The sequence below is a fragment of the Indioceanicola profundi genome, assembly GCF_003568845.1.
Classification (GTDB): Bacteria; Pseudomonadota; Alphaproteobacteria; order Azospirillales; family Azospirillaceae; genus Indioceanicola; species Indioceanicola profundi.
Genome location: NZ_CP030127.1, coordinates 1 through 461,373 on the forward strand (window position 1 = coordinate 1; position 461,373 = coordinate 461,373).

General features: G+C 64.4%; 367 protein-coding genes, 1 tRNA gene and 9 pseudogenes (1 of these 377 only partly in view). 197 read left to right on the forward strand and 180 right to left on the reverse strand.

The annotated features are described in order from the left end of the window. Window positions 1–30: 30 nt before the first annotated feature. Genes DOL89_RS16465 through DOL89_RS16475 form a run of 3 tightly spaced genes read left to right on the forward strand, consistent with a single transcriptional unit; the run spans window position 31 to window position 3,773 of the window. On the forward strand, window positions 31–432 hold the full coding sequence (locus DOL89_RS16465) for a hypothetical protein (RefSeq protein ID WP_119681318.1): 402 nt from the start codon (window positions 31–33) through the stop codon (window positions 430–432). Window positions 433–492: 60 nt separating this feature from the next. Continuing rightward, window positions 493–1,233 carry a fimbria/pilus periplasmic chaperone gene (locus DOL89_RS16470; protein ID WP_119680491.1) on the forward strand — a complete coding sequence of 247 codons (741 nt, stop codon included), beginning with the start codon at window positions 493–495 and terminating at the stop codon, window positions 1,231–1,233. After that, window positions 1,230–3,773 carry a fimbria/pilus outer membrane usher protein gene (locus DOL89_RS16475; protein WP_225890007.1) on the forward strand — a complete coding sequence of 848 codons (2,544 nt, stop codon included), beginning with the start codon at window positions 1,230–1,232 and terminating at the stop codon, window positions 3,771–3,773. The genes DOL89_RS16470 and DOL89_RS16475 overlap by 4 nt, the downstream gene beginning before the upstream one ends. Here the strand turns inward: DOL89_RS16475 and DOL89_RS16480 are convergent. Both DOL89_RS16480 and DOL89_RS25390 read right to left on the reverse strand, forming a co-directional pair. Further along, the gene (locus DOL89_RS16480; RefSeq protein ID WP_119680492.1) at window positions 3,760–5,118 is read right to left on the reverse strand and encodes an amidase; all 1,359 of its coding nucleotides are present in this window, start codon (window positions 5,116–5,118) and stop codon (window positions 3,760–3,762) included. The two genes, DOL89_RS16475 and DOL89_RS16480, sit on opposite strands and share 14 nt — an antisense overlap. A gap of 214 nt (window positions 5,119–5,332) precedes the next feature. Next, window positions 5,333–5,788 (reverse strand): hypothetical protein, encoded by a 456-nt coding sequence (locus tag DOL89_RS25390; RefSeq protein WP_205574717.1) that lies wholly within the window; start codon window positions 5,786–5,788, stop codon window positions 5,333–5,335. Between DOL89_RS25390 and DOL89_RS16490 the strand changes: the two genes are divergently transcribed. The 6 genes from DOL89_RS16490 (at window position 5,763) to DOL89_RS16515 (ending at window position 10,675) form a co-directional block, all read left to right on the forward strand. Next, complete coding sequence (locus tag DOL89_RS16490; RefSeq protein WP_162937602.1) at window positions 5,763–6,692, forward strand: spore coat protein U domain-containing protein; 930 nt, start codon at window positions 5,763–5,765, stop codon at window positions 6,690–6,692. The genes DOL89_RS25390 and DOL89_RS16490 overlap by 26 nt on opposite strands. A 37-nt stretch (window positions 6,693–6,729) precedes the next feature. Further along, complete coding sequence (locus DOL89_RS16495; protein WP_119680495.1) at window positions 6,730–7,263, forward strand: Csu type fimbrial protein; 534 nt, start codon at window positions 6,730–6,732, stop codon at window positions 7,261–7,263. A gap of 95 nt (window positions 7,264–7,358) precedes the next feature. Next, on the forward strand, window positions 7,359–8,345 hold the full coding sequence (gene galE, locus DOL89_RS16500; protein WP_119680496.1) for a UDP-glucose 4-epimerase GalE: 987 nt from the start codon (window positions 7,359–7,361) through the stop codon (window positions 8,343–8,345). A gap of 96 nt (window positions 8,346–8,441) precedes the next feature. Further along, entirely contained in the window at window positions 8,442–10,037 is a 1,596-nt protein-coding gene (locus DOL89_RS16505) for a sigma-54-dependent transcriptional regulator (protein ID WP_119680497.1), read from the forward strand. 22 nt (window positions 10,038–10,059) lie between these two features. Further along, window positions 10,060–10,368, forward strand: a complete 309-nt coding sequence (locus tag DOL89_RS16510) for a hypothetical protein (protein WP_119680498.1) — start codon at window positions 10,060–10,062, stop codon at window positions 10,366–10,368. A 4-nt stretch (window positions 10,369–10,372) separates the two neighbouring features. Beyond that, window positions 10,373–10,675, forward strand: coding sequence for a putative quinol monooxygenase (locus tag DOL89_RS16515; protein ID WP_225890008.1), 303 nt, complete (start codon window positions 10,373–10,375; stop codon window positions 10,673–10,675). A gap of 37 nt (window positions 10,676–10,712) precedes the next feature. On the opposite strand, the gene DOL89_RS16520 is transcribed toward DOL89_RS16515, so the two are convergent. The 6 genes from DOL89_RS16520 to DOL89_RS16545 all read right to left on the reverse strand — a co-directional run bounded on the left by DOL89_RS16520 (window position 10,713) and on the right by DOL89_RS16545 (window position 20,527). Beyond that, window positions 10,713–12,047 carry an HlyD family type I secretion periplasmic adaptor subunit gene (locus DOL89_RS16520; protein WP_119680499.1) on the reverse strand — a complete coding sequence of 445 codons (1,335 nt, stop codon included), beginning with the start codon at window positions 12,045–12,047 and terminating at the stop codon, window positions 10,713–10,715. Further along, window positions 12,047–13,807 (reverse strand): type I secretion system permease/ATPase, encoded by a 1,761-nt coding sequence (locus tag DOL89_RS16525; protein WP_119680500.1) that lies wholly within the window; start codon window positions 13,805–13,807, stop codon window positions 12,047–12,049. Before DOL89_RS16525 ends, DOL89_RS16520 begins: the two co-directional genes overlap by 1 nt. A 529-nt stretch (window positions 13,808–14,336) precedes the next feature. After that, window positions 14,337–16,295, reverse strand: coding sequence for a polysaccharide biosynthesis protein (locus tag DOL89_RS16530; protein WP_119680501.1), 1,959 nt, complete (start codon window positions 16,293–16,295; stop codon window positions 14,337–14,339). A gap of 370 nt (window positions 16,296–16,665) precedes the next feature. Then, window positions 16,666–18,090, reverse strand: a complete 1,425-nt coding sequence (locus DOL89_RS16535) for a mannose-1-phosphate guanylyltransferase/mannose-6-phosphate isomerase (protein ID WP_119680502.1) — start codon at window positions 18,088–18,090, stop codon at window positions 16,666–16,668. A gap of 159 nt (window positions 18,091–18,249) precedes the next feature. Further along, complete coding sequence (locus DOL89_RS16540; protein ID WP_225890009.1) at window positions 18,250–19,116, reverse strand: MraY family glycosyltransferase; 867 nt, start codon at window positions 19,114–19,116, stop codon at window positions 18,250–18,252. 187 nt (window positions 19,117–19,303) lie between these two features. After that, window positions 19,304–20,527, reverse strand: coding sequence for a glycosyltransferase family 4 protein (locus DOL89_RS16545; protein ID WP_162937603.1), 1,224 nt, complete (start codon window positions 20,525–20,527; stop codon window positions 19,304–19,306). A 180-nt stretch (window positions 20,528–20,707) separates the two neighbouring features. Between DOL89_RS16545 and DOL89_RS16550 the strand changes: the two genes are divergently transcribed. The 11 genes from DOL89_RS16550 to DOL89_RS16605 all read left to right on the forward strand — a co-directional run bounded on the left by DOL89_RS16550 (window position 20,708) and on the right by DOL89_RS16605 (window position 32,951). Next, window positions 20,708–21,694 carry an NAD-dependent epimerase/dehydratase family protein gene (locus tag DOL89_RS16550; protein ID WP_119680504.1) on the forward strand — a complete coding sequence of 329 codons (987 nt, stop codon included), beginning with the start codon at window positions 20,708–20,710 and terminating at the stop codon, window positions 21,692–21,694. 81 nt (window positions 21,695–21,775) lie between these two features. Next, window positions 21,776–22,768 carry a GDP-L-fucose synthase gene (gene fcl / locus DOL89_RS16555; RefSeq protein WP_119680505.1) on the forward strand — a complete coding sequence of 331 codons (993 nt, stop codon included), beginning with the start codon at window positions 21,776–21,778 and terminating at the stop codon, window positions 22,766–22,768. A gap of 158 nt (window positions 22,769–22,926) precedes the next feature. Further along, a complete protein-coding gene (locus DOL89_RS16565; RefSeq protein WP_162937604.1) occupies window positions 22,927–24,600 on the forward strand; it encodes a methyltransferase, TIGR04325 family in 1,674 nt (557 codons plus the stop codon). Continuing rightward, on the forward strand, window positions 24,597–25,313 hold the full coding sequence (locus DOL89_RS16570) for a class I SAM-dependent methyltransferase (protein WP_119680508.1): 717 nt from the start codon (window positions 24,597–24,599) through the stop codon (window positions 25,311–25,313). The genes DOL89_RS16565 and DOL89_RS16570 overlap by 4 nt, the downstream gene beginning before the upstream one ends. A gap of 2 nt (window positions 25,314–25,315) precedes the next feature. Beyond that, window positions 25,316–26,326, forward strand: a complete 1,011-nt coding sequence (locus DOL89_RS16575; RefSeq protein WP_119680509.1) for an NAD-dependent epimerase/dehydratase family protein — start codon at window positions 25,316–25,318, stop codon at window positions 26,324–26,326. Further along, the gene (locus DOL89_RS16580) at window positions 26,323–27,417 is read left to right on the forward strand and encodes a DegT/DnrJ/EryC1/StrS family aminotransferase (protein WP_119680510.1); all 1,095 of its coding nucleotides are present in this window, start codon (window positions 26,323–26,325) and stop codon (window positions 27,415–27,417) included. The genes DOL89_RS16575 and DOL89_RS16580 overlap by 4 nt, the downstream gene beginning before the upstream one ends. 9 nt (window positions 27,418–27,426) lie before the next feature. Continuing rightward, on the forward strand, window positions 27,427–28,368 hold the full coding sequence (locus DOL89_RS16585; RefSeq protein WP_119681322.1) for a glycosyl transferase: 942 nt from the start codon (window positions 27,427–27,429) through the stop codon (window positions 28,366–28,368). 30 nt (window positions 28,369–28,398) lie between these two features. Then, window positions 28,399–29,292, forward strand: a complete 894-nt coding sequence (locus tag DOL89_RS16590) for a glycosyltransferase family 2 protein (protein WP_119680511.1) — start codon at window positions 28,399–28,401, stop codon at window positions 29,290–29,292. Between the two features lie 202 nt (window positions 29,293–29,494). Further along, window positions 29,495–30,415: a GumC domain-containing protein gene (locus DOL89_RS16595; protein ID WP_119680512.1), complete on the forward strand. Its 921-nt coding sequence runs from the start codon at window positions 29,495–29,497 to the stop codon at window positions 30,413–30,415. Next, window positions 30,408–31,646 carry a hypothetical protein gene (locus DOL89_RS16600; protein WP_119680513.1) on the forward strand — a complete coding sequence of 413 codons (1,239 nt, stop codon included), beginning with the start codon at window positions 30,408–30,410 and terminating at the stop codon, window positions 31,644–31,646. Before DOL89_RS16595 ends, DOL89_RS16600 begins: the two co-directional genes overlap by 8 nt. A gap of 69 nt (window positions 31,647–31,715) precedes the next feature. Then, complete coding sequence (locus DOL89_RS16605) at window positions 31,716–32,951, forward strand: glycosyltransferase (RefSeq protein WP_119680514.1); 1,236 nt, start codon at window positions 31,716–31,718, stop codon at window positions 32,949–32,951. Between the two features lie 174 nt (window positions 32,952–33,125). Here the strand turns inward: DOL89_RS16605 and DOL89_RS16610 are convergent. The 9 genes and pseudogenes from DOL89_RS16610 to DOL89_RS16650 all read right to left on the reverse strand — a co-directional run bounded on the left by DOL89_RS16610 (window position 33,126) and on the right by DOL89_RS16650 (window position 46,393). Next, window positions 33,126–34,229: pseudogene (locus DOL89_RS16610) on the reverse strand (IS3 family transposase). Window positions 34,230–34,408: 179 nt separating this feature from the next. After that, window positions 34,409–35,224, reverse strand: coding sequence for an FkbM family methyltransferase (locus tag DOL89_RS16615; RefSeq protein WP_119680515.1), 816 nt, complete (start codon window positions 35,222–35,224; stop codon window positions 34,409–34,411). Window positions 35,225–35,290: 66 nt separating this feature from the next. Continuing rightward, window positions 35,291–36,628 carry a flippase gene (locus tag DOL89_RS16620; protein WP_162937605.1) on the reverse strand — a complete coding sequence of 446 codons (1,338 nt, stop codon included), beginning with the start codon at window positions 36,626–36,628 and terminating at the stop codon, window positions 35,291–35,293. A gap of 111 nt (window positions 36,629–36,739) precedes the next feature. Continuing rightward, window positions 36,740–37,606 carry a glucose-1-phosphate thymidylyltransferase RfbA gene (rfbA, locus tag DOL89_RS16625; RefSeq protein ID WP_119680517.1) on the reverse strand — a complete coding sequence of 289 codons (867 nt, stop codon included), beginning with the start codon at window positions 37,604–37,606 and terminating at the stop codon, window positions 36,740–36,742. 88 nt (window positions 37,607–37,694) lie between these two features. Beyond that, entirely contained in the window at window positions 37,695–38,771 is a 1,077-nt protein-coding gene (gene rfbB / locus DOL89_RS16630; RefSeq protein WP_119680518.1) for a dTDP-glucose 4,6-dehydratase, read from the reverse strand. Window positions 38,772–38,932: 161 nt separating this feature from the next. Then, complete coding sequence (gene gmd / locus DOL89_RS16635; protein WP_119680519.1) at window positions 38,933–40,027, reverse strand: GDP-mannose 4,6-dehydratase; 1,095 nt, start codon at window positions 40,025–40,027, stop codon at window positions 38,933–38,935. A gap of 188 nt (window positions 40,028–40,215) precedes the next feature. Further along, window positions 40,216–40,791, reverse strand: a complete 576-nt coding sequence (locus DOL89_RS16640) for an NAD-dependent epimerase/dehydratase family protein (RefSeq protein WP_225890010.1) — start codon at window positions 40,789–40,791, stop codon at window positions 40,216–40,218. 281 nt (window positions 40,792–41,072) lie between these two features. Next, the gene (locus DOL89_RS16645) at window positions 41,073–43,622 is read right to left on the reverse strand and encodes a YjbH domain-containing protein (RefSeq protein ID WP_119680520.1); all 2,550 of its coding nucleotides are present in this window, start codon (window positions 43,620–43,622) and stop codon (window positions 41,073–41,075) included. After that, the gene (locus DOL89_RS16650; protein WP_162937606.1) at window positions 43,622–46,393 is read right to left on the reverse strand and encodes an SLBB domain-containing protein; all 2,772 of its coding nucleotides are present in this window, start codon (window positions 46,391–46,393) and stop codon (window positions 43,622–43,624) included. Before DOL89_RS16650 ends, DOL89_RS16645 begins: the two co-directional genes overlap by 1 nt. Window positions 46,394–46,529: 136 nt before the next feature. Here DOL89_RS16650 and DOL89_RS16655 point away from each other — a divergent pair, with 136 nt between their 5' ends. After that, window positions 46,530–47,210 (forward strand): YjbF family lipoprotein, encoded by a 681-nt coding sequence (locus tag DOL89_RS16655; RefSeq protein ID WP_119680522.1) that lies wholly within the window; start codon window positions 46,530–46,532, stop codon window positions 47,208–47,210. A 157-nt stretch (window positions 47,211–47,367) separates the two neighbouring features. Here DOL89_RS16655 and DOL89_RS16660 read toward each other — a convergent pair whose 3' ends face one another. Beyond that, complete coding sequence (locus tag DOL89_RS16660; protein WP_119680523.1) at window positions 47,368–47,679, reverse strand: hypothetical protein; 312 nt, start codon at window positions 47,677–47,679, stop codon at window positions 47,368–47,370. A gap of 1,655 nt (window positions 47,680–49,334) precedes the next feature. Between DOL89_RS16660 and DOL89_RS16665 the strand changes: the two genes are divergently transcribed. Further along, window positions 49,335–50,234: a replication initiator protein A gene (locus DOL89_RS16665; protein WP_119680524.1), complete on the forward strand. Its 900-nt coding sequence runs from the start codon at window positions 49,335–49,337 to the stop codon at window positions 50,232–50,234. Window positions 50,235–50,261: 27 nt separating this feature from the next. Here DOL89_RS16665 and DOL89_RS16670 read toward each other — a convergent pair whose 3' ends face one another. From DOL89_RS16670 to rfbB (DOL89_RS16690), 5 genes and pseudogenes are all read right to left on the reverse strand, one after another. Beyond that, window positions 50,262–51,284, reverse strand: a complete 1,023-nt coding sequence (locus tag DOL89_RS16670) for an NAD-dependent epimerase (RefSeq protein WP_119680525.1) — start codon at window positions 51,282–51,284, stop codon at window positions 50,262–50,264. A gap of 154 nt (window positions 51,285–51,438) precedes the next feature. Next, window positions 51,439–51,963, reverse strand: a complete 525-nt coding sequence (locus DOL89_RS16675; RefSeq protein ID WP_119680526.1) for a D-glycero-alpha-D-manno-heptose-1,7-bisphosphate 7-phosphatase — start codon at window positions 51,961–51,963, stop codon at window positions 51,439–51,441. After that, window positions 51,960–52,535, reverse strand: coding sequence for a D-sedoheptulose 7-phosphate isomerase (gene gmhA, locus DOL89_RS16680; protein ID WP_119680527.1), 576 nt, complete (start codon window positions 52,533–52,535; stop codon window positions 51,960–51,962). Before gmhA ends, DOL89_RS16675 begins: the two co-directional genes overlap by 4 nt. A gap of 30 nt (window positions 52,536–52,565) precedes the next feature. Continuing rightward, window positions 52,566–53,390: a glucose-1-phosphate thymidylyltransferase RfbA gene (rfbA, locus tag DOL89_RS16685; protein ID WP_404813509.1), complete on the reverse strand. Its 825-nt coding sequence runs from the start codon at window positions 53,388–53,390 to the stop codon at window positions 52,566–52,568. Window positions 53,391–53,492: 102 nt separating this feature from the next. Beyond that, a pseudogene (gene rfbB, locus DOL89_RS16690) lies at window positions 53,493–54,487 on the reverse strand (dTDP-glucose 4,6-dehydratase). Window positions 54,488–54,763: 276 nt separating this feature from the next. Between rfbB (DOL89_RS16690) and DOL89_RS16695 the strand changes: the two are divergent. Next, window positions 54,764–55,081 (forward strand): hypothetical protein, encoded by a 318-nt coding sequence (locus DOL89_RS16695; RefSeq protein WP_119680529.1) that lies wholly within the window; start codon window positions 54,764–54,766, stop codon window positions 55,079–55,081. 93 nt (window positions 55,082–55,174) lie between these two features. Here DOL89_RS16695 and DOL89_RS16700 read toward each other — a convergent pair whose 3' ends face one another. The 3 genes from DOL89_RS16700 to DOL89_RS16710 form a co-directional block, all read right to left on the reverse strand. Then, on the reverse strand, window positions 55,175–56,065 hold the full coding sequence (locus DOL89_RS16700; RefSeq protein ID WP_119680530.1) for a sugar nucleotide-binding protein: 891 nt from the start codon (window positions 56,063–56,065) through the stop codon (window positions 55,175–55,177). Beyond that, window positions 56,062–56,913, reverse strand: coding sequence for a heme-dependent oxidative N-demethylase family protein (locus tag DOL89_RS16705; RefSeq protein WP_162937607.1), 852 nt, complete (start codon window positions 56,911–56,913; stop codon window positions 56,062–56,064). The genes DOL89_RS16700 and DOL89_RS16705 overlap by 4 nt, the downstream gene beginning before the upstream one ends. 167 nt (window positions 56,914–57,080) lie before the next feature. Beyond that, a complete protein-coding gene (locus tag DOL89_RS16710; protein WP_119680532.1) occupies window positions 57,081–58,103 on the reverse strand; it encodes an EAL domain-containing protein in 1,023 nt (340 codons plus the stop codon). Window positions 58,104–58,393: 290 nt separating this feature from the next. Here DOL89_RS16710 and DOL89_RS16715 point away from each other — a divergent pair, with 290 nt between their 5' ends. The 4 genes from DOL89_RS16715 (at window position 58,394) to DOL89_RS25000 (ending at window position 60,885) form a co-directional block, all read left to right on the forward strand. Next, entirely contained in the window at window positions 58,394–59,386 is a 993-nt protein-coding gene (locus DOL89_RS16715) for a KpsF/GutQ family sugar-phosphate isomerase (protein WP_119680533.1), read from the forward strand. An 89-nt stretch (window positions 59,387–59,475) separates the two neighbouring features. Beyond that, on the forward strand, window positions 59,476–60,186 hold the full coding sequence (locus DOL89_RS16720; protein ID WP_162937608.1) for a 2-keto-4-pentenoate hydratase: 711 nt from the start codon (window positions 59,476–59,478) through the stop codon (window positions 60,184–60,186). 110 nt (window positions 60,187–60,296) lie between these two features. Beyond that, the gene (locus tag DOL89_RS16725) at window positions 60,297–60,668 is read left to right on the forward strand and encodes a hypothetical protein (protein WP_162937609.1); all 372 of its coding nucleotides are present in this window, start codon (window positions 60,297–60,299) and stop codon (window positions 60,666–60,668) included. 46 nt (window positions 60,669–60,714) lie between these two features. After that, the gene (locus tag DOL89_RS25000) at window positions 60,715–60,885 is read left to right on the forward strand and encodes a hypothetical protein (protein ID WP_162937610.1); all 171 of its coding nucleotides are present in this window, start codon (window positions 60,715–60,717) and stop codon (window positions 60,883–60,885) included. 19 nt (window positions 60,886–60,904) lie between these two features. On the opposite strand, the gene DOL89_RS16730 is transcribed toward DOL89_RS25000, so the two are convergent. From DOL89_RS16730 to DOL89_RS16755, 6 genes are all read right to left on the reverse strand, one after another. Beyond that, on the reverse strand, window positions 60,905–62,653 hold the full coding sequence (locus DOL89_RS16730) for an ABC transporter ATP-binding protein (RefSeq protein WP_162937611.1): 1,749 nt from the start codon (window positions 62,651–62,653) through the stop codon (window positions 60,905–60,907). Window positions 62,654–62,762: 109 nt separating this feature from the next. Further along, on the reverse strand, window positions 62,763–63,542 hold the full coding sequence (locus DOL89_RS16735) for an SH3 domain-containing protein (protein WP_119680537.1): 780 nt from the start codon (window positions 63,540–63,542) through the stop codon (window positions 62,763–62,765). A 220-nt stretch (window positions 63,543–63,762) separates the two neighbouring features. Then, window positions 63,763–64,458, reverse strand: a complete 696-nt coding sequence (locus DOL89_RS16740) for a Crp/Fnr family transcriptional regulator (protein WP_225890011.1) — start codon at window positions 64,456–64,458, stop codon at window positions 63,763–63,765. 124 nt (window positions 64,459–64,582) lie between these two features. Next, entirely contained in the window at window positions 64,583–65,323 is a 741-nt protein-coding gene (locus DOL89_RS16745; RefSeq protein WP_119680539.1) for a TfuA-like protein, read from the reverse strand. 39 nt (window positions 65,324–65,362) lie between these two features. Beyond that, entirely contained in the window at window positions 65,363–66,595 is a 1,233-nt protein-coding gene (locus DOL89_RS16750) for a YcaO-like family protein (RefSeq protein ID WP_119680540.1), read from the reverse strand. 95 nt (window positions 66,596–66,690) lie between these two features. Continuing rightward, window positions 66,691–66,885 (reverse strand): hypothetical protein, encoded by a 195-nt coding sequence (locus tag DOL89_RS16755; protein WP_119680541.1) that lies wholly within the window; start codon window positions 66,883–66,885, stop codon window positions 66,691–66,693. A gap of 156 nt (window positions 66,886–67,041) precedes the next feature. Between DOL89_RS16755 and DOL89_RS16760 the strand changes: the two genes are divergently transcribed. Next, complete coding sequence (locus DOL89_RS16760) at window positions 67,042–67,404, forward strand: ribbon-helix-helix domain-containing protein (protein WP_119680542.1); 363 nt, start codon at window positions 67,042–67,044, stop codon at window positions 67,402–67,404. Here DOL89_RS16760 and DOL89_RS16765 read toward each other — a convergent pair. Beyond that, a complete protein-coding gene (locus DOL89_RS16765; RefSeq protein ID WP_162937612.1) occupies window positions 67,394–70,333 on the reverse strand; it encodes an ATP-binding protein in 2,940 nt (979 codons plus the stop codon). The two genes, DOL89_RS16760 and DOL89_RS16765, sit on opposite strands and share 11 nt — an antisense overlap. A 446-nt stretch (window positions 70,334–70,779) precedes the next feature. Here DOL89_RS16765 and DOL89_RS16770 point away from each other — a divergent pair, with 446 nt between their 5' ends. Then, complete coding sequence (locus tag DOL89_RS16770) at window positions 70,780–73,176, forward strand: flagellar hook-basal body complex protein (protein ID WP_119680544.1); 2,397 nt, start codon at window positions 70,780–70,782, stop codon at window positions 73,174–73,176. A 120-nt stretch (window positions 73,177–73,296) separates the two neighbouring features. Here the strand turns inward: DOL89_RS16770 and DOL89_RS16775 are convergent, their stop codons facing one another. The 4 genes from DOL89_RS16775 to DOL89_RS16790 all read right to left on the reverse strand — a co-directional run bounded on the left by DOL89_RS16775 (window position 73,297) and on the right by DOL89_RS16790 (window position 76,766). Beyond that, window positions 73,297–74,676 carry a methyltransferase gene (locus DOL89_RS16775; RefSeq protein WP_119680545.1) on the reverse strand — a complete coding sequence of 460 codons (1,380 nt, stop codon included), beginning with the start codon at window positions 74,674–74,676 and terminating at the stop codon, window positions 73,297–73,299. 2 nt (window positions 74,677–74,678) lie between these two features. Beyond that, the gene (locus DOL89_RS16780; protein ID WP_119680546.1) at window positions 74,679–75,440 is read right to left on the reverse strand and encodes a DUF1217 domain-containing protein; all 762 of its coding nucleotides are present in this window, start codon (window positions 75,438–75,440) and stop codon (window positions 74,679–74,681) included. A gap of 11 nt (window positions 75,441–75,451) precedes the next feature. Continuing rightward, complete coding sequence (locus DOL89_RS16785) at window positions 75,452–75,799, reverse strand: flagellar biosynthesis regulator FlaF (protein WP_119680547.1); 348 nt, start codon at window positions 75,797–75,799, stop codon at window positions 75,452–75,454. A 139-nt stretch (window positions 75,800–75,938) separates the two neighbouring features. Beyond that, window positions 75,939–76,766 (reverse strand): flagellin, encoded by an 828-nt coding sequence (locus tag DOL89_RS16790; protein ID WP_119680548.1) that lies wholly within the window; start codon window positions 76,764–76,766, stop codon window positions 75,939–75,941. 126 nt (window positions 76,767–76,892) lie between these two features. Here DOL89_RS16790 and DOL89_RS16795 point away from each other — a divergent pair, with 126 nt between their 5' ends. Together DOL89_RS16795 and DOL89_RS16800 are read left to right on the forward strand one after the other, a co-directional pair. Continuing rightward, entirely contained in the window at window positions 76,893–79,634 is a 2,742-nt protein-coding gene (locus DOL89_RS16795; protein ID WP_162937613.1) for an O-linked N-acetylglucosamine transferase family protein, read from the forward strand. Window positions 79,635–79,666: 32 nt separating this feature from the next. Then, window positions 79,667–81,004 (forward strand): tetratricopeptide repeat protein, encoded by a 1,338-nt coding sequence (locus DOL89_RS16800; RefSeq protein WP_119680550.1) that lies wholly within the window; start codon window positions 79,667–79,669, stop codon window positions 81,002–81,004. A gap of 14 nt (window positions 81,005–81,018) precedes the next feature. Here the strand turns inward: DOL89_RS16800 and DOL89_RS16805 are convergent, their stop codons facing one another. Both DOL89_RS16805 and DOL89_RS25585 read right to left on the reverse strand, forming a co-directional pair. Then, a complete protein-coding gene (locus DOL89_RS16805) occupies window positions 81,019–81,447 on the reverse strand; it encodes a flagellar biosynthesis repressor FlbT (protein ID WP_119680551.1) in 429 nt (142 codons plus the stop codon). A 266-nt stretch (window positions 81,448–81,713) separates the two neighbouring features. Further along, window positions 81,714–82,043, reverse strand: a complete 330-nt coding sequence (locus DOL89_RS25585; RefSeq protein WP_225890012.1) for a hypothetical protein — start codon at window positions 82,041–82,043, stop codon at window positions 81,714–81,716. A 320-nt stretch (window positions 82,044–82,363) separates the two neighbouring features. Here DOL89_RS25585 and flgK point away from each other — a divergent pair, with 320 nt between their 5' ends. From flgK to DOL89_RS16855, 9 genes are all read left to right on the forward strand, one after another. After that, window positions 82,364–83,902 (forward strand): flagellar hook-associated protein FlgK, encoded by a 1,539-nt coding sequence (gene flgK / locus DOL89_RS16815; RefSeq protein WP_119680552.1) that lies wholly within the window; start codon window positions 82,364–82,366, stop codon window positions 83,900–83,902. A gap of 18 nt (window positions 83,903–83,920) precedes the next feature. Further along, the gene (locus DOL89_RS16820) at window positions 83,921–84,958 is read left to right on the forward strand and encodes a flagellin (RefSeq protein ID WP_119680553.1); all 1,038 of its coding nucleotides are present in this window, start codon (window positions 83,921–83,923) and stop codon (window positions 84,956–84,958) included. A gap of 90 nt (window positions 84,959–85,048) precedes the next feature. Continuing rightward, window positions 85,049–85,444, forward strand: coding sequence for a hypothetical protein (locus DOL89_RS16825; protein WP_119680554.1), 396 nt, complete (start codon window positions 85,049–85,051; stop codon window positions 85,442–85,444). A gap of 121 nt (window positions 85,445–85,565) precedes the next feature. Continuing rightward, window positions 85,566–87,260, forward strand: coding sequence for a glycosyltransferase (locus DOL89_RS16830; protein ID WP_119680555.1), 1,695 nt, complete (start codon window positions 85,566–85,568; stop codon window positions 87,258–87,260). Window positions 87,261–87,306: 46 nt separating this feature from the next. Then, a complete protein-coding gene (locus DOL89_RS16835) occupies window positions 87,307–88,062 on the forward strand; it encodes a TenA family transcriptional regulator (RefSeq protein WP_162937614.1) in 756 nt (251 codons plus the stop codon). After that, the gene (locus DOL89_RS16840; RefSeq protein WP_119680557.1) at window positions 88,062–88,820 is read left to right on the forward strand and encodes a class I SAM-dependent methyltransferase; all 759 of its coding nucleotides are present in this window, start codon (window positions 88,062–88,064) and stop codon (window positions 88,818–88,820) included. Before DOL89_RS16835 ends, DOL89_RS16840 begins: the two co-directional genes overlap by 1 nt. Beyond that, window positions 88,795–90,141, forward strand: a complete 1,347-nt coding sequence (locus DOL89_RS16845) for a carboxylate--amine ligase (protein ID WP_119680558.1) — start codon at window positions 88,795–88,797, stop codon at window positions 90,139–90,141. The genes DOL89_RS16840 and DOL89_RS16845 overlap by 26 nt, the downstream gene beginning before the upstream one ends. Continuing rightward, a complete protein-coding gene (locus DOL89_RS16850) occupies window positions 90,141–90,980 on the forward strand; it encodes a hypothetical protein (protein ID WP_119680559.1) in 840 nt (279 codons plus the stop codon). The genes DOL89_RS16845 and DOL89_RS16850 overlap by 1 nt, the downstream gene beginning before the upstream one ends. Further along, entirely contained in the window at window positions 90,977–91,762 is a 786-nt protein-coding gene (locus tag DOL89_RS16855) for a TylF/MycF family methyltransferase (protein WP_225890013.1), read from the forward strand. The genes DOL89_RS16850 and DOL89_RS16855 overlap by 4 nt, the downstream gene beginning before the upstream one ends. A 26-nt stretch (window positions 91,763–91,788) precedes the next feature. Here the strand turns inward: DOL89_RS16855 and rffA are convergent, their stop codons facing one another. Beyond that, on the reverse strand, window positions 91,789–92,943 hold the full coding sequence (gene rffA / locus DOL89_RS16860) for a dTDP-4-amino-4,6-dideoxygalactose transaminase (protein ID WP_119680560.1): 1,155 nt from the start codon (window positions 92,941–92,943) through the stop codon (window positions 91,789–91,791). A gap of 679 nt (window positions 92,944–93,622) precedes the next feature. Here rffA and DOL89_RS16870 point away from each other — a divergent pair. From DOL89_RS16870 to DOL89_RS16880, 3 genes are all read left to right on the forward strand, one after another. Next, window positions 93,623–94,327 (forward strand): transcriptional regulator, encoded by a 705-nt coding sequence (locus tag DOL89_RS16870; protein ID WP_225890014.1) that lies wholly within the window; start codon window positions 93,623–93,625, stop codon window positions 94,325–94,327. 295 nt (window positions 94,328–94,622) lie between these two features. Further along, window positions 94,623–95,396, forward strand: a complete 774-nt coding sequence (locus DOL89_RS16875; protein WP_225890015.1) for a ParA family protein — start codon at window positions 94,623–94,625, stop codon at window positions 95,394–95,396. After that, the gene (locus tag DOL89_RS16880) at window positions 95,386–96,243 is read left to right on the forward strand and encodes a ParB/RepB/Spo0J family partition protein (protein ID WP_119680563.1); all 858 of its coding nucleotides are present in this window, start codon (window positions 95,386–95,388) and stop codon (window positions 96,241–96,243) included. The genes DOL89_RS16875 and DOL89_RS16880 overlap by 11 nt, the downstream gene beginning before the upstream one ends. Window positions 96,244–96,272: 29 nt before the next feature. On the opposite strand, the gene DOL89_RS16885 is transcribed toward DOL89_RS16880, so the two are convergent. The 6 genes and pseudogenes from DOL89_RS16885 to DOL89_RS16910 all read right to left on the reverse strand — a co-directional run bounded on the left by DOL89_RS16885 (window position 96,273) and on the right by DOL89_RS16910 (window position 101,965). Beyond that, window positions 96,273–97,229 carry a hypothetical protein gene (locus DOL89_RS16885; protein WP_162937615.1) on the reverse strand — a complete coding sequence of 319 codons (957 nt, stop codon included), beginning with the start codon at window positions 97,227–97,229 and terminating at the stop codon, window positions 96,273–96,275. Between the two features lie 441 nt (window positions 97,230–97,670). Then, window positions 97,671–98,150, reverse strand: a complete 480-nt coding sequence (locus DOL89_RS16890) for a (R)-mandelonitrile lyase (protein ID WP_162937616.1) — start codon at window positions 98,148–98,150, stop codon at window positions 97,671–97,673. A 157-nt stretch (window positions 98,151–98,307) separates the two neighbouring features. Continuing rightward, on the reverse strand, window positions 98,308–99,501 hold the full coding sequence (locus DOL89_RS16895; protein ID WP_119681326.1) for an MFS transporter: 1,194 nt from the start codon (window positions 99,499–99,501) through the stop codon (window positions 98,308–98,310). Window positions 99,502–99,668: 167 nt separating this feature from the next. Beyond that, window positions 99,669–100,577 (reverse strand): LysR family transcriptional regulator, encoded by a 909-nt coding sequence (locus DOL89_RS16900; RefSeq protein WP_119680565.1) that lies wholly within the window; start codon window positions 100,575–100,577, stop codon window positions 99,669–99,671. A gap of 134 nt (window positions 100,578–100,711) precedes the next feature. Next, window positions 100,712–101,071, reverse strand: a complete 360-nt coding sequence (locus tag DOL89_RS16905; RefSeq protein WP_119681327.1) for a cyclophilin-like fold protein — start codon at window positions 101,069–101,071, stop codon at window positions 100,712–100,714. Between the two features lie 208 nt (window positions 101,072–101,279). Further along, window positions 101,280–101,965: pseudogene (locus tag DOL89_RS16910) on the reverse strand (dihydrofolate reductase family protein). Between the two features lie 420 nt (window positions 101,966–102,385). On the opposite strand from DOL89_RS16910, the gene DOL89_RS16915 reads away from it, so the two are divergent. The 5 genes from DOL89_RS16915 to DOL89_RS16935 all read left to right on the forward strand — a co-directional run bounded on the left by DOL89_RS16915 (window position 102,386) and on the right by DOL89_RS16935 (window position 107,919). Further along, a complete protein-coding gene (locus DOL89_RS16915; protein WP_119680566.1) occupies window positions 102,386–103,555 on the forward strand; it encodes an acyl-CoA dehydrogenase family protein in 1,170 nt (389 codons plus the stop codon). A 12-nt stretch (window positions 103,556–103,567) separates the two neighbouring features. After that, complete coding sequence (locus DOL89_RS25590) at window positions 103,568–105,424, forward strand: sensor histidine kinase (RefSeq protein WP_119680567.1); 1,857 nt, start codon at window positions 103,568–103,570, stop codon at window positions 105,422–105,424. 3 nt (window positions 105,425–105,427) lie between these two features. Then, window positions 105,428–105,799: a response regulator gene (locus DOL89_RS16925; RefSeq protein ID WP_119680568.1), complete on the forward strand. Its 372-nt coding sequence runs from the start codon at window positions 105,428–105,430 to the stop codon at window positions 105,797–105,799. Between the two features lie 315 nt (window positions 105,800–106,114). Continuing rightward, complete coding sequence (locus DOL89_RS16930; protein WP_119681328.1) at window positions 106,115–106,663, forward strand: TetR/AcrR family transcriptional regulator; 549 nt, start codon at window positions 106,115–106,117, stop codon at window positions 106,661–106,663. Then, a complete protein-coding gene (locus DOL89_RS16935) occupies window positions 106,660–107,919 on the forward strand; it encodes an MFS transporter (RefSeq protein ID WP_119680569.1) in 1,260 nt (419 codons plus the stop codon). Before DOL89_RS16930 ends, DOL89_RS16935 begins: the two co-directional genes overlap by 4 nt. Before the next feature lie 414 nt (window positions 107,920–108,333). Here the strand turns inward: DOL89_RS16935 and DOL89_RS16940 are convergent, their stop codons facing one another. After that, window positions 108,334–109,245, reverse strand: coding sequence for an AraC family transcriptional regulator (locus DOL89_RS16940; protein WP_119680570.1), 912 nt, complete (start codon window positions 109,243–109,245; stop codon window positions 108,334–108,336). A gap of 143 nt (window positions 109,246–109,388) precedes the next feature. Here DOL89_RS16940 and DOL89_RS16945 point away from each other — a divergent pair, with 143 nt between their 5' ends. Together DOL89_RS16945 and DOL89_RS16950 are read left to right on the forward strand one after the other, a co-directional pair. Continuing rightward, complete coding sequence (locus DOL89_RS16945) at window positions 109,389–110,144, forward strand: SDR family NAD(P)-dependent oxidoreductase (RefSeq protein WP_119680571.1); 756 nt, start codon at window positions 109,389–109,391, stop codon at window positions 110,142–110,144. A gap of 429 nt (window positions 110,145–110,573) precedes the next feature. Further along, complete coding sequence (locus DOL89_RS16950) at window positions 110,574–111,335, forward strand: SDR family NAD(P)-dependent oxidoreductase (RefSeq protein ID WP_119680572.1); 762 nt, start codon at window positions 110,574–110,576, stop codon at window positions 111,333–111,335. Between the two features lie 107 nt (window positions 111,336–111,442). On the opposite strand, the gene DOL89_RS16955 is transcribed toward DOL89_RS16950, so the two are convergent. The 7 genes from DOL89_RS16955 to DOL89_RS16985 form a co-directional block, all read right to left on the reverse strand. Continuing rightward, complete coding sequence (locus DOL89_RS16955) at window positions 111,443–112,381, reverse strand: NAD(P)-dependent oxidoreductase (RefSeq protein ID WP_404813510.1); 939 nt, start codon at window positions 112,379–112,381, stop codon at window positions 111,443–111,445. Then, complete coding sequence (locus tag DOL89_RS16960) at window positions 112,356–113,615, reverse strand: TRAP transporter large permease (RefSeq protein WP_119680574.1); 1,260 nt, start codon at window positions 113,613–113,615, stop codon at window positions 112,356–112,358. Before DOL89_RS16960 ends, DOL89_RS16955 begins: the two co-directional genes overlap by 26 nt. Next, a complete protein-coding gene (locus tag DOL89_RS16965) occupies window positions 113,612–114,175 on the reverse strand; it encodes a TRAP transporter small permease (protein ID WP_225890016.1) in 564 nt (187 codons plus the stop codon). Before DOL89_RS16965 ends, DOL89_RS16960 begins: the two co-directional genes overlap by 4 nt. Next, on the reverse strand, window positions 114,172–115,125 hold the full coding sequence (locus tag DOL89_RS16970; protein WP_119681330.1) for a TRAP transporter substrate-binding protein: 954 nt from the start codon (window positions 115,123–115,125) through the stop codon (window positions 114,172–114,174). Before DOL89_RS16970 ends, DOL89_RS16965 begins: the two co-directional genes overlap by 4 nt. Window positions 115,126–115,284: 159 nt before the next feature. Further along, the gene (locus DOL89_RS16975; protein WP_119680575.1) at window positions 115,285–116,289 is read right to left on the reverse strand and encodes a transketolase family protein; all 1,005 of its coding nucleotides are present in this window, start codon (window positions 116,287–116,289) and stop codon (window positions 115,285–115,287) included. Then, entirely contained in the window at window positions 116,289–117,134 is an 846-nt protein-coding gene (locus tag DOL89_RS16980) for a transketolase (protein WP_119681331.1), read from the reverse strand. Before DOL89_RS16980 ends, DOL89_RS16975 begins: the two co-directional genes overlap by 1 nt. Before the next feature lie 82 nt (window positions 117,135–117,216). Next, window positions 117,217–117,966, reverse strand: coding sequence for an SDR family NAD(P)-dependent oxidoreductase (locus DOL89_RS16985; RefSeq protein WP_119680576.1), 750 nt, complete (start codon window positions 117,964–117,966; stop codon window positions 117,217–117,219). A 200-nt stretch (window positions 117,967–118,166) separates the two neighbouring features. On the opposite strand from DOL89_RS16985, the gene gcvA reads away from it, so the two are divergent. Further along, complete coding sequence (gcvA, locus tag DOL89_RS16990; RefSeq protein WP_205574729.1) at window positions 118,167–119,105, forward strand: transcriptional regulator GcvA; 939 nt, start codon at window positions 118,167–118,169, stop codon at window positions 119,103–119,105. Window positions 119,106–119,387: 282 nt separating this feature from the next. Here gcvA and DOL89_RS16995 read toward each other — a convergent pair whose 3' ends face one another. Further along, window positions 119,388–121,391 (reverse strand): TonB-dependent siderophore receptor, encoded by a 2,004-nt coding sequence (locus tag DOL89_RS16995; protein ID WP_119680578.1) that lies wholly within the window; start codon window positions 121,389–121,391, stop codon window positions 119,388–119,390. 318 nt (window positions 121,392–121,709) lie between these two features. Here DOL89_RS16995 and DOL89_RS17000 point away from each other — a divergent pair, with 318 nt between their 5' ends. From DOL89_RS17000 to DOL89_RS17015, 4 genes are all read left to right on the forward strand, one after another. Beyond that, window positions 121,710–122,198: a sigma-70 family RNA polymerase sigma factor gene (locus DOL89_RS17000; RefSeq protein WP_162937756.1), complete on the forward strand. Its 489-nt coding sequence runs from the start codon at window positions 121,710–121,712 to the stop codon at window positions 122,196–122,198. After that, window positions 122,198–123,178, forward strand: a complete 981-nt coding sequence (locus DOL89_RS17005) for a FecR family protein (protein ID WP_119680580.1) — start codon at window positions 122,198–122,200, stop codon at window positions 123,176–123,178. The genes DOL89_RS17000 and DOL89_RS17005 overlap by 1 nt, the downstream gene beginning before the upstream one ends. Before the next feature lie 79 nt (window positions 123,179–123,257). Beyond that, window positions 123,258–125,618 carry a TonB-dependent receptor domain-containing protein gene (locus tag DOL89_RS17010; protein ID WP_119680581.1) on the forward strand — a complete coding sequence of 787 codons (2,361 nt, stop codon included), beginning with the start codon at window positions 123,258–123,260 and terminating at the stop codon, window positions 125,616–125,618. A gap of 2 nt (window positions 125,619–125,620) precedes the next feature. After that, window positions 125,621–126,763, forward strand: coding sequence for a PepSY-associated TM helix domain-containing protein (locus DOL89_RS17015; RefSeq protein ID WP_225890017.1), 1,143 nt, complete (start codon window positions 125,621–125,623; stop codon window positions 126,761–126,763). Between the two features lie 98 nt (window positions 126,764–126,861). Here DOL89_RS17015 and DOL89_RS17020 read toward each other — a convergent pair whose 3' ends face one another. From DOL89_RS17020 to DOL89_RS17055, 8 genes are all read right to left on the reverse strand, one after another. Then, window positions 126,862–130,041: an error-prone DNA polymerase gene (locus DOL89_RS17020; RefSeq protein ID WP_119680583.1), complete on the reverse strand. Its 3,180-nt coding sequence runs from the start codon at window positions 130,039–130,041 to the stop codon at window positions 126,862–126,864. Next, a complete protein-coding gene (locus DOL89_RS17025; protein ID WP_119680584.1) occupies window positions 130,038–131,561 on the reverse strand; it encodes a DUF6504 family protein in 1,524 nt (507 codons plus the stop codon). Before DOL89_RS17025 ends, DOL89_RS17020 begins: the two co-directional genes overlap by 4 nt. After that, complete coding sequence (locus DOL89_RS17030; protein ID WP_119681332.1) at window positions 131,473–132,240, reverse strand: ImuA family protein; 768 nt, start codon at window positions 132,238–132,240, stop codon at window positions 131,473–131,475. Before DOL89_RS17030 ends, DOL89_RS17025 begins: the two co-directional genes overlap by 89 nt. A gap of 465 nt (window positions 132,241–132,705) precedes the next feature. Continuing rightward, window positions 132,706–133,485 (reverse strand): sporulation protein, encoded by a 780-nt coding sequence (locus tag DOL89_RS17035; protein WP_119680585.1) that lies wholly within the window; start codon window positions 133,483–133,485, stop codon window positions 132,706–132,708. 214 nt (window positions 133,486–133,699) lie between these two features. After that, the gene (locus DOL89_RS17040; protein ID WP_205574718.1) at window positions 133,700–134,104 is read right to left on the reverse strand and encodes a hypothetical protein; all 405 of its coding nucleotides are present in this window, start codon (window positions 134,102–134,104) and stop codon (window positions 133,700–133,702) included. A gap of 248 nt (window positions 134,105–134,352) precedes the next feature. Continuing rightward, window positions 134,353–134,970, reverse strand: coding sequence for an outer membrane protein (locus tag DOL89_RS17045; RefSeq protein ID WP_119680587.1), 618 nt, complete (start codon window positions 134,968–134,970; stop codon window positions 134,353–134,355). Window positions 134,971–135,152: 182 nt separating this feature from the next. After that, the gene (locus DOL89_RS17050; RefSeq protein WP_119680588.1) at window positions 135,153–135,941 is read right to left on the reverse strand and encodes an undecaprenyl-diphosphate phosphatase; all 789 of its coding nucleotides are present in this window, start codon (window positions 135,939–135,941) and stop codon (window positions 135,153–135,155) included. An 84-nt stretch (window positions 135,942–136,025) separates the two neighbouring features. Next, entirely contained in the window at window positions 136,026–137,030 is a 1,005-nt protein-coding gene (locus DOL89_RS17055; protein ID WP_119680589.1) for a bile acid:sodium symporter family protein, read from the reverse strand. Between the two features lie 590 nt (window positions 137,031–137,620). Between DOL89_RS17055 and DOL89_RS17060 the strand changes: the two genes are divergently transcribed. After that, window positions 137,621–140,254: a nucleoside hydrolase-like domain-containing protein gene (locus tag DOL89_RS17060; RefSeq protein ID WP_119680590.1), complete on the forward strand. Its 2,634-nt coding sequence runs from the start codon at window positions 137,621–137,623 to the stop codon at window positions 140,252–140,254. A gap of 232 nt (window positions 140,255–140,486) precedes the next feature. Here DOL89_RS17060 and DOL89_RS17065 read toward each other — a convergent pair. Continuing rightward, window positions 140,487–141,307: pseudogene (locus DOL89_RS17065) on the reverse strand (IS5 family transposase). A 333-nt stretch (window positions 141,308–141,640) separates the two neighbouring features. On the opposite strand from DOL89_RS17065, the gene DOL89_RS17070 reads away from it, so the two are divergent. The 6 genes and pseudogenes from DOL89_RS17070 to DOL89_RS17095 all read left to right on the forward strand — a co-directional run bounded on the left by DOL89_RS17070 (window position 141,641) and on the right by DOL89_RS17095 (window position 149,501). Continuing rightward, the gene (locus DOL89_RS17070) at window positions 141,641–145,801 is read left to right on the forward strand and encodes an autotransporter outer membrane beta-barrel domain-containing protein (protein WP_119680591.1); all 4,161 of its coding nucleotides are present in this window, start codon (window positions 141,641–141,643) and stop codon (window positions 145,799–145,801) included. A 65-nt stretch (window positions 145,802–145,866) separates the two neighbouring features. Next, a complete protein-coding gene (locus DOL89_RS17075; RefSeq protein ID WP_162937617.1) occupies window positions 145,867–146,376 on the forward strand; it encodes an invasion associated locus B family protein in 510 nt (169 codons plus the stop codon). Between the two features lie 98 nt (window positions 146,377–146,474). Beyond that, a pseudogene (locus DOL89_RS17080) lies at window positions 146,475–146,849 on the forward strand (transposase); the annotation flags it as partial. Window positions 146,850–147,111: 262 nt separating this feature from the next. After that, complete coding sequence (locus DOL89_RS17085; RefSeq protein WP_119680593.1) at window positions 147,112–147,921, forward strand: hypothetical protein; 810 nt, start codon at window positions 147,112–147,114, stop codon at window positions 147,919–147,921. Then, the gene (locus tag DOL89_RS17090; RefSeq protein ID WP_119680594.1) at window positions 147,887–149,200 is read left to right on the forward strand and encodes an OmpA family protein; all 1,314 of its coding nucleotides are present in this window, start codon (window positions 147,887–147,889) and stop codon (window positions 149,198–149,200) included. Before DOL89_RS17085 ends, DOL89_RS17090 begins: the two co-directional genes overlap by 35 nt. A gap of 109 nt (window positions 149,201–149,309) precedes the next feature. Further along, window positions 149,310–149,501: a hypothetical protein gene (locus tag DOL89_RS17095; protein WP_119680595.1), complete on the forward strand. Its 192-nt coding sequence runs from the start codon at window positions 149,310–149,312 to the stop codon at window positions 149,499–149,501. Window positions 149,502–149,586: 85 nt separating this feature from the next. Here DOL89_RS17095 and DOL89_RS17100 read toward each other — a convergent pair whose 3' ends face one another. The 5 genes from DOL89_RS17100 to DOL89_RS17120 form a co-directional block, all read right to left on the reverse strand. Then, window positions 149,587–150,273, reverse strand: a complete 687-nt coding sequence (locus DOL89_RS17100) for a fumarylacetoacetate hydrolase family protein (RefSeq protein ID WP_119680596.1) — start codon at window positions 150,271–150,273, stop codon at window positions 149,587–149,589. Window positions 150,274–150,360: 87 nt separating this feature from the next. Beyond that, on the reverse strand, window positions 150,361–151,338 hold the full coding sequence (locus DOL89_RS17105) for a 2-hydroxyacid dehydrogenase (RefSeq protein ID WP_119680597.1): 978 nt from the start codon (window positions 151,336–151,338) through the stop codon (window positions 150,361–150,363). 42 nt (window positions 151,339–151,380) lie between these two features. Then, a complete protein-coding gene (locus tag DOL89_RS17110; protein WP_119680598.1) occupies window positions 151,381–152,751 on the reverse strand; it encodes a hypothetical protein in 1,371 nt (456 codons plus the stop codon). Continuing rightward, window positions 152,748–153,680, reverse strand: coding sequence for a 3-hydroxyacyl-CoA dehydrogenase NAD-binding domain-containing protein (locus tag DOL89_RS17115; protein ID WP_119680599.1), 933 nt, complete (start codon window positions 153,678–153,680; stop codon window positions 152,748–152,750). Before DOL89_RS17115 ends, DOL89_RS17110 begins: the two co-directional genes overlap by 4 nt. Beyond that, on the reverse strand, window positions 153,677–154,537 hold the full coding sequence (locus tag DOL89_RS17120; RefSeq protein ID WP_119680600.1) for a 3-hydroxyacyl-CoA dehydrogenase NAD-binding domain-containing protein: 861 nt from the start codon (window positions 154,535–154,537) through the stop codon (window positions 153,677–153,679). Before DOL89_RS17120 ends, DOL89_RS17115 begins: the two co-directional genes overlap by 4 nt. Window positions 154,538–154,682: 145 nt before the next feature. Between DOL89_RS17120 and DOL89_RS17125 the strand changes: the two genes are divergently transcribed. The 7 genes from DOL89_RS17125 to DOL89_RS17155 all read left to right on the forward strand — a co-directional run bounded on the left by DOL89_RS17125 (window position 154,683) and on the right by DOL89_RS17155 (window position 162,682). Then, window positions 154,683–155,657 carry a tripartite tricarboxylate transporter substrate binding protein gene (locus DOL89_RS17125; RefSeq protein WP_119680601.1) on the forward strand — a complete coding sequence of 325 codons (975 nt, stop codon included), beginning with the start codon at window positions 154,683–154,685 and terminating at the stop codon, window positions 155,655–155,657. 127 nt (window positions 155,658–155,784) lie between these two features. After that, window positions 155,785–156,903 carry an NAD(P)/FAD-dependent oxidoreductase gene (locus DOL89_RS17130; protein ID WP_119680602.1) on the forward strand — a complete coding sequence of 373 codons (1,119 nt, stop codon included), beginning with the start codon at window positions 155,785–155,787 and terminating at the stop codon, window positions 156,901–156,903. 144 nt (window positions 156,904–157,047) lie between these two features. Beyond that, window positions 157,048–158,208 carry a mandelate racemase/muconate lactonizing enzyme family protein gene (locus DOL89_RS17135; protein WP_205574719.1) on the forward strand — a complete coding sequence of 387 codons (1,161 nt, stop codon included), beginning with the start codon at window positions 157,048–157,050 and terminating at the stop codon, window positions 158,206–158,208. Window positions 158,209–158,298: 90 nt separating this feature from the next. Next, window positions 158,299–160,020, forward strand: coding sequence for an IlvD/Edd family dehydratase (locus DOL89_RS17140; RefSeq protein WP_119680603.1), 1,722 nt, complete (start codon window positions 158,299–158,301; stop codon window positions 160,018–160,020). A gap of 83 nt (window positions 160,021–160,103) precedes the next feature. Beyond that, window positions 160,104–161,156, forward strand: coding sequence for a LacI family DNA-binding transcriptional regulator (locus tag DOL89_RS17145; protein WP_119680604.1), 1,053 nt, complete (start codon window positions 160,104–160,106; stop codon window positions 161,154–161,156). Between the two features lie 18 nt (window positions 161,157–161,174). Beyond that, window positions 161,175–162,098 carry a dihydrodipicolinate synthase family protein gene (locus tag DOL89_RS17150; protein WP_119680605.1) on the forward strand — a complete coding sequence of 308 codons (924 nt, stop codon included), beginning with the start codon at window positions 161,175–161,177 and terminating at the stop codon, window positions 162,096–162,098. Between the two features lie 350 nt (window positions 162,099–162,448). Next, window positions 162,449–162,682 carry a hypothetical protein gene (locus DOL89_RS17155; protein WP_119680606.1) on the forward strand — a complete coding sequence of 78 codons (234 nt, stop codon included), beginning with the start codon at window positions 162,449–162,451 and terminating at the stop codon, window positions 162,680–162,682. A gap of 49 nt (window positions 162,683–162,731) precedes the next feature. Here DOL89_RS17155 and DOL89_RS17160 read toward each other — a convergent pair whose 3' ends face one another. The 6 genes from DOL89_RS17160 to DOL89_RS17185 all read right to left on the reverse strand — a co-directional run bounded on the left by DOL89_RS17160 (window position 162,732) and on the right by DOL89_RS17185 (window position 168,965). Continuing rightward, on the reverse strand, window positions 162,732–163,433 hold the full coding sequence (locus DOL89_RS17160) for a GntR family transcriptional regulator (protein ID WP_119680607.1): 702 nt from the start codon (window positions 163,431–163,433) through the stop codon (window positions 162,732–162,734). Window positions 163,434–163,435: 2 nt separating this feature from the next. Further along, window positions 163,436–164,947 (reverse strand): tripartite tricarboxylate transporter permease, encoded by a 1,512-nt coding sequence (locus DOL89_RS17165; RefSeq protein WP_119680608.1) that lies wholly within the window; start codon window positions 164,945–164,947, stop codon window positions 163,436–163,438. Between the two features lie 13 nt (window positions 164,948–164,960). Further along, window positions 164,961–165,389 (reverse strand): tripartite tricarboxylate transporter TctB family protein, encoded by a 429-nt coding sequence (locus DOL89_RS17170; RefSeq protein WP_119680609.1) that lies wholly within the window; start codon window positions 165,387–165,389, stop codon window positions 164,961–164,963. A 105-nt stretch (window positions 165,390–165,494) separates the two neighbouring features. Next, window positions 165,495–166,469 carry a tripartite tricarboxylate transporter substrate binding protein gene (locus tag DOL89_RS17175; protein WP_119680610.1) on the reverse strand — a complete coding sequence of 325 codons (975 nt, stop codon included), beginning with the start codon at window positions 166,467–166,469 and terminating at the stop codon, window positions 165,495–165,497. Between the two features lie 345 nt (window positions 166,470–166,814). Then, on the reverse strand, window positions 166,815–168,176 hold the full coding sequence (locus DOL89_RS17180; protein WP_162937618.1) for a competence protein CoiA family protein: 1,362 nt from the start codon (window positions 168,174–168,176) through the stop codon (window positions 166,815–166,817). Window positions 168,177–168,386: 210 nt separating this feature from the next. Then, window positions 168,387–168,965, reverse strand: coding sequence for a DUF2934 domain-containing protein (locus tag DOL89_RS17185; protein ID WP_119680612.1), 579 nt, complete (start codon window positions 168,963–168,965; stop codon window positions 168,387–168,389). Window positions 168,966–169,322: 357 nt separating this feature from the next. Here DOL89_RS17185 and gnd point away from each other — a divergent pair, with 357 nt between their 5' ends. The 5 genes from gnd (at window position 169,323) to DOL89_RS17210 (ending at window position 179,651) form a co-directional block, all read left to right on the forward strand. Further along, window positions 169,323–170,309, forward strand: coding sequence for a phosphogluconate dehydrogenase (NAD(+)-dependent, decarboxylating) (gene gnd / locus DOL89_RS17190; RefSeq protein WP_119680613.1), 987 nt, complete (start codon window positions 169,323–169,325; stop codon window positions 170,307–170,309). A 4-nt stretch (window positions 170,310–170,313) separates the two neighbouring features. Continuing rightward, window positions 170,314–170,865 (forward strand): gluconokinase, encoded by a 552-nt coding sequence (locus DOL89_RS17195; protein ID WP_225890018.1) that lies wholly within the window; start codon window positions 170,314–170,316, stop codon window positions 170,863–170,865. Between the two features lie 53 nt (window positions 170,866–170,918). After that, window positions 170,919–171,350: a hypothetical protein gene (locus DOL89_RS17200; RefSeq protein WP_119680615.1), complete on the forward strand. Its 432-nt coding sequence runs from the start codon at window positions 170,919–170,921 to the stop codon at window positions 171,348–171,350. 142 nt (window positions 171,351–171,492) lie between these two features. Next, window positions 171,493–173,781: a transglutaminase domain-containing protein gene (locus DOL89_RS17205; RefSeq protein WP_119680616.1), complete on the forward strand. Its 2,289-nt coding sequence runs from the start codon at window positions 171,493–171,495 to the stop codon at window positions 173,779–173,781. Between the two features lie 8 nt (window positions 173,782–173,789). Further along, window positions 173,790–179,651: a VWA domain-containing protein gene (locus tag DOL89_RS17210; protein ID WP_119680617.1), complete on the forward strand. Its 5,862-nt coding sequence runs from the start codon at window positions 173,790–173,792 to the stop codon at window positions 179,649–179,651. Window positions 179,652–179,982: 331 nt separating this feature from the next. Here the strand turns inward: DOL89_RS17210 and DOL89_RS17215 are convergent, their stop codons facing one another. The 4 genes from DOL89_RS17215 to DOL89_RS17230 all read right to left on the reverse strand — a co-directional run bounded on the left by DOL89_RS17215 (window position 179,983) and on the right by DOL89_RS17230 (window position 183,719). Further along, the gene (locus DOL89_RS17215) at window positions 179,983–181,182 is read right to left on the reverse strand and encodes a GAF domain-containing sensor histidine kinase (protein ID WP_318658546.1); all 1,200 of its coding nucleotides are present in this window, start codon (window positions 181,180–181,182) and stop codon (window positions 179,983–179,985) included. A 100-nt stretch (window positions 181,183–181,282) separates the two neighbouring features. Next, window positions 181,283–182,395, reverse strand: a complete 1,113-nt coding sequence (locus DOL89_RS17220) for a fatty acid desaturase (protein ID WP_225890019.1) — start codon at window positions 182,393–182,395, stop codon at window positions 181,283–181,285. Between the two features lie 129 nt (window positions 182,396–182,524). Beyond that, window positions 182,525–182,899: a hypothetical protein gene (locus DOL89_RS17225; RefSeq protein WP_119680618.1), complete on the reverse strand. Its 375-nt coding sequence runs from the start codon at window positions 182,897–182,899 to the stop codon at window positions 182,525–182,527. A gap of 403 nt (window positions 182,900–183,302) precedes the next feature. Next, entirely contained in the window at window positions 183,303–183,719 is a 417-nt protein-coding gene (locus DOL89_RS17230; RefSeq protein WP_119680619.1) for a response regulator, read from the reverse strand. A 361-nt stretch (window positions 183,720–184,080) separates the two neighbouring features. On the opposite strand from DOL89_RS17230, the gene DOL89_RS17235 reads away from it, so the two are divergent. Then, complete coding sequence (locus DOL89_RS17235; protein ID WP_119680620.1) at window positions 184,081–184,791, forward strand: Crp/Fnr family transcriptional regulator; 711 nt, start codon at window positions 184,081–184,083, stop codon at window positions 184,789–184,791. 162 nt (window positions 184,792–184,953) lie between these two features. Here DOL89_RS17235 and DOL89_RS17240 read toward each other — a convergent pair whose 3' ends face one another. Further along, window positions 184,954–185,151, reverse strand: coding sequence for a hypothetical protein (locus tag DOL89_RS17240; RefSeq protein WP_119680621.1), 198 nt, complete (start codon window positions 185,149–185,151; stop codon window positions 184,954–184,956). 337 nt (window positions 185,152–185,488) lie between these two features. Here DOL89_RS17240 and DOL89_RS17245 point away from each other — a divergent pair, with 337 nt between their 5' ends. Continuing rightward, the gene (locus tag DOL89_RS17245) at window positions 185,489–185,872 is read left to right on the forward strand and encodes a response regulator (RefSeq protein ID WP_162937619.1); all 384 of its coding nucleotides are present in this window, start codon (window positions 185,489–185,491) and stop codon (window positions 185,870–185,872) included. 168 nt (window positions 185,873–186,040) lie between these two features. Here DOL89_RS17245 and DOL89_RS17250 read toward each other — a convergent pair whose 3' ends face one another. From DOL89_RS17250 to DOL89_RS17275, 6 genes and pseudogenes are all read right to left on the reverse strand, one after another. Then, window positions 186,041–186,697, reverse strand: a complete 657-nt coding sequence (locus tag DOL89_RS17250) for a class I SAM-dependent methyltransferase (RefSeq protein ID WP_225890020.1) — start codon at window positions 186,695–186,697, stop codon at window positions 186,041–186,043. A gap of 158 nt (window positions 186,698–186,855) precedes the next feature. Beyond that, on the reverse strand, window positions 186,856–188,307 hold the full coding sequence (locus DOL89_RS17255; protein WP_119680624.1) for an alkaline phosphatase PhoX: 1,452 nt from the start codon (window positions 188,305–188,307) through the stop codon (window positions 186,856–186,858). A gap of 77 nt (window positions 188,308–188,384) precedes the next feature. After that, on the reverse strand, window positions 188,385–191,372 hold the full coding sequence (locus DOL89_RS17260; protein WP_225890021.1) for a TonB-dependent receptor: 2,988 nt from the start codon (window positions 191,370–191,372) through the stop codon (window positions 188,385–188,387). A gap of 120 nt (window positions 191,373–191,492) precedes the next feature. Further along, window positions 191,493–192,485, reverse strand: a complete 993-nt coding sequence (locus tag DOL89_RS17265) for a FecR family protein (RefSeq protein ID WP_162937620.1) — start codon at window positions 192,483–192,485, stop codon at window positions 191,493–191,495. Beyond that, window positions 192,482–192,988, reverse strand: coding sequence for an RNA polymerase sigma factor (locus DOL89_RS17270; protein ID WP_119680626.1), 507 nt, complete (start codon window positions 192,986–192,988; stop codon window positions 192,482–192,484). The genes DOL89_RS17265 and DOL89_RS17270 overlap by 4 nt, the downstream gene beginning before the upstream one ends. A gap of 198 nt (window positions 192,989–193,186) precedes the next feature. Continuing rightward, window positions 193,187–193,450, reverse strand: a pseudogene (locus tag DOL89_RS17275) (IS630 family transposase); the annotation flags it as partial. A 228-nt stretch (window positions 193,451–193,678) separates the two neighbouring features. Here DOL89_RS17275 and DOL89_RS17280 point away from each other — a divergent pair. After that, a complete protein-coding gene (locus DOL89_RS17280; protein WP_119680628.1) occupies window positions 193,679–193,900 on the forward strand; it encodes a LuxR family transcriptional regulator in 222 nt (73 codons plus the stop codon). A gap of 105 nt (window positions 193,901–194,005) precedes the next feature. Here DOL89_RS17280 and DOL89_RS17285 read toward each other — a convergent pair whose 3' ends face one another. Both DOL89_RS17285 and DOL89_RS17290 read right to left on the reverse strand, forming a co-directional pair. Then, entirely contained in the window at window positions 194,006–195,361 is a 1,356-nt protein-coding gene (locus DOL89_RS17285) for a DUF1329 domain-containing protein (RefSeq protein WP_119680629.1), read from the reverse strand. A gap of 43 nt (window positions 195,362–195,404) precedes the next feature. After that, entirely contained in the window at window positions 195,405–197,453 is a 2,049-nt protein-coding gene (locus DOL89_RS17290; RefSeq protein WP_162937621.1) for a DUF1302 domain-containing protein, read from the reverse strand. Window positions 197,454–198,037: 584 nt separating this feature from the next. On the opposite strand from DOL89_RS17290, the gene DOL89_RS17295 reads away from it, so the two are divergent. From DOL89_RS17295 to DOL89_RS17330, 9 genes are all read left to right on the forward strand, one after another. Further along, a complete protein-coding gene (locus DOL89_RS17295; RefSeq protein WP_119680631.1) occupies window positions 198,038–198,985 on the forward strand; it encodes an alpha/beta hydrolase in 948 nt (315 codons plus the stop codon). Window positions 198,986–198,987: 2 nt separating this feature from the next. Further along, a complete protein-coding gene (locus DOL89_RS17300) occupies window positions 198,988–200,193 on the forward strand; it encodes a flavin-containing monooxygenase (protein ID WP_225890022.1) in 1,206 nt (401 codons plus the stop codon). Continuing rightward, window positions 200,194–200,457, forward strand: a complete 264-nt coding sequence (locus tag DOL89_RS25595) for a hypothetical protein (protein ID WP_225890023.1) — start codon at window positions 200,194–200,196, stop codon at window positions 200,455–200,457. 55 nt (window positions 200,458–200,512) lie between these two features. Beyond that, the gene (locus DOL89_RS17305; protein ID WP_119680632.1) at window positions 200,513–202,174 is read left to right on the forward strand and encodes a long-chain fatty acid--CoA ligase; all 1,662 of its coding nucleotides are present in this window, start codon (window positions 200,513–200,515) and stop codon (window positions 202,172–202,174) included. Window positions 202,175–202,321: 147 nt separating this feature from the next. Next, window positions 202,322–203,422, forward strand: a complete 1,101-nt coding sequence (locus tag DOL89_RS17310; protein WP_225890024.1) for a WD40/YVTN/BNR-like repeat-containing protein — start codon at window positions 202,322–202,324, stop codon at window positions 203,420–203,422. A 10-nt stretch (window positions 203,423–203,432) separates the two neighbouring features. Beyond that, window positions 203,433–205,799 carry an efflux RND transporter permease subunit gene (locus tag DOL89_RS17315; RefSeq protein WP_119680633.1) on the forward strand — a complete coding sequence of 789 codons (2,367 nt, stop codon included), beginning with the start codon at window positions 203,433–203,435 and terminating at the stop codon, window positions 205,797–205,799. Window positions 205,800–205,864: 65 nt separating this feature from the next. Then, window positions 205,865–206,485, forward strand: a complete 621-nt coding sequence (locus DOL89_RS17320; protein WP_404813511.1) for an HD domain-containing protein — start codon at window positions 205,865–205,867, stop codon at window positions 206,483–206,485. Window positions 206,486–206,767: 282 nt separating this feature from the next. Then, window positions 206,768–207,619, forward strand: coding sequence for a DUF2306 domain-containing protein (locus DOL89_RS17325; protein ID WP_119680634.1), 852 nt, complete (start codon window positions 206,768–206,770; stop codon window positions 207,617–207,619). A gap of 299 nt (window positions 207,620–207,918) precedes the next feature. Further along, entirely contained in the window at window positions 207,919–208,272 is a 354-nt protein-coding gene (locus DOL89_RS17330; RefSeq protein WP_119680635.1) for a hypothetical protein, read from the forward strand. Window positions 208,273–208,367: 95 nt separating this feature from the next. Here the strand turns inward: DOL89_RS17330 and DOL89_RS17335 are convergent, their stop codons facing one another. The 4 genes from DOL89_RS17335 to DOL89_RS17350 all read right to left on the reverse strand — a co-directional run bounded on the left by DOL89_RS17335 (window position 208,368) and on the right by DOL89_RS17350 (window position 212,572). Further along, entirely contained in the window at window positions 208,368–209,561 is a 1,194-nt protein-coding gene (locus tag DOL89_RS17335) for a PQQ-dependent sugar dehydrogenase (RefSeq protein WP_119680636.1), read from the reverse strand. A gap of 120 nt (window positions 209,562–209,681) precedes the next feature. Beyond that, window positions 209,682–210,212: a DUF1697 domain-containing protein gene (locus DOL89_RS17340; RefSeq protein ID WP_119680637.1), complete on the reverse strand. Its 531-nt coding sequence runs from the start codon at window positions 210,210–210,212 to the stop codon at window positions 209,682–209,684. Next, the gene (locus tag DOL89_RS17345) at window positions 210,213–211,079 is read right to left on the reverse strand and encodes a metal-dependent hydrolase (protein ID WP_119680638.1); all 867 of its coding nucleotides are present in this window, start codon (window positions 211,077–211,079) and stop codon (window positions 210,213–210,215) included. It abuts the gene before it with no gap. 107 nt (window positions 211,080–211,186) lie between these two features. Next, window positions 211,187–212,572 carry a spinster family MFS transporter gene (locus DOL89_RS17350; RefSeq protein ID WP_119680639.1) on the reverse strand — a complete coding sequence of 462 codons (1,386 nt, stop codon included), beginning with the start codon at window positions 212,570–212,572 and terminating at the stop codon, window positions 211,187–211,189. A 270-nt stretch (window positions 212,573–212,842) separates the two neighbouring features. On the opposite strand from DOL89_RS17350, the gene DOL89_RS17355 reads away from it, so the two are divergent. The 3 genes from DOL89_RS17355 to DOL89_RS17365 all read left to right on the forward strand — a co-directional run bounded on the left by DOL89_RS17355 (window position 212,843) and on the right by DOL89_RS17365 (window position 214,634). Further along, complete coding sequence (locus tag DOL89_RS17355; RefSeq protein ID WP_119680640.1) at window positions 212,843–213,613, forward strand: SDR family oxidoreductase; 771 nt, start codon at window positions 212,843–212,845, stop codon at window positions 213,611–213,613. Between the two features lie 121 nt (window positions 213,614–213,734). Continuing rightward, on the forward strand, window positions 213,735–214,067 hold the full coding sequence (locus DOL89_RS17360; RefSeq protein WP_162937622.1) for a hypothetical protein: 333 nt from the start codon (window positions 213,735–213,737) through the stop codon (window positions 214,065–214,067). A 174-nt stretch (window positions 214,068–214,241) separates the two neighbouring features. Continuing rightward, the gene (locus tag DOL89_RS17365) at window positions 214,242–214,634 is read left to right on the forward strand and encodes a response regulator (RefSeq protein WP_162937623.1); all 393 of its coding nucleotides are present in this window, start codon (window positions 214,242–214,244) and stop codon (window positions 214,632–214,634) included. Here DOL89_RS17365 and DOL89_RS17370 read toward each other — a convergent pair whose 3' ends face one another. The 3 genes from DOL89_RS17370 to DOL89_RS17380 form a co-directional block, all read right to left on the reverse strand. Beyond that, window positions 214,635–216,392 carry a histidine kinase famiy protein gene (locus DOL89_RS17370; RefSeq protein ID WP_119680643.1) on the reverse strand — a complete coding sequence of 586 codons (1,758 nt, stop codon included), beginning with the start codon at window positions 216,390–216,392 and terminating at the stop codon, window positions 214,635–214,637. An 84-nt stretch (window positions 216,393–216,476) separates the two neighbouring features. Next, entirely contained in the window at window positions 216,477–217,955 is a 1,479-nt protein-coding gene (locus tag DOL89_RS17375) for a protein adenylyltransferase SelO (RefSeq protein WP_119680644.1), read from the reverse strand. 91 nt (window positions 217,956–218,046) lie between these two features. Then, a complete protein-coding gene (locus DOL89_RS17380; protein ID WP_119680645.1) occupies window positions 218,047–219,273 on the reverse strand; it encodes a TetR/AcrR family transcriptional regulator in 1,227 nt (408 codons plus the stop codon). Between the two features lie 215 nt (window positions 219,274–219,488). Between DOL89_RS17380 and DOL89_RS17385 the strand changes: the two genes are divergently transcribed. Then, window positions 219,489–220,727, forward strand: coding sequence for an acyl-CoA dehydrogenase family protein (locus tag DOL89_RS17385; RefSeq protein WP_119680646.1), 1,239 nt, complete (start codon window positions 219,489–219,491; stop codon window positions 220,725–220,727). Window positions 220,728–220,788: 61 nt separating this feature from the next. Here the strand turns inward: DOL89_RS17385 and DOL89_RS17390 are convergent, their stop codons facing one another. The 4 genes from DOL89_RS17390 to DOL89_RS17405 all read right to left on the reverse strand — a co-directional run bounded on the left by DOL89_RS17390 (window position 220,789) and on the right by DOL89_RS17405 (window position 225,021). Continuing rightward, window positions 220,789–221,592: a hypothetical protein gene (locus tag DOL89_RS17390; RefSeq protein WP_119680647.1), complete on the reverse strand. Its 804-nt coding sequence runs from the start codon at window positions 221,590–221,592 to the stop codon at window positions 220,789–220,791. A 74-nt stretch (window positions 221,593–221,666) separates the two neighbouring features. Next, the gene (dgcN, locus tag DOL89_RS17395) at window positions 221,667–222,701 is read right to left on the reverse strand and encodes an N-acetyltransferase DgcN (RefSeq protein ID WP_119680648.1); all 1,035 of its coding nucleotides are present in this window, start codon (window positions 222,699–222,701) and stop codon (window positions 221,667–221,669) included. An 87-nt stretch (window positions 222,702–222,788) separates the two neighbouring features. Continuing rightward, window positions 222,789–223,037 (reverse strand): hypothetical protein, encoded by a 249-nt coding sequence (locus tag DOL89_RS17400; protein WP_119680649.1) that lies wholly within the window; start codon window positions 223,035–223,037, stop codon window positions 222,789–222,791. A 91-nt stretch (window positions 223,038–223,128) separates the two neighbouring features. Next, a complete protein-coding gene (locus DOL89_RS17405; RefSeq protein WP_119680650.1) occupies window positions 223,129–225,021 on the reverse strand; it encodes a diguanylate cyclase in 1,893 nt (630 codons plus the stop codon). Window positions 225,022–225,230: 209 nt separating this feature from the next. On the opposite strand from DOL89_RS17405, the gene DOL89_RS17410 reads away from it, so the two are divergent. Together DOL89_RS17410 and DOL89_RS17415 are read left to right on the forward strand one after the other, a co-directional pair. Beyond that, entirely contained in the window at window positions 225,231–226,478 is a 1,248-nt protein-coding gene (locus DOL89_RS17410) for a metallophosphoesterase family protein (protein WP_119680651.1), read from the forward strand. Next, window positions 226,475–230,005, forward strand: coding sequence for a YhaN family protein (locus DOL89_RS17415; protein WP_119680652.1), 3,531 nt, complete (start codon window positions 226,475–226,477; stop codon window positions 230,003–230,005). The genes DOL89_RS17410 and DOL89_RS17415 overlap by 4 nt, the downstream gene beginning before the upstream one ends. Window positions 230,006–230,033: 28 nt before the next feature. Here DOL89_RS17415 and DOL89_RS17420 read toward each other — a convergent pair whose 3' ends face one another. The 6 genes from DOL89_RS17420 to DOL89_RS17445 form a co-directional block, all read right to left on the reverse strand. Then, window positions 230,034–230,360 carry a methyl-accepting chemotaxis domain-containing protein gene (locus tag DOL89_RS17420; RefSeq protein ID WP_119680653.1) on the reverse strand — a complete coding sequence of 109 codons (327 nt, stop codon included), beginning with the start codon at window positions 230,358–230,360 and terminating at the stop codon, window positions 230,034–230,036. Between the two features lie 198 nt (window positions 230,361–230,558). Beyond that, the gene (locus tag DOL89_RS17425) at window positions 230,559–232,754 is read right to left on the reverse strand and encodes a xanthine dehydrogenase family protein molybdopterin-binding subunit (protein ID WP_119681339.1); all 2,196 of its coding nucleotides are present in this window, start codon (window positions 232,752–232,754) and stop codon (window positions 230,559–230,561) included. 22 nt (window positions 232,755–232,776) lie between these two features. Further along, on the reverse strand, window positions 232,777–233,229 hold the full coding sequence (locus DOL89_RS17430) for a (2Fe-2S)-binding protein (RefSeq protein WP_119680654.1): 453 nt from the start codon (window positions 233,227–233,229) through the stop codon (window positions 232,777–232,779). Between the two features lie 191 nt (window positions 233,230–233,420). Further along, entirely contained in the window at window positions 233,421–234,809 is a 1,389-nt protein-coding gene (locus DOL89_RS17435) for a right-handed parallel beta-helix repeat-containing protein (protein ID WP_119680655.1), read from the reverse strand. Between the two features lie 82 nt (window positions 234,810–234,891). Further along, on the reverse strand, window positions 234,892–236,604 hold the full coding sequence (locus tag DOL89_RS17440; protein ID WP_162937624.1) for an ArnT family glycosyltransferase: 1,713 nt from the start codon (window positions 236,602–236,604) through the stop codon (window positions 234,892–234,894). 420 nt (window positions 236,605–237,024) lie between these two features. After that, window positions 237,025–238,023 carry a DUF5818 domain-containing protein gene (locus tag DOL89_RS17445; RefSeq protein ID WP_119680657.1) on the reverse strand — a complete coding sequence of 333 codons (999 nt, stop codon included), beginning with the start codon at window positions 238,021–238,023 and terminating at the stop codon, window positions 237,025–237,027. A gap of 210 nt (window positions 238,024–238,233) precedes the next feature. On the opposite strand from DOL89_RS17445, the gene DOL89_RS25005 reads away from it, so the two are divergent. Further along, window positions 238,234–239,457 (forward strand): sensor histidine kinase, encoded by a 1,224-nt coding sequence (locus tag DOL89_RS25005; protein WP_162937625.1) that lies wholly within the window; start codon window positions 238,234–238,236, stop codon window positions 239,455–239,457. Here the strand turns inward: DOL89_RS25005 and DOL89_RS17455 are convergent. The 6 genes from DOL89_RS17455 to DOL89_RS17480 all read right to left on the reverse strand — a co-directional run bounded on the left by DOL89_RS17455 (window position 239,448) and on the right by DOL89_RS17480 (window position 245,867). Next, entirely contained in the window at window positions 239,448–239,888 is a 441-nt protein-coding gene (locus DOL89_RS17455) for an NUDIX hydrolase (RefSeq protein WP_119681340.1), read from the reverse strand. The two genes, DOL89_RS25005 and DOL89_RS17455, sit on opposite strands and share 10 nt — an antisense overlap. Before the next feature lie 285 nt (window positions 239,889–240,173). Next, a complete protein-coding gene (locus DOL89_RS17460) occupies window positions 240,174–241,148 on the reverse strand; it encodes a DMT family transporter (RefSeq protein WP_404813516.1) in 975 nt (324 codons plus the stop codon). Between the two features lie 113 nt (window positions 241,149–241,261). Further along, window positions 241,262–242,245: a zinc-dependent alcohol dehydrogenase family protein gene (locus DOL89_RS17465; RefSeq protein WP_119680659.1), complete on the reverse strand. Its 984-nt coding sequence runs from the start codon at window positions 242,243–242,245 to the stop codon at window positions 241,262–241,264. Between the two features lie 333 nt (window positions 242,246–242,578). Next, on the reverse strand, window positions 242,579–243,706 hold the full coding sequence (locus DOL89_RS17470; protein ID WP_119680660.1) for an L-dopachrome tautomerase-related protein: 1,128 nt from the start codon (window positions 243,704–243,706) through the stop codon (window positions 242,579–242,581). A gap of 28 nt (window positions 243,707–243,734) precedes the next feature. Further along, window positions 243,735–244,748: a zinc-binding alcohol dehydrogenase family protein gene (locus tag DOL89_RS17475; RefSeq protein WP_119680661.1), complete on the reverse strand. Its 1,014-nt coding sequence runs from the start codon at window positions 244,746–244,748 to the stop codon at window positions 243,735–243,737. A 300-nt stretch (window positions 244,749–245,048) separates the two neighbouring features. Next, window positions 245,049–245,867, reverse strand: coding sequence for an SDR family NAD(P)-dependent oxidoreductase (locus DOL89_RS17480; protein ID WP_119680662.1), 819 nt, complete (start codon window positions 245,865–245,867; stop codon window positions 245,049–245,051). 107 nt (window positions 245,868–245,974) lie between these two features. Between DOL89_RS17480 and DOL89_RS17485 the strand changes: the two genes are divergently transcribed. After that, a complete protein-coding gene (locus DOL89_RS17485) occupies window positions 245,975–246,934 on the forward strand; it encodes a GlxA family transcriptional regulator (RefSeq protein ID WP_119680663.1) in 960 nt (319 codons plus the stop codon). A 55-nt stretch (window positions 246,935–246,989) separates the two neighbouring features. On the opposite strand, the gene DOL89_RS17490 is transcribed toward DOL89_RS17485, so the two are convergent. Beyond that, on the reverse strand, window positions 246,990–247,532 hold the full coding sequence (locus DOL89_RS17490) for a carboxymuconolactone decarboxylase family protein (RefSeq protein WP_119680664.1): 543 nt from the start codon (window positions 247,530–247,532) through the stop codon (window positions 246,990–246,992). Between the two features lie 158 nt (window positions 247,533–247,690). Here DOL89_RS17490 and DOL89_RS17495 point away from each other — a divergent pair, with 158 nt between their 5' ends. Continuing rightward, a complete protein-coding gene (locus DOL89_RS17495) occupies window positions 247,691–248,533 on the forward strand; it encodes an AraC family transcriptional regulator (RefSeq protein ID WP_162937626.1) in 843 nt (280 codons plus the stop codon). Between the two features lie 75 nt (window positions 248,534–248,608). On the opposite strand, the gene DOL89_RS25960 is transcribed toward DOL89_RS17495, so the two are convergent. From DOL89_RS25960 to DOL89_RS17510, 3 genes are read right to left on the reverse strand one after another with little or no spacing between them, the layout of a single operon-like run. Further along, window positions 248,609–249,367 (reverse strand): response regulator, encoded by a 759-nt coding sequence (locus DOL89_RS25960; RefSeq protein ID WP_119680666.1) that lies wholly within the window; start codon window positions 249,365–249,367, stop codon window positions 248,609–248,611. Further along, on the reverse strand, window positions 249,276–250,334 hold the full coding sequence (locus DOL89_RS17505; protein WP_119680667.1) for a sensor histidine kinase: 1,059 nt from the start codon (window positions 250,332–250,334) through the stop codon (window positions 249,276–249,278). Before DOL89_RS17505 ends, DOL89_RS25960 begins: the two co-directional genes overlap by 92 nt. Then, window positions 250,331–250,969, reverse strand: a complete 639-nt coding sequence (locus tag DOL89_RS17510; RefSeq protein ID WP_318658547.1) for a chemotaxis protein CheC — start codon at window positions 250,967–250,969, stop codon at window positions 250,331–250,333. Before DOL89_RS17510 ends, DOL89_RS17505 begins: the two co-directional genes overlap by 4 nt. A gap of 507 nt (window positions 250,970–251,476) precedes the next feature. On the opposite strand from DOL89_RS17510, the gene DOL89_RS17515 reads away from it, so the two are divergent. Further along, window positions 251,477–251,677, forward strand: a complete 201-nt coding sequence (locus tag DOL89_RS17515) for a helix-turn-helix domain-containing protein (protein WP_225890025.1) — start codon at window positions 251,477–251,479, stop codon at window positions 251,675–251,677. 142 nt (window positions 251,678–251,819) lie between these two features. Here the strand turns inward: DOL89_RS17515 and DOL89_RS17520 are convergent, their stop codons facing one another. Together DOL89_RS17520 and DOL89_RS17525 are read right to left on the reverse strand one after the other, a co-directional pair. Then, window positions 251,820–253,454, reverse strand: coding sequence for a TolC family protein (locus DOL89_RS17520; protein WP_162937628.1), 1,635 nt, complete (start codon window positions 253,452–253,454; stop codon window positions 251,820–251,822). Window positions 253,455–253,571: 117 nt separating this feature from the next. Continuing rightward, the gene (locus DOL89_RS17525; protein ID WP_162937629.1) at window positions 253,572–261,890 is read right to left on the reverse strand and encodes a VCBS domain-containing protein; all 8,319 of its coding nucleotides are present in this window, start codon (window positions 261,888–261,890) and stop codon (window positions 253,572–253,574) included. Between the two features lie 350 nt (window positions 261,891–262,240). Here DOL89_RS17525 and DOL89_RS17530 point away from each other — a divergent pair, with 350 nt between their 5' ends. From DOL89_RS17530 to DOL89_RS17550, 5 genes are all read left to right on the forward strand, one after another. Then, window positions 262,241–263,623 (forward strand): M20/M25/M40 family metallo-hydrolase, encoded by a 1,383-nt coding sequence (locus DOL89_RS17530; RefSeq protein WP_119680671.1) that lies wholly within the window; start codon window positions 262,241–262,243, stop codon window positions 263,621–263,623. 257 nt (window positions 263,624–263,880) lie between these two features. Further along, on the forward strand, window positions 263,881–266,052 hold the full coding sequence (locus tag DOL89_RS17535; RefSeq protein WP_119680672.1) for a TonB-dependent receptor: 2,172 nt from the start codon (window positions 263,881–263,883) through the stop codon (window positions 266,050–266,052). 23 nt (window positions 266,053–266,075) lie between these two features. Continuing rightward, window positions 266,076–267,215, forward strand: coding sequence for a PepSY-associated TM helix domain-containing protein (locus tag DOL89_RS17540; RefSeq protein WP_119681342.1), 1,140 nt, complete (start codon window positions 266,076–266,078; stop codon window positions 267,213–267,215). Then, window positions 267,216–267,404: a hypothetical protein gene (locus DOL89_RS17545; RefSeq protein ID WP_119680673.1), complete on the forward strand. Its 189-nt coding sequence runs from the start codon at window positions 267,216–267,218 to the stop codon at window positions 267,402–267,404. Window positions 267,405–267,439: 35 nt separating this feature from the next. After that, window positions 267,440–268,717, forward strand: coding sequence for a cation:proton antiporter domain-containing protein (locus DOL89_RS17550; protein ID WP_119680674.1), 1,278 nt, complete (start codon window positions 267,440–267,442; stop codon window positions 268,715–268,717). Window positions 268,718–268,844: 127 nt separating this feature from the next. Here DOL89_RS17550 and DOL89_RS17555 read toward each other — a convergent pair whose 3' ends face one another. Beyond that, a complete protein-coding gene (locus DOL89_RS17555) occupies window positions 268,845–270,068 on the reverse strand; it encodes an extracellular catalytic domain type 1 short-chain-length polyhydroxyalkanoate depolymerase (protein ID WP_119680675.1) in 1,224 nt (407 codons plus the stop codon). A gap of 67 nt (window positions 270,069–270,135) precedes the next feature. Next, complete coding sequence (locus DOL89_RS17560; protein WP_119680676.1) at window positions 270,136–270,555, reverse strand: CopG family transcriptional regulator; 420 nt, start codon at window positions 270,553–270,555, stop codon at window positions 270,136–270,138. Window positions 270,556–270,796: 241 nt separating this feature from the next. Here DOL89_RS17560 and DOL89_RS17565 point away from each other — a divergent pair, with 241 nt between their 5' ends. Continuing rightward, window positions 270,797–271,768, forward strand: coding sequence for an alpha/beta fold hydrolase (locus DOL89_RS17565; RefSeq protein ID WP_225890026.1), 972 nt, complete (start codon window positions 270,797–270,799; stop codon window positions 271,766–271,768). Here DOL89_RS17565 and DOL89_RS17570 read toward each other — a convergent pair. Continuing rightward, window positions 271,765–272,445, reverse strand: coding sequence for a LuxR C-terminal-related transcriptional regulator (locus tag DOL89_RS17570; RefSeq protein ID WP_162937630.1), 681 nt, complete (start codon window positions 272,443–272,445; stop codon window positions 271,765–271,767). The two genes, DOL89_RS17565 and DOL89_RS17570, sit on opposite strands and share 4 nt — an antisense overlap. A 592-nt stretch (window positions 272,446–273,037) precedes the next feature. Then, a complete protein-coding gene (locus DOL89_RS17575; protein WP_162937631.1) occupies window positions 273,038–273,577 on the reverse strand; it encodes a YcbK family protein in 540 nt (179 codons plus the stop codon). 488 nt (window positions 273,578–274,065) lie between these two features. Here DOL89_RS17575 and DOL89_RS17580 point away from each other — a divergent pair, with 488 nt between their 5' ends. After that, on the forward strand, window positions 274,066–278,106 hold the full coding sequence (locus DOL89_RS17580) for a hybrid sensor histidine kinase/response regulator (RefSeq protein ID WP_162937632.1): 4,041 nt from the start codon (window positions 274,066–274,068) through the stop codon (window positions 278,104–278,106). A 211-nt stretch (window positions 278,107–278,317) separates the two neighbouring features. Here the strand turns inward: DOL89_RS17580 and DOL89_RS25015 are convergent, their stop codons facing one another. Both DOL89_RS25015 and DOL89_RS17585 read right to left on the reverse strand, forming a co-directional pair. Then, the gene (locus DOL89_RS25015) at window positions 278,318–278,512 is read right to left on the reverse strand and encodes a hypothetical protein (protein WP_162937633.1); all 195 of its coding nucleotides are present in this window, start codon (window positions 278,510–278,512) and stop codon (window positions 278,318–278,320) included. 194 nt (window positions 278,513–278,706) lie between these two features. After that, on the reverse strand, window positions 278,707–279,936 hold the full coding sequence (locus DOL89_RS17585) for a flavin monoamine oxidase family protein (protein ID WP_119680681.1): 1,230 nt from the start codon (window positions 279,934–279,936) through the stop codon (window positions 278,707–278,709). Between the two features lie 252 nt (window positions 279,937–280,188). Between DOL89_RS17585 and DOL89_RS17590 the strand changes: the two genes are divergently transcribed. The 4 genes from DOL89_RS17590 (at window position 280,189) to DOL89_RS17605 (ending at window position 285,838) form a co-directional block, all read left to right on the forward strand. Further along, window positions 280,189–282,615 carry a TonB-dependent receptor gene (locus tag DOL89_RS17590; protein WP_119680682.1) on the forward strand — a complete coding sequence of 809 codons (2,427 nt, stop codon included), beginning with the start codon at window positions 280,189–280,191 and terminating at the stop codon, window positions 282,613–282,615. A 122-nt stretch (window positions 282,616–282,737) separates the two neighbouring features. Next, window positions 282,738–284,801: an alkaline phosphatase D family protein gene (locus DOL89_RS17595; protein ID WP_119680683.1), complete on the forward strand. Its 2,064-nt coding sequence runs from the start codon at window positions 282,738–282,740 to the stop codon at window positions 284,799–284,801. Between the two features lie 162 nt (window positions 284,802–284,963). Continuing rightward, on the forward strand, window positions 284,964–285,353 hold the full coding sequence (locus DOL89_RS17600; protein WP_119680684.1) for a DUF6152 family protein: 390 nt from the start codon (window positions 284,964–284,966) through the stop codon (window positions 285,351–285,353). Between the two features lie 8 nt (window positions 285,354–285,361). Continuing rightward, window positions 285,362–285,838, forward strand: coding sequence for a DUF2214 domain-containing protein (locus DOL89_RS17605; RefSeq protein ID WP_404813512.1), 477 nt, complete (start codon window positions 285,362–285,364; stop codon window positions 285,836–285,838). A 31-nt stretch (window positions 285,839–285,869) separates the two neighbouring features. Here DOL89_RS17605 and DOL89_RS17610 read toward each other — a convergent pair whose 3' ends face one another. From DOL89_RS17610 to DOL89_RS17620, 3 genes are read right to left on the reverse strand one after another with little or no spacing between them, the layout of a single operon-like run. Then, complete coding sequence (locus tag DOL89_RS17610) at window positions 285,870–287,357, reverse strand: PepSY-associated TM helix domain-containing protein (protein ID WP_119680686.1); 1,488 nt, start codon at window positions 287,355–287,357, stop codon at window positions 285,870–285,872. An 11-nt stretch (window positions 287,358–287,368) separates the two neighbouring features. Continuing rightward, entirely contained in the window at window positions 287,369–287,929 is a 561-nt protein-coding gene (locus DOL89_RS17615) for a hypothetical protein (protein ID WP_162937634.1), read from the reverse strand. Window positions 287,930–287,945: 16 nt separating this feature from the next. Continuing rightward, window positions 287,946–290,048 carry a TonB-dependent siderophore receptor gene (locus DOL89_RS17620; protein ID WP_119680688.1) on the reverse strand — a complete coding sequence of 701 codons (2,103 nt, stop codon included), beginning with the start codon at window positions 290,046–290,048 and terminating at the stop codon, window positions 287,946–287,948. A gap of 285 nt (window positions 290,049–290,333) precedes the next feature. On the opposite strand from DOL89_RS17620, the gene DOL89_RS17625 reads away from it, so the two are divergent. From DOL89_RS17625 to DOL89_RS17680, 11 genes are all read left to right on the forward strand, one after another. After that, a complete protein-coding gene (locus DOL89_RS17625) occupies window positions 290,334–291,089 on the forward strand; it encodes an FkbM family methyltransferase (RefSeq protein WP_162937635.1) in 756 nt (251 codons plus the stop codon). Between the two features lie 479 nt (window positions 291,090–291,568). Further along, entirely contained in the window at window positions 291,569–293,701 is a 2,133-nt protein-coding gene (locus DOL89_RS17630) for a family 16 glycosylhydrolase (RefSeq protein WP_162937636.1), read from the forward strand. Between the two features lie 194 nt (window positions 293,702–293,895). After that, window positions 293,896–294,222, forward strand: a complete 327-nt coding sequence (locus tag DOL89_RS17635) for a hypothetical protein (protein WP_119680691.1) — start codon at window positions 293,896–293,898, stop codon at window positions 294,220–294,222. 295 nt (window positions 294,223–294,517) lie between these two features. Further along, window positions 294,518–295,042: a hypothetical protein gene (locus DOL89_RS17640; protein ID WP_119680692.1), complete on the forward strand. Its 525-nt coding sequence runs from the start codon at window positions 294,518–294,520 to the stop codon at window positions 295,040–295,042. Between the two features lie 213 nt (window positions 295,043–295,255). After that, complete coding sequence (locus tag DOL89_RS17645) at window positions 295,256–295,525, forward strand: helix-turn-helix domain-containing protein (protein ID WP_225890027.1); 270 nt, start codon at window positions 295,256–295,258, stop codon at window positions 295,523–295,525. Window positions 295,526–296,664: 1,139 nt separating this feature from the next. Further along, window positions 296,665–297,117 carry a curli assembly protein CsgF gene (locus tag DOL89_RS17655; protein WP_162937637.1) on the forward strand — a complete coding sequence of 151 codons (453 nt, stop codon included), beginning with the start codon at window positions 296,665–296,667 and terminating at the stop codon, window positions 297,115–297,117. Between the two features lie 69 nt (window positions 297,118–297,186). Then, window positions 297,187–298,257: a CsgG/HfaB family protein gene (locus DOL89_RS17660; RefSeq protein ID WP_119680695.1), complete on the forward strand. Its 1,071-nt coding sequence runs from the start codon at window positions 297,187–297,189 to the stop codon at window positions 298,255–298,257. A gap of 122 nt (window positions 298,258–298,379) precedes the next feature. After that, entirely contained in the window at window positions 298,380–299,516 is a 1,137-nt protein-coding gene (locus DOL89_RS17665; protein ID WP_119680696.1) for a hypothetical protein, read from the forward strand. A gap of 117 nt (window positions 299,517–299,633) precedes the next feature. Further along, the gene (locus DOL89_RS17670) at window positions 299,634–300,320 is read left to right on the forward strand and encodes a hypothetical protein (protein ID WP_119680697.1); all 687 of its coding nucleotides are present in this window, start codon (window positions 299,634–299,636) and stop codon (window positions 300,318–300,320) included. Between the two features lie 64 nt (window positions 300,321–300,384). Further along, window positions 300,385–300,918, forward strand: coding sequence for a hypothetical protein (locus DOL89_RS17675; protein ID WP_119680698.1), 534 nt, complete (start codon window positions 300,385–300,387; stop codon window positions 300,916–300,918). Between the two features lie 337 nt (window positions 300,919–301,255). Beyond that, window positions 301,256–302,545: a DUF2254 domain-containing protein gene (locus DOL89_RS17680; protein ID WP_119680699.1), complete on the forward strand. Its 1,290-nt coding sequence runs from the start codon at window positions 301,256–301,258 to the stop codon at window positions 302,543–302,545. Between the two features lie 24 nt (window positions 302,546–302,569). On the opposite strand, the gene DOL89_RS17685 is transcribed toward DOL89_RS17680, so the two are convergent. Next, window positions 302,570–303,259: an SDR family oxidoreductase gene (locus tag DOL89_RS17685; protein ID WP_119680700.1), complete on the reverse strand. Its 690-nt coding sequence runs from the start codon at window positions 303,257–303,259 to the stop codon at window positions 302,570–302,572. 318 nt (window positions 303,260–303,577) lie between these two features. Here DOL89_RS17685 and DOL89_RS17690 point away from each other — a divergent pair, with 318 nt between their 5' ends. Next, window positions 303,578–304,018, forward strand: a complete 441-nt coding sequence (locus tag DOL89_RS17690) for an anti-sigma factor family protein (RefSeq protein WP_119680701.1) — start codon at window positions 303,578–303,580, stop codon at window positions 304,016–304,018. Window positions 304,019–304,807: 789 nt separating this feature from the next. Continuing rightward, on the forward strand, window positions 304,808–305,305 hold the full coding sequence (locus tag DOL89_RS17695) for an RNA polymerase sigma factor (protein ID WP_162937638.1): 498 nt from the start codon (window positions 304,808–304,810) through the stop codon (window positions 305,303–305,305). A 76-nt stretch (window positions 305,306–305,381) separates the two neighbouring features. On the opposite strand, the gene DOL89_RS17700 is transcribed toward DOL89_RS17695, so the two are convergent. Beyond that, window positions 305,382–305,714 carry an ArsR/SmtB family transcription factor gene (locus DOL89_RS17700; RefSeq protein WP_119680703.1) on the reverse strand — a complete coding sequence of 111 codons (333 nt, stop codon included), beginning with the start codon at window positions 305,712–305,714 and terminating at the stop codon, window positions 305,382–305,384. 143 nt (window positions 305,715–305,857) lie between these two features. On the opposite strand from DOL89_RS17700, the gene DOL89_RS17705 reads away from it, so the two are divergent. From DOL89_RS17705 to DOL89_RS17735, 7 genes are all read left to right on the forward strand, one after another. Further along, window positions 305,858–306,208, forward strand: coding sequence for an ArsR/SmtB family transcription factor (locus DOL89_RS17705; protein WP_119680704.1), 351 nt, complete (start codon window positions 305,858–305,860; stop codon window positions 306,206–306,208). A gap of 32 nt (window positions 306,209–306,240) precedes the next feature. Beyond that, entirely contained in the window at window positions 306,241–306,765 is a 525-nt protein-coding gene (locus DOL89_RS17710) for an arsenate reductase ArsC (protein WP_119680705.1), read from the forward strand. After that, window positions 306,762–307,187, forward strand: coding sequence for an arsenate reductase (glutaredoxin) (gene arsC / locus DOL89_RS17715; protein WP_119680706.1), 426 nt, complete (start codon window positions 306,762–306,764; stop codon window positions 307,185–307,187). The genes DOL89_RS17710 and arsC overlap by 4 nt, the downstream gene beginning before the upstream one ends. Before the next feature lie 11 nt (window positions 307,188–307,198). Further along, window positions 307,199–308,266: an ACR3 family arsenite efflux transporter gene (arsB, locus tag DOL89_RS17720; protein ID WP_119680707.1), complete on the forward strand. Its 1,068-nt coding sequence runs from the start codon at window positions 307,199–307,201 to the stop codon at window positions 308,264–308,266. A 16-nt stretch (window positions 308,267–308,282) separates the two neighbouring features. Then, window positions 308,283–309,038: an arsenical resistance protein ArsH gene (gene arsH / locus DOL89_RS17725; RefSeq protein WP_119680708.1), complete on the forward strand. Its 756-nt coding sequence runs from the start codon at window positions 308,283–308,285 to the stop codon at window positions 309,036–309,038. 148 nt (window positions 309,039–309,186) lie between these two features. Then, window positions 309,187–310,641: an FAD-dependent oxidoreductase gene (locus DOL89_RS17730; RefSeq protein WP_119680709.1), complete on the forward strand. Its 1,455-nt coding sequence runs from the start codon at window positions 309,187–309,189 to the stop codon at window positions 310,639–310,641. Next, window positions 310,638–311,870, forward strand: a complete 1,233-nt coding sequence (locus DOL89_RS17735) for an MFS transporter (RefSeq protein ID WP_119681344.1) — start codon at window positions 310,638–310,640, stop codon at window positions 311,868–311,870. Before DOL89_RS17730 ends, DOL89_RS17735 begins: the two co-directional genes overlap by 4 nt. Window positions 311,871–311,895: 25 nt before the next feature. On the opposite strand, the gene DOL89_RS17740 is transcribed toward DOL89_RS17735, so the two are convergent. Together DOL89_RS17740 and DOL89_RS17745 are read right to left on the reverse strand one after the other, a co-directional pair. After that, a complete protein-coding gene (locus DOL89_RS17740; protein ID WP_205574720.1) occupies window positions 311,896–312,906 on the reverse strand; it encodes an AI-2E family transporter in 1,011 nt (336 codons plus the stop codon). Between the two features lie 270 nt (window positions 312,907–313,176). Next, window positions 313,177–313,686 (reverse strand): hypothetical protein, encoded by a 510-nt coding sequence (locus DOL89_RS17745; protein ID WP_119680711.1) that lies wholly within the window; start codon window positions 313,684–313,686, stop codon window positions 313,177–313,179. Between the two features lie 462 nt (window positions 313,687–314,148). Here DOL89_RS17745 and DOL89_RS17750 point away from each other — a divergent pair, with 462 nt between their 5' ends. The 4 genes from DOL89_RS17750 to DOL89_RS17765 all read left to right on the forward strand — a co-directional run bounded on the left by DOL89_RS17750 (window position 314,149) and on the right by DOL89_RS17765 (window position 318,361). Continuing rightward, window positions 314,149–314,739, forward strand: a complete 591-nt coding sequence (locus tag DOL89_RS17750) for an exopolysaccharide biosynthesis protein (protein WP_119680712.1) — start codon at window positions 314,149–314,151, stop codon at window positions 314,737–314,739. A 159-nt stretch (window positions 314,740–314,898) separates the two neighbouring features. Then, window positions 314,899–316,311, forward strand: a complete 1,413-nt coding sequence (selA, locus tag DOL89_RS17755) for an L-seryl-tRNA(Sec) selenium transferase (RefSeq protein WP_119680713.1) — start codon at window positions 314,899–314,901, stop codon at window positions 316,309–316,311. Then, window positions 316,308–318,212: a selenocysteine-specific translation elongation factor gene (selB, locus tag DOL89_RS17760; RefSeq protein ID WP_119680714.1), complete on the forward strand. Its 1,905-nt coding sequence runs from the start codon at window positions 316,308–316,310 to the stop codon at window positions 318,210–318,212. Before selA ends, selB begins: the two co-directional genes overlap by 4 nt. A 56-nt stretch (window positions 318,213–318,268) precedes the next feature. Beyond that, window positions 318,269–318,361 (forward strand) — tRNA-Sec (locus DOL89_RS17765). On the opposite strand, the gene DOL89_RS17770 is transcribed toward DOL89_RS17765, so the two are convergent. The 6 genes from DOL89_RS17770 to selD all read right to left on the reverse strand — a co-directional run bounded on the left by DOL89_RS17770 (window position 318,321) and on the right by selD (window position 326,456). Continuing rightward, window positions 318,321–318,704 carry a hypothetical protein gene (locus DOL89_RS17770; RefSeq protein ID WP_119680715.1) on the reverse strand — a complete coding sequence of 128 codons (384 nt, stop codon included), beginning with the start codon at window positions 318,702–318,704 and terminating at the stop codon, window positions 318,321–318,323. The two genes, DOL89_RS17765 and DOL89_RS17770, sit on opposite strands and share 41 nt — an antisense overlap. Further along, on the reverse strand, window positions 318,701–319,846 hold the full coding sequence (gene nrfD, locus DOL89_RS17775; RefSeq protein WP_119680716.1) for an NrfD/PsrC family molybdoenzyme membrane anchor subunit: 1,146 nt from the start codon (window positions 319,844–319,846) through the stop codon (window positions 318,701–318,703). Before nrfD ends, DOL89_RS17770 begins: the two co-directional genes overlap by 4 nt. Then, window positions 319,846–320,748 (reverse strand): 4Fe-4S dicluster domain-containing protein, encoded by a 903-nt coding sequence (locus DOL89_RS17780; protein ID WP_119680717.1) that lies wholly within the window; start codon window positions 320,746–320,748, stop codon window positions 319,846–319,848. The genes nrfD and DOL89_RS17780 overlap by 1 nt, the downstream gene beginning before the upstream one ends. Before the next feature lie 18 nt (window positions 320,749–320,766). Continuing rightward, entirely contained in the window at window positions 320,767–323,946 is a 3,180-nt protein-coding gene (gene fdh / locus DOL89_RS17785) for a formate dehydrogenase (RefSeq protein ID WP_119680718.1), read from the reverse strand. Between the two features lie 26 nt (window positions 323,947–323,972). Then, a complete protein-coding gene (locus tag DOL89_RS17790; protein WP_162937640.1) occupies window positions 323,973–324,140 on the reverse strand; it encodes a hypothetical protein in 168 nt (55 codons plus the stop codon). 132 nt (window positions 324,141–324,272) lie between these two features. Further along, a complete protein-coding gene (gene selD, locus DOL89_RS17795) occupies window positions 324,273–326,456 on the reverse strand; it encodes a selenide, water dikinase SelD (RefSeq protein ID WP_119680720.1) in 2,184 nt (727 codons plus the stop codon). Window positions 326,457–326,686: 230 nt separating this feature from the next. Between selD and DOL89_RS17800 the strand changes: the two genes are divergently transcribed. Then, on the forward strand, window positions 326,687–326,866 hold the full coding sequence (locus tag DOL89_RS17800; RefSeq protein ID WP_119680721.1) for a CsbD family protein: 180 nt from the start codon (window positions 326,687–326,689) through the stop codon (window positions 326,864–326,866). Window positions 326,867–326,919: 53 nt separating this feature from the next. On the opposite strand, the gene DOL89_RS17805 is transcribed toward DOL89_RS17800, so the two are convergent. Then, the gene (locus DOL89_RS17805; protein WP_225890030.1) at window positions 326,920–327,426 is read right to left on the reverse strand and encodes a DUF421 domain-containing protein; all 507 of its coding nucleotides are present in this window, start codon (window positions 327,424–327,426) and stop codon (window positions 326,920–326,922) included. A gap of 393 nt (window positions 327,427–327,819) precedes the next feature. On the opposite strand from DOL89_RS17805, the gene DOL89_RS17810 reads away from it, so the two are divergent. Genes DOL89_RS17810 through DOL89_RS17825 form a run of 4 tightly spaced genes read left to right on the forward strand, consistent with a single transcriptional unit; the run spans window position 327,820 to window position 333,437 of the window. Next, window positions 327,820–328,350, forward strand: coding sequence for an SET domain-containing protein (locus DOL89_RS17810; RefSeq protein ID WP_162937641.1), 531 nt, complete (start codon window positions 327,820–327,822; stop codon window positions 328,348–328,350). Continuing rightward, window positions 328,351–331,035, forward strand: coding sequence for a cyclic nucleotide-binding domain-containing protein (locus DOL89_RS17815; RefSeq protein ID WP_119680723.1), 2,685 nt, complete (start codon window positions 328,351–328,353; stop codon window positions 331,033–331,035). A gap of 12 nt (window positions 331,036–331,047) precedes the next feature. Then, on the forward strand, window positions 331,048–332,919 hold the full coding sequence (locus DOL89_RS17820; protein WP_162937643.1) for a sensor histidine kinase: 1,872 nt from the start codon (window positions 331,048–331,050) through the stop codon (window positions 332,917–332,919). Next, entirely contained in the window at window positions 332,916–333,437 is a 522-nt protein-coding gene (locus DOL89_RS17825; protein WP_119680725.1) for a response regulator, read from the forward strand. The genes DOL89_RS17820 and DOL89_RS17825 overlap by 4 nt, the downstream gene beginning before the upstream one ends. Window positions 333,438–333,458: 21 nt before the next feature. On the opposite strand, the gene DOL89_RS17830 is transcribed toward DOL89_RS17825, so the two are convergent. After that, window positions 333,459–334,379 (reverse strand): GNAT family N-acetyltransferase, encoded by a 921-nt coding sequence (locus DOL89_RS17830; RefSeq protein WP_205574721.1) that lies wholly within the window; start codon window positions 334,377–334,379, stop codon window positions 333,459–333,461. A 942-nt stretch (window positions 334,380–335,321) separates the two neighbouring features. On the opposite strand from DOL89_RS17830, the gene DOL89_RS17835 reads away from it, so the two are divergent. Then, on the forward strand, window positions 335,322–337,091 hold the full coding sequence (locus DOL89_RS17835) for a type I secretion C-terminal target domain-containing protein (protein ID WP_162937645.1): 1,770 nt from the start codon (window positions 335,322–335,324) through the stop codon (window positions 337,089–337,091). 60 nt (window positions 337,092–337,151) lie between these two features. On the opposite strand, the gene DOL89_RS17840 is transcribed toward DOL89_RS17835, so the two are convergent. Continuing rightward, window positions 337,152–338,354 (reverse strand): glycosyltransferase family 2 protein, encoded by a 1,203-nt coding sequence (locus tag DOL89_RS17840; protein ID WP_119680728.1) that lies wholly within the window; start codon window positions 338,352–338,354, stop codon window positions 337,152–337,154. Window positions 338,355–338,537: 183 nt separating this feature from the next. Here DOL89_RS17840 and DOL89_RS17845 point away from each other — a divergent pair, with 183 nt between their 5' ends. From DOL89_RS17845 to DOL89_RS17900, 11 genes are all read left to right on the forward strand, one after another. Continuing rightward, on the forward strand, window positions 338,538–339,599 hold the full coding sequence (locus DOL89_RS17845; RefSeq protein ID WP_162937646.1) for a hypothetical protein: 1,062 nt from the start codon (window positions 338,538–338,540) through the stop codon (window positions 339,597–339,599). A gap of 75 nt (window positions 339,600–339,674) precedes the next feature. Beyond that, on the forward strand, window positions 339,675–340,868 hold the full coding sequence (locus DOL89_RS17850) for a GNAT family N-acetyltransferase (RefSeq protein ID WP_119680730.1): 1,194 nt from the start codon (window positions 339,675–339,677) through the stop codon (window positions 340,866–340,868). A gap of 19 nt (window positions 340,869–340,887) precedes the next feature. After that, the gene (locus DOL89_RS17855; protein ID WP_119680731.1) at window positions 340,888–342,039 is read left to right on the forward strand and encodes a glycosyltransferase family 4 protein; all 1,152 of its coding nucleotides are present in this window, start codon (window positions 340,888–340,890) and stop codon (window positions 342,037–342,039) included. Window positions 342,040–342,685: 646 nt separating this feature from the next. After that, window positions 342,686–343,351 (forward strand): sugar transferase, encoded by a 666-nt coding sequence (locus DOL89_RS17865; RefSeq protein WP_119680733.1) that lies wholly within the window; start codon window positions 342,686–342,688, stop codon window positions 343,349–343,351. Window positions 343,352–343,447: 96 nt separating this feature from the next. After that, complete coding sequence (locus DOL89_RS17870) at window positions 343,448–344,896, forward strand: O-antigen ligase family protein (RefSeq protein WP_119680734.1); 1,449 nt, start codon at window positions 343,448–343,450, stop codon at window positions 344,894–344,896. Window positions 344,897–344,900: 4 nt separating this feature from the next. Continuing rightward, window positions 344,901–346,532 (forward strand): GumC family protein, encoded by a 1,632-nt coding sequence (locus DOL89_RS17875; protein ID WP_162937647.1) that lies wholly within the window; start codon window positions 344,901–344,903, stop codon window positions 346,530–346,532. A gap of 54 nt (window positions 346,533–346,586) precedes the next feature. Further along, a complete protein-coding gene (locus DOL89_RS17880) occupies window positions 346,587–347,708 on the forward strand; it encodes a glycosyltransferase family 4 protein (protein WP_119680736.1) in 1,122 nt (373 codons plus the stop codon). After that, window positions 347,705–348,829, forward strand: a complete 1,125-nt coding sequence (locus DOL89_RS17885) for a polysaccharide deacetylase family protein (RefSeq protein WP_119680737.1) — start codon at window positions 347,705–347,707, stop codon at window positions 348,827–348,829. Before DOL89_RS17880 ends, DOL89_RS17885 begins: the two co-directional genes overlap by 4 nt. Continuing rightward, entirely contained in the window at window positions 348,826–350,313 is a 1,488-nt protein-coding gene (locus tag DOL89_RS17890; RefSeq protein WP_162937648.1) for a lipopolysaccharide biosynthesis protein, read from the forward strand. The genes DOL89_RS17885 and DOL89_RS17890 overlap by 4 nt, the downstream gene beginning before the upstream one ends. After that, a complete protein-coding gene (locus tag DOL89_RS17895; protein ID WP_119680739.1) occupies window positions 350,310–351,527 on the forward strand; it encodes a glycosyltransferase family 4 protein in 1,218 nt (405 codons plus the stop codon). The genes DOL89_RS17890 and DOL89_RS17895 overlap by 4 nt, the downstream gene beginning before the upstream one ends. 77 nt (window positions 351,528–351,604) lie before the next feature. Further along, window positions 351,605–352,510 (forward strand): recombinase family protein, encoded by a 906-nt coding sequence (locus tag DOL89_RS17900; RefSeq protein ID WP_119680740.1) that lies wholly within the window; start codon window positions 351,605–351,607, stop codon window positions 352,508–352,510. A gap of 23 nt (window positions 352,511–352,533) precedes the next feature. Here DOL89_RS17900 and DOL89_RS17905 read toward each other — a convergent pair whose 3' ends face one another. The 3 genes from DOL89_RS17905 to DOL89_RS17915 all read right to left on the reverse strand — a co-directional run bounded on the left by DOL89_RS17905 (window position 352,534) and on the right by DOL89_RS17915 (window position 357,505). Beyond that, window positions 352,534–356,256 (reverse strand): PAS domain S-box protein, encoded by a 3,723-nt coding sequence (locus DOL89_RS17905; RefSeq protein ID WP_162937649.1) that lies wholly within the window; start codon window positions 356,254–356,256, stop codon window positions 352,534–352,536. Between the two features lie 189 nt (window positions 356,257–356,445). Continuing rightward, on the reverse strand, window positions 356,446–356,871 hold the full coding sequence (locus DOL89_RS17910) for a sigma factor-like helix-turn-helix DNA-binding protein (RefSeq protein WP_162937650.1): 426 nt from the start codon (window positions 356,869–356,871) through the stop codon (window positions 356,446–356,448). Between the two features lie 433 nt (window positions 356,872–357,304). After that, window positions 357,305–357,505, reverse strand: a complete 201-nt coding sequence (locus DOL89_RS17915) for a heavy-metal-associated domain-containing protein (RefSeq protein WP_119680743.1) — start codon at window positions 357,503–357,505, stop codon at window positions 357,305–357,307. Between the two features lie 272 nt (window positions 357,506–357,777). Between DOL89_RS17915 and DOL89_RS17920 the strand changes: the two genes are divergently transcribed. Next, on the forward strand, window positions 357,778–359,547 hold the full coding sequence (locus DOL89_RS17920; RefSeq protein ID WP_119680744.1) for a family 16 glycosylhydrolase: 1,770 nt from the start codon (window positions 357,778–357,780) through the stop codon (window positions 359,545–359,547). Between the two features lie 509 nt (window positions 359,548–360,056). Beyond that, window positions 360,057–363,596, forward strand: coding sequence for a nucleoside hydrolase-like domain-containing protein (locus DOL89_RS17925; RefSeq protein ID WP_119680745.1), 3,540 nt, complete (start codon window positions 360,057–360,059; stop codon window positions 363,594–363,596). Window positions 363,597–363,621: 25 nt separating this feature from the next. Here the strand turns inward: DOL89_RS17925 and DOL89_RS17930 are convergent, their stop codons facing one another. From DOL89_RS17930 to DOL89_RS17945, 4 genes are read right to left on the reverse strand one after another with little or no spacing between them, the layout of a single operon-like run. Then, complete coding sequence (locus DOL89_RS17930; RefSeq protein WP_162937651.1) at window positions 363,622–364,428, reverse strand: FkbM family methyltransferase; 807 nt, start codon at window positions 364,426–364,428, stop codon at window positions 363,622–363,624. Window positions 364,429–364,433: 5 nt separating this feature from the next. Beyond that, window positions 364,434–365,099 (reverse strand): PIG-L deacetylase family protein, encoded by a 666-nt coding sequence (locus DOL89_RS17935; RefSeq protein ID WP_119680747.1) that lies wholly within the window; start codon window positions 365,097–365,099, stop codon window positions 364,434–364,436. Between the two features lie 5 nt (window positions 365,100–365,104). Next, window positions 365,105–365,917, reverse strand: coding sequence for a sugar phosphate nucleotidyltransferase (locus tag DOL89_RS17940; RefSeq protein ID WP_119680748.1), 813 nt, complete (start codon window positions 365,915–365,917; stop codon window positions 365,105–365,107). A 1-nt stretch (window position 365,918) separates the two neighbouring features. Further along, window positions 365,919–367,229, reverse strand: coding sequence for a class I SAM-dependent methyltransferase (locus DOL89_RS17945; RefSeq protein ID WP_119680749.1), 1,311 nt, complete (start codon window positions 367,227–367,229; stop codon window positions 365,919–365,921). A 368-nt stretch (window positions 367,230–367,597) separates the two neighbouring features. Here DOL89_RS17945 and DOL89_RS17950 point away from each other — a divergent pair, with 368 nt between their 5' ends. After that, entirely contained in the window at window positions 367,598–368,506 is a 909-nt protein-coding gene (locus tag DOL89_RS17950; protein WP_119680750.1) for a glycosyltransferase family 2 protein, read from the forward strand. Between the two features lie 49 nt (window positions 368,507–368,555). Here DOL89_RS17950 and DOL89_RS17955 read toward each other — a convergent pair whose 3' ends face one another. Beyond that, window positions 368,556–369,641 (reverse strand): NAD-dependent epimerase/dehydratase family protein, encoded by a 1,086-nt coding sequence (locus DOL89_RS17955; RefSeq protein WP_119680751.1) that lies wholly within the window; start codon window positions 369,639–369,641, stop codon window positions 368,556–368,558. A 221-nt stretch (window positions 369,642–369,862) separates the two neighbouring features. Between DOL89_RS17955 and DOL89_RS17960 the strand changes: the two genes are divergently transcribed. Further along, a complete protein-coding gene (locus DOL89_RS17960) occupies window positions 369,863–371,170 on the forward strand; it encodes a DUF4910 domain-containing protein (protein ID WP_119680752.1) in 1,308 nt (435 codons plus the stop codon). A gap of 6 nt (window positions 371,171–371,176) precedes the next feature. Here the strand turns inward: DOL89_RS17960 and DOL89_RS17965 are convergent, their stop codons facing one another. The 10 genes from DOL89_RS17965 to DOL89_RS18010 form a co-directional block, all read right to left on the reverse strand. Further along, entirely contained in the window at window positions 371,177–372,490 is a 1,314-nt protein-coding gene (locus DOL89_RS17965) for an MFS transporter (protein ID WP_119680753.1), read from the reverse strand. Between the two features lie 112 nt (window positions 372,491–372,602). Continuing rightward, window positions 372,603–373,964: a sigma-54-dependent transcriptional regulator gene (locus DOL89_RS17970; protein ID WP_119680754.1), complete on the reverse strand. Its 1,362-nt coding sequence runs from the start codon at window positions 373,962–373,964 to the stop codon at window positions 372,603–372,605. Continuing rightward, entirely contained in the window at window positions 373,954–375,807 is a 1,854-nt protein-coding gene (locus DOL89_RS17975) for an ATP-binding protein (RefSeq protein WP_119680755.1), read from the reverse strand. Before DOL89_RS17975 ends, DOL89_RS17970 begins: the two co-directional genes overlap by 11 nt. Before the next feature lie 113 nt (window positions 375,808–375,920). Further along, entirely contained in the window at window positions 375,921–377,255 is a 1,335-nt protein-coding gene (locus tag DOL89_RS17980) for a dicarboxylate/amino acid:cation symporter (protein WP_119680756.1), read from the reverse strand. 282 nt (window positions 377,256–377,537) lie between these two features. Next, window positions 377,538–379,166: a sulfite reductase subunit alpha gene (locus tag DOL89_RS17985; protein WP_205574722.1), complete on the reverse strand. Its 1,629-nt coding sequence runs from the start codon at window positions 379,164–379,166 to the stop codon at window positions 377,538–377,540. Further along, entirely contained in the window at window positions 379,166–380,182 is a 1,017-nt protein-coding gene (locus DOL89_RS17990) for an FAD:protein FMN transferase (RefSeq protein WP_119680757.1), read from the reverse strand. Before DOL89_RS17990 ends, DOL89_RS17985 begins: the two co-directional genes overlap by 1 nt. Before the next feature lie 49 nt (window positions 380,183–380,231). Next, window positions 380,232–381,044, reverse strand: a complete 813-nt coding sequence (locus DOL89_RS17995) for a DUF4198 domain-containing protein (protein ID WP_119680758.1) — start codon at window positions 381,042–381,044, stop codon at window positions 380,232–380,234. A gap of 22 nt (window positions 381,045–381,066) precedes the next feature. Further along, window positions 381,067–381,579 carry a DUF2271 domain-containing protein gene (locus DOL89_RS18000; RefSeq protein ID WP_119680759.1) on the reverse strand — a complete coding sequence of 171 codons (513 nt, stop codon included), beginning with the start codon at window positions 381,577–381,579 and terminating at the stop codon, window positions 381,067–381,069. Window positions 381,580–381,600: 21 nt separating this feature from the next. Continuing rightward, entirely contained in the window at window positions 381,601–382,245 is a 645-nt protein-coding gene (locus DOL89_RS18005) for a PepSY-associated TM helix domain-containing protein (RefSeq protein WP_205574733.1), read from the reverse strand. A gap of 150 nt (window positions 382,246–382,395) precedes the next feature. Then, on the reverse strand, window positions 382,396–384,582 hold the full coding sequence (locus tag DOL89_RS18010; RefSeq protein WP_119680760.1) for a TonB-dependent receptor domain-containing protein: 2,187 nt from the start codon (window positions 384,580–384,582) through the stop codon (window positions 382,396–382,398). Between the two features lie 747 nt (window positions 384,583–385,329). Here DOL89_RS18010 and DOL89_RS18015 point away from each other — a divergent pair. After that, a complete protein-coding gene (locus tag DOL89_RS18015; protein WP_119680761.1) occupies window positions 385,330–386,358 on the forward strand; it encodes a TniQ family protein in 1,029 nt (342 codons plus the stop codon). A 72-nt stretch (window positions 386,359–386,430) separates the two neighbouring features. Next, window positions 386,431–386,625: a hypothetical protein gene (locus DOL89_RS25020; protein ID WP_162937652.1), complete on the forward strand. Its 195-nt coding sequence runs from the start codon at window positions 386,431–386,433 to the stop codon at window positions 386,623–386,625. 97 nt (window positions 386,626–386,722) lie between these two features. Here the strand turns inward: DOL89_RS25020 and DOL89_RS18020 are convergent, their stop codons facing one another. Continuing rightward, a complete protein-coding gene (locus DOL89_RS18020; protein WP_119680762.1) occupies window positions 386,723–389,257 on the reverse strand; it encodes a response regulator in 2,535 nt (844 codons plus the stop codon). A gap of 214 nt (window positions 389,258–389,471) precedes the next feature. After that, the gene (locus DOL89_RS18025) at window positions 389,472–389,816 is read right to left on the reverse strand and encodes a helix-turn-helix domain-containing protein (protein WP_318658549.1); all 345 of its coding nucleotides are present in this window, start codon (window positions 389,814–389,816) and stop codon (window positions 389,472–389,474) included. A gap of 152 nt (window positions 389,817–389,968) precedes the next feature. On the opposite strand from DOL89_RS18025, the gene DOL89_RS18030 reads away from it, so the two are divergent. From DOL89_RS18030 to DOL89_RS26050, 6 genes and pseudogenes are all read left to right on the forward strand, one after another. Next, entirely contained in the window at window positions 389,969–390,238 is a 270-nt protein-coding gene (locus DOL89_RS18030) for a hypothetical protein (protein WP_119680763.1), read from the forward strand. 195 nt (window positions 390,239–390,433) lie between these two features. Next, window positions 390,434–391,537 (forward strand): TniQ family protein, encoded by a 1,104-nt coding sequence (locus tag DOL89_RS26045; protein ID WP_225890054.1) that lies wholly within the window; start codon window positions 390,434–390,436, stop codon window positions 391,535–391,537. Between the two features lie 769 nt (window positions 391,538–392,306). Next, entirely contained in the window at window positions 392,307–395,153 is a 2,847-nt protein-coding gene (locus DOL89_RS18040) for a TnsA endonuclease N-terminal domain-containing protein (protein WP_119680765.1), read from the forward strand. Continuing rightward, on the forward strand, window positions 395,153–396,046 hold the full coding sequence (locus DOL89_RS18045; RefSeq protein ID WP_119680766.1) for a TniB family NTP-binding protein: 894 nt from the start codon (window positions 395,153–395,155) through the stop codon (window positions 396,044–396,046). The genes DOL89_RS18040 and DOL89_RS18045 overlap by 1 nt, the downstream gene beginning before the upstream one ends. A gap of 403 nt (window positions 396,047–396,449) precedes the next feature. Beyond that, window positions 396,450–397,255, forward strand: a pseudogene (locus DOL89_RS18050) (IS5 family transposase). 313 nt (window positions 397,256–397,568) lie between these two features. After that, window positions 397,569–398,657 (forward strand): LysR family transcriptional regulator, encoded by a 1,089-nt coding sequence (locus tag DOL89_RS26050; protein WP_225890055.1) that lies wholly within the window; start codon window positions 397,569–397,571, stop codon window positions 398,655–398,657. Between the two features lie 215 nt (window positions 398,658–398,872). On the opposite strand, the pseudogene DOL89_RS18060 reads toward DOL89_RS26050, so the two are convergent. After that, a pseudogene (locus DOL89_RS18060) lies at window positions 398,873–399,714 on the reverse strand (IS5 family transposase). A gap of 272 nt (window positions 399,715–399,986) precedes the next feature. Between DOL89_RS18060 and DOL89_RS18065 the strand changes: the two are divergent. Beyond that, on the forward strand, window positions 399,987–404,783 hold the full coding sequence (locus DOL89_RS18065) for a DUF3320 domain-containing protein (RefSeq protein ID WP_119680768.1): 4,797 nt from the start codon (window positions 399,987–399,989) through the stop codon (window positions 404,781–404,783). A gap of 140 nt (window positions 404,784–404,923) precedes the next feature. On the opposite strand, the gene DOL89_RS18070 is transcribed toward DOL89_RS18065, so the two are convergent. From DOL89_RS18070 to DOL89_RS18090, 5 genes are all read right to left on the reverse strand, one after another. Further along, complete coding sequence (locus DOL89_RS18070) at window positions 404,924–405,394, reverse strand: MucR family transcriptional regulator (RefSeq protein ID WP_119680769.1); 471 nt, start codon at window positions 405,392–405,394, stop codon at window positions 404,924–404,926. A 335-nt stretch (window positions 405,395–405,729) separates the two neighbouring features. Continuing rightward, window positions 405,730–406,101 carry an ATP-binding protein gene (locus tag DOL89_RS26055; RefSeq protein WP_162937653.1) on the reverse strand — a complete coding sequence of 124 codons (372 nt, stop codon included), beginning with the start codon at window positions 406,099–406,101 and terminating at the stop codon, window positions 405,730–405,732. Window positions 406,102–406,231: 130 nt separating this feature from the next. Next, a complete protein-coding gene (locus DOL89_RS18080; protein WP_119680771.1) occupies window positions 406,232–407,536 on the reverse strand; it encodes an IS701 family transposase in 1,305 nt (434 codons plus the stop codon). 48 nt (window positions 407,537–407,584) lie between these two features. After that, window positions 407,585–408,664 (reverse strand): histidine kinase dimerization/phospho-acceptor domain-containing protein, encoded by a 1,080-nt coding sequence (locus DOL89_RS18085; protein ID WP_119680772.1) that lies wholly within the window; start codon window positions 408,662–408,664, stop codon window positions 407,585–407,587. A gap of 13 nt (window positions 408,665–408,677) precedes the next feature. After that, window positions 408,678–409,337, reverse strand: a complete 660-nt coding sequence (locus DOL89_RS18090; protein ID WP_119680773.1) for a response regulator — start codon at window positions 409,335–409,337, stop codon at window positions 408,678–408,680. Between the two features lie 269 nt (window positions 409,338–409,606). Here DOL89_RS18090 and DOL89_RS18095 point away from each other — a divergent pair, with 269 nt between their 5' ends. From DOL89_RS18095 to DOL89_RS18135, 10 genes and pseudogenes are all read left to right on the forward strand, one after another. Further along, complete coding sequence (locus DOL89_RS18095) at window positions 409,607–411,220, forward strand: cbb3-type cytochrome c oxidase subunit I (protein WP_119680774.1); 1,614 nt, start codon at window positions 409,607–409,609, stop codon at window positions 411,218–411,220. A 3-nt stretch (window positions 411,221–411,223) separates the two neighbouring features. Further along, entirely contained in the window at window positions 411,224–411,850 is a 627-nt protein-coding gene (locus DOL89_RS18100) for a cbb3-type cytochrome c oxidase subunit II (protein WP_119680775.1), read from the forward strand. Further along, the gene (locus DOL89_RS18105; RefSeq protein WP_119680776.1) at window positions 411,847–412,485 is read left to right on the forward strand and encodes a c-type cytochrome; all 639 of its coding nucleotides are present in this window, start codon (window positions 411,847–411,849) and stop codon (window positions 412,483–412,485) included. The genes DOL89_RS18100 and DOL89_RS18105 overlap by 4 nt, the downstream gene beginning before the upstream one ends. Continuing rightward, a complete protein-coding gene (locus DOL89_RS18110) occupies window positions 412,482–413,198 on the forward strand; it encodes a c-type cytochrome (protein ID WP_119680777.1) in 717 nt (238 codons plus the stop codon). Before DOL89_RS18105 ends, DOL89_RS18110 begins: the two co-directional genes overlap by 4 nt. A gap of 21 nt (window positions 413,199–413,219) precedes the next feature. Further along, window positions 413,220–414,377 (forward strand): c-type cytochrome, encoded by a 1,158-nt coding sequence (locus DOL89_RS18115; RefSeq protein ID WP_225890032.1) that lies wholly within the window; start codon window positions 413,220–413,222, stop codon window positions 414,375–414,377. Between the two features lie 61 nt (window positions 414,378–414,438). Then, a pseudogene (locus DOL89_RS26060) lies at window positions 414,439–414,612 on the forward strand (cation transporter); the annotation flags it as partial. A gap of 120 nt (window positions 414,613–414,732) precedes the next feature. Continuing rightward, window positions 414,733–416,631: a heavy metal translocating P-type ATPase gene (locus DOL89_RS18120; protein WP_225890056.1), complete on the forward strand. Its 1,899-nt coding sequence runs from the start codon at window positions 414,733–414,735 to the stop codon at window positions 416,629–416,631. 67 nt (window positions 416,632–416,698) lie between these two features. After that, complete coding sequence (locus DOL89_RS18125) at window positions 416,699–417,370, forward strand: DsbA family protein (protein WP_119680779.1); 672 nt, start codon at window positions 416,699–416,701, stop codon at window positions 417,368–417,370. Continuing rightward, on the forward strand, window positions 417,367–417,825 hold the full coding sequence (locus tag DOL89_RS18130; protein WP_162937655.1) for a hypothetical protein: 459 nt from the start codon (window positions 417,367–417,369) through the stop codon (window positions 417,823–417,825). The genes DOL89_RS18125 and DOL89_RS18130 overlap by 4 nt, the downstream gene beginning before the upstream one ends. 29 nt (window positions 417,826–417,854) lie before the next feature. Beyond that, a complete protein-coding gene (locus DOL89_RS18135) occupies window positions 417,855–418,478 on the forward strand; it encodes a class I SAM-dependent methyltransferase (protein ID WP_119680781.1) in 624 nt (207 codons plus the stop codon). A gap of 144 nt (window positions 418,479–418,622) precedes the next feature. On the opposite strand, the gene DOL89_RS18140 is transcribed toward DOL89_RS18135, so the two are convergent. The 5 genes from DOL89_RS18140 to DOL89_RS18160 form a co-directional block, all read right to left on the reverse strand. Beyond that, window positions 418,623–419,519 (reverse strand): MBL fold metallo-hydrolase, encoded by an 897-nt coding sequence (locus tag DOL89_RS18140; RefSeq protein ID WP_119680782.1) that lies wholly within the window; start codon window positions 419,517–419,519, stop codon window positions 418,623–418,625. A 194-nt stretch (window positions 419,520–419,713) separates the two neighbouring features. Further along, entirely contained in the window at window positions 419,714–420,490 is a 777-nt protein-coding gene (locus DOL89_RS18145; RefSeq protein ID WP_119680783.1) for a sulfite exporter TauE/SafE family protein, read from the reverse strand. A gap of 60 nt (window positions 420,491–420,550) precedes the next feature. Further along, on the reverse strand, window positions 420,551–420,988 hold the full coding sequence (locus tag DOL89_RS18150; protein ID WP_119680784.1) for a DUF6691 family protein: 438 nt from the start codon (window positions 420,986–420,988) through the stop codon (window positions 420,551–420,553). A gap of 4 nt (window positions 420,989–420,992) precedes the next feature. Then, complete coding sequence (locus tag DOL89_RS18155; protein ID WP_119680785.1) at window positions 420,993–421,418, reverse strand: YeeE/YedE family protein; 426 nt, start codon at window positions 421,416–421,418, stop codon at window positions 420,993–420,995. A 10-nt stretch (window positions 421,419–421,428) separates the two neighbouring features. Then, the gene (locus tag DOL89_RS18160; RefSeq protein WP_119680786.1) at window positions 421,429–421,740 is read right to left on the reverse strand and encodes an ArsR/SmtB family transcription factor; all 312 of its coding nucleotides are present in this window, start codon (window positions 421,738–421,740) and stop codon (window positions 421,429–421,431) included. A gap of 130 nt (window positions 421,741–421,870) precedes the next feature. Here DOL89_RS18160 and DOL89_RS18165 point away from each other — a divergent pair, with 130 nt between their 5' ends. Beyond that, window positions 421,871–422,734: an MBL fold metallo-hydrolase gene (locus DOL89_RS18165; protein ID WP_119680787.1), complete on the forward strand. Its 864-nt coding sequence runs from the start codon at window positions 421,871–421,873 to the stop codon at window positions 422,732–422,734. Here DOL89_RS18165 and DOL89_RS18170 read toward each other — a convergent pair. Genes DOL89_RS18170 through DOL89_RS18180 form a run of 3 tightly spaced genes read right to left on the reverse strand, consistent with a single transcriptional unit; the run spans window position 422,731 to window position 424,494 of the window. After that, on the reverse strand, window positions 422,731–423,513 hold the full coding sequence (locus DOL89_RS18170; protein ID WP_119680788.1) for an MBL fold metallo-hydrolase: 783 nt from the start codon (window positions 423,511–423,513) through the stop codon (window positions 422,731–422,733). The genes DOL89_RS18165 and DOL89_RS18170 overlap by 4 nt on opposite strands. A 16-nt stretch (window positions 423,514–423,529) precedes the next feature. Then, window positions 423,530–423,982 carry a beta-lactamase hydrolase domain-containing protein gene (locus DOL89_RS18175; RefSeq protein ID WP_119680789.1) on the reverse strand — a complete coding sequence of 151 codons (453 nt, stop codon included), beginning with the start codon at window positions 423,980–423,982 and terminating at the stop codon, window positions 423,530–423,532. 47 nt (window positions 423,983–424,029) lie between these two features. After that, complete coding sequence (locus tag DOL89_RS18180) at window positions 424,030–424,494, reverse strand: hypothetical protein (RefSeq protein WP_119680790.1); 465 nt, start codon at window positions 424,492–424,494, stop codon at window positions 424,030–424,032. A 385-nt stretch (window positions 424,495–424,879) separates the two neighbouring features. Here DOL89_RS18180 and DOL89_RS18185 point away from each other — a divergent pair, with 385 nt between their 5' ends. The 10 genes from DOL89_RS18185 to DOL89_RS18230 all read left to right on the forward strand — a co-directional run bounded on the left by DOL89_RS18185 (window position 424,880) and on the right by DOL89_RS18230 (window position 434,299). Further along, window positions 424,880–425,494, forward strand: a complete 615-nt coding sequence (locus tag DOL89_RS18185; protein WP_119681350.1) for a class I SAM-dependent methyltransferase — start codon at window positions 424,880–424,882, stop codon at window positions 425,492–425,494. A gap of 340 nt (window positions 425,495–425,834) precedes the next feature. Further along, window positions 425,835–426,191 (forward strand): ArsR/SmtB family transcription factor, encoded by a 357-nt coding sequence (locus DOL89_RS18190; RefSeq protein ID WP_119680791.1) that lies wholly within the window; start codon window positions 425,835–425,837, stop codon window positions 426,189–426,191. A 651-nt stretch (window positions 426,192–426,842) separates the two neighbouring features. After that, window positions 426,843–428,030 (forward strand): sulfur oxidation c-type cytochrome SoxA, encoded by a 1,188-nt coding sequence (gene soxA, locus DOL89_RS18195; protein WP_119680792.1) that lies wholly within the window; start codon window positions 426,843–426,845, stop codon window positions 428,028–428,030. Between the two features lie 80 nt (window positions 428,031–428,110). Next, window positions 428,111–428,569, forward strand: a complete 459-nt coding sequence (soxY, locus tag DOL89_RS18200) for a thiosulfate oxidation carrier protein SoxY (protein ID WP_119681351.1) — start codon at window positions 428,111–428,113, stop codon at window positions 428,567–428,569. A gap of 15 nt (window positions 428,570–428,584) precedes the next feature. Beyond that, the gene (soxZ, locus tag DOL89_RS18205; RefSeq protein ID WP_404813513.1) at window positions 428,585–428,908 is read left to right on the forward strand and encodes a thiosulfate oxidation carrier complex protein SoxZ; all 324 of its coding nucleotides are present in this window, start codon (window positions 428,585–428,587) and stop codon (window positions 428,906–428,908) included. 217 nt (window positions 428,909–429,125) lie between these two features. Then, window positions 429,126–430,817, forward strand: coding sequence for a thiosulfohydrolase SoxB (gene soxB / locus DOL89_RS18210; RefSeq protein ID WP_119680794.1), 1,692 nt, complete (start codon window positions 429,126–429,128; stop codon window positions 430,815–430,817). A 30-nt stretch (window positions 430,818–430,847) separates the two neighbouring features. Continuing rightward, entirely contained in the window at window positions 430,848–432,140 is a 1,293-nt protein-coding gene (gene soxC / locus DOL89_RS18215) for a sulfite dehydrogenase (RefSeq protein WP_119680795.1), read from the forward strand. After that, window positions 432,124–432,777, forward strand: a complete 654-nt coding sequence (locus DOL89_RS18220) for a c-type cytochrome (RefSeq protein ID WP_119680796.1) — start codon at window positions 432,124–432,126, stop codon at window positions 432,775–432,777. The genes soxC and DOL89_RS18220 overlap by 17 nt, the downstream gene beginning before the upstream one ends. Window positions 432,778–432,904: 127 nt before the next feature. Next, window positions 432,905–433,453 (forward strand): thioredoxin family protein, encoded by a 549-nt coding sequence (locus DOL89_RS18225; RefSeq protein ID WP_119680797.1) that lies wholly within the window; start codon window positions 432,905–432,907, stop codon window positions 433,451–433,453. A gap of 57 nt (window positions 433,454–433,510) precedes the next feature. Further along, on the forward strand, window positions 433,511–434,299 hold the full coding sequence (locus DOL89_RS18230) for an alpha/beta hydrolase (protein ID WP_205574723.1): 789 nt from the start codon (window positions 433,511–433,513) through the stop codon (window positions 434,297–434,299). Between the two features lie 16 nt (window positions 434,300–434,315). Here DOL89_RS18230 and DOL89_RS18235 read toward each other — a convergent pair whose 3' ends face one another. Continuing rightward, window positions 434,316–434,687 (reverse strand): thioredoxin domain-containing protein, encoded by a 372-nt coding sequence (locus tag DOL89_RS18235; protein ID WP_225890034.1) that lies wholly within the window; start codon window positions 434,685–434,687, stop codon window positions 434,316–434,318. 51 nt (window positions 434,688–434,738) lie between these two features. Here DOL89_RS18235 and DOL89_RS18240 point away from each other — a divergent pair, with 51 nt between their 5' ends. Beyond that, window positions 434,739–435,500, forward strand: coding sequence for a cytochrome c biogenesis CcdA family protein (locus DOL89_RS18240; RefSeq protein ID WP_119680799.1), 762 nt, complete (start codon window positions 434,739–434,741; stop codon window positions 435,498–435,500). Window positions 435,501–435,696: 196 nt separating this feature from the next. On the opposite strand, the gene DOL89_RS18245 is transcribed toward DOL89_RS18240, so the two are convergent. Together DOL89_RS18245 and DOL89_RS18250 are read right to left on the reverse strand one after the other, a co-directional pair. Beyond that, window positions 435,697–436,071 (reverse strand): DsrE family protein, encoded by a 375-nt coding sequence (locus DOL89_RS18245; RefSeq protein WP_162937656.1) that lies wholly within the window; start codon window positions 436,069–436,071, stop codon window positions 435,697–435,699. A gap of 287 nt (window positions 436,072–436,358) precedes the next feature. Continuing rightward, on the reverse strand, window positions 436,359–436,820 hold the full coding sequence (locus DOL89_RS18250) for a DsrE family protein (protein ID WP_119680801.1): 462 nt from the start codon (window positions 436,818–436,820) through the stop codon (window positions 436,359–436,361). A gap of 328 nt (window positions 436,821–437,148) precedes the next feature. Between DOL89_RS18250 and DOL89_RS18255 the strand changes: the two genes are divergently transcribed. The 3 genes from DOL89_RS18255 (at window position 437,149) to DOL89_RS18265 (ending at window position 440,874) form a co-directional block, all read left to right on the forward strand. Beyond that, window positions 437,149–439,116: a methyl-accepting chemotaxis protein gene (locus tag DOL89_RS18255; protein ID WP_119680802.1), complete on the forward strand. Its 1,968-nt coding sequence runs from the start codon at window positions 437,149–437,151 to the stop codon at window positions 439,114–439,116. 302 nt (window positions 439,117–439,418) lie between these two features. Beyond that, on the forward strand, window positions 439,419–439,724 hold the full coding sequence (locus DOL89_RS18260) for an HU family DNA-binding protein (protein ID WP_225890035.1): 306 nt from the start codon (window positions 439,419–439,421) through the stop codon (window positions 439,722–439,724). Between the two features lie 391 nt (window positions 439,725–440,115). Further along, window positions 440,116–440,874 carry a helix-turn-helix transcriptional regulator gene (locus DOL89_RS18265; RefSeq protein ID WP_119680804.1) on the forward strand — a complete coding sequence of 253 codons (759 nt, stop codon included), beginning with the start codon at window positions 440,116–440,118 and terminating at the stop codon, window positions 440,872–440,874. 328 nt (window positions 440,875–441,202) lie between these two features. On the opposite strand, the gene DOL89_RS18270 is transcribed toward DOL89_RS18265, so the two are convergent. Further along, window positions 441,203–441,673 carry a c-type cytochrome gene (locus DOL89_RS18270; RefSeq protein ID WP_119680805.1) on the reverse strand — a complete coding sequence of 157 codons (471 nt, stop codon included), beginning with the start codon at window positions 441,671–441,673 and terminating at the stop codon, window positions 441,203–441,205. Window positions 441,674–442,014: 341 nt separating this feature from the next. On the opposite strand from DOL89_RS18270, the gene DOL89_RS18275 reads away from it, so the two are divergent. The 11 genes from DOL89_RS18275 (at window position 442,015) to DOL89_RS18330 (ending at window position 457,515) form a co-directional block, all read left to right on the forward strand. Further along, window positions 442,015–444,705, forward strand: coding sequence for a TonB-dependent receptor (locus tag DOL89_RS18275; protein WP_205574724.1), 2,691 nt, complete (start codon window positions 442,015–442,017; stop codon window positions 444,703–444,705). Between the two features lie 99 nt (window positions 444,706–444,804). Then, the gene (locus tag DOL89_RS18280) at window positions 444,805–445,515 is read left to right on the forward strand and encodes a hypothetical protein (RefSeq protein WP_119680806.1); all 711 of its coding nucleotides are present in this window, start codon (window positions 444,805–444,807) and stop codon (window positions 445,513–445,515) included. A 13-nt stretch (window positions 445,516–445,528) separates the two neighbouring features. Then, window positions 445,529–447,376 carry an NADH:ubiquinone reductase (Na(+)-transporting) subunit F gene (gene nqrF, locus DOL89_RS18285; RefSeq protein WP_119680807.1) on the forward strand — a complete coding sequence of 616 codons (1,848 nt, stop codon included), beginning with the start codon at window positions 445,529–445,531 and terminating at the stop codon, window positions 447,374–447,376. 136 nt (window positions 447,377–447,512) lie between these two features. Continuing rightward, complete coding sequence (gene hutC / locus DOL89_RS18290) at window positions 447,513–448,211, forward strand: histidine utilization repressor (protein WP_119680808.1); 699 nt, start codon at window positions 447,513–447,515, stop codon at window positions 448,209–448,211. 105 nt (window positions 448,212–448,316) lie between these two features. Further along, window positions 448,317–449,687, forward strand: coding sequence for a formimidoylglutamate deiminase (locus tag DOL89_RS18295; protein WP_119680809.1), 1,371 nt, complete (start codon window positions 448,317–448,319; stop codon window positions 449,685–449,687). Window positions 449,688–449,728: 41 nt separating this feature from the next. After that, complete coding sequence (gene hutU, locus DOL89_RS18300; RefSeq protein ID WP_119680810.1) at window positions 449,729–451,414, forward strand: urocanate hydratase; 1,686 nt, start codon at window positions 449,729–449,731, stop codon at window positions 451,412–451,414. A gap of 15 nt (window positions 451,415–451,429) precedes the next feature. Next, a complete protein-coding gene (hutH, locus tag DOL89_RS18305) occupies window positions 451,430–452,953 on the forward strand; it encodes a histidine ammonia-lyase (RefSeq protein WP_225890036.1) in 1,524 nt (507 codons plus the stop codon). A 131-nt stretch (window positions 452,954–453,084) separates the two neighbouring features. Next, a complete protein-coding gene (locus tag DOL89_RS18310; RefSeq protein WP_205574725.1) occupies window positions 453,085–453,468 on the forward strand; it encodes a copper-binding protein in 384 nt (127 codons plus the stop codon). Between the two features lie 646 nt (window positions 453,469–454,114). After that, a complete protein-coding gene (locus DOL89_RS18320) occupies window positions 454,115–454,675 on the forward strand; it encodes a cupredoxin domain-containing protein (RefSeq protein WP_119680813.1) in 561 nt (186 codons plus the stop codon). A gap of 11 nt (window positions 454,676–454,686) precedes the next feature. Then, on the forward strand, window positions 454,687–456,753 hold the full coding sequence (locus DOL89_RS18325) for a copper resistance system multicopper oxidase (RefSeq protein WP_119680814.1): 2,067 nt from the start codon (window positions 454,687–454,689) through the stop codon (window positions 456,751–456,753). Between the two features lie 15 nt (window positions 456,754–456,768). Next, window positions 456,769–457,515: a copper resistance protein B gene (locus tag DOL89_RS18330; protein ID WP_225890037.1), complete on the forward strand. Its 747-nt coding sequence runs from the start codon at window positions 456,769–456,771 to the stop codon at window positions 457,513–457,515. A 411-nt stretch (window positions 457,516–457,926) separates the two neighbouring features. On the opposite strand, the gene DOL89_RS25620 is transcribed toward DOL89_RS18330, so the two are convergent. The 3 genes in view from DOL89_RS25620 to DOL89_RS18340 are tightly spaced (at most 12 nt apart) and all read right to left on the reverse strand, a layout consistent with a single transcriptional unit that may run on beyond the window. Then, entirely contained in the window at window positions 457,927–458,193 is a 267-nt protein-coding gene (locus tag DOL89_RS25620) for a hypothetical protein (protein ID WP_225890038.1), read from the reverse strand. Further along, window positions 458,174–458,500 (reverse strand): cation transporter, encoded by a 327-nt coding sequence (locus DOL89_RS25625; RefSeq protein WP_225890039.1) that lies wholly within the window; start codon window positions 458,498–458,500, stop codon window positions 458,174–458,176. Before DOL89_RS25625 ends, DOL89_RS25620 begins: the two co-directional genes overlap by 20 nt. Window positions 458,501–458,512: 12 nt before the next feature. Next, a protein-coding gene (locus DOL89_RS18340; protein ID WP_119680815.1) for an efflux RND transporter permease subunit crosses the window boundary here: on the reverse strand, window positions 458,513–461,373 show its 3' portion. 394 nt of this gene lie beyond the right edge of the window; 2,861 of the gene's 3,255 nt are visible here — the last part of the coding sequence; its start codon lies off the right edge, out of view; its stop codon occupies window positions 458,513–458,515.

A 461,373-nucleotide genomic window follows, 5' to 3' on the forward strand; every position in this document is an offset into this window, starting at 1 on the left:
CGGGAGAGCACGCTGCTGCATGCCTTGCGCATGACCCAGCGGATCTTGAGCGTCGGCGCCGTCTTGTTCCTGGCCGTGGCCCTGGCGCGCAGCGCCGTGGGACCGTGGCTCGGCCGGTTGGAGCCCTATGTCTTCTTCCTGTTCTGCAGCCACACGCTGGTGTTCAGCCTGTTCTGGGATCTCTGGCGGCCGGCCTTCGGCGGCTATTACGCACCGGGCTATCCCGTGTTCTTCCTGATGGCGCCGGTCGCGGCTTTCGGTCTGGCCATTGTCGGCATGCGCATCCTGGACTGGGCCGCCCCCGGGCTGCTGGCCGTGATCAATGGCGGCCGTACGCTCACCAGGCGCAAGCGCGCCGTCGCTGAACCCGCGATTGCGTCACCAGGCGCACACACTGTCGAGAAACCGGCCCGGATCATCGAAGCCGGGTGATGACCGGGCGGTGCGGAGACGGTATGTTGAGGGAGCCTACCCTGTCGAGGTACTTCCTCAATGTCCGTTCTGCGCCGAACGATTGCGCCGTTGCTGCTTCTCGCCGCTGTCCTGCTGCCTTCCTCCGCCGCTCAGGCCTTCCGTCTGGTGCCGATCGAGATGGAGTTCGAGCCGAGCGGGCGCAACGCCACCCAGATTTTCCGCGTGGAGAATGAAGGGAACGAACCGGTCGCCATCGAAGTGCGCGTGGAAAAGCGCGCCATGGACCGGAACGGCGAGGACATACTGACCGAGGCCTATGACGACTGGGTCGTCTTTCCCGAGCAGATCATCCTCAACCCCAAGGAAACCCAGTCCATCCGGGTGCAGTATGTCGGCAATGCCGCCATCGCCACGGAGCAGCCCTATCGCCTGATCGCAGACCAGCTTCCGGTCGATATCGGCCGGGGACCGGCACAGGGCGGTCAGGTCCGCCTGCTGGTGCGTTATGTGGCCGCCCTTTACGTGATGCCCGCCGGGGTCGGACCGGATGTGCAGGTGGATACGGCCGGGCCGACCGGCGGCCCCGGTGGCGCCGGAATGCTGGAACTGGTTCTGACCAACCGCGGCACGTCCCGACAGGTACTGCTCGATCCCGTGGTGACCCTGCAGGCCGGCGCGCAGAGCCTGAAGCTGACCGGCGAGGCGCTGACCGGGCTGGCCGGGGAGAATCTGCTGGCCGGCACCACCCGCCGCTTCCTGGTTCCCTGGCCCGGCGGCGTGCCGCAAGGCCCTGTTTCGGCCACCTTGCAGCTGCCGTGACCGGGCGGGCGTACCCGCCGCCCCGACCCCGCTGGCATGCCATCCCGGTCTGGGCCGCGGCGGCGATTGCAGTGCATGCGGCATTCGGGGCCGCTCCCGCCCTTGGCGCGGAACCGGCGGCATCGCAGCCGGCGGCGAAGGATGACCTGTTCAGCAAGGTATTCGGCCAGAAGCGGCAGAACCGGGCCCGGCGGCTGGACCTGCCGGTGCGGCTGGATGGGGAGGAGATGGGTCTGGTTCCGGCCGTCCTGACCGGTGACATCCAGACCGCGACCCTGAACTTTGCAACTCTGGCGAAGCTGCTGGAAGAGGTGGCCGATCCGTCTGCGCTGAAGCGGCTGCGCGCCGCCGCCGGTGAGAACGGATTCGGGTCGCCGGGCGATCTGCCGCCGGATGGCATCGCCGTGCTGGTCGACGAAGCCGCCTTGCAGGTGGACGTCACCGTGCCCCCGGCCCTGCGCCGTGTCGTCAGGCTCGAAGTGCAGCGTCTGGGCGAACTGGCCCGCGGCTTCATGCTGCTGCCCCCCGCCGACCTCAGCGCCTACATTAATGCGCGCGCCGGTTTGGAATATCGGAGCGGAGATCGTCTGGACGGGCAGAAGCGGCGCGGGCCGCTGGGTATCGCCTTCGAACCGGCGGTGAACTGGAAGGGTTGGGTTCTGGAGGGAGACCTGTTCTATCGGGAGAACGGGTACGAGCGCTGGAGCCGTGGAGCCGTCCGGCTGGTGAAGGATTTTCCGGACAGCAGCGTCCGGCTGCTGGCCGGCGATCTCGCGCCGCCGGTGGACGGGCTTCAGACCAGCCGCAGCCTGGGCGGCGTGTCCCTGTTCCGCGAGTTCGCCATCCAGCCCTATCGCACCACCCAGCCCACGGGGGGACGCCAGTTCATCCTTGATACCCCCTCCACCGTGGAGGTCTATGTCAACGGACGGGCGACCCGCATCTATCGCTTGGGCGCCGGTCCTTACGACCTTTCCAGCCTGCCCGGCACATCTGGAGCAAATGATGTGGAAATCCGCATCACCGACAGCTTCGGCCGGGAGCAGGTGGTCAGCTTTCCCTTCTTCTTCGACAGCCAGCTCCTGGCGCCCGGCATTTCCGAGTTCGCCTATACCGTGGGTTATCCCTATACGGTCGATGAGGATGTGCTGGACTACGATACCGGCCGGCCGGTCCTCTCCGCCTATCATCGTCAGGGCATCACCGACCGGCTGACCCTCGGCGCTGGACTGCAGGCCGACAGGGACCAGCAGAACCTCTCGGCCGAAATGCTCTTCACCACGCCCTACGGCACCTTTTCGGTCGAGCCGGGAGCGAGCTTCGCGGGCGCCGACGGGTACGCGCTGACCGCCCGCTACCGCAACTACATGCGCGGCGACGAGGTTTGGCGGAACCGGACGGTAACCGCGCAGGTGAGCTGGTGGGACAGCCTGTACATTCCGTTCGGTGTCCTGAGCGCCAGGAACGACGCGCGGCTGGACACATCCTTCCGGCTGAGCCAGCCGGTCACCACCGATCTGGTTGCCACACTGGGCGCGCGCTGGCGCGAGAGCCGCAGCCCGACGATATGGGACAGCCATGCCGTCGACCTGTCCCTGCGCTACCGCCTCGGACTCGGGGACAGTCTGGATGTCACGCTGACTCATGAGCGTGACTCGCGCGGGGACACCAGCACCGGCATCTTCGCGGCACTGCGCTTCAGCTTCGGCGACGGGCGCCAGTCCGCAGGCGCCAGCATCGATACCGTCCGGCGGGAACGGCGGCTGGATTGGCGCTACCAGTCGCTGACCCCCGTCGACAGCCTGGCCCTGTCCGTCGATGCGCTGAACCGTCCGGGCGACAACCGGCTTCAGGGCAGTGCCGACTACACCCATCAGCGCTTCCTCGCCGCCGTCCGCCATGACCTGGTGGAGCAGGCGTTCGGCCAGGAGGACGGGCTTGATTCCCGCACCCAGCTTAATCTGGCGACGGCCGTGGCCTTTGCCGACGGACATGTCGGGGTAAGTCGGCCGATCACCAACAGTTTCGCCATCGTCCTTCCCCATCCCCGGCTCGACGGGCGGACGGTGGGCGTCGATCCGATCAATGGACGCTATCTGGCGGAAACGGACTGGCTGGGCCCGCCGGTGGTGCCCAACATCTCGCCCTACCTGATCCGCCCGCTGCTGCTGGATGTGCCGGACGTGCCGCTGGGCTATGACATCGGCAACGACCGCCCGGGCGTGGCCCCCGGCTATCGGACCGGAACGCTGGTCCCGATCGGGACCGACGCCGCGGTCAGCCTGGACGGCACGCTGATCGGGCAGGACGGCATGCCGGCCGCCCTGCTGTCCGGCGTGCTGCGGCCGGTGCAGGGCACGAAGGCCGAGGAGGTTCCGTTCTTCACCAACCGCCGCGGCCGCTTCCGGGTGGAAGCGGTGCGACCGGGCCGGTGGGAGATGCTGGTGCACGGCACCGAGGCGCCGCCGATCCCGTTCGAGGTTCCGCCAGATGCGGAAGGCGTCATCAATCTCGGCGAAGTACGGCTCAGCCCGCCGTGAAGCCCGTCATGTCCGGCCGCCGCATGTGCCAGTCGGTTGCCTGCTGATAGGCATGGCCCAGCGCCAGCACCGCTTCGTCCCGACCCGGCAGACCGAGTATCTGGAGGGACATCGGAAGCCCCTGCCGGTCGACCCCGCAGGGCAGAGCCAGGGCGGGCAGATCCAGCCAGTTCGCCATCCGCGTATAGGTGCTGAACGGCAGATTGGATTCATCCACGCCGTCCAGGGCCGGGGCGGTGATCGGTACGGTCGGTGTCAGCAGGGCGCTGTAGTCCTGCAGCCAGGCATAGAACCTGCCCTGGTCGGCGGCGCGGGCCGTGCGCAGCCGGACCAACCCGTCCCGCCCGACGCCTGCTCCCAGACCGAGCCGGCTGCGCACGCCCGGGTCCATTTCGCCACCGTAACGTTCCACCCGCTCCGCCCAGCAGCCCCATGCCTCCCCCGCCAGCAGCATTCCAGCCAGCTCGATGCAGGCCTGGGGCGGGATGGCGGGCGGAAGCTCCACCAGCCGCGCACCCAACCGTTCCAGTTCTGCAACGGCTTTGAGATAGGCGTCGCCGATCTCCGTCGCGACGGATGCCAGCGCGGAGTCCGGCAACACGGCAAGGCGCTGCCCCCTGAGCGGGGTCCCGGCAAAGACCGCTGCCGTATCCAGCGGCGCCGCAGATGCAGTCGCAGGATCGGCCGGGTCCGGCCCGGCGAGGGCCTGCATCATGCGCACCACCTCCTCCACGCTCCAGGCCATGGGGCCGACCGTGTCCATGGAGGGGCTGAGTGGCAAGCAGCCGGCCCGGCTGACCCGGCCGAAGCTGGGCCTGAGACCCGTCAGGCCATTGAGCGCGCTGGGAATGCGGATGGAGCCGCCGGTATCGCTGCCCAGCGCCATGTCGGCCAGTCCGGCCGCAACCGCCACGGCAGACCCGCTGCTTGAGCCGCCCGGCACGCGGGCGACCTGCGAATCCCAGGGGTTGCGTGGCGTTCCCGTCGTGCGGTTGATGCCCCAGGTCCCGAAGGCGAGTTCGACCATGGCTGCCTTACCGATCGGGATCATGCTGGCCTTTTTCAGCCGGACAACGGCGGCGCTGTCGGCAGACGCCTCTTCCACGATCGGGGTACGGGCTCCGCCGCCGGTGGGGAGACCGCGCATGTCCAGCAGGTCCTTCACCGCCAGCGTGCGGCCGGCAAGCGGACCCGCCTTTCCTTCACGTTCCACGGCCCAAGCGGTCTCGCGCGCGAGTTCGGGAACAACCAGCGCGAAGGCGTTCAGCACCCGGTCGAGCCGGCCAATGCGCGCCAACTGCGCTTCCACCTGTTCTGTCGGGCGCATGGTCTCAGGCTCGTTCATGCTCTGCCTCTCATCGGGATTAGTCCGTCATCGGCTATCGACCGCGCCAAGCTGCCGGCCATAGATTAGATGACCCTTTCTGTGAAACTTTACACCCAGGCCAGCGGCCTGGGTGTTTTGTATATGCCGGGCGACACGACCAGCCTTGTGCCTGCGGCAGTTGACATCGGTGCGGACTGCTCCCTAAATCCGCTTCGCATACCGGCCCATCATTTTATTGTCGTGCCCTGCACGAAGGTCCGGACACCAGCACCGAAGGAAGCTTCATGGTCCGCTCCGCCGTTTTCGCCCTGTCGGCCGCCCTTGCGCTGACCCCTGCCGCCGCATTTTCCCAGAACACGCCCGCCCCTGGAACGGAAACGCCGGCCGGTGAAAGCGGATCGACCACTGGCACCGGTTCAACCGGAACCGGGCAGCCTGCGGGTTCCAGCAGCGCTATCAGTTCAGCATTGGGCAGCATTGCCGTTCCGGCCGGAATCGGCGCGCTGGCGATCGCCGGAGCCGCTCTCGCCGTGGCAGCGGGTGGCGAGGACAGCGACGGCGGCCCGGCCACCGGAACGACGACCTCTACCACCACAAGCACGCGCTGACCCGGACCGGCCGCTATCAGGATACGGACCGGATCGCTGAGGGAGAGGAGTTCCGTGCCTTTGTTCAGGCGGGCGGCCAAGGCGATCCTCCTCTGCACTGCACTGGTCCTGGCAGCGCCGGCGTTTCCGCCGCTGGCCTCGGCGGTCGCGAAGGAAAGTTGCAAGGTCCAGATCCGGAACCTCAATCACATAGAGGTTCCGGACGATTACGATCCCTATGAGGGCGTTCGGATCGGCTATCACCAGTTCGAGGTCCAGCATCAGAACGGCCCCGGCTGCCGCTTCATGGTATCGGCCGATGACGGCAGCAATGGCGGCCGCCAGATGCGGTTCGGACAGAACCTCCTGGATTACGAGCTCTATACCAGCGCGGACTTGAGCCAGCCGGTGGCAAGCGAAGGCGGACCGGTCTCGGCCACCTTCACGGGATATGTGGATGCGGAGAAGGATCAGACCCGCTTCACCCTGTTCAGCATGGTTCCTGCCGGCCAGCTTGTGCGCAAGGGCAGTTACAACGACCAGATCCGGTTCGAGATCTACGAGTTGGAGGACGGCGTTCCGACCCAGCTCCTGGACACCAGCAACACCCAGGTCCGTGCGCGGGTGCGCGAGGTGGTGCAGGCTACCGTCATCATCGGCGGAGTCCCCCGCGCCCTGGCTGGCACCGTCGGCACGGTCGAACTAGGTGAGTTGACCGATGGCGGCGAAGGGCATTTCGAACTGGAGGTGAGCGGGAACGGCGAGTTCGACCTGTATCTGAGTTCGGAGAATGGCGGGGAGCTGCGCCGTGCCGGCAGTGGCCCCGGCATCCCCTACCGCATCAATGTGGACGGACAGACGGTTGACCTTCGCTCCAGCCGTACGCTGATGCTGGACGGTGACGGGCAGAGGCGCTACTCTTTAGTGGTATCGTCCCAGCGGGTTGACCAGGCGATCGCCGGCACCTACGGGGACAATCTGTATCTGAGCGTCGAAGCCCGCTGAAAACCGGCGTGCAGGCGCTCCGACCAGGGAGACGGGCATGCGGGACGCGAAACTGCGCGGCATGTTCAGCAGCGTTCATGCCCTGCCTGCGGTGGTTGGGGCCTGTGTGGCGCCCGGTCACGGACCAGCGCTCCTGCTGGCGCTTTCCATACTGACGGCGGGCACGCCTGGCATGGCCGCGTCTCAGGTGGAAATCCGCCTGCGCGGCGTCGTCCCGGCGGTCTGCACGGTCAGCGTCAGCAATGCGTCCTCGAACCTGAACATCGTTCAGGGCGAGTCGGGGACGCAGATCGCGACGGTGACCGAACTGTGCAATGCTGTCAGCGGCTACAAGGTCAGCGTCGAATCCGCAAATGGCGGTCGCATGATGCCGGACCTGGGGGGGGTGGGCATCGCCTACAGCCTGTCCTACGACACTGCCGCCGTCGGTTCAGGTGGCGGGCTGGTCGCGGAGCGGGCGCCAACCGGTGCGGCACGGCAATCCGTCCTGTCGGCGACCCTGCCTGCATCGCCCCAGGCCAATGCAGGTAACTACAGCGATACGGTGACGGTCTCGATCAGTGCCAAATAGCCTGAATTGACTGCCACCGCCGCTTCCTTGCCGGCCTGGAGCCCGCATGTCAAAACCCGATCTGGTTTTGGAAAAGGCAGACCGGAAGGGCGACCATGGAAAATGGAACGGTCCTGGTCACGGGCGGGGCGGGTTACATCGGCAGCCATGCCGCCCTGGCCCTGCTGGATGGCGGCTGGAACGTGGTGGTCCTGGATAATCTCTGCACCGGCCGTCGGCATCTGGTTCCCGACCGCGCCAGCTTCGTCGAAGGCGATGTCGCAGACCAGAATCTCGTCTCCAGCCTGCTGACCGGTCGCCGCATCGATGCGGTGATGCATTTCGCCGGATCGGTGGTGGTGCCGGAGTCGGTCGCCGACCCGCTTAAATATTATGCCAACAACACGTCCGCGACCCGCAGCCTTATCGGTTGCTGCGTAGAGGCCGGCGTGGAGCGGATGATCTTTTCCTCCACCGCCGCCGTCTATGGCACGCCCGATACGCGGATGGTGGATGAGGGCGCACCGACACGCCCCATCAGCCCCTATGGGCGGTCCAAGCTAATGAGCGAATGGATGCTGGAGGATGTGGCGCGGGCACATCCCTTCCGATTCACGGCCCTGCGCTACTTCAATGTTGCCGGCGCCGACCCGGAGGGGCGTTCGGGCCAGGCGACGCCCAACGCAACCCACCTGATCAAGGTGGCTTGCGAGGTGGCGGCCGGCAAACGGACTGGCTTTGATATCTTCGGCACCGATTACGACACGCCCGACGGAACCTGCGTGCGCGACTACATCCATGTCGCCGATCTGGCCGCCGCCCACGTCCAGGCATTGGAACGGCTGATGGCCGGCGGCGAAAGCATCATCATGAACTGCGGTTACGGCCGGGGCTATTCGGTGCGGGAGGTCGTGGCGGCGGTGGAACGAGGCTCCGGGCGATCCATCCATGCCGCGGCCGGGGACCGGCGGCCCGGCGACCCGGTAGCGCTTGTGGCCGATAATCGTCGCATCCGCGAAGTTCTGGGCTGGACGCCGAAACATGACGACTTGGATTTCATCGTCCGCACCGCACTTGACTGGGAGCTGAAGGAAGCGGCCTGAAGACGCACGGGCACTGCATTCTGCACAGCCATCCCTTGCTATTTCCAATGGTGTTGCCGCTTGCAGCCAGGGTGCCGGCCGGACATACTCCATTGGATGATATCCGAAATCTCCCACCTGCTGGTCGTCGAACCGGTCGCGTCGCTGGCGCAGGCCTATGTCTCGGCCCTGCGCCGGGACGGACATGACGTGGCCGTGGTCCCGGACGCGCCGTCCGCTGCGGCTGCGTTGCGGGAGCGTTCCGCCGATCTTGTCCTGCTGAACCTCCAGCCCGCGGATCGGTCGGGCGTGGAGGCGGTGCGCAGCCTGCGCGCTGCGGGAGCCCCGCGTGTGATCGCTCTGACCGCCCAAGGCTCTGTCCAGCTGGCTGTGGAGGTGATGCGGGCCGGCGCGCTGGACATGATCCTGCTTCCGGTCGGCACGGACCGGCTGCGCACCGCGGTCGGCGCCGCGCTGGCGGAACCGGTGGCCAGCCCCGAACCCGCAGGCCATCTGCCGCCGGCGGAGGCGGTGCAGCCGGGCCGCTATTTCGGCTTCATCGGCGCAGCCCCGCAGATGCAGGCGGTCTACCGGCTGATCGACAATGCGGCGCCGAGCAAGGCCACCGTCTTCATTACCGGGGAAAGCGGGACCGGTAAGGAAGTCTGCGCCGAGGCGATCCATTGCCGCAGCCCGCGGGCCAAGGGGCCTTTTGTCGCGATCAACTGCGCCGCGATCCCGAAGGACCTGATGGAATCGGAGATTTTCGGCCATGTGAAGGGCGCCTTCACCGGTGCCACCTCCAATCACGCGGGCGCCGCGCTGCAGGCCAGCGGCGGTACGCTGTTCCTGGACGAGATCTGTGAAATGGATCTGGCCCTGCAGGCCAAGCTGCTGCGGTTCCTGCAGACAGGCATGGTCAAGAAGGTCGGCAGTGAGAAGCTGGAGGCGGTGGATGTACGCATCGTCTGCGCCACCAACCGCGATCCGTTCGCCGAGGTGCAGGCCGGGCGCTTCCGCGAGGATCTGTTCTACCGGCTCCAGGTGATCTCCATAGAGCTGCCGCCCTTGCGGGAGCGCGGGGACGATGTGCTGCTGATCGCGCGGTCCCTGCTGGACACCTTCACGCGCGAGGAGGGAAAGAACTTCACCGGCTTCAGCACGGAGGCGGAGGACATCCTGCGCGGCTATGCATGGCCGGGCAATGTGCGCCAGCTTCTGAACGTGGTGCGCAACGTGGTCGTTCTGAATGACGGGACCCTGGTGCAGCCCTTCATGCTGCCGCCGCCGCTGAACAAGCCGGGAATGATCGTTCCCCCCATGCTGGCAGACCCACGCTGGGCGTCCATGGCGGGGGCCCTGCCCTTCCCGTTCGCTCTCCCCGTTGCCACCCCGCCAACGGCACAGCCTGTCGCGCGGGCAGCGCCGGCCGGCAGCGCGGGCCCCTTCGCCACGCTTGGCGTGCCGCCCGCCGCAGGGGCCGCACTCCCCGGAACGCCGGTGAGCGTACCGGACCAGCCTGCCCCTTCCCGGGCGAACGGGACGGGCGATGACGCCGAGCGGCGGATCAAACCGCTTTGGCAGGTGGAAGAGGAAGCGATCGATGCCGCGATCCGCCTGTGTGGCGGCAATATCACCCGCGCCGCCTCCCTGCTGGAGATCAATCCCTGCACCATCTACCGCCGCCGCCAGCGCAGACGCGCGCAGGCTTGAGAAAGAAGTGTGAGACCACGCCATGATCACCGAAATCCGGCACATCATCTTTTCCAACGATGAAATGAAGCAGGTCTTCCAGACCATGCCGCCGGACGGGTTCGATCCGCAGCGGCGGATCACCCGGATACAGGTGGTCGAAGGTCCCCCGCCCATGGTGCAGGTCCACAGCGAAGGGGCTCCAATGCTGGAGGTCGAATCCTATCAGTTGGCGCGGATGATCGTGGGCTACTGCCGGAACAGGAAGATCCCGCTGCCCAAGGATGCGCTGAAGACCCTGCACGCGCAGGGCGATGCGCTCTGTTTCTCGATCATGAGCACGCTGAGCTGACGCCGTGCCGCGCATTGTCCAGCATGTCCGCTTCGCCGTGCGGGCGGAGCACCGGGATGCGGTGCTCCGCCTGCTGCTCGACGTGGCTCGTCATTCCCGACGCGAGCCGGGCTGCCTGCGCTACGACGTCACGCAGGAGGAAGCCGATTCCAACGTCCTGGTCCTCTGGGAGGAATATACCGACGAGGCGGCGGTCGAGGCTCACCATGCGGCCCCACACCTTCAGGACTGGCGGGCTGGCCGCGCCCTCCTTCCCGCCGATGCCTTCACCCGGACGACCACCCGGCTTCTGACCATCGATCCCTGAGCGGGGCGACGCTGCGACAGCATCGCCCCGGCCAACCTCAATGCTCGCGGAAGGAGCGCTCCACCACCTGGGTGAAGGGCTGGAGCAGGTAGGTAAAGAGGGTCTGCTCGCCGGTCCTGATGAAGGCGTCGGCCGGCATTCCGGGCATGATCTGCAACCCTTCCAGCCGCCGCAGCTCCTCCTCCGGCACGGTGATGCGCACGGCGTAATAGGGCTGACCGGTCCGCTGGTCGGTGAGCCGGTCGGCCGAAACCGTGGTGACCTCCCCGTGGATCACCGGCGTAGTGGCCTGGCGGAAGGCGGAGAACTTGATATCCGCCGGCATGCCGATCTTGACCTGGTCCACATCGGTGACCTGAAGGTGGGCTTCCACCACCAGCTCATCCTGGTCGGGTACGATCTGCATCAAGGGCTCGCCGGCCGGGATGACGCCTCCCAGCGTATGAACCTTCATATCGACCACAAGCCCGCTGTTCGGCGCCACCACCGTGGTGCGGTTCAGCACGTCCTCCGCCGCCCGCATGCGTTCGCGCAGATCGTAAAGCTCGATCTGCGCCTCGCGCAGTTCGGTGGCCACCTGCTCCTGGAAGGTCTTCTTCACCTGGATCATCTGCAGGTCGGTCTCGCCCAGCACCTGCTGGGTCTGCGCGATCTCGCCCAGAAGCTTGCCGCGCTCGCCGGTCAGGCGCGATGCCTCGCGCTCCAGCGCCAGGATGCGGGTCTTGGGCGCATAGCCCTTCGACAGCAGCTCCTTCAGGCCCTTCAGCTCATCCTTGATGAGGATGAGCTGCTCTTCCTGGCTTTCCGCCTGCGACTTCAGCCCGCCGATCTGCTCCAGCGCCTGGGCGCGGCGCTGCTGCAGGATGGTGATCTGGCCTTCCTGGGCATTGCGGCGCGCCTCGAACAGAGTGCGCTGGCCGTTCAGGATGGCGGCCACGTCGGCATTCGCCGCACGGTCCAGCAGATAGGCCGGGAACTCCACCTGTTCGGAACCGTCGCGCTCCGCCAGGAGGCGGGCCTCCAGGGCGAGCGTGCTGTCCAGCTGCCCGCGCAGGATCTCCACCTGGCTGGCGGCCTTGGTGGGGTCCAGTTCGAGCAGCACCTGGCCGGCGGCGACCCGGTCGCCCTCCCGCACATGGAGAGCCTTCACAAGCCCGCCTTCCAGATGCTGGATCTGCTTGTTGCTGCCGGACACCGCGACCACGCCGGGGGCGATGGCGGCGCTGGACAGGGGCGCCAGGCCGGCCCACAGGCCGAATGCGCCCAGCGTGCCGCCGAGCAGGATGGTGCCAGCCATGATGGTGCTGCGGAAGGAGGTGTCCACCTTCGGCTCGCCGATCATGTCGGCTGCCTTGAGGTCGAGGATGCTCATCAGGCGGCTCCCGTCTGCTGGGTAGGCTGTTGCGCGGACTGCTGGGCGGCGACACGGGCCGCCTGGGCAACCGCGGCGGCCGGCACCGGACGGGCGAACCGGCTCATGATCTCCTGGCGCGGTCCATAGGCCTGGACCTGTCCTTCACCCAGGACGAGGATGCTGTCGACCCCCATGAGGACGCTGGGGCGGTGCGCCACGATCAGCACGGTGCTGCCGATCTCGCGCAGATAGGAGAGGGCTCCGGCCAGTGCGGCCTCACCCTCGTCGTCGAGGTTGGAGTTGGGTTCGTCTAGTACGACCAGCGACGGATTGCCGTAAAGAGCCCGGGCAAGCGCCACGCGCTGGCGCTGACCGGCGGAGAGAACGGAACCGCCTTCACCGATCTGGGTGTCGTAGCCCTGGGCCAGACGCAGGATCATCTCATGCACGCCGGCATGCCGGGCCGCCTCCACCACCTTCTCGGCATCCACCTTGCCGAAGCGGGCGATATTCTCGGCGATGGTGCCGGAGAAGAGCTCCACATCCTGGGGCAGGTAGCCGATGCGCGGACCGATGCGCTCACGCTCATACTGGGACATGTCGGCCCCATCCAGGCGGACCTTGCCGGCATAGACCGGCCAGACGCCGCAGATGGTGCGGACCAGGGTGGACTTGCCGGCGGCCGACGGACCGACGATGCCGACGCTTTCCCCGGCCCTCACGCCAAAGCTGACGCCGCGCAGGGTGGGCTGGCTGCCGCCCGGCGGAAGGGCGACCAGCCCCTCTACCGAAAGGTCGCCGCGGGGGTCCGGCAGCGGCATGGGCTGGAGCCGCGGCGGCAGCTTGGCGAACAGCTCCTCAAGCCGGCCCCAGGCGCTGCGTGCGCCCAGCAGCATCTTCCAGGTGCCGATGGCCTGTTCGACCGGCGCCAGAGCACGGCCGAGCATGATGGAGGAGGCGATCATCACACCGGGAGACACCTCGCCCTGAATCGACAGCCAGGCGCCGGCGCCGAGCATCAGGCTCTGGAGCGTCATGCGGAAGAACTTGGTCACCGCCGTGATGCCGCCGGCCCGGTCGCTGGCGTCGGCCTGAAAGGCCAGCATGCGATTGTGGCGGGCAAGCCAACGCTCGCGGATGGAGGGGAGCATGCCCATGGCCTCGACCACTTCGGCGTTCCGAAGGTTGGTCTCGGCGAACTGGCCGGCAGCCATCTGCTCGCGGTTGGCGTTGCTGAGAGGCTGGCGGGTCATGGTCTCGGTGACCAGGGCCAGCGAGAACAGGACGATGGCGCCGAACAGGGCCAGCATGCCCAACAAGGGGTGGAAAATAAAGATCACCACCAGGAACAGCGGCGTCCAGGGCGCATCGAAGAAAGCAAAAAGCCCAGGCCCGGTGAGGAACTGGCGCACGGCCAGCATGTCGCCCAGCGGCTGGGTGCGGCTTGCCTGCGGTACCCGCAGCGACCGCTCATAGACCGCATCGAACAGGCGCGGCGTCACGGCCGTGTCGATCCGGTTGCTGACGCGGACCAGGACACGGGAACGCAGATATTCCAGACCGCCATAGACAGCCAGCAGCCCGACCAGCAGCACCGTAAGCATCAGCAGGGTGCTCTCGCTGCGACTGCCCAGGACGCGGTCATAGACCTGGAGCATGTAGAGCGGACTGACCAGCATCAGGATATTGATGAAGAAGCTGAAGCCAGCCGCCGCGATGAATCCGGGTTGGCATGCCGAAACGGCTTGCCGCAGTTCCCCCTTCGCAACGGTCTTCATGGTGACCTTTCGTCCATGGCGGTTCAATGTGCGGCAACCCGTTTTGGGCTGCCGGCTCTGTGGTCGAATGGCAACGGAATTTGGTTAATGGAGTGTTGCCAGACGGCGACACTACGCGACAGGCGGCGTGACAAAACTAAGTCATGGCTGGCAGTCACCGAAGCTTCAACAGGTCGGGCCGAGTTTAAGGTGATGCGTCCGCAGCCCTGCCGGCCTAATTCGGTCGGGTTCCAAATTCCGGCGTCTTAGCCATATTGCGCGAAACCGGCGGCGAATATCCGAAAGATGCCACCCCGTAGAAGTAATGGCAGCCGGACTTGCTATGAGCGCTTTAACAGGCTTCCGCGCCAATTGGCCGCCATGGAGGTGTTCGGCGGCGGTTTGACTCCGTAGCCCAAACCGGAGTTCGAGAAATTCGCACCTTGGGATAGCCGAACGGCGCCTCCCAGGGAGAGGCGCCGTTGCGGTCGCATTCCGATTTGATATGGCCTTCTGCCGACTGGGCCGATGGCGGTTAGCGGTTCTGCCGCTAGTCGGCGCCAACCTGATCCTTCAGGCGAGCAGCCTGCGCGGGGGTGCCGTTTTCGAAGCCGGGAACGAGATTACCAAGAATGACACGGATACGGGCTGTGTCGTTGCTGGCGGCCGCGGTTTCCAACTCGTCCAGGGCGCGGGCGAGCAACTGGGGGTCCATCACGCGCGGCGAAGCGATGAATACGCCATCCGCCTCGGTCTTGGTCGGCATCTCTTCAGGATCGAAAATCTCCTCGAAGAGCTTCTCGCCGGGGCGCAATCCGGTGAACTGGATCTGGACGTCGACATCGGGCCGAAGACCTGCTAGACGGATCATCTGCCGGGCCAGATCGACGATCCGCATGGGCTTGCCCATGTCGAGAACAAAAATGCGCCCGCGGTCTTCTGTACGCGCCGTACCGTAAGCGGCCGCCTGAAGTACCAGCTCAACGGCTTCCGGGACGGTCATGAAATAACGCTGCATGTCCGGATGCGTAACCGTCAGCGGGCCGCCCGCCTGGAGTTGGCGCTCGAAGAGGGGAACGACGGAGCCACTGCTGCCAAGTACGTTGCCAAAGCGTACGGCGACGTACCGCGTTCCTTCGGCCGCCGCGTTCGCACCCAGCAGATCAACCGCCTGGCAGTACAGTTCGGCCACGCGCTTGGTCGCCCCCATGACATTCGTCGGCCGGATCGCCTTGTCGGTCGAGATCATGACCATTGTCCGGACACCCACCGCACGACAGGCATCGGCGACGTTCCGGGTGCCGACCACATTGGTCAGCACCCCCTCGGACGGGTTGGCCTCCACCAGCGGCACATGCTTCAGGGCAGCGGCATGCAGGACCAGTTCCGGACGGACCCGCTTGAAGACACGGAAGACGGCATCCCGATCACGCACGTCGCAGAGGATGGTTTCCACCTCGAGGTCGGGCGCGGCATTCCGGATTTCATGATCGATGCGGTAGAGATTGAACTCACCGTTCTCAAGCATTACCAGCTTGCGCGGCGACAGGGCCGCCAACTGCCGGGTCAGCTCGCCGCCGATGGTCCCGCCTGCTCCGGTCACCAGCACGCATCTGCCCTTGGCCAAGCTCACGATGGCCGCGCGGTCCAGGGTGGTCTGCGGGCGACCGAGAAGAGCCTCCACCGGAATGGGCTTCAGCTTCAACTGGTCGGACGGAGTTGCGCCGATATCCAGCCGCGTGGGGTCGGGGAGCCTTGCGACGGGAAGCCCGGACCGCTCGGCCAACGCCAGAATATCCGCCAGCGGAAGCTCGTTCCCATCAGCCCAGGAAGGGGACAACGCCAGAGTCTCGGGCACGACGTTCTGACCTGCGAGCCGCGTCATGACCTCCGGCAGCTCGTGGATGGAACCGAGTACCGGCACGCCGAGAAGGCTCCTGCCTTTTTCCCTGCTCCCACGATCGAGAATACCCGCGACGGAGTAGGCCTGTTGCTGCCGGGCCTGATTGGCCCGGATGAAGTTCGCAGCGGAATGGTCCGTTCCGCAGATCAGAACGGCCGTCTGCTCGCAGGACGCCATCGTCGACGGGGGGAAGAATTTCCGGTCCTTCGCCATCCGATAGATGAACCGCGCCCCGCCCAGAAGGACGATGTGGGCCAGCCAGAAAACGGCAGCAACAGATGCGGGCAGGCGATCCGAAAGGCCTGCCAACTGGGAACCGGCAAAAAGGCTGAGCGCCAAGAGGCTGGATGCCCGCACGACCCGGACGAGGTCGGGCGAAGACGCGAAGCGCCACATTCCCTGGTACAGGCCGAGTTTCAGGAGGAATGCGGCGCTGCCCAGCAGAACGGCCAGTCCTGCCTTCCAGTAGAAGGTTCCGGCATCCGCCACTGCCCCTGGCCCAACGACCAGCTCGACCGCCAGCATGAAGGCCAGGCCGGTCATCAGCACGTCGTGAATGTAGGCCTGGACCCGCCGTCCGAAGACACTCGCCAGATTACGATTCATTCGTCCCCAATCTCCCCAATCCGCCCGCCGCCCGCGCCGCAGCAAGAGGCTGGCTCGATACGCCAGTTGAAGCAGGCCGGCCCAGCAGATCCAGACTCCGTGAACCAGTTGTGTGCTGGTTAGACAGACATCCTAGCTGGAAGCATCTATTCTAGAGCAGCTTGCAGAGGGCCGTCCGCTCCCAAGGGCACCGTTCCACGCACAAATCTTGAGAGTCGTGCAGCAATGCAACAGTGCGCCGCCGATGTATAGATGTTTCCAGTTGCCCCTTCACTTCGAGTGAGCCGGCATCACGCCAACCTCGGCGAGGTCATAAACTCAGGACTGCGGTTCCCGCCGGCCAAGCCGAACGGAGCGCGCCGCCCATTGCTCAAGTGCGCCCGTAGGTGTCCTCGAACCGCACGATGTCATCCTCGCCGAGGTAGGAGCCCGTCTGCACCTCGATGAGGTTCAGCATCACCTTGCCCGGGTTCTCGAGGCGGTGGACGCACCCCAAAGGCAGGTACACTGACTCATTCTCGGTTACGAGCACTTGGCGGTCATCTATCGTGACCAGGGCCGTGCCATTCACCACGATCCAGTGCTCGGCCCGATGAAAGTGCTTCTGCAAGGAAAGCTTCTGGCCCGGCTTCACACACAGGCGCTTCACCTGGAAGCGCTCCCCCGTATGGACGGACTGGTAGAAGCCCCAGGGCCTGTCCACACGCTTGTGTTCCGTGTGTTCCGTACGGCCCGAGGATTTCAGCCGGTCCACCACCAGTTTGACGTCCTGGGCGCGGTCCTTGTGCGACACCATGACGGCGTCTTCGGTCGCAACGACCACCACGTCCTTCAGGCCCACCACGGCCGCCAACCCATGCTCGGAGCGCACATAGCTGTCTTCGGTATCGACCAGCAGCGTGTCGCCCTGGACGACGTTTCCGTCCTGATCCTTGTCTCCGATCTCCCAGAGCGCTGACCAGGAGCCTACGTCAGTCCAGCCGATATCGCAGGCCACGACCGCTGCCAGAGCGGTCTTTTCCATGACGGCGTAGTCGATGGAGATGTTCGGAGCCTGCTGGAACGCATTCGCATCCAGGCGCAGGAAGCCAAGATCCCGTTTGGCTGCGGCTAGGGAAGCCCGCGCAATCTCCAGCACGTCGGGCGCCAATCGACCCAGCTCCTTCAGATAGAGCTGAGCGGGGAAAAGGAACATACCGCTGTTCCAAAGGTGCCGGCCACCTTTGACATAGGCTTCCGCGACATCCGCCTTCGGCTTTTCCGTGAAGCTCGCGACGGCACTGACGCCGGGCGCACCGTCCAACGGTGCGCCAGCCTCGATGTAGCCGTACCCGGTTTCCGGCGCGGTCGGGGTTATTCCGAATGTAACGAGACGGCCGCCCCTGGCTGCCGGAACGGCGCGGCGGACCGCCTCACCAAAAGCCTTCGGATTGAGGACCACATGGTCCGCCGGCAGCAGCAGGATCAGCGCGTCCGGGTTTTCCGCCAGCGCCAACTCGGCCGCGACCGCGGCCGCCGGCGCCGTATTCCGCCCGAACGGCTCCAGCACTAGGTGCGCCGGCGCTACGCCGACGCCGTACATCTGCTCGGCGATGGCGAACCGGTGTTCCTGATTGCAGACTACCAGGGGCGCTGCAAACAATGCAGTGTCCTGAAGGCGCAATGCCGTTTCCTGGACCATGGTGCGCCGGCCATTCAGCGCCAGGAGCTGCTTCGGCAACCGCTCCCGCGACAGGGGCCAAAGACGGGAACCAACACCGCCGGAAAGGATGACGGGAGTAACCGAACCGGTCATATCGGGCCCTCCCTGTCCTCGCAACGAGTCAACAGAGATAGTCATATCCGTCCCACTCCAATGGCTTCGGTCATCACGCAGCGTCTATCATCTTGCACCGCAAACTGCCTGAAAGTTATCGGCAGCGCAAGCGGGGTAAGTAAAACTTGACAATATATCCTATCTATTTACGGTCCGTTTACATGCGTCCTGAAGGCTAGCACCTCTCGCAAACACAAGCAGCATTAGACTCACCAGGACAGCACCGAGCATCAGACTGGCAACCCCTCCTGATGGAGACCAGACCGCCAGACCAATAAGCAACGTATTGACTGAAAGAATGAGGAGGACGACTTGGTCGTGTGGGCGGCGCCGTGCAGCCTGCTGGTAAAAATGCTGCCGATGCGCCTGCCATATCTTCTCACCCCTGGCAGCCCGGCGCACCAGGGTCAATGTCGCATCTGCGAGATAATAGGCAGGAACGAGCAGCGCGGCGATCCAGAAGCCGGCCGAGGCGATATCGATCAGAAGCCAACCGGCCAGGAAGCCGAGAGGCACGCTGCCGACATCGCCCATGAAGACCCGGGCTGGATGCCAGTTCCAGACGAGGAAGCCGGCGCCCGCTCCGGCCAAGGCCATGGCAAGACCTACCTGCGGAACGAACTGACCTGCAGACAGCAGCACCGCGGCCACGCCTATACCGATGGAGGAGGTTTCCACCCCGGTGATGCCGTCTATTCCGTCCATGAAGTTGTAGAGGTTCATGAACCAGACCCAACCCACCGCCGCCAGGATGCGGTCGAGCGGCATCGGTAGGTATCCCTGGAACAGCAGAGCGCCATCGGGCAGCGCCATGAGGCCGGCCCCGGCCGCCAGGAACTGGCTGGCGAAGCGCGCCAATGCTGGCATGTCGCTGAGGTCGTCGAGCCAGGATATTCCGACCAGAAGGACGATTCCGGGCGCAAGCCAGAACATGCGTCCCACGGCGTCGCCCGCTGCACTGTCGGCCAGGATCAAGCCCCAGGACAGGACGATGCCGCCCAGCACGCCCCACCCGCCGCCGCGCGGGGTGGGTACAGTATGGCTGGAGCGGTCGTTGGGACGGTCCAGAATCTGCTTCCTACGGAGATAGTGGAGCGCCAACCCTGTCAGGATCACGGTGGCAACGGCGGAGACGCAGAACGGAAGGACTGCTTGGCTGAGCATCACAGAAGTCATCAAACGGCCCGCCCTGCTATACAGAGCCAGCGCCAACGGACAGGCTGGAAGCGCCGCTCCGTGGGCAGGCCCCTTCGGCAATCTGCTCCAGACTCTCCATTACACGCCCGACATCGCCCACCGCGGCATGGTGGTAATCGCCGGACGACTTTATCCGCGTGCTGCAGAGATAATGGACGTCGGATTTCTGCGATCCGATATACAGGACCGGCTTGCTGGACTCGATACAACCATATGTCTTTGAAGGCAGCACGTAGCCGACATACTCATCCCTGAGCGTGATGAGGTGGGCGTCGGGAGTCACCAGCAGGGCCGCAAGCTTTTCGATGGGGACCGGCTTGGATGAGATGACGGGAACGCCCGCCTGCTCCAGACTGTCGCGCATGAGGGCTGCGTTCTCACCGACGGCGTTCAGCCAGAGAACGACCCGGCCGCTTCCCTCCTTATGGTGTCGGACATACGCTTTGACGAAAGTATCCACATCATGTGCGGCGCCCAGATTGCCGGAATAGAGCAACAGCGCCTTCCCTTCGCTACCCGACGGACGAGGCAGCGGCTCCTGATCGGCCTCAATGGCGACCGGGATAAAGTCACGGCGGATACTGATGCGCTCCTCAGGAATGCCGACCTCCAGCAGCCGGTCCCGCTGGTCGAAGCCGAGAACTTCAAAATGGCTGACCCGATGCCGCAGGAAGACTGTGAACTTGAAGAGCAGGCGCAACGGTAGGGGAACGCGCTTCAGGTGCGCCATCACGAATTCCGGATAGAAATCCGTAAGCAGATAGACCAGCTTTTTCCCGAGCAGCGCATTCAGCGGAACCATGAACTGGATCAGGAAGGGCGGGCTGCCGGTGAAGTGCACCTCGTCCGCGTCCCGCATATACGGCAGCGCCGCGCGGATCAGCCGAATGTTGGCCTTAAGCGTCCAGAAGGCCCGTGCACGAAGGCTCTGCCGGCTCACTGCCGGATTGTGAAGCCGCACCGTCGTCAAGCGGCCGGGCCCGAACTCTTCCACGTCCGTCCGGGCCTCACCGGAGGTGAAACCGACAAGGACAACATCCAACCCGTCCCGGGCGTCTCTCCGACAGAATATGTTGCAGTACTGTCCCACGGCTCCATAATCGGGCGGCAGGAATTCGGACAGCATCACGCGCTTGAGTGTGCGCTTGGACGTCATTTTGATCGCAACCGTCCTGAGAGGAATGATTGGCGGGCTTCTCCGGCGGTCGTAGGATGCCACGCCCAACTAACGAAAGGTCTAATATCACTGGCGTGACCGCAGGTGCAACATGGCTGGGCGGCAGCCGCTTATTGTCTCCAAAGCGAGGCCGGCCGTGACAGGAGATTGCCAATAGGGCGGAGCGCGGCTAGTTATGCGCCCCTATCGAGATATAGACGCATCCAGAGGGGTGACGCGGCGATGCCAAGCCTCAATATCGGAATCACGGGTGCGACGGGTTTCGTAGGGCGCCACCTTGTCGCCGACGCGCTCGAAAGAGGCCATCGATTGACCGCCTTTGTCCGCCGCCAGCCTGCCGGCGCGCTGGACCCGCGCGTTGCCGCGGTTGCCGTCGGCGACCTTGGGCCCGAGACGGATTGGAATGATCATCTGGCCGGTCTCGACGCCATCATCTATCTCGCCTCGCGAGTCCATGTGATGACCGAAACCGTAAGCAATCCGCTGGCCGCCTATCGCAAGGTCAACACCGAAGCGGCCGTGCACATGGTCGCCGCCGCAGCGCGCCACGGCGTCAAGCGATTCGTCTATGTGAGCACGGTCAAGGCGAATGGTGAGGAGACGCCATGGAGTCCGGCGGAGGGCGGACGGCCGTTCGGGCCGGATAGCCCCCCCTGCCCCGTCGATCCGTACGGCATATCGAAGCTGGAAGCCGAGCGGAAGCTGAGCGAATTCGCCACGGCGACCGGTCTCGAACTGGTCATCGTCCGGCCTCCACTCGTCTACGGGCCAGGGGCCGCCGGCAACTTCGCCCGGCTCGTCAAGCTCATCGGCAAGGGGGTTCCGCTGCCTCTCGGGTCGGTTCAGAACCGGCGGAGCATGATCTCGGTCCAGAACCTCGCCGACCTGCTGCTTCTGACCGTCACGCATCCCCAGGCACCCGGGCAGATTTATCTGGCCAACGATGGGCAGGATCTCTCCACTCCGCAGCTTGTCCGCATGATCGCACGCGCGCTCGGTCGCTCGCCTCGGCTCGTCCCCGTGCCGACGGCGCTCCTGCGCAGTCTCGGGAGGCTGGCCGGACGGACGGCGGAGGTGGAACGCCTCGTCGGGTCGTTGCAGGTGGACAGTTCGCTGGCTCGGAGCCGGCTGGACTGGATCCCGCCGCTGTCAGTGGCCGACGGCTTGGCGCTCGCGGTGCGGGAATATAATCCAACGGCAGCACAGTGATGGCGGGTGGACAGAAATCCCACTCTCGCTATAAGTTGAGCGCCGCGAGATGCGGCTTGGCTAATCCGACCGGATAATCACATGACTCAGATTTCCCCTGCCCCAGATGCCGCCGCAACGTTGGTAGATTTTTCTTTGGCCGGCCGGCGGGTCTGGGTCGCCGGACACCGCGGCATGGTCGGCTCGGCCATTGTGCGCCGGCTTCAGCCGGAAGACTGCACAATCCTGACCGTGGACCGCAGCCGGGTCGACCTCCGGGACAAGGTGTCGGTCCAGACCTGGATGGAGGATGCCCGGCCGGACGTTGTCATCCTCGCGGCCGCAAAGGTCGGCGGAATCCTTGCGAACAACACCTATCCTGCCGAGTTCCTGCATGAGAACCTGGCCATTGCCGACAATGTCATCGACAGCGCTTGGCGGACCGGCGTTGCCAAGCTGCTGTTCCTGGGTTCCTCCTGCATCTATCCGAAGCTGGCGCCGCAGCCGATCCAGGAATCCTCCTTGTTGACCGGCCCGCTGGAGCCGACGAACGAGTGGTACGCGATCGCCAAGATCGCCGGCATCAAACTGTGCCAGGCTTACCGGCGGCAGTACGGCTGCGACTTCATTTCAGCCATGCCGACCAATCTTTATGGTCCCAACGACAATTTTCATCCCCAAAACAGCCATGTGCTCCCGGCGCTGCTCCGGCGCATCCACGAGGCCGGGATCGACGGGGTGGACGAGGTCGTTCTCTGGGGCACGGGGACGCCCCGGCGCGAGTTCCTACATGTGGATGATTTGGCGGATGCCTGCATCCACCTGCTCAGGCATTATTCCCAGGACGACACGATCAATGTCGGAACCGGCGAGGATGTGACCATCGCCGAGCTGGCCTCAACCATCGCGGACGCCGTCGGCTGGCACGGACGTTTCTCCTTTGACACCAGCAAACCGGATGGCACGCCGCGCAAGCTCCTGGATGTCTCGCGCATAAACTCCACCGGCTGGACGGCGAAAATCCCGTTGAATGAGGGCATCGCCAGCACCTATCGATGGTTTCTTAACAATATCGGCGGTATGCGTGAAGCGTGACCGCACAGCAGGCCTCCGAGCGCCGTACCGGTGGGTCGGTGCATGATGGCTGTTACAAATTGGTCCCCGCCTTGACGCGGTATATCCGGCATGCATTGTGGGTCAGGGAAAATTCCGACAGTCCGATGTCCGGCTATGCTCACCCAGGTTCGCCTATCATGCCCTCTCCTGTAGCTCTGTTTGTCTACGCCCGGCCGCTACATGCCGCTCGCACGCTGCGCGCGCTTCAAGCCAATGCGTTCGCTGACCAGACCGATCTGATCGTCTTTTCGGATGGCCCGCGTGGGCCTCAAGATGCTTCCGCGGTGGCGGCTGTCCGGGAGGTGGTTCGGACAGCTCGGGGATTCCAGTCCGTCACCTTGGTGGAGCACGAGCGAAACCGCGGTCTGGCACACAACATCATAGAAGGAGTGACCAAGGTTGTTGAGCAGCATGGACGGGTGATCGTGGTCGAAGATGATCTCGTCACGTCTCCGAACTTCCTGCGCTTCATGAATAATGGCCTTACCTGTTACGAGGCCGACGACCGGGTCGCCTCCATACATGGGTACTGTTATCCGGTACGGGATTTGCCTGAGACGTTCTTTCTGAGAGGAGCGGACTGCTGGGGCTGGGCAACCTGGGCTCGAGCTTGGAAGCTGTTCAATCCGGACGGCGCAGCCCTGCTCAAGGAATTGAAGGATCGCAATCTGACCCGTCGGTTCGACCTCGATGGTGCGATGGGCTACACTGCAATGCTCGAGGCTCAGATCGCGGGGCGGAATAATTCCTGGGCTGTGCGCTGGCACGCGTCGGCGTTCCTCCAGGAAAAGCTGACCCTCTATCCTGGCCGTTCGTTGGTTCATAATATCGGGAACGATCAGAGCGGCACGCATTGTGGCGTGACAGCCCAGTTCGATGTTGTCCCAGCCGAGGCGCCCGTCCAGGTCGGCGGCATCCCGGTTGAGGAGTCTGCTTTGGCGAGGCAGGCTTTCAGCGACTTTTTCAAGCAGCCGCAATCCAGAAAAGCCGGACGTCTGCGTGCCGCGATCAAGGACTGGGCACCGCCGGCATTGAGCCGTGTGGCACGCCAATTGCTCCCTGGCCGCTCGACGAGCTTTTCCGGCCCATTTCCCACATGGTCCGAAGCCGAGCGCAATTCCACCGGCTACTCCCAAACGCATATACTTGAGAAGGTTCTTGCTGCCACGAGGGCGGTCCAAACCGGAGCCGCTGCATTTGAACGGGATTCCGTCCTGTTCGATCACCCCGACTATGCATGGCCGGTCGTCTCAGCATTGATGTGGTCGGCAGCCCGGGACGGTGGGTCGCTCAGAGTTCTGGACTTTGGCGGTTCGCTCGGCAGTAGCTATTTTCAGCATCGGCGATTTCTCAAAAGGCTGCGCAATGTGAAATGGGGCGTTGTCGAGCAGCCACATTTCGTTGCCTCTGGCCAGCAGGAAATCGCGGATGAGAATCTGCAGTTCTTCGGCAGCATTGACGAGTGCGCAAAAGCGATAAACCCCAATGTGATCTTATTAGGAAGCGTGCTCCAGTACCTTCCCGCACCATACAGCGTACTGAAGGACTTGGCTGGGACCCCTGCTTGCACGCTGATCATTGCGAGAACGCCGTATGCTGCAAGCAGTAGCGACACTGTTCTGGTCCAACATGTTCCGCCGACCATATACCCGGCATCCTATCCGTTCTGGCTCTTTTCCGAGCAACGCCTCAAGCTTGAACTCGGGGCGGATTGGGACCTGATCGGTGAAGAAACGTCGGGCGACGGAACGTATCGACAAGGCGATCTGACATTCAGCTTCCATAGTATGGTCCTGGAGCGAAGCATATGATTACCCGGTTCAAATCCTATTATGTCAGACAGCAGTTCCATCCAACGCTCGCAGGTATTTTCCTGAATCCATTCTGGATCGCGCGCCGGGGCTTACGACGTTCCATGGGGGAGAACGCAAAGGCCCTGGACGGCAGGCTCCTTGATGTCGGCTGCGGATCGAAGCCCTACCGTAAGCTCTTCAGCGTCTCCGAATATGTCGGGCTCGAGATCGAATCGCCCTCATCCCGACGCGCTGGAAATGCGGATTTCTACTATGATGGCAAGCAGTTTCCGTTCGACGATGCTTCGTTCGATTCGATCCTGTGCAATCAGGTGCTCGAACACGTCTTCGATCCGCAGAACTTCCTGTCGGAAATCGGGCGTGTTCTGAGGCCGGGTGGGCGGCTGCTGCTGACCATTCCCTTTGTCTGGGACGAACATGAGCAGCCGTTCGACTTCGCGAGATATTCAAGCTTCGGCTTGAAGTCTCTACTTGAACGTCACGGCTTTGAAGTCGAGCGGCAAGAAAAGATCGGTACCGACTTTTCAGTGATTGTCCAGCTCGTCAATGCGTACATCTTCAAAGTGCTTCCGGAAAACGCACGTGTCAGGCTGTTTGCCACACTGGCGTTGATGGCCCCGATCACGGCCCTTGGCACGCTGCTGACAAAGGCGCTGCCGAAAAATCCCGATCTCTATCTGGACCAACTGGTCCTCGCACGGAAGGTCTGAACATGAGGCGGGAAGTTGCCGCTGCATTCGAGGACAGACGCGTCCTGATCACCGGCGGCCTGGGTTTCATCGGGTCCAACCTGGCCCGCAGGCTGGTGGCACTTGGCGCGCGCGTGACGCTTGCCGACAGCCTGATCCCGCTTTACGGGGGTAATCTCTTCAACATCGACGACATCCGAAGCCAAGTCTCCGTGAATGTCTGCGATGTGCGGGATCCGCACGCCATGGGCTATCTGATCCAGGGGCAGGACTTCCTGTTCAATCTCGCGGGTCAGACCAGCCACATGGACTCCATGACCGATCCGCGCACCGATCTGGACATCAATGCGGCCGCCCAGTTGTCCATCGTGGAAGCGTGCCGGCAGCACAATCCCGGCGTCAGGATCGTTTTCGCCAGTACGCGCCAGATCTACGGAAAGCCGGATTATCTGCCCGTCGACGAGCAGCACCCGATCAGGCCAGTGGATGTGAACGGGATCAACAAGCTGGCCGGCGAATGGTACCACCTGCTGTACAACAATGTGTACGGCCTGCGCGCCTGCGCACTGCGTCTGACGAACACATACGGCCCAGGCATGCGGGTCAAGGATGCCCGGCAGACCTTCCTGGGTATCTGGATCCGACTGCTGCTGGAAGGTAAGCCGATCAAGGTGTTCGGTGACGGGCTGCAACTGCGGGACTTCAACTATGTGGATGACTGCGTCGAGGCGCTGCTGCTGGCCGCCAGCAGCGATCGAACCTTCGGCAGCGTCTATAATCTGGGCAGCCGCGAGGTGATCGGCCTGAAGAACCTGGCCGAGCGGTTGGCCGCCATGGTGCCGGGAGGCCGATACGAGCTGATTCCCTTCCCGCCTGAGCGGAAGGCCATCGATATCGGAGATTATTACAGCGAGTTTTCCAAATTTTCCGGCCAGACCGGATGGGAGCCGCAGGTCGGTCTGAATGAGGGCCTGCGCCGCACCGTCGCCTATTATCAGGCGCACCATTCGCATTATTGGAGTGCTTCTGAATGATCCAGATGAACGATTTCGGGAGCGAGCCTGCGCAGCTCCGCGAAGAGATGGTTGCGGCATCCCGAAGCGTGTTCGAGTCCGGCTGGTACGTTCTTGGCAAGCAGGTCGAGAGCTTCGAACAGGAATGGGCCGGGGTTTGCGGAGCCGACCACTGCGTGGGCGTGGCCAACGGCCTCGACGCTCTGGAAATCGGGATGCGCGCGCTGGGGATCGGCCCCGGCGACGAGGTCATCACCACCCCGATGACAGCCTTCGCCACCGTGCTGGCCGTACTCCGGGCCGGTGCGACGCCGGTGCTGGCCGACATCGACCCGGCAAATGCCATCCTGGATCCGGAGAGCGTCATCCGCTGCCTGTCGCCGCGGACCAAGGCGATCGCGGTCGTCCATCTCTATGGTCAGGTCGGGCCGGTCGATACGCTGTTGGACGTCGCCCGGGACCGCGGCATCCATCTGATCGAGGATTGCGCCCAGTCCCATCTGGCCGCATTTGACGGGAAGCCGGCGGGCACCTTCGGCGCCTTCGCCGCCTGGAGCTTCTACCCCACCAAGAATCTCGGGGCCATGGGGGATGCCGGCGCCCTGACCACCTCATCGGCGGAGTTGGCCGAGACGGCGGCAATGGTGCGCAACTATGGCCAGAGCGTGCGCTACTACCATCCCATGCTGGGCATGAACAGCCGGCTCGACGAGTTGCAGGCTGCGCTGTTGAGGGTGCGCCTTCCCTATCTCGAGGGCTGGACCGCCCGTCGCCGGGAAATCGCCGCGGCCTACCACGAGCGGATCGAGTCCCCGCGCGTGAGGCTCCTGGCAAGGCCGGCCAAGCCGGAGCGCCATGTCCACCATCTGTTCGTCGTCACGACGGACGAGCGTGAAGCGCTTCAGGCGCATCTGCGCGACCGGGGCGTATCATCCCTGATCCATTATCCGGTTCCCGTCCACCAGCAGGATCCCTGCCGGCATCTGCCGCGGGACCCGAAGGGCTTGCCTAACGCCGAACGGCACGCCGCCACCTGCCTGTCCCTGCCCTGCCACCCGGGCCTTTCCGACGAGGCGGTCCACCAGGTCATTGCCGCGGTGAACTCCTTCTGAGCGATGGCCATGGAACATTACATCACCATTTTCGACTCCAACTTCCTGCCGCAAGGACTGGCGCTCCACAGTTCGCTGAAGAGGCATGCAGGCCCCTTCACGCTCTGGGTCGTGTGCATGGACCAGCGTGCGGCGGATGTCCTGACCGGCTTGGCTCACCCGGAGATCCGGCCGATTCCGCTGGCCGAGGTGGAAACGCCCGAACTGCTGGCTGTGAAGGCCGGGCGGAGCCGGGCGGAGTATTGCTGGACCCTGACGCCGCACGCGCCCAAATGGGTGTTCGAACGGGACCCGACGGCGCAGCGGGCCACTTACGTAGATGCGGATCTATTCCTGATGAAGAGCCCGTCGCCGGTGTTCGCCGAGCTCGAGGCCTCCGGGAAGTCGGTGCTCATCACGGAGCATGCCTACGACGCGGAATTCGACAAGTCGGAGGAGTCCGGCCGCTTCTGCGTCCAGTTCATGGTTTTCGACCGTGTTGGCGGCGAGCCGGTCCGACGCTGGTGGGAGGAGCGCTGCATGGAATGGTGCTTCGCCCGCAGCGAGGACGGGAAATTCGGTGATCAGAAGTACCTGGACGACTGGCCCGTGCGCTTCGCCGACCAGGTGCATGTGTTGGGGAAGCTCGATGCCTTCATGGCGCCGTGGAACGCCCGGCGCTTCCCCTATTCGGGGGCGATCGCCTGGCACTTCCATGATTTGCGCCTTCTGGGGCCGGACAAGGTTCGCCTTCAGCGCGGATACAGGCTGCCGGAATGTGTGCGCCGGCATGTGTACGGACCCTATGTGACGGAGCTGCGGCGTGCGACGGACCGGATCGGCTTCTCTGTCGTCCAGGCACAGGCGCCGGATTTGAGGGCCAGGATCATGAGCCCGCTGAAGGAAGTTTATCTGAACCTCCTTCAAATCTACCGCCAGCGCGCCGGCGATGTTGTCGAGCTGCGAAGATGACGAAAAGGCTCATGCCGACGTAATAGCTCCATGCCGCTCAAGCAGAAGCGCATCACTGAAAAATCAGCCCTAGCAATGTGCAAGACAATCATGACCGATGCGGCCGAAACCAGTCCTGCCAACCCGCTGATATCAATTGTCACCGTCTCGTTCAACAATCTTGATGGTCTGAACCGCACGATCAGGAGTGTGGCCGACCAGACCTTCCGGGATTACGAACTGATTGTTGTCGATGGCGGCTCCACCGATGGAACACGGGAGCTGCTGGATCGCCTGCGCCCGCTTGTCCATCAGGCCGTCAGCGAGCCGGACAAGGGCATATATGACGCCATGAACAAAGGCGTGAGGATGGCGCGCGGAGAGTGGATCATCTTTATGAACGCCGGCGACCTGTTCGCGGATGATACCGTTCTGGCTGCGAGTTCGTCCGTTCTGCGGGAGGGCAACGCCGGTATTGTCTATGGAGATTCCATCCTGCGTTATGCTGACGGTGCCGAACGCTATCGCCCAGCAGCAACACAGAGCAGGCTTCCATACGGCATGATCTGTTCCCACCAAGCGATCTTCAGCAGACGAAAGCTGAACATCGCGCATCCTTTCACGGTGGCACCTGTTCTTAGCGCACCAGCCTGCGATTTCGACTTTTTGGTCACGGTCTACAAGGCCGGCGAACAGTTCTGCAAGCTAGACCAAGCCATCGCCAGAGTAGAGGCCGGTGGGATCAGCGACCTGAAACGACAGGCGGTGCTACGCCATTATGTAAGAGTCCTGAAACGCCACGATCTTCTGAATGCTCAACTCGGCCTCTTCTATGCCTACCATCAGGCGCGCACGGTAATGGTCAAATTGGCACGCGCCTGCTTGCCCATTCGCGTGCTGTACGCGGGGCGCCAACTACGCTACGGGAAAAGCATCCAACATTGAGACCAGCATCACGGCGGCGGTCAGGCCAGACAGCTGTTTCCTGTTCTGCCCTATTGAACCACCTCAACCCGGCAGTTAACAGGAACGGACGCCCCCTGGGAAAGACGTGACCGGACCAACAAGCAAATCGCAACCAATTGCCTTTCCTAGAAGGACGTGAAAACCAAGCGGCTGGCCAAAGTCCGGGAGCTACCGACTTGACATGATTTTGCCAATTAAGGATACCCATATCCGTGGTACCGACACTAGCGCCATCGGGGAACAGGAGTTTGCTTTGCAAATTGACACATACGGCCAACTAGACCTCAGCGAAGTCGCGACCTCCTTTGCGCAGAAGTGGTACATCTGGCCGGGCATTATTCTCCTGTCAGCCCTCCTGACCCCGGTTTTCATGAATATGCTGGACCGTGGATACAGGGCGGAAGCGACTATTGTCATCCGGGAACAGGAGAACAGTTCTCCCCTCAGCATAATTCCCGGATTCCAGAATTCAGGAGGAGACTCCACCTTTGTCGCAGTAGTAAACAGCAGGAGCTTGGCCGAGCGGCTTGCTCGTGACGAAAGCCTGCTGGCTCTCTTGGGATTACCAGCAGTAAAGCTACCTTTGACGCAAAGAGTCGAGAACAACCTTTCGGAATTTGCTGGCTTGCCAAGTTCTAGCCTGCCGACCTCGGCGGAATCTGTCCATTCCACCGTCAAGTCCGGCGTCCAGCTGGACACGAAATCAGGCATAGTAAAAATCTCCTTTAGCAATGCAGACCCGGAAGTCTCGTCGACGCTCCTTTCCAAAATTCTGGAGGAGAGCGACGAACTGATGAAAATCATCAAACTTGATGAGAAGCGCCAAAGGCTCATCCGACTTGAGCAAATGCTGGCGAACGTAGGGAGCGAACCGGACCGGCAGAGCTTGATTACCCTTCATAACCGCCTCTCATCATCCCTAGCGGCTGATCAGTCGCTTGTTCCGTTCGCTTTCACTATTATCGATTCTCCTTCTGTATGGTCGCAGCGAAATAGGCCATCCCTCCTACTCGTATTCGCAGGCCTAGTCGTAATTACGTCTGCATTTGCAGCCACCATCATCCTTGCCCCGCACCTGATCCGGAGGCGATTGCATGGCTGATTTAATCATTAGCCAGAGACGTCGGTTCAGCATTCTCTTCTCTTTGGCTATTTTCTTCTCGCTATTCCCCTATATGCGTTTAGTTCCTTTGGCGATCGATACGCAGCCGACTGCACTGGTGTTTTCAGCTCTGGCGTTTCTCTTTCAACCACATCATAAACTACCCGCAGCCATTTACCTCCTGCTGGTACTTTTCGCATGTGCCGCATTTCTGATGTTATTTTCAGGAGTTGACTTTAGCTCCATCCGTAGCCTCCTTGGGTATTTAACGATTTTATTTACGGCCTACATTTTTTACCTATCGGCCCGGGATGATCTGGACCGGTTCCAGTCTCTGCTGAATTTCGCTATTGTCGTATGGCTCAGTGTAGGGCTGATTCAGACGCTTTTTGCCCGCGACTTTCTGACCTGGACGATTTCCGACTGGCGAACTACCGACCAACGCGGCGTGACGTCGTTGGCGCCTGAGCCGACATTTTATGGCACCCAGGCCCTGTTCTTTATGATCATGCAGATAATTGTGCGCCCACGGCTATGGCAGATCACTGCATGTGCTGTCAGCATTGTCGCCTTCGCAGCTTCAAGCCAGATACTGCTCGTCATCGTCATTGCTCTTTGCATCGTGTTTCCGACGCTTTTGACGAGCAGATCAGGTCGCAAGGCTGCATTTGTGCTTTTGCTGGTCATGGCAGCGGGGGCAGCCCTGGCGGTCGATCTACTTGAGGGGTCGCGCCTGGTAAGCCTTGCAACGTTGCTGCTCGAAGATCCAACGGCACTTGTCCTTGTGGACCAGTCCGGAAATGATCGATTCGCGAGCATCTTTGTCTCGTTGATGTCGGCGTACCAGAATGCACTTCTTCCGCACGGCCTGAGTGGATCGGTATTCCAGTCAAAATTCGTTGAAATGAAAATTCTGTTTCCCGAACTTCTATGGTTTGCCCCGCCCACCACCACGATCATGTCAGGCATAGGCAGAATGTTCTTCGAGATCGGTGCCGCTGCGTTTTTATTTGTTTTTTTAATGCTCTACTTATTTCGCCGATCAACGATTGAACTGCGGTGGCGTTGCTTTGTTTTTGCCGCATTTGGCGGCGTTCTCTTCACCGCCATTCCACTGAACCATCCTCTGGTAGGCGGAATCCTCGGGTTGCTTATATGGCGTGCGAATAGGCAGCAGGCAAGCAGCGCAAGCTCCATGGTACTTACGCCTCGAATTGCGACAACAAGCTGAGACGGGGATGTAAAATTCCGGTGAGTCGCTGTGAACTTAGGAACATGATTCCGGCGAGAGGAAAAGTTGATGGCAATGCCTTTCATTGCTCATGTCAATACCACTGTGTATACGGGCGGGGCTGCCCGGACTGTCGCGCTGTTGGCGGATGTCCTGAACAGATCACACAGGGCGAAGTGTGATGTCATCATTGGCCGCGGTCGTTCAGACGAACTGCGTTCGGTGCAATCACTTGATCCCGGCCGCATCGCGACCATTCTGAATGTCTTTGCCTTCCGACTTTTGGGCAGTGAAGCTCCGCTATCACGCTCGCGGTGGGAACTTTACCTTCCTGAACTGCAAAAGTACGATTTGATCCACCTACACAATGCACACGGCTATTATCTACCGATGGGGGCTCTGGAAAGAATACTTGAGCGTCCTTGCGTGTGGACTCTCCATGACTATTGGCTAGGCACGGGCAGGGAGTGCTACCCTCCTCGGTCATCCACCAGTAAGGCTTCCTGGGTGTCCCGCATGGCTCCATTCTATGGGCGCGGCTACCCGGTGGAATTCGTTGATCGTTCGGCTTGGCGCGGCGCCCGCCTACGTGCACTGGTCGGCCGCCATCGGCCAGCCCTGATCGTTCCGACAGCCGATATGTTGCGCCGGCTGGGTGAGCTGGGGCTGGAAGGTCTGGACGTCACCGTTATCCCACACGGCATTTTCCCGGATTCGCAGCCGGAACCTGCTTGGGACCGTGATGCGGCGAGGCACGCGCTCGGCATCCCGGCCGACGACTTCATGGTGCTGTTTGCCGCGGCCCAAGTGGACCACCCCATCAAAGGATTCCGCTGCTTGGCGGAAGCAATTCGTCCGATACGGGAGAACTCCTTTTCCCTCCACGTTGCAGGCGGGCGAGATCAGGCGTCCAGACGCTTGGTCGGCAACGGTGTCACCTTCCACGGGCAAACGGATGCAGGCCGTATGGAGATGCTGATGGCCGCCTGCGATTTATATGTATCTCCATCCTATGACGAGACCTTTGGATTGACCGTCGTAGAGGCGCTAGGACAGGGGGCTCGTGTATTGTGCTCTGATCTACCTGTTTTGCGTGAGGTCTCACAGGGTGCGGCAAGTTATTTCCCTGTCGGGGATAGCCGCGCACTTGCAGTGCTCCTGCAGGAATCGATAGCAGAGGGATGCGAACAGCCAAGCACAAGGTTGCAACGCGCGCGGATGATCCGCCGCTACTATCGCTTTGGATCATGGGCGTCCGCCCACCTGCATCTCTATCATAGAGTTATATGCCGAGGAGAAGTTTAGGTACGCATCCGGCGGACGAAGCAGTGACCGTCGCGAGACTCCCAGACGGACTGCGGGGCCTTTTGGCGGGTGACCTTGACCTTGACCCGGATTTTCCTCCAGCCAGGACGAGAGTCCGGCGGTTTCTGAGCCTGACCCGGATTTTCCTCCACCCGGATTGAGAGCCGGGCGGCTTCATCGGCCGGGGTGAACCCCGGCCGATGAAGCGAATTCGGCGGGTGTCTGGTACCCCAGGGATGTGTGAGGACGGGTCTCGTTGTAGTCCCGTCGCCGCGTCTCGATCTTGGCCCGGGCGTCCTCCAGGCTCAAGAACCAATGCGTGTTCAGGCACTCGTCCCGAAAGCGCCCGTTGAAGCTCTCCACGTAGGCGTTGTCCGTCGGCTTGCCGGGCCGGGAGAAGTCCAGGACGACGCTGTTCCGGTATGCCCAGTGGTCCAGCACCTTGGAGACGAACTCCGGGCCGTTGTCGACCCGCACATTCTCCGGAGCGGCGCCCCGCTGGAACTGGAGCCGCTCCATCACGGCCACCACATCATCCCCGCGGATGCCCTGGTCGACGTGGATGGCCAAGCATTCCCGGGTGAAGGCGTCGACCACGGTCAGCGCCCGAAATCGTCGGCCGTCGAACAGGGCGTCGGACACGAAGTCCATGGCCCAGATCTGATTGGGCCGCACGGCCGGCAGACGGTCCAGCCGGTGCGCCGCGGCGACATGCCGCCGCGGCCGTTTGGACCGCAGGTTCAGCCCCTCCTGCCGGTACAGCCGGAGAACCCGCTTGTGGTTGATCGCCCAGCCCTCCCGCCGCAGCAGGATGTGGATGCGGCGATACCCGTAGCGCTGACGCACGGCGGCGATCTCCTTGATCCGGAGCCGCAAGGGAGCCTGATCGGGACGGCGGCTGCGGTAGCGGTGACTCCGTCGGCAGAACCGCATCACAGCTCGAGATTCGGCGTTCACTCACCCGATAGCGATCCTGAAGCCATCGGACAATCTCCCGCCGCCGAGCAGGCGTCAGACCTTTTTTGCCAGCACCTCCTGGAGCATGGCCTTGTCCAGGCTGAGATCGGCCACCAGCCGCTTGAGCTTGAGGTTCTCCTCCTCCAGCTGGCGCAGCTTCCTGAGCTCCGACGGGCCCAGGCCGCCGTACTTCTGCTTCCAGCGGAAGAACGTGGCTTGGCTGACGCCCATCTTGCGGCAGACCTCGTCCACCCCCGTTCCCAACTCCGCCTGGCGGAGCGCAAAGGCGATCTGCTCCTCGGTAAACTTCGACTTCCTCATCGATCGGCACTCTCCTTTCTCAGGTCAGTGATCTTGCCGAACGACTCTCAGTCCGACTGGAGGAATTTTCCGGGAAGGGGTCAACACTGTGAAACCGGAAAGCTCACCCACGGAAATGGAGAATGGAAGGTGGCGCTCGTGACGCTCACGTTCTTTCCTACATGTTCATGCCCGCGCCCTCAGCGCCGGCGCAAGGCGACGATGTTCTGATACGCATATATTTCGCAGGTTGCGGGCACATACTGCTTTACTTCCAGCAGCTTCCCGCCAGGAAGCAGCCGGTAGATTTTGTATCCCTGGAGCAAATCCCAGAACTTTTTGAAAGTGGCGCCACTGAAGACATTCATTTCGTTGAACTCGAAGAGAACCGCATCGATCCGGCCTTGTTTCAGCATTTCTCCCGCGCCCAAGAGGCATTTCAGTTCATTGCCCTCGGTATCGATCTTCAGCAAGGATATCCGTTCCACCCCATTCTTCCGGCAGTATTCGTCCAGGGTGAGGACTGGCACGCTCAGTGCCTTCACCTCGCTGTTGCGCAGATCCGAAATGGCCTCCTTGTAGAGGGACGCGTGCGAGCTACCCTCCTGGTCACTGTAGTCGTAGAGCGACAGTTCACCCCTGCATTCACCGACGGCAGCCTGGATGCAGGTGACCGATGAGGATCTCAGCCCATCGGACAGGCGGCTGAAATTCTTCGGGTGGGGCTCGAAGGCATGAATCCTTACGCCCGGAACCTCCTTGGTGAGGAATTGCGCATACCTGCCGACATTTGCGCCGACGTCGAACACGACGGCATCCGGCACATGCTTTACGTATGCCACGCTCCAGGCTTCCTCGCCGGACAGCTCTTCGGACTCGTAGTTCATCACGCCGAGCCCTCTCAGGGAGAGGAGATGGATGAACGTGTTCAGCTTCTGCGTCGACGGGCGCGCCATGGCGCGCGCCCAGCTCCTCTGTAGCCAGCCACTGACGTGAACTTTGATGGACTTGCTCATTTGTATTCCTCGATCTGCAAGGATGTGGCGGGGCTGGCTGTGAATGGCTTTGTAGGTGCTGGTCGTTCAGGCCGTGCGGTCGGCCTTCAGCGATCGGTACAGGTCGGCAACCTGTCGCGCGGCTCCCAAAGGGCTGAAAGCCCTGAGCTTCATCGCGAACATGTCGCGCGTGGCATTATGAACGAGGTCATAGAACAATGCCGCCGCCGCCTGGGACATGATGGTCGCGTAGGCAGCACCCATGATCCCGTAGGAAGGTATCAGCAAGAGGTTCAGCACGACGTTCATGAATGCGCCGGCAAGTGTTCTCTGCAAGCTGAGATCCGAACGATTATCGAGGATCAGCGCCTTCCCACTGGCGACGCCCAGGAACACGAACAACGAGCCCCAGATGTGGGTGGCCAGGACCGGGCCCGCCGCCGCATATGCCGGACCGAACAACAGCACCGTTACCCAGCCGGACAGAAACGTTACGGGGACCGCGACGGCGAACGAGATTCCCACCATCAGGCGGTACAAAGCTTGTAGCCTGTCCCGGTAGGCCTGTTCGGACACGGCCCGGGCGGCGATGATGGCGGGGAAGACCGAGTTTATGACGGCTGTCGCCAGGAAATACCATGATTCGCTGAGTCGAACCGCCGCGGAATAGACGCCCACGGCCTCTTCCCCGATCATCCGACCGAGCATGATCTGGTCCGTCTTGATGTAGACGAGCACAGCGACATTGGCCAGAATCAGGGGCCAGGCGTCGTGGAGCAGAGCCCGCGCCCGAGCCCAGCCAAACTCCCAGTCCCGGAGCCGGTTCTGCTTTCGGGAATAAACAATCAGCAGGGCCGCGCTGGTGAAGGTTGCTTCGGCGAGCGCAGCATATGCGAAGGCTGTGACGCCGGCGTCGAGGAAAATCAGGGTGAGCCGGATACCGGCGACCGCGGCCACGGCCCCTGTTTCGGCCCAGACGACGTATTTCGAGTTGACCTGGGCTTCAAACCAGTACTTCACCGCTTCGGATGCCCTGAGTACCAGGGTGATGCTGAGAATTGCGGCGATGGACTGGGCCAGGGTGTCATTCGGCTCCGTCATGAGCACGGAAATGTTGACCACCGCGGCCGCGAAGAAGCCGCCGGCCAGTTGCAGCATGAATGCCGTGCCAAGGGTCTGGTCTCTTTGATCTGGAGACCGCACCAGATTTCGCACAACGACTTCGTACAGCCCCATGCTCGCCAGGGCGCCCGCGAGGGTAACGATGGCCTGAAGGTAGCTGAACAGGCCGAAGTCGCGTGGACCGAGATGACGGGCGATCCAAATGCCGACGACCACGCCCAGCCCCAGGCGCAGAACTTGACCGCTGAGCAACCAGCTAATGTTCGAAAGGGCCTTCACCAGTTGCGTGCGCTGCTGCAACATCGGTACGAGGTGCGCTATGGCCCCGCGCCAGCCCCGGATCGACCCGGGTGCGCTACGGGGCGGATGTGACGGGCTCATGGAACCATCTGTCTGCGGGCGGTTTGGAGAGGGTCATCCCTCGGCAACAGTCCTGAGATACCGTCCATATTCAGACTTGGCATAGCGCTCCGCCAATTTGGCAAGCTGCTCCCGGTCGATGAATTTGGCCCGGTAGGCCACCTCCTCAAGGCAGGCGATCTTCAGGTTCTGGCGGCGCTCCACGGATGCGACGAAGTTGTTGGCGTCGAGCAGCGCGTCGGGCGTGCCAGTATCCAGCCACGCTATGCCGCGGCCGAGCAACTCCACCGTCAGGGACTGCTCCGCAAGATACAGCTTGTTGAGGTCGGTGATCTCCAGCTCCCCGCGCGGGGACGGCTTTAGGCTCTTTGCCTTTTGGACAGCGGTGTGGTCGTAGAAATAGAGGCCCGTGACGGCATAGCGCGATTTGGGCCGGACCGGCTTTTCCTCAAGCGACAGCACGCTGCCGTCGCGGTCGAATTCGACGACGCCGTAGCGCTCGGGATCGGCAACCTGATAGCCGAACACCTTTGCGCCGCGCTCGATTTTGGTCGCCCGCTGAAGTACGTCGATCAACCCGTCGCCGAAGAACACGTTATCGCCGAGGATCAGGCAGGAGGGCGACCCTGCCAGAAACGCCTCCGCAATCAGGAAGGCCTGGGCCAATCCGTCGGGAGAGGGCTGCTCCGCATAGGACAGGGAGACGCCCCATTGAGCGCCATCGCCCAGAAGGTCCTTGAACGCCGCGCTGTCCCGCGGTGTCGTGATGATCAGGATCTCCCGGATACCGGCAAGCATCAGCATCGATAGCGGATAATAGATCATCGGCTTATCGTAGATCGGCAAGAGCTGCTTGCTAACGGTGTGCGTGATGGGATGCAGACGGGACCCCGAGCCTCCCGCGAGAATGATGCCCTTCATCTGAACTTAGGCTCCTCAAGCTCGGACGTCCGCGGACGCCGTACGACAGGTAATTACGCAGTGTACTGTGTCCAGCGGCCTTCCCGAATCAGGCCTTCGCCTTGGCAGCGCCGAGGCCGAGCCGCTGGCCGGCGCCGGATCGTTCCCAGAGCGGCCTCCACCAGGCCTCGTTCGCAAAGTACCAGTCGACCGTGCGCGCGAGACCTTCCTCGAAGGTCACGGTCGGTGCGATGCCCAGTTCCCTGCTCGCCTTCGCGTCATCAATGGCGTAGCGCAGATCATGGCCGGGCCGGTCGGCGACGTAGGTGATCAGTTCGGCGTGGCGGAAGCCGTCGCCGCGTGGATCACGCTCGTCCAGCAATGCGCAGATCGTCCTCACCACGTCAATGTTGCGCCGCTCGCTCCGGCCGCCGATGTTGTAGCTCTCACCCGGACGGCCGTGGGTCAGGATCCTATGCAGGGCCCGCGCATGGTCTTCGACGAACAGCCAGTCGCGGATGTTCTCCCCCTTGCCATAAACCGGCAGCGGCTTCTTGTGCAGGGCGCTCAGGATCACGAGGGGAATGAGCTTTTCTGGAAATTGCCGGGGACCGTAGTTGTTCGAGCAGTTCGAGATCAGCGTGGGTAGGCCGTAGGTGTGATGCCAGGCGCGCACCAGATGATCCGAGGCGGCCTTGCTGGCCGAGTAGGGGGAATTGGGCCGGTAGGGTGTATCCTCGGTGAAATACCCCTCAGCGCCCAGGCTGCCGAAGACCTCGTCAGTGGAGATATGCAGGAAGCGGAAGTCCGCGCGGTCCCGATCCGCAAGACCTCGCCAGTAGGCGGTCGCCGCCTGAAGAAGGACCGAGGTACCAACCACATTGGTCCGAATGAAGGCGACAGGACCATCGATGGAGCGGTCGACGTGCGTTTCGGCGGCTAGGTGCAGAACTGCACAGGGCCGGTAGCGGTCCATCAGCGAAACGATGGATGGCGCATCACAGATATCGACTTTCTCGAAGGTGTAGCGCGGATGGTTGGACACCTCCGACAATGTCGCGAGATCGGCGGCATAGGTTAGAGCGTCGACATTGACGACACGCAGATCGGCGTCGAGCAGATGGCGCACGGTGGCTGAGCCGATGAAGCCGGCTCCTCCCGTAACAACGACCGTATTTCTGTCCACCGCTCCTCCTGACCGCCCAAGGGCGGCTCCCTCTATATCGCCAATTTTCCACTCACGCGGAACAAGGGCCCTGATGAATCCGGCTGTGGGCCGCTATGCATCCGGGATAGGGGCACGAGTTGCATGTGTCGCCCTGGCCTTGGATGCATAGCGTCTTAAGGTCACTGTTTGGGAATGGCGCCCGGCGCGTGCTCGTGCGCGTCCCGCAGGGTCGGATCGGCCATCAGCTCCATGTCGGCCCGCATCATTTCCGCCACCAGTTCGCTGAAGGAGGTGCGCGGCGTCCAGCCGAGCTTTTCCTTCGCCTTCGTCGCATCGCCCAGCAGCAGATCGACTTCCGTCGGACGGAAGTAGCGTGGATCGATCTCCACCAGGACCTTTCCAGTCGCCGTGTCGATCCCCTTCTCCTCCACGCCGCTGCCGGTCCATTCGATAGTGCGGCCGGTATGGCTGAATGCCAGCTCGACAAATTCGCGGACCGGGTGGGTTTCGCCCGTTGCCAGCACGAAATCGTCAGGCTTGGGCTGCTGCAAGATCATCCACATGCCTTCAACATAGTCGCGGGCATGGCCCCAGTCGCGACGGGCATCCAGATTTCCCAGGAAGAGCTTTTCCTGGACGCCAGCATGGATGGCTGCCACGGCGCGCGAAATCTTGCGGGTCACGAACGTAGAGCCACGCAGCGGGCTCTCATGGTTGAACAGGATGCCGTTGGAGGCATGCATCCCGTAAGCTTCGCGGTAATTGACCGTGATCCAGTAAGCATAGAGCTTCGCCGCCGCATAGGGGCTGCGCGGGTAGAAAGGCGTGGTCTCACGTTGCGGCGTCTCCTGGACCAAGCCATAGAGTTCCGAGGTGGACGCCTGGTAGAAGCGGGTTCGGTCCTGGAGCTTCAGGATACGAATCGCTTCGAGCAGGCGTAGAGTGCCGATGCCATCGGCATTGGCCGTGTATTCCGGCGTATCAAAGCTGACCTGGACGTGGCTCTGGGCACCGAGATTGTAGATCTCGTCCGGCTGTGTTTCCTGGATGAGGCGGATCAGATTCGTGGAGTCCGTCAGATCGCCGTAATGCAGGTGGAAGCTGCTGGACGCCTCATGCGGATCACGGTACAGGCCGTTGATCCGCTCAGAATTGAACGATGAAGAGCGGCGCTTCACACCGTGAACGGTGTAGCCCTTGTTCAGAAGAAAGTGGGCCAGATAGGCCCCGTCTTGGCCAGTGATACCCGTGATCAGTGCCACTTTTGCGGACATTACGCGCTCTCCGATTGATGAATGGCAAGCCGGCGAACCCGGAACGAACCATTCAGGCAGATGAGATGACCCGAACTTGCCTAGATTTTATGTGAATATGCTTGATTGTTCGTTACGCGGCCCGCAGCGATTCAGCGTGCTCGAGGCAGCATGCATAGGTGTCGGCGATGCCCTTTTGCAAGTCGATCCTAGCCTTCCAGCCCCGGGCATTGATGCGGCTGACGCAGGAGCTCGCGAGGCGTACCGCCCGGCCTGCTGATGTCGAAGTGGAATGTGCCGTCCCAGCCCACCGTGCCGGCAATGATGCGGGCCAGTTTGGCGATGGATACGTCCTCGCGGACCCCAACATTGATCGTGTCTTCCTCGGAGTTGGTTTTCGGCAGATGGCTGCAGGCACCTGCCAAGTTGTCGACATGCAGGAACTCCCGGCGCGGCGTTCCCTTACCCCAGAGTTCGACGTCCTTTAACCTGTCTTGCTTGGCGAAATGAATCCTGCGCAGTAAGGACGGAAGAACATGGCCGGTCTCTCGATCGAAATTATCGTTCGAGCCATACAGGTTCGTCGGCATGGCTGAAATGATCTCGCAGCCATATTGCCGCCGGTAGGCTTGGCAGAGCTTGATCCCCGCGACCTTGGCGATGGAGTAGCACTCTTTAGCCAGTCGCCGGACGATAGCGGAGCCGACCATGCCGCCTTCGCCTGCAACCCAGACCCGCCGACCCGCAAGAGAAAACGGGCTGATTACGCCGGAGATAGCAGGCACGGCTCCAGTTCGTAGCATTTGGAACTCCGGGCTGAACGCGGCAACTCAGAAAGTGCTGATGCTGAAACGTGAATCTCACGCCTTTCGGACGCAATCACTACCGCGGCAGGCGGCCAATAGCAACGGGCAGCAGCTTGAAAACCTATCCGAAGAGCAGCGCCACCCAACCGAACGTGTTAGCCCCACCCCGCGGCCTTTTCGGTAGCTGATGACAAAGCAGCTATCATTTCAGCTTCAAATGCATGGCCGCACCTCTTCGACAAAGCGCTTCGGCCTGATGCTCAGTCCAGCAACCTCTCCCAGTCCTGTCGGATATATGTTTCGCCGCCCGCCCATGCAGCGCCCAGGAGGGAGCCACGCGTCGCGAGGATCTGGCCGCCATCCCGGGTCAGGGGGCGGTACAACCATGAAAGCGAGCCACGTACTGATCTGACGAGCAACTGGTCCAACGGGACAGTAATATAAAAGCCCTTGTCGAAGCGGCCTTCGCCGAATTCCTCGGGCGGGACATCAGTGAAAGTGGCGAAGGCACCGATGGTGATGCCGCTGTCGAACGTGCGGGAAAGCTCGAACGTAGCGCCGACGTCGCCCGCAAGGTAACGCCCCGCGCGCACACCGATATTCACGTCCAGCGGTTCGTAATAGTAGAAGCCGCTGACATGACCGGTCACGACATCGTAGTCGCGGAAGTCGAATCTCTGATCGTAATCGCGCTGCTTGACCCAGTTCAGATCGGCGCCGATGGCCCAATTCGCGTTGATGGGGCGGTACATCAACTCGCCGCCGACACCGCCGAACATTTCCTCCAGCAGTCCGCCGTACACGCGCCCGAACAATTCAGGCGTGACGTTGAACGCGTACTCGCCCTGCAGATTGATTAGAGCTGTATCTCCTTCCCGGAGATAGGCGGCGATATCGGAGCGGACATGCGGCAGGACACTGTCCGACGGGACCCGCATCTTATCGAAGTTGTTGTAGATGTCGACGCCGACGCTTCCGGACAAGCTCAATCCCCGACCGAACTGGACGGCGGCACCGGCACGCGCCCAAACTTGGTAGAGGAAGAAGGCTTCAGGCCGCCCAATGGACTGACGGAAACCCGGCCGAAGGGTCCAGCTGAAGGTCGGATAAACATCGTTGCGGACCGGGGCGTCGCGAAGCGTCAGGGGTGGCGGCATGATCCGCGTGTGCGACCAGATCTCTTCGACGGACCCTCTCCCGTCCAGTGTAAGCGCCCCTTCCAGGTCGCTACGCAGCAGCGACACCTCGGCCACTTCCATGCCCCGCTCGATCAGGACCAGGGAAAGCTCCTCATATTCCGGCGGAAGGAGGTTTGCGGCGACGCGGACTGCCCGACCGATTCCGCGGGCGGTTTCGCGATAGCGGTTCTGCGACATGAATATCTGGGCCTTCGGCGCCGAGAAATCGCCTGCGAACGCGAAAATGCCCTGCTGACGCAGATCCTTTGTCAGCTTTTCCCAAAGCTCGTCGCTGATCCCCGTCTGGCCGACAGGCACTCCGATCTCCGCTTCGCCAGAGGCGGGGGATTCCGCCATCTGGTCCGGTAGAGCCGGATCCGGCCTTACTGTGATACGGAAGCGCTCATGCCCTCCAGACTGCGTCGCCACGTCAACGATGTCCAAGGTGCCGCTCGATTGTGAAAGCAGGTGGCGACCGATCGCGATGGCAGCCGCCACTTCGTCCTTCAGCGGTTCTCCAGCCAGTCCGATCCATGCACGGCTACCGTCGACCGATGCATCATGAACGAAGTAGCCATGCTGCGCAGCCACCGGTCCGGCAATGGACCGGATCTGCACGGCATCTATCCGCGATGCCACAGCGCCGGGTACTGTACCGGACGGTTCGGCCACAAGCAGTCGACCCGGAGCCGGCAGGATAGCGGCGGGCCGCGGCTGCATCAGTGGCGCCGGCGGATCAATCTTGGGAACGCGGGAGCGCTCGTGAAAGTTTGTCGTCGCTGTGAGGCGGAACATGGCGCGATTGCCACGCTCCAAGCCAACAGCGGTGTGCAACCAGTCGAAAGGCTGGTACTCGACCGCGACATTCACCGGACTGTCGACATCGAAGCGGTTGCCCAGCGGCTCGAACTGATAGCTGTTCGGATCGTATTCGGCCTTCAGGGTGAGACCATCGATCGGCATTTTATAGGAGATGCCGCCGAAGAAGGCAGCCTGTCGGCCAGTGAAGAAGTCGAGTTCGACCGTTCCGCCGCCGGGGGTGAATGCTTGGCGCTGATCGAACCGGCTGCCGAAAATTCTGAACGGGTTGCTTACATGGTTCCGCGTTGACAGGTTACCCCATCCCATGCCGAAGGACAGGTCGATGTCACCGAAACGCTTGTTCGCCACGACATATTCCGACGCGAACAGCCCTGTTCCGCCAATATCACGCGCACCGATTGCGATTTGCGGCAGGTTGAGGCTTTCCTGGACGAGGCGGATTTTCAGGTCAACGCCACGATCTTTGAAGCTCTGATTTCCGCTGAATGTTGGAAAAGGACTGTACAGCCGATTGCGGATATCGGTGTAGCGGAACGTTCCTTCCAGCCAGGGGAAGGGCTGGAAGGTCAGGTAGTAGCGGAGATAAGGCCAGACCAGGGAACTACCGGCGAAGAAGTCGCCGTCACGCCCGGTCCGGGCAGTCGGCGTCTGAATCAGTCCGACCCCGCCGAAGTCGTTGACCAGAACCGGCGCCCCAACCTCTTCGGCTGCCACGGCAGCCTGGGCGGAAAGTGCGATTACGGCGGAGGCGGTGGCCAGGAGCCCCCGCCGAGCCTTTAATCCGCCCAGCCGAAACATCTTGGGAGCCATCAGTTGTTATTGATCACTGCCAGCGAGGCGGCAGCCAGCGCGATGTCACTCACGATGCTGACGATATCCCGGGTGGTATTAAGGAAGCTGAACGGGCTGACGTCTTGGGGAACCACGATGGTGGAGCCAGGCGGAATGAGCACCGACCGTTCAAACCATGCCCCCAACTGCAGCGGCTGCGACTCGCCGTTCGGGAAGATGATGAACGCGTTGCTCCTGTCAGCCTGATCCGATGGACCTCCCGCGAGCTTCAGGTAGTCGGTCGCCTTCTGGCCCGAACGGAACATCACAGCGCCTGGATTCAACACAGCTCCGCTGATGGTGACATGGCTGGGCCGCTTCGGAACCGTCAGGCGGTCACCCGCTTGCAAGATGATATCGGCTTCAGGACGGGCGGCCAGCACAACAGGATCGGCCTCGACCACCAGCCGACCAACGGCAGGCTGCGTACGAAGGCGCTGAACCAATGTCTGGAAGAACGGCATCGCCGCCGTGATCGAGGCGGCTGTGCTGCCTGAAGTCGCGATCATCGCAGGCAACCCGACCTCGATCTCCTGGGCAACGCGTCGGAAGCCCTCCTCTTCCGTAAGGCGCACGCTCTCGCGGGTGAAGACGGCGCCATAGGCGTAGGCCTGGGTCGTCAGACCGCCGGCGCGCTGAATCAAATCCGACAGTCGCTCGCCGCGCCTGATCTCATACCGCCCCGGAAGGGCGACCTCACCTGCCAACTCGACAAAACCACGCTCACGCTCGGAGATGCGCGCGCCCACCCGAACCGACTCTCCGGGACCGATCGTCACGGCGGCAGTCTGGTCCACTGCATATCCGCTACGGCGCTGACCCTTCACGTCCATCAGTTCGATGTTGGTCAAGTCGGCACTGACAGATAAACCACCCGCGGCCTGAAGAAGATTGTTGAGGTCCGTCCCGGGGGTCACCGGATAAACGCCTGGAACCCGTGCTTCGCCCTGGACTGAGACGGCGTATTCAAGAAGGAATGGCAAAAGGTCTGGATGTTGGTCGAAAATCGTCGGACAGGGTTGGACGTTGGCCAATTCCCGCTCGCTGGCAAGACCAGGCAGGGTCGTCGTTTCACGCTCGCCGGAAAGATCAGGTAGGGCTATCGCATTGCGCCGTCGGGACATGGTCTGGAAGACGACGCTTGAGGCGAAGCGCCCGCCGGACAGAGCATTGACTTCAGCCAAGGCGCGAAGACCCTCGCACGCGAAGTCGGTCCGAATCGGCATGCCATCCTCAATACTGATCAGGCCGCTTGGCTGGGCCAGAGAGGCACCGGACCGTTGCGCCCCAGGCTTACGCTGTGTTCCCTCCGACAGGCCCGTAGAGTTTCCCCTTCCAACTTGGTCGGGCGAAACAGAAGGGTTCGCCTGGATTGTCTGGATACGCGTCCTCTGCTCCGCTGCAGCCACATCGACGCTTGTTGGCGTAACGCCGTTCAGAACAGCCTGCACGTCGGCCGACGATAGGTAACGAATGTCATTGTGGCTGAAGACCACCAGCGTGTCCCGAGGATGCAGTTGGACATCGATCTCACCGCGGTAGACGCGATTGAGGTCGACGGCGGACTTCCGGGTCTGGCGCGTCACCGGATCTTCGGAAATCAGGACCGCCAGTGGGAGATAGGGATTTGACTGCAGGAAGTCCGGGGAGCGAAGCAACGTTGACAGGCTCGGATAGCTAGCGACCGACCGCTCGCCCTCGATTTCTACATTGCCTAGGGTCGAAAGTGCGGAAGGTTCCTGAGCTACAACGAGAATGTCGCCTGCCTTGACGGCTGCATTCTGGTCCGGGAGAAGCAGAGGGCGGTTGCGGCCAGCCTGGTCGAGCCTGAAGGCCTTAACCTGATTGCCAACGGTGCGGATGGGACCGCCGGCAATCTTCATCGCCTCAGCCAGAGTTATCTCATCGGTGCCGGGGGGCAGTTCGAACACGCCGCCACGCACGACATCGCCGGTCACAGCCATTGTTTGCCCGATGGTATTGACGATGATCTGATCGCCGTCCTGAAGGCGCACGTCGCCAAGCGGTCGCGCGTTGATCAGAAGATCGTAAAGATCGACCCGTATCCGCTGTCCATTGCGAATGATCGAGATATTGCGGAGCGTTCCACTCGGAAGAATGCCGCGCGCCCGGTGAAGCGCCTCCATCAGAGACGAGAAACTCGTCAACCGGATCAGGCCAGGATCTCTGACCTCGCCGCCGACAATAACGCTGATACTCCGGATCGACCCGATGGATGCAAAAACATCCGTCCCCACATAGGCCGAGGCAACGCGAGCCCGCAAGTCAGCCTCGAAATCACCGAAGGAGCGGCCCGCAGCGGGGATCGGCGGCATATCTTCAAGCAGAACGCGGCCTTCCCGGTCAACCCGGACCGGGGTCGATCGGTTCACCTGCCCGCGCAGTGTGATGATGAGTTCATCCCCGATGCCAAGGACATAATCCGCTGGAACAGCGCCGTTCACAAGCAGATTGCGGTCCTGGAGGTCGGAACCGGTTGGAATTGCGGAACCCGTGAAGGAATAGCCGAACTGCCGGACTTCCATGCCGATCCGTGCGGTGTAGTCGCGTTCGATGGAAGACAGCTCGATCCGCGAGTTAGCAGCATCCCAGACCTCCTGCTCAGAAGCATTATCCTGCTGCTCACTGGGATGCAAATTCCGGCGGGCATTGTCCAAGGCGTTCTGGTCTGTTCGTCCAACCTGTTGGAGCTGGCTTCTCAGCACGTCGGGGATCGCGTTGAGATCCATGTTCCCCGTTGGAAGCGTTACCGTCTGAGCCGCCGCCGGGCCAACGCTGACAGCCAGGAGAACGCATGCTATACGAACCCCGGCAGCCGTCTGAACAAGCGCGGCTGGACGACGGATAATCGGCATCAAAATCCCCATGATTGAAAACTCACACCTACGCAGACCAATTGCACGTGGGCGCGCCGCCGTGCTGTGCCTGGTGACTTTGGCACTGTCCGGATGCGGACTGGTTAACACCGAATCGCCCTTCTGGGCAACGGTTGCCGCGATCCGTGGCGGCAGCGACACCAGCCCGCCTGTGGACCGAGCACATGTGGACAATCTGCCCTATGCATCCATGCTCGCGTGGTTCGACGATACGAAGCCATCGTTCATCGTACTTGGTCAGGTTCAGAACGGGCGTCTTTTCTGGTATTCGGCAGGTCAGCAGGTCATCGTAACCAGAGGGCCGTATGTGATTCAGACCGCCGGGCTTGGTCGAGACCTGACCGCTGTACAATTCACTAAGGGCAGTGTGGAAAGCCCGCTCAATCTGATTGGGCAGGAAAGACAGCGGAGCCTCGATGCTCGAGGCGAAGGGCGGTTCGCCTGGGAGTTGCGGTGCACCTACAGCAGCGCTGGCCGGGAGAACGTAGTTATTCTCGAGCGGCCAATGGAACTGTCGAAGGTGCGGGAAACCTGCCAGCAAACCGAGGGGAAGCCGATCGAGAACACCTACTGGGGAGATCCCCAGACAGGACTCATCTGGAAGTCGCAGCAGGTTCTCCTCCCCGGAATGGCGCCGCTGAATATTGAAATTCTGAAGCCCTTCGGCTGATGCGACGAAGCATGCGTTTATCCGGTCCTAAGCTATAAATCCAGCCTGTGGCCTCGGATAAATCGGGGTACGCGGGCGTGGTCGGCATTTCCATCGACCAACCACAAAAAAGGGCCGGCGATCCGCCGGCCCTTTCGAACTCAATCGAGTATTACGGTCAGCGGGTGCTGGTAGCCGTGCTGGTGCTGGTGCTGGTGCTGGTGCCCGGCGTAGTGGGCGGCGTTACAGGCCCCACATCGTCGTCGCTGTCACCACCAGCGGCAATGGCGGCGGCAATACCGGCCGCAAGCGCGACGCCGCCGACAACGGCAACGGTGGAAAGGGTGCCAGCGCCGAGCCCGGCAGCAGAACCGCTTCCAGCCGGCTGGCCGGTTCCGGCGCCAGCACCGGCGCCCTGCGCGGTCTGGGCAGACGCCATGGCAGGCGCAATGGCCAGCGCGAGCGCAACAAACAGGGTCGTGGATTTCATTGCGATTTTCCTTCGTAACGTCCAATCAGGGTAGCGTTGCCGCAGGTGGACAACGGCGCATCTCAGCCAAGCCCTAGCGCGCCCGTCAGGGTTAGGCCCTCCATCTATACTACCACCTGCACAAGGAGCAAAGCTCTCTTTTATTGCAGATGTTTGGGTCTTCTCACGGTGTGGCCGTGAGGTGACTCCGTCCAGCGATGTCACTGTTCCACCCCATGCCTACTCTGTACCCGCGGCTTGCTGCTGCCGGTACAGCCGAAAGGGTTGCGGATGGGGTGATTCAGTGACATGCGGGGTGGTGATGCTCAGTGGTGGCGTTGGAATGGTGACACAGGCAAATATCGGATCCAGAAGCATTTTTCTGGGTTGGAATACCTGTGCTAGCTGTGTCTAAGAGACAGATCGGAGGGGCAGTAGGATGGGGGGCCTATTCAGGACTCCCTGCCTTGCTGCTGTGCAGGGCAATGCGCTGAAAACACGCCAGCAGGAATGTCAACGTTCCCCCTCCGGCTCGATCCGACAGTGAGGAACAGCCCCGTGGCGTTGAGCCAAGTTTAATCGGACAAGCGGCTGGCACTCATATTCATATAGTGCCGATTCGGAATCGGTCTGGTGAGCTGGCTTGGCATCGTGAGGTCCGAATCACAACGGTCAGGTCCAATCACAATAATGTCCATCGGACGGTGCCCCCGGAGTCAGGGAGCCTTTGCCCTGAATGTGAGCAGACCGATTCGCACCAGCGGAAAGCTGTCGAGTCGAGAGGGGTGGAACAGGGACATGCGACCGTCACCCAATCGCCTTCCGCGAAGCTTGTCGAGGACCTGTTCGGGGTTTCGGTGACATGCGGTCAGGGGAGAGCGTTCCACAGTGCGGGACAGGCCCTATGAAGCAAAATGCACCATAAACTATTGGAATCACGCGAAGTTCTTGAGTGTGTTCGGTTCGGTCCAATCCCTGCGCGGACTTAGACTCACGCGTAGAGTCCGGCCTGAATCCCTGTTAGGAGCAGTTAGAGAATTAACGGGTTTTACCGTTATAGGTCCGAAAAGACGTTCTAAATCAGTAGCTTGAAGCGATTTGCGTTTCCAATCCAACGCGCTTTCGTCCTTGATCCAACGAGGCAGCGTGCCTGAAACCCCGAACTGAGGTGGCTGATGGAACGGATCGCTGTCCCTGATCCAACAAGGCAGGAATCTACGTCGCCGTTCCAACGATTCTGGCGGAGTCCCTCGAAGAACCGCTGAATCCGGGCCCTCGGTCGAGCGACGTCACCGTTCCAACGAAATCCGGTCGCTGTTCCCCCAATGCCATGTCACCGTTCCCCCGAATCCTCGGCCTGGAATGCCGCTTGCCGCCGTAATCCGACCCCCAAATCTTCGTTGTTACGGTGACATCGGCACAATCGCTTGTGGACTCACCTGGGAAGCTCCCGCCTAATGCCCTTCAGCACAGCGTCGGCGGAATGCTCTGGTCGTTGGAACGGTGACGTTCGCGGCCCTGCTCCTTCTGGCTCTGTGCGGACTGCTGATCCGGCCCAGCTGCGAGGCACCATCCCTGGCTGCTTCTGGGCCGTATCGACCCGGCGTTCCGACCATGCCGTCACGCATGGTCCAGGCGTCGGCGCCATGTGGTCGGGACTTCGTTGGATGGGTGACATGAGCAGAGCCGTGGAACAGGCGCATCAGTTATCGCTCCTCGACAGCCCCCTGATCGGGAGCGTGAAGAATGAGCGCTCGATCATGGTCTACAACTTCTTCGCTCTGACGAAGGAGAAGCGGGTGGACCCGATCCGCTATAGCGATGGCAAGGTCGCGATCGAGGTGAAGGGCACGGATGCCGGCATCGCCACGATCTACGATAAGGAATTCCTGATCTATGTCGCCTCGCTGATGGTCGACAAGATGAACCGGGGGGAGCCGGTCAGTCAGGTGTTCAGCTTCTCCGGCCATGATTTCTTCCGGGTCTGCCGGGTCTCGGCCGGCGGAAAGAGCTATGACCGGATATCCGGGGCGCTGGAGCGTCTGCAGGGTACGCAGATCAAGACCAACATCGAGACCGGAGGCGAGGGCACGGACGAGTGGTTCAGCTGGCTGAAGTCCGCCAAGGCCGAGTACCGGAAGAACGCCAAAGGTGAGCGGGTCCTGAAGCGCATTACGGTGGAGCTGTGCGACTGGCTTTACCGTGCCATCCTGAAGGACAACAGGATGCTGACCTATGACCCGGCATATTTCGATCTGCCCCCCATGGAAAAGCGGCTCTATGAGATGGCCCGCGCCCATTGCGGCAACCAGCCGGGCTTCAAAATCAATCTGGAGAAGCTGCGCCTGCGCGTGGGGGCCGAAACGGATCTGCGGCAGTTCCGCTACAAGCTGGCCAAGATCGCCGAGAAGAAGAACCCGCTGCCGGAATACGGCTTCAAGCTGGTCAACGATCCTAACAGCGATGGAGCGGTGAAGGGGCAGCGCACCGTGCTGAAGAAGATCATGGTGGTCTTCTGGCGTTTGGACCGCTGGCGGGAATACGATGTCGGTCGTTTTGAGATGCTGGAGGACTGAGGGGCGGGTCTGCGCTGTCGTAGCAGCTCAGACCTTGTAGTGGTCGCGGTACCAGCGCACGAACCGTTCGACGCCGAGCTCGATCGGCGTCGAGGGTGAAAAGCCGACATCGCGGGCAAGATCGCTGATATCGGCATAGGTGGCGGGAACGTCGCCTAGCTGCATCGGAAGCATCACCTTCTTCGCCTTGCGTCCGACGCAGCGCTCAATCAATTCAATCAGATGCATGAGTTCCACCGGCTGGTTATTGCCGATGTTGTAGATGCGGTAAGGCGCGCTGCTGGCGCCAGGATCGGGACGGCCGCCTGACCAGTCCGGATCGGGCTGCGCTACATGGTCCGCCACCCGCACCACACCTTCCGTGATGTCGTCGATATAGGTGAAATCGCGCCGCATGCGGCCTTCGTTGAACACCTGGATCGGCTCACCTTCCAGAATAGCCTTGGTGAACAGGAACATCGCCATGTCCGGCCGGCCCCAGGGGCCATATACCGTGAAGAAGCGGAGCCCCGTCGTCGGTAGGCGGAAGATGTGGCTGTAGCTGTGTGCCATCAGTTCGTTCGCCTTCTTACTGGCGGCGTACAGGCTGACGGGGTGGTCGACATTGTGGTGGACGGAGAAGGGCATCTCCGTATTGGCACCGTAGACGGAGCTGGATGAAGCATAGACGAGATGCTGGACCGCGTGATGGCGGCAGCCCTCGAGAATGTTCAGGAAGCCGGTGAGGTTGGCATCCGCATAGGCATGGGGATTGATGAGGGAATAGCGAACGCCGGCCTGTGCAGCCAGATGGATCACCTTCCCTGGGCGGACCCTCCCGAACAGGGCGGCCATGCTCTCACGGTCGGCCAGGTCCACGCGCTGGAACTCGAAGCCGTCCTGCCCCTCCAGCAGGGCGAGCCGGGCCTGCTTCAGCGCCACGCTGTAATAGTCATTGATATTGTCGATGCCGACGACCTGGCAGCCCCGATCAAGAAGCCGTTGGGCGACATGGTAACCGATAAAGCCTGCAACGCCGGTGACGAGTACGGGACTGGATTGGAGAGGCATCGCACATTTCCGATTTCCGCGGCAGGGAACGGCCGTGTAGAGGATCGGAGCCACTATTAGCGGCTAGCCCCCGGTGCGTCGATGGTGTTTCTGGCAGTGCAGCGTGCCGGACGGCTAGTCCGGACGCTGCCAGCAACTCCCGAAAGTGGTGGCATCAAACGCCGGTCCCAAGCAGCATTCGAACGGTCGTGTCGAGGTTTCCGCCCCTGAAGAGATGTCCGGGAATGCCGGCGGCCTCCGCCGCCGCGAGGTCGGACGGCTTATCGCCAATCAGGAAACTTCGTCCAAGGTCCACCGGCCAGCGCCGCATCAGGTCGAGCAGCATTCCAGGCTTCGGCTTGCGGCAGGAGCAGTCCAAACGATAGCGGGACAGAGCAGCTTCTGGGTGGTGCGGGCAGTAGCGCCAGTCATCCACCCGTGCCTCCTGGCTGGCGAGTTCAGTCTCCATCCAGCGGTGCAGGGAAACGACGTCCGTTTCCGGAAAGTAACCCCGCCCGACGCCGGACTGGTTGGTGACGACGAAGACGAAAACGCCGGCCCCGTTCAGGCGCCGAACCGCTTCCGCGGCACCGGGAATCCAGGCGACCTGGTCCGGCCGGTGCGGATAGCCCGTGTCCTGTATCAGCACGCCGTCCCGGTCCAGGAAAGCCGCGGGCTTTAGGACCGTACCGCCGCTCATGCGAGGTCCGCTTCGACCAGTTCGCAGAGCATGTGCCCGACGGCGATGTGCATTTCCTGAATGCGCGGCGTGTGGGCGGAGGGAACGCGCAGGCAGACATCGCAGAGGTCCGCCATCCGCCCGCCGGAAGAGCCGGTCAATCCGATCGTAACAATGCCGATCTCACGCGCCGCCTGCACCGCCTGCAGAATATTGGGGCTGTTCCCGCTGGTGGAGATGGTGACCAGCACGTCGCCCGGACGGCCCAACCCCTGGACCTGCCGGGAGAATACCTCGTCGAACCCAAAGTCATTGGCTATGGCGGTCAGGGCCGAGCTATCGGTAGTCAGCGCTATCGCTGGGAGGGCCCTGCGGTTCACGAGATAGCGGCCCAGAAGCTCGGCCGCCAGATGCTGCGCGTCGGCAGCCGAACCGCCGTTGCCGCAAAACATGATCTTGTCGCCAGCGCGGATGGCGGCTGACATGCGGGCGGCCAGATCGGCAACAAGGCCCGCCTGTTCGGCAAGCGCTGTGAAATTCTCTGCCGATTGGAGCAGGCTCCGCCGGATGAGGTCTGTGGGTGTGTTCGGCATTTCGATCCCTGCTGGAGAGCCGGTCGCGCGTCAGACCAGCCCGTCTGCGAGGCGCAGAAGATAATCTCCATACTCGCTCTTCGCCAGTGGCGCGGCCAGCCGCCGCAGATCCTTGACGGTGATCAGGCCCCGCTGGAATGCGATCCGTTCCGGACAGGCGATCTTATACCCCTGCCGCTGCTCCACCGCGCGCACGAACTGGCCGGCATCGATCAGGCTTTCCGGCGTTCCCGTATCCAGCCAAGCATAGCCTGTAGCCAATGCTTCCACCCTGAGCGTGCCGGCGCGGTGATTGGTGTTGATGACGTCGACGATCTCCGTCTCGCCCCGGGCGGACGGTTTCAGCCCTGCCGCGATCTCCGGCGCCTGCCGGTCGAAGAAATAGAGGCCGGTTACAGCGAAGTTGGAACGGGGCTTGGCCGGCTTTTCCATGATGGAGCGCACCCGACCGTCGCCAGCGAACTCTACCACGCCGTACCGTTGCGGGTCCTTGACGCGATAGCCGAAGACGAGGCCACCCTCTTCCAGCTGGGCGCAACGTTCAAGCATCGCGCCCAACCCATGGCCGAAGAACATGTTGTCGCCCAGGATAAGGGCGACGTTGCTGTCGCCAATGAAATCCCGGCCGATTGTAAGCGCCTGGGGCACGCCCTCGGGCCTGGCCTGTTCGGCATAGGAGAAGGACAGACCCCATTGAGCGCCGTCACCCAGCAGCGCCTTGAAGAGATGTGCGTCCTGCGGCGTGGTGATGATCAGCATCTCGGTGATGCCGGCCAGCATTAGCGTCGTCAGCGAATAGTAGATCAGGGGCTTGTCATAGACCGGCAGCAACTGCTTCGAGACGACTTTAGTCACGGGGTTGAGGCGCGTGCCCGTTCCCCCCCGCAAGAATGATGCCTTTCATCGCCTCGCCTCCCCCAATCTTTCGCCGGCATAGCGTTCCTCCCGGATGGGACGCTACCAGCTCTCATTCTTCAGGTACCATTGCACGGTCGCCTCCAGCTCTGTGGCGAAGGTCTCCTGCGGCGCCCAGCCAAGCTCGGCGCGGATTTTCGTCGTGTCGATCGCATAGCGGAGGTCGTGGCCGGGCCGGTCGGCGACATGGCGGATCAGACGGCAACGCGGCCCGGCAGGATCGGGTACGGACTGGTCCAGCAGATTGCAGATCCGCTTTACCACCTCGATATTCGGCAGTTCCGAACCGCCGCCGATGCAGTAGCTTTTACCGGGCCGGCCCTGTTCCAGGATCAGGCGCAGGGCGCGGGCATGGTCTTCCACATGCAGCCAGTCGCGCACAATCTGCCCCCGGCCGTAGACCGGAAGCGACTTGCCTTCCAACCCGTTCAGGATCATCAGCGGGATCAGCTTTCGGGAAACTGGTATGGCCCGTAATTGTTCGAGCAGTTCCCGACAATGACCGGCAGGCCATAGGTGTGGAACCAGGCCCGGGCCAAGTGATCCGATCCGGCCTTGCTGGCGGAATAAGGGCTGTTCGGCGCGTAGGCTGTCGCCTCATTGAAGCGGCCCTTGCTGATACTTCCAAAGACTTCATCCGTTGAGACATGGACGAAGCGGAAGCCGGCCCTGCGCCCATCGGGCAGCGCGCGCCAGTAGGCGGTCACGGCATCCAGCAGCGTGCAGGTGCCGACCACATTGGTCATGACGAAGGCCGATGGCGCGTCGATAGAGCGATCCACATGGCTTTCCGCTGCAAGGTGCAGGACCGCGTCGGGCTGGAAGCTGGTCAGAACGGACGCCACGCCTGCGGCATCGCAGATATCCAGTCGTTCGAAACGGTAACGAGGGCTGGAGACCACTGATGCCAGCGCATCCAGGCTGGCGGCATAGGTCAGTTTGTCGAGATTGCACACCTCATCGCCCGCAACGACGAACTGCCGGACGACGCAGGAGCCGATGAACCCGGCGCCGCCTGTTACCAGAACCCTTGCCAACCCTGCTCTCCCGCGGTGCGCGAGCCATCATCCTTCCCTTTCAGGAAAAGACGGCTGCCTCCAAAGATATTGGTCATCGCATGGCTTGTCTCGCTTTTCAGTACGGCAGCGCCTCCCCTTTGCGCCAGCTGACAGGCCTGCCATCTCCGAATGAGGTGGTCCCTACCCCCATTCCCGTCTCGGAAAGCGGCGCAGCTGGGCATTACCTTCTGTTTCCGTCGGAGAGCAGGTCCGCTGGCAATCGCGGTTGCTCGCAACAGAAAAGAAGAGATAGCCATGCGCAAATCCATTGCTGCCTACGGCACCGCCCTTGCCCTGGTGCTCGCCCAGATGCCAGCTCACGCTCAGCAGACCCAGGTCGCCCAGGATCAGGCCGGTGGCGGCACCGGAGCCGGCACGGGGACTGCAGCCGGCGCGACCGGCGCTTCGGGCGCCGCCTCCGGAGCCTTGTCGCTGCTGCCCGTCGCCGGCGCCCTCGCCCTTGCGGCTGGCGCTGTCGCGATTGCCGCTTCCGGCAATGACGACGATGACGAGACCGCCGCTCCGGGGCCGGGTACCGGCACCACGACCTCTACGGCGACTGTTACGCAGTAATATCGCGTCAGGTCCAGGTTTCGACAGGCCCGCAGCCTTCAGGCTGCGGGCTTTCTGTTGTCCAGCCGTCGACGGATCACGTCTACGCCAGGATCAAGAGGGGTACGAAGCTGCGGCGGCGAGAATGCTGTCCAGCGCTGTGTACGGGTCCGGCGCGGCCAAGCCCATCATGTCGCGGAGGCGGCTGCAGTCCAGGCTGGTGAAGGCGGATGCAGGCTCCCCGCCCAGCACCTCACCCATTCGGCCCGTCACCGGCTGAACAAGCCTATCATCTGCTCCGATCCGCCGGGCGAGGTGGAAGGCTGCACGGGCATAGTTGATGTCCTCGCTCGCCGTGAGCTGGAAAATTCCGGTGCCGGAACGGTCCAGTATCCGTGCTGCCGCCTCGGCCACCAACCCGACTGGAACGGCTGCCAGGGGGAAATCGGAGAAAGGCTGGATCGCGCTGCCGGCACGCAAGCTGCGCACCCAGCCGGCGAAGGGGCCAGCCTCCGGCCCCACGACTTTGGAGAGGCGCAGCACTGAAGCACCGGGTAGAGCCAGTACGCCTGCTTCCGCCGCGGCCTTCTGGCGGCCATATTCGCTGGCCGGGCACGGCCGGTCGGACCAGCGCCGATGGGGGATGGACCCGTCATAGACCTTGTCGGTCGAGAGCAGCAGGATGCGTGTCCCCGCACGGGCCAATCGGCCAGCGAGTTCCAACGTGCCGGCAACGTTCGTCTGCGCTGTTCCCACCGGATCGGCTCGGCAGTCTGCTAGCCGGGCGCGTGCGGCGCATAGAACCGCGGCGGCATAGCCGGCTTCGGCGATCCCGAACCCCTCCCCGCTTGCGAGGTCGAGCAGAGGGCGGTCCGGCCCCGCCATGTCGGCGCGGCGCGTGGAAGCCGCGACCCGCAGGCCCCGGCTGCGCAGATGGGGAACCAGCGTGCGGGCAACATAGCCGTCGCCGCCAACCACCAGCACGGCATTTTCCGCCGCGGTCATGGCCGACCCTGCCCCCCGGCGGCGATGCGGTCCAGCACGGCCAGCGCCGGACCGGCTGTACGGATAAGGCCCTTGTAGCGGGCGGTGTCCTCGGGAGCCGTCCGGATCACGCCGGCGAGATCGGCGGCGTGATCCGGCGAGAGCTGGCGGATGGCGCGCTGATATGTCCGGATACCGAAGATTACGGCGCCGCTGCCCGGAAGATGGCGGAGCGTCTGGCGTTCAACCCTCAGAAAGAGCCGTTCCCCAGCATTTTCTGCCGTGATGGTGCGGTCGGGGCTGGTGTGTGCAGTTTCCACCGGCTGGAACAGGGCGGGGTCGTCGTTCAGCGCCCAGTTGGTGCGCCAGACCGCTTTTCCATCGGCGAGTGCGTCGAAGAACCGGTCCACCGGCACCGCCAGCGTACGGTCATAGTCGGGGACCGGCCGGTGTATGCCCGGCATCGGCTTGCCGAGCTTGTCCGCCAGGCGCCAGCGGTTGGGAAAGCACAGGACCGCCCCTGTGAGCCGCCAGCCGCCGTGCGTACGCGTCATGATGCAGAGATCATCCGCGACCAGCGCGCCCATGACCGCGAGCGGATCGGACCCGTCCAGCGGCAGCCGTTCACCGGTAATCCGGCTTTCGATCCATCCATCCGCCGCGGTGAACAGGTCCGGGAACCGGCCGGTCAGGTGATCGGCCAGAAGCTCGAGGAGTTCCCGCGCTGCCGGCGTGGCCTCAGGCATCAGGGCCAGTACTTCCCCCCGGCGGGTGCGCAACAGCTCCCTGCGCCCAGCCAGCAGCCGGGGCCATTCCGCGTCGGGCTGTATCCAGGCGGCGGGAGCCAGAGCCCGCAGGCCCATGCTCATCCGGAAGGCCGGTCCGTCGAAGGGCCAGGGCATGTCAGCCGGCGGCAGCGCTGGCAGTGCCGGCCCCGTTCCTTGGTCGCCTGTTCCGCCGTCTGACATCATAGCGCTCCCGTTTCCATCGGGCGCACTATCCCGGTCCGGATGGCCGGATTCAAGTCCGCCGCAGATCAGACGGGAAGCGGGTGCGGCGCCGGTCGGCCGAACAGATAGCCCTGTAGGTAATCCACGCCCGTGGCGGTCAGCCAATCGCGCTCCTGCTCCGTCTCGACGCCCTCGGCAATGACGCGGATGTCCAGCTCCGTTCCGATTTCGATCAGGCGGCGCACGATGGCCGACTTGAACCGGTCATCGGCGACGCCCTGGATCAGGTGCATGTCGATCTTCAGGAAGTCCGGCCGCAGCCGGGCGAGGAGATCCAAGGAGGAATAACCGGCCCCGACATCATCCAGCGCCACGCGGAAGCCCACCCCGCGATAGTGGGACAGAATCCCGGCCAGATGTCCAGGGTCGTCGATGCGGTCGGTTTCCGTTACCTCGAACACGATTTCGCTTCGTGGGATTCCGGCGCGGTCCACCGCGTCGATGGTGGTGCGCAGACAGGCCGTCGGATCGTAGATGGAGGTCGGCGTGAAATTGATGAAGATGGAGCCGCCGGCCCTGACCTGACCAGCTCGATGAACGGCCGTTTCCCGCGCCAAGCGGTCCAGCGGAAACAACAGATCGCCGTCACGCGCCGCGTCCAGAAGCCGGCCGGCCGGAATCAGCGCGCCATCCTCATCCACGCCGCGCAGCAGGCATTCATGTCCGATCGTCCGGTGCGGAGCGGCGGCGGAGACGATGGGCTGGAACAGGCTGGTCAGCCGCTGCTCCGCGATCACGTTGGCCAGCCACCCGTTCCGGGCCCGCGCCGTGGCGGCAGTAAGGGACATGACACGGCCGAAATCGGCGACGCTCGGCGGAATGTCGGCCGTATCGGAAACGAGGATCTTGGTATCTTCCCTCTCCTGCCGCGTCAGCGATTCACCGGCTTCCACCAGGAAGCGGTTGGAATCCGCACCCGGAACCGTCATGTAGCTGCCGCAGGCGCTGCGCGCCCAGGAAAGGCCAAGCCGTTTCAGCGCGGACTGGAGTTTAGCCGCAACGTGGCCGACGGGCGGCCAGACATACACGACCCCGCCATCGACGCGCATTTTGCCTACAGGGGGCGCACAGCGGGTACAGACCTGACTGGATTCTGGCGTGCTCACAGGCTGCTCCCCCGTCGTCGATGCCGGCCACGGTTCCAGGGAACGATAGCCTGTATTTTAGATATATTGCGCCAAGAAAGGGTTTCCCATTCCCGCAACAGGTCAGGTCCGTACCACTTAGGGCATAGCGGCTCGGATGAGACCCGGCTTGCCTGCCCAGGGCGCGTCGTGTAGGCGTCAGCCCCGACGGACCCGCATCCCGGCGGGTCGCGCCGAGCCTTGCGTGGACTGCCATGCCCGACACCGATAAGATTCTTTCTGCCGCCCGCGAGCTGCTGCGCATCGAAGCCAAGGCCGTGCTGATGCAGGAACAGGCCCTGGATGAGGATTTCGTCGGGGTCGTGCGCATGATCGCGGCGGAACAGGGCAATACCCTGGTGGCGGGGGTCGGCAAGTCCGGCCTTATCGCCCGGCTGCTGGCCAGCAAACTGTCCTCCGTCGGCGCCCGGGCCTTCTATTACAGCGCGCTGGACGCGCTGCACGGGGAGCTGGGCGGGTTACGTCGCGGCGATCTGCTCATTCTCCTGTCCAACAGCGGCCAGACGCAGGAGCTGCTGGATGTGGCAAAGGCGGCTGTGCAGCGGGGCGTCAAGGTAGCGGCCATGGTGAGCCGCGTCCCCTCCTCTCTCTCCCGCATCGCCGATTTCACGCTCCAGGCCCGTATCGAACGGGAGGCGACGGAAACCAAGCTCCCCACCGCCAGCACCACCGCCATGCTGGCCCTGGCGGATGCGCTGGTGGTGGGCGTCGCAGCACAGCGCGGTTTCACGGCGGAGGATTTCGGCCGCAACCATCCCGGCGGGACGCTGGGCATCGTGCTGGGATCGCGGGTGGGCGACCTGATGGTGCCGGCGCCGGAGGGCGTCGCGCTGGTCGCTCCGGACCAGCCGGTGTTCGAGACGCTGCTGGCCATGACGCGCCATCCCAATGGCGCCGCCATTGTCACGGACGGCGATCGGCGGCTTCTTGGCATCGTGACCGATGGCGACCTGCGCCGCGGTCTGGCCGCCAATGGCAAGGGCTTCCTGGATACCGAAACACGGTCCTGCATGACGATTTCGCCCCGTTCCTGCAGACCGGAGGCGAGCGCCATCCAGGCGTTGGAGATCATGGAGACGGCCTCCCAGGTCTATGTGCTGCCGGTGGTCGATGCGGACCATAGGGTGGTCGGGCTGGTCCGTATGCATGACATTGCCGGAATGGAAGTCGAAAAGTCCCTGGGCTGACCGGCCCATACAGACAGGAGGCGGCAATGGCGGCGTCCCTTTTCCCACAAGCCGAAGCATTGGCGCGTTTTCGCAAGGAAGGCCGCGCATTGCCTGACTTTCCCGGACCGGCGCCGGCGGATATCGGGGAGGCGTACCGTCTTCAGCGCGCGGTGCAGGCCGCCATGGCCGAGCCTGTCTGTGGCTGGAAGATCGGCGCAACCAGCCGCACGGTCCAGGAGGCGATCGGAACGCGGGAGCCTTTTTACGGTCCACTCTACGCGCCGCGCTGCCACGGCTCCGGTGCGGCCGTCCCCGTGCCGGAAGGGGCGTTGGGTATCGAATGCGAATTCGCCTTTCGTCTTGCCAAGGACCTGCCTCCGCGTCCGGAGCCCTACGGAACGGATGAGGTGGTGGAGGCGGTGGGCAGCGTCCATCCGGCCATCGAACTGGTCGGCCTGTGCCTGCCGTCCGCGGCATTCAGGGATGTCCGCTGGTGCATCGCCGACCATGGCCTCGACGTCGCCCTCATCGCCGGGGCCGGCGTGACGGACTGGCGCCAACTCGATCTGGCGGGACTGACCGTTCACGCCGTGGTCAACGGTGCTGAAAGGGCGGCAGGCAGCGGGGCGGCCGTGCTGGGCAGCCCGCTTGTGGCCCTGACCTGGCTGGCGAATGCCCTCTCCTTCCACGATCGCGGTCTTCTGGCCGGCGACTGGATCAGCACCGGAACCTGCACGGGAATCCAGGTTGTGAAGCCAGGGGATGTGGCGGACGGCATGTTCGAGGGGATCGGCAGCGTCCGCGTTTCTTTCTCCTGAGCGGTGGTGCGCCTGCCGCCGCCATATTGCATGGTGGGTGGCACTTGCCTCATTATTTCGGCGAGATCGCAGGCTGCCGCTTCCGACGGCCCGCCGTGGAGAAGATTGAGATGCGCGAGATGCGAAGCCTGGGCTTCACCGAGCGGGAGGTCATCACGGCGGTGGTCGATCTGACCCGGAAGCTGCGCCAGCCCCTGCCCAGCGGGCAGATCATCGGCATCGAGTTGAAGCCGAATCCGGTGCGGGCGGAACTGACGGTCGAGGATGATTTCGGCGCCCGCAAGGTCGTCCACCGCAGTTCGGCGGAACTGGCGGCCTCGCTCATCAACTACTGCCTGGAACGGCGCATCCGGCTGCCGAGCAGCGGCCGGAAGTTCGTGGAGCTGATCGCTGGCTCGCTGAACCTGGTCATCTACATGGAGGACGCCGCCGGACAGTCGAAGAGCCGGAGAACGGTGCGTCCGGCATCCGCCCGCGCCTGATGCCGGCCTGGATGGCTCGGTACCGGGCGGAACCGTTGGAACCTGCATGAATTGGTATCTGATCGGCGCGTTTTTGACGGCAGGTCTTGTCCTGATGGCACGGAGCGCCTGGATTCAGGGGGAGCTGGACAAGTTTCTGAAGGCGCTTGCCCTGGTGCTCCTGCTTCTGGCTTCGCTGTCGGGATTCGTCGCCGGTTGGATCTGGCTGAACAGCTGAGCACCCATGAACTAGATAATCAGGACGCCAGCCGCAACGGGGCGGTGAGGTCCCGGTCCATGGTTACCTGCCCGTCGGCAACGCGGATCACCATATCCGCCCGGCGCAGGGTGGCGAGACGGTGGGCGATGACGAAGGCGGTGCGCCCCTGCATCAACCGCTCCAGGCTTTCCAGGATTTCCTCCTCCGTCGCGGCGTCGATCGCGCTCGTCGGCTCGTCCAGGATCAGAATCGGAGCGTCCACCAGGAAGGCGCGGGCGATGGCGATCCGCTGGCGCTCCCCACCGGATAAGCGCGCCCCGCGCTCTCCCACCCGCGTGGCATAACCCTCGGGCAGTCTGCTGATGAAATCGTGGGCGGCGGCGCGCTTGGCAGCCTCGACGATCCGCTCCATGGAGGCGCCGGGGTCGCCATAGGCGATGTTCTCCGCAATAGTGGTGGAGAAAAGGCCAGCATCCTGCGGCACCACTGCAAACTGCCGACGCAAGTCCGCCAAGCGGATGTCGCGGAGGTTGCGCCCGTCCAGGAGGATGCGGCCTTCCGTCGGGTCGAGCTGGCGCATGATCAGGTTGACCAGGGTGGATTTGCCAGCACCGGTGCGGCCCACGATGCCAACGCAGGTGCCTGCCGGAATATCCAGGCTGACGCCCTGCAACGCGGGCAGACGGCTGTCATAGGCGAAGCCCATTCCGTCCAGCGTAATATGGCCGTGTGCCCGTGCCAGGGGCCGGGCAGACGGCAGGTCCTGGACGGCAGGGGGCGCATCCATCAGCGAAAAAGCCCGTTCGGCGCTGACCAGTGCCCGCTGCTGTCCGGTCACATGCGTCCCGATGGTCTGGAGCGGCGCAAAAAGCTGGGCGAGATAGCCCAGAACCAGCAGCAGTTCCCCCAGCGTCAGGCTGCCGGATTGCACCGAGCGCGCGCCGAAATACAGGATTGCCACGGAGCCCAGCGCCGATGACAGGCCGAGCAGAACGGTGAGGAGGCCTTCAACCCGGATCACCCGCCGACGGGTCGCGTGGGCCAGGCGGGCGGCCGCGAGGAACCGTCCCGACTCCCGCGCCTCTTGTCCGAAAATGCTGACCAGCCGGGCGGCGGACAGGGCTTCCTGCACCACGCCGAAGGCGGCGGCTTCCTGCTCCTTGGCTGTGGCCCAGCGGCTGCGCAACTCCGTCTGGCTGAGGTGGATTAGAGCGATCACCGGCACCGCCGTGGCAAGGGCGACCAGCGACAGCACGGCGTCAAGCCGGGCAGTCACTGCAAGCACGCCGCAGAGCGAGATGCCCGCCACGACCAGCGGGATGATGCCGTAGAGCGCCGTCCATTGCAGGGCCGGCGCGTCATGCTGAATCCGGCAGGCGGGGTCCTGGCTTCCCCTATCATGGGCAAGCACGGGCATGGACAGTCCACGCTCCAGCAGTCGACCGCGGAAATCCAGCACCATGCGCTCCGCCACCTGATCGCGCAGCATCCAGTCGGCATAATGGTGCGCCGCGGCCAGCAGCGCCAAGACCGTGCCGAGAATCAGGGACAGGGTGAGCAACATGCCGGCATCCGGCGTACCGGGAAGGAAAGCGGCGAGCCAGTCCGGCAACGCTTGCCCGCCCAGCGCATGATCCACAACCAGCTTGACCGGCAACGGCAGCAGAAGGGCGAGCGGCAGGCCGGCAAGGCCGGAGAGCAGAACCAGGAGGAGGTGGGAGCGATAGTCGCGCGCCTCACGGAAGGCGCGGGCGTAGAGCTTGGCGGCCGAACGGGCGGTGGTCATGGTTAAGGCACTGGTCCGGAGCTGGCGCCATGCCGGCTCTCTTGCAGGCAGAGCCTGATTGAATAAGGTTAACGCCCCCTTTCGGGGGGGGCTGCCTACTCCATTCGGATCAGCGCACATCCACCGCTATCGGCCAGCAATCCTGGCCGCGGCGGGCCAACAGGGTGCAGACCTCCTCGACCCGCATGCGATTGAACGGCCCGGCAGCAAGCTCGATGGCCATGTCCCGCGTGGTTGCTCGCCGGAAGAGATAGGGGGCCAAGTCGGCCAACTCGGGCAAGTACTGTTGGATTTCGGCCCAGCGTGCCTGGGCTTCCGCCGGGGTAGCGAAGCGGCCCAGCCGCGCGGCGAAGAAGCCGGGCACACCTGGGGACAGGCCATCCAACGGACCATAGGTGCCAAGGATTGGTACCAGCTGGTCCGCCGGCACCTCGCGGGCTCGGGAACCGTCCAGGCTGGCCTTCCCGTTCACCACCCGGACCACATCCACGACCTCTCCTGCAGCGTCGAGCTGACCGTTGAGGCCGAGTTTGGCCGCACCGGTCCGTCCCTGTGCGATCACGGCCGCGCGGTACAGGATCGGGCGTTCCCGGTCGATCGGAGCCAGGGAAGCGGCGCTTACATAGCCCAGCTCCCGCCCGTTGACCGCGATCCAGGCCATGCCGGTTCCGCGGGGATAGCCCAGCACCGTCACGGTGCGCCCTGCCTCCAGCTCCATCACCTTCGCGGCTCCTGCCGACGGGGTGGACATGATCTGCAGCGGTCCGGCCGCGATGGCCTCCCCAGGATCGACGGCATACTGGGCCGTGCCGGGCCGCGGCATCAGGGCTGTGAGAAGGCCGGCCGTGAGGATGGCCAGCGCGGTCCTGTGCCGGGTAGTTCCCGTCATAGCCGGGCGCGCTCCTTCTTCCGAACCGCTTATGTCAGGTGGGGTGGTTGGGGAGGGCGAGTTCGCCTGCGGAACGGACGGGCCGGGAGTACTGGGGAATCGGACCATGCTGGGCGGATTTGTCTGAGGCAGCAGCGGACGGCGTGATGACGCCATCTCGGAACGCTACCTCCTTTGGGCAGGCATGACCAGCCGCGATGCAGCCTGGGCCGTGGTGAAATCAGCTTGCGATGCGCTCCAGGAACTCCTGGTCGTGCACGACCATGTAGCCGTTGCGGTAGGAGATTGCACCGCTGGACTGGAAGCTGCGGATGGTCTTGTTCACGATTTCCCGGCTGACGCCAAGCATGTTCGCCACATCCTCCTGGGACAGGAATGTGGCGATCCGCACGCCGTCTTCCGTCTTCCGCCCGTAGGATTGCGCCAGCATCAGGATGCGCTTGGCAAGCCGGCGGGTGACATTGAGGAAGACCGTGTCCTCGATAATGGAGCTGGTCCATCGAACGCGCTCGCAGAGCACGCCCATCAGGCGGATGCACAGATCCGGCCGTGCCTCTAGGAAAGGCAGGAAGTCAGAGCGGTCGACACGCAGCAGTTCGCAGGTTTCGGTCGCCACGACCGTCGCCGTACGCTCCCCGCCATCCAGCATGGCAATCTCCCCGAAGACGTCGCCTTCGCGGAGAATGTTAAGCAGCATCAGCTTGGCCTCGGCTGATTCTGTCTGCACTGCCAACTGGCCCCGCAGCACGGCATACATGCTGTCGCCTGGATCGCCCTTGGCAAAGATACGTGCCTCCGCACTGATCCTCTGCCTGCGGGCAAAGGCCAGGACGGCATCCATTTCCGCCGGCTGCAGGATACCGAACAGCCGATTGCGGCGAAGCAGGGCAATGTCGATACTTGGGTCGGTCGGCAATTTGGCACAACTCCGGGGCGACGGACCCGATGGCTCGTCCCCCGGCATTGATCATGGTCCATGAGGCCCGTTGCAAGCCCTTTGATCGGGCATCGGGTTCCATGTGGGACAGGGCGGAGCGGAGTCAGCCGGCCTGCAGTACTGGGCGGGATACCTTCTCCCACATGGTCGTGCGTTCGAACGGGAAGATGGGCTGGGCGGGCATCCAGGTTCCAGCCAGTGCGGCCCGCATCGTCCTCAACATGGCAACTGCATCCTCGCGCTTCTGGTCGGCGCGGCCTGTGGGCAGCCACGACCGGAATGCCGCGATCTCGCGCGATGAAAGGCCCTGTTCCTCCGCGATCCTGAGAACGCGCGCATAGGTCCGCTCCTTATAGGGGAGGTCCTTCGCTCCCTCCTCCAGGGCGCGGCGTACCGGTTCCGTGATCACGCGGGCGGCGAAGGCGTCGGACAGGGTGCGGCGGATATTCACCATCGCCTCCGACAGGATCGGGAACCCGATCTCCGCCGGGCCATGGGTGACCGCCACCTCGTCGTCATCCTCCAGGCGCCCGTCCACATAGGCCTCGAAGATCGCGCCGACGCCTTCCATCCCGAAGGGATGCAGCTCCGCCGCCCGGAGCGCGCCCATGCTGGATGCGCCGAACACCCGGATGCCCTCCTTCATGGCGAAGAGGATTTCCTTGTGCCAGACGGACGGCACATTCTCGAAGTAGCCGTCGATGATACCGATCGCCTTCGGCTTCTCCAGCACTGCCTTCAGCACGTCGCCCTGTGCCACGGGCATGCGATAGTCCGCATCCAGGATGGCGGCGGCATCGGCTTTGGCCAGCGTGGGGCCCAGGAAGATAATGGCGTCATGCATGATGCACCTCGATAGCGGACGACTGGGGGCAGGAGCGGATCAGATGCCTTTGGCGGCGCGGGCGCGGCGGCCGAGGGCGTAGCCGGGATGATCGACCCCCTCCAGTCCGGGGACGATCACGCGGACCACCGGGATGTTGAATTCCGGCCGGCTGAGGTCGACGACGATCACGTCGTCGATGCCGACACGGGCCAAGCGGTTTGCCAGCTCATCCAGGTCTTGGCGCAGGGACAGCCCAGTCCAGTTGGGGATCGCATTGAAGTCGCGCGTCGGCGCTTCGTCCCGTAGCCGGGCCAGCCAGCGGCCCTGCTCTTCGCCCGAAAGGAAGCGCTCATAATCCTCGCGTCGGATATCGTCGCGGGTGCCGGCGATGAAAGTGAGACGGCTCTGGGCCGCTTCCGTCAAGGCGCGGGCGAGGGCGATTTCACGCACCAGACTGGCGCCGCAGCCGATCGCCGGGCGGATGGTGGCGGCGTGATCGCCATTGGCCTGGACGATGCGGCAGAGGAAGACAGGAACGCCGATATTGGAGGTGATGTCCCAGACGCCGACCTCAACGCCGGCGCGGTGGAACCGGGCAATCAGGTCGCGGCAGATGGGATCCGCGACGGTTTCCAGGTCGAGACGCGTCTGCTCCTGCTCTTCATCGCTCTTCAGATGCCAGAGCGTCAGGGCATCGCGCTCGATCACCTCGCTGAGGCCGTGGATCACCGCCTCGAGAACGTGGTTGCCGGACGCGAGACCGTTGGAGGAGGCCTGGAAGCCGCCATGTCCCGTCGGAAGCGGAACAGTATAGTTGGTGTGCACCATCTCGAACGGGACCCAAATTCCCCGCTGGTGCGCGAGGCTCCTGCCCTCTACCCAGAGCGTTTGGGCGTAGGGTGTCCAGTTGCTGTCCACGTAGCGGGGCAGCTTGTCCGGGTCCACCATATGGTGGCTGTAGCAGAGATCTTCGAAGGCACCGAATTTGAGCGGCAGGGTGACCCGCTCCGCATGCCAGCTCTCGACGGATTCCATCAGGGCAGAAGCTTTGGCAGCGGCCAGCGTGACGCCTTTACCCTGGCTGACGGCGAGCGCCCGGCTGTTGGGCCGGTTGCACATGACCACCGGGATGCCGATCGTATCGAGCCCGGTGACATTGGCCAGCCGCGTAATCCCGAAGACAGGCAGGAGCGGCTTCAGACGGGCCACCGTCTGTTCGGCCGGAACAATCCGGCGCCAGGCGGTGCTGGTTAGCGCGCGGTCGAGATCGCCGACAAGCGCCTGTTCCATTAGACTTATCTCCCAGAGAAATATGTGGGCTTGACATATTTCCCCACGCCATAGTGGGGTGCGGCGGGCATGGAAGCCCGCCGCAATCCAGGGACTTAGACGGGAATGTACTGGAACCCGCCGGCAAGGAGGTCGGTCGCGGCCGTTTCAGGGGCTTGCTGGACCTGCTCAGCGGGGGACGGTGCGTCTGCAACCGTGGCAGCGACTGCGGCGGGTACGCCGAGGGTCGTCACCAGGGCGGCGCCAAGGGTATAGAGACGGCCATCGGCGGCGCGGATCTTCATGCTCATGATCTCAAGCTCCTGTGCTGAGTGGTGGCTGGTGTGCGCATACCACCGTACGCGCAGCACGGCGCGACATCGTGTGAAGTACTTCACACAGCGTTCTGCGCACACTCCTGTACGCTTCAGCCGAGTTTCGATTGCAGCCCTGACAGGAGACCCGCCATGAACGGTTCGGACAATGAGAACGAGAAGAAGACGGAAGTCTATGTTCCGAGCCCGCTCGAAGTGGACGGGCAGCTGATCTCCCACAATGTGTGGGTCGAGGGGCATCGGACCAGTGTCCGGCTGGAAGCGGTGATGTGGAAGGCCTTGAATGAGATCAGCGGCCGGGAAAGCCTGAATGTCCACCAACTGATCACGTTGATTGCCCGTCGTCGGCATCCCAACGCATCTTTGACGGCCACGGTCCGGGCCTTCCTGGTGGCGTATTACCGGGCGATCGTGATGCTGCGTGATGAAGGAAAGCTCACGGATGAAAATATGAGCCTGATCGAAATACTCGAACGGGCGATGTTCAGGGCGTGATCGACAGTTTCTCCGGAATCTGTTCCACCCGCGGCAGGCCTGACAGCCCATATTGGCGGGCCTGCTCTTTCGCCCTGGCATAGTAGGCGTCCCGGTCGGTGCCCGTGGAGCAGGAGGACAGAAGCATCAGCAGGCTGATGGTCCTGGGCACGTTGCCGCAGGACTCCGACAGGGCCAGCGCCTGACGCGCCAGCGATACTGCCTCCGACCGTTCCCCAGTCTGATAGTATCCGGCGGCCTTGTAATAAAGAACACGGGCAAGATAGAGAGGCGCGTTTCTTTTCTCGGCAAACCTCAAGGCATCATTGATCAGGTCGAAGCCAGCCTTTTTCTGCTTTCGCCGAATTTTGCAGAATCCAAGCCGCGCCAGGATGATTGGCATCGGAACATGGAAGCCCGTTATATCGACAAGGGCCTTTGCCTCCTCGCAGAGGCGTTCCGCCTCCGGATAAGCGCCGACCAGCACCAGAGCTTCGCTGCTAAACAGCCGGCAAAGTACCCTGTCAGACAGGCTGGAGCTGGAATCCCCTTCCGCGATGGCCTGATCGATATGGACCCGCCAAGTGGGATCACCTTTCAGGGCCTTGGCTACGGCAAGCTTGGCCTGGATGACCGGTTCCGCCCTGAGGATCATGTAGCGGCCGTGTTCCTGAAGGCCTTTTGCTGAAATCCTCGCCGCCCGCTCCAGAAGTTTCAGCGCAGCATCGACCCGGCCTCGCTCCAGCAGCGGCCCCGTGACCAGATCCATCAGTTCGAAATGCGGTTCGCCGGACTCCTCGATTTTTGCGGATTTGGTCAAAGCCTGCTGGCCAAGCTCGATCGACCTGTCGAGCCGGCCATAGACCCATTCGAACGAACACTGCATGAGAAGAGCGGCGATTTCACGCCTCAGATCCTGAGCCCTGACCGCCAGAACCGCCGCGTCCGAAAGCAGCTTGTCGGCGGCATGGATACGGCCCAGCGCCATGAAGGCACGGGCGGTCGTGAGACGAAGGTCGATCCTTTTCTCCGGATCGGTAATGGAGCCGTGGTCCAGCAGTTCAGCGCGCAGCGCGGTGTTGAGCGCAACCGCCGCTTCCGATGCACGGGACTGCTGAAGAGCGGCCGAGCCGGCCGAAATCCCGGCTTCGACGGCCTTGCTCCACCATTCCGCCCGGAACGCATGCTCGGCCAGGGCCCCCAGGCGGTTGTGCATGTCTACGAACGCGGGATTCGCGTCCAAGGTACGGGCGAGTGCCGTGTGAAGCGCCTTCCGGTCCTTCCGGGTCAGGGTTGCATAGGCGGCTTCCTGTAGAAGCGCATGACGGAAGGTGTATTCGAGGCGCGGCAGAAGGCGGGTCGGATCGATCAGGCCGCGGATTGCGATATCGGCCAGCAGTTCCGTCACATCCTGTAGCGACCGGCCAACGGCAGCAGCAAGAAGGCCGGCATCGAACGTCTTTCCAATCACGGCTGCCGCCAGCAGGAGCTCCCGTTGCGGCCTGGCCAGGGAGTCGATGCGCGATGTGAGCAGCGCCTGGACCGTTTCCGGCAGCCGCCCCATCCCGTCCCTGCCCAATTGATCGTCACCGGCCGTTCCGACCAGAATGCCATCCGCCCGCAAGGCACGGACGCATTCTGTGAGAAAATACGGGTTACCCTGCGCCCGTGCGGAGATCGATGCCTTCAGTTCATCAAGTTCCGGGCGGCTCCCGACAAGCATTTCCAGCAACCGCTGCACGGCAGGCGGTTCCATGGCATCAAGCCTATGAACCATAGTATGAGGCAGATCGGTCTGCTCGGACCGGCTTGTCGCCAGGATCAACAGGGAAGTCTGTGCCACTATTCCCGCGATACGGTTGAGGATGACGCAGTCGTCGGACCCTGCCCAGTGCAAATCCTCGATCAGAAGCATCAGCGGTTCGTCAGCCGCTGCCGCGCCCAGCATTTCGCCCACACCCTCGGCGGACAGGTTCAGCAGTCCTTGCGGGTCTCTGCCTGGACGTCTCTGCGCGGGGAGAAGCATGTCGGCCATGGCTTCGGCACGGTTTGTCGAAATGCCGCCAGCCACAAGCATCGTCACCAGGATGGACCGATCCTCCGGAATGTCGCGCTCGAATACCGTTTCGACCAATTCGGTCAGCGCGTCCGGCGCGCCCACGGGACGGACGCTGTGCATCTGCCATTCCATCACGCGCAGGCCGCGCCGCTGGGCAATAGAGACAAGGCGTTGGGCCATGTGGGTCTTGCCGATCCCAGGGGGACCCGACAGGATGATGGTCCGCCCCCTGCCTACCCAGGTCACGTCGATCGCCGTCGTGAGGAGAGAGACTTCGGCGTCGCGCCCGACCAGAGGAGTTTCATCGTCCGGGCGTCGGCGACGGCTGAACGTTCCCAGAATCGAATGGGTGCGCACCACATCCCCAGGCGACAGGCTGATCTCGCCGCAGGGCTCCAGATGGACCCAGGCGCGGGCCAGGGCGGCCGTGCTGTCCGCCACGCGCACACTGTTGGCGGGCGCCGACTGCTGCAGCTTGGCGGCGGCATGAACCGTTCGGCCGACTGCCGGCGGGCGGGTGCTGCCCGACATGGCGGACGCATCCCACAGGATTTCACCCGAGCAGACGCCGACGCGGACGGCACAGTTCATACGTGAGTCGCGCCGCGACGAGCGTACGATGGCATCCGCAGCCAGACAGGCCCGAACACCATGATCCTCCACCGCGTCGGGGGCTCCGAACACGGCGAGGATGCCATCTCCCATGGTCTGGCACAGCGTGCCGCCGAAGCGGCGGACCTGATGTTCCAGCAGATCAAGAATTCCGGAGAGCTGGTCACTGGCATCCTCCGGATCGGCGGTGGCAACCATCCGGGTCGATCCGACAATGTCGGCAAACAGCACCGTCACCACGCGCCGGTCCGGCTTCATGGCCGCGGATCTGGCCGCCATCTGTTCATGGGCCGGGGCGGACAGGGGCAAAAAGGACGATCCCGGTGCAGAAACGGCTGCACCGGCGGATGCGCTGGCGGCGTCCGCTATTGATCCTCTGCCCTGAGACATATGCCCCTACGCGATTGACGCTCGCTCGTCTGTTGCAGGCCCACATATACCGGAACGCAACGACAGGCCCGCACAACCAAACAGACGAGGTACATACGATAGCACCCCCCGATCGGGCTGTGAATACGTGGTTCATCCGCCTTCGGCCTCCCGGAAGTCCAGCGGGCCAAGCTTGCCGCTGAGACCCGGGGGCTATGCAGATTTGTGCCCGGTAAATTGTGCCGCATGGGTGGGCTCTGGAGCTCGAAAGCAGCGGGTTTTCAGCTTCGGACTTCTTTGGCACGGCGGTTGCTTATCGAAAGGGCAGAACAAGCTTGCACACAGGAGCCTGCCCCATGACCGTTTTTGGTGCCCTTACGACGGCCGTAACCGGCCTTGGCGCGCAGTCCCGCGCGCTTGGTCACATCTCCGACAACATCGCCAACTCGCAGACGGTCGGCTACAAGCGCGTCGACACGTCCTTCCAGACGCTAGTGACGCAGTCGAACTCCTCCCTGCACAGCCCCGGCGGCGTCCGTGCGAAGCCGCTTTACACCAATGCCGCGCAGGGGCCGATTACCCAGACGCAGACCACGACCAACATGGCCATCTCCGGGTCCGGCTTCTTCCAGGTCAGTCGCGGCGAGGTGGTGGGCGGCAATGTCAATTTCCAAAGCCAGAGCTTCTTCACCCGAGCTGGCGATTTCCAGCTCGACCGCAACGGTTATCTGGTGAATAGCGCAGGCTATTATCTGAACGGTTGGGGCCTGCGTCCGGGGAGCAGCACTGTCGACCGCAACGTCGTGCAGCCGATCCGGGTCCAGCAGCTCATCGACAATCCGACGCCGACGCAGAACATCAACCTGTCCGCCAATCTGCCCCTGACCCCGGCTAACGGCGCCACCCTGCCCGCGACTTCGGTGCCCATCATCGATTTGAACGGTGAGACGCGCAACGTGAACATGACCTGGCGCAAGCAGGGCACGAACCTGTGGCGCTTGTCCGTCGATGCGCCGGGCAGCAGCACCCAGCCCACGGCCGGAACCCTGCCGGGCCAGCCGCAGTCCTTCGGGACGCCGGTCCAGCTCATTCCGAATACGACGCCACAGCGGCAGGTGAGCTTCGTGGAGTTGGACGCCGGCGCTCCGACAAGTGGCGAAGACTATAAGATCACCCTGAACGGAAAGACCTTCACCTATCGGGCGCAGTCCTTCGACACGACAGAATCCGTCATGGGGCAGCTGCTGAACCAGATCAACGCCAGCGGCGACTTCACGGATTATGCCTTCAGCATCCAGGACTTTGGCGCAGTCCCCGGGAGCAACGACCGCGTGGGTCTGGTGATCACCGGCCCGAAGACGGGGAGTTCGTTCAATCTGGCGGCCACGACCAGCGGATCGCAGGTGTTCACGGCGTACCAGAGCCCGAACAACACGCCCAGTTCGGCGAAGCGCGAGACCACGATCCCGGCCGGTGCGCCCACGCCCGGCGACAACTATGATCTGACCATCGCGGGCACCCTGTTCCGGTATACGGCCGTGACCGGCGATACGAGCGAAACGGTCGCAACCCGTCTGGCGAACCTCGCGAACACGAAATTCGCGAACGATCCCGCCTTTGAAGGGTACAGCATCGAACTCGACGATGCCGACACGACAACGTCTGACACTGCGGTCGACATCATCGTAACCGGGCCGAATAATGGGTCCGCGTTCACGACCACCTTCGACATTGCCGGCGCAGCCCAAGGCGTGACCCCGACCGCGGGTGTCGCGGACAATACGGTAAGCGCTGCGACCTCGGCGCCGCTCGGGATTCCGCTGGCGGCCGGGGTCCCGGGGCAGAAGCAGCAGGTCTTCCTGCCGGTCACAGGCACTGTCGGCGACGTCGGGGATGTGTTCACCATTCCGTTCAGCGACACCGGTGAGGTGGTGAGCTACACGACGGACGGCACCGAGCCCGATCTGGAGACCATCGCGACCCGCTTGGCCGCCCTGGTGAACGAAAATAGCAGCGCGCCTTATTCCGCGCAGGTGAGTGGCGCCGGGCTGATCCTGACACGCAAGACCTTCACCAATCCGACGGCAATAAACTCCGGCGTGGGTGAGCCCGTCACCGTCGACGGACGGACACCGGCGCACATCGAGGTACGGTTCGGCGAGGGGGGCATATTGGAGAGCCTAACCTCCGCCAATGTCGGTGAGGGCAATGCTACCGTCTCACCGATCCAGAACAGCGGCGACGATGCATTCATCACCTTCACGGTGGATTTCGGAAACGGCGCGCAGGAAATTCGCCTGAACCTCGGCGACTTCAAGGATGCGAACAACGGCCTGACGCAGTACGCCGGCACCGCTTATGAGGAGTTCAGCCTGAACCAGGACGGCTTTACCCGCGGCGCGTTCCGGGACCTCTCCATCATGGGGTCCGGCGAGGTGGTCGCCAACTACGACAATGGCCGGAGCCGGGTGCTGGCGCAGATCCCGCTGTTCCAGGTCGGCAACCCGGAAGCGCTGCAGAAGGTCGACGGCAACGCCTATGTCAACACGGTGGAGAGCGGCAATGTCCGCGCCACGGCCGCCGGCGAAGGCGGGGCAGGCAACTTCGTCACCAGTTCGATCGAGGGATCGAACGTCGACCTCGCGGACGAGTTCACGAAGCTGATCATCACCCAGCGGGCCTATTCCGGCAATACCCGGGTGGTCACCGCATCGAACGAGATGCTTCAGGAAGCCTTGTCCATGGGACGCTGATCGGGCGCAGACATCAGCAAAAGGCTGAAACGAAACGGCCGCCGGAAAAAGTCCGGCGGCCGTTCGCATTCTGTCGGTTCAGAGCGGCTGGGGACTGCGGGTCTGGTACGGCGGATAGCTTCAGTCAGGCCGCCGGGCGATGACGAACAGGCCGGGGATGGAGTGATCGCCGTCGCGGCGCAGTTCCTCCTCCAGGATCTCTTCCACGACGAGGTCCGTGGCATCCATGCACCGCTCCAGATAGGTGCGGGAATGGGCGTACCGGCCACTGGGGCTGAGCGACCAATCGGCGCCGGCCGCATTGGCCTCCAAGGCGAGGATGAGCCGCCCGCCAGCAACCATCCGCTCCCTGGCGAGGCGGACGATCTCGGCCAGATCTCCGGTGTAGATCAGGCTATCGGCTGCGACGATCAGGTCATAATGCCCGTCATGCGTGCTCAGGAACTCCTGGATGTCTGTTTCCGCCAGGTCGGTATAGATGCCCTTCTCCCGCGCCTGGACGAGCATGGCTGCGGAGATGTCGACGCCGACCAGCGCATCGGACTTCTCGAAGACCATGGCGCCGATCAGGCCGGACCCGCATCCCAGATCAAGAGTACGGCCGATCCGGTTCGGATAGAGCTGGTCTACCAGCCGCCCGACCACCCCGGCCCCACGATAGCGAAGGCCGAACAATGCGAAGCTGTCGTAATTTCCGGCGCGTTGATTATAGAGGTTGCGTACGAAGTCCAGAGGAGCCGCCGCGGTGTTGGCGCCGCGGGCGGCATCGGAAAGATGCTCGAGAGTCCTGTCGCCCGGGCTCAGAAGGGCGGCATGGTCGTACGCGATCTCCGCCTCCTTCTGCTTGCCGAGCCGGGTGCAGGCGTTTGCAAGGTTCAGCAGCACTTCGGCAGAGCTGGCGCCGTTGGCCATGGCGTCCCGGCAGACATTCTCCGCTTCCTGGAAGCGTCCAAGTGCCAGCAGGGCGGAGGACAGGTGCTGGGCGACCTTCTGATTGGCCGGATCGAAGCTCTGCGCCTCGCGCAGAACGTCGATCGCCTCCTCACGGTGGCGGCCAGCCACCAAAGCAGCGCCCACCTGCCCCAGAAGCTCGGCAAGACGCTCCTGCTCGGGTGTGAGAACCATCTCCCCCAGGCCAGCGGCATAGGCGGTGGTGGCGTTGGTGAAGATACGGGCAGCCTCATCCGGGCGACCGGCCCGCATAAGACGCTGACCGAATCCTTCAAGCAGGTCGATATCGGACGGTTGCGCCATCAGCGCAGCCGCAACGGCATCCAGCGCGGCGTCGCGAAGGCCGCGGCGCTCGGCCTGTAGAGTAGTCCGCAGGATCGCGCCGGACTGGATGACCCCGGTGTCGATTGCCTGCATCAGATGCTCAATGGCACCCGCCGCATCGCCTTCCGTGGCCAGGGCCTCCGCGGCGCGGTAATAGGTGCGCGCATGATCGGCGTCCATGGCCGACGTGGGAGCGCGGCTTTCGGAAGGCAGGAGAGTGCTCATCGTCACACGAGGAAATTGAGGTTGCTGGAGCGTCCGAACATGGCGAGAAGATAGCTGTCCTGCCCGCCCAAACCGCTGCTCTGTGCGATCTTCTGGTCATTATAGACCAGATATTTCTGAAGAAATTTCTCCAGGAACTGCGGGTTCTTGAAATCGCTGAGGTTGACGCGGCTCTTGATCGCCTCGGCCTGGCTCTCCACCGGCTGGATGGCAATCTCCTTCGGAAGGCCAAGCGCGGTCAGCATGACCTCGCGCAGCTTGGGGTCCCCCAGCACGCCATATTCGGAAGTCACAGAGCCGATCTTGTCACGGAAGTACCGGGCCAGCGGAACACCGGGATTCTGATCGCCCAGCGACTGCTCATAGCGGACCTTGACGAAGTCATTGACGATCTCGTCCGTGACGAAGGAAAGCTTCAGGCGGTCGACGCCGCGGCTGTGGAACTGCAGCTTACCGGCAAGCCTCGCGAAACGGTCGTCGGTCAGCTTGTGCATCAAGGCTTCCGGGTCGAACGAATTCTGGTCCAGAATCCGGCGAACCTTGCCGCGATAGGGAATGTCGCTGGCCAGATTCCCTGATTCCAGCACGAAGCGGTAAACCCGGTCGTTCTGATAGAAATCGTCGAGCGTCTTGACGTTCTTCAGGGCACCCTTGAAGCGCTCGACTTCCTGCTTGATGTCGGCCCGGTCGCGGAATCGCTGCAGGCCGGTCGTGCCGGCCTGGTCTGCGAGCTTGAATGCCGCGATCCCGGTTAAAACCGTCATTGCCCCCTCTATCAGGCAGCATTCCCCTCGAGGCCGGCCAGGATGTTCTGGTTGAGGCCGATCAGGAATGCGAGATCCACATCGTTGTAGTCGTTGCTGTCGATCTCCCGGACGATGGAGAGGCCGACGATGGCGAGACTGCGCCGGAGTTCCAGAGGGAGCGCATTGCCCTCCCCGGAGAGATCGGCCAGCAGGGTCGTCCAGAGAACGCGCGTTGCGGTGACCGCTTTGATCCTGTCGCTCAGACTGGAGCTTGCCTGCGCATGCTTCAGGCCGAACACGACACGGCGGAAAATGTTGGCTTCCGCATGGCGTGGCGACGCATGCATGACTTTCTGGTAGGCGCCCGCACCGGACATCTGCGCTTCACCCTGTGACGAACGATCCGGACTGCCGGACCCGATGCTGAACTATCACCAACGAATCCCAATAAAGTATGAAAAGTCGCGGAAGTACAAAAAGGAGGTGCGGCGGGGGATGCCCGCCGCACCGAGCCGCTTAGCGGAACAGACCCAGCAGGATCTGCGGAGCCTGGTTCGCAATGCCCAGCGTCTGCGACGCGAGCTGCTGACGAGTCTGCAAGGACTGCAGATTCGCGCTCTCCTTCGCCAGATCCGCGTCCACGATGGCGCCAAGGCCGCGGGTGATGGCGTCCGACAGGTCCGTATTGAACTTCACGAGGTTGTTGACGCGACGGTCGTCAGCCGCGATGACGTTCAGGGCCTTGTCGAGAGTCTGGCTGATCGTATTGAAGCTACCACCAGCGCTGTTGAACGAGACGAACCTGGCCGCGGCCGTGGTGCCCTTCAGGCCGGTCAGAACGGCCAGGAAGTCAGCGCCCGCCAGATTCTGTGAGCGGATGGTAACCGTGTCAGCCTGGAGGTTGGCGATCACGGTGACATGGTCGCCAGTGAGCAGGTTCTTACCATCGAACTCCGCATCGCGGATGAACGTGGAAATATCGTCCACCAGCGAGTCGAACTGCTCACCATACTGAACGCGCTGGGTATCATCCAGACCGCCGCTGGCGAGGCTCGTAATGACCTTCTTGAGCTCGCGCATCGAGGACTGGATGCTCTCGCCGGCGGCAACCGCGGTGGAAGTGACGCCGCGGCCGACAGACAGACGCTCGTTCACGGCCGAAAGGCCGCTGAGGTCGGTCCGCAGGCCCTGGGCCACCGCAAACGCAGCACCGTCGTCGAACGCGTTGGCAACGCGCAGGCCGGTCGAAACACGGTTCTGCACGGTCTGCAGGGACTCGTTGACGCGGTTAAGGCCCTGCAGGGCCACCATTGCGCCGTAGTTGGTATTGATCGAGTTGGTCATGGATCAGTCCTCATTTTAAGGAATGGGTGTGCTTTTTCACCCTGACAGGATAGGCTTATACCCATCCACTTGGGTATGGCAAGCGCAGATTTACCCAATCGATATGATAGATACCGGGCCAGGGACATGATGACAGAGTCAAAGGGCAGTCTTCTGGAAAAGATCGAGCGGCTGGAAAGCGGCGGATCGTATGCAGAAGCCCTGAAAGCTCTTGAAGAGGCGGACTGGTCGGATGATCCCGATCTTTGGCTGGCCCGGTGTAGCCTTCTGGCGTCCATGAAGTCATCCGCGACGGAGGGCGCCTATCTTGACGCCATTGCCCGCTGGCCCGGCCATGCGGAGTTCGCGTTCAATTTTGGCAACTGGCTGCTGCGTGCGAATCGGGTGGAGGAGGCGCTGGGCCAGTATCGGGAAGCCGTGCGTCGAAGCCCCGACCACACCAAGGCCATTCTGAATCTTGGCATGGCGGCCGCCGTGACGGAGCGCTGGGCGGATGCCGAGCCGGCATTGCAGCGCGCTGTTTCCCTGTTCCCGGACGTGCCCCAGGTGCGGCTGATGCTGGCCCGCACCCATGTCGGGCTGGGACGGCCGGAACTGGCCGCCAAGGTCTATGAGCAGTATCTCTGGAACAACCCCAACGATGCGGCGGTGCTGCTGGAGGTGGGGCAGCTTCTGCAGACCTATTCCAACTTCAGCATGGCGCTGAAGCTGATCGCGCGGGCCATTCCCCATGCCACGCCCTGGCAGCGCTCGCTCCTCCACGGTTTGATGGCGCGTCTGTACGGCGACAACGGGCAGCCGCGCCGGGCGGTGGAGAGCATCCGCGAGTCCCTGGCATTCGCGCCGGACAATGCGCAGCTTCATCTCGCATCGCTGATGATGCTGCACTACGCCATGCACGACGATCCAAGCGAGATCATGCGGGCAGTGAGGGAATTCGGGGAGCGGCATTCCGTCTACCGCCCGCGCCAGCACAAGGTGGTTCCGGATACGGAACGACGTCTGCGAGTGGGCTTGTTCTCCGGGAGCTTCCGCCGCCATCCGGTGGGTTACCTGACCCTGCGCGCCTTCGAGGCGCTGGACCCGGCCCGGTACGAGCTGGTCGGACTGGCGGCCGCCAATGATACTGACGACTACAACAAGCGGTACCGGGCATGCTGCGCCGAATGGCACGATGTCGGAAAGCTGTCAGAGCGTGAGTTGGCCGACTTCATCGCCGACCAGCGTATCGACATCCTGTTCGAGATGGCGGGCAGCGGGCGCGGCAGCAAGCTTCTGGCAATGGCGTACAAACCGGCGCCCGTCATTATAAAATGGGTCGGGAACCAGTACGGCTCCAGCGGGCTGCCGGAGATCGACTATTACCTGTCCGACGCCGTCGAGTCGCCGCCGGGCTATGACGAGGATTTCGCGGAAGAGCTGATTCGCATGCCGGACGGCTATGTGGTCTATGATCCGCCGGACTACGCGCCCGAAGTCGGCCCTCTGCCAGCACTGGCCAACGGCTATGTGACCTTCGGGTCCTTCAACAATGCCAACAAGCTGAATGATTTCAGCGTCGAACTCTGGGCCCGGGTGCTGCGGGAGGTGCCGCGCAGCCGACTTGTGTTGAAAAGCTACTCCTTCAACGACGCTGCCATCATCCGGGCGATGCAGGCACGCTTCGCGACCCACGGGGTGGAGCCGGGCCGACTGGAGTGCCAGCCTTTCTCCCCTCACAAGGAGTTGCTGGCGCAGTACAACAGCATCGATATCGGGCTCGACCCCCATCCCTATGCCGGGGGACTGACCACCTGCGAGTCCCTGTGGATGGGCGTTCCGGTCCTGACCCTGCCCGGCCGGACCTTCGCCAGCCGCCATTCCGCTACGCATCTGAGCAATGTCGGACTGGCGGACTGGATGACCGACAGCAGCGATGCCTTTGTCGCGAAGGCGAAGGCGTGGGCTGGCGATCTGGAGCGGCTGGCTTCCCTCCGCGCGGGGTTGCGCGATGCGGTGGCGCGTTCTCCGCTCGTCGATGCCCCGCGGTTCGCCCGCAATCTGGATCGGGCGATGCAGGACGCATGGCGGCGGTGGTGCGCCGAGCGGACCATGGATGGCACGCCGGAGGCGCCCACATGGAACCGCCAGGACCTGCTGCCTTTGTCGGCGGTTCTGGAAGCCGACGCTCCTCCGGCTCCCCTGGCGGCGCTGCAGGCTAAGGCGGATGGAATGGCGGCGGAGCCGGCTGTCGTGGCCGCTGGCGCGCGGAAATCGCGTCAGACGACCATGCCCCTGGCGACGCTGGCCGTGCTGAAGGAGGAGATCGCCGCGAGCAGGCCCAGGACCATTGTGGAATTCGGCAGCGGTCTCAGCACTGCCGTTCTGGCGGCTGCGCAGGCGGCGGCGCGGCCCGGCGAGGACGTGGTGTACATCTCCATCGAGCAGTCGGTGGATTGGGCCGGTCAGACGCGGCAGTTGCTGAACACCGTTGGAGTCAGGCACGCGGATTTGCATGTGGTGCCGCTGGACGGCGTGTCGGTGCACCACGTCACCTCCAGCAGCTATGGCCTGTATCCGGCCCTGGCGGCTCGTATTCTTCGCGGACGTGCGCCTGACATGATCATCGTCGACGGGCCGCAGACCGGACCCGATAATTCTGAAAGCCGGTTCGCCACGGTCCCGCTTCTGCGCGGTCTGCTTCAACCGGGCACTGAGGTCTTCATGACCGAGGGGCTGGAACAGGCGGGCGCGCAGGCTGCTGACGAGTGGGCGCAGCTGAACTATCTGGAGGTGGCCGGCGTGCTTCCCGTCGACCGTGGGCTTGTCTATGCGCGGGCCGTGCAGCCTCGCCCGCCCCGCCGACGCGGAAAGGCAGCCGGGTCGTGAACGCGTCCCCGCCCCTTCCCCCGGAAGTCGAGATGGCCCGGCTTGCCGCCAGGGCGCAGAAGACCCCGGACGATCCCGTGCTGTTGGAAGCGCTGGGTCGGGCCTGTCTGCGTGCCAAGCGGATACCGGCGGCGCTGACGGTGCTGGCGCGCGCGGTACAGCTGGAACCCGACAACGCCGAGCGCCTACGCAGGATCGCCGGCATCCATCTGGATATTGGTCAAGAGGTGCTGGCCATCGATCTGTTCGCCCGCGCCGCCGCCGCCCGGTCGTCCGACGCCGAGGGATGGTGCGCATTGGGGGATGCGCTGTTGAATGCCCGCGAGCCGGTCCGGGCGGAGGAAGCGTTCGCTCGGGCGGCCAGTATGGCGGAGGCCTTGCCCCGGCCGCGCCTGGGGCTGGCGCGTGCGGCACTGATGCAGGAGCGGTTGGCGGATGCGGTGCGCCTGGCCGAGGAAGTCATCGCACGGGACCGGAAATCCGCCGCAGCCTATCTCGTCCGCGGCACCGCGCGCCTTCGGCTTCGCGAGGTGGCGGATGCCGTTCTGGACCTTGAACGTTGCATCCTTCTGGACCCCGACGCAGCGGACGCGCACCACAATCTGGTTGCGCCGCTGCTGTCCATCGGGCGTCTGGAGGATGCAGCGCGTCATGGCCGGCGGGCACTGGAGCTGAAGGATCGGAGCGTCTGCCGCGGCTCCCGGATCTGGACGCCGGCACCATACCGGGATACGGGCGTGAGGGTGGTCAGCTTCAGCCTGTGGGGGGAGGATCGGCGTTATATCACCGGCGCCATCGCGAATGCCCAGGCCGTGCCCCGGTTCTATCCGGGCTGGGAAGCCTGGTTTCACGTTGACGAAGCGATGCCCCGCGAGGTGCTGCACGAGCTGGCCGGAACCGGGGCCAGGATCATCCCGATGCGAAGGACCATCGCGACGGAGGGGCTGTTCTGGCGCTTCTTGCCGGCATCGGACCCGGGGGTCGCGCTCATGGTCGCCCGCGATTGCGACAGCCTGCCCTCATGGCGGGAGGCGGCCGCTGTTCGCCAGTGGGAGGAGAGTGGTCGCGCCATGCACGTCATGCGGGACCATATCGCCCATTGCGAGTTGGTGCTGGCCGGGATGTGGGGCGTGAGGGGCGGCGTCATCGCCGATATCGGTGCCCTTTACCGGCCCTATATCGGCGCCGGGCGGCCCCGTTGGGCCGACCAGGATTTTCTGGCCGAACGGGTCTGGCCGGTTCTGAAGGACAGCGCCATCATCCACGACAGCGCCTATCCCCTTTTCGACGCCCTGCCCTTTCCCGAGGTTGAGGACCCGTCGGTTCCCGGCGGGCACATCGGCGCGAAGCTCGACCTGACGGCGGCATAGAAAACCGCGCTGCCTCAGCGCTCCTGCGGTTGGGGCAGATCGACGAGCGCGTCTGTGGCTTTCAGCACCGAATCCTCATACTGGATCAGTTCCCGTGCAGCCTGAAGCGCCGCATAGAATTCTCCACGCTCCACCATCTCCCGCATTGCGCCGATGCTGGCCTTGACGGAGGGGTTGCTCGTCGCCTCACGGAACTGGTCCGTGTAGTCGTGGAAGAACTGCATCATCTGCGGCTGCTCCTCCACGTCGGAGATGTAGACGTTCTGGAGGCTGAAATAGATTCGCCGGGCCGGGGTATTCGCCTCCTCCGGACGCATGATCTGCCGGTCCACCATGAAGCTGGTGCGGTTCATCAGCACGATTTCCGCCTTGGTCTCGGCGCGGATCAGCGCACCGTTGATGATCATGCGTTCGCCTGCGGCAAGGCGGATCTTAAGAGCCATCTGGTCGGATCCCCGATTTCAAACCGTTCAATGCGCATGGGGCGCAGGCTGTAATCGCCGCGCCGGCCGGAGCGCAGTGTGACAGAGACAAAGGGTTTCGGGGAAGTGGACAACTGAAGCACGATTGCAGGTCCGCTCAGATGCGGCCTGACGTGATCCTGTGCTGACCGGGCCGGCATCTCGGATCGGAAGTAATCCGCATCCGCCCCCATGACCTGCAGGTTCGCATCGGCGCCGGAAGGTGGACCGGCGCCGATAAGGATAGATCAGCGAGTCACGGTTGTCGTGCTCGTCGTCGTCGAGGTGCCCGGCGTCGTGACGGTAGGCACATCCTCATCATCTGCCCCCGTCGCAGCGACGGCGAGCGCACCCGCCGCTATGGCAGCGAACCCGATATAGGGCAGCGCGGACAGGGCTCCGGACGCGAACTGGGACGCGCCGGCAGGACCGGCGGCCGTGCCCGTCCCGGCGCCGGCGCCGCCGCCGCCAGTAGTCTGTGCCTGCGCGACCTGAATTCCGGCCGGCTCTGCCTGAACCGGCGCATTGGCCAGGAGCATGGCAATGGTTGCTCCGACGGTGACGATCCTGTTCCGCATCGCTTTCCCCCTTATGTCAAGCCGGCCTGTTCGCAGCAGCCGACGGCACCGCAACACTTGAAGTCAGAAGTTAGCGACCCCCCAGGTCGCATCCCCATACGGGCAAACGGGTAGGGATTCAGCCATTCGGGGTAGAGGGCGGGCAGGCCGTACCCGCTGGTTGCCGAGATCGGCCCTGAGCCGGTCCAGGCGGCAGAAATTGCCGCCCAGGGGTAAGATGTGCCCGCCGCAAGCCCCTGAAACCTCAGCAGATCCGGGGAATCCGCTTGGCCCGGACCTTGCATCCCGATCATCCGTCGTCGTGAACGGGAACTGCTTCGATGTCCCTGGACATATCGCTACATACGGCCATGAGCGGCCTTCGCATCGCGCAGCGTTCGCTGGCGACGACGGCGCAGAACATCGCCAATGTCGATACGCCGGGCTATTCCCGCAAGATATCCACGCAGCAGTCGCTGGCTCCGGGCGGAGTCGGCGCCGGGGTGCTCGCCGGTACGGTCCGGCGCCTGTACGACCAGTCACTGCAGACGGAACTTCATAGGCGCACTGGGGATTTGGCCGCATTGCAGGTGCGCAACAGCTATCTGCGCCGCATCGAGGAGGTCCAGGGAGCGCCGGATGCCGGGATCAACATCTCGGCCCGCCTGACCGCCGTGCGCGACGCCTTCGTGCAGTTGGGCACTACGCCGGATGACTCCATCCTCCAGACCAACGCTCTCATGGCCGCCGACGACTTCGCGCGGACCATGAACGACGTGTCCAGGACGATCCTGGCGACCCGCAATGCCGCCCAGAACGAACTGACCGAGGGTCTGGCCAACATCAACAGCCTGTTGAAGCGCATCGAGCAGCTGGATGCCCAGATCACGCTGGACATCCAACGTGCGGGCGGCGCCACGGACCTGGAGGACAAGCGGGACGCCGCCGTTGCCGAGCTGTCGGAACTGGTGGGGATCAGGACCTTGCGGAGGTCAGACGGGTCCCTGCTCATTTCCACCACCAACGGTCTGACCCTGTTCGACCGCGTGCCGCAGACCCTGGAGTTCCAGGGGGCTCAGCTCGACCATACTTCCTACTACCGGGCATCCCCGCCTGGAACCGTGACCCCGATCACGATCGGATCGGGCGCGGAAAAGCGGGATGTGACGTCCACCCTGACCGGAGGTCGTATCGGCGGCCTGCTGTCGTTGCGGGATACGGAGCTGCCGCGGATGCAGGCCGAGCTGGACGAGCTGGCCTATCAGATGGCGGCCCGGTTCCAGGCCAACGGCATGACGCTGTATACCAAGGCCGACGGCATCACGGTCCCCGGCAATCTTCCGTCGGCCCACACCGGCTTCGCGGCGGAGATTCGGGTCGCGCAGGCAATGATCGACGATCCGCGGCTGATCGCCCTGGGAGACGCCGGCCTGTCGATCCTGCCGGCGCCGTCCGGCAGCGTCCAGGACCCGCCCTTCCCGCTTGCCCTTGGCTCGGCCCAGGTGCAGCGGATCATCAACCAGGTCTTTGAAAGCTCGACCGGGTCCAGCGTCACGCCCCACCGGGCGTTCGCGACGGGTGGGCTCGGCCCCGACCCGATGGCGAACTTGACGACGACGTTGCCGGCCATGGCGAAGCTCACCGACTATGCAGCGCAGCTCGTCGCCAAACATTCCGGCGAGCGCGGGCGCGTCGGCGCCGAGGAGGAGCAGGCCGGCGGCGTGCTCCAGTCCCTGCAGGAACGCTACCAGGATGCCACCGGCGTCAATCTGGACGACGAGATGGCGTACCTGCAGATCCTCCAGCGCAGCTATGCCGCATCCGCCCAGGTGCTCCGCAGCATCGATCGCATGACGAATGACCTGTTCAACGCCGCCTGAGGTTCCGAGGAGTAAGCCATGACCGTATCGACGCTCAGCCAGTATCAGCGCCTCATGCACAGCAGCAACCTGTTGCGTCAGCGGCAGCTCGACCTGGAACAGCAGATCGGCACGGGCCTGAAGGCGCCGGTCTATAGCGGCCTCGGCACGGATGCCGTTCGATCCCTCGATATTCGCTCCAAACTGTCGGAAATCGAAACCTATCAAAGCAACATCGCCCAGGTTCGCACCCGTACGGGCGTAATGGACACGGCGATGGTCCAGATTTCAGAGATAGCGCGCAATCTTCAGAAGGAAATGATCCGTCTGGATGACAGCAGCAACAGCAATCCGGAAGTCGTCACCGATATGGCGCGGCAGGCGCTACGTGACATCGGCCAGTTGCTGAATACGCAGGTGGACGGACGCTACCTGTTCGGCGGAAGCAGCAGCACGACGCCGCCGGTCAACACGGAGAATGACCTTGCCGACAGGGCCAAGGGCCTGTTCGACCAGACGGTGCCGACGACACTCACCGCCCAGGAGGTGCTGGATGGGATCTTCGCCGAGGTGTTTTCACCCGGCTCCTCCTACTCGGACCCGGTCACGAACCCAAACGGGCTTTTCAACGGCCCCCTGGCGGAGGGCGATTACAAGGTCACGACCAGGGTCGATTCGGGCTTTGATATCAGCTACGGCATCAAGGCGGATGCGGAGGCATTCCGCCAGGTCATCTACGGCATCGCCGCCATCGCATCTGTGGAGTACCCGGCGGATGCCGCTGGCCAGACGCGGTATCTGGAGGTCGTGCGCGGTGCGCGCCAGGCGCTCGACACCGGCGCTTCCAAGCTGGATCAGGAAGTCGGCATGCTGGGTTCGCTGCGGAGCCGGATGGAGACCATCTCGAAGAAGCACGAAAGCGTGGAGACCCTGCTGCGCGGTAGTCTGATCAATGCCGAGGATGCCGACATTGCCGAGGCCGTGACCAAGCTGAAGCTTATCGAGACCCAGATGCAGGCCACCTACTCGATGATCGGCAACCAGTCCCGCTTCTCCCTGGTGGACTTCCTGACCTGACCGAAAGGATCGCGTGCGGGCTCCGGCGCGGATGTTAAGGAATGATTGACACTCCTTTCTATTTGGGTATGTTGGTCTCGGGAGAGTACCATGAACCCTGTGGACGCCGTCTCCTCTGTGCCGCGCTATACCACCCCGACACCGAGCCGTGTCGGGACGGACCGGGATTCCAACTCTTCCGAACCTGTCGCTCCCGCCATTTCCGTCGCCGGCTATGTCAGCCCTCGCGTCCGGTTCGATCGCGAAACCGAACTGCTGGTGATCGAAATACGCGATATCCAGAACGGCGAGGTCGAGCAGTCCTATCCGCCCAAGAGCACGGTGGAAGCCTACAAGCGGGCCGCACGGACGGGCTCGCCAGGGCTGGGAGTGCCGGCGGATATGTATCGAACCGGCGAACAGTCGGGCACGGCAGAGCCGGAAGCGCCGACTTCGACGCCTGCGCCATCCTCCACTTCCCCGCAAACGCCAAAGCAGGCGGAATAGCCGCTGCTCCGCATGCCGGCCTGAAGGCCGCCTGTATGGAGCGGCAACGCCTGCTTAACCATTCGTGCCGGATAGATGCTGCATCGCTCCGGCGCCAACTCCGCCGTTCGAGGGGAGCAGCATGATTGACCAGGCAGACGCCGTGCAGGCCGGGTCCGACGGGTTTCAGCTGGAGCTGAAGCGGGTGGCCGCGGGCGGAGCGGTGGACATCCCCGCGCTGTTTCCCTGGCTCACGGCTCCGACGGTATCGGAGCGTGCCGCCGCGAATCGCAGGATCGGCGAAGCGCTGCTGCAATCCGGCCGTGGGCGGGATGCGACGCTTTATTACGAGCGCGCCTGGCGGCTGGAAGGCCCGCCAGTTGGGTGCGAGTTCCAGCTTCCCGACCTTCTGTTCCAGGCCAAGCGGCCGCGTGACGCTCTGGACTGCCTGCGCGAGGTGGCGTTCGACGCGGCCCGCAATGGACGCCTGGACGTCCTTAGCCGTGCGGTGGTGTTCTTTCAGCAATATTCGACCCATGGCGACAGGCCGCAGCAGGACCACATCGTGTCCCGCATGGCGGCGGAAGCCTTCCAGGCGGCGGCTGGCGATCCGCCGCCCGCAACGCCGCTCGACGGGCGCATCTTCCGGGTCGGCTATGTGCTGTATTGCGAGCAGGACCCGAAGAGCACCTTGCCGCCGATCTATCCGAACTATGCCCGCCATCATGATCCGAAGCGGGTGGAAGCACGGTTCTATTCGTTCCTGACCCGCGAAGAGGTGCTGAAGACCAATCCGGGCTTTGAGCGGATAGAGGCGGAACTGGCGGCCAGGGGGCAGGTGCTGACCTATGTCGGAGACACATCCGGCCCCTATAGCCGGGCCGCATCGGTCGCCGCCGCCATGCGCAAAGACGGCATTGATGCGGCCCTCCTGAACTACGGGCTCTACAACAACTTCATCCTGGCCTGTCTTCGTCCAGCACCTCTGGTCGCCACGATCGATTTCGGCGATCCGCAGCAATACACAGCCATTCCCATGGATGTGAACTTTACCCGGTTCGAGCACTTCAAGATGGAGTCCATGTGCCGGGCGGAGGAGCTGGGCCTGTATTTCCCTCGCGCCGTGCCCGACCGGTCGGAAGCTTATGCGCGGGCGGAGCTCGGCTTCCCAGAGGACCAGCCGGTCGTCATCTGCTGCGGCGCCACCTACAAATTCGCCAATCCCCGTTTCTGGGGAACGATCATCATGGCGCAGGGGATCGAGCGCAGGGGATTCTACGTCTTCGTCGGCATCACCGAGGAGGATCTGCCCGACGGCGTGAAAGACAAGCTCGACCTGTCGCGCTGCCGGTTCCTGGGCTTCCGAACGGACTTCAGCCGCATCCTTCCGGCCGCCGACATCCTGCTGGACACCTTCCCCATGGGCGGCGGGCACACGCTGCTGGAAGCGATGGCGCACGGCATCCCTTGTGTGATGCTGGCACATGACTTCAAGCGGCTGTTCGACAAACGCTACAATTACTTCCCATACGCGACCCTGCCTTACATCAAGGACCTGACCGTACCTGCGGAACGGTTGGACCAGGTCGCCCTGACCTTGATCAACCTGATCCGCTCGCCTGACGAGCGCGCCCGCTTTGGGCAGGCCGGACGCAGCATGTATGCGGAAGCCATGGACGGTCCGGCCTTCATGCGCCGGCTGGAAGGCATGCTGATGGGCGAATATGACGCGATCCGGCAGGCCCGTGATGCCGAGACTGGCGGAGCGGCAGCGGATATGCTACGAAAGAAAGGCGTGGATACCGCAAACAGTGGTAATGCCATAGCAGAAACATAGACGAGTGTACGCCATGCGAACCAAAATGGTTTCTGAGGCGTCGCAGATGGGTCTATCTGTCCCGGCCCTTGCGGACGCGGTTCCTACCGAACTCTGGCTCGATGCTCTCGAGGCGGAGGCGCTTGCCCACCCGGCCTCAAACCATCGGCTGCTCCGCCGGATCGCCGCGGGCGATTTCGCCGATATGCCGGAGGTACTGCGCACCATCGCGCTGCAGTACGGCCAGTACAGTCGGCACTTCATCAGCTATGTCGAGGGCGTGATCGCACAGCTCTCGAACCCCCGGCACGCGGACGCCCTTCGGCATAATCTGGAGGAGGAGCTGGGATTGCTGCCGGATGGAAGCCAGGGCAAGCCGCACCGGGAAATCTATCAGGATTATCTCCATGCCATCGGCGTGGATGCCGATTACAGCCGTAGCCAGCCCCCCATTGCGGAGGGGCCGTCCTGGGCAACCGCATTCCGCAGCCTGTGCGCCGACCAGGGCGCTGCGGCGGGCATCGGGGCGCTGGGCCTGGGCACCGAATTGATCGTCGCCCAGATTTACGGCTTCTTCCTCACGGCTCTGGAGCGTCACACCTCGCTCACCGAGGAGGACCGGCTGTTCTTCAGTCTGCACGCCGTATGCGATGTGGAGCATTCGGCGACCCTGCGCGGCATCGCCCACGATCTGGTGGAGAGCGAGCCTGCCGCTCGCAGCGAGGTCGAGCGTGGGATGCGCGCGGCATTGGCCCTGCGGGCTGAGTTCTGGACGGCGCTGGAAGGACATCTGGACCAACGCCTTGGGGCGAAGGCCGCCTGATGTCCGAACGTTCCGCCGATCCGGCGCGGCTCTATGATGGGAATGCGGGGCTCTGGCGTCGCACCGGCCCGAGCAGCCTGTCCGACTTTACCGGCCGTCCGCCCGTGCTGGAGCTGTGCGGCGGCGTTGCCGGGCTGGATGTGCTGGATGTCGGTTGCGGCGAGGGGTACGTCGCGCGGGAGATCAGGCGGCGGGGTGCGGCCCGCGTCGTGGGCTTCGACCTGTCCGCCCAGATGATCGAGCAGGCAAGAGCCACCGAGGCCGCCGAGCCGCTGGGGATATCCTATCATCATCTACCGGCGACGGAGCTGGACGGGCGTTTCGGCGCGTTCGACCTGGCCATTGCCGTCTTTGTCTTCAACTATGTCGCCATCGCCGACATGACGGAAATCATGGGGCGGGTGCGGCGGGTTCTGAAGCCCGGCGGCGCCTTCGTCTTCTCGGTCCCGCATCCGTCCCAGCACTTCGTCCATGATGGCCGCCCGCCCTTCTTCTTCGAGGGCTCCATTGGCTATTTCAGCGGCCGGGACCAGCGGCTTCCTGGGCAGATCCACTGCCGCAACGGGCGCGTGCTGCCGGTACAGTCCGTGCACAAGGTCTTCCAAGATTATTTCGACGGGCTTGCGGCGGCTGGTTTCACCAGCATGCCTACTGTCCGTGAGCTTACGGTTCGGCCGGAGCATCTGGAGATAGACCCGGATTTCTTCGGACCGGTGAAGGATGTGCCGCTCCATGTCGCCTTCCGCGTCACTGCCTGAAACCGGCGGTTCCACTGCCGTCATCCTGCGCAGCAACGACATCTGTCATCTTGGTATCGTCCGGGCCCTGAAGGCAGCCGGTGTCCGCACGGTCGCGGCGGTGTTCGACTATCCCGGAGCGCCCGATTGGCTGTCGGACGCCACCGCGGCGGCTGACCGGACCGTACGCATACCTAATCCCGGCGCGGATGAGGCCGGGGCCGTTGCCGCGCTGGAGCAATTGGGGATTGAGGAGGGTGCGGACGGTCGCCGGCCCATGCTGTGGGCGTCTTCCGATACCGGGCTGGTCCTGTTCGGCCGCAACGAGGAGCGGCTTGGAAAGCGGTTCCGGTTCCTGGGCGAAGAGCCCGATGGAAGGGTGCCCTGGCGAACCCTGGACAAGGGCCGTACCGCCGCCATCCTGGACGCTGCCGGGGTCGGCCAGCCGCTGACCCTTGCCTGTTCGACGTCTGGTGAGATACCGGCGGTCGCGGCCGCCATGCGCTATCCATGTGTCTACAAGCCCGCCGTGAAGGACCTGACCCAGAGCTTCTACCGGGGCCATGGCGGGTTGAAGGCGGTCACATGTGCCGATGCCCGCGAATTGAGTGAGCGGTTGCCGGCTGAAATCGCGGCGGGCCACCGGCTGGTTGTGCAGGAGCTGGTGGAATATGAGGGCGTGGAAGCCGAGGTGCCGTTCTACGCCTATGTGGACCGCTGCCACCGCATCCGCATGGCCCTGACCGCCTGCAAAGAGCGGGTGGAACCGCCGGGCTTCGGCACCGCCACGGTGCTGCGCATCACATGGCATCCAGAGCTGCTGGAGGCGGCGCAGACCATCGCGACGGCCCTGGCCTGGCACGGCCCGCTGATGATCGAGTTCACGCGCGATATGCGCACCGGTGCGTGGCAGGTGATCGAGATCAATGGCAGACCCTGGCTTCTGAACGACTTCTACCGTCGAGCCGGCTTCGACTTCGTCGGCATGATCTATCGGGAGCATGAATTGCCAGATGGCCTGATGGTCCCCTCCCCTGCCCTTCTGGCGCGCCGCCCGGTCATGGTGGACATGCCGGCAGAGCTTGCGGCCATGCGCCGGCATGGGGAGGCGGTTGATCAGCCCGTAATGGACCGCAGGCTCGCCGGGATCGGCGGTGATATCTATTTCAGCTACGACGACCCGGACGATCCCGGTCCGGGACGGGCCTGCCGACAGGCTATAAAGCAGCGGTACGGCGTGATCTATCCGCCCTCGTTTGACGATATGGGCGTCGCCGCGGACGCAGGCGGAAATAACAATCAACCCGGTTTGGATCAGCCCTTGCGGCGGGAGATGGTGTGATGACGGTCGATACGGCGGCGCTGTTGGACGGGGCCACGCTGAGGGTCTCCGGCCTTGCGGCACTGGACCCGGCAGAGGTGCGCCGGATCATGGTCAAATACAGCTTCTGCCGCATCCGCGGCCTGTTCGGTGCCGCGGAAATCCGCGCCGGGCTGGAAAGCCTGCGCCGGGGCTTCGACCCGTCCTTGGACAACCCTGTTATCGGGGAAGCGCCAGGCGCTGTGATGAAGAATTTCCAGAAGCTGGCCATCGGTGGGACGATGCAGAGCTGGGCGTACCGGCCGCGCTTCATCCGCATCCTCTACAATCCCCTGTGGGAGGCGGATATCTACGGGTTGCACGGGCTTTTCCGCAAGCTGGCGGCATTGCGGAACCGGCTGCAAGGCCATCCCGAGGGCTATGCCATCGACACCGTCGACGGCGGCATGTGGACGGCGGCCCGGGTGCAACATTACCCGGCGGGCGGCGGCTTCCTGATCCCCCATCGTGACACTGTGATCAGCAAGGTGAACAGCGATGCGGGGATCGAGCAGTTCTACCAGATACTCCTCCCCCTGACCCAGAAAGGCGTGGATTTCGAGCGTGGCGGCGGCTTCGTCGAGCTGGAGGATGGCGAGGGTCAGCGTGTCTACATCGAGGACAATATCGAGGCCGGGGATGTGGTCATGTATGACGGCCGCACCGTTCACGGCGTCGCCGACATCGACCCCCATAAACGCGTGAATTTGCAGACAATGGACGGGCGGGTCGTCATGTTCGCCTCCCTCTACAAGGATATGTCGGGAGACAGCCGGCTTTATGCCGAGTACGACCATATGGAACGGGAGGCGAAGGCATGAGCGCCGGCGATCAGAAGCCCAGCGGCGGCGTGGCCGCGCGTGTGGACACCCGAAGCGACGATTACCGCTCAGCCGAGCGCGAGCTTTACGGCATGTTGGACAGCATCTCGCTTCCCCGTGAGGAGATTTGCGAGAACCTGATGCTGTTCACGACCCCACAGCAGCTTCGCCGTCAGCTTTTCCTGTACGAAATTTATAAGAAAATCCTGGATGTGCCGGGCAGTATCATGCAGTTCGGCGTCCGCTGGGGGCGGGAGCTTGCCCTGTTCGAGGCGCTGCGCACCACATTCGAGCCATTCAATCACAGCCGCAGGGTCACTGGCTTCGACACGTTCGAGGGCTATGTGGGGCTGGATGCGAAGGACGGCCCGTCGCAGCAGATGAAGGCCGGCAATCTGGCCACCACGGCTGGCTATGACGCAGAGCTGGAACAACTGCTCCGCACTCGTGAGGCACTGAGTCCCATTCCCCACGTCAAAAAGTTCGATCTGGTGAAGGGAGACGTGGAGCAGACCCTGCCGGCCTATCTGGCGGAAAATCCGCATACTGTAGTGGCACTGGCCCATCTGGACCTGAATCTCTACCGCCCCACCCGCTTCGCACTGGAAACAATCCGGCCCCATCTCACCAAGGGCAGCATTGTCATCGTGGATGAGGTCAATCTGAAGACCATTCCAGGAGAGACGCGGGCGCTGATGGAGGTCTTCGGCCTCAACAACATCCGTCTCCGCCGCGACCCGATGGTCGGCCCGACCTGGCCGGCCTACTTCGTGATCGAGTAACCGGCACAGCCGGCCGGAAACGGTTTTTACGCCAGGGCTTTCATGGCCGCATCCAGCACACGCTGGATATCCACGCCGGGCCACATTGGCAGGCGGATCAGGCAGTTCTCGGCATGGCGGGTCACGGGGCAATCGCCATTTGCCCGCCCCAGCCTTCTGCCGGCCGGCGTATCGTGCAGGGCGACATAATGGCGGAACACCTTGATCCGTGCCTCCGCCATTGACGCGGTGAACCGATCGGCCCTATCCATGTCGGTGAAGCGTAAGAAGAAGATATGGCCGTTGTGGCCAATTCCGGGACCCAGTTGCGGAAGCTCAAACCGGCCGGAGCCGGATAGCGGCGCAAGCTCACGCATATAGGTGTCCCAAAGGTCGCGGCGTGCTGCGGTTACACGCTCGACATCCTCCAACTGCACGGACAACATGCCGGCCTGAAGCTCGCTCGGCAGGAAGGAGGAGCCGAGGTCGATCCAGGTGTACTTATCGATCTCTCCTCGCACCCAGCGCTTTCGGTTCGTGCCCTTCTCCCATAGCACCTCTGCCCGCTCCACCAGTTCCGGGTCGTTGATGATCAGCGCGCCGCCCTCCCCGCAGTGGATGTTCTTGGTGGCATGGAAGGAAACGGCCGCGAGATCGCCGAAGGTGCCAAGAGGTCGGCCATAGAAGTCTGCCCCGATGCTCTGGGCGGCATCCTCGATCAGTCTCAAGCCATGGGCGCCGGCGATCGCCTTCAGCTCGTCTATCGCGCAGGGGGCGCCAGCATAGTGTACGACGCAGATGGCCTTAGTCCTGGGCGTGATTGCCGCCTCCACCTGCACCGGATCAATGGTCATGTCCTCCGGCCGGGCATCCGCAAAGACCGGTACGGCTCCTCGAAGTGCGAACGCGGAGGCGCTGCTGACGAAAGTGAAGGAAGGTACGATCACCTCGTCGCCTGGACGAAGATCCAGCAGCAGGGCCGACATCTCCAGTGCCGCTGTACAAGAAAGAGTCAGGAGAACCGGCGCATCATTGTGCATGCGGCTGAGCATGTCCTGACACCGCCGCGTGGCAGTTCCGCCGCCATGCATCGTGCCGGTCAGGACCTCGGCAAGTGCCGCAGGCTCCCGCCCAGTCAGATAGGGTCGGTGGAACTCAACAGCGTCGGAAAGGCTGCCGACGGTGCGGCTGTCCGGGATCATGAAATCTGCCCGATCGTTCGGAGCAATACCAAGGGATATTAAGGCCGGTGAAGCGTTAACGAAAGCTCTATCGAAAGAGACCGATTCCGGCAGGCAAAACAGGAACGCCGTTCCGGATGGACCTATTGATCAGGCGAACCTGCCTAGCTTGGTCAGGCAATGAGCACGGGATTTCGGTGGCAATGCGGCTGAACATCGGCCACTTGCGTGGAGGCGGCAATATTATCCGGCGTCGGATAATGCGCCGTAACCAGTCCCGCCGCTCTCTGTTGGGGCCTGAACCAACATGTGGACAAAGGAGCCAAGGCATGAATGGTAGAGACCAGCAGGGCCGCTCCAATCCAGGCGGCGGAACGGAACCGATGAAGCCCGGCAGCGAAGCCCCAGCAGGAACCGTTGGAACAGGCGACGCCGTTTGTCCGGCCTGCAAGGGCACCGGGGTGATTTCGAGGAGTGAGGGCGGCTCTCGTTGTCCAAACTGTGCCGGTACTGGCGTGGTGACAGAAGGAATTGGCGGGGCATAACGCTAGTGCGCTGGTCCGCGGGTATCCGGCCCTAGCTTGATGGAGACGAGCAGTTTCTGCAGATGCCCAATCTAAGCCGGGTAGGATGTTGCGTCCTGCCCGGCGCCTGTCTTGTCACAGGAAGCTTTGAGTCCTGGTGCGGCGAGGCCGTGCAGATGGCCAGCAACTACGCTAGGCTAGAGTTCGGTTTGAACAATCTCCTGCCAATATCCTGCATGCCGCCCAGAAAGTTCCCGCCCGACATGGTGTCCAGTTCAGATGGCTCGGCGGCCGTTCCGAAACGGCACCGTCGGCGCGATAATCCCGCACAGTTCGACCTGTTCGAGATGCCGGAGGCAACGGCTGTCATGCTGACCTTCTCTGGGCGGACGGTCGACCTTGAAAACCCTGATCTCTCCGCGTTTGACATCACGGACATAGCGCGCCCTCTTGCGTACCAGTGTCGTTTCGTGGGCAATACCATTGCCTTTTATAGCGTGGCACAGCATTCAGTGCTCGCAAGCTACTTGGCACCCAAGGGATTCGAATACGATGCCTTGATGCATGATGCCGAGGAAGCGTTCACAGGCGATTGGCCGACGCCCTGGAAGGTGCGGATTGGCAGGGCAGCGATTGAGGAAGCTGTCGCTCCATTGAAGCGCGAGATCGCCGAACGGTTCGGAACTCGCTATCCCCAACCCAAGGAAGTCAAGCTGGCGGACCAGCGTGCGCTGGCAACGGAGCTACGGGATCTCTGCGCACCCCATCGGGTAAACTGGAAGGACCTGCCCAGTCCGGCAGTAGAGCCGATCCAAGCGCTTGCGCCGGAGGATGCGCTTCGATCCTTTCTTCAGCGCTATCGCGAGCTGCGCAAAAGCTGACTATCCGACGTCGGATGCAGTCTGAATGCACGGCGGCAACTGGTTCCAGAGCGCAGGCATCTGGTTGACGAACGCCGTCAACCAGCTATAAATTGCGCCTGGGGGGGCATCACCGATGATTGGACAGGAACTACGTACCTTCCGGGAAGAACGGCTGAAGCTCAGTCAATCGGACTTCGCGGCATGGCTCAATGCACGGCTGTCGCGCCGTTATGACAAGGCCCGGATCAGCCGGTGGGAGTCCGGACGGGAGCCTATTCCAGAACCCGTATCCCGTCACCTGAAGGAGAGGCGCATGGGCGTCACGATCGCAATCGCCAACCAGAAGGGTGGCGTCGGAAAAACCACAACAGCTGTCAACCTGGCTTCGGCTTTGGCGGAAATCGGCCGCAAAGTCTTGGTCGTGGACGCCGATCCCCAGGCGAGTGCAACGGCCGCCGTTGGGCTGGACGCCTTCGAGTATGAGCAGCGTCAGGCGACGCTCTACCATGTGCTCTTTGGCAAGGTGGACGTCTCCCAGGCGCTGATCCAGATCGAGTCCGCGCGCTTTGACCTTCTTCCATCCGGCATTTCGCTGGCGGAAGGTGAGATGCGTATCCGCAATGAGGCGGGGGGTGAACTGGTGCTCCGCGAAGCTCTCCAGCCGCTGCACGACGTCTATGATTTCATTCTGATCGACACTCCCCCGAATCTCGGCCCCATGACGGCGAACGGCCTTGCCGCCGCGCACAAGGTGCTGATCCCGGTCAAGACGGCGTTCCTGGACATGCTTGGAATTCCGCTGCTGCTGGAAACTGTTGGGAAGCTTCAGCGCAGGCTCAATCCCAGCCTGACAGTCGTCGGTATCCTTCCCACGCTTCACGACCCGCGTCTCAGCGTGAACCGGCAGGTTCTGGAGGAGCTGCATGAGCGGCTTGGTGCGCGGACGCGGATTTTCCCGCCAGTCCACCGCGCCACCGGATTCGACCAAGCTTCCTATAATGGCGAGGTGGCGCTGAAAGTGCTGCCGACGGATCATCCCGTGAATTCGTACCGCACTGTGGCTAAGGAGCTGGCCAATGAAGCTTAAGCGCCGGGAGACCTTTGGAACCGCGATCGACCGGGTGGCCAAGGACCCGCTCTTCGGTACCTCTGCCGACTTTCCCCGTCTGCTTGAACTCGATGTCGGGCAGCTCCAACCCCGTGCCGATCAGCCTCGTCGGCATTTCGATCCATCGGCTTTGGAAGAACTGGCCGCCAGCATGGCGCGGGTGCGGCTGATCCACCCAATCCTGGTGAGGGAGCGGGAGGACGCGCCAGGCGTCTTCGAGATCGTTTCGGGCGAGCGGCGCTGGCGTGCGGCACAGATGCTGGGATGGTCCACCATCTTCGCCATTGTCACGACGGGCGATGTGGATGAGATCGCCCTGATCGAGAACCTGCAACGTCAGGATCTGAATGCGCTTGAGGAGGCCAACGGCCTCCAGCGGCTTCTGGACAAGCACGGCTACACGCAGGAAGAACTCGGTGCCGCCGTCGGAAAGAGCCAGGGCCAGGTCAGTGCGTTGCTCCGCCTGCGGACGCTTCACCCGACGATCCAGACCGAGTATCCGACATCGGATAAGCAGGTTGCCCGTTCATTGCTGATCGAGCTTGCAACGATCGACGATCCGGACCGGCAGCTTGCCCTCTGGCAGCGCGCCAAGGACGGTACCCTGACCGTGCGTGCGTTGCGTCAGGAGAAGGCGGGTCATGCTATTCCAACGCCGAGCGTGCCTCGCGAGAAAGGTGGCGCCAAGGTTCTGATTTCCGGGCTGGATCGGGTGGTGAAGGAATTGGAGCGGGTCAAGTCGGCCCAGGGTACGCTCGATACTTCCAGCCGAAGCCAGCTGCGGGACATGGCAGCCCGCATTTCTACCCTGCTGGACGAGATATAATCCGCCTATCCGACGTCGGATAGCCTGCGTCAGGCCGGGGTGGCCTGCCATACCCAATGGCTGCCCCGCTTACTGATCTCTTGAATGTGGCCGGCCGCTTTCAACTCTTCCAGCATGTTCAGAATGCCTTGCTTGGTGGTGCCGATGAGGGATGCTGCTTCGGTACTGCCGATAGCCGGCCGCTCAATCATGACCTGGGCGAGGCGGGGCAGGCGGCTGGAACTTCGGCGGCCGAGGCTTGCCTGCATCAACCGGTCATGCTGACGCGTCAATTCTGACAATAAGTCCAGGCCACGCCGGGCTGCTCTATCCACGCCGCGCAGCCACGCCTCCTCCCAGCCAAGCCGCCAGGGGGCGAAGTCTCCGGCATGCCCAAGAAAGCCGGCCGACACCGGCAGGCTCAATCCATCCAGCACGCCCATACGCCAGGGCCAAGCAACGGCAAGTACGCGGCCAACACAGCCGCCCACGCTGTCCGCCAAGCCTTCCTCATGCCAGAGGGTTACGATCTCTGCGCCGACCAGCAGAGGAGAGCGGCTGCGCCATGCCTCAATGCGCTCCGGCATGAATATCCTGGCCAAGCCTTCCGCCGCCGTCTGTCGCTCCGCCCGTTGTTCGCGCAGCCAGCCGGGCAAGGCCCCCATCCGATCACCCGTGCGCCGACCGATAACCCCAGCCAGTCGTGTCAGCCGTCGCGGCGTCCAGAAGGACCGGGGGCTCCGCCGTGCCGCTAGACGAAGGATGTCCAGGATTTGCAGCCCGGCGGAAAGGGCAGGGGAGGGCGCGCCCTCGTGACCCAGACCACACTCCCATGCGAGCAGATCGCCAGCATCCAGCAGATGGCCGTCCAGCCGCGCCGATGCTGCCGCCTCCAGCAACATCATTCGCGCCTCCCACCCAATACGCACCGGTTCCGGTGCCGCCCGTAGACGTCCGTCGAGGCGGCCTACGGAAATCCCGGCCTCGATCGCCACTTCAGCGCTCACGGCGCTCGATTCCTTGCCGCGCTGTAGCCTTCCTTTCGAAGCCGGCGCCGCGAACAGATCCTCATCCGACACAATGGCCAAGTCCGGCGAAGGGCAATCTAGAATCGGATCCTCATCCTCCTCATCCCACCTGCGTTCCGGTAAGATGTCTTCATGGGAAGAGAAGCGGATTCTCATTGTGGTCCATCAGAAAAATATGGCGGAGCGAACGTCTTGGAATCTCACGGGGAGAGAGGCCAATCGTCAAGCGAAATGCAGCTTAGCTGGTGTATGGGCTCTGGCACAAAGTTTAATGCTGGCTGTAAGGCCTGTACGGAGCCCGCAGTCTCAGGCCGCGGCATTGGGCAGGGTAGCGATAAGGACGGCCTGACCAGGCATGTTGTTTGCGGAAATGGATGCGGCTTGGCGGCCGTCCGGCTTCATTGCGGTCGCGGGTATGGGCTACTCGTTATTTGAGCTCACCTTGTACTGCTGATCCGTAACCTGCTCCATCCAGTCGACGACTTCGCCCTCGACATGCTCCTGGATGGCGATATGGGCCATGCTGTTGGTGGCGGTGGCACCATGCCAATGCTTCACCCCGGGCGGAATCCAGACGACGTCTCCGGGCCGGATTTCTTGCCGCTCGCCTTCCCATTGCTGGACCCAGCCCGTCCCCGCGGTCACGATCAGGGTCTGGCCGGCGGGGTGGGCGTGCCAAGCGGTGCGTGCGCCGGGCGCGAAGCTGACATTGGCCCCGGCGGCTCGGGTGTGCTCCGTTGCCTGGAACAACGGGTTCACGATCACGACGCCGGTGAAGCTGGCTGCGGGGCCGCTGGCGGAGGGGCGTGTACCGTTCCGCGTGACCTCGATGCCCTGCGCCAGGGCGGGCGCGCCGGCCAGAAGCGTTCCCGACAATATGGCTGCTGCAAGCGTTTTCATAACCTTCTCCCGATAGGGTCGCGAGTGTGGGGTGGCGCTGAGCGTATCCTCGATCGACCCAGGCCACGAATTCGGAGCGGGGTGTCGGCGGCGGGCCGGACGTTGGCCCCATGGGAAACCAGCCACAGCCGGGACTGCGGCCCATGCTGCCCGCGCCTCATCCCTTCACGGCTGCGCGGGCCGCCAGGTAAGCGACGAGCCCGGAGATGCAGAGGATCATGGCACTGGCCGAGAAAGCCGCTTGGTGGCCGCCCATGTCGTACAGAACGCCGCCGAACGCAGCGCCCGCCGTGATCGCCAACTGGATGGCGGCCACCATGAGCCCTCCGCCGGCCTCGGCGTCGTCGGGCATCGCCTTGGTCAGCCAGGTCCACCATGCGACGGGCGCTGCGGTGCCGATCAGCCCCCAGCCCGCGAGCAGGATGCCCGTCGGAACAGGAAAGGCGCCCAATACGATGAGAGCAACCGCGATCAACGCCATTGCAATCGGTGTTGCGACCAGCACGCCGTAAAGGCTCTTCCGCAAGACGAAGCCGATGAGATAGGTGCCCAACAGCCCGGCACCGCCGATAACGAGCAGGATCAGCGAGAGCGTGGAGACGTCCAGGCGGGTGACGCTCTCCAGGAACGGTCTCAGATAGGTGAACAGGGCAAACTGCCCCATGAATAGGAGCGTGACCGCAGCCATGCCATACTTTGCCTGCGGCCGTCCCAGGACTTTGAAGACATTCGTTGTCCTGGTACTGCGGTCGGAGGGCATCGCGGGAAGGCTCGTGAACAGCCAGACAAGCGTGATCGCGGCGAGCGGAACAACACTGAAGAAGGCTCCGCGCCAGCCGATATACTGGCCGAGAAAGCTGCCCAGGGGCACTGCGATGGTCGTGGCCAGCGCGTTTCCGCCATTCAGGAGCGCCAAGGCGCGTGGCACCTGGTCGTCCGGCACCAACCGCATGACGGTTGCCGTGGACATCGACCAGAAGCCGCCGATGACGACGCCGATGAGGGCGCGCCCGGCCATGAGCACCGTGAAGTTCGGCGCAAAAGTAACGATGAGCCCCGAGGCGATCATCAGCAGCGCAAGCGCCAAGAGAACCCTGCGGCGGTCGATGCCCCTCGTCACCGACGAGATGAGAAGGCTCGTCATAACAGCAAAAATGCCTGACACCGATATTACCTGGCCGGCTCCGCCTTCCGTCAGGTGAAGGTCGGCTGCGATCGGCGTCAGAAGGCTGACCGGCATGAACTCGGAAGCGATCAGTGTCGAGACGCAAAGGGTGAGGGCGAAAACGGCTCCCCATCCTGCGGTCTGCGAGGAGGTGGTGCCGGCCGGATCGGCGGCTTGGAATGTCATCGATAGCTCGATCGGCTCATGGCGCCGGCAACATGCTTCGGCTCCGGACAGGGCGGACGAGGTGTCCGCAGCCATGAGATAGCAAGGAGGACCTGGGCGGAGCAGGCGGTCCTGGCTTGATGGATCAATGTGCGGAATTCAACGATCCATAGCCGGATGCCCGATGTTCAAAGCCCCAGCGGCCGGATCTCGCGCACGAGATCGATGAACAGACGCAGCGCCGCGGGCACTTGGCGCCGGCTCGAATAGTAGATGTGGAAACCCGGCCCGAGCGGCGCCCATTCATCCAGAACGCTGACGAGGGCGCCTTCCAACAGCGCTTGGCGCACCATCGGCTCGCAGACATACATCAGCCCCGAGCCCGCCTTCACGGCTGTCAGCGCGACCTGTCCCTGGTCGACGATGAGCGCCCCAGGCACGCTGACGTCCAGTCGCTCCTCGCCGCGTTCGAATTCCCATCGATAAATACGGTCGTCGCCAATGCGGATGCGGATACAGCGATATGACCGAAGCTCATCGGGATGGGTTGGCGCGCCGAACCGCTCGACATAAGCTGGAGCCGCAACAACGAGCCAACGGATATCGGCCGACAGGCGTTGGGCGATCATGTCCTCAGGCACGGTGCCGCCATAGCGGATGCCGGCATCGTACCCGCCGTCGATCACATCGATCATGCGGTTGCTGACGGAGACCTCAAGCTCCACGTCGGGATAGCGATCGAGAAAGGTGGACAGGACAGGGGCGACCAGATGGTCGGCGGCCTCGGTCGGAACGCTCAGCCGGATTCGTCCCATCGGGGCGTCGCGGAAGCGGTTGAGGACGTCGACCGCATGTCCGATCTCGTCAAATGGTTTGAGGATCGCAGACTGGAGCGCCTCGCCGGCCGCGGTCAGCGTCACGCTGCGGCTGGTGCGGTTCAGCAGGCGGACGCCAAGACGCTCCTCCAAGCCGCGGAGCGCGTGGCTCAGCGCTGAGGCGCTGATCCCGAGTTCGAGCCCGGCCCGACGGAAGTTCCGATGCTTGGCGATCTCAAGGAAGTAGGAAAGGTCGGCGAAGTCCGATCGGCGAAACTGCATCGGGCCACGGCTCCATGGCTGGGAAGATTGTCGAAACCGGGCTGCCAGAGGTTAGGCGACCGCATTGCGCCAACAAGGGCCTTGACGATCCAGCCCCGCACCCGCCGGGTTCACCTCCGCTTTTTCGGGCGAGACTACTCCACCTCCAACTCAATCCTAGCTGTAATCGCCCCTGGTTGGCGGAGCGCCTCCACACCTGCCTCGATGCGGCCCAAGGGGATCAGGCCCGCCGAGTAGTGAAAATCATGATAGAATACGGCCAGATTGCCCCATGGGCTGTAGAATGTGATGTCTCCAGCTGAAGGAGCGTAGCCAGCCGGTGCACCGTCGCGGGTCAGTCTGTGAGGCAGGTTACTTATCTTTTCGGTGCTGCCGTAATCCTCCAGCGTCAGGGTCAGCGGCAACATGGCGGCGAATTCCCGGGCCGCCTTGCTGTCATTCAAGGTTCCAGTGAGAACGGCGTCCGCCAGGATAATCCGGATCTCGGTGGCCATGATTGGGGTCTCGTCGGGCATGATGCGCGCGGGCTGCGGCCGCGGAGGGCTTTGGGACCCTGCCTCGAAGCCGAGGCCAGCGATGACCAGGATGGGGACGGTTACAATGGAAAGACGTTTTGGCATTCGCCTCCATACGCCTCGATGGCTGGAACATCCCGCATCCTTCACGATGCGTTGAACCGGGCTCATCGGTCCGCTCTCCACGTCAGGCGTTATCGACACGGTATCTCAGCCAGACGGCGCCCTCCTCCATGACTTGGCTACCCAAGAGGTGCATGGCCTGGACCGGCGCGTGCTTGCCGGCGTCGGCCGGAGTGGAGTCGAACACGCTCGGCGCGCCCGCCGCGCCGTCGACCAGGCGATCAGGCTGATCTCGTCGACAAGGCCGGCGCGCAGGAAGGCCCCGTTGGCTATACCGCCGCCTTCGAGAAGCAGGCGCTCCACCCCGACCTCCTGGTTGAAGGCCTCCAACGCGCGGCGCAGGTCCAGGCTGGTCTCGCCGGCGACGACGTAGGAGACGCCATCCGACCGGAGTCCGGCGAGATGGGCGTCCGGAACCTGCTCGGTAAGAACAACGACGATCAGGTCGCCGCCGATATCCGACCGTCCCCAGGCGATCTTCCCCTGCGCATCGAGCACCACGGCATAGCTTGGCGCATCGCGTGTGGAAAACCAAGGCTCGCGCGGGAAGGTGATATCGGCGACGGCCGGATAGCTCCCGGCCTTCGCGAACTCCTGACCGGTCACGCGGCCGACCAGCCAAGCCTGACCGCCAAGCTCCTGGTGCAGGCGCTCGAACAGATCGGTCTCCAGGCCATGCGGACGCCAGCGGCTTGGCAGAATCCGGCCATCGATGCTCGATCCCATATGGCAGATGATGTGCGGCTTCAAGTTTCACTCCCAGTGCTTGCCGTGAAAGCCGCGCTCTTGGCGAAAATCCGGTGCAGATTGCTTCTTCTGGTCTCAAGCCTCCCGGCTTTGTTGGCGAGGCTCCGACGTGGCATACTGTCAACCTCTTGAAGGTAGTTGCGCGATGCCGGCGAGATGAGCCGGCTTTGTCATTATGGGGCGGTGAGCCGATTTCATCGCTGTAGCCAGCCTGACTGTGCCCTTACCTCAGCCTTCTGTACCCCGTTGCCTATGTCCGGGCGGACGTTGATCCGGACGGGATCGCTTCGGCCCTAATCTTTCGGAGTACGGCATTGAGGGGGCATGGCATCGGGATGTTAATGCCGTTAATGTCCAGCCCGGCCTCGGACGCTGCCGTTGACTGGTTCGTACCCGTGTACCTCAGCCACAACAGAGTTGCCCATGCTAGCCCAGGCTGGTGATCCTAACACGCTCGAACGCCTGCGGGGGATTGCCGCCGATATTGGCCGGTCCGTACTGGCTGCGGATGCCGTGGAGATCGATCAGGCCGGTCGCTGGCCGGAACGTGGTTTGCGCGCCCTTGCTGATGCAGGATTGATGGGCCTGCATATTCCAAAGCGCCTGGGCGGACAGGAACAGGGTCTGATCGCGCTCGCCGTCATTACGGAGGAGTTGGGACGACATTGCAGCTCGACAGCCATGTGCTTCGGCATGCACAGCGTTGCTGCAAAGGTCTTGTCGGCAAAGGCCACTCCGTACCATGAGGAGCATTTCCTCCGGCCGATCGCGCTGGGTCGCCATATCACGTCGCTGTCCTTGAGCGAGTCCGGGACAGGCGTGCACTTCTTCCTACCGCGGGCCCAATTCTATCAGGACGGCGACAGTCTCGTGCTGGAGGGCAGCAAGAGCTTTGTGACGAGCGGTGGCCAAGCTGACTCCTACGTGATGTCAGCGGTTGCGCCGGGCCAGGAACTCGATCCCGGCACCTTCACCTGTTTTGCCGTTGAAGCTGGCACGCCCGGCCTTGAGTGGCAGCAGGACTGGCAAGGGTTCGGCATGCGGGGCAACAGCTCGCGTGGCGTGCGGCTCAACAGCGTTCGCATTCCTCGAGAGAACCTGCTTGGCGCACAAGGCGATGAGATCTGGTACGTGTTCGAGGTTGTCGCACCGTATTTCATCATCGCGATGGCGGGCGTATACCTTGGCATCGCACAAGCAGCGTTGGACGCAGCGACCGCCCACCTCAAGGAGCGCCAGCACACACATACGGGCGGAACGCTCAGCGAAGTTCCTGTCCTGGCAAACCAAGTCGCTGAAATGTGGATCGCGGTTCAGCGGACGCGCCAGCTTATCCACCACGCCGCTCGTTCGGGAGATGCCGGTGATGCGCAGACGGCGCTCGCGTTGTTCGCGTCAAAGGCCGATGTCGCGGACATGGTGACCTTTGTTACGCAGCAAGCCATGATGCTGAGCGGCGGTAAGGGGTATGGGCAGAACAGCCACATCGCCCGGCTGATGCGCGATGCCCAAGCGGCACATGTCATGGCGCCGACCACGCAGCTTCTCAAGACTTGGCTGGGCCGGTCGTTGCTCAACCTTCCACTGCTATAAGGGGCGAATTGGATGAGTGCTCCGGTCACGTACCGGATTGTTCTTGTTGGCACGCGGGAGGATCTCGCGCGTGTTCGCACGGCAGTGGACTCCATACCGACGCATTTCGATGTTGAATTCTTTGAGCGCCCCGCCGAGGGAATGGTTCCATCCGCTGACATCGTCGCCTCATCCCCAGATATCATTGTCATCGGTGCATCACAGCAAGGTCCCCTGCCGCTGGCCCGTCAGATGCGGACAGCCTGTCCCACGTCGCAGATCGTCTTCCTCCTCGCGCCTGAGCGGCTTGAGCGCTTCCGGTTGAGCCTGCCCTTCGTCCCGAACCTCGCGTCTGCATGGACCGCGAGCATGACGGCTGACGCTTCAAGTCTGGGCGCCTTGCTCACTGAGGCGGCCCACGCCGCCCGCGAGCGCGCCGCGACGTCGATCGTGTTGGGGCGGATCAATCAGAAGCTGGCGCTCGCAGCCAGGGGCTCAACCGAGCAGGTCAGGCGCTCGCAGTGGGCGCTCTCCGAGCGTTACCTTGCGACAGTTCTCACGCAGTCACCCGATGCTTTCATTGCCCTTGGGAAGGATGGCGCGGTCATTGCGCACAACGACGCGGCCGCACGCCTGTTCGGTGATGGGTTGGAAATGGCGCAGGCCAGCTCGGTGACAGCTCTCTTCCCGGAAGAGGAGCATGCAAAGATTAGAGAAGCAGTTGCGCGTGCCTGGAGTGGCGAGGTCCAGGCGCATATCGATGCTTGTGTGATGGCCAAGGACGAAACCTGCATCTATGTCGAGCTTTCGCTGGCCACCGTCAACGATGAAACCGGCGTGGCGGCCGGCGTCTCCATCATCGCCCGGGATGTTACGGAGCGCCAGCGCACGCAGGACCGCCTGCGCGAAGCGGAACGCAGGCTGAATGCTGTCCTTGATAACGCCTCGGTATCTGTCTTCCTCATGGATGAGCGTCAGCACTGTATTTACATGAATGCCGCAGCCGAGAGGCTGACCGGCTACAGCTTCGCGGAGATGCACGGCCGGCCATTGCATGATGTGATCCATCATACCCGGCCCGACGGCACGCATTATCCTATAGAGGAGTGCCCGATCGACCGTGCCTTTCCGGAAAACAACAACATGCAAGGCGAGGACGTGTTCGTTCATAAGAACGGCCATTTCTATCCTGTCGCCTTTACGGCCAGTCCTGTTCGCGATGACGCTTCCCACACGATCGGGACCATCATCGAGGTGCAGGACATCACTGAACGCAAGCGGGCCGAGGCACGCCAGAAGCTACTTATCAACGAGCTGAATCATCGGGTGAAGAACACGCTGGCTGTGGTGCAGGGGTTGGCTCACCAGTCCTTTCGAGATGGCGCTCCCATAGCGCAGGCGCGCAAATCGTTCGAGGCGCGGCTCGGGGCCCTTTCCGTGGCGCACAACCTGCTGACGCGGCAGAACTGGGAGTCGGCACTGCTCGGCGATACCGTCGCGGCTGCGGTGAATGGGACGGCCGGAGGCAACGCGGATCGGGTGACTCTGCTCGGACCGGATATATTGCTGGCACCGCAGACAGCGGTTTCGGTCGGTATGGCTGTGCATGAACTTTGCACAAACGCCATCAAGTATGGCGCTCTATCAAACGCCAAAGGTCAGGTTTCTGTTCGGTGGGAGGTGCAGAACAATGACAGCGGCAGGCGCCTGCGGTTGGAGTGGACGGAGAGCGGTGGTCCGCCTGTCGAACCGCCAGCCCGTCGCGGATTTGGATCGCGCATGATCGAGCGCGGCTTGGCTGCTGAGTTGTCCGGCGAGGTGCGGCTGAACTTCCGCAAGGAAGGCGTCGTATGCACCATTGACGCGCCTCTCCCTCAGCCACTGAGGTAACCGATGCTGGCAGGCAAACGGGTGCTGATCGTCGAAGATGAGCCCGTCATTGGCTTTGTGCTCGAGGATATGCTGGATGCCATCGGATGCAAGCCGGTTGGGATCGCTACGCGTGTTGAACAGGCGCTGGAGATCGTTGCGGCGCGGGAGATCGATGCAGCCATTCTGGACGTCAACATTCACGGTCAGCGCAGTTATAGCGTGGCCGATGCGCTCGTCGCACAGGGCGTTCCCTTTATCTTTGCGACTGGATATGACGGCACTGAGCATCCGAGCCGATATCGGCAGGTGCTTACCTTGGCCAAACCTTACAGCATTGATGACGTGCAGCGTGCCCTGACAACTGTAACGGCCGGGACTGACGCTGGCCGGTGAAGAGCGGCCCAGCCGGCGCATCTGCTGTCGACCCGATCTCTCCAATGCGGACCACAAAATCTGAAGATCGCCCGAAAAGGAAGCCGACCGGGCGGCTACCGAAGTCTCCTACCAGAGGGTCTTTCCCTTCGAGTACAAAGCACCGGACCATTGGGGTGTAGACCGGCGCAGGATAGCGGGATACGGCGATGCCCGCATCGGACAGGCGCTGCCCTTGATCGGCGTCCAAATTCAGCTTCGCCTGCACCTAGGTAGACCGGTATGCTTCCGCTCGAGGCCATTGCAATATAAAACGATCGTTTTACATTGTACTTCATGGACAAGCGCACCGACATGATCGCGGGGGCGGCTCTCGCGTTCGAGGCCGAAGGCTTTCGAGGCATCGGCATCGACGGGATTCTTGCCCCCTCCGGAGCATCGACCCGCACGCTCTACAAGCACTTCGGCTCTCGCGACGGGCTGGTGCTCGCAGTGCTGGAGGAACGGCACCGCGCCTTCATGGCGCGACTAGAGGGGAGAAGTGAAGTAGCCGATCCCGTCGGCGAACTCTTCGACACGCTGGAGCGATGGCTGATCGAGCATGGAGCACGAGGCTGCATGCTGCTGCGCGCCCGCAGCGAATATGCCAACGCAAACGAGGACGTCGTCGCCCTTGTCCGGAGGCAGAAGGAGGAATTTGAAGGCGAGATCGCCAGGCGCGTTCAGACGGTGCTAGGCCGCGCCGATGCCGAGCTATCGACGCAAGTCTGGCTTCTTTTCGAGGGAGCGACGGCGGCGGCGAGCGTTTCCGACTTGTCGGTCGTCGGTGTGGCCAAACGTGCTGCGGCCATTCTGCTGACGGCAGCACAAGGCCGATCACAATGAACGGGCGGGGCAATTTTGTCGCGGCCGCCTTTGCACTCACGGCGCTGGCGTACGGCCTTGCGCGCTTCGCCTATGGGCTCCTGCTTCCCGATATCCGGGAAGATCTTTCCTTGAGCGCGACGGGGGCCGGTTGGATCGGGGGCAGCGCCTTCGCGGCCTATTGCTTCGGCATCATCCTCGCTTTTGTCGCCGGCGCCCGGCTCGGCGAGCGCCATACCGCAGTCTTGGCCAGCCTGATGGCGACCTGCGGGCTGGCGCTCGCCGCCGTCGCGTCATCGGGCTGGTGTCTCGGACTGGCGATCGCGCTTGGTGGGCTTGGCACCGGGCTGACATCCCCACCGCTTGCTGCGGCGGTGGAGCGATGCCTGGACAACGCGGCGCGGCCAAAGGCAAACGGGGCGATCAACGCCGGCACGGCGGCCGGAATTGTCTTTTCCGGTATCGCGGTCATGGTGTTCGCCGGTGGCTGGCGCGCGCTTTACATCGTCTTCGCGGTGATCGGCGCGATGGTGACGGTCTGGTTGTGGTTCGCCACACCGGCAGTTGCCCGCGAGCGGGCATCGGGTGAGCTGTCTCTCAAACACCTGACGCGTAAGGGTGTTTGGGAGCTATGTGCTGGCGCGTTCCTGATGGGTGCCGCCAGCACCGCGATCTGGACCTTCGGGGCCAACATCATGCGCGACGATCTCGGGTTTGCCGATGGTCGCATCGCGCTTGCCTGGATTGTTCTGGGCAGCGCCGGCATTTTCGGCGCGGGGACAGGCATTCTCACAGTCCGCTTCGGGATCGGGCCGGTCCATCGTTTTGCGGTATTCGCGATGGTCCTGGCCCTGATCGGGCTTGCTGCCGCGAGCCTCGCTCCAATGATCGCCTTCGCTGTCATGGGGCTGTTCGGCGTGGCCTACATCGTATCGAGCGGTGCTTTTCTTTTATGGGGAATCGCACTGTGTCCCGATCGCCCGGATTTCGGCCTCGGGCTCCCATTTTTGATGATCGCGCTCGGGCAGACCGCAGGGGCTCCCCTGTTCGGATCCGTTTTCGACCTGGCTGGCAGCGCGACGGCGCTTCTCTCCTCCGCCATGGTGATGGCAAGTGCTGCGATCTGGACCGAAAGCGTGACCTCGATATACGGGAAAGGGGGCGCGCCGCAGCGGGAAGCTGCGTCTTCTTGCGAGGCGTCTAGACCGTCGGGTTTCTCCGCAACGCCGCGCGAGACGCCTTCGGGTGGGCGCCATTATGGTGATCGGATGGACTGACCTTGAGGCCCTCTCTTGCTGAACGATCCTCGTAGACCCGAGAACCGCGAGCCGGAGATCGAGAAATATCCACGGGATGTCCGGTTCCTCATTCTGACAGGAGCCGCGATTATCCCGTGGGTCATGATCGGGTACGGTGCCGCCCTGGCTTCAAAACGGTCCCGGAGATAGGGGCCGAGCCCGCAAGGTCCTCAGCCTCGGCCCAAGCCGCCGTGGTCTATGGGGCTGGTCCGGCGGCATTGTCACGGCAATTTCGGCGGCAGTCCGTTCACTAGGTAGCTGGTTGGACACCACCGATCTTGAACGTCCGTCATCAGTTCCATCCGCCGTCATCCAACACCCGATCCGGCCGGTTTTGCGGTTCAGGTTGAGCTACGACACAGGCCATGGACGAGAAGCTCTCTGCACGCCGGCTCAGTTCGCGTGACCCTGCCACGCCGCCGAAAGCATCCGTGTCATAGCGGCTTTCATGTCTCTGGCCGGCGGCAGTCCGAACATACGGCCATATTCGCGCGTGAACTGCGGAACGCTTTCGTAACCCACCGCGTAGGCGGCGTTACTGATCATTGCGCCATCCGCCAGCATCATCCGGCGCGCCTCAATCAGTCTGAGCTGCTTTTGAAACTGAAGCGGGGTCAGAGAGGTGATCGCCCGGAAATGCTCATGGAACGACGACACGCTCATACCCGCAGCCTCGGCCAGTTGCTTCACCCTGAGCGGTTCGGCGAAGTTCGCGCGAATGAGCGCCACTGCGCGGGCAATCCGTTGCGCATGGCTGTCAGCAACGCCGAGGCTACGGATCGCTCCCCCGTGTCGACCCGAGAGCAGCCAGAAATGCAATTCGCGAAGCAGCTGCGCCTGCAGGATCGGCACCGAGGCAGGCCGGTCAAGCAGTCGCATCAGGCGCAACGCGGCATCGGCTGCTTCGATTTCTGTTGGATTGACGCGAACCGCCGCGCCGGTAGCGACAGGGAGGGCGCCCATTTCTACGACAAGCGCCTCGATCACGGCGGGATCGAGGTCCAGGACGAGCGAGAAATAGGGAACAGCGATGCTGGCGCGTGTGATCTGGCTGACCGTCGGGACGTCTGCGGTGATCAGAAGGGAATCGCCGGCACCGAAGTCGAAGCTATCGCTTCCCATGGCAACCCGCTTGCTGCCCTGGAGCACCAGGGCGACCAGCGGCTTGCAGATGGCGTATTGCATCAAGCTGGGAGCAGTCTCGCGAATAACCCTGAGTCCGGGGATCGGCGTTTGAGCAACCCCGTTCTCGTCGGCATGTGCTTCCGCATAGCGGCGGACGGCATCAAGCAAAGCGTCGGTCATGCACAGACACTAATCCGCATTGTTTGACGTCGCAACGCCTGGCGGAGGATCAGGCAAGAATGGCCTAGGATCCGGCAACATGGATCGGAGTTGGTCGACGATAGTGGGGTGAACGCAATGCTCACCTCCAAAGGAGTCATCTAATGACCACCATTTCGATCGTTACCGGCGGCAGCCGTGGCCTCGGCCGCAACACCGCCGTCAGCATCGCCCGCCGTGGCGGCGACGTCATTCTCACCTATCGCAGCGGCAGCGACGATGCGAATGCCGTCGTCGCCGAGATTGAGAGGATGGGGCGCAAGGCGGTCGCCCTTCAGCTCGATGTTGGCGCCGTCTCCACCTTCCCAGCTTTTGTCGAGAGCGTCCGTGCGGCGCTGCGGTCCAGCTGGGCTCGGGACAGCTTCGACCATCTCGTCAATAATGCCGGGCATGGCGAAATGGCCGCCCTTGCAGATACAACCGAAGCGCAGTTCGACAGCCTGTTTGATGTCCATGTCAAAGGCGTGTTCTTCCTGACCCAGGCTCTTCTGCCTCTCCTTGCCGACGGCGGTCGCATCGTGAACTTCTCGTCGGGCCTGACGCGTATCTCCTATCCGGGCTTCTCGGCCTATTCCGCCGCCAAGGGGGCAATCGAAATCCTGACGCTCTACATGGCCAAGGAACTAGGTAGCCGCGGCATCACCGCAAATACGATAGCGCCGGGCGCGATCGAGACCGACTTCCTGGGCGGCGCCGTACGCGATACGCCCGCCTATAATGAAGCGTTCGCCGCCATGACAGCGCTTGGCCGCGTCGGTCTCCCCGACGACATCGGCCCGGCAGTCGCGAACCTGCTCAGTCCGGACAACCGGTGGATCACCGCACAGCGGATCGAAGTGTCGGGTGGCCAGAACATCTGATCGCAGAGGGCGCACGAAGCCGTTGCGTCATAGCGCGGGGCCTTGAGGAGATGGGCGGAGGAGCAACATCCGCGATCAGGTCATCCCCTCCGCCTGGATGATCCTGCAGAACGCCATGGCCTCCCCCGGGAAGTCACCGGCCCACTGCCAAGCTCCGCTGGACTACAGCCCGCTGGACCTGCATACGCCCCGTTTTCAGCTGGGCTTAAAGGGCTTTTCATGCCTTGGCCGATTATCCCGGCCTCCATGAATGCCAAGCTCTGGGGAACCCGGGACGCTTCCGGGAGATCGCCAGGAGACAGCAACTTGGCGAATGGAACCCCTTGTCCTGGCATCTAGCTGGGCAGGGGCGAGGCAACGATTGCCCGTACCGTCATTGGGGACCGGCGTACGGGCGTATCCACCCCGGTCCCCCAGGAGACGGACCTCATGAGCCGCATCCGACCAACCATCGACGAGGTAAAAGGCAAGGTCGCCATCGTGACTGGCGCTGCCAGCGGCATCGGCCGCGCCACGGCCGAGCTGCTGCACGCCCGCGGCGCCTATGTCGTCGCCGAGGATATCGATCCCGCCGTCAGCGAGCTGGCACGCGATGGGCTGGTGCCTCTGATCGCCGATATCACCAAGGACGGTAGCGCCGAACGCGCTGTATCCACGGCCTTGGACCGCTTCGGAAAGCTGGACCTGCTGGTGAACAATGCCGGCCGCATTCTCTACAAGCCGCTGGTCGAGATGACCCGGGAGGACTGGAACTGGCAGATGGAGACGAACGTCACTGGCGCCTTCCTGCATTCCCGCGAGGCCATGAAGGCCATGATCCCGAACAGGTCCGGCGCCATCGTCAACATCGCCTCATACGCCTCCTATTTTGCCTTCCCCGGCATCTCTGCCTATACCGCATCCAAGGGCGCGCTGGCCCAGCTCACCCGCACCCAGGCACTGGAAGCCATCGAGCACGGAATACGGGTCAACGCCATCGGCGTCAGCGATGTCGTCACCAACCTGCTGAACCACTTCATGGAGGATGGCCGCGGCTTCCTGGCTGAGCACGGGAAGAATGCCCCGATCAAGCGGGCCGCCGACCCGGTGGAGATCGCGGAGATCGTCGCCTTTCTAGCTTCCGACCGGGCCAGCTTCATGGTCGGCTCCGTGGTGATGGCTGACGGCGGCATGAGCGTGGCGATCGGCTGACCGATTCGCGTGGCCCCTGGGTCAGTCCCGGGGGCAAGCGCTGTCATGGTCCTGAGCCGGAAAACCGGTCCTTGGGGATGGCGTGCAGGCCCTGGGGCCTGCCATGTTCAAGCGCTCGCGCTTCCGTTCATTGCCATATATGTCCGGATGACCTGACTGTCGTCGGCAGCGCCCTCGCCGCGGCCGGACGTGGCAAGGAAGAGCTGATGCGCAACGGCGGCCAGCGGAAGCGCAACCTTGGCGCTCCGGCCGGCTTCCAGCACGATGCCGAGATCCTTCACGAAAATATCGACGGCGCTGGTGATGTCGGGATTGCTCTCGAGCATGCGCGGGCCGCGGTCCTTCAGCATCCAGCTCGATGCGGACGACCCGCTCATGATTTCCAGCAGGATGTTCAGATCGACCCCTGTCTTGGCGGCCAGGGCGAAGGCTTCCGCCACCACGGCGATGTGAACGCCGCAGAGCAGTTGGTTGACGGTCTTGACGGTGGCGCCCTGTCCCGGCCGTTCCCCCACATGATAGAGCTTGTCGCCCATGGCCTCGAGCACCGGCCGGACCATCTCGAAGGTGGGCCGGGGGGTGGCCGCCATGATGGTGAGCGTACCATTGACGGCTCCCGCCATTCCGCCGGAGACGGGGGCATCGACGAAGCGTCGGCCCGCTCCCTCCACCTCCTGGGCAATGTCCACCACATCGCCGGGCTGACAGGTGGCCATCAGGATCACGGTGCCGCCCGGAGCAAGCGCGGACAGTGCTCCGTCCGCGACCAGCGCTGTCTTTGCCTGGGCGGCATTCACGACCATCAACACCAGAACGTCCGCACCATGCGCCGCTTCGCCAACGCTGGCGGCGCCGGTTCCGCCGAGCCCTTCAAATTTGCTGACGCTCTCGGCGCGGAGGTCGAAGCCCCGGACGTTGAACCCCTTCCTGAGCAGGTTGCCCGCCATCGGCATGCCCATGGACCCAAGCCCGATAAAGCCAATCTGTGTCATGCGAGGGCTCCTTTTCCGATCCTGTTCATCAGTAGAGAATGGCGGCCGGGACATACGACACCAGGGCCAGAACCCCGATGGCGACCAGGTAGAATGGCCAGAGTTCGCGGACGACAGCACCGATGGGCTCACGCGAGATCGCGGCCGCGATGAACAGGGTGGTGCCGATTGGCGGGGTGAAGAGGCCGATGCTGAGATTCACCGCCATCATGATGCCGAGCTGGATAGGGTCCAACCCGATGGCCTTGCCCACGGCGACGAAGGTGGGGCCAAGCAACAGGATGGCCGCCGGAAGATCGAGGAACATACCGACCACCAGCATGATCACATTCATGGCCAGGATGATCAGCCAGGGCTCCTGCAGAACGGTCTCGGCGTACGCCACCACGGCGTTGGGGATCGCATCCGCGATCAGCACATAGCCGACGAGGTTGGAGGCGGCGATGACCAGCATCACGACGCCCGTGGTCACGACGGTGCCCACCAGCGCCGCATAGATGCGCCGCACCGTCAGGTCACGGTAGATCAGCAGGCTCACCACCAGGGCATATGCCACGGCGATGACGCTGACTTCGGTCGGCGTGGCAATGCCGAGGCGGAGAAGGACCAGGATGAAGACCGGCATCAGCAGGGCCGGGAGCGCTGTCAGAAACGCCTTGAGGATCTCGAGCGGACCCAACCGATCCTGCAGCAGCGGGAAATTGCGTACCCGCCCGCTGACATAACAGACGATCATCATGCCGGCGGCGAGCAGAAGGCCCGGCAATATGCCGGCCAGGAACAGCGACGCGATCGAGGCATTCGAAATGGTCGCATAGATGATCAACGGGATCGAGGGCGGGATCAGGCCGGCAATGACCGCGGCGGAAGCCGTGGTGGCGGCACCGAAGGCGCCCGGATAGCCCTCGCGCTTCTGCCAGGGAATGAGCATCGTGCCGAGTGCCGAAGCCTCGGCGACGGCGGAGCCCGACACGCCGCCGAAGATGGTAGAGCCGACGACCGTAACCTGGGTCAGCCCACCGGGATAGCGCCCGACCAGGGCGGCGGCGAAATGCACCAGCTTCTGGCCCAGCGTCCCGCTCATCATCAGGGCGCCGGACAGGATGAAGAAGGGAATGGCAAGCAGGGGGAAGCTCTGGGTCGGCTGGAACAGCTTGACGACGGAGATCACGGCCGACACCTCTCCCATCGTCAGGACGGCGATGCCGGCGCTGATGACAAGGGCGTAACCGACCGGGAATGACAGCAACAGCAGAACTGCAAAAACCGCGATCATCACGAGTGTCATAGTTCTTCCTCCGCTGCGTGGGCACGGACCAGCCGCGGGTCCTCCGCCAGGAGAAGCCGGCCGAAGGTGGTCACTGCCGTCAGGCCGATGCCGACGAAACCTGCGATGAGTGCAAGATAGGCCCAGCTCGACGGGACACGGGTCACCGGGAAGTACTCGGTGCTGGTGACCTCAAGGACGTCCAGGCCGATATAGGCCAGATAGAAGAATACGGCTCCGACCACCACCTGCATGGCGAGCAGCAGCAGCCGGGCGGGACCACGCCCTATCATGTCCAGCAGCAAGGAGACGGAAATGTGCGCCCCGTGCTGGGCCGCGAGCACCACCCCGCCCATGACCAGCCAGGGGAAGAGGAGGTTCGGCATCTCGGAGGGCCAGCCCAGCCCTTGTGTCGTGAGATAGCGGACCACGACCTCCGCGCCCAAGGACAGGAAAAGGGCAACCAGGGCTGCGATGGCAATGAAGCCGGCCGCGACGCTGATTGCTGTATCGACCGTCTGGATGAGGGTCGCGGGAAAGCCCGCTGTCCCCATCTCCTGCTCATGCACGCCTTCCATCATGATTTAGCCGCGGCTGCGGCCTCCCTGATCACCAGATCGACCAGCATCGGGAACTCCTGCCGCCATCTCTCGTAAAGCGCCTGCGTCCTGGCGGCGAAGGGGGCAGGATCAATGGTGTTGAACTGGATGCCGGCCTCCTCCATCGCAACGCGCAGCTCGGTGTCGGCTTTCAGCGACTGTGCCCGGTTCAACTGTCCCGCTTCCTTCGCCGCATCGAGGATCGCCTGCTGATCGGCCGTCGACAGCTTGTCGAACATGGCCTTGCTGGCGAGCAGGGGGGTGGATTCATATTTGTGGCCAGTGAGGGAGATGAACTTCTGCACCTCATGCAGCTTGGAGGAATAGATGTTCATGAGCGGGTTCTCCTGCCCGTCCACGACACCCTGCTGCAGGGCAATGTAGAGTTCGGAGAAGGGCAGGGGCGTCGGGTTGGCGCCCAGCGCCTGGAAGATTTCCACGGTGATCGGGTCCGCGGGGGTGCGGATCTTCACGCCGGCCAGATCCTCTGGCGTGCGGATCGGACGCACATTGTTGCTGGCATGCCGGATGCCGTTGTCCCAGAGCGCCAGCAGGACCAGACCCCTTTGCGCGGCATATTTGCGGAGCTCGTCGCCGAACGGGCCGTCCATCACTTTCCACGCTTGCGGAAGGTCCTGGAACAGAAAGGGAAGGCCGAGAACCGCGAATTGCGGGACGACGTTGGAGGTGGCGCCCTGCGAGTTGGCGCTGAAGGCCAGGACGCCGAGACGCATGCTGGTCAGGGCTTCCACATCGTCCGCGTACTGGGAACTGCCGCCGACGACCACCTTGATGCGGCCATTGGTCTTTTTCTCCACCAACTCCGCGAACCTCAGGGACGCCTCGGCTTTGGGGTTTCCAGGCGCTGCATTGTGGGCCAGGCGCAGAACCTGCTGACCCCAGGCCGGCAAGGCGATAAGGGCCGCCCCCATGGCCAGGGCCGCAATAAGCTTCTTCACCGTTTCCTCCGTTTATTTGCAGTCGGAACCGCGCGTCGTTTATCCCGCTCTTCTTTGCTTGTTGTTCCGATGGTTCGGTCAGGGCAAAGGACCTGCATGGAAGTCCTTTGCCTTCGGTTCGATAGCCTTTCCTCAGAGCCAGCCCTTGATGGTCTTGGACATGGCGTCGGTGGAGATGCCGTAATGGTCGTGCAGGGTCGGCAGCGCGCCGGCGAGCAGGAACTCGTCCGGCAGGCCGATCTGGCGGAAGATCGGGGTGACGCCGGAGCGCAGCAGCAGGCCCGCCACCGCCTCGCCCAGCCCGCCGATCACCGTGTGGTTCTCGGCCACCACCACCATGCGTCCGCTGCGGGAAGCTTCCCGGAGGATGGTCTCGGCATCCAGCGGCTTGATGGTCGGAACGTGCAGCACGGCCACCCCGACCTTGTCGGCCTCCAGCGCCGCCGCAACCTCCAGCGCACGCATGGTCATGATGCCGGAGGAGATGACCAGCACGTCGGCGCCGTCGCGCAGCAGCTTCGCCTTGCCCAGCTCGAACTTGTAGTCATACTCGTCCAGGACCAGGGGCACCTTGCCTCGCAGCAGGCGCATATAGACTGGTCCCTGGTGCGCCGCCATGGCGGGCACCACCTGCTCGATCTCATGCGCGTCGCAGGGATCGATCACGGTCATGTTCGGCATGGCGCGGAACAGCGCCAGATCCTCCGCCGCCTGATGGCTCGGCCCGTAGCCGGAGGTCAGTCCCGGCAGGGCGCAAGCGATTTTGACGTTGAGGTCTTCCTCGGCGATGGTCTGGTGGATGAAGTCGTAGGCGCGGCGGGAGGCGAAGACCGCATAGGTGGTCGCGAAAGGCACCATGCCCTCATGCGCCATGCCGGCCGCCGCCCCCATGAGGAGCTGCTCGGCCATGCCCATCTGGTAGTAACGGTCGGGAAAGGCCTGGCCGAAGATGTGCAGGTCGGTGTACTTGCCGAGATCGGCTGTCATGCCGATGATGTCAGGCCGGCTCCGGGCCAGCTCGACCAGCGCGTGACCGAAGGGCGCCGGCTTGGTGCGCTGGCCTTCCCCCGCGATCGAGGCGATCATGGCGGAGGTCTTGAGGCGCGTTTTGGTGGGGGCGGGGGCAACAGGCTTCATTATGCTTTCCTCCCGGCTTCCAGGGCCTCCAGGGCCATTTGCCATTCATGCTCATCCACGCGGATGAAGTGGTTCTTCTCACGCGCTTCCAGGAACGGCACGCCGCAGCCCATGCGGGTGTCGCACACGATCATGCGCGGCTTCGGTTCCGTGTGTGAGGTCGCCGCGTCGAATGCCGCGACCACGGCGTCCAAGTCGTTGCCGTCCACGCGCTGGACGAACCAGCCGAAGGCCTCCAGCTTGTCGACCAGGGGTTCGAAGGCCATCACCTGGGTGGACGGGCCGTCGGCCTGCTGGTTGTTGACGTCGACGATGCCGATCAGATTGTCGAGCTTCCAATGGGATGCCGACATGATGGCTTCCCACACGGACCCTTCATCCAGCTCGCCGTCGGAGAACAGGGTGAAGACCCGGCAGGAGGAACCCTTGCGCTTCAGGCCCAGGGCCCGGCCCACGGCGATGGACAGGCCGAGGCCCAACGACCCGCCCGACATCTCCATGCCCGGCGTATAGGCGGCCATGCCCGACATCGGTAGGCGGCTGCCGTCGCTGCCATAGGTCTCCAGCTCGTCTTCCGGAACGATGCCGGCCTCGATCAGCGCCGCATAGAGCGCGATGGCGTAGTGCCCGTTGGACAGCAGGAAGCGGTCGCGCCCTTCCCACTCCGGGTCCTCGGGACGGTAGGTCATGGCGTGGAAATAGGCGGTGGCCAGCACATCGGCGATATCCAGCGCTTGGCCGATATAGCCCTGGCCCTGGACCTCGCCCATCAGCAACGCGTTGCGGCGGATGCGGTAGGCGCGTTCGGCAAGGCTTACGTTGTGACCCAATGGTTCGGTCTGCATGGTGTTCTCCAGCATTGCAGGAGGCAGGGCGCTGCACGACGTCGTGTAAGGACGGGGGAGCGGCTGATCGGCCCGGCAGGGCTCAGTGGATCAGCATCCCGCCATTGACGTCGATGGTGGCGCCGGTGATGTAGGAGGACAGGTCCGACGCCAGGAACAGGCAGGCCCTGGCGATATCCTCGGCATTGCCGAGCCGGCTCAGCGGGATGCCCTTGATGATCTCGGCCTTCAGCTCGTCGGTGAGCTTGTCGCCGGTGATGTCGGTCTGGATCAGGCCCGGCGTGATCGAATTGACGCGGACATTGTCCGGCCCCAGTTCACGGGCCATGGCCTTGGCAAGGCCCAAGGCGCCCGCCTTCGCCGCGCTGTAGTGCGGGCCGCCGAAGATGCCGCCGCCCCGCTGGGCGGACACGGACGACATGCAGATGATGGAGCCGGAGCGCTGCTTGCGCATGTGCGGCACGGCGGCTTGGCTCATATAGAGGGTGCCGCGCAGGTTCACGTCGAGCACGGCATCGTAGTTCCGCGGCCCGATATCCATGAGCTTCAGCGGCTGGGTGATGCCGGCATTGTTGACCAGCACGTCGATCCGCCCGAACTCGGCTACGACCTGCTCGATCGCCGCAGTGCAGGCATCCTTGTCGGTCACGTCGCAGGCGATGCCACGATGCGCCTCGCCCAATTCGGACGCGGCGGCCTGGGCCTGCTCGGCATCCAGATCAAGGATGATGGCGCGGCCGCCATGCAGAGCGAACAGCTTGGCCGTTGCCCGCCCAATACCGCGCCGCGACGCCGCCCCGGTGACGACGCAGACCTTGTCCGCAAGCAGCATTTCCTACCTCACAGTGTATTATTGTGGCCAGCGACAGAAGCGTGCCGATTGCCCGGCGGAGTGCCTCTAGTCTTCGCGGCGGCGTGGGATACTTTGTTTCTCCACCGCCTTGTTCGCTGAACTGAGCTTATTTTCTTGAGGTGAGCCGCTCAAATGAATAATATCAGCTTTGCATGAGATAGTTTCATGTGAGGCGGGCGGTGCAAAACAAGGTCTCCATCAAATCAATTCAAGCGTTTGAAGCCGCCGCCCGGCTCGGCTCCTTCGCACTTGCAGCAGAAGAACTGCTCGTTACGCCTTCAGCGGTAAGCCATCAGATAAAACTGCTGGAAGACCAGCTCGGCGTCGCTCTTTTCCATCGGGTGCATCGGGCCGTGGTCCTCACCGAGGGCGGTCGGGACTACGCGATGGAAGTCATCGCGGCCTTCGCCCGTATTGCCGATGCCACGCGCAACGTGGCCGCTGCCGGGTCCAGCGCCGTCCTGACGGTTCATTCGACGCCCAGCTTCGCGTCACAGTGGCTGATGCGGCGTCTGGCGCAGTTCGGGGAAACGCAGCCGGACCTGGATATCCGCCTGCATGCATCCCTGGCTCCGGCGGAGCTGAATAAGGGGATCGTGGACATCGACATCCGCTACAATCCTGGCCCGCCGCCGGCCGGCGCCGTGATGGTGCCCTTTCCGGACGATGTCATCGTGCCGATGTGCGCGCCGGCGCTGGCCAGGGGGTTGAAGCCGATCCGGCAACCGGCCGACCTTGCCCAACATACCTTGATCCACTCCGAGGTTACGATCGTGGGCTGGCGCGACTGGGCGAAGCGTCATCGCAAGGTGCGGCTGGATTTGGAGCGGGGACCGCGCTTCGACCGTTCCTTCATGGCCATCAGCGCCGCCGTGGATGGGCTGGGCGTCTGTCTGGACAGCCTCCTGTTGGCAGAGCAGGAACTCCGAACGGGAAAGCTGATCATTCCCTTTGCCGATGAGTTCATGCGGGTGCAGGGGCACGGATTCGTGACGCTGCGCTCCAGGATGGACCTGCCCAAGATCAGGATTTTTCGTGAATGGCTGTTCGAGGAGTTAGCCGAAACCACGAAGTGGGCTGAAGGTTTTATCGAAAAGGCCGCCGGCACTTGGCGATGAACGTTCAGCCAATCGTCGGCAGAGCGGCAGCGCCGCACTGAGGTTCACTCCAAGGAAGGCGCGAAGAGCCTGGGAGATTGAGGATCAGTTGCGGCATGTATGCGGACTGGCCAGGCCGAATCCCGTGCTTTGAAGATGCAGAGCAGCACGACGAATAACGGGACCGACAGCATGGTCCAGGAAACCGGCCGCCAGAGAACTCCCTTCCCGAACAGCGCCTTCGCACTGGCCCTTGGACGGTGAGGTCTTGATAAGAACCGGCCGGCTCCCTTCCCGATTGGTTCAGAGACGGTAGCGCAGGCTGCCAAGCACCGTGCGGCCCTGGTCGCGGTAGCAGTAGCCGGACGCGCAGGTCACCGGCTCGGAATCGAACAGGTTGGTGGCGTTCAGCTGAAGGCGGAGCCCCTCGACTCCAGGCACCTCGTAATGGACGACAGCATCGACAAATGCGCGGTCGTCGTTTCGGACCGTGTTGAGGTCGTTGCCATAGCTTCTACCGAAATAGCGGATGCCTCCGCCCAGCCCGAAGCCGGTGTCGGGCACCATGTAGTCCGCCCTTATGGAACCGCTGTGCTTGGGCGTAGCGGACAGCGTGTTTCCGACGGTTCCGGCAGCACCCTCACGGATCTCCATGTCGGTATAGGCATAGGCGGCCGAGGGGTCCAACCCTTCCAGAAGCCGGACCGAGGCCTCCAGCTCCACGCCCCGGGAGCGGAGATCGAGCTGAACCTGCCGGTTGATGCCGGTGGAGGCATCGAACACCACACCGTCCTTTTGCACGATGTTGAATACGCCCACCGTGAAAAGCGCGCGGCCGCCGGCGGGCTGGAACTTGATGCCTGCTTCTACCTGCTCGGCCGTCGTCGGTTCGGCTGGCGCGCCGTCGAGGAGCAGGCCAATGTTGGGTTCGAAGGAGGAGGACCAGTTCACATACGGAACGAGCCCTATATCCAGGTCATAGGTGATGCCGACACGGCCGGAAAGTGCATTGTCATTCTGCTCGATTTCGGCCGCCAGCGGCTGCCGGGTTCGGGCGTCCAGCCAGTCATGACGGATGCCGGCCACGACTCCGAGCCGGCCAGCCTCGATCTGGTCCTGCGCATAGAGACCGGTCTGGTCGAAGGTCTGGCGAACTGTGGGCGTCAGCGCCGGTGTCGGTACCGGGCCGGTGGCAGGCACGCCGCCGAACCCCTCGGCCGACCGGTAGGCGACGCGGTTATAGTCGAAGCCGATCAGGAGGTCATGGGAGATGAACCCTGTGTCGAACTCGGCATGGGCCTGATTGTCGATATTAAGGCTATGGTGACGGTCGCGCGCGACCCCGGACCCGCGGGTAATCGGCGTCGTGGTGGGATCGGTCACGTAAGCGTATTGAAGCTCCGCATCCACCTCGGCATAGCGGAGGTTCTGGCGCAGCGTGAGGCCGTTTGCGAAGCGGTGCTCCGCCTCGTAACCCGCCCGCCATTGCTCATGGTCGAAATCGTTGAAGCGCGGATCGCCGGAGGGAATGTCGGTGATGCCGTTCGCGTCGTTATAGTAGGCGGCACTCGCCCCCGTCTTCGACGTCATGTATTCGCCAAGCAGCGTGACGTTGGTATTGTCGCCGGGGCTGAAGCTCACTGCCGGGGCGATGAAGGCGCGGTTGTCGGGATAGCCGGGCAGGTGCGTGTCGCTGTCGCGGACGACACCAGTCAGCCGATAGGCCAATTTGCCGCTTGCATCCAGCGGACCTGAAACATCGGCATTGAGCTGATAGCGGTCATGGTTGCCGATGATGGCTTCGATTTCGGCAAAGGATGTGTCGGTCGGGCGCTTGCTGACCGTATTCACCAGACCGCCGGCGCCGCTGGCACCGTAGAGCACCGATGCCGGACCGCGCACCACCGTCAGGCTTTCCAGCCCATAGGGTTCGTTCCGGTAGAGACCTGACGGGCTGTTGAGTTGGCGCAGGCCGTCGCGGAAGACGCCCGTATAGGTCGCCTGGAAACCGCGGATGAAGAAGGCGTCATAGCGCGTATCGAAACCATAGCTGCCGACATTGACCCCTGGCGTATAGCCGAGAGCCTCGTTCAAGGTCTGCGGCAGGCGGATTTCGAGCTCCTGTGCATCGATCACGGAGACGGACTGCGGAATTTCCACAATCGACCTGTCCGTCTTCGTGACGGCCGTGGTGCGGCCCGTGACGACGATTTCTTCCAGCACATCCGGACTGACAGGCCGAGCCAGGGCCGGAACTCCGGCCAGGCTGGTGCTGGCAAGGATCACGGCAAGGACCGATCGCGACATTCAAACCCCCCTCGTTTCAGGAGGCGCCACCATATTGCTACTGATAATGAGTCGCAATAGCGTTGTTGTGAATGGGCGATAGCAGCCGGATGCTCCAGGCTTCCAGTGTTTCCAACATCGTCAATGCCAAGGACGCTGACCGGACAGGAGAACTGCCGATGCTCTGAAAAGATCGCCGGATATGGTGACCAGTGGCGCGGTCCCGCACCAGCCAGCCCGATAAACAGGCCGCTCTTGATAATGCCTCGCATTTGCGTTACCCGAAAAGACAGGTGACCTGATGGCCGGGGGCTATAGGTGGGTGAAGCCGTCATTGGCATGGATGTGGGCGCGCTCTATGCGGCGCATGGACCTTGGCTGCGCGGCTGGCTCCGTCGCCACACGCGCTGCTCGGATCGGGCGTCGGACCTTGCCCATGACACGTTCTGTCGGGTCCTGGAACGGCAGCCGCCGGATACGCCGGCGGAGCCGCGGGCGTTCCTGGCGACCGTGGCGCGACGCCTCCTGGTCGATGATATCCGCCGCCGGGAAATAGAGCGCGCCTATCTCGACGTCTGCGCCGCTTGGTCGGCGGAGGGCGACTGCCTGACGCCGGAGCGCATCGCGGAGGCGGTGGATCTGCTGACCGGGGTGCTGCGCCTTCTGGCGGACCTGCCGGCGATGACGCGGCGGGCCTTCCTGCTGCGCCGCCTGGATGGGCTCAGCCATGCCGAGGTGGCTACGGAGCTGGGGATTTCCGAGCGCACGGTGAAACGCCACATCGCCGCCGCCTATGCGCATTGCTACGCCCTGGCCTATCCGGATTGATGCGGGACACGACCGAACAGAGGCCGACGGCTGCGATGGTGGCGCAGGCAGCGGAATGGGCCGCAATCCTGGATGACCAGCCGGTGCCGCAGGCCCGGCTTGATGCCTGCGAGGCGTGGTGCCGTGAACATCCGCTGCACCGGCTGGCCCTTGATAGGATGTGTGGGCTGGACGTCCGCTTCGCCGGCCTGTCGGACCTGGACCGCCGCGTCCTCCACTCCATGGCCGCCCGGCCGTCGCGGGTTCCCCGCACCCTGCGGCAGGGCTTGCTTGCCGTGCTGTGCTTGGTGACCGGCGCAGGGGCGTGGCTCGGATCGGAACTTCCGCAGTTCCGCCAGCTCTTTCCCGACGAGCGGACGGCGACTGGCGAGGTGCGGGCGCTGACTCTGGCCGATGGCTCCGGCCTGGTAATCGACACGGCGACGGCGCTGGATCTGGCCGATGACGGGCGTGAGGTGGAGCTGTTCGAGGGCCGTATTCTGGCGGAGGTCGCCCCGGACCCGGACCGGCCCTTCGTGGTCAGGACCGGAGACGGATCGGTGACGGCCCTCGGCACCGCCTTCACCGTCCATCGCGATCATGACCGGACCCTGGTCGCCGTAATCGAGTCCCAGGTGCGCGCCTGCGCCATTGGGCAGTCGCAGACCGGCGCATGTCTTGAGCTTGGGCCCGGCGAGCGGGCGCGGATTGCGGATGGGCGCGTGATCCGGCTGGACCCGGTCGATCCGTCAGCCGCCGCGGCCTGGGCCGGCGGCTGGCTCGTTCCGGACGATCAGCCGCTGACCGAGGTGCTGGAGGAGTTGAACCGGTATCGTCGCCGACCTGTCCGCTACGACGCCCGGTCTCTCGCCCACATCCGCGTCACGGGCAGCTTCCCCCTGCGCGAGACGGACCGGGCGCTGGACGCAATAGCCGCCGCCCTGGATTTGAGGCTGGTGCCGCTGGGCGATGGTGCGCTGACGGTACTGCCACCGCCCTGAGCGGATGGGAGTATTTTCCTTGGCCTGATTTCCGATCTCGTTCGTCCCACCTGATGAACGCAGTCCAACAGGTGGGAAAATGAGTACGGTTCGGAAGGGGGCAATGCGCGGGGTGGCCCGCCTCGCATTGATGGCGGTGATCGGTTGCGGCATGCTCCTGCCCCCGGCACAGGCGCAGACCGTCGCGGCTGAACAGCGGTTCGAAATTCCGGCTGGCCCGCTGGGCACCGCGCTGGCCCGGCTGGGCCAGCAGGCGGGCATCATCATCGCTGTCGATCCGGTCCTGGTCCGTGATCGCGGCACGCCGGGCCTGTCCGGAACCTACGCCCCTGCCGTAGCACTTGAGCTGCTGCTGGCCGACAGCGGCCTGCAGGCGCAGCCCGACGGGCAGGGCGGCTTCCGGGTCGTTGCCGCCCCACCTCCTGCTGCTGCGGCTCCCGCGCCGGTCCGCCCGGTCGCCGCGGTGGCGGCGGATGCCGCGCCGCCATTGGGGATCGAGGAGATCGTGGTCGTCGGCACGCTGACGGATGTGGCGATCGGTCCGGCGGAGATCGAGCGGCGGCAGGCGTTGGACCTGTCCGACCTGTTCCGCCGGGTGCCCTCCGTATCCGTCGGAGGGTCCGTCGGGATCGCGCAGAAGATCTATGTCCGCGGGCTGGAGGATTCGCTGCTCAACGTCACCGTGGATGGCGCGCCGCAGCGGGGCACCCTGTTCCACCATATCGGCCGCGTCTCGATCGAGCCCGAGCTGCTGGAAAGCGTGGAAGTCCGGGCGGGCGCGGGTGAGGCGACCTCCGGCTTCGGGGCCATCGGCGGCGCCATCCGGTTCAAGACCAAGGACGCCGACGACCTGCTGGAGGCCGGTCGGCGGGTGGGCGCCCTGGCCAAGGCCGGCTGGTTCAGCAATGACGGCCACAAGCTGAGCGGCACGCTCTTTGGCCGGCTGATCGGTGATTTCGGCGTTGTCGGCTCCTTCGTACATGTGGACCGCGACGACATGGAGGACGGCGCCAGGGACACGCTGCGCGGCACGGCTGCGGAGCAGCAACTGGCCTTCGTCAAGCTGGGCGGCCGGATCGCCGAAGACCACCGCCTGTCGCTCAGCTATGAGCACCGCGACGAGGAGGCTGCCTTCGGGCAGCGGCCCAACTGGCCCGTGCTGGAGGGCGAGCGGTTGTTCCCGGCCGAGGCGCAGCGCCGGACCGCCGTCCTGAACTATGCCGCCGACCTTGGCTTGGCGGAGGTCGAGGCGACCGGTTACTGGACCGAGTCCGAATTTACCCAGGACCGCTTTGACCGTTGGGGCCTGTACGGGGCGGAGATCCGCAGCCAGGGCTTCGACCTGCGCGGCCGGACCCGACTGGCGGAGCATGCGGTGGTGGCCGGGGTGGAATACCGGGACGACCGCGTCGCCAGCGGCTATCGCGGTGACCCGGCCGTGTGGGGCGATTGGGCATGGGACCCGGAAGTCGGGCGCTTCGTCGAAACAGGGGAAGTCCTCGGCCTCTATGCCCAGGACCATTGGCAGGTCATGGAGCCGCTGCTGCTCAGCTTCGGCATCCGCTACGATGCCTACGACCTGTCCCAGGTCACCTATGGCGGCCAGACGGACAGCGACGGCCTCAGCCTGAATGCAGGCTTCACCTACGACCTGCCGGCCGGCTTCGCCCTCAATGCCGGCTATGCGGAGGCCTTCCGCGGCAAGGAGGTCGGGGACGCCTTCACCCTGGAGAAGCGGCCGGGCCGGATCAGCATCGCCCCGGGCCTGGAGCCGGAGCAGGTGGACAATTACGAGATCGGCCTGACCTATGGACGCAACGGATTCAGCGCCTCCGCCGTCTACTATAATACCCGCATCAGCGACGTGATCCTGGACCAGTTGGGCAATGGTGCTCCGCCGCAGGACGCCGTCTATTACGAGAATGTCGGCACCTACAGGACGGACGGGGTGGAGCTGCGCGCCGGCTATGTGGCGGGGCCGTTCTCGGTGGATGCTTATTTCAACCACTATGTCTCCAAGCTGAACGGCAACCGGGTGGAAGGGTACGAGCACATTGCGCTCGGCAATTCTGTTGGCGACAACTGGAACGTCACCGTCGGCTACAGCCCGCTTGTGGATCTGGAGCTGGAAGCGTCCGTCACGCGCTTTCACGACCTGAACGATATCGAGGTGCTGCAGCGTTCGGCGGAGATCGGCTGGATCGATGGGACGCGGCGCGTGGACAAGCCGGGCTACACGGTCCTGGACCTGTTCGCCCGCTGGCAGCCGCTGGGCAACGACCGGCTGACGCTGCTTGCCGCTGTCTACAACCTGCTGGACAAGCGTTACCGTGCCCATTCCAGCGTGGCCGACTACAACGCCATTCCCGGCTGGGAGGGCATCGCGGGCGTTTACGAGCCTGGGCGCGACATCCGTCTGACCGCCGCGGTGCGGTTCTGACCGTGCCGCCCGTGGACAGGCAGGGGCGGCGACCGGCCGACCGGCGTTGGCGCGCCACGTTGCGGGCGCTCCATCGCTGGTTCGGCTTGGCGTCTGCGCTATGGCTGACGCTTCTGGCGCTGACCGGGTCCGCCATCGTTTTCTATGACGAGTTGGACCGATGGCTGAACCCCGATCTGCACATGGTCCCGGCGGCTCCGGCCGGGGCCGCCCCGGTCGCGTCGGTGCTGCACCGGGCTGCCCATGACGTTCCGGGCTTCATGCCACGCTTCATCGACCTGCCCGACAGGTCGGGGGAAACGATCCGTATGGCCGGCTCCCTCCAGTTGCCCGAGGGTGACACGGGGCCGGCGGAGGTCTTCGCCGATCCGCGGGACGGTTCCGTTCTGGGCTGGCGGCTCACGGAAACGATCTCGCTGGACCGGCGGCATCTCATGAACTTCCTCTACGGCCTGCACATGGACCTGATACTGGGGCCCGCCATGGCCTGGTTCCTGGGGCTGGTGGCCCTGCTTTGGGTTCTGGACCACGGGGTGGCCGCGGTCCTGGCTTTCCCCGCCCTAGCCAAATGGGCGGCCTCCTTCCGGGTCGGCGGGCGCTTTCCCGGCCTGCGCTGGATGTTCGACCTGCACCGGGCGGCCGGCCTTTGGCTGTTTCCGGTTACCTTAGTCCTCGCCGTCACCAGCCTGACACTGACCTGGCACGAGGAAACCCGCGCCGCCGTTCGCCTGATCGCGCCGGTATCGGAGCGTCTACATGAGGACTTTCCCGACAGGCCGGTGGAGACTCCCGCCCTCGACATCGACGCGGCGCTGACCGTCGCCGCGGTCCGGACAGGTGCTGCCGCGGACAGCGTGCTGCTGCTCCCCCGCAAGGGCGCCTACGGCGTTCGCAGCTTTGATGCGCGGGACATGGACGGGTACGGGCGTCTTTGGACCTATGTGTCCATGGAAGGCGGGCAGGTGCTGGGACAGCGCCATGATCTTGGGGAGGGGGCGGGGGATATGTTCTTTGCCTGGCAGTACCCGCTGCACTCCGGCAAGGGGCTCGGTCTGGCCGGGCGGCTGCTCGTGCTGGCCGGCGGCCTGTCGACGGCGATGCTCTGCCTGACCGGCCTGTGGCTCTGGTGGAAGCGGCGGCGCTGACTACATCGATCACTGCAGATCGGGAAGAACCCGTGGAAGGGACGGCAGTTCATGTCGGAACCGGATCGCTGATGATGGTTTGGTTCGGAACCAGTGGACTATTTGAAATCCCGCGTCTGCGGATTGATGCCAGCCCTTAGCCGCAGGTCGCGGATATAGATGTTGCGGGCAGGGGCGGCGGAGGACGGCTGATCGCGGTCGCCCACCGATTTCAGTAAGGCGGAATGGTCCATCAGCCGGTCGGCGATCAGGTGGATCACCTCCCCTTCCTTCTGCACCCGGCCGCGCACGCCCATCATGGTGGCGTTGAAGACCACCCGCCGCTCCCGTTCGAACAGGGCGGGCCAGACGATGATGTTGGCGATCCCTGTCTCATCCTCAATCGTCACGAACAGCACACCGCTGGCGCTGCCCGGCCGCTGGCGCACCAGCACGATGCCGGTGATGGTGGTCCAGCGCCCATCGGGCAGGATGTCCAGGTCGGCGCAAGGGCGCATACCCTGGGCCGCAAGGTCCCCCCGCAGGAAGCTGACCGGATGGCGGCGCAGGCTCAAGCCCGTCATCTGGTAATCCTCCACCACCTCGCCACCCTCCGCCATCGGGCGCAGGGTGACGGCGGGCTCCAGGCCCATGGCGGTGTCGGCGGCTTGCGCCGCGGCGAACAGCGGCAGGGCGTCGTCGCGTAAGGCCCGGATCGCCCAGGTGGCATCGCGGCGGGACAGGCCCAGCGTGCCGAAAGCATCCGCATCGGCCAGCAGCATCAGCGTCCCCACCCCGGCGCCGGAGCGCTGGCGCACATCCGCCGGACCGGTATAGGGCCGGTCCGCCCGTGCGCCCACGATGCGCGCCGCCTCCGCGTTGGCCAAGCCCTTGATCATGCGCAGTCCCAGCCGCACGGCGAAGCGGCCGGGGGCCGCCGGCTCCAGCGTGCAATCCCAGCGCGATGCGTTGACGCAGACCGGCCGCACCTCCACCCCATGGGCGCGGGCGTCGCGCACGATCTGGGCCGGGGCGTAGAAGCCCATGGGCTGGGAGTTCAGCAGGGCGGCACAGAACACGTCCGGGTGATGGCACTTCACCCAGGAGCTGGCATAGGCGATCAGGGCGAAGCTGGCAGCATGGCTTTCGGGGAAGCCGTAGCTGCCGAACCCTTCCAACTGGCGGAAGGTCTGGCTGGCGAAGTCGGGGCTGTAGCCGCGGGCCACCATGCCGGCCACCAGCTTGTCGCGGAAGGCGCTGACCCCGCCGGTGAATTTGAAGGTGGCCATGGCGCGGCGGAGCTGGTCCGCCTCCCCCGGCGTGAAGCCGGCGCATTCGATGGCGACCCGCATCGCCTGTTCCTGGAACAGCGGTACGCCCAGTGTCTTGCCCAGCACCCGCTCCAGCTCCGGCTTGGGATAGGTGACCTTTTCCCGCCCTTCCCGCCGGCGCAAGTACGGGTGGACCATGTCGCCCTGGATGGGGCCGGGGCGTACGATGGCGACCTGGATCACCAGATCGTAGAAGGTGCGGGGCTTCAGCCGGGGCAGCATGCTCATCTGCGCCCGGCTTTCGATCTGGAAGGTGCCCAGCGTGTCGGCCCGCCGGATCATGGCATAGGTGGCCGGGTCTTCCGCCGGGATGGTGGCGAGGTCGAAAGGCAGGCCCTTATAGTCCGCCAGCATCTCCAGCGCCCGGCGCATGCAGCCCAGCATGCCCAGCCCCAGCACATCCACCTTCATGAATTTCAGGACGTCGATATCGTCCTTGTCCCATTCGATGACCTGCCGGTCCTCCATCGCCGCCGGCTCGATCGGCACCAGCTCATCCAGCCTGTGCTGCGTCAGGACGAAGCCGCCGGGATGCTGGCTGAGATGGCGGGGCGTGCCGATCAGCTGGCGGGCAAGCTCCAGTGTCAGGCGCAGACGGCGATCCTCCAGGTTCAGGTTCAGCTCCTGGACGTGGCGGTCCTCCACCCCCTCCGCTGACCATGCCCAGACCTGGCCAGCCAAGGCGCCAGTCACATCCTCGCTCAGCCCCAGCGCCTTGCCCACGTCGCGGACGGCCCCGCGGGCGCGGTAGCGGCTGACCACGGCAGTCAGGGCGGCGCGGTGGCGGCCGTACGTCTCGTAGATCCACTGGATCACGATCTCCCGCCGGTCATGTTCGAAATCGATGTCGATGTCGGGCGGCTCCCGCCGCTCCTGGCTGACGAAGCGCTCGAACAGCAGGTCGTGGCGCTCCGGATCGATGGAGGTGACGCCCAATACATAGCAGACGGCGGAGTTGGCGGCCGACCCGCGGCCCTGGCACAGGATGCCCTGACCGCGGGCGAAGGCCACGATGCTGTGGACGGTCAGGAAATAGGGTGCGTACTCCAGCTCCCCGATCAGGCGCAGCTCATGGCGCAGCGCCGCCTCCACCTTGGGCGGGATGCCGGCAGGATAGCGGCGCTGGGCTCCCTCCCAGGTCAGCCGCTCCAGCGACTGCTGGGCGGTCAGGCCGGGGGTGCAGATTTCCGACGGGTACTGGTAGCGCAGTTCGTTCAGGGAGAAACGGCAGCGGTCCGCGATTTCCAGGCTGCGCGCGACGGCCTCGCCATGGCGGTGGAACAGGCGCGCCATCTCCTCCGGCGGCTTCAGATAGCGATCGGCGAACCGCTCCCGCCGGAAGCCGGCCTCGTCGATGGTGCAGCCCTCGCGGATGCAGGTCACCACGTCCTGCAGGATGCGCCGCTCGGGTGAGTGGTACAGCACGTCGTTGGTGGCGACGGTGGGCACGCGCTGCCCGGCCGCGATTTCCGCCAGCCGATGCAGGCGCAGAGCGTCACCCGGGCGGCGGCGCAGGGTCAGCGCCAGATAGGTGCGGCCGGGAAAGATGCGGGACAGCCGTTGCAGCTGCTCCGTACTACGCCCATCCGCCCGCTCGGGCACCAGGATGACCAGCAGCCCCTCCGACCATTCCTCCAGATCGGCCCAGTCCAGGGTGCAGGCGCCCTTGCCGGCGCGGCCCTTGCCCACGCTCAACATCCGGCACAGCCCGCCATAGCCGGCACGGTCCATGGGATAGACCAGCAGGGCGGTGCCATCGGTGAGGTCCAGTCGGCAGCCGATGACTAGCCGCACGCCCGTGGTCTTCGCCGCCTCATGCGCGCGGACGATGCCGGCCAGGCTGTTGCGGTCGGCGATGCCCAGGGCGGGCAGCCCCAGGGCGGCGGCCGTCACGAACAGCTCCTCCGCCGAGGAGGCGCCGCGCAGGAAGCTGAAATGGGTGGTGACCTGCAGCTCCGCGTAGCTCATGCGAAGAATCCGTGCAGGAACCACCGCATCGAGCCGGTCGCGCAATCGCTGCCATCGCCGGAGCGATAGAGCCAGAATCGCTCCCCCGTCTCCGCCTCCACGGCGAAATAGTCGCGCACGGCCTGCAGCTCCGCATCCTGGCGCCACCATTCGCCATAGATGCGCTCCGGCCCGTCGGCGCGGTGCACGCGGCGGCGCACTCCGCGCCAGGTGAAGGCGACAGGCGGATGGTCGGGCAGCAGCGCCACCGTCTCCACCGGCTCCGGCCGGGGCAGAAGGCGGGCTGGCCGCGGCCATTCGGCCGGCCAGGAGGGGACGGTGGGCAGGGCCAGCGGCGGGACCCGGCGGGTGGACCGTTCCGGCACGTCGCTGTCCACCGGCGTGGTGCGATACAGGCGGCGCAGGCCGATGCGGCTGGCCAGCGTTTCCACCAGCGGGGCCAGATTGACGTCCGGCACCTCTCCCGACAGGCCGCTGCCGATCTGGACAGCCCCCATGGGCTCCACCAGCGGGGCGGACAGGGTCATCGCCTCCACTCCCCATCCCGGCTCCACCCGGTCCAGCCGGTCGCCCAGAAGGCGGCACAGGCGGGCGGGGGCGCGGACGGGTTCGGCCGTGCCTGCCCGCATCGCCTGCAAGGTGCCGTCCACCCGGTGGAACAGCAGGTCCAGCGTGCGCACACCGGTGCCGTCCGCCACCAGCCGGGCGCACAGCCGCTCCACCAGCCGGGCAATTGCGATGGACAGCGCCGGGGCCGTGGACAGCGGCTCCACGAAGCTTTCCCGGACCTGTAACAGCTCGGGCGGAGAGATGGGGGCCAGCGGCTCCGCAGCGCGGCCGAAGGCTTGGTCCAGGCGGCGTCCCGGCTCCGACCCGAAGCGCAGGGCCAAGGGTGCGCGCGGGGCGGCTTCCAGATCGCCGATCGTGTCGAAGCCCATCCGCTTCAGCCCGGCCACAAGCGCATCAGCCAGCCGCAGCGCCGACAGGGGCAGGGGGGCAAGAGCGAGGGCAACATCGCCCGGCGGCACCACCAGTGTGCGGCGGCAACCATGACGGGCCAGCGCATGGGCGGCGCCCGGTGTCTCCGCCACAGCGGCCGTGGCTTCCATTCCTGCTACCGCCAGCCGGTCCATCAGATTCTGCAACAGCCGCTCCTCGCCACCGACCAGATGGGCGGCGCCGGTAATATCCAGCCACAATCCGTCGGGCGGGCAGGGGGCAACCAGCGGGCTGTAGCACATGGCCCAGAAGGCCAGCCGCTCCAGCGCTCTTGCATCCGCCTCGGGATCGGCCTCCATCACCAGCAGGTTCGGCACCATGGCCTGGGCGCGCGCCAATGGCTGGCCGGGGCAAAGCCCCTGCATCGCCGCCGGCCGGTCCACCGCAGTCAGAACCTGCCGGTTCGCCTGCCGGGCCGACAGGACCAGCGGCTTATCCCGTGGTGGCGCGCCGACTCCCAAGGCCCGCCGCAGCCTGTCCGTCGGCCATGTCGGCAAGTTCACCGAGACGACCCTGCGCATCGCAGGCCTCCACTTCCCAAGAGTTGGAATCGGCGCCGCGGCAGCGGACCAGCTCCACCCGCCAGCGCGCACGTCCGATCGTGCTCAGCAGGGCAAGGAACGGGGCTGGCGTAGAAGGCAGGGCGGTGACCTGCCAGCGGGTTGTGGAGGATGTCGGCTGCCCGAACTCCGTGGCAGCCGCCTGGGGCGTTCTCCAACGGCGCAGGGCAATGGCCGTGACGCCCGACTTCCTGGCCGCGACTTGAAGTCGTCGCGACGCCACCATGGGCAGCCGCTCCAGCTCCGCCACCACGGCGGCCAGACCGGAATGGCGCAATCCCTCCTCCGCCAGGATCAGGGTGGTCTTGTCGTCTCCGGCCTCCGCATACAGAAGCCGGTCGGGAGTCAGCCCTGCCTGGGCCAAACCGGGGGCGAACAGGTCGGGGGCTGAAACGCACCACAGCACCGGCCCGTCCATACGGGCCAGGATGCCGGCGGTGAACAGCGTCGCCGCAGCGCCATGAGCAGTGCCCAGGTCGCCGCCGCCCGCCACCTCATGCAAAGCCCCCAGCGCGAGCCCACCCCCAGGCAGATGCGCATCCAACGCTTCTACCCCGAAAGGCAGACAGGATCGTTGCCCAAGCTGGGGGCATTCGATCCGCTGCATCTGCTGGCGCAATTGGGCTAGGGAGACGGTCATATGGAAAAATCGAATGGAGGCAAGGACGAGAACATAACAGGAACACATGAACGTGACAACGATCCCGCACCGGCTTGCAAAATTTGCATCGGGTGGTTCCGGAGGGCATTGTCACAGAGGCGCCGCCGCCTCGACGAGATGGATAATGTTGCGCCAGCGCGACCACGGTGATTTGGCGTGCTGGTTGCTATCGCAGCCCAGACCCTTCAGACTCCGGCCCTGACCAACATCGCCCGGCATGTCGAGCGCCTGTACCTCGGGGCAGTGTGGCCGGCCAGGGTTGTTGAGGGCTGCTGAAGAAGCCAGCCTATGGCGTCAGCACAGGCGGCGAGTCACCTTGAATATTTCCACATCCTTTAGGTTAACCACGTTCTGGTTACGGCAGATTGGCTCCCCTCCGCCGGTTCCGAGAAAATAGAGGCAGCTTTTCTGGAAAAGCCGATCTGTCGAAGCTCTGACGAATAATCATCGCTCGTCGATCAGAAGGGGGGTCAGCAGATGGACGATGGCACGCTGGCCGGGTCCTTGCAACTTGCCCGGCAGCGGAATTCGCTGCCAGTCGTCACCCGTGCCGGTGCCTTGCACCATGGTGTCCGAAATGTTCTTGGCAGCCCGGTCGAGCTGCATCAGCAACGCGAAACCTCCATCGCCGTCCGGCTGAAAGACAAGCTCAACCTCCGGATGAGGCAGGCTGTCGGTCCCATGCGCCGGCCGGAACTCAAACTCCTGAACGAAGCCATGCGGCCCGCCCCAGTGCGGCCGGTATTCGGCGTCGGATTTCACCAGCTCATAGCCGATCTCACGCATGGCGTTCAGCGTATCGATCTGAACCGGCGCCGGATTGATGACTAGCGGGTCCTCATCCGCGGCATCCACGGCCAGGGGAAGATCCAGGAGGGTGTGCAGCCAGACCGGAGCGCACTTTCGACCCAGAGCCACCGGCGTATGCAGCGGCAGGTCGATCGCGAAGGGCAGGTCCCGCTGTTCGCCAGCGCGGAGCGCGATACGGTCCGCGAGCCTGTAATTCGCAATGCAGCGGTTTTCCCGCACCCTGGTATCGCTGCCCTCGATCTTGACCTCGGTGACAAGCTCCGCCGCGATTCCCGTCACCTCCTGGTCCACGGCTCCGGCCTGAATGATCATTCTGCCGCACAATGTGCCGCCAAGATCCGTAGCTTCATTATCCAGCAGAGTTTGGATTGTGGTTCCGCCGTAGCCGATATGGGCGAGCATCTTGCTGATCATGCGGATCGCATCCCCGTTCTACTATGCAAAGGCTTGGTCTTGCATCGATAACAGATCGATATGATCAACCATTCCGCTCCGCTTGGCAGTACGACATCGGAGCCGTTGCCGCCTTCAGTCGGCGGATGAGGCGCCCCAGGTTCAGGGATCAGCGGACTGCCCTTGCCCTGGACCCGGCACGGCGTTGCGCGGCGGGAAGGGCGTGATCAGTTCATCACTCGCCGCTGGAACTCGGCTGATCCGTGGAACTGGCAGCCGGATGCTCGGGCCCAAATGCAGGCGTGAACAAGGTCACAAGCGCGAAGCCCCCGGCCCCGACTGCGCCTATCAGGATCGCCCATCGCAGAATACCAGCCAGCCGGCGGACAGCCTGCTCCACCGCAAACCAGGTCAGCATGCCGAGCACGAAGGCGACGCGCCCATCCATGTCGGCCGCCTTGTCACTCATACTGCTGATGAAGTCGATTGCCCCGCCAACAAAGCTCTGGAAATCCACGCCGTCCATAATTACTCCGATCGCACATTGACGTACCGTGTCAGTGCAGAACGGCGAACGGGCCGAAGCGGTCCGCGCACCGGGGCGATGCAGCAGCTTGCCCGGCAGCGGATATTGCTGCAAGCCCTCACCCGTGCGGCCAGGGCAGGGCTGGCAGAAGGGGGCTGGCCATGAACGAATGCAGGCGTATCAGCAGAAATAGGAAGCCAAAAGTGCGTATGGCGCGGGCTGCGCCGCCATTTGCTCAAGGCCATGGTTGCCTGCGCATTCCTTACGCGCCTTAGTCTGGCCGCTCGGTCCGGCGGGGAAGGTTCGCCGCCTCGGCCAACTCTGCCTCAGCAAGCTGGCGTGGCAGAGTTGGCCGACCATGATCAGAAGCGGAAGCCCAGCGTTGCCGACAGCTCATGCGCCTGCACGCGGCGTGTCAGGGGTCCGTCACTGATCGAGAGACGCGCGGTTCCATGATCCAGATAGCGGTAGCCAAAACGGGCAAAGGAGAAGTCACCGGTTTCCAAGGTCATTCCGCCCATTAGCTGCCAACCGAACCGGTCTGCATTATTGCCTTGGGCGGTTATTGCAGGGCCTGTTTCCGTCCTGAGCACCACATTCCTGGTCTCATGCTGCGCAAGGCCGGCACCGATGCCGAGATAGGGTATCAGACCCCGCGCCCTGCCGCGCGGCTCGTAGAAGTCCCAATACACATTCGCCATGTACGAGGCACTGTCTACATCCGTATTGCCGAATGCGGCTGCGTCGCCATCCACATCGAAGCGGTAACCGTCCCGCCAGTCTATGGCCAGCTCCAACCGGATATTGCGGGTCATGTGACGTCCGGCGGACAGCTCCCAGATGCCTGACTGCCCAAGGCTGCTCTGCCCCCAGGAAGAGCCGACACTGCCTTGAACGTAGAAATCTCCGGCTTGTTGCGCATGGGCGGGCAAGATCAGGCCCGCAGCCGCGAACAGGGCAACGGTAATCACCTTCCTCATTCATTCACCTTCATATTTCATAACCTTATCAGCCTATTAAGGCTTGAGTTCGCGAGCGACCGGTTGCGTGGGCAGCTCAGCTGAACCAACGCGTGGTGATGCGAGATCATCCTTGCGTGAGGCCTGATGATTGATCCCATTGCTTGCTGCTGCAGGACCGGCTTGGATTCCGCGTCACATCCTCAGGCCAGAAGCAGGATCGCTCCGCCAAAGATCAGGCGGTAGATCACGAAGGGCGTGAAATCAGCCTGGCGCAACCAGTGCATCAGAGCGCCGATGCTGATATAGCCGGCCGCGAAGGCCAGCAGTGCAGCCGTGAAGAAAGCTGGAGCAGTGATCTGGCTGCCGGCGCTTGCCAAGGTGGCGAGCGCCAGGAGGGTTGCTGCGCAGATGGTCGGTATCGACAGCAGCATAGAGAAGCGCGCCGCCGCCTCGTGGCTTAGACCCAGGAAACGGGCGGCCGCCATTGTGACTCCCGACCGGCTGGTGCCTGGTATCAGGGCCAGAACCTGTGCTGCGCCGATCACCATGGCGTCGCGGTAGCCGATCTCGTCGAAGCCGCGGCAGCTGTGCCGCCGGTCGGCGGCATAGAGTACCAGGGCGAAGACGATGGTGCTCACCGCCACAACATGTTCCTGGCGCGCGCTTGTCTCCAGGAGACCTTTGGCCATGAAGCCCGCCAGCACGATCGGCAGCGTGGCCACAGTCAGCAACCGGAGCAGACGGGTATCGGGGCTGCGGCTTCCCGTGACCATGGCACGGCCCGCCCCAATCAGGCTGCGGCAGTCTGCACGGAAATAGGCCATGACTGCTCCAAGGGTCCCGAGGTGCAGCGCGATGTCGATCAGAAGCCCCTGATCCTCCCAACCGGTTACATGGGAGACGAGAATAAGGTGCCCCGACGAACTGACAGGGAGAAACTCTGTGATGCCCTGGACAAGAGACAGCACAATAAGGGTGAAAAGGTCCATGCCGGTATCCCGGTTGAGATGGAGCGGTGCCGCGCCGCACATCGGCGTGCGGCGCCAGTCGCGAGCGGGAAGAGGGAGTGGAACTCAGCAGGACAGCGCAGTCGCGTCACTGTACTCGCCTTGCCGGCGATAACGGCTGGCAAGCCAAGCGCACAGGATGAGCTGGAGCTGGTGGAAGATCATCAAGGGCAGGATGATCACGCCGACCTGTGCCGCCGGAAACAGGACGCGCGCCATCGGAACGCCTGAGACCAGACTTTTCTTCGATCCGCAGAAGACCAAGGCGATCCGATCCGGGCGGGAGAAGCCGAACTTCACCGCGATCCAGGTCGAGAAAGCTATGACGATCGCCAGGATTGCCACACTGCCCGCAATGATGGTTCCCAGATCCACCCACTCCACCTCGGTCCAGAGGCCTTCCAGCGTGGCCGCGCCAAAGGCGCTGTAGACCACAAGCAGAATGGAAAGGCGGTCTGTATAGCCCGTCCACGCCTTTGCCCGTTCCAGCACGCCGCCGATCCAGGGGCGAAGGAGATGGCCGGCCATGAATGGGACGAGGAGCTGGAGAAGGATCGACTGGATAGCTCCCAGTTGCAGGGCAGCCGAGGCCGAGCCTTCCGGCTGTAGCAGCATCGCCACGAACAGCGGGGTCAGGAACATTCCTAGGAGATTGGAAAGCGATGCACTGCAGATCGCCGCCGGGACATTGCCGCCTGCGGTGGAGGTGAAGGCGATCGAGCTCTGAACCGTTGACGGCAGCACGCAGAGATACAGAAACCCGGCGGCAATTGCAGGGGCGACCAGCGCAGGGGACAGCAGGGTGATGGAAAGCCCCAGCAGCGGAAACACGATGAAGGTAGAACTCAATACGGTCAGATGCAGGCGCCAGTGACCGATGCCGGCCAGGATGGCGTCTCGAGACAGCTTCGCGCCATGCAGGAAGAAGAGCAGCGCAATGGCAAGGTCCGTCACGACATCAAGCGTTCGTGCCGCCTGTCCGGTCATCGGATAGAGGGCCGCAAGGCCTGCCGTCAGCAGAAGCAGCAGCAGGAAAGGATCGATGATGGAAGTGGGGAGCCGGAATCGCAACTCTGCCTCAAGCCGTTGTTCAATCCGTCCCTGACCGACAGAGGGGGGCCTGGTGGAAGCCGGCCAGGAGAGCAGATTCCGTAGAACATACGCGCCAGATTGCGTCCTAATCCGGGCACCACGCCTTTTACGATGCTCAAGGCCCTTGGACCTAGCATCCTTAAAGACCGCGCCTCTTCATTGAGGGGGAGTGCTGCCAGGCTTGGCCCCTGCGACAGGGGCATCGTCCCGAACAGTGTGTTTTTCCAGAGACGCCTAAGCGCGTAGAGGCACTAGCCCGATCTTTGGCGTGTGGCAAAACCGTGATCGGAAAGGGAAGCGACCACTGTGCGCACATTCGGAAGTGGCTTCCAGTCCCAACCGATTTTTCATCTACTTCAATCGATTAGCAGCCACCTAGCCCCTGTGACAGGCGGCGCGTGGCGTGAGACCTGCCGGCGTGCTCTCCGTTACAAGCCTGTTCGCTAAGTAATCGGTTAACCTTTAGCGGCCAGCGTCAGCGCTGTTCAGAGCTTCGCACCATCGAGGTGAGAAGTAGCGCAGACCTCAGCATGTAAACCACACATGCGCCGTGACATAGGAACCGAAACATGGCGAAGCCTCGCGTTCTCATCTCGACCGACATTGGCGGCAGCGACAAAGATGATGACCAGTCTTTGGTTCATGCCTTTCTCTATGCTGACAAGATCAAGATTGAAGGGATCGTATCCTCTCCGGCGCCGCACGGTGGCCGGGCCAAGGACATCCACGAGGTGATCGATGCCTACGCTAAGGATTACGCGAACCTGAAGACCTATTCTTCGGACTATCCAACGCCGAGCTATCTCAAGTCCATGACCTATCAGGGAGCCACCAGCGCCCAGCCGTCCGCGGGCTACTCCAAGGCGACGGCCGGTTCAAAGGCGATCATTGAGGCTGCCCGCGAGGGTTCGGCGTCCGATCCGCTCTACATCCTGACCTGGGGTGCCATGACCGATGTCGCCCAGGCGCTGCACGACGCGCCGGACATCGTGAACAAGATCCGCCTGCTCTCGATCGGGTCCACCAACACCACATTCGACAAGAACGCCCGCAACTACATCTACAACAACATGGATAAGGGCGAAGCGTTCGAGAAGCTCTGGTGGATCGAAGACAACTCCACTTTCCGCGGCATGTATGTGAGTTCTTCGGGGGCGAACGATCCTTCGATCCACAATGGCTGGATTGACGCCAACGCCAAGGGCCACGGCGCGCTAGGTGCTTACTTCGACAAGATGACCACCGACCTCTACGGCCCCGGCTCTGTCGATGGCCTGAAGATGGGCGATACACCTTCGCTGCTCTATCTCCTGGACAATGCTGACAACAACAATCCCGGCGCCAACGGCTGGGGCGGCAAGTTCGTGAAGACCGGCAAGGCGTCGAACTACTGGACGGATAGCAAGGCGTCCGGAGACAAGCTCGGCTCTTACGCTGGTGCCAAGACCGTCGCTGAAGACCGCAGCGCCTATCTCAAGGACTTCGCCGCCCGCCTGGATCGCGCCAAGGCGCCCAATGGCGGTGCCAAGGACGAAGCGCCGACATCCGCGCCGTCCAAGCCTGCCTCCTCTCCGGCTCCTTCCTTCGACGCCAAGATCGGCGTCGGCACGACCGAGGCGGAAAAGCTGAAGCTGACCGGCGGGTACTCGGTCGAGAAGACCGGAACTGCCTCCGGCGGAGCCCAGATCAAGGTCGATGGAAAGGGGGAGGCCAACGGCACCTTCACTGGTGGAACCGGCACCTACAAGATGACCGTGCGTCATGTCGACGAGTTTGATGGCAAGGCAACTTATGCAGTCAAGGTGAATGGCAAGACGGTGAACACCTTCACCGGTGACAGCATGGGCGGCAGCGACAAGATGGAGAACCACTCCTTCCAGCTAAGCCTTAAGACTGGCGACCAGATCAGCATCACCGGCGCGCAGCAGCAGGGAGAATATGCCCGGATCGACTCCCTAAAGCTGGAAAAGGCGAGCGGCACCAGCACGGCGTCGAAGCCCACCACAACCCCCGCTCCGCAGTCTACGAGCGGCCCAGTGCTCAAGGTCGGCACCACCGAGGCGGAGAAGCTGAAGCTGTCGGGCGGCTATGTGGTTGAGAGCCGGGGCGCATCGTCGGGTGATGCCAACATCAAGGTGAATGGCTCCGGTACCGCCGAAGGCATCTTCGATGGGGCGTCCGGCACCTACAAGGTCAGCGTAGGCTGGCTGAACGAGAGCGATGGGGCAGCCAGCTTCGCCGTGAAGGTCAATGGCAAAACCGTGAATTCCTGGACCGGAAACGGCGGCAGCAATAACGAGGCGGTGCGCAGCTTCACGGTCGAGCTGAAGGACGGTGACAAGATCGTGCTGTCCGGCGTGCAGCAGAACTGGGAACAGGCCCGCTTCGACTGGGTAAAGCTGGAGAACGCGAGCGGCTCCACCCCGACGCCGAAGTCCTCCATCGCTGCACCGGTGTCCTTGCCTGCCAAGGAGGCGAAGCCCCAGACCTCCGATCTGAAGGACGCCGATTTTGACGCCTTCGCCTTTGTCGGCCAGTCCAATGCGGCCGGTCACTTCTTCAAGCGCGCTGGCGACAAGAGCGGCGGCTCGCTTGGCAACGACGTGTTCGAAAAGGCGCTGGGAGCCAAGCTCGGCGGCGCCGTCAAGGCGATCAACGGCGCAACATCGGGCAGCGCATCGAACGAGAAGGTGGATGGCTCGAATTACTGGTGGAACCTTAGCCAGGACAAGCCCGGTCCGGCATTGAAGAATGCCATCTCCCAGATCAAGGCCGGCCTCGGCAGCAAGGATCTGGACGGCTTCATCTGGGGCCAGGGTGAAACCGACGCCAAGGCCGTGAAGGACGATTGGAGCAACCTGAACACGGTTGTGAACAACTTCAGCAAAGCCACTAAGAAGGTGTTCGCCTACCTGCAGGACCAGTTCGGGGACGATCTACCGATCTTCGTTCAGCAACTGGGCACCTTCAAGCAGGACGGCGCCTGGCTGGACGGCCCGGTGGGAGCGCTGGACAAAATACGCGAGGCTCAGGCCAAGCTGATCTCCGGCATGGACGATGTTTATCTCGGGGCGAAGACCGCAGGCTTGGCCGCCCATGACGGCATACATTTCACCAATGCCGCCTACGGCACGATCGCCAGTCGGCTGGCCGGCAGCGTCGAGGTGGAACTTGTCGGCCTGCACAACGACGGCCAGCTCTAACCAGGCATGATCCGGCACCGGCCGCAGGGGAAACCCTGCGGCCGGAATTCTATTTGCGCTCGTTCACGGATCGGGATGGACATCTTGACCGTTACAGGGCGCGCAATGGCCAATGCTGCCTACCGGATCCTGGGGCAACTCCTCGTCATGGACGGCGTATCCGTCGGTAATCTTTCCCGCCTCGCCGGCTACATGGCCGAGACCAGGGGGGCTCAGAGTCTATTTGGAAACCCTACCTGTGGCTGGTGTGGCGTATAAGGACGGAGCCCATGGCGAGGTGGATCATGGCCTCGGAGACGTCGGTCCGCTTTTCGTAATCACGGACCAGGCGACGCCAGCGGGTCATCCAGCCGAAGGCTCCTTCGACAACCCGGCGGCGAGGCAGGACCTTGAAGCCGGGCTCGTGATCGGTGCGGCGGACGACTTCGACGGCGAAGTCGAGGAAGCGGGCCTTGTCCATCCGCTTGCCCCGGTCGTAGGCACCATCGGCGAAGAGATGCTTCCCCCAGGGCCAGCGTTTCCGGATGGCGCCCAGGATGAGCTGCGCGCCCGCACTGTCGGAGATGTCGGCGGTGGTCAGGTTCACCATCAGCAGCCACCCGTCCGTGTCCACGGCAATGTGGCGCTTGGCAAGCGTTGATCTTCTTGCCCGCGTCGAACCCACGCTTGGCCGCAGCGGAAGCCTTGACCGACTGGCTGTCGATGACCCCAGCAGTAGGGCTCGCCTCCCGACCGGCGCGCTCGCGGTCGATCATCAGGGCCACATCGTGGATGGTGCGGAACAGCAGGCGGCGCACAAACACCCGGAACCACCAGTAGACCGTCCGCCAAGGCGGGATATCCTTGGGCAGCATCCGCCATCCCCCGCCGAACCGGGCTATGTAGCGGATCGCGTTCAGGATCGCGCAGGTCCATATCCCGCGTCCGGCCGGCTTTGCTCGGCGGCAGCAACGGCGCAATCCGCGACCGTTCCTCACAGGTCAGTTCCGTCGCGTAGCGCTTTGTCTTCTTCTCGATCTCGGACATCCGGCCACGGTTCGCTCGGGTCCTCATCCCGAGCTTGAACCACGCCGCCTGCCCGGCTTCAAGCCATTACAAACGGACTCTGAGGACTGCCGATGGGGTGCGCCGATCCGCGCAATCTCGGGCACACGACCAAAACCCAGGAACATCCGATCTGCTCCGCTCTGATCCGAAAATCACAAATACGTATTAACTACTTTGATATCGATCTGCTACAGACTACAGCTCTGTATCCGCGATGTCCGAGTCCCACCCATGCCCCGCCCCAATCTATCGCATGTGTTGTCTCTACTTCTCGCAACCACAGCAATAATATCACCTGCCTATGCGGCGGACATAACAATCACCTCGCCGGGCACCTTTATGATCGGCCCTGGACAGTCCGTCGAGTTCCAGGCGGAGAATGGGGCGACGTCCAGCAGCTCTGCGCAAGTGAACGGGGGCGTCACGATCGGCAGCATCGCCGCAACGGCGGCCGGCGTCGGCGTCCTCAACCTCACGGGCGACGGCGCCGGGGTGGACGGGTCCGTGAGCAACCTGTTTCGCACGGTGATCGCCGGCACCGGGGCCATGGGGATCACGGGAAGCGTAACCAACACCGGCGCCTTCTTCAGCCAGGCCGGAACCCTGACCGTCGGCGGGGATTTCCAGAATTCATACGTTAATTTCACCAACAACCGGGATGGAACGCTGATCCTGAACGGAGCGGTCAACGCCATCAGCACTGTCCTGATGACGGGCAGCACCGGCAGCGTCGGCACCCTGACATTCGGCGCCGGAAGCGGCACAACGGTGACCGGCGCTGTGGGCGGCACGGCGCGGGTCAAGCTATTCAATCTCGACGGCGCCCTCGCCACCTTCAATGCCAATGTCGCGGCCGACCGCCTGAATTTCGGTGCCGACGGAACAGCATCCTTCCGCGGCGGCACCGTCAACGCCGCTTTCACCACCTCCGCCGACGGCACCGGCACCCTCAGCTTTCATCCTGGCGCGCAGACCACGGTGAACGGGACGATCGGCACCGGCACCCATGGACTGAAATTGGTGGAGTTGAAGAGCGGGACGGGCAGCATCGTCAGGTTGACCCAGGCCGTCTATGCCGACGCGGTGGCCGTCAACGGCCTGGGAACCCTGCTCCTCGACGCCGCCTCTCGGCTCGACACGGCAACCGGCAGCCCGAACGCCGCGACCGGCGCCCTGGTCAGCTTCGGCGCCGACGGGCTGCTGTCCATTTCCAGCCCGAATGTCAGGATCGGTGCCGTAACCACGACCGGCGGGACGAGCGGACAGGGCCGGATTTCGTTTTCCGGCAGCGGCGCATACATCCTGGGCGGCAGCCTCGGCACCGCCGACAACCGGATACGCCAGATCACCATCGGCAATGCCGCCGCCACGGTCGAAACCGCCGCGTCCTCATCGAACCATGTCTCAAGCGTCCGCTTCTCGGCCGACGGCACGCTCTACCTCGGCGACGGGTCGAGCTTGACGGGCGACATCACGACCGCCACGCATCGGCGCGGAACCGTCGTGTTCCGGGGGGGCTCCGGCGCGGTGATCCAGGGTGATGTCGGCTCCGGCGCGGCCGCGCTCAAGGCGCTCAACGTGGGCGGCCACGGGAGCGGGACCATCGACGGCAGCATCTATGCCGAGACGATCTCTTTCAGCGATGATCCCGGCTACGGCCTGACGACCTCCGGCAACATCGTCGGCCAGGTGGAGGGCGCGCCCGGCGGTGGCGGCATTCTGACCTTCAGCGGCGTCACGACGACGGGCGGCCTCTTCGGCAGCGTGAACCCGCTGGGCTCCGTCGAGTTCAGGGGCGCCGGGATTTCGAGGCTGCGGCACGACATCAATGCAGGCTTCGGCGCAGGCGTCCTGATCGCCGGCCCGGACACGACTCTCAAGCTCGACGCGTCCGCGGCGACCATTACAGGCCCATTCCGTAATCTCGGCGTCCTCGACCTGGGCGGGAACACCCTCACCGTGGCCGGCAACATGTCCGGCACCGGCAGCATCGCCTTTGCGGTGAGCGCCGCAGGCGCCGGCTACATCGTCAACACCATGAACAGCGCCAACTATGCGCCGGGCGTCGGCACGGTCGTCATCACGCCGACGGTGACCGGCACGGATGTCGCCAACGGCGCGACAGTGGCTCTGATCCGCGGCGCGGCCGGCAGCGCAGCGCCGGACTACGCGGGCACGGTCTTCACAGTGGCGGGCACCCAGACTCTGACTTGGACCGTCGCCTCGGGCGCGGCGCATATCGGATCGGTGGACCTCAACGGCTACACCATCACGGCCGCGGACACGGTCCTGGTCGCCACCATTCCCGCCCCTCCTCCTCCTCCTCCTCCTCCGCCGCCGCCGCCGCCACCGCCACCGCCGCCACCACCACCGCCGGCCGAACCGGCCCCGACGGAGCCTGTTCCGACCACCCCGACCACGCCCACCGAACCGACCCCGACACCGCCTCCCCCTCCTCCGCCGCCGCCGGTCGCGCCGACCCCGACGGAGCCCGCACCTGCGCCGCCGACCGGCAACGGGGTGATCGACACCTCACGGCCGGTCTTCACCAATGGCGACAGGGCGGTGGAGAGCGTCACCGTCACCTTCGCCGGCGGCGTGCTGAAGCCGGTGGCCAGCCTGACACTGCCCCAGGCCATCACCGTCACGTCCGCCAACGGCTCCATCAATCCGGACGGCAACACGGTGACGCTGTCGGGTTCTGTCGGCGGGAGCGGCGTTCTCACGGTCGACGGCCCAGGAACGGTTGTCGTTTCCGGCGACCTCGCCAACACCGGCGGCCTTGTCGTCCAGCAAGGCGGGTTAGTGGTGGCCACAGGCGGTCGCGTCGAGGGACCCCTGGTCGTAGGGAATGACGGCCGGTTGGGCGGCAGCGGCACGATCCTCGGATCGAGCGTGGTTTCAGGCACCCTGGCCCCCGGCAGTTCCCCGGGCACGCTCACCTTCTCGGCCCCGCTGACCCTGACCGCGTCAAGCACCTACCAGGTCGAGATCGATGGCCCCGCCGCCGGCGCGGGAGCCGGGGCGCATGATCGCATCGTCCTGACTGGCGCGAACAGCGGCTTCAACGCCGCGGGCACGCTGACCCCGATCCTGCGCGGCATCACCGGCGATGCCGCCAACACCTACACCCCGGACATCGGCCAGACCTTCACGATCGTGCAGGCCGAAGGCGGCGTCTTCGGGGCGTTCGCAACCATCGACCAGCCCGCCGACGGCCTTCCCGCCGGCGCGCGCTTCGACGTCTTGTATGGCGGTCAGACCGTTGCCCTGGTGGTGACGCCGCGCAGCTATGGCGATCTGGCGTCCGCCGGGCAGACGCAGACGGCCGCCGGGCGCGCCGCCGGCGCTGCGCTGGATGCTGTCCGACCGGCCGCCGGCGCCCGACCCGCCGATGCGGAGAAGCAGTTCTATGACAGCCTGTATGGCTTGACAGGCGCGCAGGCTGCCGAAGCCACGGAACTGCTCGCGGGCACACTGCATGCCGACACGCTGAGCGCCGGTCTAACGAACCGCCGCCTATTCGGCCAGGTGATCGAGTCCCGGCATGCCGCGGCCCGTGGCGGCGACGCCTGGGCCGGGGGCGGGACCTTGGCCGCCGCCCGGATCGCTGGCCGGTCCGAGATGATCGCCAGCGCCACGGATCTGGGGGCCGAGGGCGGAAAGCCCGCCGCCCGCGTGGCCGGAGGGCTCAGCGTCTGGGGCAAGCCGTTGCTGTCCTGGGGGCGGACGAATTCCGACGAGACGGCCCGCGGCAGCGCCCGGCGCAGCGGCGGCGCCATGATGGGCAGCGAGCTCGCCACCGAAGACGGTGTGACCGCCGGCGTTGCCCTCGGCTACCTCCGCAGCGAGGTCGAGAGCGCCGGCGGCGAGGGCGACGTGGACAGCTACCAAGCGACCCTCTACGCCGGCTGGGCGGTCGATGGAGCCTTTGTCGACGGGGCGCTGTCCTATGGCTTCAGCCGCTACGAGACCAGCCGTACACTCGTCATCGGCGGCGGCGCACCGTCCGACGGCGCGGCCAGCGGCGACGATGTGTCGGCCGAGATCGGCGCGGGCCGGCGGTTCGACCACGGTGCCGTCTGGATCGAACCGCGCGTCGGCCTGCGCTGGGAACAAGTCGCGCGCGACGGTTTCGCGGAGACCGATGCCGGCCTTTGGTCCCTGCGCGTCGCCCCGGAGACCATCACGGCGCTGCGCGGCTCCATCGGCGCCCGGGCGGGTGCTGCGATGCAGGCCGGCGGCCTGACGCTGGAGCCCACTGTCCTGCTCGCGTGGCAGCATGACTTCCGCGACATCGGGGGCCGCGGTGTGCATGGTTTCGCCGGGACCATCTTCCAGGTGGACGGAGCCGAACGGGGTCGAGACGCCGCGGCGGTCGGCGCCGACATTGGGGTTCGGATCACCGGCACCCTGAAGGCCACGGCCGGCTATGCCGGCGAACTGCGCGCGGACGACAGCGACCATACCGTCGCCGTCGGGTTGCGCCTGTCGTTCTGAACCCCGCGGGCGGGCATGGCCGGGATCATCGGCCATGCCCGCCCGCCAACTGTCACGTGGCGGAGATGTCCTGGACTTTCATTGTGCGCGCCGCCGCTTCCGCACTTATGACCCTGTCGCTGTTCGCCGCCGGTTCCGCCCGGGCCGCACCGCCGGCCGGGACGACCTTCGACGACTGGGCGGTGGAATGCGAGACGGGGCCGGACGGGGCGACCCGCTGCTTCCTGTCCCAGGTGCAGCTGCTGCGGGAGAACAACGCGCGCTTGCTGAAAGCGTCGGTCGGCTATCCGGGACCGGCGGCGGAGCCGTTCCTGGTGTTGCTGCTGCCCCTGGGCGTCGACTTGCGCGCGGGAATCGCCCTCAAACTGGACGACGCTCCCCAGATCTCCCTCGCCTACCAGCAATGCCTGCAGGAGGGCTGCACCGCCGCCCTGCAGCTGGACGGCCAAACGCTCGCGGCGCTCCGCAAGGCCGAACGCATCCAGGTCGGGATCAAGCCCTATGGCAGTGCGCAGATCATGACAATCAAGATATCGCCCGAAGGACTGGCGCGTGGAATGGACGCGCTGCGCTGAAATTCACTTGCCCCTGGCGCGCAAGGCCCGGCATCGCGGGTGAGGCATCAACCCGCGGCAGTCTAGTTGCCGTCGGCGTCGCAGCCGACGGCGCTGTCACGGATGGGTGGCTGCTGATGGTGAACCTGACCACCGCCGACATCTCCGACAGTGCGGGCGCGCAGCTCATCCTGGGCGCCATCCGGAAACGCTGGCCCTGGGGGAAGCATCTCTTCGCCGATGGTGCCTACGACCGGGGCAAGCGGATGGACAAGGCCCGCTTCCTCGACTTCGCCGTCGAAGTCGTCCGCCGCACCGATCACGAGCCCGGCTTCAAGGTCCTGCCTCGCCGCCGGGTTGTCGAAGGAGCCTTCGGCTGGATGACCCGCTGGCGTCGCCTGGTCCGTGATTACGAAAAGCGGACCGACGTCTCCGAGGCCATGATCCACCTCGCCATGGGCTCCGTCCTTATACGCCACACCAGCCACAGGTAAGGTTTCCAAATAGACTCTGAGCCTACCAGATGAAGCCGCCGGGTTCTCGGTCCAGGTGGGGAAAGGCCGGGGCAGGGCCGGAAACATGATGAAGTAACGCGCAATCTCAGACGCGATAAGAAGACACGCGCTCAATAATCCAGGTCTTCTAATATAAGAAGGCGCCGCCTTACTATTTTGGTCTTGTTGCGTGCCTTGCTCTTGTGATGGCTGTTGGCGGTCGGGAAATAAATACGCCGAGCTGGCTGAAGGAGGCATTCAAATGCCTGATCAGCGCGAGAGGAGCGGACGGGGTCCGTACAATTTCAAAGCGCTTGTTCAATATGCGGCATCGGAACTCGACGAATGGGCGCTGCTCGACCAACGCGCCGAGGACGGCGTGTTTGCGATGGTCCACCCGACCCGGGGTATTGCCCTGATCCAGATCGGCCCAACGGCTTCGCTGCTGGAGGAGATCGGCCAAGCGATCAGCCATGACCGGCGTCTGCGCGATGTTCCGGTTGCCCGCCGCCATCTCCGCATGGCCGGAATGCTCGCACTGGGACGCGAACTTGACGAGATGCTCCCTGGCGAATGTTCCGGGCTTTCTCCCCGGCACATCGAAGCGGTGCTTTCAGGAAAGCTGATCAGCGTACAATCACCGGCTGGTCGGAAAGGTCCTGTGACACGAGCGATTTTCGCCGCGGTCGTCATGGTAGTTTGCTCTCTTGGAGCACTGGGGATCATGCCGGAGTGGCGCACGCAGGAGCGCCCGTTTTCTGCGAAACCGGCACCTGCCTTGGCGCTCAGAACCGCGGTCGATCTTCCACAGATCCCGATAGGGTCGGCCACCGCTGTCCCGGTGTGGACTGCAATCCAGTCGGCAATTCCGTTTCCTGTGGCGATGCTGGAGCCGCCCCGACCATCCGTGCAGCACCTCGTTCCCGCGTCTTCCGCGGCCCGCTCCGCAGCACCGGCCTTCCAGTCAGCCGCGGCTGCCCCGGACAGGAGATGTCAGGACATTCTACAGCGCGCCCAGCTTGGAGAAGGTCTTTCTGATGAACACCGCCAATTTCTGCGCAGCATGTGCTGATCATGCCGGACGGCGGATCGGCTACGCGGCCCTGCCCGGCCTCCTCATTATCCTGATGCTTCTCAGCGGTTGCATGCGGGGCGACCTGCCCCGGCAAGGCGCCATGGCCATGCAGACCCTGTCCGACATGTCGGCGCTTCCGCAACCCGCGGGAGCAGTTTCCCCGCCTCCGGCAGGTGAGGTGTTGCCGTTGCAAGTGGCTGTGGAGCAGGCAGCGGAGGAGCTCTTCGCCAATGTGCCGGCCCGATACCGTACGGCTTCCCGCGTCGTTGCGGTCGACCCGCTGGTCGATGGCGTAACCGGGGCACAGACCGTGGCGACCCGCACGATGCAGGACCTTCTTGAGGAGCATATCCGGCAGAAGCAGCCGGCCTATGAACTCCGTCCCCTGAATGCGGATACGCTGGCGTCCTCCCCGGTGGTTCTTGTCGGGAGTATTCGCGGCGTAACCCCGAATGGGTTAGAACCGGGGCAGCCTGTTGCCCACCGCATCTGGTTCTCGCTGGCGGATCTTCGGACGGGCAAGGTGATCGGCCACAGCATGGCCTGGGCTGATGCTGCGCAGGTGGATGCGACCCCGACCGGCTTTTTCCGGGAGAGCCCTGTCTGGGTAGCGGATCGGGGGATGAGCGCTTATCTGCAGACCTGCCTGACCGGAATCGGCGGCCCTGTGCCGACCTCCTATCTGGACGGAATTCTCGCTGCAGCGCTGGTGGCTGAGGCGATCACGGCCTATGAGGCTGGAGCGTTCGACGATGCCCTGTCCCTTTATGAATCCGCACGGCGCACAGCCATGGGCAATCAGCTGAGGGTGCATAACGGACTGTATCTGGCTCAGCTCAAGCTGGGCCGGCTGGAGGAAGCCGAATTCGCGTTCACCGGGCTCGTCGACTTCGGCCTCAGCCATAAGCGATTGGCGATGCAGATGCTGTTCCAGCCAAGCTCCACGGCCTTTCTCGAGGATGCGGCGGTGACCGGGCAATATCCCATGTGGGTCCGTCAACTTGCCCGGGGAACCGATCTGTCAGGGAAGTGTCTAGGCCTCATCGGACACACCAGCGCCACAGGCCCTGTTGCCTTGAATGAGCGTTTGTCCCTGGCACGCGCCGAGCGGGTGCGAGCCGAATTGATCGAGGAGGTCCCGCTTCTACAATCCCGGACTTTCGCCCGCGGCGCCGGATCGAACCATCTGATCATCGGCACCGGCCGGGATGATTCGTCCGACGCCCTGGACCGGAGAGTCGAGTTCCAGCCCTTCGCATGCGGCCTCACCGCTTAGCAGGAAGAGCCCGTTCAAGGGCCGGCAGTTCACGTCCGACGTGATCCTCCGGGGTCGTGATGCAGGCCGATCGGACCTGTTGTCTGACGAACCTTAACTGGAGGCCGAAATGAGCAAGAACCAGGGCGAATGGACGAAGCAGGACCAGTCCGAGGCGGCGAAGCGGGGCCAGGGGGCGGAAATCGGTCCAGAACATGGGGCCGACAAGACGTCGGAAAGCTCCAAGCCCACGGCCGGGAAGGGCGACGCAGGAGACCGGGGGACGTCGGCGCCTGAAGGGATCGTGCCCCCGAAGAGCTGAAACCTGCTGATGTCAGCGCCCATCCAGGCGCCGACGCCAAAAGGGTGCCAGCAGGTTGCACGCTCCGATCAGGCTCCGGGCACTGTCACTCCACGCGCGTGACCAGCCGGCCGATGCCCTCGATCTCCGCCACCATCTCGTCGCCTGCGGTCACCGCTCCGACGCCGGCCGGGGTACCGGTGAAGATCAGGTCGCCAGGGCGCAGCTCGAACAGGCGGGACAGGTGCGCGATGACCTCCGCCACGTTCCAGGTCATGTCGGACAGGTCGCCCTGCTGCCGCACCGCGCCGTTGACGGACAGGCGGATGGCGCCCTTGGCCGGATGCTCGGCCTCAGCCACGGGGATCAGGGCGGAAACCGGGGCGGAATGGTCGAAGGCCTTGCCCACTTCCCAGGGCTGGCCCTTGCCCTTGGCCGCACCTTGCAGGTCGCGCCGGGTCAGGTCGTTGCCGACGGCATAGCCCCAGATATGGTCCAGCGCCCGCTCCACCGCGATGTCGCGGCCGGCCGTGCCGATGGCGGCCACCAGCTCCACCTCATGATGCAGGTTGCTGGTGCCGGGCGGGTAGGGCACCGGGGCGTCGCCGGTGACCAGCGCATGGGCCGGCTTCATGAAGAAGAAGGGCGGCTCCCGCGTCGGATCCCCGCCCATCTCCCGCGCATGGTCGGCATAGTTGCGGCCGACGCAGAAGATGCGCCGGACGGGAAAGCGCGCCGTCGCGCCCTTCACGGGAATGCCGGGCTGCTCGGGGGCGGGAATGACGAACTGCATGGGCTTTGCCTCTTTGCTTACGGTCGGGCCGACGAACGACTTGAGATCCAACCGGGGGAGTGGCGGAACCGCCTTGCCGGCGTCTGTCTAGGGACGCGACGGTCCTTGCCACGGTGTTTCCGGCACCGGCGTGATCGGGCCGTTTCCGCTGAACCAGGAGATCAGGTTGTCCACCACCAGCTGTCCCATGCGTCCGCGGGTATGGTGCGTGGCCGAGCCGATGTGGGGCAGGAGTACGGTATTGTCGAGCGCGATCAGCTCGGCGGGAACATGCGGCTCATTGGCGAAGACATCCAGGCCTGCAGCCAAAATGGTGCGGTTTTGCAGCGCCGCGATGAGCGCGCTTTCATCCACGACGGACCCGCGCGCGACATTAATCAAGATGCCGTTCGGGCCGAGCGCGGAAAGGATTTCGGCATTGATGATATGCCGCGTCGCAGCTCCGCCCGGCACGATGGCAATCAGGGTGTCGACCTCCTGCGCCATGGCGAGAAGCGTCGGGTAGTAGCGGTACGGAAGGCCCTCCTGTTCGCGCCGCGCATGATAGACGACCGGCACGTCGAAGGCGGAGATGCGCTGCGCCACAGCCTTGCCGATACGGCCCATGCCCAGAATTCCGACCGTGCGCCCCCGCAGGGTGGGGCTGAGAGGAAAAGCGCTCTCCAACCAGCGACCGGTGCGCACATGCCGGTCAGCCTGCGGTAGCCGCCTGATGGTGGATAGAAGGAGGGCAAGGGTGAAATCCGCGACCTCGTCGTTGAGCACGTCCGGTGTGTTCGTGACAACAATGCCGCGCTCCGCGGCCGCCGCAAGGTCGATGGAGTCGTATCCGACGCCGAAATTCGCCACGACTTCCAGGGCGGGTAGGCGGGCGATCAGATCGGCAGTCGTCGGCTCCCGACCACGGGTCGCGATGCCGCGGATCAGCGGTCCATAGGCGTCGACGATCTGCTGCAGGCCGGATTTTGCTGAGCGATGAACATGGAAACGCCGGTCGAGCTGTTCTTCGACGTCCGGCATCATTTCGCCCATGCTCAGGATATGCGCGCGCTCGGTTTCAATCATGGATGCACCCTCTGGCAAGCTTCGATGTACGACTTCCGCGCGTCACCCGCCCAATACTCGACGTAATCCCATCAAAGCCAGCGAGACCAGGATCGTGGCGCCGAGCCCATACGACGCATTCCAGCGCCAAGCTACGGTCCAGACCGGCGTCTGGAGTAAGCGGCCAACATAAAGGGTCGTGCCGGAGAAGGGCGAGATCAATGTGGCCAGGCCGAAACTGGCCATCATGGTGTTTGCGACCACCTGCGGAGAGAGGTCCAGCACGGCTGGCGGGGTAATTTGGCAGAGAATGATGATCGGGATCACCGGATGCAGCCCGATCAGGCCGAACAAGGCCACGATGGCCACGATGGCGGCTATGGCGGCGTCCCCGGTAGGGGGCGCAAAGGGAAGGCTTTCGCCCGCGGCGGCGGCGGCAACACCGGTTCCGAACAGGCTGGCCGCCGTGAACAGCAGAACCTCGCTACGCAACGCGGGGAGCTGTGCACGCATCTGGCATACCAAGGTGCTGCTAATTGCTCGACCACTGCCGTCCTTGCCGTTGATCGTGCGCAGCCAGAAGGCAGCATGGACTGGGCCGACCAATCCGATGGCAATCGGAATCGCAAGCCCCGCGCCTTCCACAAGGGCGAGAACCGGCAAGCACAGCCCGAGGAAGATCAGCCCCATGCCGCCCCAGTCGCGACCGGCGGCGGTGGGGCCTGCCGGCGTCGATGCGGACGTCGAGGCCCGGCTGCGGGTCAAACGGTCCATCGTCCAGGCGGAAAGGATCAGCAGGGCCGCGATGGCAAGGCCTGTGGGTGCGACATCCAGCCAGGTTAGGCCCGGCAGGACGGAGAGGACGACGGCGGTGGAAACGAACAGGGGCGACCAGCTGGTTCCCGCACAGAAGCCGCGCAACATGGCCAAAGACAGGCGCTGGCGCAGCTTGGGGCTGCTGCTGCCCGACAGCATCGATGCTACCAGCTGAAGACCGGCCAGGTTCAAGAAGGAGCCGAACAGGTGGGAGCCGGCCGCCAGCGCCAAGAATCGGCGGCCCGGCGGCTGGCTGATCAGATGGCGGCCGACTGCCATTAGGGACGGGCTCTGTAGGGCCGGCATCCGCAGGCAGGCAACGGCCGAGAACAGGACCAGAAACTGCAAGGACCTTTGGACGGCTTCGGCGACCACCCCGGTGAGAACATTGTTGAGCGCGCCGAGCAGAAGCCCGGCGCAGGCCAACAGGACGCCGACCCAGCGCTGCGCCGCTGGAATGCGGGGCAACTCCAGGACCAGATAGGTGGCGAGAAGCAGGATCGCGAGCGGCAGCATGGCGTCGCTACCCGCAAGCGCCATTCCCATGGTGAGGATCACGAAACCGGCATAGAGGCCGGCCGACCAGGGGTCGCGCGCGTCCGGTCGTTCGGCCGTCATGGATCGAGGGCGTTCAGGGCCTTCTGCACGGCCACCAGAGCGCGGTCTCGCTGCCGCGCCAGAGCTTCGGGCGTCCTCCCGGCAGCCTCGTCCTCCACGCCGCGCACCAGCGCGTCGCAGACTTCAGGGGTCAGGCTCGGATTGCCGAGATCGGCCCAGCGGCGTTCCTGACTGGGGCCGAGATGGTCGAGATAATGGCGCATTCCTCCGGCCCCGCCGCCGAGATGGAAGGTCATGTGGGGGCCCATGCTGGCCCAGCGCAGGCCGGGGCCATACACCATGGCCATGTCGACATCGGCGACGTCGCAGATGCCTTCAGCCACCAGATGAACGGCCTCCCGCCAGGCCGCAGCGCCCAGGCGACCGGCGATGTGTCCTTGCACCTCACGGCGGAGGCGGACGGGTTTCTTGCCGATGGTCCGGTAGAACTCCATGGCCCGATCCAACGCTTCGGGCGCGGTGCGCTCGCTGCCGGACACCTCGACCAGCGGCATCAGATGCGGCGGGTTGAAAGGATGACCCAGAATGCAGCGCTGCGGAGCCCGGCGGCACTCGACCTGGATCTGGGCCATCAGCAGGGAGGAGGTGCTGGAGGCGATGACCACCTGCGCGTCGGTTGCGGCATCCAGCCGGGCCAGTAGCCGGGCTTTCAGCTCAACCTTTTCCGGTGCATTCTCCTGAACGAAATCTGCGCCCTCGCAAGCCTCTTCGGCCGTGGCGGCGAAGCGGAGCCGGGTCGGGTCGGCCGTGGGAGCGAGGCCGAGCTGTTCGACATCCGTCCAGGCCACGTCGATGAAGCGGCGAAGACGATTTTCAGCGTCCTGGCCAGGGTCCCAGGCCACGACCTCCAGTCCGCGGGACAGCAGCCACGTGGCCCAGCCGGCGCCAATGGTCCCGGTGCCGATCACGGCAATACGATTGAAGCTCATTGCTCTTCCTCTTGCTTGAGCAGGTTCAGGACGCGGGTCAGCGTCTGCTGCTTCTTGCGGACATAGGCCTGCGCATCCCGCTGGCTCCAATCGTAAAAGCCGCGTCCGGTCTTAAGTCCGAGATCACCCTGCTTCACGATGTCCTGCAGCACGGGCGAGGGCGTGTCGCCGTGATGGAGAGCGGGAACGATGTTCCGCTGCGAGGAGGCGGCGATATCGAGCCCACTGATATCTTTCTGCTCGATCAGGCCGGTCACCGACATGCGGGGGCCGAGCACCCACTTCGCCGCTTCGTCTATCTCTTCTGCCGTCGCGATCCCCTGCTCGATCAGGTGGAAGGCCTCATGCAGGATGGCGTGCTGGAGGCGGTTGATCAGGAAGCCTGTCAGCGGCCTGCGCACCACGGCCGAGCGGCGGCCGGTCCGCAGCAGCGCCTCGCGCGTCCTCTCCAGCACGTCGGCCGAGGTCTGGGCCACCAGAGTCACCTCCACCATCGGCAGCAGGTGGGCGGGCTGGAAATAGTGGATGCCAAGGAAGCGGTGCGGCGCGCTTAGTCTGTCCGCCATCTCCTGCAAGGGCAGGGCGGAGGTGTTGGTGGCAAGCACCGGGCCCTCGCCATAGGCCGCCTCCAGCCTGGCGAACAGCTCCATTTTCAAGTCCATCTGCTCCGGGATGGCCTCGATCACCAGGTCGGGGGCAGTTGGCGGCAAGGCCTCGACCACCTGTACTCCGGGCGCCGCGCGAACCTTCGACGGCGTACGGCTGAGCAGGGTCGTTGGGAAGTCGGCATCGGCGAACCCGGCCGCGATCTCTGGCCCCATGACGCCGCCGCCCACCACCAGAACAGTTTGAATCATGGCGTTTCCTCATTTTGGGCGTATTCCGCCCGTCCGGCGTCTTGCCGTCAAGCCGGTTAAAAGGATTATTGATAATCCTGGGCGATGGGTCTAGGCTCGGGTTCATTAACCAAGAATCAACGAACCTGGAGGAAGCGCTGTGAGAGTGAGCAAGATCATCTATGCCGCAGCGGCAGTTGCTCTGGCCCTTGGTGGGCAGGCTGCCCAGGCCGAGTACAAGCAGGGCGACAAGGTCACGGTGCTGCAGGGCTTCAAGCCCGGCGGCGGTTCGGACGTGCTGGCCCAGCTGACCCAGCCGCATCTGCAAAAGGAGCTGGGCGTCACCTTCGTGAACCAGTATGTGCCCGGCGCCACCGGTGCCATCGCCTGGACCCAGCTGGCGCATCAGAGCAAGTCGGACGGGTCGGTGATCAGCATCACGAACACGCCGATGCTGATGACCAACTACATCATGAACGAGGACATCCGCTACACGATCGACGATCTGGAGCCGCTGGTGAACGTGGTCACCGATCCCGGAGTGATCGTGGTAGGCAAGGACAGCCCCTTCAAGACCGCGCAGGAGTTCCTGGACCATGCCAAGGCCAATCCGGGCCGGATCCGGGTCGGCAATTCCGGTGTGGGCGGGGATGATTTCTTCACCACGTTGATGTTGCAGCGCGCCTCGGACATGAAGTTCACCATGGTGCCGTTCCAGGGCGACGGCCCCTCCTGGCAGGCCGCCATGGCCGGCAAGATCGACGCCAGCTTCAATAATCTGGGCAATGTCTATTCCCAGGTTGAGTCCGGCAATCTGCGCATGCTGGCGATCTTCACCGAGGAGCGTCACCCCAAGCTGCCCGATGTGCCGACCCTGAAGGAGCTGGGCTACGACGTGGTGGCCGGCTCGTCGCGGGGTTACAGCGGGCCCAAGGGCATGCCGGAGGACAAGAAGCAGCAGTTCATCGCGGCCATGCAGAAGGTTGCCGCTGATCCGAAGTTCAAGAAGGATGCGGAGGCGCAGGCGCTCGATATCGACATCATCACCGGCGACGAGTACCGGACCTTCATGAAGGAGCAGGAAACCGAGTTCAAGGAGATCTGGAACGAGGTCAAGGACACGATCGGCAACGGCCAGTAACGTCGCTGCGGTCGTGGAAGTCCCGCACCGCCCCGTCCAGCCGGTTTTGAAGGCGGGCGATGCGGGAGCGGGTTCCACAGGCGCGGAAATCCAAATCCGACCTGACAAGAAGGGATCAGGACCCACGATGGAAAGGGTGGATTGCGTTGTCGTCGGCGCCGGTGTGGTTGGCTTGGCTGTTGGGCGGGCGTTGGCTCTGGGCGGCCGGGAAGTGCTGGTGCTGGAGCAGGGGCCCGGCATCGGCCAGGAGACCAGCAGCCGCAATTCCGAAGTCATCCATGCCGGTATTTACTATCAGCCCGGCAGCCTGAAGGCGCGCCTGTGCGTCCGGGGCAAAGAGCAGCTCTACACCTACTGCCGGGAACGCGGGATCGCCCATCGACGTTGCGGAAAAATCATCGTCGGGACGCGGCCTGAGCATCAGGCCGTCCTCGAACGCTACAGCGCGACCGCAGCCGAAAATGGCGTGCTGGATCTCTCCATGCTGGACCGCTCGGCGATCCGCGACATGGAGCCGGAAGTCGATGCCGTTGTCGGCGTTCTTTCTCCTTCATCCGGCATCGTCGACAGCCATGCACTGATGCTGAGCCTTCAAGGCGACATCGAAAATGCCGGCGGAGCGGTCCTGCTGCACACGCCGGTATTGGGCGGACGTCCGGGTGCGGACGGGTTGGAGTTGGAGATCGGAGGGGCGGAGCCGATGCGGCTCGGCTGCCGCACCCTGGTGAATGCAGCGGGGCTGGGCGCGCAGGACCTGGCCTTGAAGGTGGGGGCGGCGCCGGAGAATGTGCCAACGCGGTATCTGGCGATCGGCCATTACTACGTCCTGAGCGGTCGCAGCCCTTTTCACCGGCTGGTCTACCCGATCCCGGAAGATGGCGGGCTTGGCGTCCACGTCACCGTGGATCTGGGCGGCCAGGCCAAGTTCGGGCCCGATGTTCGTTGGATCGACAAGGCGGATTACGCCTTCGATGACAGCCGTCGCGGACAATTCGTCGAGGCTATCCGCAACTATTACCCTGGCCTGGACGAGAATCGCCTGCAGCCCGGCTACACCGGAATTCGTCCCAAGCTGTCGGGACCTGGCGCCGGATTTTCGGATTTCAGGATCGATTTTCCTCAGAGCACGGGGGTGCCGGGTCTGGTCAGTCTTTATGGCATGGAATCGCCGGGGCTGACCTCCTGCCTTGCGATTGGGGACTATGTGGCACAGGGGGTGGCCACGTCACAAACAGATCTGGCCTAGCCCGTATCGGCGTAACAGCGGAGGCGGCCGGCGCCCCAGGTAAGCGCTTACCGCGCAAGGCGGCCAGAATTTCGTAGCAGTCCGTTTTCGGGCTCGGAAGACCCGGAACCTAATCATCCACACATATCTTGAAAGGGAAGAAACGTGAGCAATACCCAAGACCGCACTGTAAGCGCTTACGCGCCAGCGAAGATCGTGTCCGTTGAAGCGGCCACCGTGCGTGTTCCCCTGGACAATCCTACGTCCTTCTCGACCCGTCAGGTTCTTGCCCGCGACTATGCAATCGTGCGCATCCGCACCGACGATGGGGCGGAGGGCATCGGCTTCTGCTACGGCGGCTCCACCAACGGCGACATCGTCACCAAGGCGGTGCGCGAGATGTTCGCGCCGAAGCTGATCGGCCAGGACCCGACCCGCGTGGAAGGCATCTGGCAAGAGATGTATCAGGACGCGCTGCTGCAGGGCCGCGCCGGCGCCGTGATCCGCGCCATTTCCATCATCGACATCGCTCTCTGGGACCGTAACGCCCGCGCCGTCGGCCTGCCGCTCTACCGGCTGCTTGGCGCGGTCCGCACCGACCGCGTCCCGGCCTATGCCAGCGGCGGCTATTATCTGGATGGCAAGACGCCCGCAAAGCTCGGCGAGGAGCTGGCTGGCTACGTCGCGCAGGGCTTCAAGGCCGTCAAAATGAAGGTCGGCCGCCTCGACCCGCGCGGGGAGGAAGAACGTATCCGCGCGGCCCGCGAGGCTATCGGTCCCGATGTCCTTCTGATGCTGGACGCCAACAACGCCTGGAAGGACCTGCCCACGGCCATGCGCTACATGGACCGGTACGAGCCTTATGATCCGTACTGGATCGAGGAGCCGTTCAGCCCGGACGACATCGATAATCATGCCCGTTTGGCTGCCAACACCCATGTGTCGGTCGCGACCGGCGAGATCGAGGTCGGGCGCTGGCGGCATAAGGAGCTGATGGACAAGGGCGGCGCCATCATCCTGCAGACCGATGCGGCGGTGTGCGGCGGCATCAGCGAGTTCCGCCGCATCGCGGCCACGGCCGCCTCTTACGGCATCAACATGTGCCCGCACTGGTTCCACGACCTGCATGTCCACCTGGTCGCCTCTTCGGTGAACGGGCAGTTCGTGGAATTCTTCTCCGACGACCAGGTGCTGAACTTCCGTCGCCTGATTACCCGTCAGTTGGAGATCGAGGATGGCGAGCTGAAGCTGCCGCAGCAGCCGGGCCTGGGCTTCGATTTCGACGAGGAAGCTATCGGCCGCTGGGCTCTGGACGGCTGGAAATAAGAAGTTTATCCGGCGGGGCGCCGGGTGCGCCTCGCCGGATCGTATGCACTACAGGCTTGCCGCAACCTTTCCAACAGAGATGCCGCAGACATGACGGACGATACCAACAGCAAGGCCAAAGGCCTCGGACGGGGACTCACCAACTATGGCGACCCCGATTTCTCCCTTTATCTGCGCCGCTCCTTCGCCAAGTCGATGGGACTGTCGAACGAGGCTCTGCGCAAGCCGGTGATTGGCATTGCCACCTCGCCCTCCGGTTTCAACAACTGTCACCGCCATTTTCCGGAGCTGACGGATGCGGTAAAGCGCGGAGTGCTGGCGGCTGGCGGCCTGCCGCTGGAATTCCCGACCATCTCGCTGGGCGAGGTGTTCCTTAACCCGACCAGCATGATGTACCGCAACCTGATGGCGATGGATGCGGAAGAAATGATCCGCGCCCAGCCGATGGATGCGGTGGTGATGCTCGGCGCGTGCGACAAGACCGTGCCGGCCCTGCTGATGGGGGCTTTCTCGGCGAATGTACCCGCCATCATGCTGATCGGGGGGCCCATGCTGCCGATGCCCTATCGCGGGGAACGGTTGGGGGCCTGCACCGACTGCCGTCGCTTCTGGGGCAAGTATCGGGCCGGCGAAATCGATTCCCAAGGTATCTCCGAGATTGAAGGCAATCTGGCGACCACGGCCGGCTCCTGCGCCGTTATGGGCACGGCCAGCACCATGGCCTCCATTGCCGAGGCCTTGGGGATGACACTGCCGGGCACCGCCGCCATCCCGGCCGTGCATGCCGACCGTCTTCGGGCGGCGGAAGCGTCGGGCGCCGAAGCCGTGCGCATGGCGGTGACTGGCGGCCCGCGGCCGCTGGAGATCGTCGATGACAAGGCCGTGGAAAACGCCCTACGGGTTCTGCTGGCCATCGGCGGCTCCACGAACGGCATCGTCCACCTCACTGCCATGGCGGGCCGGGCCGGGGTCAAGATCTCGCTGGACCGGCTCAACGAGCTGTCCGACACCACCCCGGTGCTCGTCGATCTCAAGCCGACCGGCCAATATTATATGAGCGACCTGCATGCTGCCGGCGGCATCGGTGCGGTCATGCGGGAGATCAAGCCGCTGCTGCATCTTGACGCTAGGACGGTCACCGGCGAAACGCTGGGCGAGCGGCTGGAAGGCGAGGTCTGGGTGGCCCGCAACGTGATCCGCAGCGCGGACACGCCGATCAACGCGCAGGGCGGGCTGGTCGCTCTGTTCGGGTCCCTGGCCCCGAACGGCGCCATTCTGAAGCGGTCAGCCGCCGATCCCAACCTGTTCGAGCGGGAGGGGCGTGCTGTTGTGTTCTCGTCGCTCAACGATCTGGCCGAGCGGATCGACCAGCCCGATCTGGACGTCAATGCTGATGATTTCCTGATCCTGCAGAATGCCGGCCCGAAGAGCGGAACCGGCATGCCGGAGGCCGGCTATCTGCCGATCCCGTCCAAGCTGGCCCGTGCCGGCGTCAAGGACATGGTTCGTATCTCCGACGCGCGCATGAGCGGCACGGCCTTCGGCACTGTCGTGCTGCATGTTTCTCCCGAAGCGGCGATCGGGGGACCGCTGGCCCTGGTGCGGACCGGCGATCGTATTCGGCTCAGCGTCAAGGAGCGCAGGATCGACCTGTTGGTGGAGGAGGCAGAGTTGGCCAAGCGGCGCGAAGGATGGAAGCCTCCGGTGGAGACGCCGCCGCGCGGTTACGGAAAGCTGTTCTTCGATCATGTGCTGCAGGCCGAGGAAGGCTGCGATTTTGACTTCCTGCAAGCCGTCCCGGCCAAAAAGTAGAGATGATGCGGTCGCCGTCGCCATTCGGTCGTCCAATCCCGACCCCGGACGATTCGTCCCGTGGGGAGGGGGAGAATGGACGGATGTCGGAACGGCGGCAGCGTCGGCGACCCAAGGCTGGCGGCGTCACTGCAGTTGACGTCGCCGCATTGGCCGGGGTCTCCGTCGCTTCCGTGTCGCGGGTTCTGAATGGCAGCGGCAATGTCGGTTCCGCCGTGCGCCAAAGCGTGCTCGACGCGTCGGAGGAACTCGGCTACCAGCCCCATGCGGCGGCACGGGCGCTGGCGTCGCGGCGGTCCCGCATCATCGGCGTCGTGGTTCCGACCATCGAAAATCCCAACTTCGCAAAGGGCGTGGAAACGTTGCAGCGGCACCTTGCGGCCGCCGGCTACACCACGCTGCTGGCCAGTTCCGGCTACGATGCCGGGCGGGAGGCGGCGCATGTCAGGACCCTGGTCGCGCATGGCGTCGATGGGGTCATGCTGATCGGCGGCAAGCACCAGCCGGATCTGCTGGCCTTTCTCGACGCCAAGAACATTCCACATGTGAATGCCTGGGTGCTGGACGGCCGGATGCCTTCTGTTGGGTTCGACAATCAGCAGGCTGCCTATCGTGCGGCCAGCTATCTCCTCGATCTCGGGCACCGGGATATCGGGGTTATTGCCGGCCTCACCAAAGGCAACGATCGGGCAGCCGCGCGCGTTGCCGGGATCAGGCAGGCACTGAGCGAGCGGGGGCTGGGGTTGCCGCAGGAGCGTTTGATCGAGCGCTCCTACCGCATCGTAGATGGCCAGATCGGGCTGCGAGCGCTCCTGGAACAGCCGCAGCGGCCGACCGCCATCATCTGCGGGAACGATGTCCTGGCATTCGGGGCTTTGCTCGAATGTCAGGCTCGTGGCATCACCGTACCGCAGTCCCTCTCCATTTGCGGCTTCGACGATCTCGAATTTGCATCCCAATTACAGCCGCCACTGACCACGATCCGCATCCCGGCGGATGAGATCGGGACGCGGGCAGCCGAATGTCTGCTCAGCGCGATCGATGGCAGGACGGTGCCCAGAAATGTAGAAGTCCCGATCAGCCTGGTTGTGCGCGGCAGTACCGCGCCGCCTGCCGAAAGAGCGGCAAACCTGTAAGCAGAAGGAAACGCGCCAATGAATGTTCAGCCGATGCGGGGGGTTCTCGCCCCAGTCACTACCCCCTTCAAAGCCGATCTGTCGCCGGATGCCGATAAGCTGGTGCGCCAGTGCCGCTGGCTGCTGTCGCAGGATTGCGGCCTGGCCGTGTTCGGCACCAACAGCGAGGCCAACTCCATGTCGGTGGAGGAGAAGATCGAGCTGCTCGACGCGCTGGTCGATGCAGGACTCGACACCTCCCGCATGATGCCTGGGACTGGCGCCTCTGCGCTTACCGATACTGTGCGACTGACCGCCCATGCCGTGAAGCGAGGCGTCGCCGGCGTCCTGATGTTGCCGCCCTTCTATTACAAAGGCGTATCGGATGAGGGGCTGTTCCGCAGTTTCGCGGAGGTGATCGAGCGTGTCGGTGATCCCCGGCTCCGCGTCTATCTGTACCATATCCCGCCTGTGGCCCAGGTGCCCATCTCCCTCGACCTGATCGAGCGCTTGATCAAGGCCTATCCGGATACTGTCGTGGGTATCAAGGACAGCTCCGGCGATTGGAACAACACCAAGGCCATGCTGGATCGCTTCCCCGGCTGGGGCGTCTTCGCCGGCAATGAGAATTTCTTGTTGCAGACGTTGCAGCATGGCGGGGTCGGGTGCATCTCGGCCACCTGCAACGTCAATGCTGGCGCCATCAGCCGCCTGTTCCGCGAATGGCAATCGCCGGAGGCTGAGCGTCTTCAGGCGGAGTGCGACGAAGTCCGCCGGACCATCTCGCAGTTTCCGATGATCCCGGCGCTCAAGGCCACCATCGCGGATTTCTCGGGAGATTCCGAATGGGCAAGGCTGCGCCCGCCGCTCGTCGAATTGAGCGCAGACCAGCGGCAAGCCCTCAAGGCAGAGCTGGCCAAGCGGAACTTCCGGATGCCCGAGCTCGCGACGGCCAACGCCTAGAGCAGATCTTGGTCGGGTCGACATACCCGATCGGGCTGAGATGCTCGCTTGTGAAAGAAATCTGGACCGGTTTCTGATCCCAGTTGATCGGAAACCGGTCTGAGACCGGGAGGGGAAGTGCCGGAGCGGCGGCTGTTCTCGATCTGTGTCCGGACGCATCGGGTCGGGATGTGGGGGGCGTCTTCCGGCCAATTTTCATCTGGTCCATTTGGCTGCCCGCTTCGCAAGCCGAAGGCATGGGAATGACGCAAGCCAGATGCGCATGCTGCAATGCACCATGCCACTTTGCGGCTGCGAAAAAATGCGCCATTTAAAAGGGGTATGAGCGACTCCGAATTGGTGCATCCAAGATGACTCACATTACTTTCGACAAGGGCTCCCACGGCCTCGCCACCACGGCTACCCGCTTTCTTGCCGCCTTTGCCGGCGTCGTGCAGAGCTGGAAGACGGGGACTGCCGCGGCTCGCCGCTATCAGGATCTCAGCATGCTTGGCGTGCAGGAGCTGGAGCAGGCCGGGCTGACGAAAGGGGATCTGGCGCGCGAGGCCATGTTCCCGACGCGCACCATCCCCGGCGTGCGCTGATCATCGCCGCGACCGCCGGGGATGGTGCGCGTCGGTCCCAAGTTTCAGGTCAGGCTTCCGGGAAGATCTGACGGTAAGCCTGGATATAGGCGTCCTTGGAATGGACAAGATGGCTGGTGCACAGCGCGACCAGCCGCTCCCGGTCACCTTCGGACAGTGCCGCGATCATTGCGGCATGTTCGTCACGCGCCCGCGTGAGGAGATTGGGCCTGGCAATGGCATAAGACCGGATGCCATGGGTCTTCTGGGCATAGACCTCGATCGCTTCTGCCAGATAGGGGTTGCCGCATCCGGCAAAGAGAACCCGGTGGAACTCCAAGTTCAGGCGAAAAACCTGGACAAGTGCGCCTGCCTTGACCGCTTCCGTATGAAGCTGATGAATCCGTTCGAGCTCGCCGGCCAAGTGAGGGGCCGGTAAGGGAATCATCTGGGCAGCCTGCCGCTCCAGCAGGGTTCTGACGAGATAAATCTGCTCAACCTCATTGGGATTCAGGTCTCGTACGGTGGCCCCGCGGTTGCGCCGACGCACAACAACGCCCATACGCTCCAACTGGATCAAGGCCTCACGCACTATGTGACGTTTGGTTTTGAAACGCTGGATCAGATCGTCTTCGACAAGTCTTTCCCGGGGCCGCAGGCGACCGAGTGCAATATCCTCTTCGAGCTGGGCAAGAACAAGCGGAAGGGCGGAGGAAGCGCTCTCCTCCGCCTCCTCCTGCAGCTCTGGATGTGCCGTAACAATGCTGTCCATGATCAGATCCTACGGGCCCGTCCTGACCGGGTCACCAATCCCACAAGCCAGCGTGAAACGAAGGTGCCCTGGATCAGGGAAAGTATGGCCAATGCGAAGAAGAACAAGGCCAGCGGGCTTTCAAGGAAAACGGTCCAGCTTCCATAGCCGATCAGCAAGGACTGGCCTAGCGTGTTGTCCATCAGCGGACCCAGGATCAGACCGAGCACGAGCGGTGGGGTTGGGATCTTCAACCGGTCGAAGACATAGCCAAGGAAGCCGAAGGCCAGCATCAGATAAACATCGAACATGCTGTTATTGATGGCGAATGAGCCGATCACGCAGAGCACGATGATGATGGGGCCAAGCACCAGATTGGGCACCCGCGTGACATGAACGCAGAGACGGGTGAACCAGATACCGGTGAGGAACAGGGCGATATTGGCAAAGACCACGGCCCAGATCAGGGTGTAGGTGATGTCGGCATGTTCCGTCATCAGGTTCGGTCCCGGCATGACGCCGTGCACCATCAAGCCGCCCATCATCACTGCTGTAGAAGAGCTGCCGGGAATACCGAGCGCGATAGTCGGAATCAGGGAGCCGCCGACCACGGCATTATTGGCGGCTTCAGGAGCGGCAATGCCGTCCTCGACGCCGGTCCCGAACTTGTCTTTTTGTTTAGAGAAGCGCTTAGCCTCGTTATAGGCGAACCAGCAGGCGGTGTCGCCGCCGCTGCCGGGGATCAAGCCGGTAATCACGCCGATACCGGAGGAGCGCAGCACATTAGGCAGCAGGCGCCGCATCAACGCCCCGGTCAGGATCAGACTGTCGTTGATCTTGCGAATGCCCTCGCCGATCGCATTGCCCTGTTCGATCAGTCGGATAGCCTGTGGCACCGAAAACAAACCGATCAGGGCTACGGTGAAGGGGATGCCCTGATAGAGTTCCAGCTGGCCGAAGGTAAAGCGCGGTGTTCCCGTCACCATGTCCATGCCCACCGTGGCGAGCAACAATCCCAATGCTCCGGAGAAAAGCCCGCGGACCGTGGATTCTTGCGACAGGGAGGCGATGATGGTAATGCCCAGGATAGCCACGGCGAACACTTCGACGGGACCGAACTCGAGCACGATGCGCCCCAGCATGGGAGCGATGGTGAGCAGTGCAATGCCGCTGATAATGCCGCCAATCAGGGAGGCATAGAGCGACACGCCCAAAGCATGACCGGGACGGCCGGCGGCAGCCATGGGATAGCCGTCCATCACGGTGGCCGCTGCTGCTGGCGTCCCGGGCGTCCGGAGTAGGATCGCGGCGATCGATCCGCCATACATGGCCGCAAGATAGAGGGCTGCCATCATGGAAATTCCGGTCTCCGCCGGCATGGCGAAGGTCAAGGGCAGCAGGAGCGCAATGGCCATGGTGGCCGAGAGCCCTGGCATCGCTCCAACGACTAGGCCAATCATCACACCAGCGAAAATTGCGATAATGTTCCAGACGCTGAGAACGTGGTTCAGGCCGAGCAGAATATTGTCGAACATGCGTGGAGACCTCTTATTCCAGCGGCCCCATGGGCACGGGCAGACTTAGGAACCAGACGAACAGGGCCCAGACGAAGGCCGATACGCCCACTGCCAGAAGAATTGCCTTGAGCGGGGAAAGGGTCCGTAGGAAGAGCATCGTGCCTACGATGAAAATTGGCGTCGCGACGAAGTAGCCTAGGAACTTTAGTACTGCGACATAGGCGATGGTCGCCAGGCTGAAGGCGACGGCCGGACCGGCCCGGCCGGGCCGCTCGATCTTCTCGTGATGATGGGTACGGGCCCACCAAGCCTGCACGATCATGCCGACAGCCAGGAGCGAGACAACAATGGCTAGGCCCTGAGGCAGCTGCGCGGCGGTGTCCGGCAGGGACATCGCGCTTATAAAGAAGGTTGCGGCTAGGGCAATACCCGCGCCGGCGAGGGCGGCGATGGCGATCATCCAAGGAACTCCTGAAAGGGCGTGGTGCGCCCGCTCATTCAGACAGGAGAGCGGGCGCACGCGGCTTGCGAGCCGCAGAGTCCTGCTGGACTCTGTCGGCGCGGTTTACTGGCCGTTGCCAATCGTGTCCTTGACCTCGTTCCAGATCTCCTTGAAGTCGGTTTCCTGCTCTTTCAGGAAAGCCGCGTACTCGTCGCCGGTGATGATGTCGACATCGAGCGCCTGCGCCTCCGCATCCTTCTTGAACTTCGGATCGGCGGCAACCTTCTGCATGGCCGCGATGAACTGCTGCTTCTTGTCCTCCGGCATGCCCTTGGGCCCGCTGTAACCCCGCGACGAGCCGGCCACCACATCATAGCCCAGCTCCTTCAGGGTCGGCACGTCGGGCAGCTTGGGGTGACGCTCCTCGGTGAAGATCGCCAGCATGCGCAGATTGCCGGACTCAACCTGGGAATAGACATTGCCCAGATTATTGAAGCTGGCGTCGATCTTGCCGGCCATGGCGGCCTGCCAGGAGGGGCCGTCGCCCTGGAACGGCACCATGGTGAACTTCATGTCCGAGGCGCGCTGCAACATCAACGTGGTGAAGAAATCATCCCCGCCCACACCGGAATTGCCGACCCGGATCCGGCCCGGATTGGCCTTGGCATGGTCCAGGAACTCCTGCGCGGTCTTGAAGGGGCTGTCCTTGCCTACCACGATCACTCCGGGATCGGTGACCACGTTCACCAGCGGCTCCAGATCGTCGATCGTGTAGCGGATGTCCTCGTTCATGATGTAGTTGGTCATCAGCATCGGCGTGTTCGTGATGCTGATCACCGACCCGTCCGACTTGCTCTGATGCGCCAGCTGGGTCCAGGCGATGGCACCGGTGGCGCCGGGCACATACTGGTTCACGAAGGTGACGCCCAGCTCCTTTTGCAGATGCGGCTGGGTCAGCTGGGCCAGCACGTCCGAACCGCCGCCGGGCTTGAAGCCCTGCAGCACCGTGACCTTGTCGCCCTGCTTGTACTCGGCCTGGGCAGCCTGCCCGCCAAGGGCCAGAGCAACTGCCGCTGCGGCATAGATGATCTTGCTCACTCTCACAGCGCTTCCTCCGGGTTCGTTGATTCTTGGTTAATGAACCCAACCCTAGACCCATTGCCCAGGATTATCAATAATCCTTATGACGGCTTTGAGGAAAATCCGACTTCGCTTCGTTCACTGGCGAGACCGGAAGGCATGAGATTGCGCAAAACAGTATTTTGCCCCAGGAAGCTTCTGCAAAGGTCAAAGGCATAGTGGAACGGGGATTCCGCTACGCGCTGGAAGGTGCTGTGTTGTTATGCAAAGCAGCACAGATTTCCTTCCGGTCATGGTAGTCCAACGTTGAGGCGCCTATTTTTTGGTACATTTACTAAATGCTAGCAATCGGCATCCCGTCGGTTATTCCCCGTGCAGCAAATCCCACAGCGTTCCCGCTGCGGCGGCAGCTTCGATGATCTTTTTTGCCGGACAAGCCTGCCGATAGCTCCAGGGCATCATTGCGTGCCGCGCCGCCGACTCCCTTGGTGTCATGCCATCCAGTAAATCCAGCTCCGTGTCGAGCAACGCGATAGCAGCCTCTTGCCCCAACACCGGCGCCGCAATCGCCAGCATGGCATCCATCTCGCGCTGAATCAGGGCAGCAGTCCTGAGTGGTTCGAGCTGCCCGGCACCGCCGCAAACTGCCGGGCCTTTCCTCACCGCCGCTTGGCGTCGGGCTGCAAGCGCGAGCCATTCGGCGCGAGTAAGGCGGTGCGCCGAGGCGGGGGGAGGGGACTTCGGGCGCCAGCCTGGACGAAAACCAATCAGCCGACGGGCGTCCGTGGTGCCGTCGATGGGGTCGGCGGGATGCAGCGCAAGATCCTCGATGGCCAAGCTGTCCGGCTGCTCATCGCAGCGGCAATACGGGCAGGCCCGATGATCGTCATATCCCATGCCCAGCACCGGGAGACCTCGGACAATCGCGCTGCCGCGAACCCCCTGCCGCCGTTCATAGTCCTTGATGAGGCTTTCTGCCCTCGGGGCATTCACGATGTCCACAAAGGCCGGCTTCAGATCACCACGCACCGTATCCAGATGCAGCACGATCCCACTGATGCGATGGTAACTCTGGCCACATCTTCCGCACAGAATGGGCGCGCCGGCGACAGTAAACGGAACCCGGTCCAGCCCCTGTCCACGATCATATTTCCAGCGTCCGGTCAGGACGCCCTCCATTTGCCGACGTAGGGAAATCTGCTGAGCCTCGGGCGCTCCGGATCGGATGGTGAAGACCGCCATTTCCTTCAGGTCGCGGGGAAGGGCGTCATAATCCCGGTGGCGCAGGAAAAACCACATGCTCTTTAGCCCCGCGGCTCGGTATCTGCTGATTCGTGCACGCGTGACGAAAACTTCCTGCGGTGAACGCTGGATCTCCACAGCGATCTGGTAGCCCCTGGTCGGGTGCGTTAATAGAACATCGGCCCGCCAGCCTTCTCCCGCGGCTTCGAGTTCAACCCCAAACCCAAGCTCTTGGGCAACTCGGTAGGCTTCGACTTTGAGCCGTTCGTGGACGATACTTTCACCGCCTGCGCCGGCGCAGGGACTGCCTATGTGGGAGAAGAAGAAAAGGCCGGAGCTTGATGTCTTCGCGATCCCCCGCCCGCCACAGCATGCCATGCGGATGTCGCCAGCCTTGCTGCGCTGGCGCACCGCGGACCAAGCGGCTTCGTCATGATCGATCGCCAGGATCACCCTGTCATCAAGCAAGGCCTTTTGAGGCATGGGCAAGTCGCTCATCCGCAAAGTGAGGGCAGCCTGTAGCCGCCTGCAAGGCGATCCTGCGGAATGTCGGCTGCACCGGAGCACATCCGGACCTGCCGGGGCATTGCCCTTCAGCACGATACAGCCATGGAGCGGGGCTTGATGAGCAACCCGCCCCATGGCTTTGGCGAGACAGATCAGTGCTGGATCATAACCGGTACTGACGCCAGATCAGTGAATAGACGGCGCCGGTTCGCCGCCCTTTCTGCGCCCCCTCGGCTTTGCGCCATTTGCCGCGGTGGCGATGTCGGCAGGAGACCAGACGTCCGGTGTAGCCTTGCGCCCGCGCGGCTTCGCCTGCCGGTCCTCTGGCTCAGCCGACACAGCCTGCGGCACTTCCTGCGCTGCTTTGCGGCTCCGCCGTTTCGGTGTCGCGCTTCCGCCGGCCGTTGCCGGTTCGGAGGCCGCCGGCTCACAAGCGGTTGCCGTTGATACCACCTTGCGGGGCTGGCGCTTAGGTTTCAGGACTGCTACCGCCCCGGCCACCGCGGCGTCGATCACCTCTCCCGCAACTTCCCTAACGGACTTGCCGGAAGCCTTCCGCTTCGAATTAGGGGTGGTGTCGTCAGCCGAGACGTCCAATTCCTGTTTTGATGCCCTCTTGCCGGAACGGCGCTTGGGGGTCTGCGTCTCTGCTTGTTCGGCCGCAATCTCGGCAGCAGCCATGCGCCAGTGCTCTTCGGCGCGGCCATGCGGCCGTCCTTCGCGTTCCCAAATGGTGTAGGCACGTTGCTGGATAAGGTCTTCCATTATCAGGTCCCCCGATTGGTTGTTTTATCCGAGGGAAACGCCCGGTTGTCATGTGAAGGCAATCTGTGCAGGAGAGTTAATCCAAGCAGAATAGTTTGAGAGACAGCCAACCAATAAGCACTGGTGAGCTGGAAATGGGTTCCGGCCAAATGCGGGGCTGTTCCCTTTCTATACGGGCTGTTGCCCTCATCTGAACCCGACGACAGGAAAATCCCACGCCCAAATCGTTGCAGGCTTGGACAGCCTCACTGACCGCCAAGACCAGGATGGAACGGCGGATATACCAACTGGTTCATGGATTATGAGCCGCGATGCCAAGGGCAGGGTGGCTGCAATCATGACAGGGAGACGATGCGGATGCAGCTTGGGATTGTCGGCCTCGGCCGCATGGGCGGCAACATTGCCCTCCGGCTCCTGCGTGCCGGCCATCGGTGCGTTGTATTCGACCTGGACCCGAGCGCTGTCGCCTCCCTGGTTGGCCAGGGCGCAACTGGCGCGCATGACCTGAGCAGCTTGGTCGAAGCTTTGACACCGCCGCGGGCGATCTGGCTCATGCTGCCGGCCGGAGACGTCACGGAGCATTGTTTGATGGCTGTTGCCGATCTGCTGTCCCCTGGCGACATCCTCATCGACGGTGGCAACACCTATTACAAGGACGATGTCCGCCGCGCCCGGATACTCGCGCCAAAAGGCCTTCATCTCGTCGATGTCGGTACGTCCGGCGGTGTCTGGGGTTTAGAGCGCGGTTACTGTCTAATGATCGGCGGCGACCGCGAGATCGTGGACAGCTTGGATCCCATCTTCAATTCTTTAGCGCCCGGTATCGGCGACATCCCGCGCACCGCGGGACGGGAGGGGCGGGACCCGCGTGTCGAGCAGGGGTATATGCATACCGGCCCGACAGGTTCCGGCCATTTTGCCAAGATGGTCCACAATGCGATCGAGTACGGGATGATGCAGGCCTACGCCGAGGGCTTCGATCTTTTGAAAAACGCCCCTGGCCTGGCGATACCTGATAAGCAGCCCTTCGCCTTCGATTTGGCGGACATGGCGGAGGTCTGGCGGCGCGGCAGCGTCATACCGTCCTGGCTGCTTGATCTTGCGGCGGCTGCCTTGGCGGAGAACAAGGATCTGAGCGGGCATGAGGGGTTCGTGGAGGATTCCGGTGAGGGACGTTGGGCGGCCATGACGGCGGTGGAAGCGGCCGTGCCCGCACCTGTCATCGCAGCGGCACTCTTTGCACGGTTCCGATCCCGCCAGGAGCATACTTTCGCCGAGAAACTGCTCTCGGCCATGCGGAAGGGGTTCGGTGGCCATGTCGAACCAGACCAGGGCGGAAAGTGACGAGTTGGGCGGCACGCATGGGCAAATAGCCCCTCTGTCCGTGCTGGTCCTGATGGGCGTCTCCGGGAGCGGTAAATCCCGGATCGGGGCCTTGTTGGCCTCACGCCTGGGATGGGCGTTCAAGGACGCTGACGACATCCATCCAATGGTCAATCTGGAGAAGATGCGCACCGGCATTCCACTTGACGAGGCCGACCGTCTGCCCTGGCTGCGGGATGTCGCAAGCTGGATCGACGTGGTGCGTTGGAAAGGGCAGCGCGCGGTTGTTGCCTGTTCCGCTCTGAAGCGCGCCTACCGGACCATCCTTCTTGGCGGCCGCCCGGACGTTCACCTAGTTTATCTCAAGGCCGATGAAGCCCTGGTCTCGCAACGGCTCGCCAACCGCACCGGCCACTTCATGCCAGGCAGCCTCCTCCGGACCCAATTCGAGGCTCTGGAGGAGCCCGGCCCGGAGGAAAACCCGATCGTGGTTTCCGTCATCCCTGGCCCTGAGTCCATCGTGCAGGAGATTGTTCAGCAGCTTGAGGCGCGCACCGGGCGTGAAGCTCTCGGATAGCTCACCTTCCGCACGGAAAATGCTATACCAAGCCTTTCTGTGAGGAGCATTCCATGCGCCGTGCCACCCTGTTCCGTTCGAAGCTTCTGGCAATCAGTGCACTTGCCCTGCTTCACGCGACGCCCGCGCCCGCCCAGCAACCAGCCGAGGCTCCGCTGTCGGAAGAGACGCTGCAGCGCTTCGCAGACCTCTGCCAGGAGGTCCATGAGGCCCGGAGCGGCAAGCAACAGTCGATGACGGCCCTGGCCGAGGTTGACATGGACGAACTGGCGAAGAAGCATGGATTTACCGGCCAGGAGGAGACTTCAGCCATCTCCATGCGCATCGCCATGGTGAATATGTACACGCCCGATGACCCCGACGCCCAAGCCATGCTGAACGCCGTTGAGGACCCGGACATGAAGGCCATGATCGCCCGTGCCAAAGCCGACGCGCCAGCCGTGAAGTCGAAGGCGGAGGCGCTTGCGGTCTGCACTGCGCGCTGAGCCGCATCGGCCCGCGGGGGCTGCCCCTTTCCGGGTAGTGCTTGAAATCACGAAGACGGGCAGTGGAAACCCGCTGCGGTGAAATCCGACGGAAACAGAAGGGCGGCATACCGCCCTGGCTTTTCGTTGTGAGGATTTCACCATGGGATCGCTGGCGCCATCGGTATCAAGTGTGCGGAGAGCGGCAGCTGTGCTGCTGGGCGGGGTTGTGCTGCTGCTGTCGGCCCCCGCCGCCGCGAATGAGCCTGGGCAACAGCGTGCGGCGCTGGAACAGGCTGTGGCGGTCCCGCTGGGGGCAGGCCGGCTGCAAGCGCACCGGACCGGCTCCTTGGATGAGATCTTTGCCTCGGTGGCCGTTGGCATCCGCTGGGAGCCCTATGTGGGCATCCTGCGCGGCGCGCGCGGAACGGCGCTGGCCCGGGGCGGCAATGCGGCCGATCAGGCTCTGCTGCTGGCCGATGCCCTGCGCGCCCAGGGATACCGCGTGCGGTTCGTGCGCGGCGAACTGAAGGGCGAAAACCTCGATACGCTGATACGCGGCCTGTTTCCGCCGGAGCTGCCGGCGGAGCCGGTCGCAGGGGATATGAAGCCTTATGATCCGGCCAAGGATGAAGGGCTGCGGCGGTTGGCTGCCGACCATATCTGGCTGGAGGTCGAACAGGGAGCCGGGTCCTGGCTGCCGCTAGACCCGTCCTTCCCCCGCGCCCGGATCGGGGAGGCCTATGCGGAGGCTGCCGCCCGGATGGATTCGCTGCCCGACGATCTGCATCAACGGGTCGCCCTGGTCCTGAAGGAGGAGACTGCAGCCGGAGCCGTGCGCGAGCTGGGCCGGTTGGAGGAGCGCACGGCGGAGATCGGGCTGATGCCCGTGTCCCTTGCCATCCAGGGCGTGTCACAGCTTCCGGCGGAGGAGGAGAAAGGCGGGGGCGGTGCGGCCGCCCTGTTCGGCAGCGCCCTGTCCGGCGGCCCGGCGGAGCCCGAGACCAAGGAAGCGCCGCCGCAAGGACCGCTCGGAAACAGCTACCGGCGGGAGTTGCGGGTCGGCGACCGGTCATTCGCCTGGGCCGACAGCCTTGTGCTGGACGCCGATCCCGGCACCCGCATCCGGCGCGAATGGCTGGAGATCACGGTGCAGGCGCCGGGCCAGGATGCGCGCACTGTCACCCGCGACCTGTATGTGGCCGATGCGCCGGGCAGCGTTGCCGGAGCCCCTTCCGCTTATCGCCGCTATGCGGTCGCCATCGTTCCCGGTCCGCTGAATGACGAGGATTTGCAGACTCAGCGCCGGACCATCGCCGGCCGCATCAACCTGGACAAGCTGAAAGCCGAAGCCGCCGAGCTGACCGACGCCGCCGAGGCTGCCGCGATGGATGCGGCCGTGGCGCCGCTGGCCGGGCATCTGGCGGCGCTTGCCTTCGCCGCCGAGTCCGACGCGATCGCCGCCGGGATGGCCTACAGCAACAGCGTGGCGGTCTCGCAGGTGCTTCCGCGCGTGCTGATTGTCTCGGTCGAGGGGGATGCGGAGGAGGGCGGCTACCGCACGGCCCTGGATCTGCGGCTGGACGAGGTGGCGGCCTGGCCCTATCCGGGCGCACCCGCGCGCGCCGCATCCAACTACCAGCGCGGTCGCGGCATCCAGAACGCATTACTGGAGGGCCGCTTCCTGGAGCAGTTGCTGGGCACGGCGCAGTCCGCCAACACGGTGAACCTGATGGCCCTGGTCCCCGGCGGGGTGGAGGGGCTCTATTCCATCGATCCCGGACAGGAGGCGGAGCTGGACCGGCTGGCGGGCCTGTCCCCCTATGCCCGCCGCCTGATCGAGGGCACGCTGGCGCAGGGCCGGTCCATCGTCATCCCGAAGCAGGCGGTGGAGCTGGGCGGGCGCGCCCGCTATGGCTGGTGGGACATCGACCCGGTGTCGGGCCGCATGATCGGCGTCATGGATGACGGTTTGCACCAGGCGCTGGTAGACCACTCCATCACCCAGGAGAAGATCGGCCTCAGCGACGATATGGGCAAGGCGGTGGGCGTCATCGTCGGCGGCACGTCCACCCAGTTCCTGCTGATGAGCGGCATCCTGCTGGAAGGCCGGGTCACCCGGGAAATGGTGGATGAGATCCTGACGGTCATCAAATATCTGAAATGCTTCTCCTGCCCGACGCTGGAGGCCAAGGCGCACCTGAAGGCGCAGAGCGGCGACTCCTGCTTCTATGAAAGCGCCGGCGTCGGCTACACCAATTCCGGCATCGGCTTCTGCCAGAAATACACGGACGGCTTCAGCTGCGCCGCCACCGCCATCCTGTCTGGGGTAACCGACCTTCTGCGCAAGGACGAGCAGCAGCGCGGCGTGCCGAAACAGGGGCAGACGCCGCAGATCAAGCGGAACCTGACCGGCCTGTACCGAGACATCAAGCTGATCTGCGAGCAGTGAGGTCCATCATGATCATGCGCCGTTGCCGGCTTCCGGCCGCCTCCATGCTTGCCCTTATCCTGACCGCCGCGGGTTCCATCGCCGCCGCCGAGGGGTTCGGAGACGATCCCTATGCCGGCGATCCGGCGGGCTATCCGCAACCGGTGCCTGTCGAGACGGTCGGCCGCAAGGCGGACCCGGTCCGGCATCCTTCCCTGGCCGCGGCCCCGCTGTATGCACCGGCCTTGGCGGCGGATGCCAGCCGCTCGGTCCGGATCGAACTTCTGTCCGTCGCCCGGGGAGCCGAGATTGCCGGCACCCCCGTGCCGGAGGGGATGGAGGCCGTGGTCCTGGTGACCCGCTGGACCAACCTCACCCCGCGTCAGTCGGTGGAGAAAAGCCAGTTGGAGGGCAAGGCCGACCGCAGCATGGGGGCGGGCGCCCTTCTGGGCGGCGGCGGAAAGGGAAAGGCCGAGCGGGTGGAGGTGGATGTCGCCTACAAGGTTCCGGCCCCATCCCGGCATGCCTTCCTGGCCGCCGACGGCTTGGCCTATGAAATGGCCGAGGCGGGCGCAGGCCTGCCGAATGCGTTGCCGCTGAGCGAGGATTTCATCCTGGCCCGGCACGGGGAGAGCCGGGAGGCGCGGATGGCCTTCCTGGTGCCCAAGGGCGCCAAGGACCTAGCCCTACGCTATTTCGACAATATAGCGGGCCACGTCACCTTGGCGGTGGCGGGCAGCGGGGAAACGGCGCTCGCCCCGCCGAAGGGGATCGGGCAGATCGGGCGGCTGGGGCCGCTGGAGGTCGCGGTCCGGGGCATCACCTGGCGCGACCGGCACGGCGACACGGCTGCGCCGAAGGGCTGGCGCATAGCCGTTGTCGATCTGGTCGGCCGCGGCAAGGGCGGGGCGGAGGACGCACAGGCCTTCGCCCGCCTGGACCCGACCCGGTTCACCTGGCTGGCGGGCGACAAGGGGCAGGTGGCCTTCGGGTTGCCGCAGTTGAACGGCGTGTCCGCCCTGTCCTTCGCACCTGAAATCTTCCAGCGGCGCGAGCTGGCCTTCCTGGTGCCCGCAGCGGCGGAGCGGTTCAGGCTCGGCATCCAGGGTCCGGACGGGGCGGTCAGCCTGCCCGCAACCCCGGGCGCACCCGCGCCCCTGCCCGATGCGGCCGTCCGCCATGCCGACGGTTCGGTTCTGGCCCTGCATGTCTTCGGACGGCGTTGGGAGGGGGAGCATCTGGTGGTGGATATCGGCGTCCTGCCCAAGGACCCGGCGCGCGGCGTTGATTTTTCCCTGGATCAGCAGTTCCGGTTGATCGCGGGCGGCAAGGAGCTGGCGCCCGACATGGCGATGACGGGCCGGCTGACCCGCCGCCCCCCGAGTCCAGCCACCGCGCCGCCGACGACCGCGCTGCGCTTTGAACTGGCCTATGCCGTGCCCAAGGATGCCGCGGCCGATCGTCTGGCCTACAAGGGATTTGCCGGGGACAAGCAGCTCGACCTGTCCGCCCTGTCCGTTGCGGGCAGCCGTGGCACGGCCACGCCCGAGGGCACGACGGATTTCCCGGTCTTCGCTGAACCTGCAGCCCCGCCCACCCCTGTAGCCTCCCCGGCCGCTGCGCCCGCCTCGCCGGCGGAGCGCCGGCCCGTGGAACTGCCGCGCTATGATTTCGCCAAGGCCGGGCAGGAGCAGGAGCCGAACAACAAATTCGAAATGGCCGGGCCGCTGGGGCCGGACCTGACGGTCAAGGGCACCCTGACGCCCAACGACACCGACCTGTTCTTCTTCGATGTGGAGGGGGAGCCGCAGCTTTGGGTGTTCGAGGCGGAGGGGGAGGGCGTCGGCGAGCTGGCCTATCTGGACGCCAGCGGCTGGGCGGCGGAGCAGCGGCCCCGCGACAACGCAACCGGTCCGATATGGTTGGACAATTTGTATCTGGCGCCGGGCCGGCATTGGATTTCCCTGCGCAGCTACAGCAAGGGCAGCGACTATACCCTGCGCGCGGTTCCGCTGGGCGCGCCGACCGCGGCGGATGAGCAGGAGCCCAATGGGCGTCCCAACCGTGCCCATCCGCTGACCCTTGCCGGGATGCAACGCGGCCTGATCGCCCATCCGCGCGATGTGGACCATTACAGCTTTGCGCTGGAGGTTCCGTCCTATGTGCGGCTGACGCTGGACTCGCCGCCGGACCTCAAGCTGGACATGCGGCTAGAGGGTGGCCGGATAGCCCTGTATGGCGGCGGCCCGAGCGCCCCGGACGGAAAGCCGGTCGTCTACGAGGCCTTGCTGGGTCCGGGCGACTTCGCGGTCCAGGTCTCCTCCGGCGGCCGCGGTGCGAGCCGCACGCACTACCATCTCTCCCTCGAACTGCTGGACCCGTTCGAACTGCCAGCGGACCTTGAGCCCAACGATATGGCCGCAGCCGCCCGGCCCATCGATGGCAGGCAGATCGTCAATGGCCAGCTCGGCACGTTCCAGGATGAGGACTGGTTCCTGCTGCCCGAGGTGGGGGCGGAGACGGAGCTGACCGTGACGGTGGAGGCGGAAACGGCCCCCTATGTCACCTTGCGCCAAGCCGATGGCCGCAATGCTAAGTCCGAACGGCTGGCTCCGGACCCGAAGCGCAAATCGGACGCGGCACAGATCCTGACGGCAACCCTGCAGCCCGGCGCCCGCTACATGCTGGGCCTCAATGGCCGTACCAGCTATCGCCTGACCACCGCCTTCTCTCCCGAACTGCCCGCGTCCGCCGCGGTTCCTAAGGGGGAAGCGCCGGTGATCGCGATGGCAGGCGAGGTGCCCACCTTCGCCGCCTGGCGGGCGGAGGCACAGACGGCGGAGCTGCCGGTCACCCTGTCCAATCCCGGAAAGCAGCCGCAGACGGTGGAGTTGCAGGCCTCGACCGGTCGGGCCGGCTGGCAGGTGACGCCGCCATCGGGGCCGATCACCCTTGCCCCCGGTGAGAGCCGGAACGTCCCGGTGCGCGTCACGGCGGATGCCGACCTGTCCGATCTGGGACCCACCGCCCTGTTCCTGCGTGCCCGGGCGGCGGGCGGTGCGGGCCGTACCTTGCGGGCGGAGATTCCAGCCGCTTGCGCGGCCCCGCCGCAATCTCCCCATCCCTTCCGGCGCGTTCCCGACGCGTTGCGCGGCGGCCTGAATCTGGCGTCCCTGGCGCTGGGCGCGGTGCCGGCCGGTGAAAGTGCCGTGGCGCAGCTGTTCGACGGCGTGGCGCCGCTGGGCGGGGAATGGTCCGTCGCCAGCGGCGGCATGCCCGCGGACATCACGGTGCAGCTTGCGGGCGACGGCACGCTGCCCCTTGCGGGTATCGCCATCCTGCCGCAGAGCCAGGACGGCGACCAGGACCAGCTTGGCCCCTTCACCGTTCTGGTCTCCGATGACGGGCAACAGTTCCGGGAGATCCACCGGGGCGTGCTGACCCCGGCGGAGCAGGAGCAGTTCTTCGTCTTCGACCGGCCGGTCGCCGCCAGGCATCTGCGCCTGCGGCTGGAGCCGAACAGTCCGCTCAGCACCTATGGCCGCGCCGCCCTGGCGGAGGTGAAGGCGATTGCCGTGCCGGACGCCCGGCTGCCGGGCGCCACCGGACCGAATCTGGCCAACCCGGCACTGGGCGGCCACATCGTCCGGGCCGTTCCGCGCGCCTACAACTATGACATCCTGGAAGGTATGCTGGCAGGAAGCGGCGAGCGCCCGGCCCTGCACCAGACCAGGGAAGACCGCGGCCCGGTCGAATGGGTGGTGGGTTTCCAGGATAATCGTGCGGCGCGGATCACGGAACTGCGCTGGCGCGAGCAGGCGCAAGCTCCCGCCAGTCATGAGAAGCAGTTCAGGACGGTGGAGGTTGCGGCAAGCCTGGAGGGGCCGCTGGGCCCGTGGGTGGAGCTGGGCGACTGGACTTTGGGTCTGGAGCCAGACGGCACCTCCGCCCTGCCGTTCGAAACGCCGCAATGGGCGCGGTTCCTGCGCTTCCGTCAGGCGACGCCCAGTGGGGAGACCGCTTCCTGGCTGCTCCCCGAAAAGCTGGAGGTGATCGAGCAGGCGGCGGGCGGCGATTACCGCTCCATCCTCGGCGAATGGGGCCTCTACGCCCGCGACGCCATCCGGGAGGAGCTGGCTGCTGGCGCGAACATGGCAATCCTGCCTGCCGCCGGCCCGGACGCCGGCGCCGCGGCGGCAGAGGCGCTGGTGCTTGCCGCCGGCACGACCCATGCCGACCAGGTCAGCGTCGGGGAGGATGAGGACTGGTATGCCGTCGATGTGCCAAAGGATGCCAATCGCCTGGAGTTCCTGCTGGGCGGTGCCGGCTCCTCCCGCGTTGCGGCGGTACTGCTTGGGCCGGACGGTGCGGAGATCGCGCTGACGGAGGTGCGCCGACCCGACGGCAGCCGCGAAGTCTATGCCGATGTGGCGGGCGGCGCCCGCTACCTGCTGCGCGTGGCGGAGCCGCCGCGTTCCATCATGGTTGCGTGGGACAACAGCTCCAGCGTCGGGCCGTACCATCCCACCATGTACAGGGCGTTGCAGGGCTTCTTCGATGCGCTGCAGCCGGGGCGGGAATGGGCGAATCTGCTGCCTTTCCAGGAGCGCGGCGCCAAGCCCCTGCTGGATAGCTGGAGCGATGATGATCTTACGCTGAAACGGGCGCTTGCCGCCTATAACCGGCGCGATTCCAGTAGCAACGCGGAGAATACCCTGGTGGGCGCGCTGGCAGCACTGGAACAGCAGCCCGGCAACCATGCGGTCGTGGTACTGACGGATGCCATTTCCAACGGCTTCGACAGCTCACAAGAGCTTTGGAACCGGCTGGAGGCGCTGCGGCCGGCCATCTTCCCGCTGGAACTGCACCTGCGCGACAGCTCCGTGACACATGCGCAGGACCTGATGCAGGACTGGGCCGCGGTGAACCGGGGCCATTACGCCTCCTTCCGCAGCTCCGGCGATCTGGACGGTGCGTTCGCCCGGGCCGCCTGCCTGATGCGCCGCCCGGTCGAATACAGCGTTGCCGCTGCGACCCGCTATGTGGAACCGCCCAAGCCGGGTGAGCTGGCGGTTCGTTGGGAGAAAGGGCAGGAGATGGCCGGTGCGGCCGTGGAGCTGGTGTTCGATGCCTCCGGTTCCATGCGGTCCAAGAAGCATCTGGTCGATGGGAAGCTGCGTATCGACGTTGCGAAGCAGGTGATGCGGGAGGTGGTATCCGGGCTTCCCGAGGATGTGAATGTGGGCCTGCGTGTCTATGGCCACCGCATAAAGGAAGGCCAGAAGGGCGATTGCCAGGACACCGAGCTGATGGTCCCCGTGGGCAAGCTGGACCGCAAGGCCATGCTGAACCGGATCGAAGGCGTCAAGGCGCTGGGCACCACGCCCATTGCCTACGCCCTGCGGCAGGCCGGCGCCGACCTGGCGAAGACGGACGGGCGCAAGATGATCCTGCTGGTCACCGACGGAGAGGAGGAGTGCAAAGGCGATCCGGCCGCGGTGATCAAGGAGCTGCGCGCCGGGGGAATGGATTTGCAGGTGAATGTGGCCGGCTTCACGCTGATCGGCGATGCCGTCAAGAACAGCATGCGCGCTGCGGCGGCGGCAGGCGGCGGCACCTTCTTCGATGCCCAGGACCGCCAAGGCCTTCTCGAGGCGATCGGGACGGCGCTGGCCGTACCGTATGATCTTGTGGATGCGGGCGGCGTCGTGACCGCCAGCGGCGTGGTGGGGAGCGGATCGGTATCCGCGCCGCCGGGCACTTACAATCTGGTGGTCCACACTGCCAAGGGCGCTGTCACGGTCGGCCAGATCGAGCTGCGCGACGGCGAAACAGGCCAGATCGAATTGTCCGGCAAGGACGGGCAGCTCACCTACAGGGCGGGGTCCTGACCGGGGGAGACAATAAGGCTCTGTTGCAGAGCTGAGGATATGCCCTGGGGGCTCCAGCTGGCCCCCAGGGTTCCGGCCGGTCAATTGCGGTGTATGGATCGAAACATCCTGAGCCCGAGCCGCATGCCGGCTGGCCGGTGACGGCGTCGTGGATGCAGCCGAATTGGTCCATACACCCTGGAGGCATCGATCCTGGCCACCATCTGCCCGCATCTTGAGAGGCTGCATATCGCCGCGCCTTGTAGCGGAAGCGGATGGCGCATCTCCTCGGCGCAAAATCCCCTGGTCCCGGCCGCTGCCGAGAGCTGCGGAACAGGCGGATGGCTGGTGTCTAATTCCCGAGCTGATGAGCCTGCGACATCTGCGGCATACAGAATGTGAAGCGCGTCTCCTCCCGCGTGGATACGGCCTGCAACGAACCGAAGTGGGCGCGCGCGATTTCCGAGGCGATGTAGAGTCCAAGCCCGAGCCCGTGCTGGCCGGGTTTGGCCGAGGCGCGGGCGAAGGGCTGGAAAAGGCGGGCGAGGCTGTCCGGTGGGATCGGCTCACACTGGTTCACGACGGAGAGTCGGAACCCGTTCTCATCGTATCGCACATGTAGCCGGATCGGCCCTGCCGGATCGCCGTGTGTCAGCGCGTTGGCAAGCAGGTTGGACAGAAGCTGTGCCACGCGCGGCCCGTCACAGTACACCGGACCGTCCAGTATGAGATCGCACTGGATGATCCGGTCCGGCCAAGAGGACCGCAGCTCGGCGACAACCTGCTCCAGCATACCGCCCAGCTCGTTCTCGAAGCAGCGGGTGCATTGCAGACCGCCGCCAAGCCGGCCACGTGCGAAGTCGAGCACATTGTCGATCAGCTCGGACATACGGGCGGTGCTCTTCCGCATCTGGCCGAGCACTTGGCCGGCCTGGGCGCTCAAGGGAGACTTCTGCAGCAGCATCATGCCGGCTTCGACCGACGCCAGCGGATTGCGCAGATCATGGCCCAGAACCGCAATGAACTGCTCACGCAGCTCCCCCGTCCGGCGTTCATCCAGCAGGGCCGCCTTGTCTGACGCCATGCGGTCCAGCACGTCGAGATGGAAGCCGATAAGGTCAGCGAACAGTTTGAACATGCCAAGCGTCGCGGGCGTGTTCAGCCGGGCTGGCCGCGGGTCGATGGCACAAAGCGTACCGAAGAACTCCCCGTTGCGCCGAAAAACCGGCATTGAAAGATAGCTCTGGAACCCGTAGATCTTCGGCGTATGGTGGTTGAAAAAGGCCCCGTTCTCAGCAACGTGGTCGATCACCACATGACGACCGCTGCTGCGGATCTCGTTACAGATGGTGCTCTCCACGGGCAGTTCGCCGCCGGGCTTGAGCCCGAAGGCGATCTCGTCGCGCACAGCGCAGGCAATCCAGCGATCCTCAGTTACCCGCGCAACAGCCGCGAAGCGCAGGCCTGTCGTTTGGCAGACGACATCCAGGATTGTCGGAATAACGTCGATTTCCGCGACAGTAGCCAGATCCCTGACGAAGTTATCCATCATGTCAGTAACTTGCCACCAGCCGCAGAATATCGCCGAGCTTAAGCCCACTGGCTGACCGTGTCATCTACAAGTGAGCTGGCCCGGTTCTTGGACCAGGATATCAGGCGCTGAGCCGTGCGGGAGCTTGCACGGAGGCAAACCCGACCAACTTGCGCGCGTCCTCATCCCAGAGCGCCAGCTTTGCGCAGCGAAAGCTCTTCCAGAGAGTAAGACGACCCAGCTGGCCCAACATTTCATGGCCTTCGAGACATTCCTGAAGGCGGTAGTTCGGAATCCGGCTATTCAGATGATGGATGTGGTGGAGGCCGACATTGCCGGTGACCCATTGCAGCGGCTTTGGCAGCAGGTAATAGGAGCTACCGGCCAGTGCTGCCCGGTGGAAATTCCAGTCGTCCCCGCTCTCCCATACCGCGCCCTCGTGCTGATGCTGCACGAAGAACAGCCAGCCTCCGATCCATGCCGCGACGGAGACCGTGGGCACGATGACCAGGATGACGGTGCCAATCCCGCCGACGATATAGCCGAGCGCGGCATAGCTCGCGGCCAGCAGAAGATTGAGTGCTGACACCTCCCGCCAAGCCGTGCGCCAGGGCAAACCCATGCCCATGGGGAGACGCTGTAGAACCAGGAAGTTCAACGGGGACCCAAGCAGAATGAGCGCCAGCGGATTTCGATAAATCCGGTAACGTAGGCGGCCCCAGCGGGATAGGGCCAGATACTCCCGCACCGTCAGGGTATGTATGTCGCCGGTGCCCCGTCGGTTCAGATTGCCGGTCGTCGCGTGATGTAGCGCGTGCGCCCGCTTCCAACTTTCATAGGGCGTTACCGTCATCAGGCTGAGGACCTGCCCGAGGCGGTCATTGGCGGTACGGGACCGGAAGAAGGAGCCATGGCCGCAATCATGCTGGATGATGAACAGGCGAACCAATAACGCTCCGGCCGGTACCGACAGCAGCAGCATTGGCCACCAACCCTGCGCCATCCCCCAAAGCATCAGGCCGCACAGGAGCAGAAAAGGCGGCAATGTATTGGCAAGCTGCATCAGCGCTGTTATCGGCCGCGGATCTCGATACCTCAGACAATGCTTGGTGAGCTGCCGGAGCGCTGTCGCCGTCAGGGAAGGCTCGCCGACCATGTCGCCGTTGCTGACATCCTTCCCCGGCCCGCTGAAGTATCGTACCTGCGGGAGATCGGTGTTTCTCACATCGTCCACTCAATTACGCTCCGCCGTTGACCTACTGGCAAGAAAAGAGAAGTTCCTGTGGGGAGCGGACCCGACGCAGGACATCCGGTCGGCTCTGCGCGCCATCGCCCCCAGGTCCGGGCCAGGACCGCGCGGCATCTAGCGCCGGCTGCCATCGTCCTTATGCTCATGCAGGAACCGGGCAATCCGCGCCGGCAGCTCACCTGCAGTCTCCGCATTTTCCGTCGTGGATGCCAGTTTGAAGAGAGTCCGCTGTACATCGGTCGGCAGCTTGTTCCACCCGATGACAACGGCAGCTCCCAAACAGTGCAGGATGCGGCGCTCCAATGGCGGCAGTGTCTCGATTTCGGCAACCAGCGCTTCAGACACCAGGGGTGGTGGCGATCCCCTGTCATTGCTCTGGGCGTCGAGCTGTGCGCCTGCCTGCGGATCGGCCCCATCGGGCGTCGTATGGTTGGAAGGCATGTCCAATTCCTTCTGCGCCAAGGCGCCGTGCTCGGGTTCTCGGTCCATGCCCCGGGCGCCTGGACCATCAAGTAGACGCTCGATAGCTGGCCGGCACCCCTCCAGCTTCCTTCTAGCCGGAATAGTCAGGTGGGGCACATCTGCCCAGGGGAGAGCTGGGGTGTCCGCCCCGCGTCTGGCGGAGGTCGATCGTGTTGAGCGGCGCATTCATGACCAAGCTCTGCCTGACGGCAAAATGCGCAGGCGCTTTCGAGTGGGGCGGGCTCGAGCCTGCTTCGGAAGGCACGAACCAACGGACCCGCCCCGAAGAACCGTTCAGTGGAACCGCATCTACAAGGAGGCTTGCCGTCAGAATGCATGGACGCGCCATCTTAAGCGAAACCAGCTGCCAGGCAAGTCGTGACGGCTATGCATGCCGGCTGTGGCCGCGTCGTGGCCTGATCACAGCCGGTCAGTTTGCCTCCTGCCGGAACAGCTCCAGTCCCGGGGGAAGACACCGTGGCACCCGGCCCTCTATGATCTGCTGCACGGCGGCGATGCTTGCCAACAGGGTCGGAGCCTCCCAGGGCTTTGCCAGATAGCCAAGGGCGGCATCCCTGTTGGTCCGGGCCTCCTCACACTGGCCGGAGAGAAACAAGGACCGCACGCCGCAGTGCTGCTGGATATGACGCGCCAACGTTATGCCGACCCCATGCCCGTCGGACAGGTTGATGTCCATCAGCACCAGCTCCGGACGACCTCTCTCCGCCAGGGCCATGGCCTCCGCCTGACTCTGCGCCAGACCGATGACCGTGTGACCAGCCTCTTGCAGAATAGCATGTGTCCACATGGCGATGAGCGGCTCGTCCTCAACGACCAGAATGCGCATCTCCACACCTCTGTTACGGGCCACGCCTCAACCCGCTGCTCCGACCTTCGTTCTGCTTTCGTGTAATTTTTTTGTACGGAATCGTACTTAAGCTCAAGCCGGGCGATGGGATGGTCAGCTCTACCTTCGTGTCGGGCTCGCCGGCGGAGAGGTCGGGCCGGCAATGGCCAGTCGTTCTGGTGCCTCCTGGAAGCCGCTCCGACCTGTTGAGGCGCGCTCTTTTTCGGGCTGGACCGGCAATCTCTATACGCTGGCGTACAGACGGGATTGATCGGTTTCGGCATCTTGCCTGCTCTTGCCGCGGCCTGGCCCAGGCCGCGCGGTTTGTTGTCCGGTCCTCGCTTAAGATATCCGCACCTACATGAGCTGCTCTGTCATCCCGCCGGCGAACAGCCTGCTTCAGGCCTTGCCCGCAGAGGACTGTGCCCACCTGCTGGCACGGCTTGAACCGGTGGAACTCCCGCTCCGCATGGTTCTGCACCGCCCCGGTGATCCCATCGAGCATGTCTACTTTATTGAAGAGGGCATCGTTTCCCTGATCATGATCCTGGGAGATGGCCAGGAGGCAGAGGTCGGCCTGATCGGACGACAGGATGGCGCGGTCGGGCTGGCTGCGGCCCTGGGCAGCTTCAGGGCGACAACCGAGGCCCTGGTCCAGGTGCCGGGCCGGGCCTTGCGTCTGCCCCTGGAGGTGCTGCGGGCGGAGATGGTGCGCAGCCCGGCCCTGACTGCTGAACTGCAACGTTTCCTGCTGGTGCAGTACCTTCATGTGATGCAGACGGCCGCCTGCAATGGCCGTCACTCGCTCGAAGAACGGTTGGCCCGTTGGCTGCTCATGATGCATGACCGGGTCGGTCGGGACGAGTTGCCCACGACCCATGAGTTCGTGGCCAAGATGCTGAGCGTGCGCCGGGCCGGCGTTACAGTGGCAGTCGCCATGCTGGAGCAGGCGGGCGCTATCAGTCATGCACGCGGCAGTGTGACTGTCCTGGATCGTGACCGTCTCGAGGGGGCCTCGTGCGAGTGCTATGCTGCCGCGCAGCGGGCCATCGAGCCACTGTTGCCCAGATGATCCCTCATAGGCGAAAAGCAGGTGCGTTGGCTGCCGGACGGATAATGGGTCCGGATGACTCCTTGAGTTCGCACCTGACCGGCATGCCTGGCGTCCCGGTCCTTGTACCTGTCCCTCTGCTTCGAGACAGTATTCTCAAGGAGAAATGCAGGCGACGGAGCGTCAGCGCCGCGCCTGATCGCGCCACTTCACGCCCATCATGGTTTGCCGCACAGCGGATTCCGCTTTGCGCAAGTTGGGAAAGGTGCGGCCGTCCAGTTTGGCCGCCTCAAGCCCGGCGGCGAAAAATCGATAAGCTGACCCATCCCGAACCAGCACGCCTGCCTCCTCGCCTTCAATCTCAAGAATGCATCGCTCCATGGCTCAACCATATTGCTGGGGTTGTGTGGTCAGTGAGTTAGCACCTTGGAAGCACCGCTGATCGGTACGGCCGCGCACCAACTCGCCTTTTGAGCCGCGACACTACTTTCGCGTGGGCTTTGGTAGGTTGCGCGGCGCACCTAAGCGCGGCTGCCGGACGCCAGCGCTGCAAAAAAGTAATTTTGTACGCCGCCGGACAGACCAGATCCCCGTAAATGGTCAAGTTGCCGGTCATTGGGGCTCCTAGCACTCGGCCGGAATACGTAATATCCCGGCCTTCTTCTCTTGCATGGCCTGAGAGGACGGATGCGGAATGGAACCGTCGGGAGATGCAACCATGTCCAAGGCGCCTGCGCGAAAGCGTCTGCTTCTCGTCGAAGATGAGGCCATCATCGCGTTGGCCATCCAGGCCCATATCCAAGACATGGGCCTGGAGACAATCGGCCCTGTCTGCTCGACCCGAGCTGCCCGTGACGTTCTGAACCAGGAACGGCCTGATTACGTATTGCTGGATTACCTGCTTACTGATGGTTCGACGGAAAGCTTGGCCGAGATGCTTCGCGCCCACGGCATTCCTTTCGCCTGGATGACGGGCTGTTCCCGATGGGACATGCCGGCCGGACACGAGCCGATCCTGCAGAAACCATGGGACCCCCAGACCTTGCGGCAGCTTCTGGCCTCCATTGCCCAGCCCGCCATGTCCCCAGCCGGTGCGGAATAGCCTCTGGCTTCAGCACCGTCAGGCAGCGACACCCAACAGGGTGATAATCGTGGCGACGTGAATAGGCGTGTTGTCGGCGGGGTCGGCCGGCGGCCGGGCCTCTTCGGATCACCGTCCCGGCTCCGCCCCCGCGGCGCGGTGCGACCTGGAACCGGTTTCCTTCGCCGCCTAACGCTTCACCATCATGGCGACGTCCTTTGTCGGTATGCTGCACGTCCAGCCGCGCTGTTCGGCAATCAGCCGCAATGTGGAATCGCGGTAGAAGACCACATGGGTGGGGTCCCGCCGGTAATGCCAGTTGGCGAAGCGCGCATCGTCGGTCTGAAAGCAGGTCATCAGGCCCAGCCATCCCCCCGGCTTCAGCATCCGGTCCAACCGGTCGAACTCGTCAGCCGGCGCATGGAAATGCTCGATCACCTCTGTACAGGTAATGAAATCGTACATCCGGCTCAAGGGCTCCGGGTCCGGGTAGAAGAGGGGGTCGTACAGTGCCATCCGGTGGCCCGCCTGCTCAAGCATGGCCGCCAGCGCCGGCCCCGGCCCGCAACCGTAATCCAGCCCGCTGCGAGACGCTCCTAAGGTGGCGAGCAGGGGCTCGGCCAGTCTGGACAGGAAGGCGCGGTAGCGCGGATCGTCCGGATCATTCTCATGGCGGCGGTAATAGGCGTGCTCGTCAGGCAGGGACGGATGTTGACGCGGATCAAGGAACCGCGCCTCGCAGGTGCCGCAGCGCCAATATGCCGATCCGCCGACCTGCATGAAGAATGCTGGCGCTGGCGCGCGGCACACCGGGCAGTCATCGGGACTGATCCTGTCAACGCCCATGTCGACCCTTCATCTGCAATGGAAGGGATATGTGCCGTCTCAGCGCGCCCAGGTCCATCCCTTGTGGGACGGATTGCAGATGAAAGTGGATTCCCGCGGCCCGGGCAACGGCGTCGACCTGCCGCCGCCCGGGCCGCGAAGAACAAAAGCAGCGGCAGTCAGGCGTCCTGCCCCAGGCGGTGGAGCCGCTCCCAAGCGCCCGTAACGGCCAGGGTCAGGCCGGGGCGCTGGATGTTGACGAACAGGGTCGATCCGTCGGGGGAGAAACAGGCGCCCGCGAATTCACCGTTCGCCGCATCCATATTACGGGCAAAGGGGAACGGCACACCGCCGGGCGGCAGCACGACCAGATGGTTGCGGACATCCCGCCCGGACACGGGCCGGTCCTCACAGATGAAAAGATCGCCCCAGGGGGAGACGACCAGGTTGTCGCAGCTTTCCAGCAGGGCCGTATCGCTGCTTTCATAGACCAGGGTCAGGCGTCCTGGTTCCTGCGACTCTCCCGGTCGCCCCTCGAAGCGGCTGGGCCGGTAACGCCAGACCTGACCGATCTGGGCAGCGCCGCCATCGGTGCAGGTGAAGAAGATTTCCGGACGCCCGTGAACGTCGCGCCCGACCGCCAGCCCCTCCCCGCGGCTGAACAGGGCCGCACCGGCCGCGGCCCCCCGGCTGTGCAGGTCGGCATCGGGAGACTCCACATGGTCCAGGTCGATCCACTCGACCAGCATTTCAGCGCCGGGCCGGACCGTCCCAGCGCCCCAGCCGGGTTCGGCATCGACGGGCCAGTTGCGCAGGTCGGCCCCGCGATGACCGTGGACTGCCAGCGCTTGCAGGCGGCCGCCTTTGCGCAGCTCGCCGCGGCTGTCCGGCAGGAAGCGGTAGAACAGGCACCGCCCTTCATCCTGTGTCAGGTACAGCGCGCCGCTGTCCGGATCGACGGCGACGGCCTCATGCATGAAGCGGCCCATGGCGGTCAGCGGCACCGGTTCCGCCAAGCCGCGGTCGGTGGCCGGCACCTCGAAGACGAAGCCATGCCATTTGCTGCCCCCGTCGCCAGGCGCTTCCAACGCTTCCTCGCAGCTCAGCCACGATTCCCAGGGCGTCGGCCCGCCGCAGCAGTTCTTGGAGGTGCCGACCAGGCTCAGATGATCCTCCACGATGCGCCCCTCCCGTAGGTCGTAAAGGAAGGTGCTGGTACCGCCCAGCAGGGGCCGCCCGTCCAGGGCGAAGTCGTAAATGGCTCCCGCCGGCACCGCTTTCGCCAGGGCATGGTCCGGTCCGAAGGCGCCGCGGTCGGTGACCCGCGGGTTCAGCTCATGGTTCCGCACCACAAGGCAATGGCGCAGGTCGCCGGGAACGGCGAAGGTGGCCATACCATCCGGCGCACCCGGCGTGAAAAGACCGTCCGCCATCCGGTCGCCGGTCCGGCTGATCACGCGGTAGCTGAAGCCGTCCGGCAGGTCCAGCAGGCCGGCCGGGTCCGGCACCAGGGCGGGCAGCGGCCTTGCCGCGGGAGAGCCCAGGGCGGACGACCGGGCGAGGGCGGCAAAGGCGAGCGATGCGGCGGCCGTCCGGGTCAGGAGCGAACGGCGGGACAGGATCGGGGACATGGGGAAGTCTCCTCAATCATCGTAATGCGAAGGCGGAGCGGCGGGCGCCCGGTCGTGGATGCCCGCCGCCTCCCGGATCAAAATTTGGCGCGCAAGCCCACCTGATAGGTGCGGCCGTAGTGGGTGTAGTTGGTGAAGCGGCCGTCACGGACGTACTGCCACTGCGCCTCGTTGGTGAGGTTCATGGCTTCGGCGATCACCGAAATCTCGTCCGTGATCTGGTAGCTGGCGCTGGCGTCCAGGGTCCCGAAGGATTTGTCGTTGGAGGAGGCGAGGCCGTTGGTCCCGACCTCCTGCAGCACGTCGCCGCGCCAGCTATACCCGACCCGCAGGCCGATGGGCCCCTTCTCGTAGAAGGCGGTCAGGTTGAAGCTGTGCTTGGCGACATTCTCCAGGTCGTCCTTGATGGTGACAGTGCCGTCGTAATAGGTCGCGTCGGTGCTGGTGTAGGTGTAGTTGGCCAGACCACCCAGCCCGTCGAACGGCGGCGGCAGGAAGTCGAAGGTCTGCTGCCAGGCCAGCTCGACACCGAAGATGCTGGCCTCCCCGCCATTGACCTTGGATTGCAGTTCATAGGTCACCCCGTCCACTACCAGATCGGAGGTGCGGGTGGTCAGGAAGGTGCCGATGTCCTTGTAGAACACGCCGGCCACCAGGGCTCCGGCCTCGCCGAAGTACCATTCCAGTGTGGCGTCGTACTGCCAGGCCTCGAACGGCTTCAGTTCGGGATTGCCGCCCACGGCGGTCAGGATGGTGCCGGAGGAGTTGAGGGTGAGGCGCGGGGCCAGATCGGCCAGCGAAGGACGGGTGATCACCTTGGCAACGGCCATGCGGAGCAGCAGGTCGTCCTGCAACTCCACCACCCCGTTGGCGGAGGGCAGCACGTCGGTATAGGTCTTCTCGAAGCTGACGGGCACCGCCATGGTGCCAAGTTCGGCATGGCCAGAGGAGGTCTGCTCGGTATAGGCGACGCGGACGCCCAGATTGCCGCGGGCCGGCAGGCCGAAGACCATGCCGTCCAGGTCGCCCATGACATAGCCGGCGGTGATGTCCTCATCGATGCGGTAGGAATTGCGGAGGTCGCCGCGGGTCGGCTCCCCCGCGAACGCCGCGGGGTCGGCCAGCTCGAAGAAGCGGTCCGCCAGCGGGGCCAGCCATTCGCGCGGCAGGGTACCGCCCACATCGCCGAGGAAGCCATCGACCAGGAAGGGCTCGAAATACTCCGATCCGAAGAAATTGCCTGCGATGCCGGTGGTGACGTTCACGTCCCGCCGATCATAATCGCGCGACCGTTCCCGGTACTTCACGCCCGCCCGCACCGCGCTCAGAAACCCGGCATCCAGCATACGGGTCACGTCGAACTGCGCCGCCTTCTCCAGGTCCAGGCTGTCATTGACCCGCCACTCCAACCGCCGGCCCGGCAAGGTGTCGGGCTGGTTCAGGTCGGCATCCAGAAAGGTCAGGTCGGGAACCGCATCCCCGGCCTTGGCATAGTTGAACTCCACATTGCCGACGGGACCCAGGAGGCGGGACCGGCGGATCGGGTTGGGCGTGTCGCTGTAGGCGCGGGCATAGGCCAGATCCACGCCGAACAGCCAGTCATCCACCTCATAGGACGCCGCAAGGCCCAGCGAGAGATTTTCGTGGAACAGGTCGGAGCTTTCCCGCCCGATCTGGGTCCTAGTGACTGCCGTACCGCCCACCAGTACGCCATTCTCAAGCACCGCCGTGCCGGGAACCAGATCCAGCACCGAGGTACCGTTGCCGCCGTCCGGTTGGCTGGGGTCCGCTATCGTCCGCGACTGGAAGTCAGCGGAGTAAGTCAGCTCGTCATACGCGATATCAAGCTCGGTATAGGCGACATCCAGATTGAGGTCGAAGCCGGTGCCGGAATTCCACTGGGCCGCGGCGGTGACTCCTTTGCGCTGCCGATCCTCCAGCTCCAGGGTGGGGCGCAGGCCGGGGGACAGCAGGACATCCTCGGCATCGGCAGCGCCATCTCCGTCCACATCCAGGTCCTGGGTGCGCCAGCCGGAATTCAGGATGCGATCCTGGCGGGTGCTGCGCTCGTCATAGACGGCCGACACCAGCAGGCCCAGGCGCTTGTCCTCGTCCACCCAGCTCACCAGGCCCGAGACCCGCGGATTGTACTTGTCCGCCAGCTCGGCGTAGCTGGCCGTGGCCGACCCGGCAAAGGTCGTGCGGCCCAGATCCAGCGGGCGGAAGGTACGGACATCCACGATGCCGCCGATCGCACCCTCGTCCAGAGCGGCGGTGGGGCTCTTGATTACGTCGACGCGGGCGACCAGCTCGGCAGGGAGCGTATCGAAGCGGAACTGGCGCCCGCTCTGGCCGCTGTCCCGCACATTCTCGTTCACTGCGGCGCTGCGGCCGTTCAGGGTCGTGGTCTGAAAGTTCGGGCCCAGCCCCCGGACGCGCACGAACAGCCCTTCGCCCCGGTCCCTGACGATGGAGACGCCGGGAACGCGCTGAAGCGCCTCGGCGATGTTCTGGCTGGGGAATTTGCCGATATCCTCGGCGGAGATGGCGTCCACCACGCTGTCGGCCTCGCGCTTGATGGACAAGGCGCGGTCCAGGCTGCCGCGGAAGCCGGTCACGATGATTTCCTCCAGCACCGGGACATCCGGCTTCAGGGCCGTGTCGCCGGGACGCGTCGGAAGGCCGGGGCGGGCGGCGGTCGTAGCGGCCGGGGCGGCGGCCAGCCGCGGCTGCACCAGGATGCTGTCGTCCGACAGGGTGAAATCCAGCCCGGTGCCGGTGAACAGGCGCGACAGCGCCTCGCCCAGCTTCATCGTCCCCGTCACGCCGCCGCTCCGCTTGCCGGCGAGCATGCTCGGGTCCGCGATCACCTGATACCCGGTGGCCCGCGAGAAGGCGGACAGCGCCTGCCCCAGCTCGGAGGCCGGGATGGAGACGGTGACCACAGCATCGACGCTGCGTTCCACCGCGGCCGCCGGCGCGGCGGTGGCCGGGGACAGGATGATCATGGTGGACAAAGCGACCAAGGCCGCCGAGGCGTGCAGGATGGAACGGGTACGCGACACGGATTTGCTCCCCACGATTGGTTAAGCCGTTTGCCGGCCTTCGTGTGGGGTAAGACGGAGTCCGGCGGCGAACCCGGACAGAGATTTTTATGAAGCTTTTGTGGTGCTTACGGAGCCCGGTCAGATTCCGGGATTCAGCGGTTCCAGGATCAGCGCGCCATAATCGCGACGCACCCGGAACCCATGGATTCGGGCCAGGCGAACCAACAGCCGCTCGGGATCGTCGATGCGGAAGCGGCCCGCGACGCTCTTGCGGGCCAGCCGATCGTCGCGGACGCGGATCGGGATACGGGAGTGCCGGCTCAGCCGCTCCGCCAATGCGGCGAGCGAGATTTCCCGGACATCCAGCCACCCGGTGCGCCAGTCCCCCTCGCCTGGGCTGAAGCTCTCTTCCCGCTGCAAGGTGCCGCGCAGGAAATAGGCGCGCTGCCCGGCCAGGACCGTTCCGCTGTCCGGCGCCGACCGGTCCACGGCGATGGCGCCGTGATAGACGGACAGCTCGACCGTATCGCCGGAGCCCAGGCCGAGATTGAATTTCGATTCCGCGATCGACAGTCGGGTGTGCCCGGCCTGGACATCGAAGGGCGCGCGCGGATCGTTCCTCACGTCGAAGAACGCTTCCCCGCGCAGGATTTCAGCGGTGCGGACCTCGGGACCCAGCCGCAGGCGCAGGGTCGTGTCGCCATTCGCCTCCACCATCGACCCGTCGGTGAGATCGATCCGCCGGCGTTCGCCTCCAACCGTCCGGATCAGGGTTTCTTCGACCCCCAGCCCCCCGACGAAGCGCACCAGATGGGGCGCGACGACAATCCCGGCCACGCCGGCCGCAGCCGCGAAGCCCAGGAGCTGTCGGCGGGACGGGGCGGGAGCGGCCGGCCGCACCGAAACCTTTCGTGATGCGGCGGCCAGCGCTGCGGTCAGGGCTGGATCGTCCCATACCGCCTGTCTGGCCGAAACGGCGTCTGCCCCGGCGGTTCCGCGCCGGCGCAGCCAGTCGGCGTAGGCGGCCTGTTCATTCGGCGTCAGCGGTCCCGATGCGCGCCGGACGGCCCATTTGGCCGCTTCCGGGTCCGTTTCGGCGGGGGCGGCCGCATGCGGATCGAAACTGCTCATCGTCCTTCCTTGTCCGGGCCGACGTCCTGCGGCCCGACACGCAGATGCAGCCATTCCAGTGCACGCACCACATGTTTTTCCACCGCCGCTTCGCTCATGTCCAGGGCTGCGGCGATCTCGCGATAGGATTCGCCGTGCAGTCGCCGCCGGACGAACACCTCCCGCCGCAAGGGCGGCATGTCTTCCAGGGCGCGGCTGAAGGCCTCCATCCGCCGCCGGTCGATCAGCACCTGGTCCGCGGTCGGGTTCTGGCAGGGCACGACATCGCTCAGCTCTTCCGTCGGCGCCGCAGCGTGGGCGCGATAATGGTCGCGCACCAGATTGTCGGCAATGCGGTAGCCCAGGGCGGGAACATTCTGCACAGTCCCGCCCCGCAGATAGCCGAGCAGCCGGGCCAGGGTTTCCTGCAGAATATCCTCGCTCAGGATCGGGTCCCGCACCCGTCGCCGGATGAAGCGGTACAGTCCCTCCCGATCGGTCAGCAGCTTCGCGATCGCGTCCACGTCCCACCCGCATGTTAGCTGGGGAGCGGCACGCTACCGGCCCAATGTTACAGGTTCAGCCTTCTTGCTGCACATGCGAAGGAAACCTCGGCATGAACCTATTGACGGGTTGAGGCCGGACGCACGTACTCGCTGCGATGTCAGGACGCCGTATGAAACGGCGGGCGCTACACCTGCCGCCATGGGCTCAGCGACCTATTAAAGGGATGCAGGCAGTCTCCTGAGCTTTTCGAGGATGGTTTCGGCGGGCTTGGTCCAGACGAAGGGTTTGGCCTTGTCGTTATGCTCCCTGATGAAGCGGCGGATGTCCTCCTCCAATTGGGGGACGGAGGTGAAGACGCCGTGCTGCAGGCGCTTTCGGGTCAGGATCGAGAAGAAGTCCTCGACGGCGTTGAACCAGGACGCCGCGGTGGGGGTGAACTGGAAGATCCATTGCGGGTAGTCAGCGAGCCAGTTAGTTATACAAATCAGATCCATGTCCGCACTCGCACCGGAACAGGGCGCTTTCCGTCGGCTCTCGCCGATCTTTCCCCGTTTCTTGTCGCGGACCGACCCCTCTGTCAGCTCATATCCATTCGCACCGTTCCGGCGGAAGACGGCGCGGCCACGGTTCCCGCTTTCGCCATTGATGATGAATTGACCTCCCCGGATCGTCCGAAGAACCCGGGGCACCCCTCTCCGGCGCCGGACATGTCTGACGAGACGGGAAGCCTTGCGAAACTCACGCGGCGCGAGGCGGAGATACTGGCGTTGTTGCCGGCCGGCATCTCCAACCAAGCCATTGCGGACCAGCTCGGGGTGGCCGAAGTGACCGTGAAGCTGCATCTGCGCAGCATCTATCGCAAGATCGGCGTTACCGGCCGGCCGGGCGCCATCCGCATCTGGCGCCTTGCGCAAGGGCGCGGACGATAGGCTGAGCTGGCTCTGTCCGCCGTCCCAGCCATACCTGCGAATGCGGGGTCTTTGATACGATGCCGGCCCGGTTCGCTCCGGGCCGGCTTGTTCCTGCCTGTCCGTTCAGCGGATGCCGGCGCGGCGGAGGGCGTCGGGCGAGAAATCGGTCTTGGTCAGGCCGGGGTTGAAGTTCCAGCTCGCATCCTCATTGTCCAGGCCGAAGGCCCAGTAGCGGCCGCTTTGCAGGTCGTAGCTGGTGACCAGGGTCTGCCAGAAGGTGGGCACGTCGTAGTAATTGACCCCGTGTAGATCGGCCACCCGCCACAGCTGGCCACGGTTGTCATAATGATCCGCGACCATGATCTGCCAGCTATCCTCGTCGATATAGAAGCGGCGCTTGGCATAGATATGGCTGGTGCCGGGCTTCAGGGTGCCCTCCACCACCCAGACGCGGTGCAGCTCGAACCGGGTCAGGTCAGGATTGATGTGCTTCGGCTGGATGATGTCGCTGTACTTCGCGTCCGAGCTGTTCAGCTTGTAGGAATTGTACGGGATGTACATCTCCTTCTTACCGATCAGCGTCCAGTCGTACCGGTCCGGCGCGCCGTTGAACATGTCGAGCTGGTCGGAGGTGCGCAGACCATCCGATGCCGTGCCGGGATTGTCGTAGGCGACGTTGGGCGCGCGGCGGACACGGCGCTGGCCAGGATTATAGGTCCAGGCCGTGCGCGGCTCCCGAACCTGATTTATGGTCTCATGCACCAGCAGCATCTCACCGGCCAAACGCGCGGGGCTCAGCACCTCCTCCAGGAAGTAGATGGAGGTGTTGCCGTCCGGTCCCTCCGGTGTCGCATAAAGGAACTTCACAGCTTGGTTGATCTGGATCAGCGTATAGCTGCCATCGGGCTGCGGCACGGCCTGCCCGATGGTGCCGCGCCCCTCCATCCCGCGCCAGCGCAGCAGGTGGTTCCAGATCATCTTGACCGCGCCGTTCTCCGGGTCGTCGCCGGCCAGCGGGAAGGGCACGCCGATCTTGGCGTCCTGGACCCCGTAGCCGTTTTCGCCTAGCACCGCCCGGCTGGCATTGGCCTTGGTCTCGTCATAGACGAATTGCGGGGCGGAGGCGGTGCGCCGGGTCTGGTAGACCGGCATCCTGAAGCTGTCCGGATAGCGCTTGAACATGGCGACATAGCCGTCCGGCAGCTTGTCGGCATATTGCTCGTAATTCTGTGCCGTGATGGTGAACTGGACTTGGTCGTCCGGGAACGGGTCCGGGTGGCGCATGCCCGGCTTGAAGTTGGACGGCACTTCGGTGATGCCGCCGGTCCATTCCGGGATCGTGCCGTCGGCATTGCCGGCTTTTTCCGCTCCCATCGGCGTCAGGGTCTTTCCCAGTTCGTCGGGCGAGGCGGCCAGGGCCGGGGCGGCGATAGCCAGGGCCAGTGCGGTGCCCAAGGCCAAGCCTTTGAAGCTCAACATGCGAATCCTCCGATGTTCAGGTGCGGTCTTGCTGCCGCTCTGGTCAGAACGAGTACTTCACGCTGGCGGCGACGAAGTCCCGGTCGCGCACCAGATTCTGCTTCCCGGCCCCGAAGAAGCTCGAGTAGCTGAGGTCGAAGGTCCACCTCTCCGCCATCACCGCGCGCACGCCGGCGCTCAGCGCCATGCGCTCCTCCACGAAGTTGCCGAGCGGGCTGGGCGTCACGCCCTGCACGTCGTGGGCGAAGCTGACGGACGGGAACAGGTTCACGTTGGAGAAGGCGTTCAGATAGTCGAACCGGGCGACCAGCCTGTATCCCCAGGAGAATTCGGTGGCAAAGCCATCATCCAGGAACAGGCCGGCCGGCGCCCCGCCCTGGCCGGCGATGGCGGGAACATAGGTGAGGTCGGTGCCTGGCCCGTCCAGCTTCAGCCCGTCCGGCAGGTTGTGCACCCAGTTCGCCCCAATCTCGCCCACCAGGACCCACTGATTGGCCCCGGCCATCGGGCCGAAGGCCTTGGTGAAGGTGGCCTGGGCCTGCGAGACATCGAATTTCTTGTAGCCCCGCACCGTGCTGCCGAACAGAGCGGCGGTGGAGCCGAGCGGATCGTTGACGTCGATGCCGAGGTCCCGCACCAGCGGATAGGCGTCGTACAGGTCCACATTGGCCCTGGCCGCCTCCAGCCCGGCGGCGGCGGCCAGGGCCTGCGCCTGCTCCAGCGGCAGGCCCGCGCCGAGAAGCTGCTGCAGCGCGATCAGCCGGGTCAAATTGCCGGTGAGCTGCGTGCCCAGGATGGCGCTGGCCACGGTCTGGGCGACTTCCGTGTCGTCGATGGCCAAGGGCTGGTCCAGACGCAACGAATACTCCGCCCCCATTGAAATGCCGAAGGGCAGGGAGGTGTTGATGCTGGCGCCGAAAAGCTGGATGTCCTCCGGATAGGCCAGCCGGTAATTGGTGGAGTCATTGATAGACCGATAGCCGGGCTGCTGCTGGGCCACCACCGCGGCAGCCGGATCTGTCACGGCCTGGATGGCAGTGGGCAGGGCCGCCTGGAACTCGGCCTGGGTCGGCAGGGTGTATTCCAGGACCGGAAGGCGGGAGTGGTAATTGACAAAATAGGCCCCCAGCTCCGACCCGCCGAGCGCCTCCGCGAAGTAGCGGACGGCGACGCCGAACTGCCCGCTGTCCCTGGGCTCGTTATCGTCGGTGCGAAGGATGCGGGCGCCCAGCGGATTGACCGGCGTGACCTGCGGCACAGCCAGGCTGTCGGTGAAGCCGGGAATGTCCGCATTGGGATTGCCGAAGCTCAGCAACAGGCCGCGGGCGCCGGGCGAGCCGGCATCGGTGGTGCTGAACAGGCTGCCATAGGCCTCCGGCTCCGTTTTGTCCCAGGCGAACTGATAGAAGGCCTCCACCGACAGGTCGAAGGTGATCGGCACGCTGACATCCACCAGCGGCACCGGCACGAACGCCTCCTTCAGCTCGGAGCCGGGGATGCGCAGGGCCGAGACATTGACCGGGTTCACCGTATTGATGCCGTTCGGGATGAAGGTGCTCTCGCCCCAGCTCAGCACCTGGTTGCCCAGCCGTATGTCCGCCGTGTCGAACAGCCGGCCATAGATGAAGGCGTCCAGCAGCTCGATGTCGCGGCCGACCCGCTCCACGGATTCGCCCGGCAGGCGGGCATAGCCGGTGCGGGCGAAGTTGTCGCTGCTGTTCTGGGCATTGACGACGTCGTAGAAATAGGTGCCGCGGATGAAGGCGCCCCAACCGCACCAGTCCAGCTTCAGATCATGCGTGACACGGCCGGCCAGTGAAGCCAGGTCTTTGTTGTAGTTCAGGTTTCCGTCGTCGCCATTGAAGGTGTAGAGGCTTCCGCCATTGGTCCAACCGACCAGATCATTCGCCTGGTCCTGAACGCGGAACAGGGCGCCCACGGTGATCGTGGTATCGAAGCTGCCGCGCAACTCCCTCCGGTTGAACTGGATCGCGTGGGCCGGGCCCGATGTGAGTCCTGCCGCCAACGCCATGGCGCTGACGCCCGTCAACGCCAGGCGGTGCATCCGCCGGCGCATGTTGTGCGCTTCCATCACCATTTCCTCCCCATTCATTTTTATTGGTCGGGCCCTTTGGGCTTCCGCCGGTTCTGGTGCGACATGTTCTGATGTGTCTTCGGCTCCCGTCCCTTTCCGTTTCGGCTCTTCCCAAGCATGCCCGGGGAAAAGGCCGGGCATGCATCTGCCTGTAACTGTCCACCCAGGATCGCCGCCCGTCCCGGCTGCCCCCGGAAACGGGCGATCCCTCGGCTGGCTGGAATGCAGGCCATCGGGCGGCAGGCCGAAGTTTCACGGCCGCTACATACCATGTATTCTATTTTCGGCAGGGTCCAGAGGAATTGTGATGGCGATCACAGTGGCGGCGGACACGGATGTGCATGGCGCTGGCCTATGACTTGCGGCCATGGGGCGGAGTGTGAGGATGGGTGGCCCGGGCCGGCTTTGCCGCACTGCGGTATTTCCGAAAGGGGTAAGGCTGGCAGTGGAAACATACCGTAACATCTAATTTCTGCTGGCGCGCCGGCCAGTATGCTGTTGGAATATGCAGGAAAGCGGCCACTAGAGCCGCAGCGGGCCGCGCAGCCCTGGGCGGCGCGAGGCAGGAACGGGAGGATCGGATGCAAGTGAAGCAGGATACGGCTGCGGTATTGGCGGCGCTGAAGGCGATGAACGGGCCGAAAATCCGGGATCTGCCGCCGCCAGAGGGGCGGAAGGCCTATCGCGACATGATCCGCGCGGTTGACCGACCGGTGCCGGCATCGGTTGCCACAGCCGACCTGACGGCGCCGGGGCCCGCTGGTCCCCTGCCGGTGCGCCTTTACACCCCGACCCGGCTTGTCGGCGGTGCCGTCGTGGTGTTCTTCCATGGCGGCGGTTGGGTGATCGGCGATCTGGAATCGCACGACGGCTTCTGCGGGGAGATGGCGGAAATCCTTGGCCTCCGGGTGGTCGCGGTGGACTACCGGCTTGCCCCGGAACACCCGTTTCCCGCTGCGCATGAGGACTGCCTTGCCGCCGCCCGCTGGGTTGCCGGATCGCCCAAGGCGCTGGGCGGCGCGGTGGAGGGGATCGCGCTGGCTGGTGACAGCGCCGGCGGCAATCTGGCGGCGGCCACCGCGCTTCAGCTCCGCGGCGACGCCGGCGTCCGGGTGCTGGCGCAATTCCTGATCTATCCCGCGACCGACATGATGGAGGCGTCGGAATCCCACCGGCTGTTCGGGGAGGGCTATCTGCTGGAACGCGGCGACATGGAGTTCTTCGGCAATGCCTATTATCCGCGGCCGGAGGACCGGGCCGATCCGCGCGCCTCGTTGATCCGCGCTCCGGACCTGTCCGGGCTGCCGCCCGCGGTGGTGCTGACCTGCGGGCTCGATCCGCTGCGCGACGAAGGCCGCGCCTTCGCCGCCCGGCTCATCGTCTCCGGCGTGGAAGTCCACTTTCATGAAGCGCCGAGCCAGATCCATGGCGTGATCACCATGCGGCAGGCGATTCCATCCTCGGCCGGCCCGATCTCCGCCTGCTTGGCCGATTTCGGGGCGATGATCGGCCGCGCGGCCCGGGGCTGACCATGGGGGCGGTAGTCACGGCCGTCATCATCGGGGCGGGCATGTCCGGCCTGCTGGCCGGCATCCGCCTGCGCCGGGCCGGCATCACCGACTTCACCATCCTGGAAAAGTCGCAGGATGTCGGCGGCACCTGGCTGGATAACAGCTATCCCGGTGCTGGCTGCGACGTGCCGAGCCATCTTTACAGCTATTCCTTCGCCCCGAATGCCGACTGGAGCCGGACCTATGCCCGCCAGCCGGAAATCCATGCCTATTTCCGCCGCGTGGCGGAGGATCATGGGCTGCTGCCCCGTATCCGGCTCCAGACGGAGGCGACGGGGGCGGAGTTCGATGAGGCGGACGGGACCTGGACGGTTCAGACAGCCGCGGGCGAGACTCTGGCCTGCCGGCTGCTGATCGTGGGCGTGGGGCAGTTGAACCGGCCCCTGATCCCGGACATTCCGGGGCGGGAGAGCTTCCGGGGCATTCAATTCCACTCTGCCCGCTGGAACCATGAGGTGGATTTGCGGGGCAAGCGCGTGGCCAGCATCGGCAACGGCGCCAGCGCAGTGCAATACATTCCGGAAATCGCGCCGCTCGCGAACCGCCTGACTGTATTCCAGCGCAGCCCCAACTGGATTGTTCCGCGCGTGGACCGGGAGATCGGGCCGGGGCGGCGGGCCCTGTTCCGGGCCGTTCCAGCGCTGGCGAAGCTGCTGCGGCTTTCCATTTATCTGGCGTCGGATGCCCGCTGGGGCGCGTTCCGGCATGCCGACGGGTTCGTCTCCCGCCGCATGCGGCAGTTGGCGTTGAACCATCTGGAAGCGCAGGTGCCAGACCCGGACCTGCGGGCCAGGCTGACCCCGGATTATCCGGTCGGCTGTAAGCGGGTGCTGGTCTCCAGCGACTACTATCCGGCTCTGATGCGGGACAATGTGGAGCTGATGACCGATCCCATCGCCCGCATCCGTCCCGAGGGAGTGGAACTGGGGAACGGCCGCGTCGTGCCGCTGGATGCGATCATCTGGGGCACGGGGTTCGAGGCCAGCGGCTTCCTGGCTCCCCTGACCATTCGCGGCCTAGGCGGTCGAGCCCTGAGAGACGCCTGGGCCAAGGGGGCGGAGGCGCATCGCGGCGTCGCCGTCGCCGGATTCCCGAACATGATCCTGCTCTACGGTCCGAATACCAATCTTGGCCACAGCTCGATCATCTTCATGGTGGAGCGGTAGATGGACTACGCCATGAACCTGATTCAGTTCCTGCTGGACCGGAGCCTTGCCTGGTTCGACGTCCGGGCGGAGGCGCAGGCGGACTACAATCGCCGTATTCAGGCCGAGCTGGCGCAGACCGTCTGGGTGGCCGGCTGCCGGAACTGGTACAGGCGGGATGGCAAGGTGATCAACAACTGGTCCGGCTCCACCGGGGCCTTCCGGCGGCTGATGCGCCGGCTGGATCTGGACAGCTACCGGTTCCAGCCGATGAAGAGCCATTGAGCGACAGCAACGATAACCGCGCCCCAGAATGGCGCAAATTGCGAGGAGACGCCCGATGTTCGACCGACACCTGAAGGTCTGGCCGCGCAACGTGCCGCACCACATCACGATTCCGCAGACCAACGTGGCCTATAATCTGGAGGTCACGGCGACGCGGTTCCCGGACCATCCGGCGATCATCTTCTACGGCCGCACCCTGACCTATGCGGAACTCCGGGACCGGGTGGAGCGGCTGGCCGGCTACCTCCAGCGCCGGCTGGGTGTCGCGAAGGGCGACCGGGTGCTGCTCTACATGCAGAACAGCCCGCATTTCGTCATCGCCTTCCAGGCCATCCTGCGGGCCGATGCCGTGGTCGTGCCGGTCAACCCCATGAACCGCACGGCGGAGCTGGAGCATTATGTCAAGGACACCGGCGCCAAGGTCGCCATCTGCGGGCAGGAACTGCTGAGCCAGATGGCGCCGCTGGCGGGCACGGCATCGCTGGAGCGGGTGATCTCCGCCGCCTATGCCGATCTGGCCGACAGCGCCTACGACCTGCCGGTGCCCGAGGCGGTGCAGATGCCCCCCATCGAGCGGTTCGACACGCCGGCGGTGATCCCGTGGGCCGAGACCATGCAGGCCGGCGAAGCGCCGGCCTCCTACCGGGCCGGGCCGGACGACTGGGCGGTGCTGCCCTACAGTTCCGGCACCACGGCAGCACCCAAGGGCTGCCTGCACACCCACCGTAGTGTCATGGCCACCCTGGTGGGTTCCGTGCTGTGGCGGCCGGGGCAGGCCAATGGCGCGGCCCTGATCACCCTGCCGATGTTCCATGTCACCGGCATGCAGGGCGGCATGAACGCCTGCATCTACAGCGGAACCACCATGGTGATCATGACGCGCTGGGACCGGCGCACCGCGGCGGAGCTGATCCAGCGCCACCGTGTCACCGGCTGGACCAGCATCACCACCATGGCCATCGATCTGGTCAGCGACCCGGAAATCCGCAAATACGACCTCTCCAGCCTGGAGATGATCGGCGGCGGCGGCGCCGCCATGCCGGAGCCCGTGGCGGCCAAGCTGAAGGAGCTGACCGGCCTGGATTATATCGAGGGCTACGGCCTGTCGGAGACCATGGCGGCCACGCACATCAACCCGACGGAGGCGCCGAAGCGCCAGTGCCTCGGCATTCCCGTCTTCGACGTGGACGCCCGCGTGGTGGATGTGGAGACCAAGCAGCCGCTCGGCTCCGGCCAGGTGGGGGAGATCGTGATGCGCGGGCCGCAGATTTTCCAGGGCTACTGGAACAATCCGGCGGCGACGGAGGCGGCGTTCCTCACCCTGGACGGCGAACGCTTCTTCCGCACCGGCGACCTCGGCTATTACGACGAGGACGGGTATTTCTTCATCGTCGACCGGGTGAAGCGGATGATCAACGCCTCCGGCTTCAAGGTCTGGCCGACGGAGGTGGAGGCGCTGATGCATCGCCACCCCGCCGTGTCGGAGGTCTGCGTCGTCTCCGCCCCCGATGCAAGGCGCGGCGAAACGGTGAAGGCCTATATCGTTCCGACACAGGAAGCGCGGGGCAAGGTGACGGAGGAGGAGATCGCGGCCTGGTGCGCCGAGACCATGGCAGCCTACAAATGTCCGCGCATCGTGACCTTCGTGGAAAGCCTGCCGCGCTCCGGCACCGGCAAGCTGAACTGGCGGGCCTTGCAGGAGCGGGAGTGGGCCTGACCAGGGTGGAAGGACGGGCCAGCCTCGGTTGAACAGCCGTTCATGTGGCGCTTGCATGGGTGCATGGACGCCAGCTAAAGTCGGCCCAAACAAGTGCGAAATTTAATTCCGCATACAGCCGCGCGCGTAGCGGCGAGGGAGGAGTTGGTGGGCGTGGGAGGCGTGTTCTTCAGCCGCAACGGCCGTGAATCGGCGATGGGCCGGCGGCTCCGCCGGCGCATGTGGCCGGTGGCCGCGGTTCTGGCCGGTCTGGCCTTTGGAAGCCCGGCCGCAGCACAGGAAACCGGCGGCGGCATGACCCCGATCGGCCCGGCGGTGATCCAGCCGCTCGCCAGCAAATCCCTGATCCTGGACGCGACCCGCGCCGGTGACCGGCTGGTGGCAGTGGGCGAGCGCGGGCACATCCTGCTGTCCGACGATGGCGGGCAGAGCTGGCGGCAGGTACCAGTCCCTGCGGACAGTACCCTGACCGGAGTGCATTTCGCCGACGCACAGCATGGCTGGGCCGTCGGACATGACAGCGTCATCCTCGCCACCAGCGACGGCGGGGAGAGCTGGACCCTCCAGCATGCCATGCCGGAGTGGGAGCAGCCCCTGATGGACGTGCTGTTCACCGATCCCCAGACCGGCGTCGCGGTCGGCGCTTATGGGCTCTATATGGAGACCAGGGACGGCGGCCAGACCTGGGAGGATCGCCGGGTGCTGGAGAGCGAGGACGGCATGGATTTCCACTACAACGCCATCCTCGCCCCCGGGCCGGACCTGCGCCTGATTGCAGGGGAGGCGGGCCTGCTGCTGGTCTCCGCCGACCGCGGCGCCAGCTGGACCCAGCTTGAGAGCCCCTATGACGGCAGCTTCTTCGATGCTCTGGCGCTCGATGAGCGGATCTGGCTGGCTTACGGTCTGCAAGGCCACATCTCCCGCACCGAGGATGGCGGGCAGAGCTGGACCGACGTGCCCAGCCACACCACCGCCGGGCTGATGGGCGGCGCGCGGCTGGAAGATGGCCGTGTCGTCCTGGTCGGGCTCCAGGGCGTCGTGCTGACCAGTGAGGATGGGGGCAGGAGCTTCACCCTGTCCCAGCGTGGCGACCGCGTCGCCCTGGCCGATGCCGCCGTGGCCGCCAACGGGGACCTGATCCTGCTGGGTGAGCAGGGCGCCCTGCCGCCGATCCCGGCCGCTTCCCATAAGACTGGCGCCATGCTGGGCGCCGCCCCGGCCGGCACCGCCGCCCCGTCCCGCCTCTGAGTATCCCGGAATGCCGCAACCATTTCTGACTCGCGTCGAGAACCGGATTTTCAAGCACCGGACGGTCGTGCTCGCCCTCTTCGCCATCGCCACCTTGTTCATGGGCTGGCAGGCGTCCCAGCTGCGCGTCGATGCGGGGTTCGAAAAAGGGCTTCCGCTGGACCACCGCTATATGGAGACCTTCCTCCAGTATCAGGCGGAGTTCGGCGGGGCCAACCGCATCATCGTCGCCCTCTCGGTAGATGAAGGGGATATCTACACCCCCGAATTCATGACCCGGCTGAAGAAGGTGACCGACGAGGTCTTCTTCATTCCCGGCGTAAACCGCGCCACCGTGACCAGCCTTTTCACCCCCAACGTCCGCTTCGTGGAGATCACGCCGGAAGGGTTCGCTGGCGGCAACGTGGTGCCGGCGGAGTTCCAGCCCGACGAGAAATGGCTCCCCGTCGTCCGTGAAAACGTTTTGAAATCCGGGCAGGTCGGGCGTCTCGTGGCGGAGGATTTCACCGCCGCCATCGTAAGCGCCCAGCTTGTCGAAACCGATCCGCGCACCGGCCAGAAGCTGGACTATATGGAGGTGGCCGACAAGCTGGAGGCCATCCGCACAAAGTTCGCGGACGAGCAGATCGACATCCACATCATCGGCTTCGCCAAGGCCATCGGCGATATCGCCGATGGCGCGGCCAGCGTGGTGATGTTCTTCGCGCTCGCCTTCGTCATCACGGCCGTGCTGGTCTATGCCTATGGCAAGTCCTTCCGGATGATGGCGGCCCTGCTGCTGGTCTCGCTCAGCACCGTGGTCTGGCAGTTCGGCATGCTGGTCCTGATGGGCTTCGGCATCGACCCGCTATCGATCCTGGTGCCGTTCCTGGTCTTCGCCATCGCCATCAGCCACGGCGTGCAGAATGTCGGCACGATGGCGCAGGAGATCGGCAAGGGCGCCAGCGCCTACACGGCCGCGCGCACCAGCTTCAGCCGTCTGATGGTTCCCGGCAGCTCCGCCCTGATCACCGACGCCATCGGCTTCCTCACCATCGCCATCATCCAGATCAAGATGATCCAGGAGTTGGCCATCGCCGCCTCGCTGGGCATGGCCATCATCATCCTGACCCATCTGATCATCCTGCCGGTGGTGTTCAGCTATCTGCCGCTGGGCGACAACTACCGCCGGCGGGTTGAAGGGTCGGTGGGCCGCTTCGACAAGGTCTGGAGCTGGTTCTCCATCTTCGCCCGGCCCAAAGGCGCCATCGCGATGCTGGCCATCGCGGCCGTGGTCTTCGCCTGGTCCTGGGATACGCAGAAGAACATGACCATCGGCGACACCGAGGCCGGCGTGCCGGAGCTGTGGCCGGACAGCCGCTACAACCAGGATGCCGCCCTGGTGGTCGACCGCTTCTCCATCGGCACCGATGTGATCCAGGTGATCGCGGAAGGGCCGGCGAACGGCTGCATCGACCATGGCGTGGTGAACCATATCGACAACTTCACCTGGGCCATGAACAACGTGCCCGGCGTGCAGAGCGCCATGTCGATGCCCACCGTCATGAAGACGGTGAATTCCGGCTGGAACGAGGGGAACCTGAACTGGCGGGTTCTGCCGCGCAACAGTCAGGTGCTGGTCCGCACGGCGTCTCCCATCGAGACGTCGACAGGCCTCCTGAACGCCGATTGCTCGGTGATGCCGGTGATGATCTTCACCGAGGACCACAGGGCGGAAACCATCGACCGGGTGGTCCAGGCGGTAGAGCGCTTCGCCGCGGAAAATCCGTCGGATCAGGTCACCTTCCGTCTCGCCACCGGCAATGTCGGCGTTATGGCCGCCACCAACCAGGCGGTCACGGCGGCAGAAAAGCCGATGCTGCTGCTGGTCTATGTAACCGTGATCGTCTTCTGCCTGATCACCTTCCGCTCCATCGTCGGCTCCATCGCCACGGTGCTGCCACTGGTGGTGGTGTCGATCCTGACCAACGCGCTGATGACCAAGCTCGGCATCGGGCTGAAGATCTCCACCTTGCCGGCGGCGGCGCTGGGCGTCGGCATCGGCGTGGATTACGGCCTCTATATCTTCAACCGGCTGCAGTCCTACGTGAAGCACGGGCTGACCTTCCCGGAAGCCTATTACCGCACGCTCCAGGAAACCGGCAGCTCCGTGCTCTTCACCGGCCTGACGCTGGCCATCGGCACGGCCACCTGGATGTTCTCCTCCCTGAAGTTCCAGGCGGACATGGGTGTGCTTCTGACCTTCATCTTCTTCGCGAACATGGTGGGGGCGGTGGTGCTGCTGCCGGCCGTGGCCGGCCTGCTCTACAGGCTCTTCCCCCGGCTCTACGAGGCGGAGGTACGTCGGGCCAGCAAGATGGAGTTCTCCGAACATTGAAGGCAGACGCGGGCGGCCCTGGCGGTCGTCCGCGATCCACTAGAACTGGTCCAGGGAGGACACGCATGAGCGATACCGTCGAAAATCGGCCCGCCACCGCTGATATCCCTGGGCACGAGGCGGAAGCCCGCGCCCGCTTCACCGCCATGACGGACGGCACGGCGGAAGATTGGGGCATTATCTCCAGCCACTTCATGCCCTATGCCGCCAAGCTGCCGGAGCGGGTGATGACCCATCTGCGGCTACTGGACGGCGATTACGGCGGCTTCCCCGTGGACCGGCTCGCCCACTCCACCCAGACCGCCACGCGGGCGCTGCGCGACGGCCGGGATGAGGAGTATGTGGTTTGCGCCCTGCTGCACGACATCGGCGACACGCTGGGCAGCTTCAATCACCCGGACATCGCAGCCGCCATCCTCCGCCCCTTCGTGTCGGAGCGGAACCTGTGGATGGTGGAGCAGCACGGCATCTTCCAGGGCTACTATTTCTTCCACCATCTCGGCCTGGACCGCGACCTGCGCGAACGCTTCCGCGGCCATCCGCATTTCGAATACACGGCCGAGTTCTGCGAGAAATACGATCAGGCCGCCTTCGACCCCAATTACGAAGGCCTGCCGCTGGAAACCTTCGAACCGATGGTGCGGCGGGTCATGGCGAAGCCGGTGCGGAGCATTTACGCGAAGTAGAGACCTTTTCCCGCCGCCAGCCTGAGGCGCGGCGAACCGGTTTCGAGCATGGGGCCTCCGTCCCTTCGGCAGCGTGTCACAGGCTGTGGCTTACCGGTCGCCTTCATGGTGAGCGGAAGGCGCTGGTGAGCTTCATCGCCTCTTGTACCTTCATGATCTGCTGGCCTACACTGAGCAGCCCGCCATCCTCGATAAACACGCCGCGGCCGCCAACCGATCTAGGCAGACCGGGCTGCTTCGTGCTCTGCTGACCGGGCGGCAGCGGATGCGGGAGGTCGGAGCATGACCGTGTTGACTGTGCCTGGGGCAACCGGCAGCCGGCCCGCCTTGCTGCGTCGATTCCTGCTGCGCTGGACCGTGCGTACTCTGGTAGCGGTCACGTGGGGCAGCGCGGCGATTTTTGCAGTCTACATCCTGGCCCATTACGGCGGTGCGGCCCTGACTGGCACGCTGGGCGACTGGAACCGGACCCTGCCGCGGCTCTATGAGCCGGGGTCGCTCGCGGCGACGCTCGGAGTCGGGCTGCACTTCGCGGCCGGGGCCATTCTGCTGCTGCTGGGACCGGTTCAACTGCTGGGCGGCGTGCGCCGGCGCTTCCCCGCCTTCCACCGGTGGTCGGGCCGGGTCTATGCCGCCGCTGCGGTCACTGCCGGGGCGGGCGGGCTGGGCTATATCGCCCTCAAGCGCACCGTGGGCGGTCTCGTCATGAATCTGGGCTTCGGCCTCTATGGCGCGCTGACCGTGTTGGCAGCGGTGCAGGCAGTCCGGCATGCCAGGGCAGGCCGGTTCGAGCGGCACCGGGCCTGGGCCGTCCGCCTGTTCGCGCTGGCAATCGGGTCCTGGCTGTACCGGATGTATTACGGGTTCTGGTCGGTCCTCGCCGGCGGGGCAGGCCATACGTCAGGCTTTGACGGACCGTTCGACATGGTCATGGCCTTCTTCTTCTATGTGCCGAACCTGCTGGCGGCGGAATTGTTCATCCGGGCGCATGCAGGCCGGAAAGCCTCTCCCGCCATGCAGGCGGCCGCCGTTCTGGTGCTGGCCCCCGCTGCTGGCTTTCTGCTCATCGGCACCTACTACTTCACCCGGCTCTACTGGGGACCCGGAATCCTGGCGAAGCTTCCAGCTCTTTGAACTCAGCGCCTGGGACATGCCGCCGCACCGACGAGGTATGTCGTCGGGCGTAGTATTGTAACAAGCAGCGTTGCCGCCACATGCGGGCGCGGGCGGGGAAATTCGGCAGATTGGCACTGCAAGGTCGCGGGATTCGGCTGAAATTGCATCCGCAGGTCTGGTGATTCCCGTCACACCACCACGCAGAATAATCTGGTTGCGTTGCACAAGATGCATGTTGCGATGCAACATGTCACAGGGGCAAAGCCGGCCGAATGGTCTATATAGGGGTCATGTTCACCCCTCACTCGGAGGCTTCCATGCTGACCCGTACCCGTTCCGCCCTTGGGATCGCCGCTCTGGTGTGCGCCGGTCTTCTGGGCTCCTCCATCGCCAATGCCGCCCCGGCCGCGGAACTCCGCCAGGGCCAGGCCTACACGGTAAGCGCCAATGGGCGCAGCGCCGTCGTCTACTTCACCGCCACGAATGACGGCTTCACCGTCGTCGCCACGGCGGCCGACAATCTGGATGGCGCCGCCAATCTGCGCACCGTCTACAGCCTCGCTGAGGGCCAGAGCGTTCTGCTCCAGGTCGATGGCCAGACCGACCGCGTCATGCTGACCCGCGTCGGCGACCGTCTGCAGGTCAATCCGGCCGGCGTGATCGGGAGCTGATAAGGCGCAACGCAGCGACGTCTCCGTCCGTTGCGCGGTGTAGCGACCCACAAGAAGGGCCGCCGGTTCATGCCGGCGGCCCTTTTCGTTGCGGATCAGTCGCCGGAGGCGGTCTGCCCGCCTTCCATGGGGCTGATGCGCCAGACGCCGCCGTCCTGCTGGTCGGTGACGACATAGATGGCGCCGTCTGGCCCCTCCGTCACATCGCGGATGCGGGCCGCCAACGGCAGGCGTTCGACTTCCTGCGCGCTGTTCTGCCCGTCGATGCTGACGCGTACCAGGGCGGTGGCGCTCAGCCCGCCGATCAGGGCCGTGCCCTGCCATTCGGGGAAGAGGTCTCCGCCATAGAAGATCATGCCGGAGGGGGAGATCACCGGCGTCCAGTGCATCACCGCATCGGCGAACTCGGGCCGTCCGGTCGGGTCCGGGATGTCCTTGCCGTCATAGTGGCTGCCCCAGCTCACATCCGGCCAGCCATAGTTCTTGCCGGCTTCCGGCCGGTTCAACTCATCCCCGCCCAGCGGCCCCATCTCCGCAACCCAGAGGGCGCCGGTATCGGGATGAATGGCCGCCGCCTCGATGTTGCGGTGACCATAGGACCAGATGGCATCGTCCTTGCCGTCCTCGCCCACGAACGGATTGTCCTGCGGGATGCTGCCGTCCTTGTTCAGGCGCACGATGGTGCCCAGCGTGTTGGACGGGTCCTGGGCGGGGTCGAACTGGAACCGCTCCGCCAAGGCCAGGAAGATGTGTCCGTCCGGCGTGAACGCGATACGGTTGCCGAAATGCTTTGATCCGTCGATCTTCGGCTCCTGTCGGAAGATCACCTCGAAATTCTCGATCCCGCCGTCGGTCAGGGTGCCGCGGCCCAGGGCCGTGCCGGCCTTGCCGCTCTCATCCTGTTCGGCGAAGGACAGATAGATGGTGCGGTTGCTCGCGAACTCCGGATCGATGCCGATATCCATCAGCCCGCCCTGGTCCTTCGCGAACACCTCGGGCGTGCCGTCCAGCGGTTCGGACAGGCTGCCATCGGTGTTCAGGATGCGCAGCCGTCCCGGCTTTTCCGTCACCAGGGCGCGGCCGTCGGGCAGGAAGGCGATGGCCCAGGGTTTCTCCAGCCCGCCCACGACCTCCTCCACCTTGACCGGGCCGGCAGAGGTCATCAGGCTGTCCGTGCCGCTGGGCAGGTTCTGCTCGTCGCCAGGCAGCGTCTGGGTGGTCTGGGCTGCGGCGGGAAGGGCCAGGGCGGCCAGGATGGCGATGGCGGATGCTGTGGAAGCATAGCCCATTGAAGTCCTCCAGGGTCCGGCTGAATCAGCGCCGGGCATGTGGCAGGGCGCACCGCAGGCCGGTGCGGCTACGGCGGTTTTGGCCCCCACAACAGGGCGATGCGGCATGTGTTCCTGTCTTCAGGCATTCGCCAGGACGGCGAGCGCACGGACGCTGTGCAGGGTGCGGGCCGCCACGGGCGTGCCCAGCAGCCGCTCCAGCGGCAGGTTCGTGAAGGGGGAGCGGGCGACATCCTCCCCATAAAGAACGTAAACCTCACGCCCCGACACGCATACAGGCTCCGGCCCGCGATAGGTCTCCAACGTCCGCACCCCGGCCGGATCGGGATCGCCGGCCAGGAAGGTGATCGACACCCGGCTGGGGCTGGCATCGGGCGGGAAGGGGACACGGGCCAGGATGTTGCGCAGCTCCTCGCCCCGGCGCAGGATCACCGCCGGGCGCACGCCCCAGCCCGCCAGCGCCGTATCGGCGACCAGCGCCGCAACCTCCCTCTCCGGGCGCTCGCCAGGATCGAGCAGGAGGTTGTTGCCCTGATAGGCGCGCGCAGCGGCTAGCCCCAGTGCGTCCAGCCGTGCCGCCAAGCCGGCCGCCGGCACCGGAATACGGCCGCTCCGGTCGGGGAAGGGCAGCAGGACGGCAAGCCGCGCCATCTATTGTGCAGGAGCAGGTGAGGTCGCGGCCAACTCGGATTCCGCCCGGCGCAGCAGATCCCGGTCGTCATGGTCCCAGGGATGGAAGCCGGGGCGGTAGAAGGACAGGTAAGGCTTCAGGATGGCAGGAACCAGACCGGGCCGGGCGAACAGGAATTTCAATGTGCGCCACCAGGTTCCGGCGTTGCGGATGCCGTCCTGCTGGTAGAAATCGGCCATGTCGGTCTTGCGGTATTTGATGAAGTTCCAGGTGACCAGCAGCATGACGCGCACCCGGATGCTCCATCGTCTGAAGGCGGAGAGATTGCGGGTGACGTGGAGATAGGTGTCGTAGGCCACGGCCTTGTGCTCCACCTCCTCCAGCGCATGCCAGAGCCAAAGGCGGCGGACCTCGTCGGGCGCGCCTTTCAGATGCCGTGGGTCGGCCAGGATGGCGTGGGCGATGATGGCGGTGAAATGCTCCAGCGCGATCGTCACCGCCAACTGCGCCACCGGGTGCCGGGCGCGGGAGAGATCCAGCCGCGCCTTGGTTCCGGCCTCCATCCGGCTGATGTCGTAGCCATGGTCGGTGACCTGCCGGTTGAAGGCGACATGCTCACGGGTGTGCAGCGCCTCCTGCTTGATGAAGGCGGCGATCTGCTCCTTCAACTCCGGCGGAACCTCATCCTTGAAGTGGCGCACGGATTCGATGAAGAAGCCCTCGCCCTGCGGGAAGGTTACGGACAGGGCGTTGTAGAAGGTGGTCGCCACCGGGTCCCCGCCCAGCCACCAACGCGGGTTCGCAGCTCCGCGGCCGAAGGCGATATTGCGCGGCGTGATGGTCAGGTCGGCAGGGGTCGCGACGCTGGGCGATGCTGCGGGGCTCATGGGCACCTCCTCCAGTCTCAAACTAGCGATCATTGCGGCAACGGGAAACGGCCCGGGCGGATGAACCCCGCCCGGGCCGTCTCAGCACCGGGCCGGCGCGCGAGGGGTCAGCTCGTCATCTCAGCGCGGAGATGCGGGCGGGCGCTGAAGAACAGCGCCGCCGACAGCACAGCGACGCCGCCGGTGACGATCAGGGCCCAGCGCAGCCCGTCGGCAGCGCCCATGCTGCCGGCGAAAGCGTCACTGACCAGACCGACGGAGAGTGGGCCCAGGCCTAGCCCGATCATGTTCACCAGGAACAGCAGCACGGCCACTGCCGTCGCCCGGCTGCGCGGCCGGACCAGCCCCTGCACCGCGGCATAGATCGGCCCATACCAGAGCGAGTTCATCATCACCGGGATGCCCAGCACCAGGATGGAGAGCAGGGTGCTGTCCACCAGCATGGCCTTCAGGAAGAAAGGCACGCCGATAAAAGCGCCGTAGGCCGGGATCGACAGGTAGCCGGCCACGTCTGTGCGCGCGGCACGATCAGCCAGATGCCCGCCCAGATAGGTGCCGGCGGCCCCGAATATGCCGATCATCAGACCGAGCGCCGTGCCCAGGAAGCCGGCAGCTCCCATGGAAAGGCCTGTCGCCGCATCGACCATCGCCGCCAGTTCCGTCAGGCCCTGGCCATGGTTGCGGAAATAGAAGGAGCCGAGGAAGGCCACATGGCCGTAGGCGACGAAGCTGACCAGGGATGCCCCGATGGCGATGCGCCAGAAGGCCTTCTTACCCCGCAACTCCGTGAAGGCGTCGCGTAGATCCGGCGTTTCCACCGGTGCCGAGGCCCGCGCCTGGGTGCGCGGCTCCCTGAGGGTGGCCCAGGCGATGATAGCCAGCAGCAGGCCCGGCAGGCCAGCCACCAGGAAGGCCGTGCGCCAGCCGAACTCGTCGGCGATCAGCCCGCCGAGCGCCATGCCCGCTAACGTGCCCAGCGGGATGCCCAGTGAATAGAAGGCCAGGGCCGAAGCCCGCTTCTCCTTGGGCGTATAGTCTGTGATCAGGGAATGGGCGGGCGGGGTCAGCCCGGCCTCGCCCACCCCGACGCCGATGCGGGCGGCCAGAAGCTGGGCGAAGCTGGCGGCATATCCGCAGGCCACGGTGAACAGGCTCCATACCGCGACCGAGACCGAGATGATGCGGACCCGGTTCTTCCGTTCCGCCAGGCGGGCGATGGGAATGCCCAACACGCTGTAGAACAGGGCGAAGGACAGGCCGGTCAGCATGCCGAGCTGCCAGTCGGCAAGGCCCAGGTCACGCTTGATCGGCTCCGCCAGGATATTGACCACCTGACGGTCCAGGAAATTCAGCGTGTAGAGCCCCAGCAGCAGCCAGGCGGCATAGATGCGGTAGGGCTTGGACACCGGTTCGGCCGTAAAAGGCCGGATATCGGCTTTGGTGAAAACGGTATGTGGCGTCGCACCATCGGCGGCCGCCTGGGTCGAGGTCATGCGCTATCCTCCCTGGTCGCGCCGGCCGCCGGTTATCCGGTCGGCCCATTTTCCCTGAGGCGCCACTGCGGGGCGGATTGTTCCGCTTCTCCGGCCATGACACCCGATCCAGCTGATAGGGTACGTGTAGAGGGTGGTTTGGAAACCCGCTTTGCGAGCTCTCCCCTAAATAGTCGCTTCCCGGCTTTCGAAAATGCGGTTTGTCCTTCAGCGTAGCCCGTGGTTAGGATGACGGCAAGCTTCGATGAAACGGAAGGGAGGAAATCCGCAATGTCCTTGTTCGATCTCGGCGGTAAGACCGCGATCATCACCGGCTCGTCCCGCGGCATCGGCCGCGCGATTGCGGAGCGAATGGCGGAGCAGGGGGCTAGGGTCGTCATCTCGTCCCGCAAGGAGGGGCCGTGCCAGGAGGTGGCGGACGCCATCAATGCCCGCCATGGCGAAAGCCGGGCCATTGCCGTGCCCGCGAACATCTCCGCCAAGGCCGATTTGCAGGCGCTGGTGGGCCGGACCATGGAGGCGTTCGGGCGCGTGGACGTGCTGGTCTGCAACGCCGCCAGCAATCCCTATTACGGTCCCATGTCCGGGATCGAGGACGACCAGTTCCGCAAAATCCTGGAGAATAACGTCATCGCCAACCACTGGCTGATCGGCATGGTGGCGCCGCAGATGATCGAACGGAAGGACGGGGCAATCATCATCGTCAGCTCCATCGGCGGAATGCTGGGCTCGCCCGTCATCGGCGCCTACAACATCTCCAAGGCCGCGGACTTCCAACTGGCCCGCAATCTCGCCGTCGAGTACGGGCCGCACAATGTCCGGGTCAACTGCATCGCCCCCGGCCTGATCAAGACCGACTTCGCCCGCGCTCTGTGGGAAGACCCGAACACGCTGAAGCGGGTCACCGCTACCACGCCTCTGCGCCGCATCGGAATTCCGGACGAGATTGCCGGGGCTGCCGTGTTCCTGGCCAGTGCCGCCGGAACCTACATGACCGGGCAATCCATTGTGGTGGATGGCGGAGTCACGATTGGCCATTGATGAGCGGACCGGCCTTTCCGTCAGGACACCTGTACCGACGGAATAGTCACAGTTTGATATTGGTGCAGTCCGCCGATCTGGAGTAACGAACAAGAGGGAGAAGCGTCCAAAAGGTAAAAAAATGAACGCGAAGGCACTGCCCGCACTTTTGGTTGTGTGTATAATGCTGGTTTCAGGGTGCGGGACTTCAGATGATGAAGTCGCGTACAGATATGAAGGCTCGACCGAGGCCGCTTTGAGCGACAACATCATCGGCCGGCCGCTTGCAGAAGCACGGCAAGCCGCGGGCGGCGCGCCGTCCGTGCAGGAGCAGCTGCCGGACGGAAGCCAGGTGCTGATCTGGACCCGCGCCAACGTGCATCGCGGCCTCGGCGAGGCGGTGTCCTGCCAGGAAAGGATCACGGCGCTGGGCGGCGTGGTCCAAAGCTACAGCCGGATTGGCGACGGCTGCTGATCCCCGAGCGGCGAGACGATAGGGAAGAAATGCCCCGGCGGCCGGCTGTGCTGGCTGCCGGGGCATTCCTCAGACCTTGAATATACCCCGTTTTAGGTACTTGCCCCGGTGTGAACTCGCCGCGATTGTGCGCGCCTTTGGAATTGGGCGATTGCCCGCTCCCGGAGCCGCTCTGTGTTGCATGTTCTTATCGCCGAAGACGAACCGTTGGTACGCGAGATGTTCGCGCAGTACCTGACCCGGGCGGGATACCGCGTCACTCAGGCCGATGATGGCGCCCATGGGTTGGCGCTTATCGAAGACGATCCGGCCGACATCATCATCACCGATTTCAAGATGCCGCGCATGAACGGGGCGGACTTTCTCCGCGCTGCGCGCGCGAGACGCCCCGGCACGCCAGCCGTCGTCATCAGCGCCTTCGGGCATGAGGTCGGGCGGCTGGAAAGCCTCGGCGACGGGGAGACGCGCTTCTGTGGCAAGCCCGTCAGCCCAAAGGTCTTGTGCCATACGGTGGAGGAGCTCCTCAGTCGCCGCTTCGGCCCGGCCGCCGTCCCGGACTGCCGCTGATCACCCCTCATGCCAGAAGCCGGGTGTCCTCCGCGGCTCCCGCCGGTCGGTCCGGCGGTTGAGCGCGGCACGAACCCGGTCGGCCAGTTCGGTGCGGCGGTAGGGCTTGCTCAGCACGTCCATGTACGCTGTCCGCGGCTTGTCTTCCATCGGCTCGTCCGCGTAGCCGGTCGTCAGAAGCACGCGGATATCGGGAAGCCGCTCACGCACCTGCTCCGCCAGCACCAGCCCGTTCATGCCGCCCGGCATGACGAGATCGCTGAACAGCAGGTCAATGCCAAGTTCCCGCTCTACGATCTGCAGCGCCTCTTCCCCACTGCGGGCGGATAGAACGCGGTAGCCCAGCTTGCGGAGATAGGATTCCGCCAGCTGTCTCGTGTCATCATTATCCTCAACCACCAGCACGGTTTCCGCGCCCGCAAGGGGCGGCTGCACGGGCCCCTGCTCCTCCTCCCGCGATGCCTCCGCAGCGCGCTCTGGCGGGGCTACGGGGAAGATCATGCGAACGGATGTGCCGCGGTCCCGTTGACTGGTGATGTCCAGCCGCCCGTGCGACTGCTGCGTGAAGCCATGGACCATGGCAAGGCCCAGGCCGGTGCCCAGGTTCTTGGTTGTGAAGAACGGCTCCGTCGCGCGCTGCAGCACCTCCGGCGGCATGCCTTGGCCTTCATCATGGACGCACAGCACGACATATTCGCCGGGCGGCAGATGGTGGGCCGGCGCATTGCCGTTGAGGTGCAGCCGCGCCGTCGCCACGGTCACCCTGCCGCCGTTCGGCATCGCGTCACGGGCGTTGATGAGCACATTCAGCAGTGCCATCTCCAAATGGACCGGGTCCAGTGTGCAGGAGGGCAGCCCCGGCTTGAGGTCCAGCCGAAGGTCCACCCGGTCGCCAAGCGTCCGGGTCAGCATCTCGCTGAACTCGACGATCAGCGCGTTGAGGTTGACGCGCTTCGGCTCCAGCCGCTGCTTGCGGGCGAAGGTCAGCAATTGCTGCGTCAGCTTGGCGCCCTGCTGGGCGGCGCGATCGGCATTCTCCAGCGCGCGCCGGGCCCGGACGGGGTCGACCGCCAACTCCTCCCCGATGATCTCCAGATTGCCTGTGATGACCTGGAGCAGGTTGTTGAAGTCATGGGCCAGACCGGCGGTTAGCTGGCCGATGGCCTCCATCTTCTGCGCCTGTCGGAAGCTCTGCTCCGAGGTGCGCCGCCGCGTCACATCCATCTGGGAGGAGAAGAAGTAGAGGAGCTTGCCCTGCTGGTCGAAGATCGGGCCGATGAACAGCGCATTCCAGAAGGGTGTACCGTCACGCTTGTAGTTCAGCACGTCGACAGCGATGGCCCGTTGCTCCTGCACGGCTGAGCGGACTTCAGCAATGGTCTGCCGATCCGTCTGCGCGCCCTGCAGGAACCGGCAGTTCCGGCCTAGCACCTCCTCCTCCTCATAGCCGGTCAGGTCCAGAAATGCGCGGTTGACGAAGACGATAGGATCATCGGGAAGATTCGGGTCGGTGACGACCATCGGCATGCGGGTCATCTCGACCGCCGCGAAGAAGACGGTTCCGCGGTCATCCAGCCCGGGACGGCTGATCTGGCTTTTCTGCCAGTGCCGCAGCCCCGGCGCACCCAGGGGAGAATAGCTCTGGCCTTCATGCGCGCCGCCCGCGGGCGTGCCGATGCTCTGGCCCTCACCCTGTACGTCCTTGGATGGCACCTCGACGGGCTTGTCCGCAGGGTTGTGCCTCTTCTGATCCGTCATCCGCGGTTTTCGCCTTTCGCTTCGTTGCCGGAGCGTCAACGCGAAATCAGCCCAGGTGTGCCACTGCGGCTGTCGGCGCTGGCTCTATGTGCCGCAGAAGGTACGGTAAATACCCCCGCCGGGGGGCGGCGGGTCGGCGTAGTGGGCGAAGTCCGCCTGGTCGTCGTAGGGGGCGGAGAGAACGGTGAGCAGCTCCTCGAAGGGGCCGAAATCCTCCCGCTGAACCGCCGCTTCGATCACGGCCTCGACGCGGTGGTTGCGGGGAATGAAGGCGGGGTTGGCGCGCCGCATCGCGGCGCGTCGGCTGGCGGCGTCCTGCGGCTCCTCGGCCAGCCGCTGCCGCCAGCGCCCGGCCCAGCCGTCATAGGCGGCCCCGTCCTCGAACAGGCTGCGCACGGCGGCATCGGCCGCGGAATCAGCGGCGGCATCGCCGAGGCGGCGGAAGGTCAAGGTGAAGTCCGCCTTGTTGGCGGCCATGCGCTCCAGCAGGTCCTGCGCCAGGGCGCGGTCCTCCTCACGCTCCTCCGCCAGCCCCAGCTTGCGACGGAGCCCGCCGAGATAGGCGGTGTTGAAGCGGTCGGCGAAGCTGGTCAGCGCCTCGTTCGCCTGCGCGATGGCCTCATCCTCATCATCGCTGAACAGACCCAGCAGGCACTCTGCCAGCCGCGCCAGGTTCCATTGGGCGATGCCGGGCTGATTGCCATAGGCGTAGCGGCCGTGCCGGTCGATGGAGCTGAAGACCTGGGTGGGATTGTAGGTGTCGATGAATGCGCAGGGGCCGTAATCGATGGTCTCGCCCGAGATCGACATGTTGTCGGTGTTCATGACCCCGTGGATGAAGCCGACCTGGAGCCACTGCGCCACCAACTGCGCCTGCCGGGCGACGACGCCCTCCAGAAAGGCGCGATAGGGCTGCGAAGCCGCGGCCGCATCCGGATAATGGCGGGCGATGGCGTAGTCGGCTAGCCGGCGCACCGCCTCCACATCGCCGCGGGCAGCGAAATACTGGAAGCTGCCGATCCGGATATGACTGGCGGCGATACGGGTCAGCACAGCGCCCGGCAGGCTGGTCTCCCGCTCCACGACCTCCCCCGTGGTCGCGGCGGCGAGCGCGCGGGTGGTCGGGATGCCGAGCGCCGCCATGGCCTCGCTGACCAGATACTCGCGCAGCACCGGCCCCAGCGCCGCCCTCCCGTCGCCGCCGCGGGAGAAGGGCGTGCGGCCGGAGCCCTTGAGCTGGATATCGCGCCGCTGCCCGTCCGGGGCCACCACCTCTCCCAGCAGGATCGCCCGCCCGTCGCCGAGCTGGGGCACGAACCCGCCGAACTGATGGCCGGCATAGGCCAGGGCAATCGGCTCGGCGCCTTCGGGGATGCGGTTGCCGGCGAAGATTTCCGCCGCTTCCGGCCCCGACAGCGCCTCGGGGTCGAGCCCCAACTGCCGGGCCAGATCGTGGTTCAACTTGATCAGCCGGGGGGCGGAGACGCGCGTGGGCTGGACGCGGGCGAAGAATTGGTCCGGCAGCCGGGCATAGCTGTTGTCGAACGGGATATGAACCGTCATCACTGTCCCCTTATTGGGCAAGACCTTGTCAACAGCCGTCGGGCCGCGATGATGCGGTCTTGGGGAACAGGATGTGCCGGAACGGGTCCGGTCAGCGCAACACCCCCATGAACAACGGCTTCGCCAACAGGTCGGGGGCCGTGTCGCAGGTGGCGTCGGGGGCCCAGCGTTCAAGGTTGGCGGCAAGGTTGACCATGCCGTTGACCAGCCGGCCGGCAATGAACGGGTCCACCGGGCGCACGCTGCCGTCTTTCAGCCCATCCACCACCCAGGTGGCATAACGCTCCGCCAGCCGGCCCATCGTATCCTCAAGGTCGGGGCGGATCGCCTCCGGCACGGCATTCAGGGCGGTGTAGCGCAGCAGCGGACCGCGGCTGGAAAGCTGGTGCCGCACCAGCGTGTCGGCGGCGGTGCAGAGCCGGGTCCAGGCGCTGCCCTCCGCCTTCGCGGCGGCCCGCTGGACCCGGCGGATCACGTCGAAGCTGCGCTGGAAACAGGCGGCGACCAGATCGTCCTTTGTGTCGTTGTGGTGGTAGAAAGCGCCCTTGGTCACGCTGAGGCGTGAGGAAATCTTCTCCACCGACGCCCCGTGATAGCCCTGCTCATTGATGAGCTGGGTGGCGGCGCGCAGGAAGGCGTCGCGCGTATCCTCCGCCGGCGGCTCCAGCTCCGCCAATGCGCCGGGCGCCCAGGAAGCTCCGGCCGCCCCCATGCCGCCGATCAGGATGTCGGCCATGCGCGCCGCCGCCGGGGCGTAATCCTCCACCTCGTAGCGACGGACCCATTGGCGCGCCTCCAGCACCAGGGAGAAGACCAGATGCGTTCGGGAATTCTGCTCCGTCCGCGACAGCCCGCTCTGGCCCCAGAGCAAGGCGCGGGTGCGCCGGAACAGGGCGTTGAAGGCGGCGAATACCTCCTCCGCCATCGGCCCGGTCAGGGCGCGGATGTCGTAGAAGCTGATCGGTTCCGGCATCTCGCCGGTATCGACCGCCGCGGCGGCGGAGAAATAGAGCTGCAGCATACGCTCCAGCCGCGCCTCCGCGCCGGCCTCCCGCTCCGCCTCCTCCAGCATGGCATTGATCTGGGCCATGGCGCGCAGATAGCAGGCGGCCGCCAGCTCCTCCTTGCGCTTGTAATAGTAGGTGACGCTGGTGGTGCTCAGCCCCACGCTCTCCGCCACGTCGGACAGGGTGGCGCCCTTCAGGCCCTTGCGGTTGAACAGGCGCGCCGCGGCATTCAGGATCAGTTCCTGCTTCTTCTGGAACCGGCGGGTCTGGACCGGCGGGGCCGGTACGGCGGGGGGTGGGGCGATTGTCACGTCTGCCGTTCTGGTTTCTTATTTTGAAGAGGCGGTTTGCGGTTCTCTGCTGCTCAAGCTACCCGCACTTCGGGCAGACCGCAAGGTTCCAGGACTACATCGGTCAGGCATACTGGATTTTCGAAGATACGGTTTGAACAGGCGCAAAGCGGTGCTAGGCTGTGGGCAGACAGACATCTTCCCGGCGCTCAGCCGTTCGAACCAGCAGGACCGCCATGGACTTCTCCCTCTCCGACCGTCAGCGTGAATACCGCGACCGGGTGCGCGCCTTCATGGATGCGCATATCTACCCGAATGTCGAGACCTACAACAGGCAGCTCGACGGATTCGGCCAGGACCGCTGGCAGGTCATCCCGATCATCGAGGAGCTGAAGCCCAGGGCGCGCGAGGCTGGCCTGTGGAACCTGTTCCTGCCCCCGTCGGAGCACGATACCGATGCCTATCACGGGGCCGGGCTGACCAATCTGGAATATGCGCTCTGCGCCGAGGAGATGGGCCGGGTCGGCTGGGCGTCGGAAGTGTTCAACTGCTCCGCTCCCGATACCGGCAACATGGAGGTGCTGCACCGCTACGGCACCCCGGCGCAGAAGGAGCAGTGGCTGCGCCCGCTGCTGCGGGGGGAAATCCGCTCCGCCTTCCTGATGACCGAACCGCAGGTGGCGTCCTCCGACGCCACCAACATCGAGACGTCGATCCGGCGGGACGGCGACTCCTATGTCGTCAACGGCCGGAAATGGTGGTCGTCGGGAGCCGGGGACCCGCGCTGCAAGGTCGCCATTGTCATGGGCAAGACCGATCCCACTGCCGCCCGGCACGCCCAGCAGTCCCAGATCCTGGTGCCGCTGGACGCCCCTGGCGTGACCATCAAGCGCATGCTGCCCGTCTTCGGTTATGACGACGCCCCGCACGGCCATGCCGAGATCGTGCTGGAGGATGTGCGGGTACCGGCGGAGAACCTGATCCTGGGCGAGGGGCGCGGTTTCGAGATCGCGCAGGGCCGCCTCGGCCCCGGCCGCATCCACCACTGCATGCGCACCCTGGGCGCCGCGGAATCGGCGCTGGAAGCCATGGTGAAGCGGCTGCTGACCCGTGAGGCCTTCGGCAAGCGCGTCGCCGAGCATTCGGTGTGGGAGCAGCGGGTGGCCGAGGCCCGCATCGACATCGAAATGGCGCGCCTGCTCTGCCTCAAGGCCGCAGACATGATGGACAAGGTCGGCAATAAGGTGGCCCGGCTGGAGATCGCCATGATCAAGGTGGCGAGCCCGCGCATCGCGCTTAAGGTGATCGACGACGCCATCCAGGCCCATGGCGGCGCCGGTGTCTCCGACGATTTCAACCTTGCCAAGGCCTATGCCCATGTCCGCACGCTGCGCCTGGCCGATGGCCCGGACGAGGTGCACAACCGCAGCATTGCCCGGCTTGAATACGCCAAATACACGAACCGGGCGCACTGACCGGCGTTGCGCCGGGGCGGGTTGATCCCACCCCGGCCCGCCCCGGCCTGCGTGCAGGGTTCTACTGGCGGGTTCCCTGCAGCAGCGCGGTGACGAATGCCGTTTTGGACGGTGCATGCACTGCCAGAAGCTTTTCCAGCCGGGCGCGGATCGCCTCCGCCTCCGCTCCGCTGCGGCGCTCCAGCGCATGCAGCGTGTCGAACTTCTCCGCAGCGGCCAGCCCGGCCGCTTCCGCCTTGAACCGCTTGCCGACAGCTGCGTAATCCTGGGCGGCTTCGGCGATGGCGGACCTGATCGCCCCCTCGTCGAAGCTCGTCCGGATGTCCGGCAGGTCGAAGCGGTAGCGGCCATCCTGCGGGACCATGTTTTCGTATGTCATGCGGAACATCTCATAGTCGGGAACGGCCTTTTCCCAGTTGGCTGTCAAGGCCGGAAGCTCGTAGCGCCAGCCATGTCCCCAGACGGCATATTCCTCCGCCGGCAGCCCCTGGCCCACCAGCCTGGTCAGCAGTAGATCGTAGGCGAGCTGCGCCTCGAACAGGCGGCGCAACGCCGGTTCGTACTGTGCGCGGTTGAAAGCAAGGTCCTCCTCGGTGACCGGGGCGAATTCCGGCTCCGGCGGTGCGGCCGCCTGCTCGGCCTGCGCCTGCTCCAGCCCGGTCACCATCATGGCGATCTGCGCCTCGTTCAGCATGCCGAGCTGCTGCTCAAGCTGGGGACGCGCCAGCGGCCGGAGATCCGGCTCCATGGCGGCCAGCATGCGCTCCAATGCCGCTTGCTGATAGGGCTTCAGGGCCGCCTGCGCCGCACCGGGCAGCAGCAGGGAAAGGCAGAGGGCGGCGGCGGAAAGGTGAAGGCGGCGCATGGCATCCTAGTCCTGGAACGATGGGGCGGGCCTGTTGTGCCCGCATGCCATGTCCGTCGGATTGCGCCTCTGTTTCAGGCCGATGTCATCGGTCCGTCCTGCGCCAGTACGGCATCTGCCAGGATGGCGGGGCCGAAGCGCACCGGGTCGGTGGCCGGCAGGTCGGTCTCTGCCGTGGCCCGGGCGATTTCGGCCCGCGCCGCCGCCTCGTCCAAATGGTGGGTGTTCAGGCTGACGGCCACGATGCGCGCGGTCCTGTTGGTGACCCGCGCCGCCACCTCATGCGCCGCGATGGTCTCGGCCAGACCCGGCACAGCGAAATGGGGCAGGCCGCGCATATGGGGGCGGCGCGGCTCGTGGCAGAGGATCATGGCATCCGGCTGGCTGCCATGGACCAAAGCGGTTGTGACCCCGGCATAGCTGGGGTGGAGCACGCTGGCCTGCCCCTCCACCACGTCCCAATGGTCGGGATCGTTGGCGGGACACAGCGCCTCCACGGCGCCGGCCACGAAGTCGCTGACCACCGCGTCCACCGACACGCCGCTGCCGGCGATCAGGATGCCGGTCTGGCCGGTGGCGCGGAAATCTACGTTGCAGCCGCGCCGCTTCATCTCCGCAGCCACGGACAGGGCGGTGAACATCTTGCCGACCGAGCAGTCGGTGCCCACCGTCAGCAGCCGCTTGCCTGGCCGCCTGAGGCCGGTGGCGATGGCGAACTCGCTCCGCGGATGCCGGACGTCGTGAATGGTCCGTCCGTTCGCTTCCGCTGCCCGTGCCAGCTCAGGGATCGCGGCCAGCCGTTCATGCAGGCCGCTGGCCAGATCGTAGCCAAGCTCCAGCGCCTCCTGCATCAGCGCCATCCAGGCCGGGTCGGTCCGTCCGCCGCGGTTGGCCACGCCCACCAGCAGGGTGCGGGCGCCGCGCTCCAGGCCCTGGCGCAGATCCAGGTCCGGCAGGTCCAGATCCACGGTGCAGCCCGGCAGCCGCATCTGACCCACGCAGGCCTCCGGCCGCCAGTGCCGCACCCCGATGGCCGTTTTGGCGGTCAATGGATCGGATGCGCTGCCGATGAACAGCAGATAGGGCAAGGCGATGGTGGGGATCGCCATGGAGGTAACTCCTTGCGATTCAGCCCTTCATCAAGCCGCAATGCGGGCAGCCTGCCAACCCTGCCGGAGGTGGCAGCCCGCGTGCGTTTATTCCGGCTTCTCCGACCGGGGCTTGCGGGCGCTCGACAGGCCGCCGATGCTGGATTCCAGGCGCGCCCGCTCCTCCGGCGACAGGTCGGCGGGGGAAATGCTGCGCATGGGCTGCGGGTCCGCGGGGTGCCAGTTCCATTCCCATGGGCCGACCTTCTGGGTGGACCGCCTCTTCGGCTTCTGCTCGGCGGTCTGTTCGGCCTTCTGCTCGGGATTGGGATCTTGCTTCGGACCGTCCTGTTCCACGCTGACTGCTCCTGACACTACGGAACGCTGCCCCAGATCGCGGGCGGCACCCAGGTTCAACCGTCAGGACGTGGAAGGATTGCGGCGGCGGTCAGACCGTCAGCGTATTGCGGCCGAGCTGTTTGGAGCGGTAGAGCTTGGAATCGGCCAGCCGGATCATCTCCCGCGGGTCGGCCATGCCGGGCGAGAAACCGGTCAGCCCGCCGCTCACCGTCACCACCTGATGGGCGCTGCCTTCATGGCGCAGGCCAAGATCCTGGGCGGCCTTGACGATGCGATGGGCGACAGGGCGGGCGGCGCGCTCATCCACGTCGTTCAGGATCACCGCGATCTCCTCCCCGCCGACTCGGTAGACGCGGTCCCCGCCTCGGACCAGCGCGATGAAGCACTGGACGACCCCGCGCAGCACATTGTCGCCGGCATCGTGCCCATAGATATCGTTGTAGCGCTTGAAATGGTCCACGTCGCACAGCAGCAGCGAGAAGTGGCCCCCGCCTTCCTTCGCCCGCTCGAACGCCAGTGCTAGATCCTGGTCGAAGGCGCGGCGGTTGAAGGCGCCGGTCAGCCCGTCCTTCAGGCTCAACTCCGACAGGCGGGCATTCGCCGCCTCCAGCGCCTGCGTGCGGGCGGAGACGAGCGATTCAAGCTTCTGGCTGCCGTCGCGCACCCGCACCGTCATCTCCCGGAAGGACCGGGCCAGGAGCCCGATCTCCGACGGGTCGCCGACAGGCAGGGGGAAGCGGCCATCGGCAATGCTGTCATAGTCGCCCGCCGCCATACGCTCGCACGCCGTCTCCAGCGCGGCGATCGGATGGGCAACGCGACCGCGCAGCACGAGAAAGACGATGGCGATCAGCAGGGCGAACAGGGCAAGGGAGATCACCACGATGGCGCTGGCCGCCTGATGCGCCGTGGCTGCCACCAGATGCTTCGGGTAAATGGCGGCATAGGTCCAATCCGGCCCGTCGATCCGGGTGATGGCGACCCAGGCCTCCCGGTCCTTGTCGCTGACCACGCGCACGGCCCCGTTTCCCTGCGGCGGCTCGGCGGTGACCTGCTCGTAGATCCAGCTCACCCCCGGATTGCCCAGCTTGGCGACCGGCACGGTGCCCAGGGCCTGCTTGTCGCTGCTCAGCAGGTCGGGGCCGGCGACAAGGTGTCCATCGCCGGTGATGACCAGATTGACCGCCCCGTCCAGGCGGCTGCGGATCAGCTGCTCCACCAGATCGGTCAGTGTGATGTCGAAGCTGGTATTGGCCAGATGCCGCCCATCCGCATCAATGGGAAGCTGGTAGGTGACAGTCCAGCTTCCGGCAGTCTCATCGTAATAGAGCGGGGTCCAGACCGGCCTGCGGTCGGGATTATGAGCCACCAGCGTCGCCATCAGCGTGGTGAAATCGGTCATCCGAAGATCGGCCCGCGCCTTGAGCCCCCATGGCTCCGCCGGCCAGTGGATGATCAGCGCATTCTCCGGCAGGGAGACATGGAAATTGGTGAAGCGGGGCAGCCAGCCCGGCCCGTACTGGCTTACCAGCTTGGTGATCAGCACCAGCCGCCGCCGCAACTCCGCATCGAACGTGACGACATTGTTGCCGACGAAGCCGCTGGTGCCGGCCTGGGGCAGGCCATCCTCCCCGGCACGGCCGGTGAAGAAGTCTTCCCGCAACCGGGTGGCGCCCTCGCTGTCGCGGGCGAACCAGTCATCGAATGGCGGATCGGGCAGGACGGTCGGATCGGCGTAGAGGGTGAGGAAGCGGTCGCGCCATGCGGCGGCATTCTCCTCCGCCAGCCGGAAAATTTCCGCTTCCCGCTCCGCCTGCTCCACAAGCTGTGCCGTCAGAAGGCTCAGCGCCTCAGCTTCCTCCCGGCGGTAGACATACTCATAGCCAAGCGCCGTAATGCCCAGCACCACCGGCACCGCCCAGAGCGTCAGCCGCCAAGCCACCTCGGCAAGAAGGGAACGGCTGGGGGATGGGGAAGGCATGGTGGCATACGACCGTAAGCAGTAGCCAGACCTGCATAGCCCTGGATCGCTTCGTAATCAACGTTTCCGCGTCATGACCGTGCAGCTGCTGCGAAGGTCACAGCCTGTCCACAGCGCATCTTGGGGAAAACGGGGAAGGAACATACTAGACCTTGATCGGGTTACGCCACTTTGCCACGGTGGGGCAGCACCGCGCCGGAGAGTTTCGCATGCGCTTCATCCATTCTGCCGACATCCATCTGGACAGCCCGCTCTCAGGGCTGCGCGCCAAGGCGGGTGCGCGGGGGGATGAGCTGGCGGGGGCCACCCGCACCGCCTTCACCCGGATGGTGGACTATGCGGTGGAGCAGCGGGTCGATCTGGTACTGATCGCGGGCGACCTCTATGACGGCGACTGGCGGGACTTCACCACCGGCCTGTTCTTCGTGGACGCCATGGCGCGATTGTGCCGGGCCGGGATCCGGGTGGGGCTCATCAAGGGCAACCACGATGCCGAAAACCTGATGACCCGGAACCTCCGCCTACCGGAGAACGTGCATCTCTTCTCCTCCCGCAAGGCGGAAAGCTGGGTGCTGGAGAATCTGGGCGTGGCGGTGCATGGACGCAGCTTTCCCAGCCGGGCGGTGACGGAGAACTATGCGGCCTCATATCCCGCGCCGCAGGCCGGGCTGCTGAACATCGGAATGCTGCACACCGCCGCCGACGGCCAGTACGGCCACGCGCCCTATGCCCCCTGCACGATCGCCGACATGGCGGTGAAGGGCTATGACTACTGGGCGCTGGGCCACATCCACAAGCGCATGGTGCTGAGCCAGGACCCCTGGATCGTCTTCCCGGGAAATCTTCAGGGCCGCCATGCCAATGAGACCGGCGCCAAGGGCTTCAGCCTGGTTACAGCGGAGGGCGGGCGCATCCGGTCGGTGGAGCATGTGCCCATGGATGCGGTGCGCTGGGAACAGGCAGCCTGCGACCTCACCGGTGTTGCCGACCAGGACGCCGCTTGGGACCGGGTGCGCGCCACGTTGGACCGGGCCGTGGAAGCGGCGGAGGGCCGGACCCTGGCCCTGCGGCTGCGCCTGACCGGAACCACGGCGGCTCACCGGGCGCTGGCCGGAAATCCCGACCGCACGGCGGCGGAGTGCGAGGCTCTGGCCGCCCAGGCCGGCGGCGATATCTGGATCGAGCAGGTGCGGGTGGAAACCAGTGACGCCGTCAGCCCGGCCGCCCTGGACGGGGACGCGCTGGGCAGCCTGTTGCGCACGATCGAGGATATCGGCAGCGACCCCGCCGAGCGGGAGGAAATCCGCGCCATGCTGGAAAAGGGTCTCGCCAAGATGCCGCCGGCCGTGCGGGAAGAGGCGGAGCTTGATGCCCTGGACGGCGATCTGCTGGACAGGGTCCTGGCCGATGCGCAGGCCATGCTGATGGACCGGCTGCTGGGGGAGGATGGCCGATGAAGTTCGACCGGCTGGAGCTGGAGCGGTTCGGCATCTTCGACGGCCATGCGCTGGACCTGTCGGATGGCGAGGTGCGGCTGCATGTGGTGCACGCGCCGAACGAGGGCGGCAAGTCAACGGCGCTGGCCGCCATCTGCGACCTGCTGTTCGGCATCCCCGCGCGCACCCCGTATAATTTCAAGCACAGCTACGACCGGCTGCGCCTGGGGGCCGCCATCACCAATACGGCCGGGGAGAAGCTGAGCTTCAAGCGGCGTAAGGGAACCGCCAACACGCTGCTGACGCCGGACGAGGCGGCTCTTCCCGACAGTGTTCTTGCGCGGTTCCTGGGCGGCATCGACCGGGAGGGGTTCGAGCGCATGTTCGCGCTGGACCATCTGCGCCTGCGCAAGGGCGGGGACGCCATGCTGGCGGCCGGCGGCGACCTCGCCCGCTCCCTGTTCGAGGCCGGCAGCGGACTGGCCGGCTTGGCCGGCATCGTGGCGGGGCTGGAGAAGGAGGCGGATGCTATCGGTGCGCTGGACCAGCGTCGCTCCGCCGCCAAGCCCTATTGGGCGGCAGAGGGAGCCTGGACGGAGGCACAGGAGCGTATCCGCAAGCAGGCGCTGAAGGCGGAGGAATGGGCGGCTGCCAGCGGCGCCGTCCAGGCGGCGGAGGAGCGCCGGCAGGCACTGAATGGTGAATTGGCCGCCCTCAACCGCCGGCGCAGCAAGCTGGAGCGCATTCGCCGCATCCAGCCCATTCTGCGCCGGCTGGACGATGCGGCGACGGCGCTGGCCGCCTTGGCCGCCGCCCCCGATTTGCCCGACGGGTTCGAGGAGCGCTGGCGCGACGCCCTCCAGCTCCGCCATGTGGCGGCAGAGGAGGTGCGTCGGGCTTCCGAGATGCTGACGGTGCTGGAGCAGGCCGGGGCCGACCTCGGCGATCCCGGTCCCTGGCCGCTCCTGGCTGGGGAGATCGAGGCGCTGGTCACCGACCTTGGCGATTTCCGCACCAAGCTGGCGGACCATCCCAAGCTGGGCCGCGACATCGCTTTGGCGGAGGAACGCATTGCCGATCAGCTCCGCGAGCTGGGGCTGGAGGTGCGATCCGGCAGCGTGGAACCGATGCTGCCCGCCCGCCCCGTCATCGCCCGCATCCGCGAACATATCCAACTCCGCGCCCGCATCGACGCCCAAAGGGAAAGCGCGGAGAAGGAGTTGGCCGAGGCCGAGGAGGCCCTGCGGAGCAAGGAACAGGCGCTCCAGGCGTTGAGCAATCCGGCGGACCCAGCCATATCACGGGCAGCACTGGACCAGGCCGGCGATGCACGCGACCTGATCGTGCGGCTGAAGCAGGGCGAGCTGCGGCTGGAGGAGGCGCAACGCGACCTCGCCCTGGCACTGGACCAGCTGGGCCGCTGGGCCGGCACGGCGCAGGAGCTTGCGCGCGTGCCGGTGCCCAGCGCTGCCTTGGTGGCGGAGCATGAGCGGCAGGCGGAGGCGCGCGCCGCCGAACGCGCCCGCTGGATCGAGGAGACCGACAAGCTGGCAGCCGAGCTGCGCCGGGTAGAATCGGAGTTGGCCGGGCTGCAGGCAGCCGGCACGGTGCCGACGCCCGATGCCGTGCGTGCCGCCCGCGCCCGCCGGGACGAGGCCTGGGCGGGGCTGCGCCGCCTGCATGCGGAAGGGCTGCTGCCCAACCCTGCGCAGGATGCGGAGTTCGAGGCAGCCCTGCGCGAGGCGGACGAGCTGGCCGACCGCGTGGCGGTGGAAGCCAAGCGCATCGCGGACTTCGCCAAGCTCACCGCGGCCAGGGTGCAGGCGCAGGCGGATGCAGCCGAAGTGGCGCGGCGGCTCACCGATCTGGATCGGCAGTCGGCCGAGGCCAAGGCCGATTGGCAGGCGCTGTGGAGCGCCAGCGGCGTGCTGCCCGGCCGGCCGGGGGAAATGCGGGACTGGCTGGCCCGGCGCGACGAGGTGCTGCGCCGCCTGGATGTCGCCGGCCGTGCGGCTGCCTGGCTGGCGGAGGTGCGGGCGGAGGAGGAGGTCGTGCGCGGCCACCTGCTGCGCGCGGCGGAAGCGCTGGGGCTGGATTGGGCGGATGGGTTGGATACGGCCAGCTTGCGCGACCGGGTGCGCACCGCCTTCCAGGCCGCCGAACAGGTCTGGACGGACTTCCGCACCCTGCGGTCGGGGGCGGAGGAATGCCGCGCCGTTGTGGCCGCACGCAGGCGTGAGCTGGAGACGGTGCGCGCCAAGGTCGCCGCCTGGATGCGGGACTGGGCCGTGGACATGCCGCTGATCGGCCTGACCCAACAGGCCGGCCCCGGTGCGGCGGAAGCGGCGCTGGGCGTGTGGGAGCAGATCGGCAAGACGCTGGGCGATGTCGCCCAGCGGCGGCACCGGCGCGACGGCATCGCCAAGGACCTGGAAAGCTATCGTACCCGGCTGGCGCAGTTGCTGGACCGGCTGGGACCGGCGGCCGATGGCCTGGATCGTGCCGCCGACCCGTTGGAGCTGGTGCCGGCCCTGGCCCGGCGCAGGGCGGAGGCGCATACCGCCGCGACCCGGATTGAGGAGCATGCGCGCCAGCTTGCCCGCGCCCGCCAGACCCGGGAGGCCGCGCAGGACAAGCTCGCAGCGGAGGAGGCCGTCTTGGCCGCACTCCGCTCCGCCCACGATCTGGACTCCGATGCCGACGTCCCCGCTCTGGCCCGGCTGGCGCTGGAGCGCGCGCGGCTGGCAGCCCAGGCGGAAGAGGCGCGGCAGGACCTGATCGGCCATGGCGACGGTCTGGACGACCAGGAACTGCGGGCGGAGGTGCAGGAGATCGATCCGGACGATCTCGCCGCCGAAATGATGACGCTGGAGGAGGATTCTGCCCGGCTGCACGCCGCGCTTCAGGAGGCCGCAAGCGCGGTTACGGCTGCGCAGACGGAGCTGAAGGCGCTGGAGGCGCGGGACGGCATCCGCGGGGCAGCCCAGGATGCCGCCAACGCCGCCCGCACCATGGGGCAGCATGCGGCCACCTGGATACGGATGAAAGCCGCCTGCCACATCCTGTCCCGTGCCGTGGAGCGGTACCGCGCCGCCAACGAGCATCCCATGATCCGCCGCGCCAGCGCCCTGTTCGGCCTGATGGCGGGGACCGGCGATAATCCTGTGGTGCGGCTGTCAGTGGACTATGCCGATGCCGACCATCCGGTGGTGGTGGGCATCCGCCGGGATGAGAGCCATTGCCCCGTGGAGGGGATGAGCGAGGGAACCCGCGACCAGCTCTATCTCGCGCTCCGCATCGCGGCGGTGGAGCGGGCGATCGAAGCCGGGGAGCCGCTACCCTTCATCGCGGACGACCTCTTCATCACCTCGGACGAGCGGCGGACGGAGGCCGGCCTGCGGGCGCTGGCCGATCTGGGGCGGTCGACACAGGTGCTGCTGTTCACCCACCACGAATATGTGGCGGAGGCGGCGCGGCGCATCCTGCCGGCGGGTGCGGTCCGAATCCATAATCTGGCACAGGCGGAAGCGGAGCCGGTGCCGGCCTGAGCCGGCGCCGCTCCATTCCGGCGCGGGATCACTGGGGCGGGGCGCCCGGCGGCACGGCCCCGGTCTGGCCGTAGCGGCTTTCCGCGTCCGCCATCATCCGGCGGCCATCGCGGATCAGCTCCTCGCCCTCATCCACATTCTCGCGGCCATCTTCGAGTTGCTCCCGGCCCTTGGCGACCAGCTTCTCGCCCTCACGGACCTTCTCCGCACCTTGGGACCAGGTCTGGCCGATCTCCTCCAGCCCGGCGCCCTGGTTCTGGAGCCGCTCGCCAAAGGTGGGCGGATCGTCGCTGGCACAGGCGGACAGGGCCAGTCCCGCTGCAAGGATAGTGGATGCGGTGAACAGGCTCTTCATGCCTCAAGGTCCTCTTGTCTGGTCCAGATCATGTAATTCGCCGCCGGCTAGGAATATTCGCACTTTCTTATCTGCGAACAGGCCGGCCCGACTACGTAAGTGGTGCCAACAAGAAAGCCGTTGTTTTGCTCCAAAAAAAAGTCGCCGCGGCGGTTTTCACCCCGCCGCGGCGCATCGTTGGGGCAAGTTCCTCCCGGTTTAGACCGACAGGCCCTTGGACAGGGGCAGCACGGTCACGGTCTGCCCGTTCAGGGCGCGCATCGCATTTGCGACGGCGGGGCCGACAGGCGGAACGCCGGGCTCGCCGATGCCGCTGGGGTGGTTGTCGGAGGGGACGATATGCACTTCCACCACCGGCATGTCCTCGATCCGGAGCGGCGTGTAGCTGTCATAGTTGGTCTGGACCGGACGACCATCCTCCAAGGTGAGCTCCTCCCGCAGGATGGCGCCGAGGCCGAAGCCGACGCCGCCTTCCATCTGGGCGCGGATGATGTCGGGGTTGATGGCGATGCCGCAATCCACTGCCGCGACCACCTTGTGGACCTTGGGCAGACCGCCTTCCATGGAGATTTCGGCCACCTGGGCGACCACGCTGCCGAAGCTCTCATGCAGGGCAATGCCGCGGGCACGGCCCTCCGGCAGCTTGCCACCCCAGCCGGCCTTCTCCGCCGCCAGGTTCAGCACGGTCAGATGACGCGGATGGTCCTTCAGCAGACTACGGCGCAGCTCCACCGGGTCCTTTCCGGTCTCCGCCGCTACCATGTCCAGCATGGTTTCCATCACATAGGCGGTATGGGTGTGCCCGACGGAACGCCACCATAGCACCGGCACGCCGACCTCGGTTGCCGTGGCCTCGACCTTCATGGCCGGAATGGCGTAGCGGGTGTCGGACACTCCCTCCACCATGGTCTGGTCCACGCCGGGACCGGCGAAGGGCGTGCCGGCCATGATGGACTGGCCGACCACATGGTGGGTCCAGCCGGCGATGCCGCCATCCTTGTCCAGCCCGACCTTGACGGCATGCACCGTCAACGGACGGTAGCGCCCGCCGGTCATGTCGTCCTCGCGGGTCCACTGCACCTTGACCGGGGCCTTCCAGCCGATGGCCTTGGCCGTCTCCACCGCCTCGACGATGATGTCGGCGTCGAACACCGCGCGCCGGCCGAAACCGCCGCCGGTCTTCATGACATGCATCCGCACCTTGTCGGGGGAAAGACCCGCGACCTTGGCCGCGGCCTGCTGATAGACATCCGGGGCCTGATGCCCGCCCCAGACCTCCAGCACCCCGTCCTGCATGCGGGCGACGGCGTCCAGCGGCTCGATTGCGGCGTGGGCCAGATATGGGAACTCGAAGGTCGCGGTCAGGGTTTTGGCGGCCCCCTTCATTGCGGCGGCGGCATCGCCGCGCTCCACCGCCACCTGGGCGCCGGGCTTGGCCGCGATCTCCTTGTATCGCGCCATCAGCTCGGCGCTGCCGCGCTTCTCCGCCGCGGACAGGTCCCATTCCACCTTCAGTGCCTCGCGGCCCTGGATGGCGGCCCAGGTGTTCTTCGCCACGACGGCGACGCCGCGGGAGATCGGCACCACATCGACCACGCCGGCCACCTGCCGGGCGGCCTTGTCGTCGATGCTCTTCACCTTGCCGCCGAACAGCGGCGGGTGGGCCACCACGGCGGTGAGCTGGCCGGGCAGGCGCACATCGATGGTGAAATCCTGCTTGCCGGTGGATTTGGCGCGGCTGTCGAAGCGGCGAACCTGCTCGCTGCCGATCTGGGTCCACTGGTCGCGGGTCTTCAGCACCACGTCGGCCGGCATGGGCTGGCTGGCCGCCTCATCTGCGAAGTCGCCCAGCGTGACGCTCTTGCCCGAGGCGTGGACCAAGCGGCCCTTCTCCACGGTGATCTCGGAGGCCGGAACCTTCCAGGCCTCGGCGGCGGCGTTCACCAGCATGGTGCGCGCGATGGCGCCGGCCTGACGATAGCGGTCCCAGGACGACATCATGGCGGTCGAACCGCCGGTGAGCTGGAGGGCGCCGCCCATGGCCAGATTGCCATAGGTCTTCGGATCGCCTGCCGCACCTTCGATCTTCAACTGGGACCAGTCGGCGCCCAGCTCCTCCACCACCAGCGTGGCGACGCCGTGGAACACGCCCTGTCCCATATCCATGTGCGCGACCTTGACGGTCACGGTATTGTCCGGGGCGATGTTGATGTAGGAGCCGAACGGGTTGACCGGGGCGGGGGCCGGGGCAGCGCCCTCGGCCGCCAGTGAGGGCAGGGCATTCAGGCCGATGGTAAGGCCGGCGCCGGCTGCGGCGGCGCCCAGCAGGAAACCGCGGCGGCTGGGGCGGGCATCGGCGAGCGGGGCGGAGAGGTGACGGGCGTAGCGCATCATCGGGTGCATGGTCGTTCTCCCCTCAGGCCAGCTTGGTCGCGGCGGACTTGATGCCGGCGCGGATGCGCTGATAGGTGGCGCACCGGCACAGATTGCCGGACATCGCGGCGTCGATATCCTCGTCCGTGGGCTTCTTGTTTTCGGTCAGCAGCGCCACGGCGGACATCACCTGGCCGGACTGGCAGTAGCCGCACTGGGGCACATCCAGCTCCGTCCAGGCGGCCTGAACCGCCTCCGCCACCGGGCCGGCGACGCCCTCGATGGTGGTGACGGCGACACCCTCGGCGGCGGAAACCGGGGTGACGCAGGAGCGGGTCGGCACACCGTCCAGATGCACGGTGCAGGCGCCGCACTGGGCAGCGCCGCAGCCGAACTTCGTACCGGTCATCCCCAGCTCGTCGCGGATCGCCCAGAGCAGCGGCATCTCCGGATCGATGTCCAGGGTCCGCTCCTCACCGTTGATGGTCAGTTTCATGTCGCGCCTCCGCCAGAATGCAGGATCGAAAACGGCCGTCTGGAGCGGCCCCGATGCAGGAATAGAAGGTTCGGGCGGCAAAGCAAAGCACGCCCGTGCCGGGCCGGAATGGCCTGACCATGAATGTACAGCATGGCGCGTATGTGGCTGTGAGCGCCGTCACGGGCCGGGGCGGCGGAAGCTGGGCAGGATCAGCCCAGCTTCAGCACATTGCCGGCATTCGGGTCCAGCCACAGCCGGCCGGGACCGGGATTGCTGGTCGGGACGCCGAAGAACTCCACCCCGTTGCGGACGATGAGGCCGCTATCCGCAGCCACCCGCGGCGAGTGGCGGGAGGACTGCTCCTGCGCTTCATGGAAGCGGATGGTGTTCAGCTTGCCGCCATCGATGGCTGCGCCCAGCTCCGTCCGCGTTTTCCGGCTACCGCCCCACATGGCATAGCGGTCTACATGCAGGCAGCTTTCGATCAGGTTGTTCTCCACCTGCCCGCCGTCGGCGATGCGGAAGGCGGCGCACTCCTCCGACCGGTTCTTCTTGTCCTCGAACGCCTTGTCCACCGAGCCGACCCCGTTCGCAAGGCAACCGATGATCTGGTTCATGCGGGCATGTCCGCTGCCTACCCGGCGCCCACGGGTACGGGGATTCCAGATGCGGAACCCATCGCCCCAGGTATCCTGCACCTCGCATCCCAGGATGATGTTGCAGGTACCACCGATGCTCATCCCGTGGCCCAGCCGCTCCCCGGAATCGAAGCTCCATTCGCCGGTGAAATACGCCTTGCAGCCGATCAGCATCGTGTTCGACTGGCTCAGCAGGAAGCCCTCCCGCCCGGTGGCCGCGGCGATGCAGTTCATGACCCGGTTATCGAACCCCTCCACCAGGGCGAAGCCTTCGTACCGGGTATTGCTGACCATCGTGTTGATGATCCAGTTGTCGCCATATCCGCGCAGATGAACTCCCCGCCCGCGCACGGACTGGACAACCACATCGTCGATGACGCAACGGGGCACCAGATGCCCGTCGATGGAGGCGCTGGCGTACTCCTTCTCCTTACGTGAGTTGTGCCAGCGGATTCCGGCCACCTCGTCCGACCCGTCGGTCTGTCCGAAGATGTCGCCGTCCAGGGTCATGGACTGCACCCGGCAGTCGGCGAAGGCACCCTGCCTGTCGGCGTCCGCCCAGATGATGGAGCAGTTCTGGCGCGGTTGCAGCTTCAGCCGCGTCGCCTCCCGGCTTGCCCCGACCAGATGCACGCCGGTCTTCTGGTTCAGTCCGGGGGCGGAGAGCATGTAGGTGCCGGGCGGCAGGAACACGACGCCGCCCCGCTCATTCTCCGCCATCGCGTCGATGGCCATCTGGATGGCCGGGCGGTCGTCGCCGGTGCCGTCGCCGCGGGCCCCGTAGGGCGGTCGGGTGACGTCCACCCATTGGGCGCCGGCGCGGCCGGGGGAGGTACGGGCGGGCGCCTCCTGCTCCAGTGCGGCAGCGGCGCCTGCCGCGCCGAATGCCCCCAGTGCGCCCAGCCCTGCAAGCCCGGCCAGGTGACGCCGGGTCAGTCCTTCGGGTCCGCCGGAACTCATGCCATGCGGCTCCGCTCATGTGTCGACATGGGAACGGGCGGCCGGTCGCCCAGCCGCCCGGAACAGGGAAAACAGACCATCATCACTGCTCGTACGTCTCCAACTGCAACGGGCCGCCATCTGCGGGAACGCGCACCCGCTTGCCGGCCAGGGGGACGTCCAGGGTAAGGTCCTGCGCGGCTGTTTCGACAGGCGCAACAAAGGCGTAAATATTCAGGTGGGTGCTGGGCAGTTCGTGCATCGACGACTGGATGGGGATCGTCCGCAGCAGCTTGAAGTGATCCGTCTTCAGATATTCCAGGAAGTCCTTATGGATCGGAAGCCCGGTCCAGTCGTGGGATTCCGCCACGACCATCGAGACCTTGTTGCGGCTCAGCATCTCGCGGATATCCTCCCGCGACTGCGCGTGGACCTTGAGCCAGGTCGTCGCCTCAATGGCGGAAGAGGTAATCAGCTTGTCGCCACGCAGCACCACGGTCCGCCGCCGCGGATCGAACTGGCGGACGAAGTAGGTAAAATAGCCGTTGTTGTGGGCCTGGATCAGGACGGCGCGGCCGGGGTTGTTCTGCACCACATAGGCGGCCGCCTCGTCATAGCCGGAGCGGTAGGCCGGCACGGTCTGCAGGGTGCCGACGATATTCACGACCACGGCGACGCTCATCACCGCCACGCCGGCCGCGACCGCCCGCCGGTCACGCATGTAATGCAGCGGCAGGGCAGCCAGGACACAGAAGGCCGGCACCCAGAAGATGGCGTAGCGGGGCAGCTTCGGATCGTTGAGGGCGGTGAAGAAAAGATAGGTGGCCAGGATCAGCAGCCCGAAGAAGACCACCCGCCGGTCGCGCCGGATCACTGCCCAAGCCGCGCCCACGGCGCTCAGCAGCAGTACCGGCCAGGTGAGCTGATCCTGCACCAGGAAGCGCAGATAGACTTCCAGATTGTCGATGTGCCAGCGGGGAAGCTGCTCTCCGCGCGGATTGTCGCCCACCGACTGGGCGATGTTCAGGTCGCCGAGCCAGATCGTCATCACCGCCAGGGGGATGACCAGAACCGTGCAGAGCGCGGCGGCGGCCCAGACCGTGCGGTTGGCCAGAACCTGCCGCGGCCCCCAGGCCCACAGGATATACGGCACGAACCACAGCACGGCGAAGGCGGCCGTCTGCTTGGTCCACATGGCAATGGCGAACAGAACTGCCGCAAGATAGGCGTCGCGCGGGCGCCGGCTGTCCACATAGCCGTGGAACGCCCATGCCGTCAGCAGCAGCATGGACATGGTCGGCACTTCGCCCATCGTGTACCAGGACCACTGGGCGATGAAGGGAAGCGACACCAGCATGGCCGCCGCGGCGCTGGCCGTCAGCGGGTCGAAGATGCGGGACACCATTCGGGTCCACGCCGCCACCCCCAGCATAGCCAGAGCAACGACGGCCAGCCGGGCGGTCACCATGCTGACGCCGCCGAACGCGAAGAACAGCGCCTCCACCGCCGGGAAGAAGGGCGGCCGATAGCCGATGCTGAGGGCCGGATACTGGGCGTAGTAGCCCAGCGCCCACTCCAGTAGGTTCGACAGCGGCAGGGTGCGGACCAGATCGTAGATGAAGACCCCGTCCATCAGGATGCGGTCGGCATCCGGGAAGCCGAGGCTGGGATCATCGATCCGGCGCGTGAACAGGACGGCCAAAAGCACCAGCGGCAGGATCAGAAGGATCGTCGATCCCGACCGGGCCCATCCGCGGCGACCGGCAACCTGCGATCCCGGTGCTGCAATGACGCTGGCATCGGCGGAGGGCGGCATGCGTCGTCCTTTCCTTGGCTTTTGAAGGCATGGACTGGGGGGACACGCGCATTCCCGGCGCATGGCCAGCGCCGCCGGCCCTGTGGGTTCCTCACCGGATGAAATCGGAATGCGGTCCCGGCGGCATCCTTGCCCCGGTCCGGCAGCTTCCGCGACTACGCAGGGGTGGACCGGCCGCACTCAGCAGGGCTAGTCAAGCGACACGCTTGCGGAGCATGAGAGCAGGAGAAGCGGAGATTTTGCACCGCAGCATTAAGCCGCGCGGAGGATGTATGCGCCATTTTCGCAAACATCCAACGTGTATGCATGTACTATTGAACCCGCTTAGTCATGTCGGGTTCCCGGTTATGTACACAGGAACCCGCATTCTGTGACAATACCGTTCCAACTTATTTACAGGGTGGAAGGTCCGCTAAATGCTTAACGGCGCAGCCGTTCCACGTTGGTGACGGAGATGGTCGTGCCTTGCATACAGGTGCTGGCCTGCGCCTCCCGGCCATACACCCGGACACGATCGCCCGGCCCGATAGGCCCCAGATCGGCCCCCGTCAGGGTATAGAGCCGGCCATCGTCGCCACGCATGGCCGGGCACTCCACTCCCTCGCGGGTCAAGGTGCCGACGATCCCGGCGGAATCCGACATTCCGCCGCCCTGGGCCACCTCCACAGGGCTCGACGTCGCCACTATGCCCTGCTCCGGCACCTGGATGGCGAAAAGGAAATCCGGATAGTCGCCCGAGATGCGCGGCATCTGCACCTCCGCCCGCACGCGCCCGGCCTCGTCGGTGCGGGCCGGCAGAAGGGGAAGATAGTCGGATTGCGGCGGCCCAGCGGCGATCATCACGTCCGCACCGGCCGGAAATCCCTCGCCATTGATGGTGACCACCTCGCCCGGCGCGGCGCGGCGCGGGGAAACATCCACCAGCGGCCCCATCGCCACTTCCAGCCGCTGGCAGCAGCCAGCCACCGGTTCCGCCCCGGCTCCGATCAGAAGCAGGTCATAGGTGTCGTCGCTGTCCGACATGCCGTCGCCGCACCTGCCCTCCTGCACCACCGCATAGGCGTCCGCCGCACCGGTGCGGTCCTCCAGCGGCACCACCCAATGGCCACTGCGGTTGGCTACGTTCTGCGGAGTGGCGGTTTGCAAGATTCGGTCATCCTGGCCGGGGCCGGACAGCCGGGCATCTTCCGCGGTCAACTCCATGGACCAGAAGGGCTCCGTCCCGGTGCACTGAAGGGGCGGCAGCCCCTCCGGTTCCGACCAGCTCCGCTGTGGGCCTGACTGGCGCGGGTCGCCCTGGCCCGGCGGGGGCTTCCATCCCTCCCAGGAGATTGGCGGCCCGCTCTGCGCCATGGCAGGAAAAGTCATCGCCAGGATGATCCAGGCGGCTGGCAGGATTGTCAGGCGGAAGGAATTCATGGCGGACCTCCAGTACCGGTATGAGCCGATATGGTCCAAACCAGCAATGCCGGCCGGGCGTTCCTCCTTTGCGCGGCGGCAAAGGGCGTGGCGGACGGCACGGAAACCGCCGGTCACCTCTTCATACCGGGGTACTCCCGCCGCGATGAACGGGCCTTATCCGGGTGGTGCTATATCAGGTACTTCGAACATAGCTGGACCGAGATGGCCATGCCTCAGACGTCTTCCGGACATGACCCGGACGGAGCTGCCGAGCTGACGCCGGAGCGGGACAGGCTCGACGCGCTGGACCGGCTTCGGGTTCTGGATACGCCGCCGGAAGAGGCCTTCGACCGCGTCACCCGGCTTGCCGCCCGGCTTCTGGACGCGCCGATTTCGCTGGTCAGCCTGGTGGATGAGCAGCGCCAGTGGTTCAAGTCGAATTACGGATTGTCGGTCTGCCAGACCGACCGGGATATCGCCTTCTGCGCCTATACGATCCGCAGATCCGAACCGTTCGTGGTCGAGGACACCTGGGCCGATCCGCGTTTCCGCTCAAACCCGCTGGTGACCGGCGATACCAATATCCGCTTCTATGCCGGAGCGCCGCTGCTGACCGCAGGCGGGCACGCGGTCGGCACGCTCTGCATTCTGGACCATGTCCCCCATCCGGACTTCGGAGATGAGCAGAAGCGGCTTTTGATCGACTTGGCGGAAATGGTGGTGGAACGGCTGGAGGTCCGGTGCGTCGTCCAGGCGCTGCATGAGGAGGTGGAGGCGCACCGGCGGACGGAGGAGGCGCTCCGCGGCAGCCTTGCCGACCGGGACGCGCTGCTCCGTGAAATCCACCACCGAGTCAAGAACAACCTCCAGGCCATCGCCAGCATCATCCAGGTCGAGGCGGTGCGAATGGGGCAAGGGACGCCGGCCCGCGCCGTGATGGACAGGATCGGGGAGCGGATTGCCGTCATGTTCCGCATCCACCAGACCCTCTACACGACGGAGGAGCTGGACCGCGTCGATGTCGGCGAGCAGATCTGCGAAGTCGCGGCGCGTCAGCTCGGCCTGCACGGGCTGGAGCAGGCGGTGGAAGTGGATGCGCGGTGCGCGCGGGTCTGGCTGGACAGCGACACCGCGCTGCGCGTCGGGCTCATCGCCAACGAGCTGATCGACAACAGCCTGCGCCACGGCTTCGCGCCGGACCGCCGGGGCGTTCTGTATATCGGGTTGGAGAATACCGGCCAGAGCGGCTTCCGGCTGGTGATCCAGGACAATGGCGATGCGGCGCAGGGCGGGGAGGATGGCGTCGGGCTGATGCTGGTCCGCGCCTTGGCCAACCAGATCGAGGCTACGTTCGAGAGCGGGCCGGTCCAGGGCGGCTGGCGGTCGATGCTGGATGCGCCGAAGCCGCCTGGAACATCTTGCCGGCCCGATGTGCCCGTCCCTCAGGCGTAGACTGCGCCGAACCCCAGCAGAAGCCGCACCAACCCGCCCTCATCCACCACCATGGCGGCCTGGCCGGGGGTGAACCAACGGGTTTCGCGCTGGCTTTTCTCCGGCCAGTCCTCAAGCTGCCGCTCCACCTGCATGACGAAGACGGAAACCTGACAGGGTACGAAGGTCTTCTCGTCCAGCCACTTGTTGTAATGGTAGCTGCCGATGCTCTTCTGCTCGATCCGGCCGATCAAACCGGCCTCCTCATAGGCCTCGCGCGCGGCGAGCTGCCAAGGCTTGTGGTCCTTTTCCGGCCAGCCTTTGGGCAGCACCCAGCGCCGCGTCTCGCGGGAGGTTACCAGCATCACCTGGGGAAAACCGTCCACGATGCGAAACGGAAGTGCGGCGTACTGTGTGCGCGGCTCGTCGCTGCTGATCTTGTTCTTCTTCATCGATTCCCGATGCTGCCCGGCGGCCTTGTGTTCGATGGGCTCAAAGGACAGCATTACATCATTTGCTTATGAAACAGCTAAATCCAACCAACCCAAAGCCGGGCCAATTGGGGCTTGGCTGTGACATATAGGTGCCCGAGCTGCCTGTTTTCAGGGCAACCTTGGTCCAGGCTACGGCAACCTACGGCCTAGGTCGCCTATCCCGAAAGGGCTTATCGATGAGAATGATCAAGCAGCTCGGTGAGGAAAGCGGGGTGTCTGCCCGCAATGCTCCGGAAAGGGCGTTCACGATTGCACTTCTCTGCCGGCTGAGCTGCGCCGGGCCGGGATGGCGACCAGGGCCACGCCGGCCGCGATGGCGAGGGAGCTGACGATGAGGCCCGGGGTAAGCGGTTCGCCGAGCATGGTGACGGAGATGGCGATCCCGGTGACCGGCACGCCAAGCATCACGGTCGATATGGCCGTCGCCGGCAGCCGGGTGCTGGCCGCGTTCACGGCGCAGAAGCAGAAGGCGGTGGCGACCGGCCCGATGAAGAGGAGCGTGGCCCAGAAGCCGGCGCTGCCGTCGCCCGTGAACGGTCCCTCCATCACGACCGCGGCGACCAGCAGCAAGGCGGTCGCGAACAGCATCTGCCAGGGCGCCAGCGCATAGGCGGACGACAAGCCCCTGGCATGGCGCAGATGCAGGATGCAGACGGCCCAGCAGAAAGACGCGCCCAGCAGCATCGCATGGGCCTGGATAACCTCTTCCCGGCTCCAGTCGATGGTCAGCGGATTGACCAGGACCGCCACCCCGATAATGGCCAGGAGCACGCCGCCGATCCGCGCCGCCGATACCTGTTCACGGAACAGGAGGATGGAGGCCGGTGCGACCCACAGGGGCGTCGTGTAGCTCAGAATGGCGGAGCGTCCGGCCGGCAGCTGGGTCAGGGCGATCACCACCAGCGCCGTGAACAGCGTCATCTGCAATCCGCCGACGGAGGCGACAAGCGGCCAGTCCTCCGCACGCGGCAGGCGCAGCGTCCCCTGGACCGCCTGCACCAGGAACAGACAGCCCGCGCCAGTGGCGAAGCGAAGGGCGGACATCCAGATCGGGGAGACATGCTCCAGCCCGATCTTCATGACCGGCCAGTTGGCGCCCCAGAGCAGGATGGCCGCCGCGAGCGTCAGGGCCGCAGCGAACCGATCCCGACGATCTTGCGGCTCTACCCGTCCTACCTCCCGCTCCGGGCACAGGCCTGAGGGCGGGCGTGCGGGCAGAGGGGAGGGGGGCTGCGTGCCAGCCGCGAGACACGGAGGACACGGCGCCTGGAAGCTGGTGCCGGGCATGGTCAACCCCGATGCTGGAGAACCGGAAGAGCCGGAAGAGCGGATCAGGCGATGTCGACAACCACCTTGCCGCGCGCCGCCCCGCTCTCCAGATGGCGGTACCCATCGGCAGCCTGCGCCAGGTCGAAGCGGCGGGCATCGATCAGCGGCTTGACCTTGCCCGCGTCGGCAAGGACGGCGAGGTCCTGAAGTATCTGGCCGTGCCGCTCCCGGCCGATATCGTGCAGCATGGGGATCAGCATGAAGACCACATGCAGCGACAGACCCTTCTGGTGCAGCGGGGTCAGGTCGTGCGTGCTGCGCGCGGCGGTGGCGGATATCCGGCCTTTGAGCGCGGCCGCCTGGAAGGACTTGTCCAGGTTCGCTCCGCCCACCGTGTCGATCACGACCGGAAAGCCCTGCCCGGCGGTGAGGCGGCTGACATAGTCCGCAACCGTTTCCTCGCGATAAAGGATGGCGTCGTCGGCACCCAGATCGTGCGCGGTGGCGGCGGCCTCCTGGGAGGAAACGGTAACGGCGACCCGGGCTCCCTTGGCCTTGGCAAGCTGAACGGCGATGTGCCCGACGCCGCCGGTGCCGCCATGCGCCAGGACATGGTCGGCGGCCTTTACCGCTGCCCGCTCAATAGCTTCCCATGCCGTGATGGAGACCAGCGGCAGGGCCGCCGCCTCACGCATCGACAGGGTGGTCGGTTTGCGGGCTAGCAGCCGCGCATCCGCCACGATGTACTCTGCCAGCGTACCGCCCTGGCCCTTAACGCCGCCCACACAGCCATAGACTTCATCGCCGGGTTGGAAGCCCGTCACGTCCGGCGCGACCGCCTCGAGCGTCCCGGCCATGTCGGCGCCCAGGATCGCCGGGAGGTCCGGACCGATCGGCAGGCCGGTTCGAATGCGGGCATCGACCGGGTTCAAAGCTGCGGCGGCAATGCGGACCAGCACGGTTCCGGGACGCAGGTCTGGGCGCGCCACCTCGGTGAGCTCGAAATTCTCGGGCCCGCCATGGGCCTTCAACAGAAGTGCCAGCATTTTCTGCCGTCCTTTGTAAGCAGAGGGGGAGACGAGGAAAGGATGCGGGGCATCGCGCAATCAGCAAAACGCATAATTCTGATTGCTTTTAGAAGCCGCTCGACTTGATAAGCATGCCGTTGCCCATTGACGACTTCCGCCATTGCTGGCTGGCTCCCGGTCCGAACTTCGGCAACCAAGCTGTTGATGTCATCGGATCGGGCGAACGATGCCTATCGCCCGCGGCAAGCCGGGGCCGTTTCCCGACCGGATGGGACGGGAGCGGCAACATTGCGGTCAATACTGTCCAGAGGGACTGCGGACACCTGACGGGGAAATCCGCAGCGTCGCGGCCTATTTCAGCAGCACAGGCCCGGCATCGATCTTCACCCGCAGCAGCTCATAGGGCTTCTGACGGAGATCGCGGCCCTCATGAAAGCCGGGCTGGCGATGGAGCTGGTTGGCTGTGAAGTAGAGATATCCATCCGTTCCGATTGACAGCGTGTCGGGCCAAAGCATGCGCGGGTGCTGCGCGATGGTGGTCCACTGTCCATCGGCCAGACGGCGGATGCTGTTGTTCTCATAATCGCTGGCATAGACCCGGCCCTTGTCATCGGCCTCGAGCCCGTCGGATGCCCCCTTCTCGCCAAGATCGGTCACGGCGGCGGCAAGCTCCGCCTCGGACACGGACGCATCGCGCAGCAGGGCCGTCGGCACGGCATAAAGATGCCGGCTGGACAGCGCGCAGTAATAGAGGGTCTGGCCATCGGCGGACAAGGCAATGCCGTCGCTGGCGACCCGGAATGGCGCCGGCGCGCCATTGGGCGGGCGGGCCATCAGCTTTTCCCCCTCGACCACCGGCTGGAAATCCGGATCGGGCGAGGTGGAGGGATGGCCGCTCAGCCGGCGGAGCGCGGTCCCGGTCGCCAGGTCCACAACGATGATGCCGCCGGGACCGCTGAGGGACGAGTCGGTGATATAGGCGACACCCTCCTTGCCTTGCCCCAGATCGAACCGGACGTCATTCACGTAGGTTGTCGGCAGCACCACGTCGGTCGGCAGCACGATGGTGCGGACCACCTTGTCGGTCGCGAGATCCACGGCGACCAGCTTGGCCCCGCCTGCCACCGGCGGCTTGAAGCCGGGCGCTGCGGTGTCCAGGACCCAGAGGCGGTTCCGGGCATCGGCCACCACGCTCTGCACGCTGATCAGCGTCGTCGCCGGATCGGCGGCATCGCCCCGGTTTATCGCGGGGTCCGGATAAGCCACCGTCTTCCCGCCGCGCACTTCCGCAACAGTAAAGGGGACGTCGTCGCCCCAACGGGGAAAGTTCACGAAGATGCGCCCGTTCGGCGCCACGGTCACGCCTGTGGGCATGGCGCCGGTGAAAGTCGCGACCTGCTCCACCTCGCCTACATTCTGGGCGATGGCCGGCAGCGCGACGAGCGCCGTGGACAGGAGCGCTGCCATGAATCTGCGCATGATCTCAAACTCCGCTGTTTTCGACGCCTCAGAAGCCGGCCAGCACATTCTTGCCAATGGCGCGGCCGCTCTCGGCAAGAGCGTGGAGGCGCTTCAGGTTGGCTGCATTGATCGGCCCGTCCTGCGTGGTCATGGTGGTCCGAAGCACCCCGGCATCGACCAGGGCCGAAACCTCGTTCAGCAGCCGATGCTGTGCGATCATGTCCGCCGTCTGATAGAGCGGGCGCGTGAACATCAGCTCCCAGGCGACGGTGACGCTTTTGCGCTTCAGTTTGACGATGTCGAAGCTTTCCGGATCGTCGATCAGGGCCAGATGACCCTGCGGCGCGATCAGCTCGGCAATCGCCGGCAAGTGGCTGTCGCTGGCGGTCAGGCTGGCGACATACTCCACCGGGCCGATCCCGATCTCCTGCAATCCTTCGTTCAGCGGCCGGCGGTGATCGATCACATGGTGCGCGCCCATCTCCTTCACCCAAGCGATGGTATCCGGGCGGGACGCGGTGGCGACCACGGTAAGGCCGGTCAGGCGGCGCGCCAGTTGGATCAGGATGGAACCCACCCCGCCGGCGCCGTTGATGACCAGCAGGGTCCCGGTCTGCGTCTTGACCCCATAAGGCACCCGCAGCCGCTCGAACAGCAGCTCCCAAGCGGTGATGGCAGTGAGCGGCAGAGCCGCGGCTTCGGCGAAGCCGAGGGAGCGTGGCTTCACGCCGACAATCCTCTCATCCACCACGTGGAATTCGGCATTGGTGCCGGGCCGGTCCAGGGCGCCGGCATAGAAGACCTCGTCGCCGGGCGCGAACAGCGTCACGTCCGATCCCACGGCCTCCACCAGGCCGGCGGCATCCCAGCCCAGCACGCGCGCACTGCCGGTCGGCGGGGCCATGTTCTGACGGACCTTGTAGTCCACCGGGTTGACCGACACGGCCTCGACCCGCACCAGCAGGTCGCGCGGGCCTGGCGTCGGCACCGGCAGCTCGATGTCCACGAGCGCCTCTGGGGCGGTAACGGGACCATTGCGGTAATATCCGACTGCCTTCATGGCGATCTGATCCTTATGCGGATGATTGGGTGGTTCTGCCCTGGCCGGAAGAATGGCACTGGCCTTGGTAGCTGATAAGCGCATAATCATTATTTGACCTATCAGGAAACCCGCTGGATCGCCGACCAGGGCGACAGGGCCGTCCTCGGACGCCAGCATCCCAACATCCAATCCCCGGAAAAGGGCTGGTCGCATGTCCCTTCGCGCCAGCAGGCTAAGGGGCGGAGCGGGAGATCGTCCTGGATCTCACCGCCTCCTGTTGGATGTTTCCGCCCCCCATCCCGATCCGGGGCATCCTCCTCAAGCCGCGATGCCTTGCCCGCGCAGGTAACGCGGCCCGGGCTTCGCATGGCGGAAATGCCCCGACATGGTGTGGCGGGCCGCCTCGTAGGCGGTCCATTCGCTGCCGTCCTGGAGCGGCGGAATGGTCACCACCTCGCCGGCATCGAAGCCGGCCAAGGCCGCATCAACCATGTCCTCGGCGGACATCACCATGTCGGCTGGAAGATTGCCGTGGCCGCCAACGCTGGCGACATCCCAGAACTCCGTCGCCGTCGCTCCCGGCAGCACCGCCTGCACCCGCACGCCCTTGTCGGACAGCTCATGCTGGAGCGATTGGGTCAGCGCCAGTACATAGGCTTTGGTCGCGCCATAGACGCCGTTCAGGATTTCCGGCCCGATGGCGACGATGGAAGCGATGTTGATGATGGCTCCCTGACCGCGCGCGACGAAACCTGGGGCCGCCGCATAGGTCAGCCGCGTCAGCGCGGTCACGTTCACCCCGATCATCTCCTCCATCCTGTCCACGTCGGACTGGAGCAGCGGCGCCGCGGAGCCGAAGCCTGCATTGTTCACCAGAAGCGTCACGCTGGCAGTCCGGCGCAGCAGCTCCTCCACATGCAGAAGGTCGTCGGTCCTGTTCAGGTCGGTGCTGATGACGTTGACCGCCCGTCCGCTCGCATCGGTGACGCGCTTCGCGACCTCCTGCAGCCGCGCGGTGTTCCGTGCGACAAGGATCAGGTCATAGCCGCGCTTGGCCAGCCGGTCCGCATAGATGGCGCCGATGCCGGTGGACGCGCCGGTAATCAGGGCGGTGCCCTTGGGTTCATAGGTGCTCATGATCGTTCTCCTTTACGCCCCCAGCGGGCGTTGAAGAGAGATTAGCCTTGCTCCGGCATGGCGGAAATGTCATCGTTGCGTCGTTTTCTGCCATCCGGAGCAAGGCGATGCGCAAAGTCGGCTTCATCCTCTATCCCGGCTATTCCCCGATGGGCTTCGCTGTCAGCACCGCGTTCGAGGTTGCGAACCTGCAGGCTGGGGAGCCGGTCTATGACGTGCGCATGCTGTCCGAGCATGGCGGTCTGGTGCGCACCTCGCTCGGCTTCGACGTGGCGACTGAGCCGTTCTCGGGCGACCACTACGATCTGCTGGTCGTGGGCGGCAGCATGCAGGAGGCATCGGCGGAAACGGTCGAGTTCATCCGCCGCGCTCCAGGGCATTGCCGCAGGATCGCGGCGACCTGCCTTGCGGCCTTTGTGCTGGCCGAAGCCGGGCTGCTGGACGGGCGGCGCGCGACAACCCATTGGATACGGGCGCGCGAGCTTCAGGCGCGCTATCCCAAAGTCCGGGTGGAAGAGGACCGTATCTTCATCGCCGACGGGCCGGTCTGGACATCGGCCGGAATGACGGCAGGCATCGACTTGGCGCTGGCCTTGATCGAGGAGGATCTCGGGCTGGAGGCGGCGCGCAACGTGGCGCGCAAGCTGGTGCTCTATCACCGCCGTGCCGGCGGCCAGTCGCAATTCTCCTCCCTGCTGGAGCTTGAGCCCAAATCGGACCGCATTCAGAGCGTTCTGACCTATGCCAAGGGCCACCTGTCCAATCGGCTGAGCGTGGAGGAACTGGCCGAGGTCGCGCACCTCTCGCCCCGCCAGTTCAGCCGCGCTTTCCAGACCGAAACCGGCCAGACGCCGGCCAAGGCCATCGAGCATCTCCGGCTGGAGGCGGCGCGGGTCCTCATGGAAGATACCAGCCACACCATCGATGTCGTGGCACAGCAGACCGGCTTTGCCGACCGGAACAGGATGCGGCGCGCCTTTCTGCGCGCGTTCGGTCAGCCGCCCCAGGTGATCCGCCGCGCTGCGCGCGGCATGGCGGCGGTTGCGGAGGATCTGGCCGAGGCCTGAACAATTCTGCACGCAGGGGCGGCCAGCCCGGCGCCGGACCGGCCGCCATACCCGCTCAGACCGCCAGGGCGGGCGCCTTGGGGAAGTCGATCTCGGTGCCGCTCAGATTGTTGGTGTAGTTGGTGAGGATGTTGGCGACCACGTTCGCCAATACCTCCAGCACCTCACCATCGCTGAGGCCGGCGGCACGGGCCTTGTCCAGTTCCGCCGTGGCGACCCGGCCCCGCTCGGCCACGATGGCCTGGGCCAACTGGACGATGGCGGCGGCACGCGGGTCCGCCGAGCGGCCCTGGCGGGCGGCCAGGATTTCATCCTCCGGAAGGCCGGCGAACTTGCCGCTGTAGCTGTGGGCCGACAGGCAGTACTCACAGCCGTTCACCTCCGCCACGGCCAGGGCGATGCGCTCACGCTCCTTGGCCGACAATGTGCCAGCGGCGATCGCCTGGTTGACGGCGAGATAGGCGTTCAGCGCCGCCGGAGCCTGGGCCAGGGTCGCCAGCGCGTTCGGAACCTTGCCCAGTTTGGCGCGGATGGCGGAAAGCTGCTCGGCTACGGCGGCCGGGGGATTGTTGCGGTCAACAGGAGCAATGCGAGCCATGGTCTTTCTCCTTTTCATGTGCCGGCAGCGCTCTCGCCGCCGGTTCTGAAAGGAAATATGCGCTACGGTCTGCGACAGCGTGTCCGAGATGGTTTGCAGATCGTCCAGATCGCGATAGCTTCGCGGCTCTTGAACCAATGATCGGGGAGACCGGAGCGATGCCGGCCGACCAGCACGCCGCCTCTCCCGCCCTTGACCGGCTGGCGGCCATGTTCGCCCGCGTCCATCTCACCGCCCGCGTGTTCCAGGCAGGTGCGTTCTGCGGAATAGGTGAGATGAGCGGCAGCGGGTCGGCGGGCCATCTTCATCTGCTGCGGGCGGGTCGCGTGATGGTGGAGGGGCCTCATTCCCGGCAAATCCCGCTGGAGGGGCCGGCCGCCGTCCTTTTTCCGCGGCCGGCCGCGCACCGGATCGTCGCCGGGGATGGGACGGTCGATCTCGTCTGCGCCGAAATCTGGCTGGGCGGGCCGGGCAATCCGCTTGAGCGCGGCCTGCCGGACCTGCTGCATCTGCCACTGGAGCCCGGCGACCAACTGGGCGGCGCGCTTTCCCTTCTGTTCGGGGAGGCGGGCGGAAGCGGCTGCGGCAGGCAGGTCATCCTGGACCGGCTGGCGGAGGTGGCGCTGGTCTATCTGCTGCGCCACGCAATGGCCCGTGCAGGGCAGGAGCCCGGCCTGCTGGCGGGACTCGGCCATCCGGCGCTGGCGCGCGTGCTGACCCGGATGCATGAGGACCCTGCTGCCCCCTGGACCCTTGAGCGGATGGCGGAGGTGGCCGGCATGTCCCGGTCCGCCTTCGCAGAGACCTTCAGAACCGTGGTGGGGCAGACGCCCGGCACCTATCTGCAGGGCTGGCGCCTGCAACTGGCGCGCGCCGCTCTTTCCGCCGGCCGGACCCTTAAACAGGCCGCCCGCGAGGTCGGCTATGACAGCCATGCCGCGCTGTCGCGGGCATTGTCGCGTCGGAAGCCGGCTACGGTGACCGAAGCCATCTCCGGCTAGGCCACGCCGTTCTGGAGGGGGACGGATGCCGCCAATCGGCGGAGCCGGACTGTTCGGGCGCAAGGCCGGAGGGCGTCAACTTTTCCCGCCATCCTCGGTCACCAGCCTGCGGATAGCCTGAACCAGTTCCGAGAGCTGATAGGGCTTGGTGAAAACATCGGTGAACTCGCCATCCAATTGCTTCGGAGGCATGGCGCTGGTCAGGACAATCGGCACCCCTGCCAGATCCTGGTCCTGCCGCAGTGTACGGGCAAGCTCCTGGCCGTTGATCCTGGGCATCATGTAGTCCGTGATGACAGCATCCGGCCGCTCCCGGCGTGCCAGGTCCAGCGCCTGCTGCCCGTCATGGGCCATGATGGCGACGAACCCCTCATCCTCCAGGAACTGCGCCACCGTCAGTGCGATGATCACCTCATCGTCGACGACGAGGATTCTAGGCGCCCTCCGATCCCCCATCTTTAAGCGCCTTCCTCCATTCTCTTTCCAGGTCCGGCCAGCAGCCATATCGGCTGACAGCCCTGCCGGCCCGGGACTGTGGACCTTTTCCCCCTCGCTCATCCGCACCGCACGGAACAGCGAACCGGACCGGTTGCCCTGGTTACGCCGGTAGGCGCACCCGGGGCCATTGATCAACAAGCGCTCAACTTTGTCGTCGCTGGCGCCTGCATCCATGCGGAACCAGCGCAATTCGACGGGCCTGCCTGCGCATCGGGGAGCTTGGTTCCCAAAGGCGCCGACAGGCCTACGACACCACTGACCGGAATGTTTCCGGAGCACTGGCTCCGAAAGGAAAACGGGCGGTGAACGTCGTGCCTGGAGCCGCCCGCCCGACATGCAGCGTGCCGCGGAGCCGTGCGACCTGGGAGCGGATCATGGACATGCCGAAGCTGCGCGAGGCCGCCGGGTCGATATTGTCCGGGAGGCCGCGCCCCTGATCGGACACCACCAGCTCGCACCCATCCGCATGACGCCGGAATCTGATTTTGATGCTGCCGGCCTGATCGGGCGCGTAGGCGTATTTGTAGGCGTTCAGGACGAGTTCGGCCACGATCATCCCAAGCACGACCGAGATGTCCGTGGGAACTTCCGCGCCAGCATCTGCGTCCAGAACCAAGGTACGAAGCTCATTCCTCGCAAAAAAGGCGGAGCGCAGTTCGCGGCACAGGCCTTCCAGGTAGGATGCCATGTCCTGGATCGCGGCCCCGCTCTGATAAAGCTGGCGATGGACCAGAGCCATGGACCGCACCCGCGCCATCATGGCGGCAAGATCATTCTGAAGGTCCGGATCGGAGCTTTTACGCTGCTGCCGTTCCAGCAGATTGCACATGATCTGGAAGTTGTTGGTCACCCGGTGGTTCAGCTCCTGAAGCTGAAGCTTCTGCTGGTCCACCATGCGGATCAGGGCATTGCGGGCATGGCACCGTTCGGTGACATCCCATACCTGGATCAGCACGCCCGTTCCGCCATCCAGGTCCATCCGGCGGACGTTCACGTCGTGCGACATCGGACGTCCATCCTGGCAGCGCAGGGGGAACAGCATGGGATGCAGGGTGTGCGACAGAACGCCGGGCACGCCGTAGGCGATCGCATCCTCCACGGCCGTCTGGAACAGGGAGTTCCGGAGGGCGGGAAGTTCCTCCCACAGGGGCCGTCCGGAGAGATCTTCCGCGGGCAGGCCCGAGACCCTCTCCATCCAGCTGTTCCAGTGCCGGACCCGCAGATCCCGGTCGAGAACAACGATGCCGCATTCGATCTCATCGAGGAGGGCGAAGCCGATATTGGTCGTAGTGAGAGGCATCATTTTGATGACCCGTCCTGGCCGGGAAGATTTGCGATGAACTCACGGATCAGTGTCCGAAGCTCGGTGAGAGAGGGAATATCCATGAGAAGGGCAATATAACCGTTTAGGTTACGGGACCGGACCGCAAAATCGATGTACAGGAACAGGACCATCTCATCGGCGCCGGGCTCCCGCTCGGCCAGGAGTATGCGCCGTCCGTCCCCCCGCAGAACCGTCGGCAGCGCGATCTTCAGCCCTTGTCGGAGCGTATTGGCGATGACCGCCAAGCAACCGTTCAGAATGATGTTGCCGATCTCGGTCAGCGCCTCCTGTTCGATGTCGGCGATGTCCGCGATGCTGGGCGCAGCCTCCACTTCCATCAGGGCGCGGACCAGGTCGAAGCTGCGGGATTCCGGGAAGATCAGCAGGGCATGGCCGGAAAAGGGACCGGTGAAGCGCTGGCCGATGGCGACCAGTTCCGCCGCCTCGCGCATGGACAGAAGGTCCGCCGCCGCGAGAATGGGCAGAATCTCGACCTTCGGCACCGATAGCAGAACCTGGTCATCCAGCAGACGGCTCAGGCTGGTGGCTGCCCGCCCCACGCCCATGTTGACCAGCTCGGTCAGGGCATCGCGCTCAAGGTCCGTCAACTCCACAATCGATCACTTTCCTGGTCGTCACGTCGCGGCCGTCATTTCAAGGCCACATCATCAAGGCTGTATCCCGCAGCCCGCCTTTGGACCAGCATCAGTCTGCTCTAATGCGTGTGGATAGGGAACCAAGTCGTCGATGGACAGTGAAAAAAAATGAAGCGGCCGTGCCCGCGATGTGTGGCTTTCATCGCCGAGGAGGTGTCGGCGGCACAGGGTTTGCCACTGTGCAGGGAGTTGTCGCGGCTGAAGAAACACCCCATGAGTGTATCGGTTCCCGGTTCCGGCTTCAACCTCGGCGGTTCTGGCGTACCGGACTGCGGCTGGCACCGACTGACAGGTACAGGCACTGGTCTGGCGATCTATACCTAGGTTTAGCTTCACGACGCCCGGCGGCATGGCAGGCTGCGCAACCGTGAACGTTGCCGGCCATTGGGCTGCGATCTTCCTGAGGACGTGCTATAGACAGGAACGTGAATGCCTGGGCCGGATCGAACAGGAACAACGGCTGAGATGATCTGCATGTTCGTCTGGCAGCGGATCGAGCGTGCCAAGCACCTGATGCTCACGACCGATGAGCCGCTGGCCCGGATCGCTCTGGATTGCGGGCTGGCGGACCAGTCCCACCTGACCCGTCTGTTCCGGACGCGGGTGGGAATGAGCCCGCAATCCTGGCGGCGGGAGCAGGGCGCTGCGCTGCTTCTCGAGGTCTGACCCGGCTGGTCGTTTTTCCTTCGAGCAGTTACCGGAGAACGCCGTTGGAACCCCGTTCACGGTGCTTTCTGGCGGCGCTCTGGTTGCGGGATGTGCAGGGGCACTGCCGTAACGCCTCCGCACTTTCCTGGTGCATAGCCCGCTATTTCGCGGCTGCGACCTTGAGGATGGTATCAAGACCAGAGATGTTCGTGGCTTCCGACATAAGCTGTCCATCCTGGGCCGGAGCGAGCGGGGCGAAGTCCGGGACCACGACCTTGCCCTGCTCCAGATCGCGGCTGATCTGCGCGATGGCCGCGGCCAGCGCGTCCACGTCCGCTCCCTCCACCACCTCGGGCAGCGGGTCCAGCCCGGCCGAGGCATAGACCGACCCTAGCGCGTTCTGCACCTCCGCATAGGCCCGGTCGCGCGCGCGTGTCGCCAGCAGCGCGCTCGCCGCCGCCCGCACCCGCTCCAGCCGGGTCTGCGCCTCCGACAGCGCGGCACTTTCCGTGTTGGACAGGATGCGCTGCTCCACATCCTGCAACGCCGCCGCCCGGGTGAACAGCGTCGTGGCCCGGCCATAGCGGTGCCAGGCCAGGTTTACCTGGGTCAGCACCGCCATGCGCAGCGCCAGCCGGCGGGCCTCCGCCACCTCCATGCGCGCGGCGTTCGCCTGCTTCACCTTGCTCCAGTTCAACAGCGTGAACAGGTTCCAGGTCACCTGCACCCCGGCATCGGCCCAGTCCTGGTTCACCAGATAGGAGTTGGTGTCGTAGTTCAGCCCGGCATACAGGTTCGCCCCCGGCAGCAGCCGCAGCAAAGCGCTGCGCGCCTCGGCCGCCGCGTTGCGGGCCAGATAGGCCTCTTCCCGGATCTCCGGCCGCTTCACCATGGCCACCCGCTCCAGCGCGTCCAGCCGTAGCGGCATGGCCGGCACGGCCAGCTGGGTCTCGGCCGGCACGGCCAGCCGGTACTCGCTGCCGGGAGGCAGGTTCATCAGGCTGGCCAGCTGCGACTTGGCCACGGCCAGCTCGGCGTCCACAGCCTCGAGCTGCTGCACGATCTCCAGCATGGCCTTCTGGAAGCGCAGCGCATCGAGCGGCGGCAGCAGGCGCTGGCGCTCGGTCTGCTCGGCATAGGCCAGCACCTCGCGGGCTTGCGTGAGGATGGCGTCCACTTGCGGCCGCAGCCGGTCGGCGGTGACGGCCTCCCACCAAGCGGCGCGCACCTGCTCGGAGAGGGCCAGCACCACGCGGCGGCGGCGTTCCTCGGCGGCGAGGATGCGGTTGGCCTGGCTTTTGGCGCCGTAGTAGCTCAGGCCGAAATCCAGGATGTTCCAGGAGAGCTGCACGTCGGCGGTGCCGGAGGTGCGCTCCTGGCTGGTCGAGGGCTCGAGCGAGACATTGCCGGTGGCGACCGATTCGGAAACGGAGGCCTGGGTGTTGGAGCGGGTGCGCAGGCCGGCACGGGTGGTGAGCTTGGGCAGCAGGTCCTGCTTGGAGACGTCCAGCAGGCTGTCCTCCAGCGCGCGCTCCATCACGGTCTGGCGGTGCTGGAGGTTGTACTTGAAGGCGCGCGCCAGCGCCTGCTCCAGGGTCACAGGGCCGCTCACCGCTTCCTGTGCCGCGAACATCGCCGCACGGTCCGACACAGCCTGCCCGATCTGCTCCTCCAAACTCATCGGCTCAGGGCGGATCGCGCAGGCCGAAAGGGCGGCGAGGAGCAGGGCGGAGGTGCCGAGCAGGCGCGCCCGCCGGGCGAAGTTGAAAGAACGCGGGCTCTGCGCGTGGATCATGATCACTGGCACCCTTTCTGGCTCCGGCGGGCTCTGGCCGCTCAATCGGAGGATTGGTTTGTTCTGGTTAAGGAAGGCGGAATGGGCGGGGGATGGCTGTCTCCCCCGCCCCGGGCCTCAGGCGGCCTGCTGGTCCACGACAGGTCCGGTCGGCTCCGCCTGCTCCTCGGCCTCGGCCGGGGTAGCGCCCGCCCAGAGACCCAGGCCGTCGAGGAAGGCCAGCCCGTCGGCCAGCCAGCCCTCACTGCTGGCCGCCCGGATGGCCGCACTGACCGGCGGCTTGCCCTCGAGTGGAAGGGCTTCGGATCCGGCGCGGCTATCCCGGGCGGGTCCGTCCGTTCCGTCTGCCGGAGCCGGTTGTGCCTCGTCGTTTTCTGGTCCAGGCGCCTGCGCAGGGGCGGGCTCTTGCGGGGCGCTGCCCTGCCCGGGTGCGGCTTCCCGGCCGGCGGCGGTGGTTTCACGGCGGACCTGGATGTTGAACCGGGCCTCGGCCGAATTGCCCTTGTTGTCCCGTGCCACCACCTTGATCAGAAGGGTAGCTTCCGTGCCGGGCGGCGGCGTCACCGCGAAGGTGCCGGTCACCGGGTCGAAAACAATCCAGTCCGGTAGCGGTGAACCGTCCGCCATCCCTGCGGTGACGCTGACCTGGGCCGTGCTGTCGGTGCTGACGAAAGTGCCCGGCGGCAATGCCAATTGGGTAGTCCGCGGGGCCTCGTTGTCGCTGCTGCGTGCGGCGACGGCGGTATCCGGTGGATTCTGGGCCAGCATTAGTGTGGACACCTCCGCCCCTGTACTCCGGCTGGCGGACGCGGACGATACGACGGCGACAACGCTTGAGCCGTTCGTGATGGGTACGACGACGCTGGCCCCCAAATCCGGCGGCGGCGGGGGCACCGGAGCCGCCACGGCAATGGGAGCCGATGGAGATGCGGGCGGTGCCGTGGGTAGTGCGGGCGGCATGACCGGCGGGGCCTGAGGTGGTGCGGGTAGCATAGACACCAGGGTCGGCAGCGCTGGCAGAACTGGCTGTGGCGCGGGTGGCTCCACCGGGACCGGTGCTGGAACGGGTTCAGCCGGCGGTACCGGTACTGGCTCCACCGGGACCGGTGCTGGAATGGGTTCAGCCGGCGGTGCCGGTGCTGGCTCCACCGGGACCGGTGCTGGAGCGGGTTCAGCCGGCGGTGCCGGTACCGGCTCCGCCGGGGGCACTGACGGGCCTGGCTCAACAGGGGGCGGCGGTGGCGGCGCAATCACCATCGTCACATCCTTGCTGGCCGAGGCGCCTGCGCCATCGGTTGCGATGATCGTGATTGTCTGCGGACCCGATGCCGACCCGAGCGGCCGGCCGGAGATGGTGCCCGTAGTCGGATTAAAGCTCAGCCCGTTGGGCAGGTTCTGCACCGCTAGCGTCAGCGTGTCTCCCGCATCTATATCTGTGAACAGCCCGCCCGGAAGAGTGAAACTCATCTCCTGCCCGATTTGGCCTTGAATGAGGGGAACAGTGACACCGGTTGGAATTGGCGCGTCGTTCACCGGCGTGACCATCAGCGTCACCGTGGTGGTGGCCTCCTTGGCCCCACCGCCACCGATGTTGCCACCATCATTGATGCTGACGGTCAGGGTGCGGTTGGTCGTGTCGTCCTGAGGCGTGGTGTAGGTGAGCCGGCTGGCGGTGATGAAGGCGTTGATGCTGGCGGTGGTGCCGGTCAGCGTCAGGGCCGTGGCGGTGCCGCCCACGGTGACGCCGCTGCCGGAGTCGGCAGCCAGGGTGCCCGCCGGGACGGACAGCGTCACCGTAACAGGCCCAGCGCCCGCATCCACATCGGCGAAGCTAATGCCCGTCAGCGCACTGGCCACATCCTCCGTCACCGTCAGACCCGCGGGCGCGGTGATGGTCGGTGCATCGTTCACAGCCGCAACCGTAACGGTGCGGTGGGCTGCCGCGCTGGTGAAGGTGCCGTCATTCACGGTGAAGCTGACCGTGCGATCGGCCGTGGTCGGCGTGTCGGAGGTGTTGCGGTAGGTCACGGCCCGCAGCGCGGCCTGCCACTCCGCAACTGTTGCCGTGGCGCCAATTGATTCCAGCGTCAGGAGACCGGCATTGTAGTCCTTGACGGCGATGTTGCCCATGCCGGGGCCGTTGGTGAAGGCCAGTTCGTCCTGGCCGGGGACGAACCCGCCGATGATGCTGACCGTCGCGGTGGCAAGGGTCGGGGAGTCGTCGGTGATCACCAGATCGGGTGCCACGGCCACCGACGCCTGTTCAAAGGCGGCCGTCGTCCCCGTCACGGTCAGGACAGGCGGGGTATTCGTCACCGGCCGGTCGTCGTCCAGCGGGGGATAGCCCGGATCCTCGGGGGCGTTCGGCGTCCCGGTGGTGTTGCCGGGCAGGAAGATGGGGCCTTGGCCGTCATCCCGGATGGTGGCGGTGCCGCTAACGCTGCTGCCCGAGGCCGCGCGGGTGACGGTGAGGCTGAACGTCTCCGCCCCTTCATTGGCGGTGTCGTTGATGATGGGCGTGCGGACCAGCAGCGTGGCCCCGGCCAGGGTGAGGTCGGTGCCGGGCGTATAGGCTACCCAGGCGCCGCCGATACGGACCTCCAGCCCGGGCCCGAAATCCTCCGTCCCGTCGGTGGCGATGGTGCCGTTGCCGTTTTCGATGATGGCGGTGCCGTTCGCGAGCGCCAGCCGGATCACCTGGCCGATATTGCCGGTCACGGTGAACACGGCGTAGGGCGAGGCCTCGTTCACGGTGATGCTGTTCACCGAGACGCTGCGGTCATCGTCCAGATAGGCGGGGTAGCTCGTATCGCCCGGCGCGTTCGGAATGCCGGTTGTGTTGCCCGCCGTGAAGATGGCGCCGGTGCCGTCATCCTGGATCGTGCCCGTGCCGTCGACACTGGTGGTGCGGCCGGTCAGCGTCGCCCGCAGGATGAAGGTCTCCGCCCCCTCCAGGATCGTGTCCTGTTCCGCCTGGATGTTCACGCGGACCAGGATCTTGCCGTCGGCGCCGAACGTGGGCAGGGCCGCCTGCTCATCATAATTGGCCCAGTCCAGCCCGTTCCAGACCTGGAGCGTCTGGCCCGCATCGATATTCGCCCGGCCGGCGACCGTGCCGTTCAGGCTGTCGTTGATCAGCTGCAGCCGTGCGGTCTGGCCGGAGTTTCCGGTCAGGGTGAAGATGGCGTAGGGCGAGGCCTCGTTGACCATCGGGCTGCTGACGGTCAGGGTGCGGTCGTCGTCCAGCGCGGGATAGCCGGGGTGGTTGGTGGCAGTGGCCGTGCCGGTGCTGTTGTCCGCCAGATAGATGTCGCCCGTGCCGTCATCATAGATGCTGGCCGTGCCATAGACGGCGCGGTTGGCGCTCATCCGCTTCACTTCGAGCGCAAAGGCCTCCTGCCCCTCGAAAACGGTGTCGTTGATGATGGCGGTGCGGACCAGCAGGGTGGTGCCGGCCATGGTGAGGTCGGTGTTCGGCGTATAGGCGACCCAGCTCGTGCCGTTGTGGTACTCAAGGCCGGGGCCGAAATCCGCCCCAGCCGTGGCCGTGCCGGCCACCAGCGCCAGCCGGACAACCTGCCCGGCATTGCCGGTGACGGTGAAGACGCCATAGGGCGATGCCTCATTCACCGCGATGTTGTTGACCGTGAGGGTGCGGTCATCATCCAGATAGGCGGGGTGCCCACCGTTATTTGGGTTGTTGGCGGTGAAGCTCTGGTTGCCGGACAGGTAGATGGTACCGGTGCCGTCATCGACGATGCTGCCCGTGGCGCTGTATGCCCCGCCCGCCTTGTTCAGCGCGGTCAGGCGGATCGTCTCCTCCCCCTCCGCCAGATCGTCGCCCAGCACAGCCGCGCGGACCAGCAACGTACCGCCGCCCGGGATGGCCACCGCGGTGCCGGTATAGGCGACCCAGTTCGTGCCGTTGAAATATTCCAGGTTGGCGGACACGTCCAAGCCAAGGGTGGCGCGGCCTGCCCCCTCCCCGGTGCTCTCAAGCGCCAGCCGCACCTGCTGGCCCTCCGCCCCCTGCACCTGGAACAGGATGTGGGGCGAGGCCTCGTTGACGCGCGTGCCGGTCACGGTCAGGGCGCGGTTGTCGGGGGCCACGACGATGTCGACGGCCGAGCTGTCCTGCAGCCCGGCGGCATCGCGGGTGGTGATGCGCACCACGTCGCGGCCGCTGAAGTCCTGCGCCCCCGCATAGGTCAGGGTCGCCAGCGCCGCGTTGATCTGGTCCTTTGTGCCGGTCAGGGTCACCGTGCCCGTGCCGGCATTCGCCGCCGCCGCCCCGTTCAGGTTCCCGAAGTTCAGCGTCCCGGCCTCCGCCGTCAGCACGACGGTGAGGGAGTCATCGTCCACATCGGCGACGGTGATGCCGGTGATGGTGGTGCTGCCGCCCTCCGCCACCGTGAACCCACCCGTCGTGACGGTGTTCACGGGCGCGTCATTGGCACCCTGGATCGTCACCGTCAGCGTGGCCGTCGCGGTCGCGCCCGCCAGATCGGTGACGGTGTACTGGAAGGTGTCCGTCTGCGTCTGCCCGGCGCCCAGCGCCTGGATCACAGGGTTGGAATTGTCCACGGTGTAGACGTAGCTGCCATTCGCCCCGATGCGCAGGCTGCCGTAGGTCCCATTGACGAGCGTGCCGTTGGCGGAGGTCGTGCCGCCGGTGACCGCCGTGGCGCCGATCAGGGAAACCCGAAGGACATCATCGGCATCGACATCGCGGTCGTTGGCAAGGATGTTGCCGACCGGGTTGATGCCGGCTGTCGCGTTGCCGGTGCCCCCCGCCTCCACCGCGAAGGCCGTGTCGGCCGTTGCCACCGGCGCGTCGTTCGCACCGCGGATGGTGATGGTCAGGCTCGACGCGGCCGTGCCGTTGTCCGAGTTGGTGACGAAATAGGTAAAGGCCTCGGTCAGGGTGTCGGTCTCGGTGCGCAGCGCATCGACCGCCGGGTTGCTGTTGTCCAGCGTGTAGGTGTAGGTGCCATCGCTGCTGACGGTCAGGGTCCCGTACCGCCCCACGACGGGGGTGTTCGTCCCGACCACCACCGGATCGGCGGAGCCATTGGTGACCCGGGTAACATGAAGATTGGTGGTTCCACCCGGCGTCGTGTCGTTATCCAGCAAGCCGCCGACGACAGATGCAGTATTCTCGGTGATGTGGTCGGTGTCGGCGAGCGCCGTTGGATCCTTCGCCCCGGATCCCAGCACCGTCACGAACAACGTCGCCGTGGAGGTGGCGCCCGCCGCATCCCGCATCGTGTACTGGAACGACTCAACCGCGGACTGCCCAAACGACAGGTTCGGGTTGTCGGTCGCCGGCGTGTAGACGTAGCTGCCGTTGGCATTCAGAAGCAGCGTGCCGTGAGCACCATTCAGCGTTACCGAGGTCTGGCTGCCTGAAAAGGTGAGGCTGGAACCGTTAAGCTTCTGCGCAGCTGCAAGTGTGATCTGCGTCACCACGCCGTTCGTCAGCTGAACGTTGTTGACCGTGGTGGAGAACTGGACACCATCCGCATTGAGGCCCGAGACGGTCATCCCAGCGGAAATCGTGCCGGCTGGTGCGGTTATGTTGATGGTGGTTGACGCCGGCGCGCTCACCGACTGGAACGCTGCAACACCGTAATTGCCGCCACTCACCTGGTTGGAGAAGCCGAAGTGCGTGTTGGGCTCGATCCCGACGAAGGCCAGGGAATGGCTGACGGTCAGCACCCCTCCAGTGTTCGAGCCGACGGTGACCGGTTGCCCGTTGTAGAAGACCTGGGCGCCCCTCGCTCCGTTCGAGTCGAAGAATACCAAGTGGCCTGCGCTGATGAAGTTGAGGTTCCCGCCGGTCGGGTGCGTAAAGGTGACGGTGGTGGCCCCCGCCGATGAGCCCGTTGCTGTCGCACCGAATTGCAGGGTCTTCGTGTCCCCAGCATCCACATCCGTGTCGTTGCCCAGCACGTTGCCGGTGGCATCGAAGCCGGTGACAGCTCCGGTCCCGGTCGTGGTTTCCTTGGCGACATTGTAGTCGTTGTCGGCGACCGGCCCGTCGTTGGCGCCGCGGATGGTGATGCTGAGCGTGCTGCTGGCGGCAAGTGCTGCGTTGGCGGCGGAATAGGTGAACACCTCGGTCAGGGTGTCGATCTGCGCGCGTAGCGCCTGCACGGCGGCATTGTTGTTGTCGATGACATAGGTGTAGGCGCCGCTGCTGTTCAGCGTCAGCGTGCCGTAGCGGCCGACCACCGTGAACACGCCGCCATTCTGGGTGCTGGAGCCCGCGCCCGTCACTGCGGTCACGGTCGGCGTGCCGCCGTCCGGATCGCTGTCGTTGGTCAGCACATTACCGGTGGCGTTGGTGCCAAGCGTGGTGTTGTTCGTGCCGCCGGCCTCATCCGCGATGCCGGTGTCGGGCGTCAGGACCGGGCGGTCCGGAACATTGACGACGTTGAAGGTGATCGTCTTCGCGACAGGGTCGAGGTCGACACCACCGTTGGCCGTCCCGCCATCGTCCCGCACCTGGAAGGTGAAGCTGGCGTAACCGGTTCCGAACTGATTGGCCGCCGGGGTGAAGCGCAGCAGGCCCAACTGGGCCGCGGCGATCTGATCCCCCTGCGCGACCGCGACACCGTTCAGCGTCAGCGTGCCCGCGGTGGGAAGCGTGGTGATGCGGACGGAGTGGAAGCTGTTGCCCGGCATATCGTTCGCGTCCGTGGAGCCGAAGTCGCGGGCGCTGAACCGGTAGCTGGTATCCTCGTCCAGCGTGATCGTCTTGTCGGCGCCGCTGGGGGCGTCATTCACGGCAGTGATGCTGATCGACAGCGTGGCGGTGGCCGTGCCGCCGCGCGTATCCCCGATCGTGTAGGTGACGGTGGGCACTGGGCCGGCATAGTTCGCGGCCGGCGTGAAGCTGTAGCTTCCATCTGCGGCCATCGTGAACTGGCCGACGCCCGTGATCGTCACGGGTTGGCCAACGGTGCCGGTGGTGCCGCCGAAGCTGAAGCCGGTGACGGCAAGGCTGTCGCCGTCCGGGTCGCTGTCGTTGATCAGCACATTGCCGGTGTTGCCCGTGCTGTCCTCCAGCACCGTGCGCACGTCGTTCCCGGCAACGGGCGCGCGGTTCGGCAGGATCAAGGCGTTCATCGCGCTGTCCACCCGGTCGGAGGAGCTGCCGATGAACTTGAAGGTCTGGCCGTTGGCCGTGCCCGCGCTGCCCAGTCCGTTGAAATGGGCCTGGTCCACGACAAGGATGTAGGCCCGGTTGTCGTTCGGATTCCGGTCGCCGTCGCGATTGCCGTCGGCGGCGGCCTTGTCCATGTCGGTGAAATCGGCGTCCGACCAGAAGTAGAAGCCACGGACAACGCCGTTGACCTTGATGGGGCGGCTGATCCAGCCGAAATGCTCAACGCTGTTGATTGTGACCCGCGCCAGGACGTCGTTGCCGGAGAAGTTAGTGCTGGGTTGCATGTCCGTGATCGTCACGCTTCCCAGCGAGGTGCTGTAGAAGTAGTGGCGATTCTGCTCCTTCTCCGCCAGGAACGCGGTCCCGCCCGTATCCGGACCGGTGTAGACTTGATAGGCGTTGACGAAGGTCATCTTCGCCGTTTCAACGTTGTAGGCGACCCCGTCCAGTTGGATGACGGACCGATCATCCTCGACAGCGATCCGGGCGCTCTCCACGAAGTTGACGCTGCGCCCGATCACGGCGTTCGCAAACGCTTCCCCCTCATCCCCCATCGTGTCGGCTTGAGGGTTTAGGAAGTGGTCAATCGCATGGCCATACTCCTCAATCAGGGTCAAGGTCAGCACCTGCGCGTCGGCTTGTGCCTGCCACCAGTCCGAATTGATGAAGATCGTCGGTGTGCCACCAGGGCCGTCCGCAGCGAAGGCGGCGAAAGTCCCGCCCATTGAGTCAGCGTCGACGAACTGAATCACTAAGTTGAACGTCCCATCTGCGATCTGCTGGCACACCATCTCAGCTCGCGCGATCCAGTCGGCTGAGGGCTCGGACTGATTGCCTGGGAAGTTCTCAAACAATTTGAGGTGGCCGCTGACTCCTGCAAGGTATTTGGCGATCAGCTCCTCGACGCCTGGGCGGACAGTGTCGCGCAGGGCCTGCCAGTTGCCCAAGCCGGCATCTATGAGGGCAGTCTCCGTCCGCCCTGTCCCGCTTCGGTCATCCGGCCAGAGGACGCCTCCAACCTTTGTTCCCGCCAGCATGGGGGTGTTCTCCGCCTCATGCGTAGCCTGGGCGTCCTGTTCCGGCTGCAACGCCGGCTCTCCAGCAGGCAGGCGGGCCGCTCCCGAATCGGTCGACACTTCCAGTGCAGTCGCAACCAGGGCCGCATCGAACATGATGCGGGGCTCCAGCGCCATGGCTGAGGCCGCGGTTCGCTGCCGCCGCTTGGAAGTGGAATGGGAAGCGGCGGTATCGGAACGGCGAGTCATTTTATCTCGTCCATGGACGCAGGAGGCACGCCTTGGCGGTATCGAAAAACGCAGGCCTATACCAAGGTAACCTGCATTATCCCCACCCATATCTTCTTGGCTAGGGCTTTCGTGTGGATTTTAGCTAAATCGACAGGTTTCGTCTCCGAACTGCTACAGTCAGGCCGGACCCGATTTGGTCCGGACTATGCATCCAGGGCTGCTTGATCCGGCATGACGCGTGACTAGGGTTCCGAGCGCGTCATTTCGGCGGAGGATCGCCATGGAATGTTTGGGCATGGACCCTGTTCGGCCGCTGCGCTAAGCGTGGGCGGAGCTGCTACCTGTTTGCACAAGGTGAAAGGGCCGACATGTCCCATCTGGACCAAGTACTCGCTAAGATTGATGCGGACCTTGAAGTCTCGCTGAACCGGCTGTTCCGGTGGCTGGAAGTGCCGTCCATCTCCACCGATCCCGCCTATAAGGACCATTGCCGTGCGGCGGGCCAGTGGCTTGCGGAGGAGCTGAAGAACATCGGCATCGACGCCTCCTTGCGGGAAACAGGCGGACATCCGGCGGTCGTTGCCCATGCCAAGGGCGAGGGAAAGCTTCGTGCCCTGTTCTATGGCCATTACGACGTGCAGCCAGTGGACCCGCTGGATCTCTGGGACAGGGCGCCCTTCGAGCCAAGCATCATCACGCTTCCCGACGGTCGCAAGGCCATCAGCGCCCGCGGCGCTGCGGACGACAAGGGCCAGGTGCTGACCTTTGTCGAGGCCTGCCGCGCCTGGAAGGCGGTGACGGGCTCACTGCCGATCAACATCACCTTCCTTGTGGAGGGCGCGGAGGAGGATGGGTCCAAGTTCCTGCCCGAATTCATCGAGGCCAACAAGGATGAGCTGAAGGCCGATGTCGCCCTGGTCTGCGACACGAACATGTGGAATCAGGACACGCCGCAGATCACCTCCTCCCTGCGCGGCATGGTCTATGAGGAGGTGATCGTGCGCTGTGCCGACCGGGACCTGCACTCAGGCCAGTTCGGTGGCGCTGCGCGCAACCCGATCCACGTGCTCTCCAAGATCATCGCAGCCATCCACGACGAGAGCGGCCGCATCACCATCAAGGGCTTCTATGACGGCGTGCCGGAAACCCCGCCGGAGGTACTGGAGCAGTGGAGGGGTCTCGGCCTCGGCGAGGCGGAATTCCTCGGCCCCATCGGGCTGAAGCATTCCGCGGGGGAGACAGATCGCATGCTCATCGAGCAGGTACAGTCCCGGCCGACCTGCGACGTGAACGGCATTATCGGCGGCTACACGGGCGAGGGCACCAAGACGGTAATCGCTGCGGAGGCCCGGTGCAAAATCTCCTTCCGCCTCGTGGGCGATCAGGACCCGGAGAAGATTTCGGCCAACTTCCAGGCCTTCGTGCGCGAGCGCATTCCCGCCGATTGCTCGGTTGAGTTCATCAAGCACAAGGGTTCCCGCGCCCTCGCTCTGCCGCATGACTTCCCGGCCCTGGTGGCAGCAAGGTCGGCTCTCCGGGACGAGTGGGATAAGGACCCGATCGTCATCGGCTCCGGAGGTTCGATCCCGGTCGGCGGGGATTTCAAGCGCATCCTCGGTCTGGATACGCTCTTCGCCGGTTTCGGTCTCGATGACGACCGCATCCATTCACCGAATGAGAAGTACGATCTGAAGAGCTTCCACAAGGGCACCCGCTCCTGGGCCCGCATTCTCGCGGCTCTGGCGGAATAGGGTGCGGCTCCGGCAGGCCGGCGCGCGCCGATCTCCCATCTTCAGAGGGATCTGTGGCGCCGGCCTGCCCTTCCGTATGCCCGGAGCGGGTTGAGGCTCAGCGACGCTCCTTACTTTCGCGCAGACTTTGCAGGGGGGGCTTGCTTTCCGGTGCGGCGTCCGCACAGCCGTAATGGCTTGCGGGTACGTCAATTCTATGCAAATGAGATGCGTTCTTAATATCAAGGGGCGCCCGTCGAGGGTGCGGATGTGGAGCCATGAGGACGTCTTCCTGGGTATGTGCGCTGTTTGCAGTTGCCTGCGGTCTGCCCCTGAACGCCGCAGCACAGGAGGGTGCCGCCGCACCCGCGGAGGAGATCGAGGAGATCGTCGTCATCGGCAGCGGTTCCCAGGTCGGGCTGACCGGTACCTATGCCGGCGGTCAGGTCGCCAGGGGCGGCAGGGCCGGCCTGCTGGGCAACCTGGACATGATGGACACTCCTTTCGCGACCACGGCCTATACCGCCGACCTCATCCGGGAGCAGCAGGCCCGTAGCGTGGCCGACGTGCTGCAGAACGATCCGGTGGTGCGTGTCGCCCGCGGCTTCGGGAACTTCCAGGAGCTGTATGTCATCCGCGGCTTCCCGGTCTATTCCGACGACATGACCTATAACGGCGTCTACGGCATCCTGCCCCGCCAGTATGTGGCGGCGGAACTGCTGGAGCGGGTGGAGGTGTTTCGCGGCGCGAATTCATTCCTGAACGGTGCGGCGCCCGGCGGCAGTGGCGTCGGCGGGGCGATCAATCTGGTCCCCAAACGGGCCCCGAACGAGCCCCTGAACCGCGTCACCCTGGGCTTCGAGAATGACGGCCAGGGCTATGGCGCAGTGGACTTCGCACGGCGCTTCGGCTCCGGTGAAGGGGTGGGCGTGCGCCTGAACGCCGTCCGGCGGGACGGCGAAACCTCGATCGAGGACCAGGACCGGGAATTGACGGTGCTGTCGCTGGGCAGCGATTATCAGGGGGAACGGTTCCGCTTCTCCGCCGACATCGGCTACCAGGACCACCACATAGATGCGCCGCGCCCCAGCGTGACTCCGGCAGGCGGGATTCCCCGTGCTCCGGATGCAGGTTCCAACTTCGCCCAGCCCTGGACCTACACGGACGAGGAGCAGCTCTTCGGCGCGGTGCGCGGCGAGTATGATGTCACGGACAGCATCACCGTCTGGGCTGCGGCCGGCGGCCGGGACGGCAAGGAGGACAACGTCCTGGCCAATCCCACGGCCGTGGCGGATGGAACCACCACCACCTACCGCTTCGACAATGTGCGCGAGGACGAGGTGTTCTCGGCCGATGCGGGCGTGCGCGGCGAGTTCGCGACCGGCCCCGTGGAACACCGGCTTGTGCTGTCGGGCTCGACCGTCTCCCTCAAATCCCGAAACGCCTACGCATTCTCGAACTTCGCCGGTTTCGCGGGCAGCCTGTACGACACTGTGACTGTCGAGCCCCCGGCCGCGGACTTCTTCGTCGGCGGAAGCCTGTCCGATCCGCGCGTGACGGAGAGGACGGACAATTCCGGCATCGCGGTCGCCGACATGCTGTCGTTCCTGGACGGGGCGGTCCTGCTGACCCTGGGCGTCCGCTATCAAGAGATCGAGACAAAGTCCTACGACTACAACACGGGCGCGGAGCTTTCCCGCTACAAAGACGATGCCACGACCCCGTCCGTCGCCCTGGTCTACAAGCCGATGGAGGAGGTCTCGCTTTACGGCAACTATGCCGAAAGCCTCCAGCCCGGGCAGATCGCTCCGGCCACCAGCGGCGGCGTTCCCGTGCTGAACGCCGGGGAAGTCCTGGCGCCCTTCCGGGCCAAGCAGTACGAGGTCGGAGCCAAGTATGACGGCGGCGATTTCGGCGGCACTCTCAGCCTGTTCTCCACCACCCTGCCCAGCGCTTTCGTCATCGATAATGTCTTCACCGATGCCGGCCGGCAGCGGAACCGCGGGGCGGAATTGAGCCTGTTCGGTGAGCCGGTGGACGGGCTGCGGGTGCTCGGCGGCCTTACCTGGGTGGAGGCCGAGCTGCGGCGCACGGCGGACGGGCTGTTCGAGGGCAACACCGCGGTCGGCGTGCCGGACTTGCAGGCCAACCTCAATGTGGCCTGGGATGTGCCAGCGGTTCCAGGCCTTACATTGGATACGCGCCTGACCTATACCGCCTCCCAATATACGGACGCGGCCAACGCCACGGAAATCCCGTCCTGGACCCGCTGGGATCTGGGCGTCGGCTACGAGACGGAGATCATGGGACGGCCGGTTTCCCTGCGGGGCAGGGTCGAGAATGTCATGGATAAGGATTATTGGGCCTCCGCCGGCGGGTTCCCCGGCGCAAACTATCTGGTCCTGGGCGGTCCGCGCACCTTCGTCCTTTCCGCCTCCACCGAGTTCTGATCACGCGAGGAGCACCGGACATGATGACATCCAAGGCCATCCGCACCTGGTCGTTCGTCCACAAATGGACCAGTTTGGCCTGTACGGTCTTCATGCTGATGCTCTGCCTCACGGGCATGCCGCTGATCTTCCATCATGAGATCGAGCATGCGCTGGAAGGGGAGGAGTGGGTCCCGGCCAACCCCGACGGTGCCCTGCTGGACCTGGACCAGGTGCTGGACCGGGCCATCGCCAACCGGCCCGGCGAGGTGCCGGTGTTCATGAGCTTCGACGAGGACCGACCGGTGGTGAACGTAACCACGGCTCCGCTGCCGAGCTCGCCGGAAAGCGAGATGCATTTTGCTTCCTTCGACCGGACCAGCGGCGATCTGGTGCCGCCGGCGGCGGGCGGCGGCTTCATGGATTTTCTGCTGCAACTCCACACGGACATGTTCCTGGGACTGCCGGGAATGCTGTTCCTGGGGTTCATGGGGCTCCTGTTCACGGTGTCCGTCGTCTCCGGCGTGGTGCTCTACGCCCCATTCATGCGCAAGCTCGGTTTCGGCACCCTCCGGCTCCGCCAGTCGCGGCGGGTGAAGTGGCTGGACTGGCATAATCTGCTGGGCATCGTCACGGTCGCCTGGGTGCTGGTGGTGGGGCTGACGGGCGTGGTCAACACCCTGGCGACGCCGATCATTGGGCTGTGGCGCACGGATCTGGCGCGCGAGCTGGCCGCCGACCATGAGGCCGGCGCGGCGGTGGGCGGCTCAGTGCATGCGGCCGTGGAGTTGGCCCGGCAGCAGGCCCCCGGAAACTGGGTGCAGTTCGTCGCCTTTCCGGGTAGCGGCTTTTCCACGGACCGGCATTTCGCCGTGTTCCTGCAGGGTGACACGCCGGTCACCAAGCATATCATAACGCCCGTGCTGGTGGATGCGGCCACCGGCGCCTATGACGGCATGCGGGAGATGCCGTGGTATGCCAAGGCACTGTCCCTGTCGCAGCCGCTGCATTTCGGCGATTATGGCGGCCTGCCGCTGAAGATCCTATGGGCGCTGCTGAACACCGCGACCATCATCGTGCTGGGCAGCGGGGTTTATCTCTGGCTCCGTCGACCGGTCTCCGCTCGTCTGCCGCAATCCATGGGGCGGAACGGCGCCGCGGCACCCCGGCCGGAGGGGGCGTGAATGCCGGCCGGATACTCGCCCGCTCGCATATATGGCGTGCCGACGGTCATCGCCGTGCTGAGCATGGTCGGTCTCATCGTGGCGCTGTTCGGTGATGGCGGCTGGGACGTCGCCGCTTGGCTGGGGCTGTGCGCCCCGGTGCTGGCAACCGCCTGGGCTGTCTGGAGCCGCCCCCGTTCGAGGGAATAGGCAGCACAGTCTGCCAGCTTACCTGTTGCAGGTTCATGCATCAGGTCTATGTCACCATCTCCCTGGCGGGCGTTCTTGTGCTGGTTCTGGCCCTCTGCTCCAGGACCGTCAAGAAGACGCCCCTGGCGGAACCGCTCATCGCTACGCTCCTCGGCATCGCAGCGGGACCGCATCTACTAGGCTGGGTCGATCTTGCCCACTGGGGCAAGCCAGAAACCATTCTGGTTGAGGCGACGCGGCTCGCGCTCTCCATCGCGCTGATGGGGGTGGCCCTGCGGATCAGCATGAGCGATCTCCGCACGGTGGGCCGGCCGGTGCTGTGGCTGCTGACCGCAGGCATGCTGCTGATGACCGGCCTGGGCTGGCTGACCGCATGGTGGGTTCTGGGGCTGGCGCCGGTACTTGCCCTGCTGGTGGGAGCTGTTCTTGCGCCGACGGACCCGGTCGTGTCCTCATCCATCGTCTCGGGGGAGTTCGCGGCCAGCCACCTGCCGGTCCGTGTGCGCGCCGTACTCTCGCTGGAGTCCGGGGCCAATGACGGGCTGGCATACCCGTTCGTAATGCTGCCTCTGCTGCTGCTCACCCACAGTCCTGCGGGGGAGCCGGTGCTGACCTGGCTACTGGACCGGTTCCTGGTGGATGTTGTGCTGGCGGCGCTGGGCGGGGCCGCGCTCGGTTATGCGACGGGCAAGGCCCTGAAGGGGGCGGAGCGGTTGGGCATGGTGGAAAGCTATTCCATGCTCACCCTGACCATCTCCCTCTCGCTCCTCACCCTTGGGCTGGCGCGGATCACGGGCACGGACGGGCTGGTGGCGGTATTCACGGCGGGCCTTGCCTTCAATGCCGCCAGCGGCAGCGCCGACAGGCAGGCTGAGGAGCGGGTGCAGGAGGGGGTCAACCAGCTTTCCACCCTTCCGGTCTTCCTGCTGTTCGGCGCAGCGCTCCCCTGGAGCGACTGGGCCGAGGCGCCGTGGATGTACGCCCTGTTCGCTGTCCTGATCCTGGTGCTCCGCCGTCCGCCCATGTTCCTGGCGCTGTGGCCGATCCTGAAACGGCCCCCTCTGGACGGCCGGGACATGGCGTTCCTGGGTTGGTTCGGCCCGCTTGGCGTTGCCGCCATCTTCTACAGCACCCACGCGGCGGAGAAATCGGGGGAGGGGATCGTCTGGTACGCGGGCGCAGCGGCCGTGCTCGCCTCTGTCATCGCCCATGGGACGAGTGCGGCATCGCTGACCATGCTTTACGCCCGCCATGGCGGACGCCAGCCGCGGGAGCCGGAGCGGGCGGCGGAGGCGATGTCCGCCAAGAGCTGATTTCCCGGAAATACGGGACTGGCGCAGCGTGCAGTTCTGTCGTAGCAGGGCCGGTCGGTGGGGCTCATAGACCCCACCGACCCACCGGACTGCTCATGGACGCATGGGCGTTCACACCTGCCGGTCTTCAGACAGGATCAGCCACCCGGTTCTGTTGATCCAGGAAGAACCGCATCATTTCGCGCGAGGCATCGGGCCCCCGCGGATCGGTGTAGGAGCCGGCGGCACTTCCCCCCGCCCAGGCATGTCCGGCCCCATGGATGGTCCAGACTTCGCCCAGCGTGCGCCCCTTGTCGTCGCTCCGGACCGTGCGGCTGTAGGCATGTCCGCCGGGGGCCTGGCCTCTTTGGCTTGTCAACCTGCTCCCGCCTGCCGGACCTGCAAACTGGCCGGCCACCGCATCGCCGTTGCGCGGATTGACAGTGGTGTCCTGGTCGCCGTGGAAGATGATCGCGGGAATGGCGCGGTCAGCCAGCCGATCCGCGGCCGAGCCCTGCCGCATCGCCGTGAAGGCGGAGGGCATGTCCCTGGCCGCCCCGACCGGCAGGCCCGAATGAATGCCGACGGCGGCATAAAGATCCGGATAGGCCGCCGCCATGATGGCGGCCGCAGCGCCGCCAGCGGACAGGCCTGCAATATAGACGCGGGCCGGGTCCACATCGTGGTCGCGCATGATCTGCCGCGTGATGCCGGCAAGCAGGGAAGGTTCGCCCCGGTCGCGCCGCTGATCCTCCGGATTGAACCAGTTCCAGCACCTGTTCGCATTGGCCGATGTCGGCTGGGCCGGATAGGCGACCAGAACGCCGAATTCTTCCGCCAGACTGTTCATGCGGGTTCCGGCGGCGAAGTCGTCCGGGGACTGGGTGCAGCCGTGCAGCATCACCACCAGCGGACGCCGTCCTTCCGGCAGGTTGGCGGGCACATAGAGCTTGTAGGCCCTGGTGCCGGCCTGATTGCTGTAGGACGCGGTCAGGAAGGCGGCGCCGTCGGGCAATGGATCGGCCGCGGGCCGCGCGCCGGCAATGCCGCCGCCAAAGCCCGGCTTCACCTTGACCTTGAGTTGACGCAACGTTTCGGCAAGCCCGTGCCGTGGGCGTGCATGCAGTCCGGCACCGAATGCACCGGCGCGATCAGCGTCAGGCTTGGCCTTGGGCTTGGCGCCAGGCCGGGACGCCGGGCCATCCAACACCACATAATCCGCGTCGATCGTGGCGGGAGAGGCCTTGGTTGCCGGTTCCGGGCTGCCTGAACTCTGGAACAGGCGCTGGATCAGCGCGGTGGCCTCCGCCAGCTTGCCGTCACGGGTGAGGCGGGTCGCTTCTTCCATACCGGCTTTGAAATCGAAGGGCATATCGGGTCCTTGCATGCGCATTTTTGCGCAGAGAATGGGTTGGTGCCCCTGAAGGGGACGCCGGAGATCACTGGATGCGGTCGGCCAGGGCGGCCTTGACGGCGGCACTGGCGTGCAGCGCGCCCAGGACAGAGAGAGAGGAGATGGATGCGCGGGCGAGCTCGGGGCTGACATCCTGGGCAATGCTGGCAAGCCCCAACACGCGGATGTCCAGCATTTCTCCAGCATCGCGCACTGCTTCGAGGTCCCGGCGGCTGAAGTGCCGCAGGCCGAGATCCACGCTCTTCCGCGTTACGGCCTGCCGAACCACGTCGGCGTGCCGATCGATCTGGTTGCGGATCGCCGTCCGGATGAGATCGGTGCGGTTGGAATAGAAGCCTTCCTGGACCAGAAGATCGATCTGACCCAGATCGACGAAGCCGAGATTGATCGTGATCTTCTCGCTCTCGGCCATTTTCGGGCGTATCTCGTGAACATTGTCCGCCATCGCTGATCCATCCAATCACCATCCATGTGGATGGTATATGGAGTTGGTTCGAGTCGATTGCAAGGATGGAAAACAAGGACCGCCAATCCGCGCCGGTTCCTGACAGCCCGTAACACCTTCGCCAGCGGCATGTTGTGTTGCATTGCACAAGCTCTGTGCTGGAGCCGTAACGATGAACAGAATTCACCACCACCGCCCCGCATCCGGTCCGCATCTGACGCGCACAGGCGCCGTCATTGGCATGACCGCGCTTGCACTCGCCGCCGCGGCGGCAAATGCCTATCAGACCCGCCGGGCCGAGAGGCGGAATCCTCCCGTCGGCCGGTTCGCGGATGTCGACGGGGTGCGGCTCCATTATTTGGAGAAGGGTGACGGGCCGCCTGTCGTTCTCCTCCATGGCAACATCGTTTCCGCCCAGGATTTCGTATACAGCGGCCTTTTCGACCGGCTGGCGGCCCGATACAGGGTCATCGCGATCGAGCGGCCGGGTTTCGGTTATAGCGAGCGGCCGCGGGGCACCGCATGGACGCCGCGGGCGCAGGCTGACCTTCTGAGCCGCGCCTTTGATGTTCTAGGAGCTGAGCAGCCCCTGGTTCTTGGCCACTCGTGGGGAGCGCTGGTTGCGGCGGCCCTTGCCCTTGATCATCCGGAGGCGGTGCGCGGCCTTGTCCTGCTGGGCGGCTATTACTACCCGACTGCACGTGCGGACGTGGTCTTGACCGGACCGCCGGCCCTACCGGTTGTCGGCGACCTGTTCTGCCATACGGTTTCGCCGCTGGTGGGCGCTGCCCTGATGCCGGTCTTCATCAAAGGGATGTTTACGCCGCAGCAGGTGCCGGCGCGGTTCTCACGCTCCTTCTCCACCGGAATGGCGCTCCGGCCCAGCCAGCTTCAGGCAATGTCCAGGGACGGCGCCATGATGGCCGCCGCCGCGTCCGGCCTGCAGCACAGGTATGGAGAGCTGAGAATGCCGCTCGCCATCATCGCCGGAGCCGGAGACAAGGTCGCGGATATCGACCGGCAGTCGAAACGTCTCCATGAGGAGGTTCGGCATAGTTCTCTGCGCCTGATACAGGATGCCGGCCATATGGTGCACTATGCCGTGCCGGACGAGGTTGCAGCCGCGGTGGACGAGGTGGCGGCAAGGGCCGGGCAGCGAGCCCGGCTTGGCGCTACGGAAACAGTCCTGGACCGTTCGGCGGCTCTGACCTAGCGGTCGTTGCCCGCCAGGGTGATCTGGGCTTGATGGCTGGAAGCCATGCCGTTGTTCATTGCCCACATGGCCGCCTGGGTCCGATTGGTAACCTTCAACTTCCGCATCAGGCTTTTCAGGTGGACCTTGACTGTGGCCTCTCTGATGCGCAGAGCATTGGCGATCACCTTGTTGCTCTCGCCGTCCAGAAGGGCGCGCAGGATCTGCGTCTCACGTCCGGACAGGCCGCTCATCCGCACATTCGTCGCTTCGGAATAAGGCGCCTCGCGAAGAAGGCGCATCAGCTCGGAAGGAAACACCTTTTCGCCCATGGCGACCAGGCGCATCGCCTGCGCCAGCGCCTCCACCGAACGGTCCTTGGTGAGGCAGCCGTCGGCGCCGGCCTCGAACACCGTCTGCAGCCGTCCGGCCGTCGGGGTTGCCGTCAGATGGACGATACGCACCCCGGGCAGGGCCTCCTTGAGGGTAAGGATGTCTGTTCCCAAACTCTGATCGGCTGCAACATCCAGCAGGACGATATCAACCCGGTCCTTGAGATCGCGGGCGCTGAGGAGCCGCAGCGCGGTTGCTACATCGCCCGCCTCGACAATCACCTGCATATCCTGCGGGAGGATGCAGCCGAGCCCGGCTCGGAAAAGATTGCATGGGTCGATGATTAGAAGCCCGGTGTGATCCATGATTATTCCCTGGTATGCTATGGTCCCGCATATAAATGTAGAGCAGACTACCACCTGTTGAGTGGCGATGCTCATTTTTCCGAGGATTATTATGGGTCCGCGCGAACTATTTCGGCGCGGCTGTGACTATTCCAGTAATGTTCTTCAACCTTGAGCCCCGCCGCCGTGCGTGACGCAGTGTGGTCGCTGCGGCAAGCCGACGGCAAACCGATCCACCATGTCCATTTGTTGGAAAGGGGTGATCCCGCAACCGGCTGACCGCTTCAGCTTCGTCGAAGCTGATTGAATTGAATTGTGCAGCCGTGGTCGGCATCGGTTTCTGCGCCCAGCAGCGTTCCTCGGCCCGCGCCGGCGCAATGCTCCCGAGCCGGCCCCTGCGGCCTGTCGGCTTTGCCGCCGCGCTGGTTGTCCTGAATGGCGGTCACAGGGCCAAGCCGGCAGACCGCCCTTCAGTAAGCTCGCCAGAGATCACGGCGTGCTGCTGTACTATCTGGAGGTGGACAAAGAGGGTTGGACTTTTGAACAGATCCAATCAGAAGCGGCCTGCGCCTGCTTTTGGAGTTCATACCAGATTGGACGGTGGCGTCCCTGATCAGCTCTGCCAGCAGCGCGACGGGCCGCTGTCCAGATGGACGAAGCCGGACTTCGGATAATATCCGACGCCGCCGCAGTCGAGATGCTCGGCCGCCCGACGGATCTGCTCCAGGCTGCGCCCAGGCAGCCATAGATCCGCTGCCCGGCCCAGCGTGTGATAGCTGCGGGAGACGGCCCGGCCGCGACGCACCAGGCGCGCATTGGTCTTCTCGCTCCGGTAGCCGGATGTCACATGAAACGGGGCCGGGGTGTCCAGGCGGTGCTGGACCTGCCATAGGAAATCGAGCAGTTGCGGATCGACGTCGCACATCTCGCCTGTGTTCCGGTCGCGGAGCAGGTTGCTGACCTCGACCAGAGCTTCCGGAATATAGCGCCCGTCCGCCCAGTAGGTGGCGCGGAATGTCTCACCATCGGCCGTGGCCAGAAGGTGTAGCCGCCGCGGCTTGCGCGGCGGGACGAACACATCTGAACGGGCCTGGGCGGGTGCGACCAGAAGCATGGCGGCACTGGTCAGGATGAACTGACGACGGTGGAGCATAGCTTCCTTGATCTGGTAGGTGGCAAGATCATGAAACCCCAATAGCTGGATCGGCCCGGCCGGGGATACCTCATCAAAGTGGGTCCGGCGGACTCAAAGGCAGCAGTTCTATCCGATCGGAAGGGCAGACCTGCGGGCCGGGCAGGGCGGAACCCGACATAAGCTGCTGAATAAACACTATTTTAACGATACTTACCCAAGTTCCCGGCCGAACAGGAGAGGGACCGCCGAGGTCGCATGGTGGTCCGTTCCATCTCGGCGCGTGACTCCCGGGGTGGAAGGAACAGGCAGTGGTGGTACGGCAGCTCCTCATGCGCTCCGTGAATCGGCGGCCGTCGTCCGGCCTGGAGTCGGACCCGGCCCGCGCGCCGGTGCGAAGCGGACTGAACGCGCTGGCATCCGCAATTGCAGACTGCTTCCACGTTACTGCAAAGATCCGGCCTGTCCGGGCGGCCTTTCTGCTGGTAGCCGTCTCAATCCTGGGGAGCATGACCCCTGCCGCATCGGCGGAAGAAACGGCTGATCCTTGGCAGCGCTTTGCCGCCGTCGTTTTCCATGACCTCACCACCAAGAACGGGCTTCCGCACGATACGGTAAGCGCCATGGCGGAGGACCGGGACGGGCTGATCTGGATCGGCACCTTTGGCGGGCTCGTCCGCTATGACGGTTATCGGTTGCAGAGCATGGAGGGGCGGGCAGGCAGCACCGGAGCCTTGCCGGACGCCTATGTCCGCAGTCTGCTGCCCTTGCAGGACGGCCGGATGCTGATCGGCACCAACGCCGGCGGGCTGGTCATCCACGATCCCGTGCACGACCGCTTCCAGCCCGTCCCGATCGGCCCCGGCGGGACCTCCCACGCCAAGATATTCGCGCTGGCTGCATCCCGTGGGGAAGCGGTCTGGATTGCCACCGAGCAGGGGCTGGACCGCATGGACGTCGCCAGCGGCGCGATCCGGCCGGTTCCATTGCAGTTCGCCGATGGCAGCGAACCCGAAAGCCGCCGCCTGTTCGCCGTGATGGAGGACAGCAAGGGCAATCTGTGGATCGGCGGAAAGCTGGGGCTGGCGGTCCGCTGGGCCGGTTCGGCGGCATTCCACCGTCTCGAAGCCGCGGACCCTGAAGCCGCCACCGTCCTGGCGGGTGAGACCTGGGCGTTCCTGGAGGACTCCAAGGGCCGCATCTGGTTCGGCACCGGCGTGTCCGGCGCCGGCTACATCGATCCCGGCACCCGCCGCGCCCATACGCTGCCCGGCCTGTCGGAGCCGGGAGGACTGGCGAACCGGCGGACCATCCGCAGCATCCTGGAGGTCGCGCCGGACCGGTTCTGGTTCGGCACCGACGGGGCCGGCATCATCCTTGCCGACATGAATACCGGCTACACCGACCGGCTGGCGAACGATCCCGCCATCGCCACCAGCCTCAACGGCGACGGCATACGCAGCCTGATCGCCGATCGGTCGGGCAATGTCTGGGTCGGCACCCACCGCGGCGTGGAGCGGCACGATCCCCTGGCGCGCACGGTGCGCAGCATTTTCGCATCCCCCAGCGCCGCGCGCGGCCTGAGCGTCGACGGGGTGATATCGACGCTGACCAGCCGGGACGGCCGCGTCTGGGCGGGGCTGGTGCTCGGGCGCATCGACGTGTTCGATCTGGCCGTCGGGCAGGTGCACCGGCTGGCCCTGCCGGAGCCGCAGGCGGGCCGCGATGTGCAGGCGCTGCTTCAGCTTCCCGATGGTCAGGTCCTCGCCGGCTCACGCGGCGTGGCCCGGATCGACCCCTTCAGCTTCGCCGTCACGCCTTCCGCCATCGCCTGCGTCGAGGACAGGATCATCCTTTTCCTGGGGCTGGACGGCCAGGATATCCTGGTCGGCACCTATGACGGCCTGTTCCGCTACACCCCGGCATCGGGCGCCTGCACCTCTTACCAGCATGACCCCGCCAATCCGGAAAGCCTGGCCGACAATCATGTCCGTGTCGCCTTGCGGCTGCCCGACGGCCGGCTGGTGGTTGGAACGGCCCGGGGAATCAGCATCGCGGAACCCGGAGCGTCCGTCTTCCGCAGCATCCGGCCGATGCAGGGGAACCCGCAGGCGCTGCCCCACGGCTATGTCACCAACATCAGCGTCGACTCTTCCGGACGTCTCTGGGTTGCCATGTCGGGCGGCGGCATCGCCACGACCACCCTGGACCAGCTGGCCGGGACGCCGAATTTCGAGGTGATCGACCGGCGGCACGGGATGCCGCACAACAATGTGGATTCGCTGGTCCAGGATGCTGCGGGCCGCTTCTGGGCCGCGACGCCGACCAATCTGGTCGCCATCGATCCCGGGACACGGGCCGTGCGCCGCCTGGGTGAGCGGGACGGGGTGACCGTGGACAGCTATTTTATCCGCGGAATGGGAACGGGGCCGAACGGCGAAATCCTGTTCGGCGGGCCCGGCGGACTGTCCATCATCGATCCGGACGCGCTGGAGCATACGGCGCCGAACCCGGCGCTGGCGATCACCGGCCTCAGCATCAACCAGACCTCCCTGCCGCCTGCCGCCGTTCCTGTTCATGGCGGCGTGCTGGAGCTTGCTCCGGCGGAACGCAGCCTCAAGGCGGATTTCGCCCTGCTGGATTACAGGGCCCGGTCGGACCTGCGCTATTACCACAAGCTGGAGGGGTTCGACGCGGACTGGATCGAGGCGGCGCAGCTCCTGCCGTCCGCGACCTATACCAACCTGCCGTCGGGCCGCTACGAGCTGCGGGTGCGGGCGGTGTCGGCGGCCAGCGGGCAGGAGAAGGGCGCCCTGTCGCTTCAGGTGCGGGTGGCGCCTTTCTGGTACGAGACCGACTGGTTCCGCATGCTTCTGGGTGTGGGCGGGTTCGGGTTCATCCTTCTGATCGTGCAGGCCCGGACGGCCATCCTGCGGCGGCGGCATCAGGCCCTTGAACGCGTGGTCGCGGCCCGCACGCAGGATCTTGAGGAAACCAACCAGCGCTTGGCGGAGGCGAAGGAAGCCGCGGAAGCGGCGGCAAATGCCAAGGCCGCCTTCCTGGCCAGCATGAGTCACGAAATCCGAACTCCGCTGAACGGGGTGATCGGCTTCAACAACCTTCTGCTTGAGAGCGATCTCGACCCGCAGCAACGAGCATGGTCCGAGGTGGTGCGGGATGCAAGCCGATCCCTGTTGACGGTGGTGAACGACGTTCTCGACCTGTCCCGCAGCGAGGCCGGGCAGCTCGAACTGGTGCTGGAGCCTTTTGCCCTTGCTGACTTCGTGCATGCCTCGGCGCGGATCGTGGCTGCGTCCGCGGCGGAGAAGGGGCTGTCACTGGAGGTGACGCTGGCCGACGGGCTACCCGCTTTTGTCCTGGGGGACATGCACCGGCTTCGTCAGGTGCTGTTAAACCTGCTCAACAATGCGGTGAAGTTCACGGAAACGGGTGGGATCACGGTCGCAGTATCCTCCCCCCAAACGCCGGGACAGGTCCGGGTCGCAGTCAGCGATACCGGCATCGGCGTGCCCGCGGACCGGCAGAACCGGCTGTTCCAGCGATTCAGTCAGGTTGATGCCACGCATGCCCGGAAATATGGCGGCACCGGTCTCGGGCTTGCGATCTGCAGGGCCATCGTGACCCGCATGGGCGGTACGATCGGGGTGGATTCCGCGGCGGGGCGCGGCAGCACCTTCTGGTTCGAGGTGCCTTTGCCGGAAACCGCCCCGGCGCAATCCTCTCCGACCCTTCCGGCCGGGCATGGGGCGGGGCGTCCCAGGCACATCCTCGTGGCGGAAGACTTGGCCGCGAACCAGCTCCTGGTCAGGACCATCCTGACCAGGGCCGGGCACACCGTCGATTTTGCGGAGGATGGGGCTGTGGCGGTGCGAAAGGTGCTGTCCGGCGACTACGACCTTGTGCTCATGGATGTGCAGATGCCCGAGATGGACGGGTTGGCGGCGACGCGCGCCATCCGGGCGCTGCCGGCCCCGGTCGGACGGGTGCCCATCCTGGCCCTGACCGCCAATGCCCTTCCGGAGGAGGTCGCCCTGTGTCGCGCCGCCGGCATGGACGGCTATCTGGGCAAGCCCATCGATCAGGCCGCCTTGCTGGCCGCCGTCGATGGCTGGAGTGTTGCTCACGGAACCGGGCTGCCTGCCTATCCCAAAGGGGCGCAGCCTGGGGCGGTGCTGGACGGGACAGTCTGGTCGGGGCTGAGCCGGAGCCTCGGCCCACAGCTCCATTCCGAACTGCTGGAATCCGTCGTCGAAACCATTCCCAGGCACCTGGATGCGCTGTTGTTCACGCAGGACCGGACACTGATCCGACATGAGGCCCATGCGCTCCGCTCCGTCGCATCCAATTTCGGTCTTGCCGCCCTGGCGGAAGCTGCCGGAGGACTGGAGCGGGCGGCGGGCCTGGCAGAGGAGCCGCTCGGGACCCGCTTGGAAGAGCTGCGGGCTGCGATGACGGCCACCTTGCGGGAGATACGCTCCCGCACCTCGGAGAAAGAGGCGCTGGAGCCTATCGTCCTGGATCATTCCTGAACCCGCGGTGCTGCTGCCCGGCGGGCGGCGCAAGCGCCATCCGCTGGAACCGAGGTCGAACTGCTGCCGGGCACGTAGCGAAGAAGGGCAGGAGCGGACGGCAAAGGAGACGGCCGGCCTTGGCCGGTCCGCCTTGCGCGCGTTCAGCCGGGGTGCCTCCCGGCGCCCGGCATCTGCATGGTAGCTGGGACAGAGACCGTCAGCGGCTTGGCTATTCGGGAACGGATGCGGGAATCTCACCGCCAATGCGCCGTGACTCCCCGGCAGTGTGCTGTCCTACGGGGCTGTTGTGCAGGCTGTCCGCGGTGGTGAAACCCGGCGCGCGGCGCGCCTGACTGACCAGTGCACAGGCGCTGGCCCGGAATCCTTGCATGGTGGCCGCATAGCGGCGTGTGCTATCGTCCATTCGTCGCTGCTCCCGAGCGCCTTCGAAGCCGACCCGGCTTCTTCAACTCTGCTTCTCAACATTCAGCCCCCCTCTGCTGTCACGGAACTGCAATCGCAGGCTTTCAGCCCGTTGGCGGGAAGCATCGCCACCGCGATTGGAACCGCCAGTCCGCCGCTGCCGAGGGACCGCACGGTCGACGTCGGATCATCTGCCTAGGCTGCCTTGAAGCCGCGTAAAGCCCGGAGGGCCTGCCGTCCCGCGGCGCGTCCGCTCAGATAGGCGCCGTGGGCGGTGGAGTAGGATTCCGCCGAGCAGGCCTCGCCCGCGAAGAACAGGCGGTCCTCCACCGGGCTGGCAAGGTCCGACCGGGCTGCGGCGGCGCCGGGTACGGCATAGGAATAGGACCCGCGGGCCAGTGGATCGGCGCCCCAGAACCAATGCGCCCGCTGGACAAGGCGGCTGACGATATCCTGGCCCAATAGCCCGCGCAGCTCATTCAGGGCGAAGGACGCCATGGCGGCCGACCCCTGCCGTTCCAACTCCGCGGCAAGATTGCCGCCGAAGAAACATTCGACCAGAGGCCGTCCGCTTGGGCGGATCTGGTAGTTTCCCGTATCCGCCCGCTGGATCGAGCCGAGAAGATGGTGATCTGCGGGCAGGTCGTCGGCTGGACCGCGGATGGCGAAATACAGCTTGTCGGCAAGACCCAACGGCAGGGCGGCGGCGGCGTCCCGCTTGCCGGGCAGTGCCGGCAGGAACTGCAGCTCCCCTTCGGCCAAGGCCGGCGTCGGCACGGCGACGATCGCGGCCTTGCAGGCCAGCCCGCCCTGGCCGGTCTCCACCCTGATGCGCCGGCTGCGGTGGTCGATGCGCGTGACCCTGGTGGAAAGCGCGACGGGGACCCTTCCACCATATTGAGCGATGGCATGGCCGTACCCGTGCGAGACACGCCAGTTCCGGCCGGTGTCCGCATAGCGCGCCGTATCCTCGGCCGAGATCAGGGTCGGATCGGCGCCGCTGATGTAGGAGGTCACCGCCGCCAGCAATGGATTCCAGCGGCCGCCCGGTTCCAGCGCATCGGCCACGGGCCGATCCGGCGTCTCCGCGCCGATCCGGTCCAGCCGGTCGTAGAAGCCGGCCCGGGCGGCGTTCCAGTCAGCCTGGTCGCTGCCGCCGACCTTGCCCCAGTCGGGCTCCGTCCGGTCGATACCGCACCCCATGACTTTGGCGATCCGGGTCAACGGATTGCGGTCGGCCGAGTGCAGCCAGCCGCAGCCAAGGTCGATCGGCAGTCCAGGCTCCGGCTCCACCGTCCAGGCGCGTCCGCCGACCCGGTCGCGGGCCTCCAGCACCAGTACATCCACGCCCGCCCGGGCCAGCAGGCGTCCGGCGGCCAGGCCCGCGGCACCGGCGCCGATCACGATCACGTCGCGTTCGCTCATCTACCCGCTCTGTCCTGTCAGCCGGCATATGTGCCCTCGCGCACGGCATGGCCGCTCCAACTGGATGGCTGGGCGTCGGTTCCCCGATGGTCGGGATGTCTGTTGCTGATTTGCATACATCCGGCCCCCCCTTCGGCGCAGACGAAAAGGTTCATACGACCGTCAACAGCCCGCAACGTTTCTGGGCGAAGGGTCCCCGCACTCATCCGGGCGCCGCATGGCGTCCCCAATCAGAATGCTCGGGAGCCCTCCATGGTCCGTTCGACCAGTCTCAAGGTCGCTTTGATGTTCAGCGCCGCTGTTGTTGCCCTGCCTTCCGCGGAAGCGCGCGCTCAGCAGCTTGAGGAGATCATCGTCACGGCGCAGAAGCGCGAGCAGGCGGCCGCCGATGTGCCGATCGCCCTCAGCGCCTATTCGGGCGAGTTCCTGGAGACCCTGGGCCTGCGCGAGCTGGATGAGGTGTCGGAGTTCGTGCCGGGCCTTCAGGTCCAGTTGCAGAGCCCGAACAATCCGGGTCTGGTCGTCCGCGGCATCACGTCGGACAGCGGCGCGGCCAACCAGGAGGCGCGGGTCTCCGTCTTTATCGATGGCGTGCCGGCCAGCCGCGCCCGTGGAGCCATCTCGGAGCTGTTCGATATCGAGCGGGTCGAGGTGCTGAAGGGGCCGCAGGGCACGCTGTTCGGCCGCGGCGCGCAGATCGGCGCAGTCAGCATCGTTACCCGCAAGCCCTCCGTTGATCAGGTCGAGGGTGGTGTTCGCATCGGGATCGGCAATTACGAAGCCCGCGAGTTCGAAGCGGCGTTCAACGCTCCGGTCACGGACAACAGCGCAATCCGCATCGCTGCGGTCCATCGTGAGCGCAACGGCTATATCGACAATATCCTGGGCGACGAGGCTCTGAACGGCGTGCAGGTCGACGCCGTGCGCGGCTCCTTCCTTCTGACGTCGGGCGACCGGTTCGACCTGACGGCCACCGTGAACTATCAGGAGGACGACTATACCGGCACCTCCTTCAAGTCCCGGCTCGTCCCTCCGCCCATCGCCGGCGGCAGCACCAGCCCGTACGAGGCGGCCGCGCTGACGCGCGGCGACAATCTTGGTGTCGACCGCGAACTCTTCAACGCCACGCTTCAGGCTGAGTACGAAGTATCGGACAGCATCTCCCTGACCTCCATCACCGGGTATCGTGAATTCGATGCCTATGAGGAATTCGATGCGGACGGAACCTTCGGCTATCTGCTGGAATTCGGCGAAGATGCCCATGGCGAGCAGTGGAGCCAGGAACTGCGCGCCAACTTCGATGCGGGCGGCAGCTTCCAGGGCTTCGTGGGCGGCAGCTTCTTCCATGAGAAGGGCTACCAGCGGGTTCCCTTCTCCTCGGATGAGCGGCTGTTCTCCGGCCTGTTCCTGGAGCAGATCCGGCCGACCCTGGCGCCGGGCATCGAGCAGATTCGCGCAGGGCTGAACGCCAATCCCGCCGCCGCCCCGCTTGCCGGACTTCTGCCCGCCTTCCCGGCCTTCCAGAACCCGTTCGCCCCGACGACCCCTGCCAACAGCCTGGCCTTCTTCAACCAGCTCAAGACCTTCCTGGCAGCCGCCCGTGGGGCTGGCGCCGCAGCCTTCCTGCCGGCCAGCTTCACGGGTCTGGTGGATAATCTGCCGACGACTCTGCAGCCGCTGGCCTTCGGCGAATTCACGAATTTCGGCGAGACGACGGCCTGGGAGGCCTTTGCCGACGGCACCTGGCACCTGACGCCCGAACTGTCTTTGACCGCAGGCGTCCGCTACACCTATGAGGAGATGGAGACCACATACGAGCAGGGCGTGGCGCAGCCGGGACTGCTGGCCATCGCGTTCCCGCCGCTCGCGGGCAATTCGCTCTCCGAGGATTTCCATTCCTGGGTCGGGCGCGCGGTCGCCAGCTATCAGCCCACCGACAGCAGCCTCTTCTATGCCAGCGTTTCCAAGGGACGCCGTCCTGCGGTGGTCGAGGTGACGGCCAGCGCCGCCACGACCGGCGTGCTGGATGCGGAGACGGTGTGGAGCTATGAGGCGGGCGGCAAGATCTCGACGCTCGGCGACATGCTGCAGCTTGAAGGCGCGGTGTTCTATTACGACTACGATAATTTCCAGACCTCCGTCGCCAACCCGGAGGGCACCAACCCGCCCTTCATCAATGTCGATGCCGGCAAGGCGTCTGCGCTCGGCTTCGAGGGGTCATTCGTCGCCAGCCCGACCGAGTGGCTCGACCTGTTCGGCAACTACGCCTACATCGACGCGGAGTTCGACGACACGGACAGCGACGGCAATCCGCAGGAGCGGGCCGGAAATACCTTCCGCCTGACACCGAAGCATTCTTTCGCCCTCGGCATCCGTGGGTCGGTGCAGATCGCCGACGGGCTGAACGCCTTCGTCACCCCGACCTATAATTGGCGGTCGCGGGTCTATTTCGACGACAACAATACGCCGGGGATTGAGCAGGGGGCGTATGGCCTGCTGAACCTTCGCCTCGGCATCGAAGCGCCGGACGGCAACTGGTCGGTCACGGCCTTCGCCAGCAACCTGCTCGACAAGGAATACCTGATCGACGCGGGCAACACCGGCGAGTCCTTCGGCTTCCCGACCTATGTGGCCGGCGCTCCCCGCTTCTATGGTCTGGAAGCCAGCATCCGCTTCTGATCGGCCAATCCTGCATTCCCTATCCCGGCGGCCACGGTGCGCAGGCGCTGTGGCCGCCGGGTTGGATCGCTTTTTCCAAAGCCGGTCCAGCCCGGCAATGCCCGTCCTCAGGAAACCAGTTCATGACGAACCCTTGCTCCACGGCCGGGCTGACCCGGCGGTCCCTGATCCAGCGGATGGTCGCCACGGGCGGGCTGACGCTGATTACGGCCGGTGCGGCCGGTATTCCCGGCATCGGACCGGCGCTGGCGGCCGGCAATGGCTTTCGCTTCCCGCAGGGCCTTGCCTCCGCCGATCCGACGCCGGACGGCGTCATACTGTGGACCCGCGTGCAGGCTGCGGACGGGGCGACGCCCGCCTCCGTGCCTCTGACTCTCCAAATAGCGGAGACGCCGGATTTCGGCCGCGTGGTGGTGGACCGGACGGTGGAGGCGCTGGCCGCCCATGACCATACCGTCCGTGCCCTGGTGACGGGACTCCAGCCCGACCGCGTCTACCATTACCGGTTCCTGGCCCAGGATGGCAGCCGGCCGGAATTCACCGGCCGCACCCGCACCGCCCCGCTGCCGGAGGCGGACCGGCCGGTACGGCTGGCCTTCGTCTCCTGCCAGAGCTTCGAGGACGGCTACTACGGCGCATACCGTGCCATCATCAATGAGGACAGGACGAAGGGCATCGACTTCGTCCTGCATCTCGGCGACCAGATTTATGAGACCGTAGGCTATGGACAGGTCCGGAATGCCAGTCCGCTGCCCAGCGGAGGACGCCCGATCCGGGAGGCCGCGGACGGCAAGGGGCCGGTCCAGGCCGATGGGCTGGAGGATTTCCGGCATCTCTATCGCACCTTCCTGTCGGATCCGGACTACCGGGAAGCGCGGGCGCTGTTCCCCTTCGTTTCCATCTGGGATGATCACGAGTTCTCCAACGACAACTGGCAGACCGTGACGACCTACACGCTCGCCGGCCGGTCGGCCGCCGCGTTGAAGGCAGCGGCGAACCAAGCCTGGTTCGAATATATCCCGGCCCGCCTGGATGCGGATTTCCAGCCGGCCACAGTGGGCGACGGTCTGGCCGCCACGGCTCCCACACGGGAGGACGGGCTGGCCGACGATCCGGACAATCTGGCGGCACTCGGCACCCTTGGCATCTACCGCGCTTTGCGCTGGGGCCGGAATGTGGAGCTGGTGCTGACCGATACCCGCAGCTACCGCTCCGACCATGCCGTTCCGGACGAGTTGGCGATGATGGTCGCCAACACGGCCACGTACTTTCTGCCCAAGCCGCTGGTCCAGCTCATGGATGCGGGGCGGACGGCGAATGGCGGAAATCCGCCGGCGACGATCCCGGTCGGGGATCGGCAGGTGCCGAACCCGCGCAAGGATTCCCCGCCGGGCACGCTGCTGGGACCGCAGCAGAAAAATTGGGTGAAGGAGCGGCTGAAGCGCTCCGACGCCACCTGGAAGCTGTGGGCCAATTCCGTCCCGCTCATGCCGATGCGGATCGACATGCATGCCATCGACGAAAAGGCCACGGATGTCGTGCTGACTGCCGACGCCTGGGACGGCTTCATGGCGGAGCGGAATGAGCTGCTGGGCTTCCTGAAGCGGGAAGGGGTCACGAACGTGGTCAGCCTGTCCGGCGACCATCACCAGAGCTTCGCCGGCATGCTGTACGACGATTACGACGCGCCGCAGCCGATATCGGTGGGGGTGGAGTTCAGTGTCGCCGGTATCTCCAGCAATCCGGTATTCCAGAGCGCCGCCAGACTCATGAAGCCGGACAATCCCGTCCGCCCCCTGGTCGTGTTCGACGGCGCCGCGCTGGGCCGGCCGGCCGGCACGATGGTGGAGAATATGAATCTCACCTTCCTGTGGGGAACCAGGGCCGCCATGACGGCGGCAAAGACCGGGGACGTCGCGGCGGCGCAGGCGGCACGGAATCCGCGGCAGAATCCCCACCTGCGCTATTGCGACACCAACTGCAACGGCTTCGGCCTGCTCACCGCGGATCGGTCGGGGGTGGAGGTGGAGATGGTGGCGACTGCGCCGGCACGTCAGGATCATGGGCGGGACGGAGCGCCGGTGCTGCGCACGGCCCGCTTCCTGGTTCCCTTACAGGAACCGGGAAAGCAGGTCGTGATGGATGAGCCCGTCGTGAGCGGCGAAAAGCCCTTTCCCCTGGCCTGATCCCGGTGCTGCCGCAGCGCGTCCGCCCCGGCGCGCTACGGCAATCCGGCTCCGCGGGAAGAAGATGGGGCGGACGAGCGGTTGACGTCGTCCCGCCGCCATATAAGCTCTCTGCAAGGCCAGCCCCGATGCGGGGCGGCTGGCGCACCGGGGAGACTGGCAATGGAATTCCACGCGATCAAGCGGATGCTGGCCTGCGGACTGGTGGCGGGAACCGCCTTCGCATCGAGTGCGGCCGCCCACCATGGCTGGGACTGGGCGGAAGCCGACCAGATGGAGCTGACCGGAACGATCCAGGAAGTCTATATCGGCCAGCCACACCCGAGCCTCCGGGTGGAAACCGAGGAGGACGGCATCTGGACCGTGGAACTCGCCAATCCCCGTCAGACGGAAAATGCCGGATTCGTGGAGGGATCGGCCGAAGCCGGGGACAAGGTCGTCGCCCTTGGCAACCGGTCCCAGAACCCGGATGAAAAGCGGATGAAGGCCGTCCGCATCACCATCGACGGCCGGAACTTCGACCTCTATCCGAACCGCATCCAGAGCCGCTGACGGTTCCCTTGATGGAGCTGCTGCAGGCGCTTTCGGAATGGCCGGTCGCCGCCGCCCTGCGCCGGTCGAACGTGGCCTATCCGCTGGTGAATGCAGCCCATATCTTCAGCTTCGGGCTTCTGATCGGCGCGATCGTGACACTCGATCTGCGGCTGCTGGGTTTTTTCAAGGGCCATGCCGTCGGCGCGCTCGGCCCGCCGCTGTCCCGCATCGCGGCGGTCGGGCTGGCGCTGGCCGTCGTCACGGGCTTCCTGCTGTTCTCGGTCCGGCCAGCGGCCTATGTCCAGAACCCGGCCTTTCTCGCCAAGGTCGGGCTGGTCGGCCTCGGGACGGCAAACGCCATGCTCCTCCGCCTCAACCCCTACTGGCACCGTGCGCTTGCCGGCGGCGACGTCCATGGCTTGGTGAAGCTTTCAGCCGCGCTCTCGCTCGCCATCTGGGCCGGCGCCATCGTCGCCGGCCGCTGGATCGGGTTCCTGCAATAGTCGAAGGAACCCGGATCACGCTGCCAGCCGCCTACTCGGCGGACTGGTCCAGGAGCGGGGAAATGCCAACGGGTTTGCTTCCACCCCTGGGCAGCCGGCCACAGGCGATCATGCCGATGCCGGTCAGGACAAGCAGAGCGTCCATCGTGATCATGGCGGGCATTGGCGCGTCCAGCGTTGCAAGGTGCCACAGGGCCGTCAGGCACAGCAGCCCGCCAAGCGCCGCGCGCAGCCAACGGGCAGAGGCGGCGGCATTGCCGATTGCGGCGGAACAGCCGATCATCATGGCCAGCCCGCCCCAGAACAGGGCCGTCATCTGCGCCTCCGGCCCTGCCAGGGCGCGGTAATCATAGGTCAGGACCAGCAGTGCCGGCGCTCCCCAAAGGGTCGCAACCCAGGCCGCCTCCAGCCGGGGGGAGGCGCGCCCGCGCTGCCGGCGCTTGATCAGCCAGATCCAGACGCCGGTGCCCGTCATCACCATCAGCGCCAGTCCGAAGACCATATAGGCCAGCTTCACCGGCAGGCCGCCGAAGCTGCCGAAATGCAGCTTGTAGACCGAGGCGGCCAGCTGCTGACCAAGCGTACCGTCGGCAAGTCCGGTCGTCCCCTGGAAATGGCCATCGCTATCGAAGGTATAGTATTCCCCGAAGATCAGCCGGCGCGGATGATCGGCCAGGATTTGGAGATACTGCCCCGCTGTCGCCGGCTCATGCAGGATCACATAGGTCGGACGCACTTCGGGATGCGCCGCCGCCATGTGCCGCAACGCGGCTTCGATGTTCGCTAGGGGGGCGGCACGCTCATTATGGGCGGGTTCGGCGCCGAAGACCGGCGCGAAAACCGCTTCCATGTCGCCATTGTAGTAGATGCTGGCCATTGCGAAGGCCAGGACGGTGGCAAGACCGATCAGGGCGCCGGTTATGGCGCTCGCAAGGCTGAATGGCAGCGTCCAGACGCCAAGCCGGTTGTGCCAGTCGGCGAAGGCAAGCTGGCGCTGGCCGCGGGCGCGCAGGCGGAAGGCGTCGCGGAAGATGCGGGGATGGGCCAACACCCCGCCGACGACCAATGCCGCCAGCATCACGCCCAATGCGCCGACCACGGTCAGTCCCAGCGTCGATGGCAGGTGAAGATAATAGTGCAGGCCGATCAGGAACTCGGTCCAGGCATGGGCCTCCGGTCCGGCGACATTGCCGTCCGCGTCGATATAGACGGCTTGGTTGTCGGTCGTGATGACGGTACGGGGAAGGGCATCCGTCGGCAGGTGGACATAGAAATGCTCGGTCAGCGGCTTGCCATTCTCGCTGGCCAGCACCTGCCTGGCGGCGCGCTGGACCGCGGCCGGATCGATTGCCTCCATCTCCGCGATGTTCGGCTGTTCCCAGCGCTGCCACTCCTCATGCACGACGATCATCGTGCCGCTGAGGGCGAGAAGATAGATCAGTCCGCCGGCCAGCAGGCCGACCGCCGCATGCCCGGACAGGGCCCGACGGACCAGATCGGCGGATGGAAATGCAGCCATCGTTCCCTCCCTCAGATAGCCAGCCAGAGCGCCGCACCGGCGATGAACCCGGTGCCGAGAAGCGGCTTCAGCATCGCAGCCGGCCGCGTCTGCAGGAGAAGCAGGACCGCCAGTGTGGCCCAGGCGACAGGAAGGGCCAGCAGCCCGAGCGTCGTGCTGTCCGCTTCCAGCCAGCCTGCTGCCCGCGTCAAGGCTTGTAGAGCCAGGGCGACAAGGCCCGCCGCCATGCCGGCTCCCGGCACAGTGATCAGGAATACGGCGAAACGCCGGGCCAGACCCTTGGCCCCTTCGGGGCGCAGCAGGATTGTTGGCGCGGCCTCGCGGATCGGACGTTCCTTCGCCGGCCGCGAGGTTGCGGCGGCCCGCGCCAGGATCAGGAACGCTGTCACCATTGCTGCGATGAACCCGACGGCGATGCCCCAGGCCCCATCCGCTGCGGCCAGAAGAATAAGGCCTGCCAGGAGGGCAAGACATCCGGTCCAGGTCCGGACGCCGTCCCAGCCTCTCGCCCATGCCAGGCGGAGAAGGGCGATGCCCGCGACGATGATCGCAATGCCGAGTGCCGTTTCCATGATGCCGCCCATTCTGTCAGAGCCGGTAGGAGAGGGTGGCGATCACGGAGCGGCGTTCGCCGGGATAGCAGTCGCCGCGCGCAAGGCATGTGGTGAAGTAGTCCTCGTCGGTGACGTTCCTGGCGTTCACCGATAGATCCCAGCTTCCGAATCCATAGCCGATGACGATGTCGCCCACTGTATAGGCATCGGTCACATAGGTGATCACTTCGCTGGTCAGGGCGGAGATGCCGGAGCTTTCGCTCTTGCCGATGTGGCGGACACCGGCGCCGAGGCGGAACCCTGCGAGCGGCCCCTCGCTGAAGCTGTAGATTCCGAACAGCGATGCCTGGTGCTTCGGGATGCTCGACAGGGGGAGGCCGTTCGGGTCTTCACTATCGAGCAGACTATAATTGGCGTCGATGCGGAAACCGCCGATCGTCCCGTTCGCTTCCACCTCGATCCCGCGGATCTTTGCGGTGCCTTCCTGCTGGCTGTCCGCGCCGGCGACGGCCTGCGGGTTCGGCAGGTTCGACTGCTCGATATCAAAGCCGGCAACGGTGACGAAGGCCGGCACGCCCAGCACCTGCCACTTCACCCCTGCTTCGTACTGCCGGCCCTCCTGAGGCTTCAGCCGGTTTCCCGTCAGCGTGTCGATACCGACCACGGGCTGGAAGGATTCGGCATAGCTCACATAGGGGGAAATTCCGAGGGGCAGGCGGTAAAGCGCCCCGGCGCCGAAACTCGTCGTCGTGTCGCGCTGGGTCGTGCCCCGCTGCACCCGGTTCTCAACCTCATCGAAGCGGACGCCGGCATTGACGATCAACTGACCGAAGGTGATCTGGTCGCTGATGTAATATCCGACCTGCTCGACGAAGTTCGACGGGGCATCGATCTGCAACGCCCGCATCTCGGCTTCCGTCGGGGCATTTCCATAGACCGGGTCGAAGACATTGATGGTGCCGCGGTTGAGGCTGGCAGAGTCGCTGTCGGTCGTCACATCCTGGTACTGGATGCCGGCCAACACCTCATGCTCCAGCGGCCCCGTCGTGAACATCCCGCGCAGGCGGGAGTCGAAGGCAAGCTGTTCCGACCGGTTGTCCGCCAGGTAGAAGGTGCGTCCGGCGTTGCCGTCGGCATCGATGCGCGGCACGCCGGTGCCCAGGAAAGTGGGCCAGGACTGCCAATAGTCCGCATCCGATTCGACGTAGCGCGCCACCCCTTCGAAATCCAGCCAATCGGTCAGGCGCTGCTCCGCAATCAGCATCAGCGACACCGATTCCGAATTGTAGCGGTTGAATCCGGGCTCGCCGAGATACTCCGTCGTGTCGATCCTGCGGTCGTCCGCCGTGGGCAGCAGCGTGCCCGTGACAGGATAGAACTGGTGGGCGGTATCCGTATCCTGTCGGGTATAGTTGGCAAGAAGGCTGATCGTCGTGCCGGATGCCGGCTGTATCGTGACGGCCGGCGCCACGACGATCTTTTCCTCATCCACCTCGTCGATCTGGGTGCCGGTATCCCGGTACAGCGCCACGAGCCGGGCAGTTCCGACCTCGCCCGTCCCCGGAATGTAGCCGTTCAGGTCGGTCGCGATCTCATAGCGGTCATGGGAGCCGACGCGGCCGCGGAATTCTGCAGCGGTCCCGGCGAAGGGACGCTTGGTCACCACATTGATGATGCCGCCCGGCGAGCCGGATCCGTAGAGCACGGATGCCGGCCCCTTCAGCACCTCCACCTGCTCCAGCGTATAAAGCTCAGGGCGCGGGTTGTTGTAGAAGCCGAACAGGAACTGAAGATTGTCGCGGTACTCCGGTACGTCCAGGCCGCGTACGGAGCTGAAGTCGCCACGGGTGGAGAACCCATAGGGTTCGGCGGTGACACCGGCCGTGTATCCCAGGGCATCGTCCAGAGTTTCAAAGCCTTTGTCCTGGAAGTCGAGCGCCGTCTCGATCGAGATCGACCGCGCCGTTTCGAGGATCGGCGTGTCCGACTTGGTCGCGCCGAAGCGGCGGAGCTGCCCGGTTACGATGATCTCCTCCGGCTTGTCCGGCGCCACCTGTGTGAGTGCGTCCTGCGCCCAGGCCGCGCCGACCGGAACCATCAAACTGCCCGTAACGAGTAATGCCGTAACTCGGCTCATCTCCGCCCCTCCTGATGTGCTCAGAGGCGTGATAATGCGACTCGTTCGCGTTTGCAAGCGTGCTCGCTCTGCGGCAGCGAGATTATGGTATCCTGCATCCCATGAATGCACCGGCGTGACGGCGACTGCGGCCCGGCAGCCCTCGATATAGAGCTGCGGGTTGAAGCAAGGCGTGACGTTGCTTCCCTTTGGCCGCATTCCATCCGGAACAGAACCGCACGCCGGGGCATTCCTCTAACCAGGAGCTACTCAGGCTCTGGAACGAAAGCAGGTTGGGAAAATGCCATGTCGAGCTGGAGGAGGACTGCCCGTTCGGGTCTGAAGGCCGCGGCACGACGGATCGGGCTGCTCGAACCGCCGGCCAATTACGATGTCCATCTCTATGAGACGATCAGCCGGCTGCGCCGCTGGACGGACCAGGACGTGATCTTCGACGTCGGGGCCAATGACGGCCGGACCATTCTCCGCCTTGATAAGCACCTTCCTCCTGCCCGCATCTTTGCGTTCGAGCCGGTTGCCTCCACCTTCGCCACCTTGCAGGAACGTACGTCCCATCTTTCCAACGTGCGGTACTTTCCGCTGGCGCTGGGCGCCGAGCCCGGTGAGCAGACCATGTATATCAACGAAAGCGCCGCGGTGAATTCGTTGCGCCCGGACTGGGGCTCCTGCCAGCACACGGAAACCATCCAGATGACCACGCTGGACCAGTTCGTGGAGCAGAACGGGGTGGAGCGTGTCCATCTGCTGAAGATCGATGCCGAAGGCCACGATCTGGAGGTTCTGAAGGGGGGAGCGGAAACACTGTCGCGCTCCAAGGTGGACATGATCGAGGTAGAGGCCGGCTTCTCGGCGCCCGGCCGGCCGCAGCCGTCCTTGGAAGAATTCCGCATCCTTCTGGCCGACTACGGCTATCATCTCTATGGCATCTACAACCAGTGCCGCGGGCGTCGGACCTCACGCCGTGACGGCGGGCAAGCGCCTGAAATCCTGGTTTACTGCGACGCGCTCTTCATCAATGTGCAAAGTGACCTCAACGCCTGAAGGTCAGCTGTTCCGCACCGCCGCCTGCCAACCGTCACCGGCTCGCCCCTGAAGGGGCCGGGCGCAATGCCCCGCGTCGGCAGCTTCCAACCCGGCCCGCAAAGCTTATTTCAGTCGGCGGAATATCGTGCTCCCGCTGCCGTGTAAATGTCCGAGTGGAATTGGCGAGCTACTGATTCGTGCCTTCCGAATCGGTATTGAAAGAAGTAGTTACTCCGCTATTCGCCGAGTAACGCCGTAGCCTCTAGCCCTCACTATACCACGGGCGTGCGGTCATAAGTTCCTGGATAGATGCGGATGGTCACAGATACTGCCGCATTTTCTGCATTGGGACCATTTTGGTCACGAGATCATCGGGTGTGGTTAATGTGCTGTTAAGAAATAGGCTCAGATTCTGTCCCCTGTCTCGGGCGAGGTAGTCGTCCGCCGGCCATCCCCTCACGGGCGTGGCAAGGGCACCAATGACAGGGGATGGTACGATGGCTGAAAAGTTCGACATGTCGAACTACACGCTGCTGTTCAACGAGCAGTTCGACAGTTTCCGCCTCTGGGGGCAGAGCGGTGCGGTCTGGAAGACGTCCGGCTATTGGGACGAGCGGTCCCTGCCCGGCAATGGCGAGAAGCAGTTCTACATCGATCCCAGCTACAAGGATCTGGGCGTCAACCCCTTCAAGCACTCCAACGGTGTGCTGACGCTCCGGGCTGAAAAGGCGCCCAGCTCACTCAAGTCCAAGATCGACAACATGGACTACACCTCGGGCATGATCACGTCCGAGCGCGCTTTTTCCATGCAGTACGGCTATTTCGAGATCAAGGCGCAGATGCCGGAGGGAAAGGGTCTGTGGCCTGCCTTCTGGATGCTGACCATGGATGCCAAATGGCCGCCGGAAATGGACGTAATCGAGATACTGGGGCAGGAGCCGGACAAACTCTATGGCACCTCCCACTACATCGACGCCAACGGAAAGAAGGTCGTGGACTACATCCGCAGCTTCGGCCTGTTCGACAGTTCCGACGGGTTCCACACCTACGGCATGGATTGGCAGAAGGATAAGATCGTCTGGTATTATGACGGCATCAAGGTCGGCGAAGCGGCCAACCACAGCTTCGACCAGCCCGCCTACATGATCGCCAATCTGGCGGTCGGCGGCTACTGGCCCGGCAGCCCGAATTCCACGACGCCGTTCCCGGCGGACATGAAGATCGACCATATCCGCGCGTACCAAAAGAAGGTCGACCACAAGGTCGTGGGCATCCCGAAAGATTGGTCCGCCATCGGGGCCGACGCCTTCACAAAGATGACGGCCGATGGGGCCAAGACCACATGGAATGAGGATTATACGCTTGGCAGCACGGAGACCAAGGTCGTCCTGCTGAATGACTGGGCGCGCCACATCACAGGCAACGACAAGAACAACTATCTCGCTTCCGCCAACGGCCAGTACATCGAGCTGAAGGGCGGCAAGGGCAACGACACCTTGCTGGGCGGTAAGGGAACAGACGTCTTCATCATCCGCAACGGCGACGGCAACGACACCATCCTGGACCTGTCCAACAGCGTCAACAACACCGACAAGATCCGCCTGGAAGGCTTCCACTTCACCCATTTCGACGATGTGAAGCCCTGGCTCAGCCAAGTCGGGTCGGACGTGATCCTGCGGCTGGACAAGGATCAGGCCCTGCTGCTGAAGAATACAAGCATCGCCAAGCTCGAACCGGAGATGTTCGTCTTCGCAAAGTCGGTGGCAGCCCCGGCCAATGCGCCCGCGGTCTCAGGCTCCACTCCGTCCACCTCGTCGGCGGTCAATATCGGTGTCGGTACTACAGAGGCGGAGAAGCTCAAGCTCAGCGGCGGCTACGTTGTGGAGCAGAAGAGCGGTGTCTCCGGCGGGGCGCAGATCAAGCTGACCGGCAGCGGCGAAGCATCCGGCACCTTCACCGGTGCGGACGGCACCTACAAGATCAGCGTCCGCTATCTCAACGAGTTCGACGGAACCGCCAACTTCGCGGTCAAGGTCGATGGCAAGACCGTCAACTCCTGGACCGGCAGCGGCAGCAACAGCACGGACGTGGCCCAGACCCGCAGCTTCACCGTCGATCTGGACAAGGGCGACAAGATCACCCTGGCCGGCACCCAGGGTGGCTGGGAGCAGGCCCGTTTCGACTGGATGAAGATCGAGAAGGCGGTATCCGGCCCGACCATCGGCGTCGGCGTGACGCAGGCGGACAAGCTGACGCTGAGCGGTTACGTGAAGGAAACCCATACGGCCGCTCACGACGATACGCTGATCATGGTCCAGGGCAGCGGAACGGCAAAGGGCACATTCTCCGGAAAGGACGGCCACTACAAGCTGGCGGTCGGCTACCTCAACGAGGATGACGGCGCGGCCGACTGGTCGCTTCAGGTCAACGGCAAGACGCTCGGGTCCTGGACGGGCTCGGGCGGCAATGGGACGATCCGGTCCCGTGTCTTCGAGCTGGACCTGCATACGGGCGACCAGATCACGGTGACCGGAAGCCACGATGTGGGCGAATATGCTCGTGTCGACTGGGTCAGCGTCACCGATCGGGTCAATCTGGTCGGCGTTGGCACGGACGGTTCCTGGAGCTGACGAAAGGCGCGGCGCCGGCAGGCTGGTCTGGCAACGTAGTTATCCGCTGCTAAGTATCGTGGAGGCCACTCCCCAATTGCCGGTCGACCTACTCCTTCTCCCGGCGATGGCGGGCAGGCGGTCCACGCTATCCTGAGGATATCGGCGGGGCCGCTAACCGCCGGCCGAAGAAATCCGCACCAACGGGGGGAACCATGCACAGGACCATCGCCGGTTACGGCACTGCGATTGCGCTTGTCCTGGCTCATCTGCCGGTCCAGGCCGAACCGCTGCAACCACAGTCGCAGGTCGCGCAGAACCAGACCGGTTCCGGCGGGGGAGCAGGTGCCGGAACAGGCACAGGCGGAGCAGCCGGCGCTGGGGCTGCCGCCGGTGCGGCATCCGGGACGATGTCGATCCTGCCGCTGGTCGGCGCAGCGGCGCTGATCGCCGGCGTCGTTGCCGTGGCTGTGGCCGATGACGACGATGACACCGTCCCCGCAACATCCACGACGACGACAACTGCGACCAGCACACGCTGACTGCAAATTTCCACGGCAGTCCAAGAGAAAAGGCTCGCCTGCCTCCAAGCAGCGGGCCTTCTTCATGCCGGCGATCCGGACGCGATCCGAAACGGTCGTCTAAACCACTAACCTCAATCGCCCTGTCGAGGTTGTATCATGGGAAAGAGGTACATTCCATCTTGCTGTCCAGTCATCTTCTGTCCCGTTGCGACCCATGTGCCACAAGCAGAAAGTAAATATCGGTCTGCCTGAAGCATAGAGGTGTGCGATGCGAAAATGGATCGTCGGACCTGGATTTGCAGAAGAGTATGACTTGCACGGCACAAGCGGGAGGGACGTCATCCTGCCGCGAGCCGCGACATCCGTTCATGATGGCGCCGGAAACGATAAGGTTTTCGGTGCCGATAATACGGCCCAGACATTTTATCTCTCCAGCGGGCGTGACGTGATCCACTTCGGCGTTGGTGACTATCTCTTCACCCGCTCGCCCGACCAGGATCGTGACAAGTACATATTTCATGCGCCGGGACGCGGCGGGCGGGACGCAGAGGCAGTCGATGAGTCCGCCCGCATCATGATGTTCGATATCGCCCGGGATGAACTCTCCATTCGCGGCTATACCACCCGCGATCTGGCCGGACCTGTGGACTGGATGCTGACCCGGAACGACGGACCGCCCGGCGACTTCTTCTCCGACTGGTTCTGGTCGGCCGACATGAAATTCAAAGACGGGACGCACCTTCTCGTGGAAGGCGGCACGCTGGGCGAGACCCCGCCGGACCCCACCGATCTGGCTGTGAAGATTCCTGGGCCCTCGGACCTGTTCTGGTACGCCTGACCCGGTCCAGGCGGGCGGCATGCGTTGAGGGCGGGGGCAGAGGTCCCCGCCCTTTTTTGCGACCGTTCCGGCGGAAGTGCCCGCCCTTGACTGTTCAGGAGGGGAGGGAAGGCCGTCCGCATCTGCTCGCTTGTGGTACCCCGGCGATGTCCCGGAAATGTGGCGGAGCTGAATCGTCTACACAGTCCAGGGGTGCTTCTGGGAGGGGGAGCCATGCGTACGTCCACGATGCGCCGCAAGCCCATATCGCCAGGGCAATGCCGGGCGGCCCGCGCAATCCTGATGATGACAAGGGAAGTCTTGGCCAGGAAGGCGAAGATCGCGAACGCCACGCTGGCCGACTTCGAGCTGGGCAAGAGGACGCCTCATTCCCACACATTGTCGGTGATCCGATCCACCTTGGAAGAGCACGGGATCGTCTTCATCAACTCCGGCGGATCGGGCGCTAGACAAGGAGAGGGGATATTCCACGCGCTGTATTGATGCCTCGATGCTCCACAAGCGAATTGCCGCGTAGCCGTCTGGCAGAACGGCCCTGCGTCGGCTCGCTCGAGCAGGAAGTCGTAACGTACCGAAGCTGTTGTCAGACGAATAATCCAAGATTAACCAAATATACGGGCTATGATAGCAGAAGAATGTCTCTTACGAGGAAAGGTGCATTGACCTTGGAATGATTAAGACTTGCGTTGACTTTGCCGAATCTGGGTGGGCATAATCCGGCATTGTCTTCCGGCATTTACACTGCCGCACTGGAGAAAACCCAATACTGTGCCAGAAGCCTGCTGCGATGTAGCCGGGCAGCTCTTCCCTGTTCTTTTTCAGGACAAGGAACGCTGCTTGGACCACTCGGTTCAACAGGGGTCGAAAATGGCGATACAGAACAGGACAGGGCCGGTCCGTGCCGCCGGCCCGGTGCTTCCCCAGAATCTTATCCTGTGCGCCAGTCTGGCGGCAGTCGTCTGGATGGCGCCGATCGGATACCTGTTTGCACGGCAGGCGGATTGCTCGGCGGATGCGCCGGCCGATGCACCCAATCCGACTGACTCGGACCAAGCAGGCCTCGAGAAGAACAGGGATACAGCCGCCGTCCTGGGCAAGGCGCTACTCTGGGCCATGCAGGTGGGAACGGATAGCATCCCGGCGGATGCCGGACCACCGTAGCCGGACCCTGCGTTCAAGCCCAGGAACCTTCGAGGCAATGTTTTCCCGGGATGCCTTCCAGGACTGCCCCGTCGCCTTCCGACCCGGACGGCCGCGGGCAGTGAGAACCTGCCCGATGCGAGGCGGGCCAGGACGGAAGCGCAGAGCGTGACCATGCCGGGAACTGAATTCCTGAGGCAGCAGCGCCGCGCCGACCGACATGAATGGGATAGCCTGAGTGGTCCCACCGTATTCATTCTATACTGAATAAGAAACCATTCGGCCGCCCTACCCTGATGGGAACACTTTCGGCGACTTCGGACGAAAAACGCCATCTCCTGCATGGGGGTTTCGTGAAACAAGCCCCTCCCGATACTTCTAAGCCATGCCGCGGCCGGCGTGTCCGTCAGCCTCGGAAAAGAAATCCTCCAATGGATGCGTCCAGTGCGGGCCGGGTCGCCAGTACTGGAGGGAGAAACAACATGGCTAGAATCCCTAGTGCGTCACTTGCCGCGATGTGCATCGCCGCCACTTTCGGCATGGCAGCCTCCGCGTCCGAACTGGTCTACCGCCCGGTCAATCCGTCCTTCGGCGGGGACCCGTACAACAGCAACCATCTTCTGGGCACGGCCAACGCCAACGATCGGTTCAAGGACCCGAACGCGGTCGATCCCTTCGACCTGATCGAAACAGACCCCCAGCGGCAGCTTGAACAGGCCCTGCGGGATAATCTGATCTCTTCCCTGGCGTCCCAGGCGTCCCAGACGATCCAGAACGCCGGGCCGGGCACCTACGAGATCGGCGGCACCCGTATCGTGATCAGCGATGCCAACGGGCAGCGGACGACAACGATCACGAACCTGGATACCGGCGCCACCAGCCGGATCGTTGCGCCGATCCCGACCGGCACCCCTGGACTGCCCGGCGGCTTCTGACCCGCTGAACCCCCTCCGGTTCCCCACTGAAGGTGGGCGGGGCCGGCTGCTGCCAAGGAATTTCCGACCATGCGTGCAATCCGTAACCTGCTGCTGGCCGCGGCAGGAACTCTCGCGCTCGCCGCCTGTACATCAGGCCCGTCGCACCTGGAACTGGCGCGCTCCGAAGCGCCCGAACATGAACTCAGGACCGGAGCCCTGAACGAGCTCCAGTCCCTGCCGCCGCCGCTGCACAGGATCGCGGTCGCCGTTTACGGCTTCAATGATATGACCGGGCAGAACAAGCCCAATGAGAGCTTTCCGGAATATTCCCGCGCCGTGACCCAGGGCGGGACCTCGATCCTGATCAATGCCCTGGAACGCGCCGGAGACAGATCCTGGTTCACGCCCGTCGAGCGCTCTTCTCTGCAAGCCTTGCTCCAGGAGCGGCAGATCATCCGGGTCACCCGCCAGGAATATGGCGGCGACAACCTTCCGCCTCTGCCGCCGCTGACCTATGCCGGCATCATGCTGGACGGCGGCATCATAGGCTATGACAGCAACACGCTGACGGGCGGCTTCGGCGCGCGGTTCCTCGGGATCGGCGCCAGCACGCAGTACCGCCGGGACACCGTGACGGTCTATCTGCGGGCCGTCAGCGTCCGGACCGGCGAGGTCCTGAAAAGCGTCAATATCAGCAAGACGATCTACTCGATCGGCGTGGATGGCGGCGTCTTCAAGTATGTCGACTACAAGAAGCTGCTGGAAATCGAGACCGGCCTCACCACCAACGAGCCGGTGACACTGGCGGTCAAGACCGCGGTCGAGAAAGCCGTCCACACGCTGATCATGGAAGGGCTGATCGACGGGTACTGGACCTTACAGGACCGGTCCCTGGTGGAGCCCCTGGTCAGCCGGTACACGCAGGAGCGGGACGGCGTCTACGGCGTCGAGACCATTCATGCCTACCAGAACGGGGTCCGGCTGGAGCCGCCGACGAGCCAATCGCCGGTCATTCGGAACGGAAGCCCGGAAGCCGAACTGGCCCCCAAGGTGGAGCCGGGCGTGCCGGAGGCGTCCAGCGGGCCGACCTACGTGCTGCCCAGCGGCCAGAACCCGATCCCGTCCGGGGATCGCCGGAGGATGCCGCCCGGCAAGTAATCCTGATCTTCACCGGGGGATCTATTCCGGTCCCCCGGTCTCCACCCAGTGCATTCGTTGGGACCTTTGACATGTCCGCTGGGCAATTCCGCCCGATTATAGAAGCGAAAGGCTAAAATCCCATGCGCAAAACACTTCTCGCGGCAGCGGCCCTGATCGCCTTGACCTCTCCGGCCATGGCAGGCGAGTTCAGCGACGCCTATATCCTGCAGATCGGCGGCTCCAACGCCGCGACCCAGGACCAGACCGGCTCCCGGCATTCCGCTGCGACTGTGCAGGCTGGCGATTTCAACTTGGCCGAAACCGTCCAGACCGGCTCCTACAATACCGGGCTGATCCTCCAGGCCGGCGACAAGAACAACGCCTTTCAGAGCCAGACCCGGGGCGGCGATGACAACTTCGCCAGCGCGAGCCAGAGCGGCGACTATCACTGGGCCTTCCAGAACCAGTATGGCGACGACAACTTCGCCAAGCTGACCCAGGTCGGGCGGAACAACCTCAGCCGCTCCACCCAGACCGGCGACGACGGCATGGTCCTCTCGTACCAGGACGGTCGGTGGAACCGGTCCTACGTGACCCAGGAGTCGGATGAAAGCTTCGCCAAGGTGGTCCAGATCGGCGACCGCAACGAGAACAACCTGACCCAGAAGGGCAAGGCCGACCACAAGGCCACCGTACTCCAGGTCGGTGACTACAACACTGCCGACCAGTGGCAGGACGGTAAGAAGAACGAGGCCGATGTGGTCCAGATCGGTGACCGCAACGATGCCGAGCAGCGCCAGTACGGCGAGACCAGCGACGCCAAGATCGTCCAGATCGGCGACGACAACGAAGGCACCCAGTTCCAGAGCAGCTCCGCCTCCGGCAACGACCTGGACATCGTCCAGATCGGCGACAAGAACGAGGCCGACCAGACCCAGTTCGGCCGCGGCAGCGACGGGCTGGCGATCCAGATCGGCGGCGGCAACAAGGCCGTCCAGCTGCAGAGCGGTCCCGAGCATGAGGCCAAAATCCTCCAGGTCGGCATCGGCAACGACGCCAACCAGGAGCAGCGCGGCAACGTGTTCGAGGCCACGATCCTGCAGGTCGGCGGCTGGAACACCGCCGATCAGGTCCAGTATGGCGCCCGTGACAACGAGGCCGTCGCCGTCCAGGCCGGCTTCTACAACACCGTGACGCAGAGCCAGGACGGCCGCGCCCATGAGGCGATGGCGGTCCAGGTCGGCTGGAACAACAGCGCCACCCAGACCCAGAAGTAATCGGCTGCGGGTGGGGGTCTATTCCGGCCCCCACCCTCCTCTCCCGCCTATTCGTTCGGACCTTTCCCATCGGTCCGGGGCAATGCCCCTCCACCACCCCATAGAAGAGAAACAATCATGAAGAAGATCCTTCTCGCCGCCACCGCCCTCGTCGCCCTGTCCGGCGCCGCCAACGCGGCCAGCTTCAGCGATGCCTATGTGCTCCAGATCGGCGGCGGAAACGTCTCCACCCAGGAGCAGATCGGCTCCTACCATGACGCCGAGACCAGCCAGTTCGGCCGCAAGAACGACGCCCATGTCGTCCAGACCGGCGAAAGCAACGATGCCGAGGTGAGCCAGCACGGCTTCCGGAACGACGCCACCGTGACCCAGTTCGGCTACAAGCTGGACGCGGAAGTCTCGCAGGACGGCGCCCTGAACGATGCCACTGTGACCCAGGCCGGCTTCTACAGCGACGCCGAGGTCGATCAGGACGGCTTCGATAACGCCGCGACGATCGCCCAGTTCGGTTCCGCCGATGCCTTCGTGACGCAGGATGGTTCCTGGAACGAGGCGATGGTGATCCAGACCGGCATCGCGCATTTCGCGACGGTGACCCAGGACGGCAAGAGCAACGAAGCCACGATCCTGCAGGCCGGTTTCGGCAATGACGGCAGCGTGGACCAGTACGGCTCCCGCAACGACGCCTGGATGGTCCAGGTCGGGGCCGGGAACTCCGCCATGGTCTCGCAGACCGGCTACAAGCATGACGCCGTCGTCACGCAGTTCGGTCACGGCAACAGCGCCTACGTCACTCAGCGTTGATCCGGCCGGTCAATGGGGGACTTCGGTCCCCCATTAACTTCAACGACAGATCGAGGCTGAAATCATGCGTATCGGGACGCTCCTGGCCACCCTCATGTGCCTCATGACCATTCCGGCCGCGGCAAGCGAGCTGTCGTTGCTGCATGCCGGTTCGCCCCTCGGATCGGACGGGTGGGGCGAGGCCTCCATCCTCCAGGCTGGCGCGGGCAATCTCGCCGTTCAGGAACAGATCGGCTACAGCAACGGGTTCGTCGCTCAACTCGGCGTCGGCAACTCCGCTTCGCAGTTCCAGGCCGGCGCCAGGAATCAGGCTTTCACCTTCCAGTCCGGAGAGGGGAACGCTGCCATCACAAACCAGACCGGAACCGGGAACTCGGCGTCAACGCTCCAGTACGGCAAGGGAAATGTGGCCGTCACCAACCAGTCCGGCAGCTTCAACTCCGCCAGCATGGTCCAGACCGGCCTTCAGTACCTTCTCGTATATCAGCGTGGGGCCCTGAACCAACTGACGCCCGGGCAGGTTCCGGCACAGTCGGCACTGATCCTCCAGCAGGGCGTGAACGCCGAACCCACTGTCATACCCCTCCGGGGGCGGTGAACCGCCGCAACAATCGGTGTCCAGGACACCGGCACCCGCACGGCCTTTGTCAGAGGCCGGGCCGGGGCGTCAGCCCCGAGGATCGCCCCGGCGATCCGGATTTTAGCCAGCCTCAACCCGGCATGCCCCCATGCCGGGTCTTTTCCATGTCCGCTCGCTGCCCGCAACTGCCTTCCGCATCGAGAATGCGGGGCGTCACACGCCGTCTGCAACTGTTGACGACCTGATCGCCAAGCCGTCGGCAGGAATGAAAGTGCAGCGGCCCGGTCCTGCGCAGGCCGATCAGTAGTCTGCGGCGCATCGATTGGGAACAGAACCGGAAGGATTGCTTGAACAGATGAGGGAGCGCCTCCGCCATTACTGGCAGTTCGTCCAGTCGAGCCTTTGGTTTGTGCCGAGCCTGATGTGCATCACGGGGGTGGCGCTCGCGGTCGCTCTGCTCGTCTGGGGCACAGGCTTGATCGAGGATTCGGCGAGCTATTGGATATTGCACACCGGCGACGTGGATAATGCGCGTGAGCTGATGTCGGCGCTCCTCTCCGGCATGATCACGATGTCGTCCCTTGTCATCTCCATCACCATGGTTGTGTTGACGCTGGCAGCCGGCCAGATCGGCCCCCGGCTGATCCGGAACTTCATCCAGGATCGCGTAACGCAGACGGTGCTGGGCTTCTTCCTGGCCGACATCCTGTACCTGCTGGTGGTCTTCCGCTCCGTGGACAACGGCAGCGATGCTGTGCCCCATCTGGCGGTGACGGTGGGAACGGTGCTGACCGCGGCTTCGATGCTTGTCCTGCTGTTCTATGTTCACCGGCTGGCCCGCTCCATCATCTACGACAATTTCATTCAGAGCGTGGCCGTGGAACTCCGCAGCGCCATCCGGCATCTCTTGCCGGAGGAGCAGGATTATCGGCCACCTTCCTATGAATTGGGAGAGGACCATGGATGGATAGATATGGGCCGGGATGGCTATATTCAGTCTGTCAACCATAAAGCGCTGGTGGATGCCGCCTGCAAAGCCGATGCGGTGATCCGGCTGCATGTCCGGCCCGGAATCTTTGTTCTGAGCCGCGGCGAGCATATGGCCATCTATCCGGCGGCCGCACGGACCGACGAGGTTTGTCGCCAGGTACGGGATGCCTTCATTATCGGGTCCGAGCGGGTTCCCACGCAGGACATCGAGTTCGGATTCCGCCAACTGGTCGAGATCGCCGCGCGGGCCCTGTCGCCTGGACTGAATGATGTCTTCACCGCCGTGGCGGTGATCGACAACATCTCCGCCGGTCTGACCGACATTTTCGCGCGGGGGCTTCAGCCATCCACCAGGTGCGACCGGAACGGCGCTCTGCGCCTGGTTCTGGACGTTGCGGATTACAGCAGCATCGTCGGCGAGGCGTTCGACCAGATCCGTCATTCGGGCCGCGGCAATCCCGCGATCCTGCTCCGCCTCGCCGACGCCATCTCGCGCCTCGCCCCCTGCATAAGCTTGGCGGCCCAGCGGCGGCCGGTGCTGGAGCAGTTGGACATGATCCTGGATGCGGCCGAACGCAACATCGCCACGCCACGCGATCTTGCGATGATCCGTGCGAAGTGCCAGGAAGCCCGGAACCGCCTGGTGCAGGGCTGATATCCTGGTGTGATGCCTCGGCCCTTATTCGATCGGCGGCGTGGGAAGGATCGTGAGTTCGTGGACGTCCACGCCCTCGGGCTGGCTCAGGGCGTAGACGACACTACGGGCCACATCGTCGGGATTGAGGGAATTCGGCTGCGGCGCGTCGAAGAAGGGCGTGTTCACGACCCCCGGTTCGATGAGCGTGACACGGACACCGGTGCCGCGCAGCTCCTCGCGCAGGCCGTAACCGATGGCGGAGACCGCCCATTTCGTGGCGGCGTACATTGAGCCGGCCAGCACCCGCCGTCCGGCGACGGAGCCCGTGATCAGCACATGACCGCGCGCCGCCTTGACATGCGGCAGTGTGGTGCGGAGCGTGTAGGCCACGCCCAGGATGTTGACGTCCACCATCCTGCGCCAGCTTTCCGGCGGCGCGCCGGAGAAGCCACCGGGCTTTCCGCCGGTACCGGCATTGGCGAAGACGGCGTCGATGCGGCCAAACCGTTCGGCCACTGCGTCAGCCATCCTTTCCTGGCTTTCGTAATCGGCGACATCGCAGGGTACGGCGAAGGCGTTCTCCTGCCCGATCTCCTCCACCAGACTGGTAAGCTTGTCGGCGGATCGGGCTGCCAGTGCCACGCGCCAACCGTGACCCGCGGCGGCGCGGGCCGTTGCCGCGCCAATGCCGCTGGACGCACCGGTGATAAGCAGGACTTTGCCATCTGGCATGGGCGATTCCTCCGAATTCCGAAGTCATGAAGCTCGCGCCGGAATGTCCGGACCTGCATCCAACGGCCGGGGCAGGCGGTTGGTCCGGTGGCTGCATGGATGGCCCGCCTGGATTCCCCTCTGCGGAGAGGGCGTGAGTGGTAACGCTTGGGGGAGGGTTGAAGTAGGGACGCTTGTCGATCTTACTGAGAGCCTGGAACTCCTGACAGGACGGCAGTGCGGCAGGTTTTTGCCGCCCCACCCGGGTGAGTTCGGAAACTGCCGCGCAGCCGGGCTTGAGCGTTGAACCCGGCGGGCGGCTTGCATGAGACTCCCAACATGCTTCATTTGACGGATGAGCTGCTTGTTGCCTATGCGGATGGTGAGCTGAGCCGGGAAAGCGCCTCGTGGGTCGAGGCCGAGTTGATGCGCAACCCGCAGGCGCGCAAGCGGCTGGATGCGTTTCAGCAGGTGTCCGGCCTGGTGCTCAAGGCCCACAGGACGGCAGGGCAGGCTGGCAGGAGAGTGGAAACCGCTCCTGCCGTCTGGATGCGTCCGGCCGGCTATGCCCGTGCCGGTCTGGCTTTCGCCTGCATGGCCGGGCTGCTTTGGGTTGGCGGCGATCTGGTGTCGCATGATACGGGCAGCCAGAATACGCAGCAGGCGGCGGTGAGCCACTCCGCCCCGTCGGAGACGGAAGAGGCGAGCAGGGTGGACCCTTCGGGCGACGTGGTCATGGCCGCGTGGCTGCGGGGAACCCACGCGGCGCCCTATCGGTAGAATTCAAGGCACCTGTGGATTGGATGACCACAATAATGGCGTGATCACCGGGAAGTCCGGTGCATCACGCCATTACGTTTTCAGCTTCACGTTTTCAGCTTCGTGGATTTTCCCGCACCGGCAATGCTCGCCAAACAGGGAACGCCTCGCGGCTGAGGAGGGGCGAGCTGCGGAAACTGACAGGCTTGCGCGTCAGAGGGAATTTCGAGCGCGGTTTGAAAGTAATCGGCAGCGGCTATTCTTTAAAAAGAATAAAGCCCGTATTTAACTTGTGCGCCGATTGCTCCGCTGGAGAACCGTTGTCGAGGCGGTCCGGCAGGGTGCATCACAAGCACCTGAGAAGAGTACAACATAGCCGGGCATGGGGTCTTGCCCTTTCAGGCGATGTTCCAAATTTACAAGGGGTAATCCGCTTTCGGACAATGAAGGGGCTTTCACCCGCTTGTGGGGCTGTATCTACCCGATCTATCCGGGAGATGTGTCGGCATTCCCGCTCCGCCCGGCTAGTTGACTGGGACAGCGGCGATAATCCCTCCGCTGGTCATTACGATTGACAAAAATTTATGTATTTCTGTGTCTGTCGGGGCGGGAGGCAGAAACGGCGCGTCATCGCGCTGGTGAATTACGGCACGTGCGCAGTCCTCGAACCGCAGGCAACGTGTCATGACTTTGACGGTCCCATATTCAGTACAGTCCGGTGCCGAATGGAAATGGCCGGAGCCGGAGGAAGATACTGCGGTATCGAATAATTCCGAAGCAAAAGAGTCCGTCGCCGCTTCCCAGGATCATGTGCACTCACTGCTGGATGTGTTGCCCGGACTGAGGCGATTTGCAAAATCGCTGACCGGCAGCATGGCGGAGGCGGACGATCTGGTGCAGATGGCGGTGGAGCGCGCCTTGCGTCAGCCGCAGGCGCTGGGGGGCGTTGCCAATCTGGGCAGTTGGATGCGCTGCGTGATGCGCAACGGCTGGCTCGACAACCGGAAGTCGGCTTGGCACCGCTACAGGGTCTCCGAGGAGAGCTCCGGCGACGTGATCGGCGAGGATGGCGAGAGTATCGTTGCTGTGCGTTCCCAATTGAGAGCCGTTCAGGCGGCCATGGCGGCACTTGCGCCGGAACTTCGCGAAGCGCTGGTCCTGGTTGCCGTCGAAGGTTTGAGCTACCGTGACGCGGCGGAGCGGCTCGGCATTCCGGTCGCCTGCCTGAACAGCCGCGTAGCCCGGGCGCGGGCAACCCTGGCGGAGGAAGTCGGGCTGCTGCCCGCCAAGAACCCGAAGGGGCGCTAGTCCAGCCGGACATGTTGATTGCGGCGGCGGCATGAACTTCGCCGGATGCGCGGCGACAGCCGCCGCCTCCTTCCAGTCAGCAACAGCTTTCGGCCCTGCTCCCGGAAGCGGTCTGCCCCGCCGCCGGACGGGTGCAGCATTCCTCGGTTAGAAAGCCCATCAGGCTGTCCATCTGCCGATAGACGGGGCGGCAGTACAAGGTGCGCCCGCCCCGCACCTGCTCGATCAATCCGACGGTCACGAGCTGCTTGACGTGGTGGGACAGGGTGGAGGGAACCACTCCCAGTTCCTCACCTAATGCGCCGACCGGAAGTCCCTCATCCCCCGCCTGGACCAGCCGCCGATAGATGGCGAGACGGGTCGGATGGCCCAGTTCGGCAAAGCAGCGGGCGGCGGTCTCCATATCCATCGAGACATTCCTGTACTGGGCGGTCATGGCGGCGCCAAGGCCGCATTCCGCCAAGATGGTCCGTCGCCTCCGCGATTTCCAGATTTGCGGGCTCCGGCCGTCGCGGCATTGACACGAGCCGAATCTTTCATCATCGTCGAAGGATGGAAACGAAAGCCGCCATTGAAGCGTTCGCGGCCCTGGCCCAGGAAACCCGGATCGGGGTGTTCCGCCTGCTGGTCCAGGCCGGTCCGAACGGCCTGTCCGCGGGAGAGATATCCCGTCAAGTGGGTGTTCCCGCCTCCACACTGTCCCATCATCTGGCGACGCTGGAGCGTGCCGGGCTGCTGCGCTCCTGGCGGGTGCAGCGCCAGATTTTCTATGCCTCCGATTTTGAGGGGACGCGGCGTCTGCTCGCCTTCCTCATGGAGGATTGCTGCCAGGGCAGGCCCGAACTCTGCGGGTCCGGCTTCGCCGATGCCGCGGCCTGCGAACCGGATTGCCGGGATCGGTAACCGCACATGGCCGCCGACGGAAAGGAGTGACCATGTCCGAGCGGGTCTTCAACGTCCTGTTCCTGTGCACCCACAACTCCGCCCGCAGCGCCATGGCGGAGTGCATTCTGAACCGGGAAGGCAAGGGCCGCTTCCGCGCCTTCAGCGCTGGAAGCCAGCCATCCGGGCGTATCAATCCCCATGTCCGCGACCTGCTGAACCATCTCGGCCACGACACCGCAAATCTGCGCTCCAAGAGTTGGGATCAGTTCGCAGTGCCCGGCGCGCCGCAGATGGACCTGATCTTCACCGTCTGCAACAGCGCGGCCGGCGAGGTACGCCCGGTCTGGCCCGGCCATCCGACGACGGCGCACTGGGGTTTTCCCGACCCGTCGAGCGCTACAGGCACCGACGCGGAGAAGGGGGCCTTCACGGCCGATGTCTACCGGCAGACCCAGAGCTGCCTACAGGCCTTCGTGGCGCTTCCGATCGGCTCGCTCGACCGGCTCCGCCTGAAGCAGAGGCTGGATGAGCTGGCGGACCAGTCCACCATTTCCGAACCGGAGGAGCCCGCATGAGCGCGGTCACCATCTACCACAACCCGGCCTGCGGCACGTCGCGCAACACGCTGGGCCTGATCCGGAATGCCGGGATCGAGCCCACCGTGGTCGAGTACCTGAAGACGCCGCCGGAGTGCGAGAGGCTGGTCGAACTTGTGCGTGAAATGGGCATTCCGGTCCGGGCGCTGCTCCGGCAGAAGGGCACCCCCTATGTAGAGCTTGGCCTCGATGATCCGGCTCTGACCGATGACCGGTTGATCGACGCCATGATGGCGCATCCCATCCTGATCAACCGACCGATCGTTGTGACGCCCCTGGGCGTGCGCCTGTGCCGCCCGTCGGAGGTGGTGCTGGACATTCTTCCCGCCCCACAGCGCGGCGCCTTCACCAAAGAGGGTGGCGAGCAGGTCGTTGACGATCAGGGCCGCCGCTTGGCGTGAGCGAGGAACAGATGACCACAGCCAATCCCGCCGCCCGCCTCGCCAAGACGCCCATGGGAGTGTTCGAGCGTTACCTCAGCCTCTGGGTCGCTCTGGCCATTGTGGCCGGCATCGCGCTGGGCACCCTGCTTCCCGGACTGTTCGGAGCCATGGCCGAGCTCGAATTCGCCAGCGTCAACCTGGTCGTCGCGGTGCTGATCTGGGTGATGATCTATCCAATGATGGTGCAGGTGGATTTTTCCGCCTTGCGCCGGGTGGGGGACAAGCCCAAGGGGCTGGTCATCACGCTGGTGGTGAACTGGCTCATCAAGCCCTTCACCATGGCCGGGCTGGGCGTGCTGTTCTTCGAAATTCTGTGCCGGGACTGGATCGCGCCGGCCGATGCCAAGGAATACATCGCCGGCCTGATCCTGCTCGGGGCGGCTCCCTGCACCGCAATGGTGTTCGTCTGGTCGCAGCTCACCCGCGGGGACGCCACCTACACGCTGGTGCAGGTGGGATTGAACGACGTCATCATGGTGATCGCCTTCGCCCCCATCGTGGCGCTTCTGCTGGGCGTTACCGATGTGATCGTGCCATGGGACACGCTGCTGCTGTCCGTCGTCCTGTATGTGGTTCTGCCTCTGTTGGCCGGGTTCCTGACCCGCCGCCGGCTGGAGGCGGGCGGTGCCGGGGCGGTGGGCGCCTTCAGCAACCGCTGCAAGCCCTACACCGTGATCGGCCTGCTGGCGACAGTGGTGCTGCTGTTCGGTTTCCAGGGGCCGCCTATCCTTGAGCAGCCGGTTGTGATCCTGCTGATCGCCATCCCGCTGCTGGTGCAGAGCTACGGCATCTTTCTGATCGCCTTTCTATGGGCCTGGGCATGGCGGGTGCCCTTTGCCATCGCAGCGCCGGCTGCCCTGATCGGCACCTCCAACTTCTTCGAGCTGGCGGTGGCTGTGGCGATCAGCCTATTCGGCCTGGACAGCGGGGCGGCGCTTGCAACAGTGGTGGGCGTGCTGGTGGAAGTGCCGGTGATGCTCTCCCTGGTGGCGCTGGCCAATCGCACCCAGGGGCGGTTCGCCCCTGCCTGTCCGTAATCTCCCGAAGGCCGACATGCCCGACACAGAAGCACCTGATCTCGACACTTTCCCCAGCCTGGATGAACTTTTCCTGGACATTCCGGACCTAAACCAGCTGACGCCTGCAAGACCATCCACGCACCCTCCGCGAATCCTGCTGCTCTACGGCTCCTTGCGCGAACGGTCCTACAGCCGCTTTCTGACGGAGGAGGCGGCGCGATTGCTGCGGCGCATGGGGGCGGAGACCCGGATTTTCGATCCGCGCGACTTGCCGCTGCCGGACAGCGTACCCGCCGACCACCCCAAGGTGGTCGAATTGCGGTCCCTGTCGCAATGGTCGGAGGGGCAGGTCTGGGTCAGTCCGGAACGGCACGGCACCATCACCGGCATCCTGAAGGCACAGATCGACTGGCTTCCGCTGGAAAGCGGGGGTATCCGCCCGACCCAGGGACGCACGCTGGCCGTGATGCAGGTGTCCGGCGGCTCGCAGAGCTTCAACGCGGTGAACGCCATGCGCGTGCTCGGCCGCTGGATGCGCATGGTTACCATCCCGAACCAGAGCAGCGTTCCCAAGGCCTTCCAGGAATTCGACGAGCAGGGGCGGATGAAGCCCTCGCCCCTCTACGACCGGGTCGTGGATGTGATGGAGGAGCTTTACAAGTTCACCCTTCTGGTCCGGGACCGCAGCGACTACCTCACCGATCGCTACAGCGAACGTCGTGAAGAGGCACTGAAGCGGGCCTCCGAAGCGGCGACCCTGGCGGCAAAGGCCATGGACGGGCGACGCTGACCAGGGCGCGGGGCAGTGGGAATATTTTGAAGAAAATAGAAATGAGCATTGACGCGCATCCCGGGCGCTGTTATTTCGAATAACATCGAAATGAAAGACGGGGCCGTGCCGGAGCAGACGGCGTGGCCCGGCCTACCTACCTGGGAGAATGGTGATGAAGCATCCCGCACACCCCATTGTCGTGATCGGCGCCGGCCCGGTCGGTCTTGCTGCCGCCGCGCACCTGCTGGCCCGCGGACTTGAACCGCTGGTGCTGGAAGCCGCGTCCGATGTGGCCGCGAACATGCGCGACTGGGGCCATGTCCGTCTCTTCTCACCCTGGCGCTACAATATCGACAGGGCGGCGCGTGCCCTGCTGGAGCGGCATGGTTGGGCCGGACCGGACCTTGAATTGCTGCCCACCGGTAGAGACCTCGTGGAGCAGTATCTCCGCCCGCTGGCGGCTCTGCCGGACATTGCCGGCCGGCTGCGGCTCGGTCACCGCGTGGTCGCTGTCAGCCGCCGGGATGTCGACAAGGTGAAAACCGGCGGGCGAGATGCTTCGCCATTCGTCGTGCGATACGAAACTGCGGATGGCGAGGTTGAACTCCTTGCCAGCGCCGTGCTCGACGCCTCCGGCACCTGGGCCACGCCGAACCCGTTGGGTGCGAATGGCCTGCCCGCCATCGGGGAGAAGGCATTCGCCAGCCGTATCCATTATGGCATCCCGGATGCGACCGGCGCCTTGCGCAACCGCTATGCTGGCCGGTGCACAGTGGTCGTCGGGGCCGGCCATTCGGCGGCCAACGCCTTGCTTGACCTGGCGCGTCTGGCCGGACAGGAGCCCGGAACCCAGCTGGTCTGGGCCGTGCGCGGCACGGACCTGCGCCGGGCTTTCGGCGGCGGCGATGCCGATGCGCTGGTGGCCCGCGGCGCCTTGGGAACGGCGCTCCGGAACCTTCAGGCCGGCGGCGGGCTGGAGCTGGTGACCGGGTTCAGGGTGGTGAAGGTGGCGGCTGCGGGCGAGCAGCTTTTCCTGGAAAGTTCCGATGGCCGCCGCATTGAAGGCATCGACGAGATTGTCGCGGCGACCGGCCAGCGCCCCGATCTTGTGCCGTTGCGAGAGTTGCGGCTGAAGCTCGATCCCTGGTTGGAATGCACAGAGGCGCTGGGACCCCTGATCGACCCGAACCTGCACAGCTGCGGCACGGTCCGGCCGCATGGAGTACGGGAACTTTCCCACCCCGAACCGGGATTCTATACGGTCGGCGTCAAGAGCTACGGCCGGGCACCGACCTTCCTCATGGCGACGGGGTATGAGCAGGTCCGGTCCATCGCCGCCTTCCTGGCAGGCGACACCGAAGCTGCCTACGATGTGCAGTTGGACCTTCCGGAAACAGGCGTGTGCAGCAGCAACCTGGGACCTGACCCGCTTGCCGGTGCGGACGGCGGATGCTGCGGCGGACCCGCTCCGGCGGACGCGGATGCCTGCTGCGCCAAGGACGCCGGTATCAAGGCCTACGACGGGGCGGGATGCGGCTGCGGCGGCACGGCCGGGCAGGAACCCGCAACCCTCAACCCGGCGCCTGTGCCTTCCGGCTGCTGCAGCCAGAGGGCGGCATGACATCGGCCTTTCCGGCCGGAAGGGCCGCTTTTCCGGCCCGGGAGCGCCCCCGTCGCGGCCTGATCGCAGGGCTGGGGGTGGCCCAGATCATCTCATGGGGGACGCTGGTCTACAGCTTTCCCCTATTGGCGGCTCCGACGATGCAGGTGTTCGGTCTTGCCCGGACGGACGTGTATCTGCTGGCGTCCATGGCATTGTCGGTTGCGGCGCTTGCGGCCTATCCGGTTGGCGTTCTCATCGACCGGGGACATGGCCGAGCAGTAATGGGATCGGGGTCCATGCTGGCCGGCATCGGCTTCCTTGGCTGGTCGCAGGCGCAATCCGTCTGGCAGCTCTATCCTTTGTTCCTGCTGCTCGGCCTTGTGCAGGCGATGGTGCTCTATGATGCGGCCTTCGCCACGGTGGCGCGGCTGACGGGCTCCGGCGCACGGCGCGCCATTACCGCGCTGACCCTTTGGGGCGGCTTCGCCAGCACCGTGCTGGTGCCGGTGACGCAGCTTCTGCTGGACTGGCTCTGCTGGCGTGGAGCCGTCGCTGCATTGGGGCTTGCCAATCTGGCGGTCGCTGGGCTGACCGCAGCCATTCTGAGGGAACCGGCCTTGCCTGCGGCCCCGGCCGGCCCCGATACGCTTGCCGCGAACCAGCCGACTATGCCGGCCCCCCTCCGACAGGCGGCAAGCCGGGCAGCATTCTGGCTGCTGCTCCTGGCCTTCGCCGCTCATACCGGCATCTTCACGGCGTTGAGCTATCATCTCTACCCGTTGCTGGTGGAGCGCGGGTTGGAACCAGCAGCCGTGGTAGGGGCCATCGCCATGATCGGCCCGGCCCAGGTGGCCGGACGGATCGCAGTAACTGCTCTGGCCGGGGATCTGTCCGTCAGCCGACTGGGATCGGTGGTCGTGGCCGGGTTCCCGCTGGCCGTGCTGCTGCTTCTCGGCTCCGGCTCCACCCTGCTGATGGTCCATGCCTTTGCGGTGCTCTACGGGGCGGCCAACGGCGTCATGACCATCGTGCGCGGCCTTGCCGTGCCCGAAATGCTGTCCCGGACGGGATATGGTGCGATCAATGGCGCGATGGGGGCGCCGGCGACCCTGGCCAAGGCGGCGGCACCTGTGCTGGGCGCCTATCTCTGGCAGGCTTCCGGCGGCTACAACGCCCTGCTCCTCGCGGCGATGGCCGGGGCCGCCATGGTTGCGGCCTGTTTCTGGGCAGCGGTGCTCAGCCGGTGAGGGGGGGCCTCCCTGTCCTGGCGGCCTACTCCCGGTACTCAACCAGCGTATCCAACAGTACATGGACGGCGATAGCTGCGGGAACTGCTAGCAGCAGGCCCCATATGCCCCATATGCCGCCACAGATCAGGACTGCAACAATCAGTGCGACGGGGTGCATTCCCACCGTTTCCGCCATCAGCAGCGGCTGAAGCAGATTGCCATCGGCGACCTGGATGATGGCATAAAGGGCAAGCGCCCAGACCACCTGGAGGTCGAGCCCCCATTGGGCATAGGCGACCAGGACCACGGGAACCGCGGCCACTACTGCCCCGAGAATCGGAATCAGCGCCGACACGCCGGTGATGGTGCCGAGCAGCATGGGCCAGTTCAGCCCCATCGCATAAAAGGCTACTGTGGCCACGGCGCTGACAATCAGGATTTCATAGGCTTTGCCGCGTACATACCCGCCGAGCCGATCGACCAGCCGCGGCCAGAGCCGCTGGAGCACGGGATGGGCCGGAACCATACGTCCGAACCAGGCCAGGATGCGGTTCTTGTCGAACAGGAGGAAAAATACGGTCAACGGCACCAGGACCAGATAGATGCCGATGTTCAGCAGCATTTCCGCTGAGGCTGGCAGCAGCCCAAGCAGTGTCTGCACCCGTCCGCCGAGATCCTGGCGGAGTGATGCCATCAACTCAAGCGCATCCGTGCCGTCGAGCAGATCCGGATAGGCGGACACCAGCGTGACCACCAGGTCGTTTAGCCGCTGCAGCAGCACCGGTATGGATGTGAGGGCCGCAACGGTCTGGGACCAGAGCATCGGGATCCCGTAGAGCAACGCTGCCGCCAGGGCACAGACGAACAGGCCGAACAGGCCGCCAAGGGCTGGAAGACGGGGGAGGCCGGCCCTGACCAGAATATCGGCCAGCCCGTCGAGAAGGTATGCGACCAGCAAGGCGATCAGAACCGGTGCCAGCAGATTCCCAAAGGATAGCAGCAGGAACGTGGTTCCAACAGTAAAAGCCACCGGCAGCATCGTCCCGGACATCATGCGAGTCCGGTCGGCTCCAGCCGGTCTGGACAGTGTGTCTGTTACCCTCTCATGCGGGCGGGGTCGGTGCCGGGGCATGCTCGCGGGTTGTCCTGACCTCATCCTGGCAGCCCCGTCCGGCAATCGGGTTCCTGCTTCCGCGCTGTGACGAATAGCGTCAGCGAAAATACCGACGGCGCTGGGCATGCGCCATGCAGCGGCTGCGTTTCCGCCACCACATGGCGGCGTTTCAATAAGCGCGCCCAACGCCGACTTGTTCCATTCGGACGGTCAGCGTGGCAGACGCGTGCGATGGACCACCGGTCGATGGCCTTCGGCGTTCAGTGCGCCGGAAGGAGCGATATCCTCGTTCGGAACAGGGTGCATGCCTTCACCGGCACTGCGGTCGTCCGCAGCAGGATGATCAGCTTGGCGGAACTCCTCCGTAGCACGCTTCATCGCCAGGGCCCGGTTCGCATTCTTCACCGTAGCGTCCTTGGCTGCCTCGGTTCGGCGCCGGTCGAGTTCCTTGTTCGCACGCTGCAACGCGGCCGCCAGAACGTCGCGCTTGGCCCTGGTACCGGCGTCATCCCTGGCCGTCCCCTCCGCCTTGCCACGCATTTCCCGACGCTGCCGATTGGCAATATTGCGAGCACGATCGCGCCGATCGCGCAGCAGCCTGATCAGATCCGCCAGCTCGCCCTCCGCGACGCCTTGGATTGCGGGATGGTGGGTCCGGGCGACAATGTCCTGCTCTTCCCGGGTCAGGAACCGTGCCTCTTCCTGTCGGCTGCGGGCCATGCTGTATTTCTCCCATTCTACATAGCATCATCATATTCTACAAGGAAAGTGATAATTGGTTCCATCAAAATCCAGCATATACTCAGGTTAGTGAAGAATAGAATGGAATACGTAGCAGAATTGTTGCTCGCTCTTGTTGAGGAATTGCCGCTGTGTGTCGGCAGGAACATGCCAGTAAGCTGCGGCTTTCGATGCTCCTGCAAAGATAATCTGTTGTCGCCTGACTTTATCTATATTCTCGCGCGTATTGCCATGGGTTTTCTGGCGCATCCGCCAGCCCGTTTCAGCTGCATCAGTCTCGTAGGTACCATTACGCCACTCATAGGATCATCGCGACTGTGAACCGACGCCCTTCGGAGGGGTTCTTATCGGTGTGCACCGCCCGGCATGTCACTTCCGAATGGTTTCGAACTTCGGCCGGTCGTCGTCGCTGAGCAAACATGCAACAGAACAAGGTGATCCATGCCTGAACAGCGCACCCACGCCCTGAGCGACGTCCTGGACCAGCTGGAGAGCTCGGCCCACGGCGAGAGCATCGCGGTGCAGGAGGTGATCGAGAAACTCGGTCGGCATTCCTTTGCAGCCCTGATGTTGGTTTTCTCGCTGATCTCCACCTCGCCGGCCAGTGCGATCCCTGGCATCACGGCGATCGTCGCGGTAATTGTCTTCACGCTCGTGGTGCAGATGATCTTTGGCCGAAAGTGTGTATGGCTGCCGGCTTTCATCACTCGCCGTCGGATGTCCACCGCGAAGCTGTGCAAGGGGATCAGTTGGCTGCGCAAGCCCTTGCGCTTCGTTGAGCGGTTCTTGAAGGCGCGGCTCACCTTTCTTCTCCACCGGCCATGGCTGCTTCTGCCACTGACGCTGATTCTGGCGCTGACGCTTTTCATGCCGTTCATGGAGGTCATTCCGACCTCCGGCTCCATCGCGTCGGCGGTGATCGCACTGTTTGCCGCCGGGCTTCTGACCCGCGACGGTGCGCTTGTCGTGGTGTCGCTGATCCTGCTGGCGGGCGTGCCAGTGGCCGTCTGGTATTTCGGCTTCAGCTCCTGACTGATCCTGCGCCGGATCGAGGGCGCCGCCGATTTCACAACATTGGATTTACCCCGGACGCAACCGCAAGGCCCCGATCCGGGGAAGGGAATATCCGCAGTCAGGACCTTAGACTTCGCGCATCCCGCACCCATCGGTGCCGAAGAGCAGAAGTGAGGCATGGACCAACCGATCAACGCCCTTGGCCGCCCGGATTTGCGTGCGCTGCCGCAGGTGCAGAAGCTTCTGGAAACCGCAGCGGCGGCCGGGCTGCTGGTCAGATATCCGCGCTCGGTGGTGGTGAAGGCGTTGCGCGCGGCCTTGGCCGGGGAACGGGCGGCACTGCGGACCGGCCTCTATTCCGTCTTCGACATGGATCGTTTCTTCACGGATGTCCGGCGTATGTTGGCCGCGGGGGAACTGTCCGCCTTGCGGCGGGTGATCAATGCCACCGGCATCATCCTGCACACCAATCTGGGTCGCGCCCCACTGGCCGATGCGGCACTGGACGCCGTGCGGGCCGCAGCGGGCGCATATTCCAATCTTGAATATGATCTCGAGACCAGCGCCCGCGGCAGCCGGATGCGCGTGGCGGAGCCGATCCTCTGCGAACTGACGGGGGCGGAAGCGGCGCTGGTGGTGAACAACAATGCCGCCGCCATGCTGCTGGCCCTTTCGGCGCTGGCGTCGGGCGGGGAGGTGCCGGTTTCGCGCGGAGAGCTGGTGGAAATCGGCGGCTCCTTTCGAATTCCGGACATCATCCGGCAGGGCGGCGCCCGCCTTGTGGAGGTCGGGACCACCAACCGCACGCGCTTGGCCGACTATGCGGCGGCCATCGGGGCGGACACGCGGCTGCTCCTGAAGGTGCATCCCAGCAACTATCGCGTCACCGGCTTCACTGAGGAGGTGGCGCGTGCCGAACTGGTGGGGTTGGGGCGCAGCCACGATCTGCCGGTGCTGGAGGATCTGGGCAGCGGCAACCTTCTTGAGCCGCCCCCCGGCCTTCCGGCGGAGCCCACGGTGCGGGCCGCTGTCACGGCCGGCGTTGATCTGATCTGCTTCAGTGGTGACAAGCTGCTGGGCGGCCCCCAGGCCGGCATCGCCGTTGGGCGGCGCAACCTGATCGATCGGATGCGGCGGCATCCGCTGATGCGAGCGCTACGGCCGGACAAGATGGCGCTGGCGGCGCTGGAGGCCACCTTGCGCCTCTACCGCGATCCCGTCAGGGCCAGGAAAGAGGTGCCGGTCCTGCGTATGCTGGCGGAACCGGTGGAGGAGGTGGCGGCCCGCGCCGGGCGGCTGTGCGGCGCGCTGATCGGCCTGCCAGGGCTGGAGGCGGAGACGATTGCCACCGACGCCATGGCGGGCGGCGGCAGCCTGCCGGAGGAGCGGTTGCCCAGCCGCGCGGTGGCGGTGCGTGCCGCAACTGCCGGGCCGGAGGAGTTGGCGCGGCGGCTGCGCGCCCGGCCCATACCGGTCATCGGCCGGATTGCCGCAGGCCGGCTGCTTTTCGACCTCCGCACCGTCGCTGAACCGGAGGTCGAAGAGATCGCCGCCGCGATGCGGGAGTTGTTGACGGAGGGCGGGGCATGAGGCCGCTGGCGGTGGGCGTGATCGGCCATGTCGATCATGGCAAGACGGCCCTTGTCCGCGCCCTCACCGGGATCGAGACCGACCGGCTGGAGGAGGAGAAGCGCCGCGGCATCTCCATCGCGCTCGGCTTCGCCTGGCTGGAGGTGCCGGGCGGTGAGATTGATCTGATCGACATGCCGGGGCATGAGCGTTTCGTCCGCACCATGGTGGCCGGGGCGGCCGGCATCCGGGCCGTGGTGCTGGCGGTATCGGCCGCTGAGGGCATCCGGCCACAGACACGCGAGCATGTGGAAATCGCCGGGCTGCTGGGGGTGGAGGCCGGTGTCGTGGCGGTGACCCAGTGCGATCTGGCGGATGAGGCACGGGCGGCGGAGGTCGGTGCGGATGCGGCCCGGCTGCTGGCCGCCCATGGCATGGCGGATGCGCCGGTGGTCCACACCAGCGCCCTGGATGGGCGCGGGCTGCCCGAGCTGCGCGCCACACTAGCGGAGTTGATGCAGCGTGTCCCGGCCCCGGCGGAGCAGGGGCTGGCCTATCTGCCCGTGGACCGCACCTTCGCTGTGGCCGGGTTCGGCACGGTGGTAACCGGGACATTGCAGCGGGGCCGCCTGTCGGTAGGGGAGGAGGTGGAGCTGACGCCCGGTGGAAAGCGCGCCCGCATCCGTGCGCTCCAGGTGCATGGGCGGCAGGTGCAGCAAGCCATACCGGGCGGGCGAACAGCCGTAAATCTGCGCGGGGTGGAGAGCGCGGAGGTCGGGCGCGGATGCGCCCTGGCGACGCCCGGCCTGCTGCACGCGTCGGACTGGCTGGACGTGCATCTGCGCGCATTGCCGGGCGATCACCGGCCGCTGGAAACGGGGCGGGAATACAAGCTGCTGCTGGCCGCTGGCGAAATCCCTGCACGGTTGCGCCTGCTGGACCGGGAGATTCTGCATCCTGGCGAGGCGGCGCCGGCCCAACTACGTTGTGCCGGGCCGGTGGCGGTTCCGGCGCGCGAAGGGTTCGTGCTGCGCGCCGGTTCGCCTGCCAGGACGGTAGCCGGCGGGCGCGTGCTGGACCCGCAGACCCGCCGTCACCGGCGGAATGATCCGGCAGTGTTGGACCGGCTGCTGAGCCTTGCCGGGGCAGGGCCGCAGGAGGTGGTCTCGCAGCTTCTGACCGGCACCGGACCTGCCGGCGTCCTGCTGGACGAGGCGGCGCGGCTGAGCGGTCATGCGCCGTCCTGGGTGATCTCCTGGCTGCCGGAGCTTCAGGCGCGGCAGGTTGGCCCCTTGTTGGTCACGGCAGCGGCACTGGAAGGCTTGAAGCGGGATATCCGTACGGCGCTGGCGGAGCACCACCACAGCGCCCCGGCCTCACCCGGCCTGATGTTCGAGGATGTGTTGGATCGCCTGAGGGCAGCCCGGCCTGTGCTGGAGTTGGCAGTCCAGGAGTTGCTGGCGGGCGGAGAGCTGGCGCGAACGCAGGGGTGCCTGCGGCTACCCGGCTTCCGGCCCAGCACCCTGGCGGCGGAGGGGGAGTTGTCCCGCCGGATCGAGGCGGCTATCCGTGCCGGCGGTCTGCAACCTCCAGACCTGAAGGAGCTGCCGGGCGGCGGATCCGTCGCAATCAAGGCGATTCAGCGCCTGCTTGCTGGCGGCGTTCTGGTGCGGGCGCGGGACCGCGTGCAGAAGCGAGAGCTGCTGTTCCACCGGGATGCCGTGGCGGACGCGGCGGAGCGGCTGGCTACAGCCTTTGCAGCGCGGCCCGAGGGCTTCCTGGTGGGGGAGGCGGGCAGGGTGCTCGGCATCTCCCGCAAATACAGCGTGCCGCTGCTGGAATATCTGGATGGGGTGGGTATTACCCGCCGTACGGATGATCGGCGCACGCTCCGCCCCGAAGGTCTGCGCCCGACCGGTTGAGCCCACCCCGGATGCCCCCTAGCGGGGATGCGACTGGATCGTGAGGATGGGGCGGTGGAGGCGATCGGGGTCTGGTGGCCCTCCCGGTCTTCAAAACCGGTGGCCCGTTTAGCGCGGGTGGTGGGTTCGATTCCCATCCGCCTCCGCCATCCCCGCCAGGGGCCGCTCCTGTTCCTCCAAGAAGCTGCGTAGGTGATTGCGGGTAGCTTCGATGCGTTGCCGGCGCACGCCGACGATCGGGTAAGTGGCCGATGTGGCAAGGCTGAGGATGCTGTTCACCCGGTCCAGCCGCCGGGCGTTCCACTCTCCTCCCACACCGGAACGGCGCTGCGCGATCAGGCGGTCGCGGAGCTGCGCCAGCTCCCGCAAGGTGCGCGCCATCAACTCGCCCAGCGCCGGCCCCTGTTCCTCCAGCGCTTCCTCCAGATGCTTCAGGGCGGCGTAGGCGTGCTGAATGCCGGGCAGCTCACCGGCGGGCAAGGGCTGGGTCATGATGGCCGCTCCGGTCCGATGCTCACCGTGTCGCGGCGCATTTCCGCCGTGGTGATGGCGGCCGCACGGATGGGCCGCTCCCCGCCGGTGGGGCCGGGCACCCAACCCCGGTCGTCACCCGCCGGCCGTCCCGGCGTATCCTGGCGGGGCGGCTGGGTGAAGCGGAAATAATCCTCCGGACGGCCGGCGGAATGGTTTCCGGCATCCAGGATCAGGTGGCGTTCCAGGGCGCTGCCCATCAGCGCCGCCAGATTGGCGATCACGGCCGGCATGCGCCGCCCGGCGACCGCGTTCAGGGCATGGACCAGCGGCGGCAGGGCCGTGGCGAGTTCAGCCGTGCGGTGCATCTCCCGCCAAGGTCGCTCCTCTAGGACGCCGCCAACCCCATGCTCCTCAAAGGCGCGGTCGCAGACCTTGGCAGCGACGGCATGTATGGCCCCGGCGGCCAGCGCGATGCGGTCCAGCCGGGCCGCCATGTCCCGCCGGCCCATGGCATCCTCCGCCAAGGAAAGGGCCGCGGCGGCGGCGGCCATGGCGGAGCTGCCGAAGCGCAGCGCCAGCAGCCGCGGGGCCGCGGACCAGAGCGGCGTGCTGGTCGCGGCGAGAAGGGAGGCCGTATAGACGCTCATCCCCGCGCCGGCCACAGCGGCCGGCGCTCCGGCAAGCCGGGCGAAGCGCAGGGCCAGCGCCCGCCGTCTGCCGCCCTGATCTGCAACGAACTGGCCCAGCGCCGCCAGTGCGCTGAACCCGCCGAAGGCGGTCAGGATGTAGCTGCCGATGGACATGGGCGAGGTGGTGCGGAAAATCCGCAGCATGTTGTACCAGCGGGTCGGCGTCTTCAGGTCGGCGATCAGCAGCAGCGGCCCGACGATGGCCGCACCCATGGCCAGATAGCGTCCGGTCCGCACCAAGCCCTCCGCCCGCCGGTCGCCGCGCAGGTCCGCCAGGGTGGCCAGGATCTGGGCGGAGCCGCCCAGCGCGCCGGCGAAGATATAGCCGGATACCTTCCAATCGAAGGAGCTGGGCTTCAGCGGCGGGCGGCCATGATATGTCGTGTCCCGGTACGGTCCCCAGTCCGGCCGGGGGGCCACAGGGCCGTGCCGATGATCCAGGCGGGAGAGCTGGGACATGGGCTTGCTCATCACGCCTGCCTCCGCCCGCCGAGAAGGGCCGCCGCCATCACGGCCAGCCCCGCCATGGCGGCGATGCCGACGCCCAGGCCCGGCGCCACCCGCTCCGCCGGGCGCGACGGGGCCGTGGGCAGGTTGTAGACCTCCGGCCGGTCGGTCAGTAGGAAGAAGGCGTTCAGCTCCTCAATCCCGTTCGTAGCCCCCGGCGCGCCCGGCGTGCCGTAGAGATAGGCGTTGGGCTGGCCCTGTTCGTGCAACTCCTCGACCCGCCGTTCGGCCCGTTCGTGCAGATCTTCGATCTCGCCGAACTGGATGCTGTCGGTAGGGCAGGATTTGGCGCAGGCCGGTTCCAGCCCGCCTTTCAGCCGGTCGTAGCAGAGGGTGCATTTGTGGGCCTTGCCGTCCAGCGGGCTGAGGTCCACCACGCCGAAGGGGCAGGCGGGAACGCAGTAGCCGCAGCCGTTGCAGATGTCCTGCTGCACCACGACCGTGTCGAACTCTGTCCGGAACAATGCTCCGGTGGGGCAGGCCTCCAGGCAGGGGGCAGGGGAGCAATGCTTGCAGACATCGCTCATCATCAGCCAGTTGCTCTGGAAGGGCGGCATCTCGGTGGCGCGCCCGCCATCGCAGCCCATCTTCTCCACGAACTGCACATGCCGCCAGGTGTGGGCTGACAGATCGACCGTATTGTCGTAGCTCATGCCGCTCATGCCCATATTGTCGGCCGGCAGCATGTTCCATTCCTTGCAGGCCACCTCGCAGGCCTTGCAGCCGATGCACAGCGTCGTGTCGGTGAAGAAGCCGTAGCGTTTGCCGGGCTCGATCTTCACGCCGGCGGTCAGCTCCGCCTCATCGGGGATCATCCCGTCGAGGAAGCTGTCCGTGTAGTCGAGTGCCCGCGCATGAACGCCCATGCGGCCTGTCTCCCTCCTCTAGGTGCGACGCTCCAACCGTCCCCTGCGCAGGGCACAGCTCAAGGCCTTGTTCTCATGCATGCTGGAATTCGGGTCGGCGACCACGCTGGTCAGCACATTGGCGATGTCGCCGGTGGCATAGCCCTTCCAGCCGAAATGCCAGGGCATGCCGAGCTGGTGGATGATGCGGCCATCAATCCGGAAGGGCTGCATCCTGTCGGTCACGAGGGCGCGCGTCTCCACCTCGCCCCGTGGGGTGGACAGCACCACCCAGTCCAGATTGCGGATGCCGAGATCGCGCGCCAGTTCCGTGGAAATTTCGCAGAACCCCTCCGGCTGCAGTTCGGCCAGGACCGAAACCGACCGGGTCGGCGTGCCGCCGGAATGATGCTCCGTCAGCCGGTAAGTGGTTAGCATGTGCGGATAGCGCGGGTCCCCCGGCGCGTGGATGGGATTGTCGTCGCGGACCCAGCGCTTCGCAGCCGGATTGCTGTCCACCGGGTGGAACTGGTTCCGCACAGGGGATTCGATGGGCTCGTAATGGCTGGGCAGCGGGCCATCCTTCAGCCCGCTGGGCACGAACAGGGCGATCTGCCCATCGGGCAGCATGATGAAGGGATCGCGCCCGTACAGCGCGTCCATGCCGGTCGGGTTCTGGTCCCAGTCCGGTTCGTAGCCGGGCGGCTTGTCCGTCTGGAAGTCGATCTCGTCGGGACCGACCCACTTGCCCTGTTCCTCGTCCCACCAGACAAGCCGCTTCCGCTCCGACCAGGGCTTGCCCTCCGGGTCGGCCGAGGCGCGGTTGTAGAGGGTGCGGCGATTGGCCGGCCAGGCGAAGCCCCATCCCAGATGCGTGCCCGGCCCGTCCGGCCCGTCCGGCACGCGCGACCGTGTCTGGTTGTGGTCCTGATCCGGGAAGGCGCCGGCATAGAGCCAGCAGCCGCAGGCGGTCGATCCGTCGTCCTTCAGCTCCTTGAAGCTGGCGATCTGCTTGTTGTCCGCAACGGTGAAGCCGTTGATTTCGCGCAGCACAACTTCGGCGTCCGGGTCCTGCTTCGGGCCGATCAGCGGATAATCCCAGGCGAGATACTGGATCGGCCGGTCGCGTTCGAGCGTGCTGTCGGCATAAAGCTCCTTCAGGCGGCGACCGAGATGGACCATGAACCACAGCTCCGACCGGCTGTCGCCCGGCGCTTCCACCACCTTGTCATGCCACTGCACCAGGCGGTGGGTATTGGTGAAGGTACCCGCCTTCTCCCCGGCGATGGAGGCCGGCATCAGGAAAATCTCGGTCCTGATGTCCTGGGGCCGCAGCCGCCCCTCCACCACATCGTCGCCTTCGTACCAGAAGCTGGCGCTTTCGGTTTCGGTGAAATCACGCACCACCAGCCAGTCCAGATTGGCCAGGGCCCGCTGCACCAGCCGTGAATTGCTGCCGCCCACCACGGGGTTCTGGCCCAGCAGGAACAAGCCCTTGATGATCCCGTCCTTCATGGCCAGGGTCATGGGAAGCTGTGAGTGGTCGCCGACGATCTTGGGCACCAGATCGAAGCAGTAATCGTTCTGCTCGACCGCCGCCTTGCCGTACCAGGCCTTCAGCAGGCTGATGTAGTATTTCGGGAAATTGTGCCACCAGCCGGTGGGGGACGTCTCCGCCTCCATGAAGGATTTCAGGTCGCTGTGCGGCTTGCTGACATGCGGCTGCGGCAGATAGCCCGACATGAGATTGTACAGGGTCGGGATGTCGGTGCTGCCCTGGATGCTGGTATGGCCGCGCAGCGCGATGATGCCGCCGCCCGGGCGTCCGACATTGCCCAGCAGCCCCTGGATGATCCCGGCAGCGCGGATGATCTGTACGCCCACGCTGTGATGCGTCCAGCCCACGGCATAGGCGAAGGCGCTGGTGCGGTCCCGCCCCGAATTGCGGGTCAGCGCCTCGCAAACCTTCAGGAATGCTTCCTTGGGGCAGCCGGTGACCCGCTCCACCATCTCCGGCGTGTAGGCGGCGTAGTGCCGCTTCAGGAGCTGGTAGACGCAGTGCGGATGCTGGAGCGTGGGGTCCTTGGTCGGCGGCCGGTTGTTGAAGCTGCGAACCTTCTCGTTGAAGTTCTCCAGCGTCGCCAGATAGTGCTCCGCCAGGGCGGACGGCACCGTCTGCCCCTCATACTGCCAAGTGTCCTGGTTGTAGGTGAGCTGCTCCGGGTTCCAGCCGGAGAAGTAGCCGCTATCCTCCGTCGGACTTTCGAACCCCGGCTCGATCACCGTGGAGATGTTGGTGTAGGAAAGGGCGAACTCCTTGAACCAGCAGTCATTCTCCAGGATGTAGCGGATGATGCCGCCCAGGAAGGCGATATCCGTGCCGGCCCGCACCGGCGCATGGAGGTCGGCCATGGCCGAGGTGCGGGTGAAGCGGGGATCGGCATGGATCACGGCCGCACCCTTCCTCTTCGCCTCCATGACGAAACGGAAGGCGATCGGGTGATTTTCGGCCATGTTGGAGCCCATCACGACAATGCAATCCGCATTGGCGAGGTCCCATTGCGGCATTGTCGCGGCGCCGCGGCCGAACGTGGCGCCCAGACTGGGCACCGAGGATGAGTGTCAGACCCTGGCCTGGTTTTCGATCCAGACCATGCCGAGCCCGCCGGAGAAGAGCTTCTTGATCGTATAGTTCTCTTCATTGTCCAGCGTGGCCCCGCCCAGCGACGCCATGCCCAGCGTGTGGTTCACGGCGGTGCCGTCGGGAAGCTTTTCCACGAAGGTTTCATCGCGCGTCCGCTTCACGCGCTGGGCGATGCGATCCATGGCCCAGTCCAGCGGCTTGCGTTCCCAATGGGTGGAGTAGGGGGCGCGGTACAGCACCGTATCCAGCCGCCGGGGCGAGGTGAAAAGGCCCAGCGTGGCCGCCCCCTTGGGGCAGAGCGTGCCCTGGTTGATCGGGCTGCGCGGATCGCCCTCCACATGGATCGGCTTGCCGTCCTTGGCGTAGATGAGCTGGGCGCAGCCCACGGCGCAGTAGGGGCAGATGCTGGTGCCGACCTTGTCGGCATCCTCCAGCCGGGGGCGCAGTTCGCGGGACATGCTGCTGATCGCGGCTTCATGCTTCTGGTCGGCGCCGGCAAGCTGGCGCGGGATCGACCATTCGCGCAGGAAGTTCCGCAGGCGGCGTGCGGGTCCGTGGCGGCGGATACGCGGCATCTCTACCTCCCTTCTTCTTCCCGGCATCAGAGCGGGGCCACGTCATAGGCTGCGTCGGCAATGACGTCCTCGGCCGGGCCGTAGCTGACCACCACAGGCGTTCCGGCACGGTACAAAGCCGGCAGATCCTGTGGCTCCACCGGGGCCTTGTGCGACAGCACGAACATGCGGGTGCGGCCTTCGGGTGTCCGCAAGTGGAACCGTCCCTCCTGCACCGCTGATATCACCCCGTGCATGTGCCTCATGGCCTGTTCCGGCTGACCCATCTCCCCTTTGCAACTCCTGATCCGGCGGGCGGTTCCTTGCGCGCGCGTCGAATTTCCAGATCAGAAGATGCTGATATCAGCCGCGGAATTCCCCTGCCGCACGACACGGCCGATCACGGCCGCGTCGCCATAACCGAGGCTATGCAACTGTTCGACGCAGCTTTCCGTCTGCTCCTCCGGCACCCCCGCTAGCAATCCCCCCGCCGTCTGCGGATCGAACAGCAGGGCGTGTCGGGACGAATCGGCGACGGTGCCTTCGATGCAGGCGAGCGCCTGGTTGGAGGGCGCCAGGGTGGAGGCGACACCGGCATCCAGCGCCGCCAGTGCGCCGTTCAGAACCGGCAGCGCCGCCAGCTCAAGCTCCGCACGGCAGGAGGAGGCGCGCAGCATCTCCGCCAGATGCCCGGCAAGGCCGAACCCTGTCACGTCCGTACATCCTGCGGCGCCGTGCTTCCGCAGGCAGCGGGCGGCAGCGCCGTTGTCCTGCTGCATGGCGGTCAAAGCGCCCGACAGATGCCGCGCCGCCGCCTTGCCCTGCATCGCCCCGGCCAGCAGCACCCCGGTGCCGAGCGGCTTGGTCAGGATCAGCCGGTCGCCGGGCCGCAGCCCGCCTTTGCGCAGCAGCGGCGCGCCGTCGGCTACCCCGGTCACCGCAAAGCCCAGGGCTATTTCCCCCAGCTCGGCGCTGTGTCCGCCGATCAGCCGCGCGCCCGCTGCGTCCAGCACCTGAAGGGCGCCATGGAGCATTTGGAACAGATCCTCCTCCTGCCAGGAATCCGGGCCGTGCGGCAGGGCGGCGATGGCCAGGGCGGCCAAGGGCCTCGCCCCCATGGCATGGATATCGCCCAACGCATGCACCGCGGCGATGCGCCCGAACAGCCAGGGGTCATCCACGGGGGCGCGGAACAGGTCCACTGTCTGAAGCACGGCTCCGCTGCCGGGCGGCAGGTCCAGCACTGCGGCGTCATCGCCACTGGCGGGGTCGATGCCCAATCGGGTCATCACCCGCTCCAGCATGGCGCGGGGCAGCTTCGCGCCGCAGCCGGCGCAACGCATCGGGGCGGCCTGGTCGGCCCGCATTGTTTGCTCCCGGCGATGCCGGGGCGGCATCAGCGGCAGGTCCTGGTAGGTCTGCATCCAGCGCCGGTCGATCCGGTCCTTCCAGCGCCAGACCCATCCGCCAGCGGCCGCAAGGGAACCACGGGCGGCCACGGCCTGCCCGTCACCGGTGCCTACCAGCCGCAGGAACCGGCGCTGCGGCACGAAGGACAGGGGCGGCTGTCCCGCCAGAGCGCGGCGGAGATTGCGCTCCAGCGGCGGTCCCTGACGCACGGCGAAGACGCCAGCTTTTTCCCGCGGGTAGGGGAGGACCGTGGCGATGTCGCCGGTGGCAAAGACGGCGGGATCGGTCGGGCTTCGCAGCCGGCTGTCCACCGCCAGGAAGCCGCGTTCGTCCAGTTCCAGTCCGGTGGTTTTCAGCCAACCGGGCGCCGCTGCGCCCGTGGCCCAGATTGCGGCATCGCATGACAGGCGCCTGCCATCGGTCAAGGCGACGGTATCGTCCGTGACTTCAGTTACAGCGACGTGCTCCGTTACCCGGATGCCCCGCCGGTCCAGTTCCTTCGCCAAGCGGCGGCGGGCGGTATCCGGAAAGCTCGGCAGCAGCTTGCCGCGGGTCAGCAGCGTGATGTCCGGCCCGCAGGCTCCAACCCCTCCGAACCGCGCCCACAGGGCCAACGCGATTTCCACCCCGGCGGCACCGCCGCCCACCACGGCAAGTCGCGACGGCTCCGGCCGTTTGGCGAAGCGCTGCTCCAGCGCGTCGAGCTTGGCAAGGAAGGTCTCAACCGGCTTTACCGGGATGGTGTAGCGGGCAGCGCCCGGCACAGTTCCGATATCCGGCGCGGCGCCGATGTCCAGGGACAGGATATCATAGGGCAACGGCGGACGGTCGCGGCAAAGCAGCAGGCGGGCGTTCCGGTCCAGGCCTACGGCCTCCCCTTGGATCAGCCGGACTCCGGCGAAGCGGGCAAGCGCTGCCAGATCGATATGCGCCTCGTTCCGTCGGTACTGCCGGGCGACCAGGCCCGGCAGCATGCCGGAATAGGGCGTCTCCAGGTCGCGGGTCACTAGAGTAACCTGGACGTTCGATGGCAGGCGCATGCCGAAGGCCTTCAGCACATGCACATGGGCATGCCCGCCGCCAACCAGCAGCAGCCGAACCGGGCTTTCCGCAGGTCTCACCACACGTTTCCTCCAGACGCCGGAAAGGGAACTGCCGGGGCGGTCCTGTCTGAAACCCCATCCTGCGGACAGGGTTCATCATGCCGTGTCATGAGTTCCCTGCGCTAGAGAAGGCGCGTCGATGCCAGGGCGGTGACGTCCGTCCCCGCAGCGCGACCTTGGCGTCCGGCTACTGTTGGATTGCCCTCCCTCGACCGAGGGAAGGGACCCAACCCAGGAGGACAACGATCATGGACAAGGATCGGAGCGAAGGTTCGGCCAAGAAGATGAAGGGCGACCTCAAGGAAGCGGCCGGCAACATCACAGGCGACTCCAAGATGCAGAGCGAAGGGCGGAAGGATCAGACGGAGGGCAAAATCCAGAACGCCATCGGCGGAATCAAGGACACCCTTCGCGGCGACAAGCACTGAACCGGCAGGGGCCGTCGCGCAGATTGCTCGGCGGCCCCATCCCGGTCCGGCCATCAGGACGGGCTGGTTTTCGACACCACGCTGACACGGCCGTCCCCTTCCAGATAAGCGGCCCTGACGTGTTTCGGGTCATCGACGCCTTGTTGCCTGAGCTGCGCCATCAACTCCTCCTCCGTCATGTATTCCTTCTCCAGGTTGCGGCGCAGCACCCGGCCGTCCTTGACCAGGCATAATGGCGATGGACGCGTGAACCGCTGCAAGGCCGGAAAGCGGTAGCCCAGCCAGTCGATGGTGATGTTCCAAAAAATAATGGTGCCGACCAGGATCACGCCCTCGGTGATGGATTTGTATTCCTTAGCCATGGCGTTCTGGGCCGCATCGGCGATCAGGACCACGACCAGCAGGTCGGCGATCCCGATCACGCCTGTCTGCCGTTTCAGGAAAAAGCGGAGGAACAGGAACAGGGACAGGTACATGGCCGTACCGCGGATAAGGATGTCCAGAATTCCGTTGGTCGGAACGAACATCGCTTTCCAGTCCACCTGGAACAGAATATCCACGGCGCGTCTCCCTGCCCTTTGCCCAAGCCGCTCCTGCAACCACGGCCGGGGCGCGGCATCACTGTCCGCCGGACCATGATTTTTATTGGTGCGGCAGCATCCCTGACGGGTTGACCGGACGGCCTGTGGGCTACAACGCCGTCCCATGCACGGAGCGCGGCGGCATAGAAAAAGCCACATTGCAGATTTTGAATTACTGTCAGGTAAAAGACAAAATATACCTCTTTATAAAGAGAATGCATATCTATTCTGGGTTATGGCGCTCATAATCAATCATCTGTTAATCGTCGCCTGTCAGGGTTGCACCTCTTTGTTGGAAGAGGGCGGGTGATGTTGCGCAATGGGATTTCGCTACTGCCGGCACGATCACGGGGACTCTCGCCGCGAGAAAAGTTGGCCCAGTATCTCCACGTCTATGTGGCGCCTACGGCAAGTTGCGGGCTTGGCCTGTTCACGGCACGGCCGCTCCGCACGGGCGACGTGGCCCTGGCCATCGATGATCCGGCCTATTTCGTCAATGCGGCTCCCCGCGCTCATCTGCTTGCCAATGGTTTCGGGCATGAGGACATCTTCCAAGTCGGCCCGGACCTGTTCATCCCGCCCTATGGCGCCCAGGACGATTTCACAAACCACAGCTGCGATCCGAACTGCGGATTGAGTGTCGGCGTCAGCGGCTTCCGGATGACCGCCCTGCGGCCCATCGCGGCCCATGAGGAGCTGACCTACGACTATTCCACCCATCAGGAACATCCGCTCGAGGATATGGAGTGCCGGTGCGGGGCGGCTTCCTGCCGCGGTGTGGTGCGCAGTTTTTCCACCCTCCCGGCGGAGCTTCAGGCCCGGTATCTGGAGCTTGGACATGTCGGAATGTTCGTCCGCAATGTGCCGGCTGCAATTCCCGCCTCTTTGATCCGCGTGGGCTAGATGCTCCGGGCGGTGGTCGATCTAGCGCGCCCGCTGCGCTCGTCCCTCCGCCGCCCGCGCAGTATCGTGGAACTGGCGGTGCTGGGAGCGCTCGCGTCGGCGGCGGTTGTGGTCGTGACGACCTCCGGGGCGGCGCTCTACCTGGAAAAGGCGGGAAGCGAGGGGCTGCCTGCCCTTTACATGGCCCTGGCCTGCGTCTCGGTTCCGGTCGCCTATCTTTTGTCCGAGGCGCTGGGGCGCTGGCGGCCGACGCGGGTGTGCCGGTGGCTCGGCCTGGTCGCGTCGGCAGCGCTTGCCCTGGCCGGGCTTCTGCCGGCGACGGCGGCTATGTCCTTCAACCTCCTTCTGACCAGCTATCTGCTGGAAATCCTCTATGACACCATGTTCTGGATCGTCGTCGGGGAATTCCTAGCAACCCGTGATCTGAAGCGGCATACGCCCTTCCTGGCCATGTCATTCGGGCTGGGCGGCGTTCTGGGCGGGGCAGGCGCCGCCTTGATTTCGCTGTGGATACCGTCCGGCGGACTGCTGCTGGCCGCGGCACTGTTTCTGGGACTGAGCGTGGTGCAGCTTTCCCGGATCGAGCGTGGTCTCCAGGTCCTGGGCGACGGGGAGGAGGAGGACGGTGCGGACGGAAGTCTGCTGTCGGCGTTGCGTACCCTCGCCGTAGCCGCGCAGGGATATCCGATCATTGCCCTGATCGGCCTGTCAGTCTTCGCCATGTCGGCGCTGTTCTGCCTGCAGGACTATCTCGCCATGCGGGTCTATGCCGACCACTTTCCGGACGCGGCTACGCTGACGCCCTTCCTGTCCCTGGTCTTTGCCGGGCAGCAGGCGCTGGAACTGGTGCTGCTCGCGACCGTCACGCCGCTGGTCCTGAACCATGCCAGGCCGCTGCTGCGCAACATACTCTTCCCGGCGTCTTCGCTCGCAGGGCTCCTGCTGCTGCTTGCAGGCGGTGCGCTTCCCGCGGCCCTGCTGCTCCACGCCAACGCCAACGCCGTCTCGAACGCCCTGTTCGAACCGGTAAAGAGCCTGAACTATGCGGCCGTGCCGGCGCGCATCGCGGGACAGCTCAGGATCTTCGTCGAAGGAGTCGCATATCCGCTGGGCATCGCCTTTGCCGGCGCGGCCCTGCTCTGGCTTCAGAGCCCGGAGGATGGGGCCGCCGGGCGTATCCTGCTTGCCGCCTTTGCGGTGCTGGGCGCCTTCGCGCTGACCTCCGCCGCTGTAGGCGCCTCATTCCTGCCAAGCCTGATCCGGTCGCTCCGCCAGCGCAGCCGCATACTGGACAGGCGATCCGGCCCGCCGCTGCCTGACCTTGAGGCTCTGCGCAACCATCCCGATCCGGAGGTGCGGGCGCTGGGCGAAACCCTGATCCAACGTTTCGGTTCCCCGGATGGTGCGGAGAGGGAGGATACGGAAACCGCGCCGCTGCCTGCATGGGTAGATGACGCGGTTTTTCTCAGCCGGGACGAGGATGCGGAAATCCGGATTGCGGCCGCTGGTCTTCTCGGCAGTGCTCCGCCCGGCTGCGCCGCCGGCGTGTCCGCCTTGGGAGTGCTGCTGGAGGATGAGGTTGCCGCCGTACGCCACGCCGCAGCACCTGCCCTGGCCAGGCACGGCAATGCCGGGGTCCGGGCCGTTCAGGGGCTGCTCCGGTCTACCCGACCGGAGGTCGAGTGTGCAGCGATCCGCGTCCTTGGACTGGCAGGCAGCCGGCTGGCACGACGCATCCTGCGCGCCCATCTGCGCCCGCTGTACCGGGTGGCGCGGGCTAACCAGGCTCAGATGCGGGCGGTCGATGCCTCGTCTGGCCTTCTGGCCTCCTCCCTTTACGGGACTCCGGAGACGGTAGGAATGCTCGCGGCGGAGCTGGCGGAAAGGAACCGGCAGATCATCTGGCGGGTGCTGACGGTGAAGGCCGCCCTGGGCGACCGGCGCGAGGTGAATCTGCTCTACAGCCTTGCACAATCCCGGAATCCCAGGGTGCGCTCCAATGCCGTGGAGGCCCTGGCAAGCCTGCCGACCGGACGCCTGATCCGACCGGTGATCGGCTTGTTGGATGGGGAAAGCGGCGTCGACCTGCCGCCCCTGCTGGTTCCGGACTGGTCGGCTGGCGGACTGATCCACTCCCTGTCCGGCGGCGTGATCGACATGGCGGCCCGGCTGGCCGGCAATCCGCCGCCCTATGATGCCGCCACCGCCGAACGGGCCGACCTCGTGCTGTTCCTGAAGTCGGTGAAGGATTTCGCCTCGCTCGCTTATGAGGATCTGGCCGCGCTCGTGCGGCAGGTTGTGCCCTGCGTACCCGCCGAAGGGGAGGTCCTGCTGCCCGCTGTCGGCCCCTCCGGCGACCTTATCGTGGTGCAGGGCGGGGAGGTGTGCCTGGAATGGAACGGGTATGAGGTCGCCAGAGCCGGAGCGGGTGAGGTAGTGGGGCGCTATTTCGCCGATAGCGGCGCCGGGACCGCTCCTCTGGTCCGCGCCCTGGCTGGCGCCCGTGTGCTGCTGATACCGCAGGCCGCCATGGCCGATCTCGCGGCGGAGCACCCGCACATCCTTGCCGCAGCCCTGAGTACGCTCGAAAGCCGCCTGATGCGGGCCTATGCCGCGCTGGCCCGCCAGTCCGCTGGAACCGCTCCGCCGTGGGGTCCCGGCGCGGCGGAGCCGGATATTCCCTGAGGAATGCTGCCCATGCACCTCGCCTACCGCATCCTGCTGACCCTGGCTGTCACGACCGGCGCTCTCTTCGTTGGCAATGCAGCTCTGTTGCACGGCATCGTCTCCCGGGAATTTCAGCAGCTCGAAACCCAGGCCGCCCTGCGCAACGCGCAACGTGCGTTGCATGCCGTGGCAGGGAATCTGGCCCAGCTACAAGCCTCCACGCTGGATTGGGCGCTGTGGGACAGCGCGCATGGCTTCATGCTGGGCATCGACCGTGAAGACTTCATCAAGGAGAACCTTGTCCTCCAGAGCTTCCAGGGGATCGGCGTCGAACTGATGTATTTCATCAGCCCCGCCGGCAGGGTGGTCTGGGGGGAACAGTACGACCTCTCCGCTGAAGAACGCCGCCCCGCCTCGACGGCCTTGGTCGGGGCATTGATCGATACAGCCTGCGGCCAGACGGACGAGTGCGGACCACTGCCGGCGCGAAGCGGATTCCTGAGCGTTGGCGACACCATGCTAATGGTCGCGGCGGCTCCAGTGCTGCGCGCCGACGGGTCGGGGCCGCCTGCCGGCACGCTGATTATGGGACGGGAGCTCACAGAGAGTCTGGTGGAGCAGTTGGGCAACCAGGTGCAGGTGGCCTTCACCCTGGAGCCACTGGGCGAGGCGCCGGCTGCGGTTCCCGCGCCGGCGGGAGAGGGCGCCTCCCGCTTCCATGTTCAGGCTGTGGACGACGGATATCTGCGGGTCCGCACCACGCTCCCCGACTTCCAGGGCGAGCCGCTGCTGGAGCTGGAGGCGCTGCTTGAGCGGAGCATCAGCCGGTCCGGCAGGGCCATGGCGAATTACGGGCTGGCACTGTCCGCGATCATGCTTCTGGCGACCGGAGGGCTAACCCTGTGGATGCTGCGGCGTCAGGTTCTCCGCCCCGTCGCCGCCCTGCTCGGGCGGGTGCAGATGGCGCGTGGCGCGACACCCGAAGCCCTGGCCGGTGGGGGCGATGAGCTTGAGGTGCTGGCCGCCGAGTTCGAATCCACCTTCCGCCAGCTGGAGGATACCCGTCACCGGCTGACGGAACAGAGTTTCTATACCGGTATGGCAGAACTCGCTGGGGGCATGACGCACAATCTGCGCAACACGCTGACGCCGATCTCGGTCCGGCTGTGGCGGTTGCAGGCCCTGACGGAAGACGGGCTGCTGACCCGCCTGCAGGCCGCGGCGGAAATGCTGCCGGATGTGGAAAGCGACCAGCGTGCGGCCATGGCGACGAAGTACCTTCGGGTCGGCTTGGCCGAAGCCGCTGGACGGGCAGGAGCGCTGGCGGCGGATGTCCAAGTCATGACCGGGCAGATCGAACAGGTGGAGCGTATCCTGGCCGATCATCAGGCCTTTACGCGGTCGGGCCGGAAGCTGGAGGCCGTGGAGGTTGCTAGCGTAATCTCCAGCGCCGCACGCCTGCTCGCAAGCGGCGGCACCGCGAGGCTTATCCGCAAGGGACTTCACGACCTGCCACGGGTGTATGGACATTCCATCATCCTGGCCCAGGTGTTCGGCAATGTGCTGATCAATGCGGAAGAGGCCATCCTGGCGGCCGGACGCGGGCCGGGGATCATCACGGTGTGTGGACGGTTGATGGAAACGGACGATCGCAGTTTCGTCGAGATCGAGGTCACCGACACCGGACAGGGAATAGCCATGGAGAACATCGACCGCGTCTTCGAGCGCGGTTTCAGCACCAAGCGCGTCGGGACGGGCGGCATCGGTCTTCACTGGTGCGCCAATACCCTCGCAAGCATGGGCGGCGCCATCTCCGTGAGCAGCCCCGGACCGGGACAGGGGGCGACCGTCACCGTGCGATTGCGGCCATGTAGCGGGTCGACCGGAGTGGGGATAGCATGAATGCGCCCTTCCGCGTGCTGGCGGCCGATGATGAGCGGCTGATCCTGGAGGGCTACCGCATATTGATCGAGCAGGCCGTGGCGGCCCCGCCGGGTGACCTGTCACGGCTGGAGGCGGCCCTGTTCGGGCTTGGGGAGGCGCATCCCTCGCCATTCCTGCCGACGGAAGTGGTGTGTGTTCCCCAGGCCGAGGCGGCGGTGGAGCAGGTGCGCCGGGGACTTGCGGAGGGGCGCCCCTTCGCGCTGGCTTTTCTCGACTACCATATGCCGCCGGGCAGCACCGGGATCGAGGCGGCCAAGGCGATCCGTGCGCTGGATGACCGGATCCAGATCATCATCGCCAGCGGCTATACCGGCGCCGATCCCGCCGAGATGCTTCGCGAGGTGCCCCCCGCCGACCGGATAAGCTTCCTGCCGAAGCCGTTCCGGTCGCGGGAGCTGGCCCGCCTGATCGAGGCTTCCCACGCCGACTGGAAAGCGTGCAGGGACAGCTCCGAGAGCGGGCCGCCGGCGGGCTGACTCTGAAAACCAGGCGCGGTGTCACACCAGGACCGACTGCCCGATCGCGGCCCCGAATTGCGCCCCGATTTCCACGAGCTTGGCGGGATGCGTCCATAGCGCCCGCAGACGCTGAAGCAGGATCGGCAGGGCAGCAAACCCATGCCGCGCGGCCACTCTGTAGCACCGCAGCGGGAACGCGCGTGTCCGGTAGCGCAAGTCCAGTTCGGAATCCTCTGCCGCACAGCTGTCGCACCATTGAATGCCCGCTCCCAGCAGCGAGCCGTCCTCATGCATCTGGCGGACGGCCTCCATCACCAGCAGCACGCCGGGCGACTGCCTGGCGGCGGGGTGGTTCTGGTCATAAGCAATCTTGAAAGCAAAGCTGCCGGGGGCTGCCAGGAAAGTGACCAGCATCGCGACAGGCCGTCCGCCGACCCGCAACTCCGTCACTGATACCCGTCCCTTTTCTCCCCCGCCGGTCAGAAGCTTGCGGAACGTCTCACTCTGCCCCGGAACGCTCGCCATGGCGGTTCCGGCCTTTCCCTTCCAGCCGCTGGCCTCCAGACGCAGGAACAGATCCGCTACGGCTGCCATGTCGTCGGCCTGCCCCCGCTCTATGATCTCGACGGGTCCGAGTTTGGCAAGGTTCCGATGTTTCCGGCGCAAGGCCGCTCGCCCTTCCTTCGAAACATTGGTGGAAAGATAGGTCTCGAAGTCCGACGAACATTCATAGATATGGGACTCTTGCCGCTTCTCCACCCAATCCAGGCCCGATGCGGCGCCCAGATGGCGCACGACCGCGTCGTGCAGCCTGTTCCCCGTCGGCAGCAGTTCCATGTCGAGCACGTTGTACCAGCCCGGTCCCTTATGGAACCAGGCGAGGAAGGCGCCAATGCACGCATCCTCGTAACCTGCCCGGACCAGCGGCATGCAGCGGAAGGTCAGTTCCGAGTGCCACATTTGCAGCCGGCCGACAGGTAGGAAGGGATGCAAGAGACTGTTCTGAAGCGGAAAGAACCCGATGAGGCGCTGAGAGCGCGGGTCGTCCCTGGCTTGCCCGAAGACCAGGACAAAGCGGCAGGGTCCTGGACCATTGAGATGCCGAAGCATCGGCATCAGGACCCAGGGCGCGTAAAACACATTCGGCCAGGATGCATGCTCGGCCAGATCTTCCCACTGGGGAATGAAAGGCTCCAGCGCAGCAATATTTCCAACGACCTTCACCGAGGTTTGCATGTGAGGATCGGGAAACGGCTGGTCGGATCGCGACCGCTCCAATGTAATCATGATGATATCTGTCAATGGCCCGCTGAGGCGGCCGGAAGCCGAATGTGGCCGTTCCCCAGCCGTGGCGCTGGGCTGGGCACGTATGTGCAGGTGCCTTTACCTTGACGAGCAGAGCGTGTCGGGTCAAGCTTGCATAAGTGGTGCGCCTGCGGTGCCACGATGGGGCCACTCTCCCCAGGACGAAAGGGTTCCGTTCCGCCTGATGACGCCATCGACACGACCTTTTCGCGTGGCTACGGCGAAGCCCGGCATGGGATTCCACCGTGGCCGGGTTTTCCGTTCAGGGCTGCTGCCAGCTTTGGATGCCATGTCCTGAGACGGGAAATCGCCGCGAACACCGGACCGGGGCTGGATGTTCCACGCCGGTCTGCCGCTTCCGACAGGACAGGGCGTAAGTACCTGGATTCTCAGGGCGCTTTCAAAATATAGATTCGTAATACCACGCCAAAGTCACAGTATGTGAGGTTAAATAGCCCGGTAATAACCTGATCAAATATATCCACTTGATAGACTCTTACTGTGGCCGAGTAGTGACAAAGGGTGTTTTTAAGATTCTGTTTACTGTTGGGAAGCAGCCTCTGCAGCGTTCTGGCAACGCGAATAGAGGCAATGCACATGGCGACTACATATACGCGGCCCTTCGGTCCCGATGCTCCGTGGAACATTCCTGTCGCGGGACTTCAGCGGGCTCCCAACTCGTCGGCTCTTGCCGACGCCCTTTGGAACGATGCACCCTCGGCGCGGGCAGGGAACTTCAATCTCTCCTTCGACGGGTATACCTATCCTGTCTACGAAGCCACCGACGCTACGGGCTGGTATACGGTCAAGACCCAGTGGTCGACCAACATCAACGGCACGAAGATTCCATGGAATCCCGCCTGGAAGCCGGCCAACGGGTCCGATGCCCAGGTGATCGTGCTGGACCCGGCCACCGGGCGCGAGTGGGATCTGTGGCAGGTTTCGTTCGACGGCAATACCGTTTCCGCGACCAATGGCTCGCTGGTGCCGGGCGACTACCGCACCTATGAGGGCGGCAATGTTCCCTCGCGCGGCGTCGGCATCCAGTATCTGGCCATGCTGGTGCGCCCGGAGGAGATCGCTCAGGGCAAGATCGAGCACGCGCTGTCCCTGCCGATCCGCAACACGGACGGAACCAGCTATGTGGCACCGGCCACGAAGCTGGAGCATCCGGGACGCGGCGCCGGCATTCCCGAGGGCACCCGCTTCGCCCTGAACGTGTCTGATGCCGAGATCAATGCCTGGCTGAAGTCCCTACCGTCCGACCTGTCCGAGCAGACGCTCCGCTCGGCCAAGATCATCGCCGAGGCGCTGCGCGACTATGGCTGGTTCATTACCGACACGTCCGGTGGCGCCCACTTCCAGTTCGAGGACCGCGCCACCGCAGGTAAGGAATGGGATGCCCTCGGTCTCGGCTCCAACACGCCGGGCCGTAGCGTGACCGACCTGCTGGACGGGCTGCTCACCGAAAACCGGATCTATTCGGTCGTTCCCAGCGACAAGTATCCGCCGGACGTCTTCGGCGGCGGTTCGTCGCCTAGCGAGCCCGTGCCGGAGCCGACTCCGGTGCCGCCGGCTCCGGAGCCGAAGCCCGAACCCAAGCCCGAGCCGAAGCCGGAACCGACCCCCGATCCGAAGCCCGATCCGGCACCGGACACCGGTGACTCCGGCAGCGACAATGGCTCCGGTTCCTCCAGCGGGTCGGCCTATGGTTACAGCCTCAGCAACCGCGACGCCGTTCCGGGCACGTCCAGCCTCTCCGGCAAGACGATCGAAAAGTCCGGCTCCTACACCCTGAAGACCGGGGAAATGAACCTGGCGCTCAAGGGCAGCGCCGCGACCGGCATCGGCAACGGGTCGGACAACACCATCACCGGCAACTCCGCCAACAACAACCTGTCCGGCGAGACGGGGAACGACAAGCTCTATGGCGGGGCGGGCAACGACACGCTGTATGGCGGCGTCGGGAACGATGTCCTGTTCGGCGGGGCGGGCAAGGACGTGCTGAATGGCGGCTCCGGCCGTGACATGCTGATGGGCGGCTCCGGAGCGGACACCTTCCAGTTCGGGCATGTCAATTTCAGCAAGCCCGGCTCCACCAACCGTGACGTCATCCTGGATTTCCGTCACGGCGAAGGGGACAAGATCGATCTCTCCGGCATCGACGCCAGCACCAAGAGCTCCGGCAACAATGCCTTCACCTTCATCGGCACGGACTCTTTCTCCGGCAAGGCGGGGGAGCTGCGGACCGTGATGCGGGACGGGAAGCTGATGGTCGAGGGCGACGTGGACGGCAGCGGGAAGGCCAACCTCCAGATCGAGCTGGTCGGCGTCTCCTCGCTCGACGCCTCCGACTTCGTGCTCTGACCCAAGGGATCGCTGCCGGGCATCGTTCGGCAGCGATTTCGTTTGCGGCGGACCGGACGGCTAAATCCGGTCCACCTTCTGCCAGAGCACCGTCCGCTGCCCTGTCAGATGCTGTACCAGCCCCTCGGCCACGCCCAGATTGCCGCGCACCACATAGTAGGCAAGCATCGGCAGGCGCCATTTCCGCTTGCGCCGCTCTCCCACCAGACCGAGCGCAGCCAAGGCATAGAAGCCGATCTGCCCCAGAAGGGTGAGCTGGAACGCCAGCGGCACCGGGCCAGCGGCGAACAGGGCGATGTTGCCGATCAAGGCTACCGCCATGAGGAACGGCAGGAACAGCCGCAGAAATTTGTGCGAGAACAGGAAGAAGGCCGCTAGCGGGCTTGCCCAGGGCCAGTTGCCTGGCTGCAGGAGAAGCTGATGGCGTCCTGCGGCCATGCGCTGGCGCCGCTTGGCATCGTCGCCCATGGTGCGCGACGACCGGCGGATGCTTCTGGCCTGCGGCTCGTAGATAACCCGGCAGCCTGAGCGCAGTACGTGCAGGCATAGAAAAACATCGTCATTGATCATGTCGGCGGGAATGCCCGGATACAGATTCCGGCGGATCGCCAGCAGCGCGCCGATTACGGAAACGGTGGACCCCAGCGCCGACTCCCAGCGGCGGATCGCCGCCTCATATCGCCAGTACAGACCCTCTGAGCGTGCCACCGTCGATGAGGTCGGGCCGTGCCGCTCGATCCATGTGGTGATGTCGCCGCTGGCCAGCCCCACCTCTGGGTCATGGAAATTCCGGACCAGATGCCCAATGGCATCGGGCTCACAGATGGTGTTCGCGTCGGAGATGACGATGACGTCGCCGCTCGCATGCTGCACGGCCAAGTTCAGGGCGTTGGCCTTGCCCTGGCGTTGTGGCACGGCCAGCACTTCGACCCCCCATGCCGAATAGCGCCGGGCAATGGCCTCCGTTTCATCCGTGCAGCCGTCGCAGACCACCAGGATCTGCAGGTCCGGATAGCGCAACCGCTGCAGGTTCTCGATCTTCTCGGCGATGATCGCCGCCTCATTGTGCGCAGCCGTGATCACCGTGACCCGGAGCCGGTCGGAGGCGGTGCGGACCGGCCGCCGGAACCAGCGCGCCAGGCACCAGAGCAGGGCGGGATAAAGGATGTAGTGGAAGGCCTGAAGCCCAAGGGCGACGACCACGATGGAGGCGATAAGGATGAACATCACCCGCAGCCCCTGCTGTTGCGCTAAGCTCGGCATGCGCCTGCTTCGCCGCCGGCGGCAATCCCCGCGGCTGCGCTGCCTCCCCTTTTCTTTATGACCGCTCTAAGCCGCAGGATCAGCCGATACAGCGGGTTTACTACCACTGGACCCTGGCGGTCCGGGAGATTTGATCCAATAAGTGAAAGGCGACGTTCTGTGGATCACTCTCGGAGAGGAGCAGTGACGGCAATAGGAACAAGGGCCAAGTTCATCGCCGGCGGCAGCCTTGCCGGCGGAACCCTGGCCGGGTTAGCCATCGCGTTCGCAAGTCCCCAGCATCTCTCGTGGATGAAGTCGGCGGAGCGGTTGGCGCCTGAGAACGTGGCTGCCTATGAACGCCCCTATGGGGCCGGAGCACCCTGGAACGTTCCGGTTGCCCGGCTGGAGCGTCATCCGGAGTCCAAAGCTCTCGCTGAGATGCTGTGGAACGGCGCCCCGGCGGCGCGGCCCGGCAACTTCAATCTCTCCTTCGAAGAATACACCTACCCGGTCTATGAGGCGGCTGAGGCCACCGGATGGTATCCGGTTAAGACCGACTGGAATTCCAACATCGACGGAACGAAAATTCCCTGGAACGACGAATGGAAGGCGGCCAGCGGCACTGACAGCCAGGCTATCGTCCTCGATCCGGAGTCCGGGCGCGAATGGAACCTCTGGCAGGTTTCCTTCGATGGGGAAACCGTACAGGCCCGGAACGGGTCGCTTATCGAGGGGGACTACCGCACCTATGAGGGCGGAAACCAACCCTCCCGCGGGTCCGGCATCCAGTATCTCGCTATGCTTGTCCGGCCCGAGGAGATCGCGCAGGGAAGGATCAGGCATGCCTTGTCCATGCCGATCCGGAACACCGACGGCAGCCGTTTCGTCCCGCCGGCCACCAAGCTGGAACACCCCGGTCGTCCGCCCGGCATTCCGACCGGCACCCGTTTCGCGCTGGATGTGACGGATGCCGAAATTGACGAGTGGCTCGCGTCGCTGCCGCCCGAACTGCCGGAACAGACACGGAACTCCGCCCGGATCATTGCGGAGGCCCTGCGCGATTACGGCTGGTTCATCACGGACTCCTCCGGCGGAGCCCATTTCCAGTTCGAGGACCGTGCCAGTGCCGGCTCGCAATGGGATGCGCTCGGGCTCGGCCTGATCGATGTGGAGTGGAAATCCTATCCGACGGACCTGTTGGACGGGCTGCTTTCGGCCGACCGCATCTATGCGGTTCTGCCTGGGAAATCCGGGGCGCGCTGAACCCGGGTCGGTGGCGGGAAGGGAGCCCTCCTGAATCCAGGGCGTCCGGGGCACTGTTCGGGGAGGGGCGGCCTGATGGACTGGCATCGCGTGCAGGTCGGCGGGGAACCCGGTTCCGCGTGCCTGGACGGAATCTCCTACGATCCCATCGAAGATCTGGCTGCGCTCGGCCGGGAATGGCGGGATCTGGAGGAGCGCGCCGACGGGCACTTCTTCCTGTCATGGCTCTGGATCGGAACATGGCTGGAGTGCCTGCCGGGTCAGGCCCGGCCTCGTCTGTTGCGCGCCAGCGCGCAGGGGCGGACAGTTGCCTTGGCCGTGGTAGTTCCCACCTTGCGGCGGCGCTGGGCGTTTCCCGGCCGGGTCTGGCTGCACGAGACCGGCGATCCCGATTATGACCGCCTCACCATCGAGTACAACGGCCTTCTGCTGGACCGAACCTACGGGGCATCTCTGCTACAGGCCTGCGTGGACCGCCTGCTCAGGGAACTCGGGCCGCTCGGCGAGGTCAGAATCCGCATGGCGGAACCGGGGGTGGTCGAGGCGCTCCGCCCGCTCCAGGCGCAGTCCGGGCGGTTGGTGCAGGTATCCGCTTCCAGTTGCTGTTACGGTGTCGATCTGTCCGGCTTGCGGCAGCGCGGTCAGGACTATCCAGGAAGCCTTGGCAGCAGCACCCGCGCCGCGCTTCGCCGCTCCCTGCGGCTCTACGAGGGTCGGGGGGCGCTGACGGTTGAGCATGCCGGGTCGGCCGAAGAGGGGCTGGCCTATCTGGCGGAGTTGCAGTCGCTCCATGACCGGCGCTGGACGGCACGTGGAGAGCCCGGCGCCTTTGCGGGGGAAAGGATCGGCGACTTCCATCGCCGTCTGGTCGCCAGCGGGGTTCCGGCCAGGCAGGTGCGCTTGACCCGCTTCAGGGCCGGATCGCATGTGATCGGATATCTCTACGCTTTCATCTGGCGGGGGGTGATCAGCTATTACCAGGGCGGCTTCGACTATGAACAGGATGGACGGCTGAAGCCTGGACACACGGCCCATGCCCTGGCCATCCAGGATGCTCTTGGCACGGACGCGCGCCTGTACGACTTCCTGGCCGGCGACGCTGGCTACAAACAGCTGCTCGGAACCCCGATCACCTTCCTCAGCGATGTCACCCTGTACAGCGGGCCGCACTTCGCCAAGGCGGTGAATCTCGTGCGGGCGGCGCGGCGCAGGCTGAAGCCGCGGGCGGACCAAGGCATGGAGACAGCCGCGCCCGCCCAGCGCGTCTGACCAGAACAGGAGATGGGAGATGGCGGCCGGAACCGGCGCTCAGGCCAGCGCGGAAGCCCCTGTCCTTATCGTCGCGCTGGCCAAGCGCTATGGCGGTATAGACACGCGTGTGACCGCGATGGCCCGTGCCTTCACGCAGGCTGGACGACGGTGCTGCGTGGCCGCGACAGCGGGCGCGCCCCTGTGTGCGGCGCTCACCAAGGCTGGCCTGCCGGTCGCAGCTTCGCCCTATGCCCCGCGGGACATGCGGAACATCCGCTGGCTTGCCGATCTGGCCCGCAGCATGGGAGCGGGCGTCATGGACGCGCACAATCCTCAATCCTATTTCATGGGAATGACCGCCGCCGCTCTCGCCCGCATTCCCGGCCGCCTCTGCACCATTCACCTGAATTTCCGGACCTTCGCGTCGGGCCGGCTGAAAGCTGCCGGGCTGGATGCGTTGGTGCGCTTTTCCAGCCGCCTCGGGGCCGATTTTCTGACCGTCTCCAATGACGGGGCCGACTATCTGGAGCAGATTGGAATTCCCCGCTCCCGGATCACCGTCACGACAAACGCCCTCGAGGTTCCGGTGGGGCAGGGGACCGACCTGCGCCAGGCATTCGGATTCGCCGCAGACGACTTCTTGGTCGTGGTTCCGGCACGGCTGGAACCGCAGAAGGGGCATCGATATCTGCTGGACGCTCTACGGATGGCGAGGGCCAGCGGGCGTCCGATCAGGTGCCTGTTGGCCGGCGATGGCGCCGAACGTCCCTCTCTGGAACGGATGGTCCGGGAGGCCGGTCTAGAGGAGCAGGTAATGTTCCTGGGCTTCCGGGAGGATGCGGTGGAGTTGATCCGGGGGGCCGACCTGATGTGTCTCCCCTCCGTGCTCGAGGGACTGCCTTATGCAGCCCTGGAAGCGGCATCGGTGGGGACCCCGCTACTGCTGACCAGTGTCGGCGGAATTCCCGATCATTTCCAGCATGGGGTGACTGCACGGCTGGTCGATGCACGCGATCCGGAAGGCCTTGCCCGCGAACTGCACTGGTGCGCCGTTCATCGGCAGGAGCTTGATCAGCAGGCGCAGGCCGCGCGCTGCATGGTCGCCAGGGACTTCGGGGTCGATAAGATGATGCGGGAAATCCGCTCCGGATATGCGCAGGCCATGGCGCGCAGCGCCCTGAGGGCCTGATCGGCGTAACCGTCCAGTTCCACGAGGCCGCCTCCAAGTCCGCACGACTTGCCCACTGAGCAGATTGCGGGAGCTCCAACTGTTTCTCGCCGAGACATTGTTTCGGCACTGCGCAATCGATACTGAATATGCAGCAGCGGCTGGCAAGTCAAAAGCAAAAGAGGATAGATAACTACCGAAGATAACCCGCGGGGACAACCGCGAAATCCTCCTTCCGTGCCGCAGTCGCAGAAGGAACCTAATCCGGTTGGGCGATCTAAGCAGAAATAAAAAGCCAGAATGGGATTTTGCGGCTTGGGCAGCCTTTGATATGCGTTCAGATGTGGCGCTCCTCTACACATTGTATGCAGGAACTATCTCAAATAAAGATAATACCCGAAATTATTTGGATGTGACATTGCGCGGCTCATCCGAAATGCGCGACCTCCGCCCTGATCAGGAATGTCATCCTCCTTCCGTCTAGGTGTCCGCCGGTGAAGAAAACCGTATAAATATGCATCGTCTCTAGGCAGTACCCGTAAAATAAAAATGAAACATGATCTTCGGATGCGGCCGCGCGTCCGAAGACGAGAAGATTCTCGCCTGATCGACCGGAGAGCCGACAGTCGCCCATGGTCGGGATGCTCCATCCTGGGAGGCCAATGAAATGAGCGAAATACAGGATGCCGCCGTTCTGGCGGACTCGAAGGATAGCCGTGAGTCCGGTCATTCGAATTACCGTCTGATGAAACGACCCACAGAGCTTCTCATTATTTTCCTCATACTTCCGGGCTGGCTGATCGCAATGGCGGTCATAGCTTTGCTGATCAAATTGGACTCGCCCCGCGAACCCGTATTCTTTTTACAGGAGAGAACAGGGCGGCATGGCAAGCGGTTCAGAATGTTAAAGTTCCGCACTATGGTCCAGGATGCCGGCCGCAAGTATGAACAGTACGCGCATTTGAATGTGCGCAAATGGCCTGAGGTGAAGATACCCAATGATCCGAGGGTCACGCGCATTGGGAAAATACTTCGCCCTCTACATCTAGATGAGCTTCCGCAGATCTGGAACGTAATCCGGGGTGAGATGTCGCTGGTCGGCCCCAGGCCGTCGTCCTGGCAGCCCGACCAGCTCAACGACCTCCAGAAGATCCGTCTTTCGGTGCCTCCAGGGATTACTGGTCCATGGCAGTTGGCGCAGACCGAAACGACCTACTTCGAGGAGCGAGCGCAAATGGATGTGGAGTATATACGCAATATGTCTTTGTTCGGCGATGTTATGCTGGTAGGAAGAACCTTCTGGTGCCTTTTGAGTGGCCGGTTCAATTGCTGAACCGGAGTACGCATACCCATAAATATATGCTGATTGACTACCCGCTTGCAGAGTCATTCTGCAAGCGGGGCGGCGGTTCAGGATTGGTGAGGTTTCATGGCAGGTGCGGGACGTCTGGCCGAGACGGCTCTTTTCAGCGGCATCGGAGTATTCTGCATCGTGGCACTGGGGACGGATCTTCCGCCTGCGCTGGTGCTGGGTCTTCCGTTTGTCTGCGCGGCGACGCTGCTTCTCTTGCAGCGGATCGAATGGTGCCTGGCCGTTCTCGCCTTTGTGATCTACACGAACCTCGCGGATGTCCTGCTTGCCCGCTACGGCATTCCGTCCGTGACCAAGCTGTTGTTCGGGGTCGTGATCGCAGCCGTGATCCTGCGCTGGTCCTTGGGACATCAGAAGCTGCATTTGCCGGTACTGGCGATCCTTCTTGTCCTGATCTATGGCGTCCTGCGCATCGTCTCCTCCCTGTACGCCATGGACAGCGGGGCCGCGCTCGAGGACGGCATGGCCTATTTCAAGGAGGCGATGATCGGCCTTCTCTTCGCCACGCTGGTCGTCGATGCCGCCGCATTCCGGGGAGTGCTGTGGGCGGCCCTCGCCGGCGGCGGGCTGGTGGCGGCGCTCAGCACCTATCAGGTGGTCACCGGTAACTACGATATGGAATTCGGCGGTCTCGCCAAGGCGGGCCTGCATCAGATCGTCGGGGAACTGGACAGCTACCGCATCACCGGCCCGCTGACCGATCCGAACTTCTATGCGCAGACACTAGTGGCGTTGGTGCCGGTCGCCGTCAACCGCATCGCCGGCGAGCGGACGCCGATGCTCAAGTTCCTGGCTGCCCTCGTGGCCGGCGTCCTGGTGACGGCGATCGTCTTCAGCTATTCGCGCGGGGCTTTGCTGGCGCTTCTCTGCGTAGCGGCGGCAATGGCGCTGGTCTGGCGTCCGAAGCCGCGCCACATCCTGGCCGCGGCTGCAGTGGGTTGCATGATGCTGCCCTTCGTGCCGGCCAGCTATTACGACCGCATCGCCGCCGTGGAAACGACGCTGGACAGCGACAGCCGTGGCAGTGACGGCTCCATCCAGGGGCGCATGGCCCAGTTCCAGGTCGGTCTGGCGATGGTCGGCAACCATCCCATTACTGGCGTAGGGGCCGGCAACTACCCGGTCAACTTCGAGCAATACACAAATCTTCTTCAGGTCGAGAACCGCCGCGAGGAGCGGGAGGCGCACAGCCTTTACCTAGAAGTGCTGGCAGAGTTGGGCGTCGTGGGGTTCGTCGTCTTCTGCGCCCTCCTGCTCAGCCTCGCAGTATCGATCTACACCGGTGTCCGCACGCTCGACGGGGCCGGATGCAGAGATACCGCCAATCTGGGCCGGGCTCTCGGATTTGGATTGATGGGCTATGGCATTGCCGCGGTTTGGCTGCACAGCGCATGGCCGGAATATTTCTGGCTGCTCGCGGGGCTTGCGTGGGCGCTCCCCATCGTTGCGCGGACGGAAGCCGGCATGGCGCGGACTGGGCAGACAGGCGTTCAGCAGGAAGGATGAGGCAATGACGGACATGTTTCCAGTTGCACGGGACGGCAGCCGTGCCATGGCGATGCCTGCCGGACAATCCTTGATGCAGATCACGGACTCCGCCTCGCTGGTACGCGATCTCGCCCGTGTGCTGCGGAAGCGGGCTTTCACGATTATCACGCTCGTGATCGTGACCATGGGCCTGACAGGGATCGTGTCGCTCTCCATAACCCCGACCTATGAGGCGAATGGCAGCCTCTTCGCCGGGTTCGGGCGCGAATATGTGTACCGCGCGGAATTCGGCCAGCAATCCTGGGCGCCCTTCCGGTCCGCCGAGCTGCTGAATTCCGAACTGGAAATCCTCAATGGCCGGTCGTTGAAGGAAGAGGTCGTGGCCAAGATGGGGGCGCACACCATCTACCCTGACCTTGCCCCCGAAGAGCCGGGAACCGCGACCGGGTTCTCCGCAGTCGTGGGCGGAGTTGTGAAGTCCCTGAAAGGGCTGCTGAGGGAGGAGAAGGACCCGTCCATATCTGGGATCAGCCGGGCGCAGGTGGTGCGGGATACGGCCGTGCGCGAGATGATGAAGGATCTGCGGATCAGGAGCCCGAAGGACTCCAACGTCATTCATATCGCTTTCCGGCACCCGGACCCCGTCATCGCGGCGGCCGTCATCGCCAATCTGATCGACGCCTATTTCAACCAGCGGCTCAGCCTTTTCAAGGATAGCCGGGGGGAGGTGATCAAGGCGGAGGCTGCGCGCCATCAGCAGGCCCTGGATCAGGCGCGGGACGAGTTGGAGCGCTACAAGGCCGCGAACGGGATCAGCGATCTCGACGCGCAGGTCCAGAACGGAGTCCGCCGGGAGAGTGAAATATCAACCGCCATCCAGATGCTGAAGACCGAAATCGACGTTCTGCAGGAACGCGCCGCGTCCTTGAGAAACCCCGGCAAGTCGCTCGATGGCGGGCTTGCGAATTCTCCGCTCGTCGATCCAGAAGCGCTCCGCGCCGCTTCGGTGCAGATGCTGCAATTGCAGCTCCAGGAGCAGGAGTTGCTCGCGTCCGTCGGCCCGCGCAATCCCCAACTGGTTCGGGTGCAGCAATCCATGGCGGCGGTGCGGGACTTCCTGGAAACTCAACGGCAGGCCGAACTCGCCCGGGTTGGTGCGGAACTGCGCGCCAAGAAAACCCATATCGGCGCGCTGCAGCAGTCGCAGAAGGAAATCCAGGAGCAGTTGCTGGTGCTGAACGCGCATGCCGGCGTCCTCGCCAGGCTGCGCTTGACCGTCGACCAGAGCGCCAGGAACCTGGAGACCTTCGCGCAGAAGACCAGCGAAGTCAGCCTGGAAGGCGCATTGAATGAGCGCCGGCTGATGAGCGTGCGCATTCTGGAGCAGCCGAGCACGCCGCTGAAGCGCGTGGATATGTCGACCGGGATGCGCGTCGGCATCGCGGGCTTCGCCGCTATGCTCTTCTCCATCGTCCTGGCCGCCTTCCTGGACCGGCGTTCCGGTGGCGGGCAAAGCATGGGGGTGGCCTATGCGGCCCGCCCCCATGCCGCGGAACCGCTGGAGGCGCGCACGCAGGCGGGGGACCGTCTCGACGCTCCAGGCCGGATAACGGACATTGAGGAGCCGTCGAAGACCCGGTTGTCCAGAAAGTAGGTCCGGCCGGTCCGGATCGCTGCTGCCGGTCGGCATGCCCAAGGGGGAAGGCGGATGAAGGTTCTGATGATGATCCACGGTCTGCCCACGGGCGGTGCGGAGCGCAACATGCTGAGCCTGTTGCCGCGCCTGTCCGCCCTGGACGTCGACCTCCGCCTGTGCACGCTCAACGGGCGGCGGGATGGGCCGCTGGCGGATGCGCTGGGCTTGATGGGCATTCCCCGCCACGATCTCGGGGCCCGTAGCCTGACCGATGTTCAGGCGCTGGGCCGGTTGGGCCGGTTTCTGCGGGATGAGCGGTTCGATCTGGTCCACGCCCAGGACCCCTACAGCGCCATGATGGCGGGTGCCGTCGGCGCCGTCCGGCAGGTGCGCATCGTCATGACGCGCCACGTCCTGGACGAACCGGCCGGAACCGTTGCGGCCGCCGCCCGCCGGCAGCTTCTCCATGCCAGCGTCCGGCACCTGTTCAGCCGGGTCATCGCGGTGTCCGAATGCGTGCGCCAGCGTTTTGCCGAGATCGCCAGGGTCTCTCTCGACCGGATCGACACCGTATTCAACGGGATCGATGTGGCGGGTTTCGCATCCGGTGCGGTCCGGGCCGAGATGCGCAGGAAGCTGGGCCTTGCCGCCACCGACAAGGTGCTGGTGATGGTGGCCGTGATGCGCGGCGGCAAGGGACATGAAGTGCTGTTCGACGCCGCGGCCCGCCTCTCGCCCCAGGTCCCGGACCTCAAGGTCCTGCTGGTCGGCGACGGTCCGGATGCGCCGGCGTTGCGCGCCTTGGCAGCACCGCTCGGCGACCGTATCCGGTTCCTGGGAACCAGGAGCGACGTGCCGGACATCCTGGCCGCCAGCGACATTCTGGTGCTGCCCTCCTGGAGCGAGGCGCTGCCCAACGTGCTGCTGGAAGCGGGGGCGGCGGGACTGCCCTCCATTGCCACCCGGGTCGGGGGCATCGGGGAAATCCTGGAACATGGTCGTACCGGCTTCCTTATCGAGCCGGGCGACGCGGCGGCACTGGCAAGCTACGCCGGCAGGCTCGTGACGGAACAGGACCTTGCCAGAGCGATGGGGGAGGCCGCCCGCCAACGGATCGAAGCCGTCTTCTCCCTTGACCAGCAGGCACGCCACACGCGCGCCGTCTATGAACGCACTCTGGAGGGCCGCCGATGAGCGCGGAAGAGAGCGGATTGCTCACCCGTGCGGCCCCGCTCATGGAGCCGATGCCCGCCGGGCACCGGGAAACAAGGGCCGGCAGGCTGTACCGGCAACTCTGGCGCCTGGGCCTGTTCGACAGGCTGATCCGGGCACAGCCCGACCGTCTCACGGTGCTTCTCTACCATCGGATCGCTGATCCGGAGGCGGTAGCCCGCAACGGTTTTGCGGAGAATGTCAGCGCCACGCCGGAGCGGTTCGATGAGCAGGTCCGGTATCTGAAGACGCATTTCAACCTGATCACCGCTTCGCATCTTGCCGATGCCATGGCCGGCAGGGCGGAACTGCCGCCGCGTGCAGCGCTGATCACCTTCGACGACGGGTATCGCGACAATCACGACATCGCCATGCCGATCCTGCGCCGCCATGGGGCGCCGGCCCTGCTGTGCGTGGCGGCAGGCTGCGTCGGCTCCAACCGGCCCTTCTTCTGGGATCTCGCGGGCTACTGCTTCGCGCATAGCACCCGGTCCGTGGCCGACCTTCCGATCCTGGGGGAGCGCAGTCTGGGCGGAACCGACCGCGAACGCGCCCTGCACGACTGGGTGCATGCCGCGAAACGCTTGCCGGAATCGGACAAGCGCGCAGCCCTGGCCCGGTTGCCGGACGCCCTTGGCGTCGCCGTTCCGCCGGATGCCTTTGCGGACAGCCATGTCACATGGTCCCAGATTGCCCGCATGCAGGAGTACGGGTTCGAGATCGGGGCGCATACGATCACGCATCCCATCCTCTCCCAGGTGCCGCCGGACCGCGCGCGCAACGAAATACGGCGCAGCCGTACCATTCTTGAACGTCGGCTGGGGTCTCCCGTCCGTGGCTTCGCCTATCCGAACGGCTCCGCCCGCGACTTCGGGGATGAGCATGAACGCATGGTGGCGGAGGCCGGGTTCGAGATGGCCTTCACCACCGTGGAAGGTCCGGCCTGGAGGAAGGAGGCATTCCGGTCTCGCTTCCGCATCCGCCGGATCAACGTCGCCCAATCCGATACGCTGGCCAGGTTCGCCGCGAAAGTCAGCGGCATGGCCCAGCTTCCGATCCGGCTGCGGGCGATACTGACCGGAGCTAAGGGATTGGCAGGGTGAGCACGATTGGTTCCAGAACGGTGATGGGGCTGACCTGGGCCTATTTCGCCTATGGCGGCGACAAGGCCCTGTCGCTTGTCACCATCGCCGTGCTTGCTCGGGTGCTGGTGCCGGAGGATTTCGGCATCATCGCCGCCGGGACTCTTTTCATCGGCTTTGTCGACGCCCTGCGCGACGTCGGCATCAAAGATGCGCTGACCTACAAGGGGGATGAAAAGGCCAGCCTTGCGGATACGGCCTTCATCCTGTCAGCGGCCATTGGCCTCTCGCAGATGGTGGCGGCACTGCTGTTGGCGCCGTTTGCACAAACCTTCTCCGACGACCCGCGGCTTTCCGACCTGATCATGGTGATGGCGCCCATCTTCCTGATCAACAGCATGGCCAGTACCCATGATGCGCTACTGCATCGTCAGCTCAAATTCCGCGTCTGCTACAGCGTGGACTTCATGGCTGCGACCGTGCGGACCGGGGTGGTGATTCTCTGTGTGCTGGCGGACTTCGGTATCTGGAGCTTCCCGGCTGGCATGCTCACCAGTGCGGTGGTACGGGCAGCGGGACGCTGGGCGGTGCTGCCCTGGCGGCCGTCCTGGCGCTTCGATGCAGATGACGCCAGGCTTTTGATGCGCTTCGGCTTGCATGTCTGGGCAGCGTCCCTGATCGCGCCGATCCTGTTTCGAATGGACCAGCTATCGATCCTGAGCTTCCCGGGGGAAGCGATGCTCGCCGTCTATGTGGTGGCCCTGCGCCTGCCAGATGTGATCCTGGGCAGCCTTGGCGTCGTAGTCAGCCGCATCATGTTCCCTGTGTTCGTCCGCATCCGGGAGGATGGGAACGAGTTCAAGGACCATCTGCTGGCGACCGCAAGGCGGATGGTCATGGCCTCCGCCCCTATCGGGGTAGGGCTGGCCCTGGTGGCGCCGATCGTGCTTCCCTTGGCCTTCGGAGACAAATGGGGGCCGGCCATCCCGGTTATGCAGATCCTTGCCCTGGCGTTGACGTTGGACACAATTCCCTGGGCCTTTGGGGACGCGTTCAAGGCTGTGGGGCGGCCAGGGCTGGCCACGCTGCTCTTAATTGTGGAAGCGTGCTACATGGTGCCGGCCATATGGTCGGTCACATATCTCTTCCAGGATGTGACCGCGACGGCAGCAGTTGTCCTGGCCTGCTCTGCCGTTACGGCCGTGCTCCGGATCGCGGTTGCCTGCAGTACCCTGGATATCAAGGTCCGGCAGGTATGGGTGGCCTTCCAGGGCACGGCGCTGGCGGCCGGCTTTATGGCCGTCTGCGTGTTGGGCTGGCAGCATATGGCCGGGTCGCTGCCGGTTCCCGTGGTCCTGGCCGGTTCGGTCACAGTGGGGGCGGTGGCCTATATCCTGTCGATCTGGCTGGTCGACCGGCACGAGGCCCGGCACATCATCCAGACCATTCTGTCCGCTTGGCAGAGGACGCCGCGCCCTGATCCTATCCGGGAGCCGGCGCCATGAGGATCGTCCTGGTGGAGCCCAACGGCACCGGCGGTCTGGCGCACTTCGCGCACCAGCTCTGTACGGCGCTGGCGGCGGCCGGCGCAGATGTGGTGCTGATCACCTCCTGCAATTATGAACTAGCGCAAGCGCCGCGGAATTTCCAGCTGGAGCCCTGCATGCGGCTCTGGTCCATTCATGAGGATCGGCCGCCGACCGCCGGTCTCCTCGGGAAGGCGTTGCGCCGGATACGCCGGGTCCGGCGCGCGCTGCGGTTCGCCCGGGTCTGGCAGGAGCTGGTCGCCCGCATCCGCGCGCTGGAGCCTGACGTGGCAATGTTCAGCATCATCCATTTCCCGTTCCAATGGATTTATCTGGATCAGCTCCGCCGTGCCGGCATCCGCATGACCCAAATCTGCCATGAGTTCGAGGCGCGGGACAGCCGGCGCTCCGTGCCGGCAGACTGGCTCAGGGTGCGAATGTTCCGCCGCGTCTATGGCAACTTCTCTGCCATCATGTTCCTGTCCCAGGATACGAGATCGGCCTTCCTGGCCCAATATCCGGAAGTCCGGGTTTCAACCCCCGTGATGCCGCATGGAACCCAGGATCTGTTCAGCGCCGACCCGGACTGCATCGACCGCCTGCGGCAGAGCTATGGCATCGGAAAAGCCGACCGTGTCGTGCTGTTCTTCGGCACTCTGCGTCCGAGCAAGGGCGTTCCCGAGCTGATCGAAGCCTTTGCCATGCTGCCCGATCGGACACGGACCAGACTCCTGATCGCGGGATATCCAAACAAGCACATGGACACGGACGAGCTGCGCCGGCGGATCGAGCGGCTCGGCCTCGGCGGGGAGGTGGTACTGGATCTGCGATATCTGCCGAATGAGGAGATCGGGTCCCTCATCAGCCTCGGCGATGTCGTGGCGTTTCCGTACCGGAACGCCACGCAGAGCGGCGTGCTGTATCTCGCCTACGCCTTCTCCCGGCCGATCGTCGCCACGCAGGTCGGCGGCCTTGCGGAGGATCTGGAGGACGGAGTCACCGGGCTCGGCGTTCCCGCGGGCGACACCGCCGCCTTGTCTGCTGCCATCGCCCGCCTTCTCGACGACCGGGAGTTAGCCGCCCGGCTGGGAGCCGCAGGCCACGACAAGGCGCGGGCGCGGAACTCATGGAGCCAGATCGCCCGGACGGTGCTCGACATCCATGCTCCCCTGGTCGGGCGGGGCCATCCCTAGGCGGCCAAATGCCACCGCCCGAACCGTCGCGGCAACGCTATAGAGAAGGCGCTTGCACGTAGTACAGGGACGAATGGATGGCACTGGTCGGGTATGCGCGGGTATCGACGGAGGATCAGGCGACTCTCAGCCAGTTGGATGAGTTGAAGGCAGCGGGCTGTGACGAGATTTTCGAGGAAAGGGCCTCGGGCGGGAACAGGGCGCGTCCGGAGCTGGCGCGGGCCATGGCGCGCATCAGGCGCGGCGACATCCTGGTGGTGGCCCGCATCGACCGTCTGGCCCGGTCGCTGTCGCACCTGCTGGAGGTGATCGAGCGGCTGGAGGCGGCGGGCGCGCACTTCAAATCGCTGCGGGACCCGATCGACACCTCCACGCCGCAGGGCAAATTCGCCCTTCAGGTCCTTGGCGCCGCGGCCGAGTTGGAGCGGGCCCTCATCCGGGAGCGCACCCTGGCGGGCCTGAGGGCGGCGCGGGCCCGGGGCAGAGTAGGGGGAAATCCCGCACTCCTTCGGCGCGATCCGGAAGCGCTTCGCGAACTGGCCGCCATCCGTGACCGGCAGTACATGGATGGGCTTCTGGCCGGCATGGATATCTGGATGCCGAAGGTGCGGGCGCTGCGCCCGGCCAATTCCTGGGACAAGGTGGCGAAGGCGCTGGGCACGCTGGGATCGCCGGGCCAGCCCTGGACGGCCGACCGGCTGTCCAGGGCCGTCCGCCGGCTGGTTGCGGAGGGGCTGGCCGACCCGGCGCTGGTCGGGCCGGCTCCGCGCAAGCCGCCCAAGGACGATGTGCTGCTTGTCGTGGCGGGGATCAGGGGAGCCGACCCGAAGATCAGCCTGCGGGCCATCGCCGCCCGGCTGGAGGAGATGCGCATCCGCACGCCGCGGCAGGGCACGCGCTGGTCGGCCTCCTCGGTCAAGGCTCTGCTGGACCGGGCTGAGCGGATGGGGCTCGTCGCCCCGCCCGCGCGCCCGGCGGCTTGAAGCCGGGCTGGGGCGGTTCATTGTCAGCCGGCCTTGCGATCCGGCAGTTCACCAAGAGCCGCAGCGAGGTCCGCCCCATTGTAGGGCTTGCGCAGCAGGATGGCGGGAGCGCCGCCGATTGCGGGGGCGGTGCTGTCGCCGGTGGCGAAGATCACGGCGATGCCCGGATCGGTTTCCCGGACCTTCCGCGCCAAATCCGTACCGGACATGCCGGGCAGGCCCATGTCGACGACCAGCAGATCGAACCGGCCGGCTTGCAGCAAGGGAATGGCTGTTTCGGCCGACGGGGCGTCCGCCACCTCATGCCCAAGATCGGCAAGCAGCTCGCAGGTGCTGGCCCGGATCAGATCGTCATCCTCGACCAGCAGAACCTTGAGCGGCCGCGGCGAGATTACCTTTGTCGGGTTTGGGCGGGGAGCCGTTAGAGCCTTTGCCCCGGCTTGGTTCCGTTGCTCCTGGTTTGCCAGAACGTGACGGACTTTCCGCGCCAAGCCCTCCCGCGAGTAGGGCTTGGCCAGTAGTTCCACGCCCGGGTCCAACCGCCCCCCATGGACGATGGCGTTTTCCGTATAGCCGGAGGTGAAGAGCACGGCGATGTTGGGCAGGCGTTGGCGGGCCTTGCGGGCCAGATCCGGGCTGCGCAGCGGGCCCGGCATGACCACGTCGGTAAACAGCAGGTCGATGGGGAGGCCGCTTTCAATGACGCCCAGGGCGCTCGCCGCATCCTTGGCCCGCAGGACCCGGTAGCCAAGTTCCGTCAGCAAGGCGACGGCGGTTTCCCGCACATCCTCGTCATCTTCCACCACCAGGATGGTTTCGGCTCCGCCGCGGATCGGAACGGCAGCCGTTTCGACCAGCACATCCTCTGCTTCCAGGACGCGCGGAAGATACAGCTTAACGGTAGTTCCCTCCCCTACCTCGCTGTAGATGCTGATGTGTCCGCCGGACTGCTTGACGAAGCCATACACCATCGAGAGGCCGAGGCCGGAGCCCTTGCCCTCCGCCTTGGTGGTGAAGAAGGGCTCGAAGACCCGCTCCAGCACGTCGGGCGGGATGCCGGTTCCAGTGTCGGTCACGGCCAGCATGACGTACTGGCCTGCCTTCACATCCTTCTGCAGGCGCGCATACTCCGCATCCAGCACGGCGTTGCTGGCCTCAATGGTCAGCCGACCGTGCCCATCCATCGCGTCGCGAGCGTTGATGGCCAGGTTCAGGATCGCGTTCTCGACTTGGCCGGGATCGATCAGCGTGTTCCACAGGCCGCCTTCGATGATCGTCTCGATCTCCACCGCCGCGCCCAGCGCGCGCCGGAGCATGTCGTCCATGTCCTTCACGAACCGGCCGATATTCACCACCTTCGGCTCCAGCGCCTGCCGCCGACCGAAGGCGAGGAGTTGGGAGGCCAGCTTCGACCCGCGGGCAACGCCGGCAAGCGCGTTCCGGACCCGCATCTCGGCCCGCGCATTGCCGGCGACATCCCGCGCCAGCAGCTCCAGATTCCCGCTGACCACCTGCAGGAGATTGTTGAAGTCGTGCGCGATGCCGCCGGTGAGCTGGCCGACCGCCTCCATCTTCTGCGACTGGCGCAGTGCCGTCTCCGCCTGCATCAGGCGGGCCTGGTCGCGTAGCCGCTCGGTGACGTCGACCGCATATTGGAAGGCGCCGACGATTGCGCCCCGGCTGTCGCGCAACGTATTGAAGCGGAGCTCGTAGCAGGGGCGGGCGCGCGCCTCCTCCCCGAACTCCTCAACGACCGTAAAAGTCTCCCCGTGCAATGCCCGCGCCCATATGGCTTGCACGGCTGCCCGGTGCCGCGGCTGCTCCGCCAGGAGGGCGCGCAGGTCTGCGCCTGGATAGGGGCGGACGCCGTAAATCCGTTCGAACTCGTCTGCATAGGCCCTGTTGAGCGCCAGGAACCGGAACTCCCTATCCACTACGCCGATCAGCGCGTCGCTGGTTTCGAAGATTTCCGCCCAGATCCGGCGTTCCGCCAGCGCCTCGGCGACGCGTTGCTCCAATGTTTCGTTCAGGCGGGTGAGCGCATCCTCGGCAGCCTTACGGTCGTCGATGTCGCTGTTGTTACCGAGCCAGCCTGTCACTCGCCCGGTTTCGTCGCGCAATGGCTGCGCACGAATGACGAACCAGCGGTAGGCGCCGTCAAGGCGGCGCAGCCGCGCCTCCAGTTCGTACAGCACGCCGCGGGCGCGTGAACTCTCCCAGATCGCCGCCAGTCGGTCCGCATCATCGGGATGGATGACATCGGCCCAGCCCATGGGCAGCGCCGTCTCCGGCGTCTGTCCTGTATATTCGTACCAGTAGGGATTTAGGTAGCTCAGCGAGCCGTCGGGATTGCCGAACCAGATGATCGCCGGTGCCAGTTCGGTCAGTTGACGGAATCTGGTCTCGCTGCGCTTCAGCAGTTCCTGGCTCTGCTCCAGCGCGGCCTCGGCCGCTTTGCGGGCCGTGATCTCCAGGAACAGCACGGCGAACTGGTCGGGGCCGGTCTGCCGTGCCCTGGCCTCGTACCAGCGGTCCTGCAGGGCGGGAACATGCACCTCGAACTGGGCCGGGCAGCCTGTATCGACGACGCGGGCATAATCTTCGATCAATTGATCCTGGATACCGGGGATCACCTCCCGGACCGGTCGCCCCACCGCTTGCTGGATCGGCACGCCTGTCAGCATTTCGAAGGCGGGATTCGCCTCCAGGAAGCGGAAATCCCGCATCCTGCCCTGATCGTCCCGGATCGCCTCGCCGACGAAAAAGCCTTCGTGCATGCGTTCGAACAGGCCGCGCCAGCGTGCCTCGCTGGCGCGTAGCGCCTGTTCCGCACGTCCGCGCTCGATCAGTTCGCGGGTACGTTCCGCGACCTCCTCCATCAGCAGCACTTCGTCCGGCGTCCAGGTCCGCGGCGGACGCTGGTTGAGATAGACAATGGTGCGCAGCCGACCGGCCTTGACCAACGGCACGACCAGCACGGCACGGGTGTCCACCTCGGCCGAGGTCCGCAGGGCGGGTTGATCGTCGGTCAGCGGATGCGAGCGCACATCGTCCATGACCACTGTCTGCCCGGCGCGCAGGCGGTCGATGACGCGGTATCCGAAGGCGCTCGCGGCGAAGGTGCCGAGCAGCGGAGGGACGGTGCCGTCGGTCCAACAGATGTCGTATTCAATCAGATCCGCCGCTTCGTCGACGTGACCGTAGCCGACCCGGTCGACCTGGAAGTGGGCGCCAAGCATGGCGCTGACCTTCCGCAGGATTTCGGGCGTGTCCTCCTGCCCGCGCAGAAGATCGGTAAGCTCCAGCAGGAATGCCTGTCGGCTCTCGCTCATCCGGGCGGTGGCGCGATGGCGTTGCTCCGCGGTGCGGTCGCGCAGGATTTTCAGGAATCCGATCTGCTCGCCTGAGGTCTCGTCTTCGAGCCGCATCATCTGGCCCGATCCGTAGAAGCGAGTTCCGTCCCGCCGCATGTGCCAGCGCTCATCCTCTGCCCGGCCCTGTGAGCGGACGGTTTCCATCTCGCTGGCGCAGGCGGCCTGGGCTCGGTCCTCAGGCGTGAAGATGATTTCTATGTGGTTTCCGGCCGCTTCGGCTTCCTGCCATCCCATGATAGCTGCCGCGCCGACATTCCAGCTGGTGATGATCCCGCGCAGGTCCGTGGTGATGATCGCGACATCTGTCGCGCTGTCGAGAACAAGGCGCGCGATCCTGTCGTGCGCTGGATGTAAAGCTCCGTTCCTGGACACCAACGCCGACCTACCCCAAGGAGAGCGTCCGCTTTCGCCGCTCGCTGTCTTCGCCATCAGCGGCGCGCGCAAGGCGCGGAGCCGCGCGCCCTTGTAACGGGGTTTGCTGCGGTCGACAATGATGCAGCACGGAAGAGGCCGGAATGCCGGGCGGATGCTGCCCGTTGTCGCCCCGCGGCGGAAGCGCCTCTAGCGCAGTCTGGCGGTTCCCTGGGCAAGCAGGCATAAATCTTCCGCCAGGATGGCCCTTGCGCGCGCGACGCGCCCGTTCAGACAGGCGACTGAGACGCCCTGGTAATCCGCCGCATTGCGATAGCTCAACCTGTCCACCGTCACCAGGATCAGCGCCTCTCGAAGTTCCGGCGGCAGGTCCGCCATTGCCTTGCGGAGCGCGCCGACCTGGGGATCGGTCGAGATGCCGTCTTCACACCCCATCCCGGAAGCCATCTCATTGTGACCGGCTTGGTTGCCTGCCTGCGGTCCGCCGGTCCGAATGATACTGCGAATCCATTTCACGGAGTTGATCAGCCCGCCCGGCAGGTACGACCGTCCAGCCGCGATTTTTGCGGTGATCCGGAACACGCGGCTGCCCAAGTTTCTTTCAAAAAGCTTCAAGCCCGCAGAATCCGGCAGCCAGGAAGCGGGATGGCGTCGTCCCACTTCACTACTCGCTTCCTCCGGAAAATCATTCGCGTTCACAGTATTAGACTTGGCTGGTTTCCAAACCGGCCCGGCATCGGGTTGCTCTGTACATGAACCTGTTAAAGTCATGGTACGTCGCCTCCCGCTCGAGGATTATGAAGGCGCTCGATTTCGCCCTGGCAGCATGGCGCTGCTATTAACTTTTCATGCCCCGCTACTCAGAGAAATACATGAGTTTTCGGCCGCGGAAATGGGCCATGAAAGGGCTATAGCGACTTTTCCAGGAAATACTCCTGTGGAGCGCAGCAGCGTGCTCTTCTCCCATTTCGGGAGGGTGGTCGAGGGAGGCGGCTCCCCTACCCTTCGCAGGGCGGGGAAGCCGCCTCCCGCCTCGATCCGGAACCCGTCAGGCAGTGCCCCGGACCTCGAATCCCGCCTCCTCGACCGCTTGCCGGACCGCTTGTTTGTCCGCGGTTCCTTCCACGATAACTTCGCCGGTCTTCAGGTCGACCAGCGCACGCTCGACCAGAGGCAGGGCTTCGATGGCGCGTGTAACGGACCGTGCGCAGCCCCCGCAGGTCATTCCGGATACCTGAAGCTTCATCATATCCTCTCCTCGACTAAGGCGTCGCCCGCCTGCGCGGCGAACGGCATCGGCGGGAAGATGGGGGTTCCAGTCGCTGGAAGGTCAAGGGGCGGGCTGCCGGATTCGCAGCCGCGGTTCTGCCGGCCGGTCCGGGACCATGCAGAAAGCCGGGATAAAGATTAGGTCGGAAGTGACATGGAACGCCTCACGCCTGTTGGCGTGACGAATGGGCGGATTCCCGCCTGCCGTCCGCCCGTGTTTCACGGCAACAGCAACGAAGCAGGAAGCGTGCAATGAGCGACCAGATCGACCTGTCGAACTACAAGCTCGTCTTCAACGAGGAGTTCGACAGTCTCCGGCTTCTCGGCACCGACGGCGGCCTCTGGAAAACGACGGAATATTGGGGCAGCCGCTCCTTGGATGGGAATGGCGAACGCCAGCTCTATGTCGATCCCGGCTACAAGAACCTGGGGCTGAACCCATTCCGCACCGATGATGGGGTTCTGACGATCCGGGCGGAAAAGGCTCCGCGCGACCTGAAGCCGCTGATCGAGAACAAGGACTACACATCGGGCCTGATCTCGTCCGAGCAGGCCTTCTCGATGCAGTACGGCTATTTCGAGATGCGGGCCCAGCTGCCGGAAGGAAAGGGCCTCTGGTCCTGCTTCTGGATGATGGGGTTGGACGGGGAATGGCCGCCGGAAATGGACGTGGTCGAAGTGCTGGGCCATGAGCCGGACAAGCTTCGCGGCACCTACCACTACATCGATGAAGAGGGGAAGCGCGTCACCGAGTACGCCGCCGTCAGCAAGGGGCAGTTCGACAGTTCCGATGGCTTCCACACCTATGGCGTGGACTGGCAGGAGGACAAGGTCGTCTGGTACTTCGACGGGGTGAAGATCGGGGAGACCGACAATCAGGTCTTCAACCAGCCCATGTACATGATCGCGAACCTGACGGTCGGCGGTTTCTGGCCGGGGCGGCCGGATGCGAACACGAAGTTCCCGGCGGACATGCAGATCGACTACATCCGCGCCTACCACAAGCCGCTCGATCAGCCCGTGGAAGGCGTGCCGTTGGACTGGACGCCTGTCGACATGAATGTCTTTGCACCCGTGTCTGGCGAGGGCGCTACGGTCGCGGCCACTTGGGACTATAGTTTGGCGCCTACCGAGACCGCGGCGATCCTGTCTGGTGAGAAGACCCGCTTTCTCACCGGCAACGACCAGGCCAATTATCTCGCCGGGTCGGATGCGCCTTATAACGAAATCCTTGGCGGCGGCGGTCATGACACGCTGTACGGGGGGCTTGGCGCGGACATGTTCATCATCCGCGACGGCGACGGCAGCGACACCATCCTCGACCTTTCGAACAGTGTCGGGAACACTGACAAGATCCGGCTGGAAGGTTTCCACTTCCGTCATTTCGAGGAGGTCCAGGCCTGGCTCAACCAGGCGGGGACGGATGTCGTGCTGCGCCTGGATGAGGATCAGGCGCTGCTCATGAAGGACACGACCATCGCCGAGCTGACGCCGGAGATGTTCGTATTCACCGACCCGGTCGAAGGGCCGATAGGCGGCCCTGTGATGGCGGACGGACCGCAAACGCCTGTTCCCGCCCTGCCTGGGATTTCCCTCGGCACCACGGAGGCGGAAATTCTGGCGCTTGCAGGAGGTTACGCCGCCGAGAGCCGGAGCCAGTCCTCAGGCGGCGGCAATATCAAGGTGACGGGCAGCGGGGAGGCCGAAGGCGCATTCTCCGGCCCGGCAGGCACCTACACGCTGAGCATCGGCTTCCTGAACGAGGCTGACGGCGCTTCCGGTCTGGATCTCCGGATCAACGGGGAGACGGTCCAGTCCTGGGTGGGAACCGGCGGGAGCGATGCGCTGGACGTACGGAGCGTGCAGGCCGCGCTGAACCCCGGCGACGTCGTGACCATCGCAGGCACCCAGGAGGGGTGGGAACATGCCCGCGTCGACTGGCTGAAGATCGAAGAGATCGCTCCCCCCAATGTCGGGCTCGTGGGCGCCGCCGGAACGCCCGGATGGGACGGGCTGGGGTGATCGCATCCGATTTCTGAATTTTTCCTAATCCTTACCAGTAGGACGAACCGCCGCCGCCGGCCCTGCCGACGGCGGCATACTTATGTCTGCCCGGCGTCAGGTATCCGGTAGGATCTCCAGCGCTGGGCCAGCGGGCAACGCGGATCGCAAATCCCTGTGGTCTGGCAGCTACGGCCAAGCGCCAAGAGGGAAATCACGCGATTCCGATTGTGGTAAAGCTGTGATCGGAATGGGTTCAGGCGCTTTATTGCTAACTCGGAAGTGGCTGACCTACCCGTCAGATTTTCCATGCGAAATCAGCATGTTAGCTGGATAGCGGATGGCGGCGCCATCGGCGCTGCCGCTGTGACACATCCGGCGTTCAGCGGGCGGTCGCCAGAATCGTTAAGTAATCGGTTAACTTTCCCGGCCAGCGTCAAGGGCATTCCGCGCTTCACACCGACATGGTGAGAGGTCATCCAGACATCGGCATGTGGAACCCACATGCACCTTGACGTAGGAACCGAAACATGGCGAAGCCCCGCGTTTTCATCTCTACCGACATTGGCGGCAGCGATAAGGATGACGATCAATCTCTTGTCCATGCATTCCTCTATGCCGACAAGCTGAAGATCGAGGGGCTGGTCTCTTCGCCCGCGCCCCATGGCGGTCGGGCCAAGGACATCCACGAGGTGATCGATGCCTACGCCAAGGATTACGCCAATCTAAAGTCCTACTCGTCGGATTATCCGACGGCGGATTATCTGCGCTCGGTGACCTATCAGGGTTCGACCAGCGCCCAGCCCTCGGCCGGCTATTCCAGCTCCACCGCCGGCTCCCGCGCCATCGTCGAGGCCGCCCGCGAAGGCTCGGCGTCCGATCCGCTCTACATCCTGACCTGGGGTGCCATGACCGATGTCGCCCAGGCGCTGCATGATGCGCCGGACATCGTGAACAAGATCCGCTTGCTCTCGATCGGGTCCACCAATACGACCTTCGACAAGAACGCCCGCAACTACATCTACAACAACATGGACAAGGGGGAGGTGTTCGAGAACCTCTGGTGGATCGAAGACAACTCCACCTTCCGCGGCATGTATGTGAGTTCTTCGGGGGCGAACGACCCTTCGATCCACAATGGCTGGATCCACGCCAACGCCAAGGGCCACGGCGCGCTCGGTGCTTACTTCGACAAGATGACCACGGACCTGTATGGGGCCGGCTCTGTCGATGGGCTGAAGATGGGAGACACCCCCTCGCTGCTCTACCTCCTGGACAATGCTGACAACAACAATCCCGGTGCCAACAGCTGGGGCGGCAGCTTCGTCAAGACCGGCAAGGCGTCGAACTACTGGACGGACAGCAGCGCCAGCGCCGACAGGCTGGGGTCGTACAATGGCGCGAAGACGGTCTATGAGCACCGCAGCGCCTATCTGAACGACTTCGCCGCCCGCCTGGACCGTGCAAAGGCCCCGGCCAGCGGCAACGCGGAACCGGCGCCCAGCACGGGCGGTAGCGGCAGCACTGGCGGCAGCGGGACTACGGCCAAGATCGGTGTCGGCACGACTGAGGCGGAAACCCTGAAGCTCGGCGGCGGCTATAGCGTGGAGAGCCGCTCCGCCTCCTCCGGCGGCTCAAGCATCAAGGCGAACGGCTCCGGCACGGCGGAAGGCGTCTTCTCCGGTACTTCGGGCACGTACAAGATCAGCGTCGGCTACATCAACGAGGATGACGGCGCTTCCTCCTACACGCTGAAGGTCAATGGCAAGGCCGTGGGCTCCTGGACAGCCACCGGCGGAACCAGCAGCGGCACCCTGGAGGCGCGCAGCTTCCAGGTCGCGTTGCAGCAGGGCGATGTCGTGACTGTCGCCGCCACCCACAATGGCGGCGAGTACGCCCGCGTCGACTGGCTGAAGGTTGAGACGGTCAGCGCCCCGACACCGACTCCCACCACCCCGGCGCCCACCACCCCTCCGCCCACGACGCCGCTTCCGACCCCTACCGACAGCCCGTCCATCAAGGTCGGCACCACCGAGGCGGAAACGCTGAAGCTGTCCGGCGCTTACGCTGTGGAGAAGACCGGATCGGCTTCCGGCGGTGCGCAGATCAAGTCGACCGGCACTGGCGAGGCGTCCGGCACTTTCACCGGCGAGGCAGGCACCTACAAGATGAGCGTCCGCTACGTCGATGAGTTCGATGGCGCGGCCAAGTACTCGATCAAGGTAAACGGCGTCGTCGTGAACTCCTGGACCGGCGTCAGCACCTCCGGCGGCGACAAGCTCGAGACCCGCAGCTTCGACATTGCCCTGAAGCCCGGCGATCAGATCTCCGTCTCCGGCGTCCAGGGCGGGTGGGAGCATGCCCGCGTCGATTGGCTGAAGCTGGAGAAGGCGACCGTTTCCACTCCGACGCCCGCGCCGGCACCCGCCCCCGCCCCCTCTACCGGGTCTTCCAGCGGGCCCGCCATTACGGTCGGCACCACGGAGGCGGAAAAGCTCAGCCTCAGCGGCGGCTATGCGGTGGAGAAGACCGGTTCGGCCTCCAGCGGGGCCCAGATCAAGGTGATGGGCAGCGGCGAAGCGTCCGGCACCTTCACCGGTGCCGACGGCACCTACAAGATGAGCGTCCGCTACCTCAACGAATTTGACGGTGCCGCGAACTTTGCCATCAAGGTCAATGGCCAGACCGTGAATTCCTGGACCGGCGGCGGCAGCAACAGCACGGATGTGACGGAAACCCGCAGCTTCACGCTGAGCCTGAAGCAGGGCGACAAGATCACCGTCGCCGGCACCCAGGGGGATTGGGAGCATGCCCGTGTCGACTGGCTGAAGCTGGAGGCGGCAGGCACGTCGACACCAGCCCCGACCCCCACCCCGATCCCGTCCGCCCCCCAGCCGCAGCCGGAACCGGTGCCTGTCAGCGGCCCGACCTTCAAGATCGGCACCACCGAGGCCGAGACGCTGAAACTGTCCGGCGGCTATGTCGTCGAGAGCCGCTCGGCCTCTTCCAACGGCGCCAACATCAAGGTCAACGGCTCCGGCACCGCCGAGGGAACCTTCGACGGTACGTCGGGCACCTACAAGATGTCCGTTGGCTGGCTCAACGAAAATGATGGTGCGGCCAGCTTTGCCGTGAAGGTCAACGGGCAGACCGTCAATTCCTGGGTCGGCACCGGCGGCGACAATGGCGCGGAGACCCGCAGCTTCACCGTGGAGCTGAAGCAGGGCGACAAGATCACCCTGTCCGGCGTGCAGCAGAACTGGGAGCAGGCCCGCTTCGACTGGGTAAAGCTCGAGAAGGCCAGCGGAACCAGCACGCCCACGGCCCCCAGCACGCCCTCCACGCCCGAACCGGTCGGGCTGAGTGCGTCCGACTTCGACTACTTCGCCTTTGCCGGACAATCCAACGCGGCCGGCCACTTCTACAAGCGGTCCGGCGATGGCACCGGCGGCTCGCTCGGCAACGACGTGTTCGAGAAGGAGCTGGGCAGCGAACTCGGCGGCAAGGTCACGGCCATCAACGCCGCCACTTCGGGCAGCGCATCGAACGAGAAGGTGGACGGTTCGAACTACTGGTGGGACCTCGGCCAGAACAAGCCCGGCCCGGCGCTGCTCAATGCCGTGTCCCAGATCAAGGCCGGTCTGGCCAGCGGCAAGGACCTGGACGGGATCATCTGGGCGCAGGGTGAAACGGATGCGAAGGCCGTCAAGGACGACTGGAGCAACCTGTCCACGGTGGTGAACAACTTCACCACGGCCACCAAGAAGATCTTCGCGTACCTGCAGGACCAGTTCGGGGATGACATCCCGATCTTCATCCAGGAACTTGGCACCTTCAAGCAGGACAATGCCTGGCTGGACGGCCCTGTCGGGGCGCTGGACAAGATCCGGGAGGCGCAGACGAAGATGATCGCCGACATGGACGATGTCTTCCTGGGCGCGAAGACGGCTGGTCTGGCCGCCCATGACGACATCCACTTCAACAATTCCTCGTACGGTACGATCGCAACGCGTCTGGCCGACAGCGTCGCGGTGGAGCTCATCGGCTCTTCGCAGTACGACGGCTACTGAGCGGGACAAGGGCCGTCTGCGGGCGTCAGCCGAGCTTCGCCCGCAGACGGTCCATCACCGCAGCCCGCTGCGGATGGACGAAAATGAAGTTGTGGATGTAGTCGGGGGTGAAGCTGCCGGCGCCGGGGGGTTTGGCAAGCTCCCGGCGTTGGTGGACCTCCGGCTGGAAGTCCGCGATGGGGCGCAGCCGGCCATGGTCGATGAACCAGCCGGCATAGCCCATCCCTTCCAGAAAAGCGCGGATGCGCTCCCTGGCGCCGGGCACATGCCGCTCCTCGCTTCCCACCAGGATGGTGGGCCGGCTCGTGGCGAGCGTCCGCTCAGCCCCCACGAGGGCTGGATACTCATGGCCTTCGACATGAACCTTCAGGAAGGCGACATTCTCCAGGCCGTAACTGTCCAACCGCCGCACAGGTACGGTCAGCGTGCGGCGGTTGAACTCCGTATTCACCTCACGTTCCAGCGTGTTGCGGCTGGGTAGGTCCCCGCCGCCATGCTGCGGTACAGCCAGTTCCGCCTGCCCCTCGCTGTCGGACAGGGCGACCGCTTCCACCTTCACCTTCGGTCCGAATTCGGCACGCAGGCGATCAGCCAGGGCCGGATAGGGCTCGAACGCCAGAACCGCACGCGATGCCCGGTCCATCTGCCAGGTGTAGAGGCCGTTGTTGGCTCCGACATCGACCGCCAGCGCGTCGCGCTCGCACATCAGCGGCGCCAGCGGCAGCTCAAGTTCCGCGCCCTCCATGGCACGGCGCATCTGGCGATCCATGATCCAGGACCGGGGCACGAAGGGTTTCAGAACGCGCTTCGCAACAGCGATCGCGGCAGGCATGGCGGTCATCCCGGTTGGAGGAAAGTAATTTTCTCGGCATAGAACGCTTCCGCCAGCCCGGTGGGCGAGGCAGCCTGGATGCCGCGCAGCCGCATCAACCCGTGGAAGGTGTCGGGCGTGAACCAGCCCTTGCTGCGCTGGCTTGCGAAACCCTCCATCAGGGCGGTGATCTTGGCCTGGGCGCGCTCCGGCGAAACCGGCACGAACAGGTTCGGATTGCCCAGATCGCCCTCATACTTCGGAATTTCGTAACCGAGCACCAGGTGGTTCCGGAAAGTGTTCCAGGTGAGGTCGGACAGCGTGCGGTGGTCCTGGTGGCGGTCGGCCCGCTGATGGGTCAGCACCAGATCCGGCTCCACCCAGCCTTTCAGCGCCTCGAATGCGTCCTTCAGCCGCGTGAACTCGGCGGGGAAATAGCCGTCGCGGAAATCATGGAAGCGGGTGTGGGCGGCGGCGGCACGGCCCAGGAAGGCGGCCGCCCCGGCCTCCGCCTCTTCGCGCCGCTGCCCGGCGGCAGCGAAGACGGCCCAGTACACCTCCACCTCTGGCAACTGGTCCAGCAGGTGCAGCACCGTGGCCCCGCAGCCGATCTCGATATCGTCCGAATGCGCGCCCAGGCAGAGCACGCGCAACGGACGCCCGGACCGGGGCGCCGGCAGAAGGGACAACATGCCGGTCACTCCGCTGCCAGATGGGTCACGACCGGCTGCGGCTGCTGGCGCCAGACTTCCCAGGGGGCGGGGCCCTTGGCCTGCAGGGATTCCAGGGTCTGCAAATCCTTGAAGGTATCGCAGCCGCGCCAGAACCCGTCATGACGCCGGGCCACCAGGCGGCGCTCCTGCATCAGGCGAGCGAACGGCTCCTCCACCAGCTCCTCGCCGGGGCGGATCGCGTCGAAGATCTGTTGGCGGAAGGCGAAGTAACCGGCATTGACCCAAAGATCGGCCTTGGTCACATCCTCGACCCGCTCGACGAAGCCTTCCACATCCTGGCGCACGAAGTGGAAGCTGGTGCCCGGACGGGCGGCCATGAAGGCGCCGACGACGCCGGGCCGGTCCAACTGGCTGATCACGTCCGGCAGGTGGAAATCGGTCAGCCCGTCGCTGTAGTTGGCAAGGAACATCTCCTCACCCTCCAGGAATGGCCGCGCAGCCAGCAGCCGCTCCCCGATGTTGCTGTTGATGCCGGTGTCCAGGAAGGTGATGCGCCAGTCGTCGATATCGCGCGCCAGCAGGTCTACCCTGCGCCCCCCGCCGGACAGCACGAAGTCGTTGGAAGCGCACTCATCGTAGTTCAGGAAGAACTCCTTGATGGCGTGGCCCTTGTGGCCCAGGCACAGGATGAAATCCTTGTGCCCGTAATGGGCGTAATAGCGCATGACATGCCACAGGATGGGGCGGTTCCCCAGCGGGACCAGCGGCTTCGGGATGCTTTCCGAATAGTCGCGCATCCGGAGGCCCAGGCCGCCGCAGAACAGAACAACCTTCATGTCACGCTCCTGCCTGCGCCGCGTCCGGATCGACGATCTCGGGGCGGGGAATGGGGATGATGAAGCGGCAGCCCCATTCCCGCACATAGTCGAGCTGCGCCATGATCTCCTCCTTGAGATTCCAGGGCAGGATCAGAATGGCGTCGGGACGCTCCTCACGGATCTTGTCAGGCGGATGGATCTGAATGCGCGTTCCTGGAAGTAACCGACCATGCTTGTACGGATTGCGGTCGACAGTGAAGGCGAGCAGGTCGGTGCGGATGCCGCAATAGTTCAGCAGCGTGTTGCCCTTCCCTGGCGCCCCATAGCCCGCTACGCGCTTGCCGGCCCGCTTAAGCCCGATCAGAAGCTCCAGCAGGCGGTAGCGGGTCTCTTCCACCCGCGCCCCGAAGGCCGCGTAGGTTTCCGCCCGGTCGAGCCCGGCGTCCGCCTCGTCGCCGAGAACGCGGGCAACCGCCGGCGTCTCCGCCCACGCAGCTTCCGCGCGGCAGGCGAGTACGCGGAGAGAGCCGCCATGGGTCCACAGCTCTTCTACATCGAAGACCCGCAGGCCGTGGCGCGCCAGCAGCCTCTGCACGGTGCCAAGGGAGAAATATCCGAAGTGCTCATGATAGATGGTGTCGAACTGATTGCCGGCCAGAAGCCGCAGAAGATGCGGGAACTCCAGCGTCAGCACGCCCTCCGGCTTCAGCAGCAGGGCAAGGCCGCCCACGAAATCATCTAGGTCCGGAACCTGGGCCAGTACATTGTTGGCAGCCACCAGATCGGCCCGGCGGTCCTGCGCCGCCAGCTCCGCCGCGACGCCGCGCCCGAAGAAGCGTACCCAGGTAGGGACGCCGGCTGCCTCGGCCGCTTGAGCCACGTTGGCCGCTGGCTCGATGCCTAGACAAGGGATGCCGCGCGCCACGACGTTGCGCAGCAGATAGCCGTCATTCGACGCCACCTCCACGACAAAGCTCTGCGGCCCCAGCCCAAGGCGGCCGGCCATCGCCTCCACATAATCGGCGGCATGCTGCAGCCACGATTTGGAGTAGCTGGAGAAGTAGGCATATTCAGTGAAGATGTCCTGAACCGGAACATACTCGCCAAGTTGGGCCAGCCAGCATGCGGGGCAGACCCGGACATCCAGGGGATAGAAGGCCTCGCCCTGGTTCGCCGCCTCGGGCGGAATGAAACTCTCGCAGAGGGGCGACAGTCCCAGATTCACGAAGGGGAGCAGACCTTCATGCCCGCAGGCCCGGCAGACGGAATGGCCCCGCCGGGCGTTGACCGCGCCTGCACCGGCCCCGTGCGGGGCAACAAGACCATCCATACTTCGAAACCCCAAGCAATTCAGTGCGACCCAAGTTCGGGCAGCATACGGGGCCGCTCAAGCTCGCAAACGGCGATTCCGCCTGCCAGCCGGGTAGGGGGGTGGGGCTGATAGATGAATCCGGGGTAACGCCGGAACACAAAAGCGCGCACAGGCGTTCTGCGGGGCAGACGCCTTGTCGATCAGTGTGCCCAGGCCGAGCCCTGCATGCAGGTGGGCCGTTCCCGGCACCCTTGCCGCGCTTTTCCAGTCAACGTGCGAATTCTCGCATATGGATGTGCTCCGGACAACCATTCGCGCGTGAATATATGTAGTAGCTCCTATTGATAGGACGTCCGAGTTATCGCTGTAGAGCTTAGAGGACCAGCATGCCTTTGGTTTCCATCGGCCTTCCAGTATTCAACGGGGAGCGCTACCTGGAGGGAGCGGTCCGGGCGATCCTGGAGCAGACCTTTACAGATTTCGAGCTGGTGGTCTGCGACAACGCCTCCACCGACGGCACGGCCGACATACTCGCCCGCCTCTCGCGGGAGGATCGGCGGATCAAGGTCCACCGCAACCCGGTGAATATCGGGGCGGCGCCGAACTGGAACCGGGTCTTCGAACTGTCTACCGGGCGCTACTTCAAGTGGGTCGCCCATGACGACCTGCACGAGCCGGAGTTCCTGGAGCGGACCGTGGATGTGCTGGAGCAGGACCCCGGCGTGGTGCTCTGCCACACGCAGACCCGACTGATCGACGAGGATGGGGCGGAACTTCCGTTCGATCCGGTGCGCGGCGAGTACCTTGACCGGGCCGGCAATGGGCGGATCGGGCCGCCGCCGCCGGGCCGCGCCACCTCCTGCGATCCGGTAAAGCGGTTCGCGGACATCTTCCTGCGCACCGTCCGCTGCACTGACGGGTTCGGCCTGATGCGGGCCGACATGCTGCGCCGGACCCCCCTCCATCGGTCCTACTACAGCTCCGACAAGGCGTTGCTGGTGGAAATCGCCCTGCATGGCCGCTATCACGAAGTGCCGGAAACCCTGTTCCTGAAGCGGGACCATGTGGGTACATCGCTGACCCTCTCGCCGGAGCAGCAGCGACTGTGGATCGACACCAGCGGGCGGTCTAGCCGGTTGCCGCCGCGGCGTCAGCAGTATCTGCAGATTTTGCGCGCTGTCGCGACGGTGCCGGGCTTGGCGCCGGTGCAACGGCTCCGTTGCGCCGGCATCGTGGCCGGCCGGATCGAGTGGGGCGAATTCGTCCTCAACCGCTTCCGTACCCAGCGGGCTTGACGCCGAGGGTGGACGGAGCAGGTGACGGTTCCGCGCGTCCGGCCCAAGCTCAGCCGGCGGATGCCGCCTGCATCGCCGCGGGTTCCGCCATCGGGCTGTCGATATCCAGGCTGGTCCAACGGAACCGCCCGTCCAGACGGCCCAGGTCCAGCAGCCGGCGCAGCTCCTTCAGCCGCGTATAGGGCGGGCGGCTGAAATCCGCCGCGGACAGGTCGATTGCCTGGAACAGCCTGTGAAGCTGCCGCGCGCCGGCCTGCGCCGACCAGTCGCAGCGGAACTCCGGCAGATGCTCCCGGATTTTGGCAAAGCTGACCTGATAGCTTCGGTTGTCCGGGCTGGGGTCGCCGAAGGTGACCTCGCATCCGGTGAACACCTCGCCCACGATGTTGGCGATATCACGCACACGGTAGGTCTGATCATCCGCGCCGACATTGAAGATCTGCCCTGCTACCCGGTCGGCGGGGGCCGCCAGGGTCAGCTCGATGGCCTGGCAAATGTCCAGTATATGCACCAGCGGCCGCCAGGGCGTGCCGTCGCTGGACATGGCGATGCGGCCCGTCGTCCGGGCCAGGCCGGCCAGATTGTTCAGCACAATATCGAACCGCATCCGCGGGGATGCGCCGAAAGCGGTGGCGTTGCGCAGGCAGGTGGTGACGAAGTTGGCGGGGTCGGTGATGGACGTCAGATGTTGCTCGCACAGGACCTTGCATTCGGCATAAGCGGTGCGGGGATCGGGGGCGGAGGTCTCATCCTTGATGTCGTCGGCGCCGACACCGTAGACGCTGCATGAGGAGGCATAGACGAAGCGGCGGACCCCGGCCTTGCGAGCGGCATCGGCAATCGAGCAGGACCCGCGCCAGTTCACATCCATGGTGGTTTTACGGTCGTGTTCCCCCAGCGCGTCGTTCGACAGTTCCGCCAGATGCACCACGGCGTCGAAACCGCGCAGATCCTCCGCATCCACATCACGGATGTCGCGGACCAGCAGGGGTGGGCGGGACTTGGACACGTGATAGAGCAGGCCTGCCGTATAGTAGCCGGTATCCAGGCCCGTGACCGAATAGCCGCGGTCCATCAGAAAGGGTGTAAGCACCGACCCGATATAGCCTTCCGCACCGGTGACAAGGACCTTCATCATTCTTTCCTTCAGCCACGCCGAACAGCGCCGGGCGGAAGCCGCCCGACGGGTGCTGTATAACGCCGTTGCTTCTGGCTTGATGCGATCCGCAGGACAGGCAGTCGGATTAATCCCGCCACCTTGGAGCGCTCCAGGGCAGGGATTACGCCAGTTGCCCAGTTGACCCCTGCGGGGCAGGGCTGTTGCGGTTCGCGGCTTCAAACCATGGATTGGAACAGATGTCCGAAGTTTCCATCCCGGCCTCCGATAGCTTTGCCGAGGGGGCGGCCATGCACAACATAGTGCGGGAACTGTTCCCGCTCTGCCGCAGCATCACCGGCCCCGGCCTGCGGGAGACGATCCGGCGCATCGGCCGACGCATCCCGCTGAACGTGCACGAGGTGCCGTCCGGAACACCCGTTCTCGACTGGACGGTGCCGGACGAATGGACCATACGCGGCGCGTGGATCGAAAAGCTGGACGGGCGGCGTCTGGTGGATTTCGATGTCTGCAATCTGCATGTGGTCGGCTACAGCCGTCCCGTGGACGCCGTGCTGACGCGTGAGGAACTGGCCAGGCACGTTCACACGCTTCCGGACCAGCCGGACCTCGTACCCTACCACACCGGCTTCTTTGCAGACAGTTGGGGCTTCTGCCTCAGCCATGCGCAGTGGCAATCCATGACGGACCCGGCCTACCGGGTCGTGGTGGACAGCACGGTAGCGCCCGGCAGCCTGACCTATGGCGACCTGCTGGTGCCCGGCCGCAGCCGTGAAGAGGTGCTGATCCACGCCCATTGCTGCCATCCCAGCTTGGCCAACGACAATCTCTCCGGCATCGTGGTGGCGACATGGCTGGCCCGCCGGGTGCTCGCCCGCCCGAATAGACTCAGCTACCGGTTCGTCTTTGTTCCGGCGACTATCGGGGCCATTAGCTGGCTCGCCCGCAATGAAGCGACCCTGGACCGCATCCGCCATGGGCTGGTGCTGAGCTGCGTCGGCGACCCTGGCACCTTCCATTACAAACGGAGCCGGCGGGGCGACACGGAGATTGATCGGGCGGTGGTCCAGGTGTGCCGCGATCGCGGTCTGGGCATCGCTGTCCGGCCATTCAGGCCCATGGGGTATGACGAGCGGCAATATTGCTCACCCGGCTTCGACCTGCCGGTGGGCTGCTTCATGCGCACGCCTAACGGGGAATTTCCCGAATATCATACCTCCGCCGACAATCCGGACCTCGTCCGTCCCGAAGCCCTGCAGCAGAGCTATGAGGTGCTGGCCGCGGTTATGGACCTGCTGGAAGCGAACCTGGTTTACCGCCGCGTGGACGGCCGCGGGGAACCCCAGCTTGGTCGCCGGGGCCTGTTCCGCCGGATCAGTGCTGAAAAGCATGCGACTGGCCAGGAAGCGTTGCTCTGGCTCCTCAACCTCGCCGACGGCACCCGCTCCCTGCTGGACATGGCCGAACACACCGGCCTGTCCTTCACGGAACTGAATGCCGCCGCGGAGTTGGCACGGGACGCGGAGCTGATCGTGGAGGCGGAGTGATCCACATTATCCCAGCGGAACGTCGCGGGTTTCCACATCGATGGCCTGGGCGGCCAGTGCTGCCAGCAGGAGCAGCATGGCGAACAGCCCGATGGCCGCCGTGAAGCTGAATGCAACGACCAACCCTATGGCGGAAGGCGCAAGCAGTCCGCCAAGCCGAGCCATCGCCCCGGCCGCGCCCATGCCCGTGGCCCGCAGCGATGTGGGGTAAAGCTCCGGCGTGAAGGCGTAAAGCGCGCCCCAGGTTCCCAGCAGGGCGAAGCTCATCACCAGGGTCGCGCCTGCGATTGGGATCGGCGATGTGCTGACGACATAGAGCAGGCAACCGGCGGCGCTGGCGATCAGGAAGCCGATCAGGGTCGGTCGGCGGCCCCAACGCTCCACCCCGATCGCGGCCAGCACATATCCCGGCACCTGGGCCAGCGCCACAAGCACCAGGAAGCCGTAGCCCCGCAGGAATCCGTGCCCCTCCAGCGCCAGCCGACTGGGCAGCCAGACGAAGACGCCGTAATAAGCGGCCGAGACCAGAAGCCAGACCGTGAGGATCAACAGGCTGCGACGGCGGAGGCTGCCGGACAGGATGGCGGAGGCCGGGACTTTTACGACCGGCGGCGCCGTCAGGGTCACGGGCGGCAGAAGCCGCCGGTTCGTCCGCGCGATCTTGTCCAGCACCGCGCCCGCCATCTCCGGCCGGCCCGATCGCAACAGGAACTGCGGCGACTCCGGAACCCAGAGACGCAGAACAAAACCTATAAGGGCCGGTGCAGCGATGAGGGCGAACAGATACCGCCAGCCATCCTCCACCCCGGCGCGGGCGACCGCCCAGGCGGCGACTGCTACCGCAACGGTGCCTACGGCCCAGAAGCCCTCCAGCGCCACAAGCCAACGTCCCCGCCGTTGCGCTGGCAGGAATTCAGCCATCATGGCGTAATCGACCGGCAGGGTGCCCCCCACCGCCAAGCCGGTCAACCCGCGCAGCACCAGCAGCACGGCGAAGTTTGGCGCAAAGGCGGAGAGCAGGCCGAAAAGCGCGTCCATCAGCACGGTCGCGATCAGCACCGTGCGGCGTCCGAACCGGTCCGCCAGCCGCCCGAACAGCGATGCGCCGACCAGCATGCCAAGGAAGAAGGCCGTTCCCGTCTGCAAGGCCTGCGGGATTGTCAGGCCGAAGCTGGCGGCGATGCCGGGGGCCGTGAATCCGACCGAAAGCACCTGCATCGCCTCCGCGGCCCAGACCAGGCCGAAGATGCCGAGCAGCCGCCTCTGGAAAGGGCCGGTGCCTGCCGCGGCAAGGGCCTGCTCAATGGGAACCGGAGCCATACTGTGATCCGTTTCTGCCGTACCTGCCCCGGTTCAACACGCTGGCGGCGGCTTTCGGACCTGCCGCGTGCAGCAGCGGAACAGCTTTTATCCTTCGCCAGAGGGAACGCGCCTACCGGAAATTGCCCGGCTGAATGCCGAGGCGGCTCAGCTTGTCATAAAGCGTTTTCTTCGGAAGGCTCAGCGCCTCCGCCGCTGCGGGGACGTTGCCCTTCTGGGCGCGGAGCTGGGCAATGATCAGGGAGCGCTCAAAGCCCTCCACCTGATCGGCGAGGCTTGCATCATCCGGAGCGGACGGCGGCGATATGGCGGCCCCGTCGTTGAGATCGGGCCCGCCGCCGGGAACGCCGAGCACGAAGCGCTCGGCAAAGTTCTTCAGCTCACGCACATTGCCGGGCCAGCCATAGGCCTGAAGCCGGCCCCGCTGCTCCGAGGAGAGTACGGGCAGGGGCCGCCCGTGCCGGGCCGCGGCCTGGACCAGGAAATGCTCGAACAGAAGCGGGATATCCTCTCGCCGGTCGCGTAGGGGCGGAAGCTGCACCAGCACGACGTTGAGCCGGTAGTAGAAATCCTCCCGGAACCGGCCCTGGCGCACCAATTCGCCGAGATCCTCCTTCGTGGCGGCCACGACCCGCAGGTCCACCGGCACTAACCGGTTGGACCCCAGCCGCTCCAGGCTGCGCTCCTGCAAGGCCCGTAGCAGCTTGGCCTGCAGGTGCAGCGGCATGGACTCCACCTCATCCAGGAACAGGGTGCCGCCGCTGGCATGCTCCAGCTTGCCGATCCGAGGCTTCACGGCCCCGGTGAAGGCGCCGCTCTCATGCCCGAAGACTTCGCTCTCGAACACGGTTTCCGGCAGGGCGGCGCAGTTGATGGCGACGAAAGGCTTGGACCGGCGGGCGGAGAACTGGTGCAGGCAACGGGCCACCACCTCTTTGCCGGTGCCCGTCTCCCCCAGCACCAGCACGTCGGCAGATGTGTCCGCCACCTGGGCCAGGATCCGCTTCACCGATTCCATGGCGGGCGACTGGCCCAGCATTACGGCGTCGATCCCATCGCGATCCCGGATTTCCTTGCGCAGGGTGGCGACCTCACGACTCAGCCGCCTTTTTTCGAGCGCCCGCTGAACTGTGGCCACAAGCCGCTCGGAGGCGAAGGGCTTCTCGATGAAATCGTAGGCCCCGGACCGCATAGCGGCCACCGCCATGCCGACATCGCCATGCCCGGTGATCAGGACGACGGGCAGGGCCGGGTCCAGCGCCAGGGCGGCCTTCATGAGGGCAAGTCCGTCCTGCCCCGGAAGCCGCACATCGGTGATCATGACGGCTGGGCCCTGGCCACGCAGACTGCCGAGCGCCTCTTCCGCGGACCCAGCCGCGGCGTGATCGATCCCGGCCAGTTCCAACGCCTGTCCGACGCCGAGGCGGACTGCTTCGTCATCCTCCACCAGGAGCACATCCGCTTCAGCGGTCATTGGTGGCCTCCATCTCTGTCACGGGCGCGTCCACCGTGGGCAGTTCCAGGGTGAACACGGCCCCGCCTTCCGGTCGGTTCGCAGCGGTCAGCGCGCCGCCGAAATCCTGGGCGATTCCGGCAGAGATTGCCAATCCGAGACCCAGCCCCGCGCCGGAAGCCTTGGTGGTGAAGAACGGTTCGAACAGGCGGGCCATGACGTCCGGCGGCAGGCCCAGCCCGGTGTCCGCCACCTCAATCCGGACCCGGCCATCGACCATGCGTCCGGTGACCTGGAGATGCCGGTCCGCAGACCCCTGCGTGGCGTCGATGGCGTTGGCCAGCAGGTTCACCAGAATCTGCTCCAACCGTGTCGCGTCGCACCAGACGGCGAGACCGGGCGGACGCAGATCGACAGCCACCTCCACGCCTTCCCGCCGCAGCCGCTCCCGCAACAAGGTGAGAACGGCGTCGATGCTGGCGCGGAGCGACACGGCAGAACTCTCATTACCCGACTTGCGGGCGAAGTTGCGGAGCTGCCCGGTGATGCTGGCGATACGCTCCGTCAGGCGCGCGATCATGGCGAGGTTCCCGGCGACCTGACGGTCCTGCCGACGTTCCAGGAAGACCGCCGCATTGTCGGACAGGGTGCGCAGGGCGGCCAGCGGCTGGTTTATCTCATGCGCCACACCTGCGGAAAGCTGGCCGAGGGCGGCCAGTTTCGCGGCCTGAACCAGCCCTTCCTGGGCACGGCGCAACTCCTGTTCCGCCCGTTGCCGTTCGGCGATTTCCGTGCGCAGCTCTGCATTCGCCTGCGTCAAGGCGGACGTCCGCTCCCCCACCTTGCGCTCCAGGTCCGAATTGGCGCGGGCCAGTGCATTCCGTGCCCGCCGCTCCGCCGACCGGGTGCGGCGGCGCTGGCGGACATAGAGGGGCAGCAGGGCCAGGATGCCGGACAGGGCGGCCGCCGACAGCGCTCCGGCCCACTTCGCTTCCGCCACCGGCCTCAGATCGTGCAGCACCGTGACCTCCCAGCCGGCGTCGTCAAGCGTATGGCTCAGGGCCAGGTAGCGGCGGCTTTCGGCGCTGACGATCCGGGCGCCATTCACCTCCCGGACCTGCCAGTCCAGAGGCTCCAGGCGGACCTGATCATAGTGGCGGGTCTTGCGCAGACGGTCGAGGGTTTCCGGCGGAAGATCCGTCAGGGTCTTGAACTTCCAGGCCGGTTCGGATGCCAGGATCACCACCCCGTTGGCATCCTTGACCAGCACCTTCTCGGAGGTCGTGGCCCAGGTGCGTTCCAGCCTGTCCAGGCTGACCTTGACCACCGCCCCGCCGATGACGGCATCGCCCCGGCGGATGGCGCGGGCGACATAGTAACCAGGTGCCCGGCTGGTGGTGCCGATGCCATAGAAGCGCCCGATATCCGACGCGAGAGCATCGCGCACGTAGGGGCGATAGGAGAAATTGCGGCCCACGAAGCTCAGTGGTTCCCGCCAATTGCTGGCCGCCAGGGTTGTCCCGGTCACATCCACGACATACACGGCGGAAGTGCCGAGGAAAGCATTGGCCTGCTCCAGGAATTGGTTGGCTGCATCCCGGAGGTCTGCATCGGCCGGGTCGGCGAGCAGGGCCAGCAGCCGCGGGTCCTGGCCCAGAACGGCCGGCACCGGATCATACTTTCCAAGCTCGCTCTCCAGGCCCAGCGCATAGAGGTCGAGGCGGGGGCCGGCCTGTGCCTCCAGCCGCGACACGGCGACCTTTGCGGCCCCCGCGCCGGCAAGCCAGACAGCCAGGGCCGCGGCCAGGATCGCCAGCAGCGCGACGCCGAACCGTTGCAGAAAATGTCGCTTCGCCGCTGGCATGGTGCTTCTGTTCCGCCGGTATCCACTCCCAGCATGGGTGGCGATCCGGCCGGGGGCAAGGGGCCGGGGATGCGGGAGGAAAGGGGCCCCTCCAGTCGGAAGGGCCCGGTGCGTTACTCCGCGGGTTGCCCGGCGAGGATGGGGGCGGGCTTCTCCGTCCTACCCTCCAGCGCGGCCTGCATCTGGCGGGTGTCCAAGGCACCCTCCCACTTGGCGACGACGATGGTGGCGACGCCGTTGCCGATCAGGTTGGTCAGCGCACGGGCTTCCGACATGAAGCGGTCGACGCCCAGGATCAGGGCGATGCTGGCGACGGGAATACTGCCAACCGAGGCCAGGGTGGCCGCCAGCACGATGAACCCGCTGCCGGTCACGCCGGCCGCGCCCTTCGAGGTCAGCAGGAGCACCGCCAGAAGGCCCAGCTCCTGCGCCAGGGTCAGATCCGTATTAGTGGCCTGCGCCAGGAAGACGGCCGCCATGGTCAGATAGATGCAGGTGCCGTCGAGGTTGAAGGAATAACCGGTGGGGATCACCAGCCCGACCACGGACTCCTCGCAGCCCAGCTTTTCCATCTTGCGGATCATGCGCGGAAGCACGGATTCGGAGGAGGAGGTGCCGAGCACGATCAGCAGCTCCTCCTTGATGTAGCGGATGAAGCTAACGATGCTGAAGCCGGTGGCCCGCGCAACCGCTCCCAGTACGCCGAAGATGAACAGCAGGCAGGTCACATAGAAGCAGGCCATCAACTCGCCCAGCGACACCAGCGTGCCGACGCCGTACTTGCCGATGGTGAAGGCCATAGCGCCGAAGGCGCCGATGGGGGCGGCCTTCATGACGATGCCGACAATGCCGAAGAACACCTGGCTGGTCTGCTCGATCAGATTCAGCACCGGCTTTCCGCGCTCACCAAGGGCATGCAGGCCGAAGGCGAAAAGGATGGAGATGAACAAGACCTGGAGGATTTCACCCTCGGCGAAGGCGCCCACCACGGTAGAGGGAATGATGTGCAGCAGGAAGTCGAGCGTGCTCTGCTCGCCTGCCTTGGAGACGTAGGTCTCGATGGACTTGGTATCCAGGTGGGCGACATCCACGTTCATGCCGGACCCTGGTTGCCACAGATTGACGACGATCAGCCCCAGAGCCAGGGCGACGGTCGTCAGTATCTCGAAGTAGATCAGCGCCTTGACGCCGACCCGGCCGACCTTGCGCATGTCGCCCATGCTGGCGATGCCATGCACCACGGTGAAGAAGATGATAGGGGCGATCAGCATCTTGATCGCCTTGATGAAGGCGTCGCCCAGGGGCTTCATGGACTCGCCCAGGCTGGGATAGAAATGTCCCAGCAGGACGCCAATGGCGATGGCGATCAGCACCTGGACATAAAGATGGCTGAAAAGCCCGCCCTTCCGCTTGGCCGACGGCCCGGCATTAACGGTTGCGCCGTTCATCTCGGGGTATCCTCCTGTTCCGAACCGCTCTGGCTTGTCCCGCATTCGGAGATGCGGTCCCGGGCGGCGGCTTTCCCGGCGTCCCTGTGCGGGACCGGGACGCTTCGACTGCACAGGGCGTGCCAAAGGGCGAGCGGAAGGACTGGAATCTGCTAAATCCTTTCAGCTGTTAACATTTGTGTAAGAGACGGAAATCCGCGGCATTGGGGCCTGTCTGGAAATCCGCACGACATAAAGGATGGGGGGCTGGATTTCCGCACAGCCAACCGTGGGGCCGTCCGGTCAGTAGACGTCGCGCCGGTAGAGACCGGCGTCCGCCATCTCCTCCAGCCGATCCTGCCCCAGGATGGAGGCCAGCGTGGCGGAGACCTCGGCCGCCATCCCACCCAGGCTGCCGCAGACCAGGATCACAGCGCCCTCATCCACCCATCGCGCCACATCGTCCGCAGCGGCAGCCAGCCTGTGCTGGACATAGACACGCTCAGCCTGATCGCGGGAGAAGGCCAGGTCCAGTCGCCCCAGGTGGCCGGCCGCGTGCCAACCCCGGATCTCCGCCTTGAAGTGGAAGTCGTGGGCTGCCGTCCGCTCCCCGAACAGCAGCCAGTTGCGCCGACGGCCCTGGACGGCACGGGCTTTCAGATGCGCCCGCAGCCCGGCGATCCCGGTGCCGTTGCCGATCAGGATCATGGGGCGGTCGCCCTCCGGCGCGTGGAAGGACCGGTTCTCCCGCAGGCGGAGGTCGACGGTGCCGCCCAGGGGCGCATGGGCGGTCAACCAGCCGGAGCCGAGCCCCAGCCTGCCGTCGGCACGCCGCGCCTGCCGCACTACCAGTTCCAGCCTGCCATCGGCGGGAATGGAGGCGATGGAATATTCACGGTGGGGAAGGGGCGTGGCCCTGTCCGCGATCTGTTGCGGTCCCAGACCCTGCCACTCTGTCCATTCGTCCGGCGTATCCGGCAGATGGCAGACGGCCAGCCGCTCCGCCAGGGAACCGCTCCACCCGTCCGCCTCGACCGTGGCGGCCCCGTCCAGCTCCAGCCGGTCCAGGGCGGCGGCGATCTCCTCCGCCGGATGGCGCGGACCGATCTCGGCGATGTCGCCAGCCTGCCAAGTGGGACTGCCGGCTTGAGGCGTCAGGCGGATGAGGACGACCGGCGCGCCGGGGCTGCCGGGATTGAGGTGCGTCCGCTCCGCCAGCGTCCATGGCTCGTACCGGGCGGGCGCCCAGTCGGCCAACTCCGCATTGCCGGAGAGCTGGCCCAGATGGTGCTGCCAGTGCCGGATGGCGCCAGGGTCGCCGTTATCGACCTCGACCAGATCGAACAGCGGCGTCGCCCCCTGGCGGCGCAGCCAACCGTCCAGACGATGCCCGAAAGCGCAGAACTGCGCATAGCTGCGGTCGCCCAGGGCAAGCAGCCCGTAGCGGAGCCCGGTCAGGTCGGGCTCGGCCCCGGCACTCCGGCGCAGGAAGCCGGCGGCGCTGTCGGGGGCGTCGCCCTCGCCGGTTGTACTGACCAGGAACAAGACCTGCCGGGCCTCCTCCAGAACCGGAACGGTCATGGCGGAGAGGGGGAGCAGCCGCACCGGACCACCGCCAGCCGCAAGCATGTCTGCGGTTCGCTCCGCCAGTTGCTCCGCAAATCCCGTCTGGCTGGCATGGATTACCAGCGTTCCTTCGCCTGCCAACTCTGGCGGGGGCGCCGCGTGGGCCGAAGACCGGAGCCGATGGCCGCGCAGGATGGAAGCGGTGAAACCACCATAGCCCAGCAGGACGGAAGCGGCGGCTACAGCCTGCCGCGCACCATGATCCAGCAGGGGGCTGTCCAGGGCGATCCAGGCCGCCGCACTGCCGGCCAGGGCGGCAAGCAGGGCGGTCAGTTCCGAACCCCTGATGGCGGAGGATGCGCCCATCACTCCACCATCGCCGCCAGAGCCGGGCTCATCGGCCACTGGCTGGCCGGCAGACCGCGAAATCCGAACAGGCTGGGAATGCCGCGGGCGGCGGCATAGGCCTGACCGGCTTCCTCACCCAGCACCAGAATGGCCGTGGCCAGGGCATCCGCCCGCATGCAGCTTTCATCCAGGACCGTAACGGACGACAGCTTTTCGTCCACCGGATAGCCGGTCCGTGGGTCGATGGTATGGGAATAACGCCGGCCCGCCGCCTCGAAAACGCGCTGATGATCGCCGGAGCTGGCGACGGACAGGCCGTGCAGGGCGATCAGGACCGGTGCGCTGTCGCCCACGGTCGGGACCTGCGCCTCCAGCCCCACCCACCAGGGGGTCATATCGGGCTTGACGCCGCGTCCACGCAGCTCCCCCCCGATCTCCACCAGGTAGCTGGCGATGCCGTCAGCCTCCAGACAGGCCGCGACGCGGTCGACGGCATGTCCCTTGGCGATGCCGGACAGGTCAAGATAGACGCCGCCGGGCTGCAATGCGCGGCAACCGGCCGGGTCCAGCCGGACCCGCTGCCAGCTGCTTACCGCCACTGCCTCAGTGATGGCCGGTTCCGTCGGCGGAAGCTGCCGGGCGGGCTCAGGTCCGAAGCCCCAGAGATTGACCAGCGCCCCGGCAGCCGGGTCGAACGCGCCTTTGGTTTCCGCGGCCAGACCCATCCCGCAGTCCAGGACCTGCATCAGTTCCCGCGGCAGCGGGCGCCAGCTTCCTGCCGGAGCCTGATTGAAGCGGCTGAGGGCCGATCCGGGTTCCCAGGTGCTCATCTGCCGGATCACAAGATCCAGCTCGCCTTCGATTCCGGGCCTGTGGCTCTCCAATGAAGTGCCGGCCGGCATGACGGCGCGGACCGACCAGCTGGTTCCCATGGTCCGGCCGCCCACCATCTGTACCGTCGCACCCGGGGCCGGCCGTTCCAGCCCGGCGGGTGCGAGGTTCAGGGGAATGATGACGCGCCGTGCGTCCCGCATCTTAAATCCTTAAAACGGGTCGGCTCGACACAGGCCGGGGCCTGGGCGGTCACTGGGGCAGCACTTCCAGCGTTGCGGTATAGACCGCCATGCGCTTGGCCGCACCCTTCACGGTGGTCTTGTCGTCCTCCACCTCGGCGCTGATCCAGTACATGCCGGGCGTCGGCCAGGTCACCGTGATGACGCCGTCCTGATCGCTGGTGACTTTCGTGTCGTCCGGCTTGCTGCGGTAACGGACACCGCCCGGAACCACCTCGACCTCGGTGCCCGCGGCTGGCTTCCCGTCCAGCAGCAGGCGGAACTTTGCGGGCTCGCCCTCGAACAGGTCGTTCGGATGGGTGATCGGCTCCAGCTCCAGACCCTGGCCGGTGATCTTCAGCGCGTCGGTGGTGGGCTTGCCGGCCGTGACGAACGTCTCCAGCCGCCGGTGCATCTCGGTCAGCACCACGTTCTTGGCATCGGCCGGAATCTCCTTGGCTGCGGCCTCGGCGGGCCCGCGCCAGCGCTTCCGCTCCCCGTTCAGCTCATAGGTCCCGACCACCATCTTTCCAGGCATGGCCAGCTTGTAGGTGCCGGGCTGGGTGAGGTGGAGGTCGAAGGTGGTGCGGTACTTGCCGGTGCTGGCATTCTCCGCCTTGGCAGCCGACCCGTCGGGCGCGGTGATGCTCAGCCCGTCGATGCGCAGCGGCACATGCTCGAAATAGAACAGGTCGTTGGACACGGCCGCATCCACCGTGACCCAGGGGTCCTCTCCCGACAGCACCGTGGCGGAGGGCAGCATCCAGGTCCGGTGCGCCTGTGCCTGGAAGGGAATGCAGATGGCGGCAGCGACGGCAAGAGCCGCCCAGTTGCGTGAAATCATGGCGAATCCGCTCCTTCGGGCTTCAGGGGGTGAGATCAAGGGCAATGCGGCCAAGCTCTTCGGAGCCCTCGGCCGTCAGTGTGGCGGGGGCCTTGGCCGGCCAGGTGAAGGGGATGCGCATCAGTTCGCGCCCGCCAACCTCTCGGGCCGCCTCAACCACCAGCGTGTACTCGCCGGGGGCAAGCTCGCCCAGCGGATCCTTGCCGACGGTATATTCCAGCCGGTGTTCGCCGGGGGCCTTGGTGGGGCCGCTGATCCCGTCAGCCGGCAGGGTCAGGTCACGGCCCACGCGCCGCCACCACTGCCGCATGTCCTTCAGCCACTTCTCGCCTTCCCGATCCGCCTTCTTCACGTCGTAGAGGACGGCCAGATTGGCGGCGACGCTCTGGTCCGGTCCCTCGACCCAGACGCCGACATAGGGGCGGTGATACTCGGCCACCTGCAGGCGCGGGATCTCGATGGTGACGGCCATGTCCGCGGCCAGGGCCGGCGTCGCCGCGAGGCCGGTCAGGGTGAGTGTAAGCAGTGCTCGCATCGGCGTCTCTTCGGTGGCTCTTCAGTGGATGGACAGGATGGCGATCAGCAGCGGCACCACCAGCCCCAGCCCGACCAGGGGCCAGGTCGCCGGCCGGTTGCCGGCGTGGAACTGCAGCAGGAAAAGCCCGGTGATGCAGAATACCAGGCACGCGCCGGCGAAAATGTCGATGAACCAGCTCCAGGCCGAGCCGGTGTTGCGGCCCTTGTGCAGATCGTTCAGGTATGAAATCCAGCCGCGGCTGGTCTGCTCATGGATCACCTCGCCGCCCTCTGTTTCCAGGCTGATCCAGGCGTCGCCGCCCGGCCGGGGCAGGGCCACATATACCTCTCCCGCCGACCATTCCGGTTCCCGCCCTTGCACGCTGACCTGCAACTCGCGCTCGAGCCAGTCGGCGACAGGGCCGGGCAGGGCGCCCTCCCCGGATTCCACCTGTGCCGCCAACAGAGCCCGGAGTTCCTCCGGCAGGGTTGCCTGCCGCTCGGTCACGACAGGCTTCGCCTCGATCGCGCCAGCATGATTCAGGGTGATGCCGGTGGCGGCGAACAGGATCATGCCCAGCAGGCAGATGGCGGAACTGATCCAATGCCATTGATGGAGATGCTTCAGCCAGAAGGCCCGGCGGCCCTGGCGAAGAATATCCCTGCTGTGCTCTGCTTCGCGCATCCGGACGGGGTTCCAGAACTCCTGGGGGACGGGCGCACGTCCCATCTACATGGTTCCGCGCGCCCAAGGTCCTGAGTGATAGCCTGGACTGATAATCAGTCGCAACACATTGCTGTCCAAGGAGCCCGGACATCCGGGCTCCCAAGACAATCAGAAGGTGGCATTCACAGAGACCCAGAGCCGCCGCGGCTCCTGGTTGATGGCGTACTCGTTGGCGTAGGCGACAGCGTTGCCCGACGTATAGGGAATGTAATCCACAAAGTTCTTGTCGAACAGGTTGTAGATCGTGGCGTTGATCGTGATGTTCTCGGTCACGCGGTAAGCGCCGCCGAGATGGAAGAGGCTGTAGGCCTTGAAGTTGCCGAGCTGGTCCTGCTCCTCCCCGGCGCCGCGGTAACGCTCGCTCCGATATTCGCCACGCAGCCAGAGATTCACCGCATCGGCCACATCCCAGTCGATCCGGGCGTTGACGGCGTGCTTCGGCGTCGCGACGAGCGGCAGCCCTTCATTGGGACCGCTCTTCTGCTCGCTGTCCGTGTAGGTGTAGTTGGCGGAGACGGAGACCGCACTGGTCACAGCCAGACGCGCGGCCGCCTCGAAGCCCCTGGTCTCTGCCTTGTCCACATTCACGCTCTGGCTGAAGGTCGCGACATTCGGCCAGTAGCCGGCATCCAGGCAGCCCGGCGGGCCGGAGACTGTGCCGTACTCCTCTGGCGTCAGGCCGAAGCTGCAATTCACGATGGGAGCGCCCGTCGTGATCTTGTCGTCGAACTCGTTGTAGAACACCGTCGCGTTGGCGGTGAACGGACCGCCATTGTCGAAGTAGACGCCAGTCTCGTAGCTGGTGCTGGTCTCAGGCTGCAGGTTCGGGCTGCCCAGCAGCGGGATGGTGCCCTGGCCGGTGAAGCCGACGATGCCTTCCGCGATCTGGTCCAGGCGGGGAGTCTTGAAGCCGCGGCTGACACCGCCCTTCACGGTGAAGGCATCGGTCGCATTCCAGACCAGATAGGCGCGCGGGCTGACATGGCCGCCGAACACATTGTGATCGTCATAGCGCACGCCCACCGTCAGGGCGAGCGGGTCGAGTAGCCGCCACTCATCCTCGGCATAGAGGGCCCACTGTTCGTGGGTGAACTTCTCAGGCGCCACCCCGTCCACCATCTCCGCGTCCCAGTACTGGCCGCCGACGGTCAGCGTGTGGGAGCCGATGGTGCGGAAATACTTCGTGTTGAAGATGGTGTTGGTGGCTTCCAGCTCACGCGGGTCGCCGGCTTCACGGTCGGTACCCGGCACGTCGGAAGGGATGACTCGGCCAACCGTTTCGGTCTGGTTCAGGGTGATGTCGGAGTCCAGCACGCCGCCCAGAAGATTCCAGGTATGGGCCAGGACGAACTGGTCGCGGTTGAACTCCAGTTCCGGCCCATAGCCGCGAACGCCCAGCGTGCCGAGCTGTCCTTCCGAGTTGTCGTAGGTCTGCCGGGCAATGTCGGCGTCCAGCCAGAAACGGTGATTCTCGTTGGGCATGAAGGTCAGCCGGCCACCGGCGGACCAGATGTCGGCTTCCACCGGGCTGGGTCCGCGGGGGTCCACTTCCAACTGCTCGCCATTCGCATCGGTGAAGACCAGTTCGGACTTCTCGCGCTTGAGGACCCGGCCGCGCACGGCCAGGGCCAGCCGATCCTGCACCAGCGGCCCATCAAGATAGGCGGATGCGCTGTAGGAATTGCCGAAATCGGTGTCTTCCTGGAAGGTGCCGTCGATGGAGACGTCGCCGCCCCAGCGATCACGCGGCGTACGGGTAATGATGTTCACGACGCCGCCCATGGCATCGGAACCATAAAGGGTGGACATCGGCCCACGCACCACCTCGATCCGCTCAATGGCGGAGACGGGGGGAATGAAGCTGGATGCGGTTTCGCCGAAACCATTCGGCGTGACATTGCCGGCCGGGTTCTGCCGGCGGCCGTCCACCAGGATCAGGGTATAATCGCTGGGCATGCCGCGGATGCTGATATTCACGCCGCCGGTCTTGCCGACTTCGCCGCCGACATCGATGCCCTGAACGGTGGAAAGCGCTTCCGCCAGACTGTTGGTGCGCTGCTGCTCAAGCTCGATACGCGGCACCACGGTGATGCTGGCCGGGGCTTCGACAATGTTCTGCTGGAAACCGGAGGCAGTAACGACGATTTCCTCGATATCCTGCTGGCCCTTGAGTCGGGCCTGATTCCGGTTGGCAGCGGCGGTAGTCTCCTGCCCCCAGGCGGCCTGCGCTCCTGTCAACGCCAGTACGAACAGCGCAGTGCCCGACAGCAACCCCCCGATCTTCCCCCGCCGCATGTCTTACCCCTTCTGTGCAATTTTGCGAATGGCTTGCATTCTCATAGGCAAGGAGGAGGCGGCACGCAACTGCAAATTATTCGCATTGACCCGATGCAATTGCGCGGGCTCCGACGCATGGACATTCGGAGTGGCATCCTGGTGCCAACCTGCCAACCATCACAATTTCTGCGACTCCATTCATATTTCGGAGAGCCAGCTTCAGAATTTCGGAGACCCATTCCGCTTATTTACGCCTTCCAAGTGCTCATTCGGCCCCTGGCGACGCAGCATAGAGTCGCATGATTCCAGAATCGGCGACGGTGGTTCGGAGTTTCAGTGACTCACGCGCAGTAGGTTCACTATTTCAGTGACTCGCGCGGACCGAGGCGGCGAGGATCACGCATTCGGGCCTTTTGATCTGCTGGAGGGACTGCTCCCAAACGTGGTCAGGATCACCGGTCTTGCATTGCCAAGATCTTGCGCTGGAAAAGTGCACCATCGGCGTGCATTTCTAACTGCTGCCCCTGATATCCGCCCTCTCTGCGCGGCGTCGAAGTGCGCCATCTCGTTCGGCATGCGACTGCACTTGGGCGTATTGAGACGTGCAGCACGCATAGTGCTGAACGGCTGAAGCGGCTCCCCTGTACGTTCTTCCCTAACCAGATTTCTGGCATGGCTGAATAGATTTCAGCCTGCTGATTCGGTGCTCGCTCGCTATAGGTTCTCTGCTCCTCCAGCAACCTGAAACGAGCATTCCGTATCCAAATGGCCTCTTCCCTGGACATACCGCTACTGCCGGTTCGCCCGCGACCGCATCCCGGAGAGGCCATCTCCGGATATCTGGCGCGGCTGAAAGCAGCACTCGGTGTCCCATCCAAAAACCTAAGGGCGTACTTGGGAATTGAGCCTTGGGGCCATCTCCCGCTTCTGGACACCTGGGATGAGGACTTGGTTGATCGTATAATCCAGGCAGTAGGCGGACAGGCAGCGATCCTCAAATATTCCATTTTGCCTTCATGGCACTACCTTCTGGCTGGCGCTTTTAGTCCGATTCATAAAGATAAGTCCTGGATGCAATGGTGTCCTGCTTGTCTGTCGGAACCAGATCCATGGTTTCGGGCCGTTTGGCGGATGTCTGTAACGACCTGCTGTTCACAACATGGGCGTTTGCTGCTTTCCAAATGTCCAGCCTGCGGCGTCAGAGTCGATCCGGAGAAGATTTCGCCGATGTGCGCCTGCGGGGTTCCTCTCAGTGCTCACCAGACGCCCAAGGCGATGCCTTTCGTCGTGAGTGCCCAAGGTGCATTTGAAAAGGCACTTTCTGCAGAACCGGAATTGGAGAAGCGGACAGCCCTGGTCGCCAACTTCTTTAGGCCAACTGCTGAGAAACTGAAGCAAGGAAAACTCTCCGTAGCATCATATGGGCAGCCCTGCGAGATCCGTCACGCCGCCCATGGATTCACGCTGATCGAAGCCCTTGAGAGAAGCGGGGCAGCAGTGACGGAATGGGGTCAGTATTGGCGTTTCATCGATAGGGTCTTGCTGCCGACATTACGGAGCGATCCGACCTATGGGCAATTTGACGTGATGAGACGTGGAGGACGCCCGGTACGATACAGGCGCAACATCGCGGATGATTGGATTGAGGAAGGCGCATATCTCCGCCGCAGGCATGACATGCGATGCAAGATGATCCGGGCCATCGAACTGCATTCCGAGAAACCCACCCGGCCTAGGAGGGCTGCTTTCTATCAGGCCAAGTGTTCAGGGTTGGCCGAGTCCGGAAGGCGGTAACATTCGGGTGCGGATTGAAGTGCGGCGCTACACACCGTTTCCTCTGTTTCGCAGACCCGTAAGAAAGGGAGCATGCGAAAGTTCCTCAACGACAGCCCTGCCAGGGCGGTAAAGCGGTTCGGCTTCACGCTGGAAGAAATTATTCGGCAGGTCAGCTGGATAGAAAACGTCAACTGGGCACTGTGGGCTTCAAGATTCTTGATAAGAAATGGCCGGACCTCGATCGTCGGTTCCGGGCGTGGCTGTAGCCGAGCAAATTCGGTCTGACAGATGTCAGATCCGCTCCCTTTCCGACATTGTGTAAGGAACGGCCATTGCGGCGGGGCATCTTCGCCCCGTTTTGACTTGGTACCGCGCGAGGAGGCTATAACGTTGCAGCAAGTGCGTCCCGGAGCGAACTAGCGGAATACGGCTTACGGAGCACGATTCCGTCCAGTGCGTCTCCACGATGACCGGTGGCGAAGATCACCTTGATGTCCTGCTTCCGGCGGCGGGCTTCCACAGATAAGCCTCTGCCGTCCATATGACCCGGCAGATCTAAGTCGGTGAGCAGCACATCTACATCCCAATGCGCAAGGAGCGTGAGCGCTTCCTCGGCCGAGGCGGCTTGCACGACCATATGCCCCATCGAGCGGATAGTTGTCGCTGTCGCCTCGGCAACCATCGGCTCATCTTCGACAAGCAACACGCACAGTCCCTCGGCTTCGGAGGGCGTGCACGCCCGGCTCGCGACCTCCCCGCTCGACATCCGCTCTGACAATCGGGATGCGCCGGATGTCGGTCCATCCAGAACGTCGCGAAGCTTCCGTGCCAATGTATCCCGCGTGTAGGGCTTGCTGAGGAGCACCGTTCCGGAATAGAGGCGCCCGTCCTGTCTGATAATGTTCGCCGTATAGCCAGACGTATAGAGCACGCGGACCTCCGGTCGGAGCGCAACGGCACGGCGCGCGAACTCCGGCGTCGAGATCGAGCCCGGCATGATCACGTCCGTAAAGATGAGGTCGGCGGGCACTCCAGCTTCAAGCAGGCTCAGGGCTTCGTCCGCGTTCGACGCCGTGCTTACATGGTATCCAAGCGATCCGACCATTGCCGCCACAGCCTGGCGGACAGCCTCCTCATCCTCGACGACCAGGATGGCTTCCGTCCCGCCGCTGGCATTTCCAGTTGGCCGTACAATCTCCTCCTCTAGAGCCGGGGAGCGGGGCAGATAAATCGTGACGGCGGTGCCGCGCCCGAGTTCGCTCCTGATTTCCACATGGCCGCCCGACTGCTTGGCGAAGCCGTGCACCGTGGCGAGGCCAAGGCCCGTGCCCTCGCCGACCGGCTTCGTGGTGAAGAAGGGCTCGAAAGCATGGGCGAGTACGTCGGGCGACATTCCCGGGCCATTGTCGCTGACTTTCAGCATCACGAACTCGCCTGAAGCTCCCCGCTGATTGGACGTGTCGGTGCCGTCCAGCATGGTATTGGCGATTTCGATAGTGACCTTCCCCTGCCCCTGCAGGGCATCACGCGCGTTCACCGCCAGGTTCAGAATTGCGTTCTCCACCTGGACCGGGTCCACCATGGCGTTCCAGAGGTCACTGTCGACGCGTGTTTCAAGTTCGATGCCGCCGCCGATTGTCTGGCGCAGCATGTCGAGAATGTTCTGGGCCACCCGGCCGAGATGGACAGATTTGGGTTCAAGCGGCTGCTGGCGCGCAAAGGTCAGAAGCTTGGATGTCAGTGAAGCCGCGCGCTCTACCCCCTCCTGTGCGGCCTGTATCCGCTGTACGGATTCGGCCGACAGATGCGCATCGACCGTGAGCAGTTGCAGGTTGGCCCCGATGACTTGAAGATGGTTATTGACATCATGTGCAACACCGCCGGTCAGCATGCCGACGGCCTCCAGCCGCTGAGACTGGGCAAGCGCTGCTTCCGCTTGCATGCGGCGCTCGACCTCTCCTCGCCAGCGGGAGAACGCCGCGGCCTCGCCTCTGGCCCGATGCAGGGCAGCCACGGCCATGATGGCCAGCGCAAGAGAGCCGAGCACAGCCACAGCGGCCATTGGCACTATCGATCTGAGCCAATCCCTTATGATCGTGTCGGTGCGGATGCCGAAGCTGGCATAGATGCCGTGTCCCTGCACCGGCCGGACCATGTGCAGACGCTCAACCCTATCGAGTTCAGATACTGTCTCGTACCTGCCGCCACCCGGGTTGACGGCAATCGTCTGCATGAAGCCACTTCCCTGGCTCATGACCTCGACGTTGGTCGTGATCGCCGGTATGCGGAGGAGAACCGTGCCATCGGCGCGTGCGACGGTCACGGACTCGCCTGGTCCGTGGCTGAGCTTGCCAAAGAAGGCGGCAATGGGTTCAAGCGGGATGCCGCTGACCACGGCGCCTGTGAACTCCTCGCCCGGCCCGGAGATGCGATGAGCTACTGGGAATGCGGCCTTGCCGGTCAAGCGGCCGACAATAGCGGGGCCGATGACCTGTTCGGCGCCCTTGCTCAGGGATTGGAAGAACTCACGATCCGCGTAGTTGTCATCCGGCGGAACTGGACTGACGCTATTGGCGATCGGGCGCCCGTTCGGCCCAATCACGCTGATCGCTGTCAGGGCTGTGCTGTCGGTCGAGTAGTCCGCAAGAACGTCATGTAGCGCACTGATCGGTAAGGGGTCCGGGCTTCCGGCGGAGAGCCGGTCCGCGATGGTTGTGACGATGCCTTCATGCAACTGGAAAACGGCGCGGAGGTGGTCGGCCATTGTGCGGGCCTGCCGGTCGGCCCGTTCTTCTGCATCCTCCCAGGCGACATACCATTGTTCCCAGGCAAAAAGGGAAAACAAGCCGAGCGGAATCAGCACACCGGCAACGATCAAGGCGCGAAGGGGCCGAGAGAGACGGGGGGCTTCGGTCATACGGGCTCGCTAAGTCGCTTGCGGACGAAGCTAACCGAGGTTCCGGCGCGATGCACGAGTCAGAAGACGGAAGCAGATAGTATGGCCAAATCTTTCCTGTCCTCCGGATAAAATGCACGCCTCCAAGTATGGAGTTTGAGCGAACTCGAGAACAGTAGAGATCCTTCCCATGGGCCAGCCTGGATAGGGCGTCATGCTCGCATGCAGTGATAGCCTAAGTACTGATCCGTCGCCGAACTCCTTCGCCCCCTTCGACGGTCTCGGCCAGAAACTGCACACCCGCTTCCGACATCACTCTGCCCAGGCGCTCCAGCGTGGAGGCACGCGGACTGGCCAGCCCATCCTCCAGCCTCTGGAGGGACTTGGTGGACAGTCCGGACTTCTCCGCCAACTCCTGACGGGACCAACCAAGAAGTCCTCGCGCAGCGCGCACCTGAGCGACAGAGGGCAGCATTTCGCTAGGAGAGCCGAGGAAAAGCATGTTGTCCACGGGCCTGACGGATTGCTGCCCCAAATAGGCGGTATGAGAAAGCAAACGTCTTATAAGAGACGTTTGCATCTTGACGCGGCCATCTATGCGGCCCAGCCTTCACGCAGCACGGGTGCTTCAGATCGAATCGGAGCTCCAGCACGGCAAGACAGCAGGAAGCACCATTACCGGTGTATTCCTGCTTTCGATGCTCACCCCATAACCGGAAGGGAGTGGTGGCGATGGATCAGCATTTGCTTGCGGTTGGGTGGGCCGGGCCCGAGGTAGAGTTTGAACTGGCAGGTTATGTAGATGGCTCCGAGAACCGGGCCATCATCCTGCACTGGATTCTTCTGACGCTTGTGGTCACCACACCGGTGACCGAGCGAACATTGCATGTCGTCGGGCAGGTAGGCAATCGCTGGCGAGTGACATCGCCGGTGGAGGTGATCTCGCCGTCCCGGTCAGCGGCTCGCACACTGAACAGCCTGTATAGCTTCGGAACTCGCTAGGGGATCGGCGACAGCACGGCTCGCTCGCGGAGGTAGCCAGCTATATCGGAGGTGGCGTCATCCCGAGCACGGCGTCCTTGAAGGCGGGGCGAGCGTAATCCGGCAATTTCCTACCTGCTGGCCTGAACTGGGGCCCGTCTAACAAGGACGTGTCGTCTAGATCTTCCAAAGGAGGCAGTCATGGCTCTGGAAGAAATGCCTGAAGAGGATCCATTCGGCGGTGGGCGTTGGCCAATCAGGCCAAGGCTACAGAAGGGTGAGGGGCTGGCGTCCTGGTGGCTGCGTATCTCCGGTGAATTCGGCCTGAGACCAGAAGCCTTCTGCCGTTTAGTCCTACAGCGGCGGCCATTATATGCTCCAGATCCGGTCCGAGCCAGCGAGCACTCTATATTGGACAAACTCTGTGCTGCGACAGGTACAGATCGCAGGGAGGCGAGTAGCTCCGCGTTATCCTGGTATGTCGGACGTGCGTTCTGGCGGATGTCTGCGAGCGTCAAAGCCGCGTGGGTTCTTCCAATGGGCAAGACTTATGAGCGCAACCGGGCGCCGGGCGCTCCGTTTTGCCCGCTCTGTTTGATCACAGAATCCATCCCAACATTTCAGCGGGATTGGCGACTGGCGATCTCCTCATGTTGCCTGCAACACAATGTCCTGCTGGAGGATCGCTGTAAATGGTGTGGAGCCCCTGCAGCCCCATTCCATGCTGTCCTCAAGGGGCATCGGGTCCATCTGTGTTGGGCGTGTGGAGCTCAGCTTGGACATGATGGGACCACTCCTGCCGATGCTTCCGTGGTTCAACTGCAGTCCTGGTTGCAGCAGACGCTCGAGGCAGGTTGGATCGCGTTGTCGGATACTCAGTATCTGCCGGGTCCTGCTGCTTTCGAGATTGTGCATCGGCTGATGTCGGGTATTGCCATCCGCGACCATCACGCAGCTGGACAGACCGACTGGGCTGTGCAGGCGGTTAAGGCAGCAGAGCTACCTGCATTGCTGCGGGCGACGAGCAGCGGCGGTTCCGCTTCCTCAGCAATCCCCAGCAGTTTGCGTCCTGGTGAACGGCATCGCCTTCTTAGGGGTGTGGCGGATCTTCTGGCAGATGGGCCTGACGCTTTGCGGCAGATCATCCAGGACGATCTGGTCAGCGTACCGCGTTCAGCATCGTTGCTCAGTTCAGTTCCATGTATCCGCCTCCGATCGCGTGACGGTAGGCCGGGCAGGGGAGGCGCGTGGGCTTCCAGGCTGCACTGCTTACCTGGATCACGGGGCATCTCCGGGCGCATCAGTCGAGGCATGATGTAGGAGGAACCGATCATGAGTGGGCTGGATGGTGGAATGACGATGGTCACCGTCTCGGTTCTCGGATTGTCCTGGGGAAGCGGGAGCCGAGAGGCCGTACCAACCTCACGGCAGTCCAAGCCATCCCGGATTGGCGCGGTTGTCTTTGCGGTGGGCGAGACGTTCGGCAGGGGGCCGATGACGGTCAGCTTCTCGCGGGTTGAGACCTATCTCTCTCCCAACGCGGTCAGCCGCTATGCTGGGCAAGCTGCGGAGGCGCAGGAGCAGGAATTGCTGGGCGTCTGTGCCCATCGTCTTTGGAGGATGTCAGGGCCGGTGATCATGGTGCCCGCGGCGGCGCGCGGCAGTTTTGAATTTTTTCGGCAAAGGTGTAGCTACGCCGGATCGGGACTACGCTGGCAGTCTGCTGCATCCCCAATGTTGCGGCCCGGCGCGGTCCGACATTGCTTGCTGCCTAACGTGCAAACGGGATCGGACCAAAGCGGCCTTATAGATGATGCTTGCCCTTTTGCCAGGGCGGAGTGCCTTGCACTGCAGTCTTGGGTGCGCAGCATCGATCATCTGGAGCGCACTGGCCGCCTAAGCCCACGTGCTCACGGCCGAGCAATGGACACTCTCTACGAGGTTCTTCTGTCCGAACAAGGCAAACGCCCGCATTGGGCGGCATGGCTGCAGCCTCAATAAACCTCACTCCAGGCTAAAAACAGTTCGTCCTCGCGCATTGGCAGATGCGGTTACCTCTTTTGTGCTGTCTGCAAGAAGGGAGGCGCTCATGTCTGATGGACTAAACCGGCGAAAGCGCCCTGGTGGAAGCAAGGGGCGGGTACCAAAGCGTGCACCTGGGGATCCGGCGCTGGGCTTGGCCCGCGAGGTTCGCAGAAATGCACTCAGCATCAGCGGGATATTCAATCACGGCTCTCTTTCGGTTGCATTCGAATCCGGCTTGGAACGCAAGCTGATTGCGGTGACCGGGTTCATCCCGGGTTTCAAGGGAGCAGTCACGCAACCTGCCAGGGTCGGCTACACGACGGCCGAGGGGCGTAACACGACCTCATTTCCGGACATCCTCGCCAGCTTTGAAACTGGAGACATCCTCTATGATGTGAAGCCGTTTAAAGATCTTGTCACCGATTGGGACAAGTTGCTTCCGAAGTTTGAAGCTGCCAAGGAGCATGCCAACAGCCAGGGCTGGGAGTACCGGATCGTCACCGACGCTGAACTCGAATCCGCTTTTTCGCAGAACGCGGATTTCCTGATGAAGTGTCGGCTGAGCCAGTGCTCCGAGGCGGACCTCCAACTGGCTGAGGACACGGCACGAACCTATAAGGTCGCGGACACAGAGGCACTTGCGCGGCTTCTTGCCTCGGACGTCGTGTCACTGTCGCACTGGCAAGCCACGGTGATGAGGGCGATTGCCGATTTCCGGATCCACGTCGATCTGGATCAACTAGTGCAAGGACCGGTCCCGATCCAGCAGGAACCATTTCAGTTCCGGCTGCCAGGACAGCCGATCTCGGTCATTGATGAACAGGTGCAAGCGTTTCGGCGCCAGTTGGAGCACGAGGCCCAGCAAGCGGCATTGATTGACAATGCGCCCAAGGTTTCGCCGGTGCTGTTCATCGTACCAGGGGAAACCTACCGGCTGGGTGACGAGTTCGTCACGGTGAGCCGGTTTTCCAACGTCACAAGCGTGGTTGTCATCGGGCCTCAGGGCAACGAGCGGATTGTTCACCTGAGTGAGCTTCAGCCCATTGTGCCCGATGGAATTGGCGGCGAGTTGGTTGATCGGCACTGGGATAAGCTAACGCCGCAGGAGCAACAGATTGCCTCGGCACGGTTAGCGGTCGTGCGTGATCTCGCCTACCGGCAGAACCGCCCGGCACCTGTGATCCAGGAGGCGGCCGAGAAGCTCAATGTGAGCCGTAGCTACCTGTTTCGCCTTTTACAGCGCTATGAAACCGTTCCCATGCCGTCGTCCTTGGCACCGCTTCGGCGAGGCCCAAAGAGCAAGAGACTTAATGAGGCCGTCGAGGCGGAGATCGAGGCAGCGATTACGAACGTGATGCTGACCCGGCAGAAGAACTCGCTTTCGACTTTGCAGCGGGCCGTCGAAGGCAGGCTCGCAAAAGTCGGTATGAAGGTCAGTAAAGCGACTATCCGGAGACGGTATATGGCGAAGGATCCGCGGATTTTGATTGCTGCCCGCAACAGCCCCGGGGCTGCGCGGCAGCTGTTGGAAATGGAGCGTGGCAAGCACCGGGCTCATTTCCCGTTGCACGAGGTGCAGATTGATTCCACGTGGTTCGATCTCTTTCTCCGTGATGAGGAGGACCGGCTAACCACGAGTGGGCGGGCGTATCTGACAGTGGCGATCTGCGTCTTCTCGCGTGTGGTTCTGGGATTTCACCTGTCGTTCCGACCCGTTGGTGCGGCTACGGCGGGGCAGTGCATCTACAACTGCATCAGCCCAAAGGACCGCTTCCTTCGTGAACTCGGCCTTGAGGAGCTTGGGGAGGTTCCCCACGGGCTGTTCTGGGTGCTGCATGCTGACGGAGGTCGGGAATTCAACAATTCCAGCATCGCGAGTTTTGCCAGCACCTATGATGTCTCATTCCACCTTCGACCAATTCTGAAACCAAACTGGGGCGGACACATTGAAAGCCTCCTGGACAAGGTTGCAGACCGCCTGAAGTCCATGCTGGGAGCTTCGTTTTCGAATGCAGCGGAGCGGGATGACTACGACTCCGAGGCCAAGGCGGTCATGACCCTGTTTGATGCAAAGCGCTGGCTCGCAAAGTTTTTCTGGGGAGAATATCATAATGCGTATCACAGCGGCATTGGCATGAGCCCACTGGAAAAGTTTGCGCAGGGCCTCCTTCCGCAATCAGGGGCATTTGCTGCCGGTGCCCCTCGGATCTGCAAGGATCTGAGGAGACTGATGATCGAACTGCTGCCAAAGTACTTCGTCACCGTTCAGCCGTATGGAATCAGGCTGGATTACATGGTCTATACAAGCATTGCACTCCAAGCTTGGCGCCATCGGCCGCACCCTAATGGGCAAAAATTTGAAGTGCGGCGAGATCCCGACGACGTTACGCGAATTTGGTTTCTCGATCCACTGAGCAACAAATATCTGGAATGCACGTTTGCGCACGTTATCGAGCGCCCGTACTCCAAGGAGCAGATTGAGGAAGCCCTGGAGTACTGCAAAGCCAAAGGCTGGGAGCCAACGACGGACCGCATTCTGCGGACCCGTCGACAGATGGATGAGGAGGAGCAGACGGCGCGGCAGAAGACGCTGAAGGCCCGCCGGAAAGCCGCCGTAAACAAGGAGGCTGTGGTCAACGTCACGCGCCGGAATGAGATTCTGACGCTGCCTCCACCTGACCAAGCAACATCCCCTCCGGTAATAGCTGCGGACCTCATCCCCCTGCTGCCACCGCCAAAATCGGCAGAAACTCAGCCTGTAAATCTGGATGCGGAAGGGGGCACGCCTGGCGACAGCCCTAGGGCTAATGAGCGGACGCCACGCAGGGCAGAGGACGAGCAAAGCGGGCCTGCGGATACGCGTGCCCAGCAGCGTCCTGTTCTCGATCTTTCAAAGCTCAGGAGGCGCTGATGGCCGATGCCAGCATGGTCCAGGGCGACCGGGTCCTGACGGAGGAAGCTCGTGCCGTCCTGAATGCACCGGATGATCAGAGGATCTATTTCATCCGCGAGAGTGTCTGGATCGACCATCCGACAGTCGAGGACATCATGCAGGTACTCAATGACACGATGGAGTGGCCCGACATTCATCGAATGCCATGGGTGATGATCCATGGCCCTGGGGCTTCAGGAAAGACGGCGCTGTTGCGCGAATTCATGGCGCAGCACAAATCCCTTGTGGACGAAAGCCAAGAAGCCGACCGGAACCCCATTGTCTATATCTCTGGCGGAGGGGGAAGCGGAGGGGAATCCGCACTCTATAACCAGCTTATGATCCGCCTCCGTTCGAAGTTGCGGATCTCAAACAAGGAAGACAAGAAGCTCCACGTTTCCGCATTGCTGCGCGCCACGGGAGTGCGGATGTTGGTGATTGATGAGGGGCATGATTTCCTAATCGGATCCGATCGTGAACGGCGGCAGTTCTGGGCAGCGCTGAAGTATCTTTGCAATGAGCAGAGCCGGTCCTTGGTGATGGCCGGGACGCAGGATCTGTTGTCCGGCATGCTGGCGGATGATCAGATCGACACGCGGTTCGAGGAGCCGTTCGAGATGCGGCGCTGGGCTCCCGGGCCCGAATGGGACGGCTTCTTGGCGCTGTACGAGGCCCGGCTGCCACTTCGCAAAGAATCTGAGCTCTGGCAGCCTAAACTGTCGAACTGGTTGCTGGACATGTCCGATGGGCTGACCGGAGAAGCTGTGAACCTGATGAAGAAAGCTGCGGTGAAGGCCATCCGGGACAAAGCGGAACGGATCACCATGAAGACTTTTGAGAACATGCGCGTGCGTCAGCTGCGTCGGCGGTAGGAAGTCGCCGCCGCCATGAAATTAAGATCCTGGCATCATCTCCCTGGCGCTCCCGCCGCCCGGGAGTATCACCGGCGCAGTGATTCCGGTCGACGGGTGCATGCACTACTTCGCACATCGACAGGATGCTCTCTGGCACTGAAGGTCGGCAAGGCGCAGCGATCTTCATCCCAGCCAGATAGGGACTGTCGCAAGGAGGCCGAGTATGCCGTTCGCCATTGTCGCTCCGTCCGCAGTGCTTTCGCCAGCAGAAGACCGCCGAGGCACCATACTGAGAGGGATGCTACGGTCAGAATGCCGAAGGTCCCGCCCAGGAGCAAGGTGTACCGGGCTAGGTCACGAACTCATAAAGGGGTAGCGGCGTGGGGCGAGGCGTGATTCAAGGCGTCCGGGAGGAGCCTTGATGAGTCTGTCGCGCCGCTTTGAACTGACCGACCTCGAATGGTCGATCATCGAACCCTTGCTTCCGAACAAGCCACGTGGCGTGCCGCGGGCCGACAACCGGAGGGTGCTGAACGGCATCTATTGGCGGCTCAGGACTGGCTCGCCCTGGGCCGATATCCCCGAGCGCTATGGTCCGGCAACGACCTGCGCCAACCGCTTCCGCCGCTGGGCGAAGATCGGGGTGTGGGACCGCATCTTCGAGGCGGTGTCCAAGGCCTATGACGGCGACCTGCAGATGATCGACTCGTCTTCGATCCGGGTCCACCAACATGGTGGGAACGTAAAAAAGGAGGCCCGCACGCCACGCCGGCCGCCGCTCGGGAGCACGCTCGAACCCAGTGCATGGGGCGCTCGCGAGGCGGGCTGACGACCAAGATCCACGCGCTCGTCGACGCCAACGGACTGCCGGTGGCGCTGAAACTCACCGAGGGCTAGGCCCACGACGGCGTCAGCGCCGCCGATATGCTGGAGGGGCTGGGCGACGGTCAGATCCTGCTCGCCGACCGGGCCTACGACAGCGATCGTCTCCGCCAGAGCCTCAGCGACCGCGGGGCCTTTGCCAACGTTAAGCCGATGAAGGGCCGCAAGCGAACGCTCGCCTTCAGCCCATGGCTCTATCGCCAGCGCAACCTCGTTGAGCGCTTCTTTTCAAAGCTCAAACACGATCGCGCCGTTGCTACCCGATACGAAAAGCACGCCACAAACTTCCTCGCCGCAATCAAACTCGCCGCAGCAAGGATCTGGATGCGCTTTATGAGTCGGTGACCTAGTTCGGCAAGAACTCCATCTGCTGGAACGGGAATGTCTTGTATAGCTTTGCACGGGCTATGCTGATGTATCGCGCCTTCGCCCGTGGAGGTCGACCGTGTAATACATTGAATGGTTCACTGAATGAGGAAGTTCTAAAGCAAGGGTAATTCTGTTTGAACGCGCAACCGCTAGTGCTGCAAGGCAGGGCAATCACATCGTAGAGCTTGACAGGAGGCCATCCAAACATAAGAGTGCATACGCACGCCTATTGGTAGATGGATGTGGCATGACGCAATTTGATAAAGATCCCTCTCCAGGACGGAGCCGTATGCGTATCCGGAGTAAGTTGCCGCCCCTTAATACATTGCGCTCATTCGAAGCGGCGGCACGGCACGGTAGCTTCGTCAGGGCGTCTGAAGAACTTCATCTAACTCCAAGTGCAATAAGCCATCAGATTCGCAAACTTGAGGATCAGCTAGGGGTCAGGCTGTTCGATCGGGGCGCTCGCGATGTTGTGCTTTCGGAACGTGGCCGGAATTATCTGTCGGTTGTTCAGGATGCTTTCGATCGGTTAGCATTTGGGACCGACAGGCTCCTGGGCCGTAAGTCACGGCGGGCTTTGAGGGTGTCCTGCGAGCCGTCTATGGCTTATGGATGGCTACTGCCCCGGCTGCACCGGTTTTTGGATTGTAAGGACGACGTCGAGGTGTGCGTTACAACGGAAAACTGGGTAAACGCACAACCGCCAAGGGACTGCGACGTGGTGATCAGCACAGGTGATGGCCGAGTTGGAGGGCTCACGGCAGTACCACTCTTTACTGATATTCTGGCTCCCGTGCTGGCACCTTGCCTTGGGGCAATTCCGGAAGGTTTTGATTCTCTGCGGTGCCTTCCAGTCATCAACGACATCAGACCCGCTTTCGGGAACGCTGGAACCGCGAATATCAGCACGAGCTTTCCTGGCGCAAATTGGACGAAATGGCTGGCCGCGGCCGACCTGAAGAACTTGGTTCCCGCTCGAGTGCTTACGTTCGATTCCGGGCATGCAGCGACGGAGGCAGCCATTCGCGGGTTCGGAGTTGCCATAGGCGGCCTTCGAATTCTGGACGAGGCACTATCTGGTGGAACTCTTGTGGCTCCTTGGGATTTCGTTGTTGAGGCCGATGAGCCATTCTTTGCGATTTCTGCTCCAGGTAGCCGTCGAGAGCGCGCAGTTGCCGATTTTGTCGACTGGCTGAGCGATGAAGCTGCAGTCGTGCGTGCGCGGAGCCCTCAATTTCTTTCCAGAATTGCCTCGGACAAGGGCCTGAGGCTTCTGCACGGGGGCTCATCATCAACGGGCAGTGGTTGCAGCCCGTTGTTTCCGATGGCGGGTGCGTGCAGCCGCAGTGATGTCGGTCTCCGGTGTGGCAACTAATCCTAGGGGCTGAGCGTACGCCAGAATCAGAGATATCTACTCTCCATTGGGATGGAGAAGAAATTAGACCTGGCCGCCATTCCAGCCGATTGCTTTCAATCGAACGCACCTATTTTCTCATATGATGTCAGATGATGATCTCGCGTTTGTATCCGATATCATTGGGTAAATGTGTGGCATGGGAGAACTAGCCGGTTCTAAGAGTCTGTCCGAGATCATCTTGTTTTCTGGCAGAGCTTCCGCAGCATCATCCGAATTGATGCCCACCGTAGGAACGCCAAGGCTGTTTTGTTTAGGCACTCCCAATCCTTTGCTAATCGGCGGCATCGGTTGAGTCAGCCGATGAATCTTTCGATCACCCACCGGCGTGGCAGCACGGTGAACCCCTACGCCGTGTCCGACCGCTTGACGATCTCCACATCGATCTTGCGCAGGATCTGCCGGAGGGCGGCCTGGAACTGCGGCCCCTGGTAGCCCCCGTCAGCGTAGAGCTTGCGCAGGAACGGGAACATCCCGAACAGGGTGGCCATGACCAGAACCCTGCCGTCCCGATCCTGGATATCGGCCGCATGGACGATGGCGTGCAGCAGCAGGCCCTGGGTGTCTACGAGGAGATGGCGCTTCTTGCCCTTGATCTTCTTGCCCGCATCGTACCCGTGCGCATCGATCGACCGCCCCCTTTTTCTGCGCTCTTCACGCTCTGGCTATCAATGATCGCGGCGGTCGGGGCGGTCTCGCGGCCCGCCTGGTTACGGCACTGGAAATAGACGGCATGGTGTAGCCGGTCCAAGGTGCCGTCGTGGGTCCAGTCCCGGAAATAGCCGTGAACCGTGCTGCGCGCCGGAAGATCCTTCGGCAGGGCGCGCCACTGGCAGCCCGTGCCCAGCACATACATAAGCCCATTCACTACCGCGCACATGTCCACCGTCCGTTTGCCGCCCCCGCGTCGCGCCGGAGGGATTAGCAGGGCCACCAACGCCCATTCCGCGTCCGTTAGATCGGTCGGATACCCAAGATGGCTGCGGTCGTACAAACCACGGTTCGCGCTCGTCCACATCTCGAAGGGCCCGCATCGGTGAACACAGGCCACTGAATCACAACCGATTCATCCGATTCAACATGTCTTCGGACAGACAGTAAGGATGTGGCGATCGCTAAACCTGGGAACAGGTCCTCGTTCGATATGTGATGAACGGCATGGAGGTCGCATAAACGACAAACTGAGCACCGCCACCGTTGCAGTTGAACAAATTACCCCAATTTGTTGTGATCGCGTTCTGGATCCTTGATTCGGTCGCTGTGCGATCGGCCATACCGGAAGCGAGCCCCATGTCTGACGTCCTCAATCCAGCAGTCGACGATCTTCCCGCCGAGCAGCCCAACACCGTACCGGGGAAGCTGGAACGCGGGCGCATGGAGCTCCTGGACCTGTCCACCCGGAACCGGCTGATCCACCTGCCGAAATCCAGGACTACCAAGACCATTGAAGTCGTGGACGAGCGCACGGACGAGGTCTTCCGGCTTCTAGTCGGCGAGGGGAAGCCATTCACCTTTTCCGCGGGCCGCCGGGCACCGGGGGAGAAGCCTGAAGATAGCCAAGAGCAGGACAGCCAGGAGATCACCGTTCTCGCCCAGCCTGAGGACGACGCCGTTGACGAGCGCGGAATCGCGCAACGTCACAGCGACACCAAGCTCCAGACCCGGCTCACATCGGAAGGCCTGCAGAAGCGGTTGCTGACCCTGTACCTTGATGCAAAGACCCTCCAGGAGGAACAGGGCGTCAATATCCTGTACCTTGCCATGGGCATGCTGAAGTGGTTCGAGGCGCCAAACTCCGAGACGGAACGCTACGCACCGCTGATCCTGGTGCCGGTCTCCCTGGAACGCGGAACCGCGGCCGAGAAGTTCAAGCTGCGTTGGCTTCAGGAAGAGCAATCCCCGAACCTTTCCCTTGCGGCCCTGCTCAAGCGTCAGTTCGGCATCGTGCTTCCGGAGTTCCTCGAGGCCGCCCAGGAGGCTTTCGATCCCTCCGACTACCTGGACCGCGTGGCGCTGGCCGTGGCCGGGCAACCCCGCTGGGAGGTCATGCGGGACTCCATGGTCCTGGGACTGTTCAGCTTTGCCAAGTTCCTGATGTACCGCGATCTGGATCCGGCGAACTGGCCCGCCGGGAGCAGGCTCTCGGATCATCCGGTGATCTCCGGGCTGCTTGGCGACGGGTTCCCGGGATCGGACCCGCTGTTCGGGGATGACGAGCCGATCGACCCGCATATCGGGCCAGAGGACCTCGTCCATATCGTCGATGCGGACAGTTCCCAGACGGCCGCCATCCATGAGGTCCGCAAGAGCCGCAACCTTGTCATCCAGGGCCCGCCGGGTACGGGCAAGTCCCAGACCATCGCGAACGTGATCGCCTCGGCCGTGGTGGATGGAAAGAAGGTGCTGTTCGTCGCGGAGAAGATGGCGGCCCTTGAGGTTGTAAAGCGCCGTTTGGACGCCAACGGCGTCGGCGACGTCTGCCTGGAACTCCACAGCAACAAGGCGAACAAGCGGGCAGTACTGGAGGAGCTTCGCCGGACCTGGGAACTGGGCAAGCCGAACGGTGCCGCGAATGGCGCACTGATCCGGCAGCTGCGACAGTACAGGGACGCGCTGAATAGTCATGCGGCACGCCTGCACCAGCGCCACGATCCCTGCGGTCTCAGCCCTTATCAGGTCATTGGCCACCTCGTCCGTCTCCGGCAGGCGGGGCAGGAGCCTTCGACAGTCACCCTGGAGGCGCCTGAGACCTGGAGCCGCCATGACAAGGAAGAGCGCGAACTCCTGCTGAAGGAGCTTGCCGGGCGCATCCTGGACATTGGTGCCCCATCCGCCCATCCCTGGCGCGGAGTTGCGCTGCCCTCAATTCTGTCGACTGATCTCCAGCGCCTGGTCAGCCGCATCGGCGGGCTGCGAGACCGGCTCGCCTCATTCCTGGCCGATCGCGATGCGCTGGCCTCCGCGCTTGGCGTTGAAGCTCGGGGCAGCTTCGAAGATATCGAGCGGCTCGCACGCATGGGCGCGCGGGTCGCCGAGGCCCCGAACGTCGAGCCTGAGGTGCTCAGCGCATCCTGCTGGGGCGTGCGGACCCCGGACTTGGTGGACCTCGTGGCCGCGGGCGAGGCCCATGCCGCCGCGCGCCAGGAACTCTCCGGCACGGTCAGCGAGGCCGCCTGGGATACAGACGTTAAGCTGGCCCGGCAGAACATCGCCCAGTACGGGGCCGGATGGTTCAGGTGGCTTAACGGGGACTACAAGCGGGCAGACGCGCTGTTCCGCTCCATCCTCTCCAGCCCGCCGCCTAAGTCCCTGGACGAGCGGCTCCGGCTCCTGGACAGGCTCATTTCCGCCCAGAAAGCGGCTGCCGATCTCGCCCGCGATGAGGCACTAGGCCGTGAAGCATTCGGCCCGCGCTGGCGTCGGGAGAGGTCCGACTGGCCGTTGCTGCGCAAGGTGGTGGATTGGATCCGCGGCAACGGAGACGACAGTGTGGCCGAGGATATCCGGCGCATTGCGGCATCGGCTGCGGATCGGGACAGCGCCGGTAAGATCGCCGACCGTCTTGCCAGGGCCATTCCGGACCTGATCCGGGACCTGGACAGTCTCTTTACCGATCTCCGCCTCGACCGCGGCATGGCATTCGATGCTGAACAGACAGCCACCATTCCCGTGGCTGAATTGGCGGACCGCCTCGGCACCTGGGTCGAGCGGTCGGAGGACCTCTCCAAATGGACGGCCTATACGGCGAAGGCTGACCAAGCCCGCACAGCCGGTCTCGGCGGACTTGTCGACCGGCTCGCGGACGGCAGCCTGGATGAGGCGTCCATCGTGCCGGAGTTCGAGATGGCCTACTACGAAGCCCTGCTCTCGATAATGGCCAAGGAAGAGCCCGAGCTCGCCCAATTCGACGGGGACGGCCACACCCGCATGGTCGAGGAGTTCTCCAGGACGGATCGCAAGCGGCTGGAACTGTCCCGCCTGGAAGTGGCGGCTGCCCACCATGCCAAGCTGCCGAGCCCGAATGGTGGAGCCGGGCCGCTCGGCATCCTCAAGGGCGAGCTTGCCCGCAAGCGCGGTCACATGCCGATCCGGCAGCTGATGAAGAAAGCCGGGCCCGCGATCCAGGCGCTGAAGCCGGTGTTCATGATGTCACCGCTCTCGGTCGCCCAATTCCTGGAGCCAGGGGCCGTCGAATTCGACATGCTGGTGATCGACGAAGCGTCGCAGATCCAGCCGGTGGATGCCCTAGGCGCCATGGCGCGCTGCAAGCAGGTGGTGGTGGTCGGCGATGACCGGCAGTTGCCGCCCACCAGCTTCTTCAGCAAGGTTCTGGCCGGGGATGAGGACGCCGAGGACGACGGCAGTGCCGGTGTCTCCGACGTCGAGAGCATCCTGGGCCTTTGTGTCTCCAAGGGGCTGCCGCAGCGCATGCTGCGCTGGCATTACCGCAGCCGCCACCAGTCGCTGATTGCGGTTTCCAACTCTGAATTCTACGAGAACAAGCTCTACATCGTCCCGAGCCCCTACACGGCCCAGGCCGGGATGGGCTTGCGCTTCCACCATCTGCCCAACGGCACCTTCGATAGCGGCAATACGGCGATCAATGCCGTGGAGGCCAAGGCCGTAGCCGAGGCAATCATCCGGCACGCCAAGGAGCACCCGGAGCTTTCGCTGGGCGTGGCGACCTTCTCCACCAAGCAGCGCCGGGCGGTGGTGGATGAACTCGAGCTCCTGCGCCGCCAACATCCGGAAACCGAAGCGTTCTTCTCCTCGATGCACCCGGCCGAGCCGTTCTTCGTGAAGAACCTGGAGAACGTGCAGGGCGACGAGCGCGACGTGATCTTCATCTCCGTCGGCTACGGCCGTAACCCGCAGGGCTATATGGCCATGCGGTTCGGGCCACTCAGCGCCGAGGGCGGCGAACGGCGGCTTAACGTGCTGATCAGTCGCGCCAAGCGCCGTTGCGAGGTGTTCGCCTCCATCACCGACGAGGACATCGACCTGGAGCGCGGCCGCGGCAGGGGTGTGGCCGCCTTCAAGCTGTTCCTGCACTTCGCGCGGACCGGCAAGCTCGGCATCGGACGGAAGACCGACCGCGAGCATGACAGCGTGTTCGAGGAGCAGGTTGCGGCCGCTCTCCGGGCCGAGGGCTATGACGTCCACCCGCAGGTCGGCTTGGCCGGGTTCTTCATCGACCTCGCGGTCGCCGATTATGACCGGCCCGGACGGTATATCCTCGGCATCGAGTGCGATGGCGCCGCCTACCACTCCTCACGGTCGGCACGTGATCGTGATCGGCTGAGGCAGGCGGTCCTGGAGGATCATGGCTGGATCATCCACCGCATCTGGAGCACGGACTGGTTCAACCGCCCGCAGGAGCAGTTGAGGAAGGTGCTGGCCGCAATCGAGGCCGCCAAGGCGGAACTGGCTGGGCGCGACGAGAAGCTGAAGCCCTTCTCCCGGGCCGTACCGCTGGACGTGGTGACGGTCGAGCGCGAGGACGTTACCGAGGTTGGCCTTGAGGTAGCGCAGGTACCCTCCCTGGCCGTGCCCTACGTCGAGGCTCAAGTCACAGTGCCGCTGCACATGGAACTGCATGCCCTTCCGACCGGCATGATGGCGGACATTGTCCGTCAGGTCGTGACTGTCGAGGGTCCTGTTCACGCCTCCGAGATCACGGCCCGCATCCGCAGCTTCTGGGGCCTGCAGCGGGCCGGAGCGCGCATCCAGGCTGCCGTCGAGAAAGGCATTGAGGCAGCTGTCCGGGCAGGCACCATCACCGGTGAGGCCGATTGCTATCAGGTGCCTGGAGCCGTGGTCGCAATCCGCGACCGATCGGAGGTCACCTCGCCTGGCCTGCGCAAGCCTGAGATGCTGCCGCCCGCGGAAATCCGAGCAGCCGCAACCAGCTTCGTCAAGACGAACCTGGGAGCCACTGTCGAGGAGACGGTCAGCGGCGTCTCCCGTCTGTTTGGGTTCAAAGCGACCAGTGCACAGCTGAAGCAGGTAATCCTGGCAGAACTGGACGCGGCTGTTGACGCAGGCGATCTGGTCCAGCAGGAAAGCATCCTTATGGCTCCCGCCTGAGCACGGCGGATACTTGTGCCACTTCCGCAGGTAGCCCAGCCTTTCTGACGGCTGGTTCCGCTGCCTATGGCCGGGCAGCATCCGTCGACGATGATCAGGGCCGACAACATCGAAGATCGACCCTGATCATGATGTGATAGTCAGGTCTTCTTCGCCCGGCGTCGACGTGGTGCTGCTTTGGTCTCGGGCGTCTCTGCCACAGAAACAGGCTCAGGTGCTTTGGCCCCGCGACCGCGACTTCCAAGACCGATGCTGCGCGCCATGGTGCTGCGGGCCTTGGAGTAGTTCGGTGCCACCATCGGATAATCAGATGGCAGTCCCCACTTGGCCCGGTATTCTTCCGGGCTCATGTCATACGCGGTCCTGAGATATCGCTTCAGCATCTTCAGCTTCTTGCCGTCCTCCAGGCAGATGATGTGATCCGGTGTGACCGACTTCTTGATCGGAACGGCCGGAACGGCCGCTTCCGGCTCCGGCGCCGGTGGGGCAACGATGTCCCTCAGGGCTTTGTGGACGGTCTGCAGGAGAACCGGCAGATCCGTGAGGGTAAGACGGTTGTTCTCAAGATACGACGCGGTGATCTTGGCCGTGAGGGTAGTGACTGGGTCCATGGATCTCGTCCCGGTAAAGTTTGGAAGATCGCGTTTCGACCTTTTCGTATACGATTTTGTATAGGGGCGGTGGCGTCAAGTCGAGAGCAGTTGCTGGCCTGCAACGGAGCTTCCGATTGTAGCCGACGCCCCTCCGTTGCTCGGCCGCATTTCGGCGCCAGTGGACCACCTGCTGGTTTGAGGCGTGGGTATTTCCGAATGCAGAGTGACGCGGTTTCCTAGATCATTGCCGCCTACGACCGACGCGCCGGACAGCTGTCAGGGTTCATCGAGACGCTTACCGTGGCGATCAATCACTTGACCACCAGTAACCTACTGCTCGGTCTGGGAACGGCTTATCGCTGATGTAAAGGCGGAACCCGGCCAGGCGATTGCCCGGCTGGGGGCATGGCACAGCTATTCGTCGAGGAAGTACGGTACTGAGCAGAGAGTGAGATTTCAGCTACCAAGCCATGAGGGTGCTTGTTCTTCAGCTTCAGCGCACCACCACTATGGCTGAGTGCCGCTTCGACGATGGATAGCCCAAGGCCGCTGCCGACAGTTGATCTGTGCCGCCCACGGTAAAAGCGCTCCGTGACTCTGGAGACCTCGTCTTCGGCAATGCCAGGTCCCTCATCGGAAACCGTCAGGACAACGCATTCCGCTACGACGTGCTGACCGCAGGCTACAATCCCGCCGTTGGGTGAATACAAGATGGCGTTTTCCAACAGATTCCTAATTCTACTGTGTCACAAACAGCGTATTTGTTGCCGACAACAAGGGCATCGGGCAAGTGTTGTGAGCAGGGCTCTTGCCGTGGCAATGCGCACGGTGGCGATGGAATCTGGAACGTGGCGTTCAGGCCGGAGCGGGAGATCCCCTGGGCTTGTAGGTTTTGGGTAGGCCAAGCGCTTGGATGGGTTTGGAGCTGGATGGAGCTGAGGGGGGAATGGCGGCCCGCTCCTGGACCAGGAACCCATAAGCAGCAATGCAAAGGGTGGCGTGGTGATGGAAGCCCCGCCATCCCCGCCCCTCATAGTGCCCCAGCCCGATCTCCTGCTTGAGCTCCAGATAATCCCGCTCAATGCGCCAGCGCAGCTTTGCGGTATCAACCAGATCGGCCAGGCTGATGTCGGCCGGCAGGGTGGAAAGCCAGTACTTGGCGGGCTCTTTCTCATCCTCCGGCCATTCGATCAGCAGCCATTCTTCAGGCCAGGGTTCCGCGCGCCAATAGTCGCGGTGAGCCGGGCGGACCCGCAGCGCAGCAAACCGGGATGTCAGGGGGGCGTTGCTGCCCTCCCGCCATGTCACTGTCTGCCATGCCCCTGACGCTAAACTCTGAGCCAGGGTTTTCACGTCTACAGGCTTGTGGTTCGGATCGCGGCGGACGAGCTTTGGCGGGCGGCCTTTCCCACTCCATGGTTTGGCCGGCAACGGTCCGGTTCCTGGTGGCCAGACGGTCAGGGAGGACTGAACCCCGGCAACATAGGCTAGACCGAGTTCGGTGATGCCGGTGCGCAGATCCGTGTCGGTGCCATAACCTGCATCCATCAACACAGGAGCAAGTGGCACGCCGGATTGCACGGCAGTTCTGATCTGGGCCAGCGCGATCTGCGGCTTGGTCTGGAACGAGATCTCCTCAGGCACCCCCGCCTTGGCACGACGCTCGTGATCGCCGGCCCAGGCTTCCGGCAGATACAGCTGCCAAGCCAGTGGCAGGCTGCCGTGATCGGTGGAAATCGAGAGTGAAACCGCGACTTGGCAGTTGTCCTGCTTGCCGAGCTGGCCGCAATACTGCCGGGCAACACCGACCGAATGCGTTCCCTTCTTCGGCAGGCCGGTATCGTCGATGATCCAGGCCCTCAGCGAGCCATGCGCCTGCAAGGTTGGCAGCACCGTTTCCCGGACTGCCTGCAGAACAGCAGCATCATTCCAGGGCGCCTTGGCCACGAAGTGATGCAGGGATTGATGTGCGGCCTGCACACGGCCAGGCTCCACCCGTGCCGCCATCGGCTCAACACTCTTGCGCTCTCCCGGCAGCAGCAGCCCGATGCAGTAGGCCTGGAATGGCGAAAGCCGGTCTGCATGCCCCAGAGCCTGGGCAAGCCGCCCGATATACCTCCCGAAGCGGGCTTCGCTCCCGTCCAGCCAGTCGAAACCCATGCCACCCTCCCAAGTGCATGAGCTCCAACCATAACATCACTCGTTCTTTTATGACACAGTAGAACTAAGAGTAACGGAAAGAAGATGTCTGTCAGATAGGATCTCAAGACAATTCAGGCTTGGTTCACAGGCGACCGTCACATTATGTCCCTTGGCAAGAAGAGACAGATCGCGCGTCATAGCCGAAAAGAGCTCCCCCGCGTTTATCCACTGCAGAGCGCTATAACTGTTCGGCGACTCTACCCGAGCCATGTCAAGAAGCTGGCTGATAAGTCTTGAAGTTCGATCGACTCCGTTCATAATCTGTTGCAAGGCGGCCTTCTGCAAGGCGGGGTCAGAGGCGGAAAGAGCGACCTGCACTTGGGTTTTGAGGCCCGCGAGCGGAGTGCGGAGTTCATGTGCCGCAAACGAGGTGAAGTTCCGCTCACGCTCCCGGACACCGGCGACTCGCCTGAACAGCCCGTTCAAGGCCTCGATCATGGGGCGGATCTCAAGGGCGGAAGGGGCATCAGGCAGGGGGCTCAGATCATCGGCGTTGCGATTGCCGAGCGCTTGAGCTACTTCACGGATGGGCTGCATACCCCGACCGACGCAGTACCAGATCAGTGCTGCGAGAATAGGGATGATGGCCGCCGCGGGCAGCAGAAGGCCTGTCACAACATCGCTTACCAAGCGGTCCCGAACAGCAAGATTGTCTCCTACCAACACGCGGACACCAAGGGCCTTATTCTCGACGGCGTAGACCCGCCAAACCTGCCCATCGATGGTTTCTTCTCCAAAGCCGCTGGCATGATTTCCAAGGCGAGCCACTGGCGCACTGTCAGAGTTTGCCAGGAGAGCGCCGCGGAAAGACCAGATCTGGCAGGCCAGCTGGCGGTCGATAGGGGTATGCTCAGTGATGTCCAGTGCAGCAGCGGCACGAGGTGCGGTCGCGGCAGCAACGTCAAGCGCGACCTCTCTGCTGGTTATCAGAGAGTCGACCATCCGAGCCGCTTCCATGAGCCTGCGGTCAAGTACCCGCTCTACTTTCGAATGTGTTCCCCAATAAATCCAGCCGACAGCTGACAGCCAGACCATGCCGGTGGAGAGCAGCAGGATGGCGAACAGGCGTCCGCGGATGGAATCCATGGTCCTCGGTACCTCACATAGCAGCCAATCGGTATCCCAGCCCCCGAACCGTTTCGATCAATCCACCACCGAGCTTGGCGCGCAGCTTGTGAATATGAACTTCGACCACATTGCTTTCCACGTCCTCTTGCCAGCCATAAAGCCGTTCTTCCAGTTGAGACTTGGAGAAGACGACGCCGGGACGCTCCATCAGTGTTTGGAGGATGGTGAGCTCTCTCCGCGACAATGCCACCGGCTTGCCACCCTGGTGCACGACCTGGCGCGCAGGGTCCAATGACACATCCTTCCATCTGAGCAGCGGCTCCGCCCGTCCACTGGAGCGGCGTAGAAGCGCACGCAGCCGCGCAGCAAGCTCGTCCAGGTCGAAGGGTTTGCCCAGGTAGTCATCGGCTCCTGTATCAAGTCCGTGGACGCGGTCTGCTGGTGCATCGCGTGCTGTCAGTACCAGGATTGGCGTTTGGTCTTCCCGTGAGCGGCTCTCCTGGAGGAGCTCTAGGCCTGATCCGTCCGGCAACATCACGTCCAACACAACGGCATCGAAGTCCCCGGTGAGAAAGGCGGCTCGCGCTTCGTCGCAGGTTGAGACCGTGTCTACAGTGAAGCCGCAGAGCCCCAGACCTACCCTGAGGCCGTCCGACAGAATCGGATCATCCTCGACCACAAGTATGCGCATTACAACCTCGATCCTGGGAATCCCACCACGTCACGGATGGCACCGCCGTCACCAACGATGACCGGCGGCTTGGCTTCCAGCTGATCCTCTCTCGCCCGAGATCAGGGCGACCACCTTAAGGCTGCCTTAAGGTGAGCGGGCGACGAACCCGCCTGAGTAGCCTTTGGACGGTGGGCCATCGATTATCCAGCCCGGAGTCCGGAGGAAAAATCCTTGGACCCGGCCGGGCATTCAGTCAGACCGGGTTCCCATGCAAATGGGCGGTCATCATGTTGGGGTCAATTGGCCTAGTACTGACATCGAGCTTTCTGATCTCGCTTGTGGCGTTGGCGTTCCTGATCTGGGCCGTCGCCAATCAGCAACTTCGTATTGGCCAGCAGGACGCGCTGACAGTCTTCGATCCGGGCGAAGCGGGCGAACCGGATGATCCGACAGCTTTCGGAAATGGACACGTCCACAGCAACGGGCATCGGTTCGATGTCGAACGGCTGGGGATCGACAAGCCTTCCCGGATACCTGTCCTGCTTCTGCTGGTCGCTGCCGCTGTCTGGCTGGTCGTCGGATCAGTTTTCGGAATGATCGCGTCTCTGAAGCTCCATCTGCCGGACTGGCTGAATGCCAGCGAACTGCTGACGTTCGGCCGCGTGCGCACGCTGCACCTGAACGCGGTGGCATACGGCTGGCTCTCAATGGCCGGGATAGCAGTTGCCCTCTGGACTTTGCCTCGGGTCTTCCACACGCCCCTTCGGCTGTCGAAACTGCCGGTCGTAGGTGTTCTGCTCTGGAATGCAGCCCTGATCGCAGGTCTTTTCGCAGTCTCTACGGGCAGCACCGACGGGCTCGAGTGGCTCGAAATCCCCTGGCGCATCGACGTCGTATTGGGCGTGGCGGGTGCATTCTTTGCCGTTCCGCTCGTGGTGACTGCCCTGAAACGGGAGGTCGATCACATTTACGTCACGGGCTGGTACTACCTCGCCGCCCTGGTCTGGTTCCCGATCCTCTTTCTGATCGCCAACCTACCCGCGATGCACAGTGGCGTGCCGCAAGCTACGGTGAACTGGTGGTACGCCCATAATGTGCTCGGGCTCTGGCTAACGCCTCTTGGAGTGGGAGCCGCCTACTATTTCATTCCGAAGATCATCGGTAAGCCGATTTACTCCTATACATTGTCGCTCGTCGGCTTCTGGGCGCTGGCCCTGTTCTACAGCCAAGTCGGCATTCACCACTTGATCGGTGGGCCGGTTCCCACTTGGCTGGTCACGCTTTCCGTCGTGCATAGCGTGATGATGTTCGTTCCCGTCCTGGCCGTGGCAATCAACCAGCATGTCACTGTCGGCCGCAACATGTGGGCTTTCCGCCAATCGCTTGCGCTCCGGTTCGTGGCCACCGGTGCGGTGATGTACACACTCGCTTCCTTCCAGGGGTCAATCGAAGCGATCCGGTCTGTCAATACGGTGACCCACTTCACCCATTACACCGTGGGACATGCTCATCTAGGGGCTTATGCCTTCACCTCGCTGGTGATGTTTGGCGCAATCTACCACATGGTTCCCCGACTCACGGGGCGGGATTGGCCGTTCCCAAGCCTGCTGTCGCTGCACTATTGGCTCGTGATCGTCGGCTTCGCTCTCTACTTCGTCGCCCTCACGGCAGGCGGACTGCTCCAAGGGCTGGCTATGCTCGATGTAGCGCGCCCATTCGCCGATAGCGTCACGCTCACGATTCCCTATCTGCAAGGTCGTTCGCTCGGCGGCGCCCTGATGAGCGTCGGCCACCTTGTCTTCGCTGCTCACCTGTTCCTGGCTCTCGGTCGGATGCGCGCCGGGGCCTCCTCACCACGAGGCCTAACTTCGACCGAAACCGAGCGGTTCGCAGGAGCCTGAGAAATGAACCGCGTCATTCCACTTTTCATCCTGGCCTTCGGCATTCTGGCTTTCGCCACCTTGTTCCTGGTGGTGATGCCCTTCCTGCAGGTTCGTGGCACCGCGGTTCCCGAGGGGTTGCGCCCATACAGCGTGGCCGAGCAACGGGGAAGAGACCACTACGTGAATCTCGGCTGCGTCTATTGCCACAGCCAGCAACCGCGCTCACCCGATCAGGCTCCAGACCAAGCGCGGGGCTGGGGCCGCCCATCTACTCCGGCGGATTATGTTTTCGACCGGCCGCACCTGCTCGGGACCATGCGTACCGGGCCAGATCTGCTGAACGTCGGGGCTCGCCTGCCCAGCGTGGCTTGGCACCTGACGCACCTCTACCAGCCGCGTGCCATCTTCGACTGGAGCATCATGCCTTCATACCCCTTCCTCTTTGATGCCAAGGACAAGGCGGAGCCGGGCGACGTCGTGGTCGATCTTCCGCCGCGCTATCGGCCCGAGCACGGGGTCGTGGTTGCTCGGCCTGCGGCGCTTGAACTCACCCAGTATCTGCTGAGCCTTGACCGCACCTACCCCAGCACCCCGGACGCGGAGGACCTGCGAGATCAAGGCTACACCAACGTCGGAGGTGGCCGATGACCTTCTGGCGCAAGAGGGCCGAACGTCCAACTGGTCCAGAGGTCGATGAGGCTTTCGAGCCTTATGAGATGGATCGGCCGATTCCGATCCCCGTCCTTGCAGTTGCCGTCGCACTGGCGACTTGGGGCACGACCGCGCTACTGGTCAATGAAAAAGCGATCGACACCCACAAGGTCGAGCAGGCTGTCGAAGCAATCGAGAGCCGGGCCGAGGCGCAAGGTCGGCAACTGTTCGCAGCGCATTGTGCGACATGCCATCAGACCAATGGAGTGGGCGTCCGCGGAGCGGTGCCGCCTTTGGACGGATCTGATTATGTCCTGGCACAGCCTGAAGTCATCGTCCGGATCCTGCTGCATGGGATCACCGGACCGATCAACGTGGCTGGTCGCAGCTACGACGGCCACATGCCTGCATTCGGCGCAAGCCTCGCCGACGCGGAGATCGCCAGCATCGCCAGCTACGTGCGGAGCGCTTGGTCGAACAACGCGACGCCCGTCAAGCCCGTGTTCGTGCAAGCGCAACGGCAGGCCACCGCGGCGCGCCGTCAACCCTGGAGCGGCAAAGAGGAACTCCGGCTGCTGATAGAGCGCCCTGCAGATGCTGCTCCTGCCGGACAGCAGGAAGAGCAACCATGATCCGCACCCCATTTTTTGCCCTTTCTGCGAGCGCTGTCCTGGCGGCAGCTATAGCGACTGTTCCGGCGTCTCTGATGGCGCAGGCACCGGCTGCGGACACTTCGCCGCAGAGCGCTGCCAACACAGCTTCGGCAGACGTCCTGTCTCTGATCAACGAGGGACGGGAAGGCGTGTGGGCCTGCTCCTCCTGCCACGGTGCGGACGGTGCGGGCAGTGCCTCCGTTCCGCGTCTGGCCGGATTGCCGGAGGCCTATCTGGCGAGGCAACTGCGTGACTACCGGGACGGGCTCAGAACGAACGAGAACATGCAGTTCGTAGCGAAACACCTTTCCGACGCCGAAATTGCTTCATTAGCAGCCCAATATTCGCGTCTTGCCAGCCCGTCCAACGCTGCCGCGACCCTTGGCGGAGACGTGGAGCGTGGGCGCGAACTGGCGATGTACGGGGATTGGAAGCAGGACATCCCACCCTGCTTCTCCTGTCACGGATCGTCGGCTTTCGGGGTGGCGCCGCATTTCCCGGGTCTGGCAGCCCAGCCCGCCGACTACACCTACGCTCAGCTGGCGGCCTGGGTGCAGGGGCGGCGCAGCAACTCCTCCCTCGACCTCATGGAAGCCATCGCCAACCGCATGTCCCCCGCGGACATGAAGGCTGTGGCGGATTACCTGGCCACACTCGCCCCGGCGCCGGTCACCTCATCAACCGAGCAGTGACGGGGCAATATGGACCATCACATGCAAGACAACTCTTCGAACCAAATGTCCGCGATCGGCATTGAGCCCCGTTCCGATCAACGCAAGGGAACGGCGGTGCGGCGCCTTATCTGGGGCGTCGGCGGCGGCTTCCTTCTCTTTGCATCGGGCCTGATGGTCCACCAGTCCGGGGCCATGCAGGCGGTGGCAGACTGGTTCGGCGTGGGCCCGGCGGACAGACCCGCCCTAGCAGGAGCCACTGACCCGCGTTCCGAGATGGCCCTTGAACGGCAACGGCGACAGAAGGACCTCTCGGCCCCGGCCCCGCGCCAGCCTGTGGGCTTCGACGGATACTTCGTACCGCCGTCGCCTGAGAGCATTCCGGACACGCCGTTCGGCCAAGCGGTCGAGCGCGGCCGTCAGATCTTTATGAATACGGGAGCGAACGCCGCGGATTTCGTGGGCAACGGGCTTTCCTGCTCCAACTGCCACCTCGATCAGGGGCGGCGGGAGAATTCTGCTCCGATGTGGGCGGCATTCGTGTCCTACCCGGCTTATCGGAGCAAGACCAAGGACGTCAGCACCATGGCTGATCGGGTGCAGGGTTGTTTCACCTACTCGATGAACGCCCAAGCGTCCGCGGCCGGTGCGCCACCGCCGCCGGGTCATCAGATCTACAAGGACCTGGAATCCTACTTCTACTGGATGGCGAATGGCGCGCCGGTCGGCGAGAAGATGCCAGGGCGTGGTTATCCCGAACTGGCGAAACCCGAGCACGGCTATGATCGAGGCCGTGGCGCAGCCGTCTATGCCGCGAACTGCGCCCTCTGCCACGGCGAGCAAGGCGAAGGACGCAAGGACCTCAACGGTCGATACATCTTCCCCGCGCTCTGGGGCCCGGATTCCTACAATTGGGGGGCCGGTATGCACCGCATCGACACGGCCGCCGGGTTCATCAAGGCCAACATGCCGTTGGGCAAGCCCAATAGCTTAACGGATCAGGAAGCCTGGGATGTGGCGTCCTTCATCAATAGCCATGAGCGACCTAAGGACCCCCGCCAGAAGGGCACCCTCGAGGAGGCTGACGCCGAGTTCCACGCAGGTGAAGCGGACCATTACGGCGATATGATCGACGGCCACCTGCTGGGGCAGGGCACCGCCCTCCCGGGTAAGATGACGTCGGACGCTCTAGGGAACTAAGATCACCATGTCTCACGATCCGGCGGCACTGGACTACGACGCCATCCAGCAGGCGGGTCGCATGTTGTTCAGCATCGACGGGATGTGGTGTGCGAGTTGTGCCGCCGCCCTTGAACGGATCATCGTCCGTACGCCCGGCGTGGTGTCCGCCAAGGTCAATTTCGCCACCGCCTCCGCCTTGGTCCAGTGGCATCCCGACCAGGGTGACATAGCGATAGTCGCCGACCGCGTCCGGCGACTGGGCTATGCTCTCCGTCCGCCATTCGCGGCCGACGAGGCGGAGCGGAAACTGGCCGATGAGGCTCGCTCTGTCGGCATCCGTCTCGCAGCGGCGATCTTTTTCGGCATGTGGGCGATGGCGGTGTCCGTACCGCTCTACTTCGATCGTGGCCTTGCGACGAGCAACGCAGGCTGGTGGATGGCGGCGGCGGCAGGGTTGCTTTCATTACCGGTGGTCCTTTACGCGGGGTTGCCCTTCTACCGGGCAGGATGGCGGACGACTATCGTCGGCGCGCCGGGTATGGACGCTCTGATCTCGGTCGGCGTGCTGGCATCCCTAGGGCTTTCGGCCTGGCGACTGGCCAGTGGCTCAGCTGATGTCTACTTCGATACCGCGACAATGCTCATCAGCCTGCTGCTCGTGGGGCGCCTGATCGAGTTGAATGCGCGGAAACGGGCGGTCTCCGCGATGACAGCCCTGCGGGCCGTTATGCCCGACCGTGCGCACAGATTGGGGCGCGACGGGCAAGAGGCGGAGGTGGATGCCGCCGTCTTGGTTCCTGGCGATCAGATCCGTGTCATGGCCGGTGGTCGGATACCTGTGGACGGCATGGTGATGTCCGGAAGCAGCGCCGTCGACCGATCGGTGCTGACAGGGGAAGCATCACCAGCGGCGGTCGGTGTGGGCAGCGTGGTCGAGGCCGGTTCCATCAATATGCTGCGCCAGATCATCATATTGGTCGAACGGCCAGTCGGCCAGCGGACGCTGGACCTGATGGGCGGGCGTATCGCTGAGGTTCTTGGCGGGAAGGGCGAAATTCAGCGGCTTGCGGACCGAGTGGCCCGGCTGCTCGTTCCCGCGGTTCTGGCTGTCTCCGCTGTAACCCTATTCGCGGGATCACTCGCCGGTCTGCCAGTCGAAGAAGCGCTCCTGCGGGCCGTTTCCGTCCTCGTGGTCGCCTGTCCCTGCGCGATCGGCTTGGCTGTTCCGATGGCCTACGTTGCGGTGACTGGCGCTGCCGCCAAGCGGGGCATCCTGGTTCGGGACGCCGCTGCTTGGGAGGCCTTGGCCGGGGCCAAAACGATGCTTTTCGACAAGACCGGCACGCTGACCCAAGGGCAGCCGCAGGTCATCGAGGTGAGGCCCGCCGTAGGGCACTCCCGAGAAGAGGTTCTGCGGCTGGCTGCTCTGGCGGAGCGCGGAATTGATCATCCGCTTGCTCACGCCATCATTGCCGCAGCGCCAGAGGACATGGAGACTGGAATATCTCCTGCCGACGGTGGAACCCGTCTTGCTCGTGGGGCCGAGATTCGGGACGAGAATGGGCAGGTCGCGATCTTCGTCGGGAGCATTCCTGGTTTTGAGACACCCTGGGCGGCGGCCGCCGCGTCGGGTATGACCCGCGTGGAGGTACTTTTCCGCGGTCTTTGGATTGGCGCCATTCTCATGGCGGATGAGGCTCGGCCGGATGCGCGGGCAGCCATTCACAGCTTGCGCAGTGCCGGAATCTGCTTAGGGCTCGCTACGGGTGATGCGGCTGGGTCTGCGCATGCAGTGGCGGCCGATCTCGGGTTGCCTCAGAGCGCTGTGCATGCTGCCTGCACCCCCGAGGACAAGGCGGAACTCGTCGCGGCGGCGGAAGGGCCCGTGGTCTTCATCGGCGACGGAATCAACGACGCCCTGGCTCTCTGCCGGGCAGACGTTGGCATTGCCATGACCGGGGCGACTGCCACGGCCACAGCCGCGGCCGGTATCGCCATCGTGGGCGGAGGGGTTTCCACAATCGTGGAGGCTCGGGAACTGGCCTGCCGCAGCATGAAGGTGATGCGCCAGAATCTTACCCTGTCTGCCGCCTACAATGCTCTCGGCCTCGGTTTCGCCGTGACGGGGGCGATCCCCCCTGCCGTCGCTGCCGCAGCGATGCTTGCGAGTTCACTCAGCGTGCTTCTGAACTCCGCGCGTCTTGCCCGTGGCTCCGCGCCTATGACGGTTCCGGGTTGCCGCCGAGAGGAACGCCATCGGTCGCAGCTTTAAAGAAATCGGCTGCAAAAGAGACAGCATCATCAAAAGACGATTTATCAAGGGAAGTGGAAACTTGACCATGGACTCTCGCTATGTGCATGCACTCGGAGCCGGTTTGCTTGTGACGATCGTAATAGTGGGAGCTTGGTGGTTTCAGGCACCAGCCCTAGCCCCAGCTACCGAAGCTGTAGCTGATACGACGGCCGAATTGGGACCGGAGGCATTGACCCACGGTCCGAGCGCAGTCGTTCTAGGGAACCCGCAGGGCGATGTGACCGTCATAGAGTACTTTGACTACCAATGCCCGGTCTGCCGCCGGGTTCATCCAACCATCAAGCAACTTGCCGAGGATAACGAGGGCATCCGTATTATCCACAAGCACTGGCCGGTGTTCGGAGCCGCCTCCGTGTACGCATCCAGACTGGCGCTTGCGGCCCGCTGGCAAGACCGTTACGAGGAGGTCCACAATGCCTTCATGAGCATTCCGGGGCGCCTCGACGAGGATAAGATCCGGAAGGCGGCTACCAGCGCCGGTCTCGACCTGGCGGCGGCTGAACGCAGCCTCGACGAGAGGGCCGCCGAAATCGATGAAGCGTTGAGCCAAGCATCGGCACAGGCAGCATTCCTTCGCCTGCAAGGCACGCCAGGCTTTGTAATCGGCAGCTATCTCATTCCCGGGGGCCTGGATCTGGATACCTTGAAGGAGATCGTGGCCGATGTACGCTCGAAGACCCGGGAGGAGCAGCAGTGACAGCTTGGCAGCAATCCGGTTCTGCGGCCGGTAACGCTGGTCTAGTTCCGTTTCGTCCATGGTGGGGCTTAGGGGCGGCTGCCGCCACCTTTCTTCTGCTGGGCACTGTAACGGCAATCTGGCCCAATCCGGTCTTCGCGCGGATGACACCGACCCAAGGCTTCGAGGTCTGGTTGTTGGCGATCCAAGCCGTTCTGGTCGGCGTCTATGTAGCTATCCGGCGGCCGCGATGTTCCGTTCGCGGAGCAGGAATCGGCAGCGCGCTCGGATTTCTGGGAGTTGCCTGCCCAACCTGCAACAAAATCCTGTTGCTGACTTTCGGAGCGGATTTTCTGCTCGCCTATTTCGAGCCCTATCGGCTCCATTTGGCGATGGTCGGCGCTGCGGTCACTGCGGTGGCGGTCGTCTGGGAATGGAGGCAGCGCTTCCGTGTGGCGGTCTGTCCTGTTGCTTAAGATTTCCTCCGCATTGGAAAGGCTGAACCATGACGACCAACCCAGAGCTCGAGCGATGGAACGAACGGTTCTCCTCTGACGACTATCTTTTCGGCACCGCGCCGAACGCCTTTCTTGTTAGTCAGAGCCACCTTCTGCGACCTGGGCAAAGGGTTCTCGCCATTGCCGACGGCGAAGGCCGGAACGGGGTCTGGCTGGCCGAGCAGGGGCTGGAAGTTCTGTCAATTGACTTCTCCCCCGTGGCGCTGGAGAAGGCGCACCGTTTGGCCGCCAGTCGGAACGTCATGCTCCGGACCCAACAGGCGGACATGGAAATCTGGAATTGGGCGCCGGAGCAGTTCGAAATCGTAGTCGCAGTGTTCATCCAGTTCGCCCGTCCAGATCTCCGCGCCGCCATCTTCCAAGGGATCAAACGGACGTTAACGCCTGGTGGCCTACTTATCCTTCAAGGCTATCGTCCGGAGCAGCTGGGCTATGGAACCGGTGGTCCACCTCATGCAGAGAACATGTACACTGCGGACATGCTTCGCAGCGCTTTTGCGGATTTCGATATCCTGCATCTCCAGGAACATGACTCTCCCCTGTCTGAAGGGCAGGGCCATCATGGCATGTCGGCTTTGGTCGACTGCGTAGCCCGCAAACGGAGCTTATGACTCTTTTCGTGCGGTATAGAAATGAGTGCCAGTGCTCCGAACATTAGGCTCCCGCAGAACACCTGACCGGATGCACACGAGGAACTCCCCAGCGAGAGTGGCCGCCCCCAAGCAGCAGCGTGTCTGGGGGCGACCAGATCGCCGTCAGAATCGGTTGGCCGGGATCTTGAAGTAGCTGCGTCCGTCCGCTTCGGGCTCAGGCAAGCGCCCGCCACGCAGGTTCACCTGCAAGGCATGCAACATCCGGTCAGGAAGCGGTAGTTTGGCATCCCGCTCCTCGCGCACGCGGACGAACTCCGCCTCCGATATGGCGCCTTTCAGATGCTTGTTTTCCGCCTTGTGCTGGGCAACCGTGGCTTCCCACATCGGCTCCCGCCCACCGGCGCAGTAATCATGGCCGACAAAGATGCGGGTGTGGTCCGGCAGCGACAGAATCTGTTGGATGGAGCGGTAAAGCTCGGCGGCATTCCCGCCCGGGAAATCGGCCCGGGCCGTCCCGGCATCCGGCTGCATCAACGTGTCATGGACGAACGCGGTATCGTCTCCGACCAGAAAGGTGATGGACCCTAGAGTATGACCCGGGGAAAGCATCACCCGAACGTCCAAATCACCGATCTTGAATATCTCGCCCTCTGTAAAGAGACGATCGAAGCTGCGCTCCACGTCGAAGGCGTCAGGAAGATGATAGATATCGCGCCACAACTCGGCGATGTCGCGCACTTTCTCCCCGATCGCCTGTGGCGCCCCGAGCTTTTCTTTGAGATAGGCCGCGGCCATCAGATGGTCGGCATGCGGGTGGGTGTCGAGGATCCATTCCACCCGAAGCTCTTTTTCCTGGACATGTTGGAGGATTTCATTCGCTGATTCCGTCGACGTCCGGGCATGCTTCGGATCGAAGTTCCACACCGCGTCAATGATGGCGGCCGCCTTGGTGGCGGGATCGCTCACCACGTACTGAATGCTGCCGGTATCTGCCTCGTAGAAGCCCGTCACCTCGGGCGAACCGGATCCACGGGAAGGGCTGGTTCGGATAACTGACATGAAAACTCCTGTCGCGATGAATTTGATTGCCGGAACCTGACAGGCGCACCCGGCAGTGGAAGCGGTCTCCGGGTGCACTTCGACGCCCGGGCGACCTGATGGATTGAAGTCGCTCACGTGTTGCTGTCTTCATTTGGCGGCTGTGCAGGCAGTGCTGCTCTCGAACTAGGCGTACCTGCCTCGGGTTGGCCGCGTTAGAAGAGGCCCACAGCGCCAGCGTTGCGGTACAGCATGTAGGCTGCGACCACGAACAGCACGCCCGCGAAGATTTTGGTCAAGACGCCCTTGCGGGTGGACAGCCTCACCGCGGCTTTCATGCCCAGGAAACCGCCGACCACGCCTCCAGCGATGAATAGGGCCGCAATAGTCCAGTCGACCAGTCCCGACACTGCATAGTTCGCAGCCGTGGTCAGGCCGAAGGCGCCCACCGAGAACAGCGAGGACCCGATGGCGTTCAGCATGGCCATGCCGCTGCCGAGCATAATGCCGGGCACGATCAGGAAGCCGCCGCCGATGCCGAAGAGGCCCGAGATGGCGCCGACGAGAAAACCGATCGCGACCAACCGCACGGCGATCTTCCGGTTGATGCGCACGCCCGGATCACCTTCGCCCCGCCGCCCCCGCAGCATAGAGATGCCCACAGCCACCATGACGAGGGCAAAGAGGAACAGCAGCCGCTCGCCGTCGATGGACTTTCCTACCGTCGACCCGACCAGGGCGCCGAGAACGCCGGATGCGGCGAAGGTTGCGGCACAGGGCCACTTCACCGTGCCCGCCCGGGCATGTTGGGCCAGGTTCGCGAAAGCGTTGGTGGCCACCGCCAGCGCGCTGGTGCCGATCGCCACATGGGGATCAGGAATGCCGACCGCATAGAGCAGCAGCGGCACCGCCAGGATCGAGCCTCCCCCGCCGATCAGGCCGAGGGAGAAGCCGACCAGCGAACCGGACAGGATGGTGACGAGCGCGTCCACGATACGGCTCCGGGTAGGTTGGAACGGGGGCGGTCAAGGGCGTGCAGCACGACCGGGAGGTCACCGCGCAGGGGACGGCGCAGCACCGGTGGCTGGCAGCAGGCGGAACAGCGACATGCCTGCCAGCATCGCTGCCACAAAGACGAAGACCTGCCACATGCCCAAGGATAGAGCCGTGATGGCCGGACCGGGGCAGAGGCCGACCAGGCCCCAGCCGATGCCGAACAGCGCGGCCCCGGTGATCAGCCGAGCATCCAGGTCGCGCCGGGTCGGAATCTGGAAGGCGGGCGCCCACAGCGGCGCTGACCGTCGCCCGGCAATGGCGAACCCGACGGCTGCCGCAGCTACGGCTCCGCCCATCACCAAAGCCAGGCTGGGATCCCAGTTCCCGAAGATATCCAGAAAGGCCAGCACCTTGGCCGGATTGACCATCTGGGAGACGACCAGACCCAGGCCGAAGAGCAGCCCCACGAGGAAGGCGGAAGCAATCAAGCGCATGGGATCACACCCCTAGAAAGTGACGGGTGACGAGCACGGTGAGGATCGCCGTGGCCATGAAAACGCCGGTGGCCATCAGGGATCTGGGCGAGAGCCGGGCAATACCGCAGACGCCATGCCCGCTGGTGCAGCCGGACCCCAACCGGGTGCCGAAGCCGACCAGCAGGCCCGCCGCGATCAGCAGCCCAAGAGGCGCATCGATCTCGACAGGTGGGAGACCGCCGGTGACGGCCCCGTACAGCAGGGGGGCGATGAGCAGCCCGGCAATGAAGGAGAGCCGCCAGGCCACATCGCTGCGCACCGGTTTGAGCACGCCGCCGAGAATGCCGCTGATGCCGGTGATGCGGCCATAGAGCAGCAGGAACAGGGCGGCGGACGTTCCGATCAGCAGGCCGCCAATCAGGGCGGATACGGGTGTGAAGTTTTCCATGGTGACTTCCTCAGCGCGGGTCGTTCGGTTCGGCGCAGAACAGGCGGTAGAGCTCCGCCAGGACAGGCCGGACCCGGTCGGAACCGATGCGGTAGTAGATGGCCACTCCGTCGCGGCGGGTCTCGACAAGACCCTCTTCCCGCAGCTTGGCCAGATGCTGGGAGAGGTTGGATTGGGAGATGCCCAGGCGCTTCACGAGCTCGGCCACCTGCAACTCACCTTCGACCAGCGAGCACAGCACCATCAGGCGGTGGCGGCTGGCCAGCGAGCGCAGGAAGGCCTCGGCCTCGGCGGCACGGACTTCAAGGACAGCAGGGTCCATCGGAGGGGCACCAACATCAGCCATGATGATTCACCAATTAGTAAATTATACTTGACGCATATATTAAGTAAGGTCACCTGTTCAAGGGCAAACATCACGGGGTCCATCCCGGGCCGCGCAGGAGGTTCCGATGAAGCCTGATGTCATCCCGCTGTGCGACGAGGCGACCAACACGGTGAGCTACGTGGTGGTGGATCCCGCGACCCGGGCAGCGGCTTTGGTCGACAGTATGTTGGATTTCGATCCGAAGTCCGGCCGGACGTCCACGGCCTCAGCAGATCGCATGGTGGCACTGGTGGGCGAGCGCAGCCTCGCTGTGGAGTGGATCCTGGAGACACATGTTCATGCAGACCACCTCTCCGCGGCGCCGTACCTGAAGCAACAGGTCGGCGGTCGTATCGGCATCGGCGAGCATATCCGGGAGGTGCAGAGGGTGTTCCGGGCCTTGTTCAACTTGGAGCCGGGTTTTGTCGCCGATGGTCGCCAGTTCGATCATCTCTTCACCGACGGCGAGCGGTTCCGGCTGGGGCAGCTGGAGGTGCAGGCGATCCATACGCCGGGACATACCCCCGCCGACATGACCTACCTGATCGGGGATGCGGCGTTTGTCGGGGATACGCTGTTCCAGCCCGATTACGGCACGGCCCGCGCCGACTTCCCCGGCGGCGATGCCCGTGCGCTCTATCGGTCGATCCGGCGCATCCTGGCTCTGCCGCCGGAAACGCGGATTTTCACCGGTCACGACTATAGGGCGCCGGGCCGAGACACCTATGCCTGGGAAAGCACGGTTGCCGCGCAACGCGCCACCAACATCCATGTCCGGGACAGTGTCAGCGAGGAGGAGTTTGTGGCACTCCGGACAGCCCGGGATGCCACGCTCGACATACCGAAGCTGCTCCTGCCCTCGGTCCAAGTAAATGTACGAGCCGGTCGGATGCCACCCGCTGAGGAGAACGGAAGACGCTACCTGAAGATCCCGATCGATACACTCTAATCCGCCGCCCTGACCTCATCTACTGGCACCCCCTGAAACGACTTGTCCCCGGTCCGGCGCAGCGCTTCCGGTGCGTCATCGGGGCAATCGCCGCAGAGCCGGTTCGCAGGTACCGCCACGTCTATCTTCCTTGGATAGGGCAGGTTCAAATTGGTCATGATCCGGGTGAATTCCTCCAGCGACTTGGCGTCACCAAGGCGCGGGTTGCGTTCCCGTTCCTGGAGTACGGTCGAAATGTGCCGGTGTTGGTAGTCATGGCTCGGGTAGACGAGCGTGTCCTCCGGTAGGGTGAAGATCTTCTCCCGGACCGAGCGGTAGAGGGCTTCCGTGTCTCCGTTCTGGAAGTCCGTGCGCCCACAGCCGTCGATCAGGAGGGCATCCCCGGTGAACACCCGGGGCATATCCTCCCGGTCGATCAGATAGCAATGGTGGGTGTCGGTGTGCCCGGGCGTGTACAGCGGCTTGAAGGTGAGGCCGCCCATGACCAGTGGCTTGTCCTCGGCGACTCCGACGTCGGCGCAGGGCAACCCGTCCATGGCCGGATAGGCTACCTTGCATCCTGTCAGGCTGCGCAGCCTACAGGCCGAGCTTATGTGGTCGGCATGAATATGTGTGTCGAGCGTGCAGGCGAGATGCAGGCCGAGTTGCTGGATCGTGGCCAAGTCGCGGTCGACCGTTTCCATGATGGGATCGAGGAGAATGGCCTGCCCTGTGTCCCGGCAGCCGAACAGGTAGGTATAGGTGGAGGACTCCGGTTCAAATAGCTGACGGAAGATCATCAAAACCCTCCCGGGCTTAAGACTGGGCGCTGTTCACATAGCGCCGGAAGAATGCCTTTGCCTCAGGTGAAGCAAACTCGAAACCCACGCTTTCCGCCTTCGCGATGGCGGCATCGCCGGATAGGCCCTCGCTGCGGGCCACGTGCATGAAGGTAAAAAGTCCCGCCCGCTTTCCCGAAGCACAATGAACAACCACCGGACCGGGCAGGCGGGAGACCTCTTGCTCGAACCTGTGCGCGGTATCCTCGTTCATGTCCTCGGGTGAGACCGGGATATTGACGTACACGAGGCCATGGCTTCGGGCGACCTCGCCTTCCTCGGACGGGGACAGAAGCTGGTTCTGCTCTGCCGGTGCGCGCAGGTTCACTACCGAACGGAAGCCTTCCCGAGCGAATTCCCCGACCCGTTCGGCGGTCGGTGGCCCCATCTCGATACTGAAGCGCTCGTCCACTTTCAGGCGATCTACCATGGAATGCTCCCTATCCAAAGAACGGGCAAGGCAAGTGTTCTGATGATTCAGGCTCTGGCAGCATCAAGAGCGGCTTCGGCCTGCTGTCTCGCGGAGGTTCTTGCAGAGGATGTACCAACCCGACGGAAATCACCCCGTAGCGCTTTGAGCGCATAGCGTTCGCGGTCGATCTCGGCAGAGGTGCGGAAGCCCAGTCGGCGGAATATCGGAACCGGTGGACACCAACCTTGAAGGGCGTGCTGAAGCAGGAACGACGTCACCACCGCGGGCAAGGCGAGGAAGCGCCGGTCGGCAAAGGCGCCAAGCAGTGTTCCGGTGAGGGCCAGCGTGGCGGCATTGGCCTCCAGCGTGCGTTCGACATCCCACTCCTGGTCAAGTTCGCGGAGACGCCTGTCGATTGCTCCGGGGTGCTCTGCATGATACCGGATGCTTTGTTCGATCTGCCGGGCGAAGCGGCGGTTGATTGCCTCTGACGTGGCGTTTTCCACGCGCGAGGCCGTAGCGGGCAGCATAGGCCTCCTCCTTGAGGAAAGATGGATTGCCGAGACGGCATGAACTTCAGAGCGATGCCGTCATCGGCGCGTTTCAGGTTGCCTCGGCAACATGCGCCAAGTCTGAAGCGTTCCCAACAACCGGCGCCTAGTACCAGAACCATCAGGGTATCGAAGCGCATGATTTCCGGTCATGCGACTGGTCGGTGGTCGCGATGAACGGGAAATTCATGATCATATTGGTCCGTACTCCCAGGCTTGCTGCGCGGGACCGGTTCGGTTGGCTTGGGGCTGAGTTACCCCGGAGCAGGTCTGTGGCATCGTGTGTTCCTGCGCACGGGGAACATGCTGCCGGAATGACCCATCCCCGGAGGCGGGCATGTGGACGACAACGGGGGCTGCGGCTATGGGGATCTATCAAAGGCACATATTGCCGTTCCTGACCGACTGGGCCATGGGGCAATCCATTCTCATGGAGCATCGGTCAAGAACCGTCGGCGGCGCTTCGGGGCGTGTTCTTGAGATCGGCATCGGGTCTGGACGCAATCTGCCCCTTTACGGCACCAACGTCAGTGAAGTGGTGGGCGTAGATCCGTCGTCGGAGTTGCTGGCGGTCGCCCGTAAAGCCGCGACTACGTCTAGGGTCCGCGTTTCACTGATAGAACGGTCGGCAGAGAATCTTCCATTCGAGAACGCCAGCTTTGACACGGTGGTGGTGACTTGGTCGCTGTGCAGCATACCGGATCCGCTTGCGGCACTTCGGGAAGCCCGGCGTGTGTTGAGACCGGGCGGGCAGCTTTGCTTTGTCGAGCACGGATTGGCTCCAGACCCTGGTGTTCGACGATGGCAACATCGCCTCACGCCGATTTGGAAGGTGTGTGCGGGAGGATGTCATCTGGACCGTAAGATGGACGACCTCGTTCGTGGATCCGGGTTGGAAATAGTCGATCTCACAACCGGCTACCTGCCAGCAGCCAAGGTCATTGCATTCATGTATGAGGGCCGTGCGGTTCGGAACTGACAGGAAGCGGGAAGCGACCAGCATGTATACGCATGCGACTGAGTGCAGAGGGCTTCAAATCGTGCTGGCTTGGCAAGGGCATCGGGTCTCAGTTGGCGTTCGATTGACAGGAGGCTGTCTCAACAATCGTCGGCCGTGACGAATCCGCGCTAGGCGCTTGAAAAGCACCTTGCGGAGTGACACTCCTTAAATGTGCAGCGTGTCACGCCAATCGAGCGCTGCACCCGATCGGCTGCAGTCGGCCAGCTTGGCAGTATGCGACCGCGTCGGCCACCGTGACCTCGGGATATGCAGTCCCGGAGAAGCGGGTCGGTCAGGGGCTGGCTAGTGAGACGCGATCATGGACGCGACGATTGATCCTAAGCAGCTTGAAGTCGCTGCAGCTGAGGCGGAAACATTCCTTCGTCTGATCGCCAGTCGGCATCGGCTGATGATCCTCTGCAGCCTGATCGACGGCGAGCTTTCGGTCAGCGAGATCAATCAGAGAGTTCCGCTTAGCCAATCCAACCTGTCCCGACATCTCGCCATGCTGAGATCGGACAATCTGGTGGCAACCCGGCGCGACGGAAACGTCATCTATTATCATATTTCGTCAGAACTCGTTCCACCCATCCTAGGCGAGTTATACAAGCTGTTCTGCGCACCGGCAGGCTTACAGGTTGCGGAACCGTCCAAGTCAGGCGCCGAAGCAGACTAACATTACTCCCAGCACTGAGCGGTTCCACCGTTCTCAAATCGGAAATGGATTCCGAATGCCTTAGATCCTGATGGATAATCAGGCGGTGACCCTCTCGGGGACTGCTTTTATATTTATTTCACACAAAGCGCAGTGGCAAAAAAGACTTCAAGCATTCTCTTTCTACGCACGGCCCGGATTGAGAAGAAGTGGATCTATATGTCCTTGTCCGAAACAGCATGCAAAGAACAAATACTGCAATATTATCGGAATAATAGCCAAAGAAAGTCCGGCATTTTGGCGGAATTAAATGGCCGGTGCTGCTGTGTTAACCAGACTCGCCGAGTCGTTGGCATTTTTTATTATGTATTTCGTTTGCATTACTTCAGTATCTGATAACCATGTATTGGATATGGGGTGCAGCGCAACATAAGACCGCCAACTAAATTCCATTGCTAAAATATTCCACTGCCGTAATGTTGATGGGCTGTCGTTAACCGCATGGGAACAGATGCGGGACGAGAGCAAAGGCAATGAAGCTCAGCAGCAATGCTGCACCAGGGCTCGGGGGAGGTGCCTATGCACGTGATCCAATGTTCCGCCGCCATAGTCCGAAGCGGCCTGACAGCATCAGCTATCGCTCTTTTTGCCCTGAGCCCAACTGAAGTCGCCATGGCCAAGGACCTCGGCGAGGTTCCCATGGTGACGGAGGGCTCGGCCGCGCCGGAGCCGTGGACGCGCTACAAGGGTTGGAATAAGGCTACTTGGGATGAATACAACAATCTAGCTGACACCAGCCGGACTCCGGCCCCGCCCGCCGGACCGGTGAAGAAGGTCGATGCTCCCCTGAACGGCGATGCCGCCAATGGCAAGAAGCTGGCCTTCGACCGCTCCCGCGGCGGCGGCTGCCTTGCCTGCCATGTGATGGGGCCGGAGACTGCGGAACTGCCGGGCAATGTCGGCGTGGACCTGTCCCAGATCGGGGCCACCAACCCGGATGAGGAGTATCTGTTCAACTATATCTGGGACCCGCGCGCCTACAACCCCGAATCCGTGATGCCGCCCTGGGGTGCGCACGGCTTCTATTCGGAGCAGGAGGTCGCCGACATGGTGGCCTTCCTGAAGACGCTGAAGACACCGGCCACCTTCAAGAATGAGTTGGACGACCCGTCCAAGCGCCCCCTGCCGGTCGAGGACCGCGACTGGGCTGACCCGTTCGTGAACCCGGCGGCGGAGGCGTTCGATACGGGGCCCGAATTGTTCGCAATGGATGGGCCGAACGGCAAGTCGTGCGCAAGCTGCCACAGCGATCCCGACGCCCTGAAGGGCTGGGCCGTGACCATGCCCAAGTACCACAAGGGCATGGACAAGATGATCGGGGTGGAGGAATTCGTGGCCCGGCATGCCAAGGCCACGACCGGCGCGGACTGGATCATGCAGACCAATGAGAATCTGCATATGTCGATCTATCTGCGGTCGCTGTCCAACGGCATGCCGATCAAGGTCGACGTGTCGAGCCCGGGCCCGAAGGCGGCCATGGAGCGCGCGACGAAGATGATGAACACCAAGGTCGGCCAGTTGAATTTCGCCTGCGTGGACTGCCACAGCCCGGACAAGGGCGCCAACAAGTGGATCCGCGGCCAGTATCTGGGTGAGACCGCCGGGCAGATCCCGCACTTCCCTGTCTGGCGCACCAGCCGGAACGAGATCTGGGACATTCGCAAGCGCCTGCAATGGTGCAACATCCAGGTCCGCGCCGATGAGCTACCGCCCGACGCCAAGGAATATGCGGACCTAGAACTCTACGTCACGGCAGCCAGCAACGGGCTGCCCATGGAATCGCCGGGCATCCGGCACTGAACTTCCAATAAGCCGTCCTGCGGCGGGCCATTCCTGCCGCCCGACAGGAGGAAAGGAGTAAGATGAGCCAGTCAAGCACCATGCGTGCGGTCAAGCGCCGCGATGTGTTACGGGGAGCCGCAGCGCTGGCCGCAGCGGGCACCGTCGTCCTAACGCTGCGCCCGGCCCGTGCCACGCCGGAGAAGACGGCGGAGGTGATGGGCAAGTTGATCGGCGGCAAGACGGCCAAGGAAGGCCGGGTCACCCTGACCATGCCGCAGATCGCGGAGAACGGGAACACCGTGCCACTGACCGTGTCGGTCGAAAGCCCGATGACGGAAAAGGACTATGTGAAGGCCGTGCACATCCTGGCCGACGGCAATCCGGAACCGGCGGTCGCCACCTTCGGCTTCACGCCCCAGATCGGCAAGGCCGAAATTTCCACCCGCATGCGCATGGCCAAGACCCAGAACATCTGGGCCGTGGCAGAGATGAGCGACGGGTCCGCCTGGATGACCAAGACCGAGGTCAAGGTCACCATCGGCGGCTGCGGCGGCTGAGCAGTGTTGGAGGAATTGATGTCTAAAGCACGTGTTCGCCTGCCCTCGAAGGCCAAGAAGGGCGAGGTCATCGAGATCAAGACGCTGATCAATCATACGATGGAGAGCGGCCAGCGCAAGGACAGCGCCGGGAATCCCATTCCGCGGCAGATCATCAACAAGATGACGGCCACCTTCAACGGAAAGGAAATCCTGAACGCAACTCTCCATCCTGGAGTTTCGGCAAACCCCTATATCTCCTTCTTCACCAAGGTGGAGGAGAGTGGGACGTTCGAGTTCGTGTGGCACGACGACGACGGCAGCACCGTCAAGGAAACGGCCAAGATCACCGTCGGGTGAGCCGCCAGGCGGCTTAAGCGCGTGTTCCCGTCCTTGCCCTCTACTCCCTGGCCGAGCCCCGCGAGCAGGACGGAAACAGGCGGCGGGCATAATTGACTGACTGAAATGCGGTTCTGCCCCGGGATTAGGTCCGGGGCGGTAACCGGGGCGGTTTCGCCCCGGAACGCCTGAACTTTGCCTGACGCATGCCAGAGGGTCCGGAAAAAGGGGACAAAGAATGCTGAACCGACGAGATTTTCTGCAGGTTACCGCCGCCGCGGCGACCCTGATGGGCACCGGTGCGGGCGGTCTGGCCCGCGCCGCGGCCGCGGGCGCCATCACGCAGGACGGGCTGCTGCGGTTTCCGGCCCTGGGCAATGTCACCCTGCTGCATGTCACCGACATTCACGGCCAGTTGAACCCGCTCTATTTTCGGGAGCCAGCGGTCAATCTCGGCGTCGGCGAGGCGGCGGGCCTGCCGCCCCACCTCACCGGGCGGGATTTCCTGGAGAAGTTCGAGATCAAGGCTGGCAGCCCGGAAGCCTATGCTCTGACCTCCGAGGATTACGTCCAGCTTGCCCGCCAATATGGGAAGGTCGGCGGGCTGGACCGGCTGGCCACGCTGGTGAAGGCGATCCAGGCGGAGCGTGGGGACAAGGTGCTGCTGCTGGATGGCGGCGACAGCCTCCAAGGCTCCTGGGGTGCCCTCCAGACCCGGGGCGGCGACATGGCCCGGGCGCTGAAGGCGCTGGGCGTGGAGGCCAGCACAGGCCATTGGGAATTCACCTATGGCGCCGACCGCGTGCCGGAACTGGCTGGAGAACTGGGCTGCCCCTTCCTGTGCGGTAACGTCCGCGATACGGAGTGGGAGGAGGATGTCTTCGAGGGCACGGCGAGTTTCGAGCGCGGCGGCGTGAAGATCGCCGTGATCGGCCAGGCCTTCCCCTATACCCCCGTCGCCAACCCGCGCTGGATGGTGCCCGAATGGTCCTTCGGCATCCGGGAGGAACTCGTCCGCGAGCGGGTGGAGAAGGCCCGTGCCGCCGGGGCGGAGCTTGTGGTGCTGCTGTCCCACAACGGCTTCGACGTGGACCGCAAGCTGGCGAGCCGGGTGGAAGGCATCGACGTCATCCTGACCGCCCATACCCATGACGCCCTGCCCGTCGCGGTGCGGGAGGGGAAGACGCTGCTGATCGCGTCGGGCAGCCATGGCAAGTACCTGTCCCGCCTGGACCTGGATGTCCGGGGCGGCGAGGTGAAAGGGTTCGAGTACCGTCTGATTCCGGTCTTCGCGGATGCCATCGCGCCGGACCCGGAGATGGCCTCCCTGGTCCGAGAACTGCGCCAGCCCTTCGAGGAACAGTATGCCAGGGTGCTGGGCACCGCCGACGGACTGCTGTACCGCCGCGGCAACTTCAACGGCACCTGGGACGATCTGATCTGCGACGCCCTGTTGGCGGAGCGGGATGCGGAGATTGCATTGTCGCCCGGCTTCCGCTGGGGCAGCAGCCTTCTGCCGGACAGCCCCATCACCATGGAGGATGTCTGGAACCAGACCGCCATCACCTATCCCGCCGCCTACCGGAATGAGATGAGCGGCGAGCAGCTAAAGGCGATTCTCGAGGACGTGGCCGACAACCTGTTCAATCCCGACCCCTATTACCAGCAGGGCGGCGACATGGTCCGTGTCGGCGGGATGGGCTACAGCATCGATATCTCCAAGCCGATGGGCAGCCGCATCAGCGGCATGACCATGCTGAAATCCGGCCAGCCGGTGGACCCGTCCCGCAACTACGTCGTGGCCGGTTGGGCCAGCGTGAACGAGGGCACGGAAGGCCCCGCGATCTGGGATCTGGTCGCCGGGCATATCCAAAAGCAAAAGACCATCCAGGTCCGCGAAAACCAGTCCGTCCGCACCCAGGGCGCGTGACGGGCCAGTCGATTGAGGGGATCTCGTACGATGACCCAGAAAACTATCCAACCACACACCTCTCTTGACCGCCGACGTTTCCTGTCCGGCGGCGCCAAGATGGCGGCAGTCGGTGCGGTCAGCGGCGGATTGACCGCCGTCGGCTTCCGCCCGGCGGGTGCGGCGGGCATTCCCGAGGAATTGCCAGACCATAGCCGCTATCTGGGACCGGGAGTCACGGACCAACCCTACGGCACCCCATCACAGTATGAAGCCCATGTCATCCGCCGGAACGTGGAGTGGTTGACCGGCTCCACGGAAAGCTCGATCAATTTCACACCGCTCCAGGATCTGCACGGCATCATCACGCCGAACGGTGTTTTCTTCGAGCGTCACCATAGCGGCCGCGCGGACATTGACCCCGCTCAACACCAACTGATGATCCATGGATTGGTCGAGCGGCCCATCAGCTTATCCGTCCCCGATCTGCTGCGCTTCCGTCCGGTGGACAGAATCTTCTTCACCGAGTGCGCAGCCAATGGCGGCATGGAGTGGCGTGGCGCCCAGTTGAATGGCGTGCAGTTCACGCGCGGCATGCTGGGATGCGCCCAGTGGACCGGTATTCCGCTACGGACGCTGTTCGATTATGTCGGCCTGAAACCGAAAGCCAAATGGGTGCTGGCGGAAGGCGCCGACGCCGCCGCCCTGACCCGCTCCATCCCAATGGACAAGGCTTTGGACGACTGCATGGTCGCTTTCGGCCAAAACGGAGAGATGCTTCGTCCTGGACAGGGCTATCCCATGCGCCTGGTGGTCCCCGGCTGGGAAGGCAACATGTGGGTGAAATGGCTGCGCCGTCTCGAGGTCGGCGACGAGCCCTGGTACACCCGTTGGGAGACGTCGAAGTACACGGACCTGCTGCCCAACGGCAAAGCCTACAAATTCACCTGGGTTCAGGAGGCCAACTCCGTCATTACCTCTCCGTCTCCCGAGAAGCCGATGAACGGCGCCGGTCCTCACGTGATCCGGGGCTTGGCTTGGTCGGGGAACGGCCGCATCAAGCGGGTCGATGTCTCCATGGACGGCGGCAAGAACTGGATCACGGCCCCGCTGGAGGAGCCGATCCTGCCTAAGGCGTTGACCCGCTTCTACCTGCCGTTCCGCTGGGACGGGAAGTCCTCGCTGATGCTGCAGAGCCGGGCAATGGACGAAACGGGATACGTCCAGCCGACCATTGTCGACCTTCGCAACGCGCGGGGCACGAACTCGATCTACCATAACAACTCGATCATGACGTGGCTCGTGAACCCGACCGGCGAGGTGGAAAATGTCCAAGTCGCTTAAAATCCTCACACTCGGATTGCTGGCCACCGGTGGGGCGGCGTTTGCTGCCGATCCCAATCTTCCCAAACCGGGGGAGATCGGCAGTGCCGTGACGCCGCAGGAGATCGCACGCTGGGACATCGACGTGCGTCCCGACGGTTTGGGGCTGCCTCCCGGCCAAGGCACGGCGGAGGAAGGAGAGCAGGTTTGGATGGACAATTGCGCGGCTTGCCATGGCGAGTTCGGTGAAGGGGTCGATCGCTGGCCCGTGCTGATGGGTGGGGTTGACAGCCTGAGCAGTGACAGTCCGGTCAAGACTCCCGGAAGCTACTGGCCGTACGCCACGACCATCTACGACTACGTCTACCGCGCCATGCCATTCGGAAACGCGCAGTCCCTGACCCCCGATGAGGTTTACGCGCTGACTGCCTACATCCTGAACATGGACGAGGTGGTTCCGTCGGATTTCGTGGTGAACGCCGAGACGCTGCCGAAGGTAGAGATGCCGAACCGCGATGGCTTCATCGATGACCCGCGACCGGACGTTAAGGTCGCATCGCAGGAGCCGTGCATGAAGGATTGCGTCAAGGAGGTGAAGATCACGGGGCACGCGCGCAAGATCGACGTGACTCCGGAAGAAGGTGGGGGAGTGGAATAGGCGGTCCTTGCTGTCTTCGCGGTGGAAACCTGGACCAGCTAGGGTCGCTGCTCCACCATCCGTCAACAGCGGATCCGGACTGTCGCCGGGATCCACAACGGCGATATGGTCGAGGGAGAACTCAAGGATGCCCACGCGACGCCACGTCCTGACAGGATTGCTCACCATTCCGACTGGCTTTGCCCTGTCGGCACGTGCGGAGTTGATCACGACCGACGACGGAATGCCGTCCCAGAGTTGGTTTCTGAACACATTCCTGCACCTGCCGGAGGATGCTGCGGAAGCCGCGGAGCAGGGGCGAATTCTGGCTGTCGTCTGGGAGCAGAAAGGCTGCCCCGGCTGCATCAAGTTGCACGAGGAGAACTTCGCACAGGCCGACATCGCCGATTACGCCCGTGCGCATTTCAACTGGGTCGGCTTGAACATCCACGGGGACCGGGAGGTAACCGGACTGGACGGCGCGGTTGGAACGGAAAAGCAGGTGGCGCGGTCGTCCCGAACCACCTTCACCCCAACTGTCCAATTCGTCGCCCTCGACCCGCACCCTCGGGAAGTCGCGCGAATGCCCGGCTACCTGGAACCGCCGGAGTTTGCTGCGATGCTCCGCTTCGTTGCGGAAGGACATTGGCGCAGCAGCGACTTTCACACCTATCTGAAGAACCGCTCGGGAGCATGAGACATGCGCATTCAGACTATTGCCGCCATTCTCATCTCGGCCGCCGCGGCGCTTCCCGTGGCTGCGGAGCCTGTTTCAAGGGAGCAGGGCGGGCGCACGCTCCATGGCAGTCTCGAACTGGCGGACGGAGCATCGCTTTCTGACGGCCTCATCCTCATGCTGCACGGCACGATGGCTCACCACGGCATGGAAATCATGCAGGCCTTTCAGCAGGCGCTGAAGGAGCGCGGACACAGCAGCTTGGCGGTCACCCTGTCCCTTGGCATCGACGGACGTCAGGCCTTCTATGACTGTAAGGTTCCTAGCCGCCACCGTCAGGTGGATGCCGTGGAAGAACTTGCCGGTTGGGTCGACTGGCTGAAGGATCAGCAGGTCGGGCAAGTGTCCCTCTTGGGACATAGCCGCGGCGGAAATCAGGTGGCGCGCTATCTGGCCAGTCAGCCGGACCCGACGGTCAAGAAGGGCATTCTGGTCGCCCCTGCCGGGGTTCCGAAGCCGGAAGAGGCCGCCTCCCTTCTGGCCCTGGCTGAAGGCAAGCCTGACGACGCGCTGGTGACGGCGCCACGCTTCCTCATGTGTGACGACACCCAGGTCAGTGCCGGTTCGATTCGTGGCTACTATCAGGATGACGGAAAGTTCGACACGCCGGATCTGTTGGCCGATATCGACGTACCGGTGTTGGTGCTGGCGGCGAGCGACGATAATGTCGTGCCCGACCTTCCGGAAAAGGTGGAAGCCTTGGAACTGGAAAATCTCCAGTTCCAGCTGATCGAGGGCGACCACTTCTTTCGTGACTTCGCGGCAGAGGATGCGGCGGACGCGATTGACGCGTTCTTGGCCCAATGACGATGCCGCAGGCGCCTCAGCTTTCGGGCGCCGCCGGTATGGCTTCCAGCAGTTCGCCCAGCATGGGCCAGAAGAATTCCTCGCCCGGATATCCTTGAATCCGTCCCATCTCCTGCCCGTCCTCCACAAGGACAAATGTCGGACTGAAGATGACTGGCTTAATTGCTGCCAAATCCGCTGGCCGCTTGGACTGCATGTTCACCACGCGCAGCGGGGCACGCCTGCCCTCCGCCGTCTTCGGGTATGCGTCCCCGACCTCCTCGTGCCACTGCTCGCAAAATGTGCAGCCAGGGGCCTCGAACATGACAAGCTCCAGTGCCGCAGCGGGTAATGCGCTTGCGGTCAGGAGGGCGAAGGCCAAGAGGGAGTGCTTGATCATATCAAGCATATATGATGCCGACCACATATACTCAAGGCCAGCCAGCCTGAGGTGGCGCCGATGACTGGATTGGACGTTAGCTATCTGGGTGCGCTGGGTGCGGGAATCCTCAGCTTCTTGTCCCCGTGTGTCCTGCCCCTGGTGCCGCCCTACCTTGCTTTCATGGCGGGCGTCTCGCTGGATCAGATGACGACCAAGGTGAATGCGGACGGAACGGTTAGTGCCGTGGACGGCAGTGTGCGCGCGAGGGTGACCGCATCCGCGATTATGTTCATCCTTGGCTTCGCGACGGTCTTCGTGGCCTTGGGAGCCACGGCCTCCGCTGCCAGCGCCCTAATCGCCGAGAACTTGACCCTGCTGTCGCAGATTTCGGGCGTCCTGATCATTCTGCTGGGCCTCCATTTCCTCGGGGTCTTCAGAATCATGCTGTTGTACCGGGAAGCGCGGTTCCAGGCAGCCAAGCCAGCCGGGCTCGCAGGTGCCTATGTGGTTGGGCTGGCTTTCGCCTTCGGCTGGACCCCTTGCGTCGGCCCTGTTCTGGCAGCCATCCTGATGGTGGCTGCGTCTGAGCAGTCGGTGGCCTACGGTGCCAGCCTGCTGGGAACCTACGCCTTGGGGATCGGCTTGCCTTTCCTTTTCGCAGCGTTGGCGGTGGAGCAGTTCATGGGTTTCATGAGGCGCTTCCGTAGGCATCTCGGTCGCGTGGAAAAGATCATGGGAGGGCTACTGGTGCTCACGGGTGTGCTTTTCCTGACCGGGACAATCCCGGAACTTTCTTACTGGCTCTTGGAGATGTTCCCAGTCCTGGGCCAGATTGGTTAGGCTTCTGCCAATCTGCATCCGGCTGAAGCAATGGTGTCCTCTCGTAGATCCGCATAGTGGGCTGCCGATCAACCTTTAACTAATCCCCTACGGTGTTTCAGGGGCAGTCATCATGGGGTGTTATAGAAGGACCTACCGGCTCGCTACGGTCGCCGTGGGGCCTGCGGCGGTATCCTCGGCCAGCAGCAGCGAACCGTTATGGTCGGATGTACACCCAGCCGCGTAGCTGGCGCTCCACGATCTCGGCAATGCCCGCGGTGACCACGTCTACGCCATCCACCAGTTCCGCCGGGCTATGGCCGGTGGTCTCCATGGTGTTCCCGCAACCGATGAACTCCACCCCGTACTGCTGCAGGCTTGTGATCCGATCTTTCACGGGCGTGGTCTTGTCGTACAGCGCCTCCATTCCGGCACCGAAAGCCACGATGGCGATCTGAACATTGTCCTGACCATAGAACTTCTGGAGGTTCACGGCATTGTAGAGGATGTTGTTGATCACCTGCGGATCGCTGCTGGTCAGCTGCAGCACGATCTGGCGCGGGCTATCGAAGCTCGGCGGCGGATCAGCCATTTCAGTTTCCGCGGCGTTGGCCGCCGGGAACAGTAGGCATCCCGCGAGAATGCAGAAAGCCGTAAGTCGACGTGTAAACATCATGGTTGCTCTTCGCTTGAGGGATGTCGTGGCGGAGTCTGGGTCCGGGCGAAACAAAGTAACGTAGAAGACCATTGTTGTAGGTTTCCACGCTTGCTCCGGTGCGTTCTGTCCAGATATGTTCCGCGCCTTTGCTCAGTCACATGCCCCCGCCAAGTACCGCTCCAGGCGGAGGCATGACATTGCAAACTGAAGCAATCAGACTCTTATGGCTTTATGTATGTGTAGCCCATCTGCTGCAGCCGGGACAGTTCGGCAACCCCGGAAGGAACGATGTTCTCCTCCCAGACTTCAAACAGATCCTTCTCGTAGTCTATCTCTCGGCCGGTGAGCGTGTTGTTGCAGACGGCAAAGCTGACGCTCTGCGTTTTCAGGCTTGTCACGTCGGCCTGGAGCTTGGGGTTGTCGACCGCATCGCGCAGCAGTTCGACTCCATCGCCGTGTAAGACGACCTTCACATCAATGTTGTCCTTACCGACAGCATTGATGTGGTTCTGCACGTTGTTTAGCGCACGACGATAGGCTTGGGAGTTTTCCCCTCCGCTCTCGTTGATATGGTAGACAACCTTCTGCTTGCCATAGTGGTCGTCGGCGGCCCCTATGTTGGACCAGGTCGTTGCGGCCATGCCGATCAGCGTGGCTGCCGTCAATGACATTAGGCGACGCATTTTCCCCTCCCACTGCTTTGCTTCCGGCGGGCCAGCGGTATTCGGACTCCGCTCAGGTCCCCGAAACGCAAAACCAGCAAACACCCGCTGGTCGGCGATTCAAACATCAAAGTAGCGACCTTGACTTCCGCCGCCTCCAATGTGGAAGCCCAGGGAGCTTATGGGCGTGGTGCTTTCGCCTCCACTTCAGGGCTTAACGCACTGCTGCAACCGTGGACCCTGCTTCAAAGTGCATTCCATATAACTAAAGTGTTAACCTCGGCAAGTTAGCCTATGGCTTGGCTTTGGGCATTGCCCGTCGACGCCATGGGAGAAATTCGGAGGAAACATGATCTCGCGCATGAATATCGGCGGGCGCTTGGCGGCAGCCCTGGCCGGAAGCGTGATTCTCGCTGTTGCGACAACCACGTTAAGCAACGTTTGGCTCAGCAATAAACTGGTCGACGAGGCTGCGGTTCGACAACTCCACACGCTCGAGGAGTTCCTGGACACCAGCATCCAAAGCGAGGCCCGACGTGCTCTGACGTTTGCGCAGGGAATGGCGGGGAACCGCGAAATCCAAGCGGCTTTCGCTGCGCAGGATCGAGAGCGACTGGCTGACATGCTGGTACCCGGATTCAAGGACCTCAAGGAGCAGCACGGTGTCAGTCAGTTTCAATTCCATACCCCACAGGCATCCTCGTTCTTGCGTGTCCACAGGCCGGAGAAGTTCGGCGATGACCTTTCCTCCTTTCGCTTTACCGTAGTCGAGGTGAATAAATCCCGGACCCCGGTCTCCGGTTTGGAGAACGGTGTCGAGGGACTCGGTATCCGAGGTGTCGTTCCCGTTATGCGCGACGGTACTCATTTGGGATCTGTCGAAGTCGGACTGACATTCGGCAAGCCATTCTTCGAGGCATTCAAGAAGGCCACCGGGGCCGAGGTCGCGTTCTACATTGTAAAGGAAGGTAAATTCGACACCTTCGCTTCCACCTCCGGTGAGGAGTTGCTTTTCAATTCCGAGCAGATGGCTGCTGCGCTCGATGAACCTTCCAATGTGATGACAATCCAGTCGGGTGGACACAACAACGCGGTGATGCTGGCTCCGGTACAGGATTATCGTGGCGACGCGATCGGCGTCTATGCTTTGGCTTTGGACCGCAGCGCATTTGACGAGGCTATCGAGGGCGCAAGGTTCTGGTCCGTGTTGATGGGCTTGGCGGCACTTGCGGCGGCGCTGGTCATTGCATGGCTCATGAACCGCAGCATCGCTCGTCCCATCCAGGCCATGACAGAATCCATGGGTGAGTTGGCGGGGGGCAACACCGCTATCGACATTCCTGGTACAGGGCGTAGCGACGAGATAGGGGCCATGGCGGGGGCCTTGGAGGTGTTCCGGCGCAACATGATCGAAACCGATCGGCTGCGAACCGAACAGGAGGAGATGAAGCGCCAATCGGAGGAAGACCGCAGAGCAGCAATGTTCGCGCTGGCCGACCGTTTCGAGGCCAAGGTCGGGAATCTCATCGAGGGGCTTTCATCGGCGGCGACGGAGATGGAGGCGACGGCCGGATCAATGTCGGCCACCGCAGAGCAGACCAATCGGCAGTCGGTTACGGTGGCCTCCGCCTCCGAGCAGGCATCCGCCAACGTCCAGACGGTGGCTGCGGCAACGGAGGAGCTTGCCGCCTCCATCACGGAGATCGGCAGCCAAGCGTCGCAATCCCGGAGCGTCGCCGGAAAGGCTGTCGAGGACACGCGGCATACGGATCGGGCCGTGCGTCAGTTGGCCGACAGCGCGGAGCGGATTGGTCAAGTTGTGGATCTAATCCAAGAGATTGCCAGCCAGACGAACCTCTTAGCCTTGAATGCTACTATCGAGGCCGCGCGCGCCGGAGAGGCGGGAAAGGGATTTGCGGTGGTCGCCTCCGAAGTGAAGGCGCTCGCTACCCAAACAGCACGCGCCACTGAGGACATTCGCCAGCAGATCGGACAGATGCAGCAGGCGTCAATCGGTGCGGTGGATGCCATTCAAGGCATCGGTACGGTAATCTCGGAAGTCAGTGAGATCGCCGCGGCCATTGCCGCGGCCGTCGAGGAGCAAGGGGCAGCCACCCAGGAAATATCCCGGAACGTCCAACAGGCTGCCGCCGGAACGCACGAGGTTTCGTCCAACATCGTTGGCGTTCGGCAAGCTGCGAATGATACCGGATCAGCAGCAACTCAGGTTCTAGGCGCCGCTAGGGAGTTGGCCCAGCAAGCCGAAGTCCTGAACCGAGAGGTGAGAACCTTTCTGACCGGAATCCGAACGGCCTGAGAAATACGACCGTTCCAACTGACTAGGAGGAAGAAGGGATGGTCGCGCAACAGCAGCGACCATCCATTGCCCCGAAGTGGCGCCGGACGACCGTGGTTCGACAGTGCGCCCGCATCAAGGCTGGTCAGATTTCCTCGTTCTCAAACCCGCCAGACCAAGCGCCTTCGCGAAGTGGCAAATCAGCGACTGCACCGTAGCGGCTGGTGAGGACAGGTGGAGCCGATAGATCCTCTCCTCCTGAAGCAAAGATCACAGACGCTCGCACAGTTTGCCCTGGCATCAAGCCCGAGGCGCATTCAATAGTGGCCGCCCATTCGCATCGGGAGTCTTCTATGAACAAGAATGAACTGATTGCTGCTGTCGCAGATACCACCGACCTGTCCAAGTCCGATGCCGCCAAGGCTGTCGATGCCTTGTTCGACGGCATCACGGAAGCCCTGAAGCAGGGTGACGATGTGCGCCTGCTGGGGTTCGGCAACTTCTCGGTCGCCGAACGCGCCGCGCGCCAAGGCAAGAACCCGCGCACCGGCGAAACCATCGAGATCGCTGCCTCGAAGCAGCCGAAGTTCACAGCTGGCAAAGGCCTGAAGGACGCTGTTAACGGCTGAGCCTTGGGAAAGGGGATAGGATCGCCTGTCCCCTTCTTGGAAGGCGCGCCGACGGCGCCCAATCGCAACAGAGCGCAGTTATGTTTTCGGGCAAACAATTCTCTTCCCGTAGCCGCGAGAGGATGGATGCTTCCCATCCAAGAAATTCAGCATACTGATCCGAGTGCCTAGTCGTTGTGTCCCCGTACAATAGGCACCATGCTTCCCACCGATACTGCCGGGCGAACACGGGGTCTGGTTCGGAATTAGCCCTCGCAAGCAGGGCGGTTGCTTTCGACTGCAAGATCATACGGGATTGCGCCAATTGATACTTTTACATTCCCCATTGACGCCTAACCGGCACGGAGCGATCAATAGGTAGATTTACGGATGGTCGTGCGTTGGAGCGGGCATGGAGCTTGGGGAACAGCTTGATTGCATTCTTACCTGCGAAACCAAGGAGCAACTCTTCGACCAGCTGAACCAGATCGCCGTCTTTCATGGATTCAGCAGCGTGAGTTACGTTGCGGCCCGGCCGCAGATGCTGCTCGATGGCGGGCTGATCGACTTTGTGACCAGCGCACCGACGCAGTTCATCCAGAATTATGCGGACGAGCAATTCCTCACGGTTGACCCTGTCGTCTATAGGGCGGCATCAACAAGCCTACCGTTTCGCTGGAGCGACTGTCCCGAATTCGATGCGTTCTGGACGCCCCGCAGTGGCCCAGCAGGTGATGCCGTCAGGGTGATGGAAGCCGCTTGGGACCATGGCTTTTCAGAAGGTTTCGTCGTACCTACCCACACCGTCGTTGCGGGTCAGACTATAAGCGGGTTCGCCACCTTCTTCTGGCCCGACAAGCATGCAGGGCCTGCTTTGACCTCCAAGGATACCCTGTTACTGCGGATTGTGGCGAACACAGCGCATGAGAAGTATATCCGGCTCTGTGGTGTTGATGGCGGCCGTACTGATAAGGTCGACCTATCAGACCGGGAGCGTGATTGTCTGTGTTGGGCTGCCCGTGGGAAGAGTTCGGCGGAGACGGGAGAGATCCTGAAGCTCAGTACCAGGACCGTTGAGCATCACATCGCATCCGCAACACGGAAGCTTAAAGCAGTCAACAAGTTACAGGCCGTTGTCATTGCTCTTCAGAAGGGCAAAATCTTGCCCTGATGATTGAGCCACATATCGTGGCCTAACCTTTGGAATATGGAGTCCTAAATCAGATATGATCTGGGGGCGAAGGTATTGGGTCTGCAGATAAGGATCAACATTTACTGGCCAATAAGATCGAATATATATGTAGTCAGTACACACCAGGGCGCTCGGCTGATGGATCGGGTAGAAAATTAGGCCGGACCTAATGTCCGTTTCACCCGTGGGACCGGTGGGACAAGCCCGCCACGAATATGTTTGTTGAAGCTCCTTCCGCGCGCGCAAGCTCTGGGATTGATGAGACGTTAATACGGCTTCCCAGGAGCAGGGGTGCCGATCTGGACTATTAGGGCGCAGCCTTGGCAGTCCGTTCCGAAATAAGCCGTTGGCGGGTCTTGATGTCCTGCGGCCAAGTGCTCTTGATAAAGGCCAGGACGGCCCGGATCTCCTCGTCATTGAGCACGCCCGCGAAACCCGGCATGTCACTCTCGTAATCGCCTGCCACCGCTGCAGCCGGTCCGCGCTTGACGATGCGGAAGAGAACCTCATCGGGGTGATGCCAAGTGTGCCCGGTTTGATCGTGCGGCGGCGCTGGCAGACGTCCGTCTGGTTTCCGGGAGCGCCAGTCCGGCTGGCCCTCGAGTTGTTCACCGTGACAAGCGGCACAGTGATCCGCGTAAATGGCGGCACCCCTGGCTATCACAGCTGCGTCTTCTGATAGGAGCTTGGCTGGGCCCATCCAGGTCCAGGCGGCTGCTCCGGCGCCAACGGCGGCCACGATCAATAGCGCCGCAATGGTCCGACTGTTCAATGTCATGGCTCCGTCTCCAAATCATCCGGGGCTCAGGGTGACGTTACGGGCCCGCTTCAAGTCCGGACACGGCTGCCAGCTTGCACCATCGGACGGGGCACAGGTTTGACCAGCAGATGCTATCCCCGGATCGAGGGATCCATAAAGGGATGCCTCTCCCTGCAATTTTATTGCTATACGGAATTCTGCTGTTGCGAAAATACGATAGATGAAGCTCGCAGCCGCAATAAAGCGTCCAATTCGTATTGACTTGTATAGACAGGTCTGATCCGATGCCTTCCGCACGCCGTGCCGGGACGTACCGGCTTTTCCCGGCTCTCGGGACGACAATGAGGAAGGACAGGGGCATGAAGAGGCTTTCGGGGAAACTGTTGGTGGCGACTGCACTGAGCGCCGGGGTCCTGGCGGGGATGCCTGCGGTAGCCCAGCAGCAGCCAGGCACGGGACTTGAGGAAATCGTAGTCACCGGCAGCCGCATCAAGCGCGAGGACATCACCGGCGTCGGGCCTGCCACGGTGCTCACCAACGAGTTCATCCAGAGCACGGGCATCGCCAGCGTAGAGACCCTGCTCCAGCGCCTGCCGTCCAGCGCCGGTTTCGCCGGAAACCAGACCAGCGCCTACTGGACCAGCAATGGCTGGGGCACTGCCCAGGTCAACCTGCGTGGTCTAGGCGCCAATCGCACCCTCGTTCTCCTTAACGGGCGGCGCATTGTGCCGGGCGGCACCGGGGCCAACAGTTCTCCCGACCTGAACACGATCCCGGTGTCGATCATCGAGCGCATTGACGTTCTCAAGGACGGTGCATCCGCCATCTACGGCGCCGACGCTGTCGCCGGTGTCGTCAACGTGATCACGCGCGACGACTTCGAGGGAGTGGAGGTCTCGGCCAAGTACGGCATCACCGAGGAGGGCGATGGCGAGGAAAAGAGCGCCGATCTCACCTGGGGATTGTCCGGCGAGAAGGGGAACTTTGTCGCGTCGCTGACCTACTACAAGTCCGAGCCTGTGAACATGGCCGACCGCGAACCCTGCGGCCTCGGCGAGGTGGATGGCGAGCTCGTCTGCGTGGGAAGTTCCGCCACCATTGGCGGGCGTGCCCTGCTGCCGACCGGGCAGCGGATCAACTTCAACCAGACCCCCGGGGGCGACGGCGACTTTTTCGAGCCCTACAACGGCGCCATCCACAATTTCAACTCCAACCCCTACTTGAATGCAGTTAACCCGATCGAGCGCATCAGCGCCTCTGCATTCGGCAACATCAACGTCACTGATGACGTGAAACTGTTCACCGAACTGATGTTCACGAACCGGCAGTCGACGCAGCTGGCCACGCCGGGCTCCTTGCGCAACCTGAGCATCCCGGCGACCAATCCCACCAACCCGACCGGCCAGGACATCATCCTCGAGCAGCGCCGCCTGATGGAACCGGGGCCGCGCGACTTCTTCCAGGATGTCGATACGTGGCGGACGGTCGTCGGCCTGACGGGGGATCTGGCGAACGGCTGGACCTGGGAGACCGCCTTCAATTGGGGTCGCACCACCGGCATCGACGGGTCCAACAACATCGCCAACCTGGATCGCGTCGGGGATACCCTCAACACGGATGTCTGCAGCTTTGCGGCCGGGGCCGCGATCCCGTGCGGCGATTACCTCGGTGCTGGAGACCTGTCCCCGGAAGTCCTCGACTACATCCTGTTCACCATGCGGGACTCCGGCGGCAATGAGCAGATCAGCGGAACCTTCGACATCACCGGTTCGCTGTTCGCACTCCCCGCCGGAGATGTCGGCTTTGCGGCAGGGGTGGTCTATCGCGAGGAGAAAGGCTGGCGTGATCCGGATCCGCTGACGGTTCTCGGTGTCGCCAACACCAACCAGCAGGATCCGATCTCCGGCGAGTTCACGGCCAAGGAAGCCTATGTGGAATTGGCCGTTCCGGTCCTCAGCAATCTGCCCTTTGTCCAGCGCCTGGACGTCAACGCCGCTGCCCGCTACTCCGATTACGATCTGTTCGGCAGCGACGAGAACTACAAGCTCGGCCTCGACTGGCAGGTTATCGACGGGGTCCGCCTGCGTGCCACTTACGCAACCGCCTTCCGCATCCCGAACGTGCCGGAGCTCTTCGGCGGTGTCGCCGAGGGCAATCTGACGACCACCGACCCGTGCAGCGGCTACGCCAGTCTGCCCGCGGGCTCCGTGGTGGCGCAGAACTGCGCTGCCAGCGGTGTTCCGGCAGGATACCAGCAGCTGGGCAACACCATCCTGACGACGGTGGGCGGCAACGAGAACCTTGATCCTGAGAGTGCCGAGTCCTTCACGGTCGGGGCCGTGTACCAGCCGCCTTTCGTCGAAGGGCTGACGCTCACGGTCGACTACTTCGACATCACGATCAAGGACGCCATCCGGGCGATCCCGGGCTCGACCAAGCTGGCGGTCTGCTACGAATCCGCGGGCCTGTCCCACCCGTTCTGCGGGCCTGAGCACTTCACTCGAAATGCCCTCACCGGTGACATCAACTTCCTTTCCGCCCAGCCGGTGAACACCGGCCGTGAGGAGATGAAGGGTGTCGACTTCGGGCTGATCTACGAGTTCAGCATCGGCGAATTCGCCGCGGCGATCGACTGGAACACGACCTACCTCGACACCTACACCATCACGCCGTTCCAGGGCGCTGAGGAGATCGTCTTTGACGGCTTCATCGGTGGCGGCAATGGAGGCTTCCCGCATTGGCGCTCCAACGTCAACGCGACCTTGGCGGGCGACCGCTGGAGCGGGACCTACTCTGTCCAGTGGATCGGCAAGGCGACGGACTTCAACGCGTCCGAAGGCGACATCGGCCACCGCACGCCGAACGTCTTCTACCACAACGTCCAGGTCGGCTACGACTTCAACGACCAGGCCCGCATCGCGGTTGGCGTGGACAACCTGTTCGACGAGGATGCGCCCTTCATCCAAAGCTGGACCGATGCGAACACGGACACCATGACCTATGACCTGCTGGGCCGCCGCGGCTATGTCCGCCTGACCTACACGTTCTAAGTCCAGGGGTCTGAACGGGGATCGCCGCCTCCGGGCGGCGGTCCTTATGTTGGCGGGGCCGGTTCGGCCCGCGCCGAGCCTGCATCATTGGAGCTTGCCATGCGCGCCGCCGCCTTGGCCCGTAAGTCGCACAAGTGGTTGACGATGCTGATCGCTATCCAGACCGTTCTCTGGGCAGTCAGCGGCCTCTACATGGTCTCGGTGCCGATCGAGATCATTCACGGCGACCATTTCGTACACGGCCATCACGAACCGGTTCCGCCGCTCGACCATGTCCGCTACGAGGTGGACGACATCCGCCAGAGGTATGGCGAGATCCATGGCCTCCGGGTGAAGTCGCTGGCCGACCGCCCCGCCTACGTGGTGGAAACCTCAAGGGGAACGGTGCTGGTCGATGCTGTCGAGGGCACCGAACTGTCTCCGCTGGGAGAGGAGACCATTCGGGACTTGGCGCGGCGGAACTATGTCGGAGAGGGCAGGATCACATCTGTTACGCTTCTTCAGACACTGCCGCTCGAGGTGCAGGCCCGGAAACCTCCCTTGTGGCAGGTCCAGTTCGAGGGCTGGAACAACCACACCCTCTACTTCTCGCCGACGACAGGGGACATGGTGGCCCGCCGCCATCAACTGTGGCGCCTCTTCGACTTCGTGTGGATGTTCCACATCATGGACTACGAGTCCCGGACCGACGTGAACAACACGCTGCTCCGGGTCGCCACGATTGTCGGCGTGCTCGCGACCGGCAGCGGTCTCTGGCTCCTGTTCTACAGCTTCCGCCGCGCGCGCCGCGCGCGTGACGCCCGCGTTTGACGGAGGACCGAGCATGCAAACCCTCCGCATCCTTCACAAGTGGGTCGGGCTCCTGCTCGGCCTGCAGTTCGTCCTCTGGGCGCTGAGCGGCGCCATGATGGCGCTGATCGACCATCACGCCGTCTTGGGCGACCACACGCGCCGTTCCGCTCCACCATTGGCACTCTCGGCCTCCGTACCGGCCCTGTCGATTGCGGATATCCATGCCCTTGTCGGGCCGGACGCAACCGGTCCCCTGCGTCTGCGCCCCTTGCTCGACCGGTTCGTCTATGAGGTATCCACCGCCGACGGCGTTCGGCTTCTCGCGGCGGAAGACGGTAGTGACGTGGTTGTCGACCGAGCCCTGGCACACCGCATTGCCGAGCAGGACTATTCGGGCGCGGGACAGGTCGTGTCCGTCGACCGGATGGAAGAGACAACGCTTGAGGTACGGAACCACGAAGCTCCCATCTGGCGCGTCGCCTTCGATGACGAAGAGAACACGACGCTCTACGTCGCCGCCGAAACGGGCCGGATCCTGGAGCGCCGGAACGACAGCTGGCGGCTGTTCGATTTCTTCTGGATGCTCCACATCATGGACTACACGGAGCGCCAGAGCTTCAATCACCCTCTCATCATCCTGGCCACCGTTTCGGCCGTGTGGCTCTCGTTCAGCGGCCTGTTCCTAATCTTCGACAGCTTCTCCTGGCGGGACTTCAACCCTGGGCTAGCCATGCGGCGGCTGCGGGGCCGCGGCGTGCCGGTTGCCGTCTGGGCGGGCGGTCAGCCGTCCCGGACGGTGGATCTGCCGGAAGGTGCAACCTACTTCGACGCGCTGAGCGCCGAGGGCGTTCGACTTCCGTCCAACTGTGGCGGCGGGGGCAGCTGCGGCCTGTGCCGGGTCGAACTCGGCCCCGACGCGCCGATCACCGATGCGGACCGCTACCACATCGGGCCGCAGGATCTTCAGCGAGGCGCTCGCCTGGCCTGTCGCCATCACGTTGTTGCTGGGGCAGAGGTCGGCGTGCCCAACGAGGCGCTGGACACCGAGGGTCATACCGCGACAGTGCTGTCCACGCGCTATCTCAGTCCCTTCATCAAGGAAGTCCACCTGCGCCTCGATGACGGGACGGCGCTAAATTACCGGGCCGGGCAGTTCGTGCAGCTGGAAATTCCGGCATACGAAACATCGCCCGCGCGCTTCGAGCCGCCGGTGAACTGGCAGACCGATTGGGAACGCCTGCGCCTTCCCGAGCGACTTGTGCACGAGGGTGGGATCCACCGGTCCTACTCACTCGCCACACACCCTTCGGAGGCGCCAAGCGAGTTGGTGCTGAACGTGCGGTTCATGCCCTCATCTACCCCGGACAAGGTACCGTGCGGCGCTGGGTCCAGCTACGTCTTCGGCCTACGACCTGGCGAGAAGGTCCGCGTCTTCGGTCCGTTCGGCGCGTTTGCAGCCAGCGACTCCGGCCGGGAAATCATTGCCATCGGCGGCGGTGCCGGAATGGCGCCGCTCAGAGCCATCATCCGCGACGAGCTCCTCCGCAAGGGAACCTTCCGTCGGATTTCCTACTGGTACGGCGCCCGTTCGGCGCGGGATATCCTGTACCGGGATGAGTTCGACAGGCTGGCGGAAGCGTCGTCGAACTTCACCTGGACCGTCGCCCTGTCCGAGCCGGAAGCAGGGGATAGCTGGCGCGGACCTGTTGGCCTGATCCACGAAGTCGTGCGGAACCAGTACCTCGCCAAGCATCCGAATCTGGCCGAATGCGAGTTCCTGGTCTGTGGCCCGCCTGCCATGCTGAAAGCCGTGCTGGCCATGTTGGAGGACCTTGGCGTGCCTCGGGACCGCATCGCCTTCGACGATTTCGGTATTTGACCGCCAGCGGCATTCGTTCGATGATTGAATGCCGCCTGGAGCGTGCTGTCGAATGCGAGCATCCTGTGTGCATGCGGCTACTAGGGCGGGCGCATAGGGTGCCGTTCACGTGGAGGCCACCAGCTTGTCCTTATCCATGATCCCGCTCTATCAGCAGGTTCGGCAGCACGTGCTGGAACAGATCGCATCCGGTGCCCTGAAAGTCGGGGACCGGGTGCCGTCTGAGATGGAATTGGTGCAGCAGCTGAGCACCTCCCGCATGACGGTCAACCGTGCCCTACGGGAACTGACCAATGAAGGCGTGCTCGTTCGAGTTCAGGGAGTCGGCACCTTCGTCGGCGACCGCAAGGCGCACGGCCATCCTTTGAAGATCCGCAGCATCGCGGACGAGGTCAAAGAGCGTGGAGGAACCTATAGCGCCCGCGTGCTCGCGGTGGAAAAGACGCATGCCGGTGACACGCTCGCCAGGACGTTCGGGATCGCGCCGGGTGCTGCGCTCTACCGGTCCTCGATTGTCCACCAGGAAAACGACATTCCGCTTCAGCTTGAGGAGCGGTTCGTGAATCCGGCACTGGCACCCGATTATGTCCGGGCCGACTTCAGCCGCATGACGCCGTACGAGTACCTGATTAAAGTGGCGCCGCTGCAGGAGGTCGAGCACGTCGTCCGTGCCGTGATGCCGAGCATCCAGACGAGAGAGCACCTCCACATGGCCGCGGGGGAACCCTGCCTGCTCATCCATCGCCGCACCTGGACCGACGGGCAACTCGCAACGGTCGCCGACTTGTACCATCCGGCGTCACGCTACGAACTTTCCGGCCGCTTCCGCCCCTAAGAAGCCCCCTTCCGGCGTGAGGCGCAAGTCGCTCTTCCCGGCTCGAGCCATGTTGTATATACAAGCATGTACATGTTGCGGCCTGCTGCCGATGAAAGGAATTCCATGCCGTCCTACTTCGCCGAGGCGGTGCGCTTGCCGAATGGCTGGGCCTGTGATGTCCGCCTGCATGTGGACGCTGACGGCATCATTGCCGCGGTGGAACCTGGGGCTTCAGCAGCAGGCGCTGAACGCCTGTCCGGTCCGGTAATCCCGGGTATGCCCAACCTGCACTCGCACGCATTCCAGCGTGCGATGGCCGGGCTGGCGGAGCGTGGAAGCCACACGGGCGACACCTTCTGGACTTGGCGGCAGACCATGTACCGCTTCCTGGAGCGGTTGACGCCCGAGGACAACCGAGCGATTGCCTGCCAGCTTTATGTGGAGATGCTCAAGGGCGGCTACACCACCGTTGGCGAGTTCCACTACCTGCACAACGATCCCCAGGGACATGCCTACATGGACCCGGCGTCCATGGCGTCGGGCATCCTTTCCGCAGCCCAGGAGGCGGGCATTGGTCTGACCTTGCTGCCCGTCCTCTACATGACGGGCAGCTTTGACGGCCGTCCGCTCGTCGGCGGGCAGAGGCGCTTCGCCCATACGCCCGACAGCGTACTGCGCCTCACCGAGAAGCTGCTGGGCGAAGCGCCTCCCGAAGTTCGGGTCGGCTTGGCACCTCATAGCCTGCGGGCGGTGCCGCTGGACGCGATGCGCGAGGCCCTGGCCGGGCTGGACGCGCTGGACCGTCACGCCCCCATACATATCCACGTGGCTGAGCAGCCGGGAGAGGTCGCTGATTGTCTTGCTGCTTTGGGCAAGCGGTCGGTGGAACTCCTTCTGGACAGCATGGACGTCACACCGCGCTGGACGTTGATCCACGCCACCCACATGACCGAGGCGGAAACCCGCCGTGCTGCAGCCACGGGCGCCACGGTCGGTCTCTGTCCCTCCACCGAGGCGAACCTGGGGGATGGGCTTTTTCAGTTCCTGACCTTCCTGGAAGCCGGTGGGGCGTTCGGCATAGGCACGGATAGCCACGTCAGCCTCGACGCCCGGGAGGAACTCCGCTGGCTCGACTACGGCCAGCGCCTCCGGTCGGGCAAGCGCGCCATGCCGGTCATGGGGGACGCACACGTCGGCGCCCGACTCTGGCTGGAAGCAGTTGCTGGCGGGGCGCGATCGCTGGGTCACGCGACCGGACATATCACCGTTGGGCACCGGGCCGACCTCGTCGTGCTTGACCCCGACCACCCTTCGCTTGCTGGCCGCGAGGGCGACCAGCTGCTGGACGCGCTGGTCTTCGTGAACGCAGGCGCCAGCCCGATCCGGCATGTCATGGCAAGAGGGCGGATGGTCATCGCGGATGGTCGGCACCCTGACGAGGAGGCAATCGCGGCGCGCTATCGGGCCGCGCTGTCACGCCTGCTTGCCGAATGAGGCCCGCCGTCCCAACAATCTCAGAGTAAGACGAGGAATCCATGGCCACCCGTCGCGACAACACCCGCATTATCCGCTCACCCCGCGGCCTGACGCTGAACGCCAAGTCCTGGCAGACGGAGGCGCCGCTGCGCATGCTGATGAACAACCTCGACCCGGAGGTGGCAGAGAATCCGCAGGAGCTGGTGGTCTATGGCGGGATCGGCCGGGCGGCGCGGGACTGGGAGAGTTTCGACCGGATCGTGGAGACGCTGAAGCGGCTGGATGACGACCAGACCCTGCTGGTGCAGTCCGGCAAGCCGGTAGGCGTGTTCCGCACGCACAAGGACGCGCCGCGGGTGCTGCTGGCCAACTCCAACCTGGTGCCGGGCTGGGCGAACTGGGAGCATTTCCATCACCTGGATCGGCTCGGCCTGATGATGTACGGCCAGATGACGGCCGGGTCCTGGATCTATATCGGGACCCAGGGCATTGTCCAGGGCACCTACGAGACGTTTGTCGAGGTCGGCCGGCGGCATTACGGCGGCGACCTCTCGGGCAAGTGGATACTCACCGCCGGGCTGGGCGGCATGGGCGGGGCGCAGCCGCTGGCCGCCACCATGGCCGGGGCCTCCTGCCTGGCCGTGGAGTGCCAGCCCAGCCGCATCGACCGCCGGATCGAGACCCGCTATCTGGATCGCCGCACCGATAGCCTGGAACAGGCCATGGGCTGGATCGGGGAGGCGAAGGCAGCGGGGCGGCCGGTCAGCGTCGGCCTGCTGGGTAATGCGGCGGAGCTGTTCCCCGAAATCCTGCGCCGCTCGCGGGAGGATGCAAGCTACCGCCCCGACGCCGTCACCGACCAGACCAGCGCCCACGATCCCGTGAACGGCTACCTGCCCGCCGGCTGGAGCCTTGAGCGCTGGGTGGAGATGCGGGAGCGCGATCCGCAGGCGGTGGCCGCGGCCGCCAAGCGCTCCATGGTCCTCCATGTCCAGGCCATGCTGGACTTCCACGCCATGGGCGTGCCGACGCTGGATTACGGCAACAACATCCGGCAGATGGCGAAGGATGAGGGGCTGGCGAACGCCTTCGACTTCCCCGGCTTCGTGCCGGCCTATATCCGCCCGCTCTTCTGCCGCGGCGTCGGCCCCTTCCGCTGGGCCGCCCTTTCCGGCGATCCGGAGGACATCCGCAGAACGGATGAGAAGGTGAAGGAGTTGATGCCGCACGACCGGCACCTGCACCGCTGGCTGGACATGGCGCGGGAGCGCATCGCCTTCCAAGGCCTGCCGGCGCGCATCTGTTGGGTGGGGCTGGGCGACCGGCACCGCATCGGTCTCGCCTTCAACGAGATGGTGGCGCGCGGCGAGATCGGGCCGCTGGTCATCGGGCGCGACCATCTGGACAGCGGCTCCGTCGCCAGCCCGAACCGGGAGACGGAGGCCATGCGGGACGGGTCCGACGCCGTCTCCGACTGGCCGCTGCTGAACGCGTTGCTGAACTGCGCCAGCGGGGCCACCTGGGTCAGCCTGCACCATGGCGGCGGCGTCGGCATGGGCTACAGCCAGCATTCCGGCATGGTGATCCTGGTGGACGGAACGGAGGATGCCGCCCGCCGGATCGGGCGCGTGCTGTGGAACGACCCCGCCACCGGCGTGATGCGCCACGCCGATGCGGGGTACGGGATCGCGGTGGATTGCGCGAGGGAGCAGGGGTTGGACCTGCCGATGCTGGGCAAGTACTGAACCGCGGGACACATCATGCAGACCATTCGCGTACATCCAGGTCGTCTGACGCTTTCCGACATCAAGCTGGTTCTGGCGGGCCCCGTCCGCCTCAGCATCGACCCGGTAGACATGGAACGTGCCGCCGCATCGTCCCGCACCGTGATGGAGGTGATGGCTGCCGGAGAGGTCGCTTACGGGATCAATACGGGGTTCGGCCTTCTAGCCAAGACCCGGATCGAGCCGGACCAACTCGCGCTGCTCCAGCGTAACCTTGTCCTCAGTCACGCGACCGGAACCGGTCCGCTCCTACCCGACGAGGTGGTGCGGCTGGTCATTGTCTTGAAGGTCAACAGCCTGCTGCGTGGCTATTCGGGGGTGCGGCCAGAGGTGATCGCGGCCCTGGCGCAGCTTCTGGAGCGCGAGGTCTATCCCTGCATTCCGGCCAAGGGGTCCGTAGGCGCATCCGGTGACTTGGCGCCGCTGGCGCACATGGTCGCCCCCATGATCGGCTGGGGTGAGGTGCGGATAAAGGGAGAAGTCCTGCCCGCCGCCAAGGCGATGGAGGCCGCGGGCCTGAGCTTGCTGGAACTGGGGCCCAAGGAGGGACTGGCGTTGCTCAACGGCACGCAAGTCTCGACCGCCCTGGCTCTGGCCGGACTGTTCGCCGCTGAGCGCGTTTTCGATGCGGCGCTAGTTGCGGGTGCCATGTCGGTGGATGCTGCGCGGGGCAGCGACACGCCCTTCGACCCGCGCATCCATGAGCTACGTGGCCAGCGTGGCCAGATCGATGTAGCCGCCGCCTATCGTGAGCTCCTGGCGGGTAGCGCCATTCGCGAGAGCCACCACGATTGCCCGCGTGTCCAGGACCCCTACTGTCTGCGGTGCCAGCCTCAGGTCATGGGAGCATGTCTGGACCAGCTTCGGTTCGCCGCCGGGACACTTGGAATCGAGGCCAACGCTGTCACCGACAACCCTCTGGTCTTCCCCGGTGACGGCGCCATCCTGTCCGGCGGCAATTTCCACGCCGAACCCGTGGCCATGGCCGCCGACCAGATTGCCCTGGCCCTGGCGGAGATCGGCAACCTGTCCGAACGGCGCAGCGCCATGCTGGTGGACCCCAACCACAACGGTGGGCTACCGGCCTTCCTGGTCAAGGACGGCGGAGTGAATTCCGGATTCATGATCGCCCAGGTAACGGCGGCTGCATTGGCGTCGGAGAACAAGGGCTTGGCACACCCGGCCAGCGTGGATAGCATCCCCACCTCGGCCAACCAGGAGGATCATGTCTCCATGGCCACTTGGGCGGCACGGCGCACGTTGGACATGGCTGACAACGCTGCGGGCATCGTCGCGGTCGAAACCTTGGCGGCCGCGCAGGGGATTGATTTTCACCGGCCTCTGCGCTCCTCGAGCAGGTTGGAAGCGATTCATGCCAGCCTTCGATCTCTCGTGCCCTTCTGGGACCGGGACCGCTACTTCGCCCCGGATATCGCAGCGACTAAGATCCTGATGGCTGAGGGCGGGCTAGCGTCTGGCGTCAACTGGCTGGAGAAGTAAGGCAACTCCGCTCTGAGACCGGCCCTATCTTAATTGGCACCGGGCCTGATTGCGGAGGCAGCCTGTTGCCCTGCTGGGCTCACTGCCCGGAGTTCAGACCTCTGCCCATCAAGCGCAATAGGAAAGTTATCATGAACATGCTGAAGCTCGCCGCAGGCGCCGTTGCCCTGACCCTGATTGCCGGTGGTGCCGGTGCGCATAACCATGCCGGAGACAAGCAGGACGACACACATCACGGCATGCACCAGAATATGGGACATGGCGATAAAGCCGGTGCTGAGGGGCATAGCCATCACAGCGGGGTCGTGGGTACCGGAACGGTGCGGGGCGTCGATGCTGCCAAGGGCACCGTCAAGCTCGCCCACGGCCCGATCCCGGCCCTGAAGTGGCCCGCGATGGTCATGGACTTCAAGGTTGCCGAGGGCGTGGACCTAAGCAGCCTGTCTGACGGGCAGGAGATCGAGTTCGCGCTTGGTCCGGACCAGACCATCACGTCCATCAAGCCGAAGAGTTAAAGTTCCCATGGGGACCCGATTATCGGATGGCGGAATCCGGGCTCCTTGGTTGGCATTATATGGCCGTGCCGATCCGTGAACCTCATCACCCCGGACTTGAACCTCAGGCGCGGCCCCTTTATCTCTGGGCAGCGTTTCTCGCACGAATGAGGCCATTGGCCGTGGGACTTGGTCGGGTACTGCTCCTCTTGATCGTCTGCGTGGCGTTTGTGACGGCTCCGGTTCGCGCCGCGATGCCTGAGCACGCCCATATGGCGATGCAGGCAGCGGTTCTGGCGCACGGTGGCGACCACGGGCATAGTGCTCACCACGTTCACGGCTCCGCAGCCACGGATACCGCCGATCCCTGCAGCGACGATGCGGGTGCGCATCCGACTGAGACGTCGCACGCTGCCCAGGGAGGCTGCTGCCCCGCTTGGTGCGCCGTCACCGCTCTTCCGGCGGTGTTCAGCAGCCTGAACGCTCCCGAGTCCCAGAGGACCCGCGAACCCGTGGAGAACATCACGGGGCCGACCGGGACCTTGGCTCCGCCGATCCGTCCGCCGCGCGCGTGACCGCTTTCGGTCCCTAAACCGAACCGCTCACGATTCGAGCCGCCTCGCATGGCGGCCCGATCCCGCGCGCCTTTACAGACGGAATCCACATCATGACCACCCGCTTCGGTGCCCTTTCCGGCGCCCTGTTCGCTATTTCCACCCTCATCTCGATCCCTGCGATGGCTGACCCAAGCCACACGCACGCAGGCGCCATTGGGCAGCCCGCCAAGCCAAGCCAAGCCACCCGCACGGTCGAGGTGGAGATCGGCGACATCTTCTACGAGCCCGGCTCCATCCAGGTGAAGCCCGGCGAAACCGTGCGCTTCGTCGTCAAGAACACCGGCGACCTCCTACACGCGTTCACCATCGGTACCGCCGCCATGCACGCCGCCCACCAGAAGGAGATGGCGATGATGGCCGAGCACGGAATGATCACGCCCACCGGCATGAACCACGACATGATGGACATGGATCATTCCAATATGCCGGGCATGGACCACGGCGCGATGGGAGCCATGGAGCATGACGCTTCCAACAGCGTCCTTGTCGAGCCCGGCCAGTCGGCCGAACTGGCCTGGACCTTCCCCGAGGCGGCCACGCTTGAGTACGCCTGCAACGTCCCGGGCCATTACGAGGCCGGGATGGTGGGCAAGATCGACTTCAGCCGCTGACGGAGGAGATTATGCACGAACAGAATGCCGGGCTGTCCCGCCGGGATGCCCTGAAGCTGGCAGGGGCTGCCGGAGTTGCCGGGTACCTGACCATCTACCCCGGCCGCCGCAGCTTCGCCTCGTCCGACCAGGAGTACGAGCTCCTGGTGGAGAACACCCGGATCACCATCGACGGGGAGACCACGCCCGCCATTTCCATGGGCGGCTCGATCCCGGCGCCCATCATGCGCTGGCGCGAGGGCCAGGAGATCACTGTCCATGTCACCAACCGCATGGACGAACCGACCTCTATCCACTGGCACGGGCTGCTCATCACCGGCTTCATGGATGGCTCGCCCGGCTTCAACGGCTTCGATCCCATCCAGCCGGGCCAGACCTTCACCTACCGCTTCAATCTGCGCCAGGCCGGGACCTACTGGTACCACAGCCACTCCGCATCCCAGGAGCAGGAGGGCATGTACGGCGCCATCGTGATCGAGCCCGCGGGCCGTGACCCGATCCGCGCCGACCGGGACTATGTGGTCCTGCTGTCGGACCACACCGCCGACAATCCGGAGACCGTGCTGCGCAAGCTGAAGGTCAGCGAGGGCTACTACAACAACGAGAAGCGCACCCTGCTGGACTTCTTCCGCGATGTCCGGGAGGACGGGTTCAAGGCCGCCTGGGCCGACCGCCGGGCCTGGGGGCAGATGCGCATGGACCCGACCGACCTGGCCGACGTGACCGGCTACAAGTTCCTCGTCAACGGCAAGGGACCAAGGGACAACTGGACGGCCCTGTACAAGCCGGGCGAGCGCGTCCGGCTGCGGATCATCAATGGCTCGGCCATGACGATCTTCGACCTCCGCATCCCCGGGCTGCCGATGACCGTGGTTGCCGCCGACGGCCAGAATGTGCTGCCGGTCAAGGTGGACGAGTTCCGCTTCGGGGTGGGCGAGACCTATGACGTCATCGTGCACCCCACCGAGGACAAGCCCTTCACCTTCTTCGCGGAGTCCATCGACCGCACCGGCTACGCCCGGGCGACGCTGGCCACCCGTGAAGGCATGGAGGGGGAAATTCCCGAGATGCGGCCGCGCGCCATCCTGACCATGGAAGACATGGGCATGGATCATGGTGCAATGGGGCACGGCGGAATGGACCATGGTGCGGCCGGACACGGCGCCCCGACCGAAGCATCAGGGTCGGCAGGCATCACGACGGGCGTCGCTAAACCCGCGGCCAACCACGCCGCCGTGGGCCACAGTTCCAGTGGAATGGACCATTCCGCGGTGGGGCATGGAGCCGCCAATATGGACCATAGTGCAATGGGACATGGCACAACAAGCCACTTCGCCATGCCTCATGAAACAATGGACCACTCCACGATGGGACATGGCTCCGCGGAGATGGACCATTCCTCAATGGATCATTCCGCCATGGGCCACGGCGCGACCGGCCATGATCATTCTGCTATAGGCCATGGTGTCATGGACCACGGCGGCATGGACCATGGTGCGATGGATCACGGCTCCAACGGCATGGATCACGCATCCATGGGGCACGGATCAGCCGGAACGGACCACGCAGCCATGGGCCACGGCATGCAGACCGGTACACGCGATGGAGAGGCCGTTGGCTGGGCCGACGCAGGCACCCCGCCGGGTGCGAAGGCCCTGTCCTATGCTGACCTGAAATCACTCACGAAGAACGAGGATCTAAGGGAGCCCACACAGGAGATCGAGGTTAGGCTGACGGGCATCATGGAGCGGTACATCTGGACTCTCAACGGTCAGAAGTTCGGCCATGGCGACCCGATCCGGGTGAGCTATGGCGACCGTGTCCGGATCAGGTTCGTGAACACCACCATGATGGCGCACCCGATGCACCTGCATGGCATGTTCATGGAGGTCGAGAACGGCCAGACCGACCGCAGGCCGAGAAAGCATGTCGTGCTGGTGCCGCCCGGCAAGACCACGTCGGTGGTGCTGACGGCGGACGAACCGGGTGAGTGGCCGTTCCACTGCCACCTGCTCTACCACATGGCCTCCGGCATGATGACGCGCTTCATCGTCGAGCCGCGCACGGCGAGCCTTTGAGGCGGGAGAAGAACAATGCGCATGTTGAAGGGTAGCCTCGCGGCCGCCGCTGCGGTGGCCACCGCCATGACGGCTTCGGCAGGCGTGGCCCAGACGGTCGATGTCAACCAAGCCCAGGATTTCCATGAGGAGCCATTGCTGTGGACCGTGCTGGTCGACCGGCTCGAGCACCGCTGGCAGGACGGCGAGAACTCCGTGAACTGGGAGGCCGAAGCCTTCGTCGGCGGCGACTACCAGAAGATCTGGCTGACGACGGAAGGCGAGAAGCCGGTCGATGGTGCCGTGGAGGAGGCGGACATCCAGCTTCTCTACAGCCGCATGATCGGCGACTTCTGGGACGTCCAGGTAGGCATCCGGCACGACATCCGCCCGCAGCCGCAGACCACCTACGCGGTTCTCGGCCTCCAGGGGCTGGCGCCCTACTTCTTCGAGGTGGATGCCCAGGCCTTCCTCAGCGAGGATGGTGACCTCACGGCTTCAGCCGAGGCGGAGTTCGACCTGCTGATCACGCAGAAGCTGATCCTGCAGCCGGTCGCGGAGGTGAATTTCGCCCTCCAGGACGTCGAGGAGTTGGGCATCGGCGCCGGGATCAGCGACATCGGGCTGGGGCTGCGGCTCCGGTACGAGATCGTACGGGAGTTCGCGCCCTATGTCGGCGTCCAATGGGAGCGGCAGCTGGGCCAGACCGCGGACTTCGCTCGGGCGAAAGGCGAGGATCCGGACGTCTTCTCGGTGCTGGCTGGAATCCGTTTCTGGTTCTGACAGACAGGACGGCAGGGTCGCGGCCCTGCCGTCCGCTATGGTTGTTCCGTCCAGTTACCTGAAAGTCGAAAAGGTCAGCGCATACATATAGACTATAATTATGGCGGTAATGCGCTAGATCATTGGCGCGCTACGGGTACGGAAATAGGCTGTCAGCGCTGTCACTTTGGAGAAGCGCATGCCATCCTACATTGTTACTTATGACCTGATGAAATAGGGTCAAAACTACGATTGCATCATCAAAAAACTTGAGGCGTACGGAACCTACTGGCATATGCAGCAGTCGGTTTGGATAATCTGCACAGATCAGAATTCTGTTCAGATCAGAGATAAACTTAATTACTGCTTGCATACAAACGATAAGCTCTTTGCTGGAAAGCTGTCCGGCGAGACTGCTTGGCTTGGGTATCCTCAGAATATAAGTGAATGGCTGAAACAGAATCTTTGAACACTTACCATCCACATGCAGAACACTACCATCCGCCAGTCATACTTCCGTCCATTATAAAGCAAAAACCCCGGTCCACTCCGGGGCTTGGTCGTGTCGCTGATTGGCTCTGAACACAGCGCGACGGCGAGGTCCAGCCAGTACCATTGGTACAGGACGATGAGCGTACCGGCGATGATGACGCCGACCGAGGCGCCAGCATCCGAGAGGTTATGGATGAAGGTGGCCATTGTTCATGTTGCCCTTCGACAGGGTCAACAGGGCGGTCGCGATGTCGATGGCCAAGGCGCTTCCGGCATCGATGACGATGTTCCAGCGTCCCGGTTCGTGTTTGCAGAAGACCCGGCCCACAGCCTTGGCGATCAGATAAAAGCTCACGATGATGAGGGTGGTGAGATTCACCAGAGCCTCGATCACCTCGGCCTGCGCATAGCCGAAGGTGCGCCGCTCGTCAGAATGGCGGCGTGAGATCCGGCGGGCGAACAGTCCAACGCCGAGCGACGCCGCATCACTGAAATTATGGAGCGCGTCCGCCACAAGGGCGAGCTCCTATTCCGCGGCGTGTCCCACGGGAGCCGCCTGTTCGGGCAGGTCCTCCTCGACGGTCAGGGGTCTGGCGAAGCGGCGGTAGAGAGCCGGAAGCACGAGCAGGGTCAGCAGCGTGGCGGTGATCAGCCCGCCGATGACCACGGTGGCGATCGGCCGCTGGACCTCGGCCCCGACGCTGGTGGACAGCGCCATGGGGACAAAGCCTAGACTCGCCACCAGGGCCGTCATCAGCACCGGGCGCAGACGGGTCTGCGCGCCCACGCGCACGGCGTCTTCCAGAGCCATGCCCTGGATGCGGAGTTGGCGAATGTAGGAGAGCATCACCAGCCCGTTCAGCACGGCGATGCCGGACAGTGCAATCATGCCGACGGCAGCCGAGATGGAGAACGGCATGCCCCGCAGCCACAGCGCCAGGATGCCGCCGGTCAGCGCCAACGGCACGCCGCTGAACACCAGCACGGCATCCCGGGCCGAGCCGAGGGCGCTGTAGAGCAGCAGGAAGATCAGAGCGAAGCAGGCCGGGACCACAATCATCAGCCGCTCGCGGGCCGCGATCAGGTTCTCGAACTGCCCGCCCCAATCCACCCAGTAGCCGGGCGGCACCGTAACCTCGGCCGCAATGCGGGCCTGCGCCTCCTCCACGAAGGAGCCGATATCCCGGCCACGGACATTGGCCTGGACGACGATGCGGCGCTTACCGTTCTCCCGGCTGATCTGGTTCGGGCCTTCCGTAACGGTGAAGCTCGCCACCTCGCCCAGCGGCACGGTGCGGACAGCCCCTGCTCCCTGGCCGTCGACGATAACCGGCGGAAGTGGGATGGGCAGAGATTCAAGAGCGGTAGGATCGTTACGGAGGCTCTCCGGCAGCCTGGCCACAATCTCAAAACGCCGGTCGCCCTGGTACACCAGCCCTGCCTCGCGGCCGCCGACCGCCATGGCGACCACCCCCTGAACGTCAGCCACGCTGAGCCCGAAGCGTGCGGCCCGGGCCCGGTCCACCTCGACATTCATGAAGGAGGCGCCCGAGACCTGCTCGACGCGCACGTCGGCAGCGCCCTCGACGCCCTGGACAACGCCTGAGATCTCATTGGCAGTGGCCAACAAGGTCTCGAAGTCATCGCCGAATACCTTGATGGCGACATCGCCGCGCACGCCCGCCAGGAGTTCGTTGAAGCGCAGCTGGATGGGCTGGCTGACCTCATAGACCTGGCCTGGTAGTTCGCCCACGGCGGCCTCCAGGCGTTGGATCAGGTCCGCCTTCGAGAGGTCCGGGTCCGGCCACTGGTCGCGGGGCTTCAGCATCACGAACATGTGGGAGATGCCGGGCGGCATCACGTCCGTGCCGATCTCGGCCGTCCCGGTTTTCGAGAAGGCGTAGGCCACCTCCGGGAAGGCGGCGACTGCCGTCTCGATCTCCATCTGCTGGGCTGTAGCCTGGGGCAGGCTGGTGCTGGGAATGCGGAAGGCGTTCAGGGCCACGTCGCCCTCATCCAGCTGCGGGATGAACTCCTGGCCCAGCTGGGTGAAGAGCAGCAGGCTGCCGCCGAACAAAATGGCGGTGATGGCAGCGACGCGGAGCGGCGCCTTTAGCGCCCGATCGAGCAGGGGCCGGTAGGCCCGCCCTACTTGGCGGATCGCGGCATTCTCCTTCTCCTCGACCCGGCCACTGACGAAGATGGCGATCAGGGCCGGAACCAGGGTCAAGGACAGGATGAAGGCGCAGACCAGGGCGATGATCACGGTCAGCGCCATGGGCTCGAACATCTTGCCCTCCACCCCGGTGAAGGTGAGGAGCGGCAGATAGACCACGATGATGATGGCCTGCCCGTAGACGGAGGGCTGGATCATCTCCTTGGCCGCGACGGTGACCTCGTGCAAGCGCTCCCGCAGGGTCAGCACACGGCCGAGATCGTGCTGGCGCTCACCGAGACGGCGGAGACAGTTCTCCGCGATGATCACGGCGCCATCCACGATCAGGCCGAAGTCGAGAGCGCCTAAGCTCATCAGGTTGGCGCTGACGCCCGCCTCGAGCATGCCCGTCGCGGTCAGCAGCATGGTGATGGGGATGACGGCCGCCGTGATCAGGGCTGCCCGGGCATTGCCGAGCAGCAGGAACAGCACGGTGATCACCAGCAGGGCGCCTTCGGTCAGGTTCTTCGCCACGGTCTTGATCGTCGCGTTCACAAGGTCCGTGCGGTCCAGCACCGTCTTCGCCACGATGTCCGGCGGAAGGGAACTCCGGATGTCCTGGAGCTTGGCGTCCACCGCGGCGGCAACCGTGCGGCTGTTCTCCCCGATCAGCATCAGGGCGGTGCCGACCACCACCTCCCGGCCGTTCTCGCTGGCGCTGCCGGTGCGGATTTCCTGGCCGGGCTGGACAGCCGCCACGTCAGCCAGGCGCACCGGAACGCCGCTCCGCGTGGCGACCACCACGTTGGAGATCTCGGCCGATGTCGAGATGCGGCCGTCGGAGCGGACAATGAAGAGCTCGCCATTGCGCTCAAGCTGACCGGCCCCCAGACTCTGGTTCGCCCGTTCCAGCGCCTGGGTCAGATCGGCAAAGGTGAGGCCGTAGGCGACCAGCCGGGCCGGGTCCGGCAGGACATGGTACTGCTTTACATAACCGCCGATGGTGTCGATGCCCGCAACCCCATCCACACCCTTCATCTGGGGCGACACAATCCAGTCCTGGACCGTGCGCAGATATGTCGCCTGGTCGGCTTCGCTGACCAGGAGTTCGCCCTCTGGCGTCAGGTAGGAGCCGTCCGGCTGCCAGCCCGGCTCCCCGGTCTGCGCTTCTTCCGGGACAAAGGGCGCAAACTCCACGGTCCACATATAGACTTCGCCAAGCCCGGTGGAGA

What these genes read in the sequence shown, in the direction of transcription:
- DOL89_RS16675 (WP_119680526.1), bottom strand. Translation starts at nt 51,963, where the DNA reads ATGAGCGGCGGTACGGTCCTAAAGCCCGCGGCTTTCCTGGACCGGGAC.
- DOL89_RS18265 (WP_119680804.1), top strand. Translation starts at nt 440,116, where the DNA reads ATGGAGCTTGGGGAACAGCTTGATTGCATTCTTACCTGCGAAACCAAG.
- DOL89_RS18175 (WP_119680789.1), bottom strand. Translation starts at nt 423,982, where the DNA reads ATGGTAGATCGCCTGAAAGTGGACGAGCGCTTCAGTATCGAGATGGGG.
- DOL89_RS17100 (WP_119680596.1), bottom strand. Translation starts at nt 150,273, where the DNA reads ATGCAGTTCGTCATTCCCGCCCCCGAGCAGCCCGGCATTCCCGTGAAG.
- DOL89_RS17020 (WP_119680583.1), bottom strand. Translation starts at nt 130,041, where the DNA reads ATGAGCTACGCGGAGCTGCAGGTCACCACCCATTTCAGCTTCCTGCGC.
- DOL89_RS16725 (WP_162937609.1), top strand. Translation starts at nt 60,297, where the DNA reads ATGCGCGAGATGCGAAGCCTGGGCTTCACCGAGCGGGAGGTCATCACG.
- DOL89_RS18015 (WP_119680761.1), top strand. Translation starts at nt 385,330, where the DNA reads ATGGCCTCTTCCCTGGACATACCGCTACTGCCGGTTCGCCCGCGACCG.
- DOL89_RS17170 (WP_119680609.1), bottom strand. Translation starts at nt 165,389, where the DNA reads ATGATCGCCATCGCCGCCCTCGCCGGCGCGGGTATTGCCCTAGCCGCA.
- DOL89_RS17305 (WP_119680632.1), top strand. Translation starts at nt 200,513, where the DNA reads ATGTTCGACCGACACCTGAAGGTCTGGCCGCGCAACGTGCCGCACCAC.
- DOL89_RS18170 (WP_119680788.1), bottom strand. Translation starts at nt 423,513, where the DNA reads ATGATCTTCCGTCAGCTATTTGAACCGGAGTCCTCCACCTATACCTAC.
- DOL89_RS17930 (WP_162937651.1), bottom strand. Translation starts at nt 364,428, where the DNA reads ATGCCTGCCGCGATCGCTGTTGCGAAGCGCGTTCTGAAACCCTTCGTG.
- DOL89_RS16520 (WP_119680499.1), bottom strand. Translation starts at nt 12,047, where the DNA reads ATGAGCATCCTCGACCTCAAGGCAGCCGACATGATCGGCGAGCCGAAG.
- DOL89_RS17815 (WP_119680723.1), top strand. Translation starts at nt 328,351, where the DNA reads ATGCTCCGGGCGGTGGTCGATCTAGCGCGCCCGCTGCGCTCGTCCCTC.
- DOL89_RS17335 (WP_119680636.1), bottom strand. Translation starts at nt 209,561, where the DNA reads ATGGGCTATGCTTCCACAGCATCCGCCATCGCCATCCTGGCCGCCCTG.
- DOL89_RS17300 (WP_225890022.1), top strand. Translation starts at nt 198,988, where the DNA reads ATGGGGGCGGTAGTCACGGCCGTCATCATCGGGGCGGGCATGTCCGGC.
- soxA (WP_119680792.1), top strand. Translation starts at nt 426,843, where the DNA reads ATGGCCAAGGACCTCGGCGAGGTTCCCATGGTGACGGAGGGCTCGGCC.
- DOL89_RS17610 (WP_119680686.1), bottom strand. Translation starts at nt 287,357, where the DNA reads ATGGCTGCATTTCCATCCGCCGATCTGGTCCGTCGGGCCCTGTCCGGG.
- DOL89_RS17995 (WP_119680758.1), bottom strand. Translation starts at nt 381,044, where the DNA reads ATGATTTCACGCAACTGGGCGGCTCTTGCCGTCGCTGCCGCCATCTGC.
- DOL89_RS17710 (WP_119680705.1), top strand. Translation starts at nt 306,241, where the DNA reads ATGTCCGAGCGGGTCTTCAACGTCCTGTTCCTGTGCACCCACAACTCC.
- DOL89_RS17970 (WP_119680754.1), bottom strand. Translation starts at nt 373,964, where the DNA reads ATGACCGCTGAAGCGGATGTGCTCCTGGTGGAGGATGACGAAGCAGTC.
- DOL89_RS26050 (WP_225890055.1), top strand. Translation starts at nt 397,569, where the DNA reads ATGCGTATCCGGAGTAAGTTGCCGCCCCTTAATACATTGCGCTCATTC.
- DOL89_RS16820 (WP_119680553.1), top strand. Translation starts at nt 83,921, where the DNA reads ATGACCGTATCGACGCTCAGCCAGTATCAGCGCCTCATGCACAGCAGC.
- DOL89_RS17770 (WP_119680715.1), bottom strand. Translation starts at nt 318,704, where the DNA reads ATGACCCAGCCCTTGCCCGCCGGTGAGCTGCCCGGCATTCAGCACGCC.
- DOL89_RS17165 (WP_119680608.1), bottom strand. Translation starts at nt 164,947, where the DNA reads ATGTTCGACAATATTCTGCTCGGCCTGAACCACGTTCTCAGCGTCTGG.
- DOL89_RS16940 (WP_119680570.1), bottom strand. Translation starts at nt 109,245, where the DNA reads ATGACCGACGCTTTGCTTGATGCCGTCCGCCGCTATGCGGAAGCACAT.
- DOL89_RS16935 (WP_119680569.1), top strand. Translation starts at nt 106,660, where the DNA reads ATGAACGGGCGGGGCAATTTTGTCGCGGCCGCCTTTGCACTCACGGCG.
- DOL89_RS16955 (WP_404813510.1), bottom strand. Translation starts at nt 112,381, where the DNA reads ATGTCCCGGCCGCCATTCTCTACTGATGAACAGGATCGGAAAAGGAGC.
- DOL89_RS17615 (WP_162937634.1), bottom strand. Translation starts at nt 287,929, where the DNA reads ATGGAAACGGCACTCGGCATTGCGATCATCGTCGCGGGCATCGCCCTT.
- DOL89_RS18025 (WP_318658549.1), bottom strand. Translation starts at nt 389,816, where the DNA reads ATGCAAACGTCTCTTATAAGACGTTTGCTTTCTCATACCGCCTATTTG.
- DOL89_RS16700 (WP_119680530.1), bottom strand. Translation starts at nt 56,065, where the DNA reads ATGACCGCGGCGGAAAATGCCGTGCTGGTGGTTGGCGGCGACGGCTAT.
- hutH (WP_225890036.1), top strand. Translation starts at nt 451,430, where the DNA reads ATGCAGACCATTCGCGTACATCCAGGTCGTCTGACGCTTTCCGACATC.
- DOL89_RS16730 (WP_162937611.1), bottom strand. Translation starts at nt 62,653, where the DNA reads ATGACCACCGCCCGTTCGGCCGCCAAGCTCTACGCCCGCGCCTTCCGT.
- DOL89_RS16495 (WP_119680495.1), top strand. Translation starts at nt 6,730, where the DNA reads ATGCGGGACGCGAAACTGCGCGGCATGTTCAGCAGCGTTCATGCCCTG.
- gnd (WP_119680613.1), top strand. Translation starts at nt 169,323, where the DNA reads ATGCAGCTTGGGATTGTCGGCCTCGGCCGCATGGGCGGCAACATTGCC.
- DOL89_RS16750 (WP_119680540.1), bottom strand. Translation starts at nt 66,595, where the DNA reads ATGGAACAGGCGCTTGTCGGCGATCTCGACCGCGCGCTAACCAGCACC.
- DOL89_RS18225 (WP_119680797.1), top strand. Translation starts at nt 432,905, where the DNA reads ATGCCCACGCGACGCCACGTCCTGACAGGATTGCTCACCATTCCGACT.
- DOL89_RS16790 (WP_119680548.1), bottom strand. Translation starts at nt 76,766, where the DNA reads ATGACCAACTCGATCAATACCAACTACGGCGCAATGGTGGCCCTGCAG.
- DOL89_RS17535 (WP_119680672.1), top strand. Translation starts at nt 263,881, where the DNA reads ATGAGGACGTCTTCCTGGGTATGTGCGCTGTTTGCAGTTGCCTGCGGT.
- DOL89_RS17485 (WP_119680663.1), top strand. Translation starts at nt 245,975, where the DNA reads ATGCGCAAAGTCGGCTTCATCCTCTATCCCGGCTATTCCCCGATGGGC.
- DOL89_RS17255 (WP_119680624.1), bottom strand. Translation starts at nt 188,307, where the DNA reads ATGTCCCCGATCCTGTCCCGCCGTTCGCTCCTGACCCGGACGGCCGCC.
- DOL89_RS18245 (WP_162937656.1), bottom strand. Translation starts at nt 436,071, where the DNA reads ATGGCTGATCCGCCGCCGAGCTTCGATAGCCCGCGCCAGATCGTGCTG.
- DOL89_RS16480 (WP_119680492.1), bottom strand. Translation starts at nt 5,118, where the DNA reads ATGAACGAGCCTGAGACCATGCGCCCGACAGAACAGGTGGAAGCGCAG.
- DOL89_RS18295 (WP_119680809.1), top strand. Translation starts at nt 448,317, where the DNA reads ATGCCGTCCTACTTCGCCGAGGCGGTGCGCTTGCCGAATGGCTGGGCC.
- DOL89_RS16735 (WP_119680537.1), bottom strand. Translation starts at nt 63,542, where the DNA reads ATGACGGGAACTACCCGGCACAGGACCGCGCTGGCCATCCTCACGGCC.
- DOL89_RS17180 (WP_162937618.1), bottom strand. Translation starts at nt 168,176, where the DNA reads ATGCCTCAAAAGGCCTTGCTTGATGACAGGGTGATCCTGGCGATCGAT.
- DOL89_RS17030 (WP_119681332.1), bottom strand. Translation starts at nt 132,240, where the DNA reads ATGACCGTCTCCCTAGCCCAATTGCGCCAGCAGATGCAGCGGATCGAA.
- DOL89_RS17820 (WP_162937643.1), top strand. Translation starts at nt 331,048, where the DNA reads ATGCACCTCGCCTACCGCATCCTGCTGACCCTGGCTGTCACGACCGGC.
- DOL89_RS17635 (WP_119680691.1), top strand. Translation starts at nt 293,896, where the DNA reads ATGCACAGGACCATCGCCGGTTACGGCACTGCGATTGCGCTTGTCCTG.
- DOL89_RS16880 (WP_119680563.1), top strand. Translation starts at nt 95,386, where the DNA reads ATGAAGCTTAAGCGCCGGGAGACCTTTGGAACCGCGATCGACCGGGTG.
- DOL89_RS17215 (WP_318658546.1), bottom strand. Translation starts at nt 181,182, where the DNA reads ATGATGGATAACTTCGTCAGGGATCTGGCTACTGTCGCGGAAATCGAC.
- DOL89_RS17205 (WP_119680616.1), top strand. Translation starts at nt 171,493, where the DNA reads ATGGGATCGCTGGCGCCATCGGTATCAAGTGTGCGGAGAGCGGCAGCT.
- DOL89_RS16565 (WP_162937604.1), top strand. Translation starts at nt 22,927, where the DNA reads ATGCCCTCTCCTGTAGCTCTGTTTGTCTACGCCCGGCCGCTACATGCC.
- rfbA (WP_119680517.1), bottom strand. Translation starts at nt 37,606, where the DNA reads ATGAAGGGCATCATTCTCGCGGGAGGCTCGGGGTCCCGTCTGCATCCC.
- DOL89_RS26045 (WP_225890054.1), top strand. Translation starts at nt 390,434, where the DNA reads ATGCCTGAAGAGGATCCATTCGGCGGTGGGCGTTGGCCAATCAGGCCA.
- DOL89_RS17850 (WP_119680730.1), top strand. Translation starts at nt 339,675, where the DNA reads ATGGACTGGCATCGCGTGCAGGTCGGCGGGGAACCCGGTTCCGCGTGC.
- DOL89_RS16995 (WP_119680578.1), bottom strand. Translation starts at nt 121,391, where the DNA reads ATGTCGCGATCGGTCCTTGCCGTGATCCTTGCCAGCACCAGCCTGGCC.
- DOL89_RS17480 (WP_119680662.1), bottom strand. Translation starts at nt 245,867, where the DNA reads ATGAGCACCTATGAACCCAAGGGCACCGCCCTGATTACCGGCGCGTCC.
- DOL89_RS16655 (WP_119680522.1), top strand. Translation starts at nt 46,530, where the DNA reads ATGATTGAAAACTCACACCTACGCAGACCAATTGCACGTGGGCGCGCC.
- DOL89_RS16605 (WP_119680514.1), top strand. Translation starts at nt 31,716, where the DNA reads ATGGCAATGCCTTTCATTGCTCATGTCAATACCACTGTGTATACGGGC.
- DOL89_RS17430 (WP_119680654.1), bottom strand. Translation starts at nt 233,229, where the DNA reads ATGAAACTGACCATCAACGGTGAGGAGCGGACCCTGGACATCGATCCG.
- DOL89_RS17250 (WP_225890020.1), bottom strand. Translation starts at nt 186,697, where the DNA reads ATGGGCGTTGACAGGATCAGTCCCGATGACTGCCCGGTGTGCCGCGCG.
- DOL89_RS16840 (WP_119680557.1), top strand. Translation starts at nt 88,062, where the DNA reads ATGTCCGAACGTTCCGCCGATCCGGCGCGGCTCTATGATGGGAATGCG.
- DOL89_RS17985 (WP_205574722.1), bottom strand. Translation starts at nt 379,166, where the DNA reads ATGGGCGCATCCTCCGCCATCAGGGGTTCGGAACTGACCGCCCTGCTT.
- DOL89_RS18165 (WP_119680787.1), top strand. Translation starts at nt 421,871, where the DNA reads ATGAAGCCTGATGTCATCCCGCTGTGCGACGAGGCGACCAACACGGTG.
- DOL89_RS16970 (WP_119681330.1), bottom strand. Translation starts at nt 115,125, where the DNA reads ATGGGGGCGGCCCTTATCGCCTTGCCGGCCTGGGGTCAGCAGGTTCTG.
- DOL89_RS17105 (WP_119680597.1), bottom strand. Translation starts at nt 151,338, where the DNA reads ATGATTGAAACCGAGCGCGCGCATATCCTGAGCATGGGCGAAATGATG.
- DOL89_RS16665 (WP_119680524.1), top strand. Translation starts at nt 49,335, where the DNA reads ATGAGCAGAGCCGTGGAACAGGCGCATCAGTTATCGCTCCTCGACAGC.
- dgcN (WP_119680648.1), bottom strand. Translation starts at nt 222,701, where the DNA reads ATGGCGATCCCCACCATCGCCTTGCCCTATCTGCTGTTCATCGGCAGC.
- DOL89_RS17370 (WP_119680643.1), bottom strand. Translation starts at nt 216,392, where the DNA reads ATGACGGATCAGAAGAGGCACAACCCTGCGGACAAGCCCGTCGAGGTG.
- DOL89_RS16670 (WP_119680525.1), bottom strand. Translation starts at nt 51,284, where the DNA reads ATGCCTCTCCAATCCAGTCCCGTACTCGTCACCGGCGTTGCAGGCTTT.
- DOL89_RS16585 (WP_119681322.1), top strand. Translation starts at nt 27,427, where the DNA reads ATGGAACATTACATCACCATTTTCGACTCCAACTTCCTGCCGCAAGGA.
- DOL89_RS16620 (WP_162937605.1), bottom strand. Translation starts at nt 36,628, where the DNA reads ATGTTGCAGCAGCGCACGCAACTGGTGAAGGCCCTTTCGAACATTAGC.
- DOL89_RS17150 (WP_119680605.1), top strand. Translation starts at nt 161,175, where the DNA reads ATGAATGTTCAGCCGATGCGGGGGGTTCTCGCCCCAGTCACTACCCCC.
- DOL89_RS17545 (WP_119680673.1), top strand. Translation starts at nt 267,216, where the DNA reads ATGCCGGCCGGATACTCGCCCGCTCGCATATATGGCGTGCCGACGGTC.
- DOL89_RS17975 (WP_119680755.1), bottom strand. Translation starts at nt 375,807, where the DNA reads ATGCCAGCGGCGAAGCGACATTTTCTGCAACGGTTCGGCGTCGCGCTG.
- DOL89_RS17155 (WP_119680606.1), top strand. Translation starts at nt 162,449, where the DNA reads ATGACTCACATTACTTTCGACAAGGGCTCCCACGGCCTCGCCACCACG.
- arsH (WP_119680708.1), top strand. Translation starts at nt 308,283, where the DNA reads ATGCCCGACACAGAAGCACCTGATCTCGACACTTTCCCCAGCCTGGAT.
- DOL89_RS17350 (WP_119680639.1), bottom strand. Translation starts at nt 212,572, where the DNA reads ATGACCTCGACCCAGGCGGCCGCCGATGGTGCGACGCCACATACCGTT.
- DOL89_RS17355 (WP_119680640.1), top strand. Translation starts at nt 212,843, where the DNA reads ATGTCCTTGTTCGATCTCGGCGGTAAGACCGCGATCATCACCGGCTCG.
- DOL89_RS17925 (WP_119680745.1), top strand. Translation starts at nt 360,057, where the DNA reads ATGGCGAAGCCCCGCGTTTTCATCTCTACCGACATTGGCGGCAGCGAT.
- DOL89_RS16795 (WP_162937613.1), top strand. Translation starts at nt 76,893, where the DNA reads ATGATGACAGAGTCAAAGGGCAGTCTTCTGGAAAAGATCGAGCGGCTG.
- DOL89_RS17730 (WP_119680709.1), top strand. Translation starts at nt 309,187, where the DNA reads ATGGTGATGAAGCATCCCGCACACCCCATTGTCGTGATCGGCGCCGGC.
- soxB (WP_119680794.1), top strand. Translation starts at nt 429,126, where the DNA reads ATGCTGAACCGACGAGATTTTCTGCAGGTTACCGCCGCCGCGGCGACC.
- DOL89_RS18095 (WP_119680774.1), top strand. Translation starts at nt 409,607, where the DNA reads ATGTTGGGGTCAATTGGCCTAGTACTGACATCGAGCTTTCTGATCTCG.
- nrfD (WP_119680716.1), bottom strand. Translation starts at nt 319,846, where the DNA reads ATGAGCAAGCCCATGTCCCAGCTCTCCCGCCTGGATCATCGGCACGGC.
- DOL89_RS17835 (WP_162937645.1), top strand. Translation starts at nt 335,322, where the DNA reads ATGGCGACTACATATACGCGGCCCTTCGGTCCCGATGCTCCGTGGAAC.
- DOL89_RS16780 (WP_119680546.1), bottom strand. Translation starts at nt 75,440, where the DNA reads ATGACGGTTTTAACCGGGATCGCGGCATTCAAGCTCGCAGACCAGGCC.
- DOL89_RS17585 (WP_119680681.1), bottom strand. Translation starts at nt 279,936, where the DNA reads ATGAGCGAACGCGACGTGATCGTGATCGGCGCCGGTGCCGCGGGCCTG.
- DOL89_RS17445 (WP_119680657.1), bottom strand. Translation starts at nt 238,023, where the DNA reads ATGAATTCCTTCCGCCTGACAATCCTGCCAGCCGCCTGGATCATCCTG.
- DOL89_RS18090 (WP_119680773.1), bottom strand. Translation starts at nt 409,337, where the DNA reads ATGCGCATACTTGTGGTCGAGGATGATCCGATTCTGTCGGACGGCCTC.
- DOL89_RS17455 (WP_119681340.1), bottom strand. Translation starts at nt 239,888, where the DNA reads ATGAAGAAGAACAAGATCAGCAGCGACGAGCCGCGCACACAGTACGCC.
- fcl (WP_119680505.1), top strand. Translation starts at nt 21,776, where the DNA reads ATGACTCAGATTTCCCCTGCCCCAGATGCCGCCGCAACGTTGGTAGAT.
- DOL89_RS17800 (WP_119680721.1), top strand. Translation starts at nt 326,687, where the DNA reads ATGGACAAGGATCGGAGCGAAGGTTCGGCCAAGAAGATGAAGGGCGAC.
- DOL89_RS25015 (WP_162937633.1), bottom strand. Translation starts at nt 278,512, where the DNA reads ATGGACGATAGCACACGCCGCTATGCGGCCACCATGCAAGGATTCCGG.
- DOL89_RS17680 (WP_119680699.1), top strand. Translation starts at nt 301,256, where the DNA reads ATGAGGGAGCGCCTCCGCCATTACTGGCAGTTCGTCCAGTCGAGCCTT.
- DOL89_RS17405 (WP_119680650.1), bottom strand. Translation starts at nt 225,021, where the DNA reads ATGCCTTCCCCATCCCCCAGCCGTTCCCTTCTTGCCGAGGTGGCTTGG.
- DOL89_RS18190 (WP_119680791.1), top strand. Translation starts at nt 425,835, where the DNA reads ATGGACGCGACGATTGATCCTAAGCAGCTTGAAGTCGCTGCAGCTGAG.
- DOL89_RS17840 (WP_119680728.1), bottom strand. Translation starts at nt 338,354, where the DNA reads ATGCCGAGCTTAGCGCAACAGCAGGGGCTGCGGGTGATGTTCATCCTT.
- DOL89_RS17035 (WP_119680585.1), bottom strand. Translation starts at nt 133,485, where the DNA reads ATGATCAGCAAGATGCTCGCCCATATCGGCTACGGCGGAACCACAATC.
- DOL89_RS17245 (WP_162937619.1), top strand. Translation starts at nt 185,489, where the DNA reads ATGTCCAAGGCGCCTGCGCGAAAGCGTCTGCTTCTCGTCGAAGATGAG.
- DOL89_RS18220 (WP_119680796.1), top strand. Translation starts at nt 432,124, where the DNA reads ATGTCCAAGTCGCTTAAAATCCTCACACTCGGATTGCTGGCCACCGGT.
- DOL89_RS17315 (WP_119680633.1), top strand. Translation starts at nt 203,433, where the DNA reads ATGCCGCAACCATTTCTGACTCGCGTCGAGAACCGGATTTTCAAGCAC.
- DOL89_RS17870 (WP_119680734.1), top strand. Translation starts at nt 343,448, where the DNA reads ATGGCAGGTGCGGGACGTCTGGCCGAGACGGCTCTTTTCAGCGGCATC.
- DOL89_RS17580 (WP_162937632.1), top strand. Translation starts at nt 274,066, where the DNA reads ATGACCCCTGCCGCATCGGCGGAAGAAACGGCTGATCCTTGGCAGCGC.
- DOL89_RS18065 (WP_119680768.1), top strand. Translation starts at nt 399,987, where the DNA reads ATGTCTGACGTCCTCAATCCAGCAGTCGACGATCTTCCCGCCGAGCAG.
- DOL89_RS16550 (WP_119680504.1), top strand. Translation starts at nt 20,708, where the DNA reads ATGCCAAGCCTCAATATCGGAATCACGGGTGCGACGGGTTTCGTAGGG.
- DOL89_RS17110 (WP_119680598.1), bottom strand. Translation starts at nt 152,751, where the DNA reads ATGACGGCCGAACGACCGGACGCGCGCGACCCCTGGTCGGCCGGCCTC.
- DOL89_RS17410 (WP_119680651.1), top strand. Translation starts at nt 225,231, where the DNA reads ATGCGCTTCATCCATTCTGCCGACATCCATCTGGACAGCCCGCTCTCA.
- DOL89_RS18160 (WP_119680786.1), bottom strand. Translation starts at nt 421,740, where the DNA reads ATGGACCCTGCTGTCCTTGAAGTCCGTGCCGCCGAGGCCGAGGCCTTC.
- DOL89_RS17595 (WP_119680683.1), top strand. Translation starts at nt 282,738, where the DNA reads ATGACGAACCCTTGCTCCACGGCCGGGCTGACCCGGCGGTCCCTGATC.
- DOL89_RS17990 (WP_119680757.1), bottom strand. Translation starts at nt 380,182, where the DNA reads ATGCGGGACGCACGGCGCGTCATCATTCCCCTGAACCTCGCACCCGCC.
- DOL89_RS17630 (WP_162937636.1), top strand. Translation starts at nt 291,569, where the DNA reads ATGGCTGAAAAGTTCGACATGTCGAACTACACGCTGCTGTTCAACGAG.
- DOL89_RS16890 (WP_162937616.1), bottom strand. Translation starts at nt 98,150, where the DNA reads ATGAAAACGCTTGCAGCAGCCATATTGTCGGGAACGCTTCTGGCCGGC.
- DOL89_RS17005 (WP_119680580.1), top strand. Translation starts at nt 122,198, where the DNA reads ATGCGGGACACGACCGAACAGAGGCCGACGGCTGCGATGGTGGCGCAG.
- DOL89_RS17575 (WP_162937631.1), bottom strand. Translation starts at nt 273,577, where the DNA reads ATGCTCCACCGTCGTCAGTTCATCCTGACCAGTGCCGCCATGCTTCTG.
- DOL89_RS16925 (WP_119680568.1), top strand. Translation starts at nt 105,428, where the DNA reads ATGCTGGCAGGCAAACGGGTGCTGATCGTCGAAGATGAGCCCGTCATT.
- selA (WP_119680713.1), top strand. Translation starts at nt 314,899, where the DNA reads ATGGACCAACCGATCAACGCCCTTGGCCGCCCGGATTTGCGTGCGCTG.
- DOL89_RS18115 (WP_225890032.1), top strand. Translation starts at nt 413,220, where the DNA reads ATGCAAGACAACTCTTCGAACCAAATGTCCGCGATCGGCATTGAGCCC.
- DOL89_RS17955 (WP_119680751.1), bottom strand. Translation starts at nt 369,641, where the DNA reads ATGAAGGTCCTTGTCACCGGTGCGGAAGGCTATATCGGGTCGGTGCTT.
- DOL89_RS16980 (WP_119681331.1), bottom strand. Translation starts at nt 117,134, where the DNA reads ATGCAGACCGAACCATTGGGTCACAACGTAAGCCTTGCCGAACGCGCC.
- DOL89_RS16645 (WP_119680520.1), bottom strand. Translation starts at nt 43,622, where the DNA reads ATGGCTCCCAAGATGTTTCGGCTGGGCGGATTAAAGGCTCGGCGGGGG.
- DOL89_RS16570 (WP_119680508.1), top strand. Translation starts at nt 24,597, where the DNA reads ATGATTACCCGGTTCAAATCCTATTATGTCAGACAGCAGTTCCATCCA.
- DOL89_RS17745 (WP_119680711.1), bottom strand. Translation starts at nt 313,686, where the DNA reads ATGGCCCGCAGCCGACAGGAAGAGGCACGGTTCCTGACCCGGGAAGAG.
- DOL89_RS18250 (WP_119680801.1), bottom strand. Translation starts at nt 436,820, where the DNA reads ATGCGTCGCCTAATGTCATTGACGGCAGCCACGCTGATCGGCATGGCC.
- DOL89_RS17050 (WP_119680588.1), bottom strand. Translation starts at nt 135,941, where the DNA reads ATGGACCTTTTCACCCTTATTGTGCTGTCTCTTGTCCAGGGCATCACA.
- DOL89_RS17340 (WP_119680637.1), bottom strand. Translation starts at nt 210,212, where the DNA reads ATGGCGCGGCTTGCCGTCCTGCTGCCCTTCCCCGACCGGAGCGGCCGT.
- DOL89_RS18270 (WP_119680805.1), bottom strand. Translation starts at nt 441,673, where the DNA reads ATGACATTGAACAGTCGGACCATTGCGGCGCTATTGATCGTGGCCGCC.
- DOL89_RS18005 (WP_205574733.1), bottom strand. Translation starts at nt 382,245, where the DNA reads ATGCGCGAAGCAGAGCACAGCAGGGATATTCTTCGCCAGGGCCGCCGG.
- DOL89_RS17185 (WP_119680612.1), bottom strand. Translation starts at nt 168,965, where the DNA reads ATGGAAGACCTTATCCAGCAACGTGCCTACACCATTTGGGAACGCGAA.
- DOL89_RS16785 (WP_119680547.1), bottom strand. Translation starts at nt 75,799, where the DNA reads ATGTCCGGTGCGGGCGCCTACCAGAAAGTCATGCATGCGTCGCCACGC.
- DOL89_RS17325 (WP_119680634.1), top strand. Translation starts at nt 206,768, where the DNA reads ATGACCGTGTTGACTGTGCCTGGGGCAACCGGCAGCCGGCCCGCCTTG.
- DOL89_RS16530 (WP_119680501.1), bottom strand. Translation starts at nt 16,295, where the DNA reads ATGAATCGTAATCTGGCGAGTGTCTTCGGACGGCGGGTCCAGGCCTAC.
- DOL89_RS17230 (WP_119680619.1), bottom strand. Translation starts at nt 183,719, where the DNA reads ATGCGCATTCTGGTCGTTGAGGACGAGCCGCTCATCGCCATGTGGACA.
- nqrF (WP_119680807.1), top strand. Translation starts at nt 445,529, where the DNA reads ATGCAAACCCTCCGCATCCTTCACAAGTGGGTCGGGCTCCTGCTCGGC.
- DOL89_RS16985 (WP_119680576.1), bottom strand. Translation starts at nt 117,966, where the DNA reads ATGCTGCTTGCGGACAAGGTCTGCGTCGTCACCGGGGCGGCGTCGCGG.
- DOL89_RS17830 (WP_205574721.1), bottom strand. Translation starts at nt 334,379, where the DNA reads ATGTGGCACTCGGAACTGACCTTCCGCTGCATGCCGCTGGTCCGGGCA.
- DOL89_RS17950 (WP_119680750.1), top strand. Translation starts at nt 367,598, where the DNA reads ATGCCTTTGGTTTCCATCGGCCTTCCAGTATTCAACGGGGAGCGCTAC.
- DOL89_RS16510 (WP_119680498.1), top strand. Translation starts at nt 10,060, where the DNA reads ATGATCACCGAAATCCGGCACATCATCTTTTCCAACGATGAAATGAAG.
- DOL89_RS17375 (WP_119680644.1), bottom strand. Translation starts at nt 217,955, where the DNA reads ATGACGGTTCATATCCCGTTCGACAACAGCTATGCCCGGCTGCCGGAC.
- DOL89_RS17290 (WP_162937621.1), bottom strand. Translation starts at nt 197,453, where the DNA reads ATGGAAGCGCACAACATGCGCCGGCGGATGCACCGCCTGGCGTTGACG.
- DOL89_RS18310 (WP_205574725.1), top strand. Translation starts at nt 453,085, where the DNA reads ATGAACATGCTGAAGCTCGCCGCAGGCGCCGTTGCCCTGACCCTGATT.
- DOL89_RS18080 (WP_119680771.1), bottom strand. Translation starts at nt 407,536, where the DNA reads ATGGGTTTCGACTGGCTGGACGGGAGCGAAGCCCGCTTCGGGAGGTAT.
- DOL89_RS16580 (WP_119680510.1), top strand. Translation starts at nt 26,323, where the DNA reads ATGATCCAGATGAACGATTTCGGGAGCGAGCCTGCGCAGCTCCGCGAA.
- DOL89_RS25960 (WP_119680666.1), bottom strand. Translation starts at nt 249,367, where the DNA reads ATGTCGGGCGGGCGGCTCCAGGCACGACGTTCACCGCCCGTTTTCCTT.
- DOL89_RS17320 (WP_404813511.1), top strand. Translation starts at nt 205,865, where the DNA reads ATGAGCGATACCGTCGAAAATCGGCCCGCCACCGCTGATATCCCTGGG.
- DOL89_RS17935 (WP_119680747.1), bottom strand. Translation starts at nt 365,099, where the DNA reads ATGTTGTCCCTTCTGCCGGCGCCCCGGTCCGGGCGTCCGTTGCGCGTG.
- DOL89_RS16770 (WP_119680544.1), top strand. Translation starts at nt 70,780, where the DNA reads ATGACCGTTTTTGGTGCCCTTACGACGGCCGTAACCGGCCTTGGCGCG.
- DOL89_RS16870 (WP_225890014.1), top strand. Translation starts at nt 93,623, where the DNA reads ATGGCCAGCAACTACGCTAGGCTAGAGTTCGGTTTGAACAATCTCCTG.
- DOL89_RS17385 (WP_119680646.1), top strand. Translation starts at nt 219,489, where the DNA reads ATGGACTTCTCCCTCTCCGACCGTCAGCGTGAATACCGCGACCGGGTG.
- DOL89_RS17520 (WP_162937628.1), bottom strand. Translation starts at nt 253,454, where the DNA reads ATGATCCACGCGCAGAGCCCGCGTTCTTTCAACTTCGCCCGGCGGGCG.
- DOL89_RS17265 (WP_162937620.1), bottom strand. Translation starts at nt 192,485, where the DNA reads ATGAGCAGTTTCGATCCGCATGCGGCCGCCCCCGCCGAAACGGACCCG.
- DOL89_RS18040 (WP_119680765.1), top strand. Translation starts at nt 392,307, where the DNA reads ATGTCTGATGGACTAAACCGGCGAAAGCGCCCTGGTGGAAGCAAGGGG.
- arsC (WP_119680706.1), top strand. Translation starts at nt 306,762, where the DNA reads ATGAGCGCGGTCACCATCTACCACAACCCGGCCTGCGGCACGTCGCGC.
- soxC (WP_119680795.1), top strand. Translation starts at nt 430,848, where the DNA reads ATGACCCAGAAAACTATCCAACCACACACCTCTCTTGACCGCCGACGT.
- galE (WP_119680496.1), top strand. Translation starts at nt 7,359, where the DNA reads ATGGAAAATGGAACGGTCCTGGTCACGGGCGGGGCGGGTTACATCGGC.
- DOL89_RS17660 (WP_119680695.1), top strand. Translation starts at nt 297,187, where the DNA reads ATGCGTGCAATCCGTAACCTGCTGCTGGCCGCGGCAGGAACTCTCGCG.
- DOL89_RS16575 (WP_119680509.1), top strand. Translation starts at nt 25,316, where the DNA reads ATGAGGCGGGAAGTTGCCGCTGCATTCGAGGACAGACGCGTCCTGATC.
- DOL89_RS17875 (WP_162937647.1), top strand. Translation starts at nt 344,901, where the DNA reads ATGACGGACATGTTTCCAGTTGCACGGGACGGCAGCCGTGCCATGGCG.
- DOL89_RS17010 (WP_119680581.1), top strand. Translation starts at nt 123,258, where the DNA reads ATGAGTACGGTTCGGAAGGGGGCAATGCGCGGGGTGGCCCGCCTCGCA.
- DOL89_RS17345 (WP_119680638.1), bottom strand. Translation starts at nt 211,079, where the DNA reads ATGAGCCCCGCAGCATCGCCCAGCGTCGCGACCCCTGCCGACCTGACC.
- DOL89_RS18185 (WP_119681350.1), top strand. Translation starts at nt 424,880, where the DNA reads ATGGGGATCTATCAAAGGCACATATTGCCGTTCCTGACCGACTGGGCC.
- DOL89_RS16760 (WP_119680542.1), top strand. Translation starts at nt 67,042, where the DNA reads ATGAACGGTTCGGACAATGAGAACGAGAAGAAGACGGAAGTCTATGTT.
- DOL89_RS16855 (WP_225890013.1), top strand. Translation starts at nt 90,977, where the DNA reads ATGAGCGCCGGCGATCAGAAGCCCAGCGGCGGCGTGGCCGCGCGTGTG.
- DOL89_RS17240 (WP_119680621.1), bottom strand. Translation starts at nt 185,151, where the DNA reads ATGGAGCGATGCATTCTTGAGATTGAAGGCGAGGAGGCAGGCGTGCTG.
- DOL89_RS25585 (WP_225890012.1), bottom strand. Translation starts at nt 82,043, where the DNA reads ATGCGGAACAGGATCGTCACCGTCGGAGCAACCATTGCCATGCTCCTG.
- DOL89_RS17530 (WP_119680671.1), top strand. Translation starts at nt 262,241, where the DNA reads ATGTCCCATCTGGACCAAGTACTCGCTAAGATTGATGCGGACCTTGAA.
- DOL89_RS25005 (WP_162937625.1), top strand. Translation starts at nt 238,234, where the DNA reads ATGCCTCAGACGTCTTCCGGACATGACCCGGACGGAGCTGCCGAGCTG.
- DOL89_RS18105 (WP_119680776.1), top strand. Translation starts at nt 411,847, where the DNA reads ATGACCTTCTGGCGCAAGAGGGCCGAACGTCCAACTGGTCCAGAGGTC.
- DOL89_RS17505 (WP_119680667.1), bottom strand. Translation starts at nt 250,334, where the DNA reads ATGATGCCTCTCACTACGACCAATATCGGCTTCGCCCTCCTCGATGAG.
- DOL89_RS18135 (WP_119680781.1), top strand. Translation starts at nt 417,855, where the DNA reads ATGACGACCAACCCAGAGCTCGAGCGATGGAACGAACGGTTCTCCTCT.
- DOL89_RS17420 (WP_119680653.1), bottom strand. Translation starts at nt 230,360, where the DNA reads ATGAAGAGCCTGTTCACCGCATCCACTATCCTTGCAGCGGGACTGGCC.
- DOL89_RS17115 (WP_119680599.1), bottom strand. Translation starts at nt 153,680, where the DNA reads ATGAGCTTCAATCGTATTGCCGTGATCGGCACCGGGACCATTGGCGCC.
- DOL89_RS18150 (WP_119680784.1), bottom strand. Translation starts at nt 420,988, where the DNA reads ATGCGCTTGATTGCTTCCGCCTTCCTCGTGGGGCTGCTCTTCGGCCTG.
- DOL89_RS16905 (WP_119681327.1), bottom strand. Translation starts at nt 101,071, where the DNA reads ATGGCCACCGAGATCCGGATTATCCTGGCGGACGCCGTTCTCACTGGA.
- DOL89_RS17895 (WP_119680739.1), top strand. Translation starts at nt 350,310, where the DNA reads ATGAGGATCGTCCTGGTGGAGCCCAACGGCACCGGCGGTCTGGCGCAC.
- DOL89_RS17490 (WP_119680664.1), bottom strand. Translation starts at nt 247,532, where the DNA reads ATGGCTCGCATTGCTCCTGTTGACCGCAACAATCCCCCGGCCGCCGTA.
- DOL89_RS16745 (WP_119680539.1), bottom strand. Translation starts at nt 65,323, where the DNA reads ATGCATGACGCCATTATCTTCCTGGGCCCCACGCTGGCCAAAGCCGAT.
- DOL89_RS17945 (WP_119680749.1), bottom strand. Translation starts at nt 367,229, where the DNA reads ATGGATGGTCTTGTTGCCCCGCACGGGGCCGGTGCAGGCGCGGTCAAC.
- hutC (WP_119680808.1), top strand. Translation starts at nt 447,513, where the DNA reads ATGATCCCGCTCTATCAGCAGGTTCGGCAGCACGTGCTGGAACAGATC.
- DOL89_RS17620 (WP_119680688.1), bottom strand. Translation starts at nt 290,048, where the DNA reads ATGAGCCGAGTTACGGCATTACTCGTTACGGGCAGTTTGATGGTTCCG.
- DOL89_RS17525 (WP_162937629.1), bottom strand. Translation starts at nt 261,890, where the DNA reads ATGACTCGCCGTTCCGATACCGCCGCTTCCCATTCCACTTCCAAGCGG.
- DOL89_RS18030 (WP_119680763.1), top strand. Translation starts at nt 389,969, where the DNA reads ATGGATCAGCATTTGCTTGCGGTTGGGTGGGCCGGGCCCGAGGTAGAG.
- DOL89_RS17090 (WP_119680594.1), top strand. Translation starts at nt 147,887, where the DNA reads ATGAACACCGCCAATTTCTGCGCAGCATGTGCTGATCATGCCGGACGG.
- DOL89_RS17495 (WP_162937626.1), top strand. Translation starts at nt 247,691, where the DNA reads ATGCCGGCCGACCAGCACGCCGCCTCTCCCGCCCTTGACCGGCTGGCG.
- DOL89_RS17750 (WP_119680712.1), top strand. Translation starts at nt 314,149, where the DNA reads ATGCCTGAACAGCGCACCCACGCCCTGAGCGACGTCCTGGACCAGCTG.
- DOL89_RS25020 (WP_162937652.1), top strand. Translation starts at nt 386,431, where the DNA reads ATGCGAAAGTTCCTCAACGACAGCCCTGCCAGGGCGGTAAAGCGGTTC.
- DOL89_RS16650 (WP_162937606.1), bottom strand. Translation starts at nt 46,393, where the DNA reads ATGGATCTCAACGCGATCCCCGACGTGCTGAGAAGCCAGCTCCAACAG.
- DOL89_RS18045 (WP_119680766.1), top strand. Translation starts at nt 395,153, where the DNA reads ATGGCCGATGCCAGCATGGTCCAGGGCGACCGGGTCCTGACGGAGGAA.
- DOL89_RS17045 (WP_119680587.1), bottom strand. Translation starts at nt 134,970, where the DNA reads ATGAGGAAGGTGATTACCGTTGCCCTGTTCGCGGCTGCGGGCCTGATC.
- DOL89_RS17560 (WP_119680676.1), bottom strand. Translation starts at nt 270,555, where the DNA reads ATGGCGGACAATGTTCACGAGATACGCCCGAAAATGGCCGAGAGCGAG.
- DOL89_RS17565 (WP_225890026.1), top strand. Translation starts at nt 270,797, where the DNA reads ATGACCGCGCTTGCACTCGCCGCCGCGGCGGCAAATGCCTATCAGACC.
- DOL89_RS18330 (WP_225890037.1), top strand. Translation starts at nt 456,769, where the DNA reads ATGCGCATGTTGAAGGGTAGCCTCGCGGCCGCCGCTGCGGTGGCCACC.
- DOL89_RS16755 (WP_119680541.1), bottom strand. Translation starts at nt 66,885, where the DNA reads ATGAGCATGAAGATCCGCGCCGCCGATGGCCGTCTCTATACCCTTGGC.
- DOL89_RS16965 (WP_225890016.1), bottom strand. Translation starts at nt 114,175, where the DNA reads ATGATGGAAGGCGTGCATGAGCAGGAGATGGGGACAGCGGGCTTTCCC.
- DOL89_RS16945 (WP_119680571.1), top strand. Translation starts at nt 109,389, where the DNA reads ATGACCACCATTTCGATCGTTACCGGCGGCAGCCGTGGCCTCGGCCGC.
- DOL89_RS17000 (WP_162937756.1), top strand. Translation starts at nt 121,710, where the DNA reads ATGGATGTGGGCGCGCTCTATGCGGCGCATGGACCTTGGCTGCGCGGC.
- DOL89_RS17960 (WP_119680752.1), top strand. Translation starts at nt 369,863, where the DNA reads ATGTCCGAAGTTTCCATCCCGGCCTCCGATAGCTTTGCCGAGGGGGCG.
- DOL89_RS18155 (WP_119680785.1), bottom strand. Translation starts at nt 421,418, where the DNA reads ATGGAAAACTTCACACCCGTATCCGCCCTGATTGGCGGCCTGCTGATC.
- gmd (WP_119680519.1), bottom strand. Translation starts at nt 40,027, where the DNA reads ATGTCCGCAAAAGTGGCACTGATCACGGGTATCACTGGCCAAGACGGG.
- DOL89_RS17880 (WP_119680736.1), top strand. Translation starts at nt 346,587, where the DNA reads ATGAAGGTTCTGATGATGATCCACGGTCTGCCCACGGGCGGTGCGGAG.
- DOL89_RS16830 (WP_119680555.1), top strand. Translation starts at nt 85,566, where the DNA reads ATGATTGACCAGGCAGACGCCGTGCAGGCCGGGTCCGACGGGTTTCAG.
- DOL89_RS16950 (WP_119680572.1), top strand. Translation starts at nt 110,574, where the DNA reads ATGAGCCGCATCCGACCAACCATCGACGAGGTAAAAGGCAAGGTCGCC.
- DOL89_RS18085 (WP_119680772.1), bottom strand. Translation starts at nt 408,664, where the DNA reads ATGGATTCCATCCGCGGACGCCTGTTCGCCATCCTGCTGCTCTCCACC.
- DOL89_RS17515 (WP_225890025.1), top strand. Translation starts at nt 251,477, where the DNA reads ATGATCTGCATGTTCGTCTGGCAGCGGATCGAGCGTGCCAAGCACCTG.
- DOL89_RS17285 (WP_119680629.1), bottom strand. Translation starts at nt 195,361, where the DNA reads ATGTTGAGCTTCAAAGGCTTGGCCTTGGGCACCGCACTGGCCCTGGCT.
- DOL89_RS17600 (WP_119680684.1), top strand. Translation starts at nt 284,964, where the DNA reads ATGGAATTCCACGCGATCAAGCGGATGCTGGCCTGCGGACTGGTGGCG.
- DOL89_RS18120 (WP_225890056.1), top strand. Translation starts at nt 414,733, where the DNA reads ATGGCGGTGTCCGTACCGCTCTACTTCGATCGTGGCCTTGCGACGAGC.
- DOL89_RS17025 (WP_119680584.1), bottom strand. Translation starts at nt 131,561, where the DNA reads ATGCGCAGGGTCGTCTCGGTGAACTTGCCGACATGGCCGACGGACAGG.
- DOL89_RS16875 (WP_225890015.1), top strand. Translation starts at nt 94,623, where the DNA reads ATGGGCGTCACGATCGCAATCGCCAACCAGAAGGGTGGCGTCGGAAAA.
- DOL89_RS25620 (WP_225890038.1), bottom strand. Translation starts at nt 458,193, where the DNA reads ATGGCCACCTTCATCCATAACCTCTCGGATGCTGGCGCCTCGGTCGGC.
- DOL89_RS17475 (WP_119680661.1), bottom strand. Translation starts at nt 244,748, where the DNA reads ATGAAGGCAGTCGGATATTACCGCAATGGTCCCGTTACCGCCCCAGAG.
- DOL89_RS16845 (WP_119680558.1), top strand. Translation starts at nt 88,795, where the DNA reads ATGTCGCCTTCCGCGTCACTGCCTGAAACCGGCGGTTCCACTGCCGTC.
- DOL89_RS17965 (WP_119680753.1), bottom strand. Translation starts at nt 372,490, where the DNA reads ATGGCTCCGGTTCCCATTGAGCAGGCCCTTGCCGCGGCAGGCACCGGC.
- DOL89_RS17070 (WP_119680591.1), top strand. Translation starts at nt 141,641, where the DNA reads ATGATCGGCCCTGGACAGTCCGTCGAGTTCCAGGCGGAGAATGGGGCG.
- DOL89_RS17865 (WP_119680733.1), top strand. Translation starts at nt 342,686, where the DNA reads ATGAGCGAAATACAGGATGCCGCCGTTCTGGCGGACTCGAAGGATAGC.
- DOL89_RS16715 (WP_119680533.1), top strand. Translation starts at nt 58,394, where the DNA reads ATGCCCGACACCGATAAGATTCTTTCTGCCGCCCGCGAGCTGCTGCGC.
- DOL89_RS17280 (WP_119680628.1), top strand. Translation starts at nt 193,679, where the DNA reads ATGTCTGACGAGACGGGAAGCCTTGCGAAACTCACGCGGCGCGAGGCG.
- DOL89_RS16695 (WP_119680529.1), top strand. Translation starts at nt 54,764, where the DNA reads ATGCGCAAATCCATTGCTGCCTACGGCACCGCCCTTGCCCTGGTGCTC.
- DOL89_RS17425 (WP_119681339.1), bottom strand. Translation starts at nt 232,754, where the DNA reads ATGATGCGCTACGCCCGTCACCTCTCCGCCCCGCTCGCCGATGCCCGC.
- DOL89_RS17980 (WP_119680756.1), bottom strand. Translation starts at nt 377,255, where the DNA reads ATGAACGGCGCAACCGTTAATGCCGGGCCGTCGGCCAAGCGGAAGGGC.
- gmhA (WP_119680527.1), bottom strand. Translation starts at nt 52,535, where the DNA reads ATGCCGAACACACCCACAGACCTCATCCGGCGGAGCCTGCTCCAATCG.
- DOL89_RS16825 (WP_119680554.1), top strand. Translation starts at nt 85,049, where the DNA reads ATGAACCCTGTGGACGCCGTCTCCTCTGTGCCGCGCTATACCACCCCG.
- DOL89_RS17360 (WP_162937622.1), top strand. Translation starts at nt 213,735, where the DNA reads ATGAACGCGAAGGCACTGCCCGCACTTTTGGTTGTGTGTATAATGCTG.
- DOL89_RS18070 (WP_119680769.1), bottom strand. Translation starts at nt 405,394, where the DNA reads ATGGACCCAGTCACTACCCTCACGGCCAAGATCACCGCGTCGTATCTT.
- DOL89_RS17590 (WP_119680682.1), top strand. Translation starts at nt 280,189, where the DNA reads ATGGTCCGTTCGACCAGTCTCAAGGTCGCTTTGATGTTCAGCGCCGCT.
- flgK (WP_119680552.1), top strand. Translation starts at nt 82,364, where the DNA reads ATGTCCCTGGACATATCGCTACATACGGCCATGAGCGGCCTTCGCATC.
- DOL89_RS18125 (WP_119680779.1), top strand. Translation starts at nt 416,699, where the DNA reads ATGGACTCTCGCTATGTGCATGCACTCGGAGCCGGTTTGCTTGTGACG.
- DOL89_RS18240 (WP_119680799.1), top strand. Translation starts at nt 434,739, where the DNA reads ATGACTGGATTGGACGTTAGCTATCTGGGTGCGCTGGGTGCGGGAATC.
- DOL89_RS18280 (WP_119680806.1), top strand. Translation starts at nt 444,805, where the DNA reads ATGCGCGCCGCCGCCTTGGCCCGTAAGTCGCACAAGTGGTTGACGATG.
- DOL89_RS16895 (WP_119681326.1), bottom strand. Translation starts at nt 99,501, where the DNA reads ATGACATTCCAAGCCGCCGATCCGGCCGGCACCACCTCCTCGCAGACC.
- DOL89_RS16900 (WP_119680565.1), bottom strand. Translation starts at nt 100,577, where the DNA reads ATGCAGTTTCGCCGATCGGACTTCGCCGACCTTTCCTACTTCCTTGAG.
- DOL89_RS17145 (WP_119680604.1), top strand. Translation starts at nt 160,104, where the DNA reads ATGTCGGAACGGCGGCAGCGTCGGCGACCCAAGGCTGGCGGCGTCACT.
- DOL89_RS18010 (WP_119680760.1), bottom strand. Translation starts at nt 384,582, where the DNA reads ATGCGGCGGGGGAAGATCGGGGGGTTGCTGTCGGGCACTGCGCTGTTC.
- DOL89_RS16835 (WP_162937614.1), top strand. Translation starts at nt 87,307, where the DNA reads ATGGGTCTATCTGTCCCGGCCCTTGCGGACGCGGTTCCTACCGAACTC.
- DOL89_RS17225 (WP_119680618.1), bottom strand. Translation starts at nt 182,899, where the DNA reads ATGGACCGAGAACCCGAGCACGGCGCCTTGGCGCAGAAGGAATTGGAC.
- DOL89_RS16800 (WP_119680550.1), top strand. Translation starts at nt 79,667, where the DNA reads ATGGCCCGGCTTGCCGCCAGGGCGCAGAAGACCCCGGACGATCCCGTG.
- DOL89_RS16705 (WP_162937607.1), bottom strand. Translation starts at nt 56,913, where the DNA reads ATGAGCATGGGCCTGCGGGCTCTGGCTCCCGCCGCCTGGATACAGCCC.
- DOL89_RS16615 (WP_119680515.1), bottom strand. Translation starts at nt 35,224, where the DNA reads ATGAGCAAGTCCATCAAAGTTCACGTCAGTGGCTGGCTACAGAGGAGC.
- arsB (WP_119680707.1), top strand. Translation starts at nt 307,199, where the DNA reads ATGACCACAGCCAATCCCGCCGCCCGCCTCGCCAAGACGCCCATGGGA.
- DOL89_RS25590 (WP_119680567.1), top strand. Translation starts at nt 103,568, where the DNA reads ATGAGTGCTCCGGTCACGTACCGGATTGTTCTTGTTGGCACGCGGGAG.
- DOL89_RS17465 (WP_119680659.1), bottom strand. Translation starts at nt 242,245, where the DNA reads ATGCTGGCACTTCTGTTGAAGGCCCATGGCGGGCCCGAGAATTTCGAG.
- DOL89_RS18140 (WP_119680782.1), bottom strand. Translation starts at nt 419,519, where the DNA reads ATGTCAGTTATCCGAACCAGCCCTTCCCGTGGATCCGGTTCGCCCGAG.
- DOL89_RS17920 (WP_119680744.1), top strand. Translation starts at nt 357,778, where the DNA reads ATGAGCGACCAGATCGACCTGTCGAACTACAAGCTCGTCTTCAACGAG.
- DOL89_RS17655 (WP_162937637.1), top strand. Translation starts at nt 296,665, where the DNA reads ATGGCTAGAATCCCTAGTGCGTCACTTGCCGCGATGTGCATCGCCGCC.
- DOL89_RS17690 (WP_119680701.1), top strand. Translation starts at nt 303,578, where the DNA reads ATGCTTCATTTGACGGATGAGCTGCTTGTTGCCTATGCGGATGGTGAG.
- DOL89_RS17735 (WP_119681344.1), top strand. Translation starts at nt 310,638, where the DNA reads ATGACATCGGCCTTTCCGGCCGGAAGGGCCGCTTTTCCGGCCCGGGAG.
- soxY (WP_119681351.1), top strand. Translation starts at nt 428,111, where the DNA reads ATGCGTGCGGTCAAGCGCCGCGATGTGTTACGGGGAGCCGCAGCGCTG.
- DOL89_RS17855 (WP_119680731.1), top strand. Translation starts at nt 340,888, where the DNA reads ATGGCGGCCGGAACCGGCGCTCAGGCCAGCGCGGAAGCCCCTGTCCTT.
- DOL89_RS17825 (WP_119680725.1), top strand. Translation starts at nt 332,916, where the DNA reads ATGAATGCGCCCTTCCGCGTGCTGGCGGCCGATGATGAGCGGCTGATC.
- DOL89_RS16765 (WP_162937612.1), bottom strand. Translation starts at nt 70,333, where the DNA reads ATGGCGGCCAGATCCGCGGCCATGAAGCCGGACCGGCGCGTGGTGACG.
- DOL89_RS17625 (WP_162937635.1), top strand. Translation starts at nt 290,334, where the DNA reads ATGTCGAGCTGGAGGAGGACTGCCCGTTCGGGTCTGAAGGCCGCGGCA.
- DOL89_RS25595 (WP_225890023.1), top strand. Translation starts at nt 200,194, where the DNA reads ATGGACTACGCCATGAACCTGATTCAGTTCCTGCTGGACCGGAGCCTT.
- DOL89_RS18020 (WP_119680762.1), bottom strand. Translation starts at nt 389,257, where the DNA reads ATGACCGAAGCCCCCCGTCTCTCTCGGCCCCTTCGCGCCTTGATCGTT.
- DOL89_RS16775 (WP_119680545.1), bottom strand. Translation starts at nt 74,676, where the DNA reads ATGAGCACTCTCCTGCCTTCCGAAAGCCGCGCTCCCACGTCGGCCATG.
- DOL89_RS16710 (WP_119680532.1), bottom strand. Translation starts at nt 58,103, where the DNA reads ATGCGCGTCGATGGCGGGGTCGTGTATGTCTGGCCGCCCGTCGGCCAC.
- DOL89_RS25000 (WP_162937610.1), top strand. Translation starts at nt 60,715, where the DNA reads ATGAATTGGTATCTGATCGGCGCGTTTTTGACGGCAGGTCTTGTCCTG.
- DOL89_RS17675 (WP_119680698.1), top strand. Translation starts at nt 300,385, where the DNA reads ATGCGTATCGGGACGCTCCTGGCCACCCTCATGTGCCTCATGACCATT.
- DOL89_RS17085 (WP_119680593.1), top strand. Translation starts at nt 147,112, where the DNA reads ATGCCTGATCAGCGCGAGAGGAGCGGACGGGGTCCGTACAATTTCAAA.
- DOL89_RS18110 (WP_119680777.1), top strand. Translation starts at nt 412,482, where the DNA reads ATGATCCGCACCCCATTTTTTGCCCTTTCTGCGAGCGCTGTCCTGGCG.
- DOL89_RS17670 (WP_119680697.1), top strand. Translation starts at nt 299,634, where the DNA reads ATGAAGAAGATCCTTCTCGCCGCCACCGCCCTCGTCGCCCTGTCCGGC.
- DOL89_RS17440 (WP_162937624.1), bottom strand. Translation starts at nt 236,604, where the DNA reads ATGCCGCCCTCCGCCGATGCCAGCGTCATTGCAGCACCGGGATCGCAG.
- DOL89_RS17700 (WP_119680703.1), bottom strand. Translation starts at nt 305,714, where the DNA reads ATGGATATGGAGACCGCCGCCCGCTGCTTTGCCGAACTGGGCCATCCG.
- DOL89_RS17075 (WP_162937617.1), top strand. Translation starts at nt 145,867, where the DNA reads ATGTCCTGGACTTTCATTGTGCGCGCCGCCGCTTCCGCACTTATGACC.
- DOL89_RS17780 (WP_119680717.1), bottom strand. Translation starts at nt 320,748, where the DNA reads ATGGGCGTTCATGCGCGGGCACTCGACTACACGGACAGCTTCCTCGAC.
- DOL89_RS17470 (WP_119680660.1), bottom strand. Translation starts at nt 243,706, where the DNA reads ATGCGCAGATTCATGGCAGCGCTCCTGTCCACGGCGCTCGTCGCGCTG.
- DOL89_RS17885 (WP_119680737.1), top strand. Translation starts at nt 347,705, where the DNA reads ATGAGCGCGGAAGAGAGCGGATTGCTCACCCGTGCGGCCCCGCTCATG.
- DOL89_RS17390 (WP_119680647.1), bottom strand. Translation starts at nt 221,592, where the DNA reads ATGCGCCGCCTTCACCTTTCCGCCGCCGCCCTCTGCCTTTCCCTGCTG.
- DOL89_RS16535 (WP_119680502.1), bottom strand. Translation starts at nt 18,090, where the DNA reads ATGACCGGTTCGGTTACTCCCGTCATCCTTTCCGGCGGTGTTGGTTCC.
- DOL89_RS16465 (WP_119681318.1), top strand. Translation starts at nt 31, where the DNA reads ATGACCCAGCGGATCTTGAGCGTCGGCGCCGTCTTGTTCCTGGCCGTG.
- selB (WP_119680714.1), top strand. Translation starts at nt 316,308, where the DNA reads ATGAGGCCGCTGGCGGTGGGCGTGATCGGCCATGTCGATCATGGCAAG.
- DOL89_RS17130 (WP_119680602.1), top strand. Translation starts at nt 155,785, where the DNA reads ATGGAAAGGGTGGATTGCGTTGTCGTCGGCGCCGGTGTGGTTGGCTTG.
- DOL89_RS17160 (WP_119680607.1), bottom strand. Translation starts at nt 163,433, where the DNA reads ATGGACAGCATTGTTACGGCACATCCAGAGCTGCAGGAGGAGGCGGAG.
- DOL89_RS17330 (WP_119680635.1), top strand. Translation starts at nt 207,919, where the DNA reads ATGCTGACCCGTACCCGTTCCGCCCTTGGGATCGCCGCTCTGGTGTGC.
- DOL89_RS16600 (WP_119680513.1), top strand. Translation starts at nt 30,408, where the DNA reads ATGGCTGATTTAATCATTAGCCAGAGACGTCGGTTCAGCATTCTCTTC.
- DOL89_RS17415 (WP_119680652.1), top strand. Translation starts at nt 226,475, where the DNA reads ATGAAGTTCGACCGGCTGGAGCTGGAGCGGTTCGGCATCTTCGACGGC.
- DOL89_RS16470 (WP_119680491.1), top strand. Translation starts at nt 493, where the DNA reads ATGTCCGTTCTGCGCCGAACGATTGCGCCGTTGCTGCTTCTCGCCGCT.
- DOL89_RS17705 (WP_119680704.1), top strand. Translation starts at nt 305,858, where the DNA reads ATGGAAACGAAAGCCGCCATTGAAGCGTTCGCGGCCCTGGCCCAGGAA.
- DOL89_RS18235 (WP_225890034.1), bottom strand. Translation starts at nt 434,687, where the DNA reads ATGCTTGATATGATCAAGCACTCCCTCTTGGCCTTCGCCCTCCTGACC.
- DOL89_RS17435 (WP_119680655.1), bottom strand. Translation starts at nt 234,809, where the DNA reads ATGAGTTCCGGCGGACCCGAAGGACTGACCCGGCGTCACCTGGCCGGG.
- DOL89_RS16590 (WP_119680511.1), top strand. Translation starts at nt 28,399, where the DNA reads ATGCCGCTCAAGCAGAAGCGCATCACTGAAAAATCAGCCCTAGCAATG.
- DOL89_RS17060 (WP_119680590.1), top strand. Translation starts at nt 137,621, where the DNA reads ATGGCGAAGCCTCGCGTTCTCATCTCGACCGACATTGGCGGCAGCGAC.
- DOL89_RS17685 (WP_119680700.1), bottom strand. Translation starts at nt 303,259, where the DNA reads ATGCCAGATGGCAAAGTCCTGCTTATCACCGGTGCGTCCAGCGGCATT.
- DOL89_RS17940 (WP_119680748.1), bottom strand. Translation starts at nt 365,917, where the DNA reads ATGAAGGTTGTTCTGTTCTGCGGCGGCCTGGGCCTCCGGATGCGCGAC.
- DOL89_RS18320 (WP_119680813.1), top strand. Translation starts at nt 454,115, where the DNA reads ATGACCACCCGCTTCGGTGCCCTTTCCGGCGCCCTGTTCGCTATTTCC.
- DOL89_RS18255 (WP_119680802.1), top strand. Translation starts at nt 437,149, where the DNA reads ATGATCTCGCGCATGAATATCGGCGGGCGCTTGGCGGCAGCCCTGGCC.
- DOL89_RS18180 (WP_119680790.1), bottom strand. Translation starts at nt 424,494, where the DNA reads ATGCTGCCCGCTACGGCCTCGCGCGTGGAAAACGCCACGTCAGAGGCA.
- DOL89_RS17120 (WP_119680600.1), bottom strand. Translation starts at nt 154,537, where the DNA reads ATGATTCAAACTGTTCTGGTGGTGGGCGGCGGCGTCATGGGGCCAGAG.
- DOL89_RS16960 (WP_119680574.1), bottom strand. Translation starts at nt 113,615, where the DNA reads ATGACACTCGTGATGATCGCGGTTTTTGCAGTTCTGCTGTTGCTGTCA.
- DOL89_RS16850 (WP_119680559.1), top strand. Translation starts at nt 90,141, where the DNA reads ATGACGGTCGATACGGCGGCGCTGTTGGACGGGGCCACGCTGAGGGTC.
- DOL89_RS16975 (WP_119680575.1), bottom strand. Translation starts at nt 116,289, where the DNA reads ATGAAGCCTGTTGCCCCCGCCCCCACCAAAACGCGCCTCAAGACCTCC.
- DOL89_RS17235 (WP_119680620.1), top strand. Translation starts at nt 184,081, where the DNA reads ATGAGCTGCTCTGTCATCCCGCCGGCGAACAGCCTGCTTCAGGCCTTG.
- DOL89_RS17740 (WP_205574720.1), bottom strand. Translation starts at nt 312,906, where the DNA reads ATGATGTCCGGGACGATGCTGCCGGTGGCTTTTACTGTTGGAACCACG.
- DOL89_RS18325 (WP_119680814.1), top strand. Translation starts at nt 454,687, where the DNA reads ATGCACGAACAGAATGCCGGGCTGTCCCGCCGGGATGCCCTGAAGCTG.
- DOL89_RS17645 (WP_225890027.1), top strand. Translation starts at nt 295,256, where the DNA reads ATGCGTACGTCCACGATGCGCCGCAAGCCCATATCGCCAGGGCAATGC.
- DOL89_RS18100 (WP_119680775.1), top strand. Translation starts at nt 411,224, where the DNA reads ATGAACCGCGTCATTCCACTTTTCATCCTGGCCTTCGGCATTCTGGCT.
- DOL89_RS17540 (WP_119681342.1), top strand. Translation starts at nt 266,076, where the DNA reads ATGACATCCAAGGCCATCCGCACCTGGTCGTTCGTCCACAAATGGACC.
- rffA (WP_119680560.1), bottom strand. Translation starts at nt 92,943, where the DNA reads ATGATCCCGGACAGCCGCACCGTCGGCAGCCTTTCCGACGCTGTTGAG.
- DOL89_RS16525 (WP_119680500.1), bottom strand. Translation starts at nt 13,807, where the DNA reads ATGAAGACCGTTGCGAAGGGGGAACTGCGGCAAGCCGTTTCGGCATGC.
- DOL89_RS18000 (WP_119680759.1), bottom strand. Translation starts at nt 381,579, where the DNA reads ATGCGAGCACTGCTTACACTCACCCTGACCGGCCTCGCGGCGACGCCG.
- DOL89_RS17140 (WP_119680603.1), top strand. Translation starts at nt 158,299, where the DNA reads ATGACGGACGATACCAACAGCAAGGCCAAAGGCCTCGGACGGGGACTC.
- DOL89_RS18275 (WP_205574724.1), top strand. Translation starts at nt 442,015, where the DNA reads ATGAAGAGGCTTTCGGGGAAACTGTTGGTGGCGACTGCACTGAGCGCC.
- DOL89_RS16805 (WP_119680551.1), bottom strand. Translation starts at nt 81,447, where the DNA reads ATGGCTCTTAAGATCCGCCTTGCCGCAGGCGAACGCATGATCATCAAC.
- DOL89_RS17210 (WP_119680617.1), top strand. Translation starts at nt 173,790, where the DNA reads ATGATCATGCGCCGTTGCCGGCTTCCGGCCGCCTCCATGCTTGCCCTT.
- DOL89_RS17900 (WP_119680740.1), top strand. Translation starts at nt 351,605, where the DNA reads ATGGCACTGGTCGGGTATGCGCGGGTATCGACGGAGGATCAGGCGACT.
- DOL89_RS16660 (WP_119680523.1), bottom strand. Translation starts at nt 47,679, where the DNA reads ATGAAATCCACGACCCTGTTTGTTGCGCTCGCGCTGGCCATTGCGCCT.
- DOL89_RS17570 (WP_162937630.1), bottom strand. Translation starts at nt 272,445, where the DNA reads ATGGATCACACCGGGCTTCTAATCATCGACCCATGCAATCTTTTCCGA.
- hutU (WP_119680810.1), top strand. Translation starts at nt 449,729, where the DNA reads ATGGCCACCCGTCGCGACAACACCCGCATTATCCGCTCACCCCGCGGC.
- DOL89_RS17295 (WP_119680631.1), top strand. Translation starts at nt 198,038, where the DNA reads ATGCAAGTGAAGCAGGATACGGCTGCGGTATTGGCGGCGCTGAAGGCG.
- DOL89_RS16595 (WP_119680512.1), top strand. Translation starts at nt 29,495, where the DNA reads ATGATTTTGCCAATTAAGGATACCCATATCCGTGGTACCGACACTAGC.
- DOL89_RS17550 (WP_119680674.1), top strand. Translation starts at nt 267,440, where the DNA reads ATGCATCAGGTCTATGTCACCATCTCCCTGGCGGGCGTTCTTGTGCTG.
- DOL89_RS17915 (WP_119680743.1), bottom strand. Translation starts at nt 357,505, where the DNA reads ATGATGAAGCTTCAGGTATCCGGAATGACCTGCGGGGGCTGCGCACGG.
- DOL89_RS17200 (WP_119680615.1), top strand. Translation starts at nt 170,919, where the DNA reads ATGCGCCGTGCCACCCTGTTCCGTTCGAAGCTTCTGGCAATCAGTGCA.
- DOL89_RS17095 (WP_119680595.1), top strand. Translation starts at nt 149,310, where the DNA reads ATGAGCAAGAACCAGGGCGAATGGACGAAGCAGGACCAGTCCGAGGCG.
- DOL89_RS17555 (WP_119680675.1), bottom strand. Translation starts at nt 270,068, where the DNA reads ATGCCCTTCGATTTCAAAGCCGGTATGGAAGAAGCGACCCGCCTCACC.
- DOL89_RS16930 (WP_119681328.1), top strand. Translation starts at nt 106,115, where the DNA reads ATGGACAAGCGCACCGACATGATCGCGGGGGCGGCTCTCGCGTTCGAG.
- DOL89_RS17665 (WP_119680696.1), top strand. Translation starts at nt 298,380, where the DNA reads ATGCGCAAAACACTTCTCGCGGCAGCGGCCCTGATCGCCTTGACCTCT.
- DOL89_RS16915 (WP_119680566.1), top strand. Translation starts at nt 102,386, where the DNA reads ATGCTAGCCCAGGCTGGTGATCCTAACACGCTCGAACGCCTGCGGGGG.
- DOL89_RS16505 (WP_119680497.1), top strand. Translation starts at nt 8,442, where the DNA reads ATGATATCCGAAATCTCCCACCTGCTGGTCGTCGAACCGGTCGCGTCG.